This is a genomic window from Pseudomonas sp. Marseille-QA0892 (genome assembly GCF_054950135.1).
In genome coordinates, this window is the sequence record NZ_CM143104.1 from 57,672 (window position 1) to 519,044 (window position 461,373).

Below are 461,373 nucleotides of genomic sequence, written 5' to 3' on the forward strand. Positions count from 1 at the left end.
GATTCATCGTTCTCTGTCGGGCTTGGCGGGGCCGGATGAAGAAAGTGCATGCGCACCTTGAGCGACTCGCTGACGGCAACGAGCGCATGCATGGATGGCACGTCATCTTCGACGAGATAACGCGTCTCCGCATTCTCCAGAGGTAGGCGGGAGAACACATGCATGCCGTACAGGTTGTCCAGCGGGCATCGGATGCTGTGTGGGTATTCGGTGGCGAGCGCGCCTAGTTTCCGCTCCCACCACGCATCGGTTTCCAGCGTGACGAGCACATCCGGCTGATGCCTGCGAACCAGCGCGATGAGCCCATCCGCGTTGCGGTTCGGCGTAAGCACATTGGCGGCCATGACGGAGATACGCGGCTTCGTATCATCCGGCCGTGCGTCCTTGACCTCGCATGGCCAGAGGCGGGTGTACGGGATGATCCACCAGGCGTGATAAGCAAGGCACAGCAGCGACAGCGCCGTGATGAAGAACGGCAGTGTGTCGTCATAGGAGAGCAGCAGTGCCTGGGCGATCAACAGGCCAAGCGCAAGTGTGCATAACTGCAGGCGCGGAAAGTCCAGCCCGCGGACCCACCATTTAGGGTTTTTCCACAGCGGCAGCAGCGTCATGACGACCATCAAGACCGTCAACGTGCCGAAGATTCCTTCTTTCATTCCACACTCCAGCGGACCACGCCGATCTCTCGCTTTCGCGTTCCCGAGCGAAGCTTGGGCTGGATCGCGCGGATATCGTTCCGCTTTGTTGCATAAGAAGTGAATCGCGTCTGAATCTTCAGCTCGCTGTCATGCCACGCCGGCCTGGGTTTGCGCTTCAGGCGGATATGGGGCGTGGAATACGAATTCGTAGGTGCGCCGAAGGCATCAGCCGAATGCGGAGGATTGCTTTCGTATCAGCTCACCAAACCGCGTTCCTCCGGCCTGAGCGTAAGCACCTCGACACCGCTCGAGGTTACCGCGACGGTGTGTTCGAACTGGGCGGAGAGCTTTCCGTCGCGCGTGACGACTGTCCAGCGATCCTTGAGCGTCTTCACGGTGGGGCGGCCTTCGTTGAGCATGGGTTCGATGGTGAATGTCATTCCGGCGCGCAGTTCCAGGCCGGTGCGGGGGCTGCCGTAATGCAGGACTTGCGGCTCCTCGTGCATCTCGCGGCCGATACCATGACCGCAGTAATCGCGCACGACGGAATAACCGTTCTGGCGCGCATGCCGGTCGATGGCATGGCCTACGTCACCCAGCGTCGCGCCCGGCCGGACGGCATGAATGCCTTTCCACATTGCCTCGTAGGTGACGTCTACCAGCCGTTTGGCTGCGGGGCTGACGTCGCCGATCAGGTAGGTCTTGCTGGAATCAGCGATATAGCCGTTCTTTTCCAGCGTGATGTCGAAATTGACGATGTCGCCGCTTTCGAGACGGTCCCCTGCAGACGGTACACCGTGGCAGACAACCTCATTAATGGACGAATTGAGGACGTATTCGAAGCCGTACTGACCCTTGCTGGCAGGGCGCGACGCCAGTTCGTTGCGAATGAAGTGCTCCACCCTGTCGTTCACGTCCAGCGTCGTCATGCCGGCGAGTTCGAAGGTGTCGATATATTCGAATACGCGTGCCAGTAATTTTCCGGACGCAGCCATGAGCGCCAGTTCCTGGGGCTGCTTGATCATTTCGCACCTCCAGGAGTGGCCGAGCGTACCCCAGCTTCTCTCAACTGCCGCGCCACGATGTCATTGAAACTGAGCGTGGGGTCGAGTTCGCAGGACATGCCGATCTTGATCCAGTACGCCGCCTGGGCGTTAATTGAACGGCATGAAACCGAGCTGGCTCGGCGAAGCTGATCGTGAAGATCATCATCCAGATTGACGATGCCCATGTTTACGCGCCTGTATATGGTTCATAACAAATCGTATGCCAACCATAGCTCCTGTTTAGGTGGGCAGCAATAAGGGCGCTGGTGCCCGTTCAGCCGTAGCGCCAAGCCCAGGGTCGCGTTGCGCGGCTGGCTTCGGTAGCATTGCCGCCATCTTCGGGTTCAAAGACATCACTACGTGCAATACGTATCCATCATGACTTGGCAGCCTACGCCACCATAGCGCTTCGCCCCCCGCTTCCCTTCGTGGCGGCCTGACAAACAGGCTGCCGCGTCTTGCTGTGCGCTGGAATCATCCGCCACGGTATTTCCTTCGAAACCTGTCGCCCTGATGCCTGCACCGTGCTTTGCCCGTTGCGCTGGGCGCTCGATTGTCACGGGACTTTCCAATGCTGGACTCGATTAAGCAGACCTGGTTTTCCAACGTTCGCAAGGACATCCTTGCGGGCCTCGTCGTTGCGCTCGCGCTCATTCCCGAAGCCATCGCCTTTTCGATCATCGCCGGTGTGGACCCGAAAGTCGGGCTGTACGCCTCGTTTTGTATCGCCGTCGTGATTGCCTTCGTGGGCGGCCGGCCGGGGATGATCTCGGCAGCCACTGGCGCCATGGCGCTGCTGATGGTGACGCTGGTCCGCGAGCACGGCTTGCAATACCTGCTCGCCGCCACGTTGCTGTGCGGTGTATTGCAAATATTGGCCGGCTATTTGCGCTTGGGAAGCCTGATGCGGTTCGTATCGCGCTCCGTCGTGACGGGCTTCGTCAACGCGCTCGCCATCCTCATCTTCATGGCCCAACTGCCGGAGCTGACAAATGTGGGCTGGCACGTCTACGCCATGACCGCAGCGGGCCTTGCAATCATCTATCTGCTTCCCTGGGCGCCGGTCGTTGGCCGACTCCTGCCGTCACCACTTGTCTGCATCCTCGTACTGACGGCGGTCTCCATGTACCTGGGGCTCGATGTCAGAACAGTGGGCGACATGGGGGAGATGCCCGATACGCTGCCGGTCTTCCTGTGGCCTGATGTGCCGCTGAACCTGGAGACCTTGTGGATTGTGCTTCCGTATTCATCGGCGTTGGCAGTGGTCGGGTTGCTGGAGTCGATGATGACCGCGACCATCGTCGACGACCTGACCGATACGCCCAGTGACAAGAACCGAGAGTGCAAGGGGCAGGGGGTCGCCAACGTGGCTTCGGGCCTGATCGGCGGAATGGCGGGCTGCGCGATGATCGGACAGTCGATCATCAACGTGACGTCTGGCGGCCGCACACGCTTATCCACGTTCACAGCGGGCGTCGCACTGCTCATCATGGTCGTATTTGCCAGCGATTGGGTAAGCCAGATACCCATGCCCGCGCTGGTCGCCGTCATGATCATGGTTTCAATCGGGACCTTCAGCTGGTCATCGCTTCGTGACCTGCGCAAATATCCACTCTCCACCAACCTGGTGATGATCGTCACGGTCGTGATCGTGGTATGGACGCACAACCTCGCCTATGGCGTATTCGCCGGCGTACTACTTTCGGCAATGTTCTTTGCAAGCAAGATTGGACGGTTGCTGGCCATCGAATCGGATCGACAGAACGACACGCGCCTCTATCGGGTGACAGGGCAGGTGTTCTTTGCCTCGTCCGATCGGTTCGTCAACGCGTTCGACTTCAAAGAATCGCTGGAGAACGTCGTGATCGATCTCTCTGAAGCTCACTTCTGGGATATCACGGCTGTCGGCGCGTTGGACAAGGTGGTGCTCAAATACCGAAATTATGGAACGCGGGTCGATGTAGTGGGCTTGAACCGGGCCAGCGAGACCCTGATCGACCGGTACGGCATTCACGACAAGCCTAACGCGCTCGACCAACTGCTCAAGCATTAGGGCTTACCTGCACCCGGGAAAGCCGGTGGGAATGGAGGAGTGAAGGGTCTGCTTGTGCAGTGCCGGCCAGCACGCTGGCATCCTCGTGTCGTTCATGGGCCTATTCCAAATGGCGCCTCGCCTACAGAGCCGTACTTCTGCTGTCGGAAAGGTGGCCATTAGCTGTGAACGTGCAGCTAAATGGCCATCAAATGGATAATTTTGGTTGCATACCAGGCGTAATGAGCCATGTGAAGCCGTGCCCTGTACTCTACTATTGCGCGGATGTTTTTAACCGTAGGTGCTTGGGTTTGGGGACACAAAGCATTGTTGTGAGCGTGGACGGTTCCGAGACGCAGCCGTCTGTCTGCGCCTATGCCGCCTGGCTCTGCCGTGCGCTTGAAGCTCCGGTATCGCTGGTGCATGCGCAAGGTCCGTCCGCCGGCCAGGTGCGTGTGGATCGCTGCGGCGTGATTCGTTTCGACGCTCATCACACGGTTCTCAATGACCTCATCACTCGTGGCGCGCCTGGGCGAGGCCGGCTGCCAAGCGCCGTCCGTATCATGCTCGAGAAGGCGCGGCAGTTCTTCAGCCAGGTAGGTGTGGACTGCATGGGCCTTCATACCTACCGCGGTACATGGTCGGAGGCTTTGAGGCGCAGCGGTCCGACTGCGCGGCTATTCGTCGTCGGCCGACGAGACGCCCAGCAATCGGGGGCGCGCTATGTTGGAGGCAGCTTGGAGGCATTGGTCGAGAGCGTAGACCGGCCCGTCCTCCTTTCCCCGTCGGCGTTCAGAACGCCCGGTAGCGCCATGGTCGCATACGACGGCAGTGCCAATGCCGAGCGAATCCTCGACTTCATGACATCGAACCCGTTGTTCCGCTCCCTTGATGTACATCTGGTGATGGTCGGCCCTCGCACGGGCGCCGCTGTAGGCGCGCTGACGCATGCCGCCGCCCGCCTGGCGGAAGCCAACATTGCCGCCCGTGTCGAGCTTTGCCAGGGGCGAGTCGAGCCGACGCTGCACGCCTACCGGGCTGTGAATGGCATCGATCTGATGCTCATGGGTGCGTTCGGTTATTCGTCCCTCAAGCGATTCCTGCTGGGCAGTACCACGGCGGAGATTCTCAACGCGCCGTGTTCCAAGCCCGTCTTGGTGTTCCCCTGACTTAACCTATCGCTAGCAGGTCAGGGCTCGCCCATAAGGTATGGCGGGGAAGTGGGTGGTCATTGACCGGTGGCCGGCAGTCCTCTGAACGTTACGGCTGTGTGACGTGTCAACCTCAAGCCCCCGAACGGAAGGAACGTCGCATGAGAGGTCTGAAAGAGCGTCTCGCTGCGCTGGACCCGCCGGTCAAGCATTCCCTTGAAACCCGCGGCGATACTGTCCTGACCACGCTGGTCGACGCCCGAAATCTTGTGAAGGTAAGCCGCGCGTTCCGCAACAAGCAGCTTCAGAATGAAGCACTTCTCTATGCGGTGCTTCGCGATGCCGTGAACGAGCTGAGGGATAAGGCAAACATTGCTCCTCTCGGCTCGGATGAGATGCTGGCCGAGCCTGGCGAGGGCACCCGTGAAGTAGAGGGCAACTGACGGTCTTGAAGTTGTCCGCAGTGTTTACTCCGTGCATTGAAACCAGCGTCGCCTACGGCGCGCTTTCCATCATCAAGACCTCTCGATGCCCCGCCAGATAGGCCAAAGGCAGGTTCTGAGACCAATCTTTCCAGTCTTGCTCAAGGCCAGTGCCAACCGCCTGTCTGCTCTTTTTTCATGCCGCTTGCCGCTGTCACCTCACTGACATATCGTGCGCGCCGCGTCGTCCTATCGACGCAGCGTCAGCCACAAAGGAGTGTGCGATGACTTGCCTACGGCCCTTCCCGGGCATCGCTGTACCTACACCTCTCAAGCCAGGCGAAGATCCTGCAGATATCCTCTGTGGTGGTGCTTCTGCCGTGGCCTTCATCTTTTTCCACGCACCGGAGCCGCAGCCGCAGCATGCTGAACTGGGCAAGCGTGTGGATTGGCGTGACTACCTGCTCGACGCATGAGCGAAACTTGATGGTTGGCGATAAGGGGAGGGTACGGTCAGCCCTGGGAAGCCAGACCTTATAGGGGAGTGCTCCAAAGGTAGGCTGCGCTGTATCTATAGATCGCTTCAACCTCAGTTGCAAAAGACTCTCGTGCAACTCTTAGCGGTTTTGACTCGCTCGTCTTATCAGAGTTTGGCTGGGCATTTCGTTGAACATTTTCTTATAGTCAGACGAAAACCTACCCAAATGTGAGAATCCCCAGGAAGTGGCAATCTGGGCGATATTGCGGAAACCGCCATCTTCCAGAATTTCGCGTCGAGCACCGAGAAGACGATACTGCTTCAGATAAGCCATCGGTGCGACATTCAAATATTTCCTGAAACTTTCGAACAGTTTGTAGCGTGACACGCCGGACGCTGTTTCCACATCCTGAAGCTCTATGCCAAACCTTGCATTCTCTTCGATAAAGACCTTGGCTTTCACCAAGTAAGACGGCAGCTTAGGCTCAAAGGCCATAGCGATTTCATCGGAATAGTTATTAGCCTGTGTCAGCAACAGCGTCCTGACAAGCAAGTCGGTATAGCTGTCCGCCAAGGCTTTGTGGGCATGCAAACCTTCATGCATCTCCAGCTCGGAGAACGTATGCCTGACCATGCGCCACCAGGAGCCTGACCGTCCCTCAATGGCGTCCATCGAGGGTTCAAACATTACAGGAGCTGTCACTGGGCGCTTGATCACGCCTTCAAGAACGCGGTTGATGGCGTCTACCGGAATCGCTACCTGAAGCTTGCGGCACGAGCCCCCAATGATGAGTTCCTGTTCACCTGTCGGGCTTACGATAACGCCCTTCTCGGGAGTGGATTGGACGCGGATACCGCCGGCGTTGAGTTCCTGTTCGCCGCAAAAAGGAAGGCTCAGGCTATAGCTTTTCAGCGTCCTGTCCCCGCCAATGCCTATTACGGCATCCGTCCCATATTCGATGATCCCCAGCGTTATCGTCTGCAGGCGCCTGCCCGCATGCCTGAAACGAACATCTCTGGGGCGGCTGATGCTCAGGTGGTGCGGGCCGCATATTTCGCTCATCCATGAATGTGCACCCGCCATGTCATGGTGCCTGGCTTCGATACCGTGTAACGACTGCTTATCCATGTTCTTCACGGCTACCTGTAAACAAGGTCTGTTAAAGCGTGAAGCGGCAGCAAGAGCCGTTCCATGTTTCGCATCTACGGACTAATCGGACAGTGATGGCGAAATAGGTGGATAGTGGCTCGGAAGTCAGCCCGCCGGGAAGAGTCTAGGTCGGCGTTATTGAGGCCACTGACAACAGTCCAGTTAGAAGATGCGCTCGATCAGTGCGGGCCGTGTTCATAGTCAGGGCGTTACGAGGGGGAACAATGTTGACGATAGTGATTATCGATAGCATCCGCTCGTGTCGGATATACCCCATGGAAACTTGAAATAACTTACGAGCCCACGGGAGATACCGGTCTTCGTCTGGAGCCGGTGGCTTCCATGAGTTCACTATCCGGACAGCGAACCGTAAGTTTCGGCTAGGCAATGGGGTTGGTAAATCCGAAAACGCTTATGAATTATTCAGAGGTGGCTTTATTTCCGTTTGCGCGCGAATAAATGGATGAATTTGGCCGAGTAAGCGGATAGACCCGTCTTTAAAACGGGTTATCTAATGTGGCTAAACGTGTGCCGCATGCGAACGGAGAAGGAACATGCTTAACCATAACAATATCGAGCAGTGGCGTAATTTTATTGAAGGCTGTGTAGATTTTCGTCCGGCCGAGGGTGTTTTTCGTATCGCCAGGGATATGTTTACAGAGCCCGAGCTTTTCGACCTTGAGATGGAACATATCTTCGAAAAGAAGTGGATATATGCGTGCCATGAAAGCGAGATGCTGAACAATCACGATTTCGTGACTGTGCGTATTGGCAGGCAGCCGCTGATTATCACGCGAGACGGTACCGGCAACCTGAATGCCTTGATCAACGCATGCCAGCACCGGGGTACGACGTTGACGCGGGTTGGAAAAGGAAACCAGTCGACCTTCACCTGCCCATTCCATGCATGGTGCTACAAAAGTGACGGTCGGCTGGTGAAGGTAAAGGCGCCGGGCGAATATCCAGAGGGGTTCGACAAGGCCACGCGCGGTCTCAAGAAAGCCCGTATCGAAAGCTACAAGGGGTTTGTTTTCGTCAGCCTGGACGCTGCCGCCACGGATTCACTCGAAGCGTTCCTGGGCGATGCAAAAGTGTTCTTTGACATGATGGTTGCCCAGTCTCCTACAGGGGAGCTGGAAGTACTTCCTGGCAAGTCTGCTTACACATACGAAGGAAACTGGAAACTTCAGAACGAAAACGGCCTGGACGGATATCACGTCAGCACGGTGCATTACAACTACGTGGCAACCGTCCAACACCGGCAAGAGGTCAACAGTAAAAAAGGCGTGGCCAAGAACAGTACGCTTGACTACAGCAAGCTTGGCGCAGGCGATGCGGAAACTGACGACGGCTGGTTCGCCTTCAAGAATGGCCACAGTGTGCTGTTCAGCGATATGCCAAACCCTGCGGTTCGTCCCGGCTACGCCTCGATCATGCCGCGTCTGGTGGAGGAGCACGGCCAGCCGAAAGCCGAGTGGATGATGCACCGGCTGCGAAACCTCAACATCTACCCGAGCATGTTCTTCCTTGATCAGATCAGCTCGCAGCTCCGGATCATCCGGCCTGTTGCCTGGAACAAGACCGAGATCCACAGCTTTTGCCTGGGCGTGAAGGACGAGTCGGACGCCGATCGCGAGAACCGTATTCGGCAATTCGAAGACTTCTTCAATGTATCCGGCATGGGTACGCCGGATGATCTGGTCGAGTTTCGGGAAGCACAGCGCGGCTTCCAGGCGCGGTTGGAGCGCTGGAGCGACATCTCGCGCGGCTACGAGCGCTGGGAGGAAGGTGTCACTACAAACGCAGAAGTCATCGGCATTCAGCCGACCCTGACGGGCACCGAGTTCACGCATGAAGGCCTTTATGTGAACCAGCATGGCCACTGGAAGAAATTCCTTGTGGACGGTTTGCAGCGCAAGGCAGAAGAGCTGTCTGCTCTCAAGCTCAGGGAGGTATGAGGACATGACGCCGCAGCTGCAATACGACATCGAGCAGTTTCTCTACCGTAAGTCCGCCCTGTGCGACGCCCAGCAGTGGGACGAGTACATCGACCTGTTCACCGAGGACAGCGAGTTTCATCTGCCTCAGTGGGACTCGGAGCATGTGTACACCACGGATCCGAAGAAAGGGATGTCGCTCATCTATTACGCCAATCGGGGCGGGCTGGAGGATCGCGTCTTCCGCATCAGGACGGGAAAGGCCGCTTCCACTATCCCAATGCCTCGGACGCTGCACCTGATCAGTAACGTGCGGGTATCCGAATCCCAGCGGCAGGGCGAGCTGATTGTGGATGCAAACTGGCACACGCTGTTCTATCGGCTGGGGTGCGCCGAGCAGTTCTTCGGCCGTGCCAGCTATACGCTGGTGGGGCACGGTGAGGCCCGAAAGATCCGTCGCAAGCACGTGGTGCTGTTAAACGACACGATCAATTCCGTCCTTGATTTCTACCATCTGTAAGAGGGGGTGATGCATGCCTTACAAAATCGCCTTCAGCTTTGCAGATGGCAGAACAATGTTTTGCAGCGGTCGGGAAGGGGATCTTGTACTGGATACCGCGCTGAAAAACGGAATCAAGATCCCGCTGGATTGCCGGGAGGGGGTGTGTGGCACCTGCCAGGGTCGTTGCGACTCGGGCTTGTACACGCAGGATTATGTCGACGAGGAGACCTTGTCCGAAGAGGACCTCGCTCATCGCAAGGTGCTGACCTGCCAGACACGGGTACAGAGCGATGCTGCATTCTCGTTCGATTTTGATTCGACGCTTTGCTCGGCTACAGGCACCAAGAGCATCAGTGGCAGGGTGTGCAACGTCCAGAAGATATCTGACGGTACAGCAATCCTGCATATCGATGCGTCAGAAGAAGGTGCCGCATTGGACTACCTGCCGGGGCAATATGCCCGGCTCAAGATTCCCGGCACCGATGCCTGGCGCTCCTATTCCTTTGCCGCCGCACCCGGAAAGCACACACTGCAGTTCCTTGTCCGTCTGCTTCCAAATGGCGTAATGAGCGATTATGTACGCGATCGGTGCAGTGACGGCGACACTATCGAACTGGAGGCGCCTCTGGGTGCCTTCTACCTTCGCCACGCGGAACGCCCACTGTTGATGGTTGCGGGGGGAACGGGGCTGTCGGCGTTCCTGGGCATGCTGGACTCGCTGGTGGAGCAGGGCGGCACCTGTCAGCCTGTGACGCTCTATTACGGGGTACGGAACGTCGATGATATCTGCGAGCAGTCACGTTTGGACGGCTATCGTGAGCGACTGCCCGGTTTCGAGTACCACATCGTCGTCAGTGACCCGAGCACCGACTGGGCAGGCAAGTCTGGCTATATCGATGCCCACCTCGACGCTGCCATGCTTCGAGACGAGCCACACGACATCTACCTGTGTGGCCCACCGCCAATGGTCGAGTCCATCAAGAACTGGCTATCGACCAATGAGCTGAGCGACTCCAGGGTTTACTTGGAGAAATTCACCGAGAGCAATACCTGAACCCGCAAGCCGCCCCGGCCCCGGCGCTACCAGGCCGGACGGTGCAACGCTTGCCGCAATAGGTTGCACCACCCATAACGTGACCCGGCTTCTGTTATTCCCCACTGAAGAGAGACCCAGTGCAGCGCTCATCGAAGACATGAACTGCACCCAGGCTTTGACGTGCTCACCTCACCTGCAGGTATCGCCATGTATGACAGTACAAGAAAAATAACGGACATAATCGATCAGAGCCGAATCTCGCCGCTACAGGTGCGAGTCCTGGTACTGTGTTTTCTGGTCTTGCTATTGGACGGGTTCGACACCGCGGCCATCGGCTATATCGCACCGGAGCTGATCAGTGCCTGGAATATCGAACGAGCAGACCTTGCGCCAGCGTTTGGTGCAGGGTTGTTCGGCATGTTGGTGGGCAGCTTCTGCTTTGGGCCGATCGCGGACAAAAAAGGACGCAAGACCGTTCTTTTGATCTGCGTTGCCATTTTCGCGCTCGGTACGCTGGCCTCGGCCTTTTCTCCCAACATTCAGATTCTGACCTTGTTGCGATTTCTAACCGGCATTGGTCTGGGCGGGGTCCTGCCCAACTGTGTCACCCTGGCCTCAGAGTACGCGCCCGCTCGGCGACGGATGATTCTCGTCACATTGAGCTACTGCGGCTTCACGCTGGGCCTCGCTCTCGGCGGGATTCTCGCGGGCGCGCTGCTGCCGGCGATAGGGTGGCAAGGCTTGCTGATGCTGGGCGGTATTGCTCCGCTGGTACTGCTCCCGGTGCTCTATTTCCTGCTTCCCGAGTCGGTGTGCTTCATGGCCAACTCCGAGCGATACGCCGCTTCTTTGCGGCACATCCTCGGGAAAATTTCACCGGAGACCGACTGGACTAAAGTCCGAATCATCAGCGACGCGACGGCGAAGGCAGCGTCACCCGTCAGGACGATCTTCGCCAGCGGGCAGCTGCCACGCACGCTATTGCTGTGGGTCACATTCTTCTGCTGCCTGTTCGTGTTCTACCTCCTGACCAATTGGCTACCGACCATCCTTCGTGCCAGCGGCTATGACACGGTCGGGTCGGCTCGCATCAGTGCAATGATCCCGTTCGGCGGCGTGTTGGGAGGGATCGCAATGGCGCTGGCAATGGACAAGATCGGCGCGCTGCGGATATTGCCCTGGTTGTGCCTGGTCGCGGCTATCACGCTTTTTCTCACCGGCACGCAGCTCAACAGTCCTGTTGGCACGTTCGTGATCGTTTTCCTCGCTGGCTTCAGCCTCACAGGGGCATTGAACAACCTGACTGTGGTCGCGGCGACCCTCTACTCCACGGAAGCACGCGCGACCGGTGTTGCCTGGGCTTTGGCCGTTGGACGCGCAGGCTCGATCATCGGATCCATGGTGGGTGGCTGGATATTCACCAGCGCAGGCAGTCTGCAGGCCTTCTTTATGTGGATCGCAGTGCCGGTACTCCTGGCATCTGTCGCTCTCTGGCTGATCCGGCAACCGGCAGCCGTTGGCCCGGTATCGGTCAGCGCGGCGAGCGAGTGAGCGGAGTGAAGGGTGCGAGGCTGCCGTGACGGCCTTGCACCCTTCGGCGGTAGGCACAGAACCTATCAGGCGCTAGCGTGGCCATGCGGCATTCATGGCGCACCGAACGCCTGCGCCCACTCGCGTGGCTCAGGGCGAGCGACTAGAATGGCAGCCCGATCGCACCGTGGCGCAAACGCCACTAGACACAGCCTCGGGGACGACCCCGATGATCGGAGGCTTATGTCCGGGACGGCCCGGTTTTGGACGGGGCGCCGCGTATGGCTTGGATCTATCTGATAGTGGCAGGATTTCTGGAAGTGGTCTGGGCGTTCGCCATGAAGCAGTCCGAGGGCTTCACGAAGCTTACGCCCACCGTCATCACCTTCGTGACGATGATTGCCAGCTTCGCGCTTCTGTCTGTCTCAATGAAAACGTTACCCCTGGGTACGGCCTATACGATCTGGACAGGCATCGGCGCCGTCGGCGCCTTTATCGTCGGCGTGCTCGTGCTGGGTGAGCCTGCGAACGCAATGCGTATCCTGGCTGCCGCCCTGATCGTCACTGGGCTCGCGATGATGAAGCTTTCATCGACCTGACTCGTTGGGTCGCTGCAATGCCGTCCACCATGGACGGCATTTCCCGGCCGGCCGGATCGCCAGCAGAGCAACAGACGATCGCTATCAGCCAGGCATCCCACATATCAACCCTGATCGATACAGGCCTGTCGGTCCGTCGACGATCTGGAGCGCACACTTGGACGCCCCCGGCCCCGTGTCTTTATCAGGCTTGACGCGGTTGCGGCCGGCCCAGAAGGCGCTTGATCTTGCGCCCTAATGAGGACGCCTTTTTCTCCAGCTTCACCTGCAGCGTACCCAGGCTCATACCTGGCATGTACATCACATTGTCTTCGGTGCAATAGACCGGTTTATTGGCCGCTCGCATGATTTCGAGCGCCTGGCGAGGCTCGCTTTCCACGAAGAGCGTGGCTTGAGGATCGCTCCGGTATACCTTGGCCTTGTGCTTGTGATGCATGTTCAAGCGCCGCCTTTCGGCCGCCGTCGGCAGGTCGATCATATGCAGCCGCTCATACTGGACGCCGTGTCGCGCCAACCAGGCTTCGGTTTGCGGTCGATATTTTTCCAATCGGCTGGTGACAACATGCTTCACCTTCACCGAGGGAATGACCAGGGGCAGTGTTCGTTCGAGGAATTCGATGTACTTGGGGCCGTCGTCATTCTCATCGCTGGTCGGGTCGACACACAGCACGCCATCGATGTCGAAGCAGGCGTTTGCCAGGCAGGGGTGGTGCATGATGTTCCATTCGAACACGCGTGGTTGTGGCACCACCTCCAGATGCAAATCCACCAGCGAGCGGCTGTCGTTCTGGACGAATGCTGCCAGGGTGACCACCTCACCTGCGTAAACTGACCTCAAGTCTTCCAATGCTTGTTTGAGCGAGTTGCCCGACGCCACGCTGTCGTCCACCAGCGGGATCTTGCGTGCTTCCTGTGGGCGAGCGAGATGGGCAAGTTTGTAGCTGCGCGTGCTGCCCTTCTTGAGTTCATCGTTCCGAATGAAGGAGTAGAGGTCCGTCAGCGGCAGGTTCGCCTTGAGGGCTATGATGCTGGCGGCGAGCATTCCGCTTCTTGGGATGCCAACGACCACCTCGATATCACGCGGCAACTGACTTGCGCGCTGGCTGACCAGCCTGGCCAGGTCACTTACGCTTCTGTAGTTCATGGGGCGTCTCACTCTGCGGATTGCCGATATTGATGCTAGTACGCCGGCGACGCTGGGTGGGGCCATTCGTCGGCAACGCATCTCAACCATGCAGGTACGGTAGCGCGCCGTGATGAACAGAAAGTGTCAGGAGTTAGCGCAGGTTGCGGAAGATGATAGGTAACACGAGCACTGCGTCGGTCGCGTAGCGCTTCACCAGGCGGCCTGGTTCCATGCACATGCGATGTAGCCACTCCAGCGACAAGCGCTGCATCCACTTCGGTGCGCGCTTGACCTTCCCCGACAGAAAATTGATCGAAGCACCTACGCAGAGGCCGACGCCTGTTGAACGCTCCTCGTCCAGGATCCGCCTGGCGAGCACTTCCTGACGCGGGCATCCCACCGACAGGATGACCAGATGAGCCGGGTGCTGCGCAACGAAATCCAGACAGGCGCGGACATCATCGGGGCGTTCGATGAAGCCCATGGGCGGGTTGTGGTGCAGAAATTCAACGCCCGGATAGCGCCTCCGCATCGTGGCGATGTCGTCTACCTCGCTACCGATGACACTTACCGTCCATGCGCGGCGCTGCGCCACTTCCATCAATGTCGCCGTAAGGTCGCTTCCAGGAATGACTTCCTGGACCGGCTTTTGGATCAAGGCCAGCAGTGCGTTCAGCACCCGGCTATCGCAGGGGCGGTGGCTGGCGCCTCTATAAGCATGGCGCAGCTGCTCATCTCGTTCGAGCTGGACGAGATGATTTACGTTAGGCGTAACGATGTAACTGAAGGGGCGCCCAGTCGCGGTAATGATGCTACCTACGAGGTTGTCGCGTGAGCCGCTGTAGAAGTCGACATCAAATGCGTTGACCTCTCGTGGTGGATCGCCGCTAGGCAATCGTTCGGAGAGGTCCGTTTGCTTATCGTGTCTCATGCCCAACCTGTCATTCAGCTTCCCGGATCCTGTAACAATTGTTTTCAGCGCGGATCTGAAAGAGAACAGAAGAAAACGATCAGGCTGATAAGTTCAGCCCGCGGGCGATTTGAGGTATCGAAAGTGCATCGGAGGCATGCGCGGAGCAGGGTGCCTGCTCGGCTCCGTATCGCATGAAGGGAGACTGGGAAGGGTCGAGACTGAACGGTTAGCCTGCCTGTTGGGCACGCCCGCTATTGGACGAAGCGCCGCGCAGCGAACAGGCTGGCTGCCGTCCAGCTTAATGCCGTTGCCCTATTGTTACTTTCACCTCAAACAAAAAAGGCCCGCATCGCTGCGGGCCTTTCTTTGTATGGTGCCGGCACCAAGAGTCGAACTCGGGACCTACTGATTACAAGTCAGTTGCTCTACCAGCTGAGCTATACCGGCTTAGGTCGGCCATTATAACGATGGATTTCCTGCTGTAAACCTCTGTTTTTAATAATTAATGGCCGCCCCCTGCAGCACCGGGTCCGGGCTTGCCGCCAAAGGGTGGGCGAGCGAACCAGATGAGCACGAACAGGCCAAGGAACGCGATGCTCAGCAACCAGAAATAGTCGATGGTGGAGAGCATGTAGGCCTGTGTCTCGACCATGCGGTCAAGCATGGCGGCGTTCTGTTGGGTCGCGCCGCCCATGCCGGCAAGCGTGTCGCGCGTCGCGGAGTCATACAGGCTGATGTGTTCGGTCAGCGTGGCGTGGTGGTAAACCGCACGGCGGTCCCAGATCCAGGTGGTGAGCGATGCGGCGAAGCTGCCGCCGAGAGTCCGCAGAAACGTGGCGAGGCCTGAGCCGTCAGGGATCTGACTTTGTGGCAGGTCCGAGAGCAGGATGCTGAGCACCGGCATGAAGAACACGGCAATACCGATGCCCATGAACAGCTGCACCAGGGCGATATGGGCGAAATCCACATCAGTGTTGAAACCACTACGCATGTAGCAGCTTGCGCCAATGATAAGGAAGGACGAGCCGGCCAGCAGGCGCAGGTCCGTTTTGTGTGCGTACTTGCCCACGAGCGGCGAGAGGAAGATCGGCAGTATCCCGATCGGGGCAGCTGCGAGCCCCGCCCAAGTCGCCGTATAGCCCATCTGGGTCTGTAGCCACTGCGGCAGGATGAGGTTGATGCCGAAGAATCCCGCGTATCCACCGACCAGTGCCATTGTGCCGACCGTAAAATTGCGGTTCGCGAACAGCTTGAGATTGACGATAGGATGCTTGTCCGTGAGCTCCCAGATCACGAACACGGCGAGGGCGATTGCCGAGATCAGGCTCGCGACGATGATGAAATTCGATTCGAACCAGTCCAGGTCGTTGCCCTTGTCGAGGACCACCTGCAACAGCCCAACACCGATGACCAGCGTACCGAGCCCCACATAGTCCATCGGTTGGCGACGGGTCGTTTCCGGGCGCCCGCGTAGCTGCTGGTAGACCACGGCAACGGCAAACAGACCGATCGGAATATTGATGTAGAAGATCCACGGCCAGCTGTAGTTATCGGTGATCCACCCGCCGAGGATCGGGCCGGCAATGGGCGCCACCACCGTGACCATGGCCAGCAGTGCCAGGGCCAACCCACGTTTGGCAGGCGGGTAGATCGAGATCAGTAGTGCTTGTGTGATTGGGTACATGGGGCCCGCGACGAAGCCCTGGAGTGTCCGGAAACCAATCAGAAAACCCATCGAGTGCGCCAGCCCGCACAGCAGTGAGGCAATGACGAACAGGAGCGTGGCCGCGAGGAACAGGCGTACTTCACCGAATCGTCGGCTGAGCCAGCCGGTCAACGGGAGCGCGATGGCGTTACTCACGGCGAAGGAGGTGATGACCCATGTTCCCTGCTCGGCACTGACGGCGAGATTGCCGGCAATGGTCGGCAACGCCACGTTGGCGATGGTCGTGTCCAGCACCTGCATGAAGGTCGCCAGCGACAATCCGATCGTCGCGAGGACAAGGCTGGGCGGACGGAAGGCTTGTGGCTGGCTCATGATCAGCGAGCCGCCGATTGCGGCTTGGCGGCCGAGTTCGCTCGGATAAGGCGTTCGATCAGCGCGTCGGCTTCGGCCAATTGCTGGTGATAGATGTCGGTCGAGAATGCCGGTTGCTGAGGTGGTTGCTCAGCCAGCGTCGGGCCGTCGGTGTCATGCAGGTCCACCGTCACGTCCATCGACAGGCCGATGCGCAGCGGATGCTCGTGCAGTTCGGCTTCGTCGAGGCGGATGCGCACAGGAATGCGTTGGACAATCTTGATCCAGTTGCCGCTGGCGTTCTGTGCCGGCAATAGAGAGAACGCGCTTCCGGTTCCTACGCCCAGGCTTTCAACATGGCCGTGATAGACAATGTCATCGCCATACAGGTCGGCGCGGACCTCTACCGGCTGGCCGATGCGCATTTCGCGTAGTTGGGTTTCCTTGAAGTTTGCGTCAACCCAGACTTGATCCAGCGGGATGATCGCCATCAGCGCGGTGCCGGGCTGCACGCGGTTGCCAAGTTGCACGGTGCGCTTGGCCACGTAGCCGCTGACAGGCGCCAGTACGCGGCTCCGGGCGCTATCGAGATAGGCCTGTCGCAGGTTGGCGGCAGCGGAGCGGACGTCCGGGTGATCGGCGATGTCGGTCTGATCCACCAGTGCGCGGCTAGTATTGAGCTGCTGCTCGGCGCTGCTCAGGGCGCTTTGCGCCGATGCCAGTGCATCACCAGCGTGGGCCAGTTCCTCCTGGGAGATTGCGCCGCTCTTCGCCAGCTTCTGGCGACGGTTGAAGTCGTTGCGGGCCTTGTCCAGGGCGACACGACGGGCTACGACATCCGCCTTGTAGGCATCGACGTTACTGAACAACCCGCGCACCTGTCGAACGGTCTTGGCAAGCGCGGCTTCGGCGTTCTGCTGGCGCACTTCGGCATCGCTCGGGTCGAAGCGCACGAGCTCCTGGCCGGCCTCAACGCGGTTGCCATCGTCGGCGCCAATGCTTATGACCGTCCCCGTGACCATCGGCGTAATCTGCACGACGTTGCCGTCCACGTACGCGTCATCAGTGCTTTCGTACCAGCGCGCGTGGAGGAAGTAGTACGCCGCATAGCCGGCCGCGCCGAGAATGACGAGCAACAACAGCCCAAGCAGGAAGCGTTTTCGGCGTCCATTGCTTTGAGGTGCGTCCTGCTGGGTGTCTTGTGGGGTCGCGTTCGTGTTCATGCTGGACTCACTCGGCATTTTCGATCATTGCCCCTGCGGTAGCGTCGGCATGGAAGCCGCCGCCGAGGGCCTGGACCAGCAGAACGCTGGTGTCGATCTGGTTCTGTTGAAGGTCGGCGAGGGTGCGGTCGGCCTGCAGGAGCTGTTGCTCGATGGTCAGTGCATCGAGGTAATTGCCTATCCCGGAGCCGTAGCGCTGCATGGCCAGGTCGTAGGAGTCACGGGCAATATCGCGTGCGCGCTGCTGTTCGCTGATTTGCTGGTCCAGCGAACGCAGGCGGGTGATCGCCTGGCTCACATCGGCCAAGGCGCGGGTGACGGTCTGGTTGTACTGCGCTACGGCGACGTCGTAGTCCGCATCACGCCCGGCAAGGTCGGCACGGCGGCGGCCGCTGTCGAAGATCGGCAGGGACAGGGCGGGCCCGATATTCCAGAAGCGGCTCGGCGCGCCGAACAGCGCATCACCAAGTAGCGCCTGCACACCGAGGTTGGCGGTCAGGTCGATGTTGGGATAGAAATTTGCCTTGCTGGCATCGATGCCACGGCTGGCGGCTTCGACACGCCAACGGTTGGCGACGATATCGGGGCGGCGCCCCAGCAGGTCAGCTGGAAGTTGAGCGGGCAGCGTGAGCGATGCGGGTTTCAGTCGTTGAGGTCGGGCGAGTGTAAGCCCACGGTCGGGACCCTGGCCAAGCAGTGCGGCGAGTTCGATACGTGCTTCGGCCACTGCCTGCTCTGCCGCAGTCGCCTGGCTGGTCGCGGCAGCTGCGAGGCTTTGGGTCTGCTGGAGCTGATACTGGCTATCGAGCCCGGCGTCGAACCGTTGTTGGCTGAGTTCGAGCATCCGCTGCGTACGGGACACGTCTTCACGGCTGACGTCCTGAAGCGCGTAGGCGTACGCCAGCGCGCTGTAAGCGCGGGCGATGTTGGCCGAGACGGTGAGGCGCGCAGCCTGACGGTCGATCTCGGCGGCTCGGGCCTGACCAAGTGCCGACTCCCAAGCGGCACGTTTGCCACCCCACAGGTCGAAGGTATAGGCAAACCCGGCGCTCAATCCGCGCAATGTGCCAAGGCGATCGCCTTGCCCGGTTGGATCCTCTCGGCGGGATAGGCGCGAGCGAGTGATGGACGCATTGCCCTGCACGTTAGGACCACGATCGGCGTCGTACTGCTCGGCAACGGCCTGGGCTTGTCGAGCGCGGGCGTTGGCCAGCTCCAGGTCTGGGCTGCTGCGCAGGGCTTCATCGATCAAACCGTCGAGCTGTGAATCACCGAAGCGTGTCCACCAGTCGCTCCGTGGCCAGGCACTTGGCGAAAGTGTGATTCCCGCGACGGTCTGATCAGTTTTCAACGCCGAACCGTCCGCGAGCTTTCCGGACGGCACGAGGCCGTCCCAATTGGCACAACCGGCCAGGCACAGCGCGGCCACGAGGGGGGCTGGGCGGAGCCAGCGTACAAAAATCATGGATGGGCCTCCTCAGGGAGACAGGGCGGCCGGTCGGACGCGGCCAGGATTTTTTTCAGAAGGGTCTGAAAGATCTCCAGCTCCTCGGCCGTCAGGCAGCCGACAAGCTGGTTGGAGGCGTGTGCAGCAATCTCCGGAATGCGGCCCAGCAGGATATTGCCGGTCTCGGTGAGCAACAGGCGAACGCTGCGACGATCGTGCTCGGAGCGACGACGCTCGATCAGCCCCTTCGCCTCCAGGCGGTCCAGCATGCGAGTCATCGAGCCGCTGTCGAGCGAAAGCGTGCGGCAGATATCGGCAGGTGTATCTGCCCAGCCACGTCCGATCAGCATAACCACCTTGAATTGCGCGGCGGTCACGTCTTCATCCACAAGCAGCCCATCAAGCAGGCGGTCCTTGTACTGATTGGCGAGCGCGAGGAGATGGCCGACCGAACCTAATGGAACGAAGGTCTCAGGCTTGAAATGTTGCATTCGGAATATCTGCTTAGGCAGTGATGCGCGCAGTCTACCGAGGATGTAACAATTTGTGAGGAACAGATTTGCGAACAATCCGTTGCCGCTTGGGTATGGCTGTTGCGCAGGACGAATAGCGTCGGTGCAAGTGGCGTGCGATCGCTACATGGTATGAACGGAACGCTGATGCCTGCTGTGCGTTCCGTCAGACTAAGGAGTGGACGTTCAACCCATCGGTATGGGTCGCTCGGCCAACAGCATGAGGTTACGAGGCGTGAGTTCGGGCTCACAGAAGGCGCCGAGTCGGACCGTGTAGCCGTGTTCCTGGAGGTAAAGGGCGCGGTCGAGCAACAACCATAGCTCCAGAGGGCGGCGGAACAGCGCCCGAACCAATTCGAGATTGCGTACTTCGGCAAGGCGCTGCCAGCCCATTGCCTCGAGCGCGGGCCAGTCCATGTCTTCGGGTACAGGCAGGCCTTTCAATGCACCAAGGTGCATGCAGTATTCGGACAGAGGGCGTTGAAGCCATTGAGTAGGTAATGATGGTGTAGGCAGGTACTCGTCTCGACCGCGCAACGTGCGTTGCAGGGAATCGAAGGCGAGGCGCCGCGCCATGGAAGCGTCGCGCTGCTTGCGGACCCGCTCACCGGCAGTCACGGTCTCCGTCAGGGGCAGGCCCAGGTCGTCGCGATCGAGCAGAAGCCTCGAGGCTTGAGCCATGCGGGAAAGCGGACTGTAATGTTCGGCTTCGATACGGTTGTAGCAACATGGCGCGACCGCGAGCGAAGGCGAGCCGGTGGCGGCGCTCTGGCGCAGCAGCGTGACATGAAGGTCGCCGCACGCGTGGAGGGCGACAGGCGTGCGGTCACGGCCGAGATGAGTCGCCGCTTCCGGTGCCATGACGTCCTGACGGAGGTGCTGGGCATCGGCAAGCCCCAGTCGATTACTTAGCGCTTGTCCGGCGGTGACCAGCGCTTCGTCATGTTCCAATGCCGTCAGCGGTGCGCCCTGGCTGCCCAGCAGCCGGCCGAGATGGCCTTTGCCCGCGCACCAATCGACCCAGCGCACCGGTTTCGCCGAGAACACCGTGTGCTTCGCAAAGGCCTGGACCTGCAGCCACTTGCGCCCGGGAACGTCGACCGCATAGCGGTGGCTGACCGGTTCCAGATGCCGTGAGGGCAGCGGGCCCACGGCTGCAAGCGCTTGGGCCTCGGCTGCCCATTCCGGAAAGGGGGAGGGCGCGCTGATAGCGTGAGGCGCGTTGTGCTCGGCTTCCGCCTGCGCGAGCGTTCGGCTGCGCAACCAGGAGGCCAGCGCAGGATGGGTATCCTCCCAGGGGAGGTGTCGTTGGGTGAACGGCCGTGGCCGCCACAGCGCTGCGTGATCGATCAGGAAGGCGTCGAGCGCACGGAAGCGGCGTTCCAGTTCGCTGTCCTGCAAGTAAATCTGCGGCATGGGCGGGCTGTTGCGTTGGGTAGCGTCGGAACGCGTATCGAGATGGCCGCCACTATACCGTATGCGCCCTGAACCGTCGGTACCGCTCGAAGCGAGGAGGTTTCGAGGCCTTGGCGGTGCATTCCTCCACGGAATGACATGAGTCTTTTATCTCGATTGTATGGGCCGTGACGGCAGGCAATAGTGGCTCATCATGACGTCAGCGACGGACCGCCCGCCACGGTCCGATTAAGGAGCCCTGAATGACGAGCGCCACCTTCGCCCAGCCCGATCACATCCGTACCCTGTTCTCGCAGGCGATGTCCGCGCTTTACCGCGACGAGGTCCCACAGTACGGCACCTTGATAGAGCTGGTAGAGGACGTGAATGCCGAGTACCTGGCTTCGCACCCGGACGAAGCCGAGGCACTGGCCACACGGGGCGAACTGGAGCGCATCAGCCTGGAGCGGCACGGCGCTATCCGGTTGGGAACGGCCCAGGAACTGCACGATATCCGCCGCCTGTTCGCGGTAATGGGAATGTTCCCAGTGGGGTACTACGATTTGTCAGTGGCGGGCATTCCCGTGCATTCGACGGCGTTTCGGCCCGTCGATGAAGCCTCGCTGCGGCGTAACCCCTTCCGCGTCTTCACGTCGCTGCTGCGGCTCGAGCTCATTGAGGATGTGGCCCTCCGGGCGCGCGTTGAGCGCATCCTGGCCGACCGGCAGATTTTCAGCGATACCGTTCTGGAACTCGTGGCGAAGGCGGAGTCGCAAGGAGGTCTGACCCTCCAGGATGCGCACGTATTCGTCGAGGGGGCCATCCAGACATTCAGGTGGCATCAGCAGGCGACCGTGGATCTGGAGACCTATCGCTTGCTACACGACGCGCACCGGCTGATCGCCGACGTGGTGAGCTTCCGAGGGCCGCACATCAATCACCTGACGCCACGGACGCTCGACATCGATACCGTCCAGGCCCGCATGCCTGATCGTGGTATCGATCCAAAGGCTGTCATCGAAGGGCCGCCGCCACGGCAGTGCCCGATTCTGTTGCGGCAGACCAGCTTCAAGGCGCTGGAGGAGGCTATCGAATTTCGCGTGACAAACGGCGCTGCCGCGCAGGGCACGCACACGGCACGCTTTGGCGAAATCGAGCAGCGTGGCGTGGCGCTGACCCGTGAAGGGCGCGCGCGTTACGACGCGTTGTTGGCCCAGGCGCGTGCAGACGTCCAGCACGCTGCCGAACAAGGCACCAAACTGTGCTATGAGACACGTCTTGCGGAGGTGTTCGAGACCTTCCCGGATGACTGGGCTGCGTTACGCCGCGAGGGGCTGGCGTTCTTCCGTTACAGCGCGACGCCTGCAGGCATTGACGCCGCGGAGCAGGGTGCGCTGAGCAGCGACATCGACGCATTGATCCTGGGCGGCTACCTGCAAGCCGACCCAATCATCTACGAAGACTTTCTGCCCGTCAGCGCCGCCGGCATCTTCCAGTCTAACCTCGGCTCGGATGAGCAGAAGAATTACGGCGCGTCGTCAAACCAGGCGCGTTTCGAGGCGGCTCTGGGCGTGGTGGTAGAGGATGAGCTGGCGCTTTACGAGGCGCTTCAGCGTGATTCGCTCAATGCCGCTCTGCTGCAGCTCGGCCTGCCGCGTCGTTGATATTCGGCCGCGCCCGGCGCGCTGTCAGTTGGAGTCTGTCATGAATCAACCTGCATCGTTTGTGTTGCCGTTTCGTCCTGCCGACCGCCTTGGGGCGGTTGGTGTCTCCGAGATCCTGAAAATCACCGAGCGCGCGAATGCGCTGAAGCGTGGCGGGGCGGACCTGCTCGTGCTGGGGGCGGGCGAGCCTGATTTCGACACGCCGGATCACATCAAGGAGGCCGCGGCACAGGCGATTCGAGACGGATACACCAAATACACCGTCCTCGACGGCGCACCGGATACCAAGGAAGCGGTGCGCAACAAGTTCGAGCGCGAGAACGGTTTAGTCTACGCGCAGGAGGAGATCACCGTTTCCGCCGGTGCGAAGCAGGTCATCTACAACGCCATGATGGCGACGCTCAACCCCGGTGATGAAGTCATCATCCCCGCGCCCTTTTGGGTCACGTATGCGGATATCGTCTCGCTCATCGGCGGCCGTCCGATCGTACTCCCATGCCGCGAGGCGGACGGCTTTCGCCTGACGCCCGACGCGCTGGAGGCTGCCATCACACCGCGCACGCGCTGGGTCATGTTCAACTCACCTTCGAACCCGTCCGGTGCGGCCTATGGCGCCGAGCATTACCGGCCACTGCTGGACGTACTGCTGCGCCACCCACAGGTATGGCTCATGGTCGACGACATGTATGAGCACATCCTTTACGACGGCTTTGCGTTCGGGACGCCAGCAGCGCTGGAGCCAGGCTTGCGCGACCGCACGCTGACCATCAATGGCGTGTCGAAGGCCTATGCCATGACCGGCTGGCGGATCGGCTATGCCGGTGGCCCGCGATCCTTGATCCAAGCCATGGCCGCCGTGCAGAGCCAGGTCACATCCTGCCCGTCTTCGGTGAGCCAGCGCGCCGCAATTGCCGCATTGAACGGCCCACAGGAGATCGTGCGTGAACGATGCGAGCAGTTTCGGCAGCGACGAGATCATGTAGTCGATGCGCTGAATGCGATTTCAGGGCTGAGTGCAAGACGGCCCGAAGGCGCGTTCTATGTCTTCGCCAACTGCGCCGGCGTGCTCGGGCGTAGAACGCCCTCCGGCGAACGCATCGATACCGATGTGGCCTATGCACGCTACCTGATGGAGCACGGTGGTGTTGCCGTAGTGCCGGGAACCGCGTTCGGGTTGGCGCCGTATTTCAGAGTGTCCTATGCAACGTCAATGGCAGTTCTTACAGAGGCGTGCCAGCGTATCGGCCGTGCAACACAGGCGCTGGTGCCGCATGCGTAGGGTGGGTTAGCGGCCTGCCTGGATCTGAAGAGCCATACGGTGTCGACGCGCCGTAACCCAGCACCGATCTCGCAAGACGTCTGCCGGCGACTGATCTCAACCTGACGCGACGCGTCACACTTTCCAGCGCCGTAGGGTGAAATCCCGAAGGGCTTCCACCGTTTACTTCGAGGGATATGCCGTACGACGTGTCGTCCGACGGTGAAGGCGTTGCCCACACGGATACTGCTTCTGCGCCATGGCTGGCGGTTGCCGCGTCGATCGGTTCGGTGGGTTACGCTTTGCTAACCCACCCTACGGGCGGCAGCGCACGACAGCCGTAGGGTGGAAGCCCGAACGCTTCCACTTGGTGTGACGGCGCGCACCCGCTCCCTGATACGCCTGTCCGCAGCGTATCAAACGGTCTTCAACGCGAGTTGTAGGTCGCGTCGACGCGCAGCCACTTCTCGATCAGGCGGAATATGCCTACCAGTACGAACGTGATGATCAGGTAGATCATGCCGGCGGCGAAGAAGATTTCCACAGGCATGTAGGTGCGCGCAATGACTGTCCGGGCCATGCCGGTCAGGTCCAGCACGGTGATCGTCGACGCCAGGGCGCTGGCCTTGAGCATGAGGATGACTTCGTTGCTGTAGGCCGGTAGACCAATGCGTGCCGCTCTGGGCAGGATCACATGAAACATCGCCTGTGCACGCGACATGCCCAGTGAGCGCGCTGCCTCCACTTCGCCCGACGGTACGGCCTGGATCGCACCTCTGATGATCTCGGCGATGTACGCGGCTGTATGCAGGGTCATGGTCAATGCCGCGCACCAGTAGGCTTCGCGAAGAAAGGGCCATACCGCGCTGTTGCGCACCGCTTCGAATTGGCCCAGACCGTAATACATGAGGAACAGCTGAACGAGCAGCGGTGTGCCACGGAAGAAGAAAATGTAGGCGTAGGGTACGGCGCGAACGAAGAGGTTGCTCGATGCACGTGCAATGCCCATCGGCAGCGCGAGAATCAGGCCCGCCACGACGGCAATAGCGAGAAGTTCGAGTGTGACCACGGCGCCTTCCAGCAGGCGGGGTAGCCACTTGATGATGACGTCCCAATTCATGTCAGGCCCTCCGGATGCCGCGAGAAGCACTCTTCTCGAGGAAGTACAGGCCGACCATGGCGACGCTGGTCAAGCTGAGATAGATCAGTGCAGCCACGAGGAAGAACGTGAACGGTTCCTTGCTCGACGTTACGGCAATTTGCGAGCGGCGCATGATCTCTTCCAGGCCAATGACGGACACGAGCGCAGTGTCTTTCATCATGATCATGAACAGGTTGCCTAGGCCGGGCAGGGCGACACGCCACATCTGGGGCAGCACGAGGCGCCACAGGATGCGGCCCTTTGAGAGCCCGAGGGCCATGCCTGCCTCACGATGTCCCTTGGGGATGGCCAGGATCGCGCCGCGAAACACTTCCGTCGCGTAGGCGCCGAAGCACAGGCCCAGCGCAATCACGCCAGCGGCAAACGGCGAAAGTTCGAGGCTTTCCATGCCGAGCGTGTCGGCAAGGCTGCGCATCAGGTTCACGGTGCCGAAATAGATCAGCAGCACCCAAAGCAGCTCGGGGATACCCCGGACGATGGTCGAATAAATATCACCGAGCCAGCGCAGTGGTCGGTACGGGGAAGTCTTGGCGAGTGCGCCCAGCAATCCCAGGACGAGGCCAACCACCAGCGCGCAAAGCGCCAGGCGGATCGTAATCAGGGTGCCGGCTACGAGCGCCGGGCCGAAGCCGTGAAGGTCGAGCATATAGGGACTTGTCGGTAGGCAACGGTCGCCGCCGGGGGAGGCGGCGACCGGGCAGCATCAGTAGATGCTGAAGGGGAAGTACTTGGCGTTGATCTGCTTGTAGGTACCGTCGTCGACGATTTCCTGCAGTGCCGTGTTCAGACGCTCACGCAGTTTGTCGCCCTTGCGGACCGCGATGCCGATCTTGTCATTGTCGAATACGGGGTCGCCCTTGAATTCGAAATTCTTGCCAGCATCGCTGTTAAGCCACTCGTACTGGACGAAGGTGTCAGCCAGCACGCCATCGATACGGCCGGAAGCCAGGTCGAGGTAGGCGTTTTCCTGAGTGTCGTACAGCTTCACGTCGACGTCACGGCCCAGGTTGTCTTCCAGCCAGGTGCCCGCGATGGTCGCACGCTGCGCGCCGATGGACTTGCCCTTCAGGCTCGCCTTGTCGCTCTTGAAGTTGGAGCTCTTGGGGGCCACGAACTGCAGCTTGTTGGTGTAGTAGGGGTTGGTGAAATCAACAGCCTGCTGGCGCTCGTCCGTGATGGACATGGAGGCGACGACGAAGTCGAACTTCTTCGCATTCAGGGCCGGGATGATCCCATCCCAGTCGGAGATGACCACTTCACACTCGGTCTTCATCTTTGCGCACAGGGCGTGGGCGATGTCGAGATCGAATCCGACGGCCTTGCCGCTGGCATCGATGATGTTGAAGGGTGGGTAGGCGCCCTCGGTGCCGATCCGCAATTTCTCGGCAGCGCCGGCGCCCGAGGCAAAAGCCAGGGTGGCGGCTGCAGCCAGCAGAATCTTCTTGTAGTGCATGGTATTGCTCCGTTAGCGATTGCTGGACATGAATTGTTTGCAGCGAGCCGATCGAGGCGCATCGAAGACCTGCTCGGGCGGGCCTTGTTCTTCGACTTGTCCTTGATGCAGGAAAACCACTTCGCTGGAAACATGACGAGCAAAGTTCATCTCGTGGGTCACCAGCAGCATGGTACGGCCTTCCTCGGCCAGGGCGCGAATCACGTTAAGCACTTCCTGCACCATCTCGGGGTCGAGGGCAGAGGTAGGCTCGTCGAACAGAATGACTTTCGGTTGCATGGCCAGCGTGCGGGCAATGGCTGCGCGCTGCTGCTGGCCACCGGACAATTGGGCCGGGTAGACATGGCGCTTGTCGCCGATGCCGACCTTGGCGAGCAGGGCTTCGGCCCGCTCGACGGCTTCGGCCTTTGAGAGCTTCAAAACCCGGCGTGGCGCCTCGATGATGTTGTCGAGCACCGTCATATGAGGCCAGAGGTTGAAGTTCTGGAACACAAAGCCGATCTCGCTGCGTATACGGTTGATCTGGCCGTTGCTCGCCGCGATCAGCTCGCCGTCTCGGTTGGGCTTGAGCTTGAGTTCTTCGCCTGCAACGACGATCTGGCCCTGGTTGGGGTTTTCAAGCAGATTGATGCAGCGCAGGAACGTGGACTTGCCCGAACCGGACGAGCCCAGGATCGAGATGACGTCGCCGTCGCGGGCGGTCAGGGAGATGCCTTTGAGAACCTCAAGCTGGCCATAGCGTTTGTGCAGATCGCGAATTTCCAGCGCTGGGGTGGCCTCGGCCATGTGGGTTCCTCTTGATTACGATAGGCGTCGCCGACGCCGCAATGTGCGCGCTCCGGATGGGCCGGATTATCTCGGCTATATCGAACGGGTCGCGCCGGGCTGCCGGCAGGCGTGCCGTGCATGATACGCGGTCGCGCGCGAAGACGGGACTCGGCTTGTGTTCAAACGCCTGTATGGCGCGCGCACGCTACCATAGCGTTTCGCTATGAGCCAAGCTTGCAAGGAATGGTCCAAACTCCAGCCGATAAATGGCGTCGCCTGAGTGTCGGACCGTGTCGCCACGATGACATTTAGCGTAACTGGCCCATCGCCATGCCTCGTTACGGTGCGTGGATTCGTAGCACATGCGCCGAAATGAGCCTTGCACAGTCGACACATTTTGTAAGCGTCGCTCAACGCAACCGCCTCTCTGCGCCGAACCCTCCCAAAGCCCTGGCAGTCCACCCTTTGCCTCCGCGCCGACGACAGCGCAGGGAAGGCATCCGTGTACGCAAGGGAGGGCTCATGCCACTTGTAAAGATGCTCCACATTGCAGCGCTCATCTGCTGGTGCGGCACGCTGCTGTATCTGCCGGCGCTCGTTGCGGCCGGGACACGGCGAACCGAAGAGCTCTTCTATCGTGACCATGCTCATCTTACCCGCATGGTCTTTACGCACCTGGCTACACCTGCCGCGCTGATCGCCATCATCTCGGGCTCAGCACTGTTCTTCATGTATGGGCTGTTCGAGCTATGGCTGATTTTCAAGCTGGCGGCAGTGACGGGGCTGGTGCTGTGTCATGCGCTTTTTGGCGTGCTGATCCTTCGCATCGAGCGCACGCCCGAGCGACCTATCGCCATCGAATGCACAGCCATCGGCCTATTCGTCATCGCGTTCATCGGCGTCACGCTATGGCTGGTGCTGGCAAAGCCGTATTAACAGGAACAAGGCCGTAAATGACCGTTCATTCAGGATTCAGGGACGACTCAGGAGTCGTCCACATCGACGCCAACGCCATGTTCGTAGACCAGCCGGCCGCCGAGGTAGGCTGCCAGGGCGATCAGTACTGCGGTCACCAGCGTCAGGAAGAAGCCCCAGCGCACAAGTTGCTCCCCGGGGTCATTGAAGCGCAGCAGCCAGTTGAGCGACGCCAGCGAAAGCATCATCACGGCGATGATCGCGTGACACCACGCGGTGATCTTGCGGCGGATCTCTGCGACGGTAACCAGGTCTACGATGCCGGCAAGACTGGCGATACAGCCGCCGAAGGCGCCCACGCCTACGAGCCAGAGACTCGCGCGCTCCCAGAAAGGATCAGCGGTCCAGAAGAAGGCGAAGTCCGTGGCCACGAGGCCAATCAGTGCGGCCACCGGGAAGTGAATCATCATCGGATGCAACGGATGGCCGGCAATGGCCGCGCGGCTGTTGGGCGTGGGTGGCGGAAGCTGGGCCATGCGAATCTCCTCGTGCCGTCTGGTTGTCGTGCCATGAAGTGGACACTTGCAATAGGGGCTGCGGTTCCATTGCTCGTTGGTTGCGAGGGGCCGCAAGCCATTGTCGACCCTGCTGGCCCGATGGCCAGAGAAGTCACCCGGATCTGGTGGGCCATGTTCGCCTTCGCGACCGTCGTGCTGTTCGCGGTGACCGCCATCTGGATCTACGCGATGCGCCGCAAGCCGCGCAACTACGAGCCGGAGCACGAACGCCGTATTCACCGCCGCTGGATCGTCGGCGGCGGGATCATCCTTCCGACCGTCAGCATCACGTTGCTGCTGATGTTCGGCATTCCGGCAGGTCACCGGATGTTGCCGCTGCCGGTCGAAGGCGAGCAGCCGTTGCGCGTCGAAGTGATTGGGCACCAGTGGTGGTGGGAGATCCGCTACCCGGATTCAGGCGTGGTGACGGCCAATGAGCTACATCTGCCGGCAGGCAGGCCGATCGATGTGGAGGTGTCCAGCGCGGACGTGATTCATTCGTTTTGGGTACCCCGTCTCGGCGGCAAGATCGATATGTTTCCAGGCATGACCAATACGGTTCGGCTGCAAGCGGACGAGCCTGGGCAGCACCGGGGGCAATGTGCGGAATTCTGCGGCACCCAGCACGCACACATGGTGCTCTACGTGCAGGTACATGATGAGGCGGGCTTCGAAGCCTGGCAGGAGTCGATGAAGCCATGACAGACAAGCCTAGTACCGATTCCGATCAGCTCAAGGACGACTTCAACGACGTCTGGGGCAACCCGCGCGGCTGGCGCGCGCTCACCATCGTCAACCATACGACGGTTGGCCTGCGCTTTCTCATCACAGGTTTCGCCTTCTTCTTCCTGGGGATCCTGCTGGCGATGCTGATGCGCATCCAGCTGGCGTTCCCGAACCATACCTTCCTGGACGCGGATACCTATAACCAGATTTTCTCCATGCACGGAACGGTGATGATGTTCCTGTTCGCCGTGCCGATGATGGAGGGGCTGGCGGTCTACCTGATCCCGAAGATGCTGGGCGCTCGGGACCTTGTCTTCCCGCGGCTCTCGGCGCTGGGGTACTACTGCTACCTGTTCGGTGGCCTGATTCTGGTATCGAGCCTGTTCCTGGGCATCGCCCCGGATGCCGGCTGGTTCATGTACACCCCGCTCTCGAGTGCGACGTATTCGCCGGGCCCCGGGTCGGACATCTGGCTCATTGGCGTCACCTTCGTGGAGATCTCCGCGGTAAGTGCAGGCGTCGAGCTGGTGGTATCGATCCTGCGTACGCGGGCGCCCGGGATGGCGCTCAACAAGATGCCGATCTATGGCTGGTACATCCTGACCATGGCGCTGATGATCGTCATTGCTTTCCCGCCGCTGATCTTGGGCAGCATTCTGCTGGAGCTTGAGCGCGCAGTCGGCATGCCATTTTTCGACGTGGCGCGCGGTGGTGATCCGATCCTCTGGCAGCACCTGTTCTGGCTGTTCGGCCACCCCGAGGTGTACATCATCTTCCTGCCGGCGGCAGGGATCGTATCGACACTGCTGCCGGTCTTCTGCCAGCGCCCACTGGTGGGTTACACCTGGGTAGTGCTGGGCGTGGTGGTCACGGGCTTCCTCAGCTTTGGCTTGTGGGTGCACCACATGTTCGCCATCGGGATCCCCGCGCTCGCGCAAGCGTTCTTCAGCGCGGCAAGCATGTTGGTGGCTATACCGACTGGCGTGCAGGTGTTCGCCTGGATCGCCACGCTCTGGCTGGGCCGGCCGGTGTTCCATGTGCCCATGCTCTGGCTTGTCGGCTTCCTGATCATCTTCGTTTGCGGTGGCCTCACGGGCGTCATGCTAGCGCTGGCGCCCTTCGACTGGCAGGTGCACGACACGCACTTTGTGGTGGCCCATTTCCACTATGTGCTCGTCGGCGGGATGTTCTTCCCACTCATGGCCGGGCTGTATTACTGGCTGCCGCACTTTTCCGGGCGGATGCCGTCGGTGCGGCTGGGCTGGTGGGGTTTCTGGCTGGTGTTCATCGGCTTCAACATGACCTTCCTGGTGATGCATTGGACGGGGCTCATGGGCATGCCGAGGCGCGTTTATACCTACGATGAAGGTCTGGGCTGGGAACTGACCAACCTGATCTCGTCGATTGGCGGGTTCGTCATGTCGATCGGCCTTGGTACCGTCCTGCTGGATATCGTGCTGCATTTCCGCTATGGCCAGCCTGCCAAGCCCAACCCCTGGAACGCCGATACGCTCGAGTGGGGGACGGCGTTGCCGCCCAATGCCTACAATTTCATCAGCATTCCCGAGATCCGCGACCGCCATCCCTTGTGGAAGCACCCGGATTTGCCCGAATCGATTGCGCGCGGTGAGCATTCCCTCGCGGTCATCGATCACGCCCGCCGGGAGACCTGGGGAGTCGATCCGCTGACAGGCGAGGTGCGAGAGATCGTGCATTTGCCCGGCAATAGCTGGCTGCCGCTGTTTGCCTCCCTGTTCATCGGGGGGATGTGCCTGAGCCTGCTGTTCGGGGTTTATCCGCTGTCGGGCATATTTGCCGTGCTTGCGCTGATCGTCCTCTATCGCTGGAGTTGGGAGAACGGCGCACATCCTGCAGCGGCGCCGGACTGCAAAACTCAACCCGGTGAGCCGCCTCTGCATTCACGTACGTTCGACGGTCCAGGGCTCTGGGGAATGGGGGTTACGCTACTTGCCAACGGCGCCCTGTTCCTCTCGCTAATGTTCGGCTGGTTCTATCTCTGGACCGTTTCGCCGAACTGGCAGATTCCAGAGGGTGAGGTGTTCAACCCCTGGTTATTGTTTGGCGCCAGCCTGCTGTTGCTGGCAGCGGTCGTCGTCCAGCGAATGGGGACACAGCAGCTCCGGCGGGGTGAAGATAGCCGACTCGCATTGACGCAGACGCTGGCCGCGGCGCTGGGAGCTGCCGTGATCGGGCTCATACTCTGGGCGTTGATCGGCGGCAATCTACAGCCGAGGCATACCGCACACGACGCGGTGATTACTTTCAACCTGCTCTACATCCTGGTCCACGTGGGGATGGCGACGATTGCCAGTGCGCTGCAGGCGTTGCGTGTCGGGTATGGCTACGTGAACGCAGGGGCGCCGTACGAACCCCTCGTTGTCTCGCAGCTTTGGTACTACAACGTGGTCGTGGCGTGGACGAGCTATCTTGCCCTGGTCCTGTTTCCAATGGCCTGGGGAGGTCACTGATGCGACCCTTGCTTTCACCCTATAACCCCGTCCAGCTCACAGTTGGAATTGCGATCTGGAGCCTATGGTTCATCGTGCTTTATGGCGGGCAGTCGGTTGCGTGCGCGCAATTCCCCCCCGATCCGGCAAGTGGGCCGTGGAATTGGCTGAACCTGGTGCTGGGGCTGTTCGCATTGGCGACGGCCGCTTTCCTCGCTTGGTTGACGTACATATCGGTGCGCGCGTCGAAGAAGGAAGGGCTTCAGGAAGGCGAACGCTTTGTGGCTTTCGTGGCGGCCGGGGTGAACGCGGTGTCGGCGATCTCGATTCTCGTCATTGCCGCGCCCATCCTTAACCTGCCGCCTTGCATTTGACCGCCAGTACTACCTTCAGGCCTTCCGCAGGGGTTCGCCACCCATGGCAGGGTAGGCCAGGTGGCCGTTTACGTCACGAGCGGGCGCTGTATAAGGATGCGGCGAAAGGTGCTTCTCATCCAGGATGTGAAGCACTTCGGTGTCATGAAACTTCAAGACATCCGAAACCAGTGAGCGGTGGCATCGCCACCAAAGCAGTTCCGCACACATCAACGCCGTTCGTCTCTGGCACGCAGTTGCGCACAATGCGGCGAATGCCTCTTGGAATTCCTCGCTATGCAGGTGATCTGCATAGCCCTTGAATGCCGCATTGCGCCAGCCGTCGTTGGGTGAATCCTTCTCTGCGCGTCGGCGCCCGCCCAGGCCGGGAAACCACTGATAGTCGATACCGCAATCCGCCAGGGAAGCACGAAGGGCATCGGTATGGAAGTGCGGCAGGCGTCTTGAGCCGGGGAAACGGCGAACGTCCGCGAGTACCGCTATTTCATGCTGCTGGAGTAGGGCGACGAATTCGTCGATGGTTCGGGTGGAATGGCCGATTGTCCAGACGCACCCTGGAAGCGTGGGGATGCTCATGCCTTACGCAACGCTTCTTCCTTGTGCATCGCAACATGGCCGGTCTTGTCGCTTTCCAGTTCGTACTGAGGCTCGTCTTTGGAGGCGTGTCGCTTGCGGCCCTTGAAGGTAGTTTCCTCGGTATGGACTTTGGTCACGACACCTTTGATTTCGCCGGCTTCGGAATTCCAGCGGACGTGGTCACCTTTCTTGAATTTGGTCGTCATGGTCGTTTGGCTCCATCGGGGTGATGGTCTGTTGACCGGCAGCAGGCCGCTGCGGTTTGCGTCGGACGACGAATGCGAGCATTGAAATTTTGGAGCGCGAACAAAAAAGCCCGGAGCGTTGACTGCGGGCCTTGTTCGAAGCGTGCGTTGCAGGGCGGAGAGGCCGTTGTGAGGGCGCGCACGGCTACACGCCAGGCTACCGCCCTCGTTTCGGGCCTTTGATTCGACGGGACTCAGCGCCCCATACACATTGCCCCATCCGGCTTGCGCTCAGCCCAGCGCGTACCAAGCGCCGTCATGACGGCGGCGAGCACACCACATAGTGTCAATGTCAGTGGCAGCAGGCCAGGCCCCTGTGGTGCGAAGCTGACGAGGTAGCCGATCACGGCGGACATCAGGTATTGCAACAAGCCCATGAGCGCTGATGCCGTGCCGGTCTGTTTACCCGCATCGCCCATCGTGAGCGCTGTAATATTCCCGAATACGAGCCCCAGCGCGCCTATGGCAAGCCCGAGCAGCAGGCAGTATGCGGCCAGGCCGGCGCTATCGGCCTGGATCAACAGGAACAGCACCAAGCCCGCCAGTGCATGTATCGCAATCCCTGTCTGGGTGATGGCCTGGGGGCTGGCCCCGCGGGCAAGCGCCCGGTTGCTGAGCATGCCACCGATGACGAGCGCGACAGAGTTGACCGCGAACAGATAGCTGAACTGTGTGGCGGTAAGATCGAAATGCTGAATGAAGACAAAGGCTGAAGCACTGATGTATGTGAACAGCGACCCGAGAATGAAGCCACCGGCAAGTGCATACGACATGAATACCGGACGACGCACCTGTCGGCCATAGCCGACCAGAATGTTACGTATGCTCAACGGCACCCGCTGGGCACGCGGCAGTGTGTCAGGAAGGGATACGAGGCTCCAAAGCAAGCCCAGTCCCCCGAGCACGGCAAGGGCCCAGAAGATGAATCGCCATGAGGCATGTGCCAGCACCCAGCCACCGAGCAGCGGCGCAACGATCGGGGCAATCATCATGACCTGCATGAGTAGCGAGTAAACCCGGGCCGATTCCGTCAGGTTGCACCGGTCCGCAACGATGGCGCGCGGCGCGACCAATCCCGCTGCGGCCCCGATCGCTTGCAGAAACCGCGCGACCATCAGCCATTCGACTGACGTTGCAGTTGCGGCCAGGCACGATCCGGCCACGAAGATGATCAGGCCGACTACCAGCGGTTGGCGGCGTCCGAAGCGATCCAGTATGGGGCCATAGAGCCCCTGGCCCACAGCAAGTCCTGCCAGGAATATGGCCAGCGTCTGCTGGATTCGCCCGTCCGATACGCCGAGATCTTTGGCAATGGCAGGCATTCCAGGCAGGTACATGTCAATTGCCATGGCGTCGAGCGCCGTCAGTAGGGCAAGCAGAATCACCAGTCCTAACCCGATGGAGGGGATGGTAGGGCCAGGTGTAGTGTCCTTCATTGTTACTCCAAGCATGCGTTGTATCTGCTGTCGCGCAGCGGTTGGCACAGCTGATAGCCATGCGTCCAAAGCGGCGAACAGGGGAAAGCAAAAAAGCATCGGTACGATGTGTCCGATGCCTTGCAGCGAAAACCATTGGGGAGGCCAGCCTGGCAGCGTTTGCTTCCGGCTGGCCTGGCGATCAGAACATGGTGTTGTCGTTCGCCGCTTCGGCCGGTACAGCCTGAATGACGTCCCAATGCTCGACGATCATTCCGTTGTCGACGCGGAAAATGTCGATCACCGCTTCACCACGATCATCCGGCCCATTGACCGAATGCACATGCAGATAGACCAGATCATCGGACGTGGCGCTACGTACGATGCGTGCGCGCGATTCAGGATGCTCCTTGAAGAACCCGGTATAGAAACCCACGAATGGCGCCTTGCCGTCCGGGACGTCGGGGTTGTGCTGAATGTAGTCGTCGGCGACGACGCGAGCGGCTAGCTCTACCTCGTGCTTGTTGAAGAACTGCTCATAGAACTCGATTACCAGAGCTCTGTTGGCTTCTTCGGCTGCCAGATCTCGCGGGGCAGGGGATGTCGCAAAAGCGGATGTAGCGGAAAGCAGCAAGGCGGACATGATGATTGAGCGAAGCATGGGCAACTCCTTAGTAACCGACGGTAAAGCGCTGGCGGGAATGGGCGGGACGTTCGATTTCATCGACCATGGCCACCGCGTAATCTTCGAAAGAGATCCGGCTGCCTTCATCGTTGCTCAGTAGCGTGTCTTTGCCGAGACGAAACGTGCCCGTGCGTTCGCCGGGTACGAATTCGGCCGATGGGGACAGAAAGGTCCAGTCCAGGGCCGATTCCTGTTCGAGCTGCGCCAGAAAGTCCGCGCCGCGCGACGCTTCTTCCTTGTAGTCATCCGGAAAATCGGGGAGATCGATGACGCGCTGACCGGGTGCGACTTCCAGGCTGCCCGCCCCGCCGACTACCAAATAACGTGGGACACCCGATGCGCGCACCGCTTCGATCAGCGTCTTGGGATCGGTAGAAGTGAAGTTTGCCGCGCTGACCACTGCGTCGTGCCCGCGTAGCAGGCTTGGGAGCCCCTGCAGGTCACCTGCATCACCGCTGGCAGCGGTCACACCTGGGAGCGGAGCGATGCGCTCCGGGTTACGGGCTATGGCGGTAATGCGGTGGCCTCGGTCTGAAAGCTCCTTGAGGATTCGTGAACCAGCAGCGCCCGAAGCGCCGATCAGTGCAATGTTAGCCATAAAGCCTCTCCATGATCTATTTGGTGGACCAAGTATGTTTTGTAGACCTAAGTGGGGGCTAATGCTACTGTGCGGTTCTAGTCACCACAAGAAGTCAGCGCTTAGTGACCTAGTCACACTGCGCTGACCAGATATGCACAGGAGGCCCTGCATGTTGATTGACGGCGAATCCCCTGCAACGTTCGACCATCCCTGCCCGATACGTGATGTGCTTGATCGAGTCGGAGATCAGTGGAGCTTCCTTGTGCTTGAAGCCTTGGCCGATCGTACGCTGCGGTTTAACGAACTGAGTCGCGAGATTGGCGATATCTCAAAGCAAATGCTTTCGCGCACACTGAAGCGTCTAGAGGCCGATGGGTTTGTTCAACGCACCCAGTTTTCGGAAGTCCCGCCTCGCGTGGAGTATCAGCTGACCGAAATGGGGCGGGGGTTTCTGGTACCAATGCTTGCCCTGGTGCAGTGGGCCGATGCGCACCACGCACAGGTTTGTCAGGCGCGGCGAGCGTTTCATTCAACTCATGCAGCTCAGTGATCAAGTGTATCGACCATCTCGGCTGGCAGCGTCTAACAGCCAGATCCGTCAGCGCAGAGCGGGGGGAAACTTTTTGGGGGAAAGAAATTCAGAGATGGATGGCTGATCTTCTGATAGCCATCGAGGCCGCGTGTGCGCTAGATCCAGGTGCGTTGCGTTCTAATGGCTCGCTTGACGAGCCTGCCAGTTGCCGCACGGTGTTGGCCGTTGGCTTGACTGGACCGGCTGAGCTGGTGGTAGCGTCGGGGAAGGTGGTTTGGAAGGGAGCAGTATCTGGGGTGGCCTCTGCTCTTCGTGACCTTTGACGGATCAACAAGGCAGGCGCCGAGGCAGGGTGCTAGCATGCCGAATTGCAGACAACAAAAAGCCGACACTAATGCCGGCTTTTTGTTGACTTCGAATGATTTGCACCACTCGAAGCATAATAGTGGTGCCCAGGGACGGAATCGAACCGCCGACACGGGGATTTTCAATCCCCTGCTCTACCAACTGAGCTACCTAGGCGACGGGGCGCATTAAACGGGTTTCGGGGATCAGTGTCAAGCGCGAGATTGAAAAAAATATTGAATGAAGTCGGGCGGTTACGGCTGGGCTCATTCGCTCGGGGGGACGTAGCCGTCTGCCTGAGCGTATTCCTCGCCGGACAGGAATTTGTCCATCTCGGCCTGAAGGAACTTGCGGTCGTCCGCGTTCATCATGTTGAGGCGACGCTCGTTGATGAGCATGGTCTGGTGCTTCTGCCACTCATCCCAGGCCTGCTTGGAAACGTTGTCGTAGATGTCCTGGCCCTTGGCGCCGGGGTAGGGCGGACGGTCCAGGCCTGGAAGTTCCTGTTTGTGTTTGCGGCATAGGACGGTGCGGCTCATGTCGGCTCTCCTGCTTTGATTTCGTCGGCGGCGCGCTTGAGCAGCTTCTTTACTGGAGCGGCGAGGCCCAGGCGCGGCGGGGTGGCGAGGTTATACCAGAGCCAATCCGCTTCGGTCACGGTGGGTGCCGCGTCGTCGAGCTGGATGAGCCAGGGGTCTATCGCCAGTTGGAAATGGCTGAATGTATGCGTAAGCGCGGGCAACGGCTGGCGCTCGCCAAGCGTCAGGCTGAACCGTTTTGCCAGGTCGGCCAGGGCGTCGGGGCCATCGATCTCAGGCAAGCTCCAAAGGCCGCCCCACAAGCCTTCCGACGGTCTGCGATAGAGCAGCACCTCGCCCGCATCGCTGAGGATCATCGGCATGATGGTTTGCTTTTGCGGCAGTGCCTTGCGTGGCTTCGGAACGGGAAACTCGGTCTCTCGGCCAAGCATGTGCGCTTCGCAGCCCCGTTGCAGCGGGCAGAGCAGGCAGCTAGGGCGGCTACGTGTACAGAGCGTGGCGCCCAGGTCCATCATGGCCTGGGTGTAGTTGTTCACGCGTTCCTGAGGCGTCAGTGCTTCGGCCAGATGCCAAAGCTTCGCAGCCACCTTGGGCTCGCCTGGATAACCGGCTTGTGCCGAGTAGCGCGCGAGGACGCGCTTGACGTTGCCGTCAAGGATTGGTGCTCTAAGCCCCATGGAAAGGCTGGCGATGGCGCCAGCGGTGGAGCGGCCAATCCCCGGCAGATCGGACAGCGCCTCGACACTACGCGGAAATTCACCGCCATGCTGTTCAACGACGAGCTTGGCTGTCTTGTGAAGGTTGCGGGCCCGGCTGTAGTAACCCAGTCCCGTCCATAGGTGCAGCACTTCATCTTCCGATGCAGCGGCCAGCGCCTCGACAGTAGGAAGCGCCGTCATGAATCGATCGAAATAATCCAGGACGGTACTGACCTGGGTCTGCTGCAACATGATTTCCGAGACCCAGACGCGATAAGGCGTGATGCCTTGCTGCCAGGGCAGGTCCTTGCGGCCATGGCGGTCGTACCACTCAAGGACCGCCGGGGCGAACTGCTCAGGGGTCATCGGTTGAACAGCCCCTTCAAGGCATCGCGGATTTCGGGGCTGACCTTGTCCTTAAGTTTGTCGTCTATCTTTTCACCAATCTTGTCACCGGCCATACGCGCGGCAATTTTGCCCATTCCGTCCTGGTCGATCCGGCAGGCGCGCCCACCAAGCTCGACCGGCCCGCGGCAACGCAATGGCCATTCGATGCCGGCATAGCGTTCATGAACGGTGCAGGCCGGGTCAGGCATTTCGCGCTGGTCCCCGTCGACAACGATGCCGACCCGATAATCCATACCCAGGACCCGTAGATCCAGGTCGCCGCTGCCATTGACGGTCAGACCTGGGATACGCGCACGGAGATCAGGGTTGGTTGCCACGCCATTTCTCACTGAGAGGCTGCCCTTAAGTTCGCGGAAAGGCGTGTCCTTGCTACGGGGGTCGCTGCTCAGGCTCTCGCGGTTCAACAACGCGATTCCCCGGCAAAGCTGCTGTTCCAGGTTCGCATCGACGAGCACGCCCTGATTGAGCAGGAAGCTGCCGTTGCCATTGAGCGCCTCGATCCAGGCCCGTTCGCTGTTGCCGCTGGAGGTGAATGCAAGGTTCAGATCGAGCGCGCCGGTGACAGGCGAAGGCTGGTTGTCCTTCTTGAGGAAGTGTTCGACTGGCACCGCTGAGGTCGTAGCCTTGAGGCTCAGCTGCGGTAGAGCTGGGCGTACGTCGACCCGGGCGTTCGCTTGTACGGTGCCGCCATCTACCATCGCCCGAAGCGTCTCCAGTTGCAGGTCTCCGCCATTGGCGCTGGCGCGCAGAACGACGCCTTCCATGGGGATTTTCTTCAGTGTGAGCTGGCCGACATCCAGTGCAGCCTGTGCATTCAACGTGCGAAGTCGGTCGATTGGCAGTACCGGCGTCTCGCTCCAGGCCTGGGTGCTGGGCTTCTCGGGAAGCGGCGTGGTCCCGGCGGCGCCGGCGCTTTCGGCTACGGTCGCCTGGCGCTGTTTCTGTGCGTCGGTGATTTCTTCCGGTGGCAGGTAGCGGTCTGCATCGAGGCGGTCGGCTTTCAGTTGAATGCGTACGCTATGCGCTTTCAGATCGGGTACCGCAACGCTGCCGGTAATTGTGCTGCCATCGACGCTCGCTTTCAGGTCGTTTAGCGCTACGCTGTTCGGAGTGCCCTGCAGGCGGGTCGTAAGTTCGACACGTGTCAGCGCATCGGCTGCGGCCATCTTGGGTAGCTCGATGCCTACACTGTCCAGGAACGCCCGAAGGTCGAGTTCAGCCACGGAAATGGCGCCCTCGATCTGCGGATCGCTTTCCAGCTGGCGTACCCGCAGGTCGCCCAGCGTACGTAGGTGATTGACGGACAGCTTCATGTTCGTCCATTCAGCGATCTGCGCAGCGCGGTCAACCAGCAGCTGACCCTGTGTCGAGTAGGTGACGGCTTTGCCGTTGAACGGCTCGCCTGATGCGTCGCCCGAAAGTGTGGCGTTGTCCAGCTGGTAGCGCTCTAACGCGCGATCGAAGCGCAACTCGCCTTCCAGTTGCGTCTGGGCGCGGATGACGGGCTTGGCGGTGCTGATGTGTGCGTTCAGTTTCAGCGGAATGCCCGTACCTTCGCGGATCGCGCCGGTGGTCAGTTCGATGCCCTCGGCAGCGAATTGCTGGCCCGAGCGGACATCGTGGTAGTCGACGCGGGAATCGCGGACGGTCAGGCTGTCGATATCAAGCTTCATGGGGCTGGCACGCCGAGCGGCGGGTTCCTGCTGGGCGGGCCCCTGTGATTTATTCGCGGCATCCTGCGGTCTGGTCGATGCCTGTGCGGGGCGGCCAACGTTTTCCCAGTTTGCTGCGCCGTTCTCGTCACGCTGGAGGGTCAGGTCAAGGCCCTGCACGCGGATATCGCTCATCTCGACTTCCTTGCGCAGCAGAGGCAGCACGCGTACTGATAAACCGATCATTTGCAGATTGGCGAAGGGGCGGTCCGGTGTGCTGGCGCTTGCCAGAGTGGCGTCGTGCAATTCGATGCCAAGCCAGGGGAACAGGCTCCAGCCGATATCGCCCCGTAGATCAAGCTGCAGGTTCGCCTTGTCGCGGGCAATTTCCTGGATCTCTTCCTTGTAGTCGTTCGGATCGAAGAAGTGGGTGAGGGCGAAGCCGAGTGCGACCAGTATCAGCAACAGTCCGAGGAACACCAGACCCAGGATTTTGCCGAACGCTTTCATGGAGAAGTCCTTGACGAGAACGCAGAAAGAAAAGGGGAAAGTATACGCTTCCCCGCGAGGCTCTGGTCACGACGAGGCCGCAGACTTTGGCGCCCAGGCTAGCCCGGCAGGTAGCCTGAGCAGCGCGTTACTGCCGTTGCTCTGCAGCGTCAGCTACGCCGTCAGAAGGCGCGCGCTACACGATCAGCGATCGCCAGGCTCGCGGTGAGTCCGGGGGATTCGATGCCGAACAGGTTGACCAACCCCGGCAGGCCGTGAACCGCTGGCGTTTGGATGACGAAATCCGCAGCGGGTTCACCGGGGCCGGACAGTTTCGGGCGGATGCCGGCATAGCCTGGCGTCAGGCGATCGGCCGAAAGGCCGGGATAGTAGCGAGAGATCGCAGTTGCGAATGGTTCGCGCAAGCGCTCGTCGACGCTGTAATCCAGCCTTCCGTCGAGGTATTGCACGTCAGGCCCGAAGCGTACCTGTCCACCGAGATCAAGCGTCGCGTGGACGCCCAGCCCCGCGGTGTTCGCTTCCGGCATCGGGTAAATGAGATGCTGGAAAGGCGAGCGACCACTGTAGGAAAAGTAGCGCCCTTGGCACCAATGGATGGCGGGAATGTGCTCCGAAGCAAGGCCAGATGTCTTCTCTGCGAGTGATTGCGCGAACAGGCCGCCTGCGTTGATCACGCTCAGGGCCTTGAGCTGGAAGGCTTCGCCACCGCTGACGACGCTGACGATCCAGCCGTCACGGTCGAGTTCGAGCGATTCGACCCGCGTATCGAGAACCAGCTGTGCATCGCGTGCCTCGGCGGCCGCCAGCAGCGATTCCATCAGTGCGTGGCTATCGATGATCCCAGTGCTGGGAGAAAGCAGCGCCGCAACCCCTTTCACGGCCGGCTCCATCTCGGCCAGTTTTGTCGCGCCGATGGGTATCAGGTTATCCACGCCGCTGGCGCGGGCGTTCTCGGCCAAACGCTCCAGCTTCTCTTTCTCTGCGGGCTCCACCGCGACCAGCAATTTGCCGATCTTGCGATGTGGCACGTTTTGCGCTTCGCACCACCGATAAAGGCGCTCGCGTCCCTCGAGGCACAATTCTGCTTTTTGCGAGCCGGGCGCGTAGTAAATGCCAGCGTGGATAACTTCGGAATTGCGGCTCGAAGTATGGCTGCCGATGAGCTTTTCACGTTCAAGGATAAGCGTGCTTCGGCCCGGTGATGCCAGTTGCGCGGCGCATGCCAAACCCAAGACCCCGGCCCCGATGATAACTGTATCGACCGTATCCATTAGCTCTCCTTGCGATGGGAATAGAAGCCTGCCGGCGCAATAGCTGAGAAGTGCCGGAGCAGGGCGTGTAAGGGTGACAATTTGTGCGCGAGACTGCCGTTTTCTGCTGGTGCGGCGCGCACGGGCATTCGCGTTCGACGCTCAAGCCCGCCCAATCGTTCAACCGGTCGTCGACTCAGTGATCATTCCCAGTAGTGCGCATTTCTTGGATTTCATAGTGGCAAATCGCCTCAAAGGCCCGCAGGACTAAGCGGTACGTGCTTCATAGATGCCGTCAATTACTTGATAAATAAGAGAAAATCGCTGCGAAATGCGTGATTTTTTGCGGCCGCTGCGGTTATATGTCGCACCGCGGCGTGGTCATTGCTTTCGCCTGCGTGCTTGCCAGCAAATTAATCAAGAAGGGCATCATGACAACCATCACCTCCTCATTGGACGGTGCATCCGGACCGAGCTTTCTGTCCAAGGAACGCACCATAGCCCGTCCGGGCTTCAACCGTTGGCTCGTGCCGCCAGCGGCGCTTGCGATTCACCTGTGTATCGGCATGGCATACGGGTTCTCCGTGTTCTGGCTGCCGCTTTCCAAGGCCATCGGCATCACGGCGCCTGTCGTCTGTGCGCCTGACATGGGCTTCTTCGAGCAGATGTTCGCAGCCAGCTGCGACTGGAAGATCTCCATGCTCGGCTGGATCTACACATTGTTCTTCATCTTCCTGGGATGCTCGGCTGCCATATGGGGTGGCTGGCTGGAGCATGCCGGTCCCCGCAAGGCAGGCCTGGTTTCGGCTGTCTGCTGGTGCGGTGGCCTGCTGATTTCCGCACTGGGTATCTACACGCACCAGATCTGGCTGATGTGGCTGGGCTCGGGCGTGATCGGGGGTATCGGTCTGGGCCTGGGTTACATCTCGCCTGTTTCTACGCTGATCAAGTGGTTCCCGGACAAGCGCGGTATGGCGACGGGCATGGCGATCATGGGCTTCGGTGGTGGTGCGATGGTCGGTGCGCCGCTCGCGACCGCACTGATGGGCCATTTCGCTACGCCAACCAGCGTTGGCGTCTGGGAAAGCTTCGTGGCCATGGCCGTCATCTACTTTATCTTCATGGTCGGTGGCGCACTCGCTTACCGCGTTCCGCCGAGTGGCTGGAAGCCTGAAGGCTGGACACCGCCGGTGAAAAAGGCTGAGAACGCCATGATCACCAAGGGCCACGTCCATGTCAGCGTTGCATGGAAAACCCCGCAGTTCTGGCTGGTCTGGGCGGTACTCTGCCTGAACGTTTCCGCTGGTATCGGCATCATCGGCATGGCGTCTCCGCTGCTGCAGGAAGTCTTCGGTGGTCGTCTGCTGGGTAATGGTCTGGCGTTCAACGAACTGGATGCCGGTCAGCTGGCACAGATCGCCGCGATCGCGGCCGGCTTCACGGGTCTGCTGAGCCTGTTCAACATCGGTGGTCGTTTCTTCTGGGCGTCCTTCTCCGACAAGATCGGCCGCAAGGCGACCTACTTCGTGTTCTTCGCACTGGGCTTCGTGCTGTACGCGCTCGTGCCGTGGACCGGCCACCTGGGCAGCGTTGCAGTCTTCGTACTGTGCTTCTGCGTGATCCTGTCGATGTACGGCGGCGGCTTCGCTACCGTTCCGGCCTACCTGGCTGACCTGTTCGGCACACAGATGGTGGGTGCGATCCATGGCCGTCTTCTGACTGCATGGGCCGTAGCTGGCATCCTTGGTCCGGTACTGGTGAACTACATTCGTGAGTATCAGCTGTCGATCGGTGTCGAGCGTGCGGCGTCCTACGACATCACGCTGTACATCCTCGCTGGCCTGCTGGTCCTGGGCTTCATCTGCAACCTGCTCATTCGTCCGGTCGATCCGAAGTACTTCATGACCGAAGCTGAGCTTGCTGCCGAGCGGGCCCATGGCGAGAAGAGCGCACCCGCTGCTGCAGAGCAGTCCTGGTCGCCGGCGCCTTCCACCAAGCCTCTCGCGATCGCTGCCTGGCTGGTAGTAGGCATCCCGCTGGCGTGGGGTGTGTGGGTTACCCTGCAGAAGACGGCCGTGCTGTTCGGCTGATCCTCGGTGGGATGAAAAGGGCGCCTTCGTGGCGCCCTTTTTCGTTTTGGAAGTGCCGTCTGGGTGCAATGCGTGGCCCCGCGCACCCTGTTCCGCACGTCCGTCCATGGCTCGCGATCAGGGCACCCGTAGCCTATAATGTCGCCCCTTTCGCTTACTGATCCGCGGAGCTGCTGATGGCCGAACGTACGGCTTCTGTCGAACGCAATACCCTGGAGACTCAGGTCAAGGTCTCGATCAACCTCGACGGAACGGGCAAGTCACGTTTCGACATTGGTGTACCGTTCCTGGAGCATATGCTGGATCAGATTGCCCGGCACGGGCTGATCGATCTGGATATCGAGTGCAAGGGTGACTTGCATATCGATGACCACCACACCGTGGAAGACGTAGGCATCACGCTGGGCCAGGCCTTTGCTAAGGCGGTAGGCGACAAGCGCGGGATCACCCGTTACGGCCACGCCTATGTCCCGCTGGATGAAGCGCTGTCGCGCGTTGTGATCGACTTCTCTGGCCGTCCCGGCCTTCATATGGACGTGCCCTATACTCGCGCCAGCGTAGGGCGCTTCGATGTGGATCTTTTCCAGGAATTCTTCCAGGGCTTCGTCAACCACGCGTTGGTGACGCTGCACATCGACAACCTGCGTGGTCAGAACACCCATCACCAGATTGAAACCGTGTTCAAGGCCTTCGGCCGCGCCTTGCGCATGGCCGTGACGCTCGATGAGCGCATGGTCGGCCAGATGCCGTCCACAAAGGGGACCCTGTAATGCAGACCGTTGCCGTCATTGACTACGGCATGGGCAACCTGCATTCGGTGGCCAAGGCGCTCGAGCATGCCGGTATCGCCAAGGTACTGGTTACGGCCGATCCGGCGATCATCCGCGAAGCGGATCGTATCGTTCTGCCGGGTGTCGGCGCGATTCGCGACTGCATGGCCGAAATCAAGCGTCTCGGTATCGATGAGCTCGTTCGCGAGGTCGGTCGGGATCGCCCCTTCCTCGGTGTGTGCGTCGGCATGCAGGCCCTCATGACGCGTAGCGAAGAGAACGGCGGCGTCGATTGCATCGACCTGTTTCCAGGTTCGGTCAAGCGTTTTCCTGATGGCATGGTCGAGAACGGCGAGCCATTGAAGGTGCCGCACATGGGCTGGAACGAAGTGGCGCAGGTCATCGACCACCCGATTTGGCACGGTATCCCCGACATGGCGCGCTTCTACTTCGTCCACAGCTATTACATCGAAGCCGCGAGCGCACGGCAGGTAGCCGGGCGGGGCCACTACGGTCTGGATTTCGCGGCTGCTCTAGCGGACGGTTCTCGTTTCGCGACCCAGTTTCACCCAGAAAAGAGCGCGGCCTATGGCCTACGCCTGTACCGGAACTTCCTGACCTGGGACGGCCGCTGGTAGTGGTGCGGCGCGAGGCGAAGGGGCCGTCGATCGAACTGGATCGCGCGCAGATCGAGCCCCTTGTCCACGAGCTCAAGCGAATGCTGGCCGACCGGTTCGATGCCGAGCTTGGCGGCCTGGAAGTCGAGGAAATGCTGGCCTTCATCGGTGAGCGCCTCGGCCCTCTGTATTACAACAAGGCCATTGCCGATACCCAGGCGCTGCTGAGCGAGCGGTTCGATTCGCTTGAAAGCGATGTCTGGGCATTGGAAAAACACTGACCGCGCCGACCGCCGTCCTATCGGCAGTGTCGCCGCGGCCGCTCCAGTCGGAGCGATGGACAACGCGCCGGATCGGCCACTGACAAGAAGGGTTTCGCCATGCTTATCATTCCTGCCATCGACCTTAAGGATGGTGCCTGCGTACGCTTGCGCCAGGGCCGTATGGATGACTCGACCGTGTTTTCCGAAGACCCGGTCGCCATGGCGGCAAAATGGGTGGAAGCCGGATGCCGCCGCTTGCATCTCGTCGACCTGAATGGTGCATTCGAGGGCAAGCCAGTTAACGGTGAAGTCGTCACGGCCATCGCCAAACGCTATCCAGACCTGCCCATTCAGATCGGTGGTGGCATCCGTTCTCTGGATACCATCGAGCATTACGTTCAGGCGGGCGTGAGCTACGTCATCATCGGGACCAAGGCCGTCAAAGAGCCGGAATTTGTTGGCGAAGCCTGTAGGGCATTTCCCGGTCGCGTGATTGTCGGTCTGGATGCAAAGGACGGCTTCGTTGCGACCGATGGCTGGGCGGAAGTCAGTCAGGTTCAGGCGACCGATCTGGCGAAGCGCTTCGAAGCCGACGGCGTCTCGGCCATCGTTTATACCGACATCGCCAAAGACGGCATGATGCAGGGCTGCAACATCCCGGCGACCGTGGCGTTGGCTCGGGCCAGCCGGATTCCGGTGATCGCGTCCGGGGGCATCCACCATATAGGCGATATCCAGGCCCTGCTCGATGCGGGTGAGCCTGGCATCGTCGGCGCGATCACCGGTCGCGCGATCTACGAGGGCACCCTGGATGTCGCCGAAGCCCAGGCGCTTTGCGATCTATCTACCCAGAACGTCTGAACGCCTAGCCTCATCGAGTGAGAACACCATGGCACTAGCCAAACGCATCATCCCTTGTCTCGACGTGGATAACGGCCGCGTCGTGAAGGGCGTCAAGTTCGAAAACATCCGTGATGCCGGCGATCCGGTTGAAATCGCCCGTCGCTATGATGAGCAGGGCGCGGATGAGATTACGTTTCTCGACATCACTGCGAGCCATCAGGGCCGCGACACGACCCTGCACACGGTCGAGCGCATGGCCAGCCAGGTGTTCATCCCGCTGACAGTGGGCGGCGGTGTTCGCACGGTGGATGACATCCGTAACTTGCTCAATGCCGGTGCGGACAAGGTTTCGATTAATACCGCAGCCGTTTTCAACCCTGAATTCGTGGGCGAGGCGGCCCAGCGCTTCGGCTCGCAGTGCATCGTGGTGGCGATCGATGCGAAAAAGGTCTCTGCACCGGGTGAGCCCGACCGCTGGGAGATCTTCACCCACGGCGGCCGCAAGCCGACTGGGCTGGATGCTGTCGAGTGGTCGCGCAAGATGGCAGCACTGGGGGCCGGTGAGATTCTGCTCACCAGCATGGATCAGGACGGCATGAAAAACGGCTTCGACCTGGGCGTGACCCGAGCCGTGAGCGAGGCTGTTGGCATTCCGGTTATCGCCTCTGGCGGTGTCGGTAATCTATCGCACTTGGCGGAAGGCATTCTCGAAGGGCGTGCAGACGCGGTCCTTGCGGCAAGCATATTCCACTTCGGCCAACATACCGTTCCTGAAGCGAAGGCCTACCTCGCAAGTCGCGGTATCACTGTCCGCTAGTCGGCAGGAATCCTACGGCGGTCGCGTAACTGAACCGTAACAATGGTGCAGTGATGTCGAGTTGATACCATTGTCGGCCGAGCCGCCCCCGACCGGCGCTCGGCCGATTCTATGGTCCAATCCGTATTCAACGCAGCTCGTATCCACGGAACTGGATTCTGGCCACAGGCCCTCTCGTAATAGGAACCTACGACATGCGTTTGATCCGTTTCGTTGCGGTGTTTGCCGCCGCCTTCTCCATCTCCCTGAGCGCGCGTGCAGAATTGCCCGAAGGTTATCGGGTTGTGCTGATGACGGAGAATTTCCCGCCCTACAACTTCGCCAATAACGGCAAGAACTTCGCGCGGAGCGAGAATATCGAGGGTATCGCCGCTGACGTCGTGCGAGAGATGTTCGCGCGCGCAGATATCGAATACGACCTGACGCTCCGTTTTCCTTGGCAGCGCATTTATGAGATGGCGCTCGAGCAGCCGAATTATGGTGTCTTCGTGACCGCTCGCCTTCCTGAGCGCGAGAATGCGTTCAAGTGGGTGGGCCCGCTGGGTCCGGACGATTGGGTCATGCTGGCCAAGCGGGGGAGCAATATACGGCTGAATCGTCTCGACGATGCGAAGCAGTACCGCATTGGTGCCTATCAAGGGGATGCGATCGCCGAGTTTCTAGGCGAGAAGGGCCTTGAGCCTATTACGGCGCTGCGAGACCAGGAAAATGTGCGCAAATTGATTACAGGCCAGATCGACCTTTGGGCCACTGGTGATCCAGCGGGACGGTATCTTGCTCGGGAAGAGGGCGTAACGGGGCTTACCACAGTGCTTCGCTTCAACGAAGCCGAACTGTTCCTGGCGATGAACAAGAATACGCCAGACGAAGTGATCGAACGTCTACAAAGCGCCCTTAATGAGATGCTTAAGGACGGGACGACAGATCGTCTATCCAAACCTTACCTGGGCGAGTAAGCGCTCGCTCGCGCGGCAAGCCGCAGCGTTTCTCGACAAAGTGGGCGTTCGCAGCCAGACCGCAGGCTGCGGCAAGCGACGGCCAGCGCTCATTCTGTGTCGATTCGGATGGCTACCCGCTGCGCTGGCACACTGCGAGCGCCTAACTTTTCCTCGTCGCTTCCTCTAGGGATGGACCTTGACCGGCGCCTGCGCATGGCGCCAGGCAGGTGGCGGCCGCGCTCTGGTTCGAAAGGTCAAAGCGGGTAGGAGTCGACCCGAAAGGCAGTTAATACGCCTGGCTCATCCTGCTGCGGTCAATGGACGCTATAGCCTCCTGGCAAATGGTCGCTGCGTAGCTTCCGACCGAGCGTGATTAGCTAACGATTCCCTGCGCAACACGGCCGCGTCGCTTGGTAACACATTCCCTTTGTAGCGTGGCGCGAGGTTTGCATTGGCTGCGCAGGATAAGGCGGATCAATCCGAAACAGGCATTCAGCAACGCGCCATTCGTTTTGGCAGTGCAGGGCTCGTTCCGAGATGCGCCAACAATAAATGCAGTCGGCCGCGGATGGCCGTTAAAAGGGGAAGGGAGATGTATCGCGGGATTCAACTAATCATCAAGCTCTGCGCAGTCTATATGCTCGCCATTACAGCGGCGCGGGCAGAGCTTCCGTCCGGTTACCAAGTGGTTTTGCTGACCGAGAACTTTCCGCCTTTCAATATGGCGGCGGATGATAAGAACTTCGCGCGGGACGAGAACATCCAGGGTGTGAATACGGACATCGTCAGGGAAATGTTCAAGCGCGCCGGTATCGACTACAACCTGACGTTGCGCTTTCCCTGGGATCGCATCTACAGCATGGTGCTTGAGAAACCGAGCTACGGCATCTTCTCCACAACGCGCAACGAGGCCCGTGAATCCCTGTTCAAATGGGTCGGTCCGTTATCCACCACTGAGCGTGTGCTGGTGTCAGCTCCGGACAAGTCATTCAAGATCGAAAGTCTAGAAGCCGCCAAGCAATACCGCATTGGCGCATACAAGAGTTCGTCCACAGGGACCTTCCTGGAGAAGAACGACGTGCCCTACGAGGCATCACTTCGCGATCCGGAGAATATTCGCAAGCTCCTGGCTGGTGAACTCGATCTCTGGGCAACCAATGATCCCGTATTCCGCTATTACGCGGCCCAGGAAGGCGTGAAGGGGCTGAAGGTCGCTTCCGTGATCGAAGCGAGCACACGCCAGTACCTCGCGATGAACCCGGAGACGCCTGATGAAGTGATCAGCGCGCTCCAGCGTGCGCTCGACCAGATGAACGCGGACGGCACTACCGCTCGGCTCGCGCAGCGCTATTTCGGTCAGTAAGCGCCAAGCTCGCCGGCCCATCAGGTGGTATGAATCCTGCTCAAGCTGCGAAGGCTGTCACCTTCTGCCCGTGATGGCCATCGCTGTGCCAGGAAACGCCTAACGGGGCAATGCGGGCGTATCTGAATGGGCCGTAATCGTCCTGAATGCATCCAGGGCCTGGCTTACAGGCCGTTGGCCGGTATCCGTCCACGCTGTGCGAAGGCGTGTGGCGTTCGATGGCAGACTCAACGATAAACGCCGTTCCTGCCGTGGGCTGGCATGGCCCGATTGGCTCGGACAGCGATCATCATATCGACACTGATCCAGTCGATCCCCTGGCCTGCCAGGCGAGGGAGCTCGCGTTGAAGTAGCGCCAGGGTAGTGGGGTGAGGATGTCCGATCATGACGACCGAGCCGTACTTGCGCGCCGTGGCAAGCGCGGTCTGATACTGACGGGCGACAGCGGTCGCGGACTGATCGTCGTCCAGGAACACGTCCCTCGATAGGCTGGCCAGGCCAATACGCTGCGCTTCGGCAGCTGCGACTGTCGAGGCGCTGGTTCGGCTATCCACGAAATACAGATGGCGCGCCTGCAGGGTCTTCATCAGCCACGCCATTGCGGTACGCTGTTCCGTCATCCGGCTGCCCATGTGGTTGTTAAGACCTTCTGCGTTCGGCACGACAGCCAGTGCTGCCTCCAGACGCTTGGCAAGCTCCTCTTCGGTCATGCCCGGGTGCCATGCGAAGGGGCCGGTGGCCGGGTCCATGGGCAGGTGAAGCATGACTGTCTTGCCATGCGCATTGGCCTCGTGGGCCAGCGAGGTGGCATGAGGCGTATCCGGCAGGATGGACAGGGCAACAGGGCCTGGCAGCGCAAGGACCTGGCGGTCCCTGGAGGGGTGCTGGCCGAGATCGTCGATGATGAGGGCAAGGCGCGGGCGGGCTGTGCTCGTCACGTTCGCCGTGTCCGGGCTCTCCGCGTTCGCCGGTGTACCGGCGAACGTGACGAGCACAGCCAGGAAGAGGGCGGTCGCGCGGCGAATCATTCGCCGCGGGTGACGTTGAGGCCTTTGAGCAGATTGAGGGCCTGGCTCAGTTGATAGTCCTCATCCTGTGGGCGAGATGGGGCCTGAGCACTGCGTTGGCGATCCGGACCACCGTTGCCGTTGCCCAGGTGACGCTGCAGATCCGCTTCGCGAACATTCTCCGCTTCATTTTCACGTGTCAGGCGGGCACGCGGGACGTCGATGTCCGGCGTGATGCCCTGGGCCTGGATCGAGCGGCCATTAGGCGTGAAGTAAAGCGCCGTGGTGAGCTTTAGCGCGCGGTCGCCGTTCAGCGGCAGGACGGTTTGTACCGAACCTTTCCCGAAGCTGTCGGTGCCCATCAGGACGCCGCGCTTGTGATCCTGCAATGCGCCCGCCATGATCTCGGCCGCGGACGCGCTGCCACCGTTGATCAGCACTACCAGCGGAACACCCTCGCTTGCGTCGGCGGGATCAGCGGAGAAGCGAAGCTCGGAGTTCGGCAGGCGGCCCTTCGTATAGACGATGAGGCCTTTCTTGAGGAACTGGTCCGTGGCTTCCACGGCCGCCTGCAGCACGCCACCTGGGTTGTTGCGCAGGTCGAGCACCAGGCCATCGAGCTTGCGCCCGTTGTTCTTGCGTAGCGTGTTCAGGGCCTTTGCCACTTCTTCGCCCGTGTTGACCTGGAACTGGCTGATGCGCAGGTAGCCGTAGCCTTTTTCCAGCATTTCGCTGCGTACGCTGCGTACCTTGATGATGGCGCGGGTCAGCGTGCGCTCGAATGGCTTGCCGCCGTCGCGACTGATCAGGAGGCGAACCTTGCTGCCGGGTTCACCGCGCATCATGTCGACGGCATTCATCATCGACATGCCCTTCGTGGGCTTGCCATTGACCTCAAGAATCAGATCGCCCGCCTCGATGCCGGCTTTCGAAGCCGGCGTGTCATCGATCGGCGAAACGACCTTGAGGTTGCCATCCTCTGTACCCACTTCGATGCCCAGGCCGCCGAATTCGCCGCTGGTGCTTTCCTGCAGCTCCTTGAAATCCTCCGCGCCGAGGTAGGCGGAATGCGGATCGAGGTTATCGAGCATGCCCTTGATGGCATTCTCGAGCAGTGTCTTGTCATCCACGGGTTCGACATACGCCGCCTTGATGCGGTCTAGAACTTCCGCAAAGGTGCGCAGCTCTTCCAGCGGCAGCGGCGCCTTGCTAGGTGTACTTGGAACTTCAGCCGGTGGCGGCGCCAGGGTCTGTGGCGGCTGCTGGGTCTGCTGTGCCCAGGCGCTCCCGGCAGTGCTGAACGTCAGCGCAAGGACGAGCGGGGTGGACCGGAACAGGTGGCGCACATGCGGCATGTCGAACTCCAGAGTTATCTAAGATGCGCTATCCCTGCGCACGGCACCATTGGACAGGGTCGCTTGGGCGACCCTGCTGGCGGATGGCGAAATACAACGCGGCCCTTTCCTGACCGCCACTATTGCCGACAGTCGCAATCGGCTCGCCGGCTTTGACGACATCACCGGCATTCGTCAGTAGACGCTGATTGTGGCCATAAAGACTCAAATATCCGTTCCCGTGGTCGAGAATGACCAAGAGGCCGGCACCGCGCAACCAGTCGGCAAATACTACACGACCGCCGTGAACAGCCTTTACCGTGCTGCCTTCGCTAGCGCCGATCAATACGCCGTCCCACTTGGCACGCGGGTCATCTCCGCGCTGGGAACCGAAACGGGCTATCAGTCGACCATCCACAGGCCAGGGCAGTTTCCCTCGAGCGCTCGCAAACGGACCACCGTAGCTGCCTGAGCTCGATACCTGTGGACCCTCCGGTGCAGGCTTGGGTGCGGTTACGACCGACCCGCGGCGAGCTTGTTCCTGCTGCTTGCGCTGTGCCTCGGCCAATGCACGCTGGCGGGCCTGCTCGGCTTCGCGCGCCTGCCGGGCCAGTGTTTCTTCGATTGTCTTGAGGACCTGGTTCAGCTGGGCCTGCTCTTCCTGGCGCGCCTTGAGGCGCTTGTCGCGTGCGGCAAGGTCCGTATTCAGCTTAGCCAGCGCCTGCTCACGCTCCTTGTGGACCCTGGCGAGTTCGGCATGCTGGCTGTCGAGCATGTCTTTCTTTTCGGCCAGTTCGGTGCGCTGGGTTTGGATATCCCGCTCGACGGCAGCGAGCTGTCGGATCGTTTCGTTGAAGGTGTTGATCTGCTCGAAGCGCGCACGACTGAGGTAGTCGTAATAGGTAAGCGTGCGAGAGAATTGCTCGGGGTTCTGTTGGTTGAGCAACAACTTCAGGTATTCCTCGCGCCCGCCACTCTGATAAGCCGCGCGTGCCTGGATACCGATCAATCGCTGCTGCTCAATGCGCGACTGCTGGAGTTTTTTTTTCTCCGCGCCAAGCCGTTCGAGTTCGGCTTCGCTCTTGTTCAGCTCGCCCTTGAGGTCATCGACCTGCTTCTGCAGCGTGCCCATCTCGGTTTCGCTCTGCTTGAGCTGCTTCTGAACCGACGACTTTTCCTGCTGAATCTGATCCAGCAGCCTCTTCAGTTCAGCGATGTCCTTGCGCGCGGACTCCAACTGCTGCTGTGTCTCGGCACGCTGATCAGCGTGTGCGACGCCGAGGGCACAAGCGATAAGAAGAGCGGTAAGGATGCGCAACATGGAGGTGGACTGGATCTCGAGGCGGGCAGCGATAAGCTACAAGGTGCCGACGCCGAGCGAAAGCGTTTGTAACGCTTTTTGCACAGGGCGTCGGCCGTCTGGGTGGTTACTGCAGTTCGACGATGGACGTGCCCGACATTTCTTCCGGCACTGGTAGGCCCATCAGCGTCAGCATGGTGGGCGCCACATCCGCCAGGATGCCGCCTTCGCGTATGCGCAGATTGCGCTTGCCGACGTAGATGAACGGTACCGGTTCTGTGGTATGCGCGGTGTGTGCCTGTCCGGTGCTGTCGTCTTCCATCTGCTCCACGTTGCCGTGGTCCGCGGTGATCAAGGCTTCGCCACCGACCTTGTCCAGGGCTTCGACGATCCGGCCGATGCAGGTGTCAAGGCACTCGACGGCTGCCACCGCTGCGTCGAAGACGCCAGTGTGGCCAACCATGTCGCCGTTGGCATAGTTGACGATGATCACGTCGAAGCGCTGGTTCTCGATCGCGTCAACGATGCGGTCGGTGACTTCCGGCGCGCTCATCTCGGGCTGCATGTCATAGGTCGCCACCTTCGGCGATGGTATGAGGATGCGCTCTTCGCCTTCGAAAGGCTCCTCACGGCCGCCCGAGAAAAAGAAGGTGACGTGGGCGTATTTCTCGGTCTCGGCAATTCGCAATTGCGTCTTGCCATGCTTGGCGAGGTATTCACCCAGCACGTTGTGCAGTTCGCTCGGCGGGAATGCGCACGGTGCCGGGATGCTGGCTGAATACTGCGTGAGCATCACGAAGCCGGCGAGCTTGGGCTGGCGGGCACGGCTGAAACCGTCAAAGCCGTCTTCCACGAAGCAGCGCGAGAGTTCGCGTGCACGGTCAGCACGGAAGTTCATGAAGACCACGGCATCGCCGTCCTCGACCCGGACGGGCGAACCAATGGTGGTGGCCTTGACGAACTCATCGCTCTCGCCGCGTGCGTAGGCCGCTTCCAGGCCTTCCAGCGCGGAGGCAGCAACATGTTCTGCCTTGCCGTCGCAGATCAGCTCATACGCCTGCTGCACGCGATCCCAGCGGTTGTCCCGGTCCATCGAGAAGTAGCGGCCAATAATGCTGGCTATGCGGCCCTTGCCGAGCCGGGCGAAGACACCGTCCAGCAGTTCGAGGGAAGGCTGCGCACTTTTGGGCGGGGTATCCCGGCCGTCCAGGAACGCATGCAGGTAAATATGCTCCGCCCCACGGCGAGCCGCCAGCTCGACCATCGCCACGAGGTGATCCTGGTGGCTGTGGACGCCGCCATCGGACAGCAGGCCCATCACATGGACTGCCTTGCCAGCGGCGACTGCTTTGTCGACGGCACTTCCAATCACGGCGTTATCGAAGAAATCACCATCGCGAATCGATTTGGTGATCCGCGTAAAGTCCTGATACACCACTCGCCCTGCGCCGAGGTTCATGTGGCCGACTTCCGAGTTGCCCATCTGCCCGTCCGGCAGACCCACATCCATGCCACTGCCGGAAATCAGGCCGTGTGGCTGGGTTGCCATGAGTCGGTCCAGCACCGGCTTGCGTGCGGCATATACCGCGTTGTGCTCCGGCGTTTCACTGTGACCGACACCATCCAGAATCATCAGGACCAGTGGTTTGGGCGTGGCTGTCATAAGCTTCGGACTCTCGGCAGAAGATTAGGCCTGGCGGTATTTACCGACAGGCGAGGCATTCGTGCAGTTTAAAGACATACACGGCTAGCGTCACCGCCGTGGCTGGATGCGACGCGTTGCGCGGGCTGGAGGGGCCGGCGTGCGTGTGCTCGGCAGGCGGCGAGCCGGTGCAGGACAGCTAGTATGGACTGCGCCGGCCGGCGCTGGTTCAGCCTGACCCCTGCCGTGTGTATACTCCGGGTCCTGTTGCCCGTTCGTAGTCCAGCCTTCGGGGCTCCGGCCACGTTCGAGCCGCTCTGTTTCACGCGATACGCCGTCACTTGGCATTCACGCGGAGCCGCCTGGTTCCCGTGGCTCATGTGCCGTTTCGTGCCTGGCAGAGCTGGTGCGATCACGAACGAACCTGCAGATCACCCATGCATTTACCTCGCGGAAAAACCCGATGGTCTCCAAGCTTATTGAATTCGCCACGCATCACTATCTGCTCGTCGGTCTCTTCTTCATTCTCCTTATCGCGCTCCTGTTCAACGAGATGCGCCGCGCGGGCCGCAGCCTTACGAGCGGACAGCTGACAAGCCTGGTCAATGCCGATCAGGGTGTCGTCGTCGATATCCGTCCAACGAAGGACTTCGCCACTGGCCACGTGGCCGGTGCCCTGAACATTCCTCAGGACAAGCTGGTCAACCGAGTCGCCGAGCTGGAAAAGCACAAGGGCAAGACCATTATCGTGGTCGATGCCGCTGGCCAGCAGGCAGGTACGGCTTGTCGTGATCTCAAGCAGGCCGGCCACACCGTCGCCAGGCTTTCGGGCGGAATGTCCACCTGGCGCGCCGACAACTTGCCCGTGGTGAAGTGATATGCCCTCGATCGTCATCTATACCACCGCCTGGTGCCCCTATTGCATCCGGGCCAAGCGTCTTCTCGACAGCAAGAATGTGAAGTACGAGGAGATCGCCGTTGATTCGAAACCGGACCTGCGTGCCGAAATGACCCGCAAGGCCGGGCGTACCTCGGTTCCGCAGATCTGGATCGGCGAGCGGCACGTGGGTGGGTGCGATGACCTTTTCGCGCTGGACCGCGCCGGCCAACTTGACCCATTGCTGCGCAATTGACGCGGGTATCTGAAGCAGCTCAGTACGTCACAAGGATTCACCATGGCTGAACAAGCAAGCAACGAACCTCAGTTCTCCCTGCAGCGCATCTACGTGCGCGACCTGTCCTTCGAAGCACCGAAGAGCCCCGAGATCTTCCGCAAGGAGTGGGCGCCGAACGTCGCACTGGACCTGAACACCAAGCAAAAGGCCCTGGAAGGCGACTTCCACGAGGTCGTGCTGACGCTCTCCGTCACGGTGAAAACAGGCGAAGAGACCGCCTTTATCGCGGAAGTCCAGCAGGCGGGCATCTTCCTGATCAAGGGCCTGGATGCGGCTTCCATGAGCCACACGCTCGGCGCTTTCTGCCCGAACATCCTGTTCCCGTATGCACGTGAAGCGCTGGATAGCCTCGTTACGCGCGGCTCCTTCCCTGCGCTGATGCTGTCGCCGGTCAACTTCGATGCCCTGTATGCGCAGGAACTGCAGCGCATGCAGGCAGCGGAAGGCCAGACTCCGACGGCCTGATAGCCGCGTGGTCACATGAAAAAGCGCCCCTCGGGGCGCTTTTTCGTTTTTGCCTGCGATTAGCCGTTCGCCGCCTGGGGTGGCATCGGTTCGACCGGGGTGGTGTTGTCGCTACCGACGGCAATCGTCTTGCGCAGCGTGATGGGTATCGACTTCGCTGCCGGGACCTTGGCTTTCTCTGCGTGGTGCCACAGCGGGACCAGCGGGTTGCATTCAGGGTAGTAGCCCGCGCAGCAGCCTTCCGGGATGTCATAGGGCGTCACGCGAAGCGGCCCGACCTCACGATGCACGCCATCGTCGACGGCCGTGCACACCTGGACCTTGTCGCCTTCGTCGAGTCCCATGCGCGCCATGTCGTTCCGATTGATGAGTATGACTGCGCGCGTGCCACTGATACCGCGGAAGCGGTCGTCGTAGCCGTAGACCGTCGTGTTGAACTGGTCGTTGCTGCGAATCGTCATGAGGTTGAGCACGTCGCGTCGCTCGGCTGGCTGTTCGACGTCTTCGTCCACCGCCAGTGTCGTCGGTGTGATGAAGTTCGCTTTACCGTTTTCCGTAGTCCACCGCCGCTCCGAAGCACCGAGTGGCCGGTGAAAGCCGCCCGGTTCGAGCATGCGCACGTTGAAATCGTGGAACGTCTCGGGATAGGACTCGGCGATAGCGTCGCGGATGCGGCCGTAATTGGCGACCCAGCTGTCCCAGTCCGGAGACGTGGCATTTGCCAACGTAGCCTTGGCCAGAGCGCCGATGATCCACGGTTCAGAGCGCAGGTGCGGACCAGCTGGTTTGGCGACGCCGCGCCAGGCACGGATGCAGCCTGTGCTGTCCTCGGTCGAGTGCTGTTGCTCTATGCCGTCCTGAACATCGGTTTCGATCCGGCCGAGGCAGGGCAGGATATAGGACGTACGGCCATGCACGAGGCACGTCCTGTTCAGTTTGGTAAGCACCTGGACCGTAAGGTCAAGATCTTTCCACGCCGACTCGATCCGGTGGGTATCCGGTACGGCTCGGACGAAGTTGCCCCCCAACGACAGGAACGCTTTAACTTTGCCGGCGACGATGGCCTCGCATGCCTCGACCGTGTTCATGCCGTCTTCAGCCGGTGGCTCGAAGGCAAATTGCCGGCGAAGGTTGTCAGCCGGGACCTGCGCGGCTTTCTCGGTGATGCCGACGGTGCGCTGGCCCTGTACGTTCGAGTGGCCGCGGACCGGGCAGATACCCGCCCCCAGTCGCCCCATGTTGCCACGCATCAGCAGCAGATTGGTCAGCATCTGTACGTTCTGGACGCCGTGGCGATGTTGGGTAAGCCCCATTCCGTATACGCCGATGACATTCCTGCAACGTGCGTAGACTTTCGCGGCAGCTTCCAAGGCGCTGCGTGTCAGTCCGCTGCGTTGCTCGAGTGCGGACCATGTATAGCCGCGGATGCAGGTCTCGAACGCCTCGAAGCCCGCTGTGTGTTCGTTGATGAAGTCGACATCCAATACGCGAGGCATTCCTGCGGCAATGGCTGCATCGTCCATGTCGAACAGTGCCTTGCACATGCCTGCGATCGCGGCCGTATCACCCCCGATGGCCACTTGGTGGTATTGCGTGCTGATGATGGTTTCCTGGCCGGTCATCATCTCGCTTGGCGACTGCGGGTTCGTGAATCGCTCGAGGCCGCGCTCGCGGAGCGGATTGAACGTGATGATCGGTGCGCCGCGTTTACGGGCTTCTTCCAGCTCGTGAAGCATGCGTGGACTGTTGCTACCTGTGTTCTGACCGAAAAACAGGAGCCCGTCCGTTTTGTCGAAGTCGGCCAGTGTCACAGTGCCGACGGGGATGCCGATGCTCTCCGGAAGCGCAACCGAGGTGCTTTCATGGCACATGTTCGAGCTGTCGGGCAGGTTGTTCGTGCCGTACATTCGCGCGAACAGCCCCCACATGTAGGAAGCCTCGAGCGAAGCGCGACCGGACGCGTAGAAGACGGTTTGATTCGGGTCCGGTACAGCCGCCAGCCGGCTGCCGATATCGCGGATCGCGTCATCCCAGTCGACGACCACATAGCGGTCCGTTGCTGCGTCCCAGCGCAGGGGATGAGTCAGGCGGCCCTGTTGCTCAAGGTCGAAATCGCTCCAGTTGAGGAGCTCGGTCACCGTGTGGCGCGAAAAGAACTCCGGCTCGCAGCGGCGGGACGTCACTTCCCAGGCGGTGGCCTTGGCTCCGTTCTCGCAAAACTCGAATGGCCGTGTTGGATTGGGCTTGGCCCAGGCGCAGCTGACGCACGCGAACCCTCTAATGGGACGATTCTGTTTGAGCAGCGCATTGGCGCCTTCGATAGGCGCGCGCTCGCGCAGCAGAATATTCGTGACCGAGTAGGCTGAACCCCAGCCACCCGAGGGGCCTCGGTACGGTTTGAAGCGAATCGTATTCATGAGAATTCCGTCGTCGTCTGCGTACTGTGCTTTGAGATACGACGAGGATCGGGAAACGATGGTTCAGCGGAGCCGCCCGGCGTTAGCGGAGCGAATCAGGACCCGCCGGCAAAGTCATGCTGGCGCCAGGCCTCGTAGACCACGACCGCTACGGTATTGGACAGGTTCAGGCTGCGGCAGTCCGGGCGCATCGGCAGACGTATCCGCTGTTCGGGAGGCAGGCTTTCGCGTACCTCTGCAGGCAGGCCACGGCTCTCTGGGCCGAACAGGAAGGCATCGCCTGGCTGGAAGGCGATCGTATGGTGGGGGCGTGAGCCTTTGGTGGTGAACGCGAACAGGCGCGGCGCTGTGCCGCCATTTGCGTCGGCCAGCGCGGTCAGGCAACTCTCGAGATCAGCGTGGCGCTGCAGGGTCGCATATTCGTGATAGTCCAGACCGGCACGGCGCAGTCGCTTGTCGTCGATATCGAAACCAAGCGGTTCAATCAGGTGTAGCGTGCAGCCGGCGTTGGCACACAGGCGAATGATATTGCCCGTGTTCGGCGGGATTTCAGGTTGAAACAGGATGACGTTGAACATGAGAGGGTCCGGGTTCGACGAGGCGCGATTCTACCTGACAGCGAACGGTTCGGTGCGCACCCGCGTGGTACATTCGCGAGCTCCAGACAGGACGGAATGGCATGGTCCCAGAGAATGACGAATTCACCGACGCGCGCGCTGCGAAGAGTGCTCGACTGCGGCGCGGCAGCGTCTGGCTGGTCTCGCTTATTACCATCGGCCTGCTTATTGGGCTGATGATTGGCCGCATTGTTCATCCTCCTGCGCGCTTCTTCGAACCGCAGAGCGACCTGGCTCAATTGCGGCAGGTTTCTCCGTCAACGGAAGATGATCACCTTCGACTGACGTTGACCTTCGATCGCCAGCCGGCCTCCTTCGAGATGACGCAGCAGGCCGGTGCCGTCCTGGTGCGCCTCGGCGGGGTCCAGGTGGATGCGCCAATGCAAGGGCAAGTGGAAGGACCTGAACGCTTCTCCTGGCAGCTACGGCAGGCTAAGGAGGATGCGCACCTGTTGTTCGTGCCGCTCAGCGGCGGCCTGGACGTCATTCATACGGCGCAAACGGCCGCCTCTGGCTGGCAGCTATCACTGGATGTAAAGCCTGCTCGCTAGAACGCAAAAAGGGGCTGCATCTGCAGCCCCTTTCCCGTCGGCATAAAAGAGGGGATTCCCCGGCCTGCCTGTACCAAGGTCCCCGAAACTGGCGTACCTGATACATAGCATTGGGTGTGCCAACTTGGTGAGGTTGGTACTGTAGAGAACGTTTTTCTGGTACTAAGTAATTGATATATTTAGAAAAAATAAGGGAAGGGCGGTTGCGCTTTTCACTCGACCGCGCTCCCTGCCGGCTTTTAGCCCCTTACCCGGACCGGGCGATGCACTGTATTGAGCCTGAAGCGTGCGGTGATGCCCATTCCGAGAGCACCTCACTGTTCCAACGAGGTTGCAGGCATGCGACCTGTACAACCGTCTTGGCGCAACCATACCGATCACTTGCTTGCCATCGGGCCCGTGGGGTCACTCAACGGGCTCGTATGGCAAGCCAACGTAGTTTTCCGCGATGGTGCGAAGGCCGGCCTCCGAGCTGACGAAATAGTCCAGCTCCGACTCGTGAATGCGCGTGGTGAATGGATCCTGATCAGGGAAGCGGTGGAGCATGGTGGTCATCCACCAGGAGAACCGTTCGGCTTTCCAGATGCGGCGCAGGCAGATCGCCGAGTAGCGCTCAATGAGAGCGGTCTGGCCTTCCCGGTAGACCTTCAGCAGGATGCGGTAAAGCGTGTTCACATCGCTTGCGGCCAGATTGAGGCCTTTCGCACCTGTGGGCGGCACGATGTGCGCAGCGTCGCCGACCAGAAACAGCCGTCCATACTGCATGGGTTCGACAACGAAGCTGCGTAGCGGGGCAATGCTCTTCTCGATGGAGGGACCGGTAACCAGCGCAGCAGCGGCGGCGGCCGGCAGCCGCGCCTTGAGTTCGTCCCAGAAACGATCGTCTGACCAGTTCTCGACCTTTTCGTCGGCCGGCACCTGCACGTAATACCGGGTGCGCGTCGGAGAACGCATGCTGCAGAGGGCAAAGCCTCGCTCGTGACGTGCGTAGATAAGCTCGTCCTGCACCGGCGGGGTATCGGCCAGAATGCCCAGCCAGCCGAATGGGTAGGTGCGTTCGAAGATTTTCAGGCGATCTTCCGGGATGGACCGCCGGCTAACGCCATGGAAGCCGTCACAGCCGGCCACGTAGTCGCACTCGATAGTCACGGGCTCGCCGCCGTAAGTGAAGGTGATGCGTGGCTGTTCGGATTCCAGATCATGCAGCTCGACATCCGGCACATCGTAGAAGGTAGGCGCACCGCAACGGCGCCGGGCGTCCATGAGGTCACGCGTGACTTCGGTCTGGCCATAGATCATGACCGTCTTGCCTCCTGTGAGGACTTCGAGATCGACGCGAACGGCGCGCCCATCGAGTGCCAGCTCGACGCCCGAATGAACCATGCCTTCGCTGTCCATCCGCTCGCTTACCCGAGCTTCGCGTAGCAGGTCGGCCGTGCCCTGCTCGAGTACGCCCGCCCGGATGCGGCTGAGCACGTACTCTGGCGTCTGGCGCTCGATGACGATGTTGTCGATACCCGCGTTATGCAGCAATTGCCCCAGCAGGAGCCCGGATGGGCCTGCACCGATAATGGCGACGCACGTTTTCATACGAGCCTCTCTTTTTTGTGCGGAGGCCTCGGTGGCCCCGAATTGTGTGAGGTGGCTGTATTTTTTATTGGTGGCGTCGGGCGGATAAGGCACATTAGGAGGAACAAACTGGACTTTTGATAACTGTGTGCGGCTATCGGACAGCGAGGTAGGCCAAGTGGACCGGCAAGGCGGTGTACCGATCTTCAAGCTGTACGGCGAAGCACTCGAATGGCCCACGCCGGACCTGCTTCACTGTGAATCCATCCCCGCGCGCAGCCGGCTGCATGACTGGGAAATCCGGCCGCACCAGCATGGTGATCTGACACAGTGGCTGTACGTGCGGCAGGGATGCGCCGAGATCGAGCTGGACGGCGTGCAGCAGCGCATCGATGATGTCGCGATCCAGATCGTGCCGCCGCTGTGGGTCCATGGTTTCCGGTTCTCGACCGATATCGACGGCTACGTCATCACGCTGGCCGCTCCGCTGATTGCGCAGCTTCGGAGCCATCTCGGTGAACACGGCGCCGTGCTCGATCGTGCGGTGCTGCATCGGCTCGTCGGGCGCGAGCCGTACCTGGACACACTGTTCGACACCCTCGCAACGGAGTATGAAGGCCACGCACCGGGACGCGAACTGCTGCTGCAGTCGAATGTCGCTGCGATTGCCGTATGGCTGGCGCGCCATGCAGGAGCCCGCTCGTCACCCGTGGCCGCCACTCGAGGTGCCGGCTATCTGCCGGCCTTCACCCGACTCGTGGAAGCGCACTACCGCCAACACTTGAGCCTGGACGACTACGCGCACCGGCTTGGCATCACGGCAACGCACCTCAATGCGCTCGCGCGCCGTCAAACGGGACAGACGGCACTGGCGATCATTCACGACCGGCTGGTGCTCGAAGCCAAGCGCCAGCTCATCTATTCCTCCCTCACGATCAACCAGATTGCCGATGCGCTCGGCTTTAGCGAACCGGCCTATTTCTCGCGCTTCTTCAAGCGCCTGACGGGACAAAGGCCCAGCGACTTCCGCCGCAGTTGATTGTCGAACGGCGCTGAACATGATGGGTCGTACCCAAGTGTCATCGCTCTGCCGCCTGCCGCTACCAGTGCGCTACGGGTGGGGAGGGCGGAGGATCACGGGACGGGAAGATGATCGACTACATCGTGCATGGCATCGAAACATTACCGGCGTGGGTGCTCAGCCTGTGCCTGCTCGGCTTCACGCTTGGCATCAGCAGCGTCCAGACGTTCGTGCATCTGCGCCTCATGCGGCTGCAGAATGGCCGCTTCTACGCGCTGGTCGCGCTCAGTAAAGCGGTCCACGCACCGTTGACCGGCATCCTTTGGGTTTACGGCCTGGCCTGGGCGTTCTACCTGATGCTGCCCGTTTCCATCGAATGGCGCGTGACAGTCATCCCGCTCGCCCATGTTGCCGCGTTACTGCTGAGCGTATGGATGCTGATCCGGCTGGCTCGCCGTGCCGTGCAAGTGATGGATCGCTGGTCCGACCGCCGCACCTCGCTGTTCGAGCGTTTCCTCATGCCGTTCTTTCTGCGCTGCCTGGCCGCGTTGGCACCGGTGTTCTTACTGTTCTCGCTGTTTCCGCTCTTCGTCACGTCGCAGGAGATGGCTGATGCGTTGCGCAGCCTGAGCAGCCTGCTGCTGATTGGAAGCGTAGCGGCGGTGCTGATCTACGGGGTGAACAGTATTGAGCGCCTGCTGAGCGAGCGGTACCAGTTCAGCGACGAAGACTTCACAGCGCGCAAGGTGCATACCCAGATCACCGTGCTGCGCAAGCTGATCAATTTCCTGATCGTCATCCTCGCGGTGGCGTCGATGCTGATGGTGTTCGACAAGGTTCGCCAGCTCGGTGCGAGCATTCTGGCGTCGGCCGGAATCATTGGCGTGATTCTGGGGTTTGCGGCCCAAAAGGTGCTGGGCAATCTTATCGCCGGCATTCAGATCGCGCTGACGCAACCGATCCAGCTCAATGATGCGGTGATTGTGGAAGGGGAGTGGGGATGGGTCGAAGAGCTGACCCTGACGTTCATCGTCATTCGGCTCTGGGATCTGCGGCGACTGGTCCTACCCATTACCTACTTCGTCGAGAACCCTTTCGAGAACTGGACGAAGCGCGACAAGGATCTGCTCGGTACGGTGATCCTCTATGCCGACTTCCATTTGCCAATGGAGCCGCTTCGCGAAGAGGCCCAGCGCCTGGCCGAGGCATCCCCGCTATGGAACGGGCGTGTATGTGTCGTGCAGATGCTCGAGATGAATGAATACAACATGCAGATCAGGGTGCTGGTGAGCGCAACCGGTGGGCCCAACGCGTTCGATCTGCGTTGCCACATGCGAGAGGGGTTGATTCGTTTCATCACGGAGCACTACCCCGAATGCCTGCCGCGGACTCGTATCGACTTACCGCTTCGAAACGGCGGGAACGAGGCCGCGGATCCCCTGTTGCCGGCGTCCTGAGAGGCGCATCGCAGGGCGCCGGCGCTATCGGCCGGTCAGGGGTAGGATTTGGCCATCTGTTGTACCTGCAGCATCAGGCTTTGCAGGCCGCCACCCGAGAGGTACCAGAGCGGTGGGTCGAGGTAGAAGATGTCGTTGGATTTCGCGGCCGGGGTCTTGAGCAGGGCCGAGCCGTTGAGCGAAGCGATGTTCAGCGGCTTCTCGCCAATGGCTGCGCTACGGTCGATGATGAAGATGATGTCGGGCTTGGCGGCGGCAATTTCTTCCAGCGAAATGGGTTGCGGGCGCTGGCGTGGTGCCCCCGGTGCAGCGGGCGGTGGTGCGGGCAGCGCCCGGCGAGCGCCCAGTACCGAATAAATGATGGGCTGCTCGGTCGGCGAGAAGCGGCCGTCGTTGTAGGTCAGCACGAGTGTGCGCTTGTTCGATTTGCGGACATGCTCACGGGTACGCTGAATTTCGGCGTCCAGCTCGGCGAGCGCGGCGGTGGCCTGCTCTTCACGCCCGAACAGCTTGCCCAGTGTCGTTACGTTCTGCCGTACGCCAGCGAGATAGTCGCCGCCTGCAACACTCATGTCGAGCGTTGGCGCGATCGCCGACAGTTTGGTGCCTTCTTCACCCTGACGCCCGGTGATGAGAATAAGGTCCGGGTTCAATGCACGTACGGCGCTTTCATCAGGGACCTTGAGCGAGCCGACTGGGGCCAGCGTCAGGCCATTGGGTTGCAGGTAGGAGGGCGGGTTGCTTGCAGCGCCGACCACACGTTCACCCACGCCCAGTGCAGCGAGCGTGTCAACGCTACCGAAGTCGAAGCTCACCACCTTCTGTGGGTCCCGCTTGACCTCGACGGTGCCGCTTGGCTGGGTAACGCTAAGCGTGTCTTGCGGGCCCGAGGTCGTGGTGCAGCCGGCGATCGCAACGGCGAGCAGGGTGAGCAGTGCTGTTTTTCTCACAGATTGAGACTCCATCTAGGTCGGCGGCCGGTGAATTGGCCTTGGAAACGAGAAACCATATCATTACCCCGCCGCTCAAGGGCGGCCCAGACGGAAAAAAAGCATCCTTTACGATGTTTGCCTGACCTGGCACATCACCACCGGAACCCCGTGAGCAGCGCGGCGGTCTTTCATGGGCTGTCTTCTCGCCACTATCGGAGTGTTCCCATGGACCTGATCCGTATCATCTTCGCCATCATCCTGCCTCCGCTCGGCGTGTTTCTGCAGGTTGGCCTTGGCTTGCATTTCTGGCTGAACATCCTTCTGACGCTCTGCGGTTACATCCCAGGAATCATTCACGCGGTTTGGATCATCGCCCGCCGCTAACCCGATACCGCGCAAGCCGGCGTATCGTTACCACCGGGCGCGAACTTTCGAACACGTGTTCGATTTCACGCCCTTTGGTATATGCTCGCCGGCTTCTTTATACCCGCATGAAGTTCAGGGAAAACCATGCCCGACAAATCTGTAATGGAAGAAGGCCGCTTCCAGCGGATACTCGCTCGTAACATCGCGATCCCTGTAGCTGTCGGGATCATCAGTGCCGCGTTCTTCGTCTGCATCATCTATTACCTGCTTTCCGTCGCGCGCGATGTCGAGCACTCCGATCGCGTGATCAGCCAGGGCAATCTGGTGTTCAAGCTGCTCATTGACATGGAAACCGGGATGCGCGGGTATCTGGTTGGCGACGACCCGGTTTTTCTCGAGCCCTACAACCGTGCCAAGGGCAGGCTTGACGAAGAGTTCGCCGAGTTGCTCGAGCTGACCGCGGACAATCCGCAAGCGACGGCTACCCTTAGCCAGGCGCGGGACATGCATGCGCAGTGGATGACCTACGCCCAGAACGCCATCGACAAGCGTGCCAAGGGTGACGTTTCCTTCGTTCAGGACGTTCGTACGCAAACTGCCAAGCGTCTGCTGGACGGCGTTCGCAGCCAGTTCAACCAGGTACTGGACGCCGAAGAGCAGCTGCGAACCGAGCGCACCCATTATTCGGAACGGGTCACGACGATTGCCGTAGGCATCTTCATCCTGTTCACGCTCGCCGTGAGTTTCCTCATTGCCTACCGGGGGCGGCGTGAGTTGCTGGGTCTTTCCGCCGTCTTTACTGAAGCCCTGGAGACCGAAGCTGCCCACGCGCAGGAGTTGCAGCGCCAGAGTTGGTACCAGTCCGCCCAGGCCTCGCTTGCCGAGCATCTTATTGGCCAGCTGACGGTCGAGGAGGTGGGCAACAACACGCTCAATTTCCTGGCCCAACAGCTCAACATGTCCGTCGGTGCCCTGTACTCGGCCGAAGACGGTCGCCTGCGGCGGGTGGCGGCCTATGCCTTTGACGAAGAGCAGATGCGTCGTCGCGAGCATGTCGAGTTCGGTCAGGGGCTGATTGGCCAGGCCGCGGCAGAACGCCGTCCGCTTGCTTTGGAAAACCTGCCGACCAACTATTTGCAGGTCAGCTCGGCTGTTGGCGAGAGCGACGTGCATGCCGTACTGATCGTACCGATCATCGACAGCGGTGAGCTTATGGGAGTCGTCGAGCTCGGCTTCCTGCGGCCGCTTGAGCAGCAGGACCGCGAACTCATGCGCCTGCTTGCAGCGAGCATTGGCCCTGCCATCAGTGGCGCCAACTACCGCAACCGCCTGCAATCGGCACTGGCCGAGACGCAGGCGCTCAACGAGGAATTGCAGGTCCAGCAGGAGGAGCTGCGCAGTGCCAATGAGGAACTGGAAGAGCAGTCGGCTGCCCTGAAAGAGTCTCAGGCGAACCTTGAAGCGCAGCAGGCGGAGCTGGAACAGACCAACGAGCAGCTGTCCGAGCAGGCGCTCGCGCTGGCCGCCCAGCGTGATCAGCTCGACGATCGCAATACCGAACTCAGCGAGGCTCAGCGCCAGCTCGAAGCGCGCGCAGAAGAATTGCAACGCGCGAGTCGCTACAAGTCGGAGTTCCTGGCGAACATGTCGCATGAGCTGCGCACGCCGCTGAACAGCTCGTTGATCCTGGCAAAACTGCTTGCCGACAACGATGACGGCAACCTCACCGAAGAGCAGGTCAAGTTCGCCAGCTCCATCTATTCGGCCGGCAACGATCTACTCACCCTCATCAACGATATTCTGGACCTGTCCAAGGTCGAAGCCGGAAAGCTGGATCTTGTGCTGGAGGACGCGGGGATTCAGCGCCTGGGCGACAACCTGCGCAGCCTTTTCTCACCGTTGGCCGGTCAGAAGGGCCTGGATCTGGTCGTCGATTTCGCCGAAGGGTTGCCTGCGAGCATCCACACCGATATCCAGCGGCTCGAACAGATCCTCAAGAATCTGCTTTCGAACGCCATCAAGTTCACGGATTCAGGTGAGGTGAGGCTGCACGTACGGCCCGCCTCGGAAGGTCGCGTGGCCTTCGTGGTGCGAGATAGCGGGATCGGAATTCCGCAGGAGCAGCAGGAAGTCATCTTCGAAGCATTCCGTCAGGCCGATGGCACGACCAATCGCCGTTATGGCGGGACCGGTCTTGGCCTCTCCATCTCACGTGAGTTCGCGCACCGCCTCGGTGCCGAAATTACCGTCTCGAGCGAAGTCGGCAAGGGCAGCGAATTTGTGCTGACGGTCCCACAGCGGTTCGTCGAGGGCGAGGCGGGCATGTTGGCACCGACTGCACCGGTGGCGCCGGTCAGCCGTCCCGAGCCTGTCCAGAACGCACTGCCACCGGCCCCGGCACGCACGACGCCACGGGCGCCCGCACCCGCGGCGAAGTCGGCGACGCCTCCACCAGCGCCCACCTTCGAGGACGACCGCAATCGCATGGCAGCGGAAGGCCGCAGCGTGCTGGTCATCGAGGATGAGCCGCAGTTTGCCAAGATCCTTTTCGATCTTGCCCATGAGCTGAGTTACAACTGCCTCGTGGCGCATGCCGCGGACGAGGGGTTCAGCCTCGCTGAGGAATACCAGCCGGACGCCATTCTGCTCGACATGCGCCTGCCTGATCATTCGGGGCTGACGGTACTCGAGCGGCTGAAGGAAAATCCACGTACTCGCCACATTCCCGTGCATATCTGTTCGGTTGAAGACCGCCGCGATGCCGCGTTGCACATGGGTGCCGTGGGTTATGCGATGAAGCCGGTGAGCCGCGACGATCTCAAGCAGGTGTTCGCGAGGCTGGAAGCCAAGCTCGAGCAGAAGGTGAAGCGCGTACTGGTCGTCGAGGACGACGATCTTCAGCGTGAAAGCATCGGCAAGCTGATCGAGGACGCTGACATCGAAATCGTGGCTGTCGGTCAGGGCGGCCTGGCGCTGGAGCAGCTCAAGGATACGGTGTTCGATTGCATGATCATCGACCTCAAGCTGCCGGACATGGATGGCAGCGAGCTGCTGGCGCGCATGACCGAAGAGGACATCTGCTCCTTCCCGCCGGTGATCGTGTATACCGGGCGCAACCTCAGTCGGGATGAGGAGGCCGAGCTGCTCAAGTATTCACGCTCGATCATCATCAAGGGCGCGCGCTCGCCCGAACGGCTGCTCGATGAAGTCACGCTGTTCCTGCACAAGGTCGAGGCCGACATGCCGCTGGAGCGTCAGCGCATGCTCAAGACGGTACGTAATCGCGACCGTGCCTTCGAGGGCCGACGGATCCTCCTGGTCGATGACGACGTACGCAATATCTTCGCGCTGACGAGTGCCCTGGAGCACAAGGGCGCACAGGTCGAGATCGCGCGTAACGGCATCGAGGCACTGGACAAGCTGGACAAGGAGCCGGCCATCGACCTGGTGCTGATGGACATCATGATGCCGGAGATGGATGGCTACGAAGCCACGGAGCGTATCCGCAAGGATCCCCGTTTCAAGCGCCTGCCGATCATCGCAGTTACCGCCAAGGCAATGAAGGATGACCAGGACCGTTGCCTTCGCGCCGGGGCCAATGACTACCTTGCCAAGCCGATCGACCTGGACAGGCTGTTCTCGCTGATTCGCGTCTGGTTGCCGAAGCTGGAAGTCTTCTAAAACGAGCCTTGGCGTTCGTTTGGAAGGAGGATCGGGCACGTCTGGCTTGCGCGCGTGTCCGATGCCTTCAGAAAAGCATCGGTAACGGATGGGTCGAAGTGAAGGACCCCAAGGGTATTTCAAAAATGTCGGAGCGCGTGCTCGATATCGAGCTGAGGCTGCTGATCGAGGCAATATACGTGCGCTACAGCTACGACTTCCGCGACTATGCGGTAGCGTCGATGAAGCGACGTATCGTTCAGGCGGTAAGGGCACTGGAGTGCGAAAGCGTGTCGGAGCTGCAGGGCAAGGTTCTGCACGACTCGCAGGCCTTCATGTCGCTGCTGCAGTACCTCACCATTCCGGTGAGCGAGATGTTCCGCGATCCGGAGTACTACCTCGCCCTGCGCCAGCAGGTCGTTCCGCTGTTGCGGACCTATCCTTCGCTGAACATCTGGATCGCCGGGTGCAGCACGGGCGAAGAGGTGTATTCCATGGCCATCCTGCTTGATGAGGAAGGATTGCTCGAGCGCGCCCATATCTACGCCACCGACATCAACCCGCGATCGCTCGAGAAGGCTCGCGCCGGCGTCTACAGCGTGGATAACGTGCGGCTCTACACGGAGAACTACCAGAAGTCAGGTGGCCGCCGCAGCTTCTCCGAGTACTACACTGCGGCCTATGACGCGGTCCTGATCGACAAGCGTTTGCGCGAGCGTGTCACGTTCGCGGACCACAGCCTGGCGACCGACAGTGTTTTTGCGGAGACGCAATTCATCTCCTGTCGGAACGTGCTGATCTACTTCAATCGTGGGCTGCAGGACCGCGCGATAGGGCTGTTCCGGGAGTCGTTGGGCCACCGGGGATTCCTGGGGCTCGGCAGCAAGGAAAGCCTCGATTTCGGCGCCCACGCTGCCGCGTTCGAACCCGTTGCGCGGCGCGAACGGATCTTTCGCAAACGATGAGTACCACGATGGCACACGGACGCGCAGGACAGGCCCCTCGCCGAGTCGAGGCGATCGTCATCGGCGTATCTGCCGGTGGCCTGGAGGCGTTGAGCAAGTTGCTGGCAGGCTTTCCGTCGGATTATGGATTGCCCATCATCGTTGTGCAGCATGTGCCGGAGGGTACGCCAAGTCAGTTGGCCGAGATCTTCCAACGGCGCCTTGCCCTCAAGGTGTACGAAGCCAATGACAAGATGGAAATCGAATCCGGTAGCCTCTATTTCGCACCACCGGGCTATCATCTGTTGATTGAGCCGGATCGCTACTTTTCGTTGAGTGTCGATCCTCGCCTGCATTATTCGCGTCCCTCCATCGATATGCTGTTCGAAAGTGCAGCTGATGCCTGGGGCGCTTCTCTGGCGGGTGTACTGCTGACCGGCGCGAATGCCGACGGTGCCGCCGGGCTGCACGTGATCGCCCAGGCAGGCGGCCTGACCTTCGTCCAGGACCCGGATGAGGCACAGGTCGACGTCATGCCGCGCGCAGCACTGGCGCTGTTCACCCCCAATCATGTCCTGCCATTGGCTGGGCTCCGTGAAATGCTGTTGCAGCTGGATTGCTGACCCATGTATCCATCTATAGAGCCGGCCAAGCTACTGATCGTCGACGATCTGCCCGAGAATCTTCTCGCACTCGAGGCATTGATCCGCAGCGACGTTACCCAGGTGTTCAAGGCCGCTTCTGGTGAGGAGGCGCTCGAACTCCTGCTTCGCCACGAGTTTGCGCTCGCTATCCTCGACGTCCAGATGCCCGGCATGGACGGGTTCCAACTGGCGGAAATGATGCGCGGCGCCGAGCGCACGCGGCACATTCCGATCGTGTTCGTCTCGGCCGCTGGGCGTGAACAGAACTACGCGTTCAAAGGGTACGAGACCGGCGCGGTCGACTTCCTGCACAAACCGCTCGACGCCCACACGGTGCGCAGCAAGGTGAACGTTTTCGTCGAACTCTGGCGCCAGCGCAAGCAGTTGCGTACGCAGCTGAGCGAGCTCGAACGCAGCCGTCAGGAGCAGGAACAACTGCTGTTGGATCTGCGTCACACGCAGGGCGAATTGCAGCGGGCGATCCGCATGCGGGATGACTTCATGTCGGTTGTGTCGCATGAGCTCAAAACGCCGCTCAATACGCTTATCCTGGAAGTCCAGCTTCGCCGGCTCTATCTGGAAAAGGGCAATCTCGCGGCGTTCAGCCCGGAGCGCCTTCAAGGAATGGTCGACAAGGACGAGCGCCAGATACGTCGCCTGATGCGCCTGATCGACGACATGCTCGATATCAGTCGTATCCGCACTGGAAAACTGTCGATCCGCACCGCAGCGCTCAATCTCGCCGAGCTCACCGAAAAGGTGCTCGACGGCTTCGCTGCGCAATTCGATCAGGCGGACAACCAGATCATCCGCGAGATCCAGTCACCCGTGGTGGGCATGTGGGATGAATTTCGTATCGAACAGGTGCTCGCCAATCTCCTGACCAACGCCCTGCGTTACGGCCGCGGCCAGCCCGTCACGGTGCGGGTGGCCAGTGACGAGCGCTCGGCCTGGCTGGAAGTCGAAGATCGCGGCATTGGCATTTCCGAAGAAGATCAGCGCCGCATCTTCAGCCAGTTCGAACGCGCCGAGGGCGCCGAACAGATCGCCGGCCTGGGCCTCGGGCTGTTCATCGCTGACCAGATCGTCAAAGCCCACGGCGGGCGAATTTCCGTGCGCAGCGAGCCGGGCAAGGGCTCGACGTTCCGTATCGAGCTGCCGTTCCAGCAGTCGCTGGGTTGAGCGCGGCATCTATCGAACGGTGGCAAAAGCGCGAGCGCTGCAGGCCTGCGCCATAACAGCGCACGATGCCGTGCATACGACAACGTTTCTCGTTGGTCCGGGTTAAGCGCACACCGCAAACGGCGCGTTTTCGCGGGTATCATGTGTTCCATGCGGACCAAACAGTGCACACGCGCTAAGGTGACGTTTGCATTACAGGCAAGTAAATCTTCTGAAATGAATAATTGTGGTAAACCCCAGCGCACTTCACATTCGCTTCGTCGGACGCGTGCCTCGCGCCCGGCTTTTGCCTTCTGAGGAATGTGGAGACGGTCCATGAACAACAGTGCCATTGCAGCACCGGACGGCGACGTCGCCGCGCCTCGAGCCATGCCTCGCAGCAAACTTTATAAACTGGTCATCGCTTCTTCCATCGGCAACGCCCTGGAGTGGTTCGATCTCATCGTCTATGGCTTCTTCGCCATGACCATTTCCAAGCTGTTCTTCCCGACGGACAACGAGACCGTCTCGCTGCTACTGGCCCTGGGGACGTTCGCCGTTTCCTACCTGATACGCCCGCTCGGCGCGTTGGTGCTGGGCTCGTATGCCGACCGGGTTGGTCGCAAGGCTGCGATGTTGATCTCGATCTGGCTCATGATGTTCGGAACGTTCCTCATCGCCATCATGCCCACCTACGAGACCATCGGGCTGCTGGCGCCGCTGGGGATCTTTGCGGCCCGGTTGCTGCAGGGCTTCTCGGCGGGGGGCGAGTTTGGAAGTGCAGTCGCACTGCTTACCGAGCACGCACCGGAGCGCAAGGGGCTGATCTCCAGCTTCATGTTCGCAAGCCAGGGTGTCAGCGGTTTGCTGGGATCCGGGTTCGGTCTGTTGCTGACCACGACCCTGACCACAGACCAGCTGGAAAGCTGGGGCTGGCGGATCCCGTTTTTATTCGGCCTGCTGATCGGGCCCGTCGGGCTCTACATCCGCCGTCATATCGAGGAAGCGGGCGAGTTCAAGGCGGCTGAACAGGTTCACGCCCCTGCGGGAGAACTGTTCGCCCGGCACAAGTTCAGGATGCTGCTGGCGGTAGGCGCGCTGGTGCTGTCGACCTCGGTGAGCTACACCATCATCTACATGCCCACCTACGCGGTGAAGCAACTGGGGCTCACGGCATCCGTTGGGTTCGCCGGTACATTGCTCAGCGGCCTGATCCTGACCGTGCTGACGCCCTTCATTGGGCACCTGTCGGACCGTTACGGGCGTACACGTATCATGGTGGGGGCCGCGCTGGTATTCGTCCTGAGCATCTACCCATCCTTCATGTGGCTTGCCGGTAACGCGACGTTGGCGACACTACTGGCGGTTCTGTTCTGGCTGAGCTTCCTGAAGTCCCTCTATTTCGGTGGCCTTCCCGCATTGATGTCGGAGCTTTTTCCCACACAGGTTCGAGCAACGGGAATGGCGCTGAGCTACAACATCGGTACGACCGTGTTCGGCAGCTTCACACCGTTCTTCATCGCCTGGTTGATCGGCGCCACCGGCAACGTCATGGCGCCCAGCTTCTACCTCCTGCTCACCGGCATGCTGAGCCTAATTACCCTGCTGACCATTCAGAGCCGCTTGCGGATGCGCTGAACGTCGGACCCTGCGGGCCCGTCTGCGCTCGCATCCCTGAATCGTGGTCGTCTGCGCTGTAGCGCGGGCGACCCTTGCCTTGCGGTCTAGAGCCGCTACCCAGGGCGTCTGGATAAGGAATCATCATGCGGCAACCTTCGATGAAGCGTGACGTACTGGGACTGTTCGCCTCGGCGGCACTCGGTGCAAGCACGGCAAGCCATGCAGACCTAAAGGATGACAGCCACCTGTCCCTCGGGCTGCGAAACTTCTATGTGGATCGCGATTTCAAGCAGAGCGACGCGCCGAAGTCGCGCAACAGCAGCTGGTCGCAGGGCTTCAATCTGCACTTCCAGTCGGGCTATACCGACACGCCGGTGCAGGTGGGTTTCGACCTGCGTGGCCAGTACGCTATTCGGTTGGACGGCGGCGGCGGGCGCGCCGCAGATGGCATCCTGCCGCTGGAAACGGACGGTACGCCCGTTCACGACTATGGCCGCGCCAACGGTACGCTCAAGCTGCGCTATTCCAGGACGGAACTGCGCGTGGGTGAGCAGACACCGAACCTACCGGTCGCCTCTTATGACCCCTCGCGGCAGCTGGTAACGACCTATCAGGGAGCATTGCTGGAGTCGAAGGAGGTCGAGCACCTAACGCTCACGGCCGGGCGCTTCTGGCGAATCGCCGGACGAGACTCATCCAACTACGAACGCATCTACCTGTGGGGTGATAACCGCCGTACACAGGCCAGTGACGGGCTCAACTTCGCAGGCGCCAGTTACGCATTCACGCCGGACCTGACCGGCACCTACTTCTACGGCGAACTGGAAGACATCTACCGACAGCACTACACGGGCCTGGCTTATCGGACGCGCCTGGCGAACGAGTACAGCCTGCGGGCCGATGCACGTTACTTCGATAACAAGGAGGCAGGGCGTGCGTTGTCGGGCCGCGTCGACAACCGCACCTATGGCGCGATGGTGAGCGTAGGCAAGGGCTCCCATCAGTTTGGTGTGGGTTACCAGCGGATGCAGGGGCAGGACGTCTTCCCAACCTTCAACAACTATGCGCCGGCACCCTACCTGATCAACTGGTCAGCGCTGGGCTTCGTCAAACCGGGCGAGCGCTCCTGGCAGGTGCGCTACGACTATGACATGGCCGGCTTCGGCGTGCCGGGTCTGCGGCTCATGGCGCGCTACATGAAAGGGACGGGCATCAACCTCGGCAACCAGAGCTCGGAAACGGAGCGCACGCTGATGGCGACCTACGTAGCGCCCAGCGGCCCGTGGAAAGGCTTCGGCGTCCAATACATGAACATCCATGTCGACACGCGCAACGCCACGAAGTACGACGAGAACCGGCTGGCCCTGACCTACCTCGTGGATATCTTCTAGGCTCCGTACGAAAAGTGCCTGCGCTCGGTGATGCTTCGTTAAAAACGGGTTCGGAATGCTCATTTACAGCACGTAAACTCCGCTACCTCGCCCGTTTTTGCCTCGCCTGACCTTCGCTCGACGACTTTTCGTACAGAACCTGGCGCTGCCTGGCCAAGCCGCCCTATTAGCTGCGGCTGGCCGTGGTCAGTTGCTCTTCCAAGAAGCTAAGGAAGTAGCGGATCAATACCGGCATCTTGCGCCCGGCCATGACTTGTACTTGCAGGCTTCGCTGACTCATCTGTGGGTCGGCCAGCGGGACGAAGACCAAGTCGTCGCGCTCCGGCCGACCGTGCACCGTTACCGCCCCGCATAGCGCGATGACGTCGCGCGATTGCGCGACCATGGTGTAGATCGTACCGAGCGACGCGCTGGTCAGCGCGGGCACGATCGTGACGCCGCGCAGGTTGCAGGCGATATCGAACAGATAGCGCATGGTCGAGCCGGCAGGCGAAAGCGCCAGCGGATGGTCGGCCAGGTCCGCTACCGTCAGCTCTGCACGGGTCGCGAGCGGATGATCGCCGTGCATCAGCGCTCCGATGGGAGCGCCGATACTCATCGCGATCTCGACGCCCTGAATAGGGGTTAGGCTGAACGTCAACGCAATGTCCACGACGCCATCTTTTACGAGCGCTGACGCGTGGGCAGCATCCACTACCTGCACGTCGAACTTCGCCCCTGGATGAAACCCGCGGAACGCCGCCATCACGCGCGGCAGGAAGTGCCACGCCATGCCTTCAGGGCAGGCCAGCTTGATGGTGTGCTGCTGGAGCGTATTGAGGCCCCGCATCTCAGCCAGCACATTCTTCACTTCCAGCATATTGCGGGTGGCATACGCGAGCAGGATCTCCCCGGGTTCGGTCAGTTGCATGCCGCGCGGCCTGCGCTCGAACAGCTGCAAGCCAAGCCCGTCCTCGAGATTGCTGATCTGCCGGCTCACCGCCGAAACGGCAACGTGAAGCTGTTCCGCCGCCGCGGACAGGGATCCGGTCCGTGCGACCGCGGTGAAGAAGCGCAGCTGTAATTCCTGCATGGCGAGTTATCCGCATGGCGTCTGGAATGAGGTTTGCTCAGGTGAGAACGTTAGCTTGCCGAGCTAACAATTGTGGCAAGGGTTCGCCGGGGCTTACTCTAAACGGCAAGCTCATCAACCGGCCACCCGTTCCGCTATTGGAGTCGTCATGTCTGTCCAGCCAAGCACACGCGAATACGCCCAGGCGCTTGCCGTCGCCTCGTTCGAATCCGGTGAATTCCACAAGGCACTGGCACGCCGCGTTGCCTTGCGCACGGAGAGCCAGAACCCCGCGTGTGCGCCATTTCTGCAACGCTATCTCGACGATGAGATAGGGCCGCTGCTGACCCGCCTGGGATTTTCCTGCCGCGTGATTCCGAACCCTGTCGACGGCAAGCCACCACTGCTTATCGGTCAGCGGATCGAGGATCCGCAGCTGCCTACGCTGCTGACCTATGGGCATGGTGATGTCACCGCCGGGCAGGAAGAGCTCTGGGCGGAGGGGGAGGGCCCGTGGCGTCTGGCTGCTGCCAATGGACGGTTATTCGGCCGCGGCACTGCGGATAACAAGGGCCAGCACAGCATCAACCTCGCGGCCCTTGAGGCTGTACTCGAGGCGCGAGGGGGGCGGCTCGGTTACAACCTGAAGATTCTTTTTGAAATGAGCGAGGAAGTGGGCTCTCCCGGCCTGGAGCAAGCGTGCCGTGAGCACGCGGAGGAATTGGCGGCCGACCTCTTTCTGGCTTCTGATGGGCCACGGGTACGCCACGACCTTCCGACGCTGTTCCTTGGGTCGCGCGGGGTCTGCCAGTTTCGGCTGGTGCTGGAAACAGGCAACGGCGCACGTCACTCGGGCAACTGGGGCGGGCTGATCGCCAACCCTGCGACGGTTCTATGCCATGCACTGGGCACACTGATGACTGCGAAGGGGCGACTGACCGCCGAGTTTCTTCGCCCCCCGGCCATGCCGGCTTACGTCGCCGATCTCGTAAAAACCTTACCCGTTGGCGGCGAGGCGTTCGACCCTCGACTCGACGCGGACTGGGGCGAAGCTGAGCTGTCACCAGGTGAAAAGGTCTTCGGCTCCAATACGCTCGAAATCATCGGATTATCGGCCGGCAGCACAGAGCGGCCAGTCGGTGCGATTCCTGGCCGCGCCGAGGCGATTTGTCAGCTGCGCTTCGTCGAAGGTACCGACTGGCGAGCCGTCCCGCAGAAGCTCCGCGCGCATCTGGACGCCCATGGGTTCGAGAGCGTGGCAGTCGTCCAGGACGGCGGCTATGCGGCGACCCGGCTAGACCCCCGCCATCCGTGGGTCACGTTTGCCCAGGCTTCGGTGGCTCAGTCGCTGGGCGAAACCGTGAGCATCCTGCCCAACCTTGGGGGTACCATCCCCAATCACTGCTTTGCCGATGTCCTGGGTCTCCCCACCGTCTGGCTGCCGCATTCGTATCCGTCCTGCAAGCAGCACGCGCCCGATGAGCATTTGCTCGAAAGCGTCGTCGTGCAGGGCCTGAAAGCCGCGGCCGGTCTGTTTTGGGACCTGGGTGAACCGACAGCACCTTTTAACTCACCGGCCGGAGTCTGACCATGCCCGTTTTCGATCACCTGCAAATTCTTCCCGACGACCCCATCCTGGGCCTCATGGCGGTTTACGCGAGCGATACGCGGCCGAGCAAGATGGATCTGGGCGTCGGGATCTACAAGGACGAGCATGGACAGACACCGGTGCTGGCTGCGGTCAAGGCGGCCGAAGCATGGTTGCTCGAAAACGAAACCAGCAAAGCCTACCTCAGTACCGCTGGCGTCCCTGGGTTCGAGCGCGAGATCGTTCCGCTTGCGATGGGAGATGCCGCAGCGGCACTGGTCGGCGACCACTATGCAGCCGTCCAGACGCCCGGCGGCACGGGTGCACTGCGCCTGATGGGTGAGTTCCTGACCCGCACCTCGGTGAAGACGGTTCTTATCGGGGTGCCGACCTGGCCGATCCACCAGCCGATCTTCGAACGCGCAGGGCTTTCGGTAAAAACGTGTGCTCACCTGACGCCCGAGGGCACCTTCAATCTCGACGCGCTGCTGGCGGGGATTGCTGAACTCAATACCGGCGACGCCGTGTTGCTCCATGGCTGCTGCCATAACCCAACCGGCATCGATCCGACGCAGGAGCAATGGCACGCGATCCTCGCGGCCGTGAAGGCGAAGGGCATCCTGCCGCTGTTCGACCTGGCTTACCAAGGCTTTGGTGCCGGGTTGGACGAGGATGCATGGTCACTTAGGCTCTTCTGCGATGCGTTGCCTGAGGTACTGGCCAGTGTGTCCTGCTCGAAGAACTTCGGTATCTACCGCGAGCGTACCGGCGCGCTGCTGGTGAGTGCCGACAGCGCTGCCAAAGTGGCTGCGGTGAAGTCTCAGATGATCGACAGTGCCCGTTGCCTGTGGTCCATGCCGCCTTCGCATGGCGCGCAGATTGTCACGCGCGTGCTTGGCGACGAAGCGCTACGCACGCAGTGGAAGGCAGAGCTTGCGCACATGTGCCAGCGGGTCAACGCCTTGCGCAGCGCGCTGTGCGACGCCCTCAAGGCTATCGATGCCTTCGAGCCGTTCGCGGCCGTCGCGCAGCAGAAGGGCATGTTCTCCAATCTGGGCATGACGCCTGACTACGTCCTGCGCGTGCGCGAGCAGTCCGGTGTATACCTGGTCGGCAGTGGCCGCGTGAACATCTCGGGGCTGGCGGCCAACCGCGTGGATGAGTTGGCCGCTGCGCTGAAGGCCGGCCTCGACGGATGAGCGAAGCATCATCGAGCCTGCGGGAGCGCCATACCCTCGTCGAGGATGTGCAGGCCATCCTCGTCGGAACGCTCATCATCGCGTTTGGCCTCAACCTGTATGCCCACGGTCAATTCCTGACCGGGGGCGCGGCAGGATTGGCGTTGCTGGGCCATTACCTGAGCGGTCTGTCCGTGGGGGCGTGCTTCTTTCTGATCAACCTGCCGTTCTACTACCTGGGCTACAAGCGGATGGGACTGGCCTTCATCCTGCGAACCTTCGCGGCGATCACGGCGCTGTCATTGTTCAGCGATCTTATCCCGCGTGTGGTCTCCCTCCAGCAGATCGATCCGCTGTTTGCGGCCATCTTTGGCGGTTGTCTGATCGGTGTCGGGTTCATTCTGGTATTCCGCCATGGCGCTAGCCTGGGCGGCGTCACGATCCTCGCGCTTTACTGGCAGGATCGCTACGGGATCAGTGCCGGCAAGGTGCAGATGGCCATCGACAGCCTCATTCTGCTCACTGCGTTCTTCGTGGTTTCCTGGGCGTCCGCGCTGTATTCGGTCATCGGCGCCGCCATCATCAACGCCATCATGATCCTGAACTTCAAGAAGGCCCGGTACAACGGGTTCAGCTGAGAAAGGGCGGCCTCTAGACGGGCGCCTTTCTTCTTCTCCTACACGGTTTGCTCCATTCGACGCGGGCACCCCGTCGCGTCAAAGGCTTGGCCCTGCCGCCGGCCTTTCACAAAAGCGTCATCGTTCCGCCATAGAGTGCTGGCCAGACATACAAAGGCCCAAGGTGCGGACATGAGCTTTCTCGTACTGCGAAATCTGGAAAAACGCTGGCGTGACACGCCTGTACTGCACGGCGTTTCGTTCGCAGTGGAGCAGGGCGAGTTCTGCACGTTGTTGGGTGCGTCGGGCTGTGGAAAGTCGACGACATTGCGCATCGTCGCCGGGCTCGAGCAGCCGGATAGCGGCGAGATCCTGTTGAAGGGGCAAGATGTGCTTGGCCGTTCGCCTGCCGAGCGCGAGCTGTCGATGGTGTTCCAGTCCTATGCCCTGTTCCCGCACATGAGCGTGCGGGAAAACCTGCTCTTTGGCCTGAAGGTGCGTCGCGAAGACAAGCAGGGTTTCGCCAAACGGCTTGATCGGGTCGTCGAACTGATTGGCCTGGAAGGCCTGCTCGATCGCCGCCCCAGCCAGCTTTCCGGTGGCCAGCAGCAGCGTGTGGCGCTCGGGCGTGCCGTAATCGCCGATCGCCCCTTGTGTCTGATGGACGAGCCCTTGAGCAACCTGGACGCCAAGCTGCGCCAGCGGATGCGCAGGGATATTCGGGCGCTTCAGCAAGCCCTCGGGATGACAGTCCTGTACGTGACCCACGACCAGACCGAAGCCATGAGCATGTCGGACAAGGTCGTGCTGCTCAATGGCGGGCGCGTCGAGCAATTCGCGACGCCGCAGACGCTCTACCAGGCGCCAGCCACGGTATTCGCCGCACGCTTCATCGGCGCGCCGCCGATGAATATCCTCGACCTGGCCCAGCAGGATGGCCGGCTATGCCTGATGGCGGGGGACAAGGCGCATCCCGTTGCACCGGCCATAGGCGGTTCGCAATGCCAGTTGGGGATACGCGCCGAAGACATTCGGCTGGTGGCTGCGTCATCCGGGCTGCCCGCGCACGTCGTATCGGTCGAGTACCTGGGCGCCGAAGCCTTGGTGCAATGCCGTCTGGGCAATGGCGATGTACTGGTGCGCACGGTACAGAACGAGCCGCTCTCGGTCGGCGATCGCGTCGGGCTGCAATGGCCCAGTGATCGCCAGCATTTCTTCGACGCGGCCTCGGGGCAGCGTCTGGATTCCGAAGCCTATCGACGCTTCGGACCATCACAAGGCTCGTGGATGCGATCCGTCGCGAGCTGATTCGTCACCAAGGAGCTCCAGTATGAAGACCCACGGGAAAGGGGGAGTCCTCGCCCTCGCCTTAGCGTTTTGCACCCTGAGTTTGCCCGCAACGTACGCCTCGGCGGCGACCGTCGAGCTGCAGATGTACTACCCGGTGGCCGTAGGTGGCGGGGTGTCGAAGATCGTGGATGGCATGGTCCAGCGCTTCGAGGCCCAGCATCCCGAGATCAAGATCAGCCCCGTCTATACAGGTGACTACGCCACGACCATCACCAAGGCGCTCACTGCGTACAAGGGCGGCACGCCGCCGCAAGTCGCCGTGATCGGCGACATCGAGGTGTATTCGCTGATCGATGCCGGTGCCATTCAGCCCGTCAGCGATCTGGTTCAGGGCGATGAGGGCAAGGCATGGCTGGACAGCTTCTACCCGGCCTTCATGCGCAACATCGACGGCAAGACCTGGGGCGTCCCGTTCCAGCGTTCGACCATCGTGATGTACTGGAACAAGGACGCGTTCCAGAAAGCCGGCCTGGACCCCGAACAGCCACCGCGGAATTGGGATGAAGTCGTCGAGTTCGGCAAAAAGCTGACCACCGAGCAAGGCCCGAACGGCCGTCAGTGGGGCATCGAGGTGCCGTCCAATGCACCGCTGGGCTACTGGCTCCTACAGGGGTTCTCCGCCACGAACGGTGGCCGCCTGGATAACGGCAAGGGCACGGCCGTGAACTATGCGCAGCCGGAGACGGTTGAAGCACTGACCTTCATGCGTGACCTGTCGGTGAAGGAAAAGGTATCGCCCACCGGCACCATTGCCTGGAGCACCACGCCGCAGGACTTCCTCGATAATCGCGCCGCGATGATCGTCACGACGACGGGCAACCTTGGCGCCATCCGCCAGGGTGCGAAATTCCCGTTCGGCATCGCCATGCTGCCGGAAAAGACCGGTCGCGGCAGCCCCACGGGCGGCGGCAATCTGTATGTCTTCTCGAAGATATCGCCGGAACAGCGTGACGCGGCGATGACCTTCGTCCGCTGGCTGACCGAGCCGGAGCAGGCTGCCGAATGGAGCATCGCGACTGGCTACGTGGCTACCAGCCCGGCCGCATGGGAAACGCCAGCGATGCAGGACTACGTGAAGCAGGTACCCCAATCGCTGGTTGCGCGTGAGCAGTTGCAGTACGCCCAGCCGGAGCTTGCGACCTACGAAAACTCCCGCGTACAGGATGCGCTGAACCAGGCGGTCGAGGCCGTGGTGACCGGCGCCAAGGAGCCCAAGGAAGCCCTGGAAGAAGCCCAGCGCCAGGCTGATCGTATCCTGCGCCGTTACCAGTAAGGAGACGCCCATGACCACGTCCGCCACGGTCGATACGCCGCGCCCGGCCGCTCGCCGGTGGGCGTGGTCGCGGCTGGAGCTCTACGGCCTGCTGTTGCTCCTGCCGTTCATGGGGCTGATGTTCACCTTCACGCATTACCCGATCCTTGCGTCCGTCTGGCAGAGCCTGCACGACGAGCCGCGAGGGGACCGGGCCGCCGAATTCGTTGGCCTGGAGAATTTCCTTTACCTGCTCGAAGACGATGTCTTCATCACCTCGCTCGGTAACAACCTGCTGTACGCGGCAATCACCGTCCCGGTGTCGATCGCATTGGCGGTACTCATGGCGTTATGGGTGGACCGTCGTCTGGCGGGGCGGGCCTGGGTGCGTATGGCGTTCTTCATGCCGGCAATCCTGCCGATGATTGCCATCGCGAACCTTTGGCTGTTCATCTACACGCCGCAACTGGGCGTGCTCAATCGGCTGCTCGACCTGTTCGGGGTTGCACCGGTGAACTGGCTCGGCGACCCGGGCACTGCGCTCTACGCGATGATGGCGGTGACGGTGTGGAAGGAAGCCGGCTTCTTCATGATCTTCTACCTTGCCGCCCTGCAGCAGATACCGCCGCCGCTGCGCGAAGCTGCTCGCCTCGAGGGTGCAAGTCGCGCGCAGTATTTCTGGCGGGTGCAGTGGCCATTGCTGATGCCGACCACGCTGTTCGTGGCGATCAATGCCCTGATGAACGCCTTCCGGGTGATCGATCAGGTCGTCGTGATGACCCATGGTGGGCCAAACAACGCGACGTCGCTACTGCTCTTCCACCTCTACCGCACGGCCTTCAGCTACTGGGACTTGGCAAGCGCGGCGACGATGACCGTGGTGCTGCTGCTCCTGCTTGCCGTGTTGGCGCTGATCAAGTTCGGGCTGCTCGAGCGGCGGATCCATTACCAATAAGGAGGCCGGGATGTCGGTATCGATGTCGGGAGCTGCACGGCTCCGCAAGGGTTTGGCGGATGGTCTGATCTGGCTGTTCGCGCTGGTGTGGCTGCTCCCTTTGCTGTTCGCCGTGTGGCTGGCGATTCACCCCTTGGAGTTCCAGACGCGTTTCGTCTGGGATGCGCCCGTCACGCTCGCCAACTTCGTCGAGGCCTGGCAGGCGGCGCCGTTCGCGCGTTACATGCTGAACACTGCACTACTGGTGCTGATGATCGCCGTGGTGCAGATGGTATTGGCGACCCTGGCGGCCTACGCCTTGGTGCGATGCCAGCTGAAACTGGCGGGCGTGTTGTTTGCGCTGATCCTACTGCAGCTGATGATCAGTCCCGACGTGCTCATCGTGCAGAACTACCGCACGATCGCGGGCTTCGGTCTGCGCGATACGCTGCTTGGCATTGCGCTGCCGTCATTTGCATCGGCGTTCGCGGTGTTCCTGCTGCGGCAGACCTTCAAGAGCATTCCATTGGCGTTGGAAGAGGCCGCGATCATCGAAGGCGCGAGCCGCTGGCAGATCCTCTGGCGGCTCTATGTACCGCTGGCGAAGCCCGTCTATGTTGCGTTCGCGCTGGTGTCGATCAGCAGCCACTGGAACGACTTTCTCTGGCCCCTCGTCGTGACCGACTCGGTGGAATCGCGCGTACTGACGGTAGGGTTGCAGACATTCTCCGCACCCGATCAGGGCGTGCAGTGGGCGCTGGTGGCAGCGGCGACCCTGATGACGTCCGCTCCGCTGCTCATCGCGTTCCTTATCTTCCAGCGGCAGTTCGTGCAATCGTTCATGCGCGCGGGGCTCAAGTAACGGGGAATGGCCGGCGTACCTAGCTGGCCACACCTCGCCGGCCGCACCTCGCCGGGGGCGCCTAGCCGGCCGCACCTCGCCGGCCGCACCTGCCCTTACCAGGTCAGGCGCACGGTCCACTGATCGCCGTTGATATTCGCCTGCTGATCCACGGCAAAGCCACGGCGCTCCATCTCCTCGATCGTCTGGCGCAGTTCTTCCTCGCTGACGTTTTCCTTGGCGAAGTTATGGGTTGAGGCCCGGCGGCCGGCCCTGGACAAGGTCTCGATCTCCCGGCTCATGGTAGCCAGTACCTGCTCGACGCCGCTCTGGGCGTGGTTGGCATACTCGCGCGCCTGGTCGGCGGTGATGATCATCGTCTGCATAAAAGCCTCCTGTCAGGTTCCTGCTTGCCGCCTCGTAGTGGCGAACGTCTCCTTGTCTGGACCATCAGGGCATCGGCAGGATTCCGAAAAAGGGCCGGCTGGCTCGCTAAGGCCGTGCTTAACGGCTCGGAAGCGGTTCGATGAGCAGCCGGGTATCGATGTCTTCCACCAGCTTGGAAAGCTCATCGAAGAAGTCCTGCATGTAGGGCTCGAGCAGGTGATCATCCAGCGCAGCGGCGTTGATCCATGTGTCATGGATCACCCAGCGGCGGTCGTCATCGGACTGCTGCATCACCTGGTAGGCAAGGCAACCGGGGGCGGCGAGGGATTGGTCCCGGATAAGTTCGAGGTGCGCGGCAAGGGCGCGCTCGCGTTCAGGCAGGGCGCGAAGCAGGGTCAGTGTGTGAACGTGGTCGGACATGGCGTGTTCCCGTTTTTCTGTCCGACCACGAATCGCGGTATTCGCTTCACGCCTGTATCAGATCTCGACCTGTGTACCGAGCTCAATGACACGGTTTACCGGCAGGTGGAAGAAGCTCAGGCTGCCGCTGGCGTTCTTGAGCAGCGTGGCGAACAGTCGCTCGCGCCAGAGCGCCATGCCGAGCCGCTTTGACGGGATGACCGTCTCTCGGCTGAGGAAGTAGGTCGTGGTCATTGGCTGGCATTCCAGACCGCGCCCCTTGAGCAGCGTCAACGCCTGCGGAATGTTGGGCTCGTCCTTGAAGCCGAAGTGCAAGGTCAGCCTGTGGAAGCCCTGGTCGAAGCCTTCCAGCTGAAAACGCTCATCGACCGGGACCCGCGGGCGATCCTCATACAGCACGGTCAGCAGGATCACCCGCTCATGCAGCACCTGGTTGTGCAACAGGTTGTGAAGCAGCGCGTGCGGGACGGTTTCCGGGCGGCTGGTGAGGAAGACAGCGGTGCCCGACACCCGACGTGGCGGCTGCAGCGCAATGCTCTCTATGAAGTGCACCAGGGGCAGGGCGTGGCTGTCCAGACGCTCCAGCACGAGTTCACGGCCGCGCTTCCAGGTGGTCATGAAGATGAACAGCACCGCACCGATGATGAGGGGCACAGCGCCGCCTGCGGCTATCTTCGGGACGTTCGAAGCGAAGAACAGCAGGTCGATCACCAGGAATACCGAGAGCATCGGCACGGCCAGGTACCACGGCCAGCGCCACAGCAGGAGCACTACCGAGGACACCAGCAGCGTTGTGATGAGCATGGTGCCCGTCACGGCTACACCGTAGGCCTCCGCCAATCCGCTGGAGGATTGAAAACCGACCACGAGCAGAACGACGCCGATCATGAGAAGCGTGTTCATGACCGGGATGTAGATCTGCCCCCGCTCGACATCCGAGGTGTGCAGTATCTGCATGCGCGGCACGTAGCCGAGCTGAATTGCCTGTTGCGTGATCGAGTACGCACCTGTGATCACGGCCTGGGAGGCAATGATCGTGGCAAGCGTGGCGAGGGCAATCAGCGGGATCAGCCCCCAGTCCGGCGCGAGCAGGTAGAAGGGGTTGCGCGCCGCGGTCGGGTCATCCAGCAGCAGTGCGCCCTGGCCGAAATAGTTGAGGATCAACCCGGGGAAGGCCAGGAACAGCCATGCATGGACGATTGGCTTGCGTCCAAAATGGCCCATGTCGGCATAGAGCGCCTCGGCGCCAGTGATCGTCAGCACCACCGCGCCCATGACAAGTACGCCGAGCAGCGGATGGTCGGCGAAGAACAGCACGCTCCAGTAAGGGTTCAGGGCCTTGAGCACCTCCGGTTGCGCCACGATGCCATGGACACCCAGCGCGCCGAGCGTGGTGAACCAGATCACCATGATAGGGCCGAAGAGATAGCCGATACGCGCCGTGCCGTGCCGTTGCAGGGCGAACAGAGCGACCAGCAGGATGAGCGCGGTCGGCACGACCCAATGCTCAATGGATGGAAACGCCAGTTCGATACCTTCCACGGCGGATACGACCGACACGGCGGGCGTCAACATGCTGTCCCCATAGAAAAGCGCGGCGCCGAAGAGGCCCAGTGCGATCAGTACGGCCTGCAGATGCTTGCGTCCGCGCGCGGCACGTTGTGCCAGCGCCGTGAGCGCCATGATTCCGCCTTCGCCCTGGTTGTCGGCACGGAGGATGAGCGAGACATATTTCACCGTCACCACGAGCGTGAGCGACCAGAAGATCAACGACAGGATGCCGAGCACGCTGTCGTGTGTGATCGACACGCCATAGTGCGGCGAAAAGATTTCCTTGAGGCTATAAAGGGGGCTGGTGCCGATGTCGCCGTAGACGACACCGGCGGCCGCGACAAGCATCGAGATGTGAGGGGCCTTTTTGGCCGGGGTGGATGCGCTCACCAGGCGTACTCCATGACGGTTCGCCGGAAGGGTCCCGGCGGGCATAGATATAGCGAACTTGCCGGGCCGAATGGTTTCAGGTGGCTGAACTTTTACGGCTTCTTTACGGCATAGACGCGAGCGCTTCGGCATCGTTGCAGGGTACAAATCGGGCGTCGCGAGGAGTGAAGGTGTCCAGGGCAGATGACAGCCACACGCCGCTGGCAGAGCGGCTCTACCGGATCGATGCCAAGCCGTCGACGCCGGTGCGTGACTACGCCGAAGCGGTACTCGCCGCCGCGGTTGCCTCTCTCGTGGCGCTGGCGGTTTCAAGACTCATGGACCTGCCGAACATCTCGCTGGTCTTTCTGGTCGCCGTGCTCGTGGTCGCCATCCGCAGCAGCAAGGGACCGGCACTGACGTGCGCCGCGCTGTCATTCATCGCCTACGGCTACGCCTTCCTGCCCCCGAACTGGTCGGTGATCATCCATCGCGAACAGGACCTGCTGACCCTGTTTTTCTTCCTCGTCGTCGCCGTGGCGACCGGCGACCTGGCCGCTCGCTATAAGCGCCAGTTCCGGGCACTGCAGGCATCCCAGCGCGATACCCGGGCGCTGCTGGCTTTTGCCGAGAGGCTCACCCAGGCGCCGGACGCGGAAGGTCTTCTAACCGCGCTGCGCCAGCATCTGCAGGACAAGGATCTTGAACTGAGCCTTGTGACAGTAGAGGGCGAACAGGTGCATCGACTGGCTGGAGGCACGCTGGGGTTGAGCGAGCTGGAGCGCATCACGGCCTGCTGGAGCTGGGAGCACGGTGCAACCGGTGGCTACGACAGCCATAACCTGGAGCGCCCGCACTGGTGGTGGTGGCCCTTGTCGTCGAGCCCAGGCGTTGAGCGCTCTTCACCTATCGCCTTGTTAGGGGCGCGTGCCGTTGCGCCTGCGGTACTCGATGAGCCGAGACGAACCGCCATTGAGGCGTTGCTGGATACGTTCTCGTTGGCCATGGCGCGGACGCACCTGTCCGAAGCGCTGGCGACGGCCCGCGTAAAAAGCGAAGCCGAACAGTTGCGCAGCGCACTGCTTGCATCGGTGTCCCATGACCTTCGTACACCGTTGACGGTCATGCGTGGATCGGTCGAAACGCTGGCGATGCTCGACGATGCACTTGCCCCGGCCCAGCGGCGTGAACTGCTCAGCGACACCCGTTCGGAGATGGAGCGCCTGGATCGCTATATCCAGAACCTGCTTGACATGACGCGGCTCGGCCACGGGCAGCTCGCCCTGGATCGCGACTGGGTGACGCCCAGTGATCTGGTTGCGTCGGCGCTTCAGCGGTTGCAACCGCTGCTCGAGAAGCTGGTGGTTCGCCGGGAGATTGCGCCTGATCTGCCGCTGGTCCATGTGCAGGCCGCATTGATCGAGCAGGCGCTCGTAAATGTGCTCGAAAACGCCATCCGATTTTCGCCCGAAGGCGGCAGGCTTACGGTCCGCGTGCAGGCCGCTGACATGCTGGCACTTTCGGTGATCGACGAGGGGCCAGGCGTACCCGCCGCGGATCAGGAGCGGATCTTTGACATGTTCTACACCGCTGCCCGTGGCGATCGGGGCGGGCAGGGCACCGGCCTCGGCCTGGCCATCTGCAAGGGAATGGTGGTCGCCCATGGCGGGCATGTCAGCGTATCCAGCGGTGCTGAGGGCGGTACCTGCATCACGCTCCATTTGCCAATCGAGGAGCAACCGTCAAGCGACGTCGATGACTACGATGGTGAGAGCAACACACCATGAGCGATCGCATTCGCATTGTCGTCATAGACGATGAACCGGCCATTCGTAAATTCCTGCGTATCAGCCTCACCTCGCAAGGTTATGCGGTTATCGAGGCGGACTGTGGCGAGCAGGGGTTGGCGCAGGCGGCGTTGAACGAGCCGGACCTGGTGATTCTGGATCTGGGCCTTCCCGACCTTGACGGGCATGCCGTGCTGGCGCAGCTGCGTGAATGGTCCTCGGTTCCGGTACTGGTGCTATCGGTACGCGCCGGTGAGCAGGAAAAGGTGGCCGCGTTGGATGCTGGCGCCAATGACTATGTGACGAAGCCATTTGGTGTACAGGAGCTGCTGGCACGTGTCCGGGCGCTACTGCGTATCTCTCCCACGCCGACCGCGCCAGTGGCGGCTGTCGAGGTCGGCCCCCTGCGCGTCGACCTGGCGTTTCGGCAGGTTACGCTCGACGGTGTGACGATAGCCCTGACGCGAAAGGAATACGCTGTGCTGGCACTGCTTGCCCAACATGCAGGGCGCATCGTGACGCAGCAGCAATTGCTCAAGGAGGTGTGGGGCCCGACCCACGTCGAGCACACGCACTACCTGCGTATCGTCGTTGGGCGGCTGCGGCAGAAGCTGAACGATGACCCCAGCGCGCCCGAACTCATCCTGACCGAAGCGGGGGTGGGGTACAGGCTGATAGCGGCTGGCTGACTTGAGGTGGGTTCGATCGACAGTTTTTCGGGTAAACGAAAAAACGGCCCCGAAGGGCCGTTTTGATTCACGCCGGCTTACTTGAGCCATTCCTCGACGCGGTCCGGATGCTTGGCAATCCAGTCCTTGGCGGCTTTCTCGGGCTGGGCGCCTTCGGTGATGGCGAGCATGACGGAACCGACTTCTTCCGCGCTCCAGTTGAAGTTCTTTAGGAACGCGGCCACTTCAGGCGCCTTCTTGCTCAAGCCAGGGTTGGCGACGCTCTGGACACGCTCGGCGTCGCCGAAGACATTCTTGGGATCTTCCAGGAAGCGCAGTTTCCACTTGGCGAACATCCAGTGTGGGATCCAGCTGGTGACGACGATGGGCTTGTTCGCAGCGATCGCGCGGGTCAGGGCGACCGTCATGGCCGGGCCTGAGCTCGGCATCAGGCGCAGGTCGAGCTTGTACTCCTTGATGGCTTCTTCGGCGCGGCGCATGACACCGGCACCCGCATCGATACCGGTGATCTTGCCATCCAGTTGTGATTTGTACTTGTTGAGGTCTTCGATGCTTTTGGCCTCGAAAGACTCGGGAACGACGAGGCCGATCTTCGCGCCGTCGTAGTTGGTGCCCAGGACCTCGACCTTGTCCTTGAGCTTTTCGTAGTACTCGCCGTGGGTGGCCGGAAGCCAGGCGGAAAGGGTGGCGTCAAGGTCGCCGCGGGAGACGCCCTGCCACATGATGGCCGCTTCGACGGGTTGCAGTTTGACGGGATAGCCGAGCTTTTCCTGGATGATCTGAGCAGCAACGTTGGTGGTGGCGACGCTATCGTCCCAGCCGTTGACGAAGCCGAGCTTCAGCTCCGGTTTATCTGCGGCGGTAGCGGCGGACATGCCCAGCGCGAGGGTCGCGGCGCCGAGGCATTGAACTACATGCTTGAACATGCTCATGCGTATCACTCCATGTTGGTATATTTTTTGGCAGCAAAAAGGGCTCCTGACCCGTCTCGAAGCGGGCCTGGGATTGTCTGCGTTGCATTCTCCTGGAGGATGCCGGAGCATCAGGCGCTCCGGCAGGTACGGGAGTCATCGCTGACTCCCTCTGGCTCAAAGGCCGAGGTAGGTGCGAACTGCTGCCGCACCGTCCTTGCCATCGAACGTGCTAACGCCGGCGAGCCACTGTTCAAGCACTGCCGGGTTCTCTTTGAGGTACGCCTTGGCGACGGTCTCCGGATCCTGCTTGTCCAGGACCTTCTCCATCAGCTGGCTTTCCATCTCGACGTTGAACTGGAGCTGGTTGAGCAGCTTGCCAACGTTCGGGCAGCGTGATTCGTAGTCCTTGTTGATCACGGTGTAGACCTTCGCCGCGCCATAATCAGGGCCGAACACGTCGTCGCCGCCGGAGAGGTAGGTCATGTCGAACTGAGTGTTCATGGGGTGCGGGGCCCAGCCCAGGAAGACGATCGGCTCCTTGCGCTTCACCGCGCGGGACACCTGGACCAGCATGCCGGCTTCACTGGACTCGACCATCTTGAAATCGCCCAGGCCGAAGGTGTTGTCCTTGATCATGCCGTCGATCAGGAGGTTGCCATCGTTGCCCGGCTCGATCGCGTAGATCTTGCCGCCGAGCTTATCCTTGAACTTGGCGATGTCTTCGAAGCTCTTCAGGCCCTGCTCCGCTGCGTAGGTCGGCACGGCCAGCGTGTACTTGGCGCCTTCCAGGTTCGGCTTCTCGAGGACCTTGACGCTGCCGTCCTTGGTGAACGGCTCGATGACCGTATCCATCGATGGCGACCAGTAGCCCAGAAAGACATCGACCTGCTTGTTCTTCACGCCCGTGAAGGCGATGGGCACCGACACCATCCGCTTGGTCGGCTTGTAACCCAGGCCCTCTGCCAGCGTCATGGCAACGCCGGTCGTGGCAGAAATGTCCGCCCAGCCAATCTCGGCGAAGCTGACCTTCTGGCAGGCCGCGGGCTCCGCTGCCCAGGCACTGCTCATCAGTGCGGAGCAGACGAGGCCTGTGGCGGCGATTCGTTTCAGTTGCTTCATCAAAACCACTCCTTGTAGAACGTCTGAATCACTGCGCTGGCGGGGTGGTAGGCGGTGTGGGCACGGTCCGTTGCTCACGCTTGTTGCCGATGAAGGCGAACATGCGAGAGAAGCGAGACGTCTGCCGCGGCGTGCCGAAGCTCTCGGTGATGCGGTCTAGAATGATCGCCAGCAACACCACGGCCATGCCGCTTTCGAAACCGAGGCCGATATCCAGACGCTGGATACTGGCCAGTACGTCGTTGCCGAGGCCACCTGCACCTACCATCGAGGCGATGATCACCATCGACAGCGCCATCATGATGGTTTGGTTCACGCCTGCCATGATCGACGGCATGGCGTTCGGCAACTGTACCTTGAAGAGCAACTGGCGGCTGTTACAACCGAAGGATTCGCCGGCTTCGACGATTTCCCTGTTCACCTGGCGGATACCCAGTGTCGTCAGACGCACCGCGGGCGGCATGGCGAAGATGACGGTCGCGAAGATGCCCGGCACGCGCCCAAGGCCGAACAGCATCGCGGCAGGGATCAGGTAGACGAAGGCGGGCATCGTCTGCATGAAGTCCAGAACCGGGCGGATGACGTATGAAACCTTGTCGCTGCGTGCGCCCCAGATCCCCAGCGGGATGCCGAGCGCCAAGCTGATAAGGGTTGCTGAGAAGGTCAGGCCCAGTGTTACGACAGTCTGTTCCCAGAAGCCGCTCAGGACGATCAGCGTAAAGGCAACCGCCGTGAAGATCGCGAACCGAATGCCCAGGCGCCAGAGGCCGAGCCCCACGAAGATAGCGATCAGCAACCATGCCGGGGGCCACATGAGCAGCGATTCGACAGCCTGGGAAAGGTAATCAACCCCGTTTCCGATGCTCTCGAATACACCACTGTAGTTATCCAGCAGGTAGTTGACGGCGTCATTGACCCAGCTGCCCAGGTCGATCTTTTTCTCATTCATGGGCTTCACCCTGCAGTCGGCTCAACAGGCGTCCCTTGCTGATAGCGCCAGCGTATTGCCCTCTATCGTCGATGACGGGTATGGGGCCCTCGTTGTCTACCAGGCGATTGATGACCTGCTCGAGAGGAAGGCTCTCGGGTACCGGGTCAATCTGCTTGAGAGTCTGGGGCGTCAGCTCGCAGGTCTGGCCGCCTTCGACGAGCAGAGCGATCTTCTCGAGGCTGATGGAGCCCTGGAAGCGATTGTCTTCATCGACGACGAAGGCGTAGTGCTTGTCCTGCTCCTGTAATTCCTTACAGACGGTTTGGGCATCTGGCGCCTTGCCGTTGTGAACGTACAGTGGAACGCTGTCGGTCTTGAGCTGGCCAGCGGTCAGGTAGCGGCTGGTATCGACGGTATCGAAGAAGTTGCGGACGTAGTCGTTGGCCGGATTCTCGACCAGCTCCTGCGGCGTGCCGACCTGGATCAGCTTGCCGCCTTCCATGATGCCGATACGGGTGCCGATTCGCATGGCTTCTTCGATGTCGTGGGAAACGAAGATGATGGTGCGGCGGGACTTTTGCTGCAGTTCGAGGAGGACGTCTTGCATCTCGCGACGCTTGAGCGGATCGAGTGCCGAAAAGGCCTCGTCCATGATGATCATGGAGGGGTCGACAGCCAGGGCGCGAGCCAGCCCGACGCGCTGCTGCATGCCTCCGGAGAGTTCACGCGGGTACTTGCTGGCGAACGTATCGAGGCCGACCTGCTTGAGCACCTCCATCGCGCGGGCCTCGCGTTCCTTGCGACCCTTGCCGGCAACTTCGAGGCCGAACGCTGCGTTTTCCAGCACCGTTCGCGATGGCATCAGGGCGAAGGACTGGAACACCATGCTCATATCGCGGCGGCGCAGATCGATGAGTTGATCCTTGGGCAGCTTGGCGACGTTCTGTCCGTCGATGAAGACGTCGCCGGCGGTAGGTTCTACCAGGCGATTGATGAGGCGGATGAGGGTGGACTTGCCTGAGCCGGAAAGCCCCATGAGGACGAATATCTCGCCCTCCTGAACGCTGAAGGACACATCGCTCACACCGACGATTGCGCCTTTTTCTGCAAGGACTTCTTCCTTGCTCTTGCCTTGCTTGACCAGTTCTAGCGCTTGCTCCGGGTGCTCTCCGAAAACCTTGTACAGGTTCTGCACCACTATTTTTCCAGACTGCATGGGACGGTTCCCCTTCAGTAGACGTCAGCTCGTTCACACGGATGCGCACTGCGCCCTTCGGGCAGTTGCTCGTATTTGACGAGTGTTATTGCCTTATGGATTGTCATGCCCGAGGCCTGCAGACCGGTTCGTCAGGAGGGGGGAAAACCTGCAACGTCGCCGTTTGGGCGAAGTCGAGTCTCCTGCCGGCCACGGCCGACATGCACGCATGGCGTTCTGTATCTCTTGCAAACCGCTGTCAAAATCCTCTGGCAGTGCTAAGAGCCCATACTGCTGGAGCCGTCATGCCCCAGGAGGGAAGCATGCATGCGTCCGAATCTTGTTCTTATGGGTAGCTCTCCACCCAGGGGAGCTACCACTTTTAATTCTTCATCGGCACGGAGCGGAGTACTCCGGCGTCGGTCTCGAACGACCGACAGCGACGAATCGGCTGTCTCAACGATATAGGCTTGATGGCCCGGCAATTGTCGGTTAACGACCCTGACGTGTTGGGCGACGACATCTTGCCGAACGGTACGCGTTCGTCTCATTTCCCCCGATGATGGGCACCTCGGAAGTCCCTTTGTGACCATGCAAACCGGTGGTTGACTCAACGAAAGCGTTAAAAACCCTACCAGAAAAAAAGGCAACTTGGACCTTGACGCCGCCTGCTGCGCCGGAATCGCGGCGCCCGGGATCGGCCTCAGGCTACAAGTGACGGGCGATTGCGAGGAATGAAAAAAATTGATTTTTTTTCTGCAATTTCCAATTTTTTCGGATGAAAGAATCGCTTTTTCGTAGCGCGCTCCTGAAGAATTTGCGCCGCGTTTGTAAGTAGTGCTGGTTGTTTTCTGATCAACAGTGCGTGCCGCGCAGGCGCACCTGGATCGGGCGCGAAGCATGCACGTCCAGCTGCAAAAAAGCGACGTGTCTGGCCGCGTTTGTGAAGGTTTTTTTCGATGCAGTCGCCTGGAAATCAATCAGGCGATTCGTGGGGTGTCCGGCCTGGCATTTCTCAGCGCAGGGAATGGCCCTTATGCCTCAGGACGGTGCGCACCGATTCGCATGATGCCCCTTTTATTACCGGCGTGTTACTGCAGGAAATAGCGCTGATACCGTACACCTCAGAGCCACTCTTCGCTGGCTGTAACGCCCATCGCCCGTAGCCGCCAATGCACCGTTGCAGAGCGGTTGGATTTTTTATTGAACGACCATTCAATAGAGGCATGAGCCTTGCTTTGTTTCACGCATGAGGAAGCCAAAGACTTCCACCGATACCGTAGGCCTCGACCGTGTGGCCCTGTGTGTGAGGAGAGAGCGATGCCCGACGTGAACCCTGGTCAATCCAAAGGTGCAGCAATCAAATCCATTGGATTACTACTGCTCGATAATTTCACACTCATGTCGCTTGCTTCGGCAGTCGAACCGCTTCGCATGGCCAACCAGCTGTCCGGCAAGGAGCTGTTTCGCTGGTTCACCTTGACATCCGACGGTGCTCCCGCTCGGGCGAGTGACGGTCTTCAAATCACACCGGACATGGGCTTTGCGCAGGCTCCGGCCCTCGACGTGATCCTGGTCTGTGGCGGCGTGGGCATCCAGCATTCCGTCAAGCGCGAGCACATCGCCTGGCTCCAGGCTCAGGCGCGTCATGGGCGCTGTATCGGCGGGGTTTGTACGGGCAGCTGGGCGCTGGCAAAGTCAGGATTGCTCGATGGCTACGACTGCAGCGTGCACTGGGAATGTCTGGCGGCGATGCAGGAGGCATTTCCACGGGTAGCAATGACCACACGCCTATTCTCCATTGACCGCAATCGCTACACCTCTTCGGGCGGCACCGCGCCGATGGACATGATGTTGCACCTCATTGCCCGCGACCACGGGCGGGAACTGGCAGCTGCGATCTCTGAAATGTTCATCTACGAGCGCATGCGTAACGAGCAGGATCATCAGCGCGTTCCGCTCAAACATATGCTCGGTACCAACCAGCCGAAACTGCAGGAAATCGTGGCCTTGATGGAGGCAAACCTGGAGGAGCCCATCGATCTTGACGAGCTGGCGACCTATGTGGACGTTTCGCGCCGTCAGCTTGAACGCCTGTTCCAGAAATACCTGCATTGCTCGCCTTCACGCTACTACCTCAAGCTGCGTCTGATCCGGGCGCGGCAGTTGCTCAAGCAGACCTCCATGTCCATCATCGAAGTAGCGTCCGTATGCGGCTTCGTATCGACGCCCCACTTCTCGAAGTGCTACCGCGAATTCTTCGGCATTCCTCCGCGTGACGAGCGAGCCGGGCAGACATCGAGCAACGTCGTTGCCTTCATTCCGGTGCCCGAAGACGTCGCGCGTAACTCCGCGGCGCTCCTTGCATTGAGCAGCGCGCAGGGCGAGTCCACGTTTGCAAGCGTTCGTTTGTAAGTTCTCGCCGGAGCGGCGCGTAACACGGATTGATACGGTCGAGGTGGAGATGCCGAAAGGTCTCCACCTTGCGCCTCGTGCCGAGGTGCTCCGATCCCTCTATTACCCCAGCTATAAAATCTGCAAAAGAACAGGGTGGCGATGAAGGCTGCAAGCGGCGTGCTGCTTTTCGCTTGAGTCCCGTTACGGAAAATTGGGACCGCCGCCACTAGCGCACGTTACGGTCTGGCTATCGCTCCTGTACCGGACCCCGCGCTGGCTATTGCAGGCAGCGTGCGGGCCCGTGACCTAGCGAGCGGCTAGCAGCGCTGGTAGCAGATGCCGATTGATGGCTTCACGAACGGCAGGGAGGAGAGTCGCAGAGCCTCCAAGCAGATCCTCGACCAGCCGGCGAAGCTGGCGGGCCCGATCTGCGCACAGCCCGGTTGCCACACGCTGGCACGCGGCCTCCGCGGATATCCCCGGCGGCAATTCGAAACCCAGGCTGACAAGTCGGTCACGGAAGTCGTCCTGGTCGATCAGTTCAGCCATCATCATGGGGGCAATCCTCCCGAAAAAGCTTGAGTTCACAGTCAGCGAAGCACGCCTTCTTCCAGTAGCACCTTGAATATAGCGTCTGCACCGGCTTCCGGCGTTACCCCGGTCAGGACCTGGCCTCCGCCACCGGATGCCTTGGCGGTCGCCGCCTTCATGCGCTCGGCGCCTGTTTTCGCCTTGATGACCTTTAGGCGCTTCGGTCGGGGGCGAGCAGGTTGCCACTGGCCCTGTACGAAAAGCGGGTCTTCGACATGCGAGTGAGATTCTGTCGTCAACTCGCCCCGTCGCGCAGGGCCAAAAGCGCTCTGGCGCGGTGCCGGCGCGGCTGCGTCGACACTGGCGACGAAGGGCAGACGAACGCTCAGTCGGCGCCGCTGGCCGCGCGGAAGCGCTTGAAGGATGGAGGCGGTATTGCCATCGACGTGTTCGATCTCGGCCAGGCCGACGACCAGCGGCCAACCCAGTTTCTCCGCGAGCAGGTACGGCAGCAGACCCGACCCTTCGCCGGTCTCGGCCTGGCTACCGGTCAGGACCACATTGGCGCCTTGACCACGTATGTGTTCGACAAGACCAGGAAGGGCGTCGGTGTGAGCGGGCTGCTCTATGACCGTCAAAGAGGGCAGCCCCATGCCCAAATAGCTGCGCAGGATTTCCGTAGCCGGATCACCTGCATGGACCACGTCCAACTGCTCTCCGACAAGCCCCAGCCCAAGCTCGACGGCGCGTGCATCCTGCTCGGCGCGCCGGGGCCGACCGGAGGCCGGATGTGCGCCGATCGAGACGAGTGTGCATATCTTCAAGTCGCTCATGACTCAGCCTCCAGGCGTACAGCAGGGGTCGATACGGCGTAATCAGGCAGCATCACGTTCACCTTGCTGACGATGCGCCTGGACCTTCTGAACCAGTGCCTGCAGGATCGCCGCGGCATCGCCGATAACGGCGAGGTCCGCACGCTTCACCATGTCGCATTTCGGGTCCATGTTTACCGCGATGACCTTCTCACAGGCGCCGATGCCTTGCAGGTGCTGGACCGCCCCCGAGATGCCGATGGCCAGGTACACGCGTGCGGTGACCCAGGTGCCCGTGGCGCCCACCTGCCGAGCACGCGGCATATGCCCGTCGTCGACCGCAACACGCGAAGCGCCCTCGGTCGCGCCCAGCGTCTCCGCGGCGTGGTGAAACAGGTCCCAATCCTTCACGCCATTGCCGCCTGACAGGATGAACTCGGCTTCGGCCATGGGAATGCGAGCCGGATCGACCGCGACGGGCCCTCTGTCCTCGATCCGCGCCAGGTGATGTGGAAGCGAGCCGCTGAGCTCGACGGTGCGTGCTTCATGGCGGCTTTCGCTGATGGGTTCAGCGCACTCCGGCAGTGCCAGGACAATACGCGGCAGTGCCTGGGTGACATCTTCCAGACCCGCGCCAGCGCGACGGACACATTGCTCGTCCTTCACTTGCCAGACACGGGTCGCTGGTCGCTCGCCAAGCGCAGCCGCGAGGCGCCTGCCGAGCTCGCCGCCGCCATTTCGGCTGTCGGGCAGGAGCCAGTAGCTTGGATCGAACTGTCGCTCAACCGCCTGGAGCGCAATCACACGCTGCTCGGGCGCATAGCCTTCGTAGGCTGCGCTGTCGAGACGGAGCAGGCGGTCGACACCCGCCGTATCGAATGCGGTTTCCTTGGCCTCGCCGAAGACAATCGCCAGCACTGCACCGTGTGCGCCCGCCAATTGGCGGGCCAGTCCGAGCAGGTCCTTGTCATGTGCCGACAGGCGCCCGCCGACCATGTCGGGCACCACGGCGACGTAATGCTGGGGCGTTTCGACCAAATGAAGTGGCAATACGACTTCAGCCGGGGCGGCAGCACCACGGCGTAGCGATCCACCCTGCTGTGCACCCGAGCGGTCGAGCCGCTTGATGCCATTGGGGCCGATGAAGCCCGCAGCGATTGCGTGGGGATTCTTGCGCATGATGCCGTTGGGGCCGACCCAGCGCGTCTTCGCATCCTGAAGGGTCGCGTGCAGTGGATGGAGCCGGTTACGGGCAATCCATTCGGCACGCGGATCGCGTCTGATGAGATCACTCATGGTGGCTGCTCTCGCGGTGAATACGGGGCGTGCCCGAGCAGGGGGTTCCCTGACGCGGGATAAGGAAAGCACGGCCTGGCCTTGCGCGCTTCAAGTGGTGCAGGGTGCTCATAGCGCGGGCTCCGTAACTTTCTTCCGACTCGGCGTGGCAGCCTTCGGCGCATCGGGGGTTTCGACCAGGGCTTCTGCGACCAGCTCGGCGATGTCCTTCACCTGCGGCCTGGGTTCGACCACGCCCTCGAGCATCAGCGTGCACTGCGGGCAGCCAACGGCAACCAGCTCCGCTTCGGTTTCCCGGATGTCAGCCATGCGCATGTCCGGGATACGTTGCTGGCCGGGGATGTCCGTAATCGGCGCGCCGCCGCCGCCGCCACAGCAGCGCGAGCGGTAGCCGGAGCGGGTCATCTCGACCACGTCGATGCCAATGGCTGAAAGGACTTCCCGCGGTGCCTCATACTCGCCGTTATAGCGGCCGAGATAACAGGGATCGTGATAGGTCACGCGGCCGCCATGCTCGCCTGCGAGCGGATGGATACCGAGGGTGAGGCGGTGCGCGTTGATGAGTGTCTCGATGTAGGTACTGTGGTGATACACGGTGTACCGGCCACCCAGCTCGCCGTACTCGTTTTTCAGCACGTGGAAACTGTGCGGGTCACAGGTCACTATCGTGTCGAAACGGTACCTGGACAGCGTATCGATGTTGCGACGGGCCAGGGTCTGGAATGTCGCTTCATCACCCAGGCGCCGTGCGACATCGCCACTGTCGCGCTCTTCCAGACCCAGCACGGCGAAGTCGATCTTCGCGGCGCGCAGAATCTTCACGAACGCACGCAGCGTGCGCTGGTTGCGCATATCGAAGGCGCCGTCGCCGACCCAGAACAGGACATCCGCGCCGCCTTTCTCGCTCATGAGTGGCAGGCTGAGGTCGGCTGCCCAGTTCATCCGGCCGCCTGGCGCGAAGCCGCCCGGATTGTCGGTCGCGATGAGGTTGTCCAGCACTTCGGCGCCTTTGTTGGGCGTCGCGCCCTTCTCCAGCGTGAGATGACGGCGCATGTCGACGATCGCGTCGACGTGCTCGATCATCATCGGGCATTCCTCGACGCAGGCACGGCAGGTCGTGCAGGACCAAAGGGTCTCCGCATCGACGAGCGCCTTGCCTTCCAGAGAAACGATAGGCTGATGCGGGCCACCCTGATGCTCACCGATGGGCTTGCCAGGGTAGGGCGAACCGGCAAAGCGCGCATCGCTGCCGCCTGCGAGGCCTATCACCATGTCCTGGATGAGCTTCTTCGGATTGAGCGGCTGACCGGCCGCGAATGCCGGGCACATGGCTTCGCAGCGCCCGCACTGGACGCAGGAATCGAAGCCGAGTAACTGGTTCCAGGTAAAATCCACGGGTTTGCCGACGCCCAGTGGCGCGCTCTGGTCATCGAGGTTTAGCGCCTTGAGCCCACTGGAGCGGGCGGCACTGGCGTTATAGGGCGTGGAGAAACGCTCTGCACGGCGGTGCCAGGCGAGGTGAAGCGCCCCGGCGAAGGCGTGCTTCATCGGGCCGCCCCAGGTCATGCCGAAAAACATCTCCGAAACACCCCAGGCAATGCCCAGCGCGAGAACACCCGCGAGCAGCCAGCCGCCGAAGTTTTCCGGCAGAACGCCCGCCACCGGCAGGGTTGCGATGAAAAAGCTCACCGAGAACATGAGCAGGCTCTTGGGCAGGCGCATCCAGGGGCCCTTGGATAGCCGAGCCGGTGGATTGCGACGACGCCTGGCAACGAAGAGGGCACCTGTGAACATGCAAAGGGTCGCGGCCATCAACGCCCAGGCCAACACCTGGTGCTGCAAGCCGAAGCCATGAACGGCGATGGCCAGTGCAGCGGCCAGTACGAATCCACCGGCTGTCGCAACGTGCGTCCGGGACATGTACTTGTCGCGCTCGACCACGTGGTGCAGGTCGACAAGATAACGCCGTGGCATCTTCAAGAGGCCACCAATCCAGCTGACCTTCGAGGGACGTCCGCGGCGCCACATCATGAATCGCTTCAAAGCGCCAAGCACGGCAAGCGCCAGGGCGGTGAAGAGCAGAATGGGGAGTATGGTTTGCAGCATTTGCTTACCCTCACAGGGTTGATCGTTCCCACGCTCTGCGTGGTAACGCATCGCTGGACGCTCTGCGTCCAGCGCTTGTGACGCCGAGCGTCACGGCGCCAGGTCTCCCGCGCAGAGCGTGGGAGCCGTCATCCAATCCGGATCAGAAGTCCTTGCAGAGTCGCAGTGCGTCGTAGATGGCCGCGTGAGTATTGCGCTGCGCGACGCAATCGCCGATACGGAACAGCAGATAGCCATCACCGCTTTCTGCCAGGCACGGCTGGGGCTGGATTGCGTACTGCGCTTCGATATCCATCTGGCCCTTGTTGCGCGAGCCTTCCTTGAGCGCGTAGTAGAGCGTCTCGTCGGGACGGACACCGTTCTCGATGACGATCTGGTCGACGACCCGTTCCTCCTTCGCCCCGGTGTACTCGTTCTCCAGAACGGCCACTTTCTTGTCCCCTTCGGCGTAGACCTTCTCCAGCATCAGGTCGCCGGTCATGATCACTTCCTTGGGGTACAGGCTGCGGTAATAAGTGGGGAAGGTGGTGCCGCCGATGGCCACGCCCGGCTTGATGTCGTCGGTGACGATCTCGACTTGCGCGCCTTTGTCGGCAAGGTAGTCGGCCGCCGACATGCCGCTGAATTCACAGATCGTGTCGTACACCAGAACGTTCTGACCCGGCTCGACGCGTCCGGAAAGAATGTCCCAGCTGCTGACCACGAGGCCTTCAGCCGCGCCCCAATGCTCCACCTGTTCCAGGAATGGATGGCCGCCATTGGCAAGCACGACGATGTCCGGGCGAAGATCGAGGACCGTATCGGCATCGGCGGCAGTTCCCAGCCTTACGTCCACGCCCAGGCGGGTCAGTTCGAGCTGATACCAGCGGGTGATACCGGCAATCTGGTCACGCTGCGGCGCGCGGGACGCCAGGGTGATCTGGCCACCGAGCGCCTCCTGCTTTTCGAACAACGTAACGTCGTGACCACGCTCGGCCGATACGCGTGCGGCTTCCATCCCGGCGGGGCCACCGCCAACGATAACCACCTTGCGCTTGGGCCCCGTGGATTTTTCGATGATGTGCGGGACACCCATGTATTCGCGGCTGGTCGCAGCGTTCTGGATACACAGCACGTCCAGGCCCTGGTACTGCCTGTCGATGCAATAGTTGGCGCCGACGCACTGCTTGATCTGGTCGACCTGGCCCATGCGGATCTTGGCGATCAGGTGTGGGTCTGCCATGTGCGCGCGGGTCATGCCGACCATGTCGACGTAGCCCCCTTCGAGGATACGCGTGGCCTGGTTCGGATCCTTGATGTTCTGCGCGTGCAGGACCGGGACGTTGACCACTTCCTTGATGCCGGCCGCCAGGTGCAGGAACGGCTCGGGCGGGTAGGTCATGTTAGGAATGACGTTGGCCAGCGTGTTGTGCGTATCGCAGCCTGAGCCGACCACGCCGATGAAGTCCAGCATGCCGGTATCGCTGTAGTACTTGGCGATCTGCTTCATGTCATCGTGGGACAGGCCGTCCGGGTGGAACTCGTCACCCGTGATGCGCATGCCGACGCAGAAATCATCGCCCACTTCGGCGCGTACGGCCTTGAGCACTTCGAGGCCGAAGCGCATACGGTTCTCGAAGCTGCCGCCCCATTCGTCAGTACGCTTGTTCACACGCGGTGACCAGAACTGGTCGATCATATGCTGGTGCACGGCGGACAGCTCGACCCCGTCCAGGCCGCCGGCCTTGGCGCGGCGTGCGGCCTGGGCGAAGTTACCGATGACGCGCCAGATCTCCTCGGGCTCGATCGTCTTGCAGGTCGCCCGGTGGACGGGTTCGCGTATGCCGGACGGCGACATCAGTGTGGGCCAGTGCCCGCCATCCCAGCGCGAGCGGCGGCCCATGTGGGTAATCTGAATCATGATCTTGGCGCCATGCTTGTGCATGGCATCGGCCAGATTCTGAAAGTGGGGGATGATGCGGTCCGTGGCGAGGTTGACCGAGCTCCACCAATGCTGAGGGCTGTCGATGGCCACCACCGAAGAGCCGCCGCAGATCGCAAGGCCGATACCGCCCTTGGCCTTCTCCTCGTAATACTTCACGTAGCGATCGGTGGTCATCCCGCCATCCGTGGCGTAGACCTCAGCATGCGCGGTCGACAACACACGGTTGCGGATGGTGAGTTTGCCGATCTGGATCGGTTCGAACATTGCTTCGAAGGCCATAACGTTTCCCTCAACTCGGCTACGGCGCGCACGGTGCGCTACGTGACATCGATTTTTGCGATGAGGTGATGCCCCATCCCTTCTTGTTCTTTTGGTTGGTCGACCGTCTCGGGGCACCAACCCGTGCCTTACGCGACGGGCAACTCATGGCAACGTCGCGTTCATGCGTTTTCCGGTCTGCCCGGTGGACTGGAAGCCTTCCACCGGGGAGAGCAGCCGTTTCTAGAGCGGCCGCGTCACGAACAGGCCGTCGTCATGGCCGTCTTCGGCGCCGCTGTACTCCTGTACCGTCGTCGTGCGAATGGAGCTGCCTCGTGCGGCCAGGATCTGGTCGATGGCGCCCGAGAACCAGCCGGTGAACATGTAGTCCACCTTGCGGTTGACCTTGCCGTACACGTAGACGAAGGCCGAATGCTTGAGCTTGACCTCGGCATAGCCGGTGGTCAGGTCCAGTTTCTGCGTCTCGAAAAGGCCCCAGCCGCGTTGGGACAGGCGTTTCATGTAGTGCTCGAATACCGCTTCGCCTTCCAGGCCGTGGCACTCGGCCTCTTTCTCGCACCAATGCCAGGCGGACTTGTAGCCGGCCTTGTAGAGGATTTCCGCGTACTTCTCTGCACCCAGTACTTCTTCGATACCCATGTGGTTGTTCACGAAGAAGTGCCGCGGGACGTAGAGCATCGGCAGCGCATCGGTCGTCCAGACGCCGGTTTCGTCATCGACCTGAATGGGCATCTCGGGAGCGTGTGTGGCCATGTGCGTTCAATCCTGTTGTCAGGCGGGGAAGGCCCGCGTTGCTGAAGTTGTTATTTATCCGGGCGAATCGCTTTGCGCTTTGCCTCGCTTGTCGAGCAGTCCTGGCGCAAGGAAGGACCAGAGCGGTGTGCGAGACAATGCCGAGGCACGGCGAGCGCGCTGCGAGGACCTGGCGCCGCGATAGGTCCGCGCAATAGGCGGCCGATCTATTTCTCTTCGTGCCAGACGTCGGAAAGAATCCGCACCCAGTTCTCGCCCATCACCTTGCGCACCGTGCGCTCGGACATTCCGCGCTTGAGCAGCGTCTCGGTAAGGTTCGGGAATTCGCCCACTGTCCGAATGCCCAGCGGGTTGATGATCTTTCCGAAGTTGGTCAGCCGGCGGGCGTAGCCCTTGTCATGGGTGAGGTACTCGAAGAAGTCCTGGCCATGGCCCTGTGTGAAGTCGGTGCCGATGCCGATCGCATCCTCGCCGACGATGTTCATCACGTATTCGATGGCTTCGGCATAGTCATCGATGGTCGAGTCGATGCCCTTGGCGAGGAAGGGCGCGAACATGGTGACTCCAACGAAGCCACCGTGGTCCGCAATGAACTTGAGCTCTTCATCGGACTTGTTGCGCGGGTGTTCCTTGAGGCCGGACGGCAGGCAATGGGAGTAGCAGACGGGCTTCTTCGATTCGAGGATGACTTCCTCACTGGTCTTGCTGCCTACATGGGAGAGGTCGCACATGACGCCGACACGGTTCATTTCCGCCACGATCTCGCGACCGAAGCCGGACAGTCCGCCGTCGCGTTCGTAGCAGCCGGTGCCCACGAGGTTCTGGGTGTTGTAGCACATCTGCACGATGCCCACGCCGAGCTGTTTGAAGATCTCGACGTAGCTGATCTGGTCTTCGAAGGCGTGCGCATTCTGGAAACCGAACAGAATGCCGGTCTTACCCAGCGCCTTCGCTTTGCGAATGTCGGCGGTCGTGCGGACCTGCATGACCAGATCGCTGTTCTCGCGGATCAATTTCTGGCTGGCGGCAATGGCATCCACGGTTTCCTGAAAATCTTCCCAGACGGAAACCGTGCAGTTGGCCATGGTCAGGCCGCCCTTGCGCATGTCCTCGAACAGCTCACGGTTCCATTTCGCGATGATCAGGCCGTCGATGACGATGCTATCGGCGTGAAGTTCGGCTGGCGTCATCAGACTGTCCCCTCGAAGTCGGTGCGCAGCTCGGTTGGCGGCGCGTTGGGGGCAGCTTATCCCTGGGCGTCTGCAGGCCTCGGTGCAAAAACGACTGGGGGTTTTCTCAGAGCGTCAAGGCTGTCGCATTTGCGACACGCCGCGACTTCGGCGTCGCGGGTCGCCTGTCGTGGAGATACCGCTTTACGATGGTCTGGGCCGTAGGGCGGATTAAACCTGCAAATCGTGTCCAGCCGGCTATTAGTCTTGGGGCAGCTAGAAGCCTGGAACTTCCCAAGACGTGGCGTGGGTGCATCTGGGCGTCGGCCCAGTAGGGCGCAACGGTGCTCCAGCAGCGTGCGGCCCAACAGGAAGCGGCCGAACCTGCCGAGCAGGTGGCGGACCAGCCCCATTGTTTCTATCTGGCGGGACGGGAATCGTCCATCGAGGACCTCGAAGCAACACGAGCGCTCGCCTATGTGCGCGCGTAATTGGCTGCAGCAGAGGCACGCGTGGCGATGAGTCAGGTTGACCCGTTTCCTGGCGCTTGAGGCTGGATGGGCCACGCAGCGTAGGCAGCCTCGCGGCGGTGGGTTTGGCAGGGCTAGGCCGGGTAGGTCAGATCGAAAACGAAGCCCCGCGGCAAAGTAGTTCGAATGGTCTGGTCTGGTCGCAGCAAGGCGCCAGCGGCTGCGACCAGATGAGCAGGACGCATCAGGCGGGCAGGCAGACGCCGGTGCCACCCAGGCCGCAATAGCCGTTAGGGTTCTTGGCCAGGTACTGCTGGTGATAGGCCTCGGCGTAGTAGAAGGTGGGCGCTTCGGCAATCTCGGTGGTGATCTCGCCCAGGCCCGCTTTCTCCAGCTCGGCCTGGAACGCCTGTTCACTGGCGATTGCTGCGTCACGCTGAGCCTCGTCCAGCCAATAGATGGCTGAGCGGTACTGGGTACCGACATCGTTACCCTGGCGCATGCCCTGGGTCGGATTGTGTGCCTCCCAGAATACCTTGAGCAGTTGCTCGTAGCGGGTAATGGCTGGGTCGAAGACGACGAGCACCGCCTCGGTGTGGCCGGTAAGGCCCGAGCACGTTTCTTCATAGGTCGGATTCGGCGTGAAGCCGCCGGCGTAGCCCACTGCTGTGGTCCACACCCCATCCTGCTGCCAGAAGCGACGCTCGGCGCCCCAGAAGCAGCCCATCGCGAAGATCGCCACGTGCAGGTGGTCCGGGAAGGGCCCTTTGAGCGGGTGGCCATTCACGTAATGCGCTTCAGGGACAGGCAACGGTGCAGCCCGGCCCGGCAAGGCCTGTTCGGCTGTGGGCAGTTCGAGCTTGTGAGCGAGAATCTGGGAACGCAAGACCATGGGCGACTCCAGTTGGGGCACGGATAAGACAGGGTACACCCGCAGGCGGCCAAGGTCATGGCGCGATCGATCAGCGTGCGTAGGGTTGAGCGCAGGGAAGTCGCAGGGCCGGAACGTAGTGCCGGAGGTTGGAAGGCTTATGCGCGCGACGGATAACGGCGCAGGCTGGTCAGCAGTTCGGCGGAGGAGATCGGTCTGTCGAAAAGATAGCCCTGGCCGATGTCGCAGTGCTGTCGGCGCAGGAAAGCGAGTTGCTCACCGGTTTCAATACCTTCGGCGACAACCTGAAGCTTGAGGTTGTGTGCCATGGCGATCACGGCAGAGGTGATTTCCATGTCGTCCTGGTTCGACGGAATGTCCTTCACGAAGGTCCGATCGATCTTGATGACATCGATGGGGAATTTTTTCAGATAGCTTAGCGACGAATAGCCGGTGCCGAAGTCATCCATGGCGAGCGTCAGGCCGAGGTTCTTGAGGCGGATCAGCTGCTGCCGGGTGTCGTCGGTCGCGTCGAGCAACAGGCTTTCGGTGAGTTCAAGTTCGAGCAGGCCGGCTTCGTGTTTCTCTTCGGTGAGAATGCGGGTGATCGAGTCAACCAGTTCGGCGTCGGAGAACTGTTTGGGCGACAGGTTGATCGCGACCTGGATGCGCCCCAGTCCGGCTTCGCGCATCTGTCGGCTCATCCGACAGGCCTGGCGGATGACCCACTTCCCGATCGGTACGATCAGTCCGGTCTCCTCGGCCACGCTGATGAACTGATCCGGGCGGATCATGCCGCGTTCGGGGTGGTTCCAGCGAAGCAGCGCCTCGAGACCCAGCAATTTGCCGCTTCGCAGGCAAAGCTTGGGCTGGTAGAACACATCGAGCTCGCCTTGATCGAGCGCTCGGCGCAGGTTGTTCTCGACGAACAATTTGTAGCTGGCCTCGGCGTTCAACGCTTCGGTGAACACCTGGAGCTGGTGTTTTCCGTTGGCCTTGGCCTTGTGGAGCGCCAACCCCGCATGTTTCATCAGCGTCTGCGGATCCGCGCCGTGCTGCGGCGCGCAGGCGACGCCTACCGAACCGGTAATGCTGATGGGCTGGTTGTCGACGAAGAGGGGCTTGTCCAGCGTCTGAAGCACCTTGTAAGCCAGCCTGTGGCCCATCTCCAGGTCGGAACCGTCCATCAATAGAGCGAATTCGTTGCTGGCGAAGCGCGCCAGCAGGTCACCGGGCGTGAGTATGTCGCGAAGCCGGCGGGCCAGGCTGAACAAGAGCTTGTCACCCGTCTGATGCCCCAGGGTGTCGTTGATCCGTTTGAAGTTATCAATGTCGACCAGGAGCAGGCTCATCGGCCGCGTAGTATCACGCTCGAACCGCTCTTCCAGACTTCGGATGAAGTGGGGGCGGTTCCCCAGGCCGGTGAGGTTGTCGGTAAAGGCCAATTTCTCGATGCGCTGCTGGGCGAGTTTCGCTTCGGTAACGTCTTCGTAGATGCCGATGTAATGGGTCAGCTCGCCACTTTCGTTGAACACCTTCGAAAGTGAAAGCTGGCCCCAGTACTGCTCGCCATTCTTGCGGCGGCTACGGAACTCCCCCTGCCAACCGTTGTGCTCCATGGCCACCTGGGCATCGAGCAGGAGCTCGTTCAGATTGTCCAGTGCAGGGAGTTCGGAAAGGCGGTGGCCCTGCACTTCGTCCGCCGTGTATTGGGTGATGTCCGTGAAACTCGGGTTTACGTACTCAACATAACCGTCTCGGTCAACCAGCAGGAATGCGCTGACGCTTTGCTCTACTGCACGTTGAAACAGATACAGCGCGTTGGTGGCGCTGCGCCGCTCCTGGTTGGCAAGCACCTGGGCGTACTGATCGGCCAGTTCACCGGCAAAGGCAATCTCTTCAAGCAGCCAGTCCCGGGTCAGGCCGGACTGCTCCAGGCACAGGACGCCAACGACCTGGCCATCTACGCGTATCCCCGCGTCCAACAAGGCGCAGGGATGTCCAGCGGGCTCCCACAGGGAGACCATGGCTGACGTGCGGGTATCTTTGTGGCCGTCATTGGCTGCGATCGCACGGTCGCTGTGCAGGATGTTCAGGTAGTCGGGGAATGGCGTGAGGTCGATAGGTTCGAGCGGCTCTTCGGCGTCCGCATTGCGATTGTAGGTATACACAGGGAGAAGCAGGTTGCCCTCGAGCCGCCAGATGCTCGCACGGGTCACTTCGTAGATCCTGGCAGCTTCCTGCGTAATCAGCTGGGCCGCCTCCAAGCATGGATCGTCTGAAAGGTAACGATGGCGCGCCAGATTGAGGATCAGCTTTTGATGCGCGTCTGTCCGAACGCATGGGCCCAGGGCATTCTCACGTCCGCCTTCGAGGGCGTCGACGTCGGCCATTTCCGGCGATACGCACAGGTAACCATGCAGGAGCGAACGGCCATGTTGCTGGGTCGCTTCGCCAACCTCGGTGACCATATGGGCGCCCGTCGCTGCGTAGCAGACATAGCGGACAGTGTAGTGACCAAAGCGGGCCAGCTGCGTTTGGATTTCATCGTGCAGGCGGTAGCGCTCCTGCGGCGCCATGAGGCTCGCAAAGGGCGCATCAAGCAGCGAGCAAAGGTCGGCGGCGGGTATGCCGAGCAGGCGTTCACTCGCGTTGTCAATGAAGAGCAGGGCCCAACTCGGCTCATTGAGCCGCTCGAAGCGCAGCATTCCAAGCCGGGATGGCACCGGAAGGTGCGTCACCTCAGCCGCGGTACGCTGGGCGGCATCAAGCTGGCTCTTCATTGGACGTCACGCATCATGTATGCAATCGCTTCAACCTAGGCTGTCTCTGGCCTGCAGCGCAGGTTGCATGATGTCCAGAGGCCTGACAAGTAAAACAGTGGCAGATTGCCTTTAAATCTCAATGGCGGCTGAAGGCGCCAATAATTAAGGCCATTCGTCCAACACAACCAACCGCTTGGAACCCTGAATCGTACTCACTTCGCTGTCGGAATGTCCGATAGGCCAAACTTGGCAACCGCTGGCTGGGGCATGCGTCGCCACGGGCGCAGGCGTACCCCTTCCAATCGGTTTCGTTACTCTCTTTCACCCCAGGAAAGGACTCTTCCATGAAGACCGCCCAACGATTGGCCGCTGCGGTTCTGTTCGGCTCGATGCTGCCCGTGTTCGCAACCCCAGGACAGGCACAGGAGGCAACGCTGACCAGTCCGGACCAGGCGCAATATCTCGAGGGGCTGAAGCGTCTCTATCTCATCACCGACGAGCGCCAAGCTCTGCTGGCCCACACGAACGCGCTACTCACGGCCTACATGCTCAAGGCGGGTTATCGGCTGGACGAGCCGAATCCTAAAGGTGTGAAATACGAAGTGAGCCTGGGCAAACCCGGAGAGATTCTGGTGAGAGAAGAATCACGGGGAGAGCAGGGCGGAGACCTTGCCGTACGCAACCGTCGGTTTTCGCTGTTCGGGGTTGATCCCTTCATACGCTACGAATGCCCGCCCTCCGGCGTGACCTGCAGCTTTGCCGAGCCAGGGGGGCGTGACCCCATGGTGGTCATCGTGCGCGACCAGAGCGGTGCCGATCAGTTAGCCAAGGCGTTGAGCCTTTTGATCCGCAACGTACAGCGCGGCTGAGCATCCGCCGGACGCCAGACACGAAAATGCCCGCTGAAGCGGGCATTTTCTTTCGCGCGATACGAGCCGGTTACAGCAGGATCGTGCGGATGTCGGCCAGCAGTTCCGACAGGCGCTTGGTGAAGCGAGCCGCCGCAGCCCCGTTGATCACGCGGTGATCGTAGGACAGCGACAATGGCAGCATCAGGCGAGGCTGGAACGCCTTGCCATCCCAAACGGGCTGCATGGCGGCCTTCGAGACACCCAGGATCGCCACTTCGGGCGCGTTGACGATCGGCGTGAAGCCGGTACCGCCAATGTGGCCAAGGCTAGAGATCGTGAAGCAGGCGCCCTGCATGTCATCCGAAGAGAGCTTCTTCTTGCGAGCCTTGTCAGCGAGATCCGCCGCTTCGGCTGCCAGCTGCAGCAGGTTCTTCTGATCGACGTTCTTGATGACAGGGACCAGCAAACCATCCGGCGTGTCCACGGCAAAACCGATGTTCACGTATTTCTTGCGGATGATGGCCTTGCCACTTGGGGCCAACGAACTGTTGAAGTCTGGCAGCTCCTTGAGCAGGTGAGCGGACGCCTTCAGCAGCAGCGGAAGGATGGTCAGCTTGACGCCTGCCTTCTCGGCGACGGCCTTCTGTGCAACACGGAAAGCTTCCAGATCCGTGATGTCGGCCGACTCGAACTGAGTCACGTGCGGGACGTTGAGCCAGCTGCGGTGCAGGTTGGCTGCACCAACCTGCATCAGGCGTGTCATGGGGACCTCTTCGACTTCACCGAACTTGCTGAAGTCGATTGCCGGAACGGGCGGGATACCCGCGCCGCCAGTAGCGCCTGCCGCTGCGGCAGGTGCCTGCTTGGCCTTCTGCATCATCGACTTCACATAGGCCTGGACGTCTTCCTTGAGGATACGTCCCTTCGGCCCTGTGCCTTCGATGTCCGCCAGATCCACGCCAAACTCGCGAGCCGTCATGCGGACCGCTGGGCCCGCATGGACCTTCTTGCCACTGCGGCTCGGCGCGCCAGCCGCAGGTGCATCCTTGGCAGACGCCTGGCCAGTGCCCTGCACGTTGGCAGGCTTGCTCTGCTCTGGCGTGGCACTCTCGGCTTTCGACGCCGCGGCCGCAGGCTTGGATTCCTGCTTGGCAGCCGGCTTGCCGCCAGCGACCTTGAGCACGAGGATCAGGTCACCGGTCTTGGCTTCGTCGCCCACCTTGATCGAAACGCTCTCGACAACGCCTGCCTTCGGAGAGGGAATCTCCATGCTCGCCTTGTCGGATTCAAGCGTGATCAGGGCCTGTTCGGCTTCGACGGTATCGCCCGGCTTCACCGAAACTTCGATAACGTTCGCACCGCCAGTGGTCCCGATGTCCGGGATTTTCACTTCTTCGGTGGTTTCGCCAGCCGGTTCTTCTGCAGCAGCCTCTTCGAGGCGCTCCTTGGGTTGCTCGGCCTTCTCGGCGGGAGCGCTGGCGGCCTGCTTGGGCGCGGACGATTTGGCCGAACCCTTGAGGACGAGGATCAGGTCGCCGGTCCCGACTTCGTCACCGACCTTCACCGATACGCTCTCGACGACACCGCTCGCCGGAGACGGGATCTCCATGCTGGCCTTGTCGGATTCAAGCGTAATAAGGGTCTGCTCGGCTTCGATCGTGTCGCCGGCCTTCACCGCAACCTCGATGATGCTCGCCTTGCCGCTGGTGCCGATATCGGGAACCTTCACTTCCTGTGGCTCGCCACCACCGGCTTGCTCTTTCTCATGGTCGACGCCGTCTGCGCTGGGCGCTTCGGCTTCTTCCGGCGCCTCAGGCGTCTTGTTCACAGGCGCCTGGGGTGTGTCCGCGGCGGCCTCGCCGTCGCTGGAACCGTCTTCGGTCTCCAGCTCCAGCAGCAGGTCGCCTGTTTTCAGCGTGTCACCCAGGTTGACATGCAGCTTGGTGATCTTGCCGGCCTTGGGCGCGGGGATCTCCATGCTCGCCTTGTCGGATTCGAGGGTCACGATGCCTTGTTCGGCTTCGATCGTATCACCGACCTTGACCAGGACCTCGATGACTTCGCCTTCGCTGCCAATGTCCGGTACGCGAATGGTCTCACTCACAATAAATTCTCCTTCGCAGTCCGCGCTCAGCAATCCAGCGGATTGCGCTTCTCTGGATCAATACCGAACTTGGCAATGGCTTCGGCCACGACCTTGCGCTCGATCTCACCCTTGTTGGCAAGCGCTTGCAGCGCGGCCAGGGCGACCCAGCGGCGGTCGACTTCGAAGAAATCACGCAGCTTCTTGCGGCTGTCGCTGCGACCGAAACCGTCGGTGCCCAGAACCTGGTACTCGCCCGGAACCCACTGGCGAATCTGGTCTGCAAACAGCTTCATGTAGTCGGTAGAAGCGATCACCGGACCGTCGCGGCCTTCCAGGCACTGCTGGACATAGGTCTTGCGCGGCTCATCGGCAGGGTGCAGCCGGTTCCAACGGTCAACGGCCAGGCCTTCACGGCGCAGTTCGTTGAAGCTGGTTACGCTCCAGATGTCTGCCCCAACGCCGAAGTCGGCGAGCAGTTCGACGGCGGCGCGGACCTCGCGCAGGATGGTGCCGGAGCCCATCAGCTGGACCTTGTGCTTGAAGTCGCCCTGGGCTTCCTCGAGCAGGTACATCCCCTTGATGATGCCTTCTTCCACGCCTTCCGGCATGGCCGGCTGCTGGTAGTTTTCGTTCATCACGGTGATGTAGTAGTAGACGCTTTCCTGCTTCTCCATCATCTGACGGGTACCGTGATCCATGATCACGGCCAGCTCGTACGCGTAGGTCGGGTCGTAGCTGCGGCAGTTCGGGATGGTGCTGGCCAGCAGATGGCTGTGGCCGTCTTCGTGCTGCAGGCCTTCGCCGTTCAGCGTGGTACGACCGGACGTGCCCCCGAGGAGGAAGCCGCGGGTCTGGGCATCACCGGCCGCCCAGGCCAGGTCACCGATACGCTGGAAACCGAACATCGAATAAAAGATGTAGACCGGCAGCATCGGCTGGTTGTAGTTGCTGTAGGCGGTACCGGCGGCAATGAACGAGGACATGGCGCCTGCTTCGTTCAGGCCTTCCTGCAGGATCTGACCGTCCTTCTCCTCGCGGTAGTACATCACCTGGTCGCGGTCGACAGGCTCGTACAGCTGGCCATGCGGCGAGTAGATGCCGAGCTGGCGGAACATGCCTTCCATACCGAAGGTACGGGCTTCGTCAGCCAGGATCGGAACGATGCGCTTGCCCAGTTCCTTGTGCTTGACCATCTGCGACAGGATGCGGCCGAACGCCATGGTTGTGGAGATCTCGCGATCACCCGAGCCGTCGAGGACGGCCTTGAGCGTTTCGAGCGGCGGCGTCGGGATGCTGACGCTGGTGGCGCGGCGCTGGGGCAGGTGACCACCGAGTGCATCGCGGCACTTGCGCAGGTATTTCATTTCCGCGCTGTCTTCGGCCGGACGATAGAACGGCAGGTCGCCCAGCTGGGAGTCGTTCAGCGGGATGTCGAAGCGGTCGCGGAATTTCTTCAGCGAATCGACATCGACCTTCTTGGTGTTGTGCGCGGTGTTCTTCGCTTCGCCCGCACCTGTGCCGTAGCCCTTGATGGTTTTGGCGAGGATGACGGTGGGCTGGCCCTTGTGGTTGACCGCCTGATGGTAGGCCGCGTAGACCTTGTAGGGGTCGTGGCCGCCACGGTTGAGCTTCCAGATCTCGTCGTCGGAGAGTTTCTCGACACGCTTGAGCAGCTCGGGGTCGGCACCGAAGAAGTGCTTGCGGACGTACGCGCCGTCCTTGGCCTTGTAGTTCTGGTATTCGCCGTCGATGGCTTCGTCCATGCGACGCTGCATGCGGCCGTCGTCGTCTTCGGCGAACAGCGGATCCCACATGCGGCCCCAGATGACCTTGGTGACGTTCCAGTTGGCACCGCCGAAGACGCCTTCGAGCTCCTGGATGATCTTGCCGTTGCCGCGGACCGGGCCGTCGAGGCGCTGCAGGTTGCAGTTGATCACAAAGATCAGGTTGTCGAGGTTCTCACGGCCTGCGAGCGAGATCGCACCCAGGGTTTCCGGCTCGTCGCACTCGCCATCACCGATGAAGCACCAGACCTTCTGGCCGCCCTTGATGAAGCCGCGGTTCTCCAGGTACTTCATGAAGCGCGCCTGGTAGATCGCAGTGATCGGACCCAGACCCATGGAAACGGTCGGGAATTGCCAGAAGTCTGGCATCAGGTGTGGGTGCGGGTAGGACGAAAGGCCCTTGCCGTCCACTTCCTGGCGGAAGTTAAGCATCTGATCTTCAGACAGGCGACCTTCAAGGAAGGCGCGCGCGTAAATGCCCGGAGATGCATGGCCCTGATAGTAGATCAGGTCGCCACCGTGCTCTTCGGTCGGAGCCTTCCAGAAATAGTTGAAGCCGATGTCGTACAGCGTCGCAGACGACGCGAACGTGGAAATGTGACCGCCCAGGTCAGGGTCCTGCATGTTGGCGCGCATGACCATGGCCAGTGCGTTCCAACGTACCAGCGAGCGGATGCGGCGTTCCATGAACAGGTCGCCAGGCATGCGTGCTTCTTTGGTAACAGGGATCGTGTTGCGGTAGGGGGTAGTGATCGAGTAGGGCAGCTGCGTGCCGCTGCGGGTGGCGAGTTCACCCATGCGGGTCATCAGATAGTGAACGCGCTCTTCACCTTCTCGGTCGAGGACGGACTCCAGTGCGTCCAGCCATTCCTGGGTTTCGATTGGATCGAGATCTTGCATGGCTTGCTCCAGGGCGGAAAGGCAACCAGAATCGATTGCCTGTGGTCACGCCTGTCTTTTGGACAAGCGCGGCTTAATTCTTTGATGTTGTAGACGGCGGATATTACCGCTTTTTGTAGTTTTACTACATCTGCTCGGCTAATTCAGCCCCCGCGCCGGTTTTGGCCTGTGCCAAACCGGCAGGTAAAGCCCCTGGCCAGCCGGTTAAACCGCCGGAAGCGAATCGCTGAAGGCTGCGAAAAACGCGGCTCGCGGTGCCATTGCCATAGCCGATCATTACGTGTCACCGGCTTTTTACGCGAAACACGGCAACACCTTCGAGCGGACACCGTCCGCCGCCTCAGGATAGACCATGAACAAGCCTGGATTGATCGACCCACCCCGGAACCTCGTTGAGTTGTCCGCGCGTGCTGTTGCTGCGCTCGAGACCTTCGAGCACGTCTACGACGGTGAAAAGGGGGCGGGCGGCGACCGCTGGTCGGCAGAGCGGAGCGAACCTTTCTTGCGGGCGTGCCGCGCCAGTGACTTTGTCAGTGACCAGATTCAGCGAGACAGTGAAGGCTTTGCATCGCTCATGGCCAGCGGCGTGCTGGATCGATCCATGGGGAAAGGGGAGCTGCGTGCTCTGCTCGAAACGGCACTGCAGGCCTGTGCGAGCGAGGACGCCCTCATGCGTGCGTTGCGACAGTTTCGTAACCGACAGCAGGTGCGCATCATCTGGCGAGACGTCAACCGCACGGCGGACCTTGCCGAAACCTGCCGTGATCTGTCCGATCTCGCCGACGCCTGCATCGACCTGGCCTACAGCTGGCTCTATCGAGCCGGCTGCGAACAGATGGGCACGCCAATAGGGCGGTATTCAGGCGCCCCCCAATCCATGGTCATCCTCGGCATGGGCAAGCTGGGCGCGGGCGAGCTGAACCTGTCCTCCGATATCGATCTTATCTTCGGCTATCCCGAGGGTGGCGAAACGCAGGGCGCTCGGCGGGCGCTCGATAACCAGGAGTTCTTCACTCGCATCGGCCAGAAGCTCATCAAGGCATTGGACGCGGTGACCGTCGAGGGCTTCGTTTTCAGGACCGACATGCGCCTGCGGCCCTATGGCTCGTCGGGGCCGCTGGTCTATAGCTTCAGCGCCCTGGAACAGTATTACCAGGATCAGGGCCGCGACTGGGAGCGTTACGCGATGATCAAGGCGCGGGTCGTGGGTGGCGATCAGGATGCCGGCAAGCAGTTGCTCGATATGCTGCGCCCCTTCGTCTATCGCCGCTATCTCGATTTTTCCGCGATCGATGCCTTGCGCACCATGAAGCAGTTGATCCAGCAGGAAGTCCGCCGCAAGGGGATGGACGAGAACATCAAGCTCGGCTCGGGCGGCATTCGTGAAGTCGAATTCATCGCGCAGGCGTTTCAGCTCATTCATGGTGGGCGTGACCTCAGTCTTCAGCAGCGGCCGTTGCTCAAGGTCCTGTCGACCCTGGCAGGGCAGGGCTATCTGCCCGAGCCGGTGGTCGGGGAGCTGCGCGAGGCCTACGTCTTCCTACGTTATACCGAGCACGCCCTGCAGGCGGTGGATGACCGCCAGACGCAGACACTGCCAGATGATCCAGCCACCCAGGCGCGCGTGGCCTTCATCATGGGCTTTGCGACATGGGACGCATTCTTCAAGCAGTTGGGCTATTGGCGCAGCCGAGTGGACTATCACTTCCAGCAGGTGATTGCTGACCCGGACGAAGAGGAAAACGGCACCGTGCCAGATGCGCCGCCTGGGGCCGAATGGTCACCGCTTTGGGAAGGTGTGATCGATGATGACGTCGCGCTTTCCCAGTTGAGCGAGGCAGGGTTCCAGTTCCCCGAGGAAGTTGTCCGTCAGCTCAATAGCTTGAGGGGCAGTGCTCAGGTCCGCGCGATGCAGCGGATCGGTCGCGAACGGCTCGACGCGTTCATGCCGCGGTTGATCGCTGCTGCGCTTGAGCACGAGGCACCGGACCGCGTCATCGAGCGGCTGCTTCCGCTCGTTGAGGCAGTGGTCCGGCGTTCGGCTTACCTTGTCTTGTTGGCTGAAAACCCGGACGCACTCGAACGTCTTATTACTCTCTGCGCCGCCAGCCCCTGGATTGCTTCGGAAATTGCCCGCTTCCCGATCCTGCTCGATGAGCTGTTGAACGAAGGGAGGCTGTTCCATCCACCGCTTGCGCCGGAACTGGCGGCCGAGTTGCAGGAACGCCTCGTTCGTATCCCGGAAGACGATCTTGAACAGCAGATGGAAGCGCTGCGCCACTTCAAGCTGGCCCATGGCCTGCGGGTCGCCGCCTCGGAAATCGCCGGGACGCTGCCGTTAATGAAGGTCAGCGACTACCTCACCTGGCTGGCTGAGGCCATTCTCGAGCAGGTACTGGCGTTGGCGTGGCGGCAGGTGACCGCGCGTTACGGGTCGCCGCGTCGCGTGGATGGGAGCACGTGCGACCTCGACTTCATTATTGTGGGGTACGGCAAGGTAGGCGGTATCGAACTGGGCCATGGGTCGGATCTGGACCTGGTGTTCATTCACGATGGCGACCCGGTTGCCGAGACGGATGGGGATCGGCCCATCGACGGCGCCCAATTCTATATGCGGCTCGGCCAGCGCATCATTCACTTGCTGACCGCGCAAACCGTTTCAGGCCAGCTGTATGAGGTCGACATGCGTCTTCGGCCATCTGGCGCGGCGGGTTTGCTGGTGAGCTCCATTGGCTCGTATGCCCGTTACCAAGAACATGACGCCTGGACCTGGGAGCACCAGGCGCTGGTTCGCGCGCGGACGTTGGTAGGCTGTCCTCGTGTAGCGGACGCCTTCGCCGCTGTCCGGGCCGATGTCCTCGGACGCGTGCGAGACGGTGAGCGCCTGAGGGTGGATGTAAGTGAAATGCGCGCGAAGATGCGCGACAACCTCGGAACACGACTGACCTCGGCAGGAACGGGGCCGAACGCCTTCGATGCTGAGGTCTCGTTCGACCTCAAGCAGGACGCCGGTGGTATCGTCGATATCGAATTTATGGTGCAATACGCGACCTTGGCCTGGTCGCACCAGTGCCCTGAATTGCTCCGTTTCACCGACAATATCCGCATACTCGATACGCTTGGCGAAGCCGGGCTGTTCACAGCGGAGAATGTCCATCTGCTGCAGGAGGCCTACAAGGCCTATCGTTCCGCCCTGCACCGCCTGGCGCTGCAAAAGCAACCTGGCGCGGTTTCGGGCGATCTGTTCCAAGAAGAACGCCGTGGAGTCGTGCGCATCTGGCGCGAGCTCGGGCTGTCATGAGCCCGCTTGAAACTGATTTGAGGAGTTGCCGCAATGCCGATGTTCTCTGATGAAGGGTGCCGTTGCGCGTGCTGAATCGCGGTCGGCACGGCCTTGGGTCGAACCATCGGTATTCGCTGCGCCACCAGGCATTTCATGGCGCGCAATGCGGTGACCGTATGCCCTGTAAATTGAATTCGATCGTGCTTTGCGTTCAGCGCGTATTGCCGCTGGGCTCACAGGCGAAGGTAACGAGTCTATGAACATTCTCATCGTCGGGCCGAGCTGGGTCGGCGACATGGTGATGGCGCAGACGCTTTTCATCGCGCTCAAGCAGCGCCACGCCGACTGTCAGATTGATGTTATGGCGCCTGAGTGGAGCCGCCCGATCCTTGAGCGCATGCCGGAAGTGCGCGCGGCGCTTAGCTTTCCGCTTGGCCATGGTGTCCTCGATATCGCTACGAGACGGCGTATTGGCCGCGAACTGTCGGGGCGTTACGACCAGGCCATCGTGTTGCCCAATTCGCTGAAGTCGGCGCTCGTGCCGTTCTTTGCGGGGATTGCGCTGCGCACCGGTTGGCGGGGCGAGATGCGGCTGGGCCTGCTCAACGACATCCGCAAACTCGACAAGACGCGCTATCCATTGATGATCGAGCGCTTCATGGCGCTGGCCTATGCGCCGGGCGCGGAGATTCCCAAGCCGTATCCACAGCCGGCGTTGAAGATAGACGAAACCAGCCGCGCCGAGGCACTTGCAGCGTTCGGGCTCGAGCAGGATCGGCCCGTGCTTGCACTGTGCCCGGGTGCGGAGTTTGGAGAGTCCAAGAAATGGCCTGCCGAGTACTACGCCAGCGTCGCAGAGTCGTACATCCGCGAGGGATGGCAGGTCTGGGTATTTGGGTCGAAGAATGACCATGCGACAGGGGAGGAGATCGCTTCCCGGCTGATCCCCGGCCTTCGGGAAGAGATGACCAACCTGGCGGGTGAAACGTCACTCGCCCAGGCCATCGACCTGATGTCCTGCGCAGACGCTGTGGTGTCCAACGATTCCGGGCTCATGCATGTCGCCGCGGCGCTCAATCGTCCGCTGGTTGCCGTCTACGGCTCAACGTCTCCGGGCTTTACGCCGCCCTTGGCTGACCAGGTCGAAGTCGTCCGGCTCGGGCTGGATTGCAGCCCATGCTTCGAGCGCACCTGCCGGTTCGGCCATTACAACTGTCTGAGGCAGCTCGAGCCCGAGCGGGTCGTGCGCGCGGTAGAGCAGTTGATACCGCAGCCGGTCGAGGTGCGTTGAGTGCGCATCCTGCTGATCAAAACGTCTTCGTTGGGCGACGTCGTGCATACGCTGCCGGCCCTGACTGACGCCGCCCGAACCATTCCCGACATCCGCTTCGATTGGGTAGTGGAAGAAGGGTTTGCTGAGATTCCCTCATGGCATCCTGCCGTTGCAGATGTCATCCCGGTCGCAATTCGCCGTTGGCGCAAGAACCTATGGCAGACCCTGCGTGGCGGTGAGTGGAAGGCCTTCACCCGGCGTTTGCGTGAAGCACGCTACGACCTCGTGATAGACGCACAGGGCCTGTTCAAAAGTGCGGTACTCACACGCTATGCAGATGCGCCAGTAGCCGGGCTCGACCGCCAGTCCGCCCGTGAGCCGCTGGCCTGTCGTTTCTATGACCGGCTCTACGCGGTGCCACGAGAGCAGCATGCCCTCGAGCGCACTCGACAGCTGTTCGCGGCGGCGTTGGGCTACACAGTGCCGGCCGGGATCGGCGACTACGGCCTGGACCGCAGTCGCCTTGCAAACGCGGTGTCCGACCCCTATATCGTGTTTCTCCACGGCACGACCTGGCCAAGCAAGCATTGGCCCGAAGCCAATTGGCGTTCGCTGGCCGAACGGCTCGATGCGCAAGGTTGGGCGGTGCGCCTGCCGTGGGGCAACGATGCAGAACGGGCGCGCGCCGAGCGCATTGCGGCCGGGCTCGGTCGGGCGTGTATCCTGCCCAAACTCAATCTGGTCGGTGTGGCTGGCGAACTTGCGGGTGCCAAGGCCTGTGTCGCGGTCGATACCGGGCTGGGACACCTCGCCGCGGCGCTCGACGTACCAACCGTATCGCTCTACGGTCCGACCCGTCCTGATCGTGTGGGCGCCTATGGCCGCTCCCAGGTGCATCTATGCGCCAGTGGGCCGAATGCCGGAAAGGGAGATCGACAGAAGCCCTGTTTCGACGACATGCCGCCTGAAAGGGTCGGTGCTGCGCTGGATGCGCTTTTGCAAGCGGAGACCCCCTGATGCAGTTGGCCTTCATCCTTTACAAGTATTTTCCGTTCGGCGGGCTGCAGCGGGACTTCCTGCGAATTGCCCTCGAATGCCAGGCGCGAGGCCACGCGATTCGTGTCTATACGCCTATCTGGGATGGTGAGCGGCCGGAAGGGTTCGAGGTCGTCGTCGTGCCGGTCAAGGCGCTGTTCAACCACAATCGCAACGAGAAGCTCACTGCCTGGATCGAAGCGGACCTCGCGCGTCGTCCGGTTGATCGGGTGATCGGCTTCAACAAGATGCCGGGGCTCGACTTTTATTACGCGGCGGACGCCTGTTTCGAAGAGAAGGCGCAGACATTGCGCAATCCGCTCTATCGAAAGTGGGGCCGCTACCGGCACTTCGCCGAGTATGAGCGTGCCGTATTCGCGCCTGAGTCCAGGACGCAGATCCTGATGATTTCCGAGGTGCAGCAACCGCTGTTCATCAAGCACTACGGCACGCCTGTCGAGCGCTTTCATCTACTGCCGCCGGGTATCGCAGCCGATCGCCGGGCGCCAGCCAATGCCGCCGAGATACGTGCGGAATTCCGTCAGGAGTTCGGCCTGGGCGATGACGACCGGCTCGTGGTACAGATCGGATCCGGCTTCAAGACCAAAGGCCTGGATCGTTCGCTCAAGGCAATCGCTGCGTTACCGAAAGCCGTCAAGCGTCGCACGCGCCTGATCGTGATTGGGCAGGACGATCCCAAGCCCTTCCTCCTCCAGACCAAGACGCTGGGCATCTCGGAGAACGTTCAGATCCTGAAAGGGCGAAGTGATATTCCGCGGTTCCTGCTGGGTGCGGACCTGTTGATCCACCCGGCCTACAACGAAAATACCGGTACTGTGCTGCTCGAAGCGGTAGTCGCGGGTCTACCCGTGCTGGTTACGGATGTCTGCGGCTACGCGCACTTCATTGACGAAGCCGAGGCCGGGCGTGTGTTGCGAAGCCCGTTCCGCCAGGAGCAGCTGAACGAACAGTTGACTGCAATGCTGCAGGATGATCCGGCTCGCCAGTGCTGGTCGCGTAACGCGCTTGCCTTTGCCGACACGGCGGATCTTTACAGCATGCCGCAGCATGCCGCAGACGTGATCCTTGGAGAGGCAAGATGACCGGGTGTGATCGCCGTACCTGTTCTCGGCCGTCCTTGCTTCGCTGTGGCGCTGCACCTCTTTCTGTGGGGCTCCGCGCATGAAACTGATCCTGCGCGAGCCCTTCGAAGCGCTGTGGCGCGGCCGCGACGCGTTCGAGGCTGTCGAACAATTGCAGGGCGAGGTGTTTCGAGAGCTGGAGGCGCGCCGCACGCTGCGCACGGAAATCGGCGGCCGCGGCTACTTCGTCAAGATTCACCGGGGGATCGGCTGGGCAGAGATTTTCAAGAACCTCATTACGATCAAGGCCCCCGTACTGGGCGCCGGACAGGAGTGGGCCGCAATCGAGCGGCTGACCCAGGCGGGCGTTCCCACCATGCGTGCGGTTGCCTACGGTGAGCACGGCAGCAATCCGGCAGACCAGCATTCGTTCATCATCACCGAAGAGCTGGCGCCTACGATCAGTCTGGAAGACTACTCCATCGGTTGGGGTGCGAATCCCCCAGCGCTCGCCGTCAAGCGAGCACTGATCGAGGAGGTCGCGCGAATGACGGGCGACATGCATCGTGCAGGGGTCAACCATCGCGATTGCTACATCTGTCACTTCCTGCTGCACACTGACCGCCCTGTCGAGCGCGGACAGTTGCGCCTGTCGCTCATCGACCTGCATCGCGCGCAGACCCGTGCTGCGACGCCGCTGCGCTGGCGCAACAAGGACCTTGCGGCGCTGTATTTCTCGGCCCTGGAGATCGGGCTGACGGAGCGGGACAAGCTTCGCTTTCTGAAGCATTATTTTCGAATGCCGCTCAAACGCATCTTGCGCGAAGAGGGTGCCTTGCTCGCACGACTGGAGAGACGTGCAGCCAAGATGATGGTGCGCTACAAGCGCAAATATGCCACGGGGGATCTATGAGTTTCTGGCGCTTCTCGGGGGATGCCAATGCCCACGAAAAGGCCGCATTCGCCAACATGGACGATGTGTTCGCCGTCACCGGCGAGAAAATAGCCAGCGATCCGTTATCGCAGGTACTTCGCATGGAGTTGGAGGGGCAGGCCTATTACGTCAAGCGCTACTGGGGCGCCGGCAAGGGGCTTCGGCGCTGGATGGGGCGCCCTCGGGTGAAGGCCGAGTGGCAGAACCTGCGTCTCTTCACGAAGTGGGGCATCCCAACGGCCCCGCTTGTAGGCTGGGGGCTGGAGCGCCGCTTATCAGGCCTGTTCATTCGCGGCGCGTTGATTACACGTGAGCTGGTCGGTACGACCGATCTGGCGCGCATGAGCGAAGCGAACGATCCACGTTTGCGTGATCGCGGCTGGATCGAGGACATTAGCCACCAACTGGCGGTGGCCACCCGTACGCTGCATCACCACCACTTCGCGCACAACGATCTCAAATGGCGCAATATCTTAGTCGACGAGCAGCGCAAGGTGTATCTGATCGACTGTCCGTCCGGCTCTTTCTGGCGCGGGCGCCTGCTGCGTCGAAAGATCATCAAGGACCTCGCGTGCCTCGACAAGATCGGAAAATATCAATTGTCCCGAACGCAGCGTCTGCGCTTTTATCTGGATTACAGTCAAAAGACTCGGCTGGATGCAGCGGACCGTACGCGGATTCGTGAAATCCTGGATTACTTCGAGGGGCGTGAATGAACGACTTCATCAGTCAGGATGATCGCGCGCTTCTGGAGCGGCATGGTCTGGCTGACTTCGATGCGCTCTGGTCGGTCAATGTGCCCGCTGTGGACGAACCCAATACCGGCCGCGGTGGGTGGAGTCAGGTATTTCGCCTCGACCTCGGCGAAGCAGCCTTCTACCTCAAGCGCCAGAAGAACTACCTTACGCGTACCCCGTTGCATCCCCTCGGTGAGCCGACGTTCGCGCGGGAGTTTCGTAATATCCGCCGGTATGAACAGCGCGGCATTCCGGCGCTACGCGCCGCATTTTTCGGTGAGCGCAAGGTACAAGGCGAGCGCAGGGCCCTCCTGCTTACGCGCGCACTGGATGGGTGGCGCGATCTGGACAGTTGGCTTGGCCAGTGGGGCGAGTTGGCGCAACCGCTCAAGGATCGTCTGACGGGTGCCTGTGGACAGTTGGCTCGGCTGCTACACAGCGCGGGCGAGCGGCACGGCTGCTTCTATCCCAAACATATCTTCCTGCGGGCGCATGCTGACGGCTTCGATGCGTGCCTGATCGATCTGGAAAAGACCCGGCCGCTTTGGCTTGGACGCATTGACCGAATCAAGGATATCGAGCCGCTCCTGAGACGAACGCCCGTCTGGAGCGAGCACGATGTACGCGAGTTCGTCGGCGCTTATCTTGAATTGCCGTCCGAAAGCCAACCAGTGGCCAAGTGGTACGCTCGGCTGGGGCAGCGCCGTCAGAACAAGGAGCGTCGCGCTTGAAGCTGTCGGTGTTGGCAACGACCGGTCGCGATCCTGCGGCGCCGTTGGCCGTCAGGGTGCCTGCTGGGGATATCGAGGTCATCCGTTGGCTTCGTGTGCTGCCAGGGCAGCGCTACGTAGCCGAGGCGACGTGGAGCGGAAAGCACGTCCTGGCGAAACTGTTTGTCGGCAGTAAGGCTGAGCGGGCCCTGAAGCGTGAGCGAGAAGGCGTCCGCCTATTGCAGGATCAGCAGATCACCACGCCTGAGCTGCTCGCCGAAGGCCATGAAAGTGGGGAGGGCGGATGGCTCCTCTTCGCCTTTCTGGATCATGCGCAAAGTATCGATGAACGCTGGGCGGCCGTTGAGTCCCAGCCGCTGCTATCGGACAGCCAGTCCGACGTTCTCGCAGAGGCATTGTCAACGCTGGCGCAGATGCACCTGCGGGGCATCTGGCATGATGACCTTCATCTGGACAACCTGCTGTACCAGGACGGCGCGACCTATGTCATCGATGGCGGTGGCGTCGCAGGCGAGCAGCCTGGCCGCGCGTTATCCCGGGCGAGGGCACTGGATAACCTCGGCATATTCTTCGCCCAGTTGCCCTCCACAATCGATCCGCATATCGAAACGCTGTTGGTGCATTACCTGCTCGTCAACGCCGAACACGCGCTGCCGCTCGAAACGTTGCTGGCCAACGTCCAGCGAGTAAGAGCGTGGCGGCTGCGCGATTACCTGGCCAAGGCGGGCCGCGATTGCAGCCTGTTTTCGGTTTCTCGTAACAGCAGCGAATTGCAGGCCATTCGCCGATCCTGGCGGGACCGCCTGCAACCGGTTTTGCTGGCAGCGGACGAGCATCTTGATCGCGGCGTGCGCTACAAGGGCGGTGGCACGGCAACCGTCGCTCGCATCGAAGTTCAGGGCGAGCCCGTGCTACTCAAGCGCTACAACATCAAGGGAGCCGTTCATTGGGCTCGCCGGTTCTGGCGGCCGAGCCGTGCGTGGCATAGCTGGATCGAGGGCTTGCGACTGGAATTTCTCGGGATCGCGACCGCGCGCCCGCTGGGGATGCTGGAAACGCGGTGGATGGGCCTGCGTGGGCGGGCCTACCTCCTCACTGAGCATCTGGATGGCCAGGACATCATTGCAAGGTTCGCACCTTACATCGAAGCGACACCGCCCGATGATGAGCTGGCGGCGCTCGACACATTGTTCGCTGCCTTGCGCACCAATCGCATCAGCCACGGCGACCTGAAGGGGCATAACATCTTCTGGCACCAGGGGCGCTGGACGCTGATCGATCTCGATGCCGTTCAACAACATAAGACCGATGCCGGCTTCGAGGCGGCCTACGCACGGGATCGGTCGCGTTTTCTGCGCAACTGGCCAGCTTCTTCGGCCCTCCATTCGCTTCTCGATGCACGGCTGCCGCGCGCCGGATAGCGGCTTCGGGGATGAAACCTGGCGGCGTGTTTTCTAGAATGCGCGGATCGAACCTTATCGGGGCACCGGGCTACGCGTTCCCGGTGCCCCGCCCTCATTTGCTTAACCCCTGGGAGAACTATGGCACGTAAAGACAAGACCCGTGGCGCAGCCGGCTGGCTGTTCGCTGTATTGGCGCTTGCGATCATCGCGGTAGGCGCAGGTTTCGCTTACGCAGCCACGCAGGGGCTGCTAATGGTAGGCACGGCCTATGGCGTCGCCGTCGGTGTCGCACTGGTATTGGCGGGCGTGCTGCTTATCGCCAACCATGCCGCTGGGATCTGGCTGTTTGGGCTGTTGGCCATCGTTGCGATGGTCTGGTCGGCACGTGCCGTAGGGCTGGATGGCGATGCGCTCCTGCCTCGACTCGGATGGATTACCGTGATCGGCGTGCTCCTCTTCGTTTTCTGGCCTGTTGCACGTCGCTTGCTCGCGCCGGTCGGCAGGATCGGCTACGTAGGCGCTACGCTCGGGCTGGGCGTGATTGCAGCCGGTCTCATTGCAGTCTCGATGTCCATGGGCGCAGGCGCCTGAGGCGGCCTGCGCGGGCTGTGCGTTTCGCTCCAGCTAGGCTGCATTCACCACACGGTGCACGCGCGTCGACCGCGTGGGATTGCTAACGTCGTCACGCTATAATCCAACGCTTTGAATGTGACGTCGGCGCGGCACGCGGCCACGGTTTCGATAGAGGTATTCCTTTGGCATTGACGATTCTCGGTCTGTCCGGCTCCCTGAGCCACGACCCCTCCGCTGCGCTCTACATCGACGGCAAACTCATCGCCGCCGCTGAAGAAGAGCGGTTCGTACGCGACAAGCATGCGAAAAACCGTATGCCGTACGAGTCGGCCAAGTTCTGCCTCGAGCAGGCGGGTATCAAGCCTTCGGATGTCGATGTCGTCGCCATTCCGTTCGCGCCCATCAGCATCTTCGAGAAGGCTCGCTGGCACTATGCCAAGCGCTATTGGTATGCGCCGGATCGTGCGTTGGACGCGATCTTCATGGGCAACCGCCGGTACCATCGCTACAAGAAACGCATTCAGTGGTGTCTTCAGCAGCTCGGCTTCGACCTGAAGAAGGTCAAGATCGAGTCCGTGGAGCACCATCTGGCACACGCCTCCAGTGCGTATCACTGCTCGGGGTTCACCGAGAAGACCGCCATCCTGGGTATCGACGGCAAGGGCGAGTACGCCACTACCTTCTTCGGCTGGGGCGAGAACGGCAAGATCCACAAGATCAAGGAATTCTATGATCCGGATTCGTTGGGCGGGCTCTACGGTGCCGTGACCGAGTACCTCGGTTTCGAAATGCTCGACGGCGAATTCAAGGTCATGGGCATGGCCCCGTATGGTGACGCGGCCAAATATGATTTCTCGCGGTTGGCCAAGTTCGAGAATGGCGAGCTGGTGATCAACACCGACTACGCGAATGTCATCGGCTTCCGCCGCTACAAGGACAAGGGCAAGGGTTACTACTTTTCGCCCAAGCTCATCGATTGGCTGGGGCCGAAGCGCGAAGGCGATATCGCGGATGACCCCTATATCCACTATGCCGCGAGCATGCAGGCGCTGTTCGAGAAGCTCGCGCTCGAGATGATGGATTACTACCTCGGCGACATCATCCGCGAGACCGGCAAGATTGCCTTCGCTGGCGGCTGCGCGCTGAACGTGAAGCTGAACCAGAAAATCATCGCGCGCCCCGAGGTGAAGGAGCTTTTCGTCCAACCAGCCGCTGGCGACGCCGGTACCGCTGTCGGTGCGGCAGCGTATGTGTCCCACCAGCGCGGCGTTCCGGTCGAGAAGATGGAACACGTCTACCTTGGCCCCGCGTACAGCAACGAAGACGTCATCGCCGCCTGTGCTCGCCACCCCAACAAGCCAACTTGGCAGAAGCTGGACAACGTCCCCGAGCGCATCGCACAGATCATGGTCGACGGCAATCCGGTCGCCTGGTTCCAGGGACGCATGGAGTTCGGCCCCCGCGCATTGGGCGGACGCTCCATCATCGGTTGCCCGAGCGTGCCGGGCGTGGCCGATCGCATCAACGAACAGATCAAGTTCCGTGAGCGCTGGCGCCCCTTCTGCCCATCGATGCTCGATACCGTAGCGCCGCAGATGCTCAAGGTTGATCATCCAAGCCCATTCATGACCTTCACTTTCGAAGTGAACGAAGGCTGGAAGGAGCGCGTTGGCGAGGTCGTCCATGAAGACGGTACCTCCCGTGCCCAGGTCCTGGAGCGCCGCTTCAATCCGCGCTGGTACGACCTGATGAAGGAACTGGAGAACCTGACCGGCAATGGCGTCTCCCTCAACACCTCCCTGAACCGCCGCGGTGAGCCGATGATCTGCTCCCCGACCGACGCACTCAACATGTTCTATGGCTCGGATCTGCAGTATCTGATCATGGAGGATGTGTTGGTCGTGAAGGATGGTGCCGAGACATCGAATAGTGTCTGAACAATGGGTCCTGCAGTTCTGCCACGGGTACGATGGTCCCTTCCTGGATTGCGCGCGGCAATACGCTGCGCTGTTCGAAGGCACCCGCTTCAAGGTCACGACGGTCTACCTGACTGGCGAGCCGGACGAGCGCGTACGTAAGGGATCCGCGTCTGACGACGTGATTTTTCTCGGTTACGGAAGCAAGGCTGTTCGCGGCCTGAAGCTGGGCGCCATTCGAGACATCAAGCGGATCGTTGCAGAGCGGGAGTATGCGTTCTGTATCGCGCATCGTTCCAAGCCAACATACGTGGCGTTGTTGGGAACGAAGCTTCCCGTCATCGGCGTGCATCATGCCTTTGGGGATTTCGAGCGTAGATCTCGCCGCACGTTTGCGAATCTCTTCCGCAAGCGGCTTTCGCTTCTGGCTGTCTCAGATGCGGTGCGTGACGATGTACGAGCGTGCTTGCCAGACTGGCCGGAAATGCGCATCCAGACCCTTCACAACCGAACTGACGTAGCAGCACTTGAAGCCGAGCACGTACCCCGCGCCACTGCGCGCGCGCACCTTGGGCTTCCCAGTGAAGCGTGGGTCATCGGTAATGTCGGCCGCTTGCACCCTGACAAGGATCAGAAAACCTTGATCGAGGGATTCGCTCGCGCACTGCCGAGGCTTCCAACCGATAGTCTGCTAGTCATAGCAGGTGAAGGCAGGCTGGAGCAGCCCCTGAAAATGCTGGCCAACCACCTGGGCGTCAGCGAGCGTGTTCGCTTTGTGGGACAGATTCCAGCCGCTAGACGGTATTTCACGGCCTTCGATGCATTCGCTCTAACTTCTGATCATGAGCCGTTTGGAATGGTGCTACTCGAGGCCATGGCGGCAAAAATTCCAGTGGTCTGCAGCGACTGTGGCGGGGCCCCTGAGGTCGTTGGCGACACAGGCTGGCTATTTCCGTTTGCCGATGCGACCCAATTGGCCGAGCGGTTCGTAGATATTGCTGGTGCCGGCGCTGGGGAGCTTAAGGCAAAAGGTATGGCCGCCTGGTCTCGCGCTCAGACGCTTTTCTCCGATAGCCACGCACGTCTTCGGTTCGCTGCAATTTACCCCGAATGGTCACTTGAGGTATGACAGTGCCCGAGCGTCACGTGCCAACACTACCGCGTGTGCGGATGGTCATCCCTTACTTCGGACACTGGCCGTTTTGGTTCGATTTCTTCTTGGCAAGCTGCAGGCGTAATCCTACGTTTGAATGGCTGTTCTATACGGACTGCGGAGTACCGGAAGGCGCGCCGGATAATGTGCAGTTCATCGAAATCGATTTTGGTGCCTACTGCCAAAAAGTGTCTGATCGGTTGGCCATCGATTTCCGGCCGGACTCGGCCTATAAGCTATGCGATATCAAGCCAGCGCTGGGCCATGTGCACGCTGACGAACTCGAAGGCTATGATTTCTGGGCATTCGGCGATATCGACGTCATATACGGCGACCTACGTGCGTACTTCACATCGGAGCGCCTGGCGACGAAAGATCTCTTCGCGACGCACCATCGGCGAGTGTCCGGTCATTTATGCCTGATACGAAATACGGCCGAGATGCGTCAAGCATTCATGCGCATCCCTCTTTGGCAAGCGCGATTCGAGGATTCTCGGCATCAGGCGCTGGATGAAGGGGCATTCAGCCGAATCTTCATCAAACACAAGAACTGGCCTGAAAGCTGGCGTCTGTTCGCTGCGAGGTTCTATTCGTGGAGTCGGCGGGCGGAATTCGTAGAAGCCCACAGTACGTACACATTGCTTCCCGACGGAACTCGAATCGTGCCCGAGCGATGGTTCTACCGCGATGGCGTGTTAACCAATAGTGAGCAGGGCAAGCAAACGCTACCGTATCTGCATTTCATGGTTTGGAAAAACGAGGCATGGCGTACGCGGGCGGAAGAAGAGCTTCTAGGCCCGCCGGGGTTGCCCGACCAACCCAATTGGCAAATTGATGCCCACGGCTGGCACTCACTCGAGACGAATTGATGGGTAGTTCCAGGCAGCCGCTGGTAAGTGTCCTCATACCGTGTTTCAACTACGCCGCGTATGTGGCTGACGCCATCAAGAGTGTTCTTGCACAGGATTATCCCTGTTTCGAGGTGATCGTCATCGATGACGGTTCAACGGACTCGAGTTTGCAGGAGATCGAAAAGGCTGTTGCGGCTTATCAACCGCAAAGTTTGGCGATACGCGTCGAAGTCATCAGTCAGATCAACCAGGGCGTAAGCGCTGCCTTGAATACGGGGCTGGCTGCCGCGAGGGGTGAATTCATTGCGACGTTCGACGCCGACGATTTAATGCCGCCAGGCAGGCTTTCGGTCCAGGCGGATTATCTCGACAAGTGCCCTGAGGTTGGATGTCTCGGCGGGCTGGCTATTCGGATCGACGAAGCAGGCGAGCTGCTGCCCAAGAAGTCCAAGCGCAGGGCGGTGAAGCGATACACGTTCGACGAAGCGCTGGCCTCCGCGCTGGTCGTTGGCGGCAACATTGCGGTCTACCGACGTGACGCGATGGAAAAGGCCGGCGGTTACGATCCGACCATTCGTGTTCAGGATTTCCAAATGACTCTGCGGGTGGCCCACGCGGGCTATTACGTGGACATCCTGCCCGAGGTCGTCACGCTGTATCGCAAACACGAGGGCAGCCTGTCCAAGGATTACAAGTCAGAGTATCGCTACGGTCTACAGGTCATTCAGGCCTATGCAACGCATCCGCTATACGGCTCGGCGAAAGCGCGTTTGATTACAAAGGCACTGCGCGCGGCGGTCACGGACGACAAGCGTTTCGCTTGGGGCCTCCTACGGGAGGTGCCCTTGAAAGAGTGGGACCGGCAGCTTCTGAAGCGGCTGCGCCACCTGTTGTTCAAGCCGTCACGGCGGGCATCCTCTTGAGCGCCCAGCCGCTCGCTCATGTGGTTTGGAGTAGTGGCAGCCGTGTATCCGAACAGCGAGCGTAGCCGCGAGCCAGTGCGTCCAGACATTCCTCGAACAGCCATCGGCGATCATCTTCGTAACGTTGCATGTGTTTTATGTTACGGCGCCTCTTCGCGGCGGACAGGCTATCCCGCTCGACATGCATGTCGGCGAAATCGATAAGACCAAGCGTCCCATCCGGGAGCAGAAGCACATTGCCTAGATGCAAGGATCGGAAGTAGACACCTTTCTGGTGGAGTTTACCCAGTAGGCAACCGAACTGCTCGGCCAGCGCGTGCCGGGCGTCGTCGTCAGCATCTCGCATTGCCTGCCGAAGCGTGACCCCCGGCAAGCCTGCGTAGTGGACAGCGGTCCGTTGCGGCTGGTCGATCCGATAAACCTGAATGATTTCCGGCGCAGGTATATCTAGCCGTTTTAGCGCTTTCGCATTGTCTGCAAAACGCTTGGCATAGGGGTAGAAGGCCTCGGACGACACCAGCCTTTTTCGCCTGAACAACTTGAAGAAGCTGCCATCCGCCAAGCGAAGCACCTTCGGGCCATGGCTATCCTGCTCAAGCAGGGCGGCATCGTTTGTAAGCGCCGAATAGGCCTCGGTAGACATCTGTCGCATAACGCAATTCCAGTTGGGACGCGGCGATTCTAACGGTTCGCGAGGCAATCCTCACGGAGCGTCTGAAATTGCCAAATGACCGCTGATTGGGAGGCAGAGGCGCGGATGATACAATCGCGTCTTTGTTCGCCGAGCGTCTTCTATGTCTGATTCGTCCAGCGACCAGCCGCGCATGTCTAGCTTCAAGCTATACATGCGCCTACTGACGTACGTGCGTCGGTACTGGCTCATGTTTGCCGTGAGCATGGTCGGCTTCATTGTATTTGCCTCTACACAGCCCATGATGGCGGGCCTGCTCAAATATTTCGTTGACGGTCTGGCTAACCCCAATCAGGGCATCATGCAGTTGCCGCTGGTGGGCGAAGTCCAGCTGCTCTACGGCGTCCCGCTAGCGCTGCTGTTCATCACGATCTGGCAAGGGATAGGCTCCTTCCTGGGCGGCTACTACCTTGCGAGAGTCTCGCTCGGTTTGGTGCAGGATTTGCGGATTGCTCTGTTCGACAGCCTCTTGAAGCTGCCCAACCGCTATTTCGATATGCATTCTTCCGGGCATCTCATTTCCCGCATCACCTTCAACGTCACCATGGTGACGGGCGCTGCTACCGATGCGCTGAAAGTAATGGTTCGTGAAGGGCTTACCATTATCTTCCTGTTCGGCTACCTGCTATGGATGAACTGGAAACTGACCTTGGTGATGGTCGCCGTGCTGCCCGTGATCTCATTGATGGTAAGGGCTGCCAGCAAACGTTTCCGAAAGCAGAGCCGGCAGATCCAGGGCGCCATGGGCGAGCTGACCCATGTGGCTTCCGAGACGATTCAGGGCTATCGGGTAGTTCGCAGCTTCGGTGGCGAGCGTTACGAGACCGAACGTTTTCGGCAAGCGAACGAAGACAATACGCGCAAGCAGTTGAAGATGACTCGCACCTCTGCGGCCTATACGCCCATGCTGCAGTTCGTCACGTATTGTGCCATGGCCCTGCTGATGTTCTTGGTGCTCGTGCTGCGCGGTGACGCGTCAGTGGGCGATCTCGTCGCGTATATAACCGCGGCAGGACTTCTGCCGAAACCTATTCGACAGCTTTCCGAAGTCAGCTCTACGATACAGAAAGGTTTGGCGGGGGCTGAGAGCATATTTGACCAGCTCGACGAGCCTTATGAGCGTGATAACGGTACCCAGACTCGCGAGCGAATCGAAGGCCGGATTGAGGTGAAAGATCTGAGCTTCACCTATCCAGGCAGCCAGAAGCGCGTCCTGGACGGCATTAATTTCGTTGTCGAGCCGGGCCAAATGGTGGCACTCGTCGGCCGCTCAGGAAGTGGCAAATCCACGCTGGCTAACCTTATTCCACGCTTCTATCAGCATGAGCATGGGACGATTCTGCTGGACGGCGTCGACGTGGAGGACTATCGGATCGACAACCTCCGCCGCCACATCGCGCTAGTGACGCAGCAGGTAACCCTCTTCAACGACACTGTCATTCGTAATATCGCCTATGGCGACCTGGCATCTGAGCCGTTGGAGCATGTAAAGCGTGCTGCCGAGGATGCCTATGCCGCTGAGTTCATCGAGAAGCTGCCGGAAGGTTACGAAACGCTCGTGGGGGAAAACGGCGTCTTGTTGTCCGGTGGTCAGCGACAGCGGCTGGCGATCGCTCGAGCACTGCTTAAGAATGCGCCGATTCTTATTCTCGACGAAGCGACATCCGCGCTGGACACTGAGTCTGAGCGTCACATTCAGGCAGCGCTGGACCAAGTGGTAGAGGGGCGCACGACGCTTGTCATCGCCCATAGGCTTTCCACGGTCGAAAAAGCTGATCTGATCTTGGTAATGGACCAGGGGCGGATCGTCGAGCGCGGTACGCATGAACACCTACTGGCTGCGGGCGGTGCTTATGCTCGGCTGCACGCAAGCGGTTTCGAGGAAAGAGCCGAACCACAACCCGCTTCCGGTGGAACCGAAACGCCACTGGCGTAGTCGGCAGAGCTACCTCTCAAACAGGCATTACAAATGCAGTTCAGCGATACCAGCGATGTGACTGTCGTCTTGACCAGTTGCGGGCGATTCGAACATCTCAAGCGGACACTGGAAAGTTTCGACAGATTTAATACTGCGCCCATCAAGGCCGTCATCATCACCGAGGACTCGGGAAGCGAAGACGTATTTGATGCAATTCCGACGCACTGGCGGCCCTACACAACGGTTCACGTCAATCGAACAAAGCTTGGTCAGCTTGCGTCCATTGACCTTGCATACTCTTCCGTTGAAACACCTTACATTTTTCATTGCGAGGATGATTGGGAGTTCTATCGCCCAGGTTTCGTCGAGGACTCGCTAAGCATACTCGCTGCAATGCCTGATGTGCTTCAGGTGTGGCTCAGGAGTTATCGGCACGACGTAGCCGTCAACTATCCTTTCCACTCGTTGGGCGAGCGCAATGTGATCGGTGGTTGTGCTTTTTCGAAGCTGCTATCCAGCAAAAGCGAGTGGCAAGGGTTCTCGTTCAACCCCGGCTTGCGCCGACTCTCCGACTACCTGCCAATGGCGCCATTCTCCCGGTTTGCCAGTTCGCCTGAGGGCGAGTCTGGGCTATCCAGAGAATATTCTGGCTTGGGTAAATATGCGGTCGTTTTGGAATCCGACGCGGTCATACATATCGGAGACGACGCTCATGTCTGGGGGGCGGCCGATGATCGCCGAGTGGCTGACCGGAAGCGGCGGCGCATCAAGCGAGTCGCCACCTTTCTAGCAGTCTGGGTATTCGGCTTCGCTGTGGGCTATTTCGTGACGGGTGGTTTATGACGTTCCCGAGCGCTGGTGAAAACGGCCGGTTCAATCGCTGGAGCGAAAGCGCGAGGCTGGCATTGGTGCTCTGTGCATTGTTTGGCCTGTTCGCCGGCCGATTTTGGTGGCCAGGTGAGGCAAGCACATGGGCGGGCTTCATTCGAAGTTGCCTGTTCGTCGGCTTGCTGTTTGCTATGCCGGCGCTTCCGAGACTGATCCCCGCATTGCGAAGTAACCCATACGCGTGGCTATTGTTGGGACTGCTTCTCTACATTGGATTGAGCAGTCTGTTTTTGGGTAACGGTAAGACGGCGCGTCGGGTGGCGTTGCTTCTTGCGCTGCTCGTGGGCACCTGTGCCGTTTACCGCTCTGTTGGCATAGCCTTGCTACGACCGATTTTGGTTGCCATGGTCTGCGTTTCGGCTGGTGCTTCCGGTTATGCACTTTATGATCACTGGCAGCAGGGGCTTCTGTTCCAAGGGTACAGAGTTGGCGCAATAGCGAACTCGGGACTGATGGGTTTCGCTGAGTTCGAGAACAGCGTTCTCGCGTCATTGGAAATGGCATTTTCCTTCGTTTCCGCGCTCTGGCTCGTCGTGACAAGTCGCCACAACCTTTCGCGGCTTGCGCTACTGCTCCTCTGGTTGCCGATCGCGGTCTACCTCTACTGCACCTTTGGCCGGTCCGGTTGGCTGGCTGCCGCTGTGGCGACTGCGGTGGTGCTCGTCTTTGCCTTGAAAGGGACCGCCAGAAGGAATGTGCTCATAGGTGTGCTTGCAAGTGTTGCGGCTTTATTCGCCCTTTTTCACGATCGGATCGCCTACGAGCTGTTTCAGCGCAGCCTGACGCATCGAGATGAGATCTGGTCAATGGTCCTCGGCCTGATGCCAGGGCATTGGATATTCGGGCACGGTGCCGACATCACCGTCGAGACCTTACTGGGCGTGCAGCCACTAGGTGGCGTAGATGTCGTCATCAACCATTCCCACAGCATCTACATCGAAGTTTTGTTTAACTACGGGTGGGCGGGTCTTGTTGGCTTTATAGGTGTTCTAATCGGCGCATTTTGTGTTCTCTGGGCCGAGCGCGAAGAGCCATCCACCTGCCTGTGGCTGGCCATCCTCGCAGGTGCCTGTGTGACCATGGCATTCGACTTCTCATCGTTCGTTTCGACTCCAAATCTGTTATGGCTGTGGTTGTGGTTTCCGCTTGGATGGGCGCTTGCAATATCGTGCCGCCGATCGATCGAACGGGTTGAGGCAACGAGCAATGCGTAAGGAGTCAAAAGGTCGATGGGACGGGATGAGGCGCGTATGCTGAATTTATCCCGGTTCTGGCGTGAGCGCGGTTGGTCAGTGATCGACGACGCTGAGTATGCAGAAGCCTGGAACGCCTATGGTGGCAGCGTTGTTACCCACCCCGATGTGGTGGCGCGCCTTGCAGATCTGGCACGGATCCCCGTGCGATACCTCGGCTGGCAGGCCGAGGGTGAGACGGTAGCCGCGGTACCCTGCTGGGGACGTTACCTGGCGCTGTCGAAGGAGGGGCTGAAGAAGCACCGCAAGAAGCGACTGTTTGACTTGGGAAATGCCGAGATCATCCTACCTGCTGCGCCTGGCGCGGGTGCCGTTCTTCGCCAGAGAGCCGAGTATCTGGGGGAACCGAGCGCGCAGCGCTTCACGGGGCTGAAGCAGCAGAAAGAATCTCTGATGATTGCGCGTGAGCCCGAGGCGCTATCGAAGAAATTCCGCTACAACCAGCGGCGAGAGTTGCGGCTACTTGAAGATTCGGGCGGTACGCTCCGGCCGGTTCAAGATCATTCGCACTTGGAGCTGGCCGAGATCTATTCGGATCTGTTCCAGCGTCGGTGGCAATTCGCTGTTCCAGGTGCGGATCATCTATCCCAGGTGTTCGAGCTGATGCATCCGTTCATGACGGGGCAGGTTGTCTATATGGACGACGTGCCTATCGCCATTCAGGTGCTGTACAGGGTCGAGTCGCCAGAATGGATAAGTGTCGAATACATCAATGGCGGCGTCGATCCAGCGAGTCGCAACTTCAGTCCCGGAAGCGTCCTGAGTTATGTGAACGTCCTTGCTGCTTGGGAAGATGCCCGAAGCCGCGGCAAAACGTTACGTTATTCGTTTGGTCGCGCCGACCGCGAGTACAAGGAGCGTTGGTGTCGTAAGCAGCCCGTTTACGAGGTCTGAAGGACCGCTGGTTGAATCTGTACGTCGCCGCATCAATGTGGCTTGATTGGCATTGAAGACGTCTCTATACGTCAACTTTTGCATGGTCCTGCCGCTACCCCGTGCATGGCGCAATTAGCAGTCCTCCTATGGAATCCCGCAAGCAAACTCTTCTTAAGCGGCATCGCCGCAATAAACGTATAGGGCTGACTATAGCGGTCCTCATACTGGCGGCCTTTGTCGACCAGCGTGTCATTGATCTTGGGCCGCCCTGGATTGCGTTGGTCCTAGCGCTTTTATTCTGGATCATCCACGAGGCCTGGTTTGCCGACCATTTGTTCTATTCGCCACGTGACTCGTATCGCCACGACTTCCCAAAGGGAACGTGGGAGAGCGTGGCAACGCTTGGCAGTGATGGGCAGTTAACAGTTTCGGGCGAGATACCGCTACTGGCTGACACGCTGATCCTGGAGTGTGTCGTTAAGGCAACACCGCTTGGGCTCCTATTTGATCCCCGGGTACTGATTGAGACGGCGGGGATTCACGATCGCCAGGATTTTGAGCGACGAGTCTCCGGTCGACGGTATGTAAATCTATCAGGTCTTTCGGAAGCACTGCGCACCGGCCAACTGCGCGTGCGAGGCCGGTTCTGCAAGGTCGAGGTGAGCCGCGTCTTTGCGTTCAGTAATGCGGATTATGCCGATCGCCGCACCATGATCATCGCACCGCACGCAGACGATGCGGAGCTTGCTGCATTTGGGCTCTATAACCAGTGCGACGAGGCGACGATCGTCACGCTTACCCAAGGCGAGATCGAAGCGCGGCATTACGAGCGTCTCGGCCTGGACAAGGAACAGGCCGCGCGCCTGAAAGGGCGGCTGCGGACCTGGAACAGCCTGGCGGTCCCGCTTTGGGGCGGTGTACCCATGACGCGCTGCGTCCAGCTCGGTTATTTCTGCCTGCGCCTGCCGGCAATGCATGAGCAGCCGGATGTGCCGTTTGGCTCAAGGGAATCCGGTGAAGTCGATATCAGCGGCGCGCGCGTATTCAACGCGCTACGGCTGCCGGGTGACGCTGACTCGCAACCCACCTGGAACAATCTGGTGGCGGACCTGGTGGCACTGATCGAGCATTACCGTCCCCAAGTACTTGTGCTTCCGCATGTGCAGCTCGACCCTCACGCGGACCATGTCCACGCTGCCATGGCGCTGGAGGAAGCCATCGAACGCAGCACTTGGAAGCCCGAGACCCAGCTGTTGTACGCCAACCATTTGCACGATAACGATCGCTGGCCCATGGGCCCCGCCGATAACGGTACGGCGTTGCCGCCGGCCATCGAGCCGTTGCCTGCCTTGCCGATCTGGAGCCCGGTGCTGGACGCTGAAGCCCGACTCGACAAGGCCATGGCGCTCACCATGCAGCACGATCTCCAGGTCCCGCTGCCACTCAAGAAGCGGATTCGCCGAATCATTCAGGCGTTGGTCCTTGGACGGCGCTGGCCGATCACCGGCGAAGATGAGTTCTTCCGCAAGGCGGTGCGGCGTCATGAGTTGTTCTGGGTGCGCGATCTGCGCGCCGCTACAGGCGCAGCCCACCAGATCGAGGTTGGGCACGCCAGCGAGCCGCCGTCAGGCGTATCGATCGCTGCGCCTCAAACGGTTGTTTAAGATAAGCGTCAGCGTTCGTCGGCGCTGACAAGGGGGCGGTGGCAGAGGCTTTGCGTCGCCCACGGTGCTGTTATCATGCGCCCTTTTCGAATGCGCGGAGCCAGCCCATGAAATTGTCCATGCCTCGTTATGACCAGGCGTCCGTCCTGGTAGTCGGCGATGTCATGCTCGATCGGTATTGGCACGGCGATACCAATCGTCTTTCGCCCGAAGCGCCGGTCCCGGTGGTCAAGGTCGCGCAAATTGAAGACCGGCCAGGCGGTGCGGCAAACGTTGCGCTGAACGTTGCTGCGTTGGGCGCGCGCGTGACGCTCGTGGGCGTGACAGGCGTCGATGAGGCGGCTGAAAGTCTGAGAGCAAGCTTGGCTGCGGTGGGTGTAACAGCCCGTTTCCAGCAGCTCGAGACGCAGCCAACGATCGTCAAGCTGCGCGTGATGAGCCGCAACCAACAGCTGCTGCGCATGGATTTCGAAGAGCCGTTCGACACCGACCCTGAAGCGCTGGGCGATGATGTCAAATCGCTGCTCGACGGTGCGAAGGTGCTCGTGCTTTCGGACTACGGCAAAGGCGCGCTTCGCAATCACCAAGCGCTCATCCAGGCGGCCCGGGCGCGTCGTATTCCCGTTCTGGCAGACCCCAAAGGCAAGGATTTCTCCATCTACCGTGGCGCCAGCCTGATCACGCCGAACCTGAGCGAGTTCGAGGCAATCGTTGGCCACTGCGAGGACGAGGCGGAGCTGGTTGCACGTGGCGCTGCATTGATGGCCGACTTGGATCTGGGCGCCTTGCTCGTTACCCGGGGTGAGCATGGCATGACGCTCCTGCGCCCGCAGCATGCGCCCTTGCACCTGCCAGCACGTGCGCGTGAGGTGTTCGATGTGACCGGTGCAGGCGATACAGTGATTTCAACCCTGGCGGCGAGCCTTGCAGCAGGCGAAGAGTTGCCTCAAGCCGTTGCGTTGGCAAACCTGGCGGCGGGCATCGTGGTGGGCAAGCTCGGCACGGCTGCCATCAGCGCTCCTGAGTTGAGACGCGCCGTCCAGCGGGAGGAGGGCACCGAGCGCGGTGTACTCGGGCTTGAGCAGCTATTAGCAGCCGTTGAAGATGCGCGCGCCCATGGCGAGAAGATCGTATTCACCAATGGGTGTTTCGACATTCTCCATGCTGGCCATGTCACCTACCTCGAGCAGGCTGCAGCGCAAGGGGATCGCCTGGTGTTGGCCGTCAATGACGATGCATCCGTCAGCCGCCTCAAAGGGCCCGGCCGGCCGATCAATTCCGTTGAGCGGCGGATGGCCGTGTTGGCAGGGCTTAGCGCCGTGGATTGGGTTGTACCGTTCAGCGAAGACACGCCTGAGCGCCTGCTCAAGCAGGTCCAGCCGGATGTGCTGGTAAAAGGCGGCGACTACGGCATCGATCAGGTCGTAGGCGCCGATATCGTCCAAGCCTACGGCGGCGAAGTTCGCGTCCTTGGGTTGGTCGAGAACAGTTCGACGACCGCCATTGTCGAGAAAATCCGCAGTCGCGACTGAGCAGGCCTAGGGCGCCGGGTGGGTTTTCGCATCCACCGGCGCCCTGGTAACTAGCGTATACGCCGCTCTTGTCCTGATTCGATTCCTTCGGCCCGAATGCGGGCCATCCAGTCCTTCCAGCGTATGCGCTCATCATTCACGAGCCATCCGTCCTGCGGTGCGAAGCTCTCAGCCAGCAACAGGCCCCGCGTGCTGGCGGGTTGCAGTTGCCCCCCGCTGAGTGTGAAGAGCTCGTCGGTAGGTACGCCGTCGGCAAGCGGGATCAGGTAGAGGTCGGGCCGGGATTGGTCGAGACGCGCTACCAACTTGTCCCCCTCCAGTTTCTCATCGACGTGGAAGAGGCTTAGCGACTGGGCGCCCTTGGGTAATTCCATTCCGAGGTCGTAGACCAACTGCAATGAGGCGGTTGGCGTATGGACGTAAGCGGTCGGCCGCTCAAGTAAGGTCAGTGCCCCACAGCGAACCGGTCGTGAGGCACCTGACAAGGGGTTCAGCCTGAAGTGAAGATCTTCCCGGTACTCGAGCGAGCCTTCATAAGGCGCTGGGAGCCAGGTCTCGCCGAAGCGGCCTTGTAGCCAGCCCTCAGGGGTAGCGACCAGGCATTCCTCTGCGACTTCATGAATCGCGGTCATCAGGGGAAGGTTGAGTTCATGCGCCGGCACGTAGCCAGAGATGAGCTTGAGTACGACATCGCCGCGGTCCAGCCGGCGTTGGCGAACCAGAACCCAATAATCGCGATTTTGCCAGGTCAGCGTGAGGCGAACCGATACGCCCAGGTTGGCCAGTTCGACCGTGAACCGATTTGCGTCAGGGAGGGCAATGGGCGCTCGGCGTTCGAGCATTTCGGCGAAATTGAGAGCACGGCCTATGCTTTGGTAGGTCAGCCCGTCAGCGTTGGCCTCGACCATGAGGGGCAGCGTCTTGAACGCGCCGGGGTTCTTGCGAACGAGCATGCGCGGCATGGTAGCTCCTTGGTGTCGTGGCGCTCTTGCCTGTTCGACCTTCAGGAAGCGGTGGCGGTGCAGGGCCGTCGATCGCGCGACGGATGCGGCCGACGCGCGAAGCTGACGTCGTACAGGGCTAAGCAATATTGTCTTTGTGGCGAATCACGGCCGCGGCCGTCTGGACATTATGCGTCAGGTGCAGCGGGTTGATAGTGCCGACGATCGCGCTGGTAACACCCGCGTGGCCGAATACCAGCTCGAAGCTTGCCCGAACGGGATCGATGCCCGGCGACAGACAAGCATGCCCGCTGGCCAGTGCCTTCTTTACCAGAATCCCCTTGGAATATGACAGGGCGTGGTCAATGACAGGCCGTTCGTCCTGTTGCATCAGATTGTAGGTCACCATGGCGCAATCCCCTTGTTCCAGCGAGAGCAAGCCGCCTTGGACCGTCTTGCCCGAGAGGCCAAAGGCGCCGATCTTGCCTTCCTGCTTGAGCTGCTGCAGGGCTTCGTACACTTCGGCGTCACGAAGAATGGCCACGTCGTTACCATCCGAATGGACCAGCACCACCTCGATGCGATCGGTTCCCAACCGGCTCAGGCTGCGTTCGACTGAGCGGCGCGTGTGGTCGGCCGAGAAGTCGAAACGCGATTGCCCGGCTTCGAACTCTTCGCCCACCTTGCTGACGATGACCCAATCGTCGCGTTGACCTTTGAGGAGAGTCCCCAGTCGCTCTTCACTCTGACCATAGGCCGGCGCCGTATCGATGAGATTGATCCCCATGTCCCGCGCGATCGCCAAAAGCTGCCTCGCTTCACGATCGTCAGGAATGGAGAATCCGCTGGGGTACTTGACGCCTTGGTCGCGTCCCAGTTTCACGGTGCCCAGGCCTAGCGGTGAAACGACGAACCCGGATTGACCCAGCGGCCGTTCGAGGCCGTGCAGCGTCTTGATCATGGCATGTCCTCCCATGCCGGCCGCGCAATTTGGGGTTGCGGGAGGGGAGGCAGAGGGTCGAGTACGCCGGGGCGGATACCGTCTCGCTCCATTGCGGCCAGCACGCGATCCGAAAAGTCGGGCGCCAGTGCCAGCTTGGTGGGCCATCCAACGAGCAGCCGCTGTTGATCGGCAAGAAAGGCATTGTCGGGCCGTACAAGATTGGTTTGCGCGGGCTCGGCGCGGTCGATACGCAGCGTGGCCCAATGCGTCTGCGACTGATCGATCCAGGGCAAAAGATGAGCGACCTCTTTCTTCGCCGCCTCGATCTGTGCTTCGGGCGAGCGGGCGACGCCGTCGGATTCAGCCAAGTCGCCACCCAGATACCAGACCCACTGCCCGTCACGTGCCGGATGGCTCGTGATGGTGACGCGCGGCTTCGGGCCGCCGCCGAGGCAATGCGCGTACAACGGTTTGAGCGCGGGCCCCTTCGCCATGACCATGTGCAAGGGGCGTAGCTGCTGGGCTGGCTGCTCCAGCCCCAGCGAAGACAGCAGCTGCGCGTTACCTTGGCCAGCGCTGAGCACAATGCGCTGTGCGCGGATTTCAAAGTCGTCGGCAACCAGGCCGACGAGCGAGCCGGCTTCCATGAGTGGGGTAATCGTCTTCGCCGCGAGCAGTCCGCCCGCTGAAAGCTCCGCCAGGCGACCGATCAAGGTCGGTACGTCCAGAACCAGCTCGGACAGCCGGTAGACCTTGCCCTTGAAGCGAGGGTCTTGTAGGGCAGGCGGCAGATCCTTGCCTTTGACGGCGTCGACGCGACCCCGCACGGCCTTGCTGGCGAAGAAGCTGGTCAGATTGCCGGCCAGTGTGCCGGGTGACCATAGATAATGGGCATCGGAGAGGAGCCTGACGCCGGTCAAATCCAGCTCACCGGTGCCCGCGAGCGATTCACGCCAGCGACGGGGCATATCGGCAATCGCCTCCGATGCGCCGGTCAAGGCGCCATGGAGTGCATACTTGGCGCCACCGTGGATGATCCCTTGAGACTTGATGCTCTGGCCGCCGCCCAACGTACCGGTTTCGATCAGTATCGTCGCGAAGCCCGCGCGGCGCAGGCGTGCGCTGAGCCAGAGGCCGGCGACGCCGCCGCCGACGATGACAACATCGGTCGTGATGGATTGGGACATGAAAACGCCTCGAGCCAAATGTCACGGGAGTATACCGTGGACCATCGAGCCCCGGCCCGTGTGACGCTGGAGATGAGTTGGCCGCGGTATACAAGGTGCCGGCGGAGGCCCTCCGGGATTCCGCCCCACACGAGACTGCCTGTAGGGTGGATTAGCCGCAGGCGTAATCCACCGTTCACCTCGTTGCTGGAATAGTCTGCATAAGGGCTAGTGCCCTGTCGTCTTGGAGAACAGTTGAATCACGACCACTCCAGCAATGATCAACAGCATCCCCAACGCGGCCGGAAGGTCGGGTTGTTGCTGGTACACCATGGCCGCCACGATCGTCACCAGCACGATTCCAAGGCCCGCCCAAATCGCGTAAGCAATACCCACCGGTATCACCTTCACGACCATCGACAGCAATACGAAGGAAAGGCCGTAACCTGCGACGACGAGCAGCAGTGGCAGGGGCTTGCTCAGCCCTTGGACAGCCTTAAGCGAAGTGGTCGCAATCACCTCCGCGCAGATCGCAATGGCCAGCAGAACGTAAACGGGCATGTCGCGCCTCCTGAATCAATCGCGGCATTTTGCGAAGCACCCATTCCAACTTAAAGTTGAAACCTATCGCTTTTGGAGATAGGTCATGCGCTGGAATCTGGATCAGCTTGAAGCGTTCGTTGCCGTACACGAGCACCGTTCGTTCTCTGCCGCCGCTCGCAAGCTTGGCCGCGCGCAGTCCGCGGTCAGCCAAGCTGTCGCGCTTCTCGAAGAGGATCTCGCTCTGCGCCTTTTCGATCGCAGTGGGGGACGGACGCCAAGGCTGACAGAGGCGGGGCGGTCCCTAATGGCTGAGGCTCGAACGGTTCTCCAGCAATGCGACCGGCTACAGGGACGGGCGGACGGTCTGGTGCGGGGGGAGGAAGCTGTGTTGCGCCTGGCCCAGGATGAGGCCATGCCATACCAGCCCGTCATCGCCAGCCTCGAGTCGCTACAACACGCATTCCCTGACGTCGAAGTGCACCTCACCAGCGGCGCGCAAGGCGATGTTGCACGCAAGCTGATTGAGCGCCGGGCAGACATGGGGCTGTTGTTCAACCACGGGGACATGCCCGATACGCTCGAGCGGCGTCGACTTGGCACGATCGAAATGGTCACCGTTTGCCATGTCGACCATCCGCTGGCCACTGTCGCAGAACCGAACAGGAGGACCCTCTCATCGCATCGCCAGTTGCTCATGACACCGGGCGATGTTCGCTATGCCGGCGACGAGCAGATCAGCCCTCGCACCTGGCGAACCGACAGTTTCTACACCATGGCCGAACTGCTCATGCGGGGTATCGGTTGGGCGTGGCTGCCGCGTCATGTAGCTCAGTACCCGACCTATCTCGGTCACCTGATCGAGTTGCAGACCGACTGGACCCCACCGTCGCTCGTCGTTGAACTCGTTCACCGTCGCGACGAGATTCCGGGGCCCGCAACACAGCACCTGAGCGAGGCATTGTCGAACTGTCTTCGCGTCATTGGATGACGTGCCATGATCGAGTAGGCGGCGCTCATTGTCCTGTTCGATCTTGGACCGTTCGTAGGTGGATTAGCCGCAGGCGTAATCCTCCGTTCACCTCGCACTGAGGCTTTCAATCCTCGGTGGGCACACTGACCTTGCCCCGAACCCGGCCTCGCCCTGATCGGTGCTGACCAAGGCATGGCATTCCCTGATTGCGGTTACACTTCGGGCCTACTCTTTGTATTTGATAGTCCATGAATCGCTTTATCTACAGCTGCCTCCTCCATATCGCCGTTCCGTTCATTCTTGTTCGCCTATTCCTGCGGTCTCGGAAGGCGCCCGCGTATGCCGAACGAATAGGCGAACGCTTTTCGCTGACCCTGCCAACCGTTCGATCAGGCGGCATCTGGGTCCATGCGGTATCGGTTGGAGAGAGCATTGCGGCGGCGCCGATGGTACGTGCGCTGCAGGCGCGCTACCCCGAGCTGCCGATCACGATCACCTGCATGACACCGACGGGATCCGAACGCATCCGTGCGCTCTTCGGTGATTCGGTCCACCACACCTATCTCCCCTATGATTTGCCATGCGCCGCCAAGCGGTTTCTCGACCGCGTGCAGCCACGCGTCGGGATCATCATGGAAACCGAACTCTGGCCCAACCATATCCATCAGGCGGCGCGCCGAGGCATTCCGATGGTGCTGGCGAACGCTCGCTTATCTGAACGTTCGGCGCGCGGGTACCAACGGTTTTCGCGGCTTACCGCACCGATGCTGGCGGAGCTGGATCTGATCGCGGCGCAGACCGAGCCAGAAGCTCGCCGTTTCCTCGCGCTGGGCGCGCGTGAGGAGGCTGTTCAGGTCACGGGCTCCATCAAGTTCGACTTGTCCATTGATCCCGAGCTGCCCGGTCGTGCGCGTGAGCTGCGTGCGTCCTGGGGCGCGAGTGAGCGCCCTGTCTGGATCGCAGCCAGTACCCATGCGGGTGAGGATGAGATCGTGCTGGCGGCGCATCGTCTTTTGCTCGCGCACAGGCCTGATGCCTTGCTGATCCTCGTGCCGCGGCATCCAGAGCGGTTCAAGACGGTCTATGCGCTCTGCCAGGGTCAGGACTTCATTACGGAACGCCGCTCAACCGGCACGCCCGTCCCCGCGGGTACATCCGTATTGCTCGGCGACACGATGGGCGAACTGCTTTTCATGTTCGGGTTAGCCGACTGCGCGTTCGTGGGCGGAAGCCTCGTGCCCAATGGCGGGCATAACCTTCTGGAGCCCGCCGCGCTCGGGAAGCCGGTGCTGTCCGGGCCGCATCTGTTCAACTTCCTGGACATCAGCGACCAGATGAAGCAGGCAGGGGCACTTGAGATCACCGAAGACGCCGACGCGCTGGCCGATGCTGTCCAGCGCCTTTGGAGCGACAGCGCACTCGCGGAAGAGCGGCGTGAGGCAGGACTTGAGGTGTTACGCGCCAATCAGGGCGCCCTGGGCCGGCTGATCGATGGGGTTGCGAAGCGGTTGGAGTGATTTGGCATGTGCCTGCGCCGCTGGATGCTTCATGCCATCGGCGCGTGGAAAAGGCAGCCCCATTTTCCACCCTACCCGGTTTGTGGTGAGCGCCAGCCTGCCTCCCTGTCACGCGCCGGGTCTTTTCCAACACCCGGCGCTCGCTCTCGGCGCGTATCTCTTATTGCCGGTCCGCCCGGATATGCTGCTGGGCCTCGTCGCTCAGCCCTTTGGGCACGAAGTCCCGATCCGGGTTGTAGTCCGGCATGAGATAAGCGGCCAGCGCTTGCAGGTCATCGGGGCTTAGGGTTCCGGCAGCCTGCTTGAGTCTCAGGTTGTCCAGAATGTAGTCATAGCGTGCATTGTTGTAGTCGCGCACGGCGCTGTAGAGCTGCCGTTGGGCGTCGAGCACGTCGATAATGTTTCGAGTGCCGACCTGATAGCCGATTTCAGTGGCCTCCAGCGCGCTCTGGCTGGAGACGATTGTCTGCCGACGCGCCTGCACCTGGCTCACGTCGGTGTTTACCGCCCGATGCAGATTCCGCGTGTTCTCGACAACCTGACGCCGAAGGCTTTCACGCTGCTGCTCGCTCTGGTCGAGCAGTTGGTACGCCTCGCGGGTTTGCGAGCTGGTCAAGCCGCCACTGTAAATAGGCACCGTCAGGCGCAGGCCTATGCTGGTCTGCTCAGCGTCGCCATTGTATCGAGGCACGTTGAACCCACCGAGGTTCTGGCCATTCAGCGCGCTATTGCTCTGGCCGAGCGCATCGTTGTCGCCGCGTTCATAGGACGCGACGGCATCCAGCGTAGGCGCATGGCCTGATCGACGCTGGCGCAGTGTCTCCTCCGCCGCGGTCACGGCAAAATTGGTCGCCTGTAGATTGATGTTCTGGCGCGCCGCGGTCTGTACCCATTCGGTTGCGTCGTTTGGCACCGGCGCAAGGATCGGCAGCTCATGGCTGATGCCTTCGACGCTGTTGTAGGAGCGGTTCGTCAGGGTCGCCAGCGCCTGAAACGCGTCGTCCACACGGCGCTCGGCAAGCAGTCTGTTTGCGCGCGCGTTGTCGTAGGCAGCCTGTGCCTGCAGCGTGTCGGTGCGGTCGGACAGGCCGACGTTGAAGCGTTCGCTCGCCTGATCGAACTGGCGCTGGAAGGCCGATTCCTCCGCCTTGGTCGCGGCGAGGTTGTCCTGTGCCTGCAACACGGCAAAGTAGGCTTCTGCACTTTGCAGGATGATGTTCTGTTCCGACGCGGACAGCTGCAGCGCGGCCTGCTCGCTGGTCGCCTGTGCGGCCTGAAGCTGGAACCAGCGATCGGCCCGGAACAGCGGCTGACTCAGTTGCGCCTGATAGGAGTGTGCGCTTCTGTCTATACGTTGGCGGCCCGCGGTCGTGTCGATCTCCGTCCGGGTATCGCCCACATAGGCGCTGCCGCTGAGATTGGGCAGCAGGCCGGCGCGGGCCTGGGGGACCAGTTCCTGCCGAGCGCGGAATTGTGCGCGGGCGGCAGCCAGGTCCGCGTTGTTGTTCGCGGCTTCCTGATAGATGGAGACGAGATCGGTCCGGACAGAAGCCGGCGGCGTTTGCGCCCAGGCCATCCCGGCCGAGGCCATGGCAATGGCCATGGAGAGGCTACGCAACATAGTGAGTCCTGGATACAGAGTAATCAGTGGAATCGAGACAGCCGCCAAGGATGGACCCCGCGCTTAGTAGAGCAAAGACCCATTTCGCGGACAATGCGTTGCGCACCCGCGTAAATATTTGTCTGAACCGCTTTGGGTCTATTAAATCACCAAATCTTGGCGCTCTCGTAGGGCGGGTGAAACCTGCGCGATCCCGGCCCCTGGCTGACCCGAAATAACGCGGGCTGCACTTGGTCTACTGCATAACAGCCACACTCGCTCGACCTCCGATCGCGACGCCCCTTGGTGTTCAACAGCGATGTGTATAGACTGGCCGCGTTCTTGTCGGGGTGCCTCGAAGTGGAGGCTGAGATCGGAAAATTCCGGATCCCGTTGAACCTGATCAGGTTAAGGCCTGCGTAGGGAACAAGAGGTATCCGCCCTGGCGGAATTCCCCGCACCGCATCCGTGGTGCACCCGCGCCTTGGCCATCCGATCGTGCCGGGGCTCGTCTTCGTCACCTCTGGATGGTTCGGGCGTCGCATCGGCGATGTGTTCCGCCGATTTAGGGTGCCCAATCAGGTTCGCTCCGACATTCACCCAGGAGTCGAGCCGATGAGCGTCAAACAACAACAGAACCTGAGCGAATCCGCGCAGGTCGACCAGCAGTCGATCCAGCCTTTCCCGCGTTCCCAGAAAATCTACGTTCAGGGCAGCCGCCCGGACATCCGCGTCCCCATGCGTGAAATCAGCCTGGACGTGACCCCAACGGCATTCGGCGGCGAGATCAACGCGCCGGTCACGGTCTACGACACATCCGGCCCCTATACCGATCCGGCCATTCAAATCGACGTCCGCAAGGGCCTCGCGGACATTCGCACACCCTGGATCGCCGACCGTGGAGACACGGAAATCCTGGCAGGGCTGACCTCCCGCTTCGGCCAGGAACGCCTGGCCGATGCCGAACTCGCAAAGATGCGCTTCGCTCATGTGCGCAACCCGCGCCGCGCGAAGGCAGGCAAGAATGTCAGCCAGATGCACTACGCCAAGCAAGGCATCATCACGCCCGAAATGGAGTTCGTCGCGATTCGCGAAAACATGAAACTCGCCGAATTGCGTGAGGCAGGGCTGCTCCAGGAGCAGCATGCCGGCCAAAGCTTCGGTGCGAACATTCCAAAAGAGATAACCCCCGAATTCGTTCGCAGCGAAGTCGCACGCGGTCGCGCGATTATCCCGGCCAACATCAACCACACGGAGCTTGAGCCGATGATCATCGGCCGCAACTTCTTGGTGAAGATCAACGGCAACATTGGCAACTCTGCGTTGGGCTCCAGCATCGAGGAAGAAGTCGCCAAGCTCACCTGGGGTATCCGCTGGGGCTCGGATACGGTCATGGACCTGTCCACCGGCAAGCACATCCACGAGACCCGCGAGTGGATCATCCGCAACTCGCCCGTTCCCATCGGCACTGTGCCAATTTATCAGGCATTGGAGAAAGTCGGCGGCGTTGCCGAAGACCTCACCTGGGACCTGTTCCGCGACACCCTGATCGAGCAGGCGGAGCAGGGTGTGGACTATTTCACGATCCACGCTGGGGTGTTGCTGCGCTATGTGCCGCTGACCGCCAAGCGTGTCACCGGGATCGTCTCACGCGGCGGCTCCATCATGGCCAAGTGGTGCCTGGCGCATCACCAGGAGAACTTCCTCTACACGCATTTCGACGAGATCTGCGAAATCATGAAGGCTTACGACGTCAGCTTCTCGCTGGGCGACGGCCTGCGCCCTGGCTCGATCGCCGATGCCAACGACGCGGCCCAATTTGGCGAGCTCGAAACGCTCGGCGAACTGACCAAGATCGCCTGGAAGCATGACGTGCAGTGCATGATCGAAGGCCCCGGCCACGTGCCGATGCAGATGATCAAGGAGAACATGGACAAGCAGCTGGAGTGCTGCGATGAGGCGCCGTTCTATACCCTGGGCCCGCTGACCACCGACATCGCACCGGGCTACGACCACATCACCAGTGGCATCGGTGCCGCCATGATCGGCTGGTTCGGTTGCGCCATGCTCTGCTACGTCACGCCCAAGGAGCACCTGGGCTTGCCGAACAAGGACGACGTCAAGACCGGCATCATCACCTACAAGATCGCAGCCCACGCGGCGGACCTTGCCAAGGGGCATCCGGGCGCTCAGATTCGTGATAACGCCTTGTCAAAGGCGCGCTTCGAATTCCGCTGGGAAGACCAGTTCAACCTCGGCCTGGATCCGGATACCGCTCGTAGCTTCCATGACGAGACCCTGCCGAAAGAGTCCGCCAAGGTGGCCCACTTCTGCTCCATGTGCGGCCCGAAATTCTGCTCGATGAAAATCACCCAGGAAGTGCGCGACTACGCCAAGGAAAACGGCCTGACCGACGAGCAGAAGGCCATCGAGGCCGGTTTCGCCGAACAGGCCGAGCGGTTCAAAGGGGAAGGCGGAGTGATTTATAAGCAGGTGTGAGTACGCGGCCTGAACATTGGGCGTTAGATGCTCGGTGTACAGCTGAGCGTTTTGCCCATCGTGATGCTTGCATGCTTGGCAGTGCGTCACGCCGCGCTGCCGCTAGGTAGGGGGGGTTAGGCGCTGCTGCGTAAGCGAGCAACGCGAGATGTCGAGGCGCCGTAATCCTCCGGCGGTTATCTAGGGCGAACTAGAGGGTCGGAGCCTGTCGGGACTCCACCCTTCCGGCTGAATCCGTAAAGCGGTTAACCCACGTTCTTGCGTGTTCATTGTTTGTGAGGGAGTAAGGCGAGGGCGCGCTTGGCACGGTCCCGTTGAAACAGACCCACATTGATTGATCCTTTTTTCCAACCAGGTTTTCAGCTCTTCAACCGTAGCATGCGGTGTGTGCGGGCTTAGAACACTTCCGAATGTATTAATCGAGACCAACACATGGCTCTACCAGCAAGCCGCTATGCCCCTGGCATTCCCGTTCCGCTTGATCAGCGCCATTTCGACGGGCGTGACTTGTTCACCCTATGGTTTTCACTGGGCATTGGCCTCATGGTGCTTCAGCTCGGCGCCTTGTTGGCACCTGGGCTTGGCATGTCAGGCGCGATAGGCGCCATCCTGCTGGGGACCATCGTCGGCGTGCTGTTGTTGGGCGGTGTCGCGGTGATAGGTACCGATACGGGTCTTTCGTCCATGTCGGCACTCAAGCTCACCCTCGGATCGAAGGGTGCTGCATTGCCTGCCTTACTGAACCTCATTCAACTCATTGGCTGGGGCTCTTTCGAAATAATCGTAATGCGCGACGCCGCGTCGCTACTGGCCGGGCGGGCATTTGGGGATGCCACGTTCTGGGCATCGCCGGCGCTCTGGACCCTTCTGTTCGGCATGCTTGCGACATTGCTGGCGATCACCGGGCCATTGACGTTCGTCAGGCGAATCCTGCGGCGCTGGGGAATCTGGCTGCTATTGGGGGCCTGCGCCTGGCTCACCTGGAATCTCTTCCAAACGGTCGACATGGCAGCGCTTTGGGCCATTAGGGGTGACGCCTCGATGCCATTTGCCCTGGGGTTCGACATTGCCATCGCCATGCCGCTGTCCTGGCTGCCGCTGATCGCTGATTATTCGCGCTATGGGCGGTCGGCACGCCGGGTGTTTGGTGGCACGGTCCTGGGCTTTTTCTGCGGCAACGTTTGGTTGATGAGCCTGGGTGTCGCTTATACGCTGGCGTTTGCAACCGGCAATGATGCGAACACGCTACTGCTTGCCTTGGCAGGGGCCGGTCTAGGCATTCCGCTATTGCTGATTTTGCTGGACGAATCGGAAAACGCCTTCGCAGATATCCACTCTGCGGCGGTTTCAACCGGCACTTTCACCGGCCTTAAGGTGGAGCATTTGGCGCTGGCGATCGGTGCGCTGTGCACGACCATTGCGCTCCTTGCCCCGTTGGCTGAATACCAGAACTTTCTTCTTTTGATTGGCTCGGTATTCGCGCCGTTGTTCGGCGTCGTCCTAGTCGATCATTTTGTGTTGCGCGGTCGTGATGCGAGCCGTGCGCCACGCGTGGCCCTACGGCTAGCGAGCCTTGCTGCTTGGTGTGTTGGGGTAGTGGTCTTTCACACCCTGGTGGTGTTCGCACCGGAGATCGGCGCAAGCCTGCCCGCGCTTGTAGTGGCAGGGGCCTGCCAGTGGCTGCTGGCGCGCCTGCAACAGCGTTCCGTTTCGTAGTGGGGGGAGGCGCGCTTGTGCATGGCGGTCGTACGAAATGTATAGCGCAGTAGCCCACCAGCGTGTCCAGGACGAGTGAACGGTGGAAGCCCTTCGGGATTCCACCCTACGCGGTACGCGTGCATACGCCGAGCAGAGTAGGGTGCGTGAGGCGTGGCGCGCTCGATGGATAAAACGCCGATGCAACGGCGCCGTAACGCACTGGCGGTTGATCAAGGCGAGGCAGGCATTAGAAGTATTTTGGTCTCGCCACGCCGACGGCAGCGTAGGGTGCGTTAGGCGTGGCGCGGTCGATGAATACGACGCCGATGCAACGGCGCCGTAACGCACCGGCGGTTGATCAAGGCGAGGCAGGCATTGGAAGTATTTGGGTCTCGCCACGCCGACAGCAGCGTAGGGTGCGTTAGGCGTGGCGCGGTCCATGAATAAGACGCCGATGCAGCATTGCCGTAACGCACCGGCGATTGAGCAATGCGAGGCAAGCATTGGAAGTCTTCTGGCTTCGCCATGCCTACTGTGCCTGCGGGCCCAAAGCTGCCGGCTGGCGATCGTGCGTCTACGTCGGTTCTGGGAGCGGCTCGGAAACGGGCCCGCGGGTCACCAACGGACCGCCGGCTATGTTCGGAGCTTGCGGCCTCTCAAGGCATTGCCTTCACTAGCGGCAACACATCCCGAAACCGCTCGTTCTCGCACGTTTCCAGCCACTCGAACATCACCATGTCCGCTGTAACGACTGTCGCGCCGGCCTGCTGCAATCGGGCCATCGCCGCGGCATGATCGCTACCGCGCCGAGCGCCACATGCATCGGCAACAACCCAGACCCGCTTACCCGCCCGCAGCAGGCCCAGCGCTGTCTGCATCAGGCATACATGCGCCTCACAGCCGGCAATCACCACATCATCACGGCCTTGGTAGGCCGTATCGAGTACGTCTACCAGACCATCACGGCAAGCGTCGAAATGCATCTTGGCAACCGTCCGATCGCAGCGGGACGCAATCGGAGCGACATTGCCGCCGAGCTTCCCTGGGTTTTGCTCGGTGCCGATAACAGGTACGCCCAAAAGCGCTGCCGTTTCAGCCAGCATGCCTGCGCGGGCAAGGAGTTCAGAAGCGTCCGCAATGACAGGCATCAGGCCGTCCTGGTAGTCGACCAGAACGAGCACGCTGGCTCGTGCCTTCATACTCTGCATAACTCGCTTCTATAAAGTATTCGGTGCGTGCGAGACACGCCAAGCATGTTGCATGCTCCGTTCGATATTGGTCTCCGCGCAAGCTGGCCGGTAGCCGCTAACCGGAGGGAGTTTCGCATAGTCAATAGGCGCTAGGCGCTAGGCGCTGCTTCGCTACGCGCGCTCATGCAGCAGCCTTTATTTCTTCACTGACATCCCGCCGCAGCCAAGCGATTCATTCAATAGGAAATGCCGCAGCTCTAAAGTACGTCTTCTGTAAGCAGCCCCTAAGCATAGACGGTGATTTTTAAATCGTCATGACCAAAATTCATGATGAATGTCATGGCTCCGCTGAGCCAGGCGCCATCCATTCAACCGGCAATGGAGCGTCACCGTGCAGAGCTATGAACCAAGATAGTGCTTTTGATGAGACGAAGAATAAAATGCACTTGAGATTAATGAGGTATATGTCTCAATTCTGACTAAATTGCGTCGCGATCGACGCTCACTTCGCTTGCGCGCCTTTTGTCACTGTGTGTGTTTTTTTATTGACCGGCGCAAGCCTGAGCCGTAGTCTCCGGCTGTATGGCGTTTTTTCCGGATCTTATGGAGTGGTTCGGGCCTCGATTTCCTTGCCTCAAGGATGATTTATATTCATGAGCTCGTCCGCTTTCAAAGTTGTTTCCCGGGTCCTCACGCTTGACTTGGGTATGTACATCTTTCGCTATGCTGTCCCAGCGGGCGAGACGCACAAACGAAGCTGCGTCAGCCTTCACCAATCGCCTGTAGGCAAGGGCAGCATCGACTGTTTCCCAGGCGAAGGTATAAGTCGAAATACGATGGGGCGCCCCGGCGACTGTATTGTCGTCCGTGTCAAAGGTGCGCAGGCGGGGATTCTGATCACGGAATACCATCCGCACGAAGACGCTAATCGCATCAATCTTCGCGTCGACAAGATCGACACATCGGCCGAGCCTGCCGCCAGCCCTGTTTCTCCCAAGCCTGCTGAATCGTCTGCTGATGCCAATATTTGCGCAATCGAATGGTCCGGCCATATCGAAACGCGTGGCGATATCACGTCTAATGAGCCGTGGCTGGGCAACCCCAACTCAGCTCTCCGGTTGGAAGGCTTCGCAGCGAAGTGGTTGAGGCAGCCTGAAGGCCTCGACCTGGCCTATCTCTGCCGCACCGGCAAAGGCTCGGAGCCTCAAGTCGGGCTTGCAGGCAAATTTGTCGGGACTCGGCGCCAGGCAAAACCAATCACAGCCATTGCGTTTGCCCTTACCGGCCCGAACGCATCCGATTATGAATTGACTGGAGAAGTGGTATTCGCGGGATCCCCTCCGCTCGCTATCTCTCCGGACAAAGAGCTTTCAGGCCCACAGGGGACTGAACAGCTCGTTGCGATACGGGTATCTATCACCCCCAGGGCTGCCCAGGCATCCTCTCCTGCTTCCCCCTGGTCCGATCCCGCGAAGACACAAGTCTTCAAATAACGGAAGTACACATCTTAGGACGTGGGCGCGGTCGTGCGCCCGATAGAGGAAATTTCCATGGCTTTGCAATACGATGCTCCATCCTCCCGTGCAGACCTTCAAGCCGGTCTGCAAGCAAATCCTGGTGTGAGCCCTGCTGCTCTTAACGCCATCAATGCCATTCTGGGCGACAGCCAAACCGTCTCGGTTGGCTCATTCGATGGCACCACGTTGAATGCTCCGGCAAATGTCCAGGCTGTCGTCGCCAACATCGCGGGCGCTGCTGGCGAACAGGTAGAAGTGACCTTGCCAGCTGATGCAATGGCATCTGCCAGCGCTTGGGTATTCAACTCCGATGCCGACCTGACCGTTGCATTCAACACGGTTGAGCGCGTCATCGTTGGTGGCAACGGCAATGACTTCATCACCGTCAACGGCGACAGGGACACTGTGCTTTTCGGTGGCGACGGCGACGATACGCTGGTGACCTCCGGTGGTGATGACTCCGTTACTGGCGGCGCGGGCGATGACTCCATTTCCACCGGCGCAGGCGACGACACAATCGTTTCCGGCCAGGGCAATGACACCATCGACGGCGGCACTGGCTTCGATATGGTCCAGATCGCCGGCGACAAGGCCAACTACGACTTCGCAGTCGAAGACGGCAAGCTTGTTGTCACTGCGAAAGATGGCTCCGCCTCGGTTCAGGCAGCCAACGTCGAGATCTTCAGCTTCAACGACAACGAAAACGTATTGGTCACTGCAAACGAGACCAATGCGAACGCCATGCGCCTGTATCAGGGCATGTTCGATCGTTCGGCTGATGCTGAAGGTGCCAAGTACTGGCTCGACCTGCTGGACGAAGGCACCCTGACGCTCCAGCAAGTGGCCGAGTACTTCGTTACCTCGCCAGAGTTCCAGGGCCAGGGCGAGCAGACGAACGATCAGTACGTCGAAATGCTGTACGCCAATGCGCTCAACCGTGAGTCGGACGCTGACGGCAAGGCATTCTGGACCAACGCGATGGACGCAGGTCTGGACAAGGCAGCAGTAGCCATCGAGTTCGTAGGTTCTGCGGGTGCCGCTGTTGAAATCGACAACGTCTTCATCATCCCCGGTCTGGTCTGACGGTGCGTTGCTGAACTGACGTGGTGAAATACCCCGGCCATCTGGCCGGGGTATTTCCACAAGGGGCTGCTTCCATTCAGCCTCTTTTGGAAATACCCATGTTCCAATTTGCGGTATGCCAGCACGGGGAAGTGCGCCATGCTGTCTGCTCTCTTCAATGAAAGCCTGGAAGCAGGAGATATCGTCTCCAGTCGGCGCACCATTGCGCTGGCAATGCAAACACCGGGCTACCAGAACGAAGCATTCCTATGGAAGGGTTTGCTGGCGTTGCAGGAAGGCGATAAGCACAGCGCGTTTCTTTCGTTGGCGCGCGCCTGTGAAGAATTTCCGGACCGCGCTGAACTCTTCGCTTTACTGGGCAGGTGTATAAGCGATACCGCATTGCCAGCAACTCATGCCACGTTCCTGCAAGCGGCGCTCGCGCGTTTTCCTGTTCAGCCCGAACTGCGTCGGCAGTACTGGCTGAGCCGGCAGCGTAACTGTACGCCCGACGCACTGGCTGCCGAGGTTCTGTCCCAGCTGGCCTACATTCAGTCAGCCGTTGAGCTCAAGGTCGCACTCTCGCTTCTTGGCACCACGGGCAGTGAGGATGGAACCTACGGCGTGGTCGACTACGACGCTGCCCAGCAAGCATTGGTTGGGTGGGCCGTCGATATCAAAGCGCCTGATCGCGTCCCGATGCTTCGGCTGGAGGCGGGCACAACGACGGCAGATATTCCCGCCGATAAGCCCTCGTGTTTGCTCTCAAGTGCCGGTTTTTCGGACCAGCACGGCGGCATTTTCATTCGCGTGCCTCGCCCGGTGGGTTGCTTGAAAGTGAGCGTACTCGGTGGCCGGCCACTCGTTGGGAGCCCGGTCGCGGCGATACCGGTATTCGAGCCGCCAGCACCCGTTGGTAGTGATCCGGAGCGTCAGCCGCTTGATGTCCTCCTGCCCATCTACAAGGGCGTAGAGGCAACGCTGGCATGTCTTGAAAGCCTGCTGGACTCCAGCCGGCACAATCAGACGCCCCATCGGATCATCGTGCTCGATGATTTCAGCCCGGAGCCTGCTGTGGTCAGGAGGGTGGAAGCACTCGCGCGCAAGGGCCGGCTCATTCACGTCCGTAACTCAGCCAACCTGGGATTCATCCGTAACATGAATCGCGGAATGGCTCTTCACCCCGGCAGCGATGTTATCTGGTTGAATGCGGATACGCTCGTGCACGGCGATTGGATCGATCGGTTGCGCAAGGCTGCCTACGGCGCATCGGATGTCGCGTCCGTAACACCTTGGAGCAACAACGGCGAATTGATGAGCTTCCCGCAAAGCCGTGTGTCACACCCCATGCCAAACGCCAACCAGCATGTCGTGTTGGACCAGGTCGCACGCGATAGCGGCCTCACGCCGGTTGAAATCGAAACAGGGTGTGGATTCTGCCTCTATATCAAGCGTCGGGCCCTCGATGAGGTGGGCTACCTCGACGAACTGGAACTTCGTCGAGGGTATGGCGAAGAGTCCGATTGGTGCCTGCGTGCCCGAAGCAAAGGGTGGCGGCACCTCGGGGCTACGAATGTGTTCGTCGCCCACGCGGGCGGACATTCATTTGGGCCTGAAAAGGCCGTTAGGGTCTACCAGAACAACGCCATTCTCCGTAAGCGATATCCCGATGCTGAGCGCCAATTCGACGCCTTCATCGCGCGCGACCCGCTCAAGCCAGCTCGCGAGGCCTTGCAAGAGCGCCTGGCAGGCGCGTTACCCGAATGGGCCTACCCAAAGGTGCCGAGCGCAAAAGCGTCGTCCATCGCAGTGAATATGCTTCCGCGGCTTCCAGACAACGCAGCGCTACCCGGGCGTTTCTGGCTGATTGCGGATGACCTCAGCTCGCTTGAAGCGGGAAAACAGTGGTTGGCGCTGGCAAGACAAATATCGCGTCAAAGGGGGGAGCTACAGCTCCTGTTGGTGCAGGACACCCCCTGGGAAGTCGAGCTGTCGTCTACAGGGTGCGTGATGCACTTACCCACCGTCGATGGCATGTCTCCAGCGGAGGTTCTGAAGTCAGCGGGTATGTGCATCGCAGTCACGCTCGATAGTGCGCCACGCTCGGTCTGTGAGCAGTGCTTCAGTGTCCGCCTGGCTTACGAGTACGAACTGCCGTTGTTTGCCTCCCGGTCAGCAGGGTTGGCCCGCGTTGGCGCCCACGACCTGGATCAACTTCGTCCTTACCATATCGTCAGAACTTGACCCATGAATGCATTCGAAGCATCTGAGCCCCTTCACGGCGCCATCGACGGTATGCGCGGCGATGTTTTGCAGGGCTGGGCGATCGATCGCCGGGATCCTGGCCTTCGGCTCGCCGTAGAGGTTTATATCGATCATGTGTTCGTCGCCCTGGCACGCGCCGACCGCGAACAGCCGTTCGATAGCGCTGGCGACGGTTTTCATGGATTCGCGGTTCAGCTGCGCCCCGCCTGGCTTGAAAATGCCAAACAGGTTGCTGTGCGCATTGCCAATGGCGGCCCCTGGCTGGACGGCGCACTCGAGCGCCCATTTGGAGAGCAAAGGGATAACGTTACAGCGATAGCCTCGCAGGTATGGCATACCGGTGGGCTAAAAATAAAAGGCTGGGCCTGGGACCCTGCCTCGCCACCACGGCACGTTAGCGTGTCGGCGCGGGAAGGCCTCCACCACATAGCCTCCGGCATCGCAAACCGCCTACACCCCGCGCTGATTGACCGCACGACCGCCGATCATGGCTTCGACATCGATCTGCCGTGGGCACTGGCCGACGGATGTCTTCACACCATTCATATTGAAACTGACGAGGGTATCCCGGTCACCGGGAGCCCTATCCAGCTATGCGTCCACCCTGAAGGGCTCGCTGCGCTGGTCCAGAAGTTCTGGCCGTCTACGGCCGAGCATGACGAGCGGTCCGAAGAAGTGCCGGCGCTACTCACTCAATTGGCCGAAACGTGCGACCTGCATGCGCCACGCAGTGCGGGGTTCAGCCACTACCCGCGCTGGCACGCGGTGTTCCAGCAACCAGCGCCGATTCAGCCGGTGGACGGCGTGACGTTGGTCATTCTGTTGGGTAACGGCACCAGCGAAGCATGGGCCGCGACGCGGCTCAGCATCGAGCAGCAGCGTTTGCCGGCCGAGCAGATCCGTGTCATAGCGCCCCAAGACGCTGATCTGTTCACCGAGGTAACGCAGCACCTTGGCGCTGCCCGCATCATTGTTCCGGTCCGGGTGGGGGATCGCTTGGCAGGCCACGCACTGGATACATGCCTGAGCGTGCTCAACCAATCTTGCGCGGCGTGGGCCTACTCCGACTGTGACCAGGATGACAGTCAAGGCAGGCGCACTAACCCGTGGTTCAAGCCTTGTTGGGACGAAACGCTCTTCTACGGCATGGATATCGTGAGCAGTGGCGGCGCATTCAGCTCGCTTGCCATTGCCGAAGCGCTACAACGGCTCGCCCCGCTGGCGCAGGAGGCCAGTCTCGGTTGGCATTGGTTACTCGCTGGTGTCGTCGCGGCCAACGATGCCCGCGTCGTGCACATCCCGGCGGTGCTGTATCACCGTGCAGCGGACGCGCCTGCAACGCCCTATAGCTCTCTGCCAGACAGCCGGCGGCATGCGTCACTTACGTGGCTCGCACAACAGCGTATGGCAGGTGCCGTCGTGGATGCGCACCCGAGCTACCCCGGGCTCAGTCGTGCCATATGGCCGCTGCCGAACGCATTGCCCGTTATCAGTCTGATCGTGCCGACTCGCGATCATGTGGAGCTGCTGCGCGCTTGCATTGAGGGCCTGGCGGCGCGTACGGACTATCCTGCACTGGAAATCATTGTCGTTGACAACGGGTCCCGTCTGCCTGAGACGCTCGAATATCTACAGCGAATAGCCTAGCAGGGAATTCGCGTTTTGCCTTATCCGCACGCGTTCAATTATGCCGCCATCAATAATTGGGCGGTGGAGCAGGCCAACGGAAGCATTGTCGGGCTGGTCAACAACGATATCGACGTACTCGAGCCAGGCTGGCTCAAGGAAATGCTGGCCCACCTTCTAAGGCCCGGCATTGGCGCGGTAGGGGCCAAGCTCATGTGGCCTAACGGAATGGTGCAGCACGGCGGGGTCGTTGTAGGCATCAATGGTCTGGCGGCACATACCGGCAACGAACTCAACCGGGACGACCCCGGCTACCTGGGGTTCAACCAGATCGCCCGTGAACAAAGCGTCGTTACGGCCGCGTGCCTTCTTATGCGTAAGCACGACTACCAGCGACTGGGGGGCCTCGATGAAGAGCGTTTCCCAGTTGCCTTCAATGATGTCGATCTCTGTATGCGCCTGCGCAGCGCAGGCAAGCGGATCGTATGGACGCCATTTGCGCCCCTCGTTCATGCAGAGTCAGCCAGCCGCGGGAAGGAGGATACGCCTAGCAAGGCCGCACGTGCTGCCCGTGAACAGAGGCATTTCATCGAGCGTTGGTCGCAGCATGGACAGAGCGACCCTTACTACCATCCTTGCCTGAGCGCCGACTACCTCGCCGGCCCCTACGGCGGCCTGGCGCTCCCGCCGCGCAACACGGCACCGCGCTGCGCGGACCACACGATCCAGAAGGTCAAATGAAAATTACCCACGAAGATCTTGCTGCATTCATTCCAAGCCTGCGCCAACCCGGAAGCAAGACGCTCCTGCATGTGGGATGCGGCTCCGCACGGCCGGAGCGCTTACCTGATTGCTTCAAGTCGCACCATTGGCGAGAAGTCAGGCTGGATATCGATCCGAAGGTAAAGCCCGACATCGTTGCAAGCCTCACCGATATGAGCGGGGTGCCAAGCGCGAGCGTCGACGCGGTCTGGTCGTCCCACAACCTGGAGCATCTCGAAGGCTTCCAGGTGCCCCAGGCACTCAAGGAACTCCGCCGCGTACTCAAGCCCGGTGGTTTTGCGTTGATCACGCTTCCTGATCTGGAGCGCATAACCCGCCTTGTCGCGGATGGCCGCGGGGATGAGGTCATGTACACCTCGCCGGCCGGCCCGATCACGCCACTGGACATGCTGTTTGGCCACCAGGCTTCGCTCGCCCGCGGCAACCACTACATGGGCCACAGAACCGGATTCACGGCTGAGCGCCTTGGCAAAAAGCTTGCGGATGCCGGCTTCGCCGAGGTGCGTGTCATCAAAGGCAGATCGTTTGACCTTTGGGCGGTCGCGGTAAATACGGCAGAGCCCAGTGCGGCTGCAGGATCCCGAACGGACGTTCAAAAGGCTGCACAGCCGACGGTTTCCAACCAGCATCTATATGTAGACACGCAATGAATTCGATATCTGCTTCGACCTACGAAGTCATCGGCCACTTCGACTACATTCAGGACGGCTACGCCTACGGCTGGGCCTTCGCGCCTAGCCAGCGGACGCAGCGCCTGGCCATCGAAGTCGTCGCCGATGGCGAGGTCGTTGGCCACGGCCACGCCGATCAGTTCCGGGAAGACCTTCTCGGCGCAGGGCTTAGCGACGGCCACTGCATGTTCAGCGTCAAACTTTCTCATGAGCTATTCGACGGTCGCATCCACCGCCTGACAGCGCGCGACGCAGAAACCGGCCAGCCGCTCGCCGGTGGGCCGCATGAGCTCGGCCCCGAGATACGCCAGCAGCCTTATGCGCAAATCACCCGAGCCGAGGGCCTGCGCGTGCTGGCCGAGTTGTTCGAGCACCCGACCTATACCCATCTCGGCGGCCGTGCGGGCAGTTTCGCCCAAGCCTATCGCTTTGCGTCGCGCCTGCAGGAAACCGACCAGCTGGTCGAGGCGTACACCGCCTGGGACGCCATCAACAGTGCCTTCGGCGGCCACCCGTTGATCGGTTGCAAGGTGGGTGAAGTGCTACTGCTCCAGAGTCGTCCGGCGGCGGCGCTGGAAGCCTTCCGCACCGCTGCGGGAGACGATTTGCGCCAGCACTGGGCTCACATCGGCATGGCCAATGCCCTGGAGGCGCTTGGTCGCTTCGATGAGGCGGAAGAGTCGTTGCAGGTTGCGCTCGCGCTGCAGCCGCACGACGCCGCGCTGCAAGCACGGCTCAACGAGCTGCAGAACCGCTCGCTACCGCAACGCGTTGAGCAATTGATCGCCAACGGCCAACGCGAACAGGCCATCAGCCAACTGAAGAAGCTGCTGCGTCGCGAGCCCGAGCACCAGGTGGCGATGAGCCTGCTCGGTGACCTACTGACGCCTCCGGACGAGCCCACCGATGACCTGCCGGGGCTTGCTCGTCTGCGCGAGTTCCGCAAGGCCCAGCGACTGCTCGATGCGCTGCTGGATGATGTGGAAGCAGAACTGAGCGAGTCCGCCCAATGAACTCGCTCCTGAACCACGTCCGCCAACACACCACAGGCCCTTTGGGCACAACGCTCGTAATCGGCGCCGGCAACGGCAGCGCATTGGCCAACTGGCGCGAGCTCCGGAGCACCCGGCTCGTCATGGCTGAAGCACACCCCCGGCAAGCTGAGGGACTGGCGCGGCGCCTCCGCAGCGACTTGGGCGAAGAGCTGCTGGCCGTCGCCATCACGCCCGCCGACCAACAAACCGCCGCGCTACATGCGTTGAACAACCCTGCGTATTCCAGCCTGCAGCCACCGCGTGGCTTGATGGACTATTACCCGAACCTGCGCATCGAAGCGCCCCTGCAAGTACCTGCCATCAGCCTGGCCAGGCTGCTCGAACAGCAAGCCCTGAATGCAGACGGCGACAACCTGCTGGTGCTCAGCGCGCCAGGCCAGGCCTTCGAGCTGCTGCAAGGTGCGCCTCGCGACTCGCTGCAAGCGTTCCGTTGGCTGCTGATCAACACCAGCAGCGAACCGCTTTACGAAAACGAGCGCGAACCAGCCGGCGTCTCCGCATTCCTCAGCAGCATGGGTTTCGATCTGGTCATGGACGATCCCGATGCGCTCTACCCACAAGCCAGCCTGCTGTTCGTACGCAATGACACCGCCTTGCGCGCCCTACGCCTTGAGCGCGAAGTCGATACGCTGCGCAATCGTCTGACAGAAGCCAGCCAGCAAGCCTCCACGCGTGAAGCAGAGCTGCAAACGCAGCTGAGCGAGCAATCTGCAGCCCTGGCAGAACAAGCCAAGCTCGCCAGCGAACGCCAGGCACGACTCGACCAGCTCACCAAAGAGAAGACCGAACTCACCGCCACACTCGACACGTTGACCAAGGACAAAGAAGCGCTGGCCCAAGCCCGCGACGAACAAGCCAAGCTTGCTACCGAGCGCCAGGCGCAACTCGACCAACTCGCCAAAGGAAAAGCCGAACTCACCGCTGTCCGCGATGCCCTGGCTAAGGACAAAACAGCCCTGACTCAGGCTCGCGACGAGCAGGCCAAGCTCCTAACTGAACGCCAGGCACAATTGGACCAGCTTACCGAAGAAAAGGCCGAACTCGGCTCCGATTGCCAGCGCCAGCTCGAAGAGCTGGCCGCTCAGAAGAACGCGCTCGTCGCTGAACGAGACGCTCTCAGAAAAGAAAACACAGGACTCGCCTCCGATTGCGGCAAGCTCAAGCAGACGGTTGCCGAAGGCCATCAGCGCCTATTGCTGATGAAAGAAGAGGTGATCAAGGCGAACACACAGGTCGAGCTTATTAAGGACCTGCTACTGCGGGAATCCGGTCTCTGAGAGGACGCGCGATGTTAAAAAGCCTGAAAGCATATCTGACCCGCTGGCTAGGCAAATCTCATGATGTCGGTCAAATCAGTGCCGACTCTTCTCGACGCATCGTTCCGGGTGACGCAACGAAGATAGTATTTCACGCGGAAGGTGCGAGTGGCGATCCGTTTCCATACGACGAAAGCCTGCTCGAGCGCTCCCGTACTCAATGGCAGTTCGGGGATTGGGAAAGCCTTGCCAGACTCGACCGTGCCACCTTGCAGTACCATCCAGACCGAGCCAAGCTGGCATTGCTGGCGGCAGCGGGGCGGCTGCAAACCAATCGGAGCGTCGAAGCGAGCCACTACCTGCGCCTTGCGAAAGATTGGGGCGTCAGCAAGAAACTGATAAGCCAGATATTGATCGCAGGTGTACACAACAGCCTTGCCCGCGCGGCAATCCTCAGCGACGAGCAACAGTGGGCGATGGAACATTTCAACAAGGCGATTTTGATTGGCACGCCGGGTTCAGACCGGCGCCTAATCACGCAAGCCCGGATCGAAGAACAGTACAAGCAGTTAGGACTGCCGACTTCGGCGCTTGCTGCGACATCACATGTACCGTCATTTGCCAAGCGGCCCGCCTTCAGTGTCACAACTCTAGCCACGCACAACCTAGGCGATGCTTGGGCAGGTAATACGATAAACACCGTCATCTTTCGCCATCACGGCATCCTGACGCATGACAACATCCAATACACCGCCTTTTATGTCGATACTCACACCCTAAGGCTTGTGCAGCGCGACCTTAGAAACGACGCGCTGACAACCTTCGATTTGCATGGTGAGTACAACCTGCGCGATGCGCACAACAGCATCAGCATGGGTGTCGACCGGCAAGGTCATCTGCACCTCAGCTATGACCATCACGCCACGCAGCTGCGTTATCGCCGATCGATTGAGCCACGCGACATCAGCGCTTGGACCGAAGAGCTACCCATGACGGGCAGCCTTGAAGAGAAGGTGACCTATCCTAGCTTCATCCTGCCGCGCCACGGTTTTCCACTTACGTTTTTGTACCGCGATGGCGTGCATGACAAGGGCACTGCTCGCATCAAGACCTATGACGAAACAACGCGAACCTGGACCAATCATCCCAAGCCCATCCTGAGTGGGTCAGAACAAAAGCCGTGGACAAGCAATGCATATTGGAACCATCCCGCCGTTGGCACTGATGGCTCGCTTCATCTCTCGTTTGTTTGGCGCACTCACACGCTAGGCGAAGAGCAACGTATCAATAATATCAATATTGGCTATGCCTGCTCATATGACAATGGAATTACCTGGCAGACTTCGCGGAAGCGTCCTTACAAGCTGCCCATTACTCAAGTGAACGCCGAAACTATTTGCCCGGTTTCACCCGGCAGCAATCTTATAAATCAAACCAGCATGGCGCTGGACAGCCATAACCGGCCACATATCGCATTTTATGCCGACGATCCCGATGGCATTCCGCAGTACCAGCATTTATGGTTTGACGGCAAGGTATGGCGACTTCAAATAGTTTCGATTAGGAACCAAACCTTCAGCCTGCAAGGCGGCGGCACGCTGCAGATTCCTATCAGTCGGCCCGAAATCGTCATCGATCGTCAGGATAACGTCTACTTCATAGCGCGAGGCGATCACACTGGGAATCGTATGGCTGCAACGTTCCTTCCTGCTCCAGATTACCGCTTTGCACCGAATAATATCTGGATCATAAGCGATCAAGACTTGGGCTTTGCCGAACCAGTCATAGACCGGGCCCGCTGGCAGCAAGAAAACGTCCTTAGCTTGTTGCGTCAGCACAATCAGCAGCCAAATAACGACGCTTGTCACCAGAATACTCAAAGTCCGGTGGACCTGATCGATATTATATTGAATTAACCAGTATGAAAAAAATATCTCGCTTAACTGCAACCTCATCTAACACCCCGCTCGCTCTTGGCAACCGCGCTCTGCGGGAAGGTAGATATGTCGACGCCATCGAGCATTATGAGCGCGCAGCCAAACAAGCGCCCGAGCTTAAGGCGATCATTTCTAGTAACGTAGAGATCGCGAGACGGAGGTCTAAACTATTTCCTAAAAAAGGTACTATCAATATAGTTGTTCCTGTCTTCAATGCATTGGGCGATGTGAAACTTTGCCTCGAGTCCTTAGAAAGGCACACAGACGGATATTGCGTGCGAGTCATCGTTGTTAATGACGGTTCGGATGCAAAAACTACGCACTGGTTACGTCAACGCTGTCAAGCCAACGCCATCTTTAAGCTAATTGAAAACGCCGAGAATTTCGGCTACACGCGCACTGTTAATATCGGTTTAAGGGAATCGAATGCTGATTTCGTAATCACTCAAAATAGTGACACTGTTGTTACGGAAGGGTGGTTGTCAGGCATGGTTCGGTGTATGGAGTCAGACCCGGCGATTGGTGTGGTAGGCCCATTATCCAATGCGGCGAGTTGGCAAAATGTACCTGCGCTATGGGATGAAAGTGGTTCCTTTGCTATCAACAAGTTGCCCACTGGTATAGATATTGAAGGGATGGCAAGAATCGTATCCAAGACTTCGCAGCGCGTCTATCCGCGACTACCGTTTGTCAATGGCTTTTGCTTCATGATCCGTCGTGCCGTGATTGATGCCATCGGATATATGGATGAAGCTAATTTCCCGGTAGGGTATGGCGAGGAAAACGATTTTTGTATACGTGCTGTCGACGCAGGCTTTGAGTTGGCGGTTGCTGACGATGTGTTCGTCTATCATGCCAAATCCAAAAGCTTTGGCCATGAAAAACGCCAAGTATTATCTGAGCAGGGTACTCACAATCTCAAGAAGAAGCATACATCCGAAAAATTCGTTGCACGAATGGATGCTATTAAGCGAACAGAGAAACTGGACGTCATCCGTTCAAATATTCAAAACGCGATCCAGCAGCGCGTAGGCGAACATCAAAATATTGGGCCAGATGAAGTCCGGCTAGTACCAGGCGCAGCTTTTAGCGTAAAAGGTTATTGCCTTGAACCAGTATTTTCTACGCCAGTTATTAATCAGCCATTTGCTGAGCCTGCTGGATCCATAGGTTTTTTAGGTATAGATCTTGGCTTGCATCTCCACTTGCATTACCTTGACTTGCTGGAGGAATTTATTGCTTGGCTCAAGAATATTACGATCCCCTTTGCGCTTTATGTTTCGGTTCCTGATATTAAAGACTGCGACAAGATAAGTGTACTGCTAAACCGAGCTTTGCCATTGGTAAAAGTCGATGTGCGGAGCTTTCCGAATCGCGGTCGGGATATTGGTCCGTTCCTTGCCGGTTTTGGCGCAGATCTTAAAAAACATAAGTTTATTGGGCATATTCATTCCAAACGCAGCCCGCACAACCCAGCGAAACGGGATTGGCGTACGCAGTTGATGACGCACTTAATGGGCAGCAAGGGCGTGGCGACGGCTAACCTGAGGCTGCTCGCGGAAAACGCCCATCTGGGTATGATATTCCCTGAATATCATTGGTCACTAGCAAATCAGATTGCGTGGGGAACCAATTATCCATACTGCCAAGCACTTAGCGCTAGAATGAACATCGATATTTGCGTTGACCGTATGGTTCCATTCCCGGCGGGATCAATGTTTTTTTCGCGCACAGAGGCAATTTTGCCGCTGCTGAATTTGAGTCTAACTTTCAACGATTTCCCTGAAGAAACTGCCCAGGTAGATGGCACGCTTGCTCATGCAGTTGAACGCCTCTTTGGCAATGTAGTTCTAGCGACTGGGATGACAGTCCAACAGGTGCGGTGCGAAAAGGCCCATGACCTTTTGTATTACTATACTGCTGCTAATCCATATTCCGTCCCTGATAATGAATTTTTGCCGCAAAATATTAGTAGCTACCATGCTGTGCGAAGTGAAAACATAAAGGCTGAGGTTGGACTGCTTACAGCTAATGCAGGAAGTTATGACCCGGTAGTAGTACATGAGGCGCTTGATCCGGAAATTGACTATATATACATGACCGATACGGAAATGCCAGATTATGGTTTCTGGAAGGTGCAGCCCCTTGTCTGTCAAAAAGGATCAGAAATAATGGCAGCACGGCGCGTAAAATCCTCCGCGCCATGTCACTTGCAAGGCTATAGATATGGAATTTGGGTCGATGCCAACGTATTAATACGTCGCTCCTTACGGCCATATTTAGACTTGGCAGAGGCTAACCCTAATGTGCCAATTTTTGGTATCCCGCATCCAGTACGGTCTTGTATTTATGAAGAGGCAGAGGCTGTTGTAGAGCACGGGAAGGCTAATCAGGAGAAAGTCGAGGAGCAGATGATTCGCTACGCTGCAGAAGGCTTCCCCAAGAAATACGGATTGATTGAGACGAATTTCCTTTTGTTCAACCTATCACACCCTCTAACGCCGAAAATTTTTGAATTGTGGGCGCAGGAGTTAGAGAGCAAGACGCATCGCGACCAGCTTTCGCTGAATTACGTGCTTTGGAAACTGAATGCTGAATGGCTACCTCTAATGGCCGAAGGACACAGTTTAAGAGACTGTCCTGACTTCGCCTACTTTGGGCACGGCGGAAACAGTGGTTATCGATCACCAAAACTGCAGCAGCTAGAGCCCATTAGCACAAACACAAGGACAGTATCAGCGTGATGAAACGTGATAGCCTAATGGATCTAGCTCAAGTTAGTCTTGAGGATTTCGAGTCAAACCGGCTTTGCATTGAGCGCGGGCGGGCCAAGCCCTTAGGTAGGCCGCAGACGATACTCTGGTTTTTACCTTTGGTACCCCACGCCTTAAAAGGCGGCGTTCGAACGGTTTTTGCTTTTTCTGAATACATGTCTGTGAAGCATAGCACCCAGTTCGTATTTGTTGTCTACTCCTTCACTGGACGTGATTTCGATCTTGATCCGCTCTCTATCTCCCTTCGTGTAAACTTTCCGAATCTGCGTTTTACCCTACGCAAGTTTCTTCGTGGTGTAGATAGTGAAAATGATTTGCCGCATTCGCAAATTGCCTTCTGCACACTGTGGACAACGGCATATTTGCTGTTGCGCTACAATAAAACCCAAAGAAAATATTATTTCATGCAAGATTTCGAGCCGATGTTTTATGCGGGTGGCGAAATCTATATGATGATCGAGCAGACTTACCGTCTCGGCTTTACCTGTATTGCGAATACGCCAGGGGTAGGGAATAAATATCTAGAATACTCCAGCGATGTCACTAGCTTCCTACCTGGCGTAGACAGAAGTGTATTTTATCCTGATAACATATACATGGATGCAGTAAGCCGGCCCACGGTATTCAATATTGTTTTTTACGGTCGTCCAGAGAATGCTAGAAACGGGTTTTTCCTTGGTCTGGATATTCTGAAAGCGCTTAAGAGAAAAATGGGATCCAAGGTGCGCATTTATTCAGTTGGAGCTGATTGGAAACCTGGCGATTTTGGAGTTGACAGTGTAGTGGAAAATCTTGGGCTACTTAAGTCTATTGACGAAGTTGCCAGCCTCTACCGCCGCTCGCACCTGGGGTTGGTATTTATGGCAACGCCGCACCCCTCTTATCAGCCGCTAGAGTATATGGCCTCAGGATGTATCGTCGCTACTAATCGTAATGAAGCGAACGAATGGCTACTCAACGAAAGTAATGCGCTTTTGCTGGAGCCGCTCTCGGATGTAGCAGCGGAGCGTATTGTTCAGCTACTTAGCGATACCCCTCGACGTCTTTCACTGGTTCGCGAAGGACTGAATACGGTAGCCTCGCTGGACTGGTCTGAGGCGTATCGCGTCATCGAAAGCCGTGTCCTCAGATAAAGAGAGTTCGATCTGTTATATAATGGCCAGCTTTGCTAAGAGATATTATACGTAAACTTTGGCTGGCGCCATTTGGCGGCTATCTTCAAACGCAAACGCAAACGCAAACGCAAACGCAAACGCAAACGCAAACGCAAACGCAAACGCAAACGCAAACGCAAACGCAAACGCGGATAGAGCGACACTCGGATTTGTTTCTTGTTGGAAGTATGGGAGGTGCTAAAAATGAGCAAAAAAGCGGTTTTTGGTACTGGTTATATCGGACATCCAAACTTCATACTTCCCGTACATCGCCACGGAGTTGTTGCGCTCGACATTGATTCCGCCGCCGTCAAATTGATCGACCAGCGCTATTCCTCAACTGCCGATTGCGAAATTAGCGACCACCTCGCACACAAGCCACTATGCCAGCGCGTAATGTCTGACAAGCAGGTCGCCTACTCTGATGAGTTCGCATTATCGCCATGCCCATCGACTGCGACCTCGCACCAATCACGTCGATACTTGCTCAGTCGAGGCGGTGGTGCGCGGAGCAACGACGTTGCGGTGCTGCTGACCGACAAGACCGCCGGCGAGGCTATCAGGCTGCTTGCCGACACGTTTTTAGCGATGCGGGTCGCGTACTTCAAAGAGATATTCGCGACAAGGTTATGCATGCGGTCCATTTGGCAAGGATTGAGCGGGCGCGCCGTCTTTTCTCCCTATTCATTCTAGGAGTTATCGATGCATATGTTTGTTTCGGGCCTGACCGAGAGAGCAGCGATGTGCTGCCTGGGCCATGTCGATAGCACTGCGCTGCAGTGGCAGCCGTCGTCGCTGTTCCTCGCCGAGGCAGAGCTTGCCACCGACGATCAGGGACACCGTTGGCTGTGGCTTTATCGTGCGCCTTGGTCACAAATGGCCATAGGAGAGGAACAGGACAATGCTGCCATGCTGCACCGCTGGCAGGTTCAACAACGCGCCGTACTGCAGTTGCGTCGCCATCTACGCCAGGGGCTTCTGCTGGTTAATGCGGACAGGGTCGCCCCGCAGGCTCTTGTTGAGCATTTGGGGCTGATTGGTGCTGGCTGCACCAGCGAACCCGCAGTAGCGTCACCGTTGTCCGCTGTGCTAGCCGGTGTGTTCGAGCGCCTGGCCCCTGAATGCTGGGAGCTATACGAGGCGCTTGAGGCCGCCTCGTGGCTTCCACAAGGCACTCCAGAGTTCCGCGCCAATCGCGAGCCGGCTCCCGCAGAGGCGTTGCCTGAGTTGCTCGACCTGCTGGTCAAAGGGCAGCGCCTGCCGGCACTTGAAGCGCAACTCGCTGGACAGGCGAGCGTGCTGACCGATACGCGCGCAGACCTTGAGCAAGCGGAGCGGCAGCTTGCGGAGGCCAGTGCCAAGCAGGACGAAATGAGCGCGGCACTAGCAGCTGCCGAAAAGCAGAGCCAGCAACACAACCAAGAGCTTCAGCGGTTGCAACAGCAGCTGTTCAGTACACAGTCCGAGCAGCAGTCTGTGAGAGAGGAAAACGATTTGTTACTGGCTCAGTTGCATGAGACGCAGGAGGAGTTGGAGGGCTACTATCTGGCCAACCGCGAGATTCTTAACACGATGGGGCAGTGTGAGCAGACACTGCACCGTGCTCGCCGGGCGATTGGGCAGATGGCTTCGCAACATGCCCTTAATCAGGGAGCTACTGCATGATCTTGGTAACTGGCGGGGCCGGCTTCATTGGTTCGAACTTCGTCCTGCAATGGTGCTCTGCCGCGGGTGAGCCGCTACTCAATCTGGACGCCCTCACCTATGCCGGCAATCTGGCAAATCTCGCTTCGCTTGACGGTAATCCGCAGCATAGGTTTCTCCATGGGGATATCCGTGACTGCTCGCTGCTGGATGCAATGTTTAGCAGGCACAAACCACGCGCGGTGTTGCACTTCGCCGCGGAGTCCCATGTCGATCGCTCGATCCACGGGCCTGAAGCGTTCGTTGATACCAACGTTGTCGGCACATTTCGCTTATTAGAAGCAGCGCGGAAGTACTGGAGCGGACTGGAGGGACAAGAAAAGGCGGAATTCCGGTTCCTGCACGTATCGACTGATGAAGTGTACGGCTCGCTTGGGCCAAATGACCCACCGTTTACCGAAACGACCGCCTACGCGCCGAATAGCCCTTACTCCGCTAGCAAGGCTGCCAGCGACCATATGGTGCGCGCTTATCACCATACCTACGGCCTTCCGGTACTGACGACCAATTGCTCGAACAACTATGGCCCTTATCATTTCCCGGAGAAGCTGATCCCGTTGATGATCGTCAACGCGCTGGCAGGTAGGCCGCTGCCGGTCTACGGCGATGGCCAGCAGATCCGTGATTGGCTTTACGTGGAGGACCATTGCTCGGCGATCCGCCGAGTGCTTGAAGCCGGAACGCCAGGCGAGGTGTACAACATTGGCGGCTGGAACGAGAAAGCCAACATCGACATAGTGAACGCGATTTGCGAACTGCTCGATGAACTCCGCCCGCTGCAACCGTCAAGTGGTCGCCGTTCCTATAAGGAGCAGATCACTTTCGTGGCTGACCGCCCTGGACATGACCGTCGTTACGCCATAGATGCCAGCAAGATAGAGCGTGAGCTGGGGTGGCGGCCGGCCGAGACGTTCGAGACCGGTATCCGCAAGACTGTGGAATGGTATCTGGCGAACCCAGACTGGGTTATCAGTGTGCTCGACGGCAGTTACCGCGACTGGGTCGACCTTCAGTACGGGACGGGCGCATGAAGATTCTGCTCTTGGGAAAGGACGGTCAGGTTGGTTATGAACTTCAGCGCAGCCTTGCGCCGCTGGGCGAGCTGGTAGCCCTCGGTCGTTCAGGTCAGGCGGGCCTGTGTGGTGATCTCGCAGATCTCGACGGCCTGCGCCGTACGGTTCGTCAGTTGCGACCGGATCTGATCGTGAACGCCGCTGCGTACACGGCGGTTGATCGTGCGCAGCACGAGCCGGCACTCGCCAGGTTGATCAATGCCGAAGCGCCGGGCGTGCTTGCGGCTGAAGCGGTCGAGGTTGGCGCCTGGTTGTTGCATTTCTCGACTGACTACGTATTCGATGGTGGCGGCTCGCGACCCTGGACGGAGAACGATCCGACCGTGCCACTATCCGTGTACGGCCAGACGAAGCTTCAGGGCGAGCAAGCCATTCGGGACGTCGACGCAAATCACCTGATATTTCGTACCAGCTGGGTCTACGCAGCTCGCGGTCATAACTTCATCAAGACCATGTTGCGGCTGGCAGGCGAGCGCTCTGCGCTCAGTGTCGTGGACGATCAGGTAGGCGCGCCTACGGGGGCTGAACTCCTCGCTGACGTTACCGCGCTGGCCGCACTGCGCCTATTCCAGAGCGACGGAGGGGCGCTAAGAGGTGTTTATCATCTCGCTGCGTCAGGGGAGACGACATGGTGCGGCCTTGCTCGCTACGCGTTGGAACAAGCCGAGCGTGCCGGGGTGCCACTGACGGTCCGCGCTCATGAAATCGAAGCCATCACAACCGAGCGGTACCCGACCCCCGCGCCGCGTCCGCGCAACTCCAGGTTAAACGTTGCCAAGCTGGAGGAGGCGTTTCATTTACGAATGCCGGACTGGCAGCAGGGCGTACAGCGCGTATTGAACGAACTTTTACCGGGAGGGAACGCATGAACCGCAAGGGAGTTTTGCTTGCTGGCGGCTCTGGTACGCGGCTGCATCCCGCCACGTTGGCGGTTTCCAAACAGCTGCTGCCTGTCTATGACAAGCCGATGGTTTATTACCCGCTGTGTACATTATTGCTGGCGGGCATTCGCGACATATTGATCATCTCCACACCACAGGACACCCCCAGGTTCGCGCAGCTGCTGGGCGACGGAAGCCAGTGGGGCGTCAACCTTTCGTATGCTGTGCAACCCAGCCCGGATGGTCTTGCTCAAGCGTTCATCATCGGATCCGATTTCATCGGCAACGATACGTCGGCTTTGGTACTGGGAGATAACATCTTCCATGGTCATGACTTTCAGCCGCTGGTCAAGAATGCACGCGCCCGGCAGGAGGGTGCCACCATCTTTGCCTACCACGTTCAGGATCCCGAGCGGTACGGCGTAGCTGAGTTCGACGAACGGGGCAAAGTGCTGTCCCTGGAAGAAAAACCAGCCGATCCAAAATCCAGCTATGCGGTGACCGGGTTGTATTTCTACGATAACCAGGCCGTCGACCTCGCGCGTTCGTTGAAGCCATCCGGACGAGGCGAACTTGAGATTACCGATCTCAATCAACTCTACCTTGATCAAGGCGCGCTGCATGTCGAGATCATGGGCCGCGGTTATGCCTGGCTCGATACAGGTACGCATGACAGTTTGCTCGAGGCTGGGCAGTTCATTGCCACAATGGAGAAGCGCCAGGGCTTGAAGATAGCCTGCCCGGAAGAGATCTGCTTCCGTGCCGGCTGGATCAGTGAAGAGCAGCTCGAGCGTCTGGCACACCCGATGCGAAAGAATGGGTACGGTCAGTACCTTCTAGGTCTGTTGAGCGAGAAGGTGTACTGATGGAAGCGACACGCTTGGCCATCCCTGAAGTCGTGATGTTCTCTCCGAAGGTCCATGGCGATGAGCGAGGCTTTTTCTTCGAGAGCTTCAATGCTCAGGCCTTCCACGCGCATACCGGAGTCGAGGCGAACTTCGTACAAGACAACCATTCCCGGTCCGTGACCAACGTACTGCGAGGCTTGCACTACCAGCTCCCCCCGCACGCCCAGGGCAAGCTGGTACGCGTGGTTCAGGGCACCGTGTTCGATGTTGCGGTTGATATACGTCGCTCCTCGCCTACCTTCGGTACATGGGTGGGTGTGACCCTCTCTGCCGAAAACAAGCGCCAACTCTGGATCCCGAAAGGCTTCGCCCACGGGTTCGTGACGATCAGTAGGACGGCTGAGTTTCTGTACAAGACCACTGATTACTACGCGCCGCAATCCGAACGCTGTATCGCATGGAATGATCCGGACCTGGCTATCGAATGGCCGGGCGATGGTGTTCCGCAGATATCTGCGAAGGACGCCGTGGGCGCGATGCTGCGTGAGGCAGAGCTGTTCGATTAAAGAATGCGGTGGGGGGGGGCACATCGGCTTCGGTATCGCTTGCACTCCTATGGCGAAATACAGCGAAGGGAGTGGCTCGTACCGCTCACGACGGACGAAGCGAAACGGATTTCGCTGTAACGCAGTCGGGGGCATGCCTGCCCAAGTGTTGACGCCCTGGCTATGCACCGGGGCTCGCCTCCGTCGACTCATCGAGTAGCCGAGCGTATGCGGGCAGGCTGACACGCTGCAAATCAAAGCGCGTAATGACTGTTTCACGTGCTCGCGCACGCATGGCCTCGTACGCTTCAGGCGCCTCCAGTGCATTGCACACGCGCTCGGAAAGGCCAACGATGTCGAAGAAGTCGACGAGCAAACCGTTCTTCCCGTCCTCGATGACTTCTTCAACCGGCGCTGTCCTGGAGCCTACTACCAGTGCACCGCAGCTCATGGCTTCGAGCACTGACCAGCCGAGTACGAAGGGGTAAGTCAGATAGACGTGGCAGCGCGTGATCTGCATGAGGCTTATGAAGACGGTGTGTGGGACTTTGCCCAGAAAGAACACTCGACTCGGGTCCAGTCCGGCAGCGACTTCGGCCAGGTAGCGGCTTCGGTAGGATCCGTTTTCAGGCGCACTGCCATAGCTGACGCCGTCGCCACCGACGATGAACACCTTGACGTTGGGGCGTTGGGCCATGATGGCTGGTAGCGCACGCATGAAGACGTGATACCCGCGGACGGGCTCCAGGTTTCTTACAACGAATGTAAGCACCTCATCGCCAGCACAGATTTCCAAGCCTCGGTCCGGCAATTTAATCACTGCATTTGGGTTAGGTATGCATAGCGCCGTGTCGATGCCTTCATGTATGAGGCGAACGTTCTGTGCGGCCCAGGCTGGCAACGTCGAAGCCTGGAATGCCGTCGGCGAAACGCCATAATCCATCGCCTCCATGGCTAATAAGAGGTTGGCATTTTTGCTCAAGAGCCGCGCATGTTCTTCAAAGCCCGGTTCTTTGAATTCGGGATCGAATCCCATATCGAAGCCTTCTGCTCGGTAAAAATACTCCATCAGGCAGATCAACTTCGCCCGCGGAAATACCGTCTTGAGCAGTAGGGCTTCGCCCCATCCGGGATGCGCCAGAATCACATCGGGTTCGAACCCTTTGGCTTTCAGGGATAAGGCCGCCTTGCTGGCTGCCTCGGCCCGAATCACCTTCGATTCGAATTCCTTGGCCCAAGGGTGCATGTCTTGAGTGGTGCCTTGAGCTGGCTGGTAGCGGACTACGTTATCCGCCGCGAAGGCGTTTGGCTTTTGCTCACCCAGCGCAATGACCTCATCACCGCGGTACATGCAGTAAGCAAACAGATGCTTGAATTGGCCGGGAAAATTCTGGTGAACGAAGAGGATTTTCAAGGGCCGCTCCCTGTGGGTTGCTTTTGCCGTTCCAAGGCGCACGCGAGCGCTTTTCGAACTGTGATGTGTAGCATCAATTCCAAAGTTTACCGGTCGCGCCATTGAGTCGCTAACGGGATCGCGAGGTCTAGAAATGATGCACCGGGAGCGGCCGGGCCTGTGTCGCAATTCTGCACGCCAGCGCATTCCCTCCCGTTTTCCGCTGATACCATCATTGGCTGCGTGCAGATGGAGCTGTGTGCGCTCGACTGTTCAGGACAAGGAGTAAGCGACAATGCCGTCACCCCGGATTACCCATCACGGCGCCAAGGACAGCGTTACCGGTTCGTGCCATCAGATATGGATGGATGAAACAAACAGCCTTCTGGTGGACTGCGGGTTGTTCCAGGGCCAGGACTCGAAAGGCGACGAACAGGAGTTGGCAGTCGAATTTCCGGTAGAGGGCATCCGGGCGTTGGTCGTAACGCACGTGCACATCGACCATGTTGGCCGTATCCCGCATCTACTTGCATCCGGCTTCGATGGCCCCATCCTGTGTAGCGAGCCTTCGGCTCGGCTGCTGCCTATCGTGCTTGAGGATGCCTTCAAACTTGGCGTCAGTCGCGATCCAAAGCATGTAGACCGCTACCTCCAGCTCGTCGAGCAGCGCATCATCGCGCTGCCATACGGCACATGGTTTACGCTGCTGAATACCGGGCCGCAGTCATGCCGCATCCGGCTCCAGCCCGCAGGACATGTGCTGGGGTCGGCCTATGTAGAACTCGATATGGGCCTGGATGAGGGCGAGTCGTGTCGCGTCGTATTCAGCGGCGATCTCGGCGCGCCTCATTCACCAATCCTGCCCGACCTGGTTCCGCCCGAGCGGGCGGATCTCTTGATCCTCGAAAGCACATACGGGGACCGTCGCCACGAAGATCGGCAAGCACGAACAGATCGATTGAAGGCGGTGATCGAGCGGGCACTGGCTGACGAGGGCACAGTGCTGATCCCGGCGTTCAGTATCGGGCGTACGCAGGAGCTTCTCTACGAACTGGAGCAAATTCTCCATGAGCAGGCAGGAGGTGAGGAGGCTGCGGGGGCAGGTCGTCCCTCAGCTCAGTCAACGGACGCGGCAGGTGACAGCGGCTCCGATGCGGAAATAGATTGGCCGCGCTTGCCGGTCATCCTGGATTCGCCGCTGGCGAGCCGTTTCACCAAGACGTACCGTGACTTGCAGGTCTTCTGGGATGACGAGGCCAGAACACGTCTGGAGGAGGGCCGCAAGCCACTAGCCTTCGAGCAACTGATCACGGTCGACAGCCATCAGGATCACCAGCGCGTTCTGGATTACCTCACCCGTACCGCACGCCCTGCGATCGTGATCGCGGGCAATGGGATGTGTTCGGGAGGGCGGATCGTCAACTATCTGAAGGCAATGCTTGGAGACGAACGGCACCATGTCGTGTTCGTTGGGTATCAGGCCGAGGGCACGCCCGGCCAGGCGATACAGACGTTCGGGCCCAAGGGCGGCTACGTCGATCTGGATGCCGAGCGTGTCGATATCCGGGCAAAGGTAGACAGCCTTGGCGGCTATTCGGCGCATGCGGACCAGGATGATCTGGTCGCGTTCGTGATGGGGATGCGCAGCTGGCCAACGGAAATCCGCTTGGTGCACGGCGAGCTACAATCAAAGAAGGCGCTCGCAGCGCGGCTGAGCCGATGCTACGAAGGGGCAGGGTTGGCGATCGACATTCCCGACGTATCGTGAAGCGACCGGTGCTTAATGAAAGTACAAGCCTGAAAGGGAGGATGCGAGTTGCTGGGTGAGTTTACGTTTCCGTTAGGCACGGCCGTGCAGCAACCTGAGGGCATCAAGGTGGCCGTGCTGTTGAGCACACTTAACGGTGCCGAACACCTGTCCGAGCAGTTGGACTCGATCGCTCGTCAGACCCACCAGAACTGGGTTATCCATATATGCGATGCGGGATCGAGCGACGGCACCGTGGGCATGATCGAACGGTATCGAGAAACGCTCGGTGCCAATCGGCTCATAGTCCATAGGAAGCCAGGCGGAACTGCATCCGGCATCTGGATGTACCTGTTGCGCAACAAGGCCATCAAGGCGGACCTGTATGCACTCGCCGGGCAGTCAGACATCTGGTATGACGACAAACTGGCCCGCAGCGTGGGCGGGCTTTTGTTCTGCCGGAGCGGCGAGCCGGGGCTGTATTGCGCGCGAAGCCGCCTTATCAATGCCGACGCGAAGGTCGTCGGGGAATCGCCATTGCTGACGCGTCCGCCTACGTTTGGCAACGCTCTGGTTCAGCGCCTCGGCAACCCGCATTCAATGGTATTCAACGAGGCCACGCGAAAACTACTGTGTGCCGCTCCGAAGCGGGCAAAGGTGGCGGCGCTGGATTGGCTGATCTATCTACTAGTTACCGGTTGCGAAGGGCGTATTGCCTACGATAGCGAGCCCGTACTGGATTACAGGGTTCGTGGAGCGGCGGACTATGAACACATGGGTTTGTTGCGACTGCCAAGCCGGATAACACAAGCGCTCTCGGGCGTCTCAAGACGGTGGAATGACGAGAACCTCACGGCCATACGCTTGGCACGCAAACACTTCAGCGATGTAAACCTTGAGCGGCTTGCCAACTTCGAGCGTGCTCGCGGGGCCTCACTCTGGAAGCGCGCGCACTTGTTGAGACGTGCGGATGCTCGGAGCCGTAGCGTGTTCGGCAATCTGGGTTTCTATCTCATGGCCAGCCTGAGAGGGCTGTAGCACCGTTCAGGGGTTTGCCGGGCGTTTTTCCGCTAGGACTTCATGGTAGACCGAGGCGACTTGCTCACACATCCGGTCCGCCGTGAACATCTGGTCGAAGCGCGCCTTTGCCTGCTGGCCCAGTCGCAACGCAAGCCCTTCTTCGTGCCAGAGGGTCTGCATGGCAGCGCTCAGGGCGTTTGCGTCGGCAGGCGGAATGACCAGACCGGTCTCGCCATTGAGGTTCACGAACGACGTACCCGTACCGATTTCGCACGAGATCATGGGCTTTCCGTGCATCGCCGCTTCGAGAAGCGAGATGCCGAACGCTTCCGACCTCAGGTGCGAGGGGAAGACAAAAGCATGGCAAAGTTCCAGGAGACAGTTCTTGTCTTCATCCGAAATGCGCCCTGTAAAAATGACCTGGTTCAGGCCGTGTTCTGCACAACGACGCTTGAGGTCGGCCTCTTCCGGCCCGGCCCCGGCGATGACGACCGGCATCGGACTTTTCGCGAGCGCATCCATAAGCGTGTGCAGGCCCTTGTAATAGCGCAGGACACCTACGAACAGAAAGAAGCGGGCAGGCAGGCGCGTTCGCCATTGGGCTAGCTGCTTCGTATCGGGGCGGACAACCGCCGCCTCGTCCAGACCGAACGGAATGATGCTGATCTTCTGTTCGCGCCCCTTGAGAACCGCGCTGCTTTCCACGTAATTGGGGGAGGCCACGATTACTCTGTCCATGCTGTCCAGAAAGCGATTCATCAGTGGGCGATAAAACCGAAGCAGTGTCTGCTGTTTCACGATGTCGGAGTGATAGCTGAGCACCGTAGGGCGGCCATGACGGGTCAGGAAGTGCACCATATCCATGGCTGGCCAAGGGAAATGGAAGTGTACGAGGTCGCATTGCCTGGCGAGCCTGGCAAACTCCGTGAACATGCCGAGGGCAAAGCCGGTAGACGCGAGATTGAACGTCTCGGCCACGCGGTGAACTGAATGGTGCTCAAGCTTGAGTTCGGCAGGAGAGGGGGTCGGGCTTAGGGTCAGGACCTGGCTATCAACTCCGTGTGGCCGTGTTCCTTCGCACAATTGGTAGATGACTTGCTCTATTCCCCCGGTAGTGTCGGGGAGGTAGGTCTTGAAGAAATGCAGTACCCGCATCGAAGTCGTCCGTCCGTCGCCTGGCTGCCGCGTGTTTTCGGCTAAATCCCAATGGTACGCGTGAAAGCACGTAATCCCTAGGCTGCAACGCATGGTCAGCCGCAGGGCAGCGAGGTCCGCATTGCTATCGACGGGCAGGAGCGAGTGCTAGACTAACCGACTTTTTAGGTCGTTTCGGTCTGGTAGTCATGTCGAGTGGTAGTGAAAACAGTCTGCGTCGCGCGCTCAAGGCGTGTCGGGGCAGCTTCCTTTCCGTGGGCTTTTTCAGCTTTTTCGTCAACGCATTGATGCTGGTGCCATCGTTCTACATGCTTCAGGTGTATGGACGTGTGGTCACCAGCGGGAGCGTCACTACGCTCGTCATGCTCACGTTGATCATGACCATCCTCATGGTGACGATGGGCGCCCTGGAGTGGACACGCTCTCGCATCATGGTCCGGGTAAGCACCAAGCTCGATGTATTGCTAAGCCGTGATGTCTACCGCGCCAGTTTTCGCCGTGCGCTTGCCAGCGGCGGTATGGATGCGTCGGCTCAGCCCCTTAATGACCTTACGGGCCTGAGACAGTTCCTTACCGGCAATGGGTTGTTCGCGTTTTTCGACGCACCCTGGCTGCCGGTCTACATTGGCGTCATGTTCCTGTTCCACCCGTGGTTCGGTTGGATTGCCATTGCCAGTGCCATCGTCCTGCTAATCCTGGCGTTCGCCAACGAGCGGCTGACTGGCAAGGCGCTTGCGGACGCCAACAAGGAAAATATTGGCGCCAGCCTCTACACCACCAAGAACCTGCGCAATGCCGAAGTCATCGAGTCCATGGGTATGCTTGAGTCGCTTATGGCACGTTGGGCCGAGCGCCAGAAGCGGGTCCTGGTGCTTCAGTCGCATGCGAGCGACAAGGGTGGCGCGATCAGCTCTATTTCCAAGACGTTCAGGATGCTGGTGCAGTCGCTGATCCTGGGCGTGGGTGCCTATCTGGTGGTCAATCACGAACTCAATCCGGGCATGATGATCGCCGGTTCGATTCTGCTGGGCCGTGCACTCGCGCCAATCGACATGATAATCGGCAGCTGGAAGGGCTTTATCAGTGCGCGTTCCCAGTACCAAAGACTGAACGACATTCTTTCCAAGCAGGAGGCCGAGCCCGAGCGCATGGCCCTTCCGGCGCCGGAAGGCAACGTGCTGGTCGAAAACCTAATCGTCACCGCGCCCGGGTCCAAATCGCCGATCATCAAGAACATCAGTTTCGCGGTGCCCGCTGGTAATGTCGTAGGCATCATCGGTCCGAGTGCGTCTGGCAAGTCGACGCTCGCACGCGCACTTTTGGGTGTCTGGACGCCGCAACATGGTGTCGTGCGTCTGGATGGTGCGGATGTCAACGCTTGGGACAAGAACCTTCTTGGCCCGCACGTAGGCTATCTGCCACAGGATATCGAACTGTTCGAGGGCACGGTCGGTGCCAACATTGCCCGGTTCGGCGACATCGACTCCGAAAAGGTCGTCGAGGCAGCGAAAAATGCGGGCGTACACGACATGATCCTGCGCCTGCCGGAAGGCTATGACACCGTCATCGGCAGCGAAGGTACGAACCTGTCGGGCGGCCAGCGTCAGCGAATTGGCTTGGCGAGAGCGATCTACGGCAAGCCACGGCTTATTGTTCTCGATGAGCCCAACTCGAACCTCGATGACCTGGGCGAGCGCGCACTTGCCAATACGCTGAAGGAGCTCAAGGACGGCGGAGCGACTGTTTTCGTCATCACCCATAGAACGAACATCCTGTCCCAGCTCGACCGGCTCCTGGTCATGAGTGGTGGCACGATCAGCATGTACGGTCCTCGCGACAAGGTCATGGCTGAACTCAATGCGCAACAGGCGGCTGCGATGCAGGCTGCCAGCAAGGCCAAGGCCTGAGTCGGAGTTTGAAATGAGCGCTCTTCCTTCATTGGACCAAAGTTTTTCCACGCTTCCTGTCTCTGACCGGCGCCCGCGTCTCATCGGACTGCTGATCGTATTCGTGACCTTCGGCCTTTTTGGCGTATGGGCCGCTGTGGCGCCGTTGAACAGCGCCGCGTTGGCGCCCGGTGTAGTGACCGTACAGACCTACCGCAAGACGGTTCAGCACCTTGAAGGCGGCATCGTTAAGGAACTCCTCGCCCGCGACGGGGATGTGGTCAAGCAGGGTGACCCGCTCATCGTGCTCGATGACACGCAGATTCGTGCCGAGTATGAAATGACCAAAAGCCAACTTATCGCGGCACAGGCGATGGAAGCCCGCTTACGGGCTGAGCAGGGCGATGCGGACGTGGTCGACTTCTCGCGTATGGCTGAGCCGGAAAGCCAGCGCGGCGTTGAGGCGCGGCAAAGCGAACAGCAGGTGTTTTTGGCCCGGCAGAGTTCCCGCCATGGTGAAGTGTCCGTCCTGCGCGAACGTGTTGGCCAGCTGAAGCAGCAGATCAATGGCCTGGAATCGATGATCCAGACCAAGGGTAGCCTTGAGAGATCCTATAGCGGCGAGATTGGTGAGCTGTCACAGCTTCTCAAGGAAGGCTATGTCGACAAGCAGCGCCTGCTCGATCAGCAGCGCAAGCTCGATATGCTCCGCGCAGAAATCGCCGATCACAAATCTGAAATCATCAAGACCCGCCTGCAGATCAGTGAGACGGAGCTGCAGATCGTGCAGCGCAACAAGGAATTCAATGCCGAGGTCGTCAACCAGCTCACGGAAGCGCAGAACAAGGTCTACGACTTCCAGGAACGCATGGCCGCGCTACGTGACAGACTGAGCCGCAGCGTTATCCGTGCGCCCGATGACGGCATGATCCTCGGTATGACCGTACATACGATTGGCGGCGTCGTGCGTGCCGCTACCCCTATCCTCGACATCGTACCTTCCGTATCGGATTTGATCGTCGAGGCTCAGGTAGCGCCCCACGATATCGACCGTGTCCATCCAGGCAAGGAAGCAGATATCCGCTTCAGTGCATTCAACAGCGCCACGACCCCAGTCATTCAGGGGCAGGTCCTAAGCGTTTCGGCTGACCGGCTTATCAACGAGGACACGGGCATGCCGTACTACCTTGCGCGCGTCGGCCTGACTGACGAGGGCGCCCGTAAGTTGGGAAGCCTTAAGCTGTTGCCCGGCATGCCCGCGGAAGTGCTGATCAATGCCGGTGAGCGGACGATGCTGCAGTACCTGATGCAGCCGGCAACGAATGCGTTCGCCCGCTCCATGATCGAGGAATAAGCGGTGCGTCGATTCGTTTTTGCTCCTTTGCTACTTTCATCAGTCATTGCATGCGCCGCTGTTCCTCCGGCGCCGCCTACGACGTCACCCAGCACCCCGCCTGCAACGTCGCCAACCTTGGAAAACGGTAACCAATCCGTGAACGCCAGCACGTATGCAGCGGATCTGCTGTCGCTCTATCAGGAGTCACGTCTTGAAGACCCTCGTGTGCTGGCTGCTTACGCACGCAGCCAGGGGGCCAAGGAGCGGCAGCGTGAGGCGTTCGGGGGCTTGCTTCCCCAGCTGACCGCCTCTGCAGGCTACAACCGGATTCGCCGTGACGCGACTACGGCCCAGGCACGTGAATATTACGACAGCGAGCGTTACGTGGTCGGTCTGCGGCAGCATCTGTTCAACCTGCCAGCTTGGGAGAACTACCAGAAGTTCAAGGCGCAGGCTCGGCAATCCGAGTACGAGGCGACTGAGGCGCAAGGCGAGGCAGCGATTGATCTCGCACAGCGCTATTTCACGGCGCTGGCTGCAGATGATGAGCTGGAGCTGATCATGGCAGAGCGGCGCACCACGCAGAAAAGCCTGGACAGGGTGCAGGCGCTTTTTGACAAGCAACTGGCGATGAAAACGGACGTCCTGGAACTCCAGGCGCGCGTCGATGTGCTGGCAGCCACCGAAGTTGAAGCACGGAACAGGGTGCGAGTGAGCCGTCAGGCACTGTCCGAGATCGTTGGACGGCCGGTGTCCGAGAAGCTTAGTCGTATCCGTGAGGATGTGAACCTGCAGGCTTCGGACGAACAGCTCCGTACGCTCATCGACGATGGATTGGCCGCGAATCCGGGGCTTCAGGCACGCCTTAGTGCGGTATCGGTTGCCAGCTCGGCGGTCAAGGAGGGGCAGGGCGGGCACTACCCATCCGTTAGCCTCAACCTGAACGCACAGCAGAGCACGGTTGGTTACGACAACGCCCTTGCTCCGCGAACGGATACCTATGTCGCGGCTGTCGAGGTACAGGTCCCGTTGTATTCGGGCGGCTCGACGTCTGCCCGAGTGCGCGCACTGGAGCAGGATCGCATCGTCGCAGAGGAGCAGCTCGAGGCCTCACGCCGCGAGGTGGTCAAGGAAATCACCAATGCGTACCTGACCGCAGATTCCAGTGTCGAGAAGGTGCGTGCTTCTCGTCGTGCTCTTGAGTCGGCCGAGGCGTCAAGCAAGGCGGCCGAACGTGGCTTCACCTTTGGTGTGGTAAATAGCGTCGACGTACTGAACGCGGTTCAGAATGAGTATTCCGCCCGGCGGGACCTGCTGAAGGCGCAATATGATTTCGTGACCAACCTGTTGGTACTGAACCGATGGGTCGGTCGGTTGTCCAGGCAAACGGTCGAAAACGTCAACGTCTGGTTAGCCCAGGACGACCAGCCGCGAGCTCTCGAAACGCGTCCGCAGGACACAGGCGAGTAAGCGAACTCGCCTTTCCCGCGTCAGCGTCTATATAAGGTCCAATGCTTGAATCGACAACTCCAGGAACTATGGCGTGCGCGCCATTTCATTCGAAACTCCATCAAGAACGAATTCGTCTCTCGCGTCATCAGAAGCCGTCTGGGCATGCTCTGGGTGGTGCTCTATCCCCTGGCACAGGTTGCGATCTACGCATTCGTACTCTCGGTCGTGATGTCTGCCAAGCTTCCAGGTATGACAAACGCCTATGCGTACCCGATCTACCTCACGGCAGGCATTCTTGCCTGGTCGCTGTTCGCCGAGGTGGTAAGCCGTTCGCTGAACCTGTTCATCGAGAACGGCAACCTGCTCAAGAAGCTGGTATTCCCCAGGCTCGCCCTTCCGGTGATCATGGCTGGCAGCGCATTACTCAATAACCTGCTGCTGTTGCTCGCGGTCCTTGGCATCTTCGCCCTCCTGGGGCATATGCCTGGCTTGGCGATCCTCTGGTTACCAGTGCTTATTTTGTTGATGCTGGGGCTCGCACTCGGTCTTGGCCTTGCCCTTGGATTGCTGAACGTATTCATCCGCGACATTGGGCAACTGGTGACGATTGTCCTGCAGTTCGGTTTCTGGCTTACCCCCATCGTCTATCACATCGACCTGATCAGCGAGCAGTACCGGCACTACCTGTACCTCAATCCACTGACCGCGATCGTCCAGGGGTACCAACAGGTCCTGGTCTACGGCAATGCACCGAGCTTTTCGTTATTGGTCTATCCGGCGGTTGTGGCTTTGCTCGCGGGCATAGCCGCGATCCTGCTGTATCGCCGTGGTATTGATGAAGTGGTGGACGTGCTATGACATGGGCGCTACAAGTCGACTCGGTAACCAAGGCGTTTCGCCGTTACCGGAATGAATTCCATCGCCTCCTGTCGTGGTGCGGCCTACGGGCCGGTAGCAGTGAGCTGACCGAAGTTCTCCATGGGATCAGCTTTGAGCTGGGCCAAGGCGAGGCAGTGGGGCTTATCGGTCTGAATGGGGCGGGCAAGAGTACCCTGCTCAAGATCATCACAGGCACGCTCAAGCCAACGTCCGGCCAGGTACGTATCAATGGCAGGGTGGCTGCCATCCTTGAGCTCGGGATGGGATTCAATCCCGAGCTGACGGGGCGTCAGAACGTCTATCACGTTGCCGGGCTCATGGGGCACGGCCCAGAGGCGATAGAAGGATTCATCGCGGATATCCAGGGCTTTTCCGAGCTTGGCGACTACTTCGACCGGCCCGTGCGGGTGTATTCCAGCGGCATGCAGATGCGTCTGGCATTCAGCATTGCAACGGCAGAGCGCCCCGAGATTCTCATCGTTGACGAAGCCTTGTCGGTTGGAGATGCCTACTTCCAGCACAAAAGCTTTGACCGTATCCGCCAGTTCGCGAGAGCAGGTACGACGCTGTTGCTCGTCAGCCATGACAAGCAGGCCATCCAGAGCATTTGTACGCGGGCTATCCTGCTTCACCAGGGGCGGGTCGCGTTGGAAGGCTCGCCAGATGAGGTGATGGACTATTACAACGCCATGCTCGCGGACCATCAGGATCAGCAGATATCCGACGGTGCGACTGGAGGGTTGCTCTCCGGAACCGGCGAGGCCGTGTTTACCAACCTCAGCCTGCAGGACGCAAAAGGCGAGGCTATCGAAGTGGTGGATGTGGGCCAGGATGTGACGCTTCGCATCCAGGCGGACTGCACGGTCCAAATGCCTGACCTCGTTGCCGGCTTTCTGATCAAGGATCGCTACGGCCAGGATGTATTCGGAACCAATACGCGTCAGCTCGACGCCGTGCGTTACAACGTTTCGGCAGGGTCCAGCCAGTCCTGGTCGTTCAGCTTTCCGGCAAACATCGGTCCTGGTACTTACTCCATCACCATCGCGCTGCACAGCCATGCGGGACACATCGAGCACAATTATGCGTGGCAAGAGCGGGCGTTGATGTTCGAAGTCGTCAATCGTTCGAAACCTGAATTTTCCGGAGTCGCCTGGCTACCGGTTCACGCTGGAGAATGAGGCTGCCATGAGTCAGGACTTTTATCGCGCGCTCGAGGAGCGCTTCCGGGCATCACGCGAGGAAATTCTTCGGCGGCTAGGCGTGTATCGACCATTTCTCGATGCGCTCCGCACACTTCGCACTCAGCCCAGGGCATTTGATATCGGCTGTGGCCGTGGCGAATGGATCGAATGGCTGGTGGAGCAAGGGTTTGAGGCTCAGGGTGTCGATCTGGATGATTCGATGCTCGCAGCCTGCCACGAGCGCGGCCTCGATGTGCGCAACCGCGACGCACTGGAGACATTGAAAGCAGCGCAGGACGCCAGCTTCGAACTCGTCAGCGCGTTCCACGTTGTCGAGCACCTCCCGTTTGATTACTTGCGAGATCTGCTCGCCGAAGCGCATCGTGTGCTGGCACCGGGTGGCTTGATCATCCTCGAGACACCCAACAGCGAAAACTTGGTTGTTGGCACCAATAACTTCTATTTTGACCCGACGCATGAGCGGCCCGTCCCGGCACTCTTCCTGGATTTCCTCTGCGATTACAGCGGCTTCGGGCGTCGGAACGTCCTACGCCTTCAGGAAGATCCAGCCCTTCACAATGCGAATGCCGAGATTGGCCTATGGCAGGTCCTGTACGGGGTAAGTCCGGACTATGCCGTCGTTGCCCAGAAGGGCACCTCTGCGCCCGAAATAGCCGCGGCCTTCGACACGTTGTTCGCCCAGCGCACCGGGTTCGATCTGCCCGCTCTTGCCAATCGTCACGATGAGGCGCAGCGACACGTCCGCAGGGAAGTAGACGATACGCTGCGAAGCCAGAGCGAGCGGATCGAGCAGCTCACGCGCGCAATCGGTGTCATGCAAGCCAACTACGAGCGGGAAATCGCTGAACTTCGCGCGCGCGTGAATGGCGACTTGAGAGCTGAGTTGCGTGCTGAAATCCGTAGTGAGCTGGATGTGCTTCCGCGTCGCTGGCTGCGCTGGATGCGCCGCACGGAGCGAGTGGCGGTCAAGCTGCGTCATCTGGATCGCCCGGGGTTCAAGCATCTGGTCGCCCGGTCGCTGCGGCCTCCTGTATCAGCGCTGGCAGGCTGGACCGAGCGCTCGCCCGGAGCGCAGCGCTTTTTAAGCCGAACAGGTAAGGGCATGCCGTCCGTTGCCCGTCGGGTTTCGCACTATGTCGACGTGATCCGGAACCTTGATACAGGTCTGGCGAAAGCTAACGAAGTCATAGAACCCGTTGATTTGTCAGCCGCCAGCTCGGGTTACTCGGAAAGAACCATTTATATCGCGCGGCAGCTGGTTCGCAGGGCACCCCCAGGTAATACCACGCGGACGGACAATGCCCGCCCGCGCCTGGCTTATGTCTCTCCGCTGCTTCCTCTTCGAACAGGTATCGCCGATTACAGCGGCGAGCTTCTGCCGCAGCTGGCAAATCATTACGACATCGACGTCGTGGTGGCGCAGGAGTCCATTGAGGACGCATGGGTCAATGCGCATGGCATCGCAGTGCGCAATGCGGATTGGCTGCGTGAAAACGCCGCTGAGTGCGATGCCGTTCTCTATCATGTCGGGAACAGCGGCTTCCACACCTGGATCGCCTCATTGCTGGCGGACGTGCCAGGCACCGTCGTGTTACACGACTTCTACCTCAGCGGCTTGATCTGGGCTCAGGACGTTGAACCTGGCCTAGAAGGTACCAAGTGGCGTGAGCTGTACTACGCGCACGGCAACGAGGCGATAATCGCGTTGCGGAGAGCAGTGGATGAGGGCAACGTTGCCTTCCGTTACCCCTTCAATCGAAGGATCCTGGAGCAGGCAAACGGCGTAATCGTGCATTCGCCGGTTTCCTTCCGTCTGGCAGAGCAATGGTTGGGGACACACGCCACGGCGGATTGGGCCTTGGTGCCGCACCTCAGGGTTGCGCCAGAGTCAGCCGATACGCGAGCCGCGCGTGCGGAGCTGGGTATTGCGAACGATGCATTCGTCGTCTGTTCGTTCGGCGAGCTCGGTGTCACCAAGTTGAACGATCGCCTGTTGGAGGCCTGGATCGACTCAGCGCTTTCTGCTGATCCGCGTGCCTTGCTGGTGTTCGTTGGGCAACTGGGGGAAACCCCCTATGGCGAGGCTCTCCGTCAGCGTATAGCGGAGAGCGGGCGCGAGTCCCAAATCCGCATTACGGGCTGGGCTGATTTACCAACGTTCCGCGGATATCTGGCCGCTGCCGATGTTGGCGTTCAGTTGCGTACGCTGTCTCGCGGTGAAACGTCCGGTACCGTACTCGATTGCATGAACCATGGGTTGCCAACCATCGTGAATGCAAACGGTAGCATGGCGGACTTGCCAGACGACGCGGTCCTGAAACTCCGAGACGATTTCGACAGTACCGAACTGGTAGCGGCGCTCGAACAACTTTACAAAGATGAGCAGGCGCGCAGCGCACTGGGTCAGAGAGCACTGGCCGCGGTCAGGGAGCGGCACGACCCCGCCCGGTGCGCCGAAGGCTATCGTGAGGCGCTTGAGCGATTCAGTGCGCGATCCAGAAGGCTCGCGGAGCAGGCAGCTGGATTGCCTGCGCGGGCCAGTGCCAGGGAAGTCTTCCTCGAGGCAGATCGCATCGAGCAGACATTACCCGCGCCGCTGCGCCAGCCCCAACTGCTGCTGGACATCACGGCAACCCACGCACACGACCGCAATACCGGTATTGAACGCGTCGCGCGGGCGCTGACGGTGGCCTTTCTGGAGAACCCGCCGGCAGGCTATCGCGTAGAGCCGGTCTACCTACAGGAGCACGAGGGCGCTTGGCACTATCGCTACGCATCCGCCTACACGGCGAAGCTGTTCGATATCCCCAACTGTATTCCCGATAGCGGCATCGACGTGCGCGACGGCGATCGCCTCATCGCGCTGGATATTTCGGGTGATGCCTTCGTTCACGCCATGCGTCACGGCCTCTTTGATCGGATGCGTGCGAGCGGCGTGCATTGCCGTGTGCTGGTTCATGACCTTTTGCCTATCACACGCCCGTCGCTTTTCCCGGATCGAGCGAAGCAGCACTTCGATGCCTGGCTCAACGCCGTGCTGCGCCTGGATGGCGTGGTATGCGTCACCCAAACCGTGGCCGAAGAGCTCCGTGCATGGATAAGACGCAGCGCACGTTGGCGGGAGGGTGCCTTTGCGATCGACTATTCGCACCACGGCGCCGACGTCGCCAACTCCGCGCCAACGTGCGGCATGCCGGAGTCCGCTGAGCAGCTGTTTTCAGCGCTTCGGGCACGTCCGAGCGTATTGATGGTTGGCACCATCGAACCACGAAAGAATCACGAACAGGCCTTATCGGCGTTCGAGCAGCTCTGGGCGCGCGGTGCCGACATTAACCTCGTCATTGTGGGGCGCGAAGGCTGGACTGCGCTGCCCGATAACGAGCGGCGAGGGATCCCGGCGCTGGTGCAGCGGCTTCGGAACCATCCGCAACGCAACGAACGGCTCTTCTGGCTGGATGACGTCAGCGATGAATGCCTGGAGCAGCTCTACGGACTGTGCAATGGACTTCTCGCCTGCTCCGAGGACGAGGGCTTCGGCCTACCGTTGATAGAGGCCGCTCAACATGGAATGCCAATCCTCGCCAGGGACATCCCTGTTTTCCGCGAAGTGGCAGGCGAGCATGCCGCTTTCTTCCAGGCGGATTCGCCCGGGCCGCTGGCAGATGCGCTCGAAGGGTGGGTAGCGGATGGGTTCCAGCCCAGCTCCCAAGGCATGCCGTGGTTGACGTGGCAACGAAGCGCGGCCAATCTCGCGCAGCTTTTGACCCAGGCACGATGACAGGAAGGGAATGATTCGCGCATGAGCAGCACCCGGCACTTGCCCCATGTGGGCGCCTCTTACTACCCCTACATCGATGGTCTGCGCGCATTCGCCGTGCTGTCGGTCCTTATCTACCACCTTCATGGCCCCTGGTTGCCGGGCGGCTTCGCTGGCGTCGATGTCTTCTTCGTTATCTCGGGCTTTATCGTCAGCGCATCGCTGGCGAGCTATCAGGGCAAAAGCTTCGTCCAGTTTATTGGGGCTTTCTACGCGCGGCGGATTCGCCGGATCTTTCCGGCGCTTATCGTATGCTTGCTGATCACCGCGCTCGTGTCGTCGATGTTCATACCGGAGTCATGGCTCAGTGCGGTGAACAAGCAGACCGGGCTTTACGCGTTCTTCGGGTTGAGCAACTTCATCCTGGCCAGCAGTGGCCGTGACTATTTCGCCCCAACAACGGAGTTCAACCCCTATACCCATACTTGGTCATTGGCAGTTGAAGAGCAGTTCTACCTCGTCTTCCCGCTTCTCTTCATTGCCTGGCTCGTGGGTGGTCGCGGCCGCGCGCTGAGCATGGGGCTGTTCAGCGTCGGTGCGGTGGCGTCGGTCATCTATGCAGATTGGCAGTTGGGGCAGAATCCAACCGCAGCGTACTTCCTTACCCCTGGGCGTTTCTGGGAGCTCGCGGTTGGTGTGTTGATCTATCAGGCAGTTGCCGGGCGCGCTGAAACCGACCGGCCCAGCATGCGAGGCAACTTTGCGGGCGCGCTCTTCTTCCTGGTGATGTGCAGTGCATTCGTTTATTCGGATGCCAGCGACTTCCCATTCCCCGGCGCTTTGCTCGCGGTAGTGGGCACCGCCGGTGTGCTGTATGTGATGCATCGCCGTAACGGCGTGCATGTCATGCATGCATTTCTGGGGCATAAGCTGCTTACGCAGATTGGCCGGATTTCGTATTCGCTTTACCTCTGGCATTGGCCCGTCTATGTGCTGTTCCGCTGGACTGTGGGGCTCGATGAAGCCGTAACACGCATCGCCGCGGTGGCAATCGCATTCATCATGGCGATCCTGTCGTATCGTTTGGTTGAAAACCCCATTCGTGACGCCAAGAGCCTGCGCCGAATGCCGCAGACCGTCACCATTGCCTTGGGCCTGGTTTGCATCGGTATCTCCTGGCATTTGGGCAAGACGATCTACAAGAATCAATCCGAGCTTTCGCTGAGTCAGGTCACGGCCAACAAGCCGATGTGGTACCCGCATGGGCGTTCGGATAACCCCGCCTATCCCGGCTGCAACGCGGACCCGGAATACCACGATGTGAAGGGCGGCCTGCTGCTTATCTACCGCGCGAAAGGCTGCGCCGACCCGCGTCCGGAGAATCCGCGCCAGCTGTTCGTGATTGGCGACTCTCACGCACTGGCTTACGAAGGGATGTTCAAGCAATACGCCATTCGCGAAGGCATGACCGTTTATGCCTACAACAACGGTGGCTGCCCATTCATCAGCCTGCAGCCGGGCCGGGACGACGATGACGCCCGCTGCCGTGGCTATGCCGAGTCCGCACTCGAGGACATGAAAGAGCGGATGAAGGCCGGGGATGTGCTCTTCCTGGCTTCGCTCAGAATGGGGCGCTTCTCGGATCAGTGGATGTATTTCGGCGAGGAGGGTCCTGAAAACCAGATGCTCAGCAATGACGCCGTGGCAGGAAGAGAACGGGCGGCACGCAATGCGACCGGTGTGCTGACGCCGATTGCGGAGAAAGGCGTCCATATTGTCTTCGAAGGGCCCAAGCCGCTGTTTCGTTCGGTCCCGTTCCGCTGCGCGGATTGGTTCAATCACGCCAACCCGATCTGTGCACAGGGTTTCGACATACCGCGCGCCCTTCTTGAGCGCTATCGGGCACCCGTGCTGGAAGCCTATCAGGGTATTGCGGCAAAGGTGCCGGACGTCCATGTGTGGGACCCATTCCCTGTTCTGTGCCCGGGCGAGCAGTGCCAGGCCTTCGACGGCGACAAGCCGCTGTTCCTTGATGGAGATCACCTTAGCGGGTATGGCAACGAAACCCTTTTGCCATCCTTCACCGAGTACATGAGCCAATGGTTCGGCGCTGGATCTGCAAGATGATCTAGCAGCTCTAAGCCAAAAAAACCCCGCCAGTACCTGCTGGCGGGGTTTTTTTGTTCTAACGCTTCAGCTGGCACGAATCTGCCCCGTTCAATACTAGCCTTGTGATTGCTTGCCGTTAGATTGACGTGAGTTTTTTGTCGACACAGTTCTTTAAGAAGCATTGCTAACCCGACGACATTACTCGGGTTTTTGGGTTCACTACCGTTCGTCGGTGGCAGCAGAGCCGGAGGGGCGCATGATATGAGCTGTTTCGTCTCTTTTGGCTGCCTTATTTGCGATTTCAAGGTTTTTTTGACGAATAACGTGTGTTTCCGATGGCAGGGCTTATCCAATTTTATGGCGTCATGCGCTTGTCCTTAGAATTGGAAAATGTGTAGCATCGCTTCGCTTGTCATCAGAAGGCAGTCGGGCGAAGGCGCAAAAGCGCACCCCGTAGTTAAGCCCGAAGTGGCAATCGACCCATCAAGGGGGGCCATGCCCCGATGGGGCATGGCAAGCAGGCCGCGGGCCGACGGGTCCGCATTAGGAAGGTCTGTCTGTCGACTCGACTAAAGACATCGGAGAAGTTTGAAAATGGCAGTTACTGCATCGCAAGTTCAAGCGCTGTACGTGGGTTACCTCGGTCGCGCAGCTGACAAAGCAGGTCTGGATTTCTGGGTTAATGCTATCAACACTGGCGTTTCCACCCTCGAAAGCGCCGCTCTCGGTTTCACCCTGAGCGCCGAGTACAAGGCTCAGTACGACGGCCTGAGCACAGAAGATCTGGTTGGTAAGGTTTACGAGAACGTTCTGGGCCGTGCTGCTGACGCCGAAGGTAAGGCCTTCTGGGTCGCTGAGATCGCCAAAGGCACAGTAACTGCCGATACCCTGGTTGCCGCAATGGTTAACAGCCTGGGCGAGCTGGACACCAAGACCATCAACAACAAGGTCTTCGTTGCCAACGCTTACACCGCTGCAGCTGGCGATGCATACGATGCCGAAGCTGGCGCCTCCGTCTTGGAAGGCGTCAACAGCGACGCTTCAACTCTGGCTGGCAAGCTGCAATCGATCGATAACGGCCAGTTCAAAGGTCTGGTGCCCGGTCTGGCTCTGCTGCAAGGTCTGAACTCGGCTGAAGCAGCTGTTGAAGCCTATGCCAAGGCTAACACTGCATCTGTCGATCAGCTGATGAAGGACAACAAGCTTAGCTTCGACAAAGACACCAGCTTCGGTGACAAGATCATTGCTCTGTCCAGCATCAATGGTGCCACAACTCCGGTAAATGAGCTGACTGTCAAAGCAGAAAACACGCAGAAAGCCCTCGACGCTGAATTTGCAAAGCTGAGCTTCGCTCAACGTACTCTGGTCAACAAGTTTGTTGCCGCAGACAAAGCGCTTGATGCTGCCAAAGAGCCTAGCGCTGAAGAGGTCGCTGAAGCTCAGGGTCAAATCCAGGCTGCCCAGGGCTTCGCTGCTGCTGCCACTGCTGCAAAGCTGAACGTCACGACCGGTGGCGAGCTTTGGACCGCTTACGTTGACGCTTCCGATGCCGACCGTGCCAAGATTGCAGAAGCATTCAAGAACGTTTCGACTTTCACGTCGACTTTCAAGGTTGCCGCTGACAAGCAGGTAGCCTATGACAAGGCTGAAAAGGCGCAAGAGGACGCAGCGAACGCTATCGTTAGTCTTACTGGCTACACCAACGCCTACGGCGCTGACAAAGATGCCGACAAAGCACTTGCAGATGCCAAGACTGCGGATGCTGCCAAAGCTGCCGTCGAAACCTATGTGAATGCGTATGAAGCCCTGACGGACCGCGTAAGCGAGCTGAGCCAGAAGGTTGCACAGTCCACCTCTGGCTTGGTTGATGCTACTGAGGGCGATATCACTGCCGTCGGCACCGCTAAAGCCGAAACTTTCTTCTTCGGTGAGGCCGTCAAGGCGGGCGACACCTTCGCTGTCAACTTCGAAGAGAACGATCACTTCTTCATCGGGAACAGCTACACCTTCAACAAGGGCGAGCTGGCTGACGGTAACAACAACGCACTGGAGTTCTTCCTGGTCAAGGGCGAGAACGACACTAACGTGAAGCTGGTCGTTGAGGCAGTCAACTATGGCAGCCAAAACGACGGCGCTGGCGCAGCAGTTATCGAGCTGACTGGCGTTACCAGTGTTGATCAGCTGACTGTTCAGAATGGCCTGATCAGCCACGTTTGATGTAAAGAAGGCTTAGGCTTTCAAAGGAAACCGCCCTTAGGGGCGGTTTTCTTGTTTTAGAGGCTGTAGGCGGAATCCCCGGAGGGGTCTCCACCGTTTACCTCGAACGATGAGCCCAACATCCCGCTGCACTCCCGCCCGGATTTCTTATTCGTGCAAAGCTGCTACTCGCGTGCGGCGAACGTTCGTCGCGGTATCAATTGCATCGGTGGGTTACGCTTCGCTAACCCGCGCTACGAAGCTTATCCACTCTACTTGATGGGGCGACGCGGCACCGTCCATGAGCCCTCCCCGCCGCACGGTTGCATGTCGACGAGTGGCTATAAACCTGCTTCATATTTTGTCGATATTCCTTACGCAGCCGAACCGTGACAAGGACCTCATCGCCTCGGCTGCCCCTGCCTTGGCGTCAGTGGGATATGCCCCACGCCGACTGTGTGACTTCGATACCACACAGCTAGCCACCCTTATTTAGTGACCTCCAGCGCTACAGGGTCGACTGCAGCGGCTGCGTCATAATTATTCTGCAGATTTAGAAATCATGGCTGATCAAAGCTCGCTGTCGCTCGTTCAATCGCTTTATGTGGCTTATTACGGTCGTCCGGCAGACCCGGACGGGCTCGCGTTCTGGGCAAAAAGTCTGGAGGACAATGGCGGTAACGTGAATGCCATCCTCAATGACTTTGGCAACTCTCCCGAATACACACAGCGCTTCTCGGGGTTGGACGATGCCACGCTGGTGAATAATCTCTACCAGCAGTTGTTCGGCCGCGATGCCGAGCCAGAAGGGTTAGCTTTCTACACTGGGCTTTTGGCCGGCGGCAGCCAGAGCCTTGCAGAGATTGCGCATACGATCGGCAGCATTGCGCAGGGCGTGGACCGCCAAGTGTTGGAGGGCCGAGTTCAGGTCGCGAATGCTTTCACCAAGCAGCTGGACACCGCAGAGGAACTCCAGGCGTACGGTACCGAGCGGGGCATCGAGATCGGTCGCACGTACCTGCAGGAGGTCACAGCGGTTAACGGTACCGTTTCCGTTATCACGAAAGTCGTCGACGTGGTGGCCACGCTTTTGCCAAGCAGCCCAGTCCCTACCCCGGCGCCAACGCCGGGTGGCGGCGGCGATATACCTGCCGCGCCTACGTTCGAAGTAAAAACCACAGGCGGCGTATTGGAGTTTGCAGGTACCCAAACAGGCCCGATCACGGCCTCCTTGCTGAATGACGGAAGCGTTGAGTTTGTACGCGGTGAGCTTAAGGCAGTCGTCTCGCCGGCCGCCTTGAGCGACGTACAGGTTATCCAGCTTGGTAGCGCCTCTTTGACGGCACCGACCTCCTTGGTGACCGGGCACATGGTGTTCGGGGTGGGTAGTCTCCAAATCGAGGACGTCACGGCGGAGACGGATCTGTCCGGTGTTTCAGGTGCCGTGAACGTGACCGCATTTATTACGCAGCCGCTCAACCTGAGCCAGGCCAGTGGCTTGGGCTCGGTGGATACGTTCGTCATCGTAAGCGGCGTCACACCAACGTTGTCGGTGTTGCAGGCGAGCCACGTAGTAGGCGCAGGTACATACAGCCTGCAGGACTCAGCGGGCAATCTACTTGCAGCCAGCGCAAACTCACTTGCCAACGCCGTGAGCCTTGCGGTTGATGGTCAGCCGAGTATTGCCGAGCTCACCCAGCTGAGCATAGCGAAACCTGTCATTGCTCCCATGTCCTATAACTCGGTAAGCGGCACGGCCAGTGAGCTGACTGCAGACGCCGCCAAGCCCGACGGTTTTGTCAAGGCAGACACCGATATCACTGTCACGGACGCTATCGACATCAGCGGATTGGCGGCCGTCCATGCCGTCACCTCCGGTACGGTCATCGCGGATAATCTCGTCGACACCATTGGCCATCTCGTGTCGGGTAGCGTGGCTCATCCGTACATCACGTCGGGTACGAATGTGCAGGTGACGGATTTCGCGTCGGTAGCGGAAGTCCAGGAACTTGACCTTGCCAATGGCGACGGCACCCTGGCGTATTCCCTGCTCGATACCTACGCCAGTCTTCGCGCTGCAGATTCGCTACTGGTGACCGGTGCTTCCGAAGTGGCACTTAGCACGCTGGACCTGGGTGAAGTCACGGTCGCTGATATTCAGGCCGTACTTAAAGCAGGATTGCTCAATGGCACGGGTGGTACTCCAGTCGTCCTGTCCGACCTTACCTACAAGCTTGCCGATGCTGCTTTTGCGCTTACTGTTAGAGGTGCGGAGGACATCGTCAAGCAGGCAACGGATGTGACGGCTACAACGGATGCGACGGTCGCACAGGCGGTCGTGTTGTATGGCCTGGATACTGCCGCTACCTATAATGTTGCGGACTCTGCCCGCGCGCTGGTGTCGGGTGATGCCACGGTTATAACGCACGCAGTCGACGTGACCGCTACCACCACGGCGAACGCGGTAGAGGCCCAGGTCATTCAAGGGCTCGGTGGCAGCATTGGCAAGGTCACGTATAGCGTTGCCGACACATTCGCGAACCTGAGTGCAAACCTTGACGGTGCAAACCATGCTCACAACCTTACCGTGCAATGGAATGGCTCCCTCACCGCTGCGCAGGCCAATACGGCCGCAGCGTGGATCAATACCGGGCTGACGAGCCTGGGCAGCATCATCGACACGGCGGCGAGCATCAATACGTTTGTCGGTGCGCATGCTGAGGGTAACACTCTGACGTATCAATTTCAGGTCAACGACTCGGCCTCGAACATTATCAATCAGCTAAACAGTGCGTCGGACGGCTCACAGCTGTATTTCGTGAAGGGTAATGGCGGGACGCTGGATGGGGATCAAAGCGTTACGTCGATCCATGTCAATGGTGCGTTTTCCGTGTCTGAAGCCAAGACATTTTGGGATGCCATTCAGCCGGTATTCGGCAGCGACAATAGCACTGCGACCAAGACGTACTACGTAATCAGCGATGCGTTGAGTGCCTACACAAATACAGCCGTCGAGCACTCCAGCGTGCAGCTGGCTGATAGCCGCACCGTAATTGGTACGGCGGCAGACGTCCACGCGGCGCAAAGCAACTATCTGTCGCCGAATCATGACATCTTCGACCTTCTCAATGCTGCGGATCATCTCAATGTCAGTGGAAGTGACGGCAGCCAGGTTATCTATGGATCAAAAGGTAGCGATTTTATTCTTGTCGGGAATGGTGACGATGCGGTCTATGCCGGAGCCGGCGACGATGTCATCTATGGTGGGGCCGGAGCAGATTATCTCCATGGCGGCGCCGGCAGAGACACGATCTACGGGGGTGACTCGGCAGCTGATACGTCTTCACCCTTCTACTACAAACCTACCAACGTGATTGTAGGCGGAACGGGCGGCGACAACATGTTCGGTAGTTCTGATTACGATAGGTTCGTCTACGAGGGCCGTACCAAAGATGCACTTGTCGCAGAGTCCGGCACGTACTGGGACACGCGGGATTACATAAGCAATTTTTCTCAGGGTGATTCAATCGTCTTCCAAAATGTGCAAAACCTTCAGTTCCTCGGCTCGGGCTCAGGCAACAATGCGTCTGCGGTTGAAGCGGGCACGCTGGGCTTGTCCATCCGTTACGATAAGGGTGTGAATGTGCAGAACTGGTATGGTAACGGTACTGTGCAGGCAACCCTTGTGAGCATAGATATCGCTGATGCCAAGGGGCAGTTCGACAACGTCGCGGATATGCACATCGTATTGGTGGGCAATATTGATATAAACGCATCCGGCAATATGCTCACTTTTGGTGCATGACAGATAACCCGCCATAATCTCGCACGGCGGCGATGTACCGGCATTAACGAAAAACCCGCACCTGCGGGTTTTTCGTTATGGAGAAAAGCGTTAAAGATCCTAGGGCAGGACTCTTCCCGCCACAACAGAATTTATCGTTTCATCCTTTACAAAACGGCTGGTTATGCTACCCGCTCGCTCGCCGACGAATGGTTAGTTGGTTTGGCTCGTTTTTGGAACCCTGATCGTAATTTTGTGGTTAATTTCTATAACCCGGCTGTACGTAGTTGTTGCGCCAAAGTGGTGCGCATGTCGTTGGGAGACAAGACGACGGACTGAGCCTCGCCTCACGTCCAACTACCAAGATGGAGATTTCGTAGATGGCAACCGTATCCGTATCGCAGGTACAAGCGCTTTATGTAGGCTTTCTGGGGCGTGCCGCCGACCAGGCGGGTTTGAATTTCTGGCTGGACGCGGTCCGCACTGATGTGTCGACTCTTGAGTCCGTAGCGCTTGGCTTTACGCTAAGTGAGGAATATCAGTCTCTATATGGAGACCTTTCAACCGATGAGCTTGTATCTGCGATCTATCAGAATGTATTGGGACGTGAGCCGGACGCAGAAGGTCAAGCGTTCTGGGTCAATGAACTAAACAGCGGTGCTCGCACGCCGGACACGCTTTTGGCAGGCATGATTAACAGCCTTGGCGCAATTGACCAGTCGACGCTCGATAACAAGGTTATCGTTGCAAACTACTACACTCAGATCGCCGGCGATCAGTACAATGCTGCTGCCGGTGCTCAAATCATTTCTGGTGTTACGAACAATCCGCAAACAGTTGCAGCTGCGATTCAGAGTCTGGAAGATGGTAACCTGCCTGGCCTGGTGCCTGGTTTGGGCCTCTACAACACACTTGTTGCTGCTCAATCATCGCTCGAGTCGTTCGGTACTAATCTAGCCGAGACTAATCCTGATCTGGATGCGGACGACGACGGTAATGTCACTCTCGCGGAAGCCAACACTGCTCTGCAGGACGCGATTGACGCACGCGACAACGTTTCTGGCGAAACTACCACTACGCTTAGTCTCAACGTTCAAAACGCTGAAGCTGCCGTCGCCAACGCGCGGACCGCGGTAAACGGTACCCAGGCAGGTGCTACTGCTCTTACCAATTATGAGTCTGCTCTTGCTGCTCAGGCAGCATTGTCCGATAACGATCCGGCCGCTGAGGCGGCAGCGCAGGGTGGCTTCAATACCGCAGTTAGTGCCACTGGTTCGACGGTTTCTTACGCGTCGCTGGACGCGCTGGCGCCAAGCGTGAGCATCACTGATTACGCTAGCCTGTACTCTGCATTGACCAGCACTACGCTGGTTCAGAGCGAGCGCGACGCTTTGGTCCAGTCAGTAAGCAGCGTTGCTAACTTCGGCCAGCAGGTCGTGAATCTGGCAAACAACGATTTGGCCATCGCTCGAGCTGACGCGGCTGTATCTCAAGCGACCACTGCCCTGCAGGGCGTAACCGCCGGGCAGAATTACCTGAACGCAGTCACCGCCCGTGACACGGCGGCTGACCTGCTTGCAGACGCGCAAGAGGCCGACGCTGCCGTTGCTGGTATCCAGCAGATTGTTGACCAATATGAAGCCTTGGATACTGCCGTAGCTGATGCGCAGGCGGCATTCGATAACTTCGCAGCCAACAACCTGGGTGTTACCTTCCAAGACATCACTATAGGTACGACCTTCACCGCAGTTGCGGGTAATGATGTATTCGTCTTCGGCTCGGATGTAGAGGCGTCTAATGACGTGGCTATTACAGGGTTCGGGGCGTCGGGTAACGACTATATTATCCTTGGTCAGGGCCTGACTGCAGGCACAACGGTCGGTGCGGGCGACAACAACGTACTGGAGTACTTCCTCACCCAGGGCGCAAACGGTGCGCAGCTCGTTATCGAAACCTCCAATTTCGGTAGCAGCACGCTTACCGTCGGTGCCAACGGCACAATTACCGCATCCCCTGATGCGGCCGTGATCACACTCACCGGCGTGAACGTGGAAGATATCCAAGTCAACAATGGTGTCCTGACAGTCGCTGCCTAACTGTCGTGTATCCGCCCCGGCCGCCTCTGCGGCCGGCGTGGATTCGCAAAAAAGCCCGCAATGCGGGCTTTTTTGTTTCCGGTAATAGCGGGCAACCTTGATGCTGTGAACCTATAGCTGCCGAATGCCGAATGCCGAATGCCGAATGCCGAATGCCGAATGCCGGATGCAAAAGCGGTGCATCGCTAGCATCGCTAGCATCGGGCAAATGGCGCAGACGCCGCTGCAACGATGAAACTCTTATCCCAGCCAAATACCGTTCTGGATCACCGGTGCGACCAATGCTTGGTTCTCGGGGCTTTCTGAGAAATAAGCGAGCATGTGGTAATGGTCCAGCCCAGCATTGAGTTGGTCCATCCAATAGTTGTAACCCTCGCCGTCCGGCCCGCGGCCCAATACGTTCATGTAGTAACGCGTGAGGACGTCATCGTTGCTTGGCTGCGTACCGTAGATGCCCTGATACTCCGGGCTGGTAGTGAACAGCTCCGCTACCTGATGTAGCCCGTAGCCCTTGTCCATCTCGCCGATCCAGAACTTCAGGCCTGGGGTGTCGGGTTTGCGGTCGAACGCAGCCTGGTATACCCGATAAGCCATGCCTGCCGTTGCGCCGCCGCCTACGTCGATCGCCATGGTGCCGTCGTAGAAGTCTATGCGTTCAATGCCAATCAACAGATCCTTGTCGGCGGCGCGTGCGTTCGACGCAACAACGTAGCCACCCATCGTCGATGTGACGGTGTAGGAATCGTGTCGTGCGTTGTAATTGACGACGTCGAGACCGCCGTTACCACTGAAGGTCTCCGGCTGGTTGGTAGCGTAGAAGCGATCCGGGCCTGGGGTACCGATCCGAACCGGCATACTTTCCGAAACCTCAAGACCGGCGAGCATCCGGTCATTAAGCGTCATTTCGCGGACCAGATAATCGTAGGTAAGCGAAATATCCGTCCAATGACTGGTCGTTTCGCTGCCGCTGGATTTCACGCCGATGAGCTGTGGTACGCCATTCTCCATCACGTACAGAGGACCGCCGGAACTACCGGGGCCCATTATGTCCGTGCCGCCAACTGAGTTGTACGTGGAGAAGAATGAGTCTGCTCGTACGAAACCGTTGCCGTACATCATGCCGGTGCCGTCTTCGGGGTAGCCAATTTGCTCCGCGAAAACCATGCTTTCGTAGCCTGGGTTCAGGTTGAACCAGCCCAGCTGGTCACCGATAGGCTTGTCGATGCCGATCACGGCAACGTCATATTCACTCTCGCGGCTGGTAAGTGTTTCGTTGTCGTCGTCTTCGAATACGCGGTCGGGCCAGCCGTATAGCCGCCAATTGAACGAATCGAGCTTGATCAGCGGCTCGCTCTCGAAACGGTTGAGTCGCTGGTTGTAGTCGACACCTGGATAGATCTGGATGTCCGTCGCCCAACCACCGTTGTCGGGAGAGTAAACCAGATGCGTAGCGGTGAGGATGTCGTTACGGCCAACAAGCGCGCCCGTACCGGAGAACTGCGTGCCGTCAGCGAAGGTGGTGACGATGAAGGTAACTGCGCTGAACGGCTGTTCGGTGCGGTGGGTAATTTCTCTGATCATTCAAGCCTCTGTGAGCGCTTCCGTGCCGAATTGGAAGCGCTCTATACCGCTTGGCTTGCGGTAGGTCAAAAACTAACCGATGAACAGGCCATCATCTTGACTCAGCGGGCCAATTCGATGGTGGTGCGGTAGGCGTCCAATGTCCGGCTCGCGCAGCGCTGCCAGGTGAATTCAGATGCCTTGGCGAGGCCCATTTGAGTCATGCGTTCGAGCGTTATCTGATCTGCGAGGATACGTTCCATCTCGGCCGCGAGGGCGCCACTGTTGGATGGGTCCACCAGCAAGCCGCAATCCGCCGCGAACTCGGCCATCGAGGTGCCTTGGCTGGTTATGACCGGTACCCCGGATCGCATGGCCTCGAGCACGGGCAGGCCAAAGCCTTCATAAAGGGACGGATAGACGAACAGACCGGCGCCAGCATAAAGCGTGTAGAGGTCTTCGTTGGACACATAGCGCAGATGCTTCAATCCGTGCGTTTGGCTCAGCGTGTCGATGCGTGCCTGCAGCTCCTGGTTCTTCCAGCCAGGTGCGCCCGCCAATACCAATGGCCAGTGTTCACGCAGCGCGGTGGGAAGCGCGCACCACGCATCAAGCAGTACATCGATGCCCTTGCGCGGCTCCAGGCTCGCAACGAACAGGATATAGCCTTTGTGACGCAGCCCGTGCGGCGCACGGAACTGCGCCGTGTCGTCAGCGCTACGCGGGTGGAACTGTTCGGAGGCGCCAAGGTGGATGGCCTGGACTCGCTCCGGGGCGATGCCCATGTCGTCCACAAGCTCGCGCCGAATGATTTCCGAAGGCGTGATGATGAGGTCGGCGCGCTCCAGTGTCTTGGGGAGCTGACCGCCAATCCACGCCACGCGCTCAGCTGGATGATGCTGTGGATAATGAATGAACGACAGATCGTGAATTGTCGTGACGCATGGCCCGTCGTGGGGTTTCAGAATGAAGTTTGGCTCGTGGTACAGATAGCTGCGGCGACGTTCGGCCTGGCGGCGCAGGGCATATGCGTGCATGGCGGCCCTGGCGCGGTAGGCGCCTGGCACTCTGCGGAGCAGGGAGCGGAGCCGGAACCCGTTCGTTACGCCTTGCTGCTGATCGGACTTGGCACTGCCCTGAACGCATGCGCTGACGGCGTGCTCGGCAGTGAAAAACTCGGTACCAGAGAAGCACTCGATCTGGTCGACGCCTGGAAGCGAAGGAAGGTGGCGCAGCAGGTTGAGGGTATAGTTGCCGATACCGGTGAGCGGTGGGTGCAGCGATTCTGTATTGAGCAGTATGTTCATTGTGGGATCTTGTCTCAGCGATGGCCGGAGTGTAACAGGACTCCTGTGGGACGAGTGGGCGCCCGGGCATGAGCGCAAGTTGCATGGCGCTTGGCTGCCTCGGATAATGTCCGCTTCTTTCGTCCCAGGTTTCCCCATGTTCACACCCGTTATCCTCGCTGGTGGCAGCGGTTCGCGCTTGTGGCCCTTGTCCAGACAGAGCTACCCGAAGCAGTTTCTCGCGCTCAATGGTGCCTCGGCCGAGAGCATGTTCCAGCAGACGCTGGCACGCCTGGCTGGGCTGGAGCACAGCGCCCCCATCGTCGTAACGAACGAGCAGCATCGCTTCCTGGTCGCTGAGCAGTTACGTTTGGCAGGGCGCAGTTCGAAGCAGATCATTCTGGAGCCAATCGCACGTAACACAGCGCCAGCGATCGCGCTCGCTGCATTCGAGGGAATGAAGGGCGGCGGTGATCCGATCTTGCTGGTCATGCCTGCCGATCATCACATCGCTGACGAAGCGGAATTTCGCAATGTGCTTGCCGCCGGCCAGGCATTGGCCGAGAACGGTCACCTGGTGACGTTTGGCATCAAGCCGACCTCGCCCGAAACGGGGTTTGGTTACATCGAGTGCGGCGCGCCGCTGCCACACGGCGGCCACACCATCGCGTCGTTCAAGGAAAAGCCTGCTCTGGAGCAGGCTCAGGCCTATCTGCAATCGGGCGTCTTCTTGTGGAATGCCGGTATTTTCATGTTCCGGGCGTCCCGCTTCCTGAATGAGCTGAAGACGTTTGCACCATCGATATATTCGACCAGCAAGGCGGCCTTCGAGGGTGCTGAGCCGGATCGGCACTTCCTGCATGTGACCTCTGAGCTCTTCGCCCGCTGCGATGACCTCGCTGTCGACTATGCCGTCATGGAACGTACCGAGGCAGGAGCAGTGGTTCCGCTCGCTGCAGGGTGGAACGACCTGGGCAGTTGGGCCGCCATCTGGGAAGTCAGCGAGCGGGACGCTCAGGCCAATGTCACGAAGGGTGATGTCCTATGCGTGGATACGCAGGGCAGCCTCGTTCATGCGGGGCATCGTCTGGTTGCAGCTGTCGGCGTCAAGGATCTGGTGATCGTTGAGACGAAGGACGCTGTACTGGTTGCGAACCGCTCGGAGACTCAGGCCATCAAAGAGGTTGTGCGCAAGCTGGAGTCGGATGGCCGCACAGAACATGCCGCACATCCAATGGTCAGCCGTCCGTGGGGGCATTACGATACCGTGGATCACGGCGAGCGTTATCAGGTCAAGCGCATCACCGTGCTGCCGGGGGAATGCCTCTCACTGCAATTGCACTACCATCGTGCTGAACACTGGATAGTGGTATCGGGCACCGCGAAGGTGGTTTGCGGCGACGCCGAGACGATCCTGTCAGAGAACCAATCCACCTACATCCCGCTTGGTGTAAAGCACTCCTTGTCAAATCCTGGCAAGGTGCCTTTGGAGCTGATCGAGGTTCAGTCCGGTATCTATCTGGGGGAGGACGATATTGTCCGCTTCGAGGACCGGTATGGCCGGGTCAAGTAAGCGGGTGGCCATCTCCCAGGGGCGGCATACGCTGCAGGTAGCATGAAAGTTCTCGTTACGGGCGGCACCGGGTTCGTTGGTCGAGCGCTGGTTCGTGCCCTTTCCGAGCGGGATATCGACTGCCTGCTTGCGGCGCGCAAACCCATTTCGCCGGCCTCGCACCCTGTGTTTCTTTTCGAAGGGCTCGACCGTCCGACGGACTGGACGGGCGCCCTTGCCGGAACCGATGCAGTCATCCACTCTGCAGCCCGCGTTCATCTTGCCGGCGATGGTCCGGGTGCGGCGGATGCACACCGCCGAATCAATACCGAAGCCACGCTGGAGTTAGCCAGACAAGCTGCCGTTGCAGGTGTGCAGCGATTCGTTTTCGTCAGTACCGTAAAGGTGATGGGAGAGAGCTCCAGGCCGGGCCGCCCGTTCACATACGACGACATTCCTATGCCTGTTGGCGCTTATGCGACTTCGAAGCGAGATGCCGAGGTGGGATTGCGCGCTATCGAGGCCGAAACCGGCATGGATGTCGTAATCGTGAGACCGCCGTTGGTCTACGGGCCGGGCGTACGTGCCAACTTCCTGCAGATGTATCGATGGGTCAACGCGGGCATCCCGCTACCGCTCGCTGCCATCGACAACCAGCGCAGCCTGTTGGCGCTCGATAACCTTGTCGACTTGTTGGTTCGTTGCCTGCTTGAGCCAAAGGCGGCAGGCCAAACGTTCCTGGCTTGTGACGGTCAGGACCTGTCTACGGCTGACCTCATCGAGAAGCTTGCGGCTGCCTGCGGGAAGCGCGCGAGGCTCTTCTCGATGCCGGAAGGACTCGCTCGACTGGCCGGTTCGCTGCTCGGCAAACGCGAGGCAATTCGGCGCTTGTATGAAAGTTTGCAGCTGGACGACGGTCACACCCGGTCTGTATTGAGCTGGAACCCGCCGATCAGTGTCGACGAGGCACTGGAGAAGGTCGTTCGAGACCTGAGGGTCAATTCTTAACGCACCTGCATTGCCGGCTGGATGCGGCAATGATACAGAGGGATTTGATGGCTTTTTTCGTATGGCTAGCCGTACCGTTTGCACTGTCTGTACTACTTACTTGGGCGATGCGCAGGTACGCGGTGCATCGCCGCTTGATGGACACACCTAATCTGCGCAGCTCGCATTCCGTTCCTACGCCAAGAGGCGGGGGGCTATCGATCGTGCTGGTGTTTTTGCTCTGGTGCGTATTCGCCTTTGAAAGCCAGCCGTCGCTATTGATCTCGTTCCTCGGAGCAGGTGGGGCAGTTGCACTCATCGGGTTTCTGGATGATCACGGTCATGTTCCCGCACTTGGCCGTCTGCTTGTGCATGTGCTGGCGGCAGCCTGGATGTTGTATTGGATTGGCTTGAACGGTGTGGCTGCACTGTTAGGGGATAGTGCATTTGCACTAGCCGCCGGGGCAATCGCGGCCACGCTCTACCTGGTCTGGTTGTTAAACCTATATAACTTCATGGATGGCATCGATGGTATAGCCGGCGCGGAAGGCTGCTTCGTTGCATTGGGCGGTGCGCTGTTGTTCTGGATGGCGGACGCGTGGCAAGCAATGTGGCTTTGTGCGTCCTTGGGCGCTGCGATTGCAGGCTTTCTCGTCTGGAACGTTCCGCCGGCGCGAATTTTCATGGGTGACGTTGGCAGCGGGTTTGTAGGTCTGGTGCTTGGCGGTTTGTCTTGTGTAGCAGCGGAGGCCGATCCCGATCTGTTCTGGTCCTGGCTGATTCTGCTGGGGGTTTTTATAGTGGATGCGACTTGGACGCTTGCCCGTCGCGTGTTGAGGGGGGAAAACCCACTCCAGGCGCATCGCAGCCATGCCTACCAGCGGCGATCGAGGGCGTTTGGTAGCCACGCGGTGGTCACGATCGGAGTCACCGTCATCAATCTCTGCTGGCTCCTGCCAATGGCAGGACTGGTTGCTGCTCAGGTGCTGCCTGGCCCTTTAGGGCTGGCGATCGCGTATATCCCGCTTTGTTTGCTGGCATGGTCATCAGGGGCGGGACTCGCAGACGATGCGCAGTGAACCTTTCTATCGCGCAGTGCCCCAATGGTATTGCTGCGCGCCGTCCCGATTGGTCTTCAAATGACTTATATCACGCATCAGCGCAGCCTCCGGCCCTGTCCCAGCGACGCTGTAGTAGGCTTGGTCAGAGATGGCGCGGGTTACAGGCCGTGTCTGGCGTCGGTCATGAAGGGGAGGTGCGCTGAACCTTGGCAACGATAAGTGTAAGAATTCGCGAGTGGCTGGTGCGTCTGCCGCGCCGTCAAAAGCGTCTTGTACAAATGTCAGTGGACGTCGTCCTGGTCTGGCTATCGCTGTGGCTGGCATTCGTTCTGCGGCTTGGCTTCGATAGTCGTATCGATCCGTTCGATGAGCACCTCTGGCTGTTCCTGAGCGCCCCGGCGATCGCCATTCCGGTATTCATTAGGCTGGGTATGTATCGGGCCGTGATGCGATATTTCGGCAACGATGCATTGGTGAGCATCTTCAAGGCCGTGAGCCTGGCAGCGCTATTGCTGGCGTTGCTCATGTTCCTCAATCGTGAAACTGACGCGCTGATCCCCCGGTCCGCCATATTCAATTATTGGTGGCTTAGTCTGATGCTGATCGGTGGCCTGCGGTTGGTATTGCGGCACTACTTCCTGGGCGATTGGTATGGCGCCATTCGCCATGTCCCATTCGTACCCAAGCGGTCTGGAATGCCACGCGTTGCTATTTGGGGGGCGGGACAGGCAGGCAATCAGTTGCTGAACGCGCTGCGCATAGGTCGAACGATGGATCCAGCGGCGTTCATCGATGATGATCGCAACCTTTCAAACCGAATCATTTCGGGCCTCAAGGTTTACAACCCCAAGCACATCCAGCAGATGTTGGATGAAACAGACGTTACGGAGGTTCTGCTCGCGATGCCATCAGCCTCACGCCGGCGGCGACGCGAAATACTGGCAGAACTGGAGCAGTACCCCATTCATGTCCGGACAGTGCCAGGGTTCATGGATCTAGCCTCTGGACGTGTTCAGGTCGAGGATATCCAGGAAGTCGACATCGCGGATCTTCTTGGTCGGGAGGTCGTGCCGCCAAGGCAGGAATTGTTCGAACAGTGTATCCGCGGTCAGGTTGTGATGGTGACCGGTGCGGGAGGCTCGATCGGCGCCGAACTGTGTCGCCAGATCATTACCAATGAGCCGACTACACTCATCCTGTTCGAACATTGCGAGTTCAACCTCTACAGTATCCATTGTGAGCTGGAGCGCCGCCTGGATCAGGAGTCGCTCCCGATCACCCTAGTACCGATGCTTGGTTCAGTCCGTAATTTCGAGCATATGGAGGCGGTGATGCAGTCCTGGCGAGTGGATACTGTCTACCATGCTGCGGCATACAAGCATGTGCCTATGGTCGAGCACAATATCGCTGAAGGTGTGCTCAATAACGTTCTGGGGTCGCTGTACACGGCGCAGGCAGCCTTGGCTGCGGGTGTGGCCAACTTCGTGCTGATTTCCACGGACAAGGCGGTGCGACCTACCAACATCATGGGCAGTACCAAACGCCTTGCCGAAATGGTACTGCAGGCATTGGCCAATGAGTCCGCTCCCGTCCTGATGCACGGTGCGTCATCCGTCCATCGCGTCAACAAGACCCGCTTCACCATGGTGCGTTTCGGTAATGTGCTGGGCTCATCGGGCTCCGTCATTCCGCGCTTCTATGAGCAGATCCGTCGTGGTGGCCCCGTGACAGTGACGCACCCGAACATCACCCGGTACTTCATGACGATTCCGGAGGCAGCCCAGTTGGTTATCCAGGCCGGCTCCATGGGGCAGGGCGGGGATGTCTTCGTGCTCGATATGGGCGAGCCGGTGAAGATCGTGGACCTGGCCGAGAAGCTGATTCGCCTGTCCGGGTCGAGCGTTCGCTCCGAGAAGAACCCACACGGCGAAATTGCCATCGAGTTCAGTGGCCTCCGCCCGGGCGAGAAGCTCTATGAAGAGCTACTGATTGGGGACGAAGGCGTTACGCCGACGGATCACCCCATGATCATGCGTGCCAATGAAGAGTACCTGCCTTGGGAGGAGCTCAAGCGCGTGATTCAGCAGTTGCTCGATGCGATTCGCAACGATGACTACACGCGGGTGCGTCAGCTGCTGCGCGAGACCGTGAGTGGGTACGTTCCGGAGTGCGAGATTGTGGACTGGCGCTACTTGCAGGAGCGTAGCGGGAAGCAATGAGACGTAGGGCGGATTAGGCTATGACAGGCTAATCCGCCTACGGATTGTGTCGTCTTATCGCTCGTCGTCGAAGCCTTCGCTCTCTGCCCAGCGTGTGGGCGCCATGCCCGTCTCTGGCACCTGATAGTCACGCCATTCACCCAGCGCCCTTCGCGTTCGAGCCCAGGCCGCCCAACGGCGATCAGGTCAACGCATGTACTCAGGCCTGAGTACGCCGTTGAGCTCTGAATACGGAATCATCAGTTCGGGATGGCCTGTCGAGTACGGTGCGATCGCGTAGACATCGTATTTGAGGTAAACGCCTTTTTGACCGAACGCGACGTTCTCGGTCTGCTGGAAGGGCCAGCTCTCCAGATATTCCGCATCATTGTCTAGCCCTTCTTTCTTGAGCCAGCGCTGATGCGCTTGCCGGGCCTTTTCCCAGAAGGCATTTTCCATTCCTGGATTGAGCACGTCTTCCAGCATGATCACGCGTTTGGCTTTCACGTCGTAGTTGATGAAGCCACGGCCCGGCATGCCATGCGCGCCCCCTGTTTGCAGGTAGCTCGAAAGTTCGATGAGGATGATACGGTCATCCTGCTCACGGACCGCTGCCTGGAGGTAGCTGATCCAGCCCGGCTGCGCCTGGGCGAAAAAGGCCTGCTCGTACTCCTGGAGTGAAATCGCCAGGGGCGCGTCATCCTGCAGGCGGGTAAATTCCAAGAGGCGCTGCTCGATGATGGGGTTGAGCTCGCGCTCATCCAGAAAGCGCAGCGTATCCACGTTGACGAGGGGGCAATCCTTGCCTTCGCAGCCGGGTTGGGTGTGCTCCCATTTGATGCTTTGGAATTGCGCGCCTGGCTTTGGTGCAAGGCTGGTGCTTTGGCACGCGGCCAATGCAATGAGCAGTGCGGTGGCGGAAAACAGCTTGAGGAGGGGCGTAACGTTCATGCGGTCCTTGGTCTGTAGCGGGGACGTTTGCGCTGTAGTGCCTTTCGTCGCGGTGTCGATAGGCTGGCGGCTCCAACTATTGAATTCCAGCGGGGCGATCCCCTATTCAACGTAAGCACCCAGCGGGATGGAAACGGGCATTGTTCGCTTCGATTCTCGAGAGACGCGGAAGTTTACAACCAGCGCATACCCTGCCGCGCTTGCGGGTGGCAATACATCCTTTGGAGCCTGATGTGGGCGGCGTTAGACAGAATCTGACTGCTGCTCTGCCTGGCCCTACGAGCCGGCACCCGAACCAGGCAGGCCGGCAACGTATTGGCGGACGCCCTGCGCGACGGTTCGAATGCAGCATCGCGCGATAATCCCGCTGGGTTGGTGTCTACCTTGCAGCGGGGGTATGTGCATCCTCGCGCGTTTTCGAATACCGTAAGCAACACGCCGTAAGGTGCAGCGCTTGTAGGCACTGCACGTACGGCAGACGTTCAGGCCACGGCTCGGATGCCTGGCCCATGGTGCAAGCATCGAGGGTTGCCCTCGTTGTGAGCAACGCCTCGCCGGAAGCGCTGAGGGTTGCTGGCAATGTCGATTCGCATTGCATGCTTCCCCTGAATCCAATACGAAACAGGCGCCTGGCATCGCCGAGCGCTCCGTTCCAAAGGCTCCGGCCTGACACGTTCAAGTGAGTTGAAATGAGCGATACCTTCAAGCCTGATCCTGAGGCCGTCGAATTGATCAAGCGGGAGAACTGTTTCAGCGGTTTCTATCGCCTGGACAAGCTCCACCTTCGCCATCGCCAGTTCTCGGGCAAGATGGGGCCCGAACTCAGCCGAGAGCTATTCGTCCGGCACGATGCCGTGTGTGTGCTGCCCTACGATGCCAAGGCCGACAAAGTCGTACTGATCGAGCAGTTCCGCGTCGGTGCGATGGGCAAGACCGACAATCCCTGGTTGCTCGAGATGGTCGCTGGGCTGATCGACAAGGAGCGCGAGGATCCCGAGGACGTGGCTCGCCGCGAAGCGGTTGAGGAAGCGGGCCTGGAGCTTGGCGCCCTTTGGCCGATCACGAACTATTTCCCGTCGCCCGGCGGTAGCAACGAGTTTGTCTACCTTTACCTGGGGCAGTGTGACAGCGAGGGCGCTGGCGGAATCCACGGCCTTGAGGAGGAGGGCGAGGATATCCGGGTGCATGTGATGGCGTTTGAAGACGCCATGCAGCTGGTCAAGGATGGCGTTATCAACAACGCGGCAAGCATCCTGTCCCTCCAATGGTTGGCCTTGAATCGCGCCGAGGTTCGGGGGATGTGGGCGTGAGCCTTATGCGCGAACGATATACGGTTGATTTGGCCGGGCTGCAGAGCGCTTGCGAAGCCAATTACGCGCGCCTGATGCAGCTGCTACCGCACATGCGGGAGCAGGGCACCAAGCGCCGCGTGGCGCTCAGCCAGGGTGAACGATTGCTCGGGGTGATGGCGCTCGAGGTAACGGAAGCATGCCCGTACACGACGACGTTGCAGGTGCGGCAGGAACACAGCTTGCCGTGGTTGCCGGCGCCGCGCATGGAAGTTCGCGTGTACCACGACGCGCGTATGGCCGAGGTCGTCGGTGCGGAAAACGCGCGCCGGTTCCGGGGTATCTATCAATACCCCAATGCCGATATGCACCAGCCGGACGAGAAGACGCAGCTCAACGTGTTCTTGGGTGAATGGCTGAGTCACTGCCTGGCATGCGGCCATGAGGCCGAACCCGTACTGCAGCGCTGATTGCACCGCATGGCGCAGGTGAACACGAGACGCTTGAACGGATAGCACCATTGGGCAGCGAGTGCCCCCGCTGCCCAATGGATATGTCAGGCGTTGTTGAATAGCCCCGAGCTATCTGCAGTGCCAATCGGGCTGAGGCGGCCGCTCGACCCGCGCGCGTCCTGGATCCACATCTGGCCCATCAACTGGTTCAAGCCCTTGTCCAGGCCTGTGACCAGGCCCGCTCCAGGGGTGAATGTCAGTTCGCCGAACCAGACGCGCCCTTCCTCGATGTACCAGTCGACCCGAACGTAGTCGAAATCCGCCGCCAGACGCTTGCTCAGGTCGAGCGCATGGCTGAGCGATTCCATTTTGGGCGCGATGTCGAGGCCGCTATCCCTGATCTTGTGAAAGGCCTCGGTCAGGTTGTTCACATAGAAATTCATCGACAGCGCACCATCGAAGCGGTTGTAGATCACCTGCAGCACATAGTCGAATGTTCCGTCACGCTTGTTGAACATGTGGAATTTGTAGTCGATGGGCGCAGAGTGTCCGTCCCCGATGTACTGCTCGACCACGATACGGGGCTTGATGTAGCGGTAGTGAATTTCGCGGCCAACCGTTGCGAAGTCCGTCTTGAGCCACTGCTTGCACCGCTCCACGATCTGCTTGCGTTCGTGCTCGCCTGGGTCGTGCAGCAGCACTTCGACCATGCTGGACCCGTGGTTGGGCTTGATGACGGTGCCTTTCCACGACGGCATCGTCATCAGCGTTTCCGGGTCAGTGGTTTCGTGGACGAGCGGGATCAAGTATTGATCGCCAATGATCGCGGCGATGTATTCACGCACCAGAAACTTGTCGGAACGCCGCCCATAGCATTCGTAGTCACCACACACGAATTTCCGGTAAAGCACCTTCTCGTTGAATACCTTGGGTACCCGCAGATTGGGAAGCTTTCTGAATTTGCGAAAATAGTAAATGCTGTCCTGATGCACCCATGGCAATTTCTTGAAGAAATACAAGGCGCTTCTTTTTAATTCTTTTTTAAAGCTCATAAATCGCCTCATTTATAAACTTCTCGATGGAAGGAGAAAAGTTGGATCTTTTGGATAATGCCGTTCTTGAAGAAGTAGTTCATTACAGTCAGCGACAACAGCTCGGTAATGAATACGCTCCATGCTGCACCCATGAGTCCGTAGTGCTGGATTAGCAAGAAGGACAAGGGGATTCCGATGACCATCAGGCAGATGATCTTTTTAAGCAGGTAGTTGAAGCCGCCTTCCTTGACGATGTATCGATAGGCAACGGTTCCCATCGCTGAAAAGCAGGTCGCTAATGCGAGGATTGAGACAAGCTCTCCGGATTGTCCGTAGGCGGGGCCATAAAGCGCTGTAATGATGTGTTGACCAAAAAGGGTCACAACGACGAGCATGCCCAGCGATATGGCGGTTACATAACCGTTCAAGCGAGCGGTCAGTTTGAATGCGGCCTCGGACCGCTCCCTGAATATCTCGGAAAAGCTCGATGTAATAAGTGCGGCAGGAATGAAGATCCACGAGCTGGCAATCGTATTCGCTGCGGCGAACAGACCGAGGTCGTGGGCCGACGCAACGCTGGCCAGGAAGATCTGGGCCATCTTCACCTGTGCCGAGATGAAGATGCTTGAGATGGCGAGCGGCAAGGAGGCATGGACCAGGTGACGAAGGTAAAGACCGCGGCGTTTCTGGGGCGGCGCGACGTCCTCGAACTCCCTGTAGAAGGCGTAGCGTTTGATCAGGTAAGGAATCAAGGTGATGGTTACGATCGAAAGCGTCAGCAATAACGGGTTCAGGTCGAACAACGCGATGATGAAACTGATCGAGAATCCCAGGAGCATGCCGATGGAGTTGGCAAGGGTATTAAGACGGGACGCAAGGCGCGCGTTATTGAATACGCTGTACGTATCCTGTGTTACGAAGAGGGCCGCAATGAAGGAAGCGAATGCATAAACAGCAAATGCTTCCTGCATGGCAAACCAAACATAGGCCAGTACGGGCAGTGAAATCGACAATATCAAGGTCATGCGCAAGCGGCGCGTGACGCTCATCAAACGGATCCCTTTGGAAGGGCTCTTGCTGATACGTTTGAACAATATTGTTTCGGTGCCAAAGATGGCGATGGTTTGAATGATCGCGAACAGTGACGTGGCGAACGTCATCTGGCCGAGTACGGTGGGCCCGAATACTTTGGCGACGTAGGAAGTAACGAAGATGACCCCGAATACGGAGACGATCTTCTCGGACATCATCCAAGCAGCATTTGAGAGCACGCGAGTCTTCATAAGACGCGTCCTATGTGTGTCGTCCGCAACGATTAGCTGTGCGGAACTCCGTCCATGTACACAAACAAGCTGACGCGTTGAAGTGTGCGAATTGAAACTGTCCCTCGCGCAATCAAACGAATTCGTTTAACGCTATGTTGGGACGGCTGCCAAGGCTTGATCGAGCCATTGGCAGGGAACGCTGTATTTCCAGGTGAAGCGTCTGTGCAGCAAAAACAAAATAACGACGACTGGCGATCGGCTCGGTTTGACCGATCCGGACTCGTTGGCTTGACTCCAGATTAGCGACGGCTTTTCTCCAGACCGTTCATTAGCGAATGTCCGCTGCCAATATTCCTTTTTCTGGACCCTTTGCTCGTCGTGTGCTGCTTGGATTGCAGGCCATTTTCAAAGTTCTCAACAAAATGTGAACAGCGTCACACTTTGTTGTAGGTGACCGAGCGGTCATGAATGATCTCGACGAGTGGCCGCCTCGCTGTGAGCGGATGCGCCGAAAGGGTTACGCCAGATTGGTCTGTGAGCTTTTCCTGGACGGGCACTGCCCGCTCGGGAGGGTCGGTAGGGAAGAGACTGAATTTGTGACTCAGGTCGCGCCCAGCGGGTTTGATCGGCAGCCGCTCGGCAAGGATACTTTCTGCCCATTAGTGCCGTAGCCATTCGCCTCTCGACACGGCATGGGCAGCGCGGCGTTTTAACTACTGCCGACAGGGAGCGTTACGTGTCCAACCCAATACCAGCCAGTGGAAGTGCACCTGTTACGCTGGTGCAGCTGACTGATAGCCACCTGTTCGCACATGAAGAAGGCAAGCTGCTTGGTTTGACGACTCAGGACAGCCTGCAGCGTGTCGTCCAACTGGTCCGCCAGGAGCAGGGCGACGATATTGATCTCGTTCTGGCTACCGGAGATCTTGCACAGGACGGGTCGATGGCTGCCTATGAACGGTTCGAGGCATTGACCGCACCGCTCCGCGTGCCCCTGGCATGGACCGTGGGTAACCACGACGATGCGTGCGCCATGCGGGAACGGTCGCTCGGTGAGCGCTGGGTAGGCCCGGTTGTCGACATGGGCGCCTGGCGTATCGTGATGCTGGAAACGGCAGTCCCAAATGAGGTGCATGGGGCGCTGTCAGTTGAGGTGCTCGAGATGCTGGACAACGCGTTGAGCACTGCGGATGGCCGTCACGTATTGCTGGCCATGCATCACCATCCTGTATCGGTCGACAGCGCCTGGATGGATCAGATCGGACTTCAGTCGCCAGAAGCGCTGTTCGATAGGGTCGATCTGAATGATGCTGTACGGGGAATCGTATGGGGGCATGTACATCAACCTGTCGATAGGCGCCGTGGAAATGTCCGTCTGCTGGCATCGCCCTCGACCTGTGTGCAATTCAAGCCCCTCAGCGAGACGTTCGAAGTCACTAGCGAAGCGCCCGGCTATCGCTGGTTGAAGTTGCATGGAGATGGCTCGATCGACACGGGAATCTCGCGCCTAACCGACTTCTCTTTCGAACTGGATTACGCCTCGGGCTATTGATGGAAAAGCGGGCCCGTCGCCCTACGGCTCAAGCGCTGTAGGGTGGGTTAGCAACGCGTAACCCACCGAACCGACGAACGCTTCGGCCCGCGGCTCTGGCGTAGGCGCAATGTTCGAATGGGCAGCGCCTTTACAACCGGGCTGGCACGTCATGGGCGCGTTGTCCGAGCTAAACGGTGGAGCCCTTAGGGATTCCACCCTACGGTGCTATTGCGTTTACGCCGACCCTTGCGGTTCAGCCCGGTAGGGTGGGTTAGCGACGCGTAACCCACCGAGCGGTAACCGCTTCGGCGCGCAGCTCTGGCGTGAGGGCAATGTTCGAATCGGCAGCGCCTTACACCCGGGCTGGCACGTCATGGGCGCGTTGTCCGAGCTAAACGGTGGAAGCCCTACGGAATTCCATCCTACGGCTCTATCGATTTCCGGTGCGCGGGTTTGCGTTTCAGCGTCCGATCCGTGCCTCGGAGCCGCCGCTTTGGTAGAGTTCGGCACGAATTTCCAGGAAGCATGCGCGTGCCAGCCGATCAACCCAGCCTACTTTATATACACGGCTTCAATAGCTCGCCGGCGTCTTCCAAGGCGCAGCAGCTGATTGCGCTGTTCGAGCGCATGGGCTTGCCTGCGAACCTGCGAGTACCCGCGCTGCATCACCATCCGCGCCAGGCGCTGGACCAACTGGAAGCGGCGATAGCGGAACTGGGCCAGCCAACGCTGATTGGCAGTTCCCTCGGCGGTTATTACGCAACCGCTTTGGCGGAGCGCCACGGCCTCCGCGCGTTGCTCATCAACCCCGCTGTCCAGCCTTATCGCCTGTTTGACGGTAATGTCGGCACCCAGCGCAATTACTATACCGGCGAGACCTGGGAGCTGACGCTCGACCACGTTGAGGCGCTGCGTGCGATCGACCCTGGTACGCCGTCGCACCCCGATCGCTATCAGGTCTGGCTGCAGACCGCAGATGAAACGCTGGACTATCGCCACGCCGAGCGCCTGTATCAGGCATGCGCGCTGCGGATCGAATGCGGCGGTGATCACGGCTTCCAGAATTTCCCGGCGCACCTGCCGGCCCTGCTGGCGTTTGCGGGCTTCCCGCCTGCGCTCTGGCGGGACATCGACTTTTCCGCTGTTTGAAGAATCCAGACAATGGCTACTTATAACGCTGATGCCATCGAGGTGCTCTCGGGCCTCGACCCCGTGCGCAAGCGCCCGGGCATGTACACCGACACCAGCCGGCCGAACCACCTGGCGCAAGAGGTCATCGACAACAGTGTCGACGAAGCCCTGGCCGGCCATGCCAAGTCCATAACCGTTGTCCTGCACACGGACAACTCGCTGGAAGTCATCGATGACGGCCGCGGCATGCCTGTGGATATCCACCCGGACGAAGGCATTCCGGGCGTCGAGCTGATCTTCACCAAGCTCCACGCCGGCGGCAAATTTTCCAACAAGAACTACCAGTTTTCCGGCGGCCTCCATGGCGTCGGTATCTCGGTGGTGAACGCCCTGTCGACGCGCGTTGAAGTGCGTGTGAAGCGCGACGGCAGCGAATACCAGATGGCGTTTGCCGACGGCTTCAAGGCAAGCGACCTGGAAGTCACGGGTACGGTTGGCAAACGCAACACCGGGACCGGCGTGCGATTTTGGCCAGACGATAAGTACTTCGATTCGCCCAAGTTTTCGGTGAGCCGCCTTAAGCACGTGCTGAAGGCCAAGGCTGTCCTATGCCCGGGGTTGTCGGTCAGCTTCGAGGACAAGAACAGCGGCGAGAAGCTCGAATGGCATTTCGAGGACGGGCTGCGTTCCTATCTGGCTGATGCTGTCAGTGAGTTCGAACGCCTGCCGGCTGAGCCGTTTACCGGCAGCCTGGCCAGCGACAAGGAAGCGGTCGACTGGGCACTGCTCTGGCTGCCGGAAGGCGGGGATAGCGTCCAGGAAAGCTATGTGAACCTGATCCCGACGGCTCAGGGCGGTACGCACGTGAACGGGCTGCGCCAGGGGTTGCTCGACGCGATGCGCGAGTTCTGTGAGTTCCGCAACCTGTTGCCACGTGGGGTGAAGCTGGCGCCGGAAGATGTCTGGGAGCGGATTGCGTTCGTGCTCTCCATGAAGATGCAGGATGCGCAATTCTCCGGCCAGACCAAGGAGCGCCTGTCGTCACGCGAGGCCGCTGCTTTCGTCTCTGGCGTCGTCAAGGACGCGTTCAGCCTCTGGCTCAACGCCAATCCTGAGCAGGGCATGCAACTGGCGGAACTGGCAATCAGTAACGCGGGGCGCCGGCTGAAGGCGGGCAAGAAGGTCGAGCGCAAGAAGATCACGCAAGGCCCTGCATTGCCTGGCAAGCTGGCGGATTGTGCCGGACAGGATCCGATGCGCGCCGAGCTGTTCCTCGTCGAAGGGGATTCGGCGGGTGGATCGGCGAAGCAGGCGCGCGACAAGGAGTTTCAGGCCATCATGCCGCTGCGAGGCAAGATCCTGAACACCTGGGAAGTCGACGGCAGTGAGGTGCTCGCCAGCCAGGAAGTGCACGATATCGCTGTTGCGATCGGCGTGGACCCCGGCGCGGCCGACCTGAGCCAGCTGCGCTACGGCAAGATCTGCATTCTCGCCGATGCCGACTCGGACGGCCTGCACATCGCCACGCTATTGTGCGCCTTGTTCGTGCAGCACTTCCGCCCGCTGGTGGATGCCGGGCACGTGTATGTGGCCATGCCGCCGCTGTACCGCATCGACCTGGGCAAGGAAAAGCACTATGCGCTGGATGAAGCCGAGCGCGACGGCATTCTCGATCGGCTCGCGGCCGAGAAGAAGAAAGGCAAGCCGCAGGTCACCCGCTTCAAAGGCCTCGGTGAAATGAACCCGCTCCAACTGCGCGAAACCACCATGGACCCGAACACGCGTCGCCTGGTGCGTTTGACGCTTGAGGACGTGGAAGGCACCCACGAAATGATGGACATGCTGCTCGCCAAGAAGCGATCCAGTGATCGCAAGGCGTGGCTCGAGTCAAAGGGCAATCTGGCTGAGGTCATGGTTTGACCGTGGGGTTGCGACCCCGACGCTGGCTGGCCGCCGCAGTTCTTCTGGCGTCGTGCGGCGCGGTGGCGGATACCGCGCCTACGTATCCAGAGCTCTCATTGCTGGCCGAGCATGTCGTGGACGGCATGCCGCGCGGCAATCTGTCCGGGCTTGCACGCTGTGGTTCGACATTCTGGACCCTTTCTGATCGGGATGACGACCGGCTCTATCGCCTTGATGATGGAGCGGGGGTATGGATTGCCGAAACGGTGACAATCGATGTTCCGGAGCCGCCTCCGAGCGGTCTGCCGTTCAAATTACAGGCCATGGCCAAGGCCGCCGGCTTCGTTCGCGGCGGCTTCCTCGACTGGGAGGGCATGAGTTGTGATGCGGCGGGCAACCGGTACCTGATCAGCGAGGCAACCGGGCACGTGTTGATGGTGCCAGCTCAAGGCAAGCCCCATTGGCTGGACCTGCCGGCAGACCTCACGGAGCAGGCCCGCGCCAGGGGACTATTGCAGCAGTTCAACAGCATCTACGAAGGCCTGACGGTGGACGATAGCGGCGAGCGCATCTGGCTCGCCGCAGAGGCGCACAAACGTGGCCTCGTCTTTGTACATCGTGACAAACAGGGGCGCTGGCAATGTGCCGGGCAGTGCGTTCTGATGGCGGAAGGCGGGCGGGAAATGTCGCCACCCGGAAGCTGGAAGGAAGCGCGCATGGCTCGTGATTTCACCGGGCTGTCCTATTTCGAAGGCAAGCTCTACGCGCTTGAGCGGCTCACCTATCGACTGTGCCGCCGCGACCCCGCGACAGGTGTCGCCGAGCGTTGCTGGTCCTTTGCCGAAGCGGCACTTCAGCCGCATCGGCGCTATACCAAGCCTGCCGGCCCCGAGGCGCTCTGGGTCGATGCCGAAGGCGCCTGGGTTGGTGTGGATAACAACGAATTTGCCCGTCAGGATGGCGAAAGCCGTCCAATCATCTGGCACTTCGCGCCGCCGCCCGGCGGATGGAGTGGTAAAGAGTGAGCAGTCAGTCCGCTGGTCAGCGCGTGGGGCGTGTGATGCTCGTGCTCGCGTGGGCTGCGGGGCTGTGGCTGGCCGCGCATTTTTTCGGGATATGGGAAGACGCGCGATTCAATCCCAACCGGGAGCCGGTATCTCGCCACACCAATGAGTATGTCGAAGTAGAGCTATTGGGCGACGGTCGCGGCCATTACGTCGCATCCGGGGAAATCAACCGAACGCCCGTGCGCTTCCTTCTGGACACCGGTGCAACCGATGTCGCCATACCGGGCGCATTGGCCGAGAAACTGGGGCTCAAGCCTGGCGCTCGTGTGACGGTTCGCACGGCGAACGGCTTGAGCGAGGGTTATCGGACCCAACTGGACGAGCTCCGCATCGGCGACATCGTCCTGCATAACGTACGTGCCCTGGCGACGTCGGGCTTCGACGGCGACCAGGTCCTGCTTGGCATGAGCGCCTTGCGACAACTTGAATTCACCCAGCGCGACGGCCGCTTGCTGTTGCGCCATTATCGAGACAACTGAGGACGCAAATGAGCGAAAGCCTCGACCTGAGCCTGGATGGTGTGGAACGTCGGTCACTCGCCGACTTCACCGAGCAGGCCTACCTGAACTACTCCATGTACGTGATCATGGACCGCGCGTTGCCGCACATAGGCGACGGGCTGAAGCCGGTTCAACGGCGCATCATCTACGCAATGAGCGAGCTGGGTCTGGATGCGGATGCCAAGCACAAGAAATCCGCGCGTACGGTCGGTGACGTGTTGGGTAAATACCATCCCCATGGCGACTCGGCGTGCTACGAAGCCATGGTGCTCATGGCGCAGCCGTTCAGCTATCGCTATCCGCTGGTAGACGGGCAGGGCAACTGGGGCGCGCCCGATGATCCCAAGTCCTTCGCGGCCATGCGCTATACCGAGGCGCGGTTATCCCGCTATGCCGAAACGCTGCTGGACGAGCTAGGGCAGGGGACCGTCGACTGGGTACCGAACTTCGACGGGACGATGAATGAGCCGGCAACCCTGCCAGCGCGGTTGCCCAATCTGCTGCTCAACGGCACGACCGGTATCGCCGTAGGCATGGCGACGGACGTGCCGCCACACAACCTGCGGGAAGTGGCGACTGCCTGCGTCCGCCTGCTGGACGAACCGAAGGCCACCGTCGAGCAGCTCTGTGAGCATATCCTTGGCCCGGATTTCCCGACGGAAGCCGAGATCATCACGCCCCGCGCCGACCTGTTGAAGATCTACGAGACCGGTCGTGGCTCGGTCCGCATGCGCGCGGTCTACCGCGTGGAAGACGGGGATATCGTCGTGACGGCCCTGCCGCACCAGGTTTCGGGTAACAAGGTACTCGAGCAGATCGCGGGCCAGATGCAGGCGAAAAAGCTGCCGATGGTGGCGGACCTGCGTGACGAATCCGATCATGAAAACCCATGCCGGATGGTGATTATCCCGCGTTCGAACCGCATCGATGTCGAAGGGCTGATGCAGCACCTGTTCGCAACGACCGATCTGGAAAGCAGCTATCGGGTCAACACGAACGTCATTGGGCTGGACGGACGCCCGCAGGTGAAAGACCTGCGCACACTGCTCACCGAGTGGCTGCAATACCGCATTGGCACCGTGCGCCGCCGATTGCAGTTCCGTTTGGACAAGGTCGAGAAGCGGTTGCACTTGTTGGAAGGTTTGCTTATCGCCTTCCTGAACCTGGATGAAGTGATTCACATCATCCGGACAGAAGATCATCCCAAGGCCGTACTGATGGAGCGCTTCGCGCTCACCGACGTCCAGGCGGACTACATCCTTGATACGCGCCTCCGCCAGCTGGCGCGCCTGGAGGAAATGAAGATCCGCTCCGAGCAGAGCGATCTGGAAAAGGAGCGTGACCGCCTGGTGGCGCTGCTGGGCAGCGAAGCCAAGCTGAAGAAGCTGGTGCGCAAAGAACTGCTGGAAGACGCCGAGAAGTATGGCGATGATCGTCGCTCCCCGATCGTTGAGCGTGCTGAAGCCAAGGCGCTTTCTGAAACTGACCTGATGCCGAACGAACCCGTCACGGTCGTGATATCCGAAAAGGGCTGGGCACGCTGCGCCAAGGGTCACGACGTCGATCCGCAGGCGCTGTCCTACAAGGCGGGCGATACCTTCAAGGCTGCGGCGCCCGGCCGTTCGAATCAGTTTGCGGTATTCATCGACTCCACGGGCCGAAGCTACTCGCTGGCCGCGCACTCGTTACCCTCGGCGAGGGGGCAGGGTGAGCCACTGACCGGGCGCCTGACACCGCCTCCAGGTGCCAGCTTCGAATGCGTACTGCTGCCACAGGACGATTCGCTCTACGTGATCGCTTCGGACGCCGGCTACGGTTTCGTGGTGAAGGGCGAGGACCTGCAGGCCAAGAACAAGGCCGGCAAAACGCTGATCAGTCTGCCGAAAGGAGCCAAGGTCATCGCGCCTCGCCCGCTCAATGATGTGAATGAAGACCTCCTGGCGGCGGTGACGACAGAAGGGCGCTTGCTGGTGTTCCCAGTGCGGGACTTGCCACAACTGGGCAAAGGCAAGGGCAACAAGATCGTTGGCATTCCAGGCGAGCGCGTTGCGAACCGGGAGGAGTACGTGATGGATCTTGCAGTGCTGCCCGCGGGTTCCACGCTTGTGCTGCAGGCCGGCAAGCGAAATCTGTCGCTCAAGGCTGAGGATCTGGAGCATTACGAAGGTGAAAGAGGGCGTCGTGGTAACAAGCTGCCACGCGGTTTCCAACGGGTGGAGCGCCTTATCGTCGAGGCGGGTTGATGCAGTGTCCGCCGCGCTTGCGGCGGGTTGCGCTTCTGCGGTGCGATCGTCGTAACAAAGCGTGGTGATGTCTGCTGGTATACCGCCGATTCTGTAGATATTCTTCCCACATTGGGGAGCGACGGCGCGAGGGTGTGATGGCAAAGAGCCTTCACATCGCGCGTCGGACGGCGTGTGGTATCTGCTGACTGGTCAGTCAATGCGCTTTTCGCGTAGTACCATTGCGCCCGCGCCGAGGCGGCGCTGATCGCCTTCCCAGAACGGATTCACCATGCCTTTCCGGTCCGCACGCGACCCAGCGAAGGACGTGGTTTTTGTTGTTCGATAGAGCCTACGACACTGTCGAGGCCGGGAGTTCTCGCTGCCCTGTTTGTGGTTGGAGAACATTGGTCGTGTGAGGCCAGGCCTTACCGAGCGCGATACGCATGACGCAGGGCATTGCAGAGCGAATCGCCGCGATGCTCATTGAATATATCGAGCAACATCGGAGCATGGGCTTCGGTTGATCAAGAGGGATGAAATGAGATTGAGCCACCTGCCGGTCGCTGCGGTATTGGCCGGTTTCCTGGTATTGAGCGGCTGTGCCTATATCAGCGGGCCGCAGCAACTTTATCAACTGGATAGCGGTACGTTGAGTTCGCACAAGCGTGACGCCGGTGTTGCCGTAGTGCTTGGTCCGGTCGAAGTCGCCGACTATCTAGAGCGCGACACACTGGTCCAGCGTCAGGCCGATAACAGCATTTCCATCAACTCCAATGCACGTTGGGCAAGCAGCCTTCCCGAGGACATCAATCAGGTGTTGATGCGCCAGATGGCCTCGCGGCTGAAAACCAATCGCCTGGTGCTGAGCTCCGATCAGGCGGGTTTCGAACCCGATGTTCAGCTTGCCGTGAATATCAATCGCCTCGATTCCGGGCCGCAGAAGCCCGCCGTGCTTGAGGCGCAGTGGCGACTGCTCGACAAGAACGGGAAGCTTCGCGACAGCGAAGTGGTCAAGCTTGAAGAGAAACACGACGGGACGACATCCGATCAGGTGCGCGCCCAGAGCGTGTTGCTGCAGCGATTTGCGGCTGACCTTTCGAAAGCGGTCCAGGCGAACAACGCACGCATTGCAGCGGCGGCCAAGCAGGCCGAGGCGGCACGCAAGCGGGAAGCATCGATTGCCAAGCCGCCGACTAGTCGCCAGATTCCGGTCGTTGAGCCGGTACGCAACCGTGGCGAAATCCTTCGCTTCTGACCGCTAGCCGCTAGCCGCTAGCCGCGCGCCTTCATCGTCGATACGCATCCTGGCGCTTTGCACAGGATGCGTATCGACGCTTAGCCTTTCGGTACCAGCTCGATGCGCTCGGCTTCGCCGGCATTCGCGCGTGCTTCGCATTCTTTGAAGACCCGAACGGAACAGCGGCGGCAGCGCTCCGGGTCCAGCCTGTCATAGATGCTTCGAAGCGCCTGGTCCTTCGAGGCGAAGACGTGGCCCTCGCCTAGCTCCGCAAGCATTCCGGTCTCGCCGAGCATCTGCATGACCGGTGTTCGCGGCCGGTGAAAGTAGATATCGCCCCCTGAAGCCCGTCGTTCCCGCATCTCGTGCTGCCAAAGGTCATTCCCGGCCAGATCAATGAAGTTCATGCTCTTCACCATGAACAGCGCGTGACGCTGGTCAGGCTTGAGCCTGCGGAACAGCTGCAGTTGGTCACTGACGTGCTGAACGGCGCCGAAATACACCGAGCCTTCCACCCGCACCAGCTTCAGCTGAGGGCATTCCTCGCCAACGGGAAGCGGCAGTTCATCGATTGGTGTGAAGCGGCGATCGGCAGTGGGCGAGGGTAGGAGCGGACGGATAGCAGGGTGAGAGGTGCGGTACAGGTAGGCCACCAGCGATACCAGCGTGCCCAGCAAGACGGCGCGATCCATGGGTATGGTGAGCGTGGCCAGGAAGGTGACGCCTGCGACCAGCGTTTCGGTGCGGCTGACGCTCAGCACCTGCCTCCAGCGCTCGATGTCGATCAGCCCATAAGCGACCAGAAGCAACGTAGCGGCAATCGCGGCGAGCGGTATCTGGGCGATGAGCCGCCCGCCAAACGCAACGAGTATGACGACGAGCAGCGCTGCAAAAACGGCTGCGAGTGGGGTGCGTGCACCGGCTTCAAGGTTCGGCATAGACCGGTTCAGCGAACCACAGGAAACATAGGCGGAAAAGAGTCCACCCACGGCGTTCGATAGCCCCTGCCCGACGAATTCGCGGTTGACGTTGAGCGTCTGGCCCGAGCGTGCGGCAACGGCTTTGGAAATGGACAGCGACTGACCAAGTGCGACGAGCGTCAGTGCCAGCGCAATGCTCGACAGTTCGCCGAGATCCTGCCAGCTCACATCGGGTACGTGAAACGGGGGAAGCGCGGAGGAAATCGGCCCTACGACCGCAAGGTGCGCGCCTTCACCTTGAACCCATAGCAGCAGTTGCGCACAGGCAAAGCCCGCCACCAGGCCCAGCAGCATGGTCGGCCAACGAGGGCGCCAACGCCGTAAAGCTATTGTTGCAAGTAGCGTAACGGCTCCAACCAGAGGCGCCTGCCAGTGAAGGGAGCCCGGGTGTAGTGCGATCAGACCGAGTATTGAGAACGCAGACGTACCAGGCGGAGGCGAAAGGCCGAAGAGATCCTTGAGTGCAAACAGTGCGATCAATACCGCCGCGCCCGTCGTGAAGCCGAGCAATACCGAGGGCGATACGAAATTGGCGAGTGCCCCCAGGCGAAAGCCACCTACCGCGAGTTGGAAGATGCCGACCATGATAGTCACAGCCAGTGCGAGATCGATGTAGTGCGGGCTACCGACGATCGCCAGCGGTGCAAGGGCCGCCATGAGCGCCAGGGAGTTCGCGTTGGTCGGACCGGTTATGACGTGGCGACTGGATCCGGCCAGAGCCGCCACGATGCAGGGCACTACGGCGCCGTAGACACCGTACTGAGGTGGAAGGCCGGCCAGTGTGGCGAAAGCGACCCCCTGCGGAAGGGCCAGTACTGCACCAAGGAGCCCCGCATTAAGATCGTGGCGCCAGCTGAAACGGTCGACCAGCGCCAGCCAGGGAAATAACTGCGTCAGTCGGGAGGAGCGCATGAACGAGCCTTTGAAGATAGCGAAGCCAACACTCTAGCGCGGATATTGGTAACGAGGGTTCGAAAAAGATCATGCCGAGATCCCGTCGCTGCGCTCCGGGTAGCTTTCGATAGGGCAACCAGCGCCCGTTCGACGGCGAGAAAAGGCCGCAGCCCGGCAACACTCTGTCGCGGGAGCGTGGCAATCAGCAAAATACTCTATCAGGCAGCGACTCGTGCGGTCACGACCGCCATGCCCGTTGAGCTTCGAGCCGTGCGATGTCCGCTGCAACAGACCGATAGCCACCGCCCATTTGAAGCGTCAACCAAGGGAGCTTGCGCGGTCAATCGACAGGCTATTCACAGAGTTGTCCACAGGCGGGCCTGCAGGGCATCCGCCTGTTCTCTCAAAAGTTTGCCATGCTCCAGATCGCCAATCGGCGAGGCTCGGAAGGATGAGCTGGCCAAATTGGGCAGTAAACGATCAAGCATGGCGAACCCCCAGTGGGCCTGGGATCGCACAATACACTCAGAGGTTATCCACAATGCTATGCACGCCGTATGGGGACAACGTCGAGCGACGGTGTGGATAAAGATCAGCCCTGCCGAAGGGGTTCCCCTGACTCAATCCCCGCGACGGAGCAGCAGGCTTCGCCCGCGCGTCAGGTTGCCGAGGTATTCGTCCAGAGCCTCTACATGCCCAGGCGGAATCGCAAGTTTGAGCAATGCGCCTTCGGCATCGAAAACCTCCTCCTGCAATACGGTGCCGAAGTCGTCGAAGCGAGATTTGAGGACACCGAGTTCCGAAAAGCCACAATGGCATTCATAGGCCACGCGCTCGATAAGCGCTACTCGCTCACCGTGCTGCAGACACTTGGCCGCACTGCCGCCATATGCCCGTGCGAGGCCTCCGGTGCCCAACTGGATGCCGCCGTACCACCGCGTGACAACGACCACCACCCCGTCGCAATCCTGTCCTTCTATCGCGGTCAGCATCGGGCGGCCTGCCGTACCTCCCGGCTCGCCGTCGTCGCTGAACCGGTACAGCTGTCCAATTTTCCACGCCCAGCAGTTATGCGTGGCTGCCGGTTCACTGACCGTCTGGATGAAGGCAAAGGCCTCGTCTGCGCTGCTGACAGGGGCGGCTTTGGCAAGGAAGCGACTCTTCTTGATTTCTTCGAAGTATTCGCAGGGCGCGGCCAGTGTGAAGGGCATGGTCTGTCCGGTTGAGTCGACAAAGCGTAGCGTGTCCGCAGCAAGCGATCTTGGGCGCGCTTAGAGAGGAATGGCCTGGAGAGGGCCTTCGTCTGGGAGTCTACAGATCACGGCGGAGTCTGCCGACCCTCGGGCTGGGCGACAGGTACCAGCGCTATGGGCTCGGTGGTGTCAGGCCGCAGCCTTTGAGCAGGATGTGGATAAGATTTTGGGTCGCCGCTTCGTAATCTGCCGGGCTGAGCTTTTTCCGGCCCAGCAGACGCGCGACCTGATTTCCAAAGTCCGCGTAATGCTGCGTGCTGCTCCACAGCAGGAAGATAAGATGCACAGGGTCGACCGGATCCATCTTGCCCGCATCGATCCAGGCCTGGAAAACGGCCGCGCGGCCGCGAAACCAGGTCTGATAGTCCTTGCCTAAATGCTCACTTAAAAACGCACCACCGCTGATCACTTCCATGGCGAAAATACGCGACGCGAGCGGTTGCTTCCGCGAGAACGCCATCTTCGCCCGGATGTACGCCGCCAATGCCTGGGCCGGGTCGTCCTCGACGGTCAGCGAGTCGAATGTTGCATCCCATAGCTGGAGGATGTCGTTCATCACGGCGACATACAGGCCGAGCTTGTTGTTGAAATAGTAGTGCAGGTTGGCCTTGGGCAGCCCCACGCGAGCCGCAATCGTGCTCATGCTGGTGCCTTTGAAGCCATGCTTTGCAAATTCCTCGGCGGCCGCAGCGAGAATGGCGCGCTCGTTCTTCTGGCGAATATGGCCGGCAGGCCTGGAATCGGTGGACGACGCCTTCATGCGAATTTCCCTGGGGTGGCGGATGGGACACGTCAGGCGATACGCAAAAGGTCGCACATTTTGCGAACGCAAAGTCCCGTACTGGCACTACGACAGCTTTGATAGCGTAACCATCGATGCCAGGCAAGTGCCAGCCGATAGCGCCGCTGCTCTGACCCAGGGTTAAAACGTTGTATTCAGGTCGCCTGATGGATCTCGATGTCGCTCAGCCCCACCTCGATGCTTCGGCTTTCCAGACTAGGGCGTACATTGGCTTCCCAGGGCGCGTCTTCAACGACGCGGGGCTCCTCGGTGTGCTTGATCAACAGTTGCAAGCGCACCTGGTCCAGTGAAGGTGCATCGTAACCCTCGAGGGTCATCGAGTTCGGCTCGCCGTTGAGGCAATAGTTGACGGTGTAACGTTTCAGATCCTGCATGAACGTGCTCCTCGCAATAGGGCTAGGCAAAGATATCTCTATCGTTTTGGAGGCTTGGGGCAGGGCTCGGTTCAGCGGCGGTCTGTGCAGCCGTCCGCCGCTCATTCGCCAGCAAGGCCGCCTTGCGTAGTAAGCCCCATCGATAACCACCGGATTGCCCATTGGCGGCTACCACCCGATGGCAGGGCACGAGGAGACCGACGCTGTTACTCGCACAGGCGCGGGCGATGGCGCGTGGATGGCTCGCCAAGTCGGCTGCAAGAGCGCCGTAGGTGCGCGTTTCGCCAGCGGGTATCGATTGCAGCGCGTCCCATACCCGCAGTTGAAACGCGCTGCCACGCAAATCCAGCGGAAGCGCGGCGGCGCGAGAGGGCTCGTCAAGCCCTGCAAGGACCTCGTTTAGCCAGGTTTGCAATCGGTGGTCGTCTCGTATCAACGCCGCGGCGGCGAACCGGGATCGCAGATCGCTGACCAGTGCCTCAGACGTGTCATCGAAAAGCACCGCACACACGCCACGCTCGCTCACTGCAACCAGCAGGTAGCCCAGCGCACATGGGGCGAGGGTGTAATGCAGCGTTTCGCCTTGGCCCCGGCGGAGGCGTGCAGATGGGCGCATCCCGGTAGGCTTCTCATATAGCTCCCGGGTACTGGTGTAACCACTCTCAAGGCTCGCTTCGAGCACGTTGGGAGACACCGGAAGCGTAGCCTGTAGCCGTAAGGCGCGCCGATGTGCTGCCCAGGCGCGAGGCGTGAGGCCCGTGCGTGCTTTGAACGCCCGAGCCAGATGCGATGAGGAGACGCCGATGCGAGCAGACAGCTGGTCGAGGGTCACGCGTTCGGGACTATCGAGCAGCTTGCACGCTGCCTCGACCAGTCGATCCATTTGCTCCGCTAGGCTCGGGCCGTCGGGTGAACAACGGAAACAGGCGCGGTAGCCGGCTGCTTTGGCTTCGCTACCTGACGGGAAGAAGGCCACGTTCGATTCCCGTGGGCGCCGGGCTGGACAGCTTGGGCGGCAGTAGATCTGAGTGGAGCGGACGGCAAAGACGAATTGGCCATCAAAGCGTTCGTCACGCTCACGAACGGCGTGCCAGCAACGCACGGTATCCAGCATGATCGTCTCCTTCTTTCACTTGCCCGAATTGTGCCCGAGCCTGTGCCGCTGTCCACGGTATTTCCAGCTTTCAAATTGGCCCAAGAGCTCCCGGGAACGAGGGAACGCGCAACCAATCTTGAGCCAGCCGATTGCAAATGGCGACAAGTCTGGCGACCATGGCGCAAAACGAGGAATGGAGTCTTGGCGCGGCATGAGAACACCAAAGCGGCTCGAGCCGTTGATTGAAGACGGGCTGATCGATGAGGTGGTACGGCCGCTAATGAGCGGTAAGGAGGCGGCCGTCTACGTGGTGCGGTGTGGCCAGGAGCTGCGCTGCGCCAAGGTTTACAAGGAGGCTGACAAGCGTGGCTTTCGCCAAGCCGCGGTTTACCAGGAGGGCCGCCGCACGCGCAACAGTCGAGATGCCCGTGCGATGACCAAGGGGACCAAGCACGGCAAGCGCGAGCGCGAGGACGCGTGGCAGAACGCCGAGGTGGCAGCGCTTTTCCGGTTGGCCAATGCAGGGGTGCGCGTACCCAAGCCTTACGATTTCCTCGATGGCGTCCTGTTGATGGAAATGGTCGACGACGGCGCGGGTGATGCAGCACCGCGCCTCAATGATGTCGACCTTACGCCTGAAGACGCCCGTGAATTCCACGCCTTCATGATCGATGAGATCGTCAAGATGCTGTGTGCCGGGCTGGTGCATGGCGACCTTTCTGAATTCAATGTACTGCTCGGTCCGTACGGCCCGGTGATCATTGACCTGCCACAAGCCGTCGACGCGGCTGCGAATAATCATGCGTTCACGATGTTGGAGCGGGACGTTCGCAACATGGCGGAGTATTTCGGTCAATTTGCGCCTGAATTGCGCTACACGCGCTACGCCAAGGAAATGTGGGCACTCTTCGAACAGGGCAAGCTCGTGCCAGGAACGCCTTTGACCGGTCAGTTTGCCGAACCGGAAGACACCGCCGACGTGGACGCGGTCATGCGTGAGATCAAGGCGGCGCTGGCCGAGCAAGCTCGCCGTGAAGCGGCGCTCAAGGAGCAGGACGAGGACGAGGGCTAGCCCCTCGGACCTCGCCACGCTGCGCTCATCAGTGGCCAGGCATGGGGAAGAAGGGCGATAAAGGATGAGCGTGCCATTGCCGCCGATCTTTGCCTAAACCAAGGCCGTGGAACCTACATTGGCCCGATGCGACTTCATCGAGTCGAAGGCGTATCGGGACTGCGATTCAGCCTCGACTTTCAGTCGATTCTCATTGCCGCAAAAAGATGGCTTTTTCGTCAATCCTGGGTTGACCTGCCATGAAACGAGGCCGATCCTTGCGCGGTCGAAAGGGTACTCATGCAGGAGAGAGCGAAATGAAAGGGCAGGCGGCTGTCGTCGATTACCTCAAGGTATTGTTGCGCGGAGAGTTGGCTGCCCGTGACCAATACTTCCTGCATTCGCGGATGTACCACGACTGGGGCTTCACCAAACTGTTCGAGCGCATCAACCATGAAATGGAAGAAGAGACCCAGCACGCCGATGCGCTGCTGCAGCGTATTCTTTTCCTGGAAGGTGTCCCCGACATGACGCCGGATGCAATCAATCCCGGTGCAACCGTCCCCGAAATGCTGAAGAGTGACCTTGCGCTGGAGTACCACGTCCGGGGTGCGCTCGCGCATGGAATTTCACTCGCAGAGTCCCATGGTGACTATGTGACCCGAGATATCCTGCGCATCCAACTGCAGGATACCGAAGAGGACCATGCCTACTGGCTGGAACAGCAGTTGGGTCTTATCGATCGTATCGGATTGCAGAATTACCTTCAGAGCAAAGCTCAGTAAGGTGAAGGGGAGAGGCGGTGGCTTCTCCCCATGCTCCGTCACTCCACGTTAAACGTGGTGGTCGTTCCGTAGTAGTAGCGGTCGACCTTTTGGCCATCGACACTCGCGCCATTCGCAGCCGCATTGTGGTTGGCCGCTATGATGAAACGCCCTCTGCCCTTGACAGGGGCCTCGACGATGCCCTTTCCATCCGTTTTCAGTTCGATCGGCTTGGCACCCTGCTCAGGCCCAAACATGGCGACATCGTGGTTCGCCAGCGGCTCGCCCTTGAACGTCAACGTGAATCGATCGGCGCCAGCCGTGGTTGGCACCAGTTCGAAGTCCATTGCAGCCTGCGGGTCGGTTCGCCCATAACGCGCATGCATCAGCGGTGCGGTGTAGGTGCCGTCCTCGTTTTTCCAGGGCTTCCACACGCCGTCATTCACCACTCGGATATCGCCCGTGCCCGCCGGTTTCGCTTCCAGGTGATCATGCTTGACCGTTACCGGGGCCGCGTCGTCGATCTTCGTTGTGAAGACCTTTGCTCCAGCCGCCATGTTCTGTACCGCTTCGCCAGCGTCGGGGCCTTCTTCAGGCTCACCAATGTAGACGCGTGCGACTCCGTTTGCATCTTCCTCAACCCATAGCTCGTGGGCATTGGCCAGCGTGGCGAGTGCACTCAGGCCAAGGCAGGCCAGTGTTTTCTTGAACATTCTTCGTTCCTTGTGTGGAGGCGCGGATACGGCTATCGGAGATGATTCTCAGGCTTATCTATCAACAGCCCAGCAGAATGCCTGATTCTGTATCTAATGCTAAGTGAAGGAATGAATGCAAATTATTAACGTTTACGAGTGGGCAAATCCGCAGTACTCTCCGGCGCTCACTACGGCAGCCCTTGCAACGCCATCGATGCGTGTCGGTTTTGTGATGCGTAGGCAAAGGCGGTTCGTTTCACTCTCCAAGGTAGGAAACCCGAGATGCTCCGTTCCCTCTTGCCCGCGTCGGCCAGTGCGCTTGTGCTCAGCCTTTCCGCGTCTGTACTCGCTGCACCCATCCAGCTCGACTTGCCGGCCCAAACGCTGTCGCAATCGCTCGATCAGTTATCCCGCGCCTCAGGCCTGCGCATCAGCTACGAGCAGAGTCTCGTCAGTGGTCGCCAGGCTCCGGCACTGAGCGGGGCCCTGGAGCCAAGCCAGGCACTGTCCCAACTGCTGGCGGGCAGTGGACTGACCGCTGCTGTGACTGGAAACACCGCAACCGTCTACGCGGCCGGCGGAGCGGATGCGCAAGGGGCAATGACGTTAGGTGCAGTGGACATCAATGCCCGGGAAAGCCTGGCCGGTGCGGCCACGACCGAGGGGACCCATTCCTACACGACCGGCTCGATGAGCACCGCAACCAAGCTGCCCTTGTCGATTCGCGAGACGCCGCAGTCCGTGAGCGTCATCACGCGCCAGCGTATCGAAGACCAGGGCATGAATAGCCTGGACGACGTCGTTAAATATGCGCCCGGCGTCACCTACCGGCGCTACGGTGGCGATCGACTGGACTACCGCGCACGTGGGTTCAAGATCGACAACATCATGTACGACGGCTTACCCACCAACGTCAGCCAATATACCCAGGACACCATCGCCAGTGGCGACCTGGCCATGTATGACAGGGTAGAGCTGGTACGTGGCGCGACAGGGCTCATGACCGGGGCGGGGAGTCCGTCGGCTACGCTGAATCTCGTCCGCAAACGCCCCACGGCGACGCCACAGGCCAGCATTACGGGCAGTGCCGGTAGCTGGGACCGGTACCGCACTGAAATCGACGCGTCCAACAAGCTTAACGAATCGGGCACCATCCGCGGGCGTGTTGTTGCTGCGTACGAAGACAACAAAAGCTTCATCGACGAGCGAAGTACACAGCGCCAGACGTTCTACGGCATCCTTGAAGCTGACCTGAGCGATGCCACCACCTGGACCATCGGAGCTTCCAAGCAGCGCAACGACAACACGTCCGATTGGGGTGGATTACCGGTCGGCCGGAATGGCGAGGATCTGCACCTTTCTCGATCGACCTTCCTCAGTAACGACTGGGCCTACTGGGACCAGGACAACTACACGCTGTTTTCCGACATCACGCACCGGTTCGAAAACGGCTGGACCGCCAAGGTGGCGGGATCGAAGATCTGGGCTGAAGCTGATACGTTTTCGAGCTACCTGTCCTATAGCGGCAATGGCTTTGCGCAAGGTACCGGCGTTTACAAAAACGACGATGACCAGACCAACATCGATGCCTCCGCAAGCGGACCGTTCCAGCTTTTTGGACGCGAGCATGAATTGGTCGTCGGCGCGAGCCGCCGGCAGGAGAAGTTCGATCAGGTGGGCGGTTGGTGGAACGGACCGGTGATTGATGTCTACAACTTCAATCGCGACCTGCCGAAACCCTCTATCGCCACTCGCAACCCATACGCCGGCCGCAATACGACGACCGAAGAAGGGATTTATGCAGCCGCTCGGTTCAACCCGATCGATCCCCTGCATGTCATCGTCGGCAGCAGGGTGAGTTGGTTCGATTACGAGAACCGAGTGACCGGCGATACCTATAGCTCGGTTCGGGAGGTCACCCCGTATGCGGGCGTGATCTACGACCTCAACGATACGTACTCGGCCTATGCCAGCTACACCGAGATCTTCAAGCCGCAGAGCGCGCAAGACGTTAGCGGCTCCCTGCTTGAGCCGATGACAGGCAAGAGTTATGAAATCGGGCTGAAGGCGGAATACTTCGGCGGTGACCTGAATGCATCGGTCGCCCTGTTCGATATGACGCAGGAAGGCCGCGCTTACGCACTGGTCGATCAACCGGCAAGTTGCGCGGCGCAAAACCGGACCTGCTACGCCGCTGCCGGCGAGGTTCGTAGTCAGGGCATCGACGCCGAGGTGACAGGTGCCCTGACGCCGGATTGGCAGTTCACCGCGGCCTATACCTACGTGTTGAGTGAATACACCAAGGACCGGACCTATCAGGGCAGCCAGTTCGCGCCGGACCAACCCAAGCACCTGTTCAAGGCAGCGACCACCTATCGTCTGACCGGTGATCTGAGCAAGTGGCGAGTAGGGGCTGACGTGTTCGCCCAGAGCGACACCTATACGCGGGTTGGCACCGGGCGGGCCGAACAGGATGCCTATGCCGTCTTCGGTTTGATGGCCGGTTACCGATTCGACGAGCACTGGGATGCGCGCGTGAACTTCAATAACGTGTTCGATGAAAAGTACTGGCAAGGCATTCCGACAGGCGCCGGCTTCGGTACCTATGGCGACCCTCGCAACCTGATGTTCTCGGTCAAATGGTCGCTTTGATCGCGGTCGCTTTTGTTTTGGATGATGTTCGAACTCCGTATCCGTAGGGTGGAATCCCGAAGGGCTTCCGCCGTTTACCTCGAACGGCACGATCTGCAATGTCTCGGCGCGAAACCGGTGTCGCGTGTCTTGGAGGAACGTCTGTACCCAAGACGGCGGTTTCGGTGCTGGCCATCCGGTGGGTTACGCTTCGCTAACCCACCCTACCGCCACGTAGGGAAGTACCCCGCAGCGGGTAGGGTGGAATCCCGAAGGGCTTCCACCGTTTTCACTGAGGCGAAGGGCCTGCATGGCAACGCTTGTCATCGTTGGCATTCTTGGCTGCTGGGTCCGTCAGGTGTGAGAGGATCGGACACTCGGGGCGGTCGTCGCCGTGGCAGCACTGGACGAGCGAACTCAAGCTGTCGCGTAATGCCGTGAGTTCCGAGATCCTGCTATCAAGTTCGTCGATGTGTTGCTGGGCAAGGGCTTTCACATCAGCGCTCGCCCGCTGGCGGTCCTGCCAGAGCGCCAGCAGCTTGCCGACTTCTTCGAGTGAGAAGCCCATGTCTCGCGCACGCTTGATGAAGCTCAGTCGATTCAGATCCGCTTCGCCATAGTGGCGATACCCCGCGTCACTGCGGCTGGCTGGCGCGATCAGGCCGATCGACTCGTAATAGCGGATCATCTTTGCCGATAGCCCGCTGCGGCGGGACGCCTGGCCGATGTTCATGGTCGCGTGCCTTCTTCTGAGTCCGTCGATATATGCCGCTGCTGGTTTGCTGTGCCAGGTGTGCGGGCCGGTTCAACCTGGCTGGTTGCACCATCGTACGCCGGTCGCCAGCGCTTGAGCATCAGGGCGTTGGTGAGAACGCTCACGCTCGAAAATGCCATGGCAGCACCTGCCACCATCGGACTTAGGAGACCGAGTGCTGCGAGCGGAATACCGACCGCGTTATAGGCGAACGCCCAGAACAGGTTCTGCCGGATCTTCGCGTAGGTTCGCCGGCTCACGTCCAGTGCGGCAGGGACGAGGCGGGGGTCGCCGCGCATCAACGTGATCCCCGCTGCCTGCATGGCAACATCCGTCCCGCTGCCCATCGCAATGCCGACGTCAGCCGCCGCAAGCGCCGGCGCATCATTGATGCCGTCACCTACCATCGCAATACGCCCGCCTGTCATCTTGATGCGGTCGACCATCGCCGACTTGTCTGCGGGCATCACTTCAGCTTCGACACTGTCGATGCCAAGCAAACCTGCGACGGCTTCGGCGCTTCCCCGATTGTCCCCTGTAAGCAGATGGACGCGAATGCCCGAGGATTGCAGGGCCTCGACGGCAGGCCTCGCGCCGTCTTTCAAAGCATCCCCGAAGGCAATGAGGCCAAGCACCTGAGGGGCGGGTTCAAGCTGGATCAGCCAGGACAGCGTGCGTCCTTCGGATTCCCAGCCCTGTGCCTGGGTTCGAAGTGCGCCTGGTTCCAGCCCATGCTGTTCAAGCAAGCGCCCCTGACCCAGCAGAAGCAATTGGCCGTCAATACGCCCCGATACGCCAAGCCCCGCCAGCACTTGACTGTGAGTAACCGGCGGCAGGGGCAGGGCGCTTCTTTCGCAAGCCGATAAGACCGCCTTGGCCAGGCTGTGCTCGCTGCCGCGCTGTAGCGCCCCGGCCAATCGAAGCAGCTCGCTGTCTGTCAGGCCTCCGGCCGCCGCAATATTCACGACGGTCGGATGGCCACTCGTTAGCGTGCCGGTCTTGTCGAAGGCAACATCCGTGATCGCGTGGGCGCGCTCCAGCGCTTCGGCGTCACGAATGAGAATGCCATGGCGTGCCGCGACGCCGGTGCCCGCCATGATGGCGGCTGGCGTTGCCAGGCCAAGTGCGCAGGGGCAGGCGATCACCAGGACCGAGACTGCATTGATCAGCGCGGATTCGATACCCGCACCCGCCAACAGCCAACCGAAGAGCGTCAGCGCAGCGATCGCCAGCACAACCGGTACGAACACCGCGCTGACGCGATCCACCAGTTTCTGGATCGGCGCCTTGGCCGCCTGGGCGTCTTCGACGAGTCGAATAATGCGGGCGAGCACCGTCTCATGGCCCACCGCCGTCGTGCGGATGATGAGTCGGCCATCTCCGTTGATGGCGGCGGCGGTGACCTTGTCTCCCGGACGTTTCGGCTGGGGTCGGCTTTCGCCTGTGATGAGCGCCTCGTCCGCCTGGCTTTCGCCATCGAGGATCAACCCGTCGACAGGAAAGCGCTCTCCCGGAAGGACGACCAGAACATCACCCTGGCTGATGACGGCAAGCGGCGCAAGTGTCTCGGCGCCGTCCTGCAGACGCCTGGCCTGGTCAGGTCTCAGTGCCTGTAGCGCGCGGATGGCTGCGCCCGTCTGGCGCTTGGCACGGGCTTCCAAATACTTACCCAATCGCACCAACGTGATCACGACGGCAGACGCCTCGAAATACAGATGGGGCGCGCCATGTTGGGCCGACCACCACCCGTAGAGGCTGAGACCATAGGCAGCGCTCGTGCCGATCGCCACGAGTAGGTCCATGTTGCCGCTACCCGCCCGAGCAGCCTTCCAGCCTGCGCGATAAAACCGTGCACCTAGCCAGAATTGCACGGGTGTCGCGAGCAGAAACTGCAGCCAGGCAGGCAGCATGAAATTCAGCCCGAATGGCTCGCCCAACATGGGCAGGATGAGCGGAAGCGTGAGCAAGGCGGCAACCATCAGATGTCGGCGATCAGTGCTCGCTGGTGCAGCGCGTGGCGTGCTCTCGCCGGGGTCCTCAACCGAGGCGTGATAGCCGGCCGCTTCGACTGCCGCCAAGAGGGTGGACGTATCGGTTGCTTCCAGATGCCGAACGCGCGCCTTTTCTGCCGCCAGGTTCACCGCAGCAGACTCGACCCCCGGCACCTTGAGCAGGGCGCGCTCGATTCGGCCCGTACAGTTGGCGCAGGTCATGCCTTGCAGCGTAAGGTCAGTTTCAGCGAGCGGAACGTCGTAGCCGGCATCACGTACCGTGCCGATAAGCCCTTCGAGCGCCACGGCGTCTGTCTCGAGATGGGCGTGCTCGGTCGCAAGGTTCACCGATGCGGCGCGCACACCGGGGTGGTTAGCCAAGGCGCGTTCGACCCGGCGGACGCAACTGGCGCAACTCATGCCCGTAATGGGCAGATCGATGCTTGAGGGTTGTGCCACGAACGCTACCTCCCCGATGACGATACCGTGATGGTCGACCTTCACCCTATGGGAAGGTCAAGGGTATTGGTCTCAGGGGACGGCAACTCGCGTCGGTCAGATCGGATTCGTCTGAACGAGCATCAGTCCATCGCTGCCCTGGGTGACGAGATAGCGCTTCACGTCGCCCGCCTGAACCGTAACAGCTACACGCGATAGCTGCGCGATGCCGGGATTGCAAACGCCGCTGCCGACGAGGTTGAGGCGGATCTGGTGTGTTCCGGGTGGCAGGTTGAACGACTGGGATTCGCCAGGCATCAGACGCGCGGCCAACTGATCCTGGAGATAGATACCGACATCGCATGGGGTCGAGACTTCCAGTCGCTCGCGGGAAATCGTCAGTACACCGTACGCTGCGGGAGTCTGCGCCAGTGCGGGGAACGCGGCCAGCAGTAGAAGCGTCAGGATGAAAGATCGCATGAAAGCTCCCTTTGAGCGCGAACAGACAGTTGGACAGGGCCGGTGCCCATTGATTCGAGCGTATCGGCGCGCGAGCAGCCGGCTTGACCTTACCATGGTGGAAAGGAGAACCCTTTTTGCGTAGGGCTTGTTCAAACCCTCGGATACCCGTCAGGAGATCACCATGAATTTCGATGTAAAAGGCATGACATGTGGCCACTGCGTGCGCGCGGTTACCAAGGCCATCCAGGCCCAGGATGCCGCTGCCCAGGTCGATGTGAATCTGGCCACGGGCCGTGTCAGCGTAGAGACCGAGCAAAGTGCGGAAACCGTGGTGGACGCGATTCGCAGCGAAGGCTACGAAGCATGGCCCGCCGACTAAGGCAGCCTTTACGCGCCAGAAGTCGTCATCGAGTGCGCGTCGGGCATCGTCTGCACGAACGAGCTCAGTGTGTTCGTCCAAATTGCTGAACGCACTGTTCGGTATGCTGGCGGTTTACAAAGCAGGGTGACTGTACCAGCATCGACGTTTTTTCCCCGGCCGGACAGCCGCCTTACGTGCGCGTTACCGGTGCAGTCCGACTGCACTGTGTCGTTGTCGTGCTTCCCTTTGGCAGGTCCGCCTCCCTACGCTGCGCCGTACCGACCCTAAGGGCTCGTCATGCCAATACAGTTGCTACTGATCCTGGGGGCGCTTACCGCGTTCGGCCCCCTGGCCATCGATTTCTACCTGCCTGGATTTCCCGCGATCGCCTCGTCCTTCGCGACGGATGTCGAGCATGTGCAGCTGTCCTTGGCGTCGTATTTCGCAGGGCTTGCGATTGGGCAACTTATCCATGGGCCGCTGGCCGATCGTTTTGGCAGGCGTTTGCCGCTGCTGATCGGTGTTTCGGTATTTACGCTGGCGTCGTTGGCGTGTGCATTGGCACCGAGCATGGAATGGCTGATTGCTGCGCGCTTCGTACAGGCGCTGGGTGGCTGCGCGGGCATGGTGGTGTCCCGCGCGATTGTGCGTGACCGTTGTGATCCGTCCGGGGCCGCCAAGGCATTTTCCCAACTGATGCTCGTCATGGGCGTTGCGCCCATCCTGGCGCCTGTCGCAGGCGGTTTATTACTGGCAGCGGCGGGCTGGACATCCATCTTCTACTGCCTGACCGGGTTTGCGGCTGTCGTCGGCTTCATGGTGTGGAAGTATCTGCCGGAAACCTTGCCACCTGGCCCCGAACGCCAGCCGCTGCACGGGCTGACGCGGCGTTACGTACGCCTGCTCGGCGATGCTGAATTCATGGCTTACGGTATGTCGGGCGGCGTCGCACTGGCCGGCATGTTCGCGTATATCGCCGGCTCGCCGTTCGTGTTCATCCAGCTTTACGGCGTGCCAGCCGAGTATTACGGCTGGCTATTCGGCGCCAACGCGGCTGGGTTCATTCTGGTCGCCCAAATCAATGCGCGCTTGATGCGGTTTGCCGGCCCTGGATTCTGGCTACGCCGGATGATCTGGGTGTTCGCCCTCAGCGGCCTGGCGCTGCTGTTGATTGCCTTGTCCCGGCCGGATTCGCTGGTTTGGCTGATGGTGCCGCTCTTCATCTGCATTTCCAGCCTCGGGTGCATTGCGCCCAATGCGTCGGCATGCGCGATGGCCAAACAGGGCGCGCAAGCGGGGAGTGCGTCGGCGCTCATGGGTAGCCTGCAATTTTGCGTAGCGGCCGCGACATCGTCGGCGGTCGGGGCTTTCCACAACGGGACCGCCGTGCCGATGGCGGCCGTGATTTGCATCTGTGGCTTCGTCGCCGCTGGGTTGGCGTGGTACACCGGGCAGATCGAGGTGTCTCGTCGGCGTCGGGTGTAGAGACCGTACTGGCCTCGATAGGCAACCGATTCCGCAGGTTGTGGTCGTAAGCAGCCTGGCCGGTGCGATCCGCCTCTTGAATCCGAGACCGATTCAACTTGATCGAGGTGAAGGGGCGGCGCCAGAATCGTTGCCAATACCAGCCGTGTGCCGCTGCCGTACAAGGAACCTTCATGCCTGATTCCGTTGTCGCCTCCCTTCGCCTCCCACCTGAAGCGCTTACGCGCCCCTTCGCCTCCAATCAGTTCGATTTCACCACGACCGACGATCTGGAACCGTTCCTCGGTGTGCTGGGGCAGGAGCGCGCGGTCGAGGCGCTGCAATTCGGCGTGGCGATGCCGCGGCCGGGCTATAACGTATTTGTGATGGGTGAGCCGGGTACCGGCCGGTTTTCGTTCGTCAAACGCTACCTGCAGGCCGAGGCCAAGCGCCTGGCGACACCGAGCGACTGGGTCTACGTCAACAACTTCGACGAGACACGCGAGCCGCGCTCCCTGGAATTGCCGCCAGGGACGGCGTCTGCGTTCATTGATGACATCAACGGTCTAATCGATAACTTGCTGGCCACGTTCCCGACGGTGTTCGAGCACCCCACGTTCCAGCAGAAGAAAAGCGGTATAGACCGAGCGTTCAACCAGCGCTATGACAAGGCACTCGACGTGATCGAGCGCCTCGCGCTGGAGAAAAGCATTGCGCTGTACCGCGACAGCACCAATATCGCCTTCACGCCCATGAACGAGGGCAAGGCGCTGGATGAAGCCGAGTTCGCGCAGTTGCCTGAATCCGAGCGGGAGCGGTTCCATACCGATATCGCCGCGCTCGAGGAGCGATTGAACGAGGAGCTGGCGAGCCTCCCTCAATGGAAGCGGGAGTCGAGCAATCAGCTCCGGCAATTGAACGAAGAGACCATCACGCTCGCATTGCAGCCACTGCTGGCGCCGCTGTCCGAGAAATATGCGGAGTGCGCCGGCGTATGCGCGTATCTACAGGCGATGCAGGTGAATCTGCTGAAGACGGTCATCGATGTGCTGGTCGATGACAAGCCCGACCTGCAGCGGCGCGAGTTGCTGGTCGAGCAGTATGCGCCGAGCCTGATCGTCGGGCACAGTTCAAGCGGTGGTGCGCCCGTGGTCTTCGAACCACACCCCACCTACGACAACCTCTTCGGGCGTATCGAGTACAGCACTGACCAGGGTGCGCTCTACACGAGCTACCGCCAGCTGCGCCCGGGCGCGTTGCACCGCGCCAATGGCGGGTACCTGGTGCTGGAAGCGGAAAAGATGCTCGGCGAGCCTTTCGTCTGGGACGCCCTGAAGCGCTCGCTGCAGTCGCGCCAGCTGAAGATGGAGTCGCCCTTGGCCGAACTCGGTCGTTTGGCGACGGTGACCTTGACCCCGGAGGTCATTCCGCTTCAGGTAAAAGTCGTCATTATCGGCTCACGTCAGCTGTACTACACGCTTCAGGACCTGGATCCGGACTTCCAGGAGATGTTTCGCGTGCTCGTCGATTTCGATGAGGAGATCGGCCTGGGCGAAGACAGCCTCGAACAGTTTGCACAACTGCTGAAAACACGTACGTCAGAAGAAGGCCTGGCACCGCTGACGCGAGCGGCCGTGGCGCGGCTGGCGACGTACAGCGCGCGCCTCGCTGAGCACCAGCGGCGGTTGTCAGCAAAAATCGGCGACTTGTTCCAGTTGGTCAGCGAGGCGGACTTCATCCGCGATCTGGCCGGTGAGACGGTCACGGATGTCGGCCATATCGAGCGCGCACTGAAGGCAAAGGCGACGCGCACAGGGCGGGTATCGGCACGCGTACTGGATGACATGCTTGCTGGGATCATCCTTATCGACACCGACGGCGCTGCCATCGGCAAATGCAATGGACTCACGGTGCTTGAAATCGGCGACTCCGCGTTCGGCATGCCGGCCCGCATCTCTGCCACGGTCTACCCGGGTGGTAGCGGGATCGTCGATATCGAACGAGAGGTCAATCTTGGCCAACCTATCCACTCGAAGGGCGTGATGATCCTGACCGGCTTTCTGGGCAGCCGCTACGCGCAGGAATTTCCCCTTGAGATCTCGGCAAGCATTGCACTGGAGCAGTCCTATGGCTATGTGGATGGCGACAGTGCCTCGCTCGGCGAGGTGTGTACGCTCATTTCAGCGCTCTCACGGCGACCGCTCAAGCAGTGCTATGCCATCACGGGATCGATCAACCAGTTCGGCGAAGTGCAGGCCGTGGGTGGCGTGAACGAGAAGATCGAAGGCTTCTTCCGTCTTTGCGAGGCACGAGGGCTGACGGGCGAGCAGGGTGTGATCATTCCACGCGCTAACGTGGTGAACCTGATGCTGGACGACCGTGTGCTGGACGCGGTTCGGGAAGGGCGTTTCCACGTCTATTCCGTCAGTCAGGTGGACGAGGCACTGGCGGTACTCGTGGGTGAGCCGGCCGGTGAATTGGACGAAAAAGGCCGCTTTCCCGAAGGCAGCGTCAACGCGCGCGTCGTCGAGCGCCTGCGCGAGATCGCGGAAATGGGAATCGAAGAGGAGGAGAAAGGCCCGGCGAAGGCGATGACCGACGAGCTGAACAAGGCGGTCGCCACGCCGGATCCGAAGGTTCCGACGCAGGGCGCCCGCTCACATCGCAGACGTTGAAATTCAACATTCCAGGTGGCGCAACTTTGCGAAGAATGCGTGTGTCTACCCTTCAACATCGGGCTGCGGAGTGTTGCAGCTCGGTCATGGGCCGACACAACGCAGTCGCGAGGAACGCAATATGCCTGGCTCTCTCTGTCTTACCCGACAGTGCCTTGGAATGGTGACCCGGATCGAATGCCTCATCCGGCCGGTAGCGGGCGACCAAGGCCTCTGGACACTGATCTGCTCTGCCGGTATCGAAGGCAAGCAGCCAACCGTCACCAAGTCGCAGGGCCCGTTTCGTGGCTCTCGCATGGCGCAATCGGTCCTCGATGCCATTGCCACGAATCTGATCGCGCAAGGCTACGAAACCCGCGAGTCCCCGCTGGGCTGGCGCCTACACATGCAGGCCGAACTGCGCAAGGTGAATGGTGTAGGGCAGACCGTTGTGGATCACTCTCGCCTTTACACGTAGGCATTCCCCGCACGGCCCTGGTGGCAAGGCCGACACCGATGCTGCACGATAGCTGGCTCTGTTCCTGACTGGATATACTCGCCGCCGTTTTGTTGCGGAGGCGATTCATGGAACGCTTTATCGAAAATCTGATGTACACCTCGCGTTGGCTGCTCGCGCCCATCTACATGGGGTTGTCGCTGGCTGTGCTCGCACTCGCGCTGAAGTTCTTCCAGGAGCTGTACCACCTGCTGCCGCATGTGTTCGAAAAGACCGAGGCGGACCTGATCCTGGTCGTCCTGTCGCTGATCGATATGGCCCTGGTAGGCGGCTTGCTGGTCATGGTGATGATCTCGGGATACGAGAACTTCGTGTCGCAGCTCGACATCGCGGAAGGCAAGGAAAAGCTCGACTGGCTCGGCAAGATGGACTCCGGCTCCTTGAAGATGAAGGTCGCCGCGTCGATCGTGGCGATCTCGTCCATTCATCTGCTACGCATGTTCATGGAGGCGCAACGAATCGATAACGACAAGCTCATGTGGTATGTGATCATTCACATGACGTTTGTGGTTTCGGCGTTTGCAATGGGCTATCTGGACCGCCTGACCAAGCATTGAGCGCGCCGGAGCGAACCTTTGATGCGAGGCGGGAGAGCCGCTCGGCGGACAGGAGGATAGCGATGACCCTCGATGAGTTGTTTCAGCACGCGGGTGCCGGGCGGATCGAAGCACTGGACGTGCTATCCCTCGAAGGTGGGATCTATCTGCTGGAGGCGCACCACAACGGCGGCCGAGCCCTCGTGAAGTCGAAGGACGGCACCGCGATTCGCTACCGCTCCGTCCAGCACGCAAGGCAGGCGTTGGAGGGGCTCGCTGAGGTGCCTTTCCACCTCGTACATGCGGAGGCCCACGACGAAATGTGTGGCATGCCGGCTGGCAGGCGCGAACCCCTGCGCGTGCCGATAGCCCTCCGCTCGACCTGGTAGGTCGGGCCGCTGCTCCGTCTGTGCTAGGCTTGCCGCCTTTTGGCGTCCACAGCGGAGCAGTAAGCATGTCCGATCTCGATCTCTCTACCGATGAAAGCCGTGTCAGCTACGGCATTGGCCGTCAGCTGGGCGATCAGCTGCGTGAGAATCCTCCGCCCGGCATCAGCCTCGATGCTGTCATCGCCGGTATCAACGACGCGTTCGGCAACAGCCCGAGCCGCGTAGGGCAGGACGCGCTGGCGGAATCCTTCCGTGTCATCCGTGAGCGGATGCAGGCCGAGGCACAGGCCAAGGCGGACGCGGTCGCTGCGGATGGTCGCGCGTATCTGGAGCGCAACGCACAACGCGAAGGCGTAACGGTGTTGCCGTCCGGACTTCAGTACGAAGTGCTCACTGAGGGCGCGGGTCCTCGCCCGTCGAGCCAGAGCCATGTCCGTACTCACTATCACGGCACGCTCATCGACGGCACGGTCTTCGACAGCTCCTACGAGCGCGGCCAGCCGGCCGAGTTTCCGGTTGGCGGTGTGATCCGTGGCTGGGTGGAGGCTCTTCAGCTTATGGGGACCGGCAGCAAGTGGCGGCTGCACGTGCCAAGCGAACTGGCCTACGCTGGCCAGGCCGTAGGCAATATCCCGCCGCACAGCGTGCTGGTCTTTGACGTCGAGCTGCTAGAGATTCTCTAACGTGCTCAGCCCTGCGACTCAACAGTCGGGCGCAGGGCCCTTGCATAGCAGAAGAGAAAAAGGTCGCGGACGAGCTCCTTGAGTATCGGCGGCTCCGATGATGAAAGGCCCGAAAGGTCCAGATCGCCCATTTCCTGCAGCTCATTGAGCGCGTCACCTTCAAGCTGAGCGCATACCTTGCCGGTGTCTCTGTGCAGGATCCTGAGATAGGGATGGGGGCGTTCCAGCCAAGCGTCGATCAGATAGGTCATGTCGTGCTCTCCGCGTTAATCATTCTCGAATGAGAATAATTCCTATCGCTGGAATAGCAAGCGCTAATTGGACCCTAGGCCGACCAGCGGCCTGGACGAAGCCTTATTCGAATGAGCAGAAGGGCGCTTGCGCCGTGAAGGCGCGTGCGACGCAGGGTCAGTGGGTACGAGCGACGGCGAACTGGCTCAGGTCGGCGAGGGCATCTCGGTACTGACTTTCGGGCAGGGTGTCGAGGCAGGCAATGGCGCGCTCGGCGTACTGGCGTGCGAGTCGAGCGGTATAGTCGAGGGCACCTGCGGCTTCGACGGCTTCTCGAATGCTCTCCAGATCGTCGATGCCACCTTTCTGAATGGCGCGACGGACGAGTGCCGACTGCGCTTCGTTACCTTCGCGCATGGTGTAGATCAACGGAAGCGTTGGCTTGCCTTCGGCAAGGTCGTCGCCGACGTTCTTGCCAAGCGTATCGGCATCGCCGCGGTAGTCGAGCAGATCGTCCACCAGTTGGAAGGCTACGCCGAGGTGGTCCCCGAATGTCCGAAGTGCTTCGCATTGGTCCGCAGGCGCCCCGGCAAGCGCCGCAGCGCTATGCGTGGATGCCTCGAAGAGCATGGCAGTCTTACCGCGAATGACTTCCATGTAAGTTTCTTCGGTTGTGCTGGCGTCTCGAATTTTGGACAGCTGCAGAACCTCGCCTTCGGCGATGATCCGGGTGGCCTTCGAAAGAATGCGCATGACCGGCATGGACTCGAGTTCGACCATCATCTCGAACGAGCGGGAATAGAGGAAGTCGCCTACCAGAACGCTTGGCGCGTTGCCCCATAGCGCGTTGGCGGTCGAGCGGCCGCGGCGCATGCCGGACATGTCGACGACGTCATCGTGAAGCAGGGTGGCGGTGTGCAGGAACTCGATGGTGGCCGCCAGCAGGCGAAGGTTTTCGGCCTGGTGGTTGAGTGCCTTGCCACAAAGAAGGACCAGAAGCGGGCGCAAGCGCTTGCCGCCAGCAGAGATAATGTAGTCACCGATCTTCTCGACCAGCGGCACATGAGACGTGAGCTGTTGCTTGATAATACCGTCGACGGCGGCGAAATCATCCGCCACCACGCTGTAGAAGGCCTGGGGTTGCGTCAACGGTGTCACTCCTCATCGGTTGCGCGGCATGCTATGGGGCACGTCTGGGGCTGTCAAGGCAAGGGCCGGCGCTGCTTGCGCCACGGCTTGGGCTTGCGTACAATCGCGCACCCTGAACTTCCCTGGGCATTTCCCTGCCTTACGCAATTGCTCGTGCGCCTCTTCCTGCGCCGGGCAGCCATGCCAGCCAACACTCTTTCTATAAAGCGCTGGGTGAGCAGGATCAACGGAGATAATCCATGTACGCAGTAATCGTTACCGGTGGCAAGCAATACAAGGTTGCCGAAGGTGAATTCCTCAAGGTCGAGAAGCTGGAAGTCGCCACTGGCGAATCCATCACGTTCGATCGCGTTCTGCTGGTTGCCAACGGTGACGACGTCACCATCGGTGCGCCGGTAGTCGACGGTGCCAAGGTCGTTGCTGAAGTCGTTTCGCAAGGCCGCCACGACAAGGTGAGCATCATCAAGTTCCGCCGTCGTAAGCACCACATGAAGCGTCAGGGCCACCGTCAGTGGTTCACCGAAATCAAGATCACTGGCATTCAGGCCTGATCATCTTTTAGGAGGCTATGACACATGGCACACAAAAAAGCTGGCGGTTCTACCCGCAACGGTCGCGACTCAGAAAGCAAACGCCTTGGCGTGAAGCTGTACGGCGGCCAGGTCATCAAGGCCGGTAACATCATCGTTCGTCAGCGTGGCACTCAGTTCCACGCCGGCTACGGCGTCGGCATCGGCAAAGATCACACTCTGTTCGCGAAAGTGGACGGCGTGGTCAAATTCGAAACCAAGGGTGCATTCGGTCGTCGCTACGTCAGCGTAGTCGCTGCCTGATCGAGGTTTCGTCGAAAAAGCCCTGTCTTCTGACGGGGCTTTTTTGTTTCTGGTGTGCCTCGTCGCGCCAGTTTTGATTTGAATGACTCGCTGTCATCATGACGCGGTCTCTGTTTTTCCTGTTTACTCGGCCCGCCTTGGGGCGGGAGGCGTTCTATGAAATTCGTCGATGAAGTATCGATATTCGTAAAAGCCGGTGACGGCGGTAATGGCCTGATGAGCTTCCGGCGAGAGAAGTTCATTGAAAAGGGCGGTCCCAATGGTGGGGATGGTGGTGACGGCGGCTCGGTTTATATCGAGGCTGACGAGAACCTCAATACGCTCGTCGATTACCGGTATACCCGTCGCTTCGACGCGCAGCGAGGCGAGAATGGTGGCAGCAAGGATTGTACAGGTCGCAAGGGTGATGACCTGATCCTTCCGGTGCCGGTGGGGACCACGGTGATCGATGCGGGTACGCAGGAGATCATTGGTGACCTGACCAAGGCGGGCCAGCGTTTGCTGGTGGCGCAGGGCGGCTGGCACGGGCTGGGTAACTCGCGGTTCAAATCCAGTACCAATCGGGCTCCACGGCAGACAACGCCGGGCAAGCCGGGTGAGGCGCGTGATCTCAAGCTCGAGCTTAAAGTCCTGGCGGACGTTGGTTTGCTGGGCCTGCCGAATGCAGGCAAGAGCACGTTCATCCGCTCGGTGTCCGCTGCCAAGCCAAAGGTGGCGGATTATCCATTCACTACCCTCGTGCCGAATCTCGGAGTTGTCAGCATTGGCCGCTACAAGAGTTTCGTGGTTGCGGACATTCCAGGTCTGATTGAAGGCGCATCGGATGGTGCTGGCCTTGGGATCCGGTTCCTGAAGCACCTGGCGCGCACGCGTCTCCTGCTTCACCTTGTCGACATTGCGCCGCTGGACGAAAGTGATCCGGCTGATGCGGCCGAGGCCATCATTCGCGAGCTGGAGCGATTCAGTCCGGCTTTGGCCGAACGGGATCGCTGGCTTGTTCTGAACAAGGCGGATCAGCTGCTCGATGATGAGCGTGAACAGCGCCTGAAAGCGATCGTCGAACAGCTGCAGTGGACGGGACCGGTTCACGTGATCTCTGCGCTCGAGCGGGAAGGCACCGAGGCGCTTAGCCAGGAAATCATGCGGTATCTCGATGAGCGCACACTGCGTATGGCTGAAGAGCCCGAGTACGCAGAAGCAGTAGCTGAGCTTGATCAGCGAATCGAAGACGAGGCGCGTGCGCGGTTGCAGGCGCTCGATGATCGCCGCGCGCTGCGTCGTTCGGGTCTCAAGAGTGTCGATGACGTCAGCGATGATGATTTCGATGACGACGATTTCGATGACGAGGACGGCCCGGAAATTATCTATGTCAGGGATTGATCCGGCTGCTCGCGGGATCAGGTAAGGTTTTGGGCGGAGTGGATGTATGCGGGAGAAGGTTGCGGGTGCGCGTCGCTGGGTGGTTAAGATCGGTAGTGCGCTCCTTACTGCGGATGGCCGTGGCCTGGATCGTGATGCCATGTCGGTGTGGGTCGAGCAGATGGTCGGGCTGCACGAGGCGGGCATTGAGCTTGTTCTGGTCTCCTCCGGTGCTGTCGCGGCTGGAATGAGCCGGCTTGGCTGGGTTGAGCGCCCTAAGGCCATGCATGAGCTTCAGGCCGCGGCCGCTATCGGTCAGATGGGGCTGATCCGCGCCTGGGAGTCGAGCTTTGGGGAGCGTGGTCGGCAGACGGCTCAAGTCCTTCTGACTCATGACGACCTTTCCGATCGCAAGCGTTACCTCAATGCCCGTAGTACGCTGCGGACGCTCGTTGATCTCGGTGTTGTGCCCGTCATCAATGAGAACGATACGGTCGTGACCGACGAAATCCGGTTCGGTGATAACGACACCTTGGCGGCTTTGGTGGCCAACCTGGTCGAGGCCGACCTGCTGGTGATCCTGACCGATCGAGATGGCATGTTCGACGCCGACCCTCGTTCGAATCCTGATGCTGCGCTTATTAGTGAGGCGCGCGCTGACGATTCCGCGCTCGACGCGGTTGCGGGAGGTACGGGTGGTGCGCTGGGTCGGGGCGGCATGCAGACCAAGCTTCGGGCGGCAAGGCTCGCCGCGCGTTCCGGGGCCTACACCATTATCGTGGGTGGCCGTATCGAACAGGTGCTGGCGCGTCTGCAGGCCGGTGAAAGTCTCGGAACCTTATTGACGCCTGAGCGGGAAATGCTCGCAGCGCGTAAGCAATGGTTGGCTGGGCATCTCCAGACCCGTGGCACGCTGGTTCTGGACGATGGTGCGGTCAAGGCGTTGACGGCTGACCACAAGAGTTTGCTTCCCGTGGGCGTGCGCGCAGTGCAGGGTGCGTTTCGTCGCGGTGAGATGGTGGTTTGTATCGATGGTGAGGGGCGCGAGGTAGCGCGCGGATTGACCAATTACAGCGCCCTGGAAGCTCAAAAGATCATTGGGCGCGGGTCCGATGTAATCGAGCAGCTACTGGGCTATATGGGTGAGCCGGAGCTCGTGCATCGAGACAATTTAGTGCTGGTCTAAGTGGTGCCGAATGAAGGGCGGCGGCTGCCTTGAGTAGACGCATTATCGGCTAGAGCCTGACCTGAAGGCGTCGTCGTATGGTGGGGCGATCGGTATGGGATTGCCCTTGCCATGTCGCTGGCTCTTCGAGGGCTTGCAGCGTGATAAATAGCTGCCTGAAGTAGCGTTCCAGCAAGCACAAAAAAACCGGCCGAAGCCGGTTTTTTGTAGCGTGCTCGCTTACGCAGCAGCAGCCTGACCGAGGGCCTTGATGTGGCCATTCAGGCGGCTCTTGTGGCGAGCAGCTTTATTCTTGTGAATGATGCCCTTGTCTGCCATGCGGTCGATGACCGGAACGGCAGCCGTGTATGCAGCCTGGGCTTTTTCGAGGTCCTTGGCATCGATAGCCTTGACCACGTTTTTGATGTAGGTACGAACCATGGAGCGCAGGCTGGCGTTATGGCTACGACGCTTCTCAGCCTGTTTAGCGCGCTTTTTGGCAGAAGGTGTATTTGCCACCGTCAAGCTCCTAAAAAATGGGGATACGAACAAATAAGGCCGCGAATCATGCCGGTGACTCTGGCGCTTGTCAAGCGATGCCGGCGCCCTTCGACCGACGGCCCGTCAGCTGCGACGGGTGATTTCTTTGGTGTCCGGCTCTACACTCGGCGCCTTCTTCTCTGGATGCCCTGCCCAAGTGGATGGGGCGTCGACATTCAGGTGCGCAGCATACATGAATCTACTCAGGTCATTGGCCGCGGTCAGCTCGATGACAATGTTGTCGCGGGTGCTGGGCTTCGTTCGTGACACCATTATCGCTCGGGTGTTTGGCGCCGGTGCGGCCAGTGATGCCTTTGTCGTGGCGTTCAAACTGCCGAATCTACTCCGGCGAATTTTTGCCGAGGGCGCGTTCTCTCAGGCCTTCGTTCCTATTCTGGCCGAATACAAGAACCAGCAGGGGGAGGAAGCCACGCGCACGTTCATTGCCTATGTGGCAGGGTTGCTGACCCTCGCATTGGCCGTGGTGACGCTGGTTGGTGTGCTGGCTGCGCCGGCAATCGTATGGGTGAGCGCGCCCGGATTCGCCAACGACCCCGAGCGCTTTGGGCTCACGACCGACCTGCTGCGAGTGACCTTTCCCTATATCCTCCTGATCTCCCTGTCGTCGTTCGTCAGTGCCATTCTCAATACCTGGAACCGCTTCAGTGTGCCGGCCTTTGTGCCGACGCTCCTGAACGTGTCCATGATCCTGTTCGCGCTTTTCCTGACGCCCTATTTCGAGCCCCCTGTCATGGTATTGGGCTGGGGGGTGCTCGCGGGCGGCCTGCTTCAGCTGCTTTACCAGCTGCCTCATCTTCATCGGATCGGAATGCTGGTGCTTCCCCGGCTTAATCTGCGTGACACGGGCGTCTGGCGCGTACTCAAGCAGATGCTCCCTGCGATCCTGGGCGTATCGGTTGCGCAGATCTCGCTGATCATCAATACCGTCTTTGCGTCTTTTCTGGCGGCGGGGTCCGTATCCTGGATGTACTACGCCGACCGTTTGATGGAGCTGCCGTCCGGCGTACTGGGCGTGGCGTTGGGTACAATCCTGCTGCCTTCGCTTTCCAAGGCGTCGAGCAACCGAAATCATGACGAGTATTCAAGGCTCCTCGACTGGGGGTTGCGCCTTTGCCTGTTGTTGGTGGTCCCCTGCATGGTCGGCCTTGCATTGCTCTCCGAGCCGCTGACCGTTGCGCTATTTCAGTACGGCAAGTTCACCGCTACGGACGCATTGATGACTCAGCGGGCGTTGATGGCCTACGCGGTGGGCCTGCTTGGCATCATTCTTATCAAGGTGTTGGCGCCCGGCTTCTACGCGCACCAGGACATCCGTACGCCGGTCCGTATCGCCATGCTTACCCTCGTCGCGACCCAGTTCATGAACCTGCTCTTCGTAGGGCCGCTGCAGCACGTGGGGCTTGCGCTTTCGATCAGCCTGGCTGCCATCCTCAATGCCGGCTTGCTCTTCTGGAAGCTGCGCCAGCGGCAGATCTTTCACCCGCAGGCCGGATGGCCGACGTTCATGCTGAAGATCGGTTTCGCTGTCATCGTCATGGCGGGCGTGCTGATTGGTGTCATGCAGCTCATGCCTGCCTGGGAGCAGGGAATGATGCTGGAGCGGATGATCCGTCTGCTCATGGTCGTGGCCGCGGGCGGCGCTGCGTATTTCATTGTGCTGGCGCTCCTCGGTTTCAGGCCACGTCAGTTTTCGCGCCGGGCGGTGCAGTAGTAGGTGGGTTAACCCTATGCGAAGTGGCGCCAGGCGCTTACATCATGGCGTGATGTCCATTTCGCAGGATGAGCGGACCCTGTCCTCGGGCCAGGCGCAAAGGCGCGCCCTGTCGCGCAGCGGCCAGGGCGCGTATAATCGGCCACTTTGTGAACAAGATGCGTGCTATGCAGCTGGTTCGAGGTCTACATAATCTTCGCGCCCACCATCGAGGGTGCGTCGCCACGATCGGTAATTTCGACGGCGTTCACCGCGGCCATCAGGCGATACTCAAGCGCCTGCGCGAGCGAGCGGCCGAGTTGCAGGTGCCGAGCTGTGTCGTTATTTTCGAGCCGCAGCCCCGCGAGTATTTCGATCCCAAGGGTGCGCCTGCGCGTCTGACCCGCCTGCGCGAAAAGCTCGAGTTGCTCGAGGCAGAGGGTGTCGACCTTGTCCTTTGTCTTGCCTTCAATCGGCGTTTGCAGGAGTTGAGCGCATCGGCGTTCGTCAATGCCGTGTTGATCGAAGGCCTCGACATTCGTCATCTCGAAGTGGGTGATGATTTCCGATTCGGCTGCGATCGTCTGGGCGATTTCCAGTTCCTCTGCAAGGCGGGGTTCGATAAGGGCTTCAGTGTAGAGGCCGCCACCACCATCGAGCTCGACGGCGTGCGTGTCAGCAGCACACGCGTAAGAGAGGCCCTCGCTGAGGGCGACTTTGCCTTGGCCGAGCGGCTTCTTGGCAGGACTTACGGTATCACTGGGCGGGTGCTGCACGGGCAGAAGCTTGGGCGGCAATTGGGCGCACCGACTGCCAACATTCAGCTCAAGCGCAGGAAAGTCCCGTTGACGGGCGTTTACCTGGTCAGTACCCGGACCGATGACGGCCAGGCACTGCAGGGGCTTGCTAACATCGGCGTGCGGCCGACCGTCCAGGGAGACGGGCGTGCCCATCTCGAGGTTCATCTGCTGGGTTTTACCGGCGATCTCTATGATCGTCGCATGAGTGTGTATTTTCATCGCAAGCTGCGCGACGAGCAGCGTTTCGCCTCCTTGGAGGCGCTGAAGACGGCTATCGATAACGACATCGCAGCCGCCCGAGCCTACTGGCTTGGTTAACCGCTTCACTAACGAGCCTGGACGAAGATGACCGACTACAAAGCGACCCTCAATCTGCCGGAGACGGCATTTCCGATGAAGGCCGGCTTGCCAACGCGCGAGCCGCAGACGCTGCAGCGCTGGGACAGTATTGATCTCTACGGCAAGTTGCGCGCAATCGGTGAGGGTCGTCCCAAGTTCATTCTTCACGATGGCCCGCCCTATGCGAACGGCGTGATTCACATCGGCCATGCACTCAACAAGATCCTGAAGGACATGATTGTGCGCTCGCGTACCCTGTTGGGGTTCGATGCGCCTTATGTCCCGGGTTGGGATTGCCACGGCTTGCCGATCGAGCACAAAGTCGAGACGACCCACGGCAAAAATCTGCCAGCGGACAAGGTTCGCGAGCTGAGCCGCGCGTATGCCAGCGAGCAGATCGAGCTTCAGAAGGCCGACTTCATTCGCCTGGGGGTGCTCGGTGATTGGAGCAACCCCTACAAGACCATGAACTTTGCCAACGAGGCAGGCGAAATCCGTGCCTTGGCCAAGTTGGTAGAAGGCGGCTATGTCTTCAAGGGCCTCAAGCCGGTCAACTGGTGCTTCGATTGCGGCTCTGCGTTGGCCGAGGCGGAGGTTGAGTATCAGGACAAGGAATCCAACGCGATCGACGTGGCGTTCCCAGTAGCAGACACGCAGAAGCTGGCGCAGGCATTCGGGCTGGAGTCGCTGGAAAAGCCCGCCGCCATCGCTATCTGGACTACGACGCCCTGGACCATCCCTGCTAACCAGGCCTTGAACGTCCACCCGGAGTTCGAATACGCGCTCGTCGATACGGGGAGCCGTTACCTTGTCATTGCAAGTGAGTTGATCGAATCCTGCCTGCAGCGTTACGGGCTGCAGGGCGAGGCCGTGGCGACCACTACGGGAGCCTCGCTCGAGCTGCTCGAGTGCAACCATCCGTTCTATGACCGCCGTTCGCCCATTTACTTGGCGGACTATGTCGAGCTTGGCGCGGGTACCGGCATCGTGCATTCGGCTCCCGCCTATGGCGAAGATGACTTCCAGAGCTGCAAGCGGTACGGAATGGTCAACGATGACATTCTGACTCCTGTTCAAAGTAATGGCGTCTATGTCGAGTCGCTGCCTTTCTTTGGTGGCCAGTTCATCTGGAAAGCCGGCCCAGCAATCGTTTCCAAACTGGACGAGGTCGGCTGTCTGCTCACCAGTGAGAAAATCACTCACAGTTACATGCACTGCTGGCGCCACAAGACGCCACTGATCTATCGCGCCACTGCCCAGTGGTTCGTTGGCATGGACAAGCAACCTGTAGAAGGCGAGACACTGCGCCAGCGCGCACTCAAGGGCGTCGAGCAGACGCAGTTCGTTCCCGCCTGGGGGAAAGCGCGCCTGCACAACATGATCGAAGGTCGCCCGGACTGGTGTATCTCGCGCCAGCGTAATTGGGGCGTGCCGATTCCCTTCTTCCTTCACAAGGAAAGCGGCGAGCTCCACCCGCGTACCGTCGAACTGATGGAAGAGGTTGCGAAAAGGGTTGAGCAAGAAGGTATCGAAGGCTGGTTCAAGCTGGACGCGGCTGAGTTGCTTGGCGCCGAAGCGAGTCAATACGACAAGACAACCGATACGCTGGATGTATGGTTCGATTCCGGCACGACGCACTGGCACGTCCTGCGCGGATCCCATCCGCTTGGCCATGCGGAAGGCCCGCGCGCGGATCTGTACCTTGAAGGTTCCGACCAGCACCGAGGCTGGTTCCATTCGTCGTTGCTGACCGGCTGCGCGATCGACGGCCATGCGCCTTACAAGGCATTGCTCACGCACGGTTTCACCGTCGATGAGAATGGTCGCAAGATGTCGAAGTCCCTTGGCAATACGATCGCGCCACAGAAGGTCAACGATACGTTGGGTGCCGACATCCTGCGCCTTTGGGTGGCCTCCACCGATTATTCCGGTGAGATGGCGGTCTCCGATCAGATTCTCCAGCGCAGCGCAGATGCATACCGCCGCATCCGCAACACGGCACGCTTCCTTCTGTCGAACCTCAGCGGTTTCGACCCGGCTCAGCACGCGTTGCCCGCTGAGCAGATGCTCGATCTGGACCGCTGGGCTGTAGACCGCGCCCTGCTTCTCCAGCGCGAGATCGAGCAGGCGTATGACGAATACCGGTTCTGGGTGGTGTATCAGAAGGTCCACAACTTCTGCGTACAGGAGTTGGGTGGCTTCTACCTCGACATCATCAAGGATCGTCAATACACCCTCGGCGCTGACAGCATTCCGCGTCGCTCCTGCCAAACGGCCATGTACCACATCGCGGAGGCGCTGGTGCGCTGGATCGCTCCGGTACTGTCGTTCACGGCCGATGAGATCTGGCAATACCTGCCGGGTGCGCGCAACGAATCCGTCATGCTCAACACGTGGTACGACCGACTGACCGAGCTGCCGGAAAACGCGGAGCTGGGCCGCGCATTCTGGGAGCGCATCATGGCCGTCAAAGCGGCTGTGAATAAAGAGCTCGAAGCCAAGCGCGCCGCCAAGGCCATCGGCGGCAACCTCCAAGCGGAAATCACGCTGTACGCCGATGAGGCGCTACTGAGCACGGTTCAGCGCTTGGGCGAGGAGCTGCGTTTCGTGCTCATTGCCTCTCAGGCGGGCGTCAAGCCGCTTTCCGAAGCGCCTGCGGAAGCGGTGGCAACCGAACTATCTGGCTTGAAAGTGCTGGTGGTTAAATCCGGGCACGCGAAATGCGCACGTTGCTGGCACCACCGTGGGGACGTAGGGATCGATCCAAAGCATGCTGAGATCTGTGGACGCTGCGTCAGTAACGTCTACGGCACGGGCGAGGAGCGCCACCATGCGTGATGCCTTCGGTATTACGAGGATGATTGCTGGAGCGGCCGCATGAATACGCGCTTCGGCAAACTGTCGTGGGTCTGGCTGAGTATTGTCGTATTCGTGCTCGATCAAATCACGAAGTTCTACTTCGAGGGCACGTTACGCCTCTATCAACAGATAGAGGTGATTCCGGATCTCTTCAGCTGGACGCTTGCCTATAACACGGGCGCGGCGTTCAGCTTCCTTGCAAACGAGTCCGGTTGGCAGCGCTGGTTGTTCGCACTGATCGCGATCGGAGTGAGTGTCGTGCTCGTGGTCTGGCTGAAGCGTTTGAAGGCGGATGAAACATGGCTGGCCATCGGGCTCGCGCTCATTCTGGGCGGTGCCCTGGGCAACCTGATCGATCGGATGCTGCTCGGTCATGTAATCGACTTCATCCTCGTCCACTGGCAAAACCGCTGGCACTTTCCTGCCTTCAACTTGGCGGATAGTGCCATCACCGTAGGCGCGATCATGCTTGCGCTGGATATGTTCAAGAGCAAGAAGTCCGGAGAGCCCGCCCATGACTGAAATGCGTATCGGAGCTGATCGGCAGGTTACCCTGCATTTCGCCCTCAGACTGGAGAACGGCGACGTTGTCGACAGTACGTTCGAGAAGCAGCCTGCCACCTTCAAGGTCGGCGACGGCAGCCTTCTGCCTGGCTTTGAACAAGCGCTGTTCGGCCTCAAGGGCGGTGACAAGCGTACCTTGCGTGTCGAGCCGGAGCAGGGGTTCGGTCAGCCAAACGTGCAGAACGTTCAGGTCATGCCCCGCAACCAGTTCGAAGGGATGGAGTTGTCCGAAGGATTGCTGATCATCTTCAATGATGCAGCGAACACCGAGTTGCCCGGTATCGTCAAACAGTTCGACGATAATCAGGTCACCATCGACTTCAATCACCCCTTGGCGGGTAAGACACTGACGTTCGACGTGGAAATCATCGAGGTCCGCGCGCTCTCCTGAGTGCAGCCCGACGTCTTTCCGGGCTGCCCTCAGGCGCGGCCCGTCGCCTATATTCAGAGGCGCCAGTGGCGCCATCGCCAGGTACCCCATGCAGATCAAACTCGCCAATCCTCGTGGCTTCTGTGCAGGCGTCGACCGCGCGATTGAAATCGTCAACCGCGCGCTGGAAGTCTTCCATCCACCGATATATGTCCGCCACGAGGTCGTGCATAACAAATTTGTCGTGGAAGACCTCCGCTCACGCGGCGCGGTCTTTGTCGAAGAGCTCGATCAGGTGCCAGACGACACCATTGTCATCTTCAGCGCCCATGGCGTCTCCCAGGCCGTCCGCAAGGAAGCAGATAGGCGCGGGCTGAAGGTTTTTGACGCCACCTGCCCGTTGGTCACCAAGGTGCACATGGAGGTCACGCGTTACAGCCGTGATGGCCGCGAGTGCATTCTCATTGGTCACGAGGGGCACCCGGAGGTGGAGGGCACCATGGGTCAGTACGATACGGCCAATGGGGGCGCAATCTACCTCGTCGAGGATGAACAGGATGTACGCGCCCTCAGCGTACGGAATCCAGAGAACCTGGCGTTCGTAACCCAGACGACGCTTTCCATGGACGACACCAGCAAGGTAATCGATGCACTTAGGGAGAAATTCCCCAGCATTGGTGGCCCGCGGAAGGACGATATCTGCTACGCCACGCAAAACCGCCAGGATGCGGTCAAACAGCTCGCAAGCGAGTCGGATGTGGTGCTGGTGGTCGGCAGCCCTAACAGCTCAAACTCCAATCGCCTGCGTGAGCTTGCAGAGCGTTTGGGCACCCCTGCCTACCTTATCGACGGGGCAGAGGACCTGAAGAAAGGGTGGTTCGAAGGCGTGACGACCATTGGTGTCACGGCCGGCGCTTCGGCACCGGACGTTCTGGTTCGAGAAGTGATCTCGCAATTGCGCGAATGGGGCGCGACCGGCGCAGAAGAACTCGATGGACGCCCCGAGAACATCACCTTTTCGATGCCCAAGGAATTGCGAGTGAAGCAGGTCTCGTAGCCCAACGTAGCGAGTGCTGGATTATCGCCAGCACTCGCTGACCCCCGCAGAGCCGCTGGCTCCCCGGGTGCCATTCGCATCCAGCGTCAGATCCCCACACTTCGTATCATTGGTCTGCGCGCCCTGCGGCTTAGCAGTTAGCGTGTAACCGCCGTCGCCATCCGCCTTGCTCGCTTCCAACCGGTATTTGCCCGTACCGGATACGAATGCATCGCCTGTTGCCTGAATACCCAGGCTATTCAGTTTTGCCGTTGCGGTGACATACGTTCGGGTTTGCGCAAAATGGCGCTCCTGGCGTGCAGCCAAGTCACTTAGCATCGCCATGCCCTCGGTCCGATTGCTACGCAACACGTACTGTTGATAGCTCGGGTAGGCGATCGCGGCCAACACCCCTATTACCGCAACTACGATCAGCAGCTCGATCAGCGTAAATCCTTTGCTCATTTGGGCTCGGGTAGACATCCGTTTTCCTCATCATCCTCGTCGCAAGGGATCAACTGCCACGTCTGGCGGCCATTGGAAGTAGGGCCAAAGTTCACCCGCATGCTTTCGCCGGTGCTGAACACGATATCGCCATTCAATGTGAAGCCGCCGGCGGAATCCAGGCGGTTGCCAGACACAACGTTCCCTTCATATGTGTCATTCGAGTCGACTTCGCCGTTCCCGTTCAGGTCGAAAACACTGAATGTAGTCCTGGCTCCCGATGTAGGGTTGATCCCGTATAGCCAACCCTCGACCCCGTCCTGACACGGATCGTCGTTGGGTGTAAGGGTGTTGAAGAGGACCGTTTCACCTCTGACGGATAGCGGATTGATCATCATTTCGCCGGCCGGTTGGCCATTCACTGCCAGATCCATTCGCCAGCCCCAGTTCAGAACATCACTATTTTCCGTTCCGGTAGCGCCTGTCTTGTACCAGACCGCGAGATTCTGGCTGATCGTGCGAATCTGTGCATTGTTGTCGCTGAAGGACGCATCTCTTTGAGCGTTTATCGTTTGCTCAAGTAGATTAGTACGGGTGATTGTCGGAGGGCTGGTAGTGCGCTGACCGGCGGTCTGACGATCCCAGATTCCATAAAGGCTGTGCACGCGCGTGGTATCGACACTTCCGTCGCTATCTTCGAAGTATTTTCCGGTGCCAAAGATAACGAGATAGCCAAGGCGTGTTGGGTGGCGGACCAAGGATGGCGCCGCCGTAATGGCCTGAGGATTACCTGCCGCATCCTTCGCTGTGAAAAGGGGCTTACCGCCATACGAGACTGAAATACCGCGCCCAGCACTTGCGAACGGATCGGTGGTGGTACCACCTTGCGTTGTATCCGTATTGGTCGCTGTGGCAGCGAACAGGTCAAATCGCCAGAGATTGCCCTGCAGGTCGCCTGCGTAGGCGTAATCTGCAATGCCATCACTATTGTTGTCGGCCAGGCGCACACTTGATAAGCCGTTTGCCTTGGTTGTGTCACCGCTGACAACTATCGGCGTCGCGTTAGCCGTGAGCTGAGCGCCAGTCGCGACGTCCAGAACGAACAATGCCGCTTTGTCCGGTGCAGTGCCGTTCTGGTTGCCATAACCATTTCCAGTAATCACAGCCCACTTGCCGTTGTTCAGGCGTGCGACAGAGGGTGTTGGAAAGGTATAGCCCATGTCCGGATGGCTGAATTCCCATAGCAGTTTGACGTTTGCTGGGTCCGTGATGTCCAGAGCGAACAAGGACTTTCCACCGCCACGCAAAGTGCCGATCAATACTGTCCGCCAAGCATTGTTGAAATACACATCGGATACGACGGGCGTTCCATCAACGTAGAACCGATGCCCGCCGGATTGGTAATTCTGGCCGGTGAGGCGGTTCAGGTTGGGAAGCACAGCGGTCGGAATGAAGGCAAGCGTCTCGCGACCCGTCTCTGCGTTGAAGCCGTGCAACATTCCGTCGTTGGCACCCACGTATACAACTGGAGTCCGGGACCGCATGCGTTGTGCAAATTCGGCGTAGGTACCACTTGCCCCGTCAATGCGGTCAGCGAGATAAGGTACGTATTGCGCATCTTTGACTACGACGGGCGATGAATTAACGATGTCGCCCAGGACGCTGCTACGGACGCGGAAATCGCTTGGGCCCGTTCCCTCACTGTCTCGTGAGCCCCGAATGTACCCTACGCGCGCTTGACCGCGGCCATCACTCGTACCGTTCAGGCTCTGGGGATTTATGTTCAGCATTGCCTTCTGTTCGCTAGTCAGATTGTCCCAGCTGAAATCCTGAAAGCCATTACCCGCCGCGTTGGCCATACGCACATTGCGTGATGCGGTGAGCAAGGATTTGGCGCTCCATACCAGCGTACGTGCCCCCTGACTGTCGACGTTGTAACGCTTGAGATCGCCACTCCAATCAGCGCTTGAAAACTCGGTCTCGTAAACTTCCCGGCTTGTTTCATTTGATACGACGGACGCAGTGACCGCAGGCCGACTTGCAGATGTTGTGTAGTTACCGATCCTGTTAAGGATTTGGTTGAACGCGTCGACGACTTTGTCTGGGCTATCGCCGTTGAAGAACTCTCCACGAGAGTTAACAGCAGCGTGCCAAAGGTCATAGACATTATTAGGGTTGTCGTTACCAACGGCGGGCCATTGAACGGTGCCGTTGCGAAGCGCTTCGTAGCCCGGTCCCCCGTAGGTCTCGCCTGTCCAGGGAATATCATTTCGAGTGAGTGATGCACCAAGTCCAAGGCCAATGGTGTAATTGACCATATGTTGCCAGGTGGCAGGATTGTTGCGAGGGTTCCAGTAACGTACGGTGGCGTCGGTACTAGGTACGGTAATAACTGGCTTCATGTTGTTAGCAAGATCTAGGCGCAAATCGGTGGCCCAATATTTGAACGCAAGATCTGCAAGCGTATTCGACTGGTTGTCTTGGAATGGCGGGCGTGGCGTATACGTACTTCCGTCTCCGAGGCGCGACGATGTACCGTCGACGTTACCGTTTCGACTCGTGTTATTGTTCCACATCCCGTCCGTCATCAATACGTGATAGCTTGGCCTGCAGCTGTAGCTCGGTCCGCTATTCCCTCTAGGATTTTCACGCCACGCAGCATCGTTTTCTGATAGGAAATCCCCTGCACGCTGCATCGCGGAATGAAGTGGCGTCCCCGAGTTGAAGAATATACTAGGAAGCCAGTTGAAGAATGCGCCTTTCTGAGAAGCGGTGAATGGGCTAAGAAAGTTGGAGCCGCACTCCGCATTTCCGCTGAGAGACTGAAGGGTTGTGCAAGTATTCAGAGTTTGCCATGTCACGCGGATAGCAGGCGGCAGGTTGCTGAACGAGAGGTTAGCAGCGCTTATGGTAGCTAATGCCCGATTTCGATAAAAGGAATACCAATTAGCGAAGTTCTGCCGCTCATCAATGCCAGCAGATGGATCATCACTACGGTTCACGCCGGAGGTCGACGAGACGAAGACCAGCGTGTAGCAGTCATCATTGTCTGTCCTGCATCCCGCTACTTCATTGCGATACCTATAGTAATATGCAGGTACTCCTTTGCGCGTTAGATCAACTTCATAGCGATTATTGCGGTAAACGCAGTCTGCGTTAGGAAACCCTGGAACGCTTGCATAGCAATTTCGCGTATTGCCGGTGATGGAATAGCGGATTCCTTTGCTCTCCAGGTTGTTACCTGTATTCCGGGAAATTAGTAGAAAATCTGCCTCTGGATTGATAGCGAGTCGAACGTTTGCTCCGTAGTGGCCGTAGGTATTCCCAATCCCGCCGGAAGGAGAATAAGTCCAGGAAACCTTGTAATCCCAAGAGAGGTCAAGTGACCCGGTATTGTGACTGGGCAAAAATCCGTTGTTCCACGCTTGGGTAAAAGAGGTGCTATATGGTGGCGTAGCACTGCTGCCGTCATTGTTGTATTTTATTGGGACTTGATAAGTGACCGTCGGGTCGTAATACATAGGGTTGAAAGCGGCAGACTTGGCCCGGCGCGTATCCCAAAGCCCACTGATACCGTCAGGCACGAACGCCCAGCGCATACTTCCGGAGTCGTCCAGCGTTAAAATCAGATTCGGTGCAACACTGTCCGACAGCACCAACGGCTTTTGGCTAATGTTCAACAAAGATGCCTGAGCAATGTCTGCAGAAAAGGCAAACAGAGCCGTAGCGAAAAAGCTGATCGATGCGAGTCGCAGATCGATTCCTTTCTTCATAGACGTTCCGATCATGTCAGTTGAACACTTTGGCGGAGGTTGAGCGTAGGCGGGTTACTTCGCCAGTCTGCGTGTTGCGGGCTTCGCTATTGATTTCGTAGCGGAAGGTTCCGATGCCCTGCATCATGTTGCCGTACTCAGGGTTTTCGGCTTCGCCTATCTCTTCTCCCGAGGGCGTGGGGACCGCGTACCATCGAACCGACGACTGCTCTGGTAACTCGGTGTTTGTTGCGGTGCCGTACTTAACGCTTTTTCCGAAGTTCTGTGCATAGGTCGGCTTCTGGTCTAGAAGGCAAACGTTAGTGCCGCAGCTGGTGGTTGCGTTTAGCGGCTTGGCGGGAGCTGATAGGGCGTATTCACCCTCCCGAAGCCCAGATTCCGCAGCGTTCAGCAGCCTCTGCTGTTCCAGGAAGTCTCCTGTCATTCGATACTCCAGTGTGACCTCCCGTGCGCTCGAAACGGCCAGCAGCGTGATAACCAACAGCATGACCAGTGCGATGAACAAGGCAGCGCCTGATTGGCGCGCAGGAAAGGTAGGGCACCTCATGGCAGCAGGTTCCTCAAGGCAATGGTGTTCTGGACGACGTGATAGAGCTGACCTTTATCTGGTCCCAGCTTTTCAATGTCTTCGTCGGAGGCGGCAGTTAGCGTGCGCCATTGAGCAATAGCATCATCGAAAGTCACTCCGTCTCTCATCTGTACGCCGCTGCCGAGCAAGGCGGTGTAGCGAACCGCAAGTACTGGCTTCCCTTCGGGTTCGACGACGTATTCAGATATGGATCGGCTGTCGCCCGCGCCGCCAACGCCAAATTCCAGGCGAAGGTCAGCGATGCCGTCCGTCAGGTCTGCCTTGGAGTAGGCCTGTTTCTGGGCGCCTTTCGCGTCAGTATGAACTGCCCTGCACTTCAACATGCCTTCTTCGACGAATAGCCGCTGGACAACAAGTTCCTTACCGCTGGTGTAGGGCTTATCCAGTTCAGCTGTGTCAGTTACTGTATTCCCGAGGCAATCGAGGTCATTGGCCGTACGCGGCTGAAAGCGGATGCATACCGCTGGCCCGTCTTCATTGCTATCGTCTTTTATAACTTGGCCAGGCGTAAATTCGCATAGCGCATTGGAGCCTGGAAATACCGTTTCCAATGACTCATCTGGCCGACGGCGATAACCTGCCTTTGCAAGCTCGTGTTGGAAGATAAGCAGGGCGTAACGGCCCGATTCGGTGTTTTGGGCCTGATGTTGCTGAAACACGTAACTGCGTTTGTTATCGATATACAGCTGCGTTACGCCCAAGATTAGGAAGCTGCTTATCGCAAGGGCTACCAGTAGCTCGACAAGCGATAGGCCTGATTGCTTGAGTCGGTACATGATTATAGTTGGCTCCTCAGAACGTAGCTGCACGTGCTGCCTTCGCTGCTTGAGGCTTCCGCGCACTCGCCAGACCTTGCCGTCCAGGCGATACGGATTTCGATTGCATTCCCGTCAGCCGTGCATGTTCCACGGGTCTTGGATCGGCATATGTAGAAGTCGCTCGTCATCAGGTCTGTGACCCCAGGTAGCGACTGCTGGACCTTCGCTGCCCAACAGCCAAGCTGCTCCTCGGTTTCGCTGGGCAGGGGCATGCAGCTGGCAGGCCTCGCCGGGAACGCAGCGCCCTTGGCTTTGTAGAACCCAGAACTCTCTGGAAGCCCCTCCGGGCGCGCTCGCATGAGTTCCACGAGATCGTTGGCCAAGCTGGCGGCGACGTTGCGTTGCGTAGCGTCCTGGGTGTACTGGATGGTTCGCCCCTGAAGCGCGACCATGCCCAGCACGCCGATACTGATGAGTACGAGCGTAATCAGGACTTCGATCATGCTGAAGCCACTCTGGGATTTACGTATGTTGCTGCTCACAGGCTGCACTTCGCCATGTCCTTGTCGTCCGGAGTTTTCCCACGCGGTGGCAGTTGCACCATCCCAGTTGGCAGGAGATGCAATGTGTAGCCGTTTGCTGCATCGCTCCCATGGCACAGTACGATGTCCTGACTAGCAACGCTGCCGTTGTAGCGAAAGGCAATTTCATCTTTCGCTACAGCAGAATTCACGCCTGCTGGCAATTCGAGCGTGCGAAGTGCGCCATTGTCGTCACAGCTTCTGCGCACGGACCATACGCGGTCCTTGCTGGCGTAGCAGGCAGTTATGGTCATGCGGTGGGTCAGGGCAGACGTACGTGTGAACTGCAGCAGGGAAGCTAATTCATTCGCCGCCGATTGCGCGCGATTGTTGTTGATCAGTTGCGTGAAGCCCGGAATGGCAATGGCTGCCACGATACCGAGCAGAAAGACGACAATCATCAGTTCCACTATGGTGAAGCCCGATGCGGAGCGCCTATTCATCATTCGTTGTCATCCCCAATCTTTCAGCTCGAATGATCGGCCGTCGTATCCATGTTGTCGCGGGGCGGTAGATAGCCGGTGCATGAGCACGTATGACTGGTATCGCCGTGTTTGGGTTAGTGAATCAGCTCTCACAACGCTGTGGCTCCCGCTGACTTTGCGTCAGGGCTTCGCTTCGAATGCGGCCTTGCCGGTTGACTACGAATTGCCACCCCTCCACGGTAGAGTGGCGCGGGCAGAAGGTGAATCGACCATTGCCGATTTCCGTCGTACCGTTCGGGAGGTATTTGATTGTACGCCTCACCCCGCGCCAACTGAGCGCCCCGGCATTATTGGTGCTGTAACGATGCTCGATGCCTTGACTTGAGCGTACTATCCAGCCAGCCGACCACTCATGATCGCAGTTTTCACCATCGCTGGAGCCACAGATTTCCACCCAATAGCCTTGGATGATCGCCGTGGTGCGTGTGGCGATCAGGCTAGCAGACAAGGCGTCCCTAAGTGCATCTCTTTGGTTGCGCGCAGTAAACTCGCCCACAGCGGGGAGGGCGAAGCTTGCCAGGATGCTCACGAGCGCGACCGTGACCATTAACTCTGCCAGCGTAAAGCCTCTCTGACTGGAATGCTTCACGGTGCAACTCCTTTTGCACTGAACTAGAAACGTTGTTTTGCGATGCCGTTGCCTTTATTGGCTCTACCGACGATAGAGTCAAAGGCACTGATATCGCTTTGTGACCTAAAACCAAGGAGCCTTTTGTGTTTGCGGACGTGGTCGTTGTTGGGGGCGGTGTAATTGGCATGTTGTCCGCGTTGCGCCTGGCTGAAACCGGCCAGCGTGTGTCCATCATCGAGCGGGGCGTACTGGGAAAGGAGGCGTCTTGGGCAGGGGGAGGCATCGTTTCGCCCCTGTATCCATGGCGTTATGGTCGGGCTGTCACGGCCCTGGCCAATTGGTCTCAGGATTTCTACCCTGGCCTGGGGCAAACGCTAGCTCGCGAGACAGGCGTCGACCCGGAGGTGTTCGAGACCGGACTCTATTGGCTGGACATGGACGACGAAGAGGCCGCGTTGGGGTGGGCAGATCGGGAAGGGGCGCCGCTAAAGTCCGTGGCAATCGACGATGTCTACGCAGCCGTACCCCCTCTCGGCGCAGGGTTCAGCCGGGCGATGTATCGTCCTGGAATTGCGAACGTTCGAAATCCTCGATTAGCACAGGCGCTACGCGGGGCGCTGGAAGCGCACCCACGGGTGACGGTGCAGGAGCGCCAGGCTGTGGAGGGGCTCGCACTGACGTCGGGACGCGTCACAGGCGTGAACACAGGCGAAGGCCGGGTTGATGCTGGTCGCGTTGTCATTGCAGCGGGTGCGTGGAGTGGATCTTTGCTGGCGGACCTTGGCATCACGTTGCCTGTGGCGCCTGTAAAAGGCCAGATGATCCTGTACAAATGCGATCCAACATTCCTGCCGACGATGGTGCTTGCGCGTAGTCGATATGCCATCCCTCGCCGAGATGGACACGTACTGATTGGCAGTACGTTGGAGCATGCACAGTTCGATAAAACGCCGACAGCCGAAGCGCTCCAGAGCCTGGAGGCGTCAGCGTTCGAATTGCTGCCAGGGCTGAAGGATTATCCAAGAGTAGGGCACTGGGCCGGATTGCGGCCCGGTTCACCAGGCGGGGTTCCGTTCATCGGTGAGGTGTTCGGTTACGAAGGGCTGTGGCTGAACTGCGGGCACTATCGGAATGGACTGGTGCTGGCGCCCGCATCCTGCCAACTATTGGCCGACCTCATGACAGACAGCATGCCCATCATCGATCCGGCCCCATACAGGCCGTCTGAGGACAGGATGAGGATCGCTTCGCTCGACTAGCCGCCGACCTTCAGGTAGCGGTCGATAGGCTTAAGGAGCTTGGCGTAGCGCTGCGTTGAGTGCTGCTAGCTAGATGCCTGCCCCGTGTTGCGACGCTGCGTCTAGCCGGTACGCGTTTGCCAAGGCGTAACGTCTTCCACGGTTGAACAGGCACCGCTGGGTATCAGTCGATACCCAGCTTCTTCAAGCGATAGCGCATCGACCGGAAGGACAAACCGAGTCGCTCTGCGGCGGCAGTGCGGTTCCAGCGTGTCTCCTCAAGTGCCTGGACGATCAGTTTACGTTCAAGCTCTTCGAGGTAGTCCTCCAGATTGTCGATGTTTGCCAGTCCCACCTCTCCAGCCTGCTCGGCGGGGCGCGCTTCGACCAGGCGCAGGTCATTTGCGCAAATCAGATCGTTCTCGCAGAGGGTATAGGCCCGCTCGAGCATGTTCTCGAGTTCACGCACGTTGCCGGGGAAGCGGTAATTTTTCAGCTTCTCCTGCGCGCCTGGGTCAAGTCGGGCAGCTTCCGAGCCGCTTTCGGCGAGCCGCTTCAGCATGTGCTCGGCCAATAGCAAAATGTCTTCGCGACGTTCACGCAGCGGGGGCACGCGAAGCTCGATGACGTTCAATCGATAGTAGAGGTCCTGGCGGAAGCGGCCTGCGGCGACTTCGCCGGCAAGGTCCTTGTGGGTGGCGCAAAGGATACGCACATCGACAGACACTTCCTGCTGACCACCTACGGCGCGGACAGCCTTTTCCTGAATAGCGCGGAGCAGCTTTACTTGCATGGGCAAGGGCAGGTCGGCCACTTCGTCCAAGAAAAGTGTTCCGCCATTGGCAGCCTGGAATAGACCCTGCTTGTCTTCCATTGCGCCCGTAAAGCTGCCTTTGCGATGTCCAAAGAACTCGCTCTCCATCAGCTCTGATGGAATCGCGCCGCAGTTCACCGGCACGAAGGGGTGTTCGCTGCGGGGACCTTGCTCATGGATCAGTCGAGCGACCAGCTCCTTGCCGCTACCGGATTCACCACTGATGTAGACGGGGGCCTGACTACGCGAAAGCTTGGTGATCTGCTTGCGTAGGGTTTCCATGGGGGGCGACTTGCCCAGCAGCCGGGTATCCACCTGGCCGCTCTCGCCGTTACCGGCCTTGAGTCGCAGGGCAGTGGCTACCAGCTCCCGCAGTCGAGGCAGCTCAACGGGCTTGGTGACGAAGTCGAACGCGCCGGCCTTGAGCGCATTCACGGCAGTATCCATGCTGCCGTAGGCCGTGATCATGGCGACTGGAACCATTGGGTAACGCTGTTGGATGAACTGTACGAGGTCCATGCCGCTGCCGTCGGGCAGTCGCATGTCCGTAAGGCACAGGTCAAAGCTTTCCCGAGCGAGCCATTCGCGTGCTTCCTTGACGTTCCGGGCGCTGCGCGTGTCCAGCTTCATCCGCCCGAGGGTAATTTCCAGCAATTCTCGAATATCGGGCTCGTCGTCGACGATCAGGGCTCTCTGTCGGGAGGCGGTCATTGTTCACTCAGTTTCTGTGGGTGGGCGAATGTGATGCGGAAGCAGGTGCCTCCCTCTTCGCGCGGTTGGTGATCAAGGCGTGCCTGATTGCTCTCGCACAGCTCTCTGGAGATATAGAGGCCGAGGCCGTTGCCTTCGCTTTCGGTGGTATAGAAGGGCTCGAACAGATTGATCAGCTGTTTCTCGGCGACGCCTGGACCATCATCTATCACGTCCAATACGGGCAGCTCGCTGATCGCATTACGGTACAAGCGTAGCCACACTTGGCCACGGCCATGCTTCTGCTTGCTGTAGCGCAGGCCATTTTGGACCAAATTCGTCACCACCTGCGTTAACTGGTTCGCGTCCATGCGGGTTAGCAGTCCTGAACCATCAACCCGAATGTGCAAAATCTGATCGTCCGCGGCAGTTTCCTTGAATTCGAGCACATATCGATGGAGCCAGTACTTCAGGTCGACCAGTTGCGGCCGTGACTCTCGCCGCCGGGACAGCTGCAGAATGTCTTCGATAATCACGTTCATCCGGCGCGAATGCTCCTGGATGATCTGGGTCAGGCGGCGGTCGGCGGAATCGAGGGCATCCGATTCCTGAAGCAGCTGTGCCGCATGGCTGATCGCGCCGAGCGGGTTACGGATCTCGTGGGCGATGCTTGCAGTCAGCCTGCCGAGCGAGGCGAGCTTCATCTGCTGCGCCTGCTGCGTCACACGTGCGGCATCCTCGAGGAAGACCAGGGTCTGATCATCACCGCTGTTCTGCAGTGCAATGAATGCCGGTTGCAGCGTGAGCCCTGCCGCGGGCGCGCTGACGTTGCTCTGGCGTAGCGACGGGTTCTGCTTCCAGCGCTCGAGTTGTTCAAGGAGCGATGGGAATAGCGTGTCGATGCGCCGGCCCTCCAGTTGATCGCTTCCGAGCGCGATCCGGGCGTGTTGGTTGGCCAGGAGAATCTGAGTGTGCTGGTCGAGCACCAGAACGCCTGTTCGCATGCGCTCGATGATCAATGCGTTCAGTGCCTGGAGGTCGGCCAGATCGTTGGCGCGTTGTTCGGCGAGTTGCTCGCTGATGCGCAGCCGCCTTGTGATGGCCTGCATCAGGGCCGCCAGGGCCAGCCCAAGGGCGCCTAAAAAGAACGTCTGGACGAATAGGGCTGGATGCTCGGGGTAAACGAAGCTCAGATAGGCCGTCACGGCCAGCATGCCGACCGCAGCGGTGACGGCGACCGAAAATCCGGCTTGTCGTCGAAGGAGGGTGTTGGCGATCGCGACCGAGACGACGACGAAGTTTCCGAGCCCGCTTCCGGCGCCGTTGGCGGCGAAGAACAGCATCAACAGCAGCGCGACATCAAATACCGCCACGCCCAATATTTCGCGCCGGTTCTGGGGCCGCCGAATGAGAATGGCGAGAAACAGGTTGATGACTACATAGGCCCAGCTGACATACCGGTAGAGCGACTGCTGGGCCTCATCCATGAGGTTGCGGTCCAGCTCTGTCGTGGTCAGCACAACCAGCGCCAGACCTACGGTCAGCCGATAGAGATGGTAAAGCCGCAGGACCCGCAGCGCATGGTTCGTCTGCGGCGCGGTGGCGTCAGGGCTACTGGCCACTGTTCGACTCTGGCTTGGGCACGTGGGCATGACTGCAATACCACTGGCCGTCCTGCGTGAGCGCCTGCCGCTCCGGCACGTGAATGCCACAGGTGCTGCATCGAACCATCGGGGCCGGCGTATCCGGTTCGCGAGGTTGTTGGCGTGCCTCGCTGGCGCGTTTGTATCGGCGCCACAGCCAGATTCCTACGGTGATGACGGCTATCCAGAAAAGCAGGCGTACCATGGCGGCCTCGTCCATTGAAGAGGTCGCAGTGTAGCCAAGGTTTCGCACGGTTCACAGGGCGGTCCGCTGTACGCGTCACGTTCCTTGCGTGAGAATAGCGCGCCCGTTCCGCAGCGCATGCCTCGGGCGTGTCGAGCGGTTTGTCGTAGGGGTAGAGGAGTAGTGATGAGCCAACGTCTTCGGGTCGCGATGGCCCAGCTGAACATGCGGGTCGGCGATGTACACGGAAATGTCGAGAAGGTCATCGCTTCCGCCGTGCGCGCGCGCGATGAGCATGGCGCGCAGGTCATCCTGTTTCCCGAATTGACGCTTTGCGGCTACCCGCCCGAGGACCTGCTGCTTCGTTCGAGCATGCAGACGCGCATCGAAGGCGCATTGCAGCGCCTGCGTGAAGCGGTCAGCGGGATCTACCTGATCGTGGGCTTTCCCTGGATGGAAGGCGACGTTCGCTACAACGCCTGTGGAATCATCGGCAACGGCGAGTTGCAGGCGCGTTACTACAAGCAGCAACTTCCGAATTACCGCGTCTTTGACGAAAAACGCTATTTCGAGCCGGGCGGCCGTCCCTGCGTAATCGACATCGAAGGCGTGTCTACGGCCGTGACGATTTGCGAGGACATCTGGTTCGCTGAGCCCATGAGCCAGGCGCGCATCGCCGGTGCCCAACTCATGCTTAGCCTTAATGCCTCGCCGTTCCATCGGGGCAAACAGGCGGAGCGCGAGGCGCTGCTTGCGACTCGTGCCCGCGAGGGTGGCATGCCGATTGTGTATGTGAACCAGGTAGGTGGGCAGGACGAATTGGTCTTCGACGGCAGCAGTTTCGTGGTCGATTCAGATGGTCGCGTGACCCAGCGGGCGCCCGCCTATGAAGAAGGCCTGCACGTTGCCGACTTTGACGTTTCTGCCTCAGGGGTCACACCGGTCGAAGCTGCGCTTGCGGGCGTCGCAGGTGTCGAGGCAAGCGTTTATGACGCGCTGGTGCTGAGCGTGCGCGACTATGTTGCGAAGAACGGCTTCCAGGGTGTCGTGCTTGGTTTGTCTGGCGGAATTGACTCGGCGCTCACGCTGGCGGTCGCCGTGGACGCGTTGGGTGCTGACCGGGTCGAGGCTGTAATGATGCCGTATCACTACACGGCGCAGATGAGCCAGGACGATGCAAAGGAAGAAGCCGATTCGCTGGGCGTCGCCTACAGCGTGCTGCCGATCGCGCCGATGGTCGAAGCGTTCCAGGCCACGCTGGCACCTGTCTTCGGAGGCCTGCCGGCCGATACCACCGAAGAGAATCTACAGGCGCGCTGTCGTGGCACGCTGCTCATGGCGATCTCGAACAAGAAGCGCTACCTCGTGCTGACAACGGGGAACAAGAGCGAGATGGCGGTGGGCTACGCGACGCTCTATGGCGATATGGCGGGTGGCTTTGATGTGCTGAAGGATGTGCCGAAGACCCTTGTGTTCAAGTTGTGCGAGTACCGAAACAGTCTGGGCGCCGTGATCCCGCAGCGTGTGATCGACAGGCCGCCGTCAGCCGAGCTGTCACCGGATCAGAAAGATGAAGATTCGCTTCCGCCGTATCCCGTACTCGACGAGATTCTGCGTTTGTACATCGAGCATGATCTGTCCGCAGACGCAATCGTTTCCCGCGGCTTCGATCATGAGGTCGTTCGCAAGGTCATCCGCCTGGTTGACCTCAATGAGTACAAGCGACGCCAGGCAGCCGTTGGTCCCCGTATCACCGAGCGCGGCTTTGGGCGAGACCGCCGCTACCCCATTACGTCGGGCTGGCGAATAGGCGATTGAGGCGCTCGCAGTCGTCCGGTACGCGAGCGTCCATTCTTCATTGATTGCCCGAGTCCCTCCCTTTGCCACACAGAGCTAATGGTTTTGTGCGTTTCCGTTCGATTCGCGTTTGACAGCATTCATTTATGAATTTAAGTTTTCATATACGAAAACTATCGGCTTGATTTACGGTCGGATCGAACAATTACAACAATCCATAAGAGGCTTCTCATGAGTCAGGCATCCGTTCCTACGCTCAAAGGGCAATGCATCGCCGAATTTCTGGGCACCGCGCTTCTCATCTTCTTCGGTACAGGCTGCGTTGCCGCGCTTACGCTTACCGGCGCCGACCTCGGGCTGTGGGAAGTCAGCGTCATCTGGGGTGTTGGCGTAAGCATGGCGGTCTATCTAGCGGCAGGCGTATCCGGTGCGCATCTCAACCCGGCGGTTACCATTGCCCTATGGCTGTTTGGTGGGTTCGAGCGCCGCAAGATTCCTGCGTACGTTCTGGCACAGGTCGCTGGTGCTTTTTGCGGAGCTGCACTCATTTATGCGCTCTATTACAGTCTCTTTTTCGATTACGAACAGGCTAATGGCATTGTTCGTGGCAGCGTTGAAAGTCTTCAGCTCGCTTCGGTCTTCTCGACTTACCCAAATGCGTCGTTGTCCGTAGGGCAGGCGTTCCTGGTGGAAGTGGTTATCGCGGCAATCTTGCTTGCAGTGATCATGGCGCTTACAGATGACGGCAATGGCCTGCCTCGCGGTCCGCTTGCTCCGTTGCTCATCGGTTTGCTGATTGCTGTGATTGGCAGCGCAACCGGCCCCCTTACAGGCTTTGCCTTGAACCCGGCGCGCGATTTTGGTCCCAAGTTGATGACCTATCTCACCGGATGGGGCGACATCGCCTTTACCGGTGGCCGCGACGTTCCCTATTTCCTCGTTCCAATGTTCGCCCCCATCGTAGGTGCCTGCCTCGGTGCGGCCGGCTACAAGGCACTGATCTGCCGACACCTGCCTTCGCTGGGAGGTGGTGCCTGTGAAGCGTCTGATACCGATAAGTCTGTTGAACACGCTGCATCCCAGCCCAGCGTTTCAAAATCCCGTTAAGGAGCAGTCCCATGACCGCTAAAAACAATAAGCAGTACATTGTTGCCCTGGATCAGGGCACCACGAGTTCTCGCGCGATCGTGCTTGATCGCGACGCTAATGTCGTGACGATCGCGCAGCGCGAAGTGGCGCAGATCTATCCGCAGCCGAGCTGGGTTGAGCAGGACCCGATGGAGATCTGGGCGACTCAGAGTGGGGTGTTCGTCGAAGCGCTGGCGCAGGCCGGGATCACCAATGACCAGGTTGCGGCGATCGGCATCACCAACCAGCGTGAAACCACCGTGATATGGGACAAGACCACAGGCCGCCCCATCTATAACGCCGTCGTATGGCAGAGCCGTCAGAGCACGTCCATTTGCGACCAGCTCAAGCGCGACGGCATGGAAGAGCATGTGCGTAAAACCACAGGGCTTGTCATCGACCCTTACTTCTCAGGCACCAAGATCAAGTGGATCCTGGACCACGTTGAAGGCAGCCGTGAGCGGGCGCGTCGCGGCGAGTTGCTCTTCGGAACAGTCGACACGTGGTTGATCTGGAAGATGACGCGTGGCGAAGTACATGTCACCGACTTCACCAACGCGTCACGCACCCTGATGTTCGATATCCATCGGCTGGATTGGGATCCAGTGATGCTCGAAGCGTTGGACATTCCGCGCGAGATGCTGCCTGAAGTGCGGTCCTCCTCGGAGGTCTACGGGCAAGCGTACATCGGGTCGGGCCAGAGCACCGGCATTCCTATCGCGGGTATCGCCGGGGATCAGCAGGCAGCACTGTTTGGGCAGATGTGCGTCAAGCCGGGCCAGGCCAAGAACACCTATGGCACCGGCTGCTTCCTGCTCATGCACACGGGCGAAAACGCCGTTGAATCGAGTCATGGCCTCTTGACGACCATCGCCTGCGGCCCGCGCGGCGAGGTGAACTATGCGCTCGAAGGCGCCATCTTCAATGGCGGCTCGACCGTTCAGTGGCTGCGCGATGAATTGAAAGTCATCAATGATTCGCTGGATTCCGAGTACTTCGCGACCAAGGTACCCGACAACAATGGCGTGTATCTGGTACCGGCCTTCACAGGGCTGGGTGCGCCCTATTGGGACCCTTATGCTCGGGGCGCCTTGTTCGGCCTGACGCGCGGTGTAAAAGTCGACCACATCATTCGTGCGACGCTCGAATCAATCGCGTATCAAACGCGCGATGTTCTTGATGCGATGCAGCAGGATTCGGGCGAGCGGGCGCGCTCCCTTCGGGTGGATGGCGGCGCGGTGGCCAATAACTTCCTCATGCAGTTCCAAGCTGACCTGCTGGGGACGACTGTCGAGCGCCCTGAGATGAAGGAAACCACAGCATTGGGCGCGGCGTATCTGGCCGGCCTTGCAACGGGGTTCTGGGGCAGCCTGGAAGAGCTGCGCAGCAAGGCGACGATCGAGCGCGTTTTCGAGCCGGAGGCGGACTCGACCCGGCGCGATACGCTCTATAAAGGCTGGAAGCGCGCGGTCGAGCGCACCAAGGGGTGGGCCGCTGAGGACTGATCTGTTTGCTGGGGTGGACGAGCGCTTGCTGGGCTCGTCCATCTGCACGCGGAGTTGATCCAGCTTTTATCGGATGCGGTTGTGGGGCATGCTCTGTTCGTATGAACAATAAGGATGCGTGCATGACTTTGGCCCCTCGACAGCAAAGCACCCTCGAGCTCGTACGAGAGCGCGGTTACGTCAGTATCGAAGAGCTGGCCCAGCATTTTTCGGTCACTCCACAGACGATCCGTCGTGACATCAACCAGCTTGCCGAAGCTGGTCTGCTAAGGCGCTACCACGGCGGTGCTGCACATGATTCCAGTGTCGAAAACACCGCCTACAGCATGCGTGCCAGCCAGGCGCGTGACGAAAAACGGCGCATTGCCGAGGCCGTTGCGGCGCAGGTTCCCGACCAAGCGTCCCTCTTCATCAACATCGGCACGACGACCGAAGCGATTGCGCACGCGCTGCTCAATCATCGCGATCTCAAGATCATCACCAACAACCTGCATGTGGCCAATATTCTTAGTGCCAAGGACGACTTCGATGTGCTTGTCGCCGGCGGACATGTACGCAGCGACGGTGGGGTAGTAGGGCAGGCCACTGCCGATTTCATCAAGCAGTTCAAGGTTGATTTCGCCCTTGTAGGGATCAGCGGTATCGACGAAGACGGCACGCTACTGGACTTCGATTTCCAGGAGGTGCGCGTCTCGCAAGCCATCATCGAAAACGCGCGCAAGGTGTTCCTTGCGGCCGACGTTAGCAAATTCGGGCGTAACGCCATGACTCGCCTCGGTACGCTTGAGCAGATCGATGTGATGTTCACCGACCAAGAGCCTTCGGCCCACTTCATCAAGCTTCTCGCTACCCACGAAGTCAGGTTGGAAGTTACGGGCTAGCTTTGCTGTTCGAAAAGGTTCGATTTTTTTCTTTTTGTCGGAAAACGAAGATTTTCCGCTAGCTGCGTGAATCATCCTGCCTTAGCATGTTCAATATCGAATATGAATGTTCGTTTTGGCAGGAGGGCACATGAGCGATTCCGATCGTAAAGAGCGGGTTTACGACATCGCCGTCGTAGGTGGCGGTATCAACGGTGTCGGCATCGCAGCCGATGCGGCCGGACGTGGCTTGAGTGTTCTGCTGTGCGAACGCGACGATTTGGCCAGCCATACGTCATCGGCTAGCAGCAAGCTGATCCACGGCGGCCTGCGGTACCTGGAGCATTACGAGTTCAGGCTCGTTCGTGAGGCGCTTGCCGAGCGTGAAGTATTGCTCGCCAAGGCACCGCATATCGTCAAGCCGATGCGTTTTGTATTGCCTCACCGCCCTCATCTTCGTCCCGCATGGATGATACGCGCGGGCTTGTTCCTCTATGACCATCTGGGCAAGCGTAAAACGCTGAAACCTTCAAAAGGGCTTCGCTTCGACCAGGCGAGCCCGCTCAAGCCTGAAATCAGCAAGGGCTTTGAATATTCCGATTGCTGGGTAGACGATGCGCGATTGGTGGTGCTCAACGCCATGCAGGCGCGGGAGAGTGGTGCCGAGATACTGACCCGAACGACCTGTACCGGTGCGAAGCGCGAGGGCGACACCTGGCGCGTCGAGCTTGAGGGGCGCGACGGTCGCCGCCGGACGATACGCGCAAAGGCGCTGGTCAATGCGGCTGGCCCATGGGTTGCGAAGTTCATTCGTGAGGACCTCGCCCAGAAGTCGCCTTATGGTATCCGTCTCATTCAGGGCAGCCATGTGATCGTACCGAAGCTCTACGAGGGCGATCAGGCGTACATCATGCAGAACGAGGATCGTCGCATCGTCTTCGCAATTCCATACATGGGCCGCTATACCATGGTTGGTACGACGGACCGCGAATACACCGGCGATCCTGCGAACGTCAGCATTACCGATGAAGAGACGCGGTACGTCCTTGGTGTTGCAAACGCGCATTTCCGAAAACAGCTGACGCCAGCTGACGTGCTGCATGCGTTCTCAGGCGTTCGGCCACTCTGTGATGACGAATCGGACAATCCCTCCGCGGTTACGCGGGATTACACGCTGTCGCTTTCGGCAGAGGCCGGTGCGCCACTCTTGTCGGTATTTGGTGGCAAGCTGACCACCTACCGTAAGCTTGCCGAATCGGCCATGAAGCAACTCAAGCCGTTCTTTCCCGGCATGAAGGCCCCTTGGACCTCGACCGGGACCTTGCCGGGCGGGGAAGACATGACTACAGCCGAGGCGCTCGCAAGCTCGCTCGTACAAAAAGTGGAAGGGCTCACGCCGGATACTGCGATGCGCTGGGCAAGTGCCTACGGTTCGCGTAGCTGGCAAATGTTGGACGGCGCTTCCTCCGTGGCGCAGCTTGGCGAGCACTTCGGGCAAGGCCTTTACGCGAAAGAGGTGGACTATCTTCGCGATCAGGAATGGGCGCTAACAGCCGAAGACGTCTTGTGGCGTCGTACCAAGCTCAAGATGCTGTTTACCGAGGCCGAGCAGGTGCGGCTCGACGCGTATCTGAGCCGTAGGGATACGGTAGCCTCGCGTAGCAGCAACGCGGCGTGAGCGAACGGACAGTTGCTATGGAAGATGTCTTACACGGCTTCCAGCCTTTGGCTCTGGGTGTTGCCCTCAGGGCGGCCTAAGATACGTCCAACAACTGCTGCACAGGACGTGCACAGGTCGCTCACGGACGATACGCCGCTGCCAGGACGGGCAGCCCGGCATGGATGCCGGGAAGCGGTCGACAAAACCCGCTACGGCGGGTTTTTTGTTGTCCAGGGAAAAGGTCATGCGGTGCAATCGCCGCGGATGGCTTGATATCAAATTCATGTTGCCGCCGGGGCCGATGTTTGGGAACGTGCAACCTTCCGCGCAATCGAAGCGTTATTCCCGCAGCCAACCCATTGCAGCGGGGCCACCGTTTCGACAGGCTTCACAGTAAATGACTGAGCGGAAAAAACCTCGTTACCCGGAAACGCGCGTCGATAACGACTCGACGGCCGACCTCTCCGGCGTGGGCAAGAACATCTTCTTTGCGGCGGTCGAAACCACCCGCATGCCCATGATCGTGACTGATCCTAGTCAGCCGGATAATCCGATCATCTTTGCCAATCCAGCGTTTACCGAACTTACCGGGTACACACTGGATGAGCTGCTCGGGCAAAACTGTAGGTTGCTCCAGGGGCCGGAAACGGATCCAGACGCTGTCGCTCAAGTGCGCGAGGCTGTCGAAAAACAGTATGAAATCCAGATCGAGCTACTGAACTATCGCAAGGATGGCTCGACCTTCTGGAACGGCCTGTTCGTCTCCCCCGTCTACAACGATGCGGGTGAGTTGATCTATTACTTTGCCTCACAGCTCGATGTCAGTCGCCGCCGCGACGCCGAGGATGCATTGCGCCAGTCTCAGAAGATGGAAGCGCTAGGGCAGCTGACAGGCGGGATCGCCCACGACTTCAATAACCTGCTTCAGGTCATGACTGGCTACATCGATCTCATACAGATCAGTGCAGCCAAGCCTGAAGTAGACGCGCAGCGCATTATCAGAAGCGCCGGCCTCGCCAAGGACGCCGCTGCACGAGCCAGTACGTTAACGCAGCAGCTGCTTTCGTTCGCGCGGAAACAGAAGCTCCAAGGACGTGTTCTCAACCTGAATACCATGGCTGGGCGCCTGAACGAGACCGCCGAGCGAACCCTGGAAGGAATGGGCTTTTCGACGAATCTCCAGCAGGACCTGTGGAACTGCCGCGTCGATCCGACTCAGCTAGAAGTCGCGCTACTCAATATTCTCATCAACGCGCGCGACGCACTGCAGGATGTGGATCAGCCGCACGTCTCCATCGAAACCAGAAACGTCGAACTCGATGCGCGAGCCATGGCAGGCCGTGGGCAGATCGCGGCGGGGCGTTACGTCAGCGTATCGATCAGCGACAACGGGGTTGGTATGCCGAACGAGATTCGGCAACACGTCATGGACCCATTCTTCACGACGAAGGAGGAAGGGAAGGGCTCCGGCTTGGGGCTCTCGATGGTCTACGGCTTCGTCAAGCAATCGGGTGGTACCGTACGTATCTATTCCGAGGAAGGCCATGGCACAACGGTCCGGCTGTATTTCCCCGCTGAAGATGAGACGGAAAAGCCTGCCGAGGAGGTCGCCGAACGTTTGGTTGACGTCTCAGGTAATGAAAGGATTCTCATCGTTGATGACCGCGGAGATGTGGCGGCCCTGGCCGAGGAAATCCTGAAGGACTATGGCTACAGTACCCGTGTCGCGCTCGACGCCAAGCAGGCATTGCAGTATTTGCGCGAGGAATCGTTCGATCTTTTGTTCACGGATCTGATCATGCCGGGCGGCATGAATGGCGTCGTGCTAGCGCGGGAGGCACGCAAAATTTCACCTGCCATATGCGTGCTGCTCACTACGGGCTATGCGGAGAGCGCAATAGAACGTACTGATGTGGGCGGCGTAGAGTTCGCGGTGATCACAAAGCCCTATATGCCGAGCGAATTGGCCCGAAAAGTACGGATGGTGCTCGAAAGTCAGTCGTGATGAGTTGAGGATGTGATGTGCGTCTCGTTTTGCAGTGGGGATGCGACGATCTGTAAGGTCGTTGTAAATGATGTCTACTTGATATTATGCGCGCCCCGAGTTGCCCGTTTGGAAACTCGCTCTGCCTGGCTGGAATGCCTATGACTCCCAACGAAGAACGGTTGGCAACACTCGTTGCTCAGAACGCAATGAGCCTCGCTCAACTTTCCAGTGTCATCTCCTCTTTCGCCCTGGAACTGTCTCGTAGTAGTGATCCTTCGGTGCGCCGCGCTTGCGGCCATGCCCTTGCCAAGCTCGGTACGGTATCGTCGGAAATGGACCGGCAGTGGATTTCGCTGACCGAGCTGACTGGGGTCCAGCGGCCACCTTTTAGCCATGTGGAAGAGGTCGTCTTGCTTCGTAAGGCGTGACGCACGCCACTAAGCCGACGAACGTCACGGCCCCTCGCATGGATCTGCGACGGGGTCGGCAAAACGGGCTTTACCCAAGGATTAACGTGACGGTTTAGAAGTCACGCCACGACAGGATGTCAGGCCAATGGAGCCCCTCGATCCCATGAAAGCGGTCCTGTTCCCGGATAGCTCGCACGAATCCGAAAGCCTTATGTACACGTCCGCGGTCCCATTGGATGTGGATGCGCTTATTGAAGAAGACCTTAAGGGCTGGCTTGAGGCCGCGGGCTATCAGGTCCAGCGCATCGGTAACCAGCACTGGTCGGTGACCCGCGCAGATGGCTGCGTCGTATCCATTTCCGGACTTGATCGCCTTTCACTGTACACGGCGAATGCCCAGCAGCTGTCGAGACTCGGTTGACTTACTCACGTCACGAGATATCGATCTGATAGCGGAAACCATCCGCTGAGCCTCGCGAAATCCGGTATTCCAAAGGCGTCCGGTCGTACCCCAGCGCAACCCGCTCGATAACGACAATAGGGGCGTCCTCAGGGATTTCCAGCGTCTCTGCGATTTCGGCGTCGGCCGCGGCAACTGTCAGCGTCTCCTTGGCGGATGCGATCAACTGACCACACTGCATTTCGTAAAACGGATAAAGCAGGTTTCCGAACGCCTCAGGCGCAACGTCCAACAGCGGAGCGAAGCGCGACTCCGGCAGCCAGATCTCCTCTCTGAAGACGCTTCTACCGTTCACGAAGCGCAGCCGATCTATCGCGATCGTGCTGTCGGCTTCGCCCAGGTGAAGTGCCGCGCGGACCTGTTCGCTTGGCACGCGCTGCTCTCGCTTGAGGATCCGGCTCTCCGGGACAATCTGGCTTCCGGACGTTGATACCTGCCGGAAGAACCGAAAGAACGATGCCTCGAAGTCGGGGCGGCGAACAAACGTGCCGCGGCCCTGGTTGCGTAGCAGCAGGCCATCGTTCACCAAGGTATCCACTGCCTTGCGTACCGTACCGATCGCGACGCCATAGGTACGCGTCAATTCGGCCTCAGTGGGTATAGGGGTACCCGGCAGCCATTCACCCGACCCAATCTTGGCCAGCATCTCATCTCTTAGCCGCTGGTAGAGCGGCAAGCGTTCGTCCATTCCAAACATGGGTGACTCGTCGAATCCATCCAGTTCCGGTGCTGATCACTGTATCACCAGCCCAGCCAGGGTAGGAACGTTGACATTGCTGTCGGCCAATCGTAATTTCATCCATTCATATACATCAATGTATGAATGCGCGTTGCCTAGCGACGCTCTGCCAGACAAGAACAAGGCGCCATCATGAGTAATTCCCTTCCTGTGACCGGGGTCGATACGCACGCGCATATCTTCCGTCGAGATCTGCCAATGGCCAGCGGGCGTCGCTATAGCCCCGAATACGACGCGACCATCGAGCAATACCTTCAGCACCTCGATCACCATGGTTTTTCCCATGGGGTCCTCGTACAGCCAAGCTTCCTGGGTACGGACAACAGTTACCTGCTGGAGGCCCTGGAGCGTTACCCCCGTCGACTTCGGGGCACCGCCGTTGTTGAGCCCGATATCACCGATACGCAGCTGGACGAAATGGCCGCGCGTGGTGTCGTGGGCATACGGCTTAATCTAATCGGCAAGTCTCTCGACGACTTTGGCTGCGCCAATTGGCAGCGCTTCTTCAGTCGCCTGGCTGCGCGTGGCTGGACGGTCGAGATACAGCGAGGAATGGATGACCTGGTGACCATCCTTCCTTCTATTCTCGACGCGGGTATCGAGGTCATCGTCGACCATTTCGGCCTACCGAGCCGTGGCCCTGATGCATGGGAAGCAAAAGAAGAGGCATTTCTCTCGCTGTTGTCCGGCGGTCGCATATGGGTGAAGGTATCCGCCGCTTATCGCAGCGATTCGGATCTTGCCCAGGCGGCAGTAGTCCTCGCCCGGATGCGTGCTGCACGCGGTAGGCTCGACCGCTTCCTTTGGGGCAGCGACTGGCCGCATACGCGGTACGAGGAAAAGACGGGTTATGACGATCAGGTGCGTTTCATGGAAAAGCTTCTACCCGAACCCGGCGACCGCGCACAGATACTCGTCAATAACGCAGCTCAAGCCTTTCATATCGCGCTTGGTGCGTGATGGCGCATCGACGGAAACGAGGAAAATAAAATGGTTAGTCTGATCGTCGTTGCCGCGATCGTCGCGGCGATCGTGCTTGGTTACACGACAGGCATCAATATTGGCCTGTTCGCCATCGGCTTCGCGTACCTGATTGGTTGCTTCGTGCTTGGCCTGAGTCCTTCCGACGTGATCGGCATGTGGCCCCTCAAGCTGTTCTTCATCATCTTTGCCGTTTGCCTGTTTTACGGCTTTGCCATCGTCAATGGCACATTGGAGAAGCTGGCCGAGCACTTGATCTACCGATGCCGCAAAGTACCGCAGCTTCTGCCGTATGCCGTGTTCTTCACCGCAACGCTGATTGCTGGGCTTGGCGCGGGTTATTACACGGTGCTCGCCTTCATGGCGCCCATTACCCTGTTGTTATGCGCCCGCACGCAGATGAGCCTGATCGTGGGCGCGATGGCTGTGAATTACGGGGCATTGGCTGGTGCGAACTTCGTATCGAGCCAGAGCGGTATCATCTTCCGTAGCCTGATGATGAACGCCGGAGTCGATGAGAACACCGCGTTCATCAACGCATTGGGGATCTTCCTGGCGACAGCCGTCATCCCGCTGCTGGTGATCACGGGCTTTGTTTTCATGGGCCGGGGTAGCGCGACGGCGGGGGCGGTGTATGAGGCAGAGGTTCCATCTCCGCTGAATCGGCAGCAGAAGCAGACCCTCATCCTGACCATGCTCATGATGGCCTGTGTACTGCTCGCGCCAATCGCACATCTGCTGTTGCCACAGAACGGCACGGTCACCTTCATAAACTCGAAGATCGATATCGGCCTGATTGCCAGCGTCTTCGCGGTGATTGCGCTTCTGCTAAAGCTGGGTGACGAGCGCAAGGTGATGGGTGCGATTCCATGGCCCACCATTATCATGATTTGTGGGGTGGGCATGTTGATATCGGTCGCCATCAAGGCAGGAACGATCGGTTTGCTAGCGTCCTGGATCAGTACGACGATCCCGGCCTTCCTCGTCCCCGTAGCGTTCGGCGTTGTTGCGGCATTGATGTCGCTGTTCGCGAGTACGCTGGGTGTAGTTACGCCAGCACTGTTCCCGATCGTGCCCGAGATTGCCGCTAATCTCTCCATCGACCCGCTGATCATCTTCGTGTGCATCGTCGCCGGTGCTCAGGCAACGTCAATCTCGCCATTCTCGTCCGGTGGCAGCCTGATCCTTGGCTCCTGTCCCACCGACGAAGCACGTACCAAGCTGTTTCCAAAACTGTTGTTCCGTGCGGCACCGCTGGGCTTCGCGGCAGCCCTGCTGTTCAACTTCGTGCTGACGTTCGTGTATTGATCACGCCGTAGCTGCAGAAAAACCCCGGCCTAGGCCGGGGTTTTTTTATTTCACGTATCAACCGGAGGATGGGCTAGGTGCGCTTGGCGCCTTTGGCATAGGAGGAGAGCGCGAACAGCAGGCCACCTACTGCCAGCATGATTCCCGCTCGAAGCCATGTGCCAGCGCTTTGCTGGAACAGCAATAGGATGCATGACCCGATTGCAAGGATCGGGAAGAACCAATGAACGTGGAAGTGCTCATGGGCAACCTTGTCCCGTTTGAGCACCAGCACAGCCAGGTTCGTGCTCATGAACACCACGAGCAGCAGTAGTACGACGGTCTCGGCAAGCACCGCCAGGGTACTGGTGAAGGTCAGCGCAATGGCGACTGCGCTCGTTCCTAGAATTGCGATACCGGGTGTGCGGCGCTTGGGAAGCACGCGGCCGATCACGGCTGGCAATAGCCCCTGGTGAGCCATGCCATAGGCGAGCCGGCTTGCCATGATCATGGTCAGCAATGCACCGTTGGCGACGGCGATAAGCGCAATCACGGCGAACCATTCCGACGATACGCCCAGCCCCGAAGCCGAAACGACATCCATCAGTGGTGCTTCGGAGTCCTTCAGCTCATCTACTGGGAGCACCAGCGCGGCACTTATGCCGACCAGCATGTAGACGGCGCCAGTGATCAGGAGGGCGCCGAACAGCGCTCGTGGATAGACCTTGCTTACGTCGCGTACTTCTTCTGCAAGGTTCGCAGAGGTTTCGAAGCCGACGAAGGAATAAAACGCGAGCAGTGATGCGCCCAGTATTGCCGTAGTGACTGATGGCGAATCCGTTTGAAGGAGCTGGGAGGCGTTTCCGCCGTTTTGGGCGACAAACCATATCGCCGCAATGACGACGAGCAGCAGTCCGCCCAGTTCAATCACGGTCATCACAAGATTGGCCGTTAGCGACTCCTTGATACCCCGAGCATTGAGCAGGCCGACAATCACCAGGAACCCCAGGCAGACCCATGCGGGCGGTACCTCAACCAGGGCCTGCAAGTAACCGCCCGCAAAAGCGACCGAAAGCCCCGCGGCGCTCGTAACGCCAGCGGCCAGCATGGAAAAGCCGACCAGGAATGAAACCCATGGCTTGCCGAAGGCCTTTTCTGCATAGAGTGCAGCGCCGCCTGCCTTGGGATACTTGGTGACAAGCTCCGCATAGGAGGCCGCGGTGAGCAACGCGAAGAAGAGGGCGATGAGCAGCGGTGCCCAGATAACGCCGCCCACCCGGCCTGCGATGGTTCCAGCGAGCGCATACACGCCGGCCCCTAGAACGTCGCCAAGAATGAAAAGCACAAGCATCGGCGTAGTAACCGCGCGCTTGAGTGAGTCTTTGTTCGCAACTGCCACGTCGATCTCTCGCAAAAGGAAGTTAAGCGTGAGAGCGCTATTTGCCGCTGATCGTTCTCAGGAAATCGAATACAAGGCTCACCCCATTAGCTGTAGAGCTCGATGAGCACTGGCTGGCCCGCGAGCACGCGGGCTGGAAGGCCACCGCGCGGGCCATTAACGAAGCTGCAATAAGCGCGTCATCCGTCGAGTCCATAGTGGCCTTCTCCGAGCTCGTGCGGTGTTTTGCCGCTGTCGTCTGGCTATCACGGACTGAATCAAGGCACCGCGATGTCCGCTTTGTTTCCAGTAGATCCCAAATCGCATTCTTAGCGACGCCATAGGCGTGCGCCGCGACACCCAGTCCCGCCAGGCGCCCGGAGTCGATCGCCTGGATTGGTGGCCGGAAACAATTCAAACATTCTTGCCAGTTCACCAGTAGCGAGTCTGTTTTTTCGTTTTATACAGCTCGGGCAGTCGCTGGACTTCTGGTTCAACAGAGGGAAGAGACCATGTCCGTTAAAGCTGCAGGTAATTCATCGGTAGACACAAGCGCTGGCTCCGATTCCACCAGGGCCTGGGATGAGGCGGCCGCCCAGGCAAAAGAAGTCGGCATTCGGTGGGAAAGGCCAGAAGACGACAAGCGCTCTGCTCAGGAGATCATCGACGACACTCCGCTGCTGAAAAATCTGGGGAATCAGAGTGGCGTAAAGGACAAGCTCAAGGAGCGAGTCGGTGACTTCGATAACGATGCCGACGCTGCGTACCGTGCGGCACAAGTGTTGGAGCACATCGAGAAGTACGACGAAAAAGGCGAACGGCTGGTGGGGGGCGATACTGAAAACGGCCGTGTGGACGGTTTCACCAGTCAGGGCCACGCCAAACACGGCACCGAAGCCGGGCGGCTTCAAGACTTTGGCAAATATGGTTTCACCCATCTTAAAGGTGAGCTCAACCATATAGACGACGCCCCCAATAACAACGAAGCGAAGGAGCAGGCCGAAGCCCTGGGTATCGAGTGGGTCCGCCCGGAAGGCGACGATCGCTCTGCGGAGGAAATTATCAACGATAGCCCGTTGCTGAAGAATCTCGGTAACCAGAGCGGTGTGAAGGACATGCTCAAGGAGCGTGTCGGCGACTTCGAAAACGACGCCGACGCTGCACATCGTGCCGTCCAGGTGCTTGAACACGTTGTGAGCTTCGATGGCGACGGCAATCGCCTGGTGAGCGATGACGTGCGCAACAGTAGCATTGATGGTTTCACCAGCAGCGGAGAGGCTAGGAACGGTACTGAGGCGGGCCGTTTGCAGGACTTTGGCAAATACGGTTTTTCCAGCCTCAAGGGGGAGCTGCAGCACGCCGCGAACGCCTCGGAAAACAAAGAGGCACGCGAGCAGGCCGAAGCGCTGGGCATTGTCTGGGAGCGTCCAGCGAACGACAAGCGCACCGCAGAGGAAATCATCGACGGCGATCCGTTGCTCAAGAACCTGGGCAACCAAAGCGGGATCAAGGACATGCTCAAGGAGCGCGTCGGAGACTTCGAGACCGATGCGGATGCTGCGTTCCGCGCTTCTCAGGTCCTGGAGCACATCGAAAAGCATGACGCTGACGGCAATGTGCTCGAGGGGGGCGATATTGGCAACGGCATCATCGACGGCATGACCAAGGGCGGCGAAGCCAGGAACGGTACCGAAGCCGGCCGCCTGCAGGACTTTGGTAAATACGGCTTCTCCAGCCTCAAGGGCCCCGAGCCTACTGATGAGAGCCGAATTGACTTCGAGCGGAAAAAGGCCGGCTTGCCGCCTGCGAGCGAACTGGATATCGGCAATCTTGAAACGACCACGACGGATGCCAACGACAAGAACAAGAAGCTCACGGTCAGCGAAATGACCTGGCAGACGCTTATGAAGGATTGGAAGGCCGGAATCGACAGCGGCACCATCGCCAAGGACGACGACCGCGCCAAGATGTACAACGCGCTGCGCGCGCAGGCCGCCAGCGAGAACGGCCTGGATATGGTGACGCTGGACATGTCCATGGGGCAGAGCACGACCAGAGCCGACGGCCAGGATTTCGAGACGATCATCGACCGGGAAAAGGTCAACGAGCAGGTCGCAGAGCTGTTCGGTTCGGAAAGCGTACAGAAGGACTTTCTCGCCGCCCAAGCCAAGGCCACTGACGCGCTGCCGGACAAGGACGGCGTTCGGGAGAAGCTGGAGGAAACAGCGTTCTCCGAGGAATACTCACGCTACATCGCCGACCTCAAGGAGAGTGGCAAAGGCGAACTCGCCGAGGCGGACATCAACAAGACCTACGCGTCACTTGCCGCGTTCGATCCAGACAAGGCGGCCCAATTCTCACAGCACATGATGATCGATGCGACCACGATGGACCTCGACAAGCTGATGTCGGACCCATCCCTCATCAGTGACGACAACACCGCGCTTGCCACTCAAGACACCATCAAGACGTTGCTGACAGCCCTTAAAAAGGGCGGCGTCGACCTACCTCGCCGTACCGTTGAATTCGAGCGATTTATCCAGGAGTTCCTGGGCGACAAGCAAACGGCCAAGGCATTTGGAAATGCGCTCAAGGAGCTCGGCGCGAAGTTTGCGCAGAACGGTACCATCACTGCCGACGACATCAACAAGGTCATGAGCAAAGACGTCTACAAGACGCTGGGTGAGGGCGCTCATGGCAGCATGCTTAAGACCATCACCGAGATGAACGGAAATGGTCTGCTGGGTACGGCGGGCGGCATGATCTCGTTGGCATCGGGGATCTACCAGCTCGCTGGCAAAGGTGGCTCGTTGGCGGATACGCCTGAAGAACGTCTGGCCGTTGCGAAGGACTTTGTCAGCGTATTGGGGGCAGGACAGCATTTCGTCAATTTGGGCAGCAACATCTTCGACAGCATCAAGGGCACGCAAGTCAACCAGATGCTGGGCCTGGACAAGTCCTTGCCGGAGATCTTTGGCAATGACAAGCCCGATGGCAAGGGCCGGAATATCAGTCTGGTCGAAGGTGAGGTCAAGAAGCTGTTCGAGGACTTCAACGCCGCGATCGACGCAGCACCAATTGATAGCAAGGAAAAGCTAGGTGAACGGCTCAATATGTCCAATGAGCAGCTGGAAAAGATCAATGAAGGTTTCCGCGACGGGTTTGCGAAGAACCCCGGGCTCAACGGCAGCACGCCCACCACACGTGGCATCTCAGCTTTCCTTAGGGTGATGGATGCCGGCGCCAACACCTTTACCGGCGCTGCAGACGTGGTATTGGGTGGACTCAAGATCAAGTCAGCATCCGACAGCGGAGATAAGGTAGGCATCGCCCAAGGCGCGATCACGGTCGCGGCTGGGGCATTCAACCTCGCAGGCGGCGGCGCGCAAATGGCTGCCTTGATGGGCGTCAGCGCCGCCCGAGCTATCGCGGGTCCGCTGCTGTGGGCTGGCGCTGCACTCACCGTGGCACTCACGCCATTCCTCATCGTCGAGGACATCAAGCACAACAACCGCATGGATGCGCACCGCGATGACCTGAACCAGCTATTCAACGACCTCAACGACCAGGGTTTGCTGACTGAGGATGGTCTGCAGCGCTACGAATTCCTCGATAGCTACATGTACAACTATGCCCAGCGCGACGCACCTGATGACCAAAGCATCTTCGAGTACCGCGATGAGGAGTATGAATTCTTCAGCGACGAGGGGCGCCTGCCCGAAGAAGGCTGGGACAAAATTGCGCACAACGACTATGACGGCGATGGCAGCAACCTCCAGACCCGAATGGACAAAGGCTCGACCGTAGGCGCGTGACAACGCGATGCACGAACGGCAAGCGCCTGCGGTTTGGGCGCTTGCTGCTTGAGTGCCGCCTGAATTGCCGGCCTGCTGACCGCCGGCGACAACTAGAGCGAAGTATAAAGCTGGGCTACTTCAGCAGAAACGCGTTTCCAGATGGCGAGCGTCGAGATAGAGATTTCTAACCCGCTAGTGAAGCGTCATCGGAGCCAAGATGGTTCATTCAGGCACAAAAAAGGCACTGTAGCGTTCGCTAAGTGCCTTTTGTACTGCTTGATTGGTGGAGCCGGGGGGATTGAAAATCTATACATAACCTATTGTTTTAGATTACTTTATTGATAAGTTTGTTCTTAAATGCCCCCATAAGTGCCCCCGTGCACGTATCTCCGATGAGCGGCTGTTTGAGGAGTTGAACTGGCGTCCTGAATTATCGTGCTGCGACCAGGCGGGGTGAACGAGCCCCCTGAAACACCGGACACCGTTTCCCCCTTACCATAAGGGATAGGCAAACGGTCGTGTTTATGACTACCAGCAAAGACAGACATATCGAAGTACTCGGCCAGGAGCGGCGTCGCCGCTGGAGCGTCGAGGAGAAGCTCACCATGGTGCGCGAAAGTCTTGAGCCCGGGCACAGCGTCTCAGTGGTCGCCCGACGCCACGGCATCAACCCCAACCAGCTGTTTCATTGGCGCAAGCTCTATCAGGATGGCAGCCTGTCGGCGGTTAGCGCCGGAGAGGCCGTAGTCCCGGCTTCGGAGCTGGCCGATGCGATGAAGCAAATCCGCGAACTGCAACGGATGCTGGGCAAGAAGACCATGGAAGCGGAAGTTCTCAAGGAAACTGTGGAGATTGCCCGCTCGCGAAAATGGATTGCGCACTCACCCTTGTTGCCGGGGGACGACCAGTGAAGCTGGTCAGCGAAAGTCTCGGTGTGTCGCGCTCGCAACTAACGGCTCGAATCAAGCAGGCCAAAGAAGACAAAGGAGCCCGTCGTCGGCGTATCCCTGACGATACGGCTCTGGTGGAGCGGATCAAGACCTCAATCTCCGACTTGCCCAGCTATGGCTACCGCCGTGTCTGGGCGCTTCTACGTAGGCAGGCCGAACCGGTGGTCAATGTGAAACGGGTCTATCGGGTCATGCGCGACCATGACCTGCTGCTGGAGAAACGCCGCAAGCAGCCCGGTGTGGCTCGTCGTCATGAAGGCCGGGTAGCGGTAGATACGAGCAACACCCGTTGGTGCTCGGACGGTTTTGAATTTCGTTGTGACGATGGTGCCAAGCTGCGTGTGACCTTTGCCTTGGACTGCTGTGACCGCGAGGCTATCAGCTGGGTAGCCAGCCCGAGTGGCTACAGCGGTGACGACGTCCGCGACGTCATGCTTGAAGCCGTCGAGAAACGTTTTGGACAGGCACTGCCTGTCACTCAGATTCAATGGCTGAGCGATAACGGCTCGGCGTACACCGCCGAACAGACGCGCGTTTTTGCTCGGGAAATCGGCTTGATACCGCTGACCACGCCAGTGTGCAGCCCGCAGAGCAACGGCATGGCCGAAAGCTTCGTGAAGACGATGAAGCGTGATTACATCGCCCACATGCCCCGGCCGGATCGCCAGACAGCGCTACGCAACCTAGCGATTGCTTTTGAACACTACAACGAAGAGCATCCGCACAGCGCACTGAAGTACCGCTCACCTCGGGAGTTCAAACGGTTGGCCGTAACATCAACTTAACAGGGTTGTGGTGTCCGGTTTGAGAGGGGCAAGTCCACGGGGCCAGTCAGCCTCTGGTGAGCGTTCAATGGAGTCGGTCGTGTACAGCATAGCCTCGGTTATCTGGCTACGAGGGTTTGAGTCCAGCTCAGACCGGGCGCTGGGTAGATGTAAGGTCACTTAGTTGGGTATTTTCAGTGGTAGCGCATCATAGGCTCATCTAGGACGATTTGAGCTAAGGTGCGGTATGAGACACTCGATGGCTACCTGTCACAACTGTGGCAAAGCTATGGTTCCGAGAGCGACATATAGCCGTGGTTTCTGGGGATATTCGCCTACGTCCAATCACTGCCCCTTTTGCCTGAGTGAGAACTGGCACGGCGGAAATCCGGGTTTAGGGGCTCGGCTGTTCGCTTTGGTTGGTCTGGCTCTTGGTGTTCTGGCCTGCGTGTTGGTCGGAGCCTTTCTGTTCAAGGTGCAGTGGTGGCTTGGTGTCGAAGGACAGTGGCCTCTATTGACGCTGGGCACATGTGCTTTATCGGTTAGCGCGGGATACCATTTCTATAACTGGTTTGTTGATTGTTGACCGGTGATCATGCTGTGGAAGGCAGCAATCGGCCAGAAGCGGTCAGCCGCGAGCCAAAAAAAGCGCTCATTCGCAGTAGAGCTGATCGATGGCTCTGTTTCTCAACAGTTTCGAGCCTCCAACAGTACGTAGCGGTACAGCACCTTATAAAGCTCGAGGGAAAATCAGCGTGAAGGTCGTCATCCCAGCCTCGCTGGTGACGCCTACCTGGCCTTCGTGGAGGCTCATGACCGAACGGACGATGGACAGGCCCAAACCCGTTCCGCGCGAAGGGCTACCGTCCGCGCGATAGAACCGTTCGAATAAGTGGGGTAGGTGATGTGGCGGAACGTTCGCACCTTGATTGGTGACAGCGAGTGAGATGTCGTCGGTTTTTTCAATGATTACGAGCTCGACATTAGTGCCTGGGGCAGCATGCCGTAGCGCGTTGGACAACAGGTTGGAGATGACCCGTTGGACCATGAGCCGATCGCCGAGGACGATCGCGTCGCCAGTTACCGTTGTTTCCACTCCCGATTCGTCCGCGAGGAACTCGAAGTAGTCACACACGCGCCTCGCTTCTTCGCCCAGCGGCAGAGGTTCCAAGGCAAGCGCAGGACTGGCGTGATTCACCTGTGCGAGAAAGAGCATGTCCGAGACGGTCCGGCTGAGCCGTTCAAGTTCTTCCACCGAGGATTCGAGTACATCCCGGTATTCTTCTTTGCTGCGTTCTCGTGACAACGCGACCTGCGCCTTGCCCATGAGATTGTTCAGAGGGGCGCGTAGCTCGTGCGCTGCATCGTCGGAGAATTGTGACAGTTGCTGCACCCCCGTATCGAGCCGATGAAGCATTACGTTCAGGCTGTGCGCCAGGGCATGCAGCTCGCCGGGTAGTCGCTCAGTACGGATTCGGGGCGATAGGTCTTCGGTGGACACTTGTGTGGCCAGCGCGCGAAATCGGCGAAGTGGACGTAAACCGTTGTGTGCGACCAACCAACCGGCCATGCCGATAAGCATTAGCAGCATGGGTACGGCAAGTATCGCTGAGCGGAGGAACGCGGCCATGAGCCGCTGATCGGCGCTACGGTCCTGCGAGAGCAGGAGGGTCATCGGCGCTCGACCTGATATTTGGATTTGCTTACGCCCCGTCAGCATGCGCACACCATTCCTAGTGGTCCAATCCAGATAAAAGCCATCCCGACTGATCAGATCGAGCTGTCCAGGCTCGTTCGAAAAACGGCCTATCCCGAAAACAGGCGGCTTCTTTGGATCACCGATGACGCTGATCGAAAGGTCATCATGACCGAGCACGGTATCGCTCAAAGCATGTTGCCAAGGTCGGCTCATGCGGGCGCCGGTGTCTTCCAGCAAACCATGATCGATCTGCGCGAGCTTGGCCGTCAGTTCTTCCTGAGCGCGCAATTCCAGCTGGCGTGCGAGTACCCAGTAACTCATGGCAATCAGTAATGCCACCAAGGCGGCGCCCGTCAGCGCGATCTGCAGCGCCAGGCGTGACGCCAGACTCAGTGGCTTCACGGCCGCGCCTCGAGGATGTAGCCAACACCGCGAATGGTATGGATCAGACGTTCGCCGAAGGGCTCGTCCACCTTCATGCGCAGGCGGCGAATCGCGACCTCCACGACATTCGTGTCGCAGTCGAAATTAATGTCCCAGACGAGCGAGGTGATCTCGGTACGGGTAAGCACTTCGCCGGTTCGCCGCATCAGCAGATGGAGCAAGGCGAACTCCTTGCTCGTGAGGTCGATGCGTTGCCCGTTTCGGTACGCACGATGCCGACCGGGGTCCAGCTCTAGGTCGGCCACACGCAGGTGGCTTGAAAGCGTCACGGTTTCGCCCCGTCGCAGCAGCGTGCGGATACGGGCGAGCAATTCGGGAAACTGGAAGGGTTTGACGAGGTAGTCATCGGCGCCCAGTTCCAGGCCACGCACCTTTTCTTCCAGGCGGCCATGGGCGGTGAGCATGATCACGCGCGTTTGTTTGCGGCGCCGGATGAGTTCGAGCACTTCCCAGCCGTCCATGGTCGGCAGGTTCACATCCAGTAGAACGATGTCGTAGTCGTGCTGCAGCGCAAGATGTAAACCGTCGAGGCCATCGCCGGCCCGGTCGACGACGTAACCGCTCTCAATAAGGCCTTGCTGCAGGTATTCCGCGGCTTTGTTTTCGTCTTCTACAACCAGGATGCGCATGTTTTGGAGACTCGGCGGGAACGTTCGGATAAACGACGGCACAATAATCGCTGTAGTAGCTACAGGGTCAAGCAAACCCTAACCCCAATGCTCGGCTCAGGTGCCTACCTTGCAGATTTGTAATCCGCGGTTCATGTGTAGCGGTGGTTATTGGCATCGCCGTACATAAAAAAAGGCGCCCGGGTGGGCGCCTAAAAACACATCTTCAAACCAAAGGAACAAAAAAGAAGATGTGTCTACCGCTTGTGACGATTCAAAGTATCGACAGTGGGTATTCGGTGATGAAGCGAACCTCGTCGAGGTCGGACTCGAACGCCGTCGCGCGTGTGGTGGCCTGGCGGACGCGCAGCGACAGGTCCTTGAGGGCGCCACTTTGTACGACGTAGCGAACTTCGACGTCACGCTCCCAGCGCTTCTGACCAGTCAGAGGCGCACCGTTATCGTCTTCGCGCCTGTACACATCATTGGCATTGCTGTAATCGGCCCCCCACCCTCGGGCATAGCGCGTCATGAAGCTGAGCCCGGGAATGCCGTAGGGCGCCATGCTCAGGTCATAGCGCAGCATCCAGGATTGCTCCTTGGGCGAGTTGAAGTCGCTGTACTGGATAGAGTTGTTCAAATAGATGGAGTCGGCCTGGCGCAAATAATCGAAGTCATCGTTGCCGTTGTTGCGTTGATAGGACGCCGTGACGGTATGCGCGCCGAACGCAACCCCGAAGCTGGTGCTCCAGATGTCATTGTTGAATTCGCCTAGTAACTCGCGCCCTTCGTCGGTGGCTTTGTAGTAGTTGAAGCTGCCTAGCAAGGCAACGGTGTCCGAGAGCGGATAGTTGGCGGATGCGCCGAAATAGTGCTGGTTCCATGCGTCCTTCAGGCGGCTGGTGTACAGGCCGAGGCTGAGGTAGTCGTTGACCACGTAATCCCCACCGCCGTAGCCCAGCCAGGGCGAGTCGACCGCGCCGCCATAGAACGTGACGAAGTCTTCCTTCATGTTGCTGGTGTTGGGCTGGCTCATCGCGTGCAGGCGGCCGCCCTGAAAGGTCAGGCCGTCCAGTGATGTATTGACGACCGTAACGCCCTTGAAACTTTCCGGTAGCAAGCGGGAGTCGCCGAAGTGCACGACTGGCGTGGTGGGAAAGACATCGCCGGCCTTTATCTCGGTGTCCAGCAGACGCGCCTTCACGGCACCACCGACGCGTGAGAAACCGTCCTCGGCGTCGCCTTCGCTGTTGTACGGAAGCAGGTCGATGCTGCCACCCGCGCCAGAGCGACCGGAGCCGGTGTCGAGCTTGAGGCCGAGCATCGCGAATGCGTCGATGCCGACGGCCACCGAGCCCTGCGTATAGCCGGATTCGAACACCGCCATCAGCCCGTGGGCCCACTCCTCAGAGTAGCCATTTCCCGTGGCGCTCGAACCGTCACGAAAATCCCGGTTGAAGTAGTAGTTGCGGTTTATCAGCGAAAGCGTGCTGCCTTCAATGAAGCCCGCTGCGGGCGCGGTGTCAGCGTATAGCGGGGGGCTGCCCAGCGCGAGGGAGAAGGCTGCCAGTGACAGCCCGGCCTTTTTGTTCATGGTGTGCTCCTGATGACGGCAGTGCGATCGAGGTGCGCCTTTTGCTCTTGGTCTTCGGCGCCCCTGCCGTTATCGCAGCCCAGGGATAACCGCAGAATTAGCCGCAGATGACGATTCCGTAATCCAGGCCGGTTCGTCGAACTGCCTTGGATTACAGATTTGTAATGTTGTGGTCACCGGGTCGATACCCACCCCCTTCTAAAGTCGGCGCCGCTGAGCCATCAGCTACCTGGTCGGACACGTGCGGCCGGGCCAACGCGGTCGACGAAGGGGGCACTGCACAGCAGTGTTGGGTATGTACCGAAAGAAACGCTTCTATCTGCTTGCCGGTAGCCTGCTGGGCATCGGGCTGGCACTGATGTCGCTCGAGGCGGGTGCGCAAGAGAGCCTCACGCTTGAGCGCGCCGTATCCCTGGCTTACGAGCGTAATCCGGATTTTTCCGCCGCGCGTTCCGACATTGGCATCGCCAGTGGCATGCGCCGTCAGGCCGGGGTCATTCCCAACCCGGAGATCGGGTTCGAAATGGAAGACACTCGCTCCGACCGGCAGACGCGCTCGGTCTCAATCACCCAGCCGATCGAGCTGGGCGGTAAACGCGGCGCGCGTATCGGCGTAGCCGAAGCCAACCAGTCCGTGGTGGATGCCGACATGGACCTGCGCCGCCAGGGCTTGCGGGCTGACGTCATACAAGGCTTTTTTGCCGCGTTGCGCGCCCAAGAAGGCATGCGGCTGGCCGAGGCGTCCCTCGCGCTTGCCGAGCGTGGCGCGAAAGTCGCCGGGGCGCAGGTGGACGCGGGCAAGGTTTCCCCGGTCGAGGTGACGCGCGCTGACATGCAGTTGGCGACCACGCAGCTGGATGTGCGGCGTGCACGGCAGGAATGGGACAACGCGCGGCAGATGCTGGCCCGGTTGTTGGGCACCGATGCGCCGGACTTTGGCGAGCTGGTCGGCAGCTTCGAACACTTGCCCGGGGTGCCCAGCGAGGCGGACCTGCTGGCTCGTGTGCGCGACAGTGCCGACATGCGCAAGGCGCTGCGTCAGGTGAACCTGAGCGAAGCCGAGCTTGGGCTGGAGCGTAGCGGGCGTTATCCCGACATCAGTATCAGCATCGGTAGCCAGTATGACGAGATCGAGCGCGAGCGCATTAATCTCGTTGGCTTCTCCGTGCCGCTGCCGTTGTTTGATCGTAACCAGGGCAACGTGCTGGCAGCCGCCCGCCGCGCGGAGCAGGCGCGCGATCTGCGTAACGCCGCCGAGATTCGCGTTCGTGGCGAGATTCAGCAGGCGCTACGGGACTGGCGGACCGCGCTTTCGGACGTCGATGAGATCCGCAACCGGATATTGCCGGCGGGGCAACGCACCGTGGATGTCGCCACGCGCGGCTTCGGTCTCGGGCGCTTCGCCTTCCTCGACGTGCTCGACGCGCAGCGTGCGCTGATCGATGCGCGCACGCGTTATCTGCAGTCATTGCAAGCCGTGGTCGACGCCTGGGTGCGTATCGAGCGGCTGTACGGACCGACCACCACTTTCGAATGACCGAAACACCGTCCAGATGTCAGGGCGGTGAGGGAGCTTGCATGAATAAACAGACAGGAATCGCCTTGGCGATCACGTTGCTACTGGCCGCAGGCGTTGGCGCGAAGGACGGCTTCTTACCGGACGCGCGGGCCAGTGAGGAGGGCCACGCTCATGAAGAAGGGGAGAACAGTCATGGCGCGGCCGAAGCTGGCCACGATGAGGAAGATGGTCACGCTGAAGAGGAAGTCCACGAGGAAGGAAGTCATGGTGAAGAAGGCCATGGCGAAGCGGGCGATGCGCACGGCGATGAGCATGGCGACGAAGAACACGGCGAGGGTGAAATTGCCCTCAGTCCCGAGCAGATCCGCGCGGCAGGCATCGAGCTGAGCAAATCCGGCCCGGCATCCATTGGCTCATCCGTCGCGCTGCCTGGCGAGCTGCGCTTCGATGAAGACCGTACGGCGCATGTCGTGCCGCGCGTGGCAGGCGTCGTCGAGTCGGTTTCGGTCAATCTTGGCGACGAAGTAAAGAAGGGCCAGCTGCTGGCGGTGATCTCCAGCCAGCAGCTGTCGGATCAGCGCAGTGAGCTCGCCGCCGCAGAACAACGTCTTCGTTCCGCGCGCACGCTGTTCGAGCGCGAGCGCACGCTCTGGCAGGAACGCATCTCTGCCGAACAGGATTACCTTCAGGCACAGCAAAGCCTGCGCGAAGCGGAGATCGCCTTGCGCAACGCGCAGGAAAAAACGCGTGCACTGGGTGGCGCAAGCACCACGGGCGGCGGTAATCGCTATGAACTGCGTGCCCCGTTCGATGGCGTCATCGTCGAGAAGCATCTGGTGCTCGGCGAACGAGTGGATGAGACCTCCAGTGTCTTCACCCTGACCGATCTCTCGCGGGTGTGGGCGACCTTCAGCGTGCCTGCGCGCGACCTGATGCGGGTCAAGGTTGGCCGGGAAGTGGAAGTCGTGGCGGGCGAGTTGGGTATGCGAACGATGGGTAAGGTGGCCCACGTTGGCAGCTTGCTTGGTGAGCAGACGCGTGCCGCCACGGCTCGCGTGACGCTTGCCAATCCTGACGGGGCCTGGCGTCCCGGATTGTTCGTGACGGTTCAGGTCAGCGCCGACGGTCGCCGCGTTCCGGTGACGGTGCCGGTCGAGTCGGTACAGACCGTGGAAAATACGCCCACCGTGTTCGTGCGTACCGCCGAGGGCTTCCAGGCGACCCCGGTTTCGCTGGGCGAGCGCGACGGTAATCGCATCGAGATTCGTGACGGGTTACAGGCCGGCCAGGACGTGGCGACGGCAGGCAGCTTCATCCTGAAATCCGAACTTGGCAAAGGCTCGGCCGACCACGCCCACTGATCCCCGGGATATTTCTCATGTTCGAACGCATTCTTCGTTTCGCCATCGAGCAGCGCTGGCTGGTGCTGCTTGCGGTGCTAGGCATGGCAGGCGTCGGGGTCTACAGCTATCAGCTCCTCCCGATCGACGCCACGCCGGATATCACCAACGTACAGGTCCAGATCAACGCGTCCGTTCCGGGGGCATCGCCACTGGAGACCGAGCAGCGCGTAACCTACCCCATCGAGACGGCGATGGCCGGCTTGCCGCACTTGCGCCAGACACGCTCGCTGTCGCGCTCGGGGTTCGCGCAGGTCACCGTGATCTTCGAGGATGGCACCGATCTCTACTTCGCTCGGCAGCTGGTGAGCGAGCGGCTGCAAAGCGCAAGCAACGAGTTACCCCCGGGCGCGGAAGTCGACCTCGGCCCCATCTCGACGGGGCTGGGTGAAATCTTCCTCTGGACGGTCGAGGCCGAGCCGGAGGCGCGGCGCCCCGATGGTCAGCCGTATACGCCGACTGACCTGCGCGAGATCCAGGACTGGATCATAAAGCCGCAGCTGCGCAACGTACGCGGCGTTGCCGAGATCAACACGATTGGGGGCTTCGCTAAGGAATACCAGGTTGCGCCGGATCCCAAACGCATGGCGGCGTACCGCATCACGCTCGAACAGCTGGTGCTCGCGCTCGAGCGCAACAACGCCAACGTCGGCGCGGGCTTCATCGAGCGCAGTGGCGAGCAGCTGTCGATCCGCACGCCTGGCCAGCTCGGTTCCCCGGAGGACATCGCCAATATCGTGCTGAGCAATGTCGGCGGTACACCTGTGCGCATCCGCGATATCGCCGAGGTGGGAATCGGTCGCGAACTGCGCTCGGGTGCCGCGACCGACAACGGCCGGGAAGTCGTGCTCGGCACGGCCTTCATGCTGGTTGGCGAAAACAGCCGCAGCGTCTCGCAGGCAGTCGCCCAGCGGCTGGAAGCGATCAACCAGAACCTGCCCAAGGGAGTGAGCGCCATCACGGTCTATGACCGGACGGACCTCGTGGACAAGGCCATCGCAACGGTGCGCAAGAACCTGATCGAGGGCGCGATCCTGGTGATCGCGGTGCTCTTCCTCTTTCTCGGCAACCTGCGGGCGGCGCTCATCACCGCGATGGTCATCCCGCTGTCGATGCTGTTAACCTTCAGTGGCATGGCGGCAAACAAGGTCAGCGCCAACCTCATGAGCCTGGGGGCGCTCGACTTCGGCATCATTGTCGATGGCGCGGTCGTAATCGTCGAAAATGCGATCCGCCGCCTGGCCCACGCCCAGGAAAAACACGGCCGCGTGCTTACCCGCAGCGAGCGATTCCACGAGGTGTTCGCCGCCGCGCGCGAAGCACGGAGGCCGCTGATCTACGGCCAGTTGATCATCATGGTGGTCTATCTGCCGATCTTCGCGCTCACCGGCGTCGAAGGGAAAATGTTCCATCCGATGGCGTTCACGGTAGTGATCGCATTGCTGGGCGCTATGATTCTTTCCGTCACCTTCGTGCCGGCAGCCATCGCGCTGTTCGTCACGGGCAAAGTGCAAGAGAAGGATAATCGTCTGATGCGCGCGGCGCGTAACGGTTACGCACCGGTGCTGGACTGGGTGATGCGGCACCGTCCGCTGGTGTTCGGCGGGGCTATTGCCGCGGTGCTGCTGTCGGCTCTGCTGGCGACGCGGATGGGAAGCGAGTTTGTGCCGAGCCTGAGCGAAGGGGACTTCGCCCTGCAGGCGCTGCGAGTGCCGGGGACAAGTTTGTCCCAGTCCGTGGATATGCAGCAGCGCTTGGAAAAAGCCATCGCCGAGCAGGTACCTGAGGTCAAGAGAACCTTCGCACGAACCGGTACTGCCGAAATCGCGGCGGACCCGATGCCGCCGAACATTTCCGACAGCTACGTGATGCTCAAACCGAAGGAGGAATGGCCGGACCCGGGCAAATCCCGCGAGCAGCTCATTGAAGACATCCAGAAGGCTGCGGCATCGGTACCGGGCAGCAACTACGAGATGTCTCAACCGATCCAGTTGCGCTTCAACGAGTTGATTTCCGGTGTGCGCAGCGACGTCGCCGTGAAGGTGTTCGGTGACGACATGGACGTGCTGAACAAGACGGCCGCCGAGGTTGCCGAGATCCTGCAGGACGTGCCCGGTGCCTCCGAGGTGAAGGTGGAGCAGACGACCGGTCTACCGTTGTTGAGCGTCAACGTGGATCGTGACAAGGCGGCGCGCTTTGGGCTCAACGTCGGTGATGTGCAGGACACGGTCGCGGCAGCCATTGGCGGTCGCGAGGCGGGGACGTTCTTCGAAGGCGATCGCCGTTTCGATATCGTCGTCCGACTGTCCGACACGCTGCGGACCGATCCGGACGTATTGGCGCGCCTGCCGATTCCCGTTCCTGCGATCGCCGGCGCAGTCAGCGATCGTATCGACTTCATCCCGCTGGCCGACATCGCCACGCTGGACTTCGTACTGGGGCCGAATCAGGTCAGTCGGGAAGATGGCAAGCGCCTGGTAGTGGTGAGCGCCAACGTCCGTGGTCGCGATATCGGCAGCTTCGTCGAGGACGCCTCGGCGGCGCTGGCCGAGCGCAATCCGATCCCTACGGGCTACTGGACGACCTGGGGGGGCCAGTTCGAGCAGTTGCAGGCCGCCGCCGAGCGTTTGCAGCTCGTGGTTCCGGTCGCCTTGCTGCTGGTCTTCGTGCTGCTGTTCATGATGTTCAACACGCTGCGCGACGGGTTGGTGGTGTTCACGGGCATACCGTTCGCGCTGACCGGTGGCGTCGTGGCGCTGTGGTTGCGGGATATTCCGCTCTCGATCTCCGCCGGGGTTGGCTTCATCGCCTTGTCGGGCGTGGCGGTACTCAACGGCCTGGTGATGATTGCCTTCATTCGGGGGTTGCTGGAGGAGGGGCGCCCGCTGTCCGTGGCGGTGCGCGAGGGCGCGCTGGTGCGGTTGCGACCGGTGCTGATGACCGCGCTCGTCGCCTCGCTCGGCTTTGTGCCGATGGCTCTGGCGACGGGCACTGGTGCGGAGGTTCAGCGGCCCCTGGCGACGGTGGTCATCGGCGGCATCCTGTCTTCTACGGCGTTGACGTTGCTGGTGCTGCCCGCGCTCTATCACACGGCGCTGCAACGTCGCACGAAGAAGACGGAAGCAGAAGAGGGCGCGCACTGATGTCAGTCAGCGCCCGTCGCGAAGGCCAGGATCACCAGTCAGTCTGTTGCATCCCGCGTTAACGCTCTTTGTAGGAGCCAGCTTGCTGGCGACGCTTTTAAAAACGGATCGCCAGCAAGCTGGCTCCTACAAAAGCACGATTATTGGCAGGCAATGAAGCGGTGCTCGGCTTTTCTCATTGCCATCCCCTCTAGGCTCATCTGGCACAACTAACAGGAACGTAATCTGGCGCTCACGGGGCCGTCAGCGCCCGCTTCTTAAAGTGATGCCTGACCGCGGATGAACAGCATCCGCCACTTCCCCCCTGAGTCTCTGGAGTCATCCATGAATCTATTTCGCACCGTCACGATCTTAAGTCTGATGGCTATCTCCTCCATGACGCTGGCCGAGGATGGCAGCGAACGTTCCTTGCGCATGAACGAAGAATTTCGTGCCAAACAGCAGGAGCTAAAGGAAGACCGAGAGCGCCATGAGCTGGAACGGATTCACGAGGAAAAGCTCGGTTCCGTCAGTGCCATGCCGAATGCAAGGCGCATTGGCAATAATTGATTGTTTCGCGCGGATTGACTCTGTCGATACAGGATCGATCCGCTATTTGCACGTTATTGCGTCAAAGAGGGTGATAGCGATTCGATGATCCGGCAGTCCTCGATTACCCCTCCTTGGCAGCAAGACGTGAGCCGCTGCAGTTCGGCTTCCAGCCCTTGTAGATCCGTGATCCGGCTACGCACCGCTTCCAGATGTTCAAGGACCTTGGCATCTACTGCTGCGCAGGGCGCTTCTCGGCGATCAGCAAGACTCAGTAACTCTCGGACGTCTTCCACGCTAAATCCCAATGACCGGCTACGCCGAATGAACAGTAATCGATTGCGCTCGAGGTCGGTGTAAATCCGGTACCCGGATGCAGAGCGTCCGGCCGGGAACAGGAGGCCCATTTGCTCGTAATAACGAATGGTGACGGCCTTCGTATCTGTGGCTTTAGCCAATGCACCTACTGTGTACGTCGTCGAAGCCATCTGACTTGACCTTATAGCTGCTAGAAGCCTCATTTTACGCGCCTTTACTGGTAATCGCCAGCAGATCATTGACGCCAGGATATGTGTTCATGGTTCATCGAAAGGCAAATTGCTGGCCCCTTTTGCTCCAAGCGTGGGTGCTGGCGCTGATCGCAAGTTTTGCCGTGTTATTCGTGGGTGAGGTGATGGGGCAGGCACCTTGCAACTTGTGCTGGTTCCAGCGCGCGTTCATGTTTCCACTCGTGCCGATGCTAGGTGTTGCCTGCTATCGAAGCGACGCCGGTGTATGGCCCTATGCGCTGGCAGTGGCTGCGCTTGGTTGGGCGGTCGCGCTTTATCACAACCTGCTTTATTTCAAGATCATTCCTGAGGCCATCAAACCCTGCGGTATGGGGCCGTCCTGTTCAGGCGCCAGCATGACCATCCTAAGGAGCCTGCCGTTGCCTCTTTTATCGCTGGGCGCATTCAGCCTGATCGTCATTATTCTGTTAGTCGTTCGCCGGAGACTAGCCGCATGAGTAAACGCTTCCTGACCGTTCTTATCCTGATCCTTTCAGGTCTCGCGTTCGCGGGGGCGGCCTATGTTTATCTACAGAGTGACGCGCCCATCTACCAAGGCACCGCGGCGCCGAACCCATCCACTCCGGCTGTGGATAAATCGAACTTGGTACGTTTTCACTCTCCCAGTTTCGGGCCCGCAGCGGCGAGCGTGACGATCGTGGAATTCTTCGATCCATCGTGCGAGGCCTGCCGGGCTTTTTATCCTATCGTCAAATCGATGATGGCAAAGCATCCGGAAGACACGCGTCTCGTACTGCGCTATGTGCTCAATCATCCTGGTTCCGAAGAGGCCTCTCGTCTCATCGAGGCGGCCCGCAAGCAGAACCTGTTTGTGCCGGTCATCGAAGCGGTTCTGGATGCTCAACCCGCCTGGCATGATGATCCACAGATTATCGCCGCGTGGGACGCCGCCGAGCAGGCGGGGTTGGATGTCGAAAAAGCCCGTGAACAGATGATGTCGCCTGACATCACGGCTGCTCTTGAAAAAGATACGGCTGACGCCCAGCGGTTGGGTGTGAGAGGGACGCCGATGTTCTTCGTGAATGGCCGTCCACTTACGCAGTTCGGCGCTCAGCCGCTGTACGACCTGATCAAGACTGAAGTCGCACAAAATCGCTGAGAATGGCTTGACCCTCTATTAGCTATAGGGTGTTCACTGAAGCTCATCACCTTATTGGGAGCGGCTCCATGAGCAATTGCTGCGGCGGCAAGAAAGGTCCGAAGGACAAGACCGGTACCGAGGTCTTTGATCCGAAGGCTTCAAACGCGGGCCAATATGCCGTTGATCCTCAGGCTCTGGCGGGCTCGGCACCCGGTGCTTGTCGTTCCGGTACCGCTAAGTCGAGTGACGATAAAGGGTGTTGCGCTCCCCATACTGATGCGTCACGTCCCGTATCTAATTTGCTCTACTTGCTCAGCAAACCCGGTGCGGATATCGCTGCTGCCGGAGTGTCAGAGCCAACGCTTTCCTGTTGCGCTCCGGCCAAGACCGAAGCTGCCGTAAATAAAAAAGCGGCGTGTTGCTCAGGTGAGGCCGGTTGCAGCGAAGAGGCCGCTATTCTCTATCAGCTGACCGAGCCAGACATGGCGGAGGCGCATTCTTCCCCAGTGAGTGATCACGCTCTAGACAGCGTTGCGTTCGCTCGCGAGGCCGATCGTTTTCATATCGCGCAAATGTGCTGCCCCTCCGAACAGACCACGATCGAGGCCAAGCTGGCCCAACTCGATGGCATTCACAAGCTGGAATTCAACACCATAAACCGGACGCTGGATGTCTGGCATGACCTGCCGGACACTCGTGTTATTCAGCGCGCCGTGGCAAGCCTTGGTATGCAGGCGGATCGTGTTACAGAGGCGAGCGAGAAGGTTCCGGATGGGGATGCCCCGGAACGTCATGAACACGGCACGTTGAAAACCCGCACCAAATGGATGCTGGGACTTTCTGGTATTTCCGCCGTCGGGGCCGAAGTATTGCATTTCACGGGCGCCGCGCCGGAGTGGGTGGTGGCGGCTGTGGCGCTGATGGCCATCCTGTTGTGCGGGCCGAGCACCTACAAAAAGGGCTGGATCTCGCTTAAGAACTTCAACCTGAACATCAACGCGCTGATGAGCATTGCTGTGACCGGCGCCGTGCTGATCGGCCAATGGCCGGAAGCGGCCATGGTGATGTTCCTATTTACCGTTGCCGAGTTGGTCGAGGCGCGCTCGCTGGATCGGGCGCGCAATGCGATCAAGAGCCTGATGGATCTCACGCCGGAGCGGGCGACCGTGCGCCAGGCTGACGGCAGCTGGCTGGATATGGACGTCAAGCGCGTGCCGCTCGGCGCAGAGGTGCGAGTGCGTCCTGGCGAGCGTATCGGCCTGGATGGCGAAATTCAGAGCGGCAGCTCAGCGGTGAATCAGGCTCCGATCACCGGAGAAAGCCTGCCGGTGGAGAAGACCGTGGGCGATCAGGTCTTTGCCGGCACCATCAATGAGAACGGCTCGTTCGAGTACCGCGTCATGGCCGAAGCGGGTAATACGACGCTGGCTCGGATCACCCACGCAGTGGAGGAGGCGCAGAACTCGCGGGCGCCGACCCAGCGCTTCGTGGATCGATTCGCCAAGGTCTATACGCCGGCTGTGTTCTTCTTCGCACTGGCCGTTGCGGTACTGCCGCCGCTTTTGATGGGCGGCTTTTGGACGGAATGGATCTATCGCGCGCTAGTGTTGCTAGTCGTGGCATGTCCCTGTGCATTGGTTATCTCGACCCCCGTTTCCATCGTCAGTGGCCTAGCTGCCGCGGCGCGCAAAGGCATTCTGATCAAGGGCGGCGTGTATCTGGAAAGCGGCGCCAAACTCAGCTTCATCGCGTTGGACAAGACCGGCACCGTGACTTACGGCAAACCGGTGCAGACCGATCAGCAGATATTGGTGGAACTGCCAGGTACCGACGTGCAAGTGCTCGCCGCCAGCCTGGCGGGACGTTCCGACCACCCCGTTTCGCAAGCGATCGCCAAGCACGCGGGGCTAAGCAGCTCGGCTGCATTGCCGGTCGAGGAGTTCGAAGCCCTGCCAGGCCGTGGTGTGCGCGGTGTCGTAGCCGCTGAGTCGTACTACCTAGGTAATCAACTGCTGATCGGTGAGCTGCAACTCGGCAGCGCGGAGCTCGACGTTGCGATGACTACTCTCGAGCGCCAGGGCAAGACGGTTGTGGCGCTGGCGACGGTCCGTCGGGTCATCGCGCTGTTCGCCGTGGCCGATACGGTCAAGGCGTCGAGTCAGGCGGCAATCGAAGATCTGCACCAACTCGGGATCAAGACCACGATGCTTACCGGCGATAACGCACACACTGGCGAAGCCATTGCCCGGCAAGTCGGCATGGATGAGGTTCGCGGCAATTTGCTGCCGGAGGACAAGCTGGCTGCGATCCGCGATTTGCAGGCCCGTGGACATGTCGTGGGGATGGTCGGTGATGGCATCAATGATGCGCCCGCGCTGGCCCGGGCGGAGATCGGCTTTGCCATGGCAGCCGCCGGTACTGGCACGGCCATCGAAACGGCTGACGTGGCGATCATGGATGATGACCTGCGTAAGCTGCCGGCGTTCGTGCAACTGTCGCGTAATACGGCCGCGATCCTCAAGCAAAACATCGCGTTCGCCATTGGTATCAAGGCGATCTTCCTGGCGTTCACGCTTGCGGGTTGGGCAACGATGTGGATGGCGGTGTTCGCTGATGTCGGTGTGAGCCTTTTGGTAGTGCTTAACGGCTTGAGGCTGCTAAAGAAGTAGCGCGCTGTTGCGATTTAACTATTCAACGCTTCCTTCCGCCAGGCCGGCAAGTCAGCCATATCTGAAGCTAGCAGACGCTACAGTCTGAGTGGCCGCTAACGGCCAAAAGCTGCCATTCAAGCAAGCATCAAGCGAGAAGTTTCTATTGGACGAGTCACCACTCTGTTTACGATTGTCACAGGGCCCGTCAAATACTGCCCTGATTGACGCGAGCGGACAGTTCTTCAGCCGACTCTTTGCGCTCCGAGTAGCGATCCACTAGAAATTCTGTCTGATCGCGCAGCAAGAGGGTGAATTTGACCAGTTCCTCCATTACATCGACGACGCGGTCGTAATAGGCAGATGGTTTCATGCGTCCGGCGGCGTCGAACTCCATGTGGGCCTTGGCCACTGATGACTGGTTCGGAATGGTGAACATACGCATCCAGCGTCCGAGCACGCGCAGTTGATTGACCACGTTGAAGGATTGGGAGCCGCCGCACACCTGCATCACGGCAAGCGTCTTGCCCTGGCTCGGTCGGATTGCACCCAGAGCCAGTGGAATCCAGTCGATTTGCGCCTTGAATACTGCCGACATAGCACCATGGCGCTCCGGCGAACACCAAACCTGGCCCTCAGACCAGAGTACTAGATCACGTAGCTCCTGCACCTTCGGGTGCTCTACCGGTGCGTCATCAGGAAGAGGCAAGCCCGAAGGGTCGAAGATTCGCGTTTCTGCACCAAAGTAATCGAGCAGGCGCGCAGACTCTTCCACCAGCAGGCGGCTGAAAGAGCGTTCACGGGTCGAGCCGTAAAGCAGCAGGATTCTTGGTTTGCGCACGTGCTGGTCATCGCGTGAGCGCAACGTCGCAACCAGCTTCTGGTCGAGATTAGGAAGATCGGTGGGTATGAGGGCTCCGTTCACAGGTTGCCGATGCGATCCAATTCGCGCTTCAGATCGTCACGAGCCAGAGTGTCGATGGGTAGATCAAGAAAGGCTCGGCATCGCTTTTCTATCTGAGCCAGCGTGGCATCGAATGCCGCATCGACAGTAGCCTCGTCACCGGACACTTCGGATGGATCTTCCAGGCCCCAGTGAGTTTTTAGCGCTGGCCCGAAATAGACAGGGCAAGCCTCCCCGGCAGCTTTGTCACAGACGGTGATGACTATATCGGGAGGGCTCGATTCAAAAGCATCATTACCCTTGCTGCTGAGCCCCTCGATGGAAATTCCTGCACGCTTGAGAGTGGTGAGGCTGCGGGGCAAGACCTGGCCCTTTGGAAAGCTGCCTGCACTCACAGCAACAAACCCATCAGGTGCGATGTGATTGAACATCGCCTCTGACAGGATGCTTCGGCAGCTGTTGGCCGTACACATGAAAAGCACTCGCATACTTGCTCCTGTCGCCGTTGGCGACGTCAAAGGCTCAGGCGCATGGCCAATGTCGATAGGGTGATAAGAAGAACCGGAAAGGTGAGCAAGGCACCGACTTTGAAGTAGTAGCCCCAGGTGATGCGGATGCCTTTACGCTGAAGTACGTGAAGCCAAAGCAGCGTGGCCAGGCTGCCTATCGGCGTGATTTTCGGCCCGAGGTCGCAACCGATGACATTGGCGTAGATCATCGCCTCGCGCACTACACCGCTGCTGTCGCTTGCCCCGATGGCAAGTGCGCCAATGAGCACGCTGGGCATGTTGTTCATCACTGATGACAGCAGCGCCGATACAAGTCCGGCTCCAAGCGCAGCGGCCCAAACGCCTTGTTCGGCAAACCGGTCGAGGATGCTCGTCAGGTAGTCAGTCAGACCTGCGTTGCTCAGCCCGTAGACCACCAGGTACATACCCAGAGAGAACACCACGATTTGCCAGGGGGCATCACGCAACACGCGGCGAGTCGAGATGACGTGTCCACGCGCAGCGACAGTGAAGAGAATCGCCGCACAAACCGCCGCCACTGCACTGACCGGCACCCCCATCGGCTCCAGCAAAAACAGCCCAACCAGAAGAAGACCTAAAATCCACCACCCGAAGACGAAGGTAGTGTGGTCTCGAATAGCAGCCTTCGGCGCCTTGAGGTTGGCCAGGGAATAGGTCGCTGGAACATCAAGGCGGAAGTAGAGAAATAGCACCAGCAGCGTCGCTGCCACGCTGATCACCGTCACGGGCACCATAACCGACGCATATTCGGCAAACCCCAGCTGGAAGAAGTCGGCTGAGACGATGTTCACCAGGTTCGATACCACGAGCGGCAGGCTGGCAGTGTCGGCAATGAAGCCTGCCGCCATGACGAATGCCAGTGTGGCTCCCGGTGAGAAACGCAGTGCCACCAGCAATGAGATGACGATGGGAGTGAGGATAAGCGCCGCGCCGTCGTTCGCGAACAGGGCTGACACAGCAGCCCCCAAGAGCACGATAAATGCGAACAGTCGAGGCCCGCTACCGTTGGCCCAGCGCGCCACGTGCAGCGCAGCCCACTCGAAGAATCCTGCTTCATCGAGCAGGAGGCTGATGATGATGATCGCGATGAAGGCGCCAGTCGCGTTCCACACCACCGCCCAGACAGTGGGAATGTCCGCCAGCGATACAGCGCCTACTGCAAGAGCAAGAGCTGCACCCATGCTCGCGCTCCAGCCGACACCCAGACCTTTGGGCTGCCAGATTACGAGGATGAGCGTGAAGAGAAATACGGCGGCGGCTATTAGCATGGCGGGCTCCTCAGACTTCTCAGCAGCAGCTGGCGGCACGTTCAGGGCGCCCAACCATCTTCTTCAGTCGAGAGGTGCTTTCCGCCATCCAGGTGACGTTGCCGCTTGCCGTAGCACCGAGCACCTCACGGATCCATTGCGGAAGATTGGGATTGAGTCGGTAATAGACCCACTGCCCCTGGCGACGATCTAGCAACAGACCGGCGCTGCGCAGTTGTGCCAGATGGCGACTGATCTTGGATTGATTATCTTCGAGGGCGCACATCAGTTCACATACGCAAAGCTCCCCATGCTCGGCAATTAGCAGGGTGGCCCGCGCGCGGGTTTCGTCGCCAAGGCATTTGAAGGCTTCAGATGGAGTCAACATGGCGCGCCTGTATAAATGAAAAGTCGGATATGCGCATATTCACATATCAAGAATTGATTTGCGAGCACGAACTCAGCCGGAGAATCAGATAGCCCGGTGGCGTTGCGACTATATGGGTAAATGACAGCCGCAGAGCAGCAGAGCTGACCTCGCCTTTACAAGGCTGCGCCCCGTCTAAAAGCCGCTGAAGGGCTCGGGAAACAACGAGCCCAACAAGTCAGGGTGATTACTTCTTACGCCATACGAGCTTCGGAATGACCCGGATGTAAATCAGCTCGCTGACCAACTCTACAAGGGTTTGCGTGATAACAGCGGCAGCGGCAAGTGCCCTCACGTCCTCAGGGAGCGCCAGTGCGAGGGGCAGTACGACAAGAGAATTACGGGTCGAGGTGCTGAATGTCACTGACCGAGCGGTTGTAGCGGGCAATCGGAAGAACCTGGCAGTTAAGGCTCCGACCACAGGCGCCAACAGCATGAAACCGATGTAAACGGGAATTACGGGCAGCAGATTTTCGATGTCTTGAACCACGTTAGTGATCTGCGAAGCGATCACTACGATCAGCACGGCTGCCATGGCCGGAACCGGCATCCACGCCCAAGCGCTGTTCCATCCAGTAACCAGACGTGACCGTTTTGCTGTTGCGGAGGTGACTACAGCCAGTACCAACGGCAGCACAATCAAAACTAGGAAAGCCTCAATGAAAGGCGCGATGGAAATGACCACTGCCGATTCGCCACCCAGCATAAACGCGAGGTAAACGGGCAGCAGCACGAGCTGAAGGAGAAGTAGCACGGGCGTCGCTGCCAGCGTCAGCCTGGAGTCTCCTTTCCCGATATGGGTGAAGACCACAACGTAATCGATGCAGGGGGTGAGCAGCACCAGTAAAGCGCCGATGAGTAGTGCTGGATGCTCAGCGAGCCCTCTCGTCATGACCAACACCAGCAGAGGGATCAGCACAAAGTTTGCGATCAACAAAGCAGCCATGAAGTGCCGATCACGCAGGCCCTGCCGGATATCGAGAAAAGGGATCTGCAAGAACATCGCGTACATCAGTACGGCGATGGCTGGCGTCACCAGTATGCCTAGACCCTGAGCGGCATGTGGGGCCAGCAGCCCCCCGATGGCTGCGCCGATGACGGCGATGAAATAGATAGGAATTTGATTTTCTTCAAGTAGATCTCTGTTCACGCCAAGCCCTTTGCGTCGCGGTTAATTTCAATCGTTCAGGGTAATATCTGTAGCCACTACAGAATCAACGACTGCTTGGAGAAACATGCATGGCAGGCATTGGCGCACTATCCAAATCTACTGGCTGCCATATTGAAACGATTCGGTATTACGAGAAAATCGGGCTGCTACCTCCAGCTCATCGCTCCGCCGGCAAGCATAGGATCTACACGGACATCCACAGATCACGTTTGATTTTCATTCGGCAAAACCGAGAGCTAGGTTTTCCGCTTGAAGATATTCGCGAGTTGATCACGCTAGCAGCAGATACCAGCAATCTGTGCGGAGACGCCTTGGCGGTTGTAAAAAAACACCTGGCGGCTATCGAGGTGAAGGTTGCGAACCTTCAGGGTATACGGGCTCAGCTACTCGCTATGTCAGGCACTTGCGAATCAACCTGCCTCGGATCGACGGTATCCACCTGTAATCTCGTCGAAGGGCTATTCGAGCCAGCTGCTGGAGCGCGCACTGGCTGTTGCTAATTGCCAGATGCTCATGTGTGAAGTGACAGTCAGCCAAAGGCGACTGACCGCTTTTGGCCGGTAGCTGCCCGTCGTAACTGGCAGAAGCCGGCCAGTCGCAGCTAGGCAGTAATACACGCCCGCTCGCTATCATCTGCTTTTAACATGTTGATCTTCATCCGCTCAGGGTAAAGGCTGACGTCGTCACCTATTGTGCATTCTTTGCACGTTATGTTTTTCTGCGACTGACATGTCCTCATCCGTCGATCATCGGACGCGAGGTAGGATAACGGTGTGAGGCAGTCCACCCACTTTCGGTAGATTTCCGCCGGTAGAACGGTCTGAAATCAAATCCCGGGGGCTCAGCGATCAGTCACCATTTCGGCTCTTACAGCGAAGAGAGCATTGACCAATGAGTAAACAAGCACAGACGATAGTCACCCTGCTGGATCAGCAGTACGAGCAGCTGCTTGCGGACGCGAGATGCCTGGCCGCAAGCTATATGGATGCTTCCATGAAAATATACAAAAAGACCGGGGTCAAATCCGTCGTGGCTGCTGTGTCAATCAAGCAAACGAGCCCGAACGCATACTCGATCTACTGGTGCAGACTGGTGCCACTGCAGGGGCAAAAAAACAAGTTCGCGCCCCTGACTATTCCCAAAGGCAACGGCAAACATAAATACCCGGCTTCCTCGTTTGAGTTTGTGAAATCTCCTTACCGCGGCCTCGTTTTACAGGTTGAGGAACGTCTGGCTGGGATTCGCAGCATCGCCAGTGAGAATCGTCAGCTGCGTCGGACGTTGGTCGCCTATGAGAAAAAGCTGTCTAGATATCAAGCGCTTGATCATGGCGACCTCTGCTCGGAGGAGTAGAGGTTAAGCACACTATAAGCAGTGCCAAGCGGATCTGAACCGACTTCAATACCCGAAAGCCCCGTGCAGCGTGTCCTGACGGGGCTTTCTCATATCAGCAGTGAAGTCCGGCGAGACATGCTGCTGCGCTTGGTCGGGACAGACGTCGGGTGCAGGCTATAAGCAGTGTAGTGCGCTAAACCTACTCGCTGTCAGCCAGCAGGCTCTTGCAGGCGAGGTTCGCAAGCCGTATTTGCTATTAGCAGTGACGTTTACGACCAAGTCAGTCGGCCAACTGTGATCGGTATTAGTAGTGAAAGGCTTCACTTTCATAAAATAATCTTTGGTAGGTGGCGGCCTAGCTGGTACCCGTGTCGCTTAGCGGGTGGTAGCAGTAACGCACTATCACTCACTGCCACGCTGCTGTTCGAATGCAATGCGGTTCATTACGCACATGGGGATAGGGTAACTCTGGATGTGTGTCGTGAGGGCCTCGTTGCCTGCGATCACCATGATGCAGAATAGGCCTCTGCGGAAGCGCATTCCTCGCCCCAAGTAATTGCGCGGGATGATCTCCCATGTTTCGTCGTCGTAGTAACAACCAATGATTTCTAACCAGTGCAATTGGATGCCTGCGCCGATGATGCCTACTGACGTCAGGCAAAAAATTTCTACCTGGGTTTCCTGCCCAACAGGTACAGCGTAAACCCGACCGTTTGGTGCAATAGGTGGGAAGTATTGCCCGTTACCGAGGTGACGAAATTCCATGCTTGTGCTCCGGATATATGAGGTCGATAGACACTCTCCGGTAGCTTTATGAAAACCCAAGATCAGCTGTTGTCAGCGAGTCGGCGCACAAGTTCATCGTGCTGGGCAAGCTAGCTCGCCACATGGCGTGCTCGCATGTAGCTGATCTAAACGCTTCGGCGCGTTACTCACGCTATGGTGCCGAAACTAACAGCCCTTCCGAAGTTATCCCATGACCTCACAGGCTTGGGAATACTGCGTATCGCAACGGTAGGGTGCCATGCCGTTGGATTTGGATCGGCACCCGCTGCCAAAAGAGGCAGCGGGGCAGTTTGTAGCAGGTAACTGGCCGTACCGCTGAATACTCAGTCGTCGCCACGCTTTTGGTCCAGACGCGCTGCGATTATGTAGCCAATAGCGCCTGCGATGGTCAGCGCACTGACGACGGCAAGTACGGCATATACAAGCAGCTCAAAACGATCCATGCCCTTACTCCTTTGATTCGAGGTATACCAAGGTTAGGGGCTTTTGATCGAATCCCAAATCTACTGTGTGACGGTTTTGCGACCGGTGCCTGGGGGCTTTTCCCGCATGCGGGCTCTGGCACCGACGTACGCATCAGTTTCCCAAATACGCAAATACCCTAACTCGTAGGCGACGTCATTCCGAGCCTCCAGATCCTCATCGTCGGGTGCTTTTCCCCCAAGAATCGGGGCATGGTGACCAGACGACCGCTGGTATAGCTCGCAGGCATATGCTGCGCGACAGTCATCGATGTTTAGTCCGTGAGAAAGTAAAAGCTCTTGCGCTGCAGGTAGGTTCTTAGATTTCCATGTACGCCAAGCTACAGGCTTCGGGCACCTGCTGCCCTGTAGTTTTTGAAATGCTGCGGCCTTATACAAAATAACAATTTGCTCAGGATCAGAAATATTAATGATCCGATGCTCACGCTTATCTCTGCTGAACGCATAAAAGATGTTTTCTGCCTCGGCTTCTTTGTGAGCATCTTCTGCGTCGAAGAAAAAAGCGTCTACCAGTGACATGCCGAGGTATCGAACCAACCTGATCAATGTTGCTAGCTGCTCTGAGTGGAGAGCCTGAATATCTACCATCGCGGCTTCAAACCTGGTTCGGTCAAGACCGCGAGGTACCGTAATCCGTGCATGGCTTGGGAAGCCTAGCCGGCTACCAATATCAGCCGCTGAGCCTTTCCAGCGTCCATCACACGCGAAGCTCATTACTGAATGTACAGTCTCAAGCAGAGCGGTTACGTTTTGCTGCGGAAGGTTCCCTTGGTATGCCTGGATGTAGAGCTCTTCCCCGTACTCCCTCACCAGTTTTTTATTAACGAGCTCCAAGATGTCTATCTCATGAGACTCGTTGGCATAAACACTAAACTGCGCCCATTGCTGATCGTGGATCATGGCCTCGTGCTGGCTGAGAAGCCCGCGCCGGACTGCCTCCCTAAGAATTGCCGAACCGGCCTTGGCCAAGTCACGATCAAAATGTGAGTAGAAACTCTGCTTCATGGTCATTCCTCCATTCAGCTCAGGTGCTGAGCTGCTAAAGGAAATGCTGAGCGAGAAAAAATATCCTGGGGTTCGTTTTCGGTCGCGTTTAGCGCCTGAAATTAACGAGCGCATTCATCCCATAAACGGTCGTTTATGGCACGCCTATTCCAGATGATCTTTTGGGCTTGGGATTCACCACTTTCCTGTCATTTTTCCCGTACCAAAATCAGTGTGAGAAAAACGTATGGGAAAGCGGATTGGGTACGCCCGAGTTTCGACTGATGATCAGAATCTCGACCTGCAGCGAGATGCACTTGCCCTGGCTGGGTGCTCCGTGGTTTACGAAGAGACCATTAGCGGGAAGTCAGTGGATAGGCCGGAGCTGGAGCATTGCCTCAAAGCTCTGCGTAGTGGTGACACTCTGGTTGTCTGGCGACTGGACCGCCTCGGTCGTTCTTTGCCTGACTTGGTTGGGATTGTCAGTAGCTTGGAGCGGGAAGGGGTGGCCTTCGAGTCCATAACCGAACGAATTGAAACCACCAGCGCTGCCGGCAAGCTGATATTTCATGTATTCGCGGCCCTGGCTGAGTTCGAGCGCAACCTCATTCGAGAGCGAACCCGTGCAGGACTGGCTGCGGCTCGTGCCCGTGGGAGAAAAGGTGGGCGCAAGCCTGTGCTGGATGATCGTCAGGTACGTGAGATACGAGCTCTTCTCAGAGATCCTGAGATACAGGTAACCGATGTAGCTCGACGGTATGGCGTTTCTCGAACAACGCTTTACCGCTACGTCGGTTCGCCGAAATCATCTGCGGTAGCTTCAGTGGCGGGGGATATTTTCCGCTGAAGTTGCCCCGATAATTTTGGGCGCTATATGGAGTAATCTGGCAGCATCGCTAGCAGGTGCTGTGTATGGTTCGATATGAATTTTCAAGTCATATCAGGTCTCAGCTGCTAGCAATATGGATGGTACGAAAAATGGCTGTGTGCTTCAGGACGCAAGATACGCCCTGACGTACCTTTTTCCAATCATGCCAGCGTGGGCGGGCATGATTGAACTACCTAAGTTTACTTACACAGTGTTCATAATCGCTGTTCTGGCTGCGATCTCGTTCTGTATCGCAGCATAGAGGTCGATGTCAATTTGCTCGGTTTTAATTGACACGACAAGGCTGTATCGGACTCGATCGTTGTAGCGTTCTTGCTTCAACAGGGTCTTCCACCAGCCAAGGGCTGGATAGATACCGATCATGCCCCGGTCTGCCAGTTCTGCGGCAGTGCCGCGCCAGATATCTGAGTGCAGCGACCCTCTATGGCGAGTCTGGGTACCCAACAGCCAATTTGGATCTGATCCACCGCCCTGGTAGGTACCTTCCTCCTCGTCACGTGCGCGCTTGTTGATGCGCTGCCGGAATTGGGCCTTCTCTTCGGTAGGACGGCTGACATCGAAACGAAGTCCGTGAGACTCATATCGGTAGCGACCTTTGATGCCGCGTTCAACTACCCCTGGATTGGGCTCAACGAAGTAGGAGAGTGTCACTCGCATCTCTACGTTAATATTTCCCAAATCAAGGAGTTCTTGTTTTGGCCATGGCAGATCGTGAAGATGCATGTCGCGAGCCGTGGGAGTGCCTTTGACAGGCTTCATGAACGGCTGCAGCTCGTCCTCAACGATCAAGGTTAGCGAATCACCGGCACTCCACAGTGCTCGCCCCAGATCGGGTACTCCGAAGCCACAAATTTTTACCAGTCGCTCGTAGTCGGCTTTCGATCCTGCGCCCAGGAAGTCATGCTTCATGCGGTCGGTCCACTCAGCAGAGTGAACCATCAGCGCCCGAATGGTCTCCGGCCAAAAGACGGGGTACATAGCTAAGATCTGTGCAGCCATGCGAGCTGCCAGTGCGGAAGCCGCGCTGGTGGCTTTGGTGAGATCAAACAGTCGCGCAGCTGGAGTGTGGGAGGTCGTGAGTAGAGAGACGGACGGATAGTTGTAGGCGGCTAAATGATCCTTTACCAGATTCCCGCCCTCAAATACTACATCGGGTTTGAGCGGCCAGGACGTGCGCTGCCAGGTCAACGAAGTGGTGCTGTATGGACTCAAGCTTCCTGCCGGAGCCACTGGCTGAAGTGTGGCATTAGGAGGATCAATGACGGCTTTTTGCGTGTACGCCCCCACGCAGATCGCGTTCCAGGATTGGCCCGGGTCATGAATACCGTCGGTAGTGTTGCTGTCGGGGTAGTTCAACGTTTGATTCTGGTCTGCGTTGCCGGCCGACACTACGATCAAACGCGGATTTTTCCGCTCGCCGAGAACATCTGAAGCTAAGCCATCTACTGCAGCAGACCATGCAGAGGGGCGCCCTCGATCACGATCATCGGTACTCGTAATAGCCATGCTGAATATCCGATTCACATCTGGCCGGGCGATTTCCGGCAAGCCAACTGCAGACATAGTGAGGGCGCCATAGGGCTCTTTCTGGTTGCCCGCAGCGGCCGGCAGAAGCTTCACCGACTCGACCCGATGCCGGATATTGATGAGGCTTTGCGACAACAGTGGATCAACAAGATCGCCATAAAGGGCGAGGCCCGCCAGACCGGTGCCGTGGCCTACGTTGTCTTGGACTCCCCATGCTGGGTCAACGCTGTGTAGATCGTTGCGGCCAATGTGTGGGGCCAAAAGTGGATGCCCTGGGTTTACTCCGGTGTCGAGGAGGCAGACGCGGACACTGTCATCTTGACCCGCGGTTGTTCGCGCGAGCAGCTCGTCGACCCATTGGCGCTGCTCTGTTGGGGGCAGGGCATCAAAGAACTCAGCGGTTTCCTTCGCCCTCCGGATTTCCGCGACTTCGTTGAGGAGTAGAATTGATTGGGTAATTGCCGCTTTCGAGCCAAAGACGTTTAGCACCGTGCGTTCAGGAAAGTGTAGAGTCTTGTCAGAAGTAATGAAGCCAGAGCTTTCTACGATGGCGCGGAAGCGGTTGAGTACGGCCTCTCGGTCTTCACGAACCGGCAACCAAAACTCCCACCAGATCATGTCTGTATCGTTCTCAGGAAGCACTGCGGGATCATCGGTCCAGAGTGCACTGAACGCAGCGAACCGGATTTCTTGAATCGGGTTGAGCAGCGGAGCGTTTCGCGGCTGCCCTTTGGAGGTGTTCACCTCTAGGTACTGGCGAATGAGGCTCTCGAAGGCTTTTAGCTGACCGTCGGGGACGAAAACCGTCGCCATGTCAGTTTGGGTTTCGCGGTCACGGCGCAAATTGAGAAGCTCGATACGCTGAGCTCCGCGTGCAAGTCCCTCAAAGGCCAATTCGAATTCGGGGAAGCTTCTGAATTCGATCTGTAGGCCGAAGCCACTATCTCGGCCAGATTGACGCTGAACATTGACGGCCTCGGTCATCTGCTCGCCAACATATCGCAACTGGCCAAGCAGGGCCGCGCCGTGCGTGGTGCGGTCTTGTTGTGGGAAGCGTGGTTCCCTGCTCGCGGACGCTGTGGAGCGAAACCTTTCTTGCTGTCCCGTTCCCTTGAAGTGAAAGTGTAGTCGCTGTCCTACCTTTGGTTCTGTCATCGAGAAGCTCTACTACCTTAAGAGCGTTGTCGCCCATGGAAAGCCTTGCGCTCCTCAAGATGCTTTTCCACATCCTTGATGTCGACCTGTGTGCGGTCTTGAATGATCGCGTCTTTAATCGCATCGTCCGCTGCCCTTGCCAGCTCTGCATAGCTGAGGCCCTCTGCAACCTTGCAGAGCTTGTCCCAACTACGAGTCGGCTTCGAGAAATTAGCTAGCCGGTTCCTTAGCACCGCTTTAGTTTGTTCATGGTTAGGCAGCCCGTATTCGATAACATCATCGAAGCGGCGGAACAAGGCGTAGTCGAGAATTTCCGGGTGGTTGGTGGCCGCGATGATCAGGCTATTGGAATGATCCTGTTCGATCATCTGGAGGAAGCTGTTCAGGACTCGGCGGATCTCGCCTACGTCGTTGGCCAGGCCGCGCTGTGAGCCAATCGCATCAAACTCGTCAAAGAAGTAGATCCCGCGAGTATCACGGATAGCATCGAAGATCTGGCGAAGCTTCGACGCAGTCTCACCCATGAACTTGGTGATGAGGCTGTCTAGGCGAACTACGTAGAGGGGAATGCCTAGTTCGCCAGCGAGCGCGGAGGCAGTCATGGTCTTGCCAGTACCGGGCGGACCAACAAGTAGAAGCTTACGACGTGGCGACAAGCCGTGAGCGCGAATCTTCTCGAAGTTCCGTTGCTCATTGATGATCCGAGCCAAACGGTTGTGTGTGGCTTCATCCAGGATCATCTCCGCAAACCGAGTGCGCGGAAGTACGGCGGACAGCAGGTTGCCCAGATCTCCCCGTGGCTGACCGATCGGAACCGGTGAGCTTGAGGGCATGCGGTTTTTTTTGGCCGAGTCGATGATGGCCCGCAGATCCTCCGCAAGCTTTCCATGCCCTTGTTTTGCTTCATGTGCCGCCAGCTGCATTGCGACGGACAAGAAGTGGGCATCATCTCCTTTGACGTGTGAGCGCAGAAGCGCCTTCAGATGTTCGCTACTAGCCATAATATTCAACCTTGTCGTGCCGGTAGTGTAACCGTTTAGACGCGATCGAGCCTTGATCAGGTCAGGGTTCCTGCTACCCAGCCGCCGTTCGGAGCTGGACGAGGCTGTGCTTTACTTCGTCGCTGCACGGCCTATCGCCGCTGCCATCAAGCTGGAAGTGCCCGATGGAGCTAATGCAAGGGTGCTCAATTCTTCTGTCGGCAGCCTCTGATGTAGCGCAGATGCGGCAATATAGCCGCCCCATCGCGAACCTTTTCGCCAGCAGGAGTGTGGCTAAGCCCTGCATCCAGTAAAAGGCGTGATTGGCCCGAGACAGACCATACTTCCTTGTATTGTGCTGGAAGGGCAGGGCCCTTAACGCGCCTCGTCCTTTCTCATGTATGAAAAGCTATTGCTGGAAAGCCCGCAGCGTTTTTGGCTTTTTCAGTATTTTTAGAAGAGATTCCAGGTGTCTGCTAGCGTCGTGGTTGGGCTGTAGCGAAGTTAATGAGTCCGTCTTGGTTAGAGGACCGAACAATTGAGCGTGCGATTCAGGAGTATGCGCTAGCTGCAGAGCCAAGCGGCCGGCAATGGTTGGTTCTATACGACCTAGACGCACAGCATCTGAAATAGCCATCTGTCTACGGTCTGCGGCATATCCTTGGCTTAGCAGCCATTTGACAGGAGCTACCTGACTGCGGCTATTAGCTACTAGGCGTTGATAGGTGCTCAGGAACGTCATCCTAGCACCTACTGGGTCCCCTGTGCTGAGCACTGGGCGAGCTACACCCAATGCGAGCAGAATTTCCTCTGTGAGGACAACGCTGTTTTCCTCATCTACCGCTATCACGGCTATTGCCCATGCTTCGTTCGGTTCAGGCCTACCGTCCAGTTCGTAGAGCTGTTGTTGTATTGCCGCAAGGGTCAGCCTACCCGTCAATGTGCGGCGGCACGCGAGCAGAGCACTTCGAATTTCCTCGGCAGGATATTTGACGAGATCCTGAGCGAAAATTCTCGCGGTAGTCGGGCTGATCGTCTGACCAAGCGCTTCAGCGGTTGCGCAGATGGCGGATGCCAGCGCTGCTTGCTGTTCAGAGGAAAGCATTTTGATCTCCCCCTTGGAATATACGGCTGGCCATCTCCGCTGAATTGAGGTTTGCCTGGGTTGCCTCCATTTGTCTAGCTGTAGTCGAATTTATCTGCTGTCCAGTTGCCCACTGGGTTCGGTAGGACTCCGCTCGTGCCAGCAGGTCGCTCAGGCTGTGGCAGTTGTTCAGAATCCGTGCGTCATTGATCGCGATGTAGAACGCAGCGACTGGCGGGGCCTCATCGGGACCAAGTCGGTCGATCAGGTGACTAATCTGCCCAGCCGCTTTGCCATTCCAGACAGGCCACACCCCATAGCGCCCGATATAGGCCTCAGCGTACTGACGCCAGGTGAGATAGGTTTTGCTATTTGTGGATCTCGGCCCAGGCCTGGCTACTGTCGTATTGGTGTTCTCCTGTATTGCCGTGACGGAGAGCGCTGTAGCTGTTTTGGGGTTACCTGATGGTTCTATGGGAGTTATGAGTGAAGCTGCTGCGGGGTGCGGGTGCACTGCCTGCGTGGGGCGGGCGAGAGGATTGGCAGCTGGTTTGTCCTCAGCTGCGTAGTCGTTAGTGCTGCGTGGTGAATATCCTGCAGGGTGCACGCTCAGCATTGAGGAGCGGCCATGTCGGAGTTTTCTGGTGACTAGCCCCGCATCTACCAGCCACGCAATCGCGTTCTGAACGGTTCGCTCAGAGAGGCCCGTACGTGTGGCTGTGTGACGTATAGATGGCCAGCAGCGCCCGTTTTTATCTGCCTGGTCGCCCAGTGAGATGAACACGAATTTGGTAGTGGCGGGGATCCCGTGGAGTTTCCAGATAGCGCGCGTTATTTCGTTGCTCATTGCTCGCACTCCGTCGAAATCGAGGCGCGGAGCTGCACACGCGGGCGGCTCAGAATCCAGGCAGATATCTCCGTGCTGAGCCAGCCAACCGTTCTGCAGCTGCCCAGATCATATGGTGCTGGGAATTTTCCTGCGGCTATGTCGCGATATATTGTTGATCGCTTTTTACCTACCGCTAATTCAACCTCGGGCAGGCGGAGGAAGCGCGGTTCATCGGAGTGCTGTTTTAAATTTTGTGCTGACATTTAGGAAATGCTCAGGCTGTGACGTTGCAGCAGTCCTCAAGTGCTGCAATACGCAAATGTGTTGGGAGTGGCGCTCGGATTTTCCTGCTGCAAAGCAGGGGCGTTTGTCGGGCCTCGTGTTACGGGCCTCCGAGATGTATTGCCGGCGGCAGCTGTGCGCATGACAGCTGAAGCTGTGTCTTTGGCGTGGGGGAGAGGAAAGACCCTGCGGGTACGGAATAGATGCCCGTACGTTTCTTTAGCAGCATTGCTGTTGGCGAGCAGGCGCAAAAGGCCTTGCGAGATGCTGGCAAAACCCCGATGAGGTGGCCAGAAAGTCCATTTGCTAGAAGCAGATGGACTTCGGGTTTTTAACGCCGTGACCGGGGCAGCGTGACGATCCCATAGCGTCCTATGAACGCCCTAGAGATGCCTGATTTTTACCAACCGGGAGTCTGTATTGCAAGCCCTAGCAGTGAGCTCAAGCCTTGATTGCATCTAGGTAATCCGACCAGCGCTGCATCATGTCGCGTCGTTCTGGCAGAAATGACGTTCGGTCATACGCGCGTCCCAGCGGATTTTTTACTGTGTGTGCAAGCTGATGCTCCAAGAGATCGGGGCGAAATCCCAACACCTCAGCACCTATGGTTCTCGCTGTCGCACGAAAGCCGTGCCCAGTCATTTCGTCGCCGCTGATGTCCATGCGGCGTAACGCGCTGAGAACGGCATTGTTGGACATCGGTCGGTCGCCGCCTCGGGCTGAGGGGAAGGCATACCGATGTCTGCCGGTGAGTGGTTTCAGCTCGCGCAGAACAGCGATTGCTTGCTGGCTCAGGGGAACCAAATGATCCGGGCGATCCTGTTTGGTGGCAGTGAGTCCTTTCATCTTGTGGCCGGGAATCAACCACTCGCCCACATCCAGATTGACCTCCGACCATTCCATGTGCCGCAGGTCTCCAGGCCGGCAGAACAGCAGCGGGGCCAACTTCAACGCGCAACAAACAGGCATCGTTCCGCTATAGCTATCCAGAGCTTTGAGCAGTGCGCCAAGTTTTTCAGGATCGGTCACGGCAGCAAAGTGTTTCACCCGCTTGGCTGGGAGCGTGCGTGAGAGATTCCCAATCTGGTTGGGTGGGGTGATGCCAGCAGCTTCGGCAAACTCGAAAATCTGTTTATAGATCTGGGCAACACGACGCGCCGTCTCGCGAGCACCGCGCTTGATGATGCGCTGCAGGTTTTCGACCAGCATGGGTGTGCTGATGCTGCTGATCGGGAGTTTTCCCAGCCAGGGGTAGGCATTGAGCTCAAGACGCTGCCGCACCGTGCGCGTGTACTCCGGATCCCAAGTTGACTCGCGAATAGTGAGCCATTGCTTTGCGACCGATTCAAAGGTGTGTTGGTGATCGAGCTGGCTGACCACCTTGGCCATACGCCGTTGCAGCGAAGGGTCTTGGCCGCCGGCAAGCTGAACACGAGCGTCATCACGCTTGCGCCGGGCCTCCTGCAGCCCGACCTCAGGATAAACACCAAGCGCCAGGCGCTTTTCCTTTCCCAGAAAACGGTACTTCAAGCGCCAGTAACGGCCTCCGTTGGGCTGCACTTCCAGGTACAGACCTTGTTCGTCGTACAGGCGGTATGGCTTGTCCTGGGGCTTGGCGTTGCGGCAGTTGGTGTCTTTCAATGGCATTGGGGGCACATCCTCTCCGAACGAGCTGATGCGCGTTTTATGCCCCCATATATGCCCCCGTCAACTGTAGGATGCCCTGGGATTAGGTGGGAAAACGCGGGCAAGAAAAAAGCCGTAAGGCTTTGATTTCTCTAGGCTTTACGGCTTTTCTGGGTCTTCCTGGGAAGACAAAATGGTGGAGCCGGGGGGATTTGAACCCCCGTCCGCCAGCTCTCCGCTATCGGTTCTACATGCTTAGCCAATTCTATTGAGTTAACCCCGCGCCGCCCGAATGGCAGGGTGCTTGGGGCGAGCTGTATGAGATTTAGCCGTTACGTCTACAGCGAACTTGGCGGCGATCCTGTTCTATCTGACGGTCATTTTGGGTTTACAGGCATCCCCTCATGACCGCTGGCGCCGAAGCGACCAGATGAAGGTTAGGCGGCTAGCGCGTACCCTTCGTAGTTGTCGTCGTTGGCAACTAATGATTTGCAACAGTGGATTTACGAGTTCTGTTACCCACTCGGCATGCCCCTCAAGTTTCGCTACCGGCGTCGAATCCTAATCGGCCCCAGAGCCTTGATGGCTGAGGCGTAGTGTACGCCTCTGAGCGTGCCGCGTCGACCGCCGACCGTAGGTTATGGCCAATAGTGGGCGATCAACGCTACGCAAGCTGTATCAGGTACCCGAACCGGACGCGCCGCCGGTGGTGCCTTCACCGCCAGGTGCCTTGAGCATCTGGATGGCTTGGGTGCTCGCAGCGATACAGGCTTCGGTATCGCCGGCTTTCTGCGCCTGCATGGCTTCCTTCTTCAGGTCGGTGACCTGTTGCTTCAGCGGATCACCCATGGTGGTGGCGTTGGTGGTCATGGTGTCATCGATCTGCTGGAGGTTGATGGCGCAAAGATCCTCGGCGAAGACGGGCGAGGCCATCAAGGCGGCGGTAATAACAAAGGCGGCACGTTTCATGTGTATCTCCTCGTTTCCTGTAAGGGGTCGAACATGCTCACGTCTGCTGCATGGCCAGCGTGAGCTGGCTGGAGAGGTCGCCGACATACTCCGGAGTCGAGCCGGGCAGGCCGTGAAATCACAGGCAGTCTCGCCAGCAGGTGCGTGACGTCCGTTATCACTCGGACTATTGAATGGACTACACCGAAGGATCAGGGGTTCAGTGAGGCTGATATCAGATGTGCCACTACGGCTGCCCAGTCACGGGCAGCCGCGCGTTCACGCGGAGGGAGGCGCAACGCTTCTTGCAGTCGTCACGCGGTCGACCAAGTACACCAGGCCGTGATAGTCGATTGCGCCGTGGTGGCTGAGGCCGATTTCGCACGTCCTGCTGGTGGATACGCCCTCGCTGCAATGTTGTACCGCTGACTTCAGGCCGCGCAGTGAGTGGCCGTTCAGCTCTGGTCGGGTGAAGCCCTTGTCCCCGGCGAATCCGCAGCAGTGAATGCCCTCCGGGATCACGACGTCTTCTGCACAACGCTTGACGATATCGATCAGTGCCTGGCTTTCACCCAGATGTTGCGTGCTACAGGTTACGTGCACGGCAATGGGTTCCGGCTGGGGCTTGAAGTCCAGCCGGTCGAGCAGGAAGGTGCGAATGAACCGAACCGGATCGTAGACCTGCAGACGCTCGTCGCCCAGGTCCTGCACCAGTCGGAGTGTGCAGGGGCTGGTGTCGCAATAGATGGGGTCGATACCGCCTCGGCTTGCCTGGAGTAACGCCTTGATCAGTGCGTTGCGCTTGGCGTTGGCCTGTTCGAAGTAGCCTTTGGATGAGAAGGGCTGGCCACAGCAAAGGCTATCCGGCTCGTTCGGAATGACGACCCGGTAGCCTGCCTTTTCCAAAAGCATACGGGTCTTTTCCGGCAAGGACGCTTGTTCACGGTCACTGTGCGATGGCCCCATGGCGCGCGATACGCAGGCTGCGAGATAGACGACGCGGGGACGACTGTCATCGGTAGTGGAAATCAGGCGCAATAGCGATGCCGGCTGCGGCATGGCCGGAGTCCATTGAGGCACCGCGGCGCTGATGGTACGCAGCCAACCTGTTGTCTTGCTCAGGAAGGGGGTGCCGAGAACCCTGCGTGCACCGTGTGCGGCACGGAGCGAAAATCGTGCGCCTCGCATGGCCGTCATGAAATGCTCGGCTAGCCAGTTGGCGGTGCGTGTATTGTCGGCGTCGACACTCCGTAGTTTTCGGACGAGGTCTCCCGTGTTGATACCGACAGGGCACCGCTGGGCGCAAAGCCCCGTTGCAGCGCACGTGTCTACACCACGATAGGCGTAGTCCTGCTTGAGTGATTCATTTTCCTCGCCGCGGCGCTTGCGCGACTGAATTTCGCGCCACATTACGATCCGTTGCCGCGGTGTGAAGGTCAGCCCGTTGGAAGGGCAGACGGGTTCGCAGAATCCACACTCGATGCATTTGTCGACGATCTCGTCGGCAGCCGGCATTGGTTTGAGGTGCTTGAGGTGGATGTCCGGGTCATGGCTGAGCTGAACGTCGGGATTGAGGATGCCTTCCGGATCGAGCAGCCGCTTGATGCGCCACATCAGTTGGTAGGCGTCGCTGCCCCATTCCATCTCCACGAAGGGCGCCATGTTTCGCCCGGTGCCATGCTCCGCCTTCAGCGAGCCGCCGTACTCCACCGCAACCAGAGTGGCGACATCCTGCATGAAGGCTTCGTAACGCTGGATCTGTTCGGGCGAATCGAAGCCCTGCGTGAAGACGAAGTGCAGGTTTCCTTCAAGTGCGTGGCCAAAGATGATCGCCTCGTCGTAGCGATGCTTTTCGAGCAATGCGATGAGTCGGTTGACGCCCTCGGCCAGCTGCTCGACCGGAAATGTCACGTCCTCGATGATGACGGTTGTGCCGGTAGGACGTACCGCGCCAACCGCCGGAAAGGTGCCTTTGCGCATCGCCCATAGCTGGCCATAGACGACGGGGTCTTCGCTGAAATCGACCTGCTGTTCGAAGGGGTAGACGGCCAGCGCCTGGCGTACCTGGTTCAGCTGCTCGTGCAGCAGGCTGTGGGTAGCAGCGCGGGACTCGATCAGCAGCGCGCAGGCGGTCTCTGAAAGGTCTTTGACCCAGCTTGGCATTCCAGGTTGGGTCTGTACGGACCGAAGGCTGCGGCGGTCGAGCAGCTCCACTGCCGATACCGGCTGGGCCTTGAGGGTGGTAACCGCTCGGCAACAGGTCTCGACGTCGGGAAACACGACGAGTGCGCTCGCCTTGTGTGGATGCTCGGGGACGGTGTCATACGTGACGGCACTGATGAAGCCGAGAATGCCCTCCGACCCCACCATGAGGTGGGTAAGGATATCCAGCGGATCATCAAAATCCACGAGCGCATTAAGCGAAAGCCCTGTCGTGTTCTTCAGCCTGTATTTGTGGCGGATGCGTGCGGCAAGTTCGGTGTTGGCGCGCGTTTCGCGGCCCAGTGCTTCCAAAGCCTCCAGAAGCGTTGCGTGCGTTTCCTTGAAGCGGGTGACGCACGAAGAATCTTCCGTATCCAGCAATGTACCGTCGGCCAGGACCAGCCGCATGCCTGCCAGGGTGTGGTAGCTGTTTTGTGCGGTGCCGCAGCACATGCCGCTGGAGTTGTTCGCCACGATGCCGCCGATCTTGGCCGCGTTGATGGATGCAGGGTCGGGGCCGATCTTTCGGCCGAGCGGGGCGAGCCAGGCATTGGCCTGGGCCCCAATCACACCGGGTTGGAGCCGGATCCGCGCACCGCCGTCCCGTATGTCACGGCCGTTCCAGTGGTCGCCAAGTACGATCAGTACGGAATCGGTGATCGCTTGGCCCGACAGGCTCGTGCCGGCTGCGCGGAAGGTCACCGGAACCGAGTGCGCGCGAGCGAGCTGCAGCAGTCCGATGACTTCGCTTTCGGACTCGACCCGCACGACCAGCTTGGGGATCAGTCGATAGAAACTCGCATCGGTACCGTAGGCGAGGGTAGACGCAGGATCCGTAAAGCGACGGCCGGCAGGGATCAGGCGTTCGGTCCCTGCGACAAAGGCGGCGGGGAGGCTCATGTCACGTAACTCTTGGTTGTCGGTGCGCGGTTCAGTCGATGACCGAGCCGGATTGTGGAACGAGGGCATCGCCGTTGATTTCGCTGATCGATTTGGCGCCGGTCAGCGTCATCGCCACGCGCATTTCCTTCTCGATCAGGCTCAGCAGGTTCATAACGCCGGCTTTACCGTCGGTGGCCAGTGCATAGATGAAGGCCCTGCCGAGCAGTACGGTGTCGGCGCCTAGCGCAATCATCCGCACGACATCCAGCCCACTGCGGATACCGGAGTCCGCGAGGATCTTGAGGTCACCCTTCACGGCATCGGCAATCTCTGGCATGGCGCGTGCGCTGGACAGCACGCCATCGAGCTGGCGCCCTCCATGGTTGGACACGACAATGCCGTCTGCACCGAAGCGCACCGCGTCGCGCGCATCGTCGGCGTCGAGAATGCCCTTGATCACCATCGGGCCTTCCCAGAAATCCCGGATCCATTCGAGGTCCTTCCAGGAAATCGACGGGTCGAAGTTCTTGGCCAGCCAGCCGATGTAATCCTCTAGTCCGGTAGGGTGGCCCCGATACTTGGAAATGTTGCCCAGGTCGTGGGGCCGGCCCAACAGGCCAACGTCCCACGCCCAGGCGGGATGCGTCACGGCTTGCCACATGCGCCGGATGGCTGCGCGCTCGCCGCTCATGCCGGAGTGCGCGTCACGATAGCGAGCGCCAGGGGTCGGCATGTCTACCGTGAAAATGAGTGTTTTCACGCCCGCAGCCTTGGCGCGCTCGAGCGCATTCTTCATGAAGCCGCGATCCTTGAGGACGTAGAGCTGGAACCACATCGGGCGATCCAGCTGGGGTACGACTTCCTCAATCGGACACACCGACACGGTAGACAGGGTGAACGGTATGCCTTTCTCCGCTGCGGCTGTGGCAGCTTGCACCTCACCACGGCGCGCGAACATGCCGCACAGACCGACCGGGGCGAGGGCTACCGGCATGGCCAGGCGCTCGCCGAACAGTTCGGTTTCCAGGCTCAGGTCGGACATGTTGCGCAGTACGCGCTGGCGCAGCGCCACACTGCTGAGGTCGTCCACGTTCCGGCGCATCGTGTACTCGGCGTAAGCGCCGCCATCGATGTAATGGAACAGGAAGGGCGGCAGCTTGCGCTGCGCAGCAGCGCGGTAGTCGGTCGACGCAGAAATGATCATTTAGGACTCCGAATCGAAACAGGAACGACGCCGAGTTGGCTGAAGCTCAAAGGCTCAGCCGCCCATCAGCGGGTCGGTAACACCGATGACGTACAGGGCGACCAGCCCGACGATGCCGGTGAACAAGACGTAATACAGCGTAGGCCAGACTGTCTTGCGAAGGGTGCTGCCTTCGCGGCCAATTAGGCCTACCGTTGCCGACGCGGCCACGACGTTGTGGATCGCAATCATGTTACCCGCGGCCGCACCAACAGCTTGCAGCGCTACGATAAATGCGCCCGAGATGCCAAGCGTTTCCGCAACACCAAACTGGAACTGACTGAACATCATGTTGCTGACCGTGTTCGATCCCGCAAGGAACGCACCGAGCGCGCCTACGGCGGGCGCCAGCAGCGGGTAAACGCTGCCTACGCTGTCTGCCGCATAACGCGCCATTGCGATCGGCATGCTTGGAAGATCGTCCGCATTGATGCCCGAATTGATGAGGATCCGCACCATCGGCACCGTGAACAGCAGCACGAAGCCCGCCTTGAGCAGCACCTGGCTCGATTCGCTCACCGCAGCCCCTAGATCTTTCATCCGCATACGGTGCAGCAGAACGGTCAGCAGCGCGACGAAGGCAAGAATGCCACCCGGCAGGAATAGCGGCTCGATGCTGGCGCTGATGCCGCTTTCGCCGAGGATGTTCGTCATGCCGAAGCTCAGCGACTTCAGGCTCGCCGACACCTCAGGAAAGACGCGGCTGATCACCAGCAGTGCGCCGACGAGGACATAAGGCAGCCAGGCGAGCATCTGGCTCATCGGGCGAGATGTGAGGTCGTCGACTTTGACCTGCAACGTGCCGATCCACTCGGCCGGCCAGTCCTTGCGATCGGCGAAGTCCCAGGCTGTCTTAGGTGTGAGGAATCGGGCCCTTGCGGCGGCGACCACGATCGCAAGTCCTATCAGGCCACCCAGAAGCGAGGGGAATTCAGGCCCCAGTAGGAGTCCAGTCAGGACATAGGGGACTGTCATTGCCAGTCCGGCGAACAGCGCGAAAGGCAGGATTTCGAAGCCGGCCTTCCAGTTCTTTTCCTTGCCGAAAAAGCGCGTGAGCATCAGAGCCATGATCAACGGCATAACGGTGCCCACGATGGCATGTGTGATGGCCGTCCCGTTGGTGACCTGCTGAATGAATGCTTCCCAGGTCGAGTCGCGCGCAACCAATTGGTCGGTCAATGCGGTGCTATCCAGGCCACCCGTGACCCCGATCACGATCGGAGTACCCACTGCACCGAAAGATACCGGTGTGCTTTGCACCAGCATTCCCATCAAGACTGCTGCCATGGCTGGAAAGCCGACGGCGACGAGCAGAGGGGCCGCGATCGCAGCCGTCGTACCAAAACCGGAGGCCCCTTCGATGAAGCTACCGAAGAGCCAGGCGATGATAATGGCCTGGATGCGGCGGTCGGGGCTGATCGTGGTGAAGCCGGCGCGAATGGCGCTGATGGCGCCTGAGTGCTGCAGCGTATTGAGCAGCAGGATGGCGCCGAAGATGATCCAGAGCACGCCGACGGTAATGATCAGGCCTTGTATCGTTGAGGCGATCACCCGCTCAAAGCTCATGCCCCAGGCGAAGACGGCCAGAAGCACGCTAAGTACGTAAACCACCGGCATGGCGCGGCTAGCGGGCCAGCGTAGTCCGATGAGCAGGATAGCGGCGACGATGATCGGTGTGACGGCGACCAGAGCAAGCAGACCAGGTTGCATATCCATCGTCTCCTAGTCGCGGTAGTGGGTATGCGAAAGGGACACGGAACGCGGGATGCAACGAAACATCATGGGTGACCTCAACTGCATTATTGGATTTATAGTTGCGGCTAATTGGTAATACCAATTTACGCTAGGTACTTTCAGATTACGGGCTTTGATCCGGAGCGGTCAAATGTCGCAGCGTCGACTTTTGTCGTAGGGGCCTTCCAAACTGCCAAGGCCATCATGCCTAATAGATACATTGGTAAGACCAATTAGGTGATTTTGTGGAAGTGGGACACATTCGCCAGCGACGGCTGGCTGACGGCATTGTCGAGCAGCTGCAATCGATGATTCTCGAGGGGACACTCAAGGCGGGCGAACGCTTGCCAGCCGAGCGTGTACTTGCAGAGCAGTTCGGCGTGTCTCGGCCGTCGCTGAGGGAAGCCATTCAGCGGCTGGTGGCCAACGGGCTGTTGATCAGTCGGCAGGGTGGGGGCACCTACGTAGCCCAGTCACTCGGAGCGACGTTCAGTGATCCGTTGCTGCTTTTGCTGGAAAGCAATCCCGAAGCGCAGCGCGACTTGCTGGAATTCCGCCACACGCTCGAAGGCGCTTGTGCGTTCTATGCGGCTCAACGCGCAACCGAACCTGACCGTGTTCGGTTGCGCGCCGCCTTCGATCATTTGCAGCATTGCTACCGTCACGCCGGCCCCACGACACGTGCCGAGGAAGGCGCCGCGGACGCCAGCTTCCACCTGGCCATTGCAGAGGCAAGCCATAACGCAGTCCTGCTACATACGATTCGCGGATTGTTTGACCTGCTCAAGCGCAACGTCGTGACGAACATCGGCGGCATGTACGCGCAGCGCGTGGAGACGCGCGAGATGCTTATAGGCCAGCACCGCGAGCTGTACGAGGCGATCATGGCAAGACAGCCTGAGCTGGCACGGGATGTGGCGCAGCGTCACATTCACTATGTGCAGGAAGTCCTGTCGGAAGCACGCGAAGAGGCGCAGCGGACGGCGCGCGCGCAACGGCGGGGGAGGGAGCCCGTCTAGCGACGGGCATGGCAGAGGGGGAGCGACTACTCCTTGCCCTTGGAGCGCATGGCGCGCTGGATTTCCCGGTCGGAATCGCGCTCACGCTCGGTCGCGCGCTTGTCGAATTCCTTCTTGCCCTTCACCAGCGCGATCTCGCATTTGATGAGGTGCTTTTTCCAGTAGAGCGACAGCGCTACGCAGGTATGCCCTTTCTGCTGAACGGCGCCGAACAGCTTGCCGAGCTCCCGCTTGTGCAAAAGCAGCTTGCGGGTACGTGTCGGGTCGGCGATCACATGCGTGCTCGCCGCGGTCAGCGGCGTGATGTGGCTGCCGAGCAGCCAGGCTTCGCCATCCTTGAGCAGGACGTAGCTGTCGACGAGTTGGGCTTTACCGGCGCGAAGGCTTTTCACTTCCCAGCCGGCAAGTGCCAGACCGGCTTCGAATTTCTGCTCGACGAAATATTCGTGCAGCGCCTTCTTGTTTTGCGCGATGGTGCCTGGAGATTGTTTCTTCTGTTTAGCCATAGGGCCCGCATTATAGGAGGTTGCCGGTCGCCTGGCGACTGGCGCCAGTACGAAAAGAAGTGTTGTGCTTGAGGCATTTGGGTGAATCCCCGACAATGATCTGTCTTCGGTCGATGCTCCGGCATGCCGGACGCTACCGCCGCTGCATCAGCGATTGTCGATTCGTCGGTGGGCTGTCACCGAACGATGAACAGGACGGAGCTAGCATGACGACCCACATCCAGCGCTCGGCGCTGTTACCTTACCCCGCGCAGTCGATGTACGACCTCGTTAATGATGTCTCCCGTTACCCGGAGTTCCTGCCCTGGTGCTCGAGTACCGAAGTTCTGGAGCATAGCGAGCAGTTGATGCGCGCCCGGTTGTCCGTCGCAAAGGCCGGCATTAGCCAGCGTTTCGTGACGCGTAACCAGCTTGAGCCCGGTCAGTCCATAGTGATGGATCTGGAAGAGGGGCCCTTTAGCCAGCTTCATGGTGTCTGGACCTTCAAGCCGCTGACCGACAAGGCGTGCAAGATTAGCCTGGACCTGTCGTTTGACTACGCGGGCCCGGTGATCCGCGCCACGCTCGGCCCCTTGTTCAACCAGGCGGCGAACACGCTTGTCGACGCGTTTTGCCAGCGTGCTCGCGAACTCTATGGCTGAGCCGCTGCTTCGCATCGAAGTGGCTTATGCCACGCCGGCAAGACAAGTCATCAGGGTGCTTGAGGTCGAGCGGGGAACGACGTTGCGTCAGGCGGTCATGCTGACCGATCTCGCCGTGGTGTTTCCGGAGATCGAGCTGGGAACAGCCCCATTGGGCATTTATGGTCGCATGGTAAAAGATGCGGAGACGAAGCACGTGGACGACGGTCAACGGATCGAGGTCTACCGGCCATTGGTGGCGGATCCGAAGGAGGCGCGTAAGCAGCGTGCTGCGCGAGCAGCTGAAGCTAGAGCGGATAAGCCGCGCTGACGTGCGCTGAATAAAATGCCGGGCGTTGCCCGGCATTTTTCATTTAGCGAGGATTGGTGTCCAGAGGCTCCGGTGTTGGTACCGGTACGGCTTCGACGTTGTCGATATCGCGCTGGATCTGCTCTTCCAGCGAGCCAGGTGGAGCGGGGCGATCCTGCTGAGCGGGCTGTGCCTGCGGGGCCGTGGTCGGCTGACCGTCCTGCCCAAGGATCGCCTCGTCACGGCTCACGCCTGGGACGAAATCGCCCTCAAGGGCTACGAGCTGATCGCTCTCATTGAACTGTAGGCTCACGCGCTCCTGCTGGCGCTGCCCGCCACCGGGCTGGATGCTATAGAGATAATCCCAGCGATTCTGATGAAAGGTATCGGTGATCAGCGGGTTACCCATGATAAACCTTACTTGGCTCCGGGTCATTCCAGGGCGCAACTGGTCTATCATGTCCTGCGTCACGACATTCCCTTGCTGGATGTCGATCTTGTAGACCCCGGGGAATGAGCAACCGGCGAGTGCCACCAGCCCAGTGAACGCGAGACTGGAGAGCATTAGCTTGGCGTTTTGCATCGGTGGGTGACTTCCACTATCTTGCTTGGCACGAAGACCCGATCATACCCGCATTACAGGAGGCTGCGAAGCAGCATCCGCGAGAAAGCACACCATGGTAGAAAACAACGAACTGCGTAAAGCCGGCCTTAAAGTGACCCTGCCCAGGGTCAAGATCCTTCAGATGCTCGATTCTGCCGAGCAACGGCACATGAGCGCCGAAGAGGTCTACAAGGCCCTGATGGACGCGGGCGAGGACGTTGGCTTGGCCACGGTCTACCGCGTGCTGACTCAGTTCGAGGCCGCCGGCCTGGTCGTTCGTCACAACTTCGATGGCGGCCATGCGGTATTCGAACTGGCTGACGGCGACCACCATGACCACATGGTATGCGTCGATACTGGCGATGTCATCGAGTTCATGGACGCCGAAATCGAACGCCGTCAGAAGGAAATCGTCGAGGAGCATGGCTACGAACTGGTCGACCATAACCTGGTTCTGTACGTCCGCCTTCGCAAGTAAAGTCGGCTGCAAAATGAAAAGCGACCTTCGGGTCGCTTTTTTTATGCGCCGCCCAAGGCCGCCGAAATCGCGCAGGACAGACTAGCGCACCGTTCCATTGAAGTCTGGCCACGTCAGGTTGCCTTCGTCGGTGAACCGGCGGGCTCCCGCGAGACCGCCGCCAAGCTTACCGGTCAGGCGATAGGGAACCGATGCAGCCGGGGTGGATTGCATAACGCCCCATGCCTGCCGGAATGCAGAAAGCGCCGAGATGCTCATTGGCACCGTGATCAACATTTCACCGTAAGCGTGCACTGTTCCGCTCCCGTCGCTGACGCCGTTTGCGAGCGGGCGCCCGTTCACGCTCAGTGCGAGCGCCACGCCTTGGTAGCTTACCGGCCGGTCATCGGGGTTCTGAACGCGTAGCTTCAACGCGAAGCGCACTTCGAGATCGCCGCCTTGTAACGGCTCGACATCGACAAGATTGACCGTGAGCGGGTCGCGGCCACTGAACAGGCTGCAACCTGTCATGCCTGCGGTCATCAGCAGTAGGATCAATACGGGTAGGCGACGGATCCGAGCGAAGTACATGAGCAGGCCTTTTCTTTGAGTCGGGTAGTAGATCAGTTTCGGCAACAGTCCGTTCACAGGTGAACGGACACATCAGGTAACAGTCGACATGCAATCTTCTGTAACGATTGGACGAAGTCGATATGCCCTCGCCGCACTACAGCCTGGAAGAACGGAAAAAAAGAATCTTCGCAATTGTCGGTGCTTCTTCAGGCAATCTCGTTGAATGGTTCGACTTCTACGTCTACGCCTTCTGCGCCATCTACTTCGCCAGCGCGTTCTTCCCCAAGAGCGATCCGACCATCCAGCTTTTGAATACTGCTGGCGTGTTTGCTGCCGGTTTCCTTATGCGCCCGATCGGCAGCTGGATATTTGGTCGTATCGCTGACCGGAAGGGCCGCAAGACGTCCATGGTGATTTCCGTGCTCATGATGTGCGCGGGCTCGCTCGTAATCGCGTTCCTTCCGACCTACGAGAGCATCGGCACGATGGCGCCGGTATTATTGCTGCTGGCCCGTATGTTCCAAGGCATCTCGGTTGGCGGTGAATACGGTACGACAGCGACCTACATGAGCGAGGTCGCGCTCAAAGGCCAGCGTGGCTTCTTCGCCTCGTTCCAGTACGTAACGCTCATTGGTGGCCAGCTCCTCGCCGTGCTCGTGGTTGTCATCCTTCAACAGCTTCTGACGGATGACGAGCTGCGTGCCTGGGGCTGGCGTGTGCCGTTCGTGGTTGGTGCGTTGGCGGCCCTGGTATCGATGTTCCTTCGACGCTCGCTCAATGAAACCGCTCGTGCCGAGGACATGAAGCGAGAGGAATCCGGCACGATCTCGGGCATCTTCAAGCATCACAAGGCAGCGTTTTTCACGGTTCTGGGCTACACCGCCGGTGGGTCGTTGATCTTCTATACGTTCACGACCTACATGCAGAAATATCTGGTGAACACGTCGGGGATGGAGGCAAGAACGGCGAGCGCCGTCATGACATGCGCGTTGCTGTCCTTCATGGTCATGCAGCCGTTGTTCGGCATGCTTTCCGACCGTATCGGACGTCGCACGTCCATGATGCTGTTCGGCGGCCTCGGCGCGGTCGGCACCTGGCCACTGATGACAGCCATTGCCAGTACCACCAACCCTTTTGCCGCGTTCGGCCTAATCGTGATCGCGATGGCGATCGTGAGCCTGTACACATCCATTAGCGGGCTGGTGAAAGCGGAGATGTTCCCGCCGGAAGTCCGCGCCCTGGGCGTAGGCTTGTCATACGCCATTGCGAATGCCGTCTTCGGTGGCTCGGCTGAATATGCCGCTCTGGGTCTCAAGAGCCTGGGCGCCGAAACGGCCTTCTACTGGTACGTCTCGGGCATGATGATGATCGCCTTCTTCGTCAGCATGCGGCTGCCAAAGCAGGCGAGCTACTTGCACCATGATCTCTGATGACTAGGCCAGCCTTCAGTCGTATTCAGCCTCGGCATGGTCGCCCAGCAGCCGCCGTTGCCTCGGTGTAGCGGCGGCAACGACATCAGGGTTGAAATTGAACGCAAGGTATGGCGAGAACTTCTGCGCGACCATGCGGCGCCCGTAGTGGACCTGGAGCAGATAGCGGCTCCGGTCCTGCGTGCGATTGCGGCTTCCGGCGTGCCAGAGATCGCTGCGCAGCATGAGCACGTCGCCAGCACGGCAAAGCACGGCCTCCGCGGGCGTGCCGTGCCACAGTGTTTCGCCCGGCGCGGGTGGCCGCCCGGCACGATGACTATGGGGTACGACCAACGTCGGGCATAACGCCTCGTCGATGTCGTCCAGATAGATCATGGCTGTGCAGATGTGCATCGGCATCACGAAGCCAGCGTCTGCCAGCAGCGATTCGGGCAGGGCAATCGGCAGGTAGTCCTGGTGCAGATCGGCACCGATGAACCCCGGGTGGCAGCGCCACGCGGTCTGGCCGATGATATGGCAATCGCTACCCAGCGCTGCCTCGGCCAGTTCGATCACGCCCGGCAAGTCTAGGAAGGTGAGCCAGAATGGGTCACGGTTGAACACGCATTTGTAGTGATCCACCAGGCCGGTGTAATCCCAATGCACGGCCCTGAGCGTATCGATCGCAGCCCGTACCGCACTCACCTGTTCCGGCGAAAGCACGCCTGGTAGCAGGGCAAAGCCTTGGTCATGCATCGCCGAGAGGCGAGCCGCCGTTGGGTCGTACATGGCATACCTCCTGTGGCGCTCCCTAGAGGTTTAGCCGCTCGCGGTCGCCGGATACACGGGCGAACCTGAGAGGCGGCGACGATAGGCTTCAATATAGGCATTACGAGAAGGCGTCAGGTGACCTCGACACAGCGCCACAAGGCGCTCTCGGTCAGCAGCCTGTAGCGCTTTAATGATTTGCCAGTGTTCGGATCGAGCATTTTCCAGCTGCTGAGGCATGTCCAGGGTAGAGGTGCGGATCGAATGGGCGCGTTGCGCGTGGTCCTGTATCGCGGCCACGAGCACCGGGTTTTCCGAGAAGCCAAATAGCATTTGGTGAAAACGCACATTCACTCTAAAGACACGACGCAGGTCTTTCTGCTCGACCGCTTCATCATGCTCACGTTGGACCGCTTCGAGCGCCTCCAGTCGGGCGGGCTCCACTGGAAAAGGAATCATTCCGACACAGTGCGTTTCCAAAAGCTCGCGCACGGCGTAGAGCTGCTCGACCTCTTCAGCGGTGTACGCTTTGACGATGGCGCCGATGTTGCGCTTGCGTTCCACCAGCCCCATTCGCTCGAGTTCCATCAACGCCTGCCGCACGACGTGCCGCTTCAACCCGAATCGAGCCAATAACTCATCTTCGACAAGCCGCTCACGTGGATGCAGGACACCCAGCACGATTTCCTCTTCGAGTGTCTCTACGGCTTGGCGCAGGGTCGTTTCACTGTCGGTCTTCACGCGGATTCCACTACTTCATGACTATCGAACGGGCATTCGGACTATAGAGGCGAAGGCCCGCCGGCTCAATTCTCCAGAACGAGTGCGTTTGCCAGGCCGCCCATCAGCCGCTAAACTCGATTTCAACAATATTATTAATAATATAATCGACGAAGCGGAGCTGCCATGTCTGAATCTTCCGACCAAAAACCTGTTGTAGTGCCCAGCGGGATTCGCAAGGGGCTCACCAATTACGGCGACACGGGTTTCTCGCTTTTCCTGCGCAAGGCGTTCATCAAGGGCGCCGGGTATACCGACGAAGCGCTGGATCGCACCATTGTCGGAATCGTCAATACCGGCAGCGGCTACAACCCATGTCATGGCAATGCGCCGCAGTTGATCGAGGCCGTCAAGCGGGGCGTCGCCCAAGCGGGTGGGCTCGCCATCGACTTTCCTACCATTTCGGTCGCCGAAAGCTTTTCCACGCCCACGAGCATGTATCTGCGCAACCTCATGTCGATGGACACAGAGGAGATGATTCGCGCGCAGCCAATGGACGCCGTTGTACTCATCGGCGGTTGCGACAAGACCGTACCTGCGCAGCTCATGGGCGCCGCATCGGCCAATATCCCGACCATCCAACTCATCACGGGGTCCATGTTGACCGGCGGGCACCGTGGTGTGCGGGTCGGCGCCTGTACAGATTGTCGTCGCTACTGGGGCATGTTCCGCGGCCAGGAAATCGATGAGCAGGAAATCAACGAGGTCAACTCGAAACTTGTTGCCAGCATCGGCACGTGTTCCGTCATGGGTACTGCCAGCACCATGGCGTGTCTCGGCGAGGCGCTAGGCATTGTCATGCCAGGTGGCGCGTCGCCGCCGGCGGTAACCTCCGATCGGATGCGCATCGCTGAGCTCACTGGAAAGCAGGCCGTGCAGATCGCGCGCGATGGCGTCACGCCTGATCGTATCCTGACAGCCAAAGCGTTCGAGAATGCACTACGGGTGCTATTGGCCATTGGCGGCTCCACGAACGGCATCGTTCACCTGACGGCAATTGCGGGTCGTATGGGCTTCGAAATCGACCTCGAATCATTCGACCGAATGAGCCGGGAGACACCGGTGTTGGTCGATCTCAAGCCATCGGGGCAGCATTACATGGAGGATCTGCATTTCGCGGGCGGCATGCAGACGGTGCTGCGCGAGCTGAAACCTTTGCTGCATCTCGACACGCTGACAGTGACGGGCCGAACGCTGGGCGAAGAATTGGAGGCGGTTGCTGCCTTCCCGCAAGACGTGGTGCGAACGCTCGATAACCCGATTTATCCAGTGGGTGGGATCGCTTTCCTGCGGGGCAACCTTGCACCCAATGGTGCCATCATCAAGCAGTCGGCCGCGCGGGCCGACCTGATGGAGCACGAGGGGCGCGCAGTTGTGTTCGAGAACTCCGAAGACATGGCCAACCGGATCGACGATCCTGACCTCGATGTGAATGCCGACGACGTATTGGTGCTCAAGAACATCGGCCCTGTGGGGGCGCCGGGCATGCCGGAGGCAGGCTATTTGCCTATTCCGAAGAAGCTTGCCCGCGCGGGGGTGAAGGATATGGTGCGTATTTCCGACGGGCGCATGAGCGGGACGGCGGCCGGCACCATCGTGTTGCATGTAACGCCCGAGGCCGCGCTTGGCGGTCCGCTTGCATTGGTGCAGAGCGGCGACCGTATTCGGCTGTCCGTGTCGGAACGGCTGATAGACCTGAAGGTGCCCGCGGAAGAGCTCGAAAAACGGCGCCAAGCCCTCGTACTGCCGAAGCCCAGCAATGCTGAGCGTGGTTACCGAAAGCTCTTCTTCGAGCAGGTGACGCAAGCCGACAAAGGCTGTGATTTCGAATTTCTGCGCCCGCCAAAAATGATCGCGCGGGTTCCTCACCGCGAAGACTGATACCCCTCCAATAGCGCCGGTGCCTGCCGGCGCGACTCCTTTTACAAGAACAAACCGGAGTACCCAATGGAACACACCACACTGGTCGTGACGGTGACCGTGGCCTCTATCCTGGCCTTGCTCGTCCTGATCGTTCGATTTCGTTTCCAGCCGTTCATAGCGCTTTTGAGCGTCAGTCTCGTCGCCGGTCTTGCGATCGGCATGCCCCCGCAGGAACTACTCGATTTCGTGGTCAAATCCATGGGCGGTACGCTTGGATTCGTCGCGCTTATCATCGGCCTGGGCGCCATGTTCGGAGAGATGCTGAGGGTGTCGGGCGGCTCGGAGCGGCTCGCACTAAGCCTTATCGAGCGTTGTAGCGACCGCACCGTGCCGTGGGCTCTTGGGCTCGCTGGATTTCTAGTGTCCATTGCGGTGTTCATTGATGTGGCGATCATCATTCTGGTTCCGCTGATCTACGGCATTGCTAGGCGTACCAAACGCTCCCTTCTGTTCTACGGCATTCCGCTTTGCGCAGGACTGAGCGTGACTCATACCTTCCTGCCGCCAACGCCCGGCCCCATTGCTACTGCGAGCATTCTCGGCGCGGATCTGGGTTGGGTCATCATCTGGGGCATTATCGCCGGGTTACCCGCGATGGCAGTCGCAGGGCCGTTATTCGGTAAGTTCATTTCGGAGCGGATCTTCGTCCCTGTTCCTGAATACATGGTCAAAGGCGAAACACGCTTCGACGATCCGAGCCAATTGCCGCCTTTCCGGTCTGTCGTTCTGATTCTGCTGATGCCGTTGGTACTTATCCTCAGCAACACCAGCGCCGAGTGGCTATTGCCGGAGGGCAACCTGTTTCGCTCGGTCATGATGTTCATCGGGAACCCGATCATTGCGTTGCTGCTCACTGCCTTGCTGACCTTCTGGGTCTTCGGGCACAAGCGTGGGTTCAGCAAGGACGAGTTGCAAAAGATCGCCACCAAGGCGCTGGAACCGGCGGGCCTGATCATCCTTATCACGGGGGCTGGTGGCGTATTCGGAAAGGTATTGGTCGAGTCGGGGGTCGGAGAGATCCTGGCAGACGGGATGAAATCACTGAATATGCCGCTCGTACTCTTTGCCTTCCTCACCTCTTCCATAATGCGGATTTCACAGGGGTCGGGCACTGTGGCAATGATCACCGGTGCAAGCTTGACGGCGCCGGTCGCGGCCATGATGGGCGCCAGCGAGCAGATGCTCGCACTGTGCACCATTGCAATTGCCTGCGGCGGAGCAGCCTTTTCCCATGTCAACGATTCAGGCTTCTGGATGGCAAACCGTTACCTCGGCATGAGCGTGTCGGATACGCTCAAGTCATGGACCGTCATGAAGACGCTGGTCGGCCTGACCGGCCTCGCGATCTGCCTGATCATTAGCGTATTCATTACCTGACCAACCATCATCAACGCCTACTGAGCAGGACGAGCGCGATGCCGCCCAGGACGGCGGCGGATGCCGCTAAAAGGCCGAAGGTCAGGACTTCGTCCAACAGTAGTGCGCCGGCAAAGAGCGTAATGACGGGCACGCTCAGCTGCAGCGTGGCGGCATGCATGGCTCGCAGTGAGGGAAGGGCGGCGTACCACAAGGCGTAACCGAGTCCGGATGTCACGGCGCCCGAGAGCACTGCATAGAGCAACCCGGCTAGGTCCCAGGTCAACGATGACAGTTGAATCAGCGCCAGAATGGCAACGAAGGGCAAGGCCCGAATGAAATTGCCGGTGGTCGCAATTAGCGCCGGGCTGGTCGCGCGTCGCCCCAGCAGTGAATAAGCGCCCCACGCCGCGCCTGCCATGATCATCAGCCCAGCAGGTTGCCAACCGGGCGCATGGGCGCCTGGCAGTAGCAATGTCACAAGTCCTGCGAATGCGATGAACAACCCACCGACGGCCAGGGGCCGAAGACGTTCACCCTGCAGTAAGCCCCAGCCCAGCATGCTCAGTTGAACGGCGCCGAAGAGTAGAAGTGCGCCGGCCCCTGCGTCGAGCTCGACATAGGCGAAGGAAAACGCGGCAGCATAGATGAAGAGTGCAAGCGCAGAGGGCCAATTGCCCGCGACTCGGGTCGAGCCATGTTGGGACCATGCCAATATCGCGAGAACCACAGCGCCTGATACGAGGCGAATCGCAGTGAAGGTCGCGGGGTCGATCGATGTGGTCGTGAGGGCAAGACGACAGAGCAGGGAGTTGCCAGCGAAGGCCAGCAGCGCAAGTGCGGCAAGTGAAAATACGCGGACCGTCATGGGGACCCAGCAACCGATTTTTGTTGGTATAGCTCGCAGTATAGGCTGCGATAGCTGCGCGTTCGCTTGAGTCGGGCGGTACGCTTGGGGACACTGCATGCCTGTCTCAAGGAAGTGCAACCGTGAACCTCGATACCCGTATCAAATTCCGCCATCTGGTCTGCTTTCTCGAGGTTGCACGTCAGGGCAGTCTGGCGCGTGCAGCGGATCGCCTGGCGGTCAGCCAGCCTGCCATCTCGAAGACGCTCAAGGAGCTCGAGGCGCTGTTGCAGGTCAGTCTCTTCGATCGCGGTAAGGCTGGCGCGGAATTGACCGCAGCGGGCGTGGCCTTCATGCGCTATGCGGCTCCGAGCGTACAGGCATTGCGCGAAGGCGTGCGTAGCCTGCGGGAAGGTGAACACGAAGCGGGATATGTCCGGCTCGGCGTCCTCTCGACTGTGGAGAGTACGCTGCTGCCGGACGTGGTCGACAGGCTTCATGCGCGTCATGCCGCGCTTAACGTCAGTGTCGTGACCGGGCCCAGCGATTACCTGCTTTCACAGCTACGGTTGGGGGAATTGGACCTTGTCGTGGGGCGTATGACGGATAGCCCCCAGGTCATCGGCCTGAGCTTCGAGCATCTCTACAGCGAGTCGATGGTCATGGCGGTTCGCCCGTCCCACGCGCTGCTTGCCGAGCGACCGCTCGATCCTGGTCGACTTCATGATTTCCCCGTCGTGCTGCCTCTGGCCGGTACGACCATTCGCCGCTACGCCGACGGGCTGTTTGTCCAGGCCGGGCTTGGCCTACCGCCTCGCCGCCTGGAAACCTTGTCGGTCGCATTGAGTAAACGATACGTTCAGCGCAGTGACGCCATTTGGATTGCGCCGCTGGACGCCGTACGGCTGGATCTCGCCGAAGAGACGTTGTGCCAACTTGATCCGGGCATGGCGGAGCCTGGGGGTTCTGTCGGCATTTGCCACAATCCGTCTGTGCCACTCTCGCTCGCTGCGCAGTGGGCCTGCGAGGCGCTGCGGGAAGGGGCGTCGGAGTACCGGCAGGATTACCTTCCATAACCATTCGGTTATGGTTTCGGGTGGTATTTTCAGTTTCGAGCGGGACGCTCCAGCGCCAGAATCGAATCAGCCTGATGCACAGGTTCCGATAATTCCAATAAGAGGGCGCCCCTCATGTCCAAACAGGACAGTCACCACTACATCATTCGCGACCGCGACTGGCACCCGAAGGCCTATACGCCGAACTACAAGAGTTCGATCCCGCGTTCGCCTCGGCAGGCGCTGGTCAGCATTCCCCAGTCAATTTCCGAAACCACCGGTCCCGACTTTTCGCATCTTGGTTTCGGCAAGCACGACAACGATCTGTTGCTGAACTTCAATAATGGCGGGCTACCGATTGGTGAACGCATCGTCTTGTCAGGTTTCGTTTTCGATCAGTTCGGCAAACCTGTTCCAAACACGCTGGTCGAGATTTGGCAGGCGAACGCAGGCGGGCGCTATCGTCATAAGAACGACCGTTACCTAGCACCGCTTGATCCTAATTTCGGTGGGGTGGGCCGTGTCCTGACGGATGCCGAGGGGCGCTACATCTTCCGCACGGTGAAGCCAGGTCCTTACCCGTGGCGAAACGGCCCGAACGACTGGCGACCGGCGCATATACACGTATCGGTCAGTGGTCCATCCATCGCGGCCAAGCTGATCACGCAGCTCTATTTCGAGGGCGATCCCCTTATCCCGCTGTGTCCGATCGTGAATTCGATCAACGACCCCGAGGCGGTGAGCTCGCTGATCGCGCGGCTCGACATGGGCATGGCCAATCCCATGGATTGCCTGGCCTACCGATTCGATATCGTCCTGCGCGGCCAGCGCAAGACGCACTTCGAAAGCCATTGAGGAGAATGCGAGATGCCCGTTGAATTACTGCGTGAAACCCCGTCGCAAACCGCCGGCCCCTACGTTCATATCGGGCTGGCGCTGCAGGCGGCAGGCAATCCGGTACGCGACCAGGAAATCTGGAATGAGATGGCCAAGCCGAATGCGCCCGGCGAGCACGTCGTGCTTATCGGCCACGTCTATGATGGCAACGGCCATCTGGTGCGCGACTCATTCCTCGAGTTTTGGCAGGCCGATTCGGAGGGCCAGTACCAACCGGCCTTCAATGTGGAAAACGCATTCAACAGCTTCGGCCGGACCGCCACCACATTCGATGCCGGCGAGTGGTCGCTGCACACCATCAAGCCCGGTATGGTAAAGAATGCGGCTGGCATCGCCATGGCGCCGCACATCAACGTGTCGCTGTTCGCCCGCGGTATCAACATTCACCTGCATACGCGTGTCTATTTCGATGACGAGACACATGCCAATGCGGATGACCCGGTCCTGAATCTCGTTGACCAGCCGTCACGCCGTGAAACCCTGATCGCAAGAAGCTGTGAAGTAGATGGCAAGAAGGCTTACCGATTCGATATCCGCCTGCAAGGCGATGGCGAAACCGTGTTTTTCGACTTCTAGTCGCGGCGAATTCTGCCTTGTTCGAACGAGGTGATGCGCTTGAGTAGCACCTCGAACGTGATCCACCAGGGGTTCGAGGAAGCGCTCGCATCCCGAGGTTTTACGGCAGATGCTGCGCAGCGCGACGCCATCGTCGCACTGGCCGGCTGGTACGAAGCATGGTCGGCGGGGCGCCGGGGCTGGCGTCGCACGCCGGCGGCTGGCGTGTACCTCTGGGGTGGTGTGGGGCGTGGAAAGAGTTTCGTGCTCGATGCTTTTTTCGCCGCGGTGCCGATAGAGCACAAGCGTCGCGTTCACTTCCACGCGTTTTTGCAGGAGCTTCAGGCCCGTATGCGGCCGTACGCTGGCCAGCCTGATCCGCTGGTGCTGGCCTTGAAGGCCTTGGCGCAGGAGGTCCGCCTGCTGTGCATCGATGAATTCCATGTTCATGATATCGGTGATGCGATGCTCCTCCGTCGCTTGCTCGACGTCCTGGTCGATGAAGGCGTTGGGCTCGTGGCAACATCGAACTATCCGCCTGAAGGGCTTTGCCCAAATCCGCTATACCGTGAACGGTTCGTCCCGGCCATCCGTGTGATCGAGAAGCGGTTCACCGTCCTGTCGCTGGATGCGGGGACCGATTACCGCGAGCGCCCTGGGTATCACTGGGGTGCCTTTATCTGGCCAGAAGCAAGGTCGCCCCACGCCATTCCCGACCAGCTCGGACTGCTGAAGGAAGGGACCCAGGCCCGCGTCATCGAGGTGAATCATCACCCGATGCGGGTGCTCGGTGAGCACGAGGCGAGTGTGTGGCTGTGTTTCGACGATCTATGCCGCCAACCTCATTCCACCGCCGACTATCTATGGTTGATGGCTCGTTTTCCCAAAATCGGCATGTCGGGCGTACCACCGCTGGCGGATCAACCCACGGATGCCTGTCAGCGATTCATCAACTTTGTGGACATCGCCTATGATCAGGGCGTCGAGTTGCTTCTCGGCAGCGAGGTGGATCTCGAAGCACTCTGCACCGGGTCCCCTCATCAGGATTTCGCACGCACTCGAAGTCGCCTGCGTCAGTTGACGCCTTGCCGACTGGAGGAGGCGAGTACGACCTGACTTCGCTGGACGCGTGCCTACACAGGACATCCGATGCAGATTCTTTCGATCACCGCTCCGATCTTCATCCTCATTGCGTTGGGTTTCGCGGCAGCGCGTTGGGGTGTCATGAGCCGGGAGCAGATCCGGGCACTGGGCGTATTCGTGATTACCTTCGCGCTGCCGGCACTCGTTATCCGCGCAATGGGTACTCGCCCCCTCGGCGAGGTACTGGACGGTCGCTTCCTTGCCGCCTACGCCATTGGGTCGCTGCTGGTGTACGCCGGCGGGCTGACCTACGCGCTACGCGTTCGCAAGCTGCCCTTGCAGCGTGGAGCCATCATTGCCCTCGGCATGTGTTGTTCCAATAGCGGTTTCATCGGCTATCCACTCGCATCGGCGGCACTGGGGCCCGTCGCGGGTGTAGCGATGGCGCTGTGCATGTTGGTCGAGAACCTCATCATGATCCCGCTGGCGCTGATCCTGGCCGAGTCGGGCGAGCAGAGCGGTGCGAGTCGCTTGCGCCTGTTGGTGGATACTGGCAGGCGGCTACTTAAGAGCCCCGTCATCATTGGCATCATCATCGCACTGCTGTTGTCGCTGTTTCAGGTCCAGCTGCCCGTGGTATTGCTCAAACCCATTGACCTGCTCGCGACGGCGGCGGCGCCTGTGGCGCTGTTCGTTATCGGAGGGTTGCTCTATGGGCTGCGTCCTGGCGGGCTCATCGGCGACGTCGGACAGGTCGTGGCAGGAAAGTTGATCTTGCATCCCTTGTCGGTAGGGATACTGATGGCACTCATCGGTGGCGTTGACCCGATGCTGGCCATCGCCGCGGTGGTATTCGCCAGCGTGCCGGTGATGAGTATCTACCCGATATTGGGCCAGCGCTTCGGTCTGGAGGATAGCTGTGCGGCGGCGCTTTTCGCCGCGACCGTGTCTGCCTTTTTCACCATCAGCCTTTTACTGGCTTATTTCACCTCGCACATGCCCGTGACGTGATTGCGATAATCGAACGCAGTGGTCGATAATCGACAAGAAACTTATTGCCGAGAATCGCCATGCCAGACGAGAAGAAACCCGCCGTTCCGTTGGCGCCGCCTTCCTATCTGTCGCCCGCCAAGCGCATCGAGCAATTGAGCGGTGACCCGAACTTCATGACTTCCCTGGCCCGCGGCCTTGCAGTAATCAATGCATTCCAGGAGCGGAAAAGGCATCTCACTATCGCCCAGATCAGCCATCGCACGGAAATCCCCCGTGCCGCGGTCAGACGCTGTCTGTACACGTTGAGCCAGCTGGGTTTTGTCACCTCGGATGGCCGGACCTACTCGTTATTGCCCAAGGTACTCACGCTGGGCCACGCCTACCTGTCGTCGACGCCGCTCGCCGTGACGGCTCAGCCTATCCTCGACCGGCTGAGTGAGCAGCTTCACGAAGCCTGCTCCATGGCGACGTTGCAGGGTGAGGAGATTCTGTATCTGGCGCGTTCTGCCACACCGCAGCGGCTCATCTCGGTCGACCTGAGTGTAGGGAGCCGGCTGCCCGCGTATTGCACCTCGATGGGGCGGATCCTGCTCGCCGGTCTTGATGACTTCGCCCTCGAAGACTACCTCGAGCACGCCGAACTGCAGGTCAAGACCAGCCGAACCGTGGCCACTGTCGAAGGGTTGAAGGCCAGCATCGCCGAGATCCGCCAGCAGGGCTGGGTCATCATCGATCAGGAGTTGGAGGTGGGACTGCGCTCGCTTGCGGTGCCTCTGAAGGATTCGAGCGGGAAGGTGCTGGCAGCACTTAACGTTGGCACGCATGCCAGTCGGGTGAGCCGTCAGGAGTTGGAGAGTCGATTCCTGCCGGTATTGCTGGCTGCCAGCGAGGAGCTCAGCGCACGGCTCTTTCATTGAGGGCGTGTACGTTGCCGTACACGCTATTGGCGGGTCAGACCGTGATCTGGGCTTCCACCGATTGCAGCTTGCGACGCGCCAGCGCGAGGTTGGCCTTCGACTTGTCGAGTACGTAATACACGAACAGCTCTTGCGTTTGGCTCAGCGGGCGGATGAGGTGGTACTGGGTGCCAAGCGTGATGAGCATGTCTTCGATGTTTTCGTTGAGGCCAAGCATTTTCATGGTCTTGAGCTTGGCACGTACAACTTCGGTATTGCCGGCTGCAGCCAGCTCCATGTCCATGCCCTGGCCAACGGAGCCCAGCAGCATGCCGCTGGAGTAATCCACCACGGACGCAGCCATGGCGCCCTCGATGTCGAGCAGTTGACCCAGGGTTTCGGTAAGGCTTGCCATGTGATGATCCTATTGCAGAAGTGAGGTGGGTTAAAGGTTGGCGTTCTGCTCAACCAGCTGTTGCAACGAGGCACCCATTTCCTGTGCCGTGTTCCGAATTGCCCAGAGGGCATGGCCGTAGGTCGCCTGTTCACTCATTACGAGGAGCAGGACGAGGTTGCGTTTTGAAGCATGGACCTGACGACAAAGCACCAGGCCGAACTCGCATTCCAGTGCCGTACCTTCGAGTTTGCCCAGCGATAGCTCCTGCGCAAGCGACTTGCTCAGCCCATCGAGGGCAGCAGCCATGGCCGTCATTTTTCGGCCCTGCAGTGGCTCTACGCCGAGCGTGGCGATCGGAAAACCATCGGTAGAGCACACGGCTGCCATCTGGAAATGGTCGATCTGACGCAGGCGCTCCAGGTGGCCCAGGCACAGGGTGCGAAGGGGAGACACGGGTGGCGCGGCGTTCATTTCACATCCTGTAGTTGGCTGACTTCAGCGTTGGCAATGAGGGTTTCAATAAGCAGCAGTACGTTTTGCTTCTCACGAACATCGGTGACGAACATCGGCAGCGCCAGCCCGCGTTCGGCCAGCACTGAGCGATAAGCAGGAAGAACGTCGGATTGGCTCTCTTGCGTATGGCCTACGGCAATAACCAAGGCGCCCCGGTCTGCCAGTGCAGGGAAGGCGTCCAGGTAGGTCTTGAGTGTCAGCAGGCGATCCTGCCGAGAGTGGTCGAGCAAGAGAACCGCGCCCATGGCGCCTTCACCCAGGATTGGCCACATGAAGGCGAAGCGATCCTGGCCAGGAATTCCGTAGAGCGCAACGGTATCGCCTTCGCCCAGGTTGATTTCACCGTAGTCCATCGCGACCGTGGTGGTCGATTTGCTGTGTTGGACCGCATCGGTGTTGTCCGCTTCGGTGTTGACCGGCGGGATGTCACTCACAGCGTGGATCGCTGTCGTCTTGCCGGCCCCCATGGGGCCGATGAACAGAATCTTCATGATCAACTCGATATGCCGAAGGCCATCCCAAGGCGTTTCCGCAACCGGGAAAGCAGACCTTCGTCTTGAATACGTTCCGGACGTGAGGGTGCTGGCACGGCAGCTTCCTTGGCTCGGCTGGTGACAGCGAGGCCGCAGCGGTCGCAACCATCGAGGAATGCGACGACCTCTTCCGGCGTAGCCCGGGAGAAGTCTGCACCCTCCTGAACGGTCGCGAACTGGCGGCTGTAGAGTGCAGCCAGGCGGAGCAGGGCGGGGGAGCTTTCCCATTCGCCATAGTCCGGCCATGCCCCGATGCGGTACTCCGTGGCACTCATGTCCGCCAGACGCGCCGCGGCGATCGGCTCGTGCAGGCTCAGTGCCCAGACCACGCGTTTGAGAGAATAGGCTTGGCGCAGCACGTCCATCCCGGGTGCTGCGCTCAGGGGCGCAGGCAGGAGGTCGGCTGGCAGATTCTGAAGGGTAGCGAGCAGCGTTTCGAACTCCGGGATATCGCTGAACAAGCGGTCTTCGTGTGGAAGAATGACGAAGCGTAGGGCCTCGTGCATATAAAAGGTCGCCGATGTCAGCCCGGCAAGCCGGGCGGGCAAGCTAACGCTCGGTGCTGCGCTCGCTATTGGCAGATCCCGCTCGCAATCGCTGAGCAGATCGTAGAGGCCAACGATCCGTAGGGGCCATTCCACCTGCTTGCGTAGCGTGAAGCGCCCATCCTTGAACACTGCGGTCGCCGAACCCTGCGGTTGGTTTGCCTCTCGGACGAAGACCAGTTGCGCGTCCGCCGGCTGGGGCAAATAGGACCATTCGAGCGCTGTGCGCCCGCGGAGCATTTTGAGTTGCTGCTGGAGCAGTCCTTGCTCGTGCTCACCAAATCCCTGGCAGGCCACGCCTAAAGTTGTCGTGCTCATCGTATGTTCTATTCCGGCAACGGGTTACGCAGCAGTGATGGCCGCGTCAGATCATGCGAAGCCGTTCGATGCGATCTGATATCAAAGTGGAACTATAGTGTGCGCGGCTATTCGCGGTTGTCAGCTATCGCCCGCCGTTCGGTGGCGGCTGACCGACAAGCGTCGGGGCACCTGGATAAGCGGAGCGGCCCATATCCTAGTCGAGCATTGGCGCAGCAACGCTGACGCCCCGTCCGAAACCGAACACTATTGCGTGAGCTGCGTCGCAAACTCGCTGAATAGCGGGGGGCTTGGCCCGGTACGTTGGCACTGCTCAGGCGAGTCAGGCCGACATTTCCAGTTCGCGAACCGTATCGAGGCAATGCCTCAAGAGCGCTGAATCGTCTCCATTGCGGTAACTAAGAACGATCGGGGACGTGGCATCACTATCGAGCAGCGGGACATACGTGATGTCGTCTCGGTGCAAACGCTGCACGGATGCCGGGACGAGGGTAACGCCGATGCCCGCGGCGACCAGTCCTATCGCTGTCTGCATCTCGTTGGTCATCTGTGCGACGCGGATGCCCAGCCCATGGCGGCCAAATAGCTCGAGAACGTGGTCGGCGTAGCTGGGCCTTGGCGAGCCGGGGTACAGCACGAAAGGCTCGCGCGCTAACGCCTGGAGCGAAACGGCGCTGCCGGAAAGCGGATGGCCCGCGGGCAGCACGGCCACTAGCGGGTCTTCTCGCAGCACTTCCTGAACGATGGCATCGTCGTCGATGTGAATACGACCAAACGCGATATCGATCCGACCGCTTTTCAGCGCCTCGATTTGTTGGAGAGTGATCAGCTCGGAAAGGCCCAGCTCAATCCCCCCATCGGCGCGTAGGCGCCTGATCAACTCTGGCAGCGCACCATAGAGCGTAGAGGGTGCGAACCCAATACCAAGCCAGCGCTTCTTGCCGTGTGCGATTCGCCGGGTATCGTCACAGACACGGCCGAGCTGTTCGAGGACCTGCGCGGCGTGCTCGTAAAAGAATCGCCCAGCCTCTGTCAGGCGTAAGGGACGGGTTCGTTCGATCAACGCGACCCCTAGCTCTTCTTCGAGCTGCTGAATCTGACGGCTCAAGGGCGGTTGCGCGATATGAAGGATTTCAGCGGCGCGGGTGAAGTTCAGGGTTTCGGCCAGCACCCGAAAATAGCGCAGATGTCGGAGTTCCACGATACCTCCTGGGTATTCAACCAGACCGAATCAATATTGGACCGCTGAAGGCTGGATGGTCAATCTGTCCCCCAAGACCCCGCTATCGAGGCACCTTTAATGAAACTGGCTGAACGGACACCGCTGCAGGACAAGGTGCCCACTGCATTCGAGGTATCGGCGGCCCAGCAGCCGACCATCGAGCGAATCGAGACGTTGATCATCGACCTGCCGACGATACGGCCGCATAAGCTGGCCATGCATACCATGCAGCGTCAGACGCTTGTCATCCTCCGCCTACTCTGCAGCGACGGCATCGAAGGGCTTGGCGAGGCAACGACGATCGGTGGTCTGGCCTATGGCCCAGAGAGCCCCGAAAGCATCAAGACGAACCTCGACACCTACTTCGCGCCGCTGCTTGTCGGGCAGCCGGCCGGTAACGTCAACGCTGCGATGGCCCGGATCGACCGGACTATCCGTGGTAATACCTTTGCACGCTGCGCCGTTGAAACGGCCTTGCTCGACGCACAAGCCAAACGCCTTGGACTGCCGCTCGCCGAGTTGCTCGGCGGCCGCGTTCATGACGGACTGGAAGTCGCATGGACGTTGGCCAGCGGGCAGACAGAGCGAGACGTCGAGGAAGCCGAGCGCATGCTTGACCTTCGCCGGCATCGTCATTTCAAACTCAAGATCGGTGCACAGGAACCCCGACAGGACATCGCGCATGTTGCCGCAATCAAACGCGCACTGGGCGACCGCGCCAGTGTCCGGGTTGACGTCAATCAGGCGTGGAGCGAGGCCGTTGCCATACGGGCATGCGCCGAGCTGGCTGACGCCGGCGTCGAACTCATCGAGCAACCTGTCAGCCGTCACGATCCGATCGCCATGGCGCGCCTGTCTGCGCGAAGCGCCGCGCCGATCATGGCGGATGAAGCCATCGAATGCGTCGAGGACAGTTTCGCGCTGGCCCGCGCCGGTGCTGCCCCCGTGTTCGCGTTGAAGATCGCCAAGAACGGCGGCCCGCGTGCGGTCCTGCGTTCAGCATACATCGCGCAGGCCGCCGGCATCGGCCTTTACGGCGGAACAATGCTCGAAGGAAGTCTGGGTACGCTTGCGTCGGCCCATGCGTTCGCAACACTGGACCGCCTTGAATGGCATACAGAGCTGTTCGGCCCACTTCTGTTGACCGAAGACATTCTGACCGAGCCCATGATCTACCAGGACTTCAAACTCATGATCCCAACGACCCCCGGGCTCGGCGTGTCATTGGATGAAGAACGCATAGCGCGCTTCCAGCGCCGCTGACAGAGGAGAAGACGATGCTTTTTCACGTTCGCATGACGGTCAAGTTGCCGGTTGATATGCCAGCCGAGACAGCGGCACGTCTCAAGGCCGATGAGAAGGCGCTGGCGCAGCGCCTGCAGGAGCAAGGTGTCTGGCGCCATCTGTGGCGTATCGCCGGCCTCTACGCCAACGTCAGTATCTTCGATGTGCCAGACGCGCAGGCCCTTCATGACACCCTCATGCAGCTCCCGCTTTACCCTTACATGGAAATAGAAATCGCCGCGCTGTGTCGCCACCCTTCTTCGATACACGAAGACGACCGGTAATCGACGCCTTTCGCCTGACAATAACAAGATGAGGAACAAGCCATGACCGTACGCGTATCCCAGACCGCCGAAGCCCAGAAGCTGCTCGACAACGCCAGCGGGTTCGACAGCGCCGAAGGCAGCGAACGCATGAAGACAGTCGTTCACCGCGTGCTGACCGACACGGTGAAGATCATTGAAGACCTGCAGATCACGCCTGAAGAGTTCTGGAAGGCAGTCAATTACCTCAATGAACTTGGGGCACGCCAGGAGGCGGGTCTTCTGGTCGCAGGCCTTGGCGTCGAGCACTACCTCGACCTGCTCATGGATGCCGAAGACGAACAGGCCGGCCGAACTGGCGGCACACCGCGCACGATTGAAGGGCCGCTGTATGTCGCGGGCGCACCGCTATCGAAGGCGGAAGCGCGGCTCGACGATGGCGAAGACGCCGGTACCGTGCTGTTCATGGAAGGGCAGGTCTGGAGCACGGACGGCAAGCCGCTGGCCAATGCGATCGTCGACGTCTGGCACGCTAATACCAAGGGTACCTATTCCTACTTCGATCCCTCGCAGTCCGATTTCAACCTGCGTCGTCGCATCGAGACCGACGCCGAGGGGCGTTACCGCTTCCGCAGCATCGTACCGTCCGGCTACGGGTGCCCGCCTGACGGCCCGACCCAGCAGCTGTTGAACCAGCTGGGCCGTCATGGCCAGCGTCCGGCGCACATCCACTTCTTCATATCCGCTCCGGGGTACCGCCATCTGACCACCCAGATCAATCTGGACGGCGATCAGTACCTGCACGACGACTTTGCCTATGCAACGCGTGACGAGCTCATTGCCCACATCGACTTCGTCGATGACCCCGAACAGGCCAAGGCGCGCGGAATCGAAGGCCGATTCGCCACGATTCAGTTCGACTTCACCCTGCAATCCACCGCAGAAGCCCAGGCGCAGGCACGTCATGCCCGGGTAAGGGCATTGGAAGCCTGATCGACACCTTTGGAGCCGCCACCTCGTGTGGCGGCTTCGTCGTGCGTAGTGACTATGTAACGCCTTGTATGTGAAGTCGCTCATCGCCTTTTCGGATGAGTAGACTGGCCGGGTGAGCCTCACCCCGAAGGCTCGGCCCGAAAAAAACAAAAAGAGGCCTGACCATGAATAGCCTGTTGAGCGAGTCCAGCCGCATCTTCGAGCGGGCGGACCCTTATGCCGTGTCTGGCTACGTCAATCAGCACGTGGGTAACCACTGCATACGTCTGCCTGCGTCCGGTTTTCCCGAAGCGAATCTCAGCCACCGAAAATTTTCGACACTGGACCTGTGCACGATCAGTTACGGGGGCGCCGTCAGGGTTACCTCGCCGGCGTTGGAGACCATCTATCACCTGCAACTGTTAATGGCGGGGCACTGTCGGTCGGTGTGCCTCGGGCAGGAACATTTCTACCGCCCGGGCGAGTTGCTGCTGATCAACCCTGATGATCCGGTGGATCTCACCTACTCAGCCGACTGCGAGAAGTTCATCGTGAAGCTGCCTGCACCGCTTTTTCAGGGCATCTGCCTGAACCAGCGTTGGCAAATCCCGGAGCAGGGGATTCGCTTCGAAGCTGCATGTCAGGATCCGCAATCGCTGGCCATGCTGGTGCAACTGCTGACCGTGGTCTGCGCAGAGGCTGAGGCAACCGAATCCTGTGTGCAGGTGCAGGATCATTACGTGCAGATCATCGCCAGCAAGCTATTGGGGCTCGTGGCCAACAACGTCTGCCGGATACCTGTGAACGCACATGGGTCAGGTTTCGAGCGGGTCGTTGCCTATATTGATGAGCACCTCAATCAGGATATCCGGCTGAGCGAGCTGGTGGGCGTAGCGGGCGTGAGTGAGCGCACGTTGTACGCAATGTTCGATCGACACGTGGGCGTGTCGCCGAAGGACTATATTCGCCAGCGCAAGCTCCAGCGTATCCACGCCCTGCTCAAGGACCCGAGCGCCGTTGTCAGGAGCGTCACTGCCATCGCCCTGGACCATGGCTTTCTCCATCTGGGCCGGTTTTCCGAGTCCTATCGACTCCAGTTCGGTGAGCTTCCTTCTGAGACGCTGCGGCGACGCGGATGACGCGCCTCGAACGTTACGCTTCTTACCGGAGCAGTGCCTCGAGCGAAGGGGCTGCGCGGGACGCAGCTTGGCTTGGATTCCCTGTGAAATATCTCGTCATGCCTGCACAGAAAACCCTGCAGAGAACGGATAGCGATTCGCAGAAATCGGCTATTGGCTGATCACGCGCCGCCCTAGTCTGGACCCGCCTGATAAGAACAATGGAGGGTCCAACCCATGATCGGCAGACTCGATCACCTCGCGCGCCAACTGGCAAATTCGGTACAGGAAGATCCGGAGAAAGGCATCTTCCGTTGCCGTCGCGATGTCTTTACCGACCCCGCCCTTTTCGAGTTGGAGATGAAGCACATCTTCGAACGCGGCTGGGTTTACCTGGCCCACGAAAGCCAGATTCCCGAGCCGAACGACTACTTCACAGGTTACATCGGCCGTCAGCCCATCGTAATTACCCGCGACAAGCAAGGTGAGCTGCATGGCCTGATCAATGCCTGTGCACACCGTGGCGCTACGCTATGTCGCCGCAAGCACGGGAACAAGGGCTCGTTTACCTGCCCCTTCCATGGCTGGACATTCAGCAACACCGGCAAACTGCTCAAGGTGAAGGACGCCAAGACGGGTGGATATCCGGATGCCTTCGACTGCGACGGCTCCCATGACCTCAAGCGCCTGGCTCGCTTCGAGAACTATCGTGGTTTCCTGTTTGGCTGCCTCACCGATGATGTCGTATCCCTTGAGGAATACCTGGGCGAAACCCGTGTGATCATCGACCAGATCGTCGACCAGGCCCCCCAGGGTATCGAGGTACTACGAGGCAATTCGTCCTATTACTACGACGGAAACTGGAAGCTGCAAATCGAAAATGGCGCCGACGGCTATCACGTCAGCTCGGTCCACTGGAATTACTCAGCGACCATGCAGCGGCGCAACTATGAGGCCGAAGGCACCCGGACCGTGGACGCCAATGGCTGGTCCAAGAGCGTGGGCGGATTCTATGCCTACGACTACGGCCATATTCTGCTGTGGACCCGGCTCATTAACCCTGAAGTACGCCCCGTCTATGAGCATCGGGATACGCTCGCGGCCCAGTTCGGTGACACACGTGCGGATATCATCGTCGGGCAAACGCGTAACCTCTGCCTTTACCCGAACGTTTACCTCATGGATCAGTTCTCGACGCAGATCCGTGTCGTGCGGCCTATCGCCGTCGACAAGACCGAGGTCACCATCTATTGCTTCGCGCCCAAGGGCGAGGATGCAAAGGCCCGCGCGCTGCGCATCCGTCAGTACGAGGATTTCTTCAATGTGACCGGGATGGGTACGCCAGACGACCTCGAGGAGTTCCGCGCGTGCCAGACGGGGTATGCCGGCCAGGCGGCCGAGTGGAACGACCTCAGCCGTGGCGCGAGCCACTGGATCGAAGGCCCGGACGATAATGCCAAGGCGATGGGCATGAACCCCTTGTTGAGTGGCGTGAAATCAGAAGACGAAGGGCTGTTCGTTCGCCAGCATGCCTACTGGGCCAAAGCCATGGAGGACGCCATCGAACGTGAGCGCGCCGCCATGATCGCGACGGACGGGGAGGATGCAGCATGACCATCACCCGTCAGCAGATCCTGGATTTCGTCTACCACGAAGCGCGCCTGCTCGATGATCGCCAATGGGATGAGTGGCTGGAGTGCTACTCGGCCAAAGCAATTTTCTGGATGCCGTCCTGGGACGACGATGATCGTCTCACCCAAGACCCCCAGAAAGAGATCTCTCTTATCTATTACCCCAACCGGGAAGGCCTGGAAGATCGCGTCTTTCGTATCAAGACCGAACGCTCCAGTGCCAGTACCCCGGAGCCGCGTACCGCGCACTTCATCGCGAACCTCGAAGTGTTACGCGAAGACGAGGATCAAGCCGAGGTGCGCTTCAACTGGCAAACGCTCAGCCACCGCTACAAAAGCACCGATCTGTACTTTGGTACCTCCTTCTACACGTTGGACGTCCGTGGCGACCATCCCCTGATTACGTACAAGAAGGTCGTGCTCAAGAACGACTACGTGCATCAGGTGCTGGATATCTACCACGTCTGAACGCGGGCACTCACCTGAAGACGGGCGACTGGCCCGTCCGAAATTCCCTGTTTATTGGCCCGGCGTTGTCGGCGGGCCAGGAGATTCTCATGGCCTATACCATCGCGCTCAATTTCGAAGACGGGGTGACCCGTTTCATCGACTGCAAGGACGGTGAGAAGGTGCTCGATGCTGCCTTCCGTAATCGCATCAATCTGCCAATGGATTGCTCCGATGGGGTTTGCGGCACATGCAAGTGCCGTTGCGAGGAGGGGGCGTACGACATGGGTGATGACTTCATCGAAGACGCACTCAGCGAAGACGAAGTGGATCAGGGCCTGGTTCTGACCTGCCAGATGGTGCCCAGCACGGATTGCGTCATTTCCGTTCCGGTACCGTCCACGTCATGCAAGACGGGCATCTCTGCGTTCGAGGCAACGCTGGCCGGCGTCACGCCATACGAGGACGCAGCGCTTGAAGTCACCTTTAACACCCGGGAGGGGAGCAATCCGCCAGCGTTCCTTCCGGGACAGTACGTCAACATCGAAGTCCCTGGCAGCGGGCAAACGCGCGCCTACTCCTTCAGTTCCAAACCGGGGGCGTCGCAATTCAGCTTTCTGATCAAGCGCGTGCCGGGCGGGTTGATGACGGGCTACCTTGATCGCGCAGCGCCGGGCGAAGGCGTCCACCTGACCGGCCCTCTTGGCAGTTTTTATCTCAGGGACGTCAAGCGTCCGTTACTGCTCTTGGCCGGCGGTACCGGACTTGCGCCTTTTCTTTCGATGCTGGAAGTACTGGCGGAGCGGGGATGTGCGTACCCCATTCACATGATTTACGGCGTCACCCGCGACCAGGACCTCGTACTGGTTGACCGTCTTGAAGCATTCGCCACACGCCTGCCCAACTTCAGCTTCGTGACCTGCGTCGCCGAGGATCAGTCGTCGCACCCGCGCAAGGGGTACGTCACCCAGCACATGACGCCAGCCATGCTCAATGAGGGCGACGTCGATGTGTACCTGTGCGGCCCACCGCCCATGGTGGACGCAGTACGCCGACACTTCCGCGAACAGGGCGTTACGCCCGCCAGCTTCCACTACGAGAAGTTTACGCCCACCGTCATTACCACCGGCGAGATCGCCGCCATTGCTTGAGGGTCGACGCATGCGTCCACGATTTAATGACAAGGTTGCGGTGGTGACGGGTGCCGCACAGGGCATCGGCCGGCGTGTTGCAGAGCGTCTGCTCGATGAAGGCGCACATGTGGTGGCCGTCGACCGTGCGGAATTCATTCATGAATGGAAGGCCGAGCGCCTGTTGAGCCTCACGGCGGATCTCGAGCAATACGCGGATTGCGCCAAGGTCATGCACTCGGCCGTCGAGCGCTTCGGTCGGCTGGACATCCTCATCAATAACGTGGGGGGCACAATCTGGGCCAAACCGTTCGAGCACTACAAGGAGGATGAGATCCGGGCAGAAATCAACCGCTCGCTCTTCCCAACGCTGTGGTGCTGCCACGCTGCGCTCCCGCACATGATCGAGCAGGGCCGCGGCGCGATCGTGAATGTGTCGTCGATCGCGACACGCAGCCTGAATCGAGTCCCGTACGGTGCGGCCAAGGGCGGCGTGAACGCCTTGACCGCCTGCCTGGCTTTCGAGAACGCCGAACGCGGAATCCGGGTAAACGCCACCGCACCAGGCGGTACCGAGGCGCCTCCTCGACGCGTCCCGCGAAATCCAAATCCTCAAAGCGAGCAGGAGCAGGTCTGGTATCAGCAGATCGTGGATCAGACCGTCGACAGCACTCTGATGAAACGCTACGGCACGCTGGATGAGCAGGTAGGCGCCATTCTGTTTCTTGCCTCGGACGAGGCGTCGTACATCACCGGGACCACGCTACCCGTGGGAGGCGGTGATCTCGGCTGACTCTCCAGACGTCGCGCCGCATCCGTGACCGGCGCGCGTGGCTTCTACATAACGCACTACACAAGAATAAAAGAGGCACTCGCCATGCGTACTACGAACATTCACGATGTAATCGATAACGCGCGCTTCAACCGGTTTCACTGGCAAATCATGTTCTGGTGCGCGCTGCTTCTGATTTTTGACGGCTATGACCTGTTCATCTACGGGGTGGTGCTCCCCGTGCTAATGCATGAGTGGGGCCTCACGCCGATGGAGGCGGGTGCACTCGGTAGTTATGCGTTGTTCGGGATGATGTTTGGCGCCCTGTTCTTTGGTCCATTAGCTGACCGAATCGGACGCAAGAAGGGCGTTGCCATCTGCTTCGTCCTTTTCAGCGGTTTCACAGTTCTGAACGGCTTCGCCCGTAACCCGATGGAGTTCGGTATCTGCAGATTCATCGCGGGCTTGGGTATCGGCGGATTGATGCCCAATGTCGTTGCCCTGATGAACGAGTACGCACCCAAGCGACTGCGCAGCACACTCGTCGCCGTGATGTTCAGCGGCTATTCCTTGGGAGGCATGTTGTCCGCCGGGGTCGGCATCTACATGCTGCCGCGGTTCGGGTGGGAAGCCATGTTTTTTGCAGCGATCATACCGCTCGCCTTGCTGCCGCTGGTTTGGCGCTACTTGCCCGAGTCAGTCGGCTTCCTGGTTCGTCAGGGGCGGCAGGATGAAGCGCGTGCGTTGTTGCAACGGGTCGAGCCAAGCGCTCAGCTGGACGGCACGCAGCTCGTCGTCCCTGACGTCAGCGCAAAGGGTACGCCTGTACTGGAGCTGTTCCGTGAACAGCGTGCGCTGCGTACGCTGATGATCTGGCTGGCGTTCTTCTGCTGCCTGTTGATGGTCTATGCGCTTGGATCCTGGTTACCGAAGCTCATGGCCAACGCCGGATACAGCCTTGGCTCCAGTTTGTCCTTCCTGCTGGCGCTCAATTTTGGGGGGATGTTCGGTGCGATCCTGGGCGGGTACCTGGGTGACCGGTTCAACCTCGCAAAGGTCGTAACGCTGTTCTTTATCGTAGCGGCGGTATCCATCACGCTGCTCGGCTTCAAAAGCCCCATGGCGTTGCTCTATCTGCTCATCTTCATCGCTGGCGCGACGACCATCGGTACGCAAATTTTGCTGTATGCGTGTGCCGCGCAGTTCTACGGCCTGTCCATCCGTTCGACTGGCCTTGGCTGGGCATCAGGCGTGGGCCGCAATGGCGCCATCGTTGGGCCTCTGTTGGGAGGTGCGTTGCTGGCGATCGAGCTGCCTCTGCAAATGAACTTCATAGCCTTCGCCGTCCCAGGGGCGGTAGCCGCCTTGGCGATGATCGTATTCGCCATACGTCATGGGCGCGCCGCCACCCGCTTGCCCCTGCAGGCCGCCAAAGCCTGACCGACGGCCGCCGCGAAGGCGTGGTTTTCGCGGCGGCCTCCACGTATCCACCGCTGATTCCTATCCCTTCGGGGCGTGCGGTATCGGCTGGTGTTTCGAGGCGATTCCATGCCTTTCTCACGCGAACTCTCGCTGTCTGCCGTCGTGGCGGGCTTCGTTGCCACCGTCATCTCCTATGCCGGGCCACTGATCATCATTTTCCAGGTCGCCCGCGCTGCGGAGCTGCCGACCGAAATCCTGTCGTCATGGGTTTGGGCGATTTCCATGGGCAGCGGTGTGCTCGGCATCGTGCTGAGCCTACGGTACCGGGTGCCCGTCGTGATCGCATGGTCCGCGCCCGGCTCGGCGCTTCTGGTTGCACTGTTGCCGCAGGTCGGCCTTGCCCAGGCCGTGGGCGCTTACATCGTCGCCAATATCATCGTGCTTGCGATCGGCTTGTCCGGTGCGTTCGATCGTATCGTGCAGCGGCTGCCGGCGTCGATCTGTGCGGCCATGCTCGCGGGTATCCTGTTCGACTTCGGCAGCGGCCTGTTCCTTTCTATGCAAGACCGTCCCCAGCTGGTAGCCGGGATGTGCGTGGCCTACCTGATCACCAAACGGTATTGGCCGCGCTATGCGGTGTTCGTCGTGTTAGCGACGGGTGTCGGGTTGAGTTACGCCGCCGGCGATATGCAGATGGGCGGCCTGGAGATGCGGTTTGCCGTGCCGGTCTGGATTACGCCCGAATTCACCTGGAGCGCTACGCTGAATATCGCGTTGCCACTGGCGGTCGTCGCACTGACCGGTCAGTTCGTCCCTGGCATGGCGCTGTTGCGAAGCTGTGGGTATCACGGCGCGCCTGCACGTCCGATCCTCTCCAGCTGCGGCCTCTTTAGTATTCTGCTGGCGCCTTTTGGCTGCCATGGACTTGCGTTGGGGGCCCTGACGGCCGCTATCTGCACTGCGCCTGAGGCGCACGACAACCCTGCGAAACGCTACGTAGCTGCGGTCAGCGGCGGAGTCTGTTACCTGCTGTTCGGTTTATTCGGCGCCACGTTGGTTGCACTGTTTACGAGCTTTCCGGCGGAGCTGGTGGCGGCCTTGGCGGGGCTGGCGCTGTTCGGTGCGATTACGGCGTCCCTGTCCGCTTCAATGGCCGAACCCGATCAGCGAGAAGCCGCGCTGGTGACCGTCCTCACAGCCGCCTCGGGCATGACGCTTCTTGGCCTATCGTCCGCGTTCTGGGGGCTGATTTTTGGGCTCGGTACCCACTTGCTACTCAGCCGCGGGCGTACCGCGCCCGCATCGCCGCAAGCCGCTCCGCCCCCGGTAGAGGCGTCAAAACACTGATTTTGCCCGTCTCGATGCGATTCGCCGTTCACCTACAACATAACAACAATAGAGCACATGCCCATGAAACGATTGCCGTCCGCCTTGCCGCTGTTTGCTTTCAGCGCTGTACCGTTCGCTTATGCCGATCAACCGAAGGGGTTCATGGAGGGTGCCAGTGCCTCGATTCAGGCCCGAAACTATTACTTCAGTCGGGACTACTCTGACATCGTTGGAAGCAACCCTCAGTCGAAAGCCGAGGAGTGGGCCCAAGGGTTCATTCTCAAGTTCAGCTCGGGCTACACGCCTGGGACCATTGGGGTCGGTCTGGACGCTCAAGGGCTGTTGGGCCTGAAATTGGACAGTAGCCGTTCTCGTGCCAATACCGGCCTTCTTCCGGTACGCGACAGTGGTGATCCCGGTGATGAGTACAGTCGATTGGGCGTGACCCTCAAAGCTCGGCGTTCCCGCACGGAGCTGCGTGTCGGCGAACTGCAGCCGGACATTCCCGTTCTGGTCTTCAGCGATATCCGCTTGCTACCTCCGAGTTATCAAGGCGTGAGCGTGGCATCACGCGAGATCGAAGGGCTTACGGTTCAGGCGGGGCATTTGCGCTCGACCAGTCTTCGCAACGAGGCCGGCGATGACCGTATCCAGGCGATGCTCGGCCATGTGCCGGAGCGGCAGGTGAGCGCTGATGCATTCAATTACCTGGGTGGTGATTACATCTTCAATGAAAATCGAACGACCGCGAGCGCCTGGGTTGGGCAGCTTCAGAACATCTATCGCCAGGGTTTCCTGGGCCTGAAGCACACCGTTCCATTCGAGCAGTGGGCGCTGAGCGCGAACCTCGGCTACTTCCATGCCACCGAGGATGGCGACCGACTGCTTGGGGATATCGATAACCAGGCCGCCTTTTCGCTTCTTTCCGCTCGCACCGGTGGCCACACCTTTCATATGGGCTACCAGGCGATGTTCGGCGATAGTCCGTTCCCCCGTGTCTTCGCCAACGTCACGCCGCTTGGAAACGAGGTGCCGACCTATGAGTTCGCCTATACCCGGGAGCGTTCATGGCAGGCCCGGTACGACTACAACTTCGCTGCCATGGGTATTCCGGGGCTGACCACTACGGTTCGCTACATCAAGGGGCATAACGTGGACACGGGCTTGGGCTATGAGGGCAAGGATCGCGAACGGGATCTGGACATCGCCTATGTCGTGCAGAGCGGGTCCCTCAAAGGACTGGGCGTGCGAGTGCGCAACGTGGCGGCTCGTTCGAACTACCGTTCTGACATCGACGAAAACCGCCTTATCCTCAGCTACACCTGGACCCTTCTCTAGGCCCGGATTCAGCTGCCGCCGGTGCGTCAGGGCGCCGGCGGTGCTGGCTTTCTATAACGTCCGTTTGCTGAAAGCTTGGCGAAAGGTTAGTGACGTATTCCTATTGCATCGGTGCAGTCCCGGCGGAGCTGGGGCTGTGGTCGATGAACAAGAACAAGATGATTACCGGCTCATGCAGCGTTGCGGCATAGCCCACGAGCGCTCTTCGTCCTACCCTATCGCCAGGGTTGGGCGCCTCTGGACTCATCCTTGTTCTATTCTTCGACCTGACCGCGCGTGAGTGCGGGTCAAGCGTGCCTATCTGCCGCTCGGCCACGACAACAAAAACAAAAGGAAACCGTCATGAGCTTCAACCTGCGTACGTTCGTACTGTCTGCTTCCTGTGCCATTTTCGCGTCCTCTGCGCTGGCGACCTCTGCCTTTGCGGCCGAGCCCCGTCGCCCCGAGTGCATCGCACCTGCCGCGCCAGGGGGTGGCTTTGACCTTACCTGCAAGCTGGCGCAGAGCGCACTGGTCCAAGAGAAGGTACTGTCTTCGCCCATGCGCGTGACCTACATGCCCGGCGGCATTGGCGCCGTGGCGTATAACGCTGTCGTGGCGCAACGCTCTGCCGAGCCTGGCACCATCGTCGCGTTCTCCAGCGGCTCACTGCTGAACCTGGCCCAGGGCAAGTTCGGTCGCTTCGACGAAAGCGCCGTGAAGTGGCTGGCGGCGGTCGGTGCAAGTTATGGCGCTATCGCCGTTCGTGCGGACTCCCCTTACAAGACGCTGGATGACCTCATCGCTGCAATCAAGAAGGATCCGGGCAGTGTCGTGATCGGTGCGGGCGGCACCGTCGGCAGCCAGGACTGGATGCAGACCGCGCTCGTTGCCAAGGCCGGCGGTATCGATCCGAAGAAGATGCGCTACGTTGCGATGGAAGGGGGCGGTGAGCTGGCCACCGCGTTGTTGGGCGGTCACATTCAAGTCGCCAGTACCGACATCGCTGACTCCGTGCCACACATCCAGAGCGGTGACATGCGCATCCTCGCAGTGCTGTCCGATGAGCGCCTGCCAGGCAAGTCCGTCTCCGATATTCCCACCGCGAAAGAGCAGGGCTACGACGTGGCCTGGCCGGTCATTCGTGGCTTCTACGTGGGTCCGAAAGTGACCGATGACGCCTATGCATGGTGGAAGGAGTCCTTCGACAAGCTGCTCGCGTCCGAGGATTTCGCCAAGCTGCGTGAAGAGCGTGAACTCTATCCCTTCGCCATGACCGGTGAAGAGCTCGACCGTTACGTCAAGGAGCAGGTGGCTCGCTATCGCACGATGGCGCAGGAATTCAACCTGATCCAGTAAGCCCTCGACCGGGCACCGCAACGGTGCCCGGCGCATCCGATTCTGCCGCCGCATCCGCGGGGGTATTCCGTGAGGAACCATCATGTACCAACGTCTCTTCGGATTGGTGCTGCTGATCGCCTGTGTCTTGCTAGCGGTCGCCGCCTGGGGTTACCACGCGCCGTTCTCTTACGAGCCCGTCGGGCCGCGGGCCTTCCCGCTGCTTCTATTGGTTCTCCTGGGCGCAGGCGCCGTCTACCTGCTCGTCAAACCGGCGACTGCGCACGCGCCAAGCGATGAGCCGCCACTGGATCGATTTGTCATCCGCAAGGTGGCGATCTGCGTCGTACTGCTGGTGGCATACGCGGCCATCTACGAGACGCTGGGCTTCATCCCGGCCAGCATCCTGTTCGGCATCGGCATGGCGCGCTTGTACGGCGGCACCTGGGTCGCAAGCGTAACCGGCGGTGTGCTGATGGGGATTGGCCTCTATGTACTGTTCGACCGGCTGCTCGACGTTCCGCTGCCGCTCGGCATCCTTTCGTCTCTGGAGATCTGATCCATGGATACACTCGGCTATCTGGGCCAGGGCTTCGGTGTCGCACTCAGCCCCTACAACCTGTTGACGGCGCTTGCAGGTACGGCGATTGGCACGATCGTGGGGCTGCTGCCCGGGCTAGGCCCGATCAATGGCGTTGCGCTCCTCATCCCCATCGCATTCGCCCTCGGCCTGCCACCTGAAACCGCGCTGATTCTGCTCGCTGCGGTCTATCTCGGTTGCGAATACGGCGGTCGTATCTCTTCGATCCTGCTCAACATTCCGGGTGAAGCGTCTGCCGTCATCACGGCCTTCGACGGTTATCCGCTCGCCCAGCAGGGCAAGGCCGGCGTGGCCCTGTCCATCTCGGCGTGGAGCTCCTTCGTGGGTGGCCTGATGGCGACCTGCGGCGTCGTCCTGTTTGCACCACTGCTGGCGAAATGGGCCGTGGCGTTCGGGCCGGCTGAATACTTCGTACTCATGGTGTTCGCGATTGTCTGCCTGGCCGGCATGGCCGGGGACAAGCCCATAAAGACAGCGGTTGCCGCGTTGATCGGCCTGTTCCTGTCGTGTGTCGGCATTGATGCCAACAGCGGTGTGTACCGGTTCACCTTCGGCAGCCTTGGCCTGGCCGATGGCATTCAGTTTGTCGTGCTGGTGCTGGGCCTGTTCTCGGTCAGCGAGATCCTGGTGCTGCTCGAGCGTACGCATCATGGTCAGCAGGCCGTAAAGGCCAGCGGGCGCATGTTGTTCAACTTCAAGGAAATGACCTTCGTCCTCGCCACCAATATTCGCAGTGGTCTGGCCGGCTTCGTCATCGGAGTGCTGCCGGGGGCAGGCGCCACGTTGGCCAGTGCGGTGACCTATATGTCCGAGAAGCGCCTGGCCGGCAAAGACAATCGCTTCGGCAAGGGTGACTTACGTGGCCTCGCGGCTCCCGAGACTGCCAACAGTGCCTCCGCCTGTGGTTCGATGGTGCCGATGCTGACGCTGGGTATTCCTGGGTCCGGCACCACGGCCGTCATGATCGGTGCGCTGACGCTCTATAACATCACGCCGGGACCACTGTTGTTCCAGAACCAACCGGACATCGTCTGGGGCCTGATCGCATCGCTCTTCGTCGCGAACATCATGCTCATTGTGATGAACGTGCCACTGATCAAGGTGTTCACCAAGATCCTGGCCGTACCGTACTGGGCATTGGTGCCAGCGATCGCGATCATTACCTCGATCGGTGTGTACTCGGTCCACGCCACCACGTTCGACTTGTTCTTGATGATCATCATCGGTGTGGTGGGTTACATCCTGCGCAAGATGGATTTCCCGCTGTCGGCCATCCTGCTCGGCTTCATTCTCGGCGGCATGATGGAGCAGAACCTGCGCCGTGCACTGTCGATCTCCAATGGTGAGCTGGGCATCCTCTTCGCGAGCCCTATCGCCTGGTGCGTCTGGGCGTTGACAGCCGTCATGGTCGTGCTGCCGATCTGGCGTACCTGGCGCCGCCGCGCCGCGCGGCGTGCCGAAGCATTGAACTGAGCCGAGAGTTGCTCACGCTTTTGCCGGCGCTCTGCGCCGGTTTTTTTTGCCGTTCCGGGCGGCTGCCGAAGTAATGCGCAGTGATGCCGATGTGCGTTGGGGTTAGGATGTCGCGCTTTGCGAATTGAGACGACACTGATGGACGCCGCCGCGCTGACCCGCTTTTCCCAACAGTTGCTGATTAGCCTTGAAGCGGCGCCGGCCGAGGCGCGCCGCTTATTTCATGGGCGTGGGCGCTGCTGGCCTGGTCTCGAACAGCTGACGGCAGACTGGCTCCAGGGTGTATTGCTGGTGTCTCTGTTCAAGCCGGTTGAACCCGAATTCGACAAGGCGCTGCGCGAGACGCTAGGGCATGTCACTTCCTCTATGGAATGGGCAAAGGCGGGCGGCCATACCGTCATCCTCCAGCACCGCTATACGCCTGAGGCGGCCTGCGAATGGCTTACCGGAGAGGCAACCGGCCCCCATGTCATCGTGGAGGACGGGCTGCGCTATGGGCTGAACCTGGGGCGCAATCAGAACATGGGGCTCTTCCTGGACATGCGCACCGGCCGCCGCTGGGTTCGAGACGTCGCAGCAGGCCGCCGCGTGCTGAACCTGTTTGCCTACACCTGCGGCTTTTCGGTGGCGGCGGTGGAGGGCGGGGCTCAAGCGGTCGTCAATCTGGACATGGCCCGGTCGGCATTGAGTCAGGGGCGAGACAACCATCGACTGAACGGGCACGATCTGGGCGACGTAAGCTTTCTCGGCCATGAGTTGTTCAAGTCATGGGGCAAGGTGCGCAACGGCGGGCCTTATGACCTGGTGATCATCGATCCGCCATCGTTCCAGAAGGGCAGCTTCGCGCTCACGAAGGATTATCGAAAGATCCTGCGTCGGCTGCCGGACCTGACCTCCGACGGCGCGTTGGTGCTGGCGTGCGTGAATGACCCGGGCGTATCGCCCGACTTCATCCTGCAAAGCATGGCCGAGGAGGCGCCCATGTACGTATTCGAGCAGCGGCTGCCCAACCCGCCCGAGTTTTCCGATATCGATCCAGAGGGTGGATTGAAGGCAATGGTGTTCGGCCGCCCATAGCGGCCAGGTACCGTGGCGTGCGGTCGGTTCAGTCGTCGCGCGTCAGCACCTCGAGTAACTCGATCTCGAAGATCAGGTTGGAGTTAGGTGTGATGTGCGCGCCAACCTGGCGCTCACCGTAGGCCAGCACTGCTGGAACGAAGAGCTTGCGTGTACCGCCAACGCGCATGCCCATCAGGCCTTGGTCCCACCCCTTGATGACGCGGCCCGTGCCGATGACGCACTGAAACGGACGGCCTTTCTCGCGGGACGAATCGAAGACGGTGCCGTCCTCAAGCCATCCCGTGTAATGGGCCGTGATGAGCGCGCCTTTGACGGCTTCCTTGCCGTCGCCCGGTTGCAGATCTTCGATGCGAAGGGCGTCTATCATGTTGGGTGCTCTCGAATGAAAAACGGCATTGTGAGGCAGTACCGCCGATCGCGCGACGGTCGCCTGAATGCTCCGCAGCGCCGAAGCCGATATCATGCGGGCTGCCCTCGGTTCTGGAAGCTGTTTGATGTCCTCGGTTTTTGAGCGCTACGCGCGGCACTTCCGCGACGCGCTCGGTCGCTATTTCCCCCGTACCCGCGCCTACCTCGATGAAAATGGCTCGCTAAGGCATGACAAGCCTTCGGCGGGCAGTGATGCGCCCAAGGCTGGCCGGACCAAACCTGGCCGGACCGAACCCGGCCGGACCGAACCCGGCCGGAGCAAGCCCGTAGAAGGGCAGAAGCGCGGTGCCAGCAACGCAGGCAGCAAGCAATCGGAAAAGGCGCCACCAGCAGCCAGAAAGTCGGCGCAGCGACGAGCAGGCGCGACCACACCTGCCATCTATACCGCCGCGCGCATGAAGATCGAAGATCCACAGGTGGCGGCCATGCGCGCGGATGTTGCAGCGGCGGTGGCGGCTGGCGTAGTCGGTGCACCCTCGGACGAGCAGTGGGCGATGATCCTGTCCCGCGGGCATGCGACACGGGTGTTCGCTGGCGCAGGTTCCGGCAAGTCGGCCACGCTGATCCTGCGCGTCGTGTTCATGCTGTGCCATTTGAAGATTCCGGCTGAGCAGCTCACTGTCATCTCCTTTACCAATGCATCATGCGCCGAGCTGCGCGAGCGCCTTGTCAAGGTGCTTGCGCAGTTCGGCTACACGCTCGAAGGCGATCAGGCGCGCGCGATGGTTCGAACCTTCCATGCGGCCATGGCGGCTCAGGCGCGCGAGGTGTTGCCTCCGGCCGGATGGTTTGAACAGCTCAGCTCAAACAGCGACGAGCCCGACAACCCATTGGCGGGCGGGCGCTTGAAACCGGCCCAGCAAAAACTGCTCAAGCAGGCCTATCAGCAGGCCTACGGTGAAGACGAGATATTTCGCCAACACGTGCACACACTCTTGGGTTTGAAGGCGCCGGAGCCACTCCAGGGGCGGGGCAAACCCAAGGCGCCGTTCGACAGCTTCAAATTGGCTGGCGACTTCTTTCCGGCACCGCTGTTCGAGCTGTTCTATCAGCAGGCGGGATTCATCGAAAGCATTGGTCTGCGTATCGATCAACTGGTACCCGAGGAGCTGGATTGCTCGGCAAAGGACCGCCTCTTCGTTCACGCGCTGAAGATCTTCTGGGTACATTTCGAGCGGTGCCTCGTTGCGGGCAACATCCGCACCTTCAACGGTGGTTTCCAGCAGTTATGCGACTGCGTCACAGCCAAGGATGGCCTGCCCGACGCGGCGCTGATGCCCTTTACGCATTTGTTGATCGATGAGTTCCAGGACATCTCGCCACAGATTGTCCAGTGGGTGCAGGCCTTGCACCGGTCTCTGGGACGGCGTGGTCATGCCGTCAGCCTCATGGCAATCGGGGACGACTGGCAATCCATCTATGGTTGGCGAGGCAGCTCGCCTGAGCTGTTCATCGATTTCGACCGGCACTTTCCGAGCCGGGGAAAAGCCGGCCAGAGCACGTTGCTGACGCTCGAGACGAACTATCGCTCCATCGATCCCATCATTCGCGACGCGGAAAAGGTCCTTGAGGATGTCACGTGCAAGCAGGGCAAGACGTGCCGCGCGCATCGGGAAACGGCTCCGGACGACCATGGAGTCAAGCTCACGACCGGTTTCGATTTGACGAAGGGGCTATCCGGGCTGGTAAAGACGATCCAGGAACAGGCCGCATGGCTCGCCAGCCGTGACGGTGGCCGTCGTCGTGGTTCGATTCTTGTGCTTTCACGCCGTAATGAGCCGCTCGACGGCGTACGCGAGGCGCTCCCGCGGGATTGCCCAGTCAAGGCAATGACGATCCATCGGGCAAAGGGGTTGCAGGCGGATGTGGTTGTCATACTCGACGACTGCTTGCCACCCGAGCGCCACCCCTTGCGCAATGCGCTCTATGCGTACAGCGGTTTCTTTCGCAACAGCTATGACCAGGCCATGGCCGACGAAGCGTTGCGGCTGGGCTACGTTGCCATTACACGCGGGGTGAGCCGCGCATTCTGGTTCACGCGGCGACGGCAAGGCGCAGCGGCGAAGCTATGAACGGTGGCAGTGACGGGCCGACGTCGCATCGGCCCGGGACGATCAGGCAGGGTGTGCCACGGGCGCCTGCCGAGCCATGCCAGCGTAGGCATCCAGCATGCGATCCATCCACTCGCTGACCGGATCATCTTCCGCGAGCACAGGCTGCGTGCTGCAAATACGTGCCCACTGGAAGGTGCCGGCCACGATGTGATCGGCATAGGCCGGTGCTTCGCCTGTAATGAATGGCTGGTTGCTCAGGGTTCTGCGCAAGGGCGCCAGTATTTCGCGCAACTTGGCGAGCCATTGGTCGCGTTCGCCCCGCAACTGCTCGAAGCTCGCACCCAGCATCGATTCGCGTGTGCTACGGAAATAGTCCTTGTCGGCCTCGGCCAGAATGTCATGGATTTCCGGCAGAAGCAGACGAGCCAACGCTGGGTGGACGCTGACGTCCGTCCACTGATTGATGAAGTGGGTCAGGGCTCGCGTGGCATCGCTACCGAACAGCGAAGGGCGGTCGGAATACTGCGCTTCGAGGTATTCGGCGATTGCCCAACTGTCGCTCACATGACGGTCACCATCGACGATGACCGGGACCTTGCCCTGGCCGGATGCGGCGATTGCCTCCTTGTCGCTAAAGCGCCAGGCGATACCTTCGATGCCCAACTCCTTGTGAGCCAGGGCGAAACGGGTACGCCAGCAATAGGGGCTGAAGCGAATGTCGTCACGCGCGCCGGTCAGTTCGTACAGGCGAATCGGTACAGTCATGGGAAGCCTCGTTGGCAAGCCGGAATGAAGTCACACTCTACCGGGGTGATCGGCGCATTGTCAGCCTGAGCGCATAGTGCGCAAGTGTTCGATTAACGAACGGATATTCGATTATCGGATTGTTTAGTTTGGGGTCTGCTGGTTACTTTTGGGTCACCGGCTTTCCGGCTAACGCCGCAACCAGACGAGAACCCCATGGCCCAGCTAATTTCACTGAACGAAGCGGTCAGCCGCTTCGTCAACGACGGTGACACCGTCGCACTGGAAGGCTTTACCCACCTTATTCCTACCGCTGCTGCCCACGAGCTGATTCGACAGCGCAAGCGCGAGCTGACCTTGGTACGCATGACGCCAGACCTGGTCTATGACCTGTTGATCGGGGCGGGATGCGCCAGGAAACTCGTGTTTTCGTGGGGCGGCAACCCGGGCGTGGGCTCGCTCCATCGCCTGCGGGACGCCGTCGAGAAGGGCTGGCCACAGCCGCTCGAGATCAGCGAGCACAGCCATGCGGCACTGGCGAACGCCTATGTGGCGGGAGCTTCGAACTTGCCATTCGCCGTGTTGCGTGGCTACCAGGGTTCGGATTTGGTGAAGGTGAATCCGGACATCAAGTTCATCCAGTGTCCATTCACCGGGGAGCGTCTCGCGGCTGTGCCGAGCGTACGCCCGGACGTCACCGTGATTCATGCTCAGAAGGCCGACCGCAAGGGCAACGTGCTCATTCAGGGCATTCTTGGCGTGCAGAAGGAAGCGGCGCTGGCGGCTCAGCGCTGCATCGTGACGGTGGAGGAAATCGTCGATGACCTCCAGGCGCCCATGAACGCCTGTGTGTTGCCGACCTGGGCGTTGACCGCCGTATGCGAGGTGCCCGGCGGTGCGAAGCCCTCCTACGCACACGGCTACTACGAGCGCGACAACCGCTTCTACCAGGCGTGGGATCCGATCGCGCGCGACCGTGACACCTTCACGCAGTGGATCGACACCTACATTCATGGCACGACGGACTTCGCGGCCTATCAGGCGAAACTGCAGGCGGAGGCAGCGCAATGAGCGACTTCACGACAAATGAAATGATGACCGTCGCCGCCGCACGCCGGCTGGGTAATGGCAGTGTGTGTTTCGTCGGTATCGGGCTGCCGTCCACCGCTGCAAACCTGGCGCGCCTGACCCATGCGCCCGAGGTTGTGCTGATTTATGAATCCGGCCCGATCGGCGCGAAGCCCACCGTATTGCCCTTGTCGATCGGCGATGGTGAGCTGGCCGAAACGGCGGATACGGTCGTCCCGACTGGCGAAATCTTCCGCTACTGGTTGCAGGGCGGCCGCATCGATGTGGGCTTCCTCGGGGCTGCGCAAGTCGACAAGTTCGGCAACATCAATACGACGGTCATTGGTGACTACCACCAACCCAAGGTCCGCCTGCCGGGCGCGGGCGGTGCGCCGGAAATTGCCGGCTCCGCCAAGGAAGTGCTGATCATCCTCAAGCAGTCGCATCGTACCTTCGTGGACAAGCTGGCGTTCGTGACGTCGGTGGGCTACGGGGAGGGCGGCGATCACCGCCAGCAGTTGGGGCTTCCTGGCAAGGGGCCAACGGCCATCATCACCGACTTGTGTGTCATGGAACCGGAGAAGGGCACCCATGAGTTCATCGTTACGGCGCTGCACCCGGGTGTGACCCGCGAACAGGTCATCGAAGCCACAGGCTGGGCAATTCGCTTCGCCGATCAGGTGGCCACCAGTGAAGCACCCACAGATACCGAGTTGACTGCCCTGCGTGACCTGCAAGCCCGTACCGCGGCCGCGCATGGCCAGAAGGGAGGTGAAGAATGAGCCGCGACGTCTTTATCTGCGACGCCGTACGGACCCCAATCGGCCGCCTGAACGGCGCGCTGTCCGCCGTCCGCGCTGACGATCTTGCGGCGATTCCGCTGCGCGCACTGGTTGAGCGTAACCCGGGTGTAGACTGGAACGCGCTGGAAGAAGTCTTCATGGGCTGCGCGAATCAGTCCGGCGAGGACAACCGCAACGTGGCACGTATGGCGCTGTTGCTGGCCGGGCTGCCCGAGAGTGTGCCGGGTGTCACGCTCAATCGCCTGTGCGCGTCTGGCATGGACGCGGTGGGCTCGGCCTATCGCGCGATCGCCCTGGGCGAAATGGATCTGGCGATTGCCGCCGGAGTGGAATCCATGACCCGCGCACCGTATGTACTCGGCAAGGCCGACAGCGCCTTCGGACGCAGTCAGAAGCTGGAAGACACGACGCTGGGCTGGCGCTTTATCAACCCTGCCATGAAGGAGCGCTACGGTGTCGACAGCATGCCGGTCACCGGCGACAACGTGGCGGATGACTATGGCGTGAGCCGCCAGGACCAGGATGCCTTCGCGCTGCGTAGCCAGCAGCGTACTGCAGCGGCGACAGAGTCGGGTTACTACGCCGAGGAAATCGTCCCGGTCGTGATAAAGACCAAGAAGGGCGAGATCGTTGTCGACAAGGACGAGCACCCCCGGCCGGACACCAGCGTCGAAGCGTTGGCCAAGCTGAAGCCGGTAAACGGGCCGGACAAGACGGTAACGGCAGGTAACGCATCCGGCCTCAACGACGGTGCTTCGGCAATGATCCTGGCGTCGGCGGAAGCGGTGGAGAAGTACGGCCTGACGCCACGGGCCCGTGTGCTCGGCATGGCGAGTGCCGGGGTATTGCCGCGCGTCATGGGTGTTGGGCCAACGCCAGCTGTACGCAAATTGCTGGCACGCCTTGATCTGTCCATCGAGGACTTTGACGTCGTCGAGCTGAACGAGGCCTTCGCGGCGCAGAGCCTGGCAGTTGTGCGTGAGCTGGGACTGCCCGACGACAGCGAAAAGGTGAATCCTCATGGCGGCGCGATCGCACTGGGTCATCCGCTGGGCATGAGCGGGAACCGTCTGGTGATGACCACGGTGCATTATCTGGAGAAGACTGGCGGGAAGCGCGGCTTGGCCACCATGTGCGTCGGTGTAGGTCAAGGGCTGGCATTGGCGGTCGAACGCGTTTGATCCAGCATTCCGGAAGAGTGGCGGATGATACGACTGCCGCTCTCCGGTCCGCTCCTTGGAGCCACATGGAGCGGTACGGCCTATAGTGGCCCGGATGCTTCCGATTGATGATCAGGAAATTCCCTTGAATCGACTATTCGATCGCTATTTCACGGCGCCCGCCATGCGCGAGGTTTTCTGCGACCGCGGACGCCTGCAGGGCATGCTGGATTTCGAAGCGGCGCTGGCCCGGGCACAGAGCCACTGCGGCGTTATCCCGAACGCCTCGGTGCCGGCTATCGAGGCAGCTTGCCGCGCCGAGCTTTTTGATATCGATGCACTGGCCGAAGCGATCGCAACGGCGGGTAACTCGGCAATTCCGCTGGTGAAGGCGCTGGGCAAGCGCATCGCGGCGTCTGACTCTGAGGCCGAAAAGTACGTACACCTTGGCGCCACCAGCCAGGACGCCATGGATACCGGGCTTGTCCTGCAGGTGAGGCAGGCACTGCGCCTGGTCGATGCGGGCCTGGCGCGTCTGGCCGATGCCTGTGCCGTCCAGGCCGAACGCCATGCCGATACGGTGCTGCCTGGGCGCACCTGGCTTCAACATGCGACCCCGGTCACGCTCGGCATGAAGATCGCCGGATGGCTTGGCGGCGTGACGCGTCACCGCCAGCGATTGCAGGCGCTTTTGCCGCGCGTCGAAGTGCTCCAGTTTGGTGGTGCTTCAGGGTCGTTGGCCGCGTTGGGTGAGCAGGGGTGGGCCGTCAGCGAGGCGCTTGCACAGGAGCTGGCGCTCTCATTGCCTGAGCAACCGTGGCATACCCAGCGTGATCGGCTCGTCGAAGTGGCGAGTCTGCTGGGGATGATTGCGGGCAGCCTCGGCAAGATCGGCCGGGATCTCAGCTTGCTGATGCAGACCGATGTGGGCGAGGTTTTCGAGCCTTCCGCGCCCGGCAAGGGCGGCTCTTCCACGATGCCGCACAAGCGCAACCCTGTGGGCAGCGCCGTTCTGATTGCTGCGGCAACCCGCGCGCCGGGCTTGGTCGCGACGATGCTGAGTGCCATGCCTCAGGAGCACGAGCGCAGTCTGGGCCTTTGGCATGCCGAGTGGGAGACGCTTCCCGAGCTGTTTTGTCTTGTTTCCGGTGCACTGCAACAGGCGTTGATCGCAATTCCCGACCTGGAAGTCGATGCTGAGCGCATGCGCGTCAACCTCGGCCAAACCCGCGGGCTACTGCTCGCCGAGGCCGTGAGCATCACGCTCTCTGGCAAGATCGGCCGGGATGCGGCGCACCACCTCGTCGAGCGATGCAGCAAGCAGGCGGTGAAGGATGCACGTTCTCTGCGTGACGTGTTAGCAGATGATGCCGACGTGAGCCGCCACCTTTCACCTTCGGAACTGGACACGTTGCTCGAGCCGGCCCATTACCTGGGCCAGGCCAGGCGTTGGGTCGCAGCGGCCATTGCCGAACATCGAACATTGACTACGTAAGGAATGATGAATGCCTTTCTTGAGCCTCGCTGACGGCGATTTGCATTACCGCGTGGACGGCCCGGAGTCGGCGCCGGTACTGGTCCTTTCGAACTCACTGGGAACGGACCTGAACATGTGGAATGCCCAGGTTCCCGCCTTTGCCGAGCACTTTCGCGTTGTGCGCTTCGATACGCGTGGGCATGGCCAGTCACTGGTCACCCCCGGCCCTTATCGTATCGAGCAGCTGGGCCGTGACGTCCTGGCGCTGCTCGACCACCTGAACATCCGAAAGGCGCATTTTTGCGGGCTTTCGATGGGCGGCCTGATCGGACAGTGGCTGGGCATTCATGCGCCGGAGCGAATCGATCGGCTTGTGCTGTGCAACACGGCCGCAAAGATCGGAACGGACGAGGTCTGGAATCCACGTATCGAAACGGTCCTCAAGGGGGGATCACTCGCCATGCGTGACCTGCGTGATGCATCCATCGAACGCTGGTTCACGCCTCCGTTTGCGGCAGCCCAACCCGAGAAGGTCGAGCCCATCGTCGCCATGCTGGCGCAGACGTCGCCCGAGGGCTATGCCGCCAACTGTGCGGCTGTCCGTGATGCGGATTACCGTGAACAGTTGGGTTCGATTACCGCGCCCACGCTGATTGTCTGCGGGACGGGCGATGCGGTGACCACACCTGAACATGGCCGCTTTATGCAGGCCCGCATTCCGACCGCTGAACTCGTCGAGTTCGATGCGGCCCACTTGTCGAACGTCCAGGCGGGTGATGTATTCACCACGCGCGTGCTCGACTTCCTTAATCGCCAAGCCTGACGGAGCCAACGATGGACGAAAAGGAACGCTACGAGGCCGGCATGCAGGTACGGCGTGCGGTGCTCGGCGACGCGCACGTCGACCGGAGCCTGCAGAAGCTCACGCCCTTCAATGAAGAGTTCCAGGAGATGATCACCCGGCATGCCTGGGGCGATATCTGGACGCGCCCCGGTCTGCCCCGGCATACCCGCAGCCTCATTACCATTGCCATGTTGATTGGGATGAACCGTGAAGGGGAGTTGACGCTGCATTTGCGCGCCGCAAAAAACAACGGCGTCACGCGGGATGAGATCAAGGAAGTGATCATGCAGAGCGCCATCTACTGTGGCATTCCCGCCGCCAATGCCACGTTCCACCTCGCCGAGTCCGTCTGGGACGAGCTTGGCGTTGAGTCGACAGGGCAGCAGGCCTGACGACTGACCTGCCGACCAACTCGATTGGCAGTCTTGCCTGGACGGGCTACGCCTTGCCGTAGCCCGTTACATGGTCCCCTGCGTTGCGCTTTAGCCAGAATGCATCGAGCGTCCCCGCAAAGCCGATGACCGCTACCACCAGGAACGCCAGCTGGAAGTCGACCAGTTGCGGATCCGTATGCCCGTTGAAACTCGATGCGGCGCGCAAGGCGAGCGCGCCGACAGCGACACCCATGCCGATTGAAAGCTGGAACACGGTGCTGAACAGTGTCGAGGCATGGCTCATCTGTGTCTTTGGTATGTCGGCGAAGGCGAGCGTGTTGTTAGCAGTGAATTGCAGTGAACGAAACAGCCCACTCACGAACAGCAAAGCGAGTATCAGTGCGGTCGGCCAAGCGGGTGAAAGAAGGGCGAACAGGGCGAGGCTGGCTGCGCAGAGGAGCCCGTTTCCGATCAGCACCCGGCGTAGTCCAAAGCGTCTCATGATGGCCGTCGTGGCGGGCTTTATGGCCAGGTTTCCGGCAAACAGGGCCAGTACCATCAGCCCGGCATGGAAGGCGTTCATGCCGAACGCCAGCTGAAACGTGAGCGGCAGCAGAAACGGCGCGGCATTGATGCTCATGCGAAACAGTGAACCACCGACAATCGCGACGCGATAGGTTGCCTCACTCACGTTGGATAGATCGATGAGCGGATGCGGGCTCCGGCGCATATGCCAGACCGCCAAGGCCGCCATGAATACGCCAGCGGCGATAGAGGCGAGACTCATCGGGATTGATCCACCAAGGCCCAGTTGCTCGACGCCGTACATGAGCCCTACGCAGCCGGACGCCAGTAATGCAAAGCCGAGCACATCCAGCGGCCTGCGTGGGAAATCGAGGTCACGCGGAACCAGCCGCCATGCGAACACCATCGCAATCAGACCCAGCGGGATGTTCAGGTAGAAAATCCAGGGCCACGACGCGTAGGTGGTGATGAGGCCGCCTACCGGTGGCCCGAGGATCGGCGCGATCAGGCCCGGCCAGGTAATGGTGGCAATGGCTTTCACAAGGTCCTTTTTTTCGGTGATCCGCAGCACGACGAGCCGACCTACAGGCACCATCAGTGCGCCACCGATACCTTGAAAGATCCGGGCGATGACGAATTGCTCGAGCGTTTGCGCTGCTCCACAGGCAACGGATGCGAGCGTGAAAACGCCGATGGCGAAGGTAAACACCCGATGTGCACCGAAGCGTTCGGCAATCCAGCCGCTGACGGGAATGAAAACGGCAATGGCTAGCACATACACACTGATGCCGATGTTCAGGTCGACCGGCTCACGGCCAAAGGTCTCCGCCATCGCCGGCAGTGCAGTTGCGATGACAGTCGCGTCGAGGTTTTCCATGAAGAAAGTTGCCGCAACGAGGAAGGCGACGATCGAATGGCGGGGCAGAGACACGGTTCACTCACAGCAGGCAAAGCCTGAGGATACCGTCATCGAAGCGTTGGATGTCACCTTGGCAAGCCTACAGAGCTGGGCCCGGCGTGTACGAACAGGTGCGTCCGTTCGACAATGGGCACCGATAGGGCATGCATCGTTCGTGGAATATCGCTGTCGGCACATAAATCGGCGTCGGACAGGGATGAGTGCTTGATGGGAATTTGATCGGGAGACGATCGGGAGAAAAATGGCAGGGGCGGCTGGATTCGAACCAACGCATGGCAGGATCAAAACCTGCTGCCTTACCGCTTGGCGACGCCCCTGTAGAGAAAATCGGCCCGTGTGAGTCGATCTGGGCGCGCATTCTACACATTCAAAATGAAAAATGCGCGCCTTGATCGTTGAATTTAATGGAAAATTGACCGGCGCTCCAGCCAAGCCGTCGTAGAGCCGTTGAACGAATCAAACAAAGAACGACGGTTTGATCAACTCAGGTATCCAGCGGGTCCCATTTCGGTGCGAAGTCGGGATCGACCAGACGCTGATTTTTAGGCAGGTCGTCTAGCACCTTCCGGTCCTCTGCCGTTAGCGGCAGGTCGAGCGCTTCCAGATTGGATTTCTGGTTTTCAGCGCCCGAGGCCTTCGGAATGGCCGCCACATTTGGCTGGTCCAGAAGCCAGCGGAGCGCAACCGTCGAGGGCTTCACGAAGTGCTTCGCCGCTACGGTCAGAATCTCGGGCACCTCGCCGATGCGCATGCGCGCCAGGGGGCAGTAGGCAACCAATGCCATGTTCCGCTCCTGCGCATACTGCAACAGGGCGCGTTGGCCGAGCAGCAGGTGATACTCGACCTGAATGGCGGAGAGGCTGATACCGAATTCTTCTACGGCCTGACGCAGCAGCGGCAGCGGGAAATTGGCAACCCCGATATGACGAGCCTTGCCTTCTTCCTTAAGTGCCGCAAGGGTTTCCAGTGAGCGCTGGGGCTCCCAATCCTTGCCGGGCCAGTGGATCATGAGCAGATCCACGTAGTCGGTCTTCAATCGGCTGAGACTGTTCTCGACCGAAGCGCGCATGGCATCGGGCTCGAGCTGATCCCACCAGATCTTGGTGGTGATGTGGATGTCTTCGCGGGGCACGGCGGACTGCTCGATTGCAATCCCGACCTCGGTTTCATTCTCGTAGGCGGCTGCCGTGTCGATATGGCGGTAGCCAAGCTCCAGTGCGCTGGCCACGGCCGCGCGACATTCCTCGCCTTTCATTGGCCACGTGCCCAAGCCAAGGCGGGGAAGGGAAAGTCCGTCGTGCGTGATGATGTTCTGCATGTACGTCTCCTGGAAAATTGCCACGTCCTGCATTAGGACAGTGGACATCCAGGGACTATCGATCGAATTGACGCGCGGGGGCTAGAGGTGTGTGCCGGTCGAGAGACAACTCGAGTTGTCTGCAAGCTGCGATCTCCAGGCAGCTCAAAACGACACACTACGGGGGGGTGGCTAATGGCCTTTCCTTGTACGATGACCTGGTTAAGAGAGCGGCTCGTAAACGTGACAAAATCAGGGTCATTGCGCTGGTGGTCGTATGACTTAGCGCGACCTGAAACGGTGTCTCCTAGCAGTACTGATAGTCGCACCCCTTTGCAGGAGTGCGACTGCCTGGCTTACAGCAAAGAGAGCGGGTAGTTGAAGATCAGGCGGTTTTCGTCGAACTCGTTCGTGCTGAAGTCACGACGGATCGACGCGTTGCGCCAGCGTATGGAGAGATCCTTGAAGGCGCCGGACTGGATGATGTAGGCCAGTTCGGTCTCGCGGCCCCATTCCTTGCCATCGTCCGTCGTCGCGGTATGGACGTTGTCGCCCTTTATGTAGCGCGTCATGAATTTCAGCCCAGGGATGCCCCAGCCAGCGAGGTCATAGTCGTAACGCACCTGCCAGGAGCGTTCCTTGGCCTGGTCGTAGCTGGAGTTGAAGCTGTCGTTTGCCAGCGTGCCGCCGCTGGTACCGCGTACACGCATCCAGCCGGTATCACCGCTGACCTTCTGCAGGCCGATATAGGCGGTGTGATACCCCGTTTTCAGCGAGAACAGACCGGAGTAGGTACGGTTGTCGAGGCTGCCCGCGCGCTTGGCACCGTCATCGTCGCCGGTGAAGTAACCCAGGTTCGCACCCAGAACCAGGTTGTCATTGATGGGCTGGCTGTGGATAACGTTAAAGAAGGTCTGGTTGTAGATGTCCTTCAGTTCGCCGTACCAGACCCCGACCGTAGTTCGCTTCTCGTTGAAGGTGTAATCACCACCAGCGAAGTTGAAGCGATCCGAGAAGGCGCTGCGCCCACCGGTGGTGGCGTTGCCGGCATAGCCGATGTCTTCCATGCTGGCGTCGTTACGCTCGCTGTTCTTTCTGAACTGGCCACCGTAGACGTTCAGGTTGTCGATCTCGCGCATCGTGATCTGCGCACCTTCGAACGTCTGCGGCAGCGAGCGGCCGTCATCCGAGCGGAGGATAGGCAGGACGGGCATCCACTCGCCGACCTTCAGTTCGGTCTTTGAGATCTTGGCTTTCGCTGCTACACCCAAGCGACCGTAGTCATCAGCAGGGCGCCCGTCGGTGTGGCGGGGCAGAAGGCCTGTCCCATAGGTACCCCGACCGCCATCCAGCTTAACGGCCAGCTGGCCCAGCACATCGACCCCAAAACCTACGACGCCAGGCGTATAGCCTGAACGTGCGTCGATAATGAAGCTCTGCGTCCATTCTTCGGCCTTGCTTTGTGGAAAGGCCGGATTAACGAAGTTTCGGTTGATGTAGAAGTTGCGCAGGTTCAGGTTGACCTTGGCGTCATTGACGAAGCCTTCGGCGCTGACGGTGCCGGTGGTGACCAAGGTGGCGATACCGGCGGACACGGCAAGTGCGAGCGAACGGAGTCCCTTTCGAGTCTTCTGATTCATCTTGATGGATCTCTTTATTGGCTTTTTTGTGAGAAACCCCGGGCTATATCCGAGCCAGGGTGAGCGATCATAGACGCGCTTTTAGGTCTTCCACTAGCCGTCAGAACGAAAGTCGTACGTCGTCAGATAACTACGGGCGCCCAGGCACGGTGGCATTGCGCGATATAAGGAACCACGACGTGCTCTATCTCGCTGTTTTCAGCCACATTCGCCTCTGCCGCAGCTCTTCGAACGCTAGGAAAAATATTTTTGCCGGATCAGGGCAGGCAGTGCTCAGCGCATAGCTGTGAGCGGGAAGTGCTGCGAGGAAGGGAATGGTGCCAGGGCCAGTCGGGCATAGTCGGCCTGACCCTGGCGAGGCGCTTAGTACGCAGCGCCTCGGGAACGCAGGGCGTTGAGAAGATCATGGTTGGGATAACCGTCAGCCGGCCAGCCAAGGCGTTGCTGATAGCTGCGGATCGCCTTGCGCGTATTCGCCCCAATGATGCTATCGGCGGCACCGGGCTCCAGGCCTACGTCGGTCAGCCGCTGCTGCAATTCGATACGCTCGCTCCGGCTCAGGGGCTGATCTCCCTTCGGCCATTGCCCCACGATCTGCCCGCCACCGTTTAGTCGGGCCGCGAGCAAGCTGATTGCCAGCGCATACGAGGACGAATTGTTATAGCGAAGGATTGCCCTGAAGTTGGATGTCACCAGGAAGGCGGGACCTCTGTGACCAGCAGGGATGAGCAAAGACGCTGTTTCGTCCGCGGACAGCCGGTTGGGCCAGATACCCGCCGGGGCGATTCCCAGGCTTTGCCATTCACGAATGGTCTTGCGGTTGCTGTCTTCGGCCTGGGCGTAATCAAAGCCCTGAGGCAACCGGACTTCCATTCCCCAGGGCAGCCCATTTCGCCAGCCAGATGCCTGCAGGTAATGCGCGGCAGAGGCAAGTGCATCGGGCGCCGAACCCCAGATGTCACGCCGGCCATCGCCATCGAAGTCAACGGCATGGGTGTTGTAGGTGGTGGGCATGAACTGTGTCTGGCCCATGGCGCCGGCCCAGGAGCCGATCATGCGGTCAGGTGTGATGTCGCCGCGCTGCAGAATCTGTAGGGCCGCGAATAGCTGATCGTGCGCGAAAGTGGGGCGGCGCCCTTCATGCGCAAGCGTAGCAAGCGACCGAATGACGGACTTGCTTCCCATGATGCTGCCGAAGTTGCTTTCCATACCCCACACCGCGACCAGGACTTCGCGGTCGACACCGTAGAGTTGCTCGATTTGCCGCAGCGTGTCGGCATGTTGCTGCAGCAGCTGCTGACCTTTGTTCACTCGTTGGCTCGACAGGGCGCCGTCGAGGTACTCCCACACGGGGCGCGTGAATTCGGGCTGGCTGCGGTCCGCCGCCACCACGGTCGGGTCTGGCGTAACACCCGCGAAGGCGGCATCGAATGTCGAGGACGTGATCCCGCGGGAAAGCGATTCACCGCGGAACTGCATCAACCACTCGGAGAACGTCTGCTGCGGCATCTCCATTTCCGGGGGGGAGACCGATGCGCTGGTCGTCTGGTTCGAAGACGAAGGCGCGGGCGGGGCGGCTTGCGATGGGCCACTGCTGCAGGCGGTGAGCAGAACCAGCGAAGACCCCGCAATCAGGCGACGCAATACCTGGCCGGGGGCGGGAACATCGAACATTCGGTCATCTCGGGTCTTGCGGACGCTCGCACCTTACCATGGCTGACGCCGTTTAGGAGGGTCCAAACATCCAGCAGGGGCTTCTCGAAACGTTTCAAGCTCGAGGCTGCTCCGGGAATGCAACGCCCGCTGCGTGTCAGCTCTGAAATGGAACGCATGATTGTGACGGCCTCGCGTCACACCGAGGCGAACCGATCACAATGATCGATAGTTATATTTGGATTGTTCGATTCGTGGTCCGCTCTGTTCCACAACAAACTCCCCGCACTATCCCGTTCCTTTCCCAGACCGTGCGGAGTCAATCCATGGACCATTCACGCTGGAGCATGCGCTATCCCATTGCCGCATTCGCACTCCTCTCCCTGGCCGCTTGCAGCAAGGCGCCTGAAACCGCATCCGCTGCTCGCCCGGCCCCGGCCGTCAGCGTCGCAGATGTCATCGAGCAGCCCGTGATCGAGTGGGATGAAGTCACCGGGCGTCTTGAGGCCCCCGAGTCGGTACTGATTCGACCTCGCGTATCGGGGTATGTCGACCGCGTGCTGTTCCAAGAGGGCGCGCTGGTCAAGAAGGGTGACGTCCTGTTCCAGATTGATCCGCGGCCCTTCGAGGCGGAAGTCCATCGCCTGCAGGCGCAGTTGAGCCAGGCGCGCGCCAGCGCCAGTCGCGCGGACAACGAGGCGCGACGGGGTGAACGGCTACGGTCGAGCAATGCCATTTCGGCGGAACTGGCCGATGCACGCCAAAGCGCTGCGGCCGAGTCGAAAGCAGCCGTGGCGGCGATCCAGGCCCAGCTCGATGCCGCTCGGTTGGATCTGGGCTTTACCCGGGTCACTGCGCCGATCGATGGCCGCGTCGGTCGCGCCGAGGTCACCGCAGGCAACCTCGTCAATGCGGGCGAATCCCGCCTGACCACGCTGGTCTCGACGGACAAGGTCTATGCCTACTTCGACGCGGATGAGCGCACCTTCCTCAAATACGCTCGCCTGACCAGGGAAGGTGCCCGCAACGGTGCAAGCCCGGTCTACCTGGGGTTGTCCGATGAGGCTGGGCATCCGCATCTAGGCCAGATGAACTTCCTCGACAATCAGGTTGATCCGCGTACCGGCACCATTCGGGGCCGCGCCGTATTTGATAACCGGGATGGGCGCTTCACGCCTGGGCTCTATGCCCGCCTGAAACTCGTCGGCAGCGCCAGCTACGACGCCGAGCTGATTCGCGACGAGGCGGTTGGTACGGATCTGAGCAACAAGTACGTACTCGTACTGGGCGACGACGGCGCAGTGAATTACCGGCAAGTGGAGCTCGGGCCGAAGCTCCAGGGGCTTCGCGTCATCCGCAGTGGTCTTCAGGCAGGGGAAAAGGTCGTCGTCAATGGGCTCCAGCGTGTACGCCCCGGCATGAAGGTGACGCCGGAGTCCGTTGCGATGGCGGACGAGAAAACCCTCGCGGCCCTGCGTGAGGAGCGCAAGGTCGTGGAGGCTGCGTTGGCCAAGGTGCCAGATCGGCTTGCCAAGCGTTGACGGGCGCTGGGCGCCCCCGCCCAGGCTCACCACTAGCTCACCCGGTCTCTGCGTAACCACGTACTGACCCAATGCCCACACCGTTTCGCATCGCAGCATCCGGCCTTCGGCCGGGTGGCGAATCCCTTTTCCTTCAAGGAATGTACCGATGAATTTCTCACGGTTCTTCATCCAGCGGCCCATCTTCGCCGCCGTGCTGTCGCTGATCGTACTGATCGGTGGCGGCATCTCACTGTTTCAGCTGCCCATCAGCGAATACCCGGAAGTCGTGCCGCCGACTGTGGTCGTTCGGGCCAACTTTCCGGGTGCCAATCCGAAGGTCATCGGCGAAACGGTCGCCGCACCGCTTGAGCAGGCCATCACCGGGGTGGAAGGCATGTTGTACATGTCGTCCCAGGCCACGGCGGACGGCAGGATGACGCTGACTATCACGTTTGCGCTCGGTACCGACCTGGATAATGCACAGGTCCAGGTGCAGAACCGTGTGACACGAACCGAGCCGAAGCTGCCCGAGGAGGTGACCCGAATAGGGATCACGGTCGACAAGGCTTCGCCCGACCTGACCATGGTGGTCCACCTGACCTCGCCGGATGACAGGTACAACATGCTGTACCTCTCCAACTACGCCCTGATCAACGTGAAGGATGAACTGGCCCGCCTCGAGGGCGTCGGGGATGTCCAGCTGTTCGGCCTGGGGGACTACTCGCTTCGCGTCTGGTTGGACCCGAACCGCACCGCGCAGCGCAACCTCACGGCAACGGATGTCGTCAACGCGATCCGCGAACAGAACCGCCAGGTAGCCGCCGGGCAGCTTGGAGCACCGCCTGCGCCGGGCGATAACAGCTTCCAGCTATCGATCAATACGCAGGGCCGGCTTGTCGATGAGAGCGAATTCGAAAACATCATCGTGAGCGTCGGGGCGGATGGCCAGATCACTCGACTGCGCGACATCGCACGGGTGGAACTGGGCTCGAACCAATATGCGCTGCGCTCGCTGCTCAACAACAAGCCGGCGGTCGCCATGCCGATCTTCCAGCGGCCGGGCTCGAACGCCATCGAGCTCTCGAACGAAGTGCGCGCCAAGATGGCCGAACTCAAGGCTGGCTTTCCGCAGGGGATGGACTACGAAATCGTCTATGACCCGACCATTTTCGTTCGGGGTTCGATCGAAGCCGTCGTGCACACCCTGTTCGAAGCGCTGATCCTGGTGGTCCTGGTCGTTGTCCTGTTTCTGCAGACCTGGCGTGCGTCGATCATCCCGCTGGCCGCAGTTCCCGTCTCGTTGATCGGCACGTTTGCCGTCATGCACATGTTCGGCTTCTCGCTGAACGCGTTGTCGCTGTTCGGCCTGGTGCTGGCGATCGGGATCGTCGTCGACGACGCCATCGTCGTGGTCGAGAACGTGGAGCGCAACATCGAAGAGGGGCTTAGCCCAATCGAGGCCACACGCAAGGCAATGGGTGAGGTGACGGGGCCGATCGTGGCGACGGCGCTGGTGCTTTGCGCGGTGTTCATCCCTACGGCGTTCATTTCAGGACTTACCGGGCAGTTCTACCGGCAGTTCGCCCTGACGATCGCCATCTCTACGGTCATCTCGGCATTTAACTCGCTGACCTTATCTCCCGCGCTCGCTGCGATCCTGCTCAAGGGGCACGATGCGCCGAAGGACCGCTTCTCCCGCGTGCTAGAACGCCTCTTCGGTGGTTGGCTGTTCGGGCCTTTCAACCGCTTTTTCGCTCGGGCCAGCAACGGTTATGTCGGTACCGTTCGCCGCATCCTGCGGGGCAGCGCCGTGGCGATGTTCGTCTACGGGGGCCTTCTCCTGCTCGGCGGGTGGGGCTTTTCGTCGACGCCGGCCGGTTTCGTCCCGCAGCAGGACAAGCAGTACCTCGTCGCCTTCGCCCAGTTGCCAGACGCGGCCAGCCTGGATCGTACCGAGTCGGTGATCCGCCGCATGTCTGACATCGCCGCGCAAAATCCGGGCGTGGTCAACAGCGTTGCGTTCCCCGGGCTTAACATCAACGGCTTTACCAACAGTCCCAACAGTGGCGTCGTGTTCTATGCGCTGGACGACTTCGATAAGCGAAAGGAAGCATCGTTATCGGCTGGCGCGATTGCGGCGGACCTGAATGCGAAGTTTGCCGGCATTCAGGACGCGTACATTGCGATCTTTCCGCCGCCGCCGGTCATGGGCCTTGGCACCATTGGTGGCTTCAGGTTGCAGGTGCAGGATCGGGGTAACCTGGGCTACGAGGAATTGTACGTGCAGGTTCAGAACGTACTGAACAAGGCGCGGCAGACGCCCGCGCTTGACCCGAACTCGCTCTTCACCAGCTACCAGGTCAACGTGCCACAGGTCGACGCGGCCATCGACCGTGACAAGGCCAAGACGCATGGCGTCGCCATCAGCGACATCTTCGACACCTTGCAGGTGTACCTGGGCTCGCTGTACGCGAATGATTTCAACCGCTTCGGCCGGACGTACCAGGTCAACGTACAGGGCGATCAGCAATTCCGCCTCGAGCCTGACCAGATTGGGCAACTCAAGGTACGAAACGACCGTGGCGAGATGATCCCGCTGTCGACGTTCGTCAACGTGAAAAATAGCGCCGGCCCTGATCGCGTCATGCATTACAACGGCTTTATCACGGCCGAAATCAACGGCGCGCCTGCGCCGGGCTATAGCTCGGGCCAGGCGGAGGCTGCGATCGAGCGCATCCTGGCCGAAGAGCTGCCTAACGGCATGAGCTACGAATGGACTGACCTTACCTACCAGCAAATCCTGGCAGGCAACACGGCATTCCTGGTCTTCCCGCTTTGCGTGCTGCTGGCCTTCCTTGTGCTTGCCGCGCAATACGAAAGCTGGAGTTTGCCGCTCGCGGTCATCCTGATCGTCCCTACGGTGCTATTGGCTGCGATCACCGGGGTGATCATCTCGGGTGGCGATAACAATATCTTCACCCAGATCGGGCTGATCGTGCTGGTGGGGCTTGCCTGCAAGAACGCGATCCTGCTTGTGGAGTTCGCCAAGGACAAGCAGGCCGAGGGCATGGATCGGCTGAGTGCCGTGCTCGAGGCGTGCCGCTTGCGGCTCAGGCCAATCCTCATGACGTCCATCGCGTTCATCATGGGTGTAGTCCCGCTGGTGATATCCACAGGTGCTGGTGCGGAAATGCGGCATGCCATGGGCGTCGCCGTGTTTTCCGGAATGATCGGTGTGACCTTCTTCGGCTTGTTGCTGACGCCCGTCTTCTATCTGCTTATCCGTGCCTTCGTCGAGAAGCGTGAGGCGAGAAAAGCCGCTGTCTTGAAGGAGCACCTTGCATGAGGCTTCACGCAATCATCATTCGTCCCGCGATTCCGGCACTGCTGACGCTGGTGCTCGCTGCCTGTGCGGTCGGGCCGGACTATCACGCGCCCTCGACCGAGCCCGCAAAACTGAAAGCGGTGTCAGGCACGTTCGATCGAAGCCGCTTCGAAGCTGCATGGTGGCGCCAGTTTGAGGACCCAACGCTGAATGAGCTGGTGACGCAGGCATTGGCCGAGAACCGGGAGCTGCGTGTTGCCTTTACCAGGCTGCGCGCCGCGCGGGCCATTCGGGACGATGCCGCGAATGATCGTTTCCCCACCGTGACCTCCCGCGCCAGCGGCGAGCTGGGCAAGGCGCAACAGCCCGGCCTGACCGAGTCGCGGGTGAATGCCGAGCGCTATGACCTGGGTTTGGACATGGCGTGGGAAATCGATCTGTTCGGGCGTATTCAGCGCCAGCTCGAAGCGAGCGAGGCGCGTATCGACGTGGCTGAAGCCGAGCTGTACGGGCTGCAGGTCAGCCTGGTGGCCGATCTCGTGGATGCCTACGGTAATTTGCGAGGCGCCCAGCTGCGCGAGGGTATTGCCCGGGACAATCTCGACAACCAACGCTCATCACGCGCCCTCACGATCGAGCTGCGTGATGCCGGTATTGGCAGTGAGCTTGACGTCAATCGGGCCGATGCCCGGTTGGCCGGCATCGAAGCCAGCATACCGCTGCTGCTCGCCGAGCAGGCCAGGGCGCGCAATCGGATTGCGGTGCTTATGGGGCAGCGCCCCGAAGCCTTGACGGTGGATCTTTCGGCCAAGGCGCTTCCTGCTATCGCGAAGGCGCTGCCGATCGGCGATCCCGCCGAGCTCTTGCGCCGTCGTCCGGACGTGCAGGCTGCAGAACGATCGCTGGCAGCCGCTACGGCAGATGTGGGTGTCGCAACCGCGGACCTGTTTCCCCGGGTCAGTCTGGCCGGATTCCTGGGATTTACAGCCGGGCGAGGTTCGGAAATTGGAACGAGTGCCGCACGCGCCTGGAGCGTTGCGCCCACATTGAGCTGGCCCGCATTCGATCTCGGAAGCGTACGTGCGCGCTTGCGAGGGCGCGAGGCCGACGCAGACGGAGCGCTTGCCCGATACGAGCAGCAGGTGCTGACAGCGCTCGAGGAAGCCGAGAATGCCTTCAGTGACTATGGCCAGACCCAGCAACGGCTGTTGGCACTGATCCGTCAGTCCGAGGCCAGCCGCAAGGCAGTCGATCAGGCAAATATCCGCTACCGCGAAGGCACGGTCGACTTTCTCGTCCTGCTCGATGCCGAGCGCGAGCGCCTCGCGGCGGAAGATGCCGAGGCGCAGGCGGAGGTTGCGATGTATCACGGTGTGGTCGAGATTTACCGCGCACTTGGAGGAGGATGGGAAATCACCCCTGCGTTGGCGGCGCAGTAGCGTCTGATTCGCCTGTTGCCTGATGGTTAGCCTGTAGGGTGGGTTAGCGACGCGTAACCCACCGAACCGATGAACGTAGCGGCGCGCAGTTCTGGTGTAAGCGCAATGCTCGAATGGGCAGCCGTCACGACCGGGCTGCCACGTCGTAGGCATGTTGTTGGAGGTAAACGGTGGAAGCCCTTCGGGATTCCACCCTACGGCTCTGATTCGCCCGTTGCCTGATGGTTAGCCTGTAGGGTGGGTTAGCGACGCGTAACCCACTGAACCGATGAACGTAGCGGCGCGCAGTTCTGGTGTAAGCGCAATGCTCGAATGGGCAGCCGTCAGGGCCGGGCTGCCACGTCGTAGGCATGTTGTTCGAGGTAAACGGTGGAAGCCCTTCGGGATTCCACCCTACGGCTCTGATTCGCCTGTTGCCTGATGGTTAGCCTGTAGGGGTGGGTTAGCGACGCGTAACCCACCAAACCGGTGAACGTTGCGGCGCGCTGGCCAACCTTTATGGCAGAACCAAATCCAACATGACCTTCGGTCCAAAGCTCTGGTGTGCTCGTTGGCAGGCGGCTCACCTCGGATCAGGTCAGCACCTGCACGGCAACATGGCTGACAGCAATTCTTTGACCCCTAGAAAGACCGAAGCCTCCGAGTCGTAGGACTGGGAGGCTTCGCGGCGGTAGCTGCCTTTGCCTTTCTTGGGCTTTTCCTGCCGACAGCGAAAGAGGGGCTGGGCGACGATGGATTTCGCCCGATTGGGGCGGGATTTCTTGGCCATGTTTACCTCGAAGGTGGCTTGGATGCTCCTGGGTTACTGGGCGCACTCGTAGGCGCGGGGAAATAATGGGGGCGAACTCTCGGAAATCCATGCCTGCTTCACCACGTAAGCGCGCCGCCCCGACGAATGACGTCGGTCGGCCACCCTCGTGGCCTCGTTGAGCGTGTACATAGGCTCCGCTATGCTTGCCCGTTATCTCTTTGTCGGTGCTGCCGACGCCGTCGCCCTGCGTTACGACCGCGCCGCCGATCCCGGCTTCTCCCCTTCAGGAACATCGATGAGTACCCCTAGCGTCCCGCTATCCGGCGTCAACCAGCCACTGCGGGGCATTCTTCTCATTGTGGCGGCGACCTTTCTGTTCTCCAGCCATGATGCCGTGTCGAAATACCTCTCCGGTTTCTATCCGATCGTTGTTGTGGTGTGGGCGCGTTACCTCGTGCACACCTTGCTCATGGCAGGGATCTTCGTGCCGCAATCAGGGCTGCGGGTGTTGCGGACGCGCAAACCCGGTCTACAGGCGCTTCGTGCCCTGTGCCTGCTCGGTACCAGTCTTTTCTTCACCACGGGCCTTCACTACATCCCGCTGGCCGAGGCGACCGCTGTGAACTTCCTGGCGCCCCTGATCGTGACCGCGCTCTCGGTGCCTCTGCTCCATGAGCGGGTGACGCGGGGGCAGTGGGCTGCGGTCTGTGTCGGGTTCATCGGTGTGCTGGTGATCGTCCATCCGGGAGGCAGTCTGTTCACACCTGCGGTTTTGCTGCCGCTCTGCTCGGCGGTGTGTTTTGCCTGCTATCAACTGCTGACGCGCAAGCTCAGTACGGTCGATAGCCCGACGACCAGCAACTTCTTCGCCGGGCTGTTCAATACCCTGGTGATGTCGGCGCTGGTGCCGTTCTTCTGGGAAACACCAACACTGGCCCATGGTGTGATGATGCTCGCGTTGGGCGCCTTCGGCATGTCGGCACACCTGTTCCTGACCCAGGCGTTCCGTTACGCAGCCCCTGCGTTGCTCGCGCCATTCAGCTATTGCCAGATCATTTTCGCGGGTTTGCTCGGGTTGGTGTTCTTTGGTCATGCCCCGGACCTGACGGCCATTGTTGGTATCGCCATCATCTGCTTCAGTGGCCTGGCCGCAGCGTGGCAGCAGCGGCGCAAACCAGCCTGACCCGACACCCAATCGGTTTTCAGCGGCTTCACGCGCGCCGACTCGTTTCACTGGCCAACTGAACCCCGTGCAGCTCCTGCTTTCAGACTCTCACAAAGTGAGAAGGGAGCAGGGCTCGAATGGAGTGGGGCGCGTTGGAGATTGCTCGATTGCAGTTCGCGATGAGTGTTTCATTTCACATCATCCTGGCCGCATTCACGATCGGATTGGCGCTGTTCCTGGCGTTGATGGAAGGGCTGTGGCTATGGCGCAAGCAGCGCCGTTACTGGGTCGCCTACGAGTATTGGCTCAAGATCTACGCGCTTAACGTCGCGGTCGGAATCGTCTCTGGAGTCGTCCTAGAGTATCAGTTCGGCACGAATTGGTCCGTGCTCTCCAGCCGCGCTGGGGCCGTGATCGGTCCGCTGATGTTCTATGAAGTGCTGATCGCTTTTTTTCTTGAAGCGGGCTTTCTTGGGATCATGTTGTTTGGCGCGAAGAAGGTTGGGCCAAGGCTGCATTTCTTCGCGACGTGCATGGTGGCACTCGGATCGCTGTTCAGCGCTTTCTGGATTCTTTCTGCCAATTCCTGGATGCATACGCCGGCGGGCTTTCGCATTAATGAGGAAGGCTTGTTCCTGCCTGAAGACTGGCTCGCAGTCATCTTCAATCCGTCCTTTCCCTACCGTTTCGCTCATATGACCGTAGCCACCGTGTTGGCCAGTGCCTGCATGATTGGCGCGGCGGGCGCTTGGCATCTGCTTCGTGATCGCAGCAACCGCGCGGCACGGGCCATGTTCTCGTATGCGCTATGGGTGTTGGTCGTCTTGGGACCGGCACAGGCGGTGATCGGTGACTTGCACGGTCTGAACACGCTCGAGCATCAACCCCAGAAAGTGGCGGCCATGGAGGCCAGCTGGCAGCGCCCGGCCGAGGGAGAGGGGCAGCCGCTGGTGCTCTTTGCCTGGCCGGACCAGGCGGCGCAGATCAATCGCTTCGAATTGTCGATTCCGCATGTCGGCTCGCTTTACCTGCGCCACGACTGGACGAGCACGATCAAGCCGTTGTCGGCGTTCGATGCGGAGGAGATTCCCTTTGTGCCGTTCGTGTTCTTCGCGTTCCGGATCATGGTAGGGATCGGCATCGTGCTCATCGGGCTTGGCGTGGCCGGTGCGATCGCGCGCTGGCGAGGGACACTCTATGACGGCCGGATACTGCAACGTTGCATGGTCATGGCGGCGCCGGCAGGCTTTATCGCGCTGTTGGCGGGCTGGGTCGTCACCGAGACCGGGCGACAGCCCTACACGGTTTACGGTCTGCTGCGTACCGCTGACAGCGTATCAGCTGTCCCACGGGAGATGGTCTTCAGCTCTACGCTGGCTCTGTTCACGCTCTACGTCTTCATCTTCGTCATTGGCAATGCGTTCCTTCTGCGGCGACTTCGTCAGCCGCCCGAAGTGGGAGAGGAGGGCCCCACGTCGGAACTTGCAGAGCGGATTGGCAAGGGTGCGAGCCGTGACAGTGCGGCCGCGCAGGGACGGGGGACGGATACGTGAATGCAGAATGGCTTGCACTGGCGGCAGCGGCGGCCGTCGCGTTCTCGTTCCTGTGCTACGTGTTGCTCGATGGGACCGTCCTGGGCGTCGGCATGATGGTGCCATTGACGGCTGACGAGCGGGATCGGCAGACGCTGAGCTACAGCCTGCTGCCAATCTGGGACGGCAATGAGACCTGGCTCGTCCTTGGCGCAGCCGCGCTGCTGGCGATGTTTCCGCAGGTCTACGCAGGGGTACTTACAGCCCTCTATATTCCTGTATTCCTCATGCTGTTGGCATTGATTGTCCGTGGCGTGCTCCTCGAATACCGCGATCACTTCACGCCTCGGATGCGTCGCGCCACGGACGTTGCACTGGGCATCGCCTCTGCACTGGCAGCCTTTTCGCAGGGTGTGAGTCTGGGTGTATTGCTCGGTGGGCTGGACGTAAATGCTCCGGAGCGTTCGCTCTGGGCAGCGTTCGCCTTCTATCCGGTGATGTGCGGGCTCGCCATGGTATTCAATACCTTTTGGTTGGGCGCTGGCTGGGCGTTATGGCGGACGACAGACCGCCTTCAGCGTAAGGCCAGGCAATGGGCCTGGATCATGGCGCCGATTGCCTGGGCGGCGTCGCTGCTGGCGATTGCCGGCGCACTACTGGTTGTACAGGATCACCGCCCCTTGTTCTCCGACCGGCCTCCGGCCTGGTACTGGATATTCAATGGCGCGCTCCTGGCCGGCGTCGGCTCGATGGTGCTATTCGTCGTTGCACTTTTTCAGCGCCGTGTGTGGCTGCCGCTGGTGGGGATGCTGGGTTGGGTTGCCGGCGTGTACGTGCTCGGCCTCTGCCTTGTATTCCCGCTCATTGCGCCGCCCACTGTCGATATCTTCGCAGCCAGTGTGTCCCCGCGTTCGCAGGCATTCGTGCTGATAGGCTTTGGGCTGTTCGCCCCCGTGACGCTGGCGTATAGCACCTATTCGTTCTGGATTTTCAAGGGTAAGGTCCAGCGCGCGCCCGTGCGTTCGCAGGATGAAGCGCACCGCTGACAACCGCAGGGCAGACAAGCGTAGCGGGTATTCGAATTTACGTTGCAGCCCATTACACTTCCGGCAAAGTACCATGAGGTCGCAGCGTCATGAGTTCCGCGCCGGTCTACATTTTGCCTGAACAGCTCTGCGTGGGACTGTACGTCCAACTCGACCTGAAATGGTGGGAGCACGACTTCGCCTTCAACAGCTTCAAGGTCAAGGATGACGCCCAGTTGGCCTCCCTGCGCAAGCTAGGGCTGCGTCGCTTGCGTTACGACCCTGCCCGCAGCGACAGCCAGCCTTTGCCATTGCACGAGGTGCCCGAGGCGGCCCCGCCAGAGCTGCCGCTCGTTCCAGCAAGCGTTGCATTGGAAGAGCAGAAGCGTGAGGCGCGCGCGATACGATTGAGTGCGGTGCGCAAGCGCCTTGCGGAGGTCGACAAGACATTCCTGCAGGCGAGCCAGCGGGTTAAGGCCATCAATGTTGCGCTGCGCAACGCGCCTGATCAGGTGCTGGCGCACGCGGGGGAGGTCGTGAACGAGCTGGTGGCCGCAGTGTTGGGCGATGATGGCGCCGCGCTTCATGCGATCAACGGCAAGGCGGCCGAAGACACCTATGTCCATTCGTTGAATGTGACCGTGCTTTCAATGATGCTGGGTCGGCAGATGGGTCTTGATAGCGAAGACTGTCACACGCTTGGGCTAGGCGCGCTCCTGCACGATATCGGGAAGTTGGAGGTGCCGAGCCAAATCCTCTTAAAGACCGCACCTTTAACGCGGCCCGAGCAGAAATTCCTCGAACTGCATACCGAGTACGGCTTGCGCCATGGCCGTAAGCTCATGCTCGATGACGACGTGCTGAGCATCATCCACGAGCATCATGAATACTGCGACGGCAGTGGCTATCCCCGAGGCTGCCATGAATCCGGGATACGGCGGCTGAGTCGGCTGGTCTGCATTACCAACCGCTTCGATAACCTGTGCAATCCGGCTCACGGCTACGCAGCGCTCAACCCGCATGAGGCCTTGGCCCGCATGTTCGGGCCGGAGCGGGCCCGTTACGACGAGGTCGCGCTGAAGGCGTTCATCCGTTGCATGGGGGTTTTCCCGCCGGGTTGCCTGGTACAGTTGGACGATGGCCGCTATGGCTCGGTGCTGAGCATGCATCCGTCATTGCCGGTGAGGCCGACGCTCGTCCTGTACGACGCCGATGTGCCCAAGCAAGAGGCGCTGATCGTGGACCTCGAACTCGAGCCGACGCTCGCCATCGCCCGGGGTGTCGACCCACGGGACCTGCCGGTCGAAGCCCTCGAATATCTCAATCCGCGCCAACAGGTCAGCTATTACGTGGACCCTCGTAGACGTTAGAGGCGGAGCGTGATGCCGCCTCCCATGCCCACCTCAATGTACTGACTGTCCTTCGCGGCGCCGTTTCGCACGGCGCGCGAGCATGTTCAATCCCTCGATCAGCGACGAGAACGCCATGGCTGCATAGAGATAGCCCTTCGGTACATGCGCGCCGAAGCCCTCTGCAATCAGCATCATTCCGATCATCATGAGAAAGCCCAGCGCCAGCATCACGACGGTCGGATTGTCATTGATGAAGCGGGCGAGAGGACCGGCCGCGAAAAGCATCACTGACACCGCAACGATCACAGCGATCACCATGATCGGCACATGTGGGGTCATGCCGACGGCGGTGATGATGCTATCGACCGAGAAGACGAGGTCGAGCAGAAGAATTTGCACAATGGCGGAGCCGAAGGTCATCTCGATCGCATTACCTTGCTTGCCTTCGAAGATGTCGCCGTCAGGCTCTGGGTCAACTGTATGACGAATTTCCTTGGTTGCTTTCCAAAGAAGGAACAGGCCGCCCGCGATGAGAATAAGGTCCTTCCACGAGAAGGCTTGGCCGAAGAGCTCGATGATCGGCTCCGTCAACTGAACGATCCATGCAACAGTGCCCAGGAGCCCCAATCGCAGGACAAGCGCCAACATTATCCCGATGCGGCGGGCACGGTCGCGGTGCTGCTCCGGCAACTTGTTGGTGAGAATAGAGATAAATATGAGGTTATCGATGCCGAGCACCACTTCCATCGCAATCAGAGTAGCGAGAGCGACCCAGGCGGTCGGGTCAAGAAGAAGCTGTTGCGCATAATCCATGGGGCAAGACTCGATAAACCACTGAGGACGACATACCTTTCTGAGTGTAACCGTTGCCAGAGATTTCGCTGTTTTGGTGTTAAAAGATGTTTCAGAGAAATCCGTCCAAAGCCACATCCACGGGGCGCGGAACGATGCGTCAAAATCCTGCTCGACAAATGGCTTGGCGACGTCTCCCTGACGCTTGCCATAAAGGGTAATCTTTACGCGAGCGCTGGGCACTACGAAGTGGCCTTTTCAGTCTCACACCGGGGAGACACCGTCTCGCCTGTTTTGCCCACCCGTTGGCCAGGCGGCATGGCTTCCACGTCAGCCCGCACTGACGGATACGCGTTCTAATGATCGATGATGAGTGAACCCTGCTACATGATTGCAGACGGCATCTCAACGCTGGCCGAGCGGCTTCGGCGTGGAGACCTCACGAGCGAAAGCCTGGTAGCGGCCGCCGTTCGTGAGATCCAGCAACACCGCGCGCGCGGTGGCGTTGCCTATGTCAGCGTTGATATTGACCAAAGCCTGCAACGCGCACGTGAAAGCGATCGCATGCGTACCGCGGGCTATGCGCCGTCTGATATTGCCGGTTTACCAATTGCGGTGACGGATGCATTCGATGTCGAAGGCCAGATCACCCGTGCCGCGTCCCGGGCGCGGGACGATGTGATGCCCGCTGCAAGCGACGCCTTGGTCATCGCCCGTCTGAAAAATGCCGGCGCCGTCCTGCTTGGGCGGACCAACATGAGTGAATTTGCGCTCTCATGCCTGGGCACCAATGCCCATTTTGGTACCCCGACCTTACCCATGGACAGCAAGAGAATCGTGGGCGGCGCTGGCTCCGGACTCGCAGTGGCCGTTGCCATGGGTATGGCGGTGGCAGGTGTGGGCACCGATACGCAGGGTTCCATTCGCATCCCGGCTGCGTTCTGTGGGCTTACCGGTTTCAAGCCCAGTGCCAATCGAATCTCAACCCAAGGCGTCTTTCCGCTATCCCCTACGCTCGACTCTGTCGGTTCGATCGCGCGTTGCGTCGATGATTGCGCCATGTTGGATGCGGTGATGTCCGGTGAACGCGGTGAGCTGGGTAGCCAGCCGTTGGCGGGGCTGCGGCTGGCGGTGACTTCGGATTACGTACTCGATGGCATCGACGCCATGGTCGGCAGCGCGTTCAAGCGCGTATTGCGCTTGCTTACGGCTGCCGGTGCCGATATTCGCTGGTTCGAGTTCCCCGAGCTCAAAGCGCTTTCCAGGATCAACGAGTCCGGTGGTTTCGTTGCAGTGGAAGCGTGGTACCAGCATCGTCAGTTCCTGGAAGGCGCGGCGCAGGCGCACTACGATCCAATCGTAGTAGAGCGCTTGCGGCAGGGGCAGGCGCTGAGTGCGTACGACTATCTGGATCTGCTAGCCGAACGGCGTCGGCTGATCGATGTCGCACGCTCGCGGCTTGAGCATGTCGATGCCTGGCTCATGCCGACCGTACCGATTTCTGCACCTCGGCTGGATGAGTTGCGACAGGGCCAGGCAGGCACCGTTTATTTCGAGCGCGACGCCCAGGCTCGGCGCAACACAAGCGTGGTCAATTTTCTTGACGGCTGCGCGGTTACGCTTCCGTGCCAGGAGTCCGGCGACCTTCCGGTCGGGCTCTCGGTAGTAGGGCTCAATGGAAGGGATGAGAGCACCCTGAGATCAGCGCGTGCTATCGAAACGCTTATCCGAGAGGCTACGCCTGCAGCGCATTCCTCTCACCTCCATCATGCTGCTGGTTAACGGTCCAGAAGCCTTGGCGCACCGCTGACGGTTAGGCTTGGTAGCTCGGTACAGGAATACCTGCGCAGGGTGATCGATAGCCAAAGCTGTTGGCGTGGCCCTCTGCCCGTACATAAAACCGCGTCGTACGGCATGTCTGGTCACCATCCTCAGCACAATCCAGCATTCTCCGGAACGCACTTCTTCGCTGAAGGGCAGGGGTCGGGGAGGGATTTCCCTAGAGCCGCATGCATCTGGGACGCAAAAAAGGGAGCCTAGGCTCCCTTTCGACGTTATGCGCGGTTTGTTCTTGTTTCGCTGCCAGCTCGGCCTTGTTCTTGTTATAGGGCTAGCGCCCCCAATCGAGGGCAAGAGCGAACGGATTTGTTTGGAAGCTGAGGCGCCTTGATCTTGATCCAACCAGAGGGTCTGCTTGAGCAGTCTTATTCTTCTCGTTCTGGCCGCGGTACACCCGAAAGCAATCTTCTCCAAAGAAATCAGTTAGCTACGTCTCCGCCTACTTGTATTTATTTTGCTGGAGTCGCTTTATCTAATTTTTATTGTGGGTGGTGCTTATCGTTGTTCTTGTCTCTAAGACATTGCAGTAGGCGTGCCAGTTTTGTAAAAGCACCTAAAATCAAGGGCTTAGCGGTTGATTGCGCCCCGGCTTGATGTGTGATGAGTCGGATTCGTTACCGTGTTACCCACATTCTGTTACCGCCAAAGGCGAAACATGCGTTTATCAACGTGGACAGGTGTTACCGTCGCAATGGGCGACAATCTCGCGAGTCACTCAATCGTCGTTTGCAGGCGTCGCGCGGTGCAGTACGGCATGTACCGCCTGTAGGAATGCCCCGACCGTCCAAGGCTTTGAGAGGAACGTTGCCCCTTTCGGTATAGATGCGCTGCGCCCTGTATAGCCGGAGGTGAGCAGCACGGGTATGTGCGGCCAGCGCTGTTCGGCGATCTCAGCGAGTTGAAGGCCGTCGAGTACACCCGGTGTCCGAACATCCAAGACCATCATTGATAAGCCGGACGCGTGGTCCTGCAGATAGGCTAACCCGTCGTCGATGGTCTCAAGCGGGATGGTCTGGATACCTTCGTCGTGCAGAAGCTCACAAATCAATTCACGGACGGACAGCTCGTCCTCAACGACAAGGGCCATCGGTGCTTCATTGGTGTAGTGGAGCGCTCGGGTATTCATACATCCTGTGACGGTGGCGCATTCAATGGGGTTCGGGGGCGCAGACAGGTGGAGGCTATTTGAGCGGTCAGCTCAGCGCGCAAGGCCATGAAAGGCTTTAATCAACCAAAGGAGGCGAAGACTGTTGGCAGCGGAGGGACGTAAGCCGACAACCTGTTCATGATGCGTGATGTAGGCTCCTATGCGGGAATCATGAACGAGGTCCCGGCTACCATTGCAGGCGGAATTAAATCGGAAGGTCAGCTACGCTTGCGTATCGCCGTGCCGGGATGGAACTCATAGGCCAGGTTCAAGGTTGTAAATGAATACGCAAGAGAATGCATGGCGCAGCTGCCATCGTTTCGTCAGACCTTGGGAGCGCCGCAGTGACGGGTACTGATTGGGAGCGGCTCGGGCGAACACAGGACGCACCAGATGCGTATGAAACTGCTGCCCGCGGGCTCGAACGCGGCATGGCCGCGTCTGCCAGCCGTTATCAAGCGATGTTCGACAGTGCTGTCGATTTCGCGATCGTAGCCATGGACCTTTCCGGTCGGATTACTGAATGGAATGTTGGCGCGGAACGGATTTTTGGCTGGTCTGCCGCGCAGATGATTGGCGCACCCCTCGATCGACTTTTCACTCCGCAAGACCTTGCCAACGGCCGGCCAGATGAGGAGCTTCACGCCGCCACGGTCGATGGTAGGGCCAGCGACGAGCGTTGGCACATGCGCGCGGACGGCTCGGTGTTCTGGGCGTCAGGCTCGCTCACCCGCTTGATGGATGCGAATGGCATCCATATTGGCTACCTCAAGGTCATGCATGACCGTAGTGAACAGCACGCCGTGCACAGGCGGCTCGAGGATGAGGAAGCGCGCTACCACGTGCTGGTCGAATCCATCGAGGCGGGCTTTTGTATCCTCGAAGTCCAGTTCGATCCGGGCGGCCGCGCCTGCAATTTCCAGATCGTCGAGGTTAATCCGGCGTTCGAGCGGCATACCGGTATTCGGGACGCCGTGGGACGATGGATCCGCGATATCGCACCCGATCACGAGCAATATTGGTTCGATGCCTTCGGCGAGGTCATCCGAACGGGCCGAGCTGCGCAGTTCGAGAACTATTCGGCAGCTTTCGGACGGTGGTACGACGTATATGCAGTGCGCATCGGAAGTCCGGCGGCACGTCGAGTGGCTGTCTTGTTCAGTGACATGTCGGAGCGGCGTGAGGCGGAACTCGCGCTCGAGCGCAGCGAAGCTCACTGGCGCGGCCTGTTTGAAACGCTTCAGGAAGGTTTCATCCTCGGCGAACTCGTCCGTGATGTAGGCGGTTCAGTCATCGACTGGCGCTATGTTGACGTGAATGCCGCCTGGTGCGAGGTGCTGGGCCGTCCGGTAGAGGCGGTGCGCGGACGGACGGGGCGGGAGGTCACGCCGGGAATCGAGCCTGAATGGCTGAATGAAATGGCAATGGTCGTGCAGGCAGGCACGCCGGCTCATTTCACGCGGCAGATGGGGGAGGTTGGCCGCTGGTTTGATGGTCGTATTCATCGCCTGGACGCCAACAGGTTCGCCGTTACGGTCCAGGAGGTTACCCAGCGGCGGCGTGATGATATCCGGCGGCGGGCGCTGCTGAAGTTGGCTGACGTGCTGCGCGACAGTCAGGACATCGACCGTATCGCATTCGCCGCTGCCGAGGTGCTGGGGGAGACGCTTGCGGCGAGTCGAGCGGGTTACTGCACGATCAGCGCGAACGGCCACCGTGTGAGGATTCGCCGTGACTGGCACCTGCGCGATATGTCCACGCTGGAGGGGTCCATGTCTCTTCGGGCGATGGGTGGGTTTGCCGAAGTGCTGCTGCGAGGCGAAAGCGTCGCGGTGCACGATGTCCGGACTGATCCCCGAACGGCGCAATACGCCGATGAGTTGAATGCGCTGTCCATCAGGGCGCTGTTGCAGGTTCCAATTCTGGAGCTAGGTCGCGCGGTCGCGCTATTTTTTGTTTGCAGCACCCGCCCCACGGCCTGGCAGGATGACGACATCGGCTTCGTTCTGGATGTGGCGTCCCGCGTGCGATCGGCTATCGAACGACGGCGCGCGGAGCACGCCCTACAAGCGTTGAACGCCTCGCTCGAGCGGGAAGTCCGCCAGCGGTCCGAAGAACTCCTCAAATCCGAAGAGAAGCTGCGTCAATCGCAGAAGATGGAAGCTGTTGGGCAACTGACCGGTGGAATTGCACATGACTTCAATAACCTCCTGACGGGTATCAACGGCAGTCTCGAGCTGCTGCAGAGCCGTATTGCCAAGGGGCAGCTCGACGATGTCGAGCGGTTCATCACCGCGGCACAAGGTGCCTCCAAACGAGCAGCCTCGCTCACGCATCGATTGCTTGCCTTTTCGCGACAGCAGACGCTCGATCCCAAGCCAACAGACGTCAACGCGCTGGTGAATGGCCTCACGGATCTGGTTGGCCGCACGGCAGGGCCTTCGGTGGAGCTGGTGACGACGCTTGAGGCCGACGTCTGGCTTACGCTAGTGGACCTCAACCAGCTTGAGAATGCCGTATTGAACTTGTGTATCAATGCGAGGGACGCAATGCCCGGCGGCGGTCGGCTGACGCTCCTGACACGCAACGAGTGGATGAACAGCCGCGTTGCGGCGGAGGCGGAATTGCCGCCAGGCCACTATGTAACGCTGGAGGTGACAGACACGGGCGTCGGCATGCCGCCTGAAGTCGCAGCGAAAGCGTTCGATCCATTCTTCACGACCAAGCCGCTGGGCATGGGAACAGGGCTTGGACTCTCCATGGTGTATGGCTTCGTCCGCCAGTCCGGCGGCCAGGTTCGCATCCGCTCCACCCTTGGGAGGGGCACGACAGTAGCGCTTCATTTGCCACGCTATGCGGGGGATGACGTCTGCGCAGGATCCGATGAGCCCAAGCAGGTGCCGCGGTCGCAGTCAGGCGAGACGGTTCTCGTCGTTGATGATGAGCCAACCGTGCGGATGCTGATCGTCGATGTGCTAAACGACCTGGGGTATGCCACACTCGAAGCGGCTGATGGTGCCACGGGCCTCGCGGTATTGCGCTCCGGCGTGCATGTCGATTTATTGGTATCCGACATCGGCCTGCCGGGTGGGCTGAACGGGCGAGACATGGCCGAGCAGGCGCGTGTGGATCGGCCAGCCCTGCGCGTGCTGTTCATCACGGGCTACGCCGAAGCGTCCATTGTCGGGGACGGAAAGTTGCCTTCTGGCATGCATGTCATGACCAAACCATTCGGTGTCGAAGCATTTGCTGCTCGAATCAAGACGCTACTGGCGGACGGGTAAGGTATTGAAGCGGAACGAATAGTCGCTTTCGGCCTCAGCGAGCGGGCGCTCACCAAGGAAGATAGGCCTTCCGGACACGGTCGACCGTTCCGTCGCTGAGCACGGTCTTCAGCGCTTCGTTCAAGGACGTCACAAGTTGGCTGTCACAATCCTTCGAGCACGCAAGATACAGATCGATCGTATCTACCGTCGGGCTGCGTTGCAGCGCGGGTGGGTTCCCGCCTTGGCGCTGCCAGATGTATTGCGCTTCTGTCACGCTGGTGAACCAGGCATCGATTCGGCCCAGCTCCAATAGACGTGCAGGGTTGTCACCGAGGCGCAGTGGTACGATTTGGTCCGGCGTGAAACCGTGCCGCTCGAGGAGCTCCCCTTGGGCCGATCCCAGCCCGATGCCGATACGCGCATAGCGTGTCCGGGCTTCGTCATAGCTCTGTACCGGCGCATCCAGCGAAAAGAAGGCGCGCTCCAGCGGCATGATCGGCCCGATCCAGGTAAAGGCATCAGCGCGCTCGGGCGTACGAGAGAGGGGGATAATCAGCAGATTGCGCCCTGACGATACCGTGGCCTGCGCGCGCGCCCAAGGCTGAGCCTGTATGTCGGCGGCAAGCCCTGCACGGTCTAGTAATTCCAATGTCACGTCCCCAACGATGCCATGTCGCTCACTGTCGTTCGTGAGCGTCAGCGGTGGCGCGTCCGGCATATAGAGCTCAACCGAGGCGCCGGCGTGAGCAGACTGAAAAGAAAGGAGCACACTCGCAAGCAGGGGGAGGAGAATGCGCACGGCGTGCCTCACTCAACGTCGGTGTCCGGAATATAGACGGCGCCAGGCGAGTGCTCCGCACTATTTTCCATTTTGTTGCACGCACCACGATGATCGGGCAGCCACTGGGCATGCGATGCGCTTTCAAGATCAACTTACCGGTTCAGCGCAGAAGGCGTTTGGGCGTCCGACAGTCGGTCGGATCGGGCTGTTCTGATGGTCTGGAGCGCTCAGCGGGGTGCGATCGGCTGCGAGTAACGAAAGGCGGCGGGGTAGCGGAGACGTATCAGGCAGGGTAAACGCATGCCGCCCCAGGACGGGGCGGCATGTGGCAGGCTTAGTCGAACAGCCCGAAGGTCAGGTAGCTGAACCAGGAGCGGCGTTTTTCGCCACGCTGCTCTTCCAGCGCTTCGTTGAGCTCCGGCGGTAGATCCTGCTGGGCATCCTGGTACTGACGAATCACGTCGCGAGCGGCCTGCGATTCGCGCGGGGGCTGGGGCGCATCGCTTTCGATCAGGCCAAGCGTGGCGCGGGCCAGCCATGAACGCTGGTTGACGTCCTGCTCACGCGGTACGAACTGGCCTTTTTCCAGGCTTGGGTTGTCTGGGTAGTTGAGTTTGAGCGTTTCCAGGCTGGTCGCTGCCAGATCATCCAGGCCCAGGCGCTGGTAAGCCTCGACCATCACGGCGAGCCCGTCACCGACCGCTGGCGATTCCTGGAAGTTTTCAACCACGTAACGGCCGCGGTTGGCGGCGGCCACATAAGCGCCACGCTTGAGGTAGTAGTGGGCAACGTGGACGTCGTAGGCCGCCAGCAGGTTGCGCAGGTAGATCATGCGCTGCTTCGCGTCAGGGGCGTAACGGCTGTTCGGGAAGCGGTTGGTCAGCTGGGCGAACTCGTTATAGGAGTCACGCGCAGCGCCCGGGTCACGCTTGGTCATGTCCAGCGGGAGGAAGCGGGCCAGAAGACCGCGATCCTGATCGAATGAGGCCAGGCCACGCAGGTAGTAGGCGTAATCGACATTCGGGTGCTGTGGGTGGAGGCGAATGAAACGATCGGCCGCGGCGCGTACGGCAGCCGGCTCGCCATTCTTGTAGTTCGCGTAGATGAGCTCCAGCTGAGCCTGGTCGGCGAAGCGTCCGAACGGATAGCGGGATTCCAGCGCCCTGAGGTTATCAATGGCGACGCTGTAGCTGCTGTTGTCCAGAGCGGTCTGGGCACGCTGATACAGTTGGGTTTCGCTGAGATTCTCGTCGATTTCGGTCTTTTTCGAGGAGCAGGCAGCGGTCAAGACGAGCGTTGCGATCAGCAGCAGGTGTTTCACTTGCATGGTGCGTGCGTCCCTGGACGGCCGGCTGTGTTGTGGCTGGCCGTCTGTTATAGTGGGCGCCCCGGTCAGACCGGGACAAAAAGTCGCCGTATTTAACCACAGCGTGCGACCGAAACCAAAAGGCTCCGCCCCTCTCGTGCCCCTCATGTCCCAGCTTCCCAAACACGCCATTGCGCTCTCTGCTGAAGTCCCGCTCGAACTGGGCGGTCAACGCCTTGATCAGGTCGCGGCACAGCTTTTTTCAGAACACTCCCGCTCGCGTCTGGCGGCCTGGATCAAGGACGGCCAGTTGACGGTCGACGGCGCCGTGCTGCGCCCCAAGGACACTGTCCATGCCGGTGCCCGTCTCGCGCTCGACGCAGAGATGGAGGCGCAGGGTGAATGGATCGCCCAGGACATCGAACTCGATATCGTCTACGAAGACGAGCATATCCTTGTGCTGGATAAGCCCTCCGGGCTCGTCGTGCATCCGGCCGCGGGCCACGCCGACGGTACATTGCTCAACGCGTTGCTTCATCACTGCCCATCGCTTGTGAACGTACCCCGCGCCGGGATCGTCCATCGCCTGGACAAGGACACTACGGGGCTGATGGTCGTTGCCAAGACGCTTGAAGCGCAGACCCGTCTGGTCGAGCAACTGCAGAAGCGCAGTGTCAGCCGTATCTATGAATGCATCGTGATCGGCGTCGTGACCTCGGGCGCGACAATCGATGCCCCGATCGGCCGCAGTTCGGCCAACCGCCAGCGCATGGCCGTCGTCGAAGGCGGTAAGCCTGCTGTCAGTCACTACCGGGTGCTGGAACGCTTTCGCTCCCACACGCATGTACGGGTCAAGCTCGAAACCGGCCGTACTCACCAGATTCGTGTTCACATGACGCACGCGGGCTTCCCGCTGGTAGGGGACCCGCTGTACGCCGGCCGTTTCCGTATCCCTCCCGCCGCGAGCCCGACGCTGGTCCAGACGCTCAAGGAGTTTCCGCGCCAAGCCCTGCACGCGCGCTTCCTCGAGCTGGATCATCCGGCCACAGGCAAGCGCATGAAGTGGGAGTCGCCACTGCCGGAAGACATCGTCTGGATGCTCAGCCTGCTGCGGCAGGACAACGAGTCCTTCGTCTGATGGCCGCCGCGCCGTTCAATCCCGTTGCTCACGGCTGGCTGGCGCCAGACTGGCCGGCACCGGCGAATGTACGGGCCTGTGTGACCACCCGCGAGGGCGGGCAAAGCACCGCACCTTATGAAAGCTTCAATCTCGGGCGGCACGTTGGGGATGATCCTCAAGCCGTGGCCCACAATCGGGCTCGGCTGACCGAAGCCCTTGGCTGCACGCCCGGCTGGCTCAGCCAGGTACACGGAACGGCTGTGGTCGAAAGCAGCCCCGGCAAGGTGCTCGAAGCTGACGCCGCCTGGAGTGAAACGCCAAACGTGGCCGCCGTCGTGATGACCGCCGACTGTCTGCCTGTGTTGTTCTGTGACCGCGCGGGTACGCGCGTTGCGGCGGCCCATGCAGGATGGAGGGGGTTGGCCAATGGCGTCCTCGAAGCCACCGTCGCCTCGTTTGGGATGGAGCCGGGCGAATTGCTCGCTTGGATGGGGCCCGCCATCGGCCCTGACGCGTTCGAGGTTGGGCCGGAAGTGCGCGATGCGTTCATCAAACTGGATCCGCGGTCCGCTGAGGCCTTCCGGCCAAGCCCGAACGACGGCAAATACCTCGCGGACATCTACCATCTCGCGCGCATCCGCCTCGAAGCCGCGAATATCGGCTGGATCGGAGGCGGCGGTTTCTGCACCGTCAGCGACGATCGTTTCTACTCCTACCGTCAGGCCAACCCCACCGGCCGCTTCGCCTCCCTCGTCTGGCTCACCTGAACTCGCCGCTAACCGACCGTAGACTCCGCACTCCCTAGGGTGGATAGCCGAACCTCTCCTCTTTTTTGTCGCCCATCGATATCGTGAGCCGATCCGCATCAGGCGCCCATTACTGTGCGCACGAGGGCTGCCTCAATGGTTGACGGCTATCAATAGCCGCCTGCTTGAATCCTCGACAATCAGCCCTATCTAAGAGGCATCCCGCGGGCGATCTTCATTTCGGACACAAGTCATCGTGTCGGCCCGCATACTCGTGAGGACGAACCATGCGAATCGATCGTTTGACCAGCAAGCTTCAGCTTGCGCTTTCCGATGCCCAGTCCGTGGCCGTTGGGCTCGATCACCCAGCCATCGAGCCACTGCACCTGATGCAGGCCATGCTCGACCAGCAGGGTGGTTCCATCAAGCCGCTGCTGCGTCAGGTCGGCTTCGACACCAATGCGCTCAAGGTCAGCCTGACCCAGGAGCTCGACAAGCTGCCCAAGATCCAGAACCCCACCGGCGATGTGAACCTGTCGCAGGACCTCGCACGCCTGCTCAATCAGGCTGACCGCCTGGCGCAGCAGAAGGGTGACCAGTTCATCTCCAGCGAACTCGTCCTGCTTGCCGCGATGGACGAAAACACCCGCCTGGGCAAGGTGCTGACCGGGCAGGGCGTCTCCAAGAAGGCGCTCGAAAACGCCATCAATAACCTGCGTGGCGGCGAGGCCGTGAATGATCCGAATGCCGAGGAGTCCCGCCAGGCGCTCGACAAGTACACGGTCGACCTGACCAAGCGTGCCGAGGAAGGCAAGCTTGACCCGGTCATCGGCCGTGACGATGAAATCCGCCGCACCATCCAGGTGTTGCAACGCCGTACCAAGAACAACCCTGTGCTGATCGGCGAACCTGGCGTGGGCAAGACGGCCATTGCCGAAGGCCTCGCACAGCGCATCATCAACGGCGAAGTGCCGGACGGCCTGAGGGACAAGCGCCTGTTGGCCCTCGACATGGGCTCGCTGATCGCAGGTGCGAAATTCCGGGGCGAATTCGAAGAGCGCCTGAAAGGTGTACTCAACGAGCTTTCGAAACAGGAAGGCCGCGTCATTCTTTTCATCGATGAGCTGCACACCATGGTGGGTGCGGGTAAGGCCGAAGGCGCCATGGACGCCGGCAACATGCTCAAGCCGGCGCTGGCACGCGGCGAACTGCACTGCGTCGGCGCCACTACCCTCGACGAATATCGTCAGTACATCGAGAAGGATGCCGCCCTTGAGCGCCGCTTCCAGAAAGTGCTGGTGGACGAACCAAGCGAGGAGGACACCATCGCGATCCTGCGTGGCCTCAAGGAGCGCTACGAAGTGCACCACGGCGTGACGATCACGGACGGCGCGATCATCGCAGCCGCCAAATTAAGCCACCGTTACATCACGGACCGTCAGCTGCCCGACAAGGCCATCGACCTGATCGACGAGGCCGCCAGCCGCATCCGCATGGAAATCGACTCCAAGCCCGAGGCCCTGGATCGGCTCGATCGCCGTCTCATTCAGCTCAAGATCGAACGTGAGGCATTGAAGAACGAAGAGGACGAGGCAACCCGCAAGCGCCTGGCCAAGCTCGAGGAAGACATCGGCCGCCTGGAGAAGGAATACGCGGACCTCGAAGAAATCTGGAAATCCGAGAAGGCCGAGGTGCAGGGTTCGGCTCAGATCCAGCAAAAGATCGAGCAGGCCAAGACCGAGCTTGAAGCCGCACGCCGCAAGGGCGACCTGAACCGGATGGCCGAGCTGCAGTACGGCACCATCCCGGACCTGGAGCGCAGCCTGCAGATGGTCGACCAGCACAGCACCACCGAAAACCAGCTGCTGCGCAACAAGGTGACAGACGAGGAAATCGCGGAAGTCGTGTCCAAATGGACCGGCATCCCGGTTGCCAAGATGCTCGAGGGTGAGCGCGACAAACTGCTGCGCATGGAGGACACCCTGCATCAACGCGTGATCGGCCAGCACGAAGCGGTGGTCGCTGTCGCCAACGCCGTACGTCGTTCACGTGCCGGGCTTGCTGATCCGAACCGCCCCAGCGGCTCGTTCCTGTTCCTTGGCCCCACCGGGGTGGGCAAGACCGAGCTGTGCAAGGCGCTCGCCGAATTCCTCTTCGACACCGAAGAGGCCATGGTGCGTATCGACATGTCCGAGTTCATGGAGAAACACTCCGTGGCCCGCTTGATCGGCGCGCCGCCTGGATACGTCGGCTATGAGGAGGGCGGTTACCTGACCGAAGCGGTGCGCCGTAAGCCCTACTCGGTCGTGTTGCTCGATGAGGTTGAGAAGGCGCATCCGGATGTGTTCAATATCCTGCTGCAGGTGCTCGAAGACGGCCGCCTGACCGACAGCCATGGGCGCACGGTCGACTTCCGCAACGCCGTTGTCGTCATGACCTCCAACCTGGGCTCTGCGCAGATTCAGGAGTTGGTCGGCGATCGCGAAGCACAGCACGCCGCCGTGATGGATGCGGTGAGCAGTCACTTCCGCCCGGAGTTCATCAACCGGATCGACGAAGTGGTTGTCTTTGAGCCGCTGGGGCGCGACCAGATTGCCGGCATCGCCGAGATCCAGCTGCAGCGCCTGCGCAAGCGCCTGGCCGAGCGCGAACTCAGTCTGGACCTCACGCCCGAAGCGCTCGACAAGCTCGTCGCCGTCGGCTACGACCCGGTCTACGGTGCGCGCCCACTCAAACGCGCCATCCAGCGCTGGATCGAAAACCCGCTGGCCCAGCAGATCCTGGCCGGCGACTTCATCCCCGGCGCAACGGTGCACGCCAAGGTGCAGGACGACCAGATCGTCTTTGCCTGATGCTGTAAGCCCTACAAAAAACCGGAGCAAGTGCTCCGGTTTTTTTATGTTTGTCGATCGTCGGCCTGAAGTGTGTGCCAGGCGCGAGTACGGCGTAACGGCACAGCGTTTTCCATGCACTGATATTCAGGCATGCCGCAATTTCACAGTGCGAAACCGCACGGATTGATTTTCCGCCGTATGTGATGAACGCGCCAAACCGCATCCGAAATTTTCGCTAGTCTCACCCCCTTTCCAATGAAGGGAATGACCACTATGCCTAGGATGGCCGCCTCCTCTTGCCAAAGTCCCCTCGCCACCTGGTGCAGCGCGGACACAAGCGTCAGGCCGTATCTGCGACTGGCAAAGACCACCTGCGATATCCAACAGACGTGCACGCGTTCGGCAAATCGATACCTGTCTCCTAGCTTGGTCTCGTTATAGCGAATTCAACCGGACACTATTGGGGTACGGACGGTGGGCCGGATCCAGGTCGTGGTCAGCCGGAAGCACAGCATTCGTATCGAGACTAATCGCTCCAGGGCGTTGGATACCGGCAAACATCCGGTCGGCCGATTGCCGTGGAAACGAAGTGGCTCATGAAGAGCATCTGGGCGGCACGCTCAATCGCCCAAAAACCTACCGCCACACCGATGGCAGGCGACGCATACACCGCTGAGAGTTGATGAGGCATGACGCGTTATCACTGCCGACCAGCCGCGTGACGCCTTGAGGGCCACTCCGTGCTGCAAAGGCTGGGGCCGACGTGCAAGGGATGATATTCGAACAGGGAGTACAGGATGTTCAACTCGGCTAATGAGGCCCATTTCACGCTGACCATCGAAGACTTTGTCGGCGACCTGCAGGTGTTGTCGTTCACCGGCTCCGAAGGCCTCAATCGGCCTTATCGCTTCGATCTGGAGTTGGTTAGCGAAGACCCCGACCTGGATCTGGAAACGCTCCTGCACAAGCACGCGTTTCTTGCCTTCGACCCGCAAGGTAGCGGCATTCACGGGCAGATCTACCGCGTCGCCCAAGGGGAAACCGGCAAGCGGCTGACGCGTTACAGAATCGCGCTGGTGCCACGCCTGCAATACCTGCATCACCGCAGCAACCAGCGTATTTACCAGCAGATGTCAGCGCCCGATATCATCGCACTGATCCTCGAAGAGCATGGCGTCCTGGCCGACGCGTACAGCTTCCAGCTTGGCGAGCCATGCCCCGAGCGCGACTATTGCGTGCAGTACGATGAGAGCGACCTGCACTTCATCCAGCGCCTGTGCGAAGAAGAAGGCATTCACTACCACTTTCAACACGACCGGTACGGCCATTCGCTGGTGTTCGGCGACGACCAGACCATCTTCAATAAACTCGGACGACCGACCGCCTACGTGCAGGGCAGCGGTATGGTGGCCGACGAGCCCGTAATCAAAGGCTTCAAGCTGCGCTTGGAGACCCGCATCGCGCGTGTCACGCGCCGTGATTACGACTTCGAAAAGCCCAGGATCCAGCTTGAAGCTGCCTACAAACCTGGTGGCGAAAGTACCGAGCCGGATCTGGAGGACTACGATTTCCCGGGGCGCTTTACTGATCGCACACGCGGCAGATTTCTTAGCCAGCGTGCCCTTGAGCGCCACCGTACAGACTACCGCCAGGCCGAAGGTCGAAGCGATGAGCCCCGGCTGGTCAGTGGCCACTTCATGGAAATGTCCGACCACCCTCGCACCGAGTGGAACGACCTGTGGCTGCTCACCGAGATCATCCATGAAGGCAAGCAGCCGCAAGTTCTCGAAGAAAGCGTGACCGGTGATACCCCCGATAGCAAGGGCGACTTCCACCAGGGCTACCGGAACCGCTTTCTCGCCACGCCATGGGACGTGCCCTATCGTCCGGCGCTGAAGCATCCCAAACCGCGTGTGCTAGGCAGCCAAACGGCCGTGGTCACCGGGCCTGAAGGCGAGGAGATCCACTGTGACCAGTACGGCCGTATCAGGGCGCAATTTCACTGGGATCGCGAAGGGCAGGGGGACGACAAAACCAGCTGCTGGCTGCGCGTCAGCTCCAGCTGGGCCGGAGACCGCTACGGCGCGATCACCATCCCGCGCGTCGGCATGGAAGTACTGGTGACCTTTCTCGAAGGCGATCCTGATCTGCCACTGGTGACGGGCTGCCTTTATCACAAGGAGCATCAGGCCCCCTATGACCTGCCCGCCAACAAGACTCGTAGCGTCTTCAAGACCCTCAGCAGCCCAGACGGCGGTGGCTACAACGAGCTGCGCATCGAGGATCGCAAGGGCGCGGAGCAAATTTACCTCCACGCCCAGCGAGACTGGGACGAGAACATCGAGCACGACCAGAAGATCCGCGTCGGCAACGAGCGCCACGATACGGTGGAGGCGAACAGCTACACCGAACTGATGGCCGAGGAACACCTTACCGTTACCGGACACCGCAAGGCTGAAGCCAAGTCCGACGACCACCTCACCATCGCCCAAAGCCAACACCTCAAGCTCGGCACTGCCCAGCTGACCAAAGCCGGCCGCGAGATCCACCTCAAGGCCGGGCAGAAGATGGTCATCGAGGCCGGCATCGAGCTAACCGTCAAAGCAGGTGGCAGCTTCATCAAGCTCGACCCCAGCGGCATCACCGTCTCCGGCCCGATGATCAAAATCAACGCTGGCGGCGCGCCAGGTAAAGGAGCTGGGATCAAGATCAAGCCGCCAGTGTTGCCGGGGATAGCAGATCGCGACAAGGCGGGGAACCTGTTGGAACAGGCGTCGGCGAATGATCTGACTGACTCTAGCTCTGTGGATCCTCGCGAGTACCGATTCAATATTCGTCTGCAGGACATTCCTGGAGGCGAGGGTTTTCCCTTGGCATATACCCGTTGGAGTATTGAACAGGGAGAGGAGGGCAATGTGGTACTGGACGGCGTTACCGATGCCGATGGCCGCGTGCTGCTCGATGACACTCAGCAGAAGCAGCTGGCAAAAATCTACGCCAAGGCGCCCAAGAGCCTGTGGCTCACTTATCCCGGCCAGCGGATAGCTCTGCGGGTTCATCTAGAGGAACAGGGTTGGGACAGCGAGCGTTATGCCCTGGGCGCGATGGACTTCAAAAGTTGTATAAGCCGCGATGCCATGGGCAATGCGATGCTGGAAACAGAGCGTAGCCAGCAGGATAGCCAGTGCATTAGTGACCTCTATACTCACCTGCAATCCAAGGAATGATTGGCGATGGCAATTGACGCTGCCTACAACGGTGTTCGTGCAAAAGAACTCAACCAGATCAACACCCAGGACGGAAAAGCCTATGCGGCGTATTCCGCCCCCGATTTCTTTTTGAACGAAGCGAATCTATTCGCGCCCAAACGCACGGGTAATCAGGTTCATTTCTTCACGACCGGCAGTGATTACTTCAAGGACGTCGCAGCCGCCATCGACCAAGCCAGTCAGTGCATTTTCATCACGGGCTGGCAGGTCAACTACGACGTGTTGCTCGATGGCGAGCGAAGCCTCTGGCAGTGCTTGCACCAAGCTCTCAAGCGCCAGCCGGCGTTGAAGGTGTATGTCATGCCTTGGCTAAGCCCCTCCGGCAGCCTTGGCACTTATGACTTCGAGACCATGTTGGCCATCTTTCAGCTCAATGCTGGCCTGGCTGGTGGCCCTCGTGCCTTCTGTACGCCCGCCATTCAGCAAAGCGATATGAAGGGGCTTGGCGTTGCATTCTCGCATCACCAAAAGTCGGTCGTGATCGACAACCGCATCGCCTACGTCGGAGGCATTGACCTGGCCTACGGGCGGCGTGATGACAATAACTTCAGCCTCGACGCCAGTGGCAGGCAAGGCAACGATGCCTACAACCCTGGGTTGCCGAAGCTGGGCTGGATGGATATGGACAAGCATGTCAGCTCCATGGGGTTGATGATGGCCACGCTGTTCGATCTGTCAAAGCCCGTGTCGGGTAGTAACGTCATACCATTGAGCAAGAGTACGGCTCTCAATGGCGTGAGCCGTATCGCGGACTTTTTCCGCAGCCCTCCGTTCTCAGCTTTGCAGTGGCTAAATCGTGTCAAGAACAGCGCCAAAGAAAACCTCGACGAGGGCTTTGAGCGGCTCAGTGCTGTCCAGCGGCAAATGGTGATCCAAAGCATCCAGGCGATGGCCAGGCTTATCAGCGACAACCTCGATAGCATTCCGATAGCCGAGGAATTGAAGCTGCGTCTGCAAGTCTGGTTGCAGGAGCTGCGTGATGCGGCCGGCAACCTTTCCGAGTCATTGCGCATCAAGAGCATCGAACTGATCAGCCAGTGGATGAGTGAGACCGATCTCGGCCGCGTTCTAACCGTGCTCAGCGGCAAGAGCTTCGAGGATATTCCCAGCACCTACAGAGAAAGCACCAACGAGCTGGCCAGCTCAATGCTCTGGTTCATCTATCACCTGCTGCAGGAGCGTTCGGGGCAGCATCTGGAGCCTTACGCCTATCTGCATGAAAAGCCGCAGCCACTGGCCTCGCCGGATAATGGGCGCCTGGCCGAATATCAACCGCGCATGCCCTGGCAAGATGTGCATTGCCGTATCGAAGGCCCCTCGGTCTATGACGTGGCGCGTAATTTCATCGACCGCTGGAACGGGCAGCAGGCCTATCTGGCCGACGCACCAGAGCTGCAGGACACTACGCTGGTGCGTAACCTGCTGGAGGCCATCGTAGGCTGGCTCAATGCCTTGGTCAGTGACACGGGCCTCGACCGCCTGGGTGCGAGGCTCAAGGTCAATGAAGCCCCACGCCTGAGCTTTCCCAAGCCACAGCCGGTATGGATCAACACGCCTACACAATTGCCCGTGGCGCCCAGCGCACAGCCGGGGGGCATGAGCGTGCAGGTGCTGCGCAGTGCCTCCAGCCGCATGACCCAGCAGGAGCAAGTGGGGCGTAGCACGGCGGGCGTCAATCTGCCCCTGCCGGCAGGTATCGACAATGGCGGCGTGCAGGCCAACTGCAAGGCAGCGATGCTGCAGGCCATCTCCAGTGCGCAGCACTTCATCTATATCGAGAACCAGTTTTTTCAGAGTGCCTATGGTGAGGCGCGCGAGCTTTTCAACAACGTCAAACTGTCCGGCCCGATGGCCAGCCTGCGTGACCCTGCCAGCCTGCGTCAGGACTATGTCGCTCGCGTGCGCCTGCGCGAAGCGCTCGAGGCCGAGGATATCTGGCAACTGGACTGGAAAGAAATCGACGCCATCGCCAAGGAGCCCAGTAAAGAGGCGCGCCAGTTCCTGAAAAGCCTGCAAGCCATGTGGGGCGTCAATGCCCAGGGCTGGCTTACCCATAAACTGGGTGATGCGCAGAAGGGCCTGCTCAACGAAATCGGCGAAGCCCTGGCCAATCGCATCGGGCGTGCCATCGACGAGAAGCGGCCCTTCCACGTCTACATGGTTCTGCCGGTGCATCCGGAAGGCGCACTAAACGTCCTGAACATCATGCATCAGATAAGCTTGACCATGCAGAGCCTCGTTTTCGGCGAGCACAGCCTGATCAAGAGCATTCAACGACGCATGGCCTTGCGCGCACAGTTGGATCGGGGCGCCAGCCGCGAAAAGGCGCTCGAGGCCATCGAGTTCAAGGACTCTAAAGGGCAGCCTGTTTACGAACAGCAAGACTGGAGCCGCTACCTGACCTTGCTCAACCTGCGCACCTGGGAAAGTCTGAAAGGACGCGTGGTCACCGAACAGATCTACGTGCACAGCAAGCTGCTGATTGCCGACGACCGTGTGGCCATTCTCGGCAGCGCCAATATCAACGACCGCAGTTTGCTGGGCACGCGAGACTCCGAGCTGGCGGTCATCGTGCGTGATAGCGCGCCGGTACAGGTCAAGCTCGATGGCAAGCAGCCGCATACCGTTGGCAAGGCCGTGCATCAATTGCGGGTCGATCTATGGAAAAAGCACTTTGGCTTGTCCATGGCCGGTGGCTCTTCCGGCGTCAGCCCCGCCTCTGGGCTGGCGCAGTATCTGGAGCAGCCAGCGGCAGAGGAAACGTGGAAGTCGATACAGGCGCGCGCGCAAACGAATACGGACTTTTATAACGGCTCTTTTAACTTCATTCCTCAAGACATCAGCCAGGTGCAGCCACGCAAAACGCCGAATATGGGGAAATATAAAAAGACTGGTTTTCCCACCTCCACTTGGCCGACCTGGGCTTACCGAGATTTGGACAATATCGATTACGGCGGAGAACTGATGGAGCCCATGCCTCATGAAGAGCGCTTCTGGCGCTCCAATACCCTGGCTGACGTGAAGATGTTCTCGCCCCCCGTCGGTGTGCAGGGCTTTATCTGTGCCTTGCCCGTCAACTGGACGCGGGGTGAGAACAACGACTCCGGTATCAACCTGAGCATTCTGGCGCAGACCTTTGAGCTACCCGAATCTGATCGCGCATTGGCGCAGGCTGATAACGGACGCAAAGAAGAGAGTCGTCGCACATGAAAAGCTTTTTCCGATACCTGAGCCTCGGCCTAATTATCCCTGCCGGTATGGCCTTGGCCGATACGCCGCGGCAGGAATGCCTTGGCCGCATGACCTTCGATGTGCCCGAGGACATGCAATGGGCTGTTTACAATGCAGAGTACACCGACCGTATTACCGAAGGGGGCGGGCATGGATTTACCCCGAAGGTTTACGCCAGTGGTGACGCTGCCAGCTATGACTATGACGGGCTGACCATTTTTGTCAGTGATATTGTCGATCGCGACACATTCGATGGGGCTGCAAGATATATCAAAGGCTCGACGAGCTTGTATCAAGCGGAACTGATCAAAGAGGCGGCCAGAAAAAAAAGTGCGCTTGAAGAATTAAAAGAGCTTGATAGAAGGGAAAATACAAAAACGACCAGAGAAGCAGTAGAAAGGTTTGCGAAGAATATAGAAGAAGTCGAACGCAAGATCCCTATAACCAAAATTCATGACTACGACCTTGGTATTCCTGATGCTTACTTTCTTGGAGACCAAGTCTCTCCAGGGGTGGCCTTGCTCTGGCGCAACAATCGCGTTTACTACTTCAGTTTCTCCAAGGCCGGCCCCGACTCCGCCGAGCGTATCAGGGCGCTGATGGCGCGCTTCCGTACCCGCAATCTTTATGAAGTACCTAAAGGCCCAGGCTTCTGCTTCCCCTACGGTTTTATTGCCGACGATGGCAATACCGCCTACAGCATCAAGAACAGCCTGCGCTTTACCAAAACGCCCAATGTGATCTTCACCCTGCTCACGGCCTCGGCCAATGACCCTTGGCAAACCCGGCCCACGCAGGGCACCTATGACAGCGACTATCGCCCTGGCTACGACACCGAGAAATGGCGCAAGACCTCCTTCATCGAGCGCATCCAGCTCGGCAAGCGCCTGGCTGGCCTGGAGGGCTGGCGTCTTGATCCCAAGCCGGGCTCAGGCGAACAAGAGCGGGCCTGGTTTGCCCTGGCGCATCGAGGCGGGACGGGCTCACCGCTATTGGCGGTACAGATGTTCACCTTCCAGAAAGGCACGGACGACCTCACTGAACTGACGCCACCACCGGAAGAGGTCATACCGCGCTTCGTGAAACTGAGCGAAAGCATCAGGCTGGATACGCGGTAAGAACAATGATTCCGGTATCAAGCGCTCAGACCTTTGAGCAGAAAAAGGGGACAGATTTATTTTCTAGGCTCGCGAGCTGCTGAATAAATAAATCTGTCCCTTTTCTTTCAATGAGAACAAGGTAAGTATTGGGGAAATAACCACCGAACAGGAAATAATCCTCTTCAATACAATCTATCCGGATTACGTAGAACGCGCAGTTAAAAACTATAGATACTGGACTTCAAACGAGCCAGATAGAACCGAGTGGGGTGCCCTTGACCCAGTCATCAGGGATGTGTTGGTAGACTTCGTTTATCAAGGCTTTACAAAGGGTCCAAACCCAATGAAAGCTGGAATGAGAAATGACAAGGCAGAGTTGATACATTACATAGAAAGCACGTCAGCTATTAGCCAATAGGAGCTTGGGCGAAACAGCGCTCGCTACCTCAGGAATAACTAGAGCTTTTAGTATGAAATATATATATCCATTTCTCTTGCTCTTTTGTACATTTCCAGTACTCAGCGATACCGTTGAAAATCCGTGTGAGGGGATTGAAGCCTCTCAGCAAATCGCACTGTGTGCAGAATATAAAAAAGCACGGTCGGATGAGCTCTTGAATTTATCGTACAAGGCAACCCTTGATCGAATTAGGCATCAGTACAAGCAAGCACCCTCGTTAGCGGACCAATACATTTCCCTATTGAGAGAAGCTCAACGAAATTGGATCACTCTACGAGACGCCGACTGCAAGCTTGAAGCTTTTGAAATAGAAGAAACTGCGGAGGCGCAGCAAGTAACGATCGACAACTGCATAGCGAGGATGAGTGCCGACAGGGCAAATTATTTGAAGCGCATCGCGCCTGATATATGAACGCCACTAGCGTCCAAGATGCAGGATATTTACGTCTTTACCTGGCATGTAGGCTGCGAATCAAGCCCCAAGGACACAAATGCCGAGTTTTCGTGCAAGTAAACCTCGCAGGCGACATTTCGCGCTCACATCCCTCCTAATGCTGGCCGCTGCCCTGGCGCACGCCGAAACGATACGGCCCGAAGGCCTGTCCGCGCTGCAGGGACTGCGCATAGGTGCACAGCGCCTGCTGATCACCGACCGCGCGGGCGCGTTGGTCGCTGACACCGACATGGCCCTGCCTCGTATCGAGAACGAATACTCGCCCAATAGCGACGACGGCTACATGGCGGAGCTGCTCGCCGAGCGCGACGCCAGGGTGACGGCCATCGACCTGCAGGGCGAGCGGCATGTCCTACTGTCGCCCGCTACCCAGCGAGGTGACTACCTGCTGCTGATCACGCGGGAAGAGGGCAATGGCGCCTACAACTTCAACCTTAGGTTCCGCTACGACGAGGCGACGAAGTCCTTCGACCTGAGCCAGACCCTGCTCAACGAAAATGACAGCCGGTGCGACCAGTCGCTGTTGAGCAGCTACGCCATCGACAGCAAGGCCCTCGGCATCACTTCGCTCGCGGACTTCGATGGCAGTCGCGCCTTTAGCACGTTGAGAGCGTTGCGGCTGGCGCAGCAGACATCGGCAAACAGGGCGGAGAAACTGATGCCCGAGGCGGTCGCCAGCAATTTCGACGCCGCCCTGAAGGCCTACAAGGCAGGTAACACGCAAGAGCTGGAAATCCTTGTCGGCTACTTCCTATTGGGTGACGAGGAGGACGGCACCTGCGCTCCCGGCAACTATATTGTTGAGAAATACTACTTCCCGCATAGGGTCGATTGGTCGAACGACCTCGGATTTCTATTCGAGCAGGCCGGCCATTACGCGGAGGCGGTTGAGCTGCTGAAGCACATTACCCGCAAGCACCCCGATAGGGTCGTCGCCTACCTCAACCTCGCGGATGCCTTCTGGGCCATGGACGAGCGAGCGCAGGCCGCGGAAGCCTACAGCCAGTACTACGAGAAAATGCTCGCCACTCAGAGACAGGCGAAAATTCCCGCACGCGTCGGGGATAGAGCGATGAGGCTTCACTGAGCGAGGACGTTTCTGCTGAACAGTGATGGAATGGGGCCAATGTGTGATGGGCCTAGGGCGCCGGTCAGAAGACGATTATCTTCCGCCTGTTTTTAATGATATCAGGCCAATTCCGAAGGCCACGGAACCGCTCCTTGCAAGCACAAAAGCATCAGAATGAGCCTTGTCACACAAACGCCCGAATTCAAATTGTCCTCAGCCTGACTGTCTATAAAATGCGCGGCCGCTTCGAGTAACAGCCCCCCTGGATATCCGTGAGCCCCTTCGCATTAGCGTAAAGGGCCGCTTTCTGACTCCGCGGCCCTTTTGCCGTGAATCGCCAACTGCTGTAAGCCGAGGCGAGCGTTGCGTATGGGCACGCCGAAGCTGACCAGCCCATTGCTGAATTGAATCAATAGAAAGGACCTCCGTTGAAAATCTACCGTTTCTTGCCTTTGGCACTCGCTACCCTGTTGATCGGATGCAACACGATACGGCCCGTCACCGAGCTTGATGACACGCTGCCCAAACTGGCTTTGAAGGACATACTGCCGCCGGCAGCAGACAACGACTACTGCAATAAGGAAATGGCGAGTGACACGCTTTACGGCATCGGCTCGTTGCTTTTCAACAATGCAGAATACGAAGACGCCAAAACGTGTCTGGTCATGGCGGCGCCACAGCATCCCAGGGCGTTCTGTTTCTTGTCAGTGATCTCAGATCAGGAATCGAACAAGCCGCGCGAGGAAAGGGACCGCGAGTCATTCAACTACCTCGCTTACTCCGCACTACAAAAAGACTGGTGCGCCGAGTACGGGATGTACCAGATCTACGCGTTCGGCGAGAAAGGCATCCAGCCGGACAAGCCATTGGCGCTCCGCTGGCTCGAGCGCTCTGCCGTGCATGGCAACCCTGAGGCCCAAAGGGTGATGGCACATAAGGCCGAGGACCTGGATGTCCGTTATGCCTGGTTCCGGATTATTAACGCCGACTCCGAATTGGATGAGCTGCGAAAGCGCATGAGCTCGGAGGCACTTCGAGACGGCGAAGAACGTTATCGTGAACTCTTGTCGCGTGTGAGGAGCCAGGAGGCCATGTATGACGAGGCGCGAGCGGAGGACATAGGCCTCTACTCAGGCTTCATCGAGTTGAACTACCCAAGCTCTTTCAAAGGGATATCCGCGGAGCGTCGTCGAGACTTCATCACACAGAGCATACGCGCCGCAACGAACCTTCCGTATATCCACAGCCGGGGGCAGGTCACCAAGTACATATTGATCGCGCGGATCGCTCAAAATAGCCAACCGAATCTGGATATCCGCGATGAGCCGCGCCTGACGGCGTTACTGAAGGACGACGATCTTTCGATAGATGAATCACTCGCACAAGCTGAAGCTGTGATCATCTCTGGCAGCTAAAAGCAGCTCATAGGGACGTGTATTCAACGCCAGATGCGACGACTATAGGCACGTCTTTGAGCCCGGTATCTCATACCGGGCAACGCCTATTGCAGATCGACAAGTATCAGCGCTTCATGCCGGGGCTGAATCCCATGGACGGCAAGCGCCTAATGACGCTCGAGACGTTAGACGTACCGACAACGTCCCCAAGTCCGTAGTCTCTGCCCGGCGTTTTTCATAGCAGCCCGCTTTCACGATGCGTCCTGCGTGGCGCCGACTGGCTTAGCCAGCCGTCTCAACAAGCCGGCGCGATACCCACTCCCGACTGTAGGCTAGAACCTTATCCGCCGTTCGTGTCGGGAAGTGAATGAAGCCATGCGGGCAGTGAGGGAGAACGTGCACTTCGACTGGCGCCGATCCGTTCCACCGCTTGGCCATCTCGACCGTGTCGTCCCGCAAGGGGTCGAGTTCCCCCGTGAACATGAGCGCTGGCGGCATGCCTGTGAAGTCACCGTAGAGGGGCGACAAGGGCGGCTGACGGCGCTGAGCGTCCGTTAAACCGGGGGTGAGCATGCGAAATGCCTCGATCATTCCTGGCCCATCCAGTACCAATGTTTCAGATGGCGCCGTGCGGACGCTCTCGGTACCGGTAAGGTCGTAAACGCCGTAATACAGCACAGCGCCTTTCACCCGCGAAAGCAGGCTTGGCCAGTCTTTCAGCGCGAGCAATGTCGCCGCGGCCAGATGGCCCCCTGCAGATTCACCCACAATGATGACGGGCAGGCCTGCGAACTCCTCACAGTCGTTGCCGAGTAGCCAGCGTGCCGCAGACAAGCAGTCTTCCATCAACCCTTCGACCGGCGTCGATACGGCGAGACGATAGTCGACGGAGACGACGGCGACGCTGCAGTCCTTCACCAGGGCAATGTTCATATCGTCATTCATCTGGGCGTTGCCGATCACCCAGCCCCCTCCGTGAAAGTCCAGTACCACACCTGTGGCTTTCCCTTGTGGCCGAATGATGCGAACAGGCACAGGCACGCCTGGGATCCCCGCCACCAGCCTTTCGGCTTCCAGCCCATGTCTGCGCAACTTGCCTGCACCACCCACCTGGCCCAGCCGCAGCAATGCCTGAATCACATGTGGCGTAACGCGGTTGCGAATCCGGAATCGTGGAAGCCGTGCCAGCCTGCGGTTGAAGCGCTGCACTTGATGAAGATCATTTGCGTCGGACCAAGGCTTTTTCGTATCCAACTTCGTGCTCCGCGGTAATCGACTGGGGTGTTTCGACGGCAAGTATTCGTTGGCGATTCGACGCTATCTCCGTTGCAATCATTCGAGTTGCATACGCTTGATTGCCCCTATGTTCAATTCCAGGTTCGCTTGACCACTTCGCCATTCTGCGTAGCTTTTGTGCAGCGCAGGCAACAGCCGTCAGCGTAAAGATGATGCTGCTCCGACAGGAAGCAATACATGCACAGCTGGAACAGTATGCGGATGGTTTCGTGCCGCGCACCTACTAGGATCGCCCGAGGCCGCCTGTATGGGACACACACCCTGGAATCCGTGGCGGCTGGTATTCATTGGGCGCGCGAGTGCTGGTGAAGGGTGCTTCGTAACGGTTGAGACCACTGGAGTACGTACAGCTAACGGGGGATCAGTCCCTTATCAAGCTATTGCCACAGGCCTCATGCGTCGGTGCTGCCAGTAGATGTGGGCAGTTCGACAAGTTCTCGGAGCAAAGGAGGAGCCGCCTTTCCGCTGACTCAAGCAAGCGACACGCAGCCTGCCTGGCTCCGGCTGCAAGGTCCGGTTTTTAGATGCTGTCGTTGTTGATTGGTTTGTAGAGCCAGCCAACGCCCGTTGGGAGGACGAGCATCGTTAGCATCGTCACGCGGATCAGGCCAACCTGGAGCCTTCCTGCGAGAGACGGCCGCTCTCGCAGGAGAGGTCAACTCACTTGGCGGGAACGCGGAATGCCTGGCGGCCAATCAGCAACCACTCGCCATCCCGCTTCTGCCAGATCTGGAAATTCTCGATCTCGGTTGGCGTGACCTTGCCGCTGTTCACGGCCTCGGCGGAGAAGTGATTGCGGACCAGAGCGGTGTCACCGGACATGATGATTTTCTGATTTTGCATTTCCAGGGTGTTGAAGGCGCTCTTGCCGGTTTCGATATCGGCGATGAAGGCTTTCTTGTCCTGAATGTTGCCGCTCGAATGCCCGTAGCTGACGTTCTCGGCGGTTAGCGCCTCTAGTTGTGCGATGTCCTTATGCAACATGGCCTGGGTAAGTTTATCCACTGCGGCGGCAACATCGCTTTCGTCATTTGACGCGGCGGCGGCATAGCCAGTGAACAGGCACAGAAAATACACGAGCAATTTGACCTTTCTCATACACATGACCTTTGTTGTAGTTGTTGGAGCATGATCGGCAAGGGCCGGCGACGAATTGTCCGTCGTCGTACAACTTAGCGCATTGTGGGTCTCTGGCAATAGCCTGATGCAAATATTCCGAACGGTGGCGGTTCGGCAATGGTTCTGCGCGCAACCGGCTGTCCGCCGAGCACTTCCGTTGTGCTGTGATCAAGCTTTCCTACTCGCCGGCACGAGCCTCTGCGCGAGGTGTGTCGAAGGGCGCGTCGGCCGAGCTCTGGCTGCCTTCGGATTGCGAGGGCACTGACTGCACGAGCCCATTTGAACTCCCGTCAAGCTTGGCTACTGTTCAAGTATCACGGGTCGCCCGTGATCGCCCTATCGTTCGCCGGCGCTGCGCAGTGCGGCCTTCAGCGGTCTTCCCCGATCGGTACGTTCTCCCCTTGGCTTTCATCGGCTGCCAGGCATTACAACGCCAAGACGGCACGCTCCTGTGCCGGGGGGTATTTAGGACATTTCCAGAGAGAGAATCGATGCAATCGATCGTTAGCAAGACCGCTGTGGCGTTCATCGCCGGCGCGCTGTGCCTGGGTTCCGCTGCCGCGTCAGAGGGTGCGTCCAAGCCCGAGGATATCGAGCGGATCATGCAGTCCGAGACGTTCAAGACGGCGGCCCATGCGTTGCGAAGCGACCATGATCAATGGGTTGAGGACATCGTCACCATCACCGAGATTCCGGCACCGCCTTTCAAGGAAGAGAAGCGCGCCGAAGCCTTCATGCAGATGCTGAAAGGCGTCGGCTTGTCGGAGGTAGCGATCGACAAGGAGGGCAACGCGTTCGGGGTTCGCAAGGGGAGCGGTGACGGGCCGCTGGTCGTGGTGGCCGCTCACCTGGATACGGTCTTTCCAGAGGGCACTGATGTGAAGGTCCGCCGCGAAGGCACGCGTCTGTATGCCCCCGGGGTTGGCGACGATAGCAGCGGCCTTGCGACCTTGCTCAGCGTCGTGCGCGCGATGGATGCAGCGAAAGTACGCACACGTGGCGATATCGTTTTCATGGGCAACGTGGGTGAAGAGGGGTTGGGCAACCTCAGAGGGGTGCGTTACTTCTTCGAGCAGGGCAAATACAAGGACAAGGTGGACTACTTCTTCTCGCTGGATGGGGGAATGAAGGACGTCACGAACTGTGGGGTTGGCTCCAAGCGCTACACAATCACGTTCAAGGGGCCAGGCGGCCACAGCTACAGTGCGTTCGGGATCGTCAATCCCATGGCTGCGATGGCCCAGACCGTCGTTGACCTTTACAAGATCGAACCACCAAAGGATCCCAAGACCACGTACTCCGCCAGTGTGACCGGCGGCGGAACCTCACCAAACGCCATCCCGGATGCAGTGTGGATGCAGTTCGACATGCGGTCTCCAGACCCCGAGGCGCTTGCGAGCCTGGATAAGCAGCTGATGCAAATCGTCGAGAACTCGGTTGGCCAGGAAAACAAGGCAAGGTCGACCCGAGATGGCGAGATCTCAACCGATATCAAGCTGGTGGGTGACCGCCCGGCGGGTGTCACGCCGGAGGATGCAGTGATCACGCGGCTGACGACCGCAGCGTTCAAGGCGAACGGGATCGAGACGGTGAATCGATGCGCCTCCACCGACTCCAACCTGCCGATGAGCCTGGGGATCCCGGCACTGACGATCCCGCGGGTCGCCCAATCGGAACGCGCGCACTCCCTGGATGAGTGGATCGATGTCGGACCGGAAGACAATCTCAAGGTGAAGAAAGCGGTGCTGACCACAATCCTTGGCACCGCAGGCGTAGAGTAACCCTACAGCGCCCCGGCCTCACCCGGAAAGGCGTCCGGGCTGCCAGGGAGGCGGCCCGTGCATTATTAGCCGGACCCAGCCCAGGCTCCACGCGGATCAGAAGTCGACGCGCCCGCGTCCCGCCTTGATCGAGGAGCGCTTGGCCTTGCCTTCGAGCCGACGCCGCTTGGACCCCAGCGTCGGCCGCGTCGGGCGACGGGGTTTGTCTTGTATCAAGGCTGAGCGAATCAGCTCGGCCAGCCGTTCCAACGCATCCGCGCGGTTCTGTTCCCGTGTTCGGTAGGCCTGCGCCTTGATCACGACGACGCCATTGTCGGTCACGCGTCCATCGCGCAGTTGCAAAAGCCGCTGTTTGCAGTAATCAGGTAGGGAAGATGTTGCGCTATCGAAGCGCAGGTGTATCGCGCTGGAGACCTTGTTCACGTTTTGCCCGCCCGCACCCTGCGCGCGGATGGGTGTCAGTTGGATCTCCTCCAGGGGCAGCTGGATGGTCGGTGTGATGGTAAGCATGTCCGGCTCCAGTGCGTTTTCGAGGGGCAGCAGCTTGCCTCTTTGTGGCGGCTTGCGTCCAATCCATCCGAGGCGTCGCTCTTGTATGGGACAGATACCGGCCGGAGGCTATCCGCACTCGGTGTAGCATCCCGCAACATCTGTCGTGCCCCATCCGTCCGTCACTCGAGCCGATGCGCCGCTTCGGTCACGGTACCGTCACCTTGCATATGGACGCTGTTGTCATCGCCCATATGGAGGCAACGACAATGAATTCAGATACTCAAGCCGTCCCGGCAGGCAAGCAGGAGCCTGTAGCGCGCCCGTGGTTGGCGTGGTTGATGGTCGCCGGCCTCGTCTATTTGTTATTGGCCGCCGTTGGGGCAATAGGCGACGGCTTCAAAGCAGTCGCTGGGGACAATGCGAAAGAGCTTTTCGCGTTCGCGACGAACCCCTTCGTAGGTGTGATGATTGGTCTCACCGCCACGGCGCTTATACAGAGCTCGAGCACCGTCACATCGATCATCGTGGGCATGGTGGCGGGCGGGCTGCCCATCAGCATTGCGATTCCGTTGGTGATGGGCGCGAATATCGGGACGTCACTCACCAGTACCATCGTGTCACTGGGGCACGTGCGCGATGGCGAGGAGTTTCGACGGGCCTTCTCCGCCGCAACCGTGCACGACGCCTTCAATGTGACCGCTGTACTGTTGTTGCTGCCGCTTGAGTTGATGTTCCACCCGCTCCAGCATATTGCGGAGAACCTTGCCCACGTTTTCGTCGGTGACTCGAATCTCGACATGAAGAGCGTCAACTTCATGAGCATGCTACTCGGGCCTGCAAGCAGCATGCTCGAGGCCAGCGTCAGTTGGCTGCCCAGCGAGAGGTGGTCAGGCATTGCGCTCATCCTGGTTGGCATTGCGGTGATCCTGTTCGTCGTGACCGCCATTGGACGAATCTTGAGGCGCGTAATGGTTGGTCGTGCCAAGGAAATCCTGCATGCGGGGGTGGGCAGAGGCCCGATCCGGGGCATGGGATCGGGCATGATCATCACGGTGCTTGTGCAGTCCTCATCCACGACCACTGCGCTGATTGTTCCGCTGGCGGGAAGCGGCGCATTTACGCTCAAGCAGGTCTACCCCTTCACACTGGGTACCAATGTCGGTACATGTGTGACTGCACTGCTTGCCGCAACCGCCATCTCAGGCCCGACCGCCGAGTTGGCGATGCAGATCGCCCTTGTGCATCTCATGTTCAACCTGCTTGGCATCCTGCTGATCTACGGCTTGCCGTTTTTACGCGGGATACCGCCGATGGTCGCCACAGGGCTTGCGGCGCTGGCCCAACGCAGCAAGCTCTATGTGCTCGGTTACATTGGCGGCGTGTTCTTCGCACTGCCATTGGGGCTCATTACCCTCAGCCGACTGTAAGCAAAGGAGCTGGCCATGAAGATTCAACACAGCGAAGACGTCCGTGCGAGGATCCGGGAGCTACGGGCTTCGGTGGACCACTTACAGACCAAGCTCGCCGATCTGGAGGCAGACGAACACGCGCAGCACGAGCAGATCGATCAGCTCGACGACTACATGCATGCGGTCGATACCAAGTTCAGCAGCCTGCAGCTGTTCTGGGCGACGCTGAAGCAGGAGTGGTTCAAGTCCAAGCGTTGAGGGGCCGGGGTGCCTGGTGTGGAGGTCTTCGGACGCTTATCGCCCGTCTGACTGCAGACTTGGCGGGCGCATCCGCGCTCGCATGCTGGCCTTGGTCAGTGCCGGGCTGCGCTTTGGTGAATCCGTTTGTTAAACGGCAGGTGTGAGAATGCCCTAGCGTAGAGTGTCAACAGCACTCGACCTCGCCTGAACGACCGGCCTATCCCGACGATCCCGAAGGATATCCACCTGTACGCCATACGTATTCTGAAGCAGTGCCTCTGTGACCACCTCGCGAGGATGACCTGCCGCGCAGAGCTTGCCGCCGCTGACGACGAGCAGGTTGTCCGCGTATTGGCACGCAAGGTTCAGGTCATGCAGTACCACGAGTGTGACAAGGCCTTTGGCGCGGGTTTCTTCTGTAACGCGATCGAGCAGTGCGACCTGGTGCCGCAAATCCAGCGCGCTGACCGGTTCGTCTAGTAGCATCGCCTTGGGCTCGCGCATCAAGACCTGAGCGAAAAATACCATCTGCCGCTGGCCTCCGCTCAGCGAACCGATCTGGCGATCCGCCAAATGGATGATCCCCAGGCCTGACAGTTTCTCCGCAGCGCGTTCCAGCTGTTCGTCGCCGAGGTGAAGACCAAGGCGATTCAGGTCACCAAGGGTGACGACTTCGAGCACCGTCAGGGCGGCATCGCAACTGCAGTCCTGAGGCATATACGCGAAGTGCTCGCGCCACGCCTGCAGCGCGCGTCGCGGATTGCGGCCTGCTTCCAGGCGTAGATCGCCGTGCACAATGCGCCCAGCGGCCATGGGCAGGGTGCCTGTGAGCGTACCCAGGAGCGTGGTCTTCCCTGCGCCATTTGGGCCGATCACGACATGCACTGCGCCCGCATCAAGCGTTGTATCGATCCCGTCGAGCACCGGCTGGCCACCTCGCTCGACGCGAACATGTTCCATCTGAATCATGAGCGGCCACCTTTCGGTGAAAAAATCAGCCATAGAAGAAACGGCACGCCAACGATGGCGGTGACGATGCCAACCGGGAAGGTCGCGCCAGGCATGATCGACTTCGAAAGGACGGACGCTGCCGATAGCATCAACGCGCCACAGATCGCGGAGAGCGGGAGCAGAAAGCGCTGGTCTTCGCCCACCATCATCCGCGCGATGTGCGGCGCGACCAGTCCTACGAAGCCGATGACACCCACGAAGCTGGTCGCAGTGGCCGTCATGATCGCGACGAGGATCAAGACCTTCAACCGCAGGACCCGCAGGCTGACGCCGAGGGCAGCTGCCCGGGACTCACCCAACCGAAGTGCGACCAGCTTCCAGCCGTCCTGCATGAGCAGTCCGCAGCAGAGCAGGGTGACGCCGGCCGTTATGCCCAGCGTCGTCCAGGTTGCCTTGCCCAGGCTGCCGAACAGCCAAAAGAGAATCTGCTGGGACAGCTCTGGGGACGAAAGGAACTGGATGAGGGACAACAGCGACTGAAACAGAAACAGCATCGCAATGCCGCCCAGGATGATGGTGTGGCTGCTCGCCTGTCGCAGGCTGGCCAATGCAAAAAGAAAGAGCACGGCGAGCATCGCGAATGCGAATGCGCCGAGCGGCACGCCGATGAGTACCCCCAGGCCGAAGCCGCCGAACGCAATGCTCATGGCGGCACCGCAGCCCGCCGCTGCAGCCATGCCGAGGGTGTAGGGACTGGCCATCGGGTTATTGAGGAGGGTCTGCATCTGGGACCCTCCTGCACCCAGGGCAGCGCCGACGGCGAGTGCCATGAGCGCGATCGGCAGACGTAGATCGCGGACGATCGGATCGGTCATCGGCTCGCGGACGCCGATATTCAGAAGCGAGCGGAGAACTTCCATCGGAGAGAGCATGGACGGACCGATGGCGATGTCCATGACGAGGCACGCCGCCGCCAGAGCCAAAAAAAGCAGGCATCTCTTCCAGCGCTTTTTTTCGCGTAGTCGATGAGCGACAAGCGCATCGGTTTCAGCGGTAGTCAATCTGTTCATGTATGACGGGCGTCAGTCCGTAAGGCCTATGGCGAATGTGCCCTCGGGCACCACCGGCAGGTATTTCCGGTAGAAGTCGAGGTAGTTGGCAACTGGATCAATGTCGGCGAACTGCTCCGGGTAAAGCTGCTTTGCGATGAACTGAAGCATTGCAAAATCGCTCAGTGTCCGCGAGGCGTTCTGGTACACCCCATAGAGGCGACTGTCCTGTATGGCCGGGAGCTGCGACCAACCGGATCGGTTGGCAAATGCCGCAAGCCGCTTGCGGGCTTCGCTCGGTTCCACGCCGGGGCCCATCAGCATTGCCGTTGGGTTGCTGTTGTCCTCGCGTCCGGAGATCACGACGACTTCCGGCCTGGCGACCAGCACCTGCTCCGGATTGATGGGGCCCCACCATTCGACGTACGGCGCGGCGATGTTGTCGCCACCGGCCGCGGTCGCCATTGCGCCCCACATGTTTTTGCCATAGGTGAATGAATATTGGGATGGCCCCTGATTGCCGAACTCGAGATAGATGCGCGGGCGCGGCTTGCCGGCCGATGCGATGCGCGCGTTCACGTCGTTGACTGCATCGGTGTAAAGGTCAGCCAGTTCGCGAGCCCTTTGCTCCTGACCGGTAACCACTCCCAGGAGCAGGGTAGAGGCAACGTGGCGCTCTAACGTCTGCGCGTTGTAATCGATCGCCACCACCGGGATGCCAAGTTGTTCGAGACGGGCAATTTCGTCCCCAAGGCCCTGAAACTGCCAGGCTGCCAGCACGACAAGATCGGGCTGCAGGCTCATGACCTTTTCAATCGAGAAGTTCTGGGCTTCGACCTCGCCGACGTCAGCGACAGCCTCCAGGCTCGGCCGGTGAGCGGCGTAGAGCGCCCAGATCGCGGGCACCTTTTTTACCCAGGCTCCCTTGGAAATGCCGACGACCGAATCGAAGGCCGAGTCGCCACCGACGGCCATGTAGTCTTCAAAGTTAAAGCCAAGCACCACACGCTTGGCTGGCGATGGGATAGTTACGCTTCGCCCAAGGACATCCACAACCTGGCGAGGCTCAGCCTGTACAGCGGCAATTGAAATGCTTGCAAGAATCATTACCATCAATGCGCCGAGATGGTGCCTTAATTGCCTGCTCACGACCCGTCCCCTTGATATGCGTCTGGCAGGCTAGCCTGCCACTTCGTCAGGGGCGCACTTTAACCATGAGTGATCCCGGTGCATAGATATCGTGTACGTGCCGGGTTTTACCCGTACCTTACCTGTCTGTGCCTGGCCAGCCTGCCATGACGCTGGACGGGCCGCCTTTCCAACCTGAATCCAACGATCTCGAACGACGGATACCGCAATGACCCCCTTCCGCCCGAAATACATCACCTTCGACTGCTATGGCACGTTGACCCGCTTCCGCATGTCGGACATGGCACGTGAAATGTTCGCCGACCGTATCCCAGGGGATCGAATGGACGCGTTCTGCAAGGATTTCAACGGCTACCGGTTCGACGAAGTGCTCGGTGCCTGGCAGCCCTACGATCAGGTGTTGAAGGCCGCACTGGCACGTACCTGCAAGCGCTGGGGCATCGCTTACAAGGACGAGGAGGGGCAGGCCTATTACGATGCGATCCCGGAGTGGGGCCCGCATCCTGATGTGACGGCGTCGCTTGCGAAGATTGCCGGCAAGATCCCTCTGGTGATTTATTCCAACGCCGCCAATGAGCAAATCATGTCGAACGTCGAGAAGCTTGGCGTTCCGTTCTACAAGGTGTTCACCGCCGAGCAGGCGAAGGTGTACAAGCCACGGCTAGGCGCATTCGAATTCATGCTCGATAGCCTGGGCTGCGGGCCGGAGGATGTGCTGCATGTATCGTCCAGCTTCCGCTATGACCTGATTCCGGCGCATTACATGAACATCGAGCACAAGGCGTTCGTGAATCGCGGGCACGAACCCAATACACCCTTCTATCGGAACACCGAAATTGCCGATATCAGCGGGCTGCCAGCCCTCGTAGGGCTTTGATACGGCAGCAGTGAAACGTGCCGTTCTTAACCGTGGACGGTGCGCGCGATGTCGACACGCAGCGAGCCGCGGTACTCGCTACAATGCCCGCCCATTCGAAGGTGCTGTCATGTCAGATCCTGTCAGGTTGTCCAAACGTCTTATCGAAGTCATCGGCTGTTCGCGCCGTGAAGCCGAGCTTTATATCGAAGGCGGATGGGTGACCGTCGACGGCGTTGTCGTTGATGAGCCGCAGTTCAAGGTCGATGCGCAGGCCGTGGCGCTGCTCCCGGGTGCAACGGCGACGCCGCTCGAACCGGTTACGCTGCTCGCGAACTGGCCGTCCGACCGGGCTGTGTCGCTCGAGACCCTGCGGGTGATACTCAATCCAGAGACACACTGGGCGGATGATCCGGTCGACAAGCGTGTGCTGAAGGGCCATTTCGCACGTCTTGCCGAACGGCTGCCCTTGCAAGCCGGGGCCGAGGGCCTCGTGATCTTCACCCAGGACTGGCGAACGACGCGCAAGCTTGACGCTGATGCCTACAAGCTGGAGCAGGAGTACGCCGTGGAGGTCAGCGGCGAAATGAAGCCGGATGGCCTCGAACAGCTCAAGCGCGGCCAAACCTGGAAGGGCCAACCGCTCCCGGCCGTGAAAGCCAGCTGGCAAAACGAGACCCGCCTTCGTCTGGTGCTGAAGAACCCGCAACCCGGCGTAATACGCGCGCTCTGTGCGAGCGTGGGGCTACACGTGCGTTCCATGAAGCGCCTGCGGATCGGCGGTGTTTCGATCGGCAAGGTACCGGGCGGGGAGTGGCGCTACCTCGCCAGTGCCGAGCGCTTCTAGCGAATCGGTCTGGCAAGGTCGACGAATCGATTACCGCCAGGGCTTGTGTGCCGTCAAGAACGCAAGGTGGCCGGGATTACGCCCTGATGTCGGCGAGCGTCCGTATCTCCGCCTCGATGCGCGTCCCTGTGGCGCGTTCTTCATTGCTGAAGCCGTCATAGTCTCGCAGCGTCCCGAAGTCGACGCCCGTGAGATGTTCGATCTGCAGTACGCTGCGCTGGTAGGTGCGGAAACGGCCGAACAGGGCAGTCAGGCGATCGAGCTCTTTGGATTGTTCGATCATGTAGGCGGTCGCCGAGGGTTTGCCATCGCCCCCTAGAAACGCCACGACTTTCCAGAAAGCCGCCGGGATCTGCACGCCGCGATAGGTGATGTCCGACTCGTCGAAAACCGGCCCGCTGAATACCGTGGCGCGCGCTTCCCAGCGACGGGTGTTGTCGAGCAGGTAGTTTTCCAGGTCCAGCCAGTTCTTCTGATTGAAGCCAGCCATCTGCGGCGAACAATTAGTGAAGTGAAACGTATCGGCATTAGCCTGTGCTGCCAGGGGCCCCCAGTTCGGATCCTGGCGGCGAACCAGGTGGCCGCGATCGAGCAGGTTGTCCGCGTAGAGGAATTCGCCTATCTGCGCTTCCGTAGGGACTCGCCCATCGTAGGCCCAGCGATCCCGGCTGCGGGGAATGTCTACGAGTGCCTTGCCGTCGATGTTAACGCCGACGAACCAGGCAAGCCGTCGGTGCCGCGAGAGGGCAACAGAAAAATGGGTGTAGTCGAGGCGGTGTTCATTGCTGCCCGGAACCTGGAGAAGGTCGCTGCGTAGATGTTCGGCCACGCCCGGCCAGCCGACATGAAAGTCACCGAGAAAATCTGCCCGATAGCCTTCGCGGTCTGCCAGTGCCTCGGCAGGTGTTGTCCGGGGCGGTGCGAGTTCCTGTAGCGCTGAAGCTGACGCAGCGGGATGGCCCAGAGGTTGGAGGTCACGCAGGCGAGGACGATGATCGAGCAGCGCGGGAACGGCGGGCATAGTGATCTCCAGTTTGGACCGACAAGGACATCTGAAGCTACTGCGGGTGCATGACGCTTTGATGCCAGCGCTGCTGGCTAATGGTCGACCGATCGGAGACGCGCGTCGACCGCCTGGAGAAATAATTTCTTACACCCATTACCGTCATTTCATCGAGCCACTATCCTACGCACCGCAGGAAAGCCCCAAGCAAAGGAACCGCGCATGTCCGACCCTACCTATAGCCTCGTTTTCAGCGGCGAAGTGGCCGATGGCTTCGATCGCGAGCAGGTCAAACAGAACTTCGCCGAATTCTTCAAACTCAGCGCCGACCGGCTTGAGACGCTCTTCAGCTCGCCACGGGTGGTGCTCAAGCGCGGCCTGAGCGAGCTGGATGCTGAACGTTACCTCATCAAGCTCAATGAATTGGGGGCCAACGTCCGTCTTGAGTCGAGCGCGGCGTTGCGTACGGCACCCAGCCCTGCGGCCAGGGAGATAGCCCCGCCGCTGCGCTCGCCAGCTGATGTGCCGCCCCTGGCTCCGCCGGCAAAGACACCGCCCCCTGCGCGTGGGGACGAAGGCCCCCAACGCAGGCGCTTGAACTTCCAGTTCACCGGCAACGGTACCGAGTTCTTCCGTATCTGGATCGTCAATGTGCTGCTGACGATCGTTACGCTTGGTATTTACTCGGCCTGGGCCAAGGTGCGTACCAACCGGTATTTCCACGGCAATACCCGGATCGATGAAAGCAGCTTCGAATATCTGGCCAAACCCATGCAGATCCTCAAGGGCCGGATCATCGCGTTCGTGTTGCTCATAGCGTACTCGGTGATTGGCAGCGTCTGGCCTGCCGCGGGTATGTTCACGGGCCTTCTGGTCGCCATTGCCACGCCCTGGCTGATCGTGAAAGGCCTGAGCTTCCGCTTCCATAACACCGCCTGGCGCGGGGTACGGTTCGGCTTCGATGGCAGCGTCGGGCGTGCCATTGCGGTTTTCGTTGGCTGGCCGCTGCTGGCCATGTTGACGCTGGGTTTGCTGTCGCCCGTCTCGCTCCAGCGTCAGCAGCAATTCATTGCCAAGCACGTCCGCTACGGGTCGGCGCCCTTCACCTTCAAGGCCGGCGTGAAGGCTTACTACGTGGTATGTCTCATCGGGCTATTGGTGATCGGTGTCAGCTTTGGCGCAGCCTTCGCTGTTGCGGCGGCGCTGGGCAGCTGGTGGCTGCCGGGTATGGCCGCATATCTGGCTGTCTTCGTCTATTTCCGAGTCGCGCTCACTAACCTGTTCTATTCGTCGATTGCCCTGCGTGACCACAATGTGGGCGCGCACTACCGCTATAGGTCCTACGCTGCGCTGGTAGTTACCAACGGCCTCGCGATGTTGTTCACGCTCGGCCTTTTCTACCCGTGGGCCAAAGTGCGGACGGCCCGCTATGCGGCCGAGCACTGTAGTCTGGATGTTGCAGGCGATCTCGAGGGCTTTGTTGCCGAGCAGCGCAAGGCCGCAACGGCGTCGGGCGGCGAGGTGGCTGAATTCTTCAGCGTGGACCTGGGCCTGTGATTTCTGGCTGGTTTTCGACCGAGGGACGCTCGTCACGACAGGTCGCGACGCTCCATCGGACGGAATTGGGTCTGGAGGCGCGCGGGGCGGGCGGCGCAGTACTGGCTGGCCCGTCTGAGGTCGACCGTCTCGATGTGTCATCGCGAATCGGCAATACGCCGCGGTTCGTGCGTTTCCCTGGCGAAGGCAGCTTCGAGACGCCGGACAACGACGGTGTGGATCGGCTGACCCAGGGCGAACGGAAACGCTCGGGCCTGGCTCATCGGCTTGAATCCAGCTGGCGGTATGTTGCGATTGGCCTGATCGTCACTGTCCTTTTCGCCTGGGGCGGTATCCGCTACGGCGTCCCGGCAGGCGCGCATGCCCTGGCGTTCGCGCTGCCTGAGAGCGTCAGCCGCCAGGTCGGCGATGGCGCCCTGGCCGCGCTGGACCAGGGGCTGTTATCGCCCAGTCGTCTGCCTGAGCAGCGGCAGGCGCAGCTCCGAAAAACGCTGATGGATTTCGCCCAGCACGCGGCCCCTGAGCTCAGGGTCGAGGTTGTGTTCCGGGATGCGCGAGAGTCGATTGGGCCCAATGCGCTTGCCTTGCCGTCCGGCACGATCGTCTTCACGGACCAACTGGTGGAGCTTGCCGCTAACGACGAACAGCTGATCGGCGTAATGGCTCACGAGATGGGGCACGTGGACAGGCGGCACGCCCTGCGTCGGCTTATACAAAGCTCCGCGCTTGGTGTATTGGCGATGGCCGTCGTAGGGGACGTTTCCTCCGTATCGTCCATCGTGGCGGCAGTGCCCGTCATCCTGACCGAACTGGGGTATTCCCGCGACTTCGAGTACGAGGCGGATCACTACGCTGCCTTGGCGTTGGATCGCACCGGGCGGCCGGCTTCGCTGCTTGCCGATATACTCAGCCGGCTGGAACGGACCCACTGCGATGAGTCGGAGAACGCTTGCTCATCCCAGGATGGCGGCCAATGGCGCAGCTATGTATCGACACACCCGGCCACAGCGGAACGTATCCAGGCCCTGAAGCAAGCGGCGCCGTGATTCCATTGCCAGGGCAGCTGAGGGGCGCTCCATCGGATTGCCCGCCTGAGTAGCCTGTAGCTGATTTGGCGGGCGATGGTCGAGGGGAGTCGCTTGAGCGAGTAGGGTGCAAGCCCTACGGGTCGCAACAGGTGTTGCCCTACGCCAGTGCGAATTCGTCCAAGTAGTGCACCTAGAGAAGGCGTGCCCCGCGACTAATCCAGGCTCAGTATTGCTCGGTGTCAGACCGTAAAAGGCTTTGTCTCTTTTGTGATCGTTCTGGCTTCCGGCGCGTTTCCTGCTAAACCCAAGGGTTCATATAAGAAAGCAGGAGCACACTGTGGCAAAACCAATGAAGGTAGCATTGGCGGTGGCCGGTCTGGCGTTGGCCGGAAACGTCTCCGCGTACGAGTACGGTCAATATGCCGGCCAGACACTTGACCGGCTCATCAGCGAGTACCCTGGCCGCTACCGCGGCACCGCGAATTTCGAGGGGGCGGCCAATTGGATGGAGTTGCGCATGGGCCCCGGCTATAGCACCAGCCGGCAGGATTTCAGCTGGGTCGTGGGTGGCCAGACGCGAAACTCCCAGAACGTGATTGCACGCGCCGCCGGACAAACAGGGCGCGAACTGGTGGTGGGCGCCCACTTCGATACGTTCTTTGGACGGCCGACATTGCAAGGGCTGGATGACAACGGTTCGGGCGCGGCCGTACTCACCGAGCTTGCGCGTAACCTGAGTGGTCTTGATCTCGAAGATGGCGTCACCTTTATCGGCTTTGGCGCCGAGGAGGAGGGCCTGCGCGGTTCGAGGGCTTATGTGGCCTCGCTCGACGCAACAGCGCGCTCGGCGCTCACCGGCATGATCAACATCGACAGCCTTATCACCGGCGATTTCATGTATGCCCATGCCGGTACCAATAGTGTCACTCGACCGGAGCTGGCAGCACTTCGCACGCGGGTGTTCGAGATCGCCTCGGAGCTGGGGATAGACCTGAGAACCAATCCCGGCCTCGATCCGAGTTACCCGGCGGGCACGGGGTGCTGCAGCGACGGCGACAGTTTCAATCCCTTGAACATTCCGGTTCTCTATCTTGAGTCCACCAACTGGTCGATCGGCGATCTCGATGGCTACGAGCAGACGACCAACCCTGCAATCCCCGGCGGCTCTACCTGGCATACCCCCGCGCTCGACAACGAACAGACCCTGACGGCCGCGTTCGGCGAGCAGCGCATCGCCGAGCGGCTGGCGTTGTATTCGCGCCTGCTCAGCCGGCTGATTCTCGAAGCGACCAATACCGATCTGCGCTACGCCGCGTTCTCAGGCGCAGGCACGCAGCGCGCCATACAGAACTCCCTGCGCGCGCAAAGCCAGGCTCTAAGCGCGCTTCATGACCGGCGCTGGACGTCGTTGGTGCTGGCGCCCCGAGCGGCTGGAACCTATGACGGCCTGGTGGGGGTGGAGGGCGGCGCCCAACCTGGCGCAGGTTTCGACGAGGGCGCTCATGCAAGAGGTCGCCGTGCCAGCGTCTATGGGTTGGGTGATTATCAGGTGACGCCCGACTGGAACGTGGGTATGAGCGTGGCGTACCAGCGCAGCAAGGACGACCTGGAGCACAATGGCCGCATCGAAAGCGATACCTTCCAGCTGGGGGCCTACGCGCAATATGCCAACGGCGGCCCCGTGTGGGCGAATGGCGATGTGCATGTCGGTTACAGCGATATGGACGTTGACCGTCGGCTGCGGATTGGAGGCAATGGCGGCCCGGTGCTGCTCGATCAACGCTTCAAGGCAACGCCTGCGGCCTGGTACTGGGCCACGCGCGCGCAGACCGGGTTTGATTGGCGGCTCGGCGCGCTTCGTACAGGCCCGATGCTAGGCCTGGATTACGCCCGCTACCGCGTGGATGGCTACAAGGAGAGTGGCCCCCGCCGGACGGCGCTTGATGTCAGCAAGGAAACCTTCGACTCGCTCGAGCTGAGCCTGGGCTGGCAGTTGCGTGGGCTTATGCCCCTGAGCGGCAGTCGCGCGCTTCAGCCTTATGCAAGCCTTGCCTGGGTCGAGGAATTGGCAGATGGCTACAGCGAGCGGTTCATGGCCGTCAGCCGCGCCGACGGCTCGGTTCGACATGTTGCCCTGGACGATACGGACAAGCATTTTGCGCGAGCTCGTGCGGGGGCGCAGCTCCTGCTGACGCCCAACCTGGCCGTATACGCCGAGGGCAGTGGTCGCCTCGGCAATGATGACGGCAGCGAAGCCAGCTATAGCCTGGGCATGCAGTGGCTGTTCTGAACGTTCAGCCCGTCGCGACGTAATCGTTGTGACGGGCCTTCGCACCATGGTCGCTGGGCCCATTCAGCTCTGGGCTGAACCCGGTTCGGACCATTCACGGTGCCGCTGGGCCTTCTGGTCCTCGCTCTCGATGCGATTGAGCACCTCGCCCTCGTGCTGGACCTCCGGCCCACCACCGTAGACGTGCTCAAGGCCCTGCATCAGTGCGGCGTAGCCCTGCGCGGCAACTTGTGCGGCGTCGTTCTTGGCGCCCGCGCCAACCTGGGTATCGTCCTCGCCTGCGCGGTGGAAGAAGTTGGTCTCGGTCGGTCCGGGCATCAATACCGTGATGCTAACACCTGAGTCCTTGATTTCATTTCGCAGCGCGAATGCGAAGGAATTGATGAATGCCTTTGAGGCGCCGTAAACCGCTTCGAAGGGGATCGGAGCGGTGGCAGAAATGGACGACGTAAACAGCACCCGGCCGCTTCCGGATGCCACCATGTCAGAGAGGATGCCCTTGGTCAGGCGCACAGTGGCGACGATGTTCAGCTGGATGAGTGAAAGCTCGTCTTCCAGTGCCGTTCCGCCCACGAATGCCCCGCCAAGGCCGACACCGGCATTCAGCGCGACGGCAGCCAGTGGGCGGCCCTGGCTGCGGAAGAAGTCTAGGGCCTGGTCCGCGCCATCCGCCGCACCCAGGTCCACGGCAAGCGTCTGCACGTCCGCACCCAGGGCGCGAATCGTCTCGGCGGCTTCGTCCAATCCTTTGCCACGCGAAAGGAGCAACACGTCGTGCCCGTTGCGGGCGAACTGTTTGGCCAGTTCCAGTCCGATACCGCTTGAAGCGCCCGTAACAGCAGCGAGGGGGCGAGAAGAGGGCATGGCAAATCACCTTTGAAAGTCGAGATAGGTGTTCAAGGGACTCAAGGCGCCCTGGTGAGGCTCCGTGTACCTGACAGGCGCACCCTCGGATTACCTGTTCCTGAACATTGACAGTCCGTCGTCCCTTTTTTTACAGCGTGTGTCATGGATCACCTTTACCCCTGCAGCGTGCGCGGCTCTAATAGCCCGCCGCAGTTCGGGCGTTGGTTCGCCCGTAGATACACAAGGAGCGAACACGGATGATCATTGGCATCGACCTGGGAACCACCAACAGTCTGGTAGCGGTATGGAGCGGCGAAACCGCGCGCCTGATTCCCAATGCCCTGGGCAAGACGTTGACGCCCAGCGTCGTCGGTTTAGACGATCACGGCCAACTCATCGTGGGTGACGTCGCACGCGAGCGTTTGCAGACGCATCCTCACCTCACGACAGCGCTTTTCAAGCGGCACATGGGCAGCGCTCACGAGACGTTGCTAGGCCACCGGGCCTACCGCTCCGAAGAGCTGTCGGCCATGGTGCTGCGTAGCCTGAAGGAGGACGTAGAACGCGCCTTGGGTGAGCCGGTGACCGAAGCGGTCATCAGCGTGCCGGCCTATTTCAGCGACGCACAGCGCAAGGCGACGCGCGTTGCCGGGGAACTGGCCGGGCTCAAGGTCGAGAAACTGATCAACGAGCCAACCGCGGCCGCGTTGGCGTACGGCCTGCATCACAAGGACGAGGCTACGTTTCTGGTATTCGACCTGGGCGGCGGGACCTTCGATGTCTCGGTGCTCGAGCTCTTCGAGGGTGTCATGGAAGTGCGAGCCAGTGCAGGGGACAACTTTCTTGGCGGCGAGGATTTCGATGACCGCCTTGTCCAGCATTTCGTGGAATCGGTTGCGCGTGACGGGTTCCCGGATCTGGATACTGGCGCGTTCCGCCACCGCCTGCGCCGCGAGGCCCAGCGGATTCGTCATGCTCTCGGCCAGCAATCCTCCGCCACGTTCGTGGTCCGCGAAAACGAGCGTGAGTGGTCGCTCGATATCAGCCAGGACGATCTGCTCAAGCTCTACCAGCCGTTGCTCGAGCGGCTGCGTGCGCCCATCGAACGCGCATTGCGTGATGCCCGCATCAAGGCGGCGGAGCTGGACGAAGTGCTGCTCGTCGGCGGGACTACGCGCATGCCGCTGGTACGCAAGTTGGTTGCGAGCCTCTTCGGGCGCATCCCGGCCATGCAGCTCAACCCGGACGAGGTGGTCGCGCAGGGCGCGGCAATCCAGGCAGCGCTAAAGGCGCGCCACGCCTCGCTCGAGGAAGTCGTGCTTACGGACGTCTGTCCCTATACGTTGGGCGTGGAAACCACGGTCAGGCACGGTTTGCAGCATGAATCCGGCCACTACCTGCCGATCATCGAGCGCAACAGCGTAGTGCCGGTCAGCCGGGTCGAGACGGTATGGACGATGTCCGATAACCAGAAAGCCGTGAAGGTCATGATCTACCAGGGTGAAAGCCGCCTGGTGAAGCACAACATCTTCCTGGGTGATATCGAGGTCCCTGTCCCGCCACGCAAGGCAGGGGAGGTGGCGGTCGAGATTCGCTTCACCTATGACATCAACGGCCTGCTCGAAGCCCAGGTGCACATTCCGCTTACCGGAGAGACCCGCAGCCTCGTCATCGAGAACAACCCAGGTGTGTTGAGCCAAGAGGAGATCCGCAAACGCCTCGCGGCGCTTGAGTCGCTCAAGGTCCATCCCCGGGACCAGCAAGTCAACTCGCTGGTGATCGCCCGGCTCGATCGGCTCTACCAGGAAAGCCTGGGGGACCGTCGTGGCTATATCGGCGAGCTCGCGCAGCAGTTTCACCATGTCCTCGAAGGCCAGGACGAACGTGCAATCCGCGAGGCCCGGGCGGCGGTGACCGAGCGTCTGGACAGTTTCGAGCGGGACTTCTGAGATGCATACGACATTCTGGGAGACGCTGGGCCTGGACGACGACGCCGACGAGCGCGCCATCAAGCGAGCCTATGCGAGGCTGTTGAAGCAGAACCGGCCGGATGATGATCCCGAAGCATTCCAGCGGCTGCGCAATGCTTATGAAGATGCGCTTGAGGACGTTCGATGGCGGGCCGAGCAGGAGGATGCGCTCGAAGAGGATGCCTACCCGGCCGCTGCCACGCCGGCTATGCCGGTAACCATGGTCGAACAGGTCGCGCCCCGTTCCCAACCGCTTGATGCCGCCCCGGCGACCTTCGATGTTGATCCATGGTCGGCCTTTACCCTGAACGAAACACCCCTGGCAGAGCCGGCTCCGCCGCCTGTGGATATCGAGGCGTGGTTCGAGCTTCCGCTCGATGAGGCGCTGGAGCAGGCCAGGAATGCCGGGCAGGTAAGAGCGTTCGAGCTGGGATTGCTTGAGCGTTGCGTCGAAGACGGTAGTGTCGAGGTGTTGCCCTGGGCTCAGGAAAACCTGGGCTGGTTTTCCCCCGGTCAGTCGGATTACCTGCCGCGACATGATCTGGAAATGCTGGCGCAGCGGTTGATGACGCAAGCCTTGGGCGACATGCATGAGGCGCTCGTAGGCGGCCAGGAACGGCATGCGATGGCTGTGCTCCAGAGTGCGCTCGCAAGTGATTGGCTGCAGCCGTTCGACTACCGCAGCAGCTTCGAAGCGCGCCTTCTCGATTACCTTTGGCAGGAAGAGACCTGGACGCCCGCGTTCTTCGAGCGTCTTTGCGATCTGTTGGGTTGGCGTGAAGAGCACGGGCACCTCCCGTGTGGCACTGACCAATGGGATGCGCTGTGCCGTCGCTGTGAAGCGTATGAGTTGCATAACGGTTTGAAACGCTCACTGGCCGTTGCAAAACCGACGACGGCGCGGGACAGGGCAGCGTGGTTCCTGCTCAAGCCGATGACGGCGGGTGAAAGGCGACTATTTGCGGACGATCTGTCGGAAGCCGACTGGCAGGCCTGCGTGGAGACCGCCGGGCGCGTCGAGCGTCGCGGCACCGAGCTTGCGAACGAGCTCGAAGGGTTCTACCTGGAGGACTGGCGCGCCTGGTGGCCTCATGGGGGCTGGCGAGCCGCCTATGTTTATATCGCGGTAGTGCTGTCCGTTGCGTTCAGCGCAGTCGGTCTGCTGCGCCGTTCGGTTGATTCAGTAGGAGACGCCTTTGTCACAGTGGCGCTTGCGTCATTCGTCGGCATCATCATGGTCGTCCCGTTGAAGTGGGCGGCAATGATCTGGGCAGCGCTTGCACGCGCCTGTACACGAGCGGACGTCGCTATCAGTGTCCGACTATTCCCCGAAATGGCGCGAGGTGGGGCGGGCGTACTGCTGCTTCGCCACTTGGTGCCGTGCTTCTGCCTGGCAGGGCTGCTCTGGGTGTGGGCGCGGGCTGTTCCGGCCTTGGCAAATACCCTGGCCCTGGGGATGTTCATAGGCAGCCTCAAGTTCGTTCAGACGATCAAGCAGGGTAACTCGCCGACGGCCTGGATATCCGAGCTGTCCGTCCAGCTGCCCTGGCTCGGTAGCCTGCTCAAGCGAGCCTTCATCTTTCTCGCCATCATGATGGTCCTCGCCGCTATTCGAATACTGTTCAGTTGAAGAAGCTCGCACGGCCGGGTGACGGATCTCGGCGGATGGAAAACCGGAGCAAACTGCTCCGGTTTTTTCATTCCTGCGCCAACGATCAGTCCTGTTTCATCGCCTTGACCATCGTGTCGACGTTGTGGCGGAACATCGTTTCGTAGGTCGGTGCAGGGCCATCGGCGTCCGACAGTGACTCGACGTACAGCTCACCGCCTGGTTGCGCACCCGTCGCCTTGGCAATCTGCTGGACGAGGCGTGGGTCGTTCGAGTTTTCGATGAAATAGGCGTGGACGTTCTCTTTCCTCATCTGCTCGATAAGCGTGGCGACGTCTTTGGCGGACGCCTCCGACTCGGTCGATAGGCCCAGCGGCGACAAGAAGGCCACGCCGTAATCGTCCGCGAAGTAGCCGTAGGCACCGTGGGACGTCAGCACCTTGCGACGCGCTTCCGGCACACTGGCGATCTGCTCTTTGGTGTATGCGTCGACCGCTTTCAGGCGCTCCAGGTATTGCTCGCCGTTCGTGCGGTATAGCGACTCATGCTCCGGATCGATTTTGATCAGCGCATCCATGATGTTGTGCACGTACACCTGCGCATTGCGCACGCTGTTCCAGGCGTGCGGATCGGCGCCGCGCTTGCCGTGTTTTACGCGCATCCGGAGTGTGATCCCGTCAGTCAGTATGACCGGCTGGCCCTGGTAGCCCGACGCTTGAATCAGGCGGTCCATCCAGCCTTCCAGATTCAGCCCATTGACGAACACCACGTCGGCATTCTTGAGTGCGCGCGCAGCGTCGGGCGTTGGCTCATAGGTATGCGGGTCGCCATTCTTGCCCACCAGCGAAGAGACGTGCACGTGATCGCCGCCCACCTGATGCACCATGTCTGCAAGAACGGTAAACGAAGCGACGGCCTCGATGGGCTTGGCATTGACCAGCCCGGCGAACACGAGGCCGAGCAGCGCGACCGACCCTATCAATTTCCGTTTCATGGGAGCTTCCTCTTTCTAGTGTGGGAGAGACGGCTGGCTGCGCTTTCGGCGCAGCAACCCTGAGCGGCCGAAGATGAGCGAAATGAAATAGAAGCCACTGGCCGACAGCACGATGGCGGGACCGGAGGCAACCGAGAAATGGAACGAGAGCGTTAGCCCAATGAAGCCCGACAGGATGGCAACAAGGGTCGAGACGGCCATCATGCCGATAAGTGAATCGCTCCAGAACCGCGCGACAGTGGCGGGCAGCATCATCAGGCCAACCGCCATGAGCGTGCCCAGCGCCTGAAAGCCTGCGACCAGATTGAGCACCACAAGCAACAGAAAGAGGATGTGGTACATCGAGCCATTTCCACCCACTGCGCGCAGGAAACCCGGGTCGAAGCACTCGAGCACCAGCGGGCGATAGATCAGTGCCAGCATGACCAGCGTGACCGAGGTGATGCTGCCCACCAGATACAGCGCTGTGTCATCGATGGCGAGGATCGTGCCGAAGAGCACGTGCAGCAGGTCGATGCTCGACCCATTGAGCGAGACGATTAGCACCCCGGCAGCCAGCGAGGTCAGGTAGAAGCTGGCGAAGCTGGCGTCTTCGCGAAGGGTGGTGTAGCGGCTGACGAGCCCCGACAGCAGTGCTACGAGAAGGCCTGCGACCAGTCCCCCGATCCCCATCGCAGGCAAGGAGAGACCCGCCACCAGGAACCCGACCGCAGCCCCCGGCAGGATCGCATGGCTCATGGCATCGCCCACCAAGCTCATACGCCGCAGCATCAGCAAGACGCCGACCGGTCCGGAGCCGAGTCCCAACGCCAGACAGGCCACCAGCGCACGGCGCATGAAGCCGAATTCAGCGAACGGGCGAATCACCGTGTCGTACAGCACCACCATCATGCCCTGTGCCTGGCGCGCTCTGGCGTTGTCCCGGGATCGGCGTGACGGCTGGCTTGCTCGAGGTTTTCCGGCGTGAGGATATCGCCGGTGGCGCCCCAGCCGACGCAGCGGTTGGCCAGCAGCAGCGTTTCCGGGAAATGTTGCCTTACCTGGTCCATGTCGTGGAGCACGGCAATGACGGTTCGGCCCTGCGCATGCCAGCTTCCGACAAGCGCGAGCAGATCGCGTGTGGTGCGCGCGTCAACGGCGGCGAAGGGCTCGTCCAGCAGGATGACCGACGCGTCCTGAAGGAGCAGGCGAGCGAACAAGGCACGCTGGAACTGGCCGATGGACAGGGCACTGATCGATCGGGTGGCAAAGCCATCCAGCCCCACCATCTCCAGTGCCTCGAAAATCCGGTTGCTCTGCCGGCGGAGCAGTCCCCGGAATGCACCCAGCTGACGCCACGCGCCCATCGCAACCACGTCCGCCACGGTCAGCGGAAAACTTTGGTCGACTTGGGCGGCCTGAGGGAGGTAACCGAGTTGGCGAAGGGGCAAACCGCCGAGCCCGATCCGCCCGGACGAGGGCTTGATCACGCCGGTTACGGCCTTGAGAAGCGTTGATTTGCCAGCGCCGTTCGGCCCGACAATCGCAGTCAGGCTTCCGGGCTCGAAGTGGCCGCTGACGTCGCGCACGGCCAGGGCGCCGTCATAACCAACACTGACGCGGTCAAGAGAAAGGCGGGGAGCGCGGCTGTTCATGGGACGGCGCATGCCCAGGCGACAGCGGCCCAAAGTGCACCGATAGCTCCGACGATCAGTAGCAGCCGTACGGGTGCGGAGACGGTTAGCAGCGAGCGGTAGTAGGCTCTATTCATAGCGGATGTAACTCTATGTAAGTGACACGTGTTATAACATAACAACTAAGCGTGTGTACTTGGCGTGCTGCGAATCGGAAGAGGGAACAGGTGTTGTTCAGCGTGCTGACAGGGATTTGGTCGCGTAGACGCGTTGCCCAGCCACCTGCATGCCACGACGGGCAGGGTTCGCTCGGGGGCCGCTTGCCAGGTGACGACCATCGCAACGCACTGGGATTTTTAGCGCGTTTACGGGATGCTATCGGCTTGACCGTACCCTGAGATGCCCGCTTCCCGATGCCACTCGACGATTCGCCGACCCCGCTGTTTTCGAGTTACGACCTTGACGCTTGGCTGGCTCGGCGCCGAGAGAATCTACAGGTCGAGATCGACGGCTTCGAAGCCGGGCGGATTCTCGATACCCCGCGCGACGCGATGCTGGATTACCTGCTGAGTGTCCACTCGGTCGAGCCGCTCGTAGTACATGCTCAGGATTGGTCTACGGACACTGAGGGCGATCAGCCGGTGTTGGGCGAGGCGCCAGACGGCCAGCCAGCCCATCGGTTAGAGATCCATGTGCCATTCGAAGGCGACAGCGAGCTCCTCCAGGTTCGCGTGCCCGGCGTGTCGCCCAGCCGATCGGTGTGCACGGTCGGCCCGCGGAGCCTCGTTATCGAGATCTGGATCAAGCGAGGGGCCGAGCCGCACGCGCGCGTGACGATAGAGCGAACACTCGCCGACATGGAGCGTGCAGCGGTGCGAATCCACGATAACGTTTTGCGCTTCAACGAAGCACTGTCCGGGGTCGCCAGTGGCCTGCTCGACGCCAGACGGGAGGCGCTGCTGGCGCACCGTGAGCTGGTGGCAGCGCTCGGTCTGGACTTGCGGCACCGGCGAACCCATACGCCGTATGGCTACACCGCCCGTCAGCGGCTCGAACTGCCACGGCTTGCGGAGGATCATTCGTCGGAGGCAGTCGCAACGCGGCTGTCCGAAGCCGCGCTCGATGCAGTCGGCCTAACGCTCAGGCATGCGCTGCACCAGCTACGATACAGCCCCCAGGTGTTTGCCGATATGGATGAGAGCGACGTACGCGACCATTGCGTGGTAGGGCTGAACGCCGCCCTCGAAGTGCAGGGTTCGAAGTCCGTGTTTGCAGCCAAGGGGCGCAGAGGGTTGGTACTCGAAGCGCAAGGCCGCCCGCTTTTTGCGGTGCGTTTGGGCCTGTGGAGTGATGCCGCCGCGCTGCGATATCACCTGGATCGGCTACTGGCCGCAGATGCCTCTCACATGGCGCTCGTGATGCTGGCGCCATGGCGCCAAACGGCCTCTACACTTGAGGCCGTAAAAGCCGGTCTGATGTCGCATCCGGATTTTACCGGGCTGATCGATGCTCGACCCGGCACCGACGCGGTTGCCGGGTTAGGGAAAGCAAAAGGCGACGCCGCTCTTCGTATCCTCATGCTGGAGCAGCCCAAGGGCAGCAGCCGTGTCACGTCACGCAAAGCCCGTCGAGCCACGCCCACTGGCGAAGATCAGATGGGCTTCGGTTTCTGAACAAGACTGGGGCGCCTCAAGAGCCGCCTAGTCCGTATCAGGACGGGTCGACCTGAAACTTGCCGGCTCGGTAGTCCGCGATCGCTTGATGGATCTCGTCGGTTGTGTTCATGACGAATGGCCCGTGCGCCACGACGGGCTCCTCGATCGGATCGGCATGGCCAAAAAGCACCAAGGCATCCTCCGTCGCGTTAAATTCGAGCGTATCGCCGCCTTCGTTCATTTCAGCGAGCTGATAGGCGCGCATGTCTGCATCGCCAACGCGTACGCTGCCACGTACCACATAAAGGAAGACGACGCGGCCGCCCAGATTCTCGAAGCGAATTCGACCGCCAGTATTCAGCGCAACCGTACTCATGAAAACGCTTGTCAATGAGGCCACTGGGCCTGTTTGGTCACCGAGTCGTCCGGAGATGACGTTCACTTCGCCGAGGCCGTCATCGGTGCGAACGGCGGGGATCTCGTCGCGCTGCAGGCCAACGTAGCGAGGCGTGGTCATCTTGAGCCGGGCAGGCAGATTGACCCATAACTGCAGGATCTCCAGTGGCCCGCCGCGCTTTTTGAATGCCTCGGGTGACAGTTCGGAGTGGACCAGGCCGCTGCCTGCCGTCATCCACTGGATGCCGCCCGCCTCGATGATGCTTTCATGACCACCCGTATCGGCGTGTGCCAACTCGCCCTCGAGGATGAACGTGACGGTTTCGAATCCGCGGTGCGGGTGTGGCCCGAAAGGCAGTCCTCGGTTGTTGGCGGGGTAGACCTGCGGCCCATGGTGGTTCAGAAACAGGAATGGGTTGAGGTGTTCCAGGGTCGGGCCTGGCACTGGCCGGCGGGTGGTCAGGTCGGCGATGTCATCGCGAATCGCCTCGTGGGTCCGGCGGATGGTGAGTGAGGTCAAGAGTGTCTCCCAAGGCGTTGTTGCCTCACTTTGTAGCACCGTCCGCCTTGCGCGTGCCAATTGCTGGTCTCGATAGTCGCTATCAAGGTGTCGCCAATGACATCGTCAGGTCGTTGGCGAGGTGCCCTTCAAGGCCGTTTCATGCAAATATTCGACTGGTCGGTCACGATTTGAACGTGTAGGCGTCGTGAACCCCCGCTGGTGGCCGCCTAGGGCCCGCCATCCGCGCGCTGCGGGGACCTATGCCTGCATGTACACGTCCTGTAACTTCCCGACCCGGTGCGTCAGATGACTGAGGCGCCGTGAAAGATAACTAGAAAGCGGAGTGGTGCTCATGTCTTCAACTCAGGGAAATGCGAACGAGCTCGTTCGCGTGCTGGCGCGCAAGGACGTCCTGGCGCTGGCATTTGGCGCGATGATCGGCTGGGGCTGGATCGTGCTTACCGGCAAGTTCATCGTGGAGGCCGGCAGTATTGGCGCGGTAATCGCGTTCATTCTGGGCGGCGCCGCCATTGTGCTGGTTGGCCTCACTTATGCCGAGCTTGCCTCGGCCATGCCGCAGGTGGGTGGCGAGCATGTCTACAGCTACCGAGCACTGGGCCATTTCGCCTCGTTTATCTGTACCTGGGCAATCGTGCTGGGATACATCAGTGTTGTGGCGTTCGAAGCGGTTGCGCTGCCCACGGTCGTGCAGACGCTTTTCCCCAACTATCCGGTAGGCCATTTGTGGACCATCGCCGGTTGGGACGTGAAGTTCTCCTGGGTAGCGGTGGGTGTGATCGGCTCTGTCGTGATGATGGTCATCAACTATGTCGGCGTCACCATGGCTGCGCTTATCCAGCGCCTGGTTACGCTGCTGATCCTGGTCGTGGGTGTACTGTTCATTACAGGCGCCCTTTTCCAAGGTCATGTCGCGACGCTCGACCCGCTGTTCACGGGCGGCTCCGCCGGCATCATGGCCGTACTGGTCATGGTGCCGTTCCTGTTTGTCGGTTTCGACGTGATCCCGCAGGCAGCCGAAGAGATCAACCTGCCGTACAAGGAGATCGGCCGTGTCCTGACAGCGTCGGTGATCCTTGCGGTGGTGTGGTATGCCCTTATCGTCTTCGGTACATCGCTGATGATGCCAGCGAGTGCGCTCGGCGGGGACGTTCTGGCCGTGCCGGCTGCGATGCAAGCGGTGTTCAATACGCCATGGGCCGCCAACCTCATGATCCTGGCGGGTGTGGCCGGCATCATCACCAGCTGGAATGCCTTCTACATCGGGGGCTCGCGCGCCATCTATGCCCTCGCGCATGCCGGGATGCTGCCTGGATTTCTCGCCAAGCTGCATCCGAAATACCGTACACCAACCAATGCAATCCTGTTGATTGGCATCCTGTCCTCACTCGCACCCCTGCTGGGCCGGCCGGCAATGGTCTGGTTCGTAGACGCGGGCGGGCTCGGCATCGTCATCGCCTACTTCTTCGTCGCACTGTCGTTCCTCGTCCTGCGCTACCGTGAACCGAACATGGAGCGGCCGTTCCGTGTAGCCCAAGGCAAGACCGTCGGCGTTATCGCCGTGCTGCTTTCGGCTGTCCTGGCCTGCCTCTACCTCCCAGGTAGCCCCGCTGCGCTGACCGGCGTGGAATGGCTTGTGTTCGGCGGCTGGATGATTGGTGGGCTGATCATGTACGCCTGGGCCCTCAAGCGTTTCGGCAAGGATTACACCGCGAGCCGAATGAACCGCAGCTGACGATATCGCCCGCTCCGGAAGACGCCTTAGGTAGCGACATCACTGCCTGCCGAAGCAAAAGCGAAGCGGTGCGAGAACATCCACCGACGCGAACGGTCGCATTCCCATACGCGCTGCGTGGCGAATAGCCCGCAGCGTACGGGATTGCCAACGGGACGGAGCGCCGGACGATGCGGATGAAGATGAAATGGCTGGGTATGGTCGGGGCGGTCGGGCTTTCATTGGCCGGCCTGCCTGCCCAGGCGGCAGGCTGGTGCGAGTCCGGGAAGCCGGTGAAATTCGGCGGCCTGAACTGGGAAAGCGGGATGCTCCTGACAGATCTCATGCAGATCGTGCTCAAGGAAGGCTATGGCTGCGAGACGGACAGCCTGCCGGGCAACTCGATCACACTGGAGCAAGCGCTCGGGAACAATGATATCCAGGTGTTCGCGGAGGAGTGGATCGGCCGCAGTGACGCGTGGAACAAGGCTGCGCAGGCTGGCAAGGTCGTGGGTGTCGGCGCACCGATCGAGGGCGCGGTCGAAGGCTGGTATGTGCCGCGCTACGTTGTCGAGGGTAATGCCAAGCGCAGCGAGGAGGCCGAGGCGCCAAACCTCAAGACGGTGGCAGATCTCGCGCAGTACGCAGAGGTGTTCCGTGATCCCGAAGAGCCTTCCAAGGGTCGCTTCTACAATTGCCCCGCCGGCTGGACCTGCGAGCTGGAAAACAGCCGCATGCTGGACACCTACGAGCTAAACGAGCATTTCACCAATTTCCGCCCCGGAACGGGTCCTGCGCTGGACGCTGCCATTCAGTCGAGTTACCGGCGCGGTGAGCCAATCGTTTTCTATTATTGGTCACCAACCCCGCTGATGGGGCAGTTGGATCTGGTCAAGCTCGACGAGCCGGGCGCGAACAAGTCAATTCAGATTCAAGTCGGGCTGTCGAAAGTATTCCACGACGAAGCGCCCGAGATCGTCGGCGTGCTTGAGAAGGTCAACGTGCCGATCGATCTGCTGAACCAGAATCTCGCCCAGATGGCCAAGGAGCGTATCGACGCGCGTGTGCTGGCCGAGACATTCCTCAAGGAGCATCCCGAGGTCTGGCACGAGTGGGTCAGTGATGAGGCTGCTCGCAAGATCGAAGCCTCACTCTGAATCGTTAGGTAGTCTGGCGGAGCGTAGCTGGTGGAGCGCGCTTCGTTTTCGCTATTGGCAGGCCACGCCACCCGATCATAAAGCTGCGGCCAGCCTGTTACGGGCTTGGCTGCAGTAACCGCAGAGTGCCAAGCATGTTTCCCGAGCGCTTTACATTCTCCATTGCCGACTGGGTCAACGCAGGCGTCGACGCACTTGTCACGCAGTATGGCACTCTGTTCCGGCAGATCTCCGACACGATCCTGACGCTTATCGTGGGCCTCGAGGGATTTCTGCGCGCGACGCCCTGGTGGGTCACGCTGTTGGTGGTCTTTGCGATTGCCTGGCATGCCACGCGCCGGTGGGTATCGGCCCTGCTGATTGCTGCATTGCTGTTTCTGGTCGGCGTGATGGGGCTTTGGATGCAGTTGATGCAGACGCTGGCTCTGATGCTGGTGGCGACGTCGCTATCGGTCCTCATCGGCGTGCCGTTGGGAATTTTGTCCGCGCGAAGCGATCGTTTACGTGCAGTGCTGACGCCCCTGCTGGACATCATGCAGACGATGCCGAGCTTCGTTTACCTGATCCCGGTATTGATGCTGTTCGGGCTCGGCAAGGTGCCGGCCATTCTGGCGACGATCATCTACGCTGTGCCTCCGTTGATTCGCCTGACCGACCTGGGCATACGGCAGGTGGATCATGAAGTGATGGAAGCGGTGAACGCGTTTGGGGCCAGCCGCTGGCAGCAACTTTTCGGTGTTCAACTGCCTCTGGCACTGCCAAGTATCATGGCGGGCGTGAACCAGACAACCATGATGGCCCTGTCGATGGTAGTCATCGCCTCGATGATTGGCGCGCGCGGCCTGGGTGAGGAAGTGCTTATTGGCATCCAGACGCTGGATGTGGGCCGCGGCCTGCAGGCAGGCCTGGCAATCGTGATTCTGGCCATCGTTTTCGACCGCATTATCCAGGCCTATGGCCGCCGCGGACAGGAGCGCCGCGCATGAGCCGTATCGAAGTGGAACGCGTCTACAAGCTGTTCGGTCGGCATACGCAAACCGCAATGTCGATGCTTCGCGATGGACACAGCAAAAGCGAGGTGCTGGAGGCGACGGGTTGCGTCGTCGGCGTGGACGACCTTTCGCTGAGCATCGAAGCCGGTGAAATTTTCGTGATCATGGGTTTGTCCGGCTCTGGGAAGTCGACGCTGGTCCGGCACTTCAACCGCCTCATCGACCCCACCAGCGGCGCGATTCGCATCGACGGCCAGGACATTCTGCAATTCGATAGGCGTGCCTTGCGCGAATTTCGCCGTACACAGATCAGCATGGTCTTTCAGAACTTCGGCCTGCTTCCGCACAAGACGGTGCTGGACAATATCGCTTACGGGCTGAAGGTGCGTGGTGAGCGCCGAGCAGCATGCCTGGAGCGGGCCGGCCATTGGATCGAGCGGGTGGGGCTCGAGGGCTACGCAGCGTCCTATCCACATCAACTGTCAGGTGGCATGCGCCAGCGGGTAGGGCTGGCGAGGGCGCTGGCGGCCGATACCGGCATCATCCTGATGGACGAAGCGTTCAGCGCCCTCGATCCGCTGATCCGCGCCGAGATGCAGGATCAGTTGCTCGACCTCCAACGGCAGTTGCGCAAGACCATCGTCTTCATCACGCACGACCTGGATGAAGCCATGCGGTTGGGCAATCGTATTGCGATCCTCAAGGACGGCCGGTTGGTGCAAGTGGGACGACCCGCCGAGATCCTCGAGCAGCCCGCGGATGACTATGTCCGGCGCTTCGTGCAACGGCGGGTAGCGGCCATCTGACACGTTGCCGATACGTTGTCGTCCTTTCGCCTTCGAGATGGGGCGAGCGCCCGTACGTCTGTTAGCCTCACCCATTTTCTGAGAGCGAGCACCACTTCACGGTATGGTGTCCTTCCTGGGCGTTGGGCTAAGCCCTGGGCTATGCTGCGCGCCCGCTGCGTGAACGCGGTGGGCGTGGACGTCAGAGGAGGGAAGCATGGACGTGCAATGGTGGTACTGGCTGGTGCTGGGCGGCGTGCTGGTCGCCGCTGAATTGGTGGTGCCGGCATTCTTCGTATTCTGGTTCGGCCTCGCGGCCGGCCTGGTCAGCTTGACCGTATTGCTGATGCCCGGGCTGTCATTTCCGACGCAGCTTCTTATCTGGGCAGCGGCGTCGGTGCTCATGGTCATCGCCTGGTTTCGCTACTTCCGTCGCGAGTCGCCGAAGGCCGAGCGATGGACAGCCCAGGAATACGTCGGGGAGCAGGGCGTTTTGCTGTCGCCCGTGCCGGAGTTCGGCAAGGGGCGCGTTCGTTTTTCCCGTTCGATACTGGGAAACCAGGAATGGACCTGCACATCAGACCACGCCCTCGACCAGGGTGCGCGCGTCGCACTACTCGAAATTCACGGAAACGTGGCAAAAGTCACTCAGGCTCAATAGAAAGGAACGCTAAATGCCAGAGCTCGTTGTAGCGGCGGTTATCGCCGTACTCGTCATTATCACCATCGGCGCCGGCGTGCGCTTGGTTCCCCAGGGCGAAGAATGGATCGTGGAACGGCTTGGCCGCTACCGCGCCACGCTGTACCCGGGCCTCAACATCATCATTCCTTACGTGGATCGCGTGGCCTACCGCCTCCCGACGAAGGACCTTATCCTCGATGTGCCCCAGCAGGCCGTGATTACGAGCGATAACGCCGTCATCCTCGCCAATGCAATTGCCTTCGTGAAAGTGACCGACCCGAAGCAAGCATCGTACGGCGTCGAGAATTACGCGCAGGCCATCATCAGCCTGGCAACAACGTCCTTGCGTTCGATCATCGGCGAAATGGAGCTGGACAAGGCCCTTTCTTCCCGCGAGCAGATCAAGGCGCAGCTGATCGAAGCCATGTCCAACAGCACCGGCGACTGGGGTATCACCGTACGTTCGGTCGAGCTTCAGGACATCCAGCCGTCAGAATCGATGCAGCTGGCGATGGAGCAGCAGGCAGCGGCCGAGCGCTTGCGAAAGGCATCGGTCACCAAGGCTTCCGGTGAAAAGGAGGCGATGGTGCTGGATGCTCAGGGCCGTCTGGAAGCGGCGAAGCTCGATGCACAGGCCCAGGTCGCGCTGGCCCGCGCCTCTGCTGAAGCGATTCGCAGCGTGAAGGATGCGCTGGGCGAAGACAACAACGCCATGCTGTACCTGCTCGGCGAGCGCTATATCAAGACCCTCGAGAACCTGGGCGAAAGCGACAACGCCAAGCTGGTCGTGCTCCCTGCCGACCTTCCCGCCGCTATCCGTGGCTTCATGAAGTCCTGATAGCAATGACATCCGGCGCCTCGATGGGCCGGCTGCTGTCGAATAAAAAGGAGGAAGAGGGTGCGGTCGTTTTTCACCCTCTTCCCCAACACGGAAGCGTTCAAACCTCGCTATCGTCATTCAGGCATTTGGTGGATGAGATTCGCGCGTCCAGCATTGCTCGCCCATACAGCTCCTTGAGTTGATGCTCGTATTGAGCCCTGACCTCCAAAGGGTCTGTCCGCAGTGCGCTTTCCATGCCCCGCTTGGCGTCCTCGATCCATCCTTCGATTTCCGACCGAAACAGATCATGGGCCTGACTGGCTTCGACCACGGTCGTACTGCCGCTGAAGATTGCCATGACGATCTCCATCTTGCGTTTGACTGTCCAGCGTGTGCGTGGCTCATTCATGTTCGCGCTCGTGGCTCGATAGTTACGGTAAGTCGTATTCATGGTTGGCCCATGCCCGTTCATAGCTGAAGTGCGACGAAATAAAGCGTGGTAGCCACCACCGAGGTGGTGATCAGGCCGAGGCTGGTGAGCGTTGCAAGGCCGGCCACCACTGCTAGGGACGATGCGGCCGCGACCGGGTGGCTCTGCACCTCCATGTAGGCGATGTAGGCGGCAAAGTTGATAAACACCGCCGCAGGTAGCACGCGCTCCAGACAGCGTTGCGTCGCGACGCCGAGCTGTATCGGAACGAACACGGGCAGCACGCGGACCACGAGGCTTGTCGTGAACAGTGCAGCGATTGCCAAGAGGACGGAGTGGCTCATAGCCCAGCCCTCGTGAGCAAAACGGTTGCCAGCAGTACGCTGGGAATCCAGAAATAGATGGGGCCGAGCGCCTGGATCAGGAGAAGAGCAATACCGGCGCACAGCGCCGCCGCCATCAGGCACGCCGTACGACGCTGTGCCGGCACGGCCAGGCGGATGCGTAACTGAGCGATGGACAGGTACATCAGCACCACACTGGCCGGATAGCCAAGATTGACGTTCGCCCCGAGCCATTCGGCTGGTAGCAACCCTGCAATGATGCCGCCCGCAACACCCGCCAGTACCCACGTGCCGAACAGCGCAGCGCGAATCAGGAAAACCGTACGGCTCGAATCTCGATCCTGCTCGGTTGCATAGGCTTCGTCACCGAGCATGTGCGCCATGCAGCCACGTGGTAAGCGGGCCTTTGGCAATCGCCGCGCGGTGGTGTAGGCGATCGGCAGGTAACGGCAATTGATCGAGGCGGTGAGCAGCAACATGGTCAGGAAGCCTGCGCCTGATTCGGCCAGGGGCAGGACGGCGAACTGCCCGCTGCCGGTAAAGCCGAGAAGGCTGACCAGGAATATGTCGATCAGCGACCAGTCCGCCCTTCCAGCCAGCACACCGAAGAGCATGCTGACAGGAACGATTGCAACCGCTGCCGGCGCGGCGCGGCGCAGGGCATCGCGCATCGAGCTTTCTGCCACCGCACCGATTGGGTGCGGTGGCAGCGCCTGGCTACGCTCATAGTCCATCGGACAGTGCCTCGCGTTCATGCTCGCGCCCGTAGGCACGGTGCTCCCAGCGATTGATTTCGATGACCCAGATGTCCCGGTAGCCCGACTCGCCTTCTGCAGGGTCGATATTGCTGGCGTAATGGATGAAACGCTCATCGTCGATAAGGACCGCCTGGTTTTCCTGCAAGGTCTGGCGTAGCAGGATGTCGCCAGTCTGCGGGTCGATGACCTGCGTCTCGCCGCCTTGCACGTTATGCCTGCGTACCACTGCGATGACGCTGAACTCGTGTCCGTCCCGATGCGGCCCTTCAGGCACGGTGATGCCTTGGAACTGAGCGTTGGCGATGACCCTGATCTGATTGACGTTGATCTGGAACATCGCGCTTCGATCGACGGGCAGGTTATCCAGCACATGGCCCACGAAGGGGGTCGGATCGACTTCCAATTGCTCGCGGAAGCGCGGTACGCCACCCGCCTCGTTGAGCTTGATGAAACGGGCAGACTGGACGTAATCCCGGCGCGGCAGAAGCGCCAGTACCCATTCGTTTTCATCGAGATAAGCCATGTACTGGCCGAGCCGGATCTGACGCATGCGGCTCAGGCTATGGCGATCACGTGGCATGTTGCCGAAGGCGTCGAGAACCTCCTGGCTCGGGAGCGGCATGTCGATGACACAAAACCCCTGGCGCTCGAAATCGGCGAGGCCCTGGAACGGTTCGGCTTGGGGGATCGCATTGTTCATGGTGGGATGCTTCCGTATCAGGCGGGTTGGAGGTCGAAGGTCGCAACTTCGTAAGGGCGTAGCGATTCGATGTGCTTGCGTGTGATGCCGCGGTAGAACGCGCATGCGGACGGCTCGACGACATCGACCGAGGCATATTTCTTCTCCAGAGGGCCCAGGCAGAGCCCGCCACAGAAACCTTCGATCTCGCAGCCCTTGCAAAAGGCCGGGTTGTCACGGCGGAGTCGTGCATGCGCTTGATAGGGCGCGCCATCAAGCAGCTTCTGCCCGTCGCGGATATCGCCGAGACGTGTCGACCCCGCCTTGCAGGCGAAAACGGAACCGTTGGGTTCGATGCTGAACTGCGCGCCCTTGGCCGAGCAGTTCTTGAAGCCGCGGTAGGACACCGTGTCGAAGCCCAGCATGACCTGGAAGATCTGGTGCCAGTAACCCGTCAGTACCACACCACGCTGGCGTCCGTATTCCACGACCTGCCAGAGCCGATTGACGATGTTTTCTGGGCCAAAGGTGGAATAGAAAGTAGGGTCGAAGTCCACCACGACCCCGATTTCGCGGGCACCTACCTCAACGGCCAGATCCACGATCGATTCGTCGAAGTCATACCAGGTGGCGGATGTAAGTGCTGAATTCATGGCGACTCGATTGCCATAACGCTGCAGCATCCGCAGGCCTTCCATCACGACGGGGGTGCTGTCTTCCCCGTTTTTCAGTGGGCGGCTGGGGCTGGTGGGCGAATCGAAGCTGACGCACACCGCGACACCGTAGTCGGCGAAAAGCCGCGCGACTTCATCCGTGATGAGCGAGCCGTTGGTTACGGTGGAGTAGTGAATGATGATGCCGTCCCGCTCGCCATTCCCGAAGCGCTCGAGCACCGCTTTGATGGTTCGCCAGTTCAACAGGGGTTCACCGCCAAAGAACTGCAGCATCACCTCGAAAACGCCCTGTGAACGCGCCACGGCCAGTGCCGATTCCACGTACGCGATGCCGTCGGCGGGTTTCATCGAGCGGTTGCGTGGATCGTATTGATGGTCGAAGCGTTCACGCGAGGCATAAATGGAATCCTCGATGTTCACGCGGATGCCTTCGCGGGCGATCAGGCGAGACGTGTCTACCCGATCGGTCTCGTCTTCGGCTGATAGCGCCTTGCCCTGGACGCCCTCGAAACAGTAGGTGCAGCCGAAATTACAGGCGTTCGCCAGGATCAGCTGGATGATGTTGACCTTCTTTTCCACCGGCATCAGGGGGCGGGTCTGTGCAGCCTGGCGCGCCGGAAGCAGGATCTGACGAACGATCAGCTGTTGCAGGAGCTCGACCAGGCGAGTGTCGGCTTCCGTTTCGAGGATGTCCCTGTGAATGGGTTGGGGTTGCTCGAAGCGTTGCAACATCCGTCGCCCAGCAGCATCGAGCATGAACAGTCCACCCAGCTGACGATGGTAGACGGCGGTTCGGACGCCGACCTCGAGCTGAACGGCATCTGGCGAGAGCACGTATTCTTCAGTTTCAACGAGGGTAATCAACGGTTCGGCTCCTGGCTGGAGAGACGGGAGATCGGGGCCGATTCGCCCCGATCCGGCGGGTCACTTGCTCAAGCGGGTCTTGAGTTGAACGCCATGTCCGGTCGCGAAGGTGCCACCTACTGTTCCGCCTACCGTACCGCCCACGGTGCCGCCCACCGTTCCACCAACGGTTCCCCCCACCGTACCGCCCACGGTTCCACCTACGGTGCCGCCAATCGTGGAGATGCCTGTTGTTACGCTCATGAAGACTCCCTCTCTGCAGGTTGAGTGATCGGCGTGGCGCCAATCACACGTGGATGCGCTCGAATGAACGCATGTCCGTCGCCTGCGCCTGGTGGCGCATCACACTCGGCAACGCCGAGGTGTATCGCGTACTGAGAGGGAGTCTATGGAGGGCGCGGGAGGGGCGTCTTGTATGATCCTGCAGGTTGCTGCGCAGGCCTTCAGGCTTTGCGCAGCATGCGTAGCCAGCGTGCCGGGGAGAGGCCGTAGGTGCGCGTGAACTGGTGGGTCATATGGCTCTGATCGGTGAAGCCTGCGGTGATGGCGGCGTCGGTCAAGGTATGGCCTGCGAGCATCAGGGCGCGAACGTGGTCGAGCCGCCGCATGGTGAGGTAGCGATAGGGGCTGGTACCGTAGAGCGCGCGGAAGTCTCGGGACAGGCTCCAGCGTTCACGGCCGCTGGCCTGCTCCAGTTCGTCGAGGGTGATGACCCGGTCGAGCGCGCTATGGATGTATTCCCGTGCCCGCTCGGCCGCGCAGAAGTCAATCGAACGGCGGCCACGAGGCGTGCCGGCAACCTCGGCCAGTGCCTGTGCCAATTCATAGAGCGCATCATCCTCTTCAAGTGGCTCGATCATGCAATCCATGCCTTGCATGAGAACTTCCGTGGCGCGATACAGCCGAGGGTCTCGCGAGATACCGTCAGAAATGAAGGGCAGGGGGCGGCCACCCAGCGCTTGTTGGAGCATCGACGGCTCGATATAGATGATGCGATAGAGGAAGCCTTCGTCTGTCACCGCTTCGCCATCGTGCAGCTCGTCCGGATAAAGCACGATCGTGCCGCCAGGGAGGTTGTGTCGCATGCTCTTGCGATAGCTGAAACCGTGCACGCCGGCCAGCGTACGCCCGACAGCATAGGTATCGTGGCGATGTGGGTCGAACCCGCGCCCACTGAAAAAGGCCTCGATTCGCTCGATTCGTTGTGGGTTGCGGGCCCGTTTGGCCCAGTCCTGGCTTGATTCCGCCATCAGCATCGATTTCCACATTGTGGGCAGGTGACGGGCGGACACGAATGGGTCGCTGGGCGCCGTTCCGACTCGATCTTCGCACGAAGGGTGGAAAGATCGAATTGTTCGCCTACTTTGTACAACAACTTGGTGCGTTTCTGGCCGAAGGTCGTAGAAGTCCGCATGCAAAGCCGACGTTCGGCGGATGGCGGGCGTGCCTGGCACCCTTTATATTGGCGAGCTTGAGCGAATGAGTCCGTCTGCACGTATTGGCATCGGTGTCGCTAGGAGCGGGGTTGGGCAAGGATGCCTGGAAGGAACGAACTGTCGATCGAGGCACGTGCGGTGCTGAACATACCTGGCTACCGGTCCGGTGCGTGGCTGTGCAACAGCCGTGGTGCGCGGATTTACCGGGGGCTTCGTCTTGCCGACGGGCTACCGGTCATCTTCAAGTTTCCGTTGGCCCATTACCCGACGCCTGCAGCGCTCGCGGCGCTTCGCCATGAGTACGAGCTGATCCTGCGTGCCCAGCCCAGTGGAGCTGTGATCGGAGCGCACGCGCTGCTCGATATCGATAGGACGCAGGTACTGGTTCTCGAGGATATCGACGGCACTGATCTGCGTACGCTTCTGCAAGGCCGGAGGCAGACCTTGCAGGATTTTCTACCGATGGCCATCGGCATCGTGGAAAGCCTGGCGCGCTTGCATGGCCTCCGGATCAGTCACAACGACCTCAACCCCGCCAATATCATCTACAACCCTGCTACGGGAGCGTTGCGCCTGACTGACCTCGGCATCTCGACGGCCGAAGGTGAATTGCCTGTGGCGCCGGACGGGCTGGAGGGATCGCTAGCCTATATCGCACCCGAGCAGACCGGACGCACCAGTCGGCGCATGGATTACCGCGTCGACTTCTATGCGCTCGGGGTAACCTTCTACGAGATGCTTGCCGGACGGCTGCCGTTCACCAGCGCAGATCCGCTGGCGCTGGTGCACGGTCATCTGGCCGTCGAACCCCCGAACCTGTTGGACCGTGTCCCGTCGCTTCCCGCGTCACTCGCACGCCTGGTCGAAAGACTCATGGCCAAGGCCGCGGAGGATCGCTACCAGAGCGCGTTCGGTATTCTGGAGGACCTGCGAGAGATCCAGCGGAGACTGCAGAACGGGCAGCCGGTGGATGCGTTCGAACTCGGTCAATACGATAGGCCCGCGACGCTTCGGCTCCCGACGAGACCCTACGGTCGCGATGATGCGCTTCGGCGGCTGGCCGCGCAGTTTGACAAGGTTGCTGAGGGCGGATCGCGGCTCGCCGTCGTCAGTGGCCCGTCTGGAGCTGGAAAGTCCTTCCTGGTGGACGATTTCCGCAACCATTGCGTACGAGACGATGCGCTGTGGGTCCAAGGTAAGTTCGATCTGCTTCAACGCGACGTACCCTATAGCGCACTGCGATCTGCTGCCGACCAGCTGATCAAGCTCGGCCTGGCCGGCGATCCTGGCCGGGTGGAGGCTTTGCGGCTTGCGCTGGGCGAGCACGCGGGATTGCTCGCAGGCTTGTTGCCTGAGCTGGAGGCCGTGCTAGGTCCGCTTCCGGCTGTCGTAGACCTTCCGCCCGCTGAGACGCAGAGCCGTTTCGACTACGTGGTTCGCCGTTTCGTCCAGAGTTTTGCCTGTGCACGCAGGCCGCTGATCCTGTTCCTCGATGACATTCAGTGGGCGGATGCCGCGTCATTGCGCCTGCTGACCGTGCTATTGCACCCGCCACTGATTCATCACACACAATTCATCGTCAGCTGTCGGGACGATGCCCCGGCAAGCGCTGCGGCGGCGGCATTCATGGACCGGCTGCGGGAGACGCCGGGCCTGCACCTCCCAGTCTCACCGTTGACCTTGCCAGACGTGACGCAACTGGTCGCCGATACATTGCCGTGGTGCCCAGAGCAGGAAACGGGTCTGGCTGAACTCTGCCTGGCCAAGACGCTGGGCAACCCGTTCTATCTGAATCGGTTCCTGGCTGCCTTGTACCGAGAGCGCCTTGTCGAATTCGACGGGCTCGCCGGTCACTGGACATGGGACCTGTCGCGGATCGATCGGTGGGGTGTGTTCGGTAACGTCATCGAGTTCATGGTGGCGAAACTCAAGCGTCTGCCTGACGAGGTGCGGACCCTGCTCCAGCTTGCGGCGAGCATCGGCAATCGTTTCCATCCGGCCACCCTGGCCGCATTGACGAACACTGAGCTCTCTGAGGTGCTGTCGCACCTGGATCATCTCGTCCACGAGGGCCTGTTGCTTGTGAAGGGTGAGCCGGCCGACGCCGCCGAGCTGCAGTTCCTCCATGACCAGGTGCGCCAGGCCGCCTACCTGCTGCGCCCCGAAGACGAGCGTCAAGCCGTGCATCTGCGAATCGGCCGCTATTTGCTGGGGTTCGGTGAGGCTGCTGATCTGTTCGACCGTGTGAATCACCTGAACGCGGCGAGTGCATTGCTGGTCGATGAGGACGATCGTCTCGCGCTCGCATCGCTTAACCTCGAAGCGGCCGGGCGATCGCAGCAAACGGGCGGGCATCCGACGGCACGTGGACTGCTCCAGCACGCTGCGCTACTGGCCGGCGAACGGTGGAGCTCGAGCCCGGCGCTGCTGTTTTCGATCCACCTGGCGTGGGCCGAGTGCGAACAGATGTGCGGCGAACCCGACGAAGCCCTGGCGATCTGCGCGCGTCTGCTTGAGAGGCTCGATGATCCGCTCCATCAAGCTGACGTAAGGGCTCGGCAGGCCGATGTCTACGCAAGCATGGGCCGCTTTTCCGAAGCCATGGACGCTGCTGTCCGAGGGCTCCAGGTGCTCGGCGAAGCCTGGCCGCACGACGACGCCGGTATCCAGGCTGCAACAGCCAATGACAGCGCCTTCGTCGAGGACTGGCTGGACGCGCACGACTCCGCGGACCTGATCACGCTCCCCATCCTGGACGATCCGCGCGTCGAACGGGTTATGCGGCTGCTTGGCTTGCTATGGGGCCCAGCCATCAACCTGCACCTGCCGGCCGGGAACCTCGCTATCGTCCGGATCGTCAGGCTGTCGCTGGAACACGGCAATGGCGATCAGTCGCCCTTCGGTTATGGCAACTATGCCTCGATGCTCTCTTCGGTGCTGCATCAGTATGAGCTTGGGTTTCGCTTCGGCCAGACCTCGGTTCAGCTGGTGGAGCAGACATCGAACCTGCCCTTGCGCAGCAAGGTGTATACGCTGTTCGCATTGACCAATAGCCCATGGTCCAGCCCGATTGCAGAGAGTGTGCCGCTTCTGAGAATGGCGCAGCAGGCGGGCCAACTGACCGGCGATGTGATCTGGACGGCCTACAGTACGTTCCACATCCTCAAGCACCTTCAGCATGCGGGCGAGTCGCTCGATTCGTTGGCTGGCGAATGCGACCAGGCTGCGGGGGTTCTCACGCGTATCGGTGATTCGAATACCCTGGAGGCGTTCGAAGTACTGAAGCGGTCGATCGCGTTGCTGCAGGGACAAACCCTGCATACGGAGACCTGGAATGACGGCGATTTCGATGAGACGGCGCTACGGGAAACGATCGAGCGTAATGGTCATGGGCTGTGCCTGAACTACTACCATTTGAACAAGATGCAGGCGGCCTATCTGTTCAGGTCATTCGAGCCTGCTCTGGCACACGCCCAGGCCATGGAAGCAACGCGAGTGGCAACCTTCGGCTGGTTCAGCAACGCCGAGCATGTCTTTTATGAGGCACTGGTTCGGATTGCTCTCTCAGGCAGACTCGAAGGCCGCCAGCGAGCCGAGCATCTTTCGTTTATCAACGCCCATCGCAAACAGCTCGCCGTCTGGACGATTCATTGCCCCGCCAATTTCAGACACAAGCTCGCTTTGGTAGATGCCGAGTTGGCACGCCTTGAAGGGCACCACCAGGCTGCAAGTGATCATTACGAAAGCGCCATCGAGGCGGCCCGCGAAGAGGGCTTTCGCCAGGACACGGCCATGGCGGAAGAAGCGTACGGACGCTTCTGGCTGGGGTGTGGCAAGCCACGCATTGCGCGGGCCTACCTGGGCGATGCTCAACGCAGCTATCTCCATTGGGGTGCTACAGCCAAGGCAGCAGCATTGGCTGCAGAGTTTCCCCGTTGGCTGACCCGCGAGACAGGCGTGATCCCGGGGACCGAACGCTGGCCCACTACACCGGGGCGCGGAAATACCGACATGGCAAGGCTGGACTGGATGTCCATCCTGCGTTCCTTGCAGACCATCTCCACGGAGCTCTCGCTTGAGCAGCTCCTGCCGAAAATGATGCGGATCCTGCTCGAAGAAGCCGGCGCCCAGCAAGGTGCGCTCATGCTGCCTCAGGGTGATGACTGGGTCATTCGCGCGGCGCTGTACAGCACTGCGCAGGAGGTCACGGTCGGGACACATCTTCCGCTGGATGAACTCGCCCAGTCGGCGGGCGAGTCGGTGTCGGGCCTGCCAGTCCCGCTGACGTTGATTGGGCAGGTCATCCGCACCCGCGAAGCGGCCATACTGAACGACGCCAGCGAGCGCGGGCCATTCACCAGCGACCCCTACATTCAGGCACACAGGCCGCGGTCGATACTTTGCCAGCCCGTCCTTCGGCATGACCGCCTGATCGGGCTTCTCTATCTTGAGAACAACCTTCTTCCTGACGCGTTCACGGCCGATCGCCAGCAGACGTTGAGCATTATCGCAGCGCAGGCGGCAATCGCGCTGGAGCATGCAGGGCTGTATGAGACGCTCGAACAGCGCGTGGCCGAACGTACGGCCGAGCTGGACGAAGCACGCATTCGCGCAGAGGACGCTGCGAACGCGAAATCGATGTTCCTGGCGACCATGAGCCATGAAATACGGACGCCGCTCAATGCCGTCATCGGCCTGAGCCGTTTGGCGCTGCGCACGCCGCTGGACGCAGAGCAGGAAGGCTATGTCGAGAAAATTCTGGGCGCAGGCGAAACGTTGCTGGGTGTCATCAACGACGTGCTGGACTTCTCTCGCAACGAGGCCGGTGGTACGACCCTGGAGCGTGTGCGCTTCAGTCTTGCGAAGGTGCTGGAGCGGACGCTTTCGCTGTGTACCTTGCGAGCGCATGAAAAACGACTCGAACTTATCCTCGAACAGGGCCCCGATGTCCCTGCCAATTTGATGGGCGACCCGCTGCGCCTGCAGCAGATTCTCATCAACCTTCTCAGCAACGCGGTCAAATTCACTGAGAGCGGTCATGTTCGGCTGAGTGTCACGACGCAATCGCCGGTGGGCAATACCGTAGCGCTTCGGTTCGCGGTGGAAGATACCGGCATCGGGATGAGCGTGGCCCAGCAGCAAGGGCTTTTCCAAGCCTTCAGCCAGGGTGATGGCTCCATCACGCGCCGTTTCGGCGGCACCGGGCTGGGATTGGCGATCTGCCGACAGCTTGCCACGCTCATGCAGGGCGACATCCATGTCCAGAGCGAACCGGGGCAGGGGTCGTGCTTCACACTCAGCGTGACGCTGGCGGTCGCATCGCCTGGCGCGGAGATACGAAGCGGGCTGCCGAAGGGGCTCAGAGTCATTGTGATCGAAGACCACGACATCGCACGGGAGGCCCTGTGTCGCCAGCTACGATATCTGGGAGTCGACGTGATTGCGCTGGCAGATGGGCGCAATGCGCAAGAGGCGGTACGGGACGCGTTGTCGTCAGGCCCGTTGGACGCCGTTCTTGTGGACCGCGATATGCCCGGGGTCAGCGGGATCGAGACGGTCCGCGCGATCCAGGCTATTGCCGATGAACATGACGTCGCGCTCATGTTGCTCGCGTCGCCCTATGGGCTTGCTGATGGACGTGACCAGGCCTTGGACGTTGTAGTGACCGAAACGCTGGAGAAGCCCGTCCTGGCGGAAGCGCTTCGCGAGCGTCTGCTTGCCCTGCGGCAACCGCGTGCCGTGTCGCCGGCGCCGGCTCGGCGAACAGCCTGGCTCGACCTCGAAGGCGTGCGGGTATTGTTGGTAGACGATAGCCCCATCAACCGTCAGGTGGTCATCGGCTTCCTGCAGGACACCGGCGTGATGCTTGAGACGGCGTCGGATGGTCAGGATGCGCTCGACAAGGTATTCGCCAGCCGCTACGACCTTGTGCTGATGGATATCCACATGCCGGCCATGGATGGCCTGACAGCCGTACGGCGTATCCGTGAACGGCCGGAATTTGCCGACCTCCCCGTTATCGCAATGACGGCGGATGCGTTGCCCGGCGACCGCGAGACCAGCCTGGCTGCAGGAATGAATGATCATCTGGTAAAGCCCGTTGATCCAGGTGAGCTTTACCGGCTGCTGTCGACCTGGGTGGAGCGCTCGCCAATCGAACTCGACGTCGTGTCACCGGCCTCCATGGACGAAGCCGCGGATGTCGCCTTCATGAAGATGGTACGAAGCCTTGGCGTCGTCGACAGTGATACCGCCGTGAAACGCCTGCATGGCCGCCCTTCGCTGTACCGACAGCTAATCCGCGGCTTTCTGCAGGATCATCAATCCTTGCTGCCCCGGCTGGAAGCGCTCAAGGCGGAGAACGATACCAAAGGCCTGCTCGAAGCGGCTCATAGCCTGCATTCTGTGGGGGCGTACCTGGGGGCAGACGAACTGGCAGAGTCGGCCCGGGTCCTGGAATATGCCCTGCGTGACGGCGAGCCGTACGAAGCCAATATCGATTCATTGATCAAGGCGGCCAGCCAGACATTGGTAGGCCTGGCACCTCTGCAATCGCTGTTCGACACGGCTGGTCAGCCGGGAGGTTCCAAGGGCAGCGATTTGCTGGAACATGCGCTGGGCAGGCTGCTGTCCCTGCTCGAATCGTCTGACTTCGAGGCCGAGACGTTCCTGCCAACGGTTCAGCAACTCAGTGAAGGTACCCCGTTCGAGGCAACGCTCCACAAGGTGGCTGAACTCATCGATGAAATCGAATTCGAACGGGCCGCCGATGCCGTCGCCCACCTGCTGCGGCAGCTTCGCCGCCCACGGAAAGACTGATGCCCTTGTCTCGCGTTTCGAAGACGCCAGTCGTCCTTATCGTAGACGACCAGAAAAGCAACCTCCGCATCCTTTCGGACTTGCTGCGCGATGAGGTCAGGGTTGTGTTGGCCAAGAGCGGTGCGCAGGCGCTGGCAAAGGCGGCGCGCCAGCCGCCTGACCTCATCCTGCTCGATGTCGTCATGCCGCGACTGGATGGGCTTCAGCTGATCCGGCTGTTCAAGCAACGTGCTGAAACGCGTCAGGTGCCGGTCGTGTTCATTACGGGTCTTGATGACGTACAGCGCGAAGTCGAGTGTTTCGAACTCGGCGCAAGCGACTACATCGTGAAGCCCTTCAATCCCCCTGCCGTACTGGCGCGCATTCGACTGCACCTCGAGCTGGCGCGCCAACGTCGCTTGCTCGAAGAGCTGGCCAACCTCGATCCGCTCACTGGCGCTGGGAACCGACGCCGGCTTGAGGATTACCTGAAGCGTGAATGGCCGGTCGCCGCCAGACGCCGTGCGCCATTTACGATTGCGATGGTCGATATCGACTACTTCAAACGGTTCAACGATGCCTATGGTCATGCAGAGGGTGATAACGCGCTGATCCGCGTGACGCGTACGCTGGCAGCCAATATCCGGGAGAACGACTGCCTGGCACGCACGGGCGGGGAAGAGTTCGTACTGGTCCTACCGGATACGTCCGAGGCAATCGCCCGGACCGTGCTCGAGCGCTGCCGTACGGCGGTGCTCGATCTGCACATACCGCATGCCAAAGGCGAACCGCTGCCCTGGTTGAGCGTCAGTATCGGCACGGCGTCGTGCATCGCCGGTTTGCCGCATAGCGTCGAGTTGCTTACACGAACGGCGGACGAGGCGCTCTACGAGGCCAAGGGCGGCGGTCGGAACCGCCTCGTGAGCCGGGTGCCAACGCCGCTTTCAGTGCCTTCGGATCACTGAGCCAACAGTTGGTCGTGCAGGTCCACGAATTGCTGGCTGAGCTTGTGCCTCGGGTCCAGATGAATGAGCGGCATACACGCCTGATGGGACTCCCGCATTTTCACGGAGCTCATCAGGTGAACCGGCAGCACCGGTAGGCCCTCGGCAATGAGCTCGTCGATCATTTGCTGAGGCAGGCTCGCCCGGGGCTGAAATTGATTCACTACGATGCCATCGACGGCCAGCGCTTCGTTGTGGTCTTCGCGAAGGTCCTCGATCTCCTGTAATAGGCCATACAGCGCGTTCCGAGAGAAGCTATCGCAATCGAATGGAATAAGTACCCTATCTGCCGCGATCAGAGCAGAGACCGTGTAGAAGTTCAGCGCTGGCGGCGTGTCCAGGTAGATTTGGTCGTAATCATCGGCCAGACCGTCGAGCAGCTTCTTGAGCTTGGTGATCTTGTGCTTGGCTTCGAGCTTCGGTTGAAGGCTGGCAAGCCCCGGGGACGCCGTAATGAGATGAAGCTGATTGAACGGCGTCTGGTGAATCTTCACCTTGCCTTTCTTTGCAGCGGGGCCGCCTTCCAGGGACTGTTCAAAGAAGTCGGCCATGCCTGGGGGAAGGTCCGCAACGTCCACGCCGCTCAGGTAGTGGCTCGAGTTGGCCTGGGCATCGAGGTCAACCAGCAGCGTTCGGTAGCCCTGCGATGCGCTGACGGCGGCCAGGTTGCAGGCAATGCTGGATTTACCGACGCCGCCTTTCTGATTGAACACCACTCGACGCATTGACCAACTCCTTCTTACTAAGGACGGTCTGAGACTTTGCCATGTATCGGCGCCGGCTCGCTACCGTGGGTCCGTGACAGGATGAGGCAGCGCTCGCCGGCGTAGCCGGTCAGAAGACCGGTACGTACAGGTAGATCTGTGAATCCTGGGCGTCAATCCCATTGAAGGCTTCAGTGTAATGTTCGAAGCATGCACCCGGGCGTGGTTGCAGGCCGCGGGCTGGAAGCAGTTCGGCGAACAGGCGACGAAAGCTCATGGCAACGCTTGGTGCGGTACCCAGGTGAACATAACGCGCATAGCGGCCCGCAGGGAGCTCCTGCCGGACCATGCCTGCCGGGGCCGGCGCCCCTGACGTTGTCGCAACGGCCGCCAGGTAGTGCAATGAACCCGCCTGCTGCCAGCTCACGCCATACCACTCGCTGTCGCTGACACGATCCGGAACCGAACCGACTTCGCCTGCGAAGCGACGCCAGAGTGCGGCAATGTCCTCACCCTTGCCCGGCTCGAAGAGCAGGCCGGTCACGTCGAGCGCAGGGTGATCGATGATTTCAAGCGACATGGAAAAATCCTCAGTACAAGACTCGCGCGCACCTTACCGCATCATTGCGGTTGAAGGCAGCCGTCG

At 60.0% G+C, this 461,373-nt stretch carries 382 protein-coding genes, 3 tRNA genes, 1 other RNA gene, 1 pseudogene and 1 riboswitch (1 of these 388 cut by a window edge); of the genes and pseudogenes, 229 read left to right on the top strand and 158 right to left on the bottom strand.

What is annotated here, in order from left to right; genetic code table 11:
* The 3 genes from ACY8D3_RS00280 to ACY8D3_RS00290 form a co-directional block, all read right to left on the bottom strand.
* Window positions 1–656: the 5' portion of an endonuclease/exonuclease/phosphatase family protein gene (locus ACY8D3_RS00280; protein WP_462380947.1), read on the bottom strand. It extends 430 nt beyond the left edge of the window; the window shows 656 of its 1,086 coding nt (coding positions 1–656); the start codon lies at window positions 654–656; its stop codon lies off the left edge, out of view.
* 236 nt (window positions 657–892) lie between these two features.
* Complete coding sequence (gene map, locus ACY8D3_RS00285) at window positions 893–1,663, bottom strand: type I methionyl aminopeptidase (protein WP_462380948.1); 771 nt, start codon at window positions 1,661–1,663, stop codon at window positions 893–895.
* Window positions 1,660–1,869: a ParD-like family protein gene (locus ACY8D3_RS00290; protein WP_462380949.1), complete on the bottom strand. Its 210-nt coding sequence runs from the start codon at window positions 1,867–1,869 to the stop codon at window positions 1,660–1,662. The genes map and ACY8D3_RS00290 overlap by 4 nt, the downstream gene beginning before the upstream one ends.
* A gap of 386 nt (window positions 1,870–2,255) precedes the next feature.
* Here ACY8D3_RS00290 and ACY8D3_RS00295 point away from each other — a divergent pair, with 386 nt between their 5' ends.
* The 4 genes from ACY8D3_RS00295 (at window position 2,256) to ACY8D3_RS00310 (ending at window position 5,765) form a co-directional block, all read left to right on the top strand.
* Window positions 2,256–3,737 (top strand): SulP family inorganic anion transporter, encoded by a 1,482-nt coding sequence (locus tag ACY8D3_RS00295; protein WP_462380950.1) that lies wholly within the window; start codon window positions 2,256–2,258, stop codon window positions 3,735–3,737.
* A gap of 290 nt (window positions 3,738–4,027) precedes the next feature.
* Complete coding sequence (locus ACY8D3_RS00300) at window positions 4,028–4,885, top strand: universal stress protein (protein WP_462380951.1); 858 nt, start codon at window positions 4,028–4,030, stop codon at window positions 4,883–4,885.
* Between the two features lie 143 nt (window positions 4,886–5,028).
* On the top strand, window positions 5,029–5,310 hold the full coding sequence (locus ACY8D3_RS00305) for a hypothetical protein (RefSeq protein WP_462380952.1): 282 nt from the start codon (window positions 5,029–5,031) through the stop codon (window positions 5,308–5,310).
* A gap of 263 nt (window positions 5,311–5,573) precedes the next feature.
* The gene (locus ACY8D3_RS00310; protein ID WP_462380953.1) at window positions 5,574–5,765 is read left to right on the top strand and encodes a hypothetical protein; all 192 of its coding nucleotides are present in this window, start codon (window positions 5,574–5,576) and stop codon (window positions 5,763–5,765) included.
* 141 nt (window positions 5,766–5,906) lie between these two features.
* On the opposite strand, the gene ACY8D3_RS00315 is transcribed toward ACY8D3_RS00310, so the two are convergent.
* Window positions 5,907–6,896: an AraC family transcriptional regulator gene (locus tag ACY8D3_RS00315; RefSeq protein ID WP_462380954.1), complete on the bottom strand. Its 990-nt coding sequence runs from the start codon at window positions 6,894–6,896 to the stop codon at window positions 5,907–5,909.
* Between the two features lie 575 nt (window positions 6,897–7,471).
* On the opposite strand from ACY8D3_RS00315, the gene antA reads away from it, so the two are divergent.
* From antA to sugE, 5 genes are all read left to right on the top strand, one after another.
* Window positions 7,472–8,875 carry an anthranilate 1,2-dioxygenase large subunit gene (gene antA, locus ACY8D3_RS00320; RefSeq protein WP_462380955.1) on the top strand — a complete coding sequence of 468 codons (1,404 nt, stop codon included), beginning with the start codon at window positions 7,472–7,474 and terminating at the stop codon, window positions 8,873–8,875.
* A gap of 4 nt (window positions 8,876–8,879) precedes the next feature.
* Window positions 8,880–9,374, top strand: a complete 495-nt coding sequence (gene antB, locus ACY8D3_RS00325) for an anthranilate 1,2-dioxygenase small subunit (protein ID WP_462380956.1) — start codon at window positions 8,880–8,882, stop codon at window positions 9,372–9,374.
* A gap of 13 nt (window positions 9,375–9,387) precedes the next feature.
* Window positions 9,388–10,410, top strand: a complete 1,023-nt coding sequence (gene antC, locus ACY8D3_RS00330) for an anthranilate 1,2-dioxygenase electron transfer component AntC (protein ID WP_462380957.1) — start codon at window positions 9,388–9,390, stop codon at window positions 10,408–10,410.
* A 189-nt stretch (window positions 10,411–10,599) separates the two neighbouring features.
* The gene (locus ACY8D3_RS00335; RefSeq protein WP_462380958.1) at window positions 10,600–11,943 is read left to right on the top strand and encodes an MFS transporter; all 1,344 of its coding nucleotides are present in this window, start codon (window positions 10,600–10,602) and stop codon (window positions 11,941–11,943) included.
* Between the two features lie 260 nt (window positions 11,944–12,203).
* Window positions 12,204–12,521 carry a quaternary ammonium compound efflux SMR transporter SugE gene (gene sugE / locus ACY8D3_RS00340; RefSeq protein ID WP_462380959.1) on the top strand — a complete coding sequence of 106 codons (318 nt, stop codon included), beginning with the start codon at window positions 12,204–12,206 and terminating at the stop codon, window positions 12,519–12,521.
* Window positions 12,522–12,705: 184 nt separating this feature from the next.
* Here sugE and ACY8D3_RS00345 read toward each other — a convergent pair whose 3' ends face one another.
* From ACY8D3_RS00345 to ACY8D3_RS00380, 8 genes are all read right to left on the bottom strand, one after another.
* Window positions 12,706–13,665, bottom strand: a complete 960-nt coding sequence (locus ACY8D3_RS00345; RefSeq protein WP_462380960.1) for a phosphoribosyltransferase family protein — start codon at window positions 13,663–13,665, stop codon at window positions 12,706–12,708.
* 133 nt (window positions 13,666–13,798) lie between these two features.
* Window positions 13,799–14,578, bottom strand: a complete 780-nt coding sequence (locus ACY8D3_RS00350; protein WP_462380961.1) for a WecB/TagA/CpsF family glycosyltransferase — start codon at window positions 14,576–14,578, stop codon at window positions 13,799–13,801.
* Between the two features lie 353 nt (window positions 14,579–14,931).
* Window positions 14,932–15,007: transfer RNA gene (locus ACY8D3_RS00355), tRNA-Thr, on the bottom strand.
* Between the two features lie 55 nt (window positions 15,008–15,062).
* Complete coding sequence (locus ACY8D3_RS00360) at window positions 15,063–16,598, bottom strand: DHA2 family efflux MFS transporter permease subunit (protein WP_462380962.1); 1,536 nt, start codon at window positions 16,596–16,598, stop codon at window positions 15,063–15,065.
* Between the two features lie 2 nt (window positions 16,599–16,600).
* On the bottom strand, window positions 16,601–17,800 hold the full coding sequence (locus tag ACY8D3_RS00365; RefSeq protein ID WP_462380963.1) for an HlyD family secretion protein: 1,200 nt from the start codon (window positions 17,798–17,800) through the stop codon (window positions 16,601–16,603).
* Window positions 17,801–17,807: 7 nt separating this feature from the next.
* Window positions 17,808–19,265: an efflux transporter outer membrane subunit gene (locus ACY8D3_RS00370; RefSeq protein ID WP_462380964.1), complete on the bottom strand. Its 1,458-nt coding sequence runs from the start codon at window positions 19,263–19,265 to the stop codon at window positions 17,808–17,810.
* Window positions 19,262–19,738: a MarR family winged helix-turn-helix transcriptional regulator gene (locus ACY8D3_RS00375; RefSeq protein ID WP_462380965.1), complete on the bottom strand. Its 477-nt coding sequence runs from the start codon at window positions 19,736–19,738 to the stop codon at window positions 19,262–19,264. The genes ACY8D3_RS00370 and ACY8D3_RS00375 overlap by 4 nt, the downstream gene beginning before the upstream one ends.
* Window positions 19,739–19,945: 207 nt before the next feature.
* Window positions 19,946–21,175, bottom strand: a complete 1,230-nt coding sequence (locus tag ACY8D3_RS00380; RefSeq protein ID WP_462380966.1) for a methyltransferase — start codon at window positions 21,173–21,175, stop codon at window positions 19,946–19,948.
* A 242-nt stretch (window positions 21,176–21,417) separates the two neighbouring features.
* On the opposite strand from ACY8D3_RS00380, the gene hglS reads away from it, so the two are divergent.
* A complete protein-coding gene (hglS, locus tag ACY8D3_RS00385) occupies window positions 21,418–22,818 on the top strand; it encodes a 2-oxoadipate dioxygenase/decarboxylase HglS (RefSeq protein WP_462380967.1) in 1,401 nt (466 codons plus the stop codon).
* Between the two features lie 40 nt (window positions 22,819–22,858).
* Window positions 22,859–24,097, top strand: coding sequence for a pyridoxal phosphate-dependent aminotransferase (locus ACY8D3_RS00390; RefSeq protein WP_462380968.1), 1,239 nt, complete (start codon window positions 22,859–22,861; stop codon window positions 24,095–24,097).
* Window positions 24,098–24,503: 406 nt separating this feature from the next.
* Here ACY8D3_RS00390 and ACY8D3_RS00395 read toward each other — a convergent pair whose 3' ends face one another.
* The 4 genes from ACY8D3_RS00395 to ACY8D3_RS00410 are packed head-to-tail and all read right to left on the bottom strand — an operon-like array spanning window position 24,504 to window position 27,477.
* Window positions 24,504–25,196, bottom strand: coding sequence for an ABC transporter permease (locus ACY8D3_RS00395; protein WP_462380969.1), 693 nt, complete (start codon window positions 25,194–25,196; stop codon window positions 24,504–24,506).
* 1 nt (window position 25,197) lies between these two features.
* Window positions 25,198–25,884, bottom strand: a complete 687-nt coding sequence (locus ACY8D3_RS00400) for an ABC transporter permease (protein WP_462380970.1) — start codon at window positions 25,882–25,884, stop codon at window positions 25,198–25,200.
* A gap of 57 nt (window positions 25,885–25,941) precedes the next feature.
* Complete coding sequence (locus ACY8D3_RS00405; protein WP_462380971.1) at window positions 25,942–26,691, bottom strand: ABC transporter substrate-binding protein; 750 nt, start codon at window positions 26,689–26,691, stop codon at window positions 25,942–25,944.
* 12 nt (window positions 26,692–26,703) lie between these two features.
* Window positions 26,704–27,477, bottom strand: coding sequence for an ABC transporter ATP-binding protein (locus ACY8D3_RS00410; RefSeq protein WP_462380972.1), 774 nt, complete (start codon window positions 27,475–27,477; stop codon window positions 26,704–26,706).
* Between the two features lie 504 nt (window positions 27,478–27,981).
* Here ACY8D3_RS00410 and ACY8D3_RS00415 point away from each other — a divergent pair.
* On the top strand, window positions 27,982–28,395 hold the full coding sequence (locus tag ACY8D3_RS00415; protein WP_462380973.1) for a CopD family protein: 414 nt from the start codon (window positions 27,982–27,984) through the stop codon (window positions 28,393–28,395).
* A 47-nt stretch (window positions 28,396–28,442) separates the two neighbouring features.
* On the opposite strand, the gene ACY8D3_RS00420 is transcribed toward ACY8D3_RS00415, so the two are convergent.
* On the bottom strand, window positions 28,443–28,910 hold the full coding sequence (locus tag ACY8D3_RS00420) for a DUF2231 domain-containing protein (protein ID WP_462380974.1): 468 nt from the start codon (window positions 28,908–28,910) through the stop codon (window positions 28,443–28,445).
* Between the two features lie 120 nt (window positions 28,911–29,030).
* Here ACY8D3_RS00420 and coxB point away from each other — a divergent pair.
* The 3 genes and pseudogenes from coxB to ACY8D3_RS00435 all read left to right on the top strand — a co-directional run.
* Window positions 29,031–29,621: pseudogene (gene coxB / locus ACY8D3_RS00425) on the top strand (cytochrome c oxidase subunit II); the annotation flags it as partial.
* Between the two features lie 8 nt (window positions 29,622–29,629).
* Window positions 29,630–32,146 carry a cytochrome c oxidase subunit I gene (gene ctaD / locus ACY8D3_RS00430; protein WP_462380975.1) on the top strand — a complete coding sequence of 839 codons (2,517 nt, stop codon included), beginning with the start codon at window positions 29,630–29,632 and terminating at the stop codon, window positions 32,144–32,146.
* Window positions 32,146–32,499, top strand: coding sequence for a hypothetical protein (locus ACY8D3_RS00435; RefSeq protein ID WP_462380976.1), 354 nt, complete (start codon window positions 32,146–32,148; stop codon window positions 32,497–32,499). Before ctaD ends, ACY8D3_RS00435 begins: the two co-directional genes overlap by 1 nt.
* A gap of 15 nt (window positions 32,500–32,514) precedes the next feature.
* On the opposite strand, the gene ACY8D3_RS00440 is transcribed toward ACY8D3_RS00435, so the two are convergent.
* The 5 genes from ACY8D3_RS00440 to ACY8D3_RS00460 form a co-directional block, all read right to left on the bottom strand.
* Window positions 32,515–33,075, bottom strand: a complete 561-nt coding sequence (locus ACY8D3_RS00440) for a DUF488 domain-containing protein (RefSeq protein ID WP_462380977.1) — start codon at window positions 33,073–33,075, stop codon at window positions 32,515–32,517.
* The gene (locus tag ACY8D3_RS00445) at window positions 33,072–33,281 is read right to left on the bottom strand and encodes a hypervirulence associated TUDOR domain-containing protein (RefSeq protein WP_462380978.1); all 210 of its coding nucleotides are present in this window, start codon (window positions 33,279–33,281) and stop codon (window positions 33,072–33,074) included. The genes ACY8D3_RS00440 and ACY8D3_RS00445 overlap by 4 nt, the downstream gene beginning before the upstream one ends.
* 233 nt (window positions 33,282–33,514) lie before the next feature.
* Window positions 33,515–34,756 carry a multidrug effflux MFS transporter gene (locus ACY8D3_RS00450; RefSeq protein ID WP_462380979.1) on the bottom strand — a complete coding sequence of 414 codons (1,242 nt, stop codon included), beginning with the start codon at window positions 34,754–34,756 and terminating at the stop codon, window positions 33,515–33,517.
* 181 nt (window positions 34,757–34,937) lie between these two features.
* On the bottom strand, window positions 34,938–35,396 hold the full coding sequence (locus ACY8D3_RS00455) for a nuclear transport factor 2 family protein (protein WP_462380980.1): 459 nt from the start codon (window positions 35,394–35,396) through the stop codon (window positions 34,938–34,940).
* Window positions 35,397–35,406: 10 nt separating this feature from the next.
* The gene (locus ACY8D3_RS00460; protein WP_462380981.1) at window positions 35,407–36,018 is read right to left on the bottom strand and encodes an NAD(P)-dependent oxidoreductase; all 612 of its coding nucleotides are present in this window, start codon (window positions 36,016–36,018) and stop codon (window positions 35,407–35,409) included.
* Window positions 36,019–36,169: 151 nt separating this feature from the next.
* Here ACY8D3_RS00460 and ACY8D3_RS00465 point away from each other — a divergent pair, with 151 nt between their 5' ends.
* On the top strand, window positions 36,170–36,550 hold the full coding sequence (locus ACY8D3_RS00465; protein WP_462380982.1) for a winged helix-turn-helix transcriptional regulator: 381 nt from the start codon (window positions 36,170–36,172) through the stop codon (window positions 36,548–36,550).
* A 428-nt stretch (window positions 36,551–36,978) separates the two neighbouring features.
* Here ACY8D3_RS00465 and ACY8D3_RS00470 read toward each other — a convergent pair.
* The 5 genes from ACY8D3_RS00470 to ACY8D3_RS00490 form a co-directional block, all read right to left on the bottom strand.
* Window positions 36,979–37,054 (bottom strand) — tRNA-Phe (locus ACY8D3_RS00470).
* Between the two features lie 89 nt (window positions 37,055–37,143).
* Window positions 37,144–37,416, bottom strand: a complete 273-nt coding sequence (locus ACY8D3_RS00475; RefSeq protein WP_462380983.1) for an oxidative damage protection protein — start codon at window positions 37,414–37,416, stop codon at window positions 37,144–37,146.
* Window positions 37,413–38,480 carry an A/G-specific adenine glycosylase gene (gene mutY, locus ACY8D3_RS00480; protein WP_462380984.1) on the bottom strand — a complete coding sequence of 356 codons (1,068 nt, stop codon included), beginning with the start codon at window positions 38,478–38,480 and terminating at the stop codon, window positions 37,413–37,415. The genes ACY8D3_RS00475 and mutY overlap by 4 nt, the downstream gene beginning before the upstream one ends.
* Window positions 38,477–40,684 (bottom strand): AsmA family protein, encoded by a 2,208-nt coding sequence (locus ACY8D3_RS00485; protein ID WP_462380985.1) that lies wholly within the window; start codon window positions 40,682–40,684, stop codon window positions 38,477–38,479. Before ACY8D3_RS00485 ends, mutY begins: the two co-directional genes overlap by 4 nt.
* Before the next feature lie 161 nt (window positions 40,685–40,845).
* On the bottom strand, window positions 40,846–41,955 hold the full coding sequence (locus ACY8D3_RS00490) for an NAD(P)/FAD-dependent oxidoreductase (protein WP_462380986.1): 1,110 nt from the start codon (window positions 41,953–41,955) through the stop codon (window positions 40,846–40,848).
* 410 nt (window positions 41,956–42,365) lie between these two features.
* Here ACY8D3_RS00490 and ACY8D3_RS00495 point away from each other — a divergent pair, with 410 nt between their 5' ends.
* The 8 genes from ACY8D3_RS00495 to ACY8D3_RS00530 all read left to right on the top strand — a co-directional run bounded on the left by ACY8D3_RS00495 (window position 42,366) and on the right by ACY8D3_RS00530 (window position 49,635).
* Window positions 42,366–44,024, top strand: a complete 1,659-nt coding sequence (locus ACY8D3_RS00495; protein ID WP_462380987.1) for an OFA family MFS transporter — start codon at window positions 42,366–42,368, stop codon at window positions 44,022–44,024.
* A gap of 176 nt (window positions 44,025–44,200) precedes the next feature.
* On the top strand, window positions 44,201–44,794 hold the full coding sequence (hisB, locus tag ACY8D3_RS00500) for an imidazoleglycerol-phosphate dehydratase HisB (RefSeq protein ID WP_462380988.1): 594 nt from the start codon (window positions 44,201–44,203) through the stop codon (window positions 44,792–44,794).
* On the top strand, window positions 44,794–45,432 hold the full coding sequence (gene hisH / locus ACY8D3_RS00505; protein ID WP_462380989.1) for an imidazole glycerol phosphate synthase subunit HisH: 639 nt from the start codon (window positions 44,794–44,796) through the stop codon (window positions 45,430–45,432). Before hisB ends, hisH begins: the two co-directional genes overlap by 1 nt.
* Window positions 45,432–45,692, top strand: coding sequence for a DUF2164 domain-containing protein (locus ACY8D3_RS00510; protein WP_462380991.1), 261 nt, complete (start codon window positions 45,432–45,434; stop codon window positions 45,690–45,692). The genes hisH and ACY8D3_RS00510 overlap by 1 nt, the downstream gene beginning before the upstream one ends.
* 99 nt (window positions 45,693–45,791) lie before the next feature.
* Entirely contained in the window at window positions 45,792–46,535 is a 744-nt protein-coding gene (gene hisA / locus ACY8D3_RS00515) for a 1-(5-phosphoribosyl)-5-[(5-phosphoribosylamino)methylideneamino]imidazole-4-carboxamide isomerase (RefSeq protein ID WP_462380992.1), read from the top strand.
* A gap of 28 nt (window positions 46,536–46,563) precedes the next feature.
* Window positions 46,564–47,334 carry an imidazole glycerol phosphate synthase subunit HisF gene (gene hisF / locus ACY8D3_RS00520; protein ID WP_462380993.1) on the top strand — a complete coding sequence of 257 codons (771 nt, stop codon included), beginning with the start codon at window positions 46,564–46,566 and terminating at the stop codon, window positions 47,332–47,334.
* Between the two features lie 194 nt (window positions 47,335–47,528).
* Window positions 47,529–48,290 (top strand): substrate-binding periplasmic protein, encoded by a 762-nt coding sequence (locus tag ACY8D3_RS00525; protein WP_462380994.1) that lies wholly within the window; start codon window positions 47,529–47,531, stop codon window positions 48,288–48,290.
* A gap of 574 nt (window positions 48,291–48,864) precedes the next feature.
* Window positions 48,865–49,635 (top strand): substrate-binding periplasmic protein, encoded by a 771-nt coding sequence (locus ACY8D3_RS00530; protein ID WP_462380995.1) that lies wholly within the window; start codon window positions 48,865–48,867, stop codon window positions 49,633–49,635.
* A gap of 227 nt (window positions 49,636–49,862) precedes the next feature.
* Here the strand turns inward: ACY8D3_RS00530 and ACY8D3_RS00535 are convergent, their stop codons facing one another.
* From ACY8D3_RS00535 to gpmI, 4 genes are all read right to left on the bottom strand, one after another.
* The gene (locus ACY8D3_RS00535; RefSeq protein WP_462380996.1) at window positions 49,863–50,663 is read right to left on the bottom strand and encodes a divergent polysaccharide deacetylase family protein; all 801 of its coding nucleotides are present in this window, start codon (window positions 50,661–50,663) and stop codon (window positions 49,863–49,865) included.
* The gene (locus ACY8D3_RS00540) at window positions 50,660–51,988 is read right to left on the bottom strand and encodes a S41 family peptidase (RefSeq protein ID WP_462384496.1); all 1,329 of its coding nucleotides are present in this window, start codon (window positions 51,986–51,988) and stop codon (window positions 50,660–50,662) included. Before ACY8D3_RS00540 ends, ACY8D3_RS00535 begins: the two co-directional genes overlap by 4 nt.
* A gap of 37 nt (window positions 51,989–52,025) precedes the next feature.
* Window positions 52,026–53,297, bottom strand: coding sequence for a murein hydrolase activator EnvC family protein (locus ACY8D3_RS00545; RefSeq protein ID WP_462380998.1), 1,272 nt, complete (start codon window positions 53,295–53,297; stop codon window positions 52,026–52,028).
* 106 nt (window positions 53,298–53,403) lie between these two features.
* Window positions 53,404–54,939 (bottom strand): 2,3-bisphosphoglycerate-independent phosphoglycerate mutase, encoded by a 1,536-nt coding sequence (gene gpmI, locus ACY8D3_RS00550; protein ID WP_462380999.1) that lies wholly within the window; start codon window positions 54,937–54,939, stop codon window positions 53,404–53,406.
* A gap of 442 nt (window positions 54,940–55,381) precedes the next feature.
* Here gpmI and ACY8D3_RS00555 point away from each other — a divergent pair, with 442 nt between their 5' ends.
* The 3 genes from ACY8D3_RS00555 to secB are packed head-to-tail and all read left to right on the top strand — an operon-like array spanning window position 55,382 to window position 56,558.
* Entirely contained in the window at window positions 55,382–55,795 is a 414-nt protein-coding gene (locus tag ACY8D3_RS00555) for a rhodanese-like domain-containing protein (protein WP_462381001.1), read from the top strand.
* Between the two features lies 1 nt (window position 55,796).
* Entirely contained in the window at window positions 55,797–56,051 is a 255-nt protein-coding gene (gene grxC, locus ACY8D3_RS00560) for a glutaredoxin 3 (RefSeq protein ID WP_462381003.1), read from the top strand.
* A gap of 42 nt (window positions 56,052–56,093) precedes the next feature.
* Window positions 56,094–56,558 carry a protein-export chaperone SecB gene (secB, locus tag ACY8D3_RS00565; RefSeq protein ID WP_462381005.1) on the top strand — a complete coding sequence of 155 codons (465 nt, stop codon included), beginning with the start codon at window positions 56,094–56,096 and terminating at the stop codon, window positions 56,556–56,558.
* A gap of 59 nt (window positions 56,559–56,617) precedes the next feature.
* On the opposite strand, the gene ACY8D3_RS00570 is transcribed toward secB, so the two are convergent.
* Window positions 56,618–58,975 carry an FdhF/YdeP family oxidoreductase gene (locus ACY8D3_RS00570; protein WP_462381007.1) on the bottom strand — a complete coding sequence of 786 codons (2,358 nt, stop codon included), beginning with the start codon at window positions 58,973–58,975 and terminating at the stop codon, window positions 56,618–56,620.
* 95 nt (window positions 58,976–59,070) lie between these two features.
* The gene (gene trmL, locus ACY8D3_RS00575) at window positions 59,071–59,553 is read right to left on the bottom strand and encodes a tRNA (uridine(34)/cytosine(34)/5-carboxymethylaminomethyluridine(34)-2'-O)-methyltransferase TrmL (protein ID WP_462381009.1); all 483 of its coding nucleotides are present in this window, start codon (window positions 59,551–59,553) and stop codon (window positions 59,071–59,073) included.
* Between the two features lie 101 nt (window positions 59,554–59,654).
* On the opposite strand from trmL, the gene ACY8D3_RS00580 reads away from it, so the two are divergent.
* Window positions 59,655–60,143: a hypothetical protein gene (locus ACY8D3_RS00580; RefSeq protein WP_462381011.1), complete on the top strand. Its 489-nt coding sequence runs from the start codon at window positions 59,655–59,657 to the stop codon at window positions 60,141–60,143.
* 405 nt (window positions 60,144–60,548) lie between these two features.
* Here ACY8D3_RS00580 and pobA read toward each other — a convergent pair whose 3' ends face one another.
* Window positions 60,549–61,733 (bottom strand): 4-hydroxybenzoate 3-monooxygenase, encoded by a 1,185-nt coding sequence (pobA, locus tag ACY8D3_RS00585; RefSeq protein ID WP_462381013.1) that lies wholly within the window; start codon window positions 61,731–61,733, stop codon window positions 60,549–60,551.
* A gap of 127 nt (window positions 61,734–61,860) precedes the next feature.
* On the opposite strand from pobA, the gene ACY8D3_RS00590 reads away from it, so the two are divergent.
* Both ACY8D3_RS00590 and ACY8D3_RS00595 read left to right on the top strand, forming a co-directional pair.
* On the top strand, window positions 61,861–62,751 hold the full coding sequence (locus ACY8D3_RS00590; protein ID WP_462381014.1) for a helix-turn-helix domain-containing protein: 891 nt from the start codon (window positions 61,861–61,863) through the stop codon (window positions 62,749–62,751).
* A gap of 110 nt (window positions 62,752–62,861) precedes the next feature.
* Window positions 62,862–64,190 carry a mechanosensitive ion channel family protein gene (locus tag ACY8D3_RS00595; RefSeq protein ID WP_462381015.1) on the top strand — a complete coding sequence of 443 codons (1,329 nt, stop codon included), beginning with the start codon at window positions 62,862–62,864 and terminating at the stop codon, window positions 64,188–64,190.
* A 35-nt stretch (window positions 64,191–64,225) separates the two neighbouring features.
* Here the strand turns inward: ACY8D3_RS00595 and ACY8D3_RS00600 are convergent, their stop codons facing one another.
* The gene (locus ACY8D3_RS00600; RefSeq protein WP_462381016.1) at window positions 64,226–65,140 is read right to left on the bottom strand and encodes a siderophore ABC transporter substrate-binding protein; all 915 of its coding nucleotides are present in this window, start codon (window positions 65,138–65,140) and stop codon (window positions 64,226–64,228) included.
* 207 nt (window positions 65,141–65,347) lie between these two features.
* On the opposite strand from ACY8D3_RS00600, the gene ACY8D3_RS00605 reads away from it, so the two are divergent.
* The 7 genes from ACY8D3_RS00605 (at window position 65,348) to ACY8D3_RS00635 (ending at window position 74,908) form a co-directional block, all read left to right on the top strand.
* The gene (locus ACY8D3_RS00605) at window positions 65,348–65,506 is read left to right on the top strand and encodes a YqaE/Pmp3 family membrane protein (RefSeq protein ID WP_462381018.1); all 159 of its coding nucleotides are present in this window, start codon (window positions 65,348–65,350) and stop codon (window positions 65,504–65,506) included.
* Window positions 65,507–65,632: 126 nt separating this feature from the next.
* A complete protein-coding gene (locus ACY8D3_RS00610) occupies window positions 65,633–69,169 on the top strand; it encodes a response regulator (protein WP_462381020.1) in 3,537 nt (1,178 codons plus the stop codon).
* Window positions 69,170–69,294: 125 nt separating this feature from the next.
* Window positions 69,295–70,113 carry a CheR family methyltransferase gene (locus tag ACY8D3_RS00615; RefSeq protein WP_462384497.1) on the top strand — a complete coding sequence of 273 codons (819 nt, stop codon included), beginning with the start codon at window positions 69,295–69,297 and terminating at the stop codon, window positions 70,111–70,113.
* An 8-nt stretch (window positions 70,114–70,121) separates the two neighbouring features.
* Window positions 70,122–70,715: a chemotaxis protein CheB gene (locus tag ACY8D3_RS00620; protein ID WP_462381022.1), complete on the top strand. Its 594-nt coding sequence runs from the start codon at window positions 70,122–70,124 to the stop codon at window positions 70,713–70,715.
* Window positions 70,716–70,718: 3 nt separating this feature from the next.
* Window positions 70,719–71,918, top strand: coding sequence for a hybrid sensor histidine kinase/response regulator (locus ACY8D3_RS00625; RefSeq protein ID WP_462381023.1), 1,200 nt, complete (start codon window positions 70,719–70,721; stop codon window positions 71,916–71,918).
* Window positions 71,919–72,233: 315 nt separating this feature from the next.
* Complete coding sequence (locus ACY8D3_RS00630) at window positions 72,234–73,535, top strand: MFS transporter (RefSeq protein ID WP_462381025.1); 1,302 nt, start codon at window positions 72,234–72,236, stop codon at window positions 73,533–73,535.
* Between the two features lie 125 nt (window positions 73,536–73,660).
* The gene (locus tag ACY8D3_RS00635; RefSeq protein ID WP_462381027.1) at window positions 73,661–74,908 is read left to right on the top strand and encodes an OprD family outer membrane porin; all 1,248 of its coding nucleotides are present in this window, start codon (window positions 73,661–73,663) and stop codon (window positions 74,906–74,908) included.
* A gap of 166 nt (window positions 74,909–75,074) precedes the next feature.
* On the opposite strand, the gene ACY8D3_RS00640 is transcribed toward ACY8D3_RS00635, so the two are convergent.
* Complete coding sequence (locus tag ACY8D3_RS00640) at window positions 75,075–75,980, bottom strand: LysR family transcriptional regulator (protein WP_462381028.1); 906 nt, start codon at window positions 75,978–75,980, stop codon at window positions 75,075–75,077.
* Between the two features lie 148 nt (window positions 75,981–76,128).
* Here ACY8D3_RS00640 and ACY8D3_RS00645 point away from each other — a divergent pair, with 148 nt between their 5' ends.
* The 7 genes from ACY8D3_RS00645 to ACY8D3_RS00675 all read left to right on the top strand — a co-directional run bounded on the left by ACY8D3_RS00645 (window position 76,129) and on the right by ACY8D3_RS00675 (window position 83,740).
* The gene (locus ACY8D3_RS00645; RefSeq protein ID WP_462381030.1) at window positions 76,129–77,547 is read left to right on the top strand and encodes a M20 family metallopeptidase; all 1,419 of its coding nucleotides are present in this window, start codon (window positions 76,129–76,131) and stop codon (window positions 77,545–77,547) included.
* A gap of 2 nt (window positions 77,548–77,549) precedes the next feature.
* The gene (locus ACY8D3_RS00650) at window positions 77,550–78,746 is read left to right on the top strand and encodes an amino acid aminotransferase (RefSeq protein WP_462381032.1); all 1,197 of its coding nucleotides are present in this window, start codon (window positions 77,550–77,552) and stop codon (window positions 78,744–78,746) included.
* On the top strand, window positions 78,743–79,363 hold the full coding sequence (locus ACY8D3_RS00655) for a YitT family protein (RefSeq protein WP_462381034.1): 621 nt from the start codon (window positions 78,743–78,745) through the stop codon (window positions 79,361–79,363). Before ACY8D3_RS00650 ends, ACY8D3_RS00655 begins: the two co-directional genes overlap by 4 nt.
* 171 nt (window positions 79,364–79,534) lie before the next feature.
* Entirely contained in the window at window positions 79,535–80,650 is a 1,116-nt protein-coding gene (locus tag ACY8D3_RS00660; RefSeq protein ID WP_462381036.1) for an ABC transporter ATP-binding protein, read from the top strand.
* A 22-nt stretch (window positions 80,651–80,672) separates the two neighbouring features.
* On the top strand, window positions 80,673–81,965 hold the full coding sequence (locus tag ACY8D3_RS00665) for an ABC transporter substrate-binding protein (RefSeq protein ID WP_462381038.1): 1,293 nt from the start codon (window positions 80,673–80,675) through the stop codon (window positions 81,963–81,965).
* A gap of 10 nt (window positions 81,966–81,975) precedes the next feature.
* A complete protein-coding gene (locus ACY8D3_RS00670; RefSeq protein ID WP_462381040.1) occupies window positions 81,976–82,899 on the top strand; it encodes a carbohydrate ABC transporter permease in 924 nt (307 codons plus the stop codon).
* Between the two features lie 10 nt (window positions 82,900–82,909).
* The gene (locus ACY8D3_RS00675) at window positions 82,910–83,740 is read left to right on the top strand and encodes a carbohydrate ABC transporter permease (RefSeq protein WP_462381042.1); all 831 of its coding nucleotides are present in this window, start codon (window positions 82,910–82,912) and stop codon (window positions 83,738–83,740) included.
* Window positions 83,741–83,835: 95 nt separating this feature from the next.
* On the opposite strand, the gene ACY8D3_RS00680 is transcribed toward ACY8D3_RS00675, so the two are convergent.
* From ACY8D3_RS00680 to ACY8D3_RS00690, 3 genes are all read right to left on the bottom strand, one after another.
* Window positions 83,836–84,105, bottom strand: a complete 270-nt coding sequence (locus ACY8D3_RS00680; RefSeq protein ID WP_462381044.1) for a hypothetical protein — start codon at window positions 84,103–84,105, stop codon at window positions 83,836–83,838.
* 118 nt (window positions 84,106–84,223) lie between these two features.
* Complete coding sequence (locus ACY8D3_RS00685) at window positions 84,224–84,526, bottom strand: putative quinol monooxygenase (protein ID WP_462381046.1); 303 nt, start codon at window positions 84,524–84,526, stop codon at window positions 84,224–84,226.
* 57 nt (window positions 84,527–84,583) lie between these two features.
* The gene (locus ACY8D3_RS00690; protein ID WP_462384499.1) at window positions 84,584–86,425 is read right to left on the bottom strand and encodes a potassium transporter Kup; all 1,842 of its coding nucleotides are present in this window, start codon (window positions 86,423–86,425) and stop codon (window positions 84,584–84,586) included.
* A 212-nt stretch (window positions 86,426–86,637) separates the two neighbouring features.
* Between ACY8D3_RS00690 and ACY8D3_RS00695 the strand changes: the two genes are divergently transcribed.
* Together ACY8D3_RS00695 and ACY8D3_RS00700 are read left to right on the top strand one after the other, a co-directional pair.
* Complete coding sequence (locus ACY8D3_RS00695) at window positions 86,638–88,233, top strand: sensor histidine kinase (RefSeq protein WP_462381048.1); 1,596 nt, start codon at window positions 86,638–86,640, stop codon at window positions 88,231–88,233.
* Complete coding sequence (locus tag ACY8D3_RS00700) at window positions 88,230–88,922, top strand: response regulator (protein ID WP_462381050.1); 693 nt, start codon at window positions 88,230–88,232, stop codon at window positions 88,920–88,922. The genes ACY8D3_RS00695 and ACY8D3_RS00700 overlap by 4 nt, the downstream gene beginning before the upstream one ends.
* Before the next feature lie 77 nt (window positions 88,923–88,999).
* Here ACY8D3_RS00700 and ACY8D3_RS00705 read toward each other — a convergent pair whose 3' ends face one another.
* The 4 genes from ACY8D3_RS00705 to ACY8D3_RS00720 all read right to left on the bottom strand — a co-directional run bounded on the left by ACY8D3_RS00705 (window position 89,000) and on the right by ACY8D3_RS00720 (window position 93,102).
* On the bottom strand, window positions 89,000–89,854 hold the full coding sequence (locus tag ACY8D3_RS00705; RefSeq protein WP_462381052.1) for a glycine betaine ABC transporter substrate-binding protein: 855 nt from the start codon (window positions 89,852–89,854) through the stop codon (window positions 89,000–89,002).
* 156 nt (window positions 89,855–90,010) lie between these two features.
* Window positions 90,011–90,955, bottom strand: a complete 945-nt coding sequence (locus ACY8D3_RS00710) for a choline ABC transporter substrate-binding protein (RefSeq protein WP_462381054.1) — start codon at window positions 90,953–90,955, stop codon at window positions 90,011–90,013.
* A 28-nt stretch (window positions 90,956–90,983) separates the two neighbouring features.
* Window positions 90,984–91,904: an ABC transporter permease gene (locus ACY8D3_RS00715; protein WP_462381056.1), complete on the bottom strand. Its 921-nt coding sequence runs from the start codon at window positions 91,902–91,904 to the stop codon at window positions 90,984–90,986.
* The gene (locus ACY8D3_RS00720; protein WP_462381058.1) at window positions 91,897–93,102 is read right to left on the bottom strand and encodes a quaternary amine ABC transporter ATP-binding protein; all 1,206 of its coding nucleotides are present in this window, start codon (window positions 93,100–93,102) and stop codon (window positions 91,897–91,899) included. Before ACY8D3_RS00720 ends, ACY8D3_RS00715 begins: the two co-directional genes overlap by 8 nt.
* Before the next feature lie 1,299 nt (window positions 93,103–94,401).
* On the opposite strand from ACY8D3_RS00720, the gene gbdR reads away from it, so the two are divergent.
* Window positions 94,402–95,496, top strand: coding sequence for a choline metabolism transcriptional regulator GbdR (gbdR, locus tag ACY8D3_RS00725; RefSeq protein ID WP_462381060.1), 1,095 nt, complete (start codon window positions 94,402–94,404; stop codon window positions 95,494–95,496).
* 288 nt (window positions 95,497–95,784) lie between these two features.
* Here gbdR and ACY8D3_RS00730 read toward each other — a convergent pair whose 3' ends face one another.
* From ACY8D3_RS00730 to ACY8D3_RS00760, 7 genes are all read right to left on the bottom strand, one after another.
* Window positions 95,785–96,033 (bottom strand): hypothetical protein, encoded by a 249-nt coding sequence (locus ACY8D3_RS00730; RefSeq protein WP_462381062.1) that lies wholly within the window; start codon window positions 96,031–96,033, stop codon window positions 95,785–95,787.
* 35 nt (window positions 96,034–96,068) lie between these two features.
* Complete coding sequence (gene etfB, locus ACY8D3_RS00735) at window positions 96,069–96,842, bottom strand: electron transfer flavoprotein subunit beta (protein WP_462381064.1); 774 nt, start codon at window positions 96,840–96,842, stop codon at window positions 96,069–96,071.
* Window positions 96,843–96,884: 42 nt separating this feature from the next.
* On the bottom strand, window positions 96,885–98,117 hold the full coding sequence (gene etfA, locus ACY8D3_RS00740) for an electron transfer flavoprotein subunit alpha (protein ID WP_462381066.1): 1,233 nt from the start codon (window positions 98,115–98,117) through the stop codon (window positions 96,885–96,887).
* 108 nt (window positions 98,118–98,225) lie between these two features.
* Entirely contained in the window at window positions 98,226–100,223 is a 1,998-nt protein-coding gene (gene dgcB / locus ACY8D3_RS00745; RefSeq protein WP_462381068.1) for a dimethylglycine demethylation protein DgcB, read from the bottom strand.
* A 142-nt stretch (window positions 100,224–100,365) separates the two neighbouring features.
* Entirely contained in the window at window positions 100,366–102,426 is a 2,061-nt protein-coding gene (dgcA, locus tag ACY8D3_RS00750) for a dimethylglycine demethylation protein DgcA (protein WP_462381069.1), read from the bottom strand.
* A 222-nt stretch (window positions 102,427–102,648) separates the two neighbouring features.
* A complete protein-coding gene (locus ACY8D3_RS00755; RefSeq protein WP_462381070.1) occupies window positions 102,649–103,179 on the bottom strand; it encodes a DUF5943 domain-containing protein in 531 nt (176 codons plus the stop codon).
* A 206-nt stretch (window positions 103,180–103,385) separates the two neighbouring features.
* Window positions 103,386–104,369, bottom strand: coding sequence for a dipeptidase (locus ACY8D3_RS00760; RefSeq protein WP_462381071.1), 984 nt, complete (start codon window positions 104,367–104,369; stop codon window positions 103,386–103,388).
* A 323-nt stretch (window positions 104,370–104,692) separates the two neighbouring features.
* Here ACY8D3_RS00760 and ACY8D3_RS00765 point away from each other — a divergent pair, with 323 nt between their 5' ends.
* Window positions 104,693–104,839, top strand: coding sequence for a hypothetical protein (locus tag ACY8D3_RS00765; RefSeq protein WP_462381072.1), 147 nt, complete (start codon window positions 104,693–104,695; stop codon window positions 104,837–104,839).
* A gap of 223 nt (window positions 104,840–105,062) precedes the next feature.
* On the opposite strand, the gene msrA is transcribed toward ACY8D3_RS00765, so the two are convergent.
* Together msrA and ACY8D3_RS00775 are read right to left on the bottom strand one after the other, a co-directional pair.
* Complete coding sequence (gene msrA, locus ACY8D3_RS00770) at window positions 105,063–105,710, bottom strand: peptide-methionine (S)-S-oxide reductase MsrA (RefSeq protein WP_462381073.1); 648 nt, start codon at window positions 105,708–105,710, stop codon at window positions 105,063–105,065.
* A 137-nt stretch (window positions 105,711–105,847) separates the two neighbouring features.
* Window positions 105,848–108,472, bottom strand: coding sequence for a putative bifunctional diguanylate cyclase/phosphodiesterase (locus tag ACY8D3_RS00775; protein WP_462381074.1), 2,625 nt, complete (start codon window positions 108,470–108,472; stop codon window positions 105,848–105,850).
* A gap of 326 nt (window positions 108,473–108,798) precedes the next feature.
* Between ACY8D3_RS00775 and ACY8D3_RS00780 the strand changes: the two genes are divergently transcribed.
* On the top strand, window positions 108,799–109,323 hold the full coding sequence (locus ACY8D3_RS00780; protein ID WP_462381075.1) for a hypothetical protein: 525 nt from the start codon (window positions 108,799–108,801) through the stop codon (window positions 109,321–109,323).
* 70 nt (window positions 109,324–109,393) lie between these two features.
* Here ACY8D3_RS00780 and aceF read toward each other — a convergent pair whose 3' ends face one another.
* Window positions 109,394–111,409, bottom strand: a complete 2,016-nt coding sequence (aceF, locus tag ACY8D3_RS00785) for a dihydrolipoyllysine-residue acetyltransferase (protein WP_462381076.1) — start codon at window positions 111,407–111,409, stop codon at window positions 109,394–109,396.
* A gap of 26 nt (window positions 111,410–111,435) precedes the next feature.
* Window positions 111,436–114,075 carry a pyruvate dehydrogenase (acetyl-transferring), homodimeric type gene (gene aceE / locus ACY8D3_RS00790; RefSeq protein ID WP_462381077.1) on the bottom strand — a complete coding sequence of 880 codons (2,640 nt, stop codon included), beginning with the start codon at window positions 114,073–114,075 and terminating at the stop codon, window positions 111,436–111,438.
* 352 nt (window positions 114,076–114,427) lie between these two features.
* On the opposite strand from aceE, the gene glnE reads away from it, so the two are divergent.
* From glnE to ACY8D3_RS00855, 13 genes are all read left to right on the top strand, one after another.
* A complete protein-coding gene (gene glnE / locus ACY8D3_RS00795; protein ID WP_462381078.1) occupies window positions 114,428–117,376 on the top strand; it encodes a bifunctional [glutamate--ammonia ligase]-adenylyl-L-tyrosine phosphorylase/[glutamate--ammonia-ligase] adenylyltransferase in 2,949 nt (982 codons plus the stop codon).
* Between the two features lie 238 nt (window positions 117,377–117,614).
* Window positions 117,615–118,649 (top strand): lipopolysaccharide heptosyltransferase II, encoded by a 1,035-nt coding sequence (gene waaF / locus ACY8D3_RS00800; protein WP_462381079.1) that lies wholly within the window; start codon window positions 117,615–117,617, stop codon window positions 118,647–118,649.
* Window positions 118,650–119,648 carry a lipopolysaccharide heptosyltransferase I gene (waaC, locus tag ACY8D3_RS00805; protein ID WP_462381080.1) on the top strand — a complete coding sequence of 333 codons (999 nt, stop codon included), beginning with the start codon at window positions 118,650–118,652 and terminating at the stop codon, window positions 119,646–119,648. It begins immediately after the preceding gene.
* Window positions 119,648–120,769, top strand: a complete 1,122-nt coding sequence (locus tag ACY8D3_RS00810; RefSeq protein WP_462381081.1) for a glycosyltransferase family 4 protein — start codon at window positions 119,648–119,650, stop codon at window positions 120,767–120,769. The genes waaC and ACY8D3_RS00810 overlap by 1 nt, the downstream gene beginning before the upstream one ends.
* A gap of 79 nt (window positions 120,770–120,848) precedes the next feature.
* Window positions 120,849–121,661, top strand: coding sequence for a lipopolysaccharide core heptose(I) kinase RfaP (rfaP, locus tag ACY8D3_RS00815; protein WP_462381082.1), 813 nt, complete (start codon window positions 120,849–120,851; stop codon window positions 121,659–121,661).
* On the top strand, window positions 121,658–122,398 hold the full coding sequence (locus tag ACY8D3_RS00820) for a lipopolysaccharide kinase InaA family protein (RefSeq protein WP_462381083.1): 741 nt from the start codon (window positions 121,658–121,660) through the stop codon (window positions 122,396–122,398). The genes rfaP and ACY8D3_RS00820 overlap by 4 nt, the downstream gene beginning before the upstream one ends.
* The gene (locus ACY8D3_RS00825) at window positions 122,395–123,150 is read left to right on the top strand and encodes a lipopolysaccharide kinase InaA family protein (protein WP_462381084.1); all 756 of its coding nucleotides are present in this window, start codon (window positions 122,395–122,397) and stop codon (window positions 123,148–123,150) included. Before ACY8D3_RS00820 ends, ACY8D3_RS00825 begins: the two co-directional genes overlap by 4 nt.
* On the top strand, window positions 123,147–124,571 hold the full coding sequence (locus ACY8D3_RS00830) for a lipopolysaccharide kinase InaA family protein (RefSeq protein WP_462381085.1): 1,425 nt from the start codon (window positions 123,147–123,149) through the stop codon (window positions 124,569–124,571). Before ACY8D3_RS00825 ends, ACY8D3_RS00830 begins: the two co-directional genes overlap by 4 nt.
* A gap of 120 nt (window positions 124,572–124,691) precedes the next feature.
* The gene (locus tag ACY8D3_RS00835; protein WP_462381086.1) at window positions 124,692–125,144 is read left to right on the top strand and encodes a hypothetical protein; all 453 of its coding nucleotides are present in this window, start codon (window positions 124,692–124,694) and stop codon (window positions 125,142–125,144) included.
* Window positions 125,145–125,308: 164 nt separating this feature from the next.
* Window positions 125,309–127,063 (top strand): carbamoyltransferase family protein, encoded by a 1,755-nt coding sequence (locus ACY8D3_RS00840; RefSeq protein ID WP_462381087.1) that lies wholly within the window; start codon window positions 125,309–125,311, stop codon window positions 127,061–127,063.
* Window positions 127,035–128,171, top strand: a complete 1,137-nt coding sequence (locus ACY8D3_RS00845; RefSeq protein WP_462381088.1) for a glycosyltransferase — start codon at window positions 127,035–127,037, stop codon at window positions 128,169–128,171. Before ACY8D3_RS00840 ends, ACY8D3_RS00845 begins: the two co-directional genes overlap by 29 nt.
* Entirely contained in the window at window positions 128,168–129,064 is an 897-nt protein-coding gene (locus ACY8D3_RS00850; RefSeq protein WP_462381089.1) for a DUF6625 family protein, read from the top strand. The genes ACY8D3_RS00845 and ACY8D3_RS00850 overlap by 4 nt, the downstream gene beginning before the upstream one ends.
* Window positions 129,064–129,969 (top strand): glycosyltransferase family 2 protein, encoded by a 906-nt coding sequence (locus ACY8D3_RS00855; protein ID WP_462381090.1) that lies wholly within the window; start codon window positions 129,064–129,066, stop codon window positions 129,967–129,969. The genes ACY8D3_RS00850 and ACY8D3_RS00855 overlap by 1 nt, the downstream gene beginning before the upstream one ends.
* A 16-nt stretch (window positions 129,970–129,985) precedes the next feature.
* On the opposite strand, the gene ACY8D3_RS00860 is transcribed toward ACY8D3_RS00855, so the two are convergent.
* Window positions 129,986–130,621, bottom strand: coding sequence for a BUD32 family EKC/KEOPS complex subunit (locus ACY8D3_RS00860; protein WP_462381091.1), 636 nt, complete (start codon window positions 130,619–130,621; stop codon window positions 129,986–129,988).
* Window positions 130,622–130,763: 142 nt separating this feature from the next.
* Here ACY8D3_RS00860 and msbA point away from each other — a divergent pair, with 142 nt between their 5' ends.
* From msbA to hldE, 6 genes are all read left to right on the top strand, one after another.
* The gene (gene msbA, locus ACY8D3_RS00865) at window positions 130,764–132,596 is read left to right on the top strand and encodes a lipid A export permease/ATP-binding protein MsbA (protein WP_462381092.1); all 1,833 of its coding nucleotides are present in this window, start codon (window positions 130,764–130,766) and stop codon (window positions 132,594–132,596) included.
* Between the two features lie 33 nt (window positions 132,597–132,629).
* Entirely contained in the window at window positions 132,630–133,421 is a 792-nt protein-coding gene (locus ACY8D3_RS00870) for a glycosyltransferase family protein (protein ID WP_462381093.1), read from the top strand.
* Between the two features lie 77 nt (window positions 133,422–133,498).
* Window positions 133,499–134,680 carry an O-antigen ligase family protein gene (locus tag ACY8D3_RS00875; protein ID WP_462381094.1) on the top strand — a complete coding sequence of 394 codons (1,182 nt, stop codon included), beginning with the start codon at window positions 133,499–133,501 and terminating at the stop codon, window positions 134,678–134,680.
* Window positions 134,681–134,716: 36 nt separating this feature from the next.
* The gene (locus tag ACY8D3_RS00880) at window positions 134,717–135,613 is read left to right on the top strand and encodes a GNAT family N-acetyltransferase (protein WP_462381096.1); all 897 of its coding nucleotides are present in this window, start codon (window positions 134,717–134,719) and stop codon (window positions 135,611–135,613) included.
* Window positions 135,614–135,741: 128 nt separating this feature from the next.
* Complete coding sequence (locus tag ACY8D3_RS00885; protein WP_462381097.1) at window positions 135,742–137,259, top strand: PIG-L deacetylase family protein; 1,518 nt, start codon at window positions 135,742–135,744, stop codon at window positions 137,257–137,259.
* Window positions 137,260–137,366: 107 nt separating this feature from the next.
* Window positions 137,367–138,791 (top strand): bifunctional D-glycero-beta-D-manno-heptose-7-phosphate kinase/D-glycero-beta-D-manno-heptose 1-phosphate adenylyltransferase HldE, encoded by a 1,425-nt coding sequence (gene hldE / locus ACY8D3_RS00890; RefSeq protein WP_462381098.1) that lies wholly within the window; start codon window positions 137,367–137,369, stop codon window positions 138,789–138,791.
* A 50-nt stretch (window positions 138,792–138,841) separates the two neighbouring features.
* Here hldE and ACY8D3_RS00895 read toward each other — a convergent pair whose 3' ends face one another.
* The 4 genes from ACY8D3_RS00895 to ACY8D3_RS00910 all read right to left on the bottom strand — a co-directional run bounded on the left by ACY8D3_RS00895 (window position 138,842) and on the right by ACY8D3_RS00910 (window position 142,402).
* Window positions 138,842–139,753 (bottom strand): metal ABC transporter ATPase, encoded by a 912-nt coding sequence (locus ACY8D3_RS00895; protein ID WP_462381099.1) that lies wholly within the window; start codon window positions 139,751–139,753, stop codon window positions 138,842–138,844.
* Between the two features lie 118 nt (window positions 139,754–139,871).
* A complete protein-coding gene (locus ACY8D3_RS00900; RefSeq protein ID WP_462381100.1) occupies window positions 139,872–140,693 on the bottom strand; it encodes an aldo/keto reductase in 822 nt (273 codons plus the stop codon).
* Window positions 140,690–141,862, bottom strand: a complete 1,173-nt coding sequence (locus tag ACY8D3_RS00905) for an FAD-dependent oxidoreductase (RefSeq protein WP_462381101.1) — start codon at window positions 141,860–141,862, stop codon at window positions 140,690–140,692. The genes ACY8D3_RS00900 and ACY8D3_RS00905 overlap by 4 nt, the downstream gene beginning before the upstream one ends.
* A gap of 207 nt (window positions 141,863–142,069) precedes the next feature.
* Window positions 142,070–142,402, bottom strand: a complete 333-nt coding sequence (locus ACY8D3_RS00910; RefSeq protein ID WP_462381102.1) for a DMT family transporter — start codon at window positions 142,400–142,402, stop codon at window positions 142,070–142,072.
* 85 nt (window positions 142,403–142,487) lie between these two features.
* Between ACY8D3_RS00910 and ACY8D3_RS00915 the strand changes: the two genes are divergently transcribed.
* Window positions 142,488–143,372 carry a LysR family transcriptional regulator gene (locus ACY8D3_RS00915; RefSeq protein ID WP_462381103.1) on the top strand — a complete coding sequence of 295 codons (885 nt, stop codon included), beginning with the start codon at window positions 142,488–142,490 and terminating at the stop codon, window positions 143,370–143,372.
* 230 nt (window positions 143,373–143,602) lie between these two features.
* On the top strand, window positions 143,603–144,871 hold the full coding sequence (gene waaA, locus ACY8D3_RS00920; RefSeq protein WP_462381104.1) for a lipid IV(A) 3-deoxy-D-manno-octulosonic acid transferase: 1,269 nt from the start codon (window positions 143,603–143,605) through the stop codon (window positions 144,869–144,871).
* Between the two features lie 160 nt (window positions 144,872–145,031).
* Here waaA and ACY8D3_RS00925 read toward each other — a convergent pair whose 3' ends face one another.
* On the bottom strand, window positions 145,032–146,492 hold the full coding sequence (locus tag ACY8D3_RS00925) for a TolC family outer membrane protein (protein WP_462381105.1): 1,461 nt from the start codon (window positions 146,490–146,492) through the stop codon (window positions 145,032–145,034).
* A gap of 315 nt (window positions 146,493–146,807) precedes the next feature.
* Window positions 146,808–146,914, top strand: a riboswitch (TPP riboswitch).
* 172 nt (window positions 146,915–147,086) lie between these two features.
* On the opposite strand from ACY8D3_RS00925, the gene thiC reads away from it, so the two are divergent.
* The gene (gene thiC / locus ACY8D3_RS00930) at window positions 147,087–148,970 is read left to right on the top strand and encodes a phosphomethylpyrimidine synthase ThiC (RefSeq protein ID WP_462381106.1); all 1,884 of its coding nucleotides are present in this window, start codon (window positions 147,087–147,089) and stop codon (window positions 148,968–148,970) included.
* A gap of 432 nt (window positions 148,971–149,402) precedes the next feature.
* Window positions 149,403–150,686 (top strand): putative hydroxymethylpyrimidine transporter CytX, encoded by a 1,284-nt coding sequence (gene cytX, locus ACY8D3_RS00935; RefSeq protein ID WP_462381107.1) that lies wholly within the window; start codon window positions 149,403–149,405, stop codon window positions 150,684–150,686.
* Window positions 150,687–151,324: 638 nt separating this feature from the next.
* On the opposite strand, the gene ACY8D3_RS00940 is transcribed toward cytX, so the two are convergent.
* Window positions 151,325–151,876, bottom strand: coding sequence for an isochorismatase family protein (locus tag ACY8D3_RS00940; protein WP_462381108.1), 552 nt, complete (start codon window positions 151,874–151,876; stop codon window positions 151,325–151,327).
* Between the two features lie 635 nt (window positions 151,877–152,511).
* Between ACY8D3_RS00940 and ACY8D3_RS00945 the strand changes: the two genes are divergently transcribed.
* From ACY8D3_RS00945 to rfbC, 17 genes are all read left to right on the top strand, one after another.
* Window positions 152,512–153,351 (top strand): hypothetical protein, encoded by an 840-nt coding sequence (locus tag ACY8D3_RS00945; RefSeq protein ID WP_462381110.1) that lies wholly within the window; start codon window positions 152,512–152,514, stop codon window positions 153,349–153,351.
* Window positions 153,352–153,408: 57 nt separating this feature from the next.
* Window positions 153,409–154,458 (top strand): DUF4214 domain-containing protein, encoded by a 1,050-nt coding sequence (locus ACY8D3_RS00950; protein ID WP_462381112.1) that lies wholly within the window; start codon window positions 153,409–153,411, stop codon window positions 154,456–154,458.
* 138 nt (window positions 154,459–154,596) lie between these two features.
* Window positions 154,597–156,681: a glycosyltransferase family 2 protein gene (locus ACY8D3_RS00955; protein ID WP_462381113.1), complete on the top strand. Its 2,085-nt coding sequence runs from the start codon at window positions 154,597–154,599 to the stop codon at window positions 156,679–156,681.
* Window positions 156,682–156,684: 3 nt separating this feature from the next.
* Complete coding sequence (locus ACY8D3_RS00960; protein WP_462381115.1) at window positions 156,685–158,349, top strand: glycosyltransferase family 2 protein; 1,665 nt, start codon at window positions 156,685–156,687, stop codon at window positions 158,347–158,349.
* Window positions 158,350–158,364: 15 nt separating this feature from the next.
* Window positions 158,365–159,069: a glycosyltransferase family 2 protein gene (locus ACY8D3_RS00965; RefSeq protein ID WP_462381116.1), complete on the top strand. Its 705-nt coding sequence runs from the start codon at window positions 158,365–158,367 to the stop codon at window positions 159,067–159,069.
* Window positions 159,066–159,761, top strand: a complete 696-nt coding sequence (locus tag ACY8D3_RS00970; protein WP_462381117.1) for a class I SAM-dependent methyltransferase — start codon at window positions 159,066–159,068, stop codon at window positions 159,759–159,761. Before ACY8D3_RS00965 ends, ACY8D3_RS00970 begins: the two co-directional genes overlap by 4 nt.
* Window positions 159,758–160,795: a tetratricopeptide repeat protein gene (locus ACY8D3_RS00975; protein WP_462381118.1), complete on the top strand. Its 1,038-nt coding sequence runs from the start codon at window positions 159,758–159,760 to the stop codon at window positions 160,793–160,795. The genes ACY8D3_RS00970 and ACY8D3_RS00975 overlap by 4 nt, the downstream gene beginning before the upstream one ends.
* Window positions 160,792–162,114 carry a hypothetical protein gene (locus ACY8D3_RS00980; protein WP_462381119.1) on the top strand — a complete coding sequence of 441 codons (1,323 nt, stop codon included), beginning with the start codon at window positions 160,792–160,794 and terminating at the stop codon, window positions 162,112–162,114. The genes ACY8D3_RS00975 and ACY8D3_RS00980 overlap by 4 nt, the downstream gene beginning before the upstream one ends.
* Before the next feature lie 11 nt (window positions 162,115–162,125).
* Window positions 162,126–164,009, top strand: a complete 1,884-nt coding sequence (locus tag ACY8D3_RS00985) for a BNR repeat-containing protein (RefSeq protein WP_462381121.1) — start codon at window positions 162,126–162,128, stop codon at window positions 164,007–164,009.
* Window positions 164,010–164,014: 5 nt separating this feature from the next.
* Entirely contained in the window at window positions 164,015–166,774 is a 2,760-nt protein-coding gene (locus ACY8D3_RS00990) for a rhamnan synthesis F family protein (protein ID WP_462381122.1), read from the top strand.
* Window positions 166,774–167,937: a rhamnosyltransferase WsaF family glycosyltransferase gene (locus ACY8D3_RS00995; protein ID WP_462384170.1), complete on the top strand. Its 1,164-nt coding sequence runs from the start codon at window positions 166,774–166,776 to the stop codon at window positions 167,935–167,937. Before ACY8D3_RS00990 ends, ACY8D3_RS00995 begins: the two co-directional genes overlap by 1 nt.
* 225 nt (window positions 167,938–168,162) lie before the next feature.
* Entirely contained in the window at window positions 168,163–168,651 is a 489-nt protein-coding gene (locus ACY8D3_RS01000) for a UDP-glucose 6-dehydrogenase family protein (RefSeq protein ID WP_462381123.1), read from the top strand.
* A 9-nt stretch (window positions 168,652–168,660) separates the two neighbouring features.
* Entirely contained in the window at window positions 168,661–169,623 is a 963-nt protein-coding gene (locus ACY8D3_RS01005; RefSeq protein WP_462381124.1) for a hypothetical protein, read from the top strand.
* Window positions 169,620–170,693, top strand: coding sequence for a dTDP-glucose 4,6-dehydratase (gene rfbB / locus ACY8D3_RS01010; protein ID WP_462381126.1), 1,074 nt, complete (start codon window positions 169,620–169,622; stop codon window positions 170,691–170,693). Before ACY8D3_RS01005 ends, rfbB begins: the two co-directional genes overlap by 4 nt.
* A complete protein-coding gene (rfbD, locus tag ACY8D3_RS01015) occupies window positions 170,690–171,604 on the top strand; it encodes a dTDP-4-dehydrorhamnose reductase (RefSeq protein ID WP_462381127.1) in 915 nt (304 codons plus the stop codon). The genes rfbB and rfbD overlap by 4 nt, the downstream gene beginning before the upstream one ends.
* Complete coding sequence (gene rfbA / locus ACY8D3_RS01020) at window positions 171,601–172,482, top strand: glucose-1-phosphate thymidylyltransferase RfbA (protein WP_462381128.1); 882 nt, start codon at window positions 171,601–171,603, stop codon at window positions 172,480–172,482. Before rfbD ends, rfbA begins: the two co-directional genes overlap by 4 nt.
* On the top strand, window positions 172,482–173,030 hold the full coding sequence (gene rfbC / locus ACY8D3_RS01025) for a dTDP-4-dehydrorhamnose 3,5-epimerase (RefSeq protein WP_462381129.1): 549 nt from the start codon (window positions 172,482–172,484) through the stop codon (window positions 173,028–173,030). Before rfbA ends, rfbC begins: the two co-directional genes overlap by 1 nt.
* Before the next feature lie 160 nt (window positions 173,031–173,190).
* Here the strand turns inward: rfbC and ACY8D3_RS01030 are convergent, their stop codons facing one another.
* Window positions 173,191–174,423 carry a glycosyltransferase gene (locus ACY8D3_RS01030; RefSeq protein ID WP_462381130.1) on the bottom strand — a complete coding sequence of 411 codons (1,233 nt, stop codon included), beginning with the start codon at window positions 174,421–174,423 and terminating at the stop codon, window positions 173,191–173,193.
* A gap of 343 nt (window positions 174,424–174,766) precedes the next feature.
* Between ACY8D3_RS01030 and ACY8D3_RS01035 the strand changes: the two genes are divergently transcribed.
* Window positions 174,767–176,170: an MBL fold metallo-hydrolase gene (locus ACY8D3_RS01035; RefSeq protein WP_462381131.1), complete on the top strand. Its 1,404-nt coding sequence runs from the start codon at window positions 174,767–174,769 to the stop codon at window positions 176,168–176,170.
* Between the two features lie 84 nt (window positions 176,171–176,254).
* The gene (locus tag ACY8D3_RS01040; RefSeq protein WP_462381132.1) at window positions 176,255–177,187 is read left to right on the top strand and encodes a glycosyltransferase; all 933 of its coding nucleotides are present in this window, start codon (window positions 176,255–176,257) and stop codon (window positions 177,185–177,187) included.
* 6 nt (window positions 177,188–177,193) lie between these two features.
* Here the strand turns inward: ACY8D3_RS01040 and ACY8D3_RS01045 are convergent, their stop codons facing one another.
* Entirely contained in the window at window positions 177,194–178,324 is a 1,131-nt protein-coding gene (locus ACY8D3_RS01045) for a glycosyltransferase family 4 protein (protein ID WP_462381133.1), read from the bottom strand.
* Window positions 178,325–178,512: 188 nt separating this feature from the next.
* Between ACY8D3_RS01045 and ACY8D3_RS01050 the strand changes: the two genes are divergently transcribed.
* The 10 genes from ACY8D3_RS01050 (at window position 178,513) to ACY8D3_RS01095 (ending at window position 199,021) form a co-directional block, all read left to right on the top strand.
* Window positions 178,513–180,231 (top strand): type I secretion system permease/ATPase, encoded by a 1,719-nt coding sequence (locus tag ACY8D3_RS01050; protein WP_462381134.1) that lies wholly within the window; start codon window positions 178,513–178,515, stop codon window positions 180,229–180,231.
* Between the two features lie 13 nt (window positions 180,232–180,244).
* Complete coding sequence (locus tag ACY8D3_RS01055; RefSeq protein ID WP_462381135.1) at window positions 180,245–181,564, top strand: HlyD family type I secretion periplasmic adaptor subunit; 1,320 nt, start codon at window positions 180,245–180,247, stop codon at window positions 181,562–181,564.
* A gap of 45 nt (window positions 181,565–181,609) precedes the next feature.
* A complete protein-coding gene (locus ACY8D3_RS01060; protein WP_462384172.1) occupies window positions 181,610–183,016 on the top strand; it encodes a TolC family outer membrane protein in 1,407 nt (468 codons plus the stop codon).
* 45 nt (window positions 183,017–183,061) lie between these two features.
* Window positions 183,062–183,856, top strand: a complete 795-nt coding sequence (locus ACY8D3_RS01065) for an ABC transporter permease (protein WP_462381136.1) — start codon at window positions 183,062–183,064, stop codon at window positions 183,854–183,856.
* A complete protein-coding gene (locus tag ACY8D3_RS01070) occupies window positions 183,853–185,055 on the top strand; it encodes an ABC transporter ATP-binding protein (protein ID WP_462381137.1) in 1,203 nt (400 codons plus the stop codon). Before ACY8D3_RS01065 ends, ACY8D3_RS01070 begins: the two co-directional genes overlap by 4 nt.
* A 7-nt stretch (window positions 185,056–185,062) precedes the next feature.
* A complete protein-coding gene (locus tag ACY8D3_RS01075) occupies window positions 185,063–188,857 on the top strand; it encodes a glycosyltransferase (protein WP_462381138.1) in 3,795 nt (1,264 codons plus the stop codon).
* A gap of 21 nt (window positions 188,858–188,878) precedes the next feature.
* Window positions 188,879–190,963, top strand: a complete 2,085-nt coding sequence (locus tag ACY8D3_RS01080; protein WP_462381139.1) for an acyltransferase family protein — start codon at window positions 188,879–188,881, stop codon at window positions 190,961–190,963.
* 576 nt (window positions 190,964–191,539) lie between these two features.
* Window positions 191,540–193,162: a DUF4214 domain-containing protein gene (locus tag ACY8D3_RS01085; RefSeq protein WP_462381140.1), complete on the top strand. Its 1,623-nt coding sequence runs from the start codon at window positions 191,540–191,542 to the stop codon at window positions 193,160–193,162.
* 541 nt (window positions 193,163–193,703) lie between these two features.
* Window positions 193,704–196,946 carry a DUF4214 domain-containing protein gene (locus ACY8D3_RS01090; RefSeq protein WP_462381141.1) on the top strand — a complete coding sequence of 1,081 codons (3,243 nt, stop codon included), beginning with the start codon at window positions 193,704–193,706 and terminating at the stop codon, window positions 196,944–196,946.
* 359 nt (window positions 196,947–197,305) lie between these two features.
* Window positions 197,306–199,021, top strand: a complete 1,716-nt coding sequence (locus tag ACY8D3_RS01095) for a DUF4214 domain-containing protein (protein ID WP_462381142.1) — start codon at window positions 197,306–197,308, stop codon at window positions 199,019–199,021.
* 240 nt (window positions 199,022–199,261) lie between these two features.
* On the opposite strand, the gene ACY8D3_RS01100 is transcribed toward ACY8D3_RS01095, so the two are convergent.
* Together ACY8D3_RS01100 and ACY8D3_RS01105 are read right to left on the bottom strand one after the other, a co-directional pair.
* Window positions 199,262–200,602: a DUF4214 domain-containing protein gene (locus tag ACY8D3_RS01100; RefSeq protein WP_462381143.1), complete on the bottom strand. Its 1,341-nt coding sequence runs from the start codon at window positions 200,600–200,602 to the stop codon at window positions 199,262–199,264.
* 101 nt (window positions 200,603–200,703) lie between these two features.
* The gene (locus tag ACY8D3_RS01105; RefSeq protein ID WP_462381144.1) at window positions 200,704–201,888 is read right to left on the bottom strand and encodes a glycosyltransferase family 4 protein; all 1,185 of its coding nucleotides are present in this window, start codon (window positions 201,886–201,888) and stop codon (window positions 200,704–200,706) included.
* Window positions 201,889–202,024: 136 nt separating this feature from the next.
* On the opposite strand from ACY8D3_RS01105, the gene ACY8D3_RS01110 reads away from it, so the two are divergent.
* The 4 genes from ACY8D3_RS01110 to ACY8D3_RS01125 all read left to right on the top strand — a co-directional run bounded on the left by ACY8D3_RS01110 (window position 202,025) and on the right by ACY8D3_RS01125 (window position 207,686).
* Window positions 202,025–203,440: a mannose-1-phosphate guanylyltransferase/mannose-6-phosphate isomerase gene (locus tag ACY8D3_RS01110; RefSeq protein WP_462381145.1), complete on the top strand. Its 1,416-nt coding sequence runs from the start codon at window positions 202,025–202,027 to the stop codon at window positions 203,438–203,440.
* Between the two features lie 42 nt (window positions 203,441–203,482).
* Entirely contained in the window at window positions 203,483–204,427 is a 945-nt protein-coding gene (locus ACY8D3_RS01115) for an NAD-dependent epimerase/dehydratase family protein (RefSeq protein WP_462381146.1), read from the top strand.
* A gap of 47 nt (window positions 204,428–204,474) precedes the next feature.
* A complete protein-coding gene (locus ACY8D3_RS01120; RefSeq protein ID WP_462381147.1) occupies window positions 204,475–205,485 on the top strand; it encodes an MraY family glycosyltransferase in 1,011 nt (336 codons plus the stop codon).
* 260 nt (window positions 205,486–205,745) lie between these two features.
* The gene (locus tag ACY8D3_RS01125; protein ID WP_462384174.1) at window positions 205,746–207,686 is read left to right on the top strand and encodes a polysaccharide biosynthesis protein; all 1,941 of its coding nucleotides are present in this window, start codon (window positions 205,746–205,748) and stop codon (window positions 207,684–207,686) included.
* A gap of 186 nt (window positions 207,687–207,872) precedes the next feature.
* On the opposite strand, the gene ACY8D3_RS01130 is transcribed toward ACY8D3_RS01125, so the two are convergent.
* Window positions 207,873–208,616 carry an RsiV family protein gene (locus ACY8D3_RS01130; RefSeq protein ID WP_462381148.1) on the bottom strand — a complete coding sequence of 248 codons (744 nt, stop codon included), beginning with the start codon at window positions 208,614–208,616 and terminating at the stop codon, window positions 207,873–207,875.
* Window positions 208,617–209,305: 689 nt separating this feature from the next.
* Here ACY8D3_RS01130 and ACY8D3_RS01135 point away from each other — a divergent pair.
* Both ACY8D3_RS01135 and ACY8D3_RS01140 read left to right on the top strand, forming a co-directional pair.
* Complete coding sequence (locus tag ACY8D3_RS01135; protein WP_462381149.1) at window positions 209,306–209,926, top strand: NUDIX domain-containing protein; 621 nt, start codon at window positions 209,306–209,308, stop codon at window positions 209,924–209,926.
* On the top strand, window positions 209,917–210,375 hold the full coding sequence (locus tag ACY8D3_RS01140) for a DUF1249 domain-containing protein (protein ID WP_462381150.1): 459 nt from the start codon (window positions 209,917–209,919) through the stop codon (window positions 210,373–210,375). Before ACY8D3_RS01135 ends, ACY8D3_RS01140 begins: the two co-directional genes overlap by 10 nt.
* A gap of 86 nt (window positions 210,376–210,461) precedes the next feature.
* Here ACY8D3_RS01140 and ACY8D3_RS01145 read toward each other — a convergent pair whose 3' ends face one another.
* Window positions 210,462–211,409 (bottom strand): ATP-grasp fold amidoligase family protein, encoded by a 948-nt coding sequence (locus ACY8D3_RS01145; RefSeq protein WP_462381151.1) that lies wholly within the window; start codon window positions 211,407–211,409, stop codon window positions 210,462–210,464.
* An 8-nt stretch (window positions 211,410–211,417) separates the two neighbouring features.
* Complete coding sequence (locus ACY8D3_RS01150) at window positions 211,418–212,674, bottom strand: oligosaccharide flippase family protein (RefSeq protein WP_462381152.1); 1,257 nt, start codon at window positions 212,672–212,674, stop codon at window positions 211,418–211,420.
* A gap of 718 nt (window positions 212,675–213,392) precedes the next feature.
* Here ACY8D3_RS01150 and cpdA point away from each other — a divergent pair.
* From cpdA to ACY8D3_RS01185, 7 genes are all read left to right on the top strand, one after another.
* Window positions 213,393–214,208, top strand: a complete 816-nt coding sequence (gene cpdA, locus ACY8D3_RS01155) for a 3',5'-cyclic-AMP phosphodiesterase (RefSeq protein ID WP_462381153.1) — start codon at window positions 213,393–213,395, stop codon at window positions 214,206–214,208.
* Between the two features lie 507 nt (window positions 214,209–214,715).
* Entirely contained in the window at window positions 214,716–215,339 is a 624-nt protein-coding gene (locus ACY8D3_RS01160; protein WP_462381154.1) for a YqiA/YcfP family alpha/beta fold hydrolase, read from the top strand.
* 12 nt (window positions 215,340–215,351) lie between these two features.
* Window positions 215,352–217,241 (top strand): DNA topoisomerase IV subunit B, encoded by a 1,890-nt coding sequence (gene parE / locus ACY8D3_RS01165; protein ID WP_462381155.1) that lies wholly within the window; start codon window positions 215,352–215,354, stop codon window positions 217,239–217,241.
* Window positions 217,242–217,243: 2 nt separating this feature from the next.
* Complete coding sequence (locus tag ACY8D3_RS01170) at window positions 217,244–218,248, top strand: esterase-like activity of phytase family protein (protein WP_462381156.1); 1,005 nt, start codon at window positions 217,244–217,246, stop codon at window positions 218,246–218,248.
* Complete coding sequence (locus tag ACY8D3_RS01175; RefSeq protein WP_462381157.1) at window positions 218,245–218,769, top strand: retropepsin-like aspartic protease family protein; 525 nt, start codon at window positions 218,245–218,247, stop codon at window positions 218,767–218,769. Before ACY8D3_RS01170 ends, ACY8D3_RS01175 begins: the two co-directional genes overlap by 4 nt.
* Window positions 218,770–218,777: 8 nt before the next feature.
* Window positions 218,778–221,033, top strand: a complete 2,256-nt coding sequence (gene parC / locus ACY8D3_RS01180) for a DNA topoisomerase IV subunit A (RefSeq protein ID WP_462381159.1) — start codon at window positions 218,778–218,780, stop codon at window positions 221,031–221,033.
* Window positions 221,034–221,553: 520 nt separating this feature from the next.
* The gene (locus ACY8D3_RS01185; protein WP_462381160.1) at window positions 221,554–222,270 is read left to right on the top strand and encodes a PqiC family protein; all 717 of its coding nucleotides are present in this window, start codon (window positions 221,554–221,556) and stop codon (window positions 222,268–222,270) included.
* An 80-nt stretch (window positions 222,271–222,350) separates the two neighbouring features.
* On the opposite strand, the gene ACY8D3_RS01190 is transcribed toward ACY8D3_RS01185, so the two are convergent.
* From ACY8D3_RS01190 to ACY8D3_RS01210, 5 genes are all read right to left on the bottom strand, one after another.
* Complete coding sequence (locus ACY8D3_RS01190; protein ID WP_462381161.1) at window positions 222,351–224,144, bottom strand: SulP family inorganic anion transporter; 1,794 nt, start codon at window positions 224,142–224,144, stop codon at window positions 222,351–222,353.
* A 602-nt stretch (window positions 224,145–224,746) separates the two neighbouring features.
* A complete protein-coding gene (locus ACY8D3_RS01195) occupies window positions 224,747–225,337 on the bottom strand; it encodes an IMPACT family protein (RefSeq protein WP_462381162.1) in 591 nt (196 codons plus the stop codon).
* 154 nt (window positions 225,338–225,491) lie between these two features.
* On the bottom strand, window positions 225,492–226,139 hold the full coding sequence (locus ACY8D3_RS01200) for a TetR family transcriptional regulator C-terminal domain-containing protein (protein WP_462381163.1): 648 nt from the start codon (window positions 226,137–226,139) through the stop codon (window positions 225,492–225,494).
* Between the two features lie 176 nt (window positions 226,140–226,315).
* A complete protein-coding gene (locus ACY8D3_RS01205) occupies window positions 226,316–226,555 on the bottom strand; it encodes a hypothetical protein (RefSeq protein WP_462381164.1) in 240 nt (79 codons plus the stop codon).
* Window positions 226,556–226,577: 22 nt separating this feature from the next.
* Window positions 226,578–227,669 (bottom strand): bifunctional transcriptional activator/DNA repair enzyme AdaA, encoded by a 1,092-nt coding sequence (locus ACY8D3_RS01210; RefSeq protein ID WP_462381165.1) that lies wholly within the window; start codon window positions 227,667–227,669, stop codon window positions 226,578–226,580.
* 193 nt (window positions 227,670–227,862) lie between these two features.
* On the opposite strand from ACY8D3_RS01210, the gene ACY8D3_RS01215 reads away from it, so the two are divergent.
* Window positions 227,863–228,723 carry a PA4780 family RIO1-like protein kinase gene (locus ACY8D3_RS01215; protein ID WP_462381166.1) on the top strand — a complete coding sequence of 287 codons (861 nt, stop codon included), beginning with the start codon at window positions 227,863–227,865 and terminating at the stop codon, window positions 228,721–228,723.
* Window positions 228,724–229,019: 296 nt separating this feature from the next.
* The gene (gene bfr, locus ACY8D3_RS01220; RefSeq protein ID WP_462381167.1) at window positions 229,020–229,487 is read left to right on the top strand and encodes a bacterioferritin; all 468 of its coding nucleotides are present in this window, start codon (window positions 229,020–229,022) and stop codon (window positions 229,485–229,487) included.
* Window positions 229,488–229,525: 38 nt separating this feature from the next.
* Here bfr and ACY8D3_RS01225 read toward each other — a convergent pair whose 3' ends face one another.
* The gene (locus ACY8D3_RS01225; protein WP_462381168.1) at window positions 229,526–230,179 is read right to left on the bottom strand and encodes a nickel uptake transporter family protein; all 654 of its coding nucleotides are present in this window, start codon (window positions 230,177–230,179) and stop codon (window positions 229,526–229,528) included.
* A gap of 264 nt (window positions 230,180–230,443) precedes the next feature.
* On the opposite strand from ACY8D3_RS01225, the gene ACY8D3_RS01230 reads away from it, so the two are divergent.
* Window positions 230,444–232,813, top strand: a complete 2,370-nt coding sequence (locus ACY8D3_RS01230; RefSeq protein ID WP_462381169.1) for a TonB-dependent siderophore receptor — start codon at window positions 230,444–230,446, stop codon at window positions 232,811–232,813.
* 268 nt (window positions 232,814–233,081) lie between these two features.
* Here ACY8D3_RS01230 and cueR read toward each other — a convergent pair whose 3' ends face one another.
* From cueR to ACY8D3_RS01245, 3 genes are all read right to left on the bottom strand, one after another.
* Window positions 233,082–233,525: a Cu(I)-responsive transcriptional regulator gene (gene cueR, locus ACY8D3_RS01235; protein WP_462381170.1), complete on the bottom strand. Its 444-nt coding sequence runs from the start codon at window positions 233,523–233,525 to the stop codon at window positions 233,082–233,084.
* A complete protein-coding gene (locus ACY8D3_RS01240) occupies window positions 233,522–235,996 on the bottom strand; it encodes a heavy metal translocating P-type ATPase (protein ID WP_462381171.1) in 2,475 nt (824 codons plus the stop codon). Before ACY8D3_RS01240 ends, cueR begins: the two co-directional genes overlap by 4 nt.
* 96 nt (window positions 235,997–236,092) lie before the next feature.
* A complete protein-coding gene (locus ACY8D3_RS01245; protein WP_462381172.1) occupies window positions 236,093–236,455 on the bottom strand; it encodes a hypothetical protein in 363 nt (120 codons plus the stop codon).
* 163 nt (window positions 236,456–236,618) lie between these two features.
* Between ACY8D3_RS01245 and ACY8D3_RS01250 the strand changes: the two genes are divergently transcribed.
* The 7 genes from ACY8D3_RS01250 to ACY8D3_RS01280 all read left to right on the top strand — a co-directional run bounded on the left by ACY8D3_RS01250 (window position 236,619) and on the right by ACY8D3_RS01280 (window position 243,041).
* Window positions 236,619–236,816: a heavy-metal-associated domain-containing protein gene (locus tag ACY8D3_RS01250; RefSeq protein WP_462381173.1), complete on the top strand. Its 198-nt coding sequence runs from the start codon at window positions 236,619–236,621 to the stop codon at window positions 236,814–236,816.
* A 279-nt stretch (window positions 236,817–237,095) separates the two neighbouring features.
* Window positions 237,096–238,283, top strand: coding sequence for a multidrug effflux MFS transporter (locus tag ACY8D3_RS01255; RefSeq protein ID WP_462381174.1), 1,188 nt, complete (start codon window positions 237,096–237,098; stop codon window positions 238,281–238,283).
* Window positions 238,284–238,456: 173 nt separating this feature from the next.
* Window positions 238,457–240,937, top strand: a complete 2,481-nt coding sequence (locus tag ACY8D3_RS01260) for a Lon protease family protein (RefSeq protein ID WP_462381175.1) — start codon at window positions 238,457–238,459, stop codon at window positions 240,935–240,937.
* Between the two features lie 121 nt (window positions 240,938–241,058).
* Window positions 241,059–241,394 carry a PA4575 family protein gene (locus ACY8D3_RS01265; protein ID WP_462381177.1) on the top strand — a complete coding sequence of 112 codons (336 nt, stop codon included), beginning with the start codon at window positions 241,059–241,061 and terminating at the stop codon, window positions 241,392–241,394.
* A 107-nt stretch (window positions 241,395–241,501) separates the two neighbouring features.
* Entirely contained in the window at window positions 241,502–241,990 is a 489-nt protein-coding gene (locus tag ACY8D3_RS01270; RefSeq protein ID WP_462381178.1) for a TIGR00645 family protein, read from the top strand.
* A gap of 62 nt (window positions 241,991–242,052) precedes the next feature.
* Entirely contained in the window at window positions 242,053–242,358 is a 306-nt protein-coding gene (locus tag ACY8D3_RS01275) for a DUF6482 family protein (RefSeq protein ID WP_462381179.1), read from the top strand.
* 65 nt (window positions 242,359–242,423) lie between these two features.
* The gene (locus ACY8D3_RS01280) at window positions 242,424–243,041 is read left to right on the top strand and encodes an FKBP-type peptidyl-prolyl cis-trans isomerase (RefSeq protein ID WP_462381180.1); all 618 of its coding nucleotides are present in this window, start codon (window positions 242,424–242,426) and stop codon (window positions 243,039–243,041) included.
* Window positions 243,042–243,046: 5 nt separating this feature from the next.
* On the opposite strand, the gene ACY8D3_RS01285 is transcribed toward ACY8D3_RS01280, so the two are convergent.
* Window positions 243,047–243,292, bottom strand: a complete 246-nt coding sequence (locus ACY8D3_RS01285; RefSeq protein ID WP_462381182.1) for a PA4570 family protein — start codon at window positions 243,290–243,292, stop codon at window positions 243,047–243,049.
* Between the two features lie 157 nt (window positions 243,293–243,449).
* Window positions 243,450–244,421 carry a polyprenyl synthetase family protein gene (locus tag ACY8D3_RS01290; RefSeq protein WP_462381183.1) on the bottom strand — a complete coding sequence of 324 codons (972 nt, stop codon included), beginning with the start codon at window positions 244,419–244,421 and terminating at the stop codon, window positions 243,450–243,452.
* 239 nt (window positions 244,422–244,660) lie between these two features.
* Here ACY8D3_RS01290 and rplU point away from each other — a divergent pair, with 239 nt between their 5' ends.
* The 4 genes from rplU (at window position 244,661) to proB (ending at window position 247,799) form a co-directional block, all read left to right on the top strand.
* The gene (gene rplU, locus ACY8D3_RS01295; RefSeq protein WP_188984015.1) at window positions 244,661–244,972 is read left to right on the top strand and encodes a 50S ribosomal protein L21; all 312 of its coding nucleotides are present in this window, start codon (window positions 244,661–244,663) and stop codon (window positions 244,970–244,972) included.
* Between the two features lie 24 nt (window positions 244,973–244,996).
* The gene (rpmA, locus tag ACY8D3_RS01300) at window positions 244,997–245,254 is read left to right on the top strand and encodes a 50S ribosomal protein L27 (protein WP_462381184.1); all 258 of its coding nucleotides are present in this window, start codon (window positions 244,997–244,999) and stop codon (window positions 245,252–245,254) included.
* 156 nt (window positions 245,255–245,410) lie between these two features.
* Complete coding sequence (gene cgtA / locus ACY8D3_RS01305; protein WP_462381185.1) at window positions 245,411–246,634, top strand: Obg family GTPase CgtA; 1,224 nt, start codon at window positions 245,411–245,413, stop codon at window positions 246,632–246,634.
* Between the two features lie 46 nt (window positions 246,635–246,680).
* Window positions 246,681–247,799, top strand: a complete 1,119-nt coding sequence (gene proB / locus ACY8D3_RS01310; RefSeq protein WP_462381187.1) for a glutamate 5-kinase — start codon at window positions 246,681–246,683, stop codon at window positions 247,797–247,799.
* Window positions 247,800–248,018: 219 nt separating this feature from the next.
* Here proB and rpsT read toward each other — a convergent pair whose 3' ends face one another.
* Window positions 248,019–248,297: a 30S ribosomal protein S20 gene (gene rpsT / locus ACY8D3_RS01315; RefSeq protein ID WP_462381189.1), complete on the bottom strand. Its 279-nt coding sequence runs from the start codon at window positions 248,295–248,297 to the stop codon at window positions 248,019–248,021.
* Between the two features lie 214 nt (window positions 248,298–248,511).
* On the opposite strand from rpsT, the gene murJ reads away from it, so the two are divergent.
* From murJ to ispH, 6 genes are all read left to right on the top strand, one after another.
* Window positions 248,512–250,050, top strand: coding sequence for a murein biosynthesis integral membrane protein MurJ (gene murJ / locus ACY8D3_RS01320; protein ID WP_462381190.1), 1,539 nt, complete (start codon window positions 248,512–248,514; stop codon window positions 250,048–250,050).
* Window positions 250,051–250,217: 167 nt separating this feature from the next.
* Window positions 250,218–251,147, top strand: coding sequence for a bifunctional riboflavin kinase/FAD synthetase (gene ribF / locus ACY8D3_RS01325; protein ID WP_462381191.1), 930 nt, complete (start codon window positions 250,218–250,220; stop codon window positions 251,145–251,147).
* A 27-nt stretch (window positions 251,148–251,174) separates the two neighbouring features.
* Entirely contained in the window at window positions 251,175–254,006 is a 2,832-nt protein-coding gene (gene ileS / locus ACY8D3_RS01330; RefSeq protein WP_462381192.1) for an isoleucine--tRNA ligase, read from the top strand.
* A gap of 39 nt (window positions 254,007–254,045) precedes the next feature.
* Complete coding sequence (gene lspA / locus ACY8D3_RS01335; RefSeq protein ID WP_462381193.1) at window positions 254,046–254,549, top strand: signal peptidase II; 504 nt, start codon at window positions 254,046–254,048, stop codon at window positions 254,547–254,549.
* Window positions 254,542–254,982, top strand: coding sequence for an FKBP-type peptidyl-prolyl cis-trans isomerase (gene fkpB, locus ACY8D3_RS01340; protein ID WP_462381194.1), 441 nt, complete (start codon window positions 254,542–254,544; stop codon window positions 254,980–254,982). Before lspA ends, fkpB begins: the two co-directional genes overlap by 8 nt.
* 88 nt (window positions 254,983–255,070) lie before the next feature.
* Entirely contained in the window at window positions 255,071–256,018 is a 948-nt protein-coding gene (ispH, locus tag ACY8D3_RS01345; RefSeq protein WP_462381196.1) for a 4-hydroxy-3-methylbut-2-enyl diphosphate reductase, read from the top strand.
* A 21-nt stretch (window positions 256,019–256,039) separates the two neighbouring features.
* Here ispH and ACY8D3_RS01350 read toward each other — a convergent pair whose 3' ends face one another.
* The 7 genes from ACY8D3_RS01350 to ACY8D3_RS01380 all read right to left on the bottom strand — a co-directional run bounded on the left by ACY8D3_RS01350 (window position 256,040) and on the right by ACY8D3_RS01380 (window position 263,216).
* A complete protein-coding gene (locus ACY8D3_RS01350) occupies window positions 256,040–256,462 on the bottom strand; it encodes a type IV pilin protein (protein ID WP_462381198.1) in 423 nt (140 codons plus the stop codon).
* A complete protein-coding gene (locus tag ACY8D3_RS01355) occupies window positions 256,459–260,214 on the bottom strand; it encodes a pilus assembly protein (RefSeq protein WP_462381200.1) in 3,756 nt (1,251 codons plus the stop codon). Before ACY8D3_RS01355 ends, ACY8D3_RS01350 begins: the two co-directional genes overlap by 4 nt.
* 16 nt (window positions 260,215–260,230) lie before the next feature.
* Complete coding sequence (locus ACY8D3_RS01360; RefSeq protein ID WP_462381202.1) at window positions 260,231–260,719, bottom strand: pilus assembly PilX family protein; 489 nt, start codon at window positions 260,717–260,719, stop codon at window positions 260,231–260,233.
* 38 nt (window positions 260,720–260,757) lie between these two features.
* Window positions 260,758–261,579 (bottom strand): PilW family protein, encoded by an 822-nt coding sequence (locus ACY8D3_RS01365; protein ID WP_462381204.1) that lies wholly within the window; start codon window positions 261,577–261,579, stop codon window positions 260,758–260,760.
* A 2-nt stretch (window positions 261,580–261,581) separates the two neighbouring features.
* A complete protein-coding gene (pilV, locus tag ACY8D3_RS01370) occupies window positions 261,582–262,064 on the bottom strand; it encodes a type IV pilus modification protein PilV (protein ID WP_462384176.1) in 483 nt (160 codons plus the stop codon).
* Between the two features lie 35 nt (window positions 262,065–262,099).
* Complete coding sequence (locus ACY8D3_RS01375; protein ID WP_462381206.1) at window positions 262,100–262,585, bottom strand: GspH/FimT family pseudopilin; 486 nt, start codon at window positions 262,583–262,585, stop codon at window positions 262,100–262,102.
* A gap of 124 nt (window positions 262,586–262,709) precedes the next feature.
* Window positions 262,710–263,216, bottom strand: coding sequence for a GspH/FimT family pseudopilin (locus ACY8D3_RS01380; protein ID WP_462381208.1), 507 nt, complete (start codon window positions 263,214–263,216; stop codon window positions 262,710–262,712).
* 125 nt (window positions 263,217–263,341) lie between these two features.
* On the opposite strand from ACY8D3_RS01380, the gene ACY8D3_RS01385 reads away from it, so the two are divergent.
* Window positions 263,342–264,457, top strand: coding sequence for an NAD(P)/FAD-dependent oxidoreductase (locus tag ACY8D3_RS01385; protein WP_462381209.1), 1,116 nt, complete (start codon window positions 263,342–263,344; stop codon window positions 264,455–264,457).
* A gap of 163 nt (window positions 264,458–264,620) precedes the next feature.
* Here the strand turns inward: ACY8D3_RS01385 and ACY8D3_RS01390 are convergent, their stop codons facing one another.
* Genes ACY8D3_RS01390 through ACY8D3_RS01400 form a run of 3 tightly spaced genes read right to left on the bottom strand, consistent with a single transcriptional unit; the run spans window position 264,621 to window position 267,788 of the window.
* Window positions 264,621–265,961 carry a sigma-54-dependent transcriptional regulator gene (locus tag ACY8D3_RS01390; RefSeq protein WP_462381210.1) on the bottom strand — a complete coding sequence of 447 codons (1,341 nt, stop codon included), beginning with the start codon at window positions 265,959–265,961 and terminating at the stop codon, window positions 264,621–264,623.
* Window positions 265,958–267,562 carry a sensor histidine kinase gene (locus ACY8D3_RS01395; protein WP_462381212.1) on the bottom strand — a complete coding sequence of 535 codons (1,605 nt, stop codon included), beginning with the start codon at window positions 267,560–267,562 and terminating at the stop codon, window positions 265,958–265,960. Before ACY8D3_RS01395 ends, ACY8D3_RS01390 begins: the two co-directional genes overlap by 4 nt.
* On the bottom strand, window positions 267,552–267,788 hold the full coding sequence (locus tag ACY8D3_RS01400; protein WP_462381214.1) for a PP0621 family protein: 237 nt from the start codon (window positions 267,786–267,788) through the stop codon (window positions 267,552–267,554). Before ACY8D3_RS01400 ends, ACY8D3_RS01395 begins: the two co-directional genes overlap by 11 nt.
* Before the next feature lie 165 nt (window positions 267,789–267,953).
* Here ACY8D3_RS01400 and ACY8D3_RS01405 point away from each other — a divergent pair, with 165 nt between their 5' ends.
* The 8 genes from ACY8D3_RS01405 to ACY8D3_RS01440 all read left to right on the top strand — a co-directional run bounded on the left by ACY8D3_RS01405 (window position 267,954) and on the right by ACY8D3_RS01440 (window position 277,535).
* Complete coding sequence (locus ACY8D3_RS01405) at window positions 267,954–269,585, top strand: NAD+ synthase (RefSeq protein ID WP_462381215.1); 1,632 nt, start codon at window positions 267,954–267,956, stop codon at window positions 269,583–269,585.
* 210 nt (window positions 269,586–269,795) lie between these two features.
* Window positions 269,796–270,671, top strand: a complete 876-nt coding sequence (locus ACY8D3_RS01410; protein ID WP_462381217.1) for an MIP/aquaporin family protein — start codon at window positions 269,796–269,798, stop codon at window positions 270,669–270,671.
* A gap of 11 nt (window positions 270,672–270,682) precedes the next feature.
* On the top strand, window positions 270,683–272,197 hold the full coding sequence (gene glpK, locus ACY8D3_RS01415; protein ID WP_462381219.1) for a glycerol kinase GlpK: 1,515 nt from the start codon (window positions 270,683–270,685) through the stop codon (window positions 272,195–272,197).
* Window positions 272,198–272,319: 122 nt separating this feature from the next.
* Window positions 272,320–273,078: a DeoR/GlpR family transcriptional regulator gene (locus ACY8D3_RS01420; RefSeq protein ID WP_462381221.1), complete on the top strand. Its 759-nt coding sequence runs from the start codon at window positions 272,320–272,322 to the stop codon at window positions 273,076–273,078.
* Window positions 273,079–273,208: 130 nt separating this feature from the next.
* Entirely contained in the window at window positions 273,209–274,735 is a 1,527-nt protein-coding gene (gene glpD, locus ACY8D3_RS01425; RefSeq protein WP_462381223.1) for a glycerol-3-phosphate dehydrogenase, read from the top strand.
* 379 nt (window positions 274,736–275,114) lie between these two features.
* Window positions 275,115–276,722 carry a histidine kinase famiy protein gene (locus tag ACY8D3_RS01430; RefSeq protein WP_462381225.1) on the top strand — a complete coding sequence of 536 codons (1,608 nt, stop codon included), beginning with the start codon at window positions 275,115–275,117 and terminating at the stop codon, window positions 276,720–276,722.
* A 140-nt stretch (window positions 276,723–276,862) separates the two neighbouring features.
* On the top strand, window positions 276,863–277,132 hold the full coding sequence (locus tag ACY8D3_RS01435; protein WP_462381226.1) for a hypothetical protein: 270 nt from the start codon (window positions 276,863–276,865) through the stop codon (window positions 277,130–277,132).
* A gap of 127 nt (window positions 277,133–277,259) precedes the next feature.
* The gene (locus ACY8D3_RS01440; protein WP_462381228.1) at window positions 277,260–277,535 is read left to right on the top strand and encodes a hypothetical protein; all 276 of its coding nucleotides are present in this window, start codon (window positions 277,260–277,262) and stop codon (window positions 277,533–277,535) included.
* Between the two features lie 10 nt (window positions 277,536–277,545).
* Here the strand turns inward: ACY8D3_RS01440 and ACY8D3_RS01445 are convergent, their stop codons facing one another.
* On the bottom strand, window positions 277,546–278,271 hold the full coding sequence (locus tag ACY8D3_RS01445) for a GntR family transcriptional regulator (protein ID WP_462381230.1): 726 nt from the start codon (window positions 278,269–278,271) through the stop codon (window positions 277,546–277,548).
* A gap of 174 nt (window positions 278,272–278,445) precedes the next feature.
* Here ACY8D3_RS01445 and ACY8D3_RS01450 point away from each other — a divergent pair, with 174 nt between their 5' ends.
* Window positions 278,446–279,273 carry an amidohydrolase family protein gene (locus ACY8D3_RS01450; protein ID WP_462381232.1) on the top strand — a complete coding sequence of 276 codons (828 nt, stop codon included), beginning with the start codon at window positions 278,446–278,448 and terminating at the stop codon, window positions 279,271–279,273.
* Between the two features lie 30 nt (window positions 279,274–279,303).
* Window positions 279,304–280,602, top strand: a complete 1,299-nt coding sequence (locus tag ACY8D3_RS01455; protein ID WP_462381233.1) for an SLC13 family permease — start codon at window positions 279,304–279,306, stop codon at window positions 280,600–280,602.
* A 73-nt stretch (window positions 280,603–280,675) separates the two neighbouring features.
* On the opposite strand, the gene ACY8D3_RS01460 is transcribed toward ACY8D3_RS01455, so the two are convergent.
* Entirely contained in the window at window positions 280,676–281,932 is a 1,257-nt protein-coding gene (locus ACY8D3_RS01460; protein WP_462384178.1) for an APC family permease, read from the bottom strand.
* Between the two features lie 539 nt (window positions 281,933–282,471).
* Between ACY8D3_RS01460 and ACY8D3_RS01465 the strand changes: the two genes are divergently transcribed.
* Together ACY8D3_RS01465 and ACY8D3_RS01470 are read left to right on the top strand one after the other, a co-directional pair.
* Entirely contained in the window at window positions 282,472–285,774 is a 3,303-nt protein-coding gene (locus ACY8D3_RS01465; protein WP_462381234.1) for an HPP family protein, read from the top strand.
* Between the two features lie 506 nt (window positions 285,775–286,280).
* Window positions 286,281–287,491, top strand: a protein-coding gene (locus tag ACY8D3_RS01470; RefSeq protein ID WP_462381235.1) for an IS3 family transposase whose coding sequence is annotated in 2 segments (ribosomal slippage) — window positions 286,281–286,626 and window positions 286,626–287,491 — 1,212 coding nt in all. Because the reading frame shifts where the segments join, the coding sequence is not laid out codon by codon here.
* A 709-nt stretch (window positions 287,492–288,200) separates the two neighbouring features.
* Here ACY8D3_RS01470 and ACY8D3_RS01475 read toward each other — a convergent pair.
* The 3 genes from ACY8D3_RS01475 to ACY8D3_RS01485 form a co-directional block, all read right to left on the bottom strand.
* Entirely contained in the window at window positions 288,201–289,571 is a 1,371-nt protein-coding gene (locus ACY8D3_RS01475; protein ID WP_462381237.1) for a heavy metal sensor histidine kinase, read from the bottom strand.
* Complete coding sequence (locus ACY8D3_RS01480) at window positions 289,568–290,242, bottom strand: heavy metal response regulator transcription factor (protein WP_462381238.1); 675 nt, start codon at window positions 290,240–290,242, stop codon at window positions 289,568–289,570. Before ACY8D3_RS01480 ends, ACY8D3_RS01475 begins: the two co-directional genes overlap by 4 nt.
* A 253-nt stretch (window positions 290,243–290,495) precedes the next feature.
* Window positions 290,496–291,815: an OprD family porin gene (locus ACY8D3_RS01485; protein WP_462381240.1), complete on the bottom strand. Its 1,320-nt coding sequence runs from the start codon at window positions 291,813–291,815 to the stop codon at window positions 290,496–290,498.
* Window positions 291,816–292,110: 295 nt separating this feature from the next.
* On the opposite strand from ACY8D3_RS01485, the gene ACY8D3_RS01490 reads away from it, so the two are divergent.
* From ACY8D3_RS01490 to ACY8D3_RS01505, 4 genes are all read left to right on the top strand, one after another.
* On the top strand, window positions 292,111–293,352 hold the full coding sequence (locus ACY8D3_RS01490) for a TolC family protein (protein WP_462381242.1): 1,242 nt from the start codon (window positions 292,111–292,113) through the stop codon (window positions 293,350–293,352).
* A 41-nt stretch (window positions 293,353–293,393) separates the two neighbouring features.
* Window positions 293,394–294,695: an efflux RND transporter periplasmic adaptor subunit gene (locus tag ACY8D3_RS01495; protein ID WP_462381244.1), complete on the top strand. Its 1,302-nt coding sequence runs from the start codon at window positions 293,394–293,396 to the stop codon at window positions 294,693–294,695.
* A gap of 17 nt (window positions 294,696–294,712) precedes the next feature.
* Window positions 294,713–297,877 carry a CusA/CzcA family heavy metal efflux RND transporter gene (locus tag ACY8D3_RS01500; protein WP_462381246.1) on the top strand — a complete coding sequence of 1,055 codons (3,165 nt, stop codon included), beginning with the start codon at window positions 294,713–294,715 and terminating at the stop codon, window positions 297,875–297,877.
* 324 nt (window positions 297,878–298,201) lie between these two features.
* Window positions 298,202–298,426 (top strand): co-regulatory protein PtrA N-terminal domain-containing protein, encoded by a 225-nt coding sequence (locus ACY8D3_RS01505; RefSeq protein ID WP_462381248.1) that lies wholly within the window; start codon window positions 298,202–298,204, stop codon window positions 298,424–298,426.
* Between the two features lie 53 nt (window positions 298,427–298,479).
* Here ACY8D3_RS01505 and ACY8D3_RS01510 read toward each other — a convergent pair whose 3' ends face one another.
* Window positions 298,480–298,893, bottom strand: a complete 414-nt coding sequence (locus ACY8D3_RS01510) for a MerR family transcriptional regulator (RefSeq protein ID WP_462381250.1) — start codon at window positions 298,891–298,893, stop codon at window positions 298,480–298,482.
* An 89-nt stretch (window positions 298,894–298,982) separates the two neighbouring features.
* On the opposite strand from ACY8D3_RS01510, the gene ACY8D3_RS01515 reads away from it, so the two are divergent.
* The 3 genes from ACY8D3_RS01515 to ACY8D3_RS01525 all read left to right on the top strand — a co-directional run bounded on the left by ACY8D3_RS01515 (window position 298,983) and on the right by ACY8D3_RS01525 (window position 302,724).
* Window positions 298,983–299,411 carry a disulfide bond formation protein B gene (locus ACY8D3_RS01515; protein WP_462384180.1) on the top strand — a complete coding sequence of 143 codons (429 nt, stop codon included), beginning with the start codon at window positions 298,983–298,985 and terminating at the stop codon, window positions 299,409–299,411.
* Window positions 299,408–300,073: a DsbA family protein gene (locus ACY8D3_RS01520; RefSeq protein WP_462381251.1), complete on the top strand. Its 666-nt coding sequence runs from the start codon at window positions 299,408–299,410 to the stop codon at window positions 300,071–300,073. The genes ACY8D3_RS01515 and ACY8D3_RS01520 overlap by 4 nt, the downstream gene beginning before the upstream one ends.
* Window positions 300,074–300,627: 554 nt before the next feature.
* Complete coding sequence (locus tag ACY8D3_RS01525) at window positions 300,628–302,724, top strand: heavy metal translocating P-type ATPase (protein ID WP_462384182.1); 2,097 nt, start codon at window positions 300,628–300,630, stop codon at window positions 302,722–302,724.
* A gap of 187 nt (window positions 302,725–302,911) precedes the next feature.
* Here the strand turns inward: ACY8D3_RS01525 and arsH are convergent, their stop codons facing one another.
* The 5 genes from arsH to ACY8D3_RS01550 all read right to left on the bottom strand — a co-directional run bounded on the left by arsH (window position 302,912) and on the right by ACY8D3_RS01550 (window position 306,961).
* The gene (gene arsH / locus ACY8D3_RS01530) at window positions 302,912–303,613 is read right to left on the bottom strand and encodes an arsenical resistance protein ArsH (RefSeq protein ID WP_462384184.1); all 702 of its coding nucleotides are present in this window, start codon (window positions 303,611–303,613) and stop codon (window positions 302,912–302,914) included.
* A gap of 11 nt (window positions 303,614–303,624) precedes the next feature.
* Window positions 303,625–304,095 carry an arsenate reductase ArsC gene (locus tag ACY8D3_RS01535; RefSeq protein ID WP_462381253.1) on the bottom strand — a complete coding sequence of 157 codons (471 nt, stop codon included), beginning with the start codon at window positions 304,093–304,095 and terminating at the stop codon, window positions 303,625–303,627.
* 26 nt (window positions 304,096–304,121) lie between these two features.
* Window positions 304,122–305,405 carry an arsenic transporter gene (locus tag ACY8D3_RS01540; protein ID WP_462381254.1) on the bottom strand — a complete coding sequence of 428 codons (1,284 nt, stop codon included), beginning with the start codon at window positions 305,403–305,405 and terminating at the stop codon, window positions 304,122–304,124.
* Between the two features lie 19 nt (window positions 305,406–305,424).
* Window positions 305,425–305,772 carry a metalloregulator ArsR/SmtB family transcription factor gene (locus ACY8D3_RS01545; protein ID WP_462381256.1) on the bottom strand — a complete coding sequence of 116 codons (348 nt, stop codon included), beginning with the start codon at window positions 305,770–305,772 and terminating at the stop codon, window positions 305,425–305,427.
* Window positions 305,773–305,998: 226 nt separating this feature from the next.
* On the bottom strand, window positions 305,999–306,961 hold the full coding sequence (locus ACY8D3_RS01550) for a bile acid:sodium symporter (protein ID WP_462381257.1): 963 nt from the start codon (window positions 306,959–306,961) through the stop codon (window positions 305,999–306,001).
* 89 nt (window positions 306,962–307,050) lie between these two features.
* Between ACY8D3_RS01550 and ACY8D3_RS01555 the strand changes: the two genes are divergently transcribed.
* A complete protein-coding gene (locus ACY8D3_RS01555; protein ID WP_462381259.1) occupies window positions 307,051–307,482 on the top strand; it encodes a MerR family transcriptional regulator in 432 nt (143 codons plus the stop codon).
* Window positions 307,483–307,873: 391 nt separating this feature from the next.
* Window positions 307,874–308,335, top strand: coding sequence for a conjugative transfer protein MobI(A/C) (gene mobI / locus ACY8D3_RS01560; RefSeq protein ID WP_462381261.1), 462 nt, complete (start codon window positions 307,874–307,876; stop codon window positions 308,333–308,335).
* A 384-nt stretch (window positions 308,336–308,719) separates the two neighbouring features.
* Here mobI and ACY8D3_RS01565 read toward each other — a convergent pair whose 3' ends face one another.
* Complete coding sequence (locus ACY8D3_RS01565) at window positions 308,720–309,082, bottom strand: hypothetical protein (RefSeq protein ID WP_462381263.1); 363 nt, start codon at window positions 309,080–309,082, stop codon at window positions 308,720–308,722.
* A 524-nt stretch (window positions 309,083–309,606) separates the two neighbouring features.
* On the bottom strand, window positions 309,607–310,590 hold the full coding sequence (locus ACY8D3_RS01570; RefSeq protein WP_462381265.1) for an integrase: 984 nt from the start codon (window positions 310,588–310,590) through the stop codon (window positions 309,607–309,609).
* A 226-nt stretch (window positions 310,591–310,816) separates the two neighbouring features.
* On the opposite strand from ACY8D3_RS01570, the gene ACY8D3_RS01575 reads away from it, so the two are divergent.
* Window positions 310,817–311,416 carry a recombinase family protein gene (locus ACY8D3_RS01575; protein ID WP_462381266.1) on the top strand — a complete coding sequence of 200 codons (600 nt, stop codon included), beginning with the start codon at window positions 310,817–310,819 and terminating at the stop codon, window positions 311,414–311,416.
* A 225-nt stretch (window positions 311,417–311,641) separates the two neighbouring features.
* Here ACY8D3_RS01575 and ACY8D3_RS01580 read toward each other — a convergent pair whose 3' ends face one another.
* The 11 genes from ACY8D3_RS01580 to ACY8D3_RS01630 all read right to left on the bottom strand — a co-directional run bounded on the left by ACY8D3_RS01580 (window position 311,642) and on the right by ACY8D3_RS01630 (window position 325,926).
* On the bottom strand, window positions 311,642–314,140 hold the full coding sequence (locus ACY8D3_RS01580; protein ID WP_462381268.1) for a S8 family peptidase: 2,499 nt from the start codon (window positions 314,138–314,140) through the stop codon (window positions 311,642–311,644).
* 17 nt (window positions 314,141–314,157) lie between these two features.
* The gene (locus ACY8D3_RS01585; protein ID WP_462381269.1) at window positions 314,158–315,141 is read right to left on the bottom strand and encodes an AAA family ATPase; all 984 of its coding nucleotides are present in this window, start codon (window positions 315,139–315,141) and stop codon (window positions 314,158–314,160) included.
* Between the two features lie 388 nt (window positions 315,142–315,529).
* On the bottom strand, window positions 315,530–316,225 hold the full coding sequence (locus ACY8D3_RS01590; RefSeq protein ID WP_462381270.1) for a hypothetical protein: 696 nt from the start codon (window positions 316,223–316,225) through the stop codon (window positions 315,530–315,532).
* Window positions 316,212–317,051 (bottom strand): helix-turn-helix domain-containing protein, encoded by an 840-nt coding sequence (locus tag ACY8D3_RS01595; protein ID WP_462381271.1) that lies wholly within the window; start codon window positions 317,049–317,051, stop codon window positions 316,212–316,214. The genes ACY8D3_RS01590 and ACY8D3_RS01595 overlap by 14 nt, the downstream gene beginning before the upstream one ends.
* Window positions 317,048–317,296, bottom strand: coding sequence for a helix-turn-helix transcriptional regulator (locus ACY8D3_RS01600; RefSeq protein ID WP_143511266.1), 249 nt, complete (start codon window positions 317,294–317,296; stop codon window positions 317,048–317,050). The genes ACY8D3_RS01595 and ACY8D3_RS01600 overlap by 4 nt, the downstream gene beginning before the upstream one ends.
* A gap of 460 nt (window positions 317,297–317,756) precedes the next feature.
* On the bottom strand, window positions 317,757–318,962 hold the full coding sequence (locus ACY8D3_RS01605) for a tyrosine-type recombinase/integrase (RefSeq protein ID WP_462381273.1): 1,206 nt from the start codon (window positions 318,960–318,962) through the stop codon (window positions 317,757–317,759).
* Between the two features lie 173 nt (window positions 318,963–319,135).
* Window positions 319,136–319,514, bottom strand: a transfer-messenger RNA (tmRNA) gene (gene ssrA / locus ACY8D3_RS01610).
* A 105-nt stretch (window positions 319,515–319,619) separates the two neighbouring features.
* The gene (locus tag ACY8D3_RS01615; RefSeq protein ID WP_462381274.1) at window positions 319,620–319,910 is read right to left on the bottom strand and encodes a hypothetical protein; all 291 of its coding nucleotides are present in this window, start codon (window positions 319,908–319,910) and stop codon (window positions 319,620–319,622) included.
* A 258-nt stretch (window positions 319,911–320,168) separates the two neighbouring features.
* The gene (locus ACY8D3_RS01620; RefSeq protein WP_462381275.1) at window positions 320,169–322,991 is read right to left on the bottom strand and encodes an FAD-binding and (Fe-S)-binding domain-containing protein; all 2,823 of its coding nucleotides are present in this window, start codon (window positions 322,989–322,991) and stop codon (window positions 320,169–320,171) included.
* A gap of 31 nt (window positions 322,992–323,022) precedes the next feature.
* Entirely contained in the window at window positions 323,023–324,177 is a 1,155-nt protein-coding gene (lldD, locus tag ACY8D3_RS01625) for an FMN-dependent L-lactate dehydrogenase LldD (protein WP_462381276.1), read from the bottom strand.
* A gap of 54 nt (window positions 324,178–324,231) precedes the next feature.
* Window positions 324,232–325,926 carry an L-lactate permease gene (locus tag ACY8D3_RS01630; RefSeq protein ID WP_462381277.1) on the bottom strand — a complete coding sequence of 565 codons (1,695 nt, stop codon included), beginning with the start codon at window positions 325,924–325,926 and terminating at the stop codon, window positions 324,232–324,234.
* 269 nt (window positions 325,927–326,195) lie between these two features.
* On the opposite strand from ACY8D3_RS01630, the gene ACY8D3_RS01635 reads away from it, so the two are divergent.
* Entirely contained in the window at window positions 326,196–326,969 is a 774-nt protein-coding gene (locus ACY8D3_RS01635; RefSeq protein ID WP_462381279.1) for an FCD domain-containing protein, read from the top strand.
* Between the two features lie 26 nt (window positions 326,970–326,995).
* Here ACY8D3_RS01635 and smpB read toward each other — a convergent pair whose 3' ends face one another.
* Window positions 326,996–327,475, bottom strand: coding sequence for an SsrA-binding protein SmpB (smpB, locus tag ACY8D3_RS01640; RefSeq protein ID WP_462381281.1), 480 nt, complete (start codon window positions 327,473–327,475; stop codon window positions 326,996–326,998).
* Between the two features lie 206 nt (window positions 327,476–327,681).
* Between smpB and ACY8D3_RS01645 the strand changes: the two genes are divergently transcribed.
* Both ACY8D3_RS01645 and ACY8D3_RS01650 read left to right on the top strand, forming a co-directional pair.
* Window positions 327,682–328,116, top strand: coding sequence for a type II toxin-antitoxin system RatA family toxin (locus tag ACY8D3_RS01645; protein ID WP_462381283.1), 435 nt, complete (start codon window positions 327,682–327,684; stop codon window positions 328,114–328,116).
* On the top strand, window positions 328,109–328,426 hold the full coding sequence (locus tag ACY8D3_RS01650; protein ID WP_462381284.1) for an RnfH family protein: 318 nt from the start codon (window positions 328,109–328,111) through the stop codon (window positions 328,424–328,426). Before ACY8D3_RS01645 ends, ACY8D3_RS01650 begins: the two co-directional genes overlap by 8 nt.
* Window positions 328,427–328,469: 43 nt before the next feature.
* Here the strand turns inward: ACY8D3_RS01650 and ACY8D3_RS01655 are convergent, their stop codons facing one another.
* The gene (locus tag ACY8D3_RS01655; protein ID WP_462381286.1) at window positions 328,470–328,988 is read right to left on the bottom strand and encodes an outer membrane protein assembly factor BamE; all 519 of its coding nucleotides are present in this window, start codon (window positions 328,986–328,988) and stop codon (window positions 328,470–328,472) included.
* A 94-nt stretch (window positions 328,989–329,082) separates the two neighbouring features.
* Here ACY8D3_RS01655 and fur point away from each other — a divergent pair, with 94 nt between their 5' ends.
* Window positions 329,083–329,487, top strand: a complete 405-nt coding sequence (gene fur / locus ACY8D3_RS01660; RefSeq protein WP_462381288.1) for a ferric iron uptake transcriptional regulator — start codon at window positions 329,083–329,085, stop codon at window positions 329,485–329,487.
* A gap of 81 nt (window positions 329,488–329,568) precedes the next feature.
* On the opposite strand, the gene ACY8D3_RS01665 is transcribed toward fur, so the two are convergent.
* Complete coding sequence (locus ACY8D3_RS01665) at window positions 329,569–330,057, bottom strand: LEA/WHy family protein (protein ID WP_462381290.1); 489 nt, start codon at window positions 330,055–330,057, stop codon at window positions 329,569–329,571.
* A gap of 122 nt (window positions 330,058–330,179) precedes the next feature.
* On the opposite strand from ACY8D3_RS01665, the gene ACY8D3_RS01670 reads away from it, so the two are divergent.
* Entirely contained in the window at window positions 330,180–331,469 is a 1,290-nt protein-coding gene (locus ACY8D3_RS01670) for an MFS family transporter (protein ID WP_462381292.1), read from the top strand.
* Between the two features lie 15 nt (window positions 331,470–331,484).
* Here the strand turns inward: ACY8D3_RS01670 and ACY8D3_RS01675 are convergent, their stop codons facing one another.
* Both ACY8D3_RS01675 and ACY8D3_RS01680 read right to left on the bottom strand, forming a co-directional pair.
* Window positions 331,485–332,237 carry a phytanoyl-CoA dioxygenase family protein gene (locus tag ACY8D3_RS01675; protein ID WP_462381294.1) on the bottom strand — a complete coding sequence of 251 codons (753 nt, stop codon included), beginning with the start codon at window positions 332,235–332,237 and terminating at the stop codon, window positions 331,485–331,487.
* A gap of 30 nt (window positions 332,238–332,267) precedes the next feature.
* Window positions 332,268–332,957 (bottom strand): GntR family transcriptional regulator, encoded by a 690-nt coding sequence (locus tag ACY8D3_RS01680; RefSeq protein ID WP_462381295.1) that lies wholly within the window; start codon window positions 332,955–332,957, stop codon window positions 332,268–332,270.
* Window positions 332,958–333,122: 165 nt separating this feature from the next.
* On the opposite strand from ACY8D3_RS01680, the gene ACY8D3_RS01685 reads away from it, so the two are divergent.
* Together ACY8D3_RS01685 and ACY8D3_RS01690 are read left to right on the top strand one after the other, a co-directional pair.
* Window positions 333,123–334,877, top strand: coding sequence for an IlvD/Edd family dehydratase (locus ACY8D3_RS01685; protein ID WP_462381297.1), 1,755 nt, complete (start codon window positions 333,123–333,125; stop codon window positions 334,875–334,877).
* Between the two features lie 66 nt (window positions 334,878–334,943).
* Complete coding sequence (locus ACY8D3_RS01690; protein ID WP_462381299.1) at window positions 334,944–336,296, top strand: GntP family permease; 1,353 nt, start codon at window positions 334,944–334,946, stop codon at window positions 336,294–336,296.
* A 10-nt stretch (window positions 336,297–336,306) separates the two neighbouring features.
* Here the strand turns inward: ACY8D3_RS01690 and ACY8D3_RS01695 are convergent, their stop codons facing one another.
* Window positions 336,307–337,143: a DMT family transporter gene (locus ACY8D3_RS01695; protein ID WP_462381301.1), complete on the bottom strand. Its 837-nt coding sequence runs from the start codon at window positions 337,141–337,143 to the stop codon at window positions 336,307–336,309.
* Window positions 337,144–337,265: 122 nt separating this feature from the next.
* Here ACY8D3_RS01695 and pcaQ point away from each other — a divergent pair, with 122 nt between their 5' ends.
* From pcaQ to ACY8D3_RS01725, 6 genes are all read left to right on the top strand, one after another.
* Window positions 337,266–338,198 (top strand): pca operon transcription factor PcaQ, encoded by a 933-nt coding sequence (gene pcaQ / locus ACY8D3_RS01700; RefSeq protein WP_462381302.1) that lies wholly within the window; start codon window positions 337,266–337,268, stop codon window positions 338,196–338,198.
* A 114-nt stretch (window positions 338,199–338,312) separates the two neighbouring features.
* On the top strand, window positions 338,313–339,032 hold the full coding sequence (gene pcaH, locus ACY8D3_RS01705; protein WP_462381304.1) for a protocatechuate 3,4-dioxygenase subunit beta: 720 nt from the start codon (window positions 338,313–338,315) through the stop codon (window positions 339,030–339,032).
* Window positions 339,033–339,044: 12 nt separating this feature from the next.
* Window positions 339,045–339,650: a protocatechuate 3,4-dioxygenase subunit alpha gene (pcaG, locus tag ACY8D3_RS01710; RefSeq protein WP_462381305.1), complete on the top strand. Its 606-nt coding sequence runs from the start codon at window positions 339,045–339,047 to the stop codon at window positions 339,648–339,650.
* A 33-nt stretch (window positions 339,651–339,683) separates the two neighbouring features.
* Window positions 339,684–340,745, top strand: coding sequence for a cell division protein ZapE (gene zapE, locus ACY8D3_RS01715; protein ID WP_462381306.1), 1,062 nt, complete (start codon window positions 339,684–339,686; stop codon window positions 340,743–340,745).
* A 33-nt stretch (window positions 340,746–340,778) separates the two neighbouring features.
* The gene (locus ACY8D3_RS01720; RefSeq protein ID WP_462381307.1) at window positions 340,779–341,723 is read left to right on the top strand and encodes an AEC family transporter; all 945 of its coding nucleotides are present in this window, start codon (window positions 340,779–340,781) and stop codon (window positions 341,721–341,723) included.
* A gap of 59 nt (window positions 341,724–341,782) precedes the next feature.
* Window positions 341,783–342,622 carry an IclR family transcriptional regulator domain-containing protein gene (locus ACY8D3_RS01725; protein WP_462381308.1) on the top strand — a complete coding sequence of 280 codons (840 nt, stop codon included), beginning with the start codon at window positions 341,783–341,785 and terminating at the stop codon, window positions 342,620–342,622.
* 34 nt (window positions 342,623–342,656) lie between these two features.
* Here the strand turns inward: ACY8D3_RS01725 and ACY8D3_RS01730 are convergent, their stop codons facing one another.
* From ACY8D3_RS01730 to ACY8D3_RS01750, 5 genes are all read right to left on the bottom strand, one after another.
* Complete coding sequence (locus ACY8D3_RS01730) at window positions 342,657–343,016, bottom strand: hypothetical protein (RefSeq protein WP_462381309.1); 360 nt, start codon at window positions 343,014–343,016, stop codon at window positions 342,657–342,659.
* 30 nt (window positions 343,017–343,046) lie between these two features.
* The gene (locus tag ACY8D3_RS01735) at window positions 343,047–343,469 is read right to left on the bottom strand and encodes a roadblock/LC7 domain-containing protein (RefSeq protein WP_462381311.1); all 423 of its coding nucleotides are present in this window, start codon (window positions 343,467–343,469) and stop codon (window positions 343,047–343,049) included.
* On the bottom strand, window positions 343,466–344,002 hold the full coding sequence (locus ACY8D3_RS01740; protein WP_462381313.1) for a GTP-binding protein: 537 nt from the start codon (window positions 344,000–344,002) through the stop codon (window positions 343,466–343,468). Before ACY8D3_RS01740 ends, ACY8D3_RS01735 begins: the two co-directional genes overlap by 4 nt.
* Window positions 344,003–344,004: 2 nt before the next feature.
* Window positions 344,005–344,907, bottom strand: a complete 903-nt coding sequence (locus ACY8D3_RS01745; protein ID WP_462381315.1) for a hypothetical protein — start codon at window positions 344,905–344,907, stop codon at window positions 344,005–344,007.
* A gap of 322 nt (window positions 344,908–345,229) precedes the next feature.
* The gene (locus ACY8D3_RS01750) at window positions 345,230–346,108 is read right to left on the bottom strand and encodes a LysR family transcriptional regulator (RefSeq protein ID WP_462381316.1); all 879 of its coding nucleotides are present in this window, start codon (window positions 346,106–346,108) and stop codon (window positions 345,230–345,232) included.
* A 99-nt stretch (window positions 346,109–346,207) separates the two neighbouring features.
* Here ACY8D3_RS01750 and ACY8D3_RS01755 point away from each other — a divergent pair, with 99 nt between their 5' ends.
* The 15 genes from ACY8D3_RS01755 to ACY8D3_RS01825 all read left to right on the top strand — a co-directional run bounded on the left by ACY8D3_RS01755 (window position 346,208) and on the right by ACY8D3_RS01825 (window position 362,303).
* Window positions 346,208–347,392: a muconate cycloisomerase family protein gene (locus tag ACY8D3_RS01755; protein WP_462381318.1), complete on the top strand. Its 1,185-nt coding sequence runs from the start codon at window positions 346,208–346,210 to the stop codon at window positions 347,390–347,392.
* Between the two features lie 14 nt (window positions 347,393–347,406).
* Window positions 347,407–347,697: a muconolactone Delta-isomerase gene (gene catC / locus ACY8D3_RS01760; RefSeq protein ID WP_462381319.1), complete on the top strand. Its 291-nt coding sequence runs from the start codon at window positions 347,407–347,409 to the stop codon at window positions 347,695–347,697.
* Between the two features lie 42 nt (window positions 347,698–347,739).
* Window positions 347,740–348,669 (top strand): catechol 1,2-dioxygenase, encoded by a 930-nt coding sequence (catA, locus tag ACY8D3_RS01765; protein WP_462381320.1) that lies wholly within the window; start codon window positions 347,740–347,742, stop codon window positions 348,667–348,669.
* A 164-nt stretch (window positions 348,670–348,833) separates the two neighbouring features.
* The gene (locus ACY8D3_RS01770; RefSeq protein WP_462381321.1) at window positions 348,834–349,787 is read left to right on the top strand and encodes an AraC family transcriptional regulator; all 954 of its coding nucleotides are present in this window, start codon (window positions 348,834–348,836) and stop codon (window positions 349,785–349,787) included.
* A gap of 216 nt (window positions 349,788–350,003) precedes the next feature.
* Window positions 350,004–351,380, top strand: a complete 1,377-nt coding sequence (locus ACY8D3_RS01775) for a Rieske 2Fe-2S domain-containing protein (RefSeq protein WP_462381322.1) — start codon at window positions 350,004–350,006, stop codon at window positions 351,378–351,380.
* Complete coding sequence (gene benB / locus ACY8D3_RS01780) at window positions 351,377–351,865, top strand: benzoate 1,2-dioxygenase small subunit (protein WP_462381323.1); 489 nt, start codon at window positions 351,377–351,379, stop codon at window positions 351,863–351,865. Before ACY8D3_RS01775 ends, benB begins: the two co-directional genes overlap by 4 nt.
* Window positions 351,866–351,954: 89 nt before the next feature.
* Window positions 351,955–352,995 carry a benzoate 1,2-dioxygenase electron transfer component BenC gene (benC, locus tag ACY8D3_RS01785; RefSeq protein WP_462381324.1) on the top strand — a complete coding sequence of 347 codons (1,041 nt, stop codon included), beginning with the start codon at window positions 351,955–351,957 and terminating at the stop codon, window positions 352,993–352,995.
* Between the two features lie 10 nt (window positions 352,996–353,005).
* On the top strand, window positions 353,006–353,767 hold the full coding sequence (locus ACY8D3_RS01790) for a 1,6-dihydroxycyclohexa-2,4-diene-1-carboxylate dehydrogenase (protein ID WP_462381325.1): 762 nt from the start codon (window positions 353,006–353,008) through the stop codon (window positions 353,765–353,767).
* An 84-nt stretch (window positions 353,768–353,851) separates the two neighbouring features.
* Window positions 353,852–355,186, top strand: a complete 1,335-nt coding sequence (locus tag ACY8D3_RS01795; protein WP_462381326.1) for an MFS transporter — start codon at window positions 353,852–353,854, stop codon at window positions 355,184–355,186.
* A gap of 108 nt (window positions 355,187–355,294) precedes the next feature.
* The gene (locus ACY8D3_RS01800) at window positions 355,295–356,515 is read left to right on the top strand and encodes a benzoate/H(+) symporter BenE family transporter (RefSeq protein ID WP_462381327.1); all 1,221 of its coding nucleotides are present in this window, start codon (window positions 355,295–355,297) and stop codon (window positions 356,513–356,515) included.
* A gap of 144 nt (window positions 356,516–356,659) precedes the next feature.
* The gene (locus ACY8D3_RS01805) at window positions 356,660–357,835 is read left to right on the top strand and encodes an OprD family porin (protein ID WP_462384186.1); all 1,176 of its coding nucleotides are present in this window, start codon (window positions 356,660–356,662) and stop codon (window positions 357,833–357,835) included.
* A 342-nt stretch (window positions 357,836–358,177) separates the two neighbouring features.
* The gene (locus ACY8D3_RS01810; RefSeq protein WP_462381328.1) at window positions 358,178–359,173 is read left to right on the top strand and encodes a Bug family tripartite tricarboxylate transporter substrate binding protein; all 996 of its coding nucleotides are present in this window, start codon (window positions 358,178–358,180) and stop codon (window positions 359,171–359,173) included.
* Window positions 359,174–359,252: 79 nt separating this feature from the next.
* Window positions 359,253–359,711: a tripartite tricarboxylate transporter TctB family protein gene (locus ACY8D3_RS01815; protein WP_462384188.1), complete on the top strand. Its 459-nt coding sequence runs from the start codon at window positions 359,253–359,255 to the stop codon at window positions 359,709–359,711.
* 3 nt (window positions 359,712–359,714) lie between these two features.
* The gene (locus ACY8D3_RS01820; protein ID WP_462381329.1) at window positions 359,715–361,226 is read left to right on the top strand and encodes a tripartite tricarboxylate transporter permease; all 1,512 of its coding nucleotides are present in this window, start codon (window positions 359,715–359,717) and stop codon (window positions 361,224–361,226) included.
* Window positions 361,227–361,364: 138 nt separating this feature from the next.
* Window positions 361,365–362,303, top strand: a complete 939-nt coding sequence (locus ACY8D3_RS01825; protein ID WP_462384190.1) for a class I SAM-dependent methyltransferase — start codon at window positions 361,365–361,367, stop codon at window positions 362,301–362,303.
* A gap of 28 nt (window positions 362,304–362,331) precedes the next feature.
* Here the strand turns inward: ACY8D3_RS01825 and ACY8D3_RS01830 are convergent, their stop codons facing one another.
* Window positions 362,332–362,673: an FKBP-type peptidyl-prolyl cis-trans isomerase gene (locus tag ACY8D3_RS01830; RefSeq protein ID WP_462381330.1), complete on the bottom strand. Its 342-nt coding sequence runs from the start codon at window positions 362,671–362,673 to the stop codon at window positions 362,332–362,334.
* 127 nt (window positions 362,674–362,800) lie between these two features.
* On the opposite strand from ACY8D3_RS01830, the gene ACY8D3_RS01835 reads away from it, so the two are divergent.
* Window positions 362,801–364,807, top strand: a complete 2,007-nt coding sequence (locus tag ACY8D3_RS01835) for a UvrD-helicase domain-containing protein (RefSeq protein WP_462381331.1) — start codon at window positions 362,801–362,803, stop codon at window positions 364,805–364,807.
* A 42-nt stretch (window positions 364,808–364,849) separates the two neighbouring features.
* Here ACY8D3_RS01835 and ACY8D3_RS01840 read toward each other — a convergent pair whose 3' ends face one another.
* Window positions 364,850–365,554 carry a glutathione S-transferase family protein gene (locus ACY8D3_RS01840; protein ID WP_462381332.1) on the bottom strand — a complete coding sequence of 235 codons (705 nt, stop codon included), beginning with the start codon at window positions 365,552–365,554 and terminating at the stop codon, window positions 364,850–364,852.
* A 195-nt stretch (window positions 365,555–365,749) separates the two neighbouring features.
* Here ACY8D3_RS01840 and ACY8D3_RS01845 point away from each other — a divergent pair, with 195 nt between their 5' ends.
* The 6 genes from ACY8D3_RS01845 (at window position 365,750) to pcaC (ending at window position 371,277) form a co-directional block, all read left to right on the top strand.
* A complete protein-coding gene (locus ACY8D3_RS01845; protein WP_462381333.1) occupies window positions 365,750–366,604 on the top strand; it encodes a CoA transferase subunit A in 855 nt (284 codons plus the stop codon).
* Window positions 366,601–367,383: a CoA-transferase subunit beta gene (locus ACY8D3_RS01850; protein ID WP_462381334.1), complete on the top strand. Its 783-nt coding sequence runs from the start codon at window positions 366,601–366,603 to the stop codon at window positions 367,381–367,383. Before ACY8D3_RS01845 ends, ACY8D3_RS01850 begins: the two co-directional genes overlap by 4 nt.
* A complete protein-coding gene (pcaF, locus tag ACY8D3_RS01855) occupies window positions 367,380–368,585 on the top strand; it encodes a 3-oxoadipyl-CoA thiolase (RefSeq protein WP_462381335.1) in 1,206 nt (401 codons plus the stop codon). Before ACY8D3_RS01850 ends, pcaF begins: the two co-directional genes overlap by 4 nt.
* 94 nt (window positions 368,586–368,679) lie before the next feature.
* Complete coding sequence (locus ACY8D3_RS01860) at window positions 368,680–370,059, top strand: 3-carboxy-cis,cis-muconate cycloisomerase (RefSeq protein ID WP_462381336.1); 1,380 nt, start codon at window positions 368,680–368,682, stop codon at window positions 370,057–370,059.
* Between the two features lie 10 nt (window positions 370,060–370,069).
* A complete protein-coding gene (gene pcaD / locus ACY8D3_RS01865) occupies window positions 370,070–370,864 on the top strand; it encodes a 3-oxoadipate enol-lactonase (RefSeq protein WP_462381337.1) in 795 nt (264 codons plus the stop codon).
* A gap of 11 nt (window positions 370,865–370,875) precedes the next feature.
* Window positions 370,876–371,277, top strand: coding sequence for a 4-carboxymuconolactone decarboxylase (gene pcaC, locus ACY8D3_RS01870; protein ID WP_462381338.1), 402 nt, complete (start codon window positions 370,876–370,878; stop codon window positions 371,275–371,277).
* A gap of 46 nt (window positions 371,278–371,323) precedes the next feature.
* Here pcaC and ACY8D3_RS01875 read toward each other — a convergent pair whose 3' ends face one another.
* The 5 genes from ACY8D3_RS01875 to ACY8D3_RS01895 all read right to left on the bottom strand — a co-directional run bounded on the left by ACY8D3_RS01875 (window position 371,324) and on the right by ACY8D3_RS01895 (window position 377,314).
* Window positions 371,324–372,661 (bottom strand): MFS transporter, encoded by a 1,338-nt coding sequence (locus ACY8D3_RS01875; RefSeq protein WP_462384192.1) that lies wholly within the window; start codon window positions 372,659–372,661, stop codon window positions 371,324–371,326.
* A 284-nt stretch (window positions 372,662–372,945) separates the two neighbouring features.
* Window positions 372,946–373,020 (bottom strand) — tRNA-Gln (locus ACY8D3_RS01880).
* A gap of 167 nt (window positions 373,021–373,187) precedes the next feature.
* Window positions 373,188–374,021, bottom strand: coding sequence for an aldo/keto reductase (locus ACY8D3_RS01885; protein ID WP_462381339.1), 834 nt, complete (start codon window positions 374,019–374,021; stop codon window positions 373,188–373,190).
* Between the two features lie 335 nt (window positions 374,022–374,356).
* A complete protein-coding gene (locus ACY8D3_RS01890) occupies window positions 374,357–375,640 on the bottom strand; it encodes an OprD family porin (RefSeq protein ID WP_462381340.1) in 1,284 nt (427 codons plus the stop codon).
* Between the two features lie 363 nt (window positions 375,641–376,003).
* The gene (locus tag ACY8D3_RS01895; RefSeq protein ID WP_462381341.1) at window positions 376,004–377,314 is read right to left on the bottom strand and encodes a lytic murein transglycosylase; all 1,311 of its coding nucleotides are present in this window, start codon (window positions 377,312–377,314) and stop codon (window positions 376,004–376,006) included.
* Between the two features lie 305 nt (window positions 377,315–377,619).
* Here ACY8D3_RS01895 and ACY8D3_RS01900 point away from each other — a divergent pair, with 305 nt between their 5' ends.
* The 3 genes from ACY8D3_RS01900 to ACY8D3_RS01910 all read left to right on the top strand — a co-directional run bounded on the left by ACY8D3_RS01900 (window position 377,620) and on the right by ACY8D3_RS01910 (window position 383,580).
* Window positions 377,620–378,834 (top strand): efflux RND transporter periplasmic adaptor subunit, encoded by a 1,215-nt coding sequence (locus ACY8D3_RS01900; protein WP_462381342.1) that lies wholly within the window; start codon window positions 377,620–377,622, stop codon window positions 378,832–378,834.
* A 148-nt stretch (window positions 378,835–378,982) separates the two neighbouring features.
* Entirely contained in the window at window positions 378,983–382,162 is a 3,180-nt protein-coding gene (locus ACY8D3_RS01905) for an efflux RND transporter permease subunit (RefSeq protein ID WP_462381343.1), read from the top strand.
* Window positions 382,159–383,580, top strand: a complete 1,422-nt coding sequence (locus ACY8D3_RS01910) for an efflux transporter outer membrane subunit (RefSeq protein WP_462381344.1) — start codon at window positions 382,159–382,161, stop codon at window positions 383,578–383,580. Before ACY8D3_RS01905 ends, ACY8D3_RS01910 begins: the two co-directional genes overlap by 4 nt.
* 577 nt (window positions 383,581–384,157) lie before the next feature.
* On the opposite strand, the gene arfA is transcribed toward ACY8D3_RS01910, so the two are convergent.
* Window positions 384,158–384,349, bottom strand: a complete 192-nt coding sequence (gene arfA / locus ACY8D3_RS01915) for an alternative ribosome rescue factor ArfA (RefSeq protein ID WP_462381345.1) — start codon at window positions 384,347–384,349, stop codon at window positions 384,158–384,160.
* A 277-nt stretch (window positions 384,350–384,626) separates the two neighbouring features.
* Here arfA and ACY8D3_RS01920 point away from each other — a divergent pair, with 277 nt between their 5' ends.
* From ACY8D3_RS01920 to ACY8D3_RS01935, 4 genes are all read left to right on the top strand, one after another.
* Complete coding sequence (locus ACY8D3_RS01920; protein ID WP_462381346.1) at window positions 384,627–385,514, top strand: DMT family transporter; 888 nt, start codon at window positions 384,627–384,629, stop codon at window positions 385,512–385,514.
* 161 nt (window positions 385,515–385,675) lie between these two features.
* Entirely contained in the window at window positions 385,676–387,049 is a 1,374-nt protein-coding gene (locus ACY8D3_RS01925; RefSeq protein ID WP_462381347.1) for a cytochrome ubiquinol oxidase subunit I, read from the top strand.
* Window positions 387,046–388,074: a cytochrome d ubiquinol oxidase subunit II gene (locus ACY8D3_RS01930; protein WP_462381348.1), complete on the top strand. Its 1,029-nt coding sequence runs from the start codon at window positions 387,046–387,048 to the stop codon at window positions 388,072–388,074. The genes ACY8D3_RS01925 and ACY8D3_RS01930 overlap by 4 nt, the downstream gene beginning before the upstream one ends.
* Before the next feature lie 89 nt (window positions 388,075–388,163).
* Window positions 388,164–389,423 (top strand): HD-GYP domain-containing protein, encoded by a 1,260-nt coding sequence (locus tag ACY8D3_RS01935; RefSeq protein ID WP_462381349.1) that lies wholly within the window; start codon window positions 388,164–388,166, stop codon window positions 389,421–389,423.
* A gap of 33 nt (window positions 389,424–389,456) precedes the next feature.
* Here ACY8D3_RS01935 and ACY8D3_RS01940 read toward each other — a convergent pair whose 3' ends face one another.
* On the bottom strand, window positions 389,457–390,218 hold the full coding sequence (locus ACY8D3_RS01940; protein ID WP_462384194.1) for a TerC family protein: 762 nt from the start codon (window positions 390,216–390,218) through the stop codon (window positions 389,457–389,459).
* A 348-nt stretch (window positions 390,219–390,566) separates the two neighbouring features.
* On the opposite strand from ACY8D3_RS01940, the gene ACY8D3_RS01945 reads away from it, so the two are divergent.
* Window positions 390,567–391,979: an amidase gene (locus ACY8D3_RS01945; RefSeq protein WP_462381350.1), complete on the top strand. Its 1,413-nt coding sequence runs from the start codon at window positions 390,567–390,569 to the stop codon at window positions 391,977–391,979.
* A gap of 772 nt (window positions 391,980–392,751) precedes the next feature.
* Here the strand turns inward: ACY8D3_RS01945 and ACY8D3_RS01950 are convergent.
* Entirely contained in the window at window positions 392,752–393,162 is a 411-nt protein-coding gene (locus ACY8D3_RS01950) for a response regulator (RefSeq protein ID WP_462381351.1), read from the bottom strand.
* A 365-nt stretch (window positions 393,163–393,527) separates the two neighbouring features.
* On the opposite strand from ACY8D3_RS01950, the gene ACY8D3_RS01955 reads away from it, so the two are divergent.
* Complete coding sequence (locus tag ACY8D3_RS01955; protein ID WP_462381352.1) at window positions 393,528–396,467, top strand: PAS domain S-box protein; 2,940 nt, start codon at window positions 393,528–393,530, stop codon at window positions 396,465–396,467.
* Between the two features lie 49 nt (window positions 396,468–396,516).
* Here ACY8D3_RS01955 and ACY8D3_RS01960 read toward each other — a convergent pair whose 3' ends face one another.
* Both ACY8D3_RS01960 and ACY8D3_RS01965 read right to left on the bottom strand, forming a co-directional pair.
* Complete coding sequence (locus ACY8D3_RS01960) at window positions 396,517–397,248, bottom strand: substrate-binding periplasmic protein (RefSeq protein WP_462381353.1); 732 nt, start codon at window positions 397,246–397,248, stop codon at window positions 396,517–396,519.
* A 316-nt stretch (window positions 397,249–397,564) separates the two neighbouring features.
* On the bottom strand, window positions 397,565–398,557 hold the full coding sequence (locus tag ACY8D3_RS01965) for an outer membrane protein assembly factor BamD (protein WP_462381354.1): 993 nt from the start codon (window positions 398,555–398,557) through the stop codon (window positions 397,565–397,567).
* Window positions 398,558–398,702: 145 nt separating this feature from the next.
* On the opposite strand from ACY8D3_RS01965, the gene rluD reads away from it, so the two are divergent.
* From rluD to ACY8D3_RS02010, 9 genes are all read left to right on the top strand, one after another.
* Complete coding sequence (rluD, locus tag ACY8D3_RS01970; protein ID WP_462381355.1) at window positions 398,703–399,674, top strand: 23S rRNA pseudouridine(1911/1915/1917) synthase RluD; 972 nt, start codon at window positions 398,703–398,705, stop codon at window positions 399,672–399,674.
* Complete coding sequence (gene pgeF, locus ACY8D3_RS01975) at window positions 399,674–400,423, top strand: peptidoglycan editing factor PgeF (RefSeq protein ID WP_462381356.1); 750 nt, start codon at window positions 399,674–399,676, stop codon at window positions 400,421–400,423. The genes rluD and pgeF overlap by 1 nt, the downstream gene beginning before the upstream one ends.
* Window positions 400,424–400,689: 266 nt before the next feature.
* A complete protein-coding gene (gene clpB / locus ACY8D3_RS01980) occupies window positions 400,690–403,254 on the top strand; it encodes an ATP-dependent chaperone ClpB (protein ID WP_462381357.1) in 2,565 nt (854 codons plus the stop codon).
* A gap of 779 nt (window positions 403,255–404,033) precedes the next feature.
* Window positions 404,034–406,463 carry a type VI secretion system Vgr family protein gene (locus tag ACY8D3_RS01985; protein ID WP_462381358.1) on the top strand — a complete coding sequence of 810 codons (2,430 nt, stop codon included), beginning with the start codon at window positions 404,034–404,036 and terminating at the stop codon, window positions 406,461–406,463.
* A 6-nt stretch (window positions 406,464–406,469) separates the two neighbouring features.
* Window positions 406,470–409,715, top strand: a complete 3,246-nt coding sequence (locus ACY8D3_RS01990) for a phospholipase D-like domain-containing protein (protein WP_462381359.1) — start codon at window positions 406,470–406,472, stop codon at window positions 409,713–409,715.
* Entirely contained in the window at window positions 409,712–410,854 is a 1,143-nt protein-coding gene (locus tag ACY8D3_RS01995; RefSeq protein ID WP_462381360.1) for a T6SS immunity protein Tli4 family protein, read from the top strand. The genes ACY8D3_RS01990 and ACY8D3_RS01995 overlap by 4 nt, the downstream gene beginning before the upstream one ends.
* 452 nt (window positions 410,855–411,306) lie before the next feature.
* The gene (locus ACY8D3_RS02000) at window positions 411,307–411,708 is read left to right on the top strand and encodes a lysozyme inhibitor LprI family protein (protein WP_462381361.1); all 402 of its coding nucleotides are present in this window, start codon (window positions 411,307–411,309) and stop codon (window positions 411,706–411,708) included.
* A 139-nt stretch (window positions 411,709–411,847) separates the two neighbouring features.
* On the top strand, window positions 411,848–412,837 hold the full coding sequence (locus ACY8D3_RS02005) for a tetratricopeptide repeat protein (protein ID WP_462381362.1): 990 nt from the start codon (window positions 411,848–411,850) through the stop codon (window positions 412,835–412,837).
* Window positions 412,838–413,247: 410 nt separating this feature from the next.
* Entirely contained in the window at window positions 413,248–414,234 is a 987-nt protein-coding gene (locus ACY8D3_RS02010) for an SEL1-like repeat protein (RefSeq protein WP_462381363.1), read from the top strand.
* Between the two features lie 264 nt (window positions 414,235–414,498).
* On the opposite strand, the gene ACY8D3_RS02015 is transcribed toward ACY8D3_RS02010, so the two are convergent.
* The gene (locus ACY8D3_RS02015; RefSeq protein WP_462381364.1) at window positions 414,499–415,470 is read right to left on the bottom strand and encodes an alpha/beta hydrolase; all 972 of its coding nucleotides are present in this window, start codon (window positions 415,468–415,470) and stop codon (window positions 414,499–414,501) included.
* A 702-nt stretch (window positions 415,471–416,172) separates the two neighbouring features.
* Window positions 416,173–416,610 carry a nuclear transport factor 2 family protein gene (locus ACY8D3_RS02020; protein WP_462381365.1) on the bottom strand — a complete coding sequence of 146 codons (438 nt, stop codon included), beginning with the start codon at window positions 416,608–416,610 and terminating at the stop codon, window positions 416,173–416,175.
* Window positions 416,611–417,122: 512 nt separating this feature from the next.
* On the opposite strand from ACY8D3_RS02020, the gene ACY8D3_RS02025 reads away from it, so the two are divergent.
* Window positions 417,123–418,412 carry a M20/M25/M40 family metallo-hydrolase gene (locus ACY8D3_RS02025; RefSeq protein ID WP_462381366.1) on the top strand — a complete coding sequence of 430 codons (1,290 nt, stop codon included), beginning with the start codon at window positions 417,123–417,125 and terminating at the stop codon, window positions 418,410–418,412.
* Window positions 418,413–418,508: 96 nt separating this feature from the next.
* On the opposite strand, the gene arfB is transcribed toward ACY8D3_RS02025, so the two are convergent.
* Window positions 418,509–418,922: an alternative ribosome rescue aminoacyl-tRNA hydrolase ArfB gene (gene arfB, locus ACY8D3_RS02030; protein WP_462381367.1), complete on the bottom strand. Its 414-nt coding sequence runs from the start codon at window positions 418,920–418,922 to the stop codon at window positions 418,509–418,511.
* Between the two features lie 320 nt (window positions 418,923–419,242).
* Here arfB and ACY8D3_RS02035 point away from each other — a divergent pair, with 320 nt between their 5' ends.
* A complete protein-coding gene (locus ACY8D3_RS02035) occupies window positions 419,243–420,331 on the top strand; it encodes a Na/Pi symporter (protein WP_462384196.1) in 1,089 nt (362 codons plus the stop codon).
* Window positions 420,332–420,346: 15 nt separating this feature from the next.
* Entirely contained in the window at window positions 420,347–420,571 is a 225-nt protein-coding gene (locus ACY8D3_RS02040; protein WP_462381368.1) for a hypothetical protein, read from the top strand.
* 153 nt (window positions 420,572–420,724) lie between these two features.
* On the opposite strand, the gene ACY8D3_RS02045 is transcribed toward ACY8D3_RS02040, so the two are convergent.
* From ACY8D3_RS02045 to ACY8D3_RS02055, 3 genes are all read right to left on the bottom strand, one after another.
* Window positions 420,725–421,522 carry an ABC transporter ATP-binding protein gene (locus ACY8D3_RS02045; RefSeq protein WP_462381369.1) on the bottom strand — a complete coding sequence of 266 codons (798 nt, stop codon included), beginning with the start codon at window positions 421,520–421,522 and terminating at the stop codon, window positions 420,725–420,727.
* A complete protein-coding gene (locus ACY8D3_RS02050) occupies window positions 421,519–422,460 on the bottom strand; it encodes a FecCD family ABC transporter permease (protein ID WP_462381370.1) in 942 nt (313 codons plus the stop codon). The genes ACY8D3_RS02045 and ACY8D3_RS02050 overlap by 4 nt, the downstream gene beginning before the upstream one ends.
* A gap of 126 nt (window positions 422,461–422,586) precedes the next feature.
* Window positions 422,587–423,702, bottom strand: coding sequence for an ABC transporter substrate-binding protein (locus tag ACY8D3_RS02055; RefSeq protein ID WP_462381371.1), 1,116 nt, complete (start codon window positions 423,700–423,702; stop codon window positions 422,587–422,589).
* Window positions 423,703–423,910: 208 nt separating this feature from the next.
* Between ACY8D3_RS02055 and ACY8D3_RS02060 the strand changes: the two genes are divergently transcribed.
* Window positions 423,911–424,579 (top strand): haloacid dehalogenase type II, encoded by a 669-nt coding sequence (locus tag ACY8D3_RS02060; protein ID WP_462381372.1) that lies wholly within the window; start codon window positions 423,911–423,913, stop codon window positions 424,577–424,579.
* Between the two features lie 109 nt (window positions 424,580–424,688).
* A complete protein-coding gene (locus tag ACY8D3_RS02065) occupies window positions 424,689–425,405 on the top strand; it encodes an rRNA pseudouridine synthase (RefSeq protein ID WP_462381373.1) in 717 nt (238 codons plus the stop codon).
* 76 nt (window positions 425,406–425,481) lie between these two features.
* Here the strand turns inward: ACY8D3_RS02065 and ACY8D3_RS02070 are convergent, their stop codons facing one another.
* The gene (locus ACY8D3_RS02070) at window positions 425,482–426,426 is read right to left on the bottom strand and encodes a DNA/RNA non-specific endonuclease (protein WP_462381374.1); all 945 of its coding nucleotides are present in this window, start codon (window positions 426,424–426,426) and stop codon (window positions 425,482–425,484) included.
* 204 nt (window positions 426,427–426,630) lie between these two features.
* Here ACY8D3_RS02070 and ACY8D3_RS02075 point away from each other — a divergent pair, with 204 nt between their 5' ends.
* The 3 genes from ACY8D3_RS02075 (at window position 426,631) to ACY8D3_RS02085 (ending at window position 431,283) form a co-directional block, all read left to right on the top strand.
* Window positions 426,631–427,965 carry a YjgN family protein gene (locus ACY8D3_RS02075; protein ID WP_462381375.1) on the top strand — a complete coding sequence of 445 codons (1,335 nt, stop codon included), beginning with the start codon at window positions 426,631–426,633 and terminating at the stop codon, window positions 427,963–427,965.
* On the top strand, window positions 427,962–429,011 hold the full coding sequence (locus ACY8D3_RS02080; RefSeq protein ID WP_462381376.1) for a M48 family metallopeptidase: 1,050 nt from the start codon (window positions 427,962–427,964) through the stop codon (window positions 429,009–429,011). Before ACY8D3_RS02075 ends, ACY8D3_RS02080 begins: the two co-directional genes overlap by 4 nt.
* Before the next feature lie 319 nt (window positions 429,012–429,330).
* Window positions 429,331–431,283, top strand: a complete 1,953-nt coding sequence (locus ACY8D3_RS02085; protein WP_462381377.1) for an autotransporter outer membrane beta-barrel domain-containing protein — start codon at window positions 429,331–429,333, stop codon at window positions 431,281–431,283.
* 63 nt (window positions 431,284–431,346) lie between these two features.
* Here the strand turns inward: ACY8D3_RS02085 and ACY8D3_RS02090 are convergent, their stop codons facing one another.
* On the bottom strand, window positions 431,347–432,147 hold the full coding sequence (locus ACY8D3_RS02090) for an SDR family NAD(P)-dependent oxidoreductase (RefSeq protein ID WP_462381378.1): 801 nt from the start codon (window positions 432,145–432,147) through the stop codon (window positions 431,347–431,349).
* A 239-nt stretch (window positions 432,148–432,386) separates the two neighbouring features.
* On the opposite strand from ACY8D3_RS02090, the gene ACY8D3_RS02095 reads away from it, so the two are divergent.
* Together ACY8D3_RS02095 and ACY8D3_RS02100 are read left to right on the top strand one after the other, a co-directional pair.
* Window positions 432,387–434,078: an Hsp70 family protein gene (locus ACY8D3_RS02095; protein ID WP_462381379.1), complete on the top strand. Its 1,692-nt coding sequence runs from the start codon at window positions 432,387–432,389 to the stop codon at window positions 434,076–434,078.
* Between the two features lies 1 nt (window position 434,079).
* Window positions 434,080–435,729 carry a J domain-containing protein gene (locus ACY8D3_RS02100; protein ID WP_462381380.1) on the top strand — a complete coding sequence of 550 codons (1,650 nt, stop codon included), beginning with the start codon at window positions 434,080–434,082 and terminating at the stop codon, window positions 435,727–435,729.
* Between the two features lie 85 nt (window positions 435,730–435,814).
* Here ACY8D3_RS02100 and ACY8D3_RS02105 read toward each other — a convergent pair whose 3' ends face one another.
* The 3 genes from ACY8D3_RS02105 to ACY8D3_RS02115 are packed head-to-tail and all read right to left on the bottom strand — an operon-like array spanning window position 435,815 to window position 438,336.
* A complete protein-coding gene (locus ACY8D3_RS02105; protein ID WP_462381381.1) occupies window positions 435,815–436,702 on the bottom strand; it encodes a metal ABC transporter substrate-binding protein in 888 nt (295 codons plus the stop codon).
* Between the two features lie 15 nt (window positions 436,703–436,717).
* Entirely contained in the window at window positions 436,718–437,587 is an 870-nt protein-coding gene (locus ACY8D3_RS02110) for a metal ABC transporter permease (RefSeq protein WP_462384197.1), read from the bottom strand.
* Between the two features lie 2 nt (window positions 437,588–437,589).
* Complete coding sequence (locus tag ACY8D3_RS02115) at window positions 437,590–438,336, bottom strand: metal ABC transporter ATP-binding protein (RefSeq protein ID WP_462381382.1); 747 nt, start codon at window positions 438,334–438,336, stop codon at window positions 437,590–437,592.
* Window positions 438,337–438,728: 392 nt separating this feature from the next.
* Here ACY8D3_RS02115 and ACY8D3_RS02120 point away from each other — a divergent pair, with 392 nt between their 5' ends.
* Window positions 438,729–439,988, top strand: coding sequence for a hypothetical protein (locus ACY8D3_RS02120; protein ID WP_462381383.1), 1,260 nt, complete (start codon window positions 438,729–438,731; stop codon window positions 439,986–439,988).
* A 37-nt stretch (window positions 439,989–440,025) separates the two neighbouring features.
* Here the strand turns inward: ACY8D3_RS02120 and ACY8D3_RS02125 are convergent, their stop codons facing one another.
* Window positions 440,026–440,886, bottom strand: a complete 861-nt coding sequence (locus tag ACY8D3_RS02125) for a pirin family protein (protein ID WP_462381384.1) — start codon at window positions 440,884–440,886, stop codon at window positions 440,026–440,028.
* Window positions 440,887–441,220: 334 nt separating this feature from the next.
* On the opposite strand from ACY8D3_RS02125, the gene ACY8D3_RS02130 reads away from it, so the two are divergent.
* From ACY8D3_RS02130 to ACY8D3_RS02155, 6 genes are all read left to right on the top strand, one after another.
* Entirely contained in the window at window positions 441,221–442,621 is a 1,401-nt protein-coding gene (locus tag ACY8D3_RS02130) for an APC family permease (protein ID WP_462381385.1), read from the top strand.
* A 176-nt stretch (window positions 442,622–442,797) separates the two neighbouring features.
* Complete coding sequence (locus ACY8D3_RS02135) at window positions 442,798–443,757, top strand: ABC transporter substrate-binding protein (protein ID WP_462381386.1); 960 nt, start codon at window positions 442,798–442,800, stop codon at window positions 443,755–443,757.
* Between the two features lie 134 nt (window positions 443,758–443,891).
* Window positions 443,892–444,743: an ABC transporter permease gene (locus tag ACY8D3_RS02140; RefSeq protein ID WP_462381387.1), complete on the top strand. Its 852-nt coding sequence runs from the start codon at window positions 443,892–443,894 to the stop codon at window positions 444,741–444,743.
* Complete coding sequence (locus ACY8D3_RS02145; protein ID WP_462381388.1) at window positions 444,740–445,555, top strand: quaternary amine ABC transporter ATP-binding protein; 816 nt, start codon at window positions 444,740–444,742, stop codon at window positions 445,553–445,555. Before ACY8D3_RS02140 ends, ACY8D3_RS02145 begins: the two co-directional genes overlap by 4 nt.
* A gap of 196 nt (window positions 445,556–445,751) precedes the next feature.
* Window positions 445,752–446,195 carry an NfeD family protein gene (locus ACY8D3_RS02150; RefSeq protein ID WP_462381389.1) on the top strand — a complete coding sequence of 148 codons (444 nt, stop codon included), beginning with the start codon at window positions 445,752–445,754 and terminating at the stop codon, window positions 446,193–446,195.
* A 13-nt stretch (window positions 446,196–446,208) separates the two neighbouring features.
* Window positions 446,209–447,054: an SPFH domain-containing protein gene (locus tag ACY8D3_RS02155; protein ID WP_462381390.1), complete on the top strand. Its 846-nt coding sequence runs from the start codon at window positions 446,209–446,211 to the stop codon at window positions 447,052–447,054.
* A 100-nt stretch (window positions 447,055–447,154) separates the two neighbouring features.
* Here the strand turns inward: ACY8D3_RS02155 and ACY8D3_RS02160 are convergent, their stop codons facing one another.
* The 7 genes from ACY8D3_RS02160 to ACY8D3_RS02190 all read right to left on the bottom strand — a co-directional run bounded on the left by ACY8D3_RS02160 (window position 447,155) and on the right by ACY8D3_RS02190 (window position 452,041).
* Window positions 447,155–447,445: a DUF1153 domain-containing protein gene (locus tag ACY8D3_RS02160; protein WP_462381391.1), complete on the bottom strand. Its 291-nt coding sequence runs from the start codon at window positions 447,443–447,445 to the stop codon at window positions 447,155–447,157.
* A gap of 59 nt (window positions 447,446–447,504) precedes the next feature.
* A complete protein-coding gene (locus ACY8D3_RS02165; protein ID WP_462381392.1) occupies window positions 447,505–447,810 on the bottom strand; it encodes a hypothetical protein in 306 nt (101 codons plus the stop codon).
* Window positions 447,807–448,544 carry an AzlC family ABC transporter permease gene (locus tag ACY8D3_RS02170; RefSeq protein ID WP_462381393.1) on the bottom strand — a complete coding sequence of 246 codons (738 nt, stop codon included), beginning with the start codon at window positions 448,542–448,544 and terminating at the stop codon, window positions 447,807–447,809. Before ACY8D3_RS02170 ends, ACY8D3_RS02165 begins: the two co-directional genes overlap by 4 nt.
* Entirely contained in the window at window positions 448,534–449,268 is a 735-nt protein-coding gene (locus tag ACY8D3_RS02175; protein ID WP_462381394.1) for a 2OG-Fe dioxygenase family protein, read from the bottom strand. The genes ACY8D3_RS02170 and ACY8D3_RS02175 overlap by 11 nt, the downstream gene beginning before the upstream one ends.
* 17 nt (window positions 449,269–449,285) lie before the next feature.
* Entirely contained in the window at window positions 449,286–450,785 is a 1,500-nt protein-coding gene (locus ACY8D3_RS02180; RefSeq protein WP_462381395.1) for a radical SAM protein, read from the bottom strand.
* Between the two features lie 60 nt (window positions 450,786–450,845).
* Window positions 450,846–451,028 carry a hypothetical protein gene (locus ACY8D3_RS02185; RefSeq protein ID WP_462381396.1) on the bottom strand — a complete coding sequence of 61 codons (183 nt, stop codon included), beginning with the start codon at window positions 451,026–451,028 and terminating at the stop codon, window positions 450,846–450,848.
* 200 nt (window positions 451,029–451,228) lie between these two features.
* Window positions 451,229–452,041: an AraC family transcriptional regulator gene (locus tag ACY8D3_RS02190; RefSeq protein ID WP_462384199.1), complete on the bottom strand. Its 813-nt coding sequence runs from the start codon at window positions 452,039–452,041 to the stop codon at window positions 451,229–451,231.
* Window positions 452,042–452,320: 279 nt separating this feature from the next.
* Between ACY8D3_RS02190 and ACY8D3_RS02195 the strand changes: the two genes are divergently transcribed.
* Both ACY8D3_RS02195 and ACY8D3_RS02200 read left to right on the top strand, forming a co-directional pair.
* Window positions 452,321–459,040, top strand: coding sequence for a response regulator (locus tag ACY8D3_RS02195; protein ID WP_462381397.1), 6,720 nt, complete (start codon window positions 452,321–452,323; stop codon window positions 459,038–459,040).
* Entirely contained in the window at window positions 459,040–459,984 is a 945-nt protein-coding gene (locus ACY8D3_RS02200; protein ID WP_462381398.1) for a diguanylate cyclase, read from the top strand. The genes ACY8D3_RS02195 and ACY8D3_RS02200 overlap by 1 nt, the downstream gene beginning before the upstream one ends.
* Here ACY8D3_RS02200 and ACY8D3_RS02205 read toward each other — a convergent pair.
* Both ACY8D3_RS02205 and ACY8D3_RS02210 read right to left on the bottom strand, forming a co-directional pair.
* Window positions 459,978–460,748: a ParA family protein gene (locus tag ACY8D3_RS02205; RefSeq protein WP_462381399.1), complete on the bottom strand. Its 771-nt coding sequence runs from the start codon at window positions 460,746–460,748 to the stop codon at window positions 459,978–459,980. The genes ACY8D3_RS02200 and ACY8D3_RS02205 overlap by 7 nt on opposite strands.
* Window positions 460,749–460,857: 109 nt before the next feature.
* The gene (locus tag ACY8D3_RS02210) at window positions 460,858–461,307 is read right to left on the bottom strand and encodes a GyrI-like domain-containing protein (RefSeq protein WP_462381400.1); all 450 of its coding nucleotides are present in this window, start codon (window positions 461,305–461,307) and stop codon (window positions 460,858–460,860) included.
* Window positions 461,308–461,373: the final 66 nt, after the last annotated feature.

Bases quoted from the DNA above. Each gene is read 5' to 3' on its own strand.
- ACY8D3_RS00690 (WP_462384499.1), bottom strand. From the start codon at position 86,425: ATGCTTGTCGCGGCCGCCGGTGTCGTCTACGGCGACATCGGCACCAGC.
- ACY8D3_RS01590 (WP_462381270.1), bottom strand. From the start codon at position 316,225: ATGCTTTCCTCTGAACAGCAAGCAGCGCTGGCATCCGCCATCTGCGCA.
- benC (WP_462381324.1), top strand. From the start codon at position 351,955: ATGGCCTATACCATCGCGCTCAATTTCGAAGACGGGGTGACCCGTTTC.
- ACY8D3_RS01085 (WP_462381140.1), top strand. From the start codon at position 191,540: ATGGCAGTTACTGCATCGCAAGTTCAAGCGCTGTACGTGGGTTACCTC.
- ACY8D3_RS01720 (WP_462381307.1), top strand. From the start codon at position 340,779: ATGCAGATTCTTTCGATCACCGCTCCGATCTTCATCCTCATTGCGTTG.
- ACY8D3_RS01540 (WP_462381254.1), bottom strand. From the start codon at position 305,405: ATGCTAATAGCCGCCGCCGTATTTCTCTTCACGCTCATCCTCGTAATC.
- ACY8D3_RS01630 (WP_462381277.1), bottom strand. From the start codon at position 325,926: ATGCAACCTGGTCTGCTTGCTCTGGTCGCCGTCACACCGATCATCGTC.
- ACY8D3_RS01820 (WP_462381329.1), top strand. From the start codon at position 359,715: ATGGATACACTCGGCTATCTGGGCCAGGGCTTCGGTGTCGCACTCAGC.
- ACY8D3_RS02075 (WP_462381375.1), top strand. From the start codon at position 426,631: ATGTCCGACCCTACCTATAGCCTCGTTTTCAGCGGCGAAGTGGCCGAT.
- waaF (WP_462381079.1), top strand. From the start codon at position 117,615: ATGAACATTCTCATCGTCGGGCCGAGCTGGGTCGGCGACATGGTGATG.
- ACY8D3_RS01945 (WP_462381350.1), top strand. From the start codon at position 390,567: ATGAGTGAACCCTGCTACATGATTGCAGACGGCATCTCAACGCTGGCC.
- ACY8D3_RS01460 (WP_462384178.1), bottom strand. From the start codon at position 281,932: ATGCTTGTGCTTTTCATTCTTGGCGACGTTCTAGGGGCCGGCGTGTAT.
- ACY8D3_RS01075 (WP_462381138.1), top strand. From the start codon at position 185,063: ATGAGTCAGGACTTTTATCGCGCGCTCGAGGAGCGCTTCCGGGCATCA.
- ACY8D3_RS01910 (WP_462381344.1), top strand. From the start codon at position 382,159: ATGAGGCTTCACGCAATCATCATTCGTCCCGCGATTCCGGCACTGCTG.
- ACY8D3_RS00835 (WP_462381086.1), top strand. From the start codon at position 124,692: ATGGCACGTAAAGACAAGACCCGTGGCGCAGCCGGCTGGCTGTTCGCT.
- ACY8D3_RS01275 (WP_462381179.1), top strand. From the start codon at position 242,053: ATGACCCTCGATGAGTTGTTTCAGCACGCGGGTGCCGGGCGGATCGAA.
- ACY8D3_RS00310 (WP_462380953.1), top strand. From the start codon at position 5,574: ATGACTTGCCTACGGCCCTTCCCGGGCATCGCTGTACCTACACCTCTC.
- ACY8D3_RS01280 (WP_462381180.1), top strand. From the start codon at position 242,424: ATGTCCGATCTCGATCTCTCTACCGATGAAAGCCGTGTCAGCTACGGC.
- ACY8D3_RS02100 (WP_462381380.1), top strand. From the start codon at position 434,080: ATGCATACGACATTCTGGGAGACGCTGGGCCTGGACGACGACGCCGAC.
- ACY8D3_RS00595 (WP_462381015.1), top strand. From the start codon at position 62,862: ATGATCGACTACATCGTGCATGGCATCGAAACATTACCGGCGTGGGTG.
- arfB (WP_462381367.1), bottom strand. From the start codon at position 418,922: ATGCTTACCATCACACCGACCATCCAGCTGCCCCTGGAGGAGATCCAA.
- ACY8D3_RS00375 (WP_462380965.1), bottom strand. From the start codon at position 19,738: ATGCAACATTTCAAGCCTGAGACCTTCGTTCCATTAGGTTCGGTCGGC.
- ACY8D3_RS00360 (WP_462380962.1), bottom strand. From the start codon at position 16,598: ATGAGCCAGCCACAAGCCTTCCGTCCGCCCAGCCTTGTCCTCGCGACG.
- ACY8D3_RS00555 (WP_462381001.1), top strand. From the start codon at position 55,382: ATGGTCTCCAAGCTTATTGAATTCGCCACGCATCACTATCTGCTCGTC.
- ACY8D3_RS01995 (WP_462381360.1), top strand. From the start codon at position 409,712: ATGAAAAGCTTTTTCCGATACCTGAGCCTCGGCCTAATTATCCCTGCC.
- ACY8D3_RS00455 (WP_462380980.1), bottom strand. From the start codon at position 35,396: ATGCTTCGCTCAATCATCATGTCCGCCTTGCTGCTTTCCGCTACATCC.
- ACY8D3_RS01115 (WP_462381146.1), top strand. From the start codon at position 203,483: ATGAAAGTTCTCGTTACGGGCGGCACCGGGTTCGTTGGTCGAGCGCTG.
- ACY8D3_RS00945 (WP_462381110.1), top strand. From the start codon at position 152,512: ATGAGCTCGTCCGCTTTCAAAGTTGTTTCCCGGGTCCTCACGCTTGAC.
- zapE (WP_462381306.1), top strand. From the start codon at position 339,684: ATGCGCTTGAGTAGCACCTCGAACGTGATCCACCAGGGGTTCGAGGAA.
- ACY8D3_RS02070 (WP_462381374.1), bottom strand. From the start codon at position 426,426: ATGCCCGCCGTTCCCGCGCTGCTCGATCATCGTCCTCGCCTGCGTGAC.
- antA (WP_462380955.1), top strand. From the start codon at position 7,472: ATGCTTAACCATAACAATATCGAGCAGTGGCGTAATTTTATTGAAGGC.
- ACY8D3_RS01465 (WP_462381234.1), top strand. From the start codon at position 282,472: ATGTCCGTTAAAGCTGCAGGTAATTCATCGGTAGACACAAGCGCTGGC.
- ACY8D3_RS01495 (WP_462381244.1), top strand. From the start codon at position 293,394: ATGAATAAACAGACAGGAATCGCCTTGGCGATCACGTTGCTACTGGCC.
- ACY8D3_RS00700 (WP_462381050.1), top strand. From the start codon at position 88,230: ATGAGCGATCGCATTCGCATTGTCGTCATAGACGATGAACCGGCCATT.
- ACY8D3_RS01825 (WP_462384190.1), top strand. From the start codon at position 361,365: ATGGACGCCGCCGCGCTGACCCGCTTTTCCCAACAGTTGCTGATTAGC.
- ACY8D3_RS01805 (WP_462384186.1), top strand. From the start codon at position 356,660: ATGGAGGGTGCCAGTGCCTCGATTCAGGCCCGAAACTATTACTTCAGT.
- ACY8D3_RS01405 (WP_462381215.1), top strand. From the start codon at position 267,954: ATGAGCCAACGTCTTCGGGTCGCGATGGCCCAGCTGAACATGCGGGTC.
- ACY8D3_RS01195 (WP_462381162.1), bottom strand. From the start codon at position 225,337: ATGCCCTTCACACTGGCCGCGCCCTGCGAATACTTCGAAGAAATCAAG.
- rfbB (WP_462381126.1), top strand. From the start codon at position 169,620: ATGATCTTGGTAACTGGCGGGGCCGGCTTCATTGGTTCGAACTTCGTC.
- ACY8D3_RS00855 (WP_462381090.1), top strand. From the start codon at position 129,064: ATGGGTAGTTCCAGGCAGCCGCTGGTAAGTGTCCTCATACCGTGTTTC.
- bfr (WP_462381167.1), top strand. From the start codon at position 229,020: ATGAAAGGGCAGGCGGCTGTCGTCGATTACCTCAAGGTATTGTTGCGC.
- ACY8D3_RS01055 (WP_462381135.1), top strand. From the start codon at position 180,245: ATGAGCGCTCTTCCTTCATTGGACCAAAGTTTTTCCACGCTTCCTGTC.
- ACY8D3_RS00915 (WP_462381103.1), top strand. From the start codon at position 142,488: ATGCGCTGGAATCTGGATCAGCTTGAAGCGTTCGTTGCCGTACACGAG.
- ACY8D3_RS00775 (WP_462381074.1), bottom strand. From the start codon at position 108,472: ATGAAGAGCCAGCTTGATGCCGCCCAGCGTACCGCGGCTGAGGTGACG.
- ACY8D3_RS01885 (WP_462381339.1), bottom strand. From the start codon at position 374,021: ATGCAGAACATCATCACGCACGACGGACTTTCCCTTCCCCGCCTTGGC.
- ACY8D3_RS00290 (WP_462380949.1), bottom strand. From the start codon at position 1,869: ATGGGCATCGTCAATCTGGATGATGATCTTCACGATCAGCTTCGCCGA.
- mobI (WP_462381261.1), top strand. From the start codon at position 307,874: ATGAGTAAACAAGCACAGACGATAGTCACCCTGCTGGATCAGCAGTAC.
- ACY8D3_RS01045 (WP_462381133.1), bottom strand. From the start codon at position 178,324: ATGCGGGTACTGCATTTCTTCAAGACCTACCTCCCCGACACTACCGGG.
- ACY8D3_RS01190 (WP_462381161.1), bottom strand. From the start codon at position 224,144: ATGCGCTCCTCCCGACTGACGCAGTTATTTCCCTGGCTGGCGCTGGTC.
- ACY8D3_RS00460 (WP_462380981.1), bottom strand. From the start codon at position 36,018: ATGGCTAACATTGCACTGATCGGCGCTTCGGGCGCTGCTGGTTCACGA.
- ACY8D3_RS00905 (WP_462381101.1), bottom strand. From the start codon at position 141,862: ATGTCCCAATCCATCACGACCGATGTTGTCATCGTCGGCGGCGGCGTC.
- ACY8D3_RS01795 (WP_462381326.1), top strand. From the start codon at position 353,852: ATGCGTACTACGAACATTCACGATGTAATCGATAACGCGCGCTTCAAC.
- glpD (WP_462381223.1), top strand. From the start codon at position 273,209: ATGAGCGATTCCGATCGTAAAGAGCGGGTTTACGACATCGCCGTCGTA.
- ACY8D3_RS00440 (WP_462380977.1), bottom strand. From the start codon at position 33,075: ATGAGCATCCCCACGCTTCCAGGGTGCGTCTGGACAATCGGCCATTCC.
- antC (WP_462380957.1), top strand. From the start codon at position 9,388: ATGCCTTACAAAATCGCCTTCAGCTTTGCAGATGGCAGAACAATGTTT.
- ACY8D3_RS01135 (WP_462381149.1), top strand. From the start codon at position 209,306: ATGAGCGATACCTTCAAGCCTGATCCTGAGGCCGTCGAATTGATCAAG.
- msrA (WP_462381073.1), bottom strand. From the start codon at position 105,710: ATGGTCTTGCGTTCCCAGATTCTCGCTCACAAGCTCGAACTGCCCACA.
- ACY8D3_RS01485 (WP_462381240.1), bottom strand. From the start codon at position 291,815: ATGAACAAAAAGGCCGGGCTGTCACTGGCAGCCTTCTCCCTCGCGCTG.
- ACY8D3_RS01650 (WP_462381284.1), top strand. From the start codon at position 328,109: ATGGCTGAGCCGCTGCTTCGCATCGAAGTGGCTTATGCCACGCCGGCA.
- cueR (WP_462381170.1), bottom strand. From the start codon at position 233,525: ATGAACATCGGCCAGGCGTCCCGCCGCAGCGGGCTATCGGCAAAGATG.
- ACY8D3_RS00395 (WP_462380969.1), bottom strand. From the start codon at position 25,196: ATGAATTGGGACGTCATCATCAAGTGGCTACCCCGCCTGCTGGAAGGC.
- ACY8D3_RS01585 (WP_462381269.1), bottom strand. From the start codon at position 315,141: ATGGCTAGTAGCGAACATCTGAAGGCGCTTCTGCGCTCACACGTCAAA.
- ACY8D3_RS00410 (WP_462380972.1), bottom strand. From the start codon at position 27,477: ATGGCCGAGGCCACCCCAGCGCTGGAAATTCGCGATCTGCACAAACGC.
- parE (WP_462381155.1), top strand. From the start codon at position 215,352: ATGGCTACTTATAACGCTGATGCCATCGAGGTGCTCTCGGGCCTCGAC.
- ACY8D3_RS00885 (WP_462381097.1), top strand. From the start codon at position 135,742: ATGGAATCCCGCAAGCAAACTCTTCTTAAGCGGCATCGCCGCAATAAA.
- smpB (WP_462381281.1), bottom strand. From the start codon at position 327,475: ATGGCTAAACAGAAGAAACAATCTCCAGGCACCATCGCGCAAAACAAG.
- ACY8D3_RS01575 (WP_462381266.1), top strand. From the start codon at position 310,817: ATGGGAAAGCGGATTGGGTACGCCCGAGTTTCGACTGATGATCAGAAT.
- pcaG (WP_462381305.1), top strand. From the start codon at position 339,045: ATGCCCGTTGAATTACTGCGTGAAACCCCGTCGCAAACCGCCGGCCCC.
- ACY8D3_RS01120 (WP_462381147.1), top strand. From the start codon at position 204,475: ATGGCTTTTTTCGTATGGCTAGCCGTACCGTTTGCACTGTCTGTACTA.
- ACY8D3_RS01555 (WP_462381259.1), top strand. From the start codon at position 307,051: ATGGCAGGCATTGGCGCACTATCCAAATCTACTGGCTGCCATATTGAA.
- pcaD (WP_462381337.1), top strand. From the start codon at position 370,070: ATGCCTTTCTTGAGCCTCGCTGACGGCGATTTGCATTACCGCGTGGAC.
- ACY8D3_RS01580 (WP_462381268.1), bottom strand. From the start codon at position 314,140: ATGACAGAACCAAAGGTAGGACAGCGACTACACTTTCACTTCAAGGGA.
- ACY8D3_RS02065 (WP_462381373.1), top strand. From the start codon at position 424,689: ATGTCAGATCCTGTCAGGTTGTCCAAACGTCTTATCGAAGTCATCGGC.
- ACY8D3_RS01070 (WP_462381137.1), top strand. From the start codon at position 183,853: ATGACATGGGCGCTACAAGTCGACTCGGTAACCAAGGCGTTTCGCCGT.
- ACY8D3_RS01205 (WP_462381164.1), bottom strand. From the start codon at position 226,555: ATGCAGGATCTGAAACGTTACACCGTCAACTATTGCCTCAACGGCGAG.
- ACY8D3_RS00530 (WP_462380995.1), top strand. From the start codon at position 48,865: ATGTATCGCGGGATTCAACTAATCATCAAGCTCTGCGCAGTCTATATG.
- ACY8D3_RS00345 (WP_462380960.1), bottom strand. From the start codon at position 13,665: ATGAACTACAGAAGCGTAAGTGACCTGGCCAGGCTGGTCAGCCAGCGC.
- ACY8D3_RS02130 (WP_462381385.1), top strand. From the start codon at position 441,221: ATGTCTTCAACTCAGGGAAATGCGAACGAGCTCGTTCGCGTGCTGGCG.
- ACY8D3_RS02200 (WP_462381398.1), top strand. From the start codon at position 459,040: ATGCCCTTGTCTCGCGTTTCGAAGACGCCAGTCGTCCTTATCGTAGAC.
- hisB (WP_462380988.1), top strand. From the start codon at position 44,201: ATGGCCGAACGTACGGCTTCTGTCGAACGCAATACCCTGGAGACTCAG.
- sugE (WP_462380959.1), top strand. From the start codon at position 12,204: ATGGCTTGGATCTATCTGATAGTGGCAGGATTTCTGGAAGTGGTCTGG.
- ACY8D3_RS00495 (WP_462380987.1), top strand. From the start codon at position 42,366: ATGACAACCATCACCTCCTCATTGGACGGTGCATCCGGACCGAGCTTT.
- ACY8D3_RS00405 (WP_462380971.1), bottom strand. From the start codon at position 26,691: ATGCACTACAAGAAGATTCTGCTGGCTGCAGCCGCCACCCTGGCTTTT.
- ACY8D3_RS00630 (WP_462381025.1), top strand. From the start codon at position 72,234: ATGAACAACAGTGCCATTGCAGCACCGGACGGCGACGTCGCCGCGCCT.
- ACY8D3_RS01455 (WP_462381233.1), top strand. From the start codon at position 279,304: ATGGTTAGTCTGATCGTCGTTGCCGCGATCGTCGCGGCGATCGTGCTT.
- ACY8D3_RS02210 (WP_462381400.1), bottom strand. From the start codon at position 461,307: ATGTCGCTTGAAATCATCGATCACCCTGCGCTCGACGTGACCGGCCTG.
- ACY8D3_RS01875 (WP_462384192.1), bottom strand. From the start codon at position 372,661: ATGGAAAACCTCGACGCGACTGTCATCGCAACTGCACTGCCGGCGATG.
- ACY8D3_RS02145 (WP_462381388.1), top strand. From the start codon at position 444,740: ATGAGCCGTATCGAAGTGGAACGCGTCTACAAGCTGTTCGGTCGGCAT.
- ACY8D3_RS02160 (WP_462381391.1), bottom strand. From the start codon at position 447,445: ATGAATGAGCCACGCACACGCTGGACAGTCAAACGCAAGATGGAGATC.
- ACY8D3_RS01925 (WP_462381347.1), top strand. From the start codon at position 385,676: ATGAGTGTTTCATTTCACATCATCCTGGCCGCATTCACGATCGGATTG.
- ACY8D3_RS02005 (WP_462381362.1), top strand. From the start codon at position 411,848: ATGCTGGCCGCTGCCCTGGCGCACGCCGAAACGATACGGCCCGAAGGC.
- ACY8D3_RS00465 (WP_462380982.1), top strand. From the start codon at position 36,170: ATGTTGATTGACGGCGAATCCCCTGCAACGTTCGACCATCCCTGCCCG.
- ACY8D3_RS00295 (WP_462380950.1), top strand. From the start codon at position 2,256: ATGCTGGACTCGATTAAGCAGACCTGGTTTTCCAACGTTCGCAAGGAC.
- ACY8D3_RS00570 (WP_462381007.1), bottom strand. From the start codon at position 58,975: ATGAATACGATTCGCTTCAAACCGTACCGAGGCCCCTCGGGTGGCTGG.
- ACY8D3_RS01225 (WP_462381168.1), bottom strand. From the start codon at position 230,179: ATGTTCAAGAAAACACTGGCCTGCCTTGGCCTGAGTGCACTCGCCACG.
- rfbD (WP_462381127.1), top strand. From the start codon at position 170,690: ATGAAGATTCTGCTCTTGGGAAAGGACGGTCAGGTTGGTTATGAACTT.
- ACY8D3_RS00610 (WP_462381020.1), top strand. From the start codon at position 65,633: ATGCCCGACAAATCTGTAATGGAAGAAGGCCGCTTCCAGCGGATACTC.
- ACY8D3_RS00810 (WP_462381081.1), top strand. From the start codon at position 119,648: ATGCAGTTGGCCTTCATCCTTTACAAGTATTTTCCGTTCGGCGGGCTG.
- glpK (WP_462381219.1), top strand. From the start codon at position 270,683: ATGACCGCTAAAAACAATAAGCAGTACATTGTTGCCCTGGATCAGGGC.
- ACY8D3_RS01480 (WP_462381238.1), bottom strand. From the start codon at position 290,242: ATGCGCATCCTGGTTGTAGAAGACGAAAACAAAGCCGCGGAATACCTG.
- hldE (WP_462381098.1), top strand. From the start codon at position 137,367: ATGAAATTGTCCATGCCTCGTTATGACCAGGCGTCCGTCCTGGTAGTC.
- ACY8D3_RS00910 (WP_462381102.1), bottom strand. From the start codon at position 142,402: ATGCCCGTTTACGTTCTGCTGGCCATTGCGATCTGCGCGGAGGTGATT.
- ctaD (WP_462380975.1), top strand. From the start codon at position 29,630: ATGACAGACAAGCCTAGTACCGATTCCGATCAGCTCAAGGACGACTTC.
- ACY8D3_RS01285 (WP_462381182.1), bottom strand. From the start codon at position 243,292: ATGACCTATCTGATCGACGCTTGGCTGGAACGCCCCCATCCCTATCTC.
- ACY8D3_RS01445 (WP_462381230.1), bottom strand. From the start codon at position 278,271: ATGTTTGGAATGGACGAACGCTTGCCGCTCTACCAGCGGCTAAGAGAT.
- ACY8D3_RS01670 (WP_462381292.1), top strand. From the start codon at position 330,180: ATGCCCTCGCCGCACTACAGCCTGGAAGAACGGAAAAAAAGAATCTTC.
- pgeF (WP_462381356.1), top strand. From the start codon at position 399,674: ATGGCCGCCGCGCCGTTCAATCCCGTTGCTCACGGCTGGCTGGCGCCA.
- ACY8D3_RS02150 (WP_462381389.1), top strand. From the start codon at position 445,752: ATGGACGTGCAATGGTGGTACTGGCTGGTGCTGGGCGGCGTGCTGGTC.
- rplU (WP_188984015.1), top strand. From the start codon at position 244,661: ATGTACGCAGTAATCGTTACCGGTGGCAAGCAATACAAGGTTGCCGAA.
- ACY8D3_RS00525 (WP_462380994.1), top strand. From the start codon at position 47,529: ATGCGTTTGATCCGTTTCGTTGCGGTGTTTGCCGCCGCCTTCTCCATC.
- ACY8D3_RS00490 (WP_462380986.1), bottom strand. From the start codon at position 41,955: ATGGATACGGTCGATACAGTTATCATCGGGGCCGGGGTCTTGGGTTTG.
- ACY8D3_RS01490 (WP_462381242.1), top strand. From the start codon at position 292,111: ATGTACCGAAAGAAACGCTTCTATCTGCTTGCCGGTAGCCTGCTGGGC.
- ACY8D3_RS00870 (WP_462381093.1), top strand. From the start codon at position 132,630: ATGCAGTTCAGCGATACCAGCGATGTGACTGTCGTCTTGACCAGTTGC.
- ACY8D3_RS02095 (WP_462381379.1), top strand. From the start codon at position 432,387: ATGATCATTGGCATCGACCTGGGAACCACCAACAGTCTGGTAGCGGTA.
- ACY8D3_RS01755 (WP_462381318.1), top strand. From the start codon at position 346,208: ATGAAACTGGCTGAACGGACACCGCTGCAGGACAAGGTGCCCACTGCA.
- ACY8D3_RS00545 (WP_462380998.1), bottom strand. From the start codon at position 53,297: ATGTTGCGCATCCTTACCGCTCTTCTTATCGCTTGTGCCCTCGGCGTC.
- ACY8D3_RS00990 (WP_462381122.1), top strand. From the start codon at position 164,015: ATGAAAAAAATATCTCGCTTAACTGCAACCTCATCTAACACCCCGCTC.
- parC (WP_462381159.1), top strand. From the start codon at position 218,778: ATGAGCGAAAGCCTCGACCTGAGCCTGGATGGTGTGGAACGTCGGTCA.
- ACY8D3_RS00760 (WP_462381071.1), bottom strand. From the start codon at position 104,369: ATGACGCCAGCCGAACTTCACGCCGATAGCATCGTCATCGACGGCCTG.
- ACY8D3_RS01685 (WP_462381297.1), top strand. From the start codon at position 333,123: ATGTCTGAATCTTCCGACCAAAAACCTGTTGTAGTGCCCAGCGGGATT.
- ACY8D3_RS02050 (WP_462381370.1), bottom strand. From the start codon at position 422,460: ATGGACATCGCCATCGGTCCGTCCATGCTCTCTCCGATGGAAGTTCTC.
- ACY8D3_RS01665 (WP_462381290.1), bottom strand. From the start codon at position 330,057: ATGTACTTCGCTCGGATCCGTCGCCTACCCGTATTGATCCTACTGCTG.
- arfA (WP_462381345.1), bottom strand. From the start codon at position 384,349: ATGGCCAAGAAATCCCGCCCCAATCGGGCGAAATCCATCGTCGCCCAG.
- ACY8D3_RS00845 (WP_462381088.1), top strand. From the start codon at position 127,035: ATGGTGCCGAGACATCGAATAGTGTCTGAACAATGGGTCCTGCAGTTC.
- ACY8D3_RS01095 (WP_462381142.1), top strand. From the start codon at position 197,306: ATGGCAACCGTATCCGTATCGCAGGTACAAGCGCTTTATGTAGGCTTT.
- etfA (WP_462381066.1), bottom strand. From the start codon at position 98,117: ATGAGTGATCTCATCAGACGCGATCCGCGTGCCGAATGGATTGCCCGT.
- ACY8D3_RS01410 (WP_462381217.1), top strand. From the start codon at position 269,796: ATGAGTCAGGCATCCGTTCCTACGCTCAAAGGGCAATGCATCGCCGAA.
- ACY8D3_RS00380 (WP_462380966.1), bottom strand. From the start codon at position 21,175: ATGCCGCAGATTTACTTGCAGGACAGCGAACTGGAACGCCGCTTCCGT.
- ACY8D3_RS01260 (WP_462381175.1), top strand. From the start codon at position 238,457: ATGCCTGATTCCGTTGTCGCCTCCCTTCGCCTCCCACCTGAAGCGCTT.
- ACY8D3_RS01965 (WP_462381354.1), bottom strand. From the start codon at position 398,557: ATGCAAGTGAAACACCTGCTGCTGATCGCAACGCTCGTCTTGACCGCT.
- ACY8D3_RS01605 (WP_462381273.1), bottom strand. From the start codon at position 318,962: ATGCCATTGAAAGACACCAACTGCCGCAACGCCAAGCCCCAGGACAAG.
- ACY8D3_RS02060 (WP_462381372.1), top strand. From the start codon at position 423,911: ATGACCCCCTTCCGCCCGAAATACATCACCTTCGACTGCTATGGCACG.
- ACY8D3_RS00985 (WP_462381121.1), top strand. From the start codon at position 162,126: ATGTTAAAAAGCCTGAAAGCATATCTGACCCGCTGGCTAGGCAAATCT.
- mutY (WP_462380984.1), bottom strand. From the start codon at position 38,480: ATGACCCCTGAGCAGTTCGCCCCGGCGGTCCTTGAGTGGTACGACCGC.
- ACY8D3_RS01545 (WP_462381256.1), bottom strand. From the start codon at position 305,772: ATGTTGACTCCATCTGAAGCCTTCAAATGCCTTGGCGACGAAACCCGC.
- ACY8D3_RS01615 (WP_462381274.1), bottom strand. From the start codon at position 319,910: ATGAAACGTGCCGCCTTTGTTATTACCGCCGCCTTGATGGCCTCGCCC.
- ACY8D3_RS01810 (WP_462381328.1), top strand. From the start codon at position 358,178: ATGAGCTTCAACCTGCGTACGTTCGTACTGTCTGCTTCCTGTGCCATT.
- ACY8D3_RS01950 (WP_462381351.1), bottom strand. From the start codon at position 393,162: ATGAATACCCGAGCGCTCCACTACACCAATGAAGCACCGATGGCCCTT.
- ACY8D3_RS01420 (WP_462381221.1), top strand. From the start codon at position 272,320: ATGACTTTGGCCCCTCGACAGCAAAGCACCCTCGAGCTCGTACGAGAG.
- ACY8D3_RS00780 (WP_462381075.1), top strand. From the start codon at position 108,799: ATGAAGACCGCCCAACGATTGGCCGCTGCGGTTCTGTTCGGCTCGATG.
- ACY8D3_RS01515 (WP_462384180.1), top strand. From the start codon at position 298,983: ATGGTTCATCGAAAGGCAAATTGCTGGCCCCTTTTGCTCCAAGCGTGG.
- secB (WP_462381005.1), top strand. From the start codon at position 56,094: ATGGCTGAACAAGCAAGCAACGAACCTCAGTTCTCCCTGCAGCGCATC.
- ACY8D3_RS01500 (WP_462381246.1), top strand. From the start codon at position 294,713: ATGTTCGAACGCATTCTTCGTTTCGCCATCGAGCAGCGCTGGCTGGTG.
- ACY8D3_RS01845 (WP_462381333.1), top strand. From the start codon at position 365,750: ATGGCCCAGCTAATTTCACTGAACGAAGCGGTCAGCCGCTTCGTCAAC.
- ACY8D3_RS01520 (WP_462381251.1), top strand. From the start codon at position 299,408: ATGAGTAAACGCTTCCTGACCGTTCTTATCCTGATCCTTTCAGGTCTC.
- ACY8D3_RS01940 (WP_462384194.1), bottom strand. From the start codon at position 390,218: ATGGATTATGCGCAACAGCTTCTTCTTGACCCGACCGCCTGGGTCGCT.
- ACY8D3_RS00995 (WP_462384170.1), top strand. From the start codon at position 166,774: ATGAAACGTGATAGCCTAATGGATCTAGCTCAAGTTAGTCTTGAGGAT.
- ACY8D3_RS01725 (WP_462381308.1), top strand. From the start codon at position 341,783: ATGCCAGACGAGAAGAAACCCGCCGTTCCGTTGGCGCCGCCTTCCTAT.
- ACY8D3_RS02045 (WP_462381369.1), bottom strand. From the start codon at position 421,522: ATGATTCAGATGGAACATGTTCGCGTCGAGCGAGGTGGCCAGCCGGTG.
- dgcB (WP_462381068.1), bottom strand. From the start codon at position 100,223: ATGCTGCAAACCATACTCCCCATTCTGCTCTTCACCGCCCTGGCGCTT.
- ACY8D3_RS02195 (WP_462381397.1), top strand. From the start codon at position 452,321: ATGCCTGGAAGGAACGAACTGTCGATCGAGGCACGTGCGGTGCTGAAC.
- clpB (WP_462381357.1), top strand. From the start codon at position 400,690: ATGCGAATCGATCGTTTGACCAGCAAGCTTCAGCTTGCGCTTTCCGAT.
- fur (WP_462381288.1), top strand. From the start codon at position 329,083: ATGGTAGAAAACAACGAACTGCGTAAAGCCGGCCTTAAAGTGACCCTG.
- ACY8D3_RS01860 (WP_462381336.1), top strand. From the start codon at position 368,680: ATGCTTCCGATTGATGATCAGGAAATTCCCTTGAATCGACTATTCGAT.
- ACY8D3_RS01350 (WP_462381198.1), bottom strand. From the start codon at position 256,462: ATGAGCAAAGGATTTACGCTGATCGAGCTGCTGATCGTAGTTGCGGTA.
- ACY8D3_RS01160 (WP_462381154.1), top strand. From the start codon at position 214,716: ATGCGCGTGCCAGCCGATCAACCCAGCCTACTTTATATACACGGCTTC.
- ACY8D3_RS01035 (WP_462381131.1), top strand. From the start codon at position 174,767: ATGGATGAAACAAACAGCCTTCTGGTGGACTGCGGGTTGTTCCAGGGC.
- rfbA (WP_462381128.1), top strand. From the start codon at position 171,601: ATGAACCGCAAGGGAGTTTTGCTTGCTGGCGGCTCTGGTACGCGGCTG.
- ACY8D3_RS00955 (WP_462381113.1), top strand. From the start codon at position 154,597: ATGCTGTCTGCTCTCTTCAATGAAAGCCTGGAAGCAGGAGATATCGTC.
- ACY8D3_RS01375 (WP_462381206.1), bottom strand. From the start codon at position 262,585: ATGAATAGGCGCTCCGCATCGGGCTTCACCATAGTGGAACTGATGATT.
- ACY8D3_RS01000 (WP_462381123.1), top strand. From the start codon at position 168,163: ATGAGCAAAAAAGCGGTTTTTGGTACTGGTTATATCGGACATCCAAAC.
- ACY8D3_RS01800 (WP_462381327.1), top strand. From the start codon at position 355,295: ATGCCTTTCTCACGCGAACTCTCGCTGTCTGCCGTCGTGGCGGGCTTC.
- ACY8D3_RS01210 (WP_462381165.1), bottom strand. From the start codon at position 227,669: ATGCTGGATACCGTGCGTTGCTGGCACGCCGTTCGTGAGCGTGACGAA.
- ACY8D3_RS00880 (WP_462381096.1), top strand. From the start codon at position 134,717: ATGCTGAATTTATCCCGGTTCTGGCGTGAGCGCGGTTGGTCAGTGATC.
- ACY8D3_RS00445 (WP_462380978.1), bottom strand. From the start codon at position 33,281: ATGACGACCAAATTCAAGAAAGGTGACCACGTCCGCTGGAATTCCGAA.
- ACY8D3_RS01505 (WP_462381248.1), top strand. From the start codon at position 298,202: ATGAATCTATTTCGCACCGTCACGATCTTAAGTCTGATGGCTATCTCC.
- cgtA (WP_462381185.1), top strand. From the start codon at position 245,411: ATGAAATTCGTCGATGAAGTATCGATATTCGTAAAAGCCGGTGACGGC.
- ACY8D3_RS00400 (WP_462380970.1), bottom strand. From the start codon at position 25,884: ATGCTCGACCTTCACGGCTTCGGCCCGGCGCTCGTAGCCGGCACCCTG.
- ACY8D3_RS02140 (WP_462381387.1), top strand. From the start codon at position 443,892: ATGTTTCCCGAGCGCTTTACATTCTCCATTGCCGACTGGGTCAACGCA.
- rluD (WP_462381355.1), top strand. From the start codon at position 398,703: ATGTCCCAGCTTCCCAAACACGCCATTGCGCTCTCTGCTGAAGTCCCG.
- ACY8D3_RS01430 (WP_462381225.1), top strand. From the start codon at position 275,115: ATGACTGAGCGGAAAAAACCTCGTTACCCGGAAACGCGCGTCGATAAC.
- ACY8D3_RS02175 (WP_462381394.1), bottom strand. From the start codon at position 449,268: ATGAACAATGCGATCCCCCAAGCCGAACCGTTCCAGGGCCTCGCCGAT.
- ACY8D3_RS00670 (WP_462381040.1), top strand. From the start codon at position 81,976: ATGACCACGTCCGCCACGGTCGATACGCCGCGCCCGGCCGCTCGCCGG.
- ACY8D3_RS01890 (WP_462381340.1), bottom strand. From the start codon at position 375,640: ATGAATCAGAAGACTCGAAAGGGACTCCGTTCGCTCGCACTTGCCGTG.
- ACY8D3_RS01230 (WP_462381169.1), top strand. From the start codon at position 230,444: ATGCTCCGTTCCCTCTTGCCCGCGTCGGCCAGTGCGCTTGTGCTCAGC.
- ACY8D3_RS00685 (WP_462381046.1), bottom strand. From the start codon at position 84,526: ATGTCCGACCACGTTCACACACTGACCCTGCTTCGCGCCCTGCCTGAA.
- map (WP_462380948.1), bottom strand. From the start codon at position 1,663: ATGATCAAGCAGCCCCAGGAACTGGCGCTCATGGCTGCGTCCGGAAAA.
- ACY8D3_RS00755 (WP_462381070.1), bottom strand. From the start codon at position 103,179: ATGGCCACACACGCTCCCGAGATGCCCATTCAGGTCGATGACGAAACC.
- ACY8D3_RS01200 (WP_462381163.1), bottom strand. From the start codon at position 226,139: ATGAAGGCGTCGTCCACCGATTCCAGGCCTGCCGGCCATATTCGCCAG.
- ispH (WP_462381196.1), top strand. From the start codon at position 255,071: ATGCAGATCAAACTCGCCAATCCTCGTGGCTTCTGTGCAGGCGTCGAC.
- ACY8D3_RS01920 (WP_462381346.1), top strand. From the start codon at position 384,627: ATGAGTACCCCTAGCGTCCCGCTATCCGGCGTCAACCAGCCACTGCGG.
- catA (WP_462381320.1), top strand. From the start codon at position 347,740: ATGACCGTACGCGTATCCCAGACCGCCGAAGCCCAGAAGCTGCTCGAC.
- trmL (WP_462381009.1), bottom strand. From the start codon at position 59,553: ATGTTCAACGTCATCCTGTTTCAACCTGAAATCCCGCCGAACACGGGC.
- ACY8D3_RS01840 (WP_462381332.1), bottom strand. From the start codon at position 365,554: ATGACTGTACCGATTCGCCTGTACGAACTGACCGGCGCGCGTGACGAC.
- ACY8D3_RS01565 (WP_462381263.1), bottom strand. From the start codon at position 309,082: ATGGAATTTCGTCACCTCGGTAACGGGCAATACTTCCCACCTATTGCA.
- ACY8D3_RS01675 (WP_462381294.1), bottom strand. From the start codon at position 332,237: ATGTACGACCCAACGGCGGCTCGCCTCTCGGCGATGCATGACCAAGGC.
- ACY8D3_RS01770 (WP_462381321.1), top strand. From the start codon at position 348,834: ATGAATAGCCTGTTGAGCGAGTCCAGCCGCATCTTCGAGCGGGCGGAC.
- grxC (WP_462381003.1), top strand. From the start codon at position 55,797: ATGCCCTCGATCGTCATCTATACCACCGCCTGGTGCCCCTATTGCATC.
- ACY8D3_RS00980 (WP_462381119.1), top strand. From the start codon at position 160,792: ATGAACTCGCTCCTGAACCACGTCCGCCAACACACCACAGGCCCTTTG.
- cytX (WP_462381107.1), top strand. From the start codon at position 149,403: ATGGCTCTACCAGCAAGCCGCTATGCCCCTGGCATTCCCGTTCCGCTT.
- ACY8D3_RS00365 (WP_462380963.1), bottom strand. From the start codon at position 17,800: ATGAACACGAACGCGACCCCACAAGACACCCAGCAGGACGCACCTCAA.
- lldD (WP_462381276.1), bottom strand. From the start codon at position 324,177: ATGATCATTTCTGCGTCGACCGACTACCGCGCTGCTGCGCAGCGCAAG.
- ACY8D3_RS02190 (WP_462384199.1), bottom strand. From the start codon at position 452,041: ATGCTGATGGCGGAATCAAGCCAGGACTGGGCCAAACGGGCCCGCAAC.
- ACY8D3_RS00900 (WP_462381100.1), bottom strand. From the start codon at position 140,693: ATGATCAAGACGCTGCACGGCCTCGAACGGCCGCTGGGTCAATCCGGG.
- ACY8D3_RS00315 (WP_462380954.1), bottom strand. From the start codon at position 6,896: ATGGATAAGCAGTCGTTACACGGTATCGAAGCCAGGCACCATGACATG.
- ACY8D3_RS01005 (WP_462381124.1), top strand. From the start codon at position 168,661: ATGCATATGTTTGTTTCGGGCCTGACCGAGAGAGCAGCGATGTGCTGC.
- ACY8D3_RS02165 (WP_462381392.1), bottom strand. From the start codon at position 447,810: ATGAGCCACTCCGTCCTCTTGGCAATCGCTGCACTGTTCACGACAAGC.
- ACY8D3_RS01440 (WP_462381228.1), top strand. From the start codon at position 277,260: ATGGAGCCCCTCGATCCCATGAAAGCGGTCCTGTTCCCGGATAGCTCG.
- ACY8D3_RS01645 (WP_462381283.1), top strand. From the start codon at position 327,682: ATGACGACCCACATCCAGCGCTCGGCGCTGTTACCTTACCCCGCGCAG.
- ACY8D3_RS01525 (WP_462384182.1), top strand. From the start codon at position 300,628: ATGTGCTGCCCCTCCGAACAGACCACGATCGAGGCCAAGCTGGCCCAA.
- ACY8D3_RS01730 (WP_462381309.1), bottom strand. From the start codon at position 343,016: ATGGCAAGCCTTACCGAAACCCTGGGTCAACTGCTCGACATCGAGGGC.
- ACY8D3_RS01450 (WP_462381232.1), top strand. From the start codon at position 278,446: ATGAGTAATTCCCTTCCTGTGACCGGGGTCGATACGCACGCGCATATC.
- ACY8D3_RS00730 (WP_462381062.1), bottom strand. From the start codon at position 96,033: ATGATGATGGCTGAACTGATCGACCAGGACGACTTCCGTGACCGACTT.
- ACY8D3_RS01355 (WP_462381200.1), bottom strand. From the start codon at position 260,214: ATGAAGAAAGGAATCGATCTGCGACTCGCATCGATCAGCTTTTTCGCT.
- ACY8D3_RS01130 (WP_462381148.1), bottom strand. From the start codon at position 208,616: ATGAACGTTACGCCCCTCCTCAAGCTGTTTTCCGCCACCGCACTGCTC.
- ACY8D3_RS00485 (WP_462380985.1), bottom strand. From the start codon at position 40,684: ATGAAAGCGTTCGGCAAAATCCTGGGTCTGGTGTTCCTCGGACTGTTG.
- ACY8D3_RS01125 (WP_462384174.1), top strand. From the start codon at position 205,746: ATGTCAGTGGACGTCGTCCTGGTCTGGCTATCGCTGTGGCTGGCATTC.
- ACY8D3_RS02205 (WP_462381399.1), bottom strand. From the start codon at position 460,748: ATGCGTCGAGTGGTGTTCAATCAGAAAGGCGGCGTCGGTAAATCCAGC.
- ACY8D3_RS00860 (WP_462381091.1), bottom strand. From the start codon at position 130,621: ATGCGACAGATGTCTACCGAGGCCTATTCGGCGCTTACAAACGATGCC.
- ACY8D3_RS00305 (WP_462380952.1), top strand. From the start codon at position 5,029: ATGAGAGGTCTGAAAGAGCGTCTCGCTGCGCTGGACCCGCCGGTCAAG.
- rfaP (WP_462381082.1), top strand. From the start codon at position 120,849: ATGAAACTGATCCTGCGCGAGCCCTTCGAAGCGCTGTGGCGCGGCCGC.
- ACY8D3_RS01265 (WP_462381177.1), top strand. From the start codon at position 241,059: ATGCCTGGCTCTCTCTGTCTTACCCGACAGTGCCTTGGAATGGTGACC.
- hisH (WP_462380989.1), top strand. From the start codon at position 44,794: ATGCAGACCGTTGCCGTCATTGACTACGGCATGGGCAACCTGCATTCG.
- ACY8D3_RS01080 (WP_462381139.1), top strand. From the start codon at position 188,879: ATGAGCAGCACCCGGCACTTGCCCCATGTGGGCGCCTCTTACTACCCC.
- ACY8D3_RS00475 (WP_462380983.1), bottom strand. From the start codon at position 37,416: ATGAGCCGCACCGTCCTATGCCGCAAACACAAACAGGAACTTCCAGGC.
- ACY8D3_RS01150 (WP_462381152.1), bottom strand. From the start codon at position 212,674: ATGAAGACTCGCGTGCTCTCAAATGCTGCTTGGATGATGTCCGAGAAG.
- ACY8D3_RS01695 (WP_462381301.1), bottom strand. From the start codon at position 337,143: ATGACGGTCCGCGTATTTTCACTTGCCGCACTTGCGCTGCTGGCCTTC.
- ACY8D3_RS01745 (WP_462381315.1), bottom strand. From the start codon at position 344,907: ATGAGCACGACAACTTTAGGCGTGGCCTGCCAGGGATTTGGTGAGCAC.
- ACY8D3_RS00580 (WP_462381011.1), top strand. From the start codon at position 59,655: ATGGTCCCAGAGAATGACGAATTCACCGACGCGCGCGCTGCGAAGAGT.
- ACY8D3_RS00435 (WP_462380976.1), top strand. From the start codon at position 32,146: ATGCGACCCTTGCTTTCACCCTATAACCCCGTCCAGCTCACAGTTGGA.
- lspA (WP_462381193.1), top strand. From the start codon at position 254,046: ATGAATACGCGCTTCGGCAAACTGTCGTGGGTCTGGCTGAGTATTGTC.
- ACY8D3_RS00350 (WP_462380961.1), bottom strand. From the start codon at position 14,578: ATGAGACACGATAAGCAAACGGACCTCTCCGAACGATTGCCTAGCGGC.
- ACY8D3_RS01105 (WP_462381144.1), bottom strand. From the start codon at position 201,888: ATGAACATACTGCTCAATACAGAATCGCTGCACCCACCGCTCACCGGT.
- ACY8D3_RS00825 (WP_462381084.1), top strand. From the start codon at position 122,395: ATGAACGACTTCATCAGTCAGGATGATCGCGCGCTTCTGGAGCGGCAT.
- ACY8D3_RS02040 (WP_462381368.1), top strand. From the start codon at position 420,347: ATGAAGATTCAACACAGCGAAGACGTCCGTGCGAGGATCCGGGAGCTA.
- ACY8D3_RS00710 (WP_462381054.1), bottom strand. From the start codon at position 90,955: ATGAAGCAACTGAAACGAATCGCCGCCACAGGCCTCGTCTGCTCCGCA.
- ACY8D3_RS00705 (WP_462381052.1), bottom strand. From the start codon at position 89,854: ATGAGCATGTTCAAGCATGTAGTTCAATGCCTCGGCGCCGCGACCCTC.
- proB (WP_462381187.1), top strand. From the start codon at position 246,681: ATGCGGGAGAAGGTTGCGGGTGCGCGTCGCTGGGTGGTTAAGATCGGT.
- ACY8D3_RS00720 (WP_462381058.1), bottom strand. From the start codon at position 93,102: ATGCAGTCTGGAAAAATAGTGGTGCAGAACCTGTACAAGGTTTTCGGA.
- ACY8D3_RS01900 (WP_462381342.1), top strand. From the start codon at position 377,620: ATGGACCATTCACGCTGGAGCATGCGCTATCCCATTGCCGCATTCGCA.
- ACY8D3_RS02090 (WP_462381378.1), bottom strand. From the start codon at position 432,147: ATGCCCTCTTCTCGCCCCCTCGCTGCTGTTACGGGCGCTTCAAGCGGT.
- ACY8D3_RS00895 (WP_462381099.1), bottom strand. From the start codon at position 139,753: ATGCCGCGCATGCTCGTTCGCAAGAACCCCGGCGCGTTCAAGACGCTG.
- antB (WP_462380956.1), top strand. From the start codon at position 8,880: ATGACGCCGCAGCTGCAATACGACATCGAGCAGTTTCTCTACCGTAAG.
- ACY8D3_RS01985 (WP_462381358.1), top strand. From the start codon at position 404,034: ATGTTCAACTCGGCTAATGAGGCCCATTTCACGCTGACCATCGAAGAC.
- ACY8D3_RS01990 (WP_462381359.1), top strand. From the start codon at position 406,470: ATGGCAATTGACGCTGCCTACAACGGTGTTCGTGCAAAAGAACTCAAC.
- rpmA (WP_462381184.1), top strand. From the start codon at position 244,997: ATGGCACACAAAAAAGCTGGCGGTTCTACCCGCAACGGTCGCGACTCA.
- ACY8D3_RS01435 (WP_462381226.1), top strand. From the start codon at position 276,863: ATGACTCCCAACGAAGAACGGTTGGCAACACTCGTTGCTCAGAACGCA.
- fkpB (WP_462381194.1), top strand. From the start codon at position 254,542: ATGACTGAAATGCGTATCGGAGCTGATCGGCAGGTTACCCTGCATTTC.
- etfB (WP_462381064.1), bottom strand. From the start codon at position 96,842: ATGAGCGACTTGAAGATATGCACACTCGTCTCGATCGGCGCACATCCG.
- ACY8D3_RS00450 (WP_462380979.1), bottom strand. From the start codon at position 34,756: ATGAAGGACACTACACCTGGCCCTACCATCCCCTCCATCGGGTTAGGA.
- ACY8D3_RS00970 (WP_462381117.1), top strand. From the start codon at position 159,066: ATGAAAATTACCCACGAAGATCTTGCTGCATTCATTCCAAGCCTGCGC.
- ACY8D3_RS00390 (WP_462380968.1), top strand. From the start codon at position 22,859: ATGAATCAACCTGCATCGTTTGTGTTGCCGTTTCGTCCTGCCGACCGC.
- ACY8D3_RS00680 (WP_462381044.1), bottom strand. From the start codon at position 84,105: ATGCAGACGATGATCATCACCGCCGACCAGGCGCGCGAGTATGCCAAC.
- ACY8D3_RS02000 (WP_462381361.1), top strand. From the start codon at position 411,307: ATGAAATATATATATCCATTTCTCTTGCTCTTTTGTACATTTCCAGTA.
- ACY8D3_RS01245 (WP_462381172.1), bottom strand. From the start codon at position 236,455: ATGCGATCTTTCATCCTGACGCTTCTACTGCTGGCCGCGTTCCCCGCA.
- benB (WP_462381323.1), top strand. From the start codon at position 351,377: ATGACCATCACCCGTCAGCAGATCCTGGATTTCGTCTACCACGAAGCG.
- ACY8D3_RS00370 (WP_462380964.1), bottom strand. From the start codon at position 19,265: ATGATTTTTGTACGCTGGCTCCGCCCAGCCCCCCTCGTGGCCGCGCTG.
- ACY8D3_RS01185 (WP_462381160.1), top strand. From the start codon at position 221,554: ATGAGATTGAGCCACCTGCCGGTCGCTGCGGTATTGGCCGGTTTCCTG.
- ACY8D3_RS01110 (WP_462381145.1), top strand. From the start codon at position 202,025: ATGTTCACACCCGTTATCCTCGCTGGTGGCAGCGGTTCGCGCTTGTGG.
- dgcA (WP_462381069.1), bottom strand. From the start codon at position 102,426: ATGGCCTTCGAAGCAATGTTCGAACCGATCCAGATCGGCAAACTCACC.
- ACY8D3_RS01595 (WP_462381271.1), bottom strand. From the start codon at position 317,051: ATGAGCAACGAAATAACGCGCGCTATCTGGAAACTCCACGGGATCCCC.
- msbA (WP_462381092.1), top strand. From the start codon at position 130,764: ATGTCTGATTCGTCCAGCGACCAGCCGCGCATGTCTAGCTTCAAGCTA.
- ACY8D3_RS01510 (WP_462381250.1), bottom strand. From the start codon at position 298,893: ATGGCTTCGACGACGTACACAGTAGGTGCATTGGCTAAAGCCACAGAT.
- ACY8D3_RS01895 (WP_462381341.1), bottom strand. From the start codon at position 377,314: ATGTTCGATGTTCCCGCCCCCGGCCAGGTATTGCGTCGCCTGATTGCG.
- pcaH (WP_462381304.1), top strand. From the start codon at position 338,313: ATGTCCAAACAGGACAGTCACCACTACATCATTCGCGACCGCGACTGG.
- ACY8D3_RS01905 (WP_462381343.1), top strand. From the start codon at position 378,983: ATGAATTTCTCACGGTTCTTCATCCAGCGGCCCATCTTCGCCGCCGTG.
- ACY8D3_RS01850 (WP_462381334.1), top strand. From the start codon at position 366,601: ATGAGCGACTTCACGACAAATGAAATGATGACCGTCGCCGCCGCACGC.
- waaA (WP_462381104.1), top strand. From the start codon at position 143,603: ATGAATCGCTTTATCTACAGCTGCCTCCTCCATATCGCCGTTCCGTTC.
- ACY8D3_RS01570 (WP_462381265.1), bottom strand. From the start codon at position 310,590: ATGAAGCAGAGTTTCTACTCACATTTTGATCGTGACTTGGCCAAGGCC.
- ACY8D3_RS00950 (WP_462381112.1), top strand. From the start codon at position 153,409: ATGGCTTTGCAATACGATGCTCCATCCTCCCGTGCAGACCTTCAAGCC.
- ACY8D3_RS01270 (WP_462381178.1), top strand. From the start codon at position 241,502: ATGGAACGCTTTATCGAAAATCTGATGTACACCTCGCGTTGGCTGCTC.
- ACY8D3_RS00820 (WP_462381083.1), top strand. From the start codon at position 121,658: ATGAGTTTCTGGCGCTTCTCGGGGGATGCCAATGCCCACGAAAAGGCC.
- ACY8D3_RS00715 (WP_462381056.1), bottom strand. From the start codon at position 91,904: ATGAATGAGAAAAAGATCGACCTGGGCAGCTGGGTCAATGACGCCGTC.
- pcaF (WP_462381335.1), top strand. From the start codon at position 367,380: ATGAGCCGCGACGTCTTTATCTGCGACGCCGTACGGACCCCAATCGGC.
- ACY8D3_RS02120 (WP_462381383.1), top strand. From the start codon at position 438,729: ATGCCACTCGACGATTCGCCGACCCCGCTGTTTTCGAGTTACGACCTT.
- ACY8D3_RS00605 (WP_462381018.1), top strand. From the start codon at position 65,348: ATGGACCTGATCCGTATCATCTTCGCCATCATCCTGCCTCCGCTCGGC.
- ACY8D3_RS01215 (WP_462381166.1), top strand. From the start codon at position 227,863: ATGAGAACACCAAAGCGGCTCGAGCCGTTGATTGAAGACGGGCTGATC.
- ACY8D3_RS00625 (WP_462381023.1), top strand. From the start codon at position 70,719: ATGTATCCATCTATAGAGCCGGCCAAGCTACTGATCGTCGACGATCTG.
- ACY8D3_RS00925 (WP_462381105.1), bottom strand. From the start codon at position 146,492: ATGTTGCGTAGCCTCTCCATGGCCATTGCCATGGCCTCGGCCGGGATG.
- ACY8D3_RS01050 (WP_462381134.1), top strand. From the start codon at position 178,513: ATGTCGAGTGGTAGTGAAAACAGTCTGCGTCGCGCGCTCAAGGCGTGT.
- ACY8D3_RS01735 (WP_462381311.1), bottom strand. From the start codon at position 343,469: ATGAACGCCGCGCCACCCGTGTCTCCCCTTCGCACCCTGTGCCTGGGC.
- ACY8D3_RS00415 (WP_462380973.1), top strand. From the start codon at position 27,982: ATGCCACTTGTAAAGATGCTCCACATTGCAGCGCTCATCTGCTGGTGC.
- gbdR (WP_462381060.1), top strand. From the start codon at position 94,402: ATGCCCGACGTGAACCCTGGTCAATCCAAAGGTGCAGCAATCAAATCC.
- ACY8D3_RS00675 (WP_462381042.1), top strand. From the start codon at position 82,910: ATGTCGGTATCGATGTCGGGAGCTGCACGGCTCCGCAAGGGTTTGGCG.
- ACY8D3_RS02035 (WP_462384196.1), top strand. From the start codon at position 419,243: ATGGTCGCCGGCCTCGTCTATTTGTTATTGGCCGCCGTTGGGGCAATA.
- pobA (WP_462381013.1), bottom strand. From the start codon at position 61,733: ATGAAAACGTGCGTCGCCATTATCGGTGCAGGCCCATCCGGGCTCCTG.
- ACY8D3_RS01655 (WP_462381286.1), bottom strand. From the start codon at position 328,988: ATGCAAAACGCCAAGCTAATGCTCTCCAGTCTCGCGTTCACTGGGCTG.
- ACY8D3_RS01835 (WP_462381331.1), top strand. From the start codon at position 362,801: ATGTCCTCGGTTTTTGAGCGCTACGCGCGGCACTTCCGCGACGCGCTC.
- ACY8D3_RS00615 (WP_462384497.1), top strand. From the start codon at position 69,295: ATGTCGGAGCGCGTGCTCGATATCGAGCTGAGGCTGCTGATCGAGGCA.
- ACY8D3_RS02105 (WP_462381381.1), bottom strand. From the start codon at position 436,702: ATGAAACGGAAATTGATAGGGTCGGTCGCGCTGCTCGGCCTCGTGTTC.
- ACY8D3_RS00650 (WP_462381032.1), top strand. From the start codon at position 77,550: ATGCCCGTTTTCGATCACCTGCAAATTCTTCCCGACGACCCCATCCTG.
- ACY8D3_RS01935 (WP_462381349.1), top strand. From the start codon at position 388,164: ATGAGTTCCGCGCCGGTCTACATTTTGCCTGAACAGCTCTGCGTGGGA.
- ACY8D3_RS00850 (WP_462381089.1), top strand. From the start codon at position 128,168: ATGACAGTGCCCGAGCGTCACGTGCCAACACTACCGCGTGTGCGGATG.
- ACY8D3_RS00660 (WP_462381036.1), top strand. From the start codon at position 79,535: ATGAGCTTTCTCGTACTGCGAAATCTGGAAAAACGCTGGCGTGACACG.
- ileS (WP_462381192.1), top strand. From the start codon at position 251,175: ATGACCGACTACAAAGCGACCCTCAATCTGCCGGAGACGGCATTTCCG.
- ACY8D3_RS02115 (WP_462381382.1), bottom strand. From the start codon at position 438,336: ATGAACAGCCGCGCTCCCCGCCTTTCTCTTGACCGCGTCAGTGTTGGT.
- ACY8D3_RS01830 (WP_462381330.1), bottom strand. From the start codon at position 362,673: ATGATAGACGCCCTTCGCATCGAAGATCTGCAACCGGGCGACGGCAAG.
- pilV (WP_462384176.1), bottom strand. From the start codon at position 262,064: ATGATCGAAGTCCTGATTACGCTCGTACTCATCAGTATCGGCGTGCTG.
- ACY8D3_RS01690 (WP_462381299.1), top strand. From the start codon at position 334,944: ATGGAACACACCACACTGGTCGTGACGGTGACCGTGGCCTCTATCCTG.
- ACY8D3_RS00335 (WP_462380958.1), top strand. From the start codon at position 10,600: ATGTATGACAGTACAAGAAAAATAACGGACATAATCGATCAGAGCCGA.
- ACY8D3_RS00975 (WP_462381118.1), top strand. From the start codon at position 159,758: ATGAATTCGATATCTGCTTCGACCTACGAAGTCATCGGCCACTTCGAC.
- ACY8D3_RS02135 (WP_462381386.1), top strand. From the start codon at position 442,798: ATGAAGATGAAATGGCTGGGTATGGTCGGGGCGGTCGGGCTTTCATTG.
- ACY8D3_RS01740 (WP_462381313.1), bottom strand. From the start codon at position 344,002: ATGAAGATTCTGTTCATCGGCCCCATGGGGGCCGGCAAGACGACAGCG.
- ACY8D3_RS00655 (WP_462381034.1), top strand. From the start codon at position 78,743: ATGAGCGAAGCATCATCGAGCCTGCGGGAGCGCCATACCCTCGTCGAG.
- catC (WP_462381319.1), top strand. From the start codon at position 347,407: ATGCTTTTTCACGTTCGCATGACGGTCAAGTTGCCGGTTGATATGCCA.
- ACY8D3_RS01620 (WP_462381275.1), bottom strand. From the start codon at position 322,991: ATGAGCCTCCCCGCCGCCTTTGTCGCAGGGACCGAACGCCTGATCCCT.
- ACY8D3_RS01100 (WP_462381143.1), bottom strand. From the start codon at position 200,602: ATGATCAGAGAAATTACCCACCGCACCGAACAGCCGTTCAGCGCAGTT.
- ribF (WP_462381191.1), top strand. From the start codon at position 250,218: ATGCAGCTGGTTCGAGGTCTACATAATCTTCGCGCCCACCATCGAGGG.
- ACY8D3_RS02185 (WP_462381396.1), bottom strand. From the start codon at position 451,028: ATGAGCGTAACAACAGGCATCTCCACGATTGGCGGCACCGTAGGTGGA.
- ACY8D3_RS00665 (WP_462381038.1), top strand. From the start codon at position 80,673: ATGAAGACCCACGGGAAAGGGGGAGTCCTCGCCCTCGCCTTAGCGTTT.
- ACY8D3_RS01255 (WP_462381174.1), top strand. From the start codon at position 237,096: ATGCCAATACAGTTGCTACTGATCCTGGGGGCGCTTACCGCGTTCGGC.
- murJ (WP_462381190.1), top strand. From the start codon at position 248,512: ATGAATCTACTCAGGTCATTGGCCGCGGTCAGCTCGATGACAATGTTG.
- ACY8D3_RS00645 (WP_462381030.1), top strand. From the start codon at position 76,129: ATGTCTGTCCAGCCAAGCACACGCGAATACGCCCAGGCGCTTGCCGTC.
- ACY8D3_RS01090 (WP_462381141.1), top strand. From the start codon at position 193,704: ATGGCTGATCAAAGCTCGCTGTCGCTCGTTCAATCGCTTTATGTGGCT.
- ACY8D3_RS01400 (WP_462381214.1), bottom strand. From the start codon at position 267,788: ATGGTACGCCTGCTTTTCTGGATAGCCGTCATCACCGTAGGAATCTGG.
- ACY8D3_RS01250 (WP_462381173.1), top strand. From the start codon at position 236,619: ATGAATTTCGATGTAAAAGGCATGACATGTGGCCACTGCGTGCGCGCG.
- ACY8D3_RS01775 (WP_462381322.1), top strand. From the start codon at position 350,004: ATGATCGGCAGACTCGATCACCTCGCGCGCCAACTGGCAAATTCGGTA.
- ACY8D3_RS01145 (WP_462381151.1), bottom strand. From the start codon at position 211,409: ATGAGCTTTAAAAAAGAATTAAAAAGAAGCGCCTTGTATTTCTTCAAG.
- ACY8D3_RS00535 (WP_462380996.1), bottom strand. From the start codon at position 50,663: ATGATTCGCCGCGCGACCGCCCTCTTCCTGGCTGTGCTCGTCACGTTC.
- hisA (WP_462380992.1), top strand. From the start codon at position 45,792: ATGCTTATCATTCCTGCCATCGACCTTAAGGATGGTGCCTGCGTACGC.
- ACY8D3_RS02170 (WP_462381393.1), bottom strand. From the start codon at position 448,544: ATGGACTATGAGCGTAGCCAGGCGCTGCCACCGCACCCAATCGGTGCG.
- ACY8D3_RS02020 (WP_462381365.1), bottom strand. From the start codon at position 416,610: ATGAGAAAGGTCAAATTGCTCGTGTATTTTCTGTGCCTGTTCACTGGC.
- ACY8D3_RS02155 (WP_462381390.1), top strand. From the start codon at position 446,209: ATGCCAGAGCTCGTTGTAGCGGCGGTTATCGCCGTACTCGTCATTATC.
- ACY8D3_RS01535 (WP_462381253.1), bottom strand. From the start codon at position 304,095: ATGCGAGTGCTTTTCATGTGTACGGCCAACAGCTGCCGAAGCATCCTG.
- aceE (WP_462381077.1), bottom strand. From the start codon at position 114,075: ATGCAAGATCTCGATCCAATCGAAACCCAGGAATGGCTGGACGCACTG.
- ACY8D3_RS01365 (WP_462381204.1), bottom strand. From the start codon at position 261,579: ATGTACCGACTCAAGCAATCAGGCCTATCGCTTGTCGAGCTACTGGTA.
- hglS (WP_462380967.1), top strand. From the start codon at position 21,418: ATGACGAGCGCCACCTTCGCCCAGCCCGATCACATCCGTACCCTGTTC.
- ACY8D3_RS00620 (WP_462381022.1), top strand. From the start codon at position 70,122: ATGGCACACGGACGCGCAGGACAGGCCCCTCGCCGAGTCGAGGCGATC.
- thiC (WP_462381106.1), top strand. From the start codon at position 147,087: ATGAGCGTCAAACAACAACAGAACCTGAGCGAATCCGCGCAGGTCGAC.
- ACY8D3_RS01390 (WP_462381210.1), bottom strand. From the start codon at position 265,961: ATGACCGCCTCCCGACAGAGAGCCCTGATCGTCGACGACGAGCCCGAT.
- ACY8D3_RS01600 (WP_143511266.1), bottom strand. From the start codon at position 317,296: ATGTCAGCACAAAATTTAAAACAGCACTCCGATGAACCGCGCTTCCTC.
- ACY8D3_RS01790 (WP_462381325.1), top strand. From the start codon at position 353,006: ATGCGTCCACGATTTAATGACAAGGTTGCGGTGGTGACGGGTGCCGCA.
- ACY8D3_RS00635 (WP_462381027.1), top strand. From the start codon at position 73,661: ATGCGGCAACCTTCGATGAAGCGTGACGTACTGGGACTGTTCGCCTCG.
- glnE (WP_462381078.1), top strand. From the start codon at position 114,428: ATGAACAAGCCTGGATTGATCGACCCACCCCGGAACCTCGTTGAGTTG.
- ACY8D3_RS00960 (WP_462381115.1), top strand. From the start codon at position 156,685: ATGAATGCATTCGAAGCATCTGAGCCCCTTCACGGCGCCATCGACGGT.
- rfbC (WP_462381129.1), top strand. From the start codon at position 172,482: ATGGAAGCGACACGCTTGGCCATCCCTGAAGTCGTGATGTTCTCTCCG.
- ACY8D3_RS00420 (WP_462380974.1), bottom strand. From the start codon at position 28,910: ATGGCCCAGCTTCCGCCACCCACGCCCAACAGCCGCGCGGCCATTGCC.
- gpmI (WP_462380999.1), bottom strand. From the start codon at position 54,939: ATGACAGCCACGCCCAAACCACTGGTCCTGATGATTCTGGATGGTGTC.
- ACY8D3_RS02025 (WP_462381366.1), top strand. From the start codon at position 417,123: ATGCAATCGATCGTTAGCAAGACCGCTGTGGCGTTCATCGCCGGCGCG.
- ACY8D3_RS00640 (WP_462381028.1), bottom strand. From the start codon at position 75,980: ATGCAGGAATTACAGCTGCGCTTCTTCACCGCGGTCGCACGGACCGGA.
- pcaC (WP_462381338.1), top strand. From the start codon at position 370,876: ATGGACGAAAAGGAACGCTACGAGGCCGGCATGCAGGTACGGCGTGCG.
- ACY8D3_RS00940 (WP_462381108.1), bottom strand. From the start codon at position 151,876: ATGCAGAGTATGAAGGCACGAGCCAGCGTGCTCGTTCTGGTCGACTAC.
- hisF (WP_462380993.1), top strand. From the start codon at position 46,564: ATGGCACTAGCCAAACGCATCATCCCTTGTCTCGACGTGGATAACGGC.